This is a genomic window from Rhizobium sp. ARZ01, from assembly GCF_014851675.1.
GTDB lineage: Bacteria > Pseudomonadota > Alphaproteobacteria > Rhizobiales > Rhizobiaceae > Mycoplana.
The window spans coordinates 288103-635283 of sequence record NZ_JACVAE010000003.1 but is presented as its reverse complement, the minus strand read 5'-3'; the positions used below and the strand labels follow the sequence as shown (position 1 = coordinate 635283).

The following is a 347181-nucleotide window of genomic DNA, read 5'->3' as shown; positions in this document are numbered from 1 at the left end:
GTCAAAACCAGCTTCACTCAATCCGCATCCATTCGGAAACTTCAGAGCGAGTTCGTCAGTCGCTAGCAGCGCCGCCGCCCTCGTTGGTGAGGCGGTTTCTAGGCCCAACACCAAACCAAGTCAACAGCCAAAATGACAGTTTTTTGAAAAATCTGGTCGGCCGCCGAGCAAGCGCCGGTTTTCCAGCGCTTTCCGCGCCGCGATTTCTTTATCCACATGCATGAAGGGCATTTTCGCCGGTCCGCCCTCATATTTTCACAATGGCAACGTCATCACCGATCAACGCGCACGTTACATGCGATTCCCACGTAAACGCGACGTGGTGCTGATTTGACTTGCGCCTGTTAACATGTACATCTTCGGGCCGCTGGAACGGCGCGCAACGACACGGGACCAACGCGATCGGCATGACGACGACCGACAGGAACATGATCCGAACGCTCGGCAATGAGCCGCCAATCCTGGCGGATGGCCGACGCGCCCCGGACCGCCGCGAGATCTCGTTGCGCTGGCTTTCCGGCACGTTCCTCACCGGCATCACCTCTTCCATCCTGATGGGGGTTGCGCTTTTTGCGGCCCTCGATGGTCGCCAGCAACTGGCGATCCCGGCAGAAGCCTTTGCCGCGTTGGAGCCACATGATCATCCGCCGCAGGCGGCAAACGCCGTCAAGCGCGGCCAGCGGATTCTCGAGCCGAATATCGTTGCCAAGCCCGCCGACAAGAAGATCATGGAAGTTTCGACCATGATCCATGACGGCGAGAAGGAAGTGGTTCGCCGCAAGCCCTTCGCTCACGTCACCATGGCGCTTGCCGCCAATCACTCGACCGGCGAGGACTATCCCCGTTTCGACCCGCTGGCGATCTTCTCCGACGGCGACAAGGACGAGCAGCAGTCGGTCGCACGCACCGGAACGATCTATGGCTCCGATGTCGAATCCGAAGTGGCTCTGAAGAATGGCGACTTCCCGACTGGTGGGTCAGCGCTCGCCTATGCCGACCAGATGTCGGTGGACGAGGTCGAAGAAAACGTGCGCACCAATGGCTCTGCGCTCACCGACGGTAGCACGCAGGTTGCTTCCCTCTATTATGTCGACCCGCAGCGTTTTGCCTCCGATGCCGGTGACCTGGACATGCTGCAAGGCCTGACAGCGCGCATTGTCGAGGAGAATATGAGCGTCTCCGATTTCGACGCGCTGACGCCGGACGACCCTGAATACGCGGACGACGTCATTCCCGTGCGCCGGCGTGAAGACATCGTCGGCATCATGACCGGGGCCGGTTATACCAAGGCCCAGGCCGAGGATCTTTCCGGTTACTTGCAAGGCGTGCTTGGAAGCACAGAGCTTGCACAAGGGGACGTACTGCGCGTCTGCGTGATGCAGGAGGGCAAGCAGGCAGACATCGTCCGCGCCTCGGTCTATTCCAGTGGCCGGCACGTAACGACCGTGGCGCTCGACGATAAGGGACGCTTTGTTCCCGGCACGGAGCCGCCGCCGCTTGCCGCGGTTGCCACGGCTTTCGACGGCGACAACCGCCCGGCGATGATTTCCGGCCGCGACCTGCCGCGCGTTTATGACGGCATCTATCGCGCTGCGCTGTCCTACGGCATGGGTACGGATATGACGGCGCAATTGGTCCGCGTCCTTGCCAGCAATGTCGACTTCCAGGCGCAGCTTCGACCAAACGATACGCTTGAAGCCTTTTTCTCCGTCGCCGACGACACCGGCGTCGCTTCGGCAGACTCCGAAATCCTCTACATCAACGCTCATTTCGGCGACACGGACACACGCGTCTACCGCTTCCAGGATTCGGACGACGGCGCTGTCGACTACTACGACCAGGACGGCAAGAGCATCCGCCAGTTCCTGTTGCGCAATCCCGTGCCGAACGGCCGCTTCTCGTCCGGCTACGGCATGCGGCGCCACCCCGTTCTCGGCTTCTCGCGCATGCACACCGGGACGGACTGGTCCGCGCCGCGCGGCACGCCGATCATCGCCGCCGGCAACGGCACCGTCGAAAAGGCCGGTTGGGCATCGGGCTACGGCAACCAGACACTGATCCGGCACGCCAACGGCTATGTTTCGTCCTATAACCACCAGAGCGCCATCGCGAAGGGTGTCAAGGTCGGCGGCAAGGTCAAGCAGGGACAAGTCATCGGGTATGTCGGGTCTACTGGGCTCTCTACGGGGGCGCACCTGCATTACGAGTTGATCGTGAACGGTAGTAAGGTGGACCCGCTGAAGATCAGACTGCCCGGCGGAAAGTCGCTTGAAGGCAAGGCGCTCACGCAGTTCCAGGTCGAGCGGAAACGAATCGACGACCTTCTTGGCCGCAAGGACGGTGGCCCCGAAGTCGCCGCGAAGGAATAGCCGGCCGCAAGCGCTGCGCAGGTGCTGCAGATTCCTTTAAATCGAGATCGATTTATACAGCCGGTTCGATTTACGACAAATCTGACCGATTAGCCGTGGGCATTCCCCGGCAATGCAGTTCGCAGCCTGCTTGGGACGCTGCGTCCATACGAAAGCAGCGCGGGGACCTTACGATCCGCGCGCCGCTCGTTGTTTCCATCAAGCCTAGATTACGCCGCCTTGCTCGTACTGGCCTTGGTGTGGAACAGCAACCGATCCGAGCCGGCAGTTACTTTTACGGTCGAACCATCCGGCACCTCATCCGACAAGATCTTCTCGGCAAGCGGATCCTGAAGATATTTCTGGATCGCCCGCTTCAGCGGCCGCGCTCCATAGACCGGATCATAGCCCTTGTCGGCCAGCCAGTGAGTCGCATCCTCATCCAGTTCCAGCGTGATCTTGCGATCCGCAAGTAGATGCCGGACACGCTTGAGCTGGATTTCGACGATCGCGCCCATTTCGGTCCGCCGCAGCCGGTGGAACAGGATGATCTCGTCGACACGGTTCAGGAATTCCGGCCGAAAATGCGCCTTCACGACGTCCATCACCTCGTCGCGGACCTTCTCGCTATCATCGTTCTCGCCGAGCTGCGTCAGGTACTCCGCACCCAGGTTCGAGGTCATGATGATCAGCGTATTGCGGAAGTCGACCGTGCGGCCCTGACCGTCGGTCAGGCGTCCGTCGTCGAGCACCTGCAGGAGCACGTTGAAGACATCCGGGTGTGCCTTTTCGATCTCGTCGAACAGAACGACCTGATAGGGACGCCGGCGGACGGCCTCCGTCAGGGCACCGCCCTCCTCGTAGCCGACGTAGCCGGGAGGTGCGCCGATCAGCCGGGCAACGGAGTGCTTCTCCATGTATTCCGACATGTCCATGCGCACGATGGCCGTATCGTCGTCGAACAGGAACCGGGCCAAGGCCTTGGTCAGCTCCGTCTTGCCGACGCCGGTAGGACCGAGGAATATGAATGAGCCAATCGGCCGGTTCGGATCCTGCAGGCCGGCACGGGCGCGGCGAACCGCACGCGAAACCGCCTGGACCGCGTCACCTTGGCCGACGACCCACTTGGCAAGTTCGTCCTCCATGCGAAGCAGCTTTTCGCGCTCGCCTTCCAGCATCTTGTCGACCGGGATCCCGGTCCAGCGTGAGACGATCTGCGCGATGTTATCGGGGGTAACCACCTCCTGCACCATCGAGCTGCTGTCGCCCTTGTCCTGGCCTTCGGCTTCCTCGAGCTCTTTTTCAAGCTGCGGGATGACGCCATAGGCCAGTTCGCCGGCGCGCTGGAATTCACCCTTGCGCTGGACGATTGCCAGTTCGTTGCGTGCCTCGTCGAGTTTCTTTTTCAGGTCCGCCGCATGTCCGAGCTTGCTCTTTTCCGCCTGCCAACGGGCCGTCAATGCGGCTGCTTCTTCTTCGAGCGCGGCCATGTCGAGTTCGAGCTTCTCCAACCGGTCCTGAGAGGCGCGGTCGGTTTCCTTCTTCAGCGCCTCACGCTCGATTTTCATCTGGATGATGCGGCGGTCGAGCTCGTCCAGTTCCTCGGGCTTGGAATCCACCTGCATGCGAAGGCGCGAAGCGGCCTCGTCCATCAGGTCGATCGCCTTATCCGGCAGGAAACGGTCGGTGATGTAGCGGTTGGAGAGCGTTGCGGCCGCGACCAGCGCCGAATCGGAGATCCGAACCTTGTGGTGCTGCTCGTACTTTTCCTTCAGGCCACGCAGGATCGAGATCGTATCCTCGACCGTGGGCTCCTCGACGAAGACAGGCTGGAAGCGGCGGGCAAGTGCTGCGTCCTTCTCCACGTGCTTGCGATACTCGTCGAGCGTGGTCGCGCCGACGCAATGCAGTTCGCCACGAGCAAGCGCGGGCTTCAGCAGGTTCGAGGCGTCCATCGCGCCATCCGCCTTGCCGGCGCCGACCAGTGTGTGCATCTCGTCGATGAACAGGATGATCTCGCCGTTCTCCGCCTGCACCTCGTTGAGCACGGCCTTCAGCCGCTCCTCGAACTCGCCGCGATACTTCGCGCCGGCAATGAGCGCGCCCATGTCCAGCGCCATCAACCGCTTGTCCTTGAGGCTCTCGGGCACGTCGCCATTGACGATACGAAGCGCCAGGCCCTCGGCAATTGCAGTCTTGCCGACGCCGGGCTCGCCGATCAGAACAGGGTTGTTCTTGGTGCGGCGGGAGAGGACCTGGATCGTGCGGCGGATTTCGTCGTCGCGGCCGATCACCGGATCGAGTTTGCCCTCGCGCGCTTCGGCCGTCAGGTCGCGTGCATATTTCTTCAGCGCATCGAAGCCCTGCTCCGCATTTGCCGTATCGGCCGTACGACCCTTGCGCAGGTCATTTATGACCTGGTTCAGCTTCTGCGGGGTGACGCCAGCCTTGGCGAGAATCTCCGAAGTCGGGGATGATTTTTCGATCGCAAGCGCCAGAAGCAGGCGTTCGACAGTAACAAAGCTGTCGCCAGCCTTCTTCGCAGCTTCCTCGGCAGCAGCAAAGACGCGCGCAAGCGGCTGCGAGAGCGACAACGAACCGTTGCCACCCGACACCTTCGGCAGCTTGTCGAGGGCAGCCTCATTGGCGCGACGCGCTTCCTTGGCATTACCGCCGGCCCGCTCAATCAAGGACGACGCCATGCCCTGATCGTCGTCGAGCAGAACCTTCAGAACATGTTCGGGGGTGAACTGGGGATTGCCGTCGGCGAGCGCCTTGGTCTGCGCGGACTGCAAAAAGCCGCGGACGCGCTCGGAGTACTTCTCGATATTCATAGACTACCTCCATGACTCGACCGGCCCTTTTTGCGGCGCCGATCGGCGATTCAGGATCAGGTTCCCATCAAGGCGAACCCGTCATTACGAACTCGAATATGGGGACGCGAAGGCGGAATTAAAGGGAGGCGCAACCATTAAGTTTGTGACCGCCCCGGCGAATAAACAACCGCGTCCTCCGCCCGGCGATCAAGGTTGGATCCGGCCGGTTCGCAAATTTCCAAAACCACGGAGGGAGCTGGGCCTCAGGGTGAGAGGCAACAAAAAACCGTCCGCAACAGCATGTTGCGGACGGTCCAATGTCGTTTCGAGGCGCTCCAGTTGCTAGCAAATGCTTTCGCAACAGGCAGGCTCAACTTACTCCGAAGCTGCTGCCTCGAGTACAGGTGCGGGCGCTTCGCCGCCTTCAGCGGGAGCTGCCTGCGCATCTTCCCCACCCTGCTGGCCTTCGCCGCGGCGCGGACGGCGCTGGCGAGGTGCGTTGCGACGACGCGACGGCTGACGGGTCGCTTCTTCCTCCAGCGAAACCTCTGCCGGAGTTCCCTCGATGATCGGCTGCGGGCCGGTTCCGTCGTTGACGGGTTCCGCCACAGGCGTGGCGACCGGCGTCGGCGCGGCAACAACCGGCGCTTCGTCCGCGGCGACGAAATCACCATCGTCTTGGTCTCGGTCGAAACCGTCGCGGTCGTTGAAGTCGTTGCGATCCTCGCGCTGGTGGCGCTCCTGCATCTGCTGCTGCGCGGAAAGAATGATGCGATTGTAGTGCTCGGCGTGCTGGAGATAGTTCTCCGCCATGACACGGTCGCCGGAGCTCTGCGCGTCACGCGCAAGTGCCGCGTATTTCTCCGCAATCGTCTGCGCCGTGCCCCTGACCTTCACGTCCGGTCCGGAGCTGTCATAGGTCCGGGTCAGCGGATTGCCGCCTTTGCGGAAGTTGTTGTTGTTGTTATTGTTGTTGTTATTGTTGTTGTTACGCCCGCGGCCGCGCTTGTTTTGCTGTCCTGGCCTCATGTTCTCACTCACCTGAAGTCTCTGGTCTTGATGATCGTGTATCTGCACCACCCGGCTGCAATGGCAGCCCGGGCGAAATCTCGTCGGCGAACATACCACGCTCCCCGGTGGTCCTGTCGCCGCTAAACGTCAAATTGACAGGTACCTGCACAGAGCAGTCTTAAACCCCAGCAACTCTTCTTTGAGAGAAAGCTTCGCGTCGGTCATATCAGAGCGAATCTGTTTTTATATGACCCTTGCCCAGTGCGTAGTCGCAACCTATCTCGCTTCATCGATGATTCCAAGCCTTTTCTTTGCGACATCTTGGCACCGGAACAGGAAGTTGTGTATCTGCAACAACACCAGCACGTCAGCTATTGGCAAAAATGAGAACCCGGTCGTTCCCGCCGAGGTCCGGAGCTGCCTCAAGTAAGCGGAAACCTCTCCCGCTCATGAGCGCTGCTACCGGCTCCTTCTGGTCGTAGCCAATCTCGAGACCGACAATGCCCGCCGGTGCGAGATGGTCCGCAGCCTTGCGGGCGATTGCGCGATACGCCGTCAACCCATCGTCGCCGCCGTCGAGCGCACGCCGCGGATCGAATTGCCTCACTTCATCGGCAAGACCGTCGACCACATCCGAACGAATATAGGGTGGATTTGACACGATAATGTCGAAGGTGCCGTCCACCGCGGAAAACCAGTCGCTCTCGACAGAATCAAACCGATCCGCCAGGCCGTTCAATTGGGCATTGGCTCGCGCCGTCTCAAGAGCGCCGGGCGAGATGTCCGTGCCGGTACCGACGACGCCGGGAACCGCATCGATCAGCGCCAGGCAGATCGCACCCGTCCCCGTACCAAGGTCAAGGACCCCGCAAGTGCCCTTATCGGCCACGATAGCCCGCGCACGCGGCATCAACCGCTCGACGAGAATTTCCGTATCAGACCGCGGTTCGAGCGTATCAGGTGAAAGGGTCAGCGTAAGACCGAAGAATGGACGGCTGCCAAGGATGCGGTAAACCGGCTCCCGAGCCAACCGGCGAACCAGCGCAGTTTCAAGCAGTTCCAGCTCGGCTTGGGTCAGCACCCGTGCGCCCCCGGAAATCAGCGCGGCCGGCTCCAGCTCCAACAGACCGCCGACCAGAAGGCGCGTCTCGCGCGCCGCATCCGCGATGCCGCCCCCGACCAACCGTCGGCGCGCATCGGCGAGCGCATCGGAAACTGTGACGGCGGTCATCGATCAGCCCCGCTGCTCGGCAAGCAGGGCAAGCTGACCGGCCTGGTAATCGGCAACCAGCGCGTCCACCACCTCGTCAATCTCGCCTTCCATCATCCGGTCGAGCTTGTAGAGGGTCAGGTTGATGCGATGGTCGGTCACGCGGCCTTGCGGAAAATTGTAGGTGCGGATGCGTTCGGAACGGTCGCCGGAACCGACCTGGCTCTTGCGGTCGGCGGATCGTTCGCTCTCGGCCCGCTGGCGCTCTATGTCGTAGAGGCGTGAGCGCAACACCTGCATCGCCTTGGCGCGGTTCTGGTGCTGCGACTTTTCCGAACTCGTCACGACCAGCCCAGTCGGCAAATGCGTGATGCGCACGGCTGAGTCGGTCGTGTTGACGTGCTGTCCGCCCGCGCCCGACGAGCGCATGGTGTCGATGCGGATATCCTCCGCGCGGATCTCGATGTCGATCTCCTCGGCCTCGGGCAGCACCGCAACTGTCGCAGCCGAGGTATGGATCCGCCCGCTTGCTTCAGTCTCCGGCACGCGCTGAACGCGGTGAACTCCGGATTCGAACTTCAACTTGGCGAACACGCCGCGTCCGGAGATCGTCGCGATGATCTCCTTGTAGCCGCCAGCCTCGCCTTCGCTGGCCGATAGCACTTCCACCTTCCAGCCATTTGTAGACGCGAAGCGCTCATACATGCGAAACAGATCACCGGCGAAAAGCGCGGCTTCGGAGCCGCCTGTGCCGGCTCGAATTTCCAGGATCGCGCTCTTTTCGTCGGCGGCGTCCTTTGGCAGAAGCAGGATCTGCATTTCCTGCTCCAACGTTTCGATAGTGGCCTTCAGGTCGGGCAACTCCATCTCAGCGAGGTCGCGCATCTCGCGATCCGTCCCCCTGTCCGCAAGCATCGCCTCGAGGTCGGCAACCTCAGCCTCCGTCTTTTGATACTCGCGGATCTTCGTCACCACCGGTTGCAACTCGGAATACTCCGACGCGAGCCGCACATAGGTCTCCGAATCGGGACCGGCGGACATGCGTGCCTCGATCTCGCCGAAGCGGCGTTCCAGTTCGCGCATCTTTTCAACCGGAAGCTTCGCCACCGTAGAACTCCAGAATTTCAATCGCACACTGCTACTGCCCCTTTGGGTCGTCGAAAAGGCCGTGCACGGATGTTAATCAATGGGTCGCCCCGCATCCGCAAATCGCGGATCGCTATAGCGGTATACTGTTCTCGGCGGCGAAGTCCGTCAGGATCTGCCGCACGGTCTGCGTCGGCCGGGAGTCCTCCAGCGCCGCTTCCAACACTGCCTCGAGCTTCTCTGCGTCAAGGCTCAGAAGCATCGCCTTCACCGGTCCCAACGCAGTTGCCGACATCGACACCGAACGGAACCCCAGGCCGAGCAGCGCCATCGCCGTGATCGGTTTACCCGCCATTTCCCCGCAAAGGGTAACGGGGGTCGAATTGCGCTCCGCTGCCCGCACGATGTCGCGCAAAACCCGAAGGAACGGACGACCGAGATTATCGAACCGGTCAGAGACGCGTGCATTGCCGCGATCGACCGCCATCGTGAACTGGAACAGGTCATTCGAACCGACGGAGACGAAATCAACCTCCGCCATGAGCTCATCGAGCTGCCAGAGCAGCGCCGGCACCTCCAGCATGGCACCGAACTGCAGTTTCTTCGGCAGTTGTTCGCCGATCTTCGATTGCCGCTCGATCTCCTTCTGCAGCAGTCCGCGAACCTCTCTGAGCTCGGCCACTTCCGTCACCATTGGCAACATCAGCCGCAATTCGCTTCCGGCCGTCGCCCTCAGCATCGCGCGGAGCTGCGTGCGCAGCAGGCCGGGCCGGTCCAGCGACAGCCGGATCGCCCGCCAGCCAAGCGCAGGGTTCTCCTCGTCGGTGCTGCGGAAATAGGGCACCACCTTGTCGCCGCCGATGTCGAGCGTGCGAAACGTCACCGGCCGCCCCGCAGCCTGTTTCAGCACGTTGCGATAGAAGGCCTCCTGCTCCTCGGCCTTGGGCATGGTCGAGGCGATCATGAACTGGAGCTCGGTACGGAAGAGCCCGATGCCGAGCGCGCCCGATTCGGCCAGATGCGGCAGGTCCACCAGCAGGCCCGCATTCATCTGGAGGTTGATCTGCCTGCCGTCCTTCGTGACCGGATCGACTGCGACCAACGCGCGATACTGCGCCTGGCGGCGGGCACGAAGCCTGACCTTGTCCTCATAGGAGCGCTGCAGGTCTTGCACCGGGCGCAGATGCACCTTGGCTTCGTCGCCGTCGATGATGACCGCATCGTTGTTCTCGGCAAGCGCAACCGCGCCGGCCGCCTGGCCCACGACCGGGATCCCCATGGCGCGGGCCACGATCACCACATGGCTCGTGACGGCCCCCTCCTCCAGCACCAGCCCGCGCACATTTTCACGCGGATAGTCCAGGAGCTCCGCGGCGCCCATGGCGCGTGCGACCACGATCGCATCATTCGGGAAACTGCTGGCGGAGAGCTTCGCGCCATAGCCGGTCAACTGGCGGAGCAGTCGATTGGCAAGATCGTCGAAGTCGTGCATGCGCTCACGCAGATACGGATCCGTCAGCCGAATCATCCGCGCCTTCGTCTCGCTCTGCACCCGCTCGACCGCCGCCTCCGCCGTCAAGCCGTTGCGGATCGCTTCTTCCAGCTTGCGTACCCAGCCGCGATCATGGGCGAACATGCGGTAGGTCTCGAGCACCTCACGGTGCTCGCCCTCGACCGGCACGTCGCGGCGCGACAGCATATCGTCGATCGAGATGCGCAAGGATCCCAACGCCTCGGCAAGCCGCCCCAGTTCGTGCTCCGAATCCTCGTTCAGAAGATTGGTGACAACGATGCGCGGCTCGTGGAGAACGACATAGCCGAGCCCGATCCCCTCACCAAAACTGGCGCCGTCGATCGAGACCGGCCTTGACAGGTCGAGTTCGAGGCCGGGCTTGGTGAGCTTCTTCAGTTCGCCGGTCGCGACCATCTCTGCCAGCACCATGGCGGTCGTTTCCAACGCCTCGAGCTCGTCCTCGCGATAGGTGCGGCTCGCCTTGTTCTGCACGACGAGAACGCCGAGCGCGCGGCCTGTGCGCAAAATCGGCACGCCGAGGAACGAATGATAAATCTCCTCGCCCGTCTCCGGCAGATAGCGGAAGGCGGGATGCGATTGCGCATCCGAAAGGTTGAGCGGCTGCGCCGAAGCGGCGATCGTGCCGACGAGGCCTTGGCCCATCTTCAACTGAGCCAGGTGGACGGCGCCGGGATTGAGACCCTCGGTGGCGTAGAGTTCGAGAATGCCATCGGAACGCAGCACGTAGACGGAACACACTTCCGCGACCATGTTCTGCGCGATCTGGCGCACGATCTGGTCCAGGCGATCCTGTGGCTCGAGCGGCTCCGCCATTAGTTCGCGCAGCCGCTTGAGAAGTACGCGCGGACCCGCGGAGAGGTCTCTCATCGCGTGGCGTCTCCCGAAAATGAACCCACCCTGGATGCAGCCAGGCGGGCGCCTGGCGAATCCGCTCGATTACTTCTTATCGAGACCGTAGACGGAATGCAAAGTGCGGACTGCGAGTTCCGCGTAGGGACCGTCGATCAGGATGGAAATCTTGATTTCCGAGGTGGTAATCGCCTTGATGTTGATGCCCTTCTCGGCAAGTGCGTGGAAGGCCGACGCGGCAACGCCCGCATGGCTACGCATGCCGATACCGATGACCGAGACCTTGACCAGGCCGGTCTCGTGCTGGATCACGTCGAAGCCGATCTTGTCCCTGGCGGCGTCGAGCACTTTCAGCGACTTTTCCATGTCGCCAGAGGGCACGGTGAAAGTCATGTCGGTCTTCGAGCCGTCCTCGGAGGTGTTCTGGACGATCATGTCGACGTTGATATGGGCTTCGGCGAGCGGCCCGAAGATCGCAGCCGAGACGCCTGGCCGGTCGGCGACGCGCCGCAGCGAAATCTGCGCTTCATCCTTGGCATAGGCGATGCCGGTTACGACTTCTTGTTCCACGATCTCATCCTCATCACAAATCAGCGTACCGGGCGGGTTCAGAAGATCGCCCATGCCCGGCGCATCGGGATCCTCAAAGGACGAACGCACGAAGGTGCGTACCTTGTGCACCATGGCAAGCTCGACCGAGCGCACCTGCAGCACCTTGGCGCCCAGCGACGCCATTTCCAGCATTTCCTCGAAAGCGATCTGCTTCAGCCGCCGCGCCTTCGGCTCGATGCGCGGATCGGTCGTATAGACGCCGTCCACGTCGGTGTAGATGTCGCAGCGATCGGCCTTGACGGCAGCTGCGATCGCCACGGCCGATGTGTCAGAGCCGCCCCGACCGAGCGTGGCGACGCGGTTGTCCGGGCCGAGGCCCTGGAAGCCGGCAACGACGGCGACCTGCCCCTCGCCCATGCGGCGGATGATCTCTTCGCCGTTGATGTCGAGGATGCGCGCCGCGCCATGGGCGTTGTCGGTCTTGATCGGGATCTGCCAGCCCTGCCAGGAGCGGGCGTTGATGCCCATCGACTGCAGCGCGATCGCAAGCAGACCAGACGTCACCTGCTCGCCCGAGGCGACGATCGTGTCATACTCGCGCGCGTCGTAGAAGGGCGAGTTGGCGCCGGTTGCCTTCGGCATGCCCTGTACCCAGCCGACAAGCTCATTGGTCTTGCCCGACATCGCCGAAACCACCACAGCCACCTCATGGCCGGCATCGACCTCGCGTTTGACGTGGCGCGCAACGTTGTGAATGCGGTCCAGGTCAGCGACGGAGGTCCCGCCGAATTTCATCACGATGCGTGCCATATCTATCTACCGGTACTGATGGGTCGCGCGAACGCGCGCGGGAAGTCGCGGGGTCTATTAGCGGAAGAGGGGGCAGGGCGCAATGGCAAGGCTTGGCCCGTTGCACGCCCGCGTCACGAAAGCCAATGCGGCTGGCGCTGGTCACGTGGCCAATTGCCCACGTGTCCTGTCGCAACCCTTTGGCAGACCAGCCTGCCCCTCGGCGAATCCCGCATCGGCAAGTAGCCGCCTATCCTGCCGCGCAAAAAGTAGTGCCAGTGCCCGGCGCTCCGCCGCCTTTTGCCGATGCTTCCGCAGCCAAGCAAAAACCGTCTTCACCAGCCGCCGCCTCCCCGATTGTGTTCGTTTCACGCTCGTCACCCTCCACGCTTCCGGTGGCAGGGTTTGACGGATAGTAGACATTTGACAAACGAATAGTCATTATGGCTGCCATTCAGAAAATCGATTGCAAAGCCATGTCCCTGCCCCTGGAAAGTGCTGCGCACCTTCCTCGTCCTCGCCGAAACGGGGAACGTCACCCGCGCCGCCGAGATTGTCTCGCGCACACAATCAGCCGTCAGCATGCAATTCAAGCGGCTGGAGGAGATAGTCGGAACGCCGCTTTTCGAACGGGGGCCGCGCGGTGTCACATTGTCGATCGACGGCCAGCGCCTTGTTCCCTACGCCCACCGCATCGTCGGTCTGATCGACGAGACGACGGCGACAATGCGCTCGAAGCCGCTCGACGGGCCGGTGCGCATCGGCATCCCCGAGGAATACACCCAAACCATTCTGCCCCGGGCACTCGCCGCTTTCGCCGAGTGCAATCCCGCCACCGAGGTCACCGTGCTTTGTGCCCATTCGGCCCAACAGATCGCCGCGCTGGAAAATGACGAACTCGACCTGGCCATCGTCTTCGACTGGCGCGGGCGTCACAGTGGCGACGTGCTCTGCATCGACCCAACGGTCTGGGCGACATCGAGGGCCCACGATGTCCATGTTGCCCGTCCGGTGCCGATTGCGATCTATCAGAACTCACACTGGTATCGCGATTTTGCCCTTCGCTCGCTGGAGCAACACGCGATCCCCTACAGAGTTGCCTTCAGTTGCGACACCTCCGGGGGCCTGAAAACGGCGGTATCCGCCGGTCTCGCCATCGCTCCGCTTGCCCGCAGCAATATCCCGGCCGATTGCCGCGAATTATCTCGCGACGACGGCTTCCCCCCGGTCGACTCCTCGCGTGTCGTGCTCAAGCTCAACCCGCAGCGAACGAGTGCGGCAATCGCCGGCATGGCCGACATGGTTCGCACCGCCTTCCAGCCGGTTCCGGTTGCCTAGACCATCCGAGCAAATTGCTTGATACGCCGCTGTTGCAACCGGCTGCGGAAGGGTCGAAGATCGTCACACTGCCGCCGCCGGGGTGATCAACTCACGGCAGATGCACTTCGGCGACACCAGACTTCGCGTGAGCCGAACGGAGGCCGACACATGTCTGACGATTTCCACGCATTCATCCAGAAGCGCAAGGAAGTGGCGCTGGCCTACATCAACGGCGACACAGCCCCGCTCGAAGACATCGCCGCCACCAACTCCCCTGCCAGCTTCTTTCATCCACAGGGTCCTGTCGTCGAGGGCGCCGAACAAGTGCTTGCGCGCTATGTCGGTGACGCCAATTTTTTCGACGTGGGCGGCGAGAGCGACATGGAAATCATCCACATGGGGCACGACGGCAAGCTTGGGTACTGGGTCGGCTACCAGAACGCTAAGGCGCGCCTCAGAGGCGTCGCGGAGCCGGTTCCAATGCGCCTGCGCGTCACCGAGATCTTCCGTCGCTTGAATGGCCAATGGCAACTCGTGCACCGGCATGCGGATTTAGCTGAGAAAACTTAGAACGAGGCCTCGATGGAGAAAGACCGTGAATGCCTGGCCATGTCGCTTCGTGTCGCGACGACTCCCGACGCTGAAGTCGTCAGTGCCCTGCTTGCCGCCTCCTACACATTTCTGATGCCTGCCGCCTATGACAAAGACGTCCTTGCGCTGGCTCTGCCGCTGATGACAGTAGCCAAACCCGACCTGCTCGCCTCCGGCCGCTTCTACCTCGTGGAAGGGCCAGACCGCATGCTGTTCGGTTGCGGTGGCTGGTCACCCACCGCACCGGACGGGAGCCCGCTTGCGGCCGGGGCTGCGCATCTTCGGCATTTCGCGACCCACCCGGACCACTTAGGAGAGGGCATCGGACGTCTGATCTACGAGCATTGCGCTCGTGCCGCCGCCGCCGTCGGCATCACCACCTTCTTCGTTCATGCCAGCCTGAACGCCGAACCCTTCTACGCCAGTCTTGGGCTCGAAAGATGCGCACTCCTCCACATCCCGCTCACGCCGGGCATGTCGTTTCCGGTGGCGGAGATGGCCGGCAGGCTGCCGCCCGTCTGACAACGATCAGCGAGCGACCGACAGGCCCGATCTTCGCAGCCCATCGATGAAATGGGCATGATGATCTTTGTGTGAGTACGCCGCGAAGATCCGCCAGTAGCCCGGAAAATCGTTGGGAGCCGCGTCCTCCGCTTCGCGCACCAACTGGCGCAATCCATCGTCGCGTCCCAACTGCCCAAGGCTCGCCAGAACAACCACGAAGTTGAAGTAGGTTCTTCGCAAGGCAAGCGCCCGGAGGCGCGCAATCCGTGAACCTCTCGGGCGTATCCTGCATGTTGTGAAGCCAAGTGCCGCGCATATGGGACTCGTAGGCGTCGAGGTTCTGCGTTCCCCGCAGTGAGCCTGAGCCTCAACAGCCTAGTCCAATTCGACAGACCGGAGAAGCCAGAAACGCCCCAGCCTGACAGCTCTTGACATCCGGCCGCAACCGTCCGACTTCAGAGCGCAGAAGAACCAGGGAGACCTTCCATGAGCGAGCCAGTCCGCACGACCATCGATCAGGCCGAGGTCGATCGCTTCTCCGCCATGGCCGCGGAGTGGTGGGATCCTTCCGGCAAATTCCGCCCGCTGCACAAGTTCAACCCCGTCCGCCTCACCTATATCCGCGACCTGGCCTCGGCGCATTTCGGTCGCAACCCCAAGGCCCATCGACCGCTGGAGGGCCTGCGCATCCTCGACATCGGTTGCGGCGGCGGGCTGTTGTCCGAACCGATGGCACGCATGGGCGCAAACGTCGTCGGCGCCGATGCCTCGGAGAAGAACATCGGCATCGCCAAGGCCCACGCCGCCGGCAGCGGCGTCGATGTCGATTATCGCGCGGTGACCGCAGAAGCATTGGCGGAAGCCGGCGAAAGCTTCGATATCGTCCTGAACATGGAGGTGGTGGAACACGTCGCCGACGTGGATTTCTTCCTCACCACCTGCGCCTCGATGGTGCGCCCAGGCGGCATGATGTTCGTCGCCACCATCAACCGCACGCTGAAGGCGGCAGCACTCGCCATCTTCGCCGCCGAGAACGTCCTGCGCTGGCTACCGAAGGGCACGCACCAGTACGAGAAGCTGGTGCGCCCCGAGGAAATCGAAAAGCCGCTCACTGCCGCCGGTCTCGATATCACCGACCGCACCGGCGTTTTCTTTAACCCGCTTGCCAACCAGTGGAACCTGTCGCGGGACATGGACGTGAACTACATGCTGGTCGCGCGTCGGCCGCAGGTGTGAGCGGCTCTCACAATCGCTCATCCATCTGCCGGCACCTTCCCACCCCCTCGCCCCTTGTGCGGATAGGGCGGGCTAGAGTGCGGGGCAAACGATAACCTGCCCCAGGCAGCATAAACCTCTCGCCGCGATCGACGTCCGCTACGCCAGATGCGAACGTCGATCCATACACCGCTTTAGTCGGCGCGGCACGGGTATGCTATCCTGGTCGGGGACGATCGGATCGCGCGAAGATTTGGTGAATTGCCAAGCCCAGCGGGCCGGTCGACGTGTCCGTGGCGCTACGGTGAACATTCGCGAATTTGCCCAATGGTTTCCTGTCGCCGCACTACGCGCTGTCAGAAAACGCCGCTTTAGCATGCGGAATCAATGGTAATTTGGCCGCCGTCGATTGGGACTACTGTTTTGCAAACTTTTCCGTCGTGACCCATTTGGATTGTCTGTAGAGCTTTACCTACCGTTATCGTCGTCGTCCCAGCGCTCTTGACGATTGTAATGCCGTTCAACTGAGACGATTCCGGCAGATTTCTTTGAAAAAGATATATGGCCACGACCGCAAAGGCTGCCAGCGATGCAGCTATTGTCAGGTAGAACGCGGCCACTGACAGCAACACCGAGTGCCGTCTGGCCGAATCTATTCTCTGCCTCCCCGCGTCCAACCCCAAGCGAAACCGTTCTGCTCTTCGCGCCAGGTTGTGCGCTTTCATAATTCCAATGAGCGCGATGATGCCGGCAAAGAAGCTCAAGCCGAACACGCATACAATCGCAGCGACCAAAACGATGTTGTCGAAATTGAACCGGCTGCTTGTGACAACAGTGAATGTCCCGGCGATGAGAAGGCCACAAAAGAGCAGAATGCTATTGCAGACTCCAGAAATCAGTGTTGCCTGAGCACTCCCGTCCAGGGAATTACGCGTCTCGTCGTCAAGATTAATCGGCATCCATACAAGCCAGTATCGGAAACCGGCCTCCGAAGATCGAGCGAACTGCCGCCGGATTGTTAAGCAGCGCCTGAATCCCCGCGCCGGTAAGCTTTCCGTTGTCTGCGTATTGTCTTAGGATCGGACTTGAAGCCAGTTGGTCAATTACTGCGGCAGGCACCTCCGGTCCATTCAAGGGAACGGCAAACTGTTGTCCGCCGACAATAATTGTAGGCTCAGAAATGGTATGGGGACTGTAAAGTCGCCGATCATGCAGAACTTGGCCAAGGGCGCTGAATGCTGTCTTGGCTATAGCTTTACTTTCGTCATCCAATTCGTAGTTGGTCGCGAGTTTTGCAATGGCACGGTCTTGCCAGGAGGGCGTAGCCTCGCCACTCACCATTGCACCTGACATAAACGTCGCTCCTCGATGAGCCGAAAATGTACACACGAAGGTGACACAGACCTTTCGCGAGTCAAGGCTGCATGGAAATCTGCCACCTACTATCAGTTTTGGCGCCGGACACGGCAATGTGTGCCGTCGCCCAGGCAGTGGGGGCAAGTCGCGATTGCTCTGGAAGCAAGACTTGTTTGCAATTTCGCGCAGACGCATCATATTCATTACCTGCACAACCCTGAGCGCAGACCATGGGCAGCCCGTAATTTCAGCCGAGAGATGAGCCGACAAGCGAGGCTGCCTACGCGCATTTTCCACTCCTGCACTGTTGCGCTCAGCTCCTCACAACCAAGAGCTCTGCCATGCGTAGGTATTTGAAATACTTGGCAACGCTGATGACGGGCTTCAGTGCTTGCCTTACCAACGGCACAAGAAAGCCCCGTTACGGCAATAGACATCGCGCTGGAACCGGATCGACAATGGTCCAGCACGCGCGGAGGCTGCCAATGCCCGTCTGCGTGACGGTTTGCCCAAAAGGCGAGGACTATCTCAAGATAGATGAGATGCGTTCACCTTCTCGCCAGGTGACAATTTCGGCACGGCTCGAAAGAAGCCGGGCTGTCGTAGTCTCGACATGCAGCCCGAAATTACACATCGCGAGATAATGAGCCAGCGTCCCTCGGCTGCTTCAAATGATCAATTGTTGTCGTCTGGGAGAACGGGAAGCGGTGCGATCTCGACACCCTCCTCGATCAACTCGCGCGCCTCTTCGGCGGTTGCCTTGCCAATCAGGCCGCGTTGCTCGGCCTCGCCATAGTGGATTTTGCGCGCCTCCTCGGGAAACCGCTCCCCCACATCTTCGGCGTTGGCCTTGATGGTGGTAACGAGTTCGCGCAGCTTGTCGATCACTTCCTGATTGTGAGCGTTCATGACGGCGTGCCGCTGCTCTTCCTTCTTGCGCGCCGTTGACACGGATGGCGCCATCAGGCGTTTCGTCACGCGCGGCGAGCCGCAAGAGGGGCAACCAACGAGCGCGCGTTCCTTTTGTCGGTCGAAATCCTCCGCCGAGCCGAACCAGCCCTCGAATTCGTGGGCATTGTCACAAATGAGGTCGTAGCGGATCAAGCTGCAACGCCTCCTTTCGCCGGAAGAGAAATCTCTTCCACTGTGAACGCGCGACCGTTCTTCAGGTTCGGAATTCTGTCGTGGGCGGCCTTGACCGCGCCAACGTCGATCTCCGCGGTGATGACAGCCTCGCCAGTTCCGCCGGCAGCCGAAAGCACGCGCCCCCAGGGGTCGATGATGATCGAGTGCCCGAACGTCTCGCGCCCGTCCTGATGCACCCCAGCCTGCGCAGCGGCGATGATGAAGACACCGTTCTCGATGGCACGGGCCCGAAGGAGCGTCTCCCAGTGAGCCTCACCCGTCTGCCGCGTGAAGGCGGCCGGGACGGAAATGATCTGTGCGCCCGCCTGAGCCTCCGCCTTGAAGAGTTCAGGGAAACGCACGTCGTAGCAGATGGCAAAGCCCAGCTTGGCGAAGGGTAGGTCTGCGAGCTTCGCGACGCTGCCAGCGCTGTATACCGCGCTCTCGCGCCAGCTCTCGCCGTTGTCCAGATCGACGTCGAACATGTGGATCTTGTCATAGCTGCAGATCCGCTCGCCATTCGGGGCAAAGAGGAAGCCTCGGTTGGCAACCTTGCCATCAGCAAGCGCGATCGCCGTGGAGCCGACATGGAGGTAGATGCCGAGTTCGGCGGCAAGGTCCGATGCCGTTTTGACAATCAGATCAGCGGTCTCGTCCTTCAGCACTGCCTTCAGGCCGGCACGATCCTTTTGCACGGCGCCCGTCATTTCCGGCGTCTGCACATAGGTCGCGCCTTGCGCGGCTGCCATGCGCACCAGCCGGGCCATTGCCTCGGCGTTCGCCTTCGGATCTGTGCCAGAGCACATCTGAACGGCGGCAATCTTCACGGACATCGTCGCCTCCTTCAGGCCGCCAGCATCGGGTCGAGCTTGCCGGCACGCTCAAGCGCATGCAGGTCGTCGCAGCCGCCGACATGCTCGTCGTCGATGAATATTTGCGGAAAAGTGTTGCGGCCCGCCCGATTGATCATCTCCTGACGGACTTCCGGCGCATTGGTCGCGTCAAACTCCGTATAGGCGACGCCCTTCGTTTCGAGGAGCTTCTTGGCAGCGGCGCAGTAGCCGCAAAATTGCCGCGTGTAGATGTCGACCGATGCCATGCCTGCGATTTCTCCGTAACCGTGTTTCAGTTCTCATATATGGTCGGCGAGGGCCCTTGCAAAGGTCAAAACGCTGACCTCTGCCGCACCGCCCCCGCGCTTCAGTGCCCGCGTTGCCGCAGATACGGTCGCTCCGGTCGTGTAGACGTCATCGATCAGGAGTACGCGCTTTCCGAAAAGTGCCGTCTTGCCATTTTGACTAACCGAAAAGGCGCCTTGTACGTTTTCCTGCCGCGCCGCCGCGCTAAGGCCAATCTGCCGCTTGGTACGTCGCGTTCGCTGCAGCGCGCCGAGAACGAGCGGCTTTCCTGTTTGCCGCGCAATCGCCCGTGCAAGCTCGGCCGACTGATTGAATTTGCGCGCAAACAGCCTGTAGCGGTGCAGCGGCACCGGTACGATCACCTCGCAGGCCTCGATCTCTCCGTCGGCTGCTCTTACCATCCAGGCCGCCATCATCGGGGCCAGATCGGTGCGGTCGCGATATTTCAGGTTATGAACCAGCGTACGTGCAAGCCCGTCATGCAGCACGGCCGATCGAAGGCGGGCAAAGGGAGGCGGATCGGCGATCGCATCGGCACTCAGGATACCTGCCCCAAGATCGTGGGAGAAGGGAACGCCAAGCACTTCGCAATACGGCCGCTCGATGAAGCGGAGGTACGACCAGCAGCGCGCACAAATCCCGGCATGCCTGCCAAGCAGCACCTGGCAACCGGGGCAGGTCGGCGGATAGATGAAATCGATCGCCACAGCCGCAACACTCCGGCCACCTTGCAGGACAATTCTACGAAATTTGCCAAGTCCGGTTTGCGTCATGCGATTGACAATCCCATTTCCATGGCGCCTTTGCACAGCAAGACTTGCCGCTGCGCATCGGCCGCAGCCTGAAACACGGGAAGTGTTCATTGGAAGCGATCTTTGATCAAGCCCTGGTTGAGCAAAATCGGCTACGCACGCTTAACGCGGCAACAGCACCGGCTGATTTTCTATTGAAGCTGGCCGCCGACGAGTTGTCGGAAAGGCTCGGCGTCATCGAGCGCCGCTTTGACGAAGCCGTTGAGATCCACGGCTACACCGGCATCGTCGCAGAGGCTCTGCAACGAACCGGAAAGATCGGACACATCTCGCGGATCGAGACAGACCCGACCTTCGCAAAAGCTGGCGATACCTTCATGTCGGCCCCATTTGAGCGACTGCCGCTGGAACCGGCATCGATCAACCTCGCCGTCTCGCCACTGTCATTGCATCTCACCAATGACACACCCGGCGTCTTCGTGCAGATTCGCCGCGCCCTCAAGCCCGATGGGCTCTTTCTCGCCGCCATCCCGGGCGCCGATACGTTGCAGGAACTGCGCGAGGTGTTGTTGCAGACAGAGGCCGAGATGACCGGCGGCGCAAGCCCTCGCGTCATTCCCTTCGCTGACATTCGCGATATCGGTGCCCTTCTTCAGCGCGCCGGCTTTGCGCTTCCCGTCACAGACAAGGAGACCTACACCGTCCGGTACGACTCGATATTTCCGCTGATGCGCGACCTGCGCGCCATGGGAATGGCCAACCCGCTTGCCGCCCGCAGCCGCAAGCCTTTGTCGCGCGCCTTCTTCATGCGGGCCGCCGAACTCTACGCCGAGCGCTATTCCGATCCCGACGGACGGGTCCGCGCGACATTTTCGATTGTCTACCTGTCCGGCTGGGCTCCGCATGAGAGCCAGCAGAAACCGCTGAAGCCGGGTTCGGCAAAGGTACGGCTCGCCGACGCGCTCAAGTCAAAGGATTTCGGCTAATTGAGTTCGCTCAGCCCGCGTTTGCCACGGCATCCCGAATGGTCTCGAAGACAATCTGCAACTGTTCGCCAAAGGCGCCCAGTCCGCCGATCAGGCCGACGGAGATGAGGGCCGCGATCAGGCCGTATTCGACCGCGGTCGCACCGCTTCGGCCCAGGATCAGAGCTTTGAACTGACGCATTACGACCTCGCTTACCTGAACACCAGAGATTGCGGCGGTCGCGCGTGCTGGTTGCTCTTCAGCAGCCGCTCGAGACACCGTTTCCATCAACGATGCAGACCGCACCGGGCATTTCTTGCAGCACGCTCCTGCGGACCGTGTAACGCTTGCCTTCACCACGCTTCGGCACCGACCCGGTCGAGATCATGTCGAACTCATCCGGCGTCTGCGCCATGATGCGCGTATTCGTCTTGGACGAAAGGACCGGCGTCAGCACCAGCGCGAGTGCAATCGCCGCCGTACCGAACAAAAGCGCAAGGTTGAGAACACCAGTGCGGCCGTTGCCGGAAACCGTCGTCAGTTCCTTGTCTTGAACTGCTTGCCAGAATTCGTCGTCCCGCATTTCCGTAACTCTCTATGGACCTTTACACTGACGCACGCCCCGTTGTCGGGTACCCGGATAACGGAAAAAGCCATGCGCCGGTTCAAAAGTGCCAGGACGTTTCCGCATATGCGGTCGCGCAATAGCAGGGCTATTATTTGGACGACGGAGATAAACGATGGATTAACGAAGGGAAATAAAGATCCCGACGCGATGCAAAATCACAACAAATCCATCAGATAGGGGATCAGCGGCTCATCGGCCGGCGGCATGGGGTAGTCCCGCAGCATCTTCGGCTTGACCCATTTCAGAGCCTGCCCCTCACGGCCGTGCGCAGTGCCCTCATATCGGCGACAGACGTAGAGCGGCATCAGCAGGTGGAAGTCATCGTAGCTGTGGCTCGCAAAAGTCAGCGGCGCCAGGCATGCAACCTTGGTGGTTATGCCGAGTTCCTCGTGCAATTCTCGGATCAGTGTCTCTTCCGGCGTCTCGCCAGGTTCGACCTTGCCACCAGGGAACTCCCACAGTCCGGCGAGCGACTTTCCCTCCGGCCGTTGGGCAAGAAGAATGCGACCGTCTGCATCAATGAGGGCGCAAGCAGCGACGAGGACGATCTTGCGGGAGGTCGATTGTGTCATGGTTTGGCCGGTCCACGGTAGATATAGCGGTAGACTTCGCGGAATCCGGCGTTGCGGTAAAGTGCCAGCGCGCCTTCGTTTCCGACTTCTGCCTGCACCCAGGCCCTCTTCGCTCCGCGCAGCCGCGCCCAGCGCATCGAAGAGTGAAAAATCGTCGTCCCGATCCCGCGGCAGCGCAGTTCCGGTGCGACGGCAAGCTGCAGAACGCCGGCAAGGTCGTTGTCCTGAACCGTCAGCGATACTGCGGAGGGGCCGAAGCCCGGCTCCTCGAAAATGAACAGCCCTGTCTCCGGCTTGATGGCACTGACAATCTCGGTCAGTCCGGGCTTCAGCGCAGGATCATCGCCGGAAACCCGGATGCGCGCATCGACGAAACGCCCTACATCCCGGCTCGGCAAATGCTCCACCCCATCAGCGCTTTCCGGCAGCGCTGTATCGGACAGGTTCGCCATCATCACCGCCGTCTCGCCGACATGGCTCCATCCGGCTTCATCCATGAATGCGATCAGCGCGGGTGGGGCAAGCGGCGTCTGGCGTACGAGCAACGGCCGCCCGTAGTCGGAAAAGCGCTTGCCGGCTTTTTCCAGTCGCACGGCAATATCACGCGTGTCGGATGGATCGAGCGGATTGACGGAGTTTACGCGTTTGGAAGGGTGGCCTGCCGTCAAGCGGATCAGCCAGCTGCCATCATACTGGGTCGACACCGCCGGCCAGGCACGAAAGGCGACGGCTTCCAGCCGGCGCACGCTTGCCAGGTCAGCCATGGCGCTCTGCTCCCTGAAGCGAATGAGGTCGGGATCTGTCACTGATGCCTTCCCCGCCGCTCAACTGCGATAGTCGCCGTTGATCTCGACATATTCCTTTGTGAGATCGCAGGTCCACACGGTCGCCTTGCCGCTACCGAGGCCGATATCGACGCGCACGGCAATATCCTGTTCCTTCATGACGGCCGAAGCCGCTGCTTCCGAATAGGCCGGATCCCGCTCGCCGTCGACGGCAACCCGCACATCGCCGAACCAGATCGCGAGGCGGTCGCGGTCGGCCATTTCGCCGGACTTGCCAACGGCCATCACCACCCGTCCCCAGTTGGCGTCCTCGCCGGCGACTGCCGTCTTGACGAGCGGAGAATTGGCAATGGAAAGGGCGATGCGCTTGGCCGCAGCGTCATTCTCGGCGCCTTCGACCGTTACGGCGACCATCTTGCGCGCGCCTTCGCCGTCGCGAACCACCTGCAGGGCGAGATCCTTCAACAACTCGTTCAACGCCGATCGGAATTCGGCCAGAGCGGGATCGGAAGAACCCTTCACCGGTTGTTGGCCGTCGACTGCAGCAGCACCCGTGGCGAACAGCATCAGCGTGTCCGACGTCGACGTGTCGCTGTCGACCGTCACCGAGTTGAAGGTCGGGCCGACACCTTCGGACAGGAGCGTTTGAAGCACGGCCGCCGGAATATCGGCATCCGTGACCACGAAAGACAGCATGGTCGCCATGTCAGGCGCAATCATGCCAGCCCCCTTGGCAATGCCATTGATGCGGACGGGCACGCCGCCGATCCTGGCAGTCCGGGTGGCGACCTTCGGATAGGTATCCGTGGTCATGATCGCCTTTGCCGCCTCGAACCAGAAATCCTCCTTGCCGGACACTGTGAGGTCGTCGAGCACACCGGCAAACTTGGTGGCGTCAAGCGGTTCGCCGATCACACCGGTAGAGGCTAGGAAGACCTCGCCCTCGCCGCATCCCACGGCCTTGGCTGCAGCGGCAGCCGTCATCGCGGTCGATTCGCGACCCCTGCGCCCCGTGAACGCATTGGCATTGCCGGAATTGACGACCACGGCCCGGGCCTTACCACCCGAAAGGTTCGCCTTGCAGAAATCGACCGGAGCCGAGGGGCACTTCGACGTGGTAAAGACCCCGGCCACCGATGCCGGTGCATCGAAGACCATCATCAGCACGTCGGTACGGCCCTTGTACTTGATGCCGGCGGCGGCGGTCGCCATGCGCACGCCACGGACCGGCGGCATTTCAGCGTAGGATTTCGGGGCAAGCGGCGAGACGGTGGCGGACATGGCATTTCCCGTAAGCAGTGGAAGGCCCGCCTTTTGAGGGGCGGGCCTAATTACAATGTTAGTTGTTCTTCGGCTCGGCAGCTGGCTCGCCCTGTACGTCGGCCTGCGGCTTGCTGATCTCGTCGTAGGACTTCTTCAACGCCGGATCCTCGATCTCGACGGTTGCCGATGCCTTTGCCGCCTCGAGAAGCGCGATGTACTTGTCACGCATGACCAGTTGGCGGACCTGCGGCTCGACCTGTTCCAGCGTCGGCGGGGCCTGCGTGCGCTTGTCTTCGACTAGGATGACGTGGAAACCGAACTGTGTCTTGACGGGGGTCTTGGTGTAGGCGCCCTTTTCCAGCGCGAAGGCAGCCGTTTCGAACTCCGGCACCATGCGCCCCTTGGTGAAATAGCCAAGGTCGCCGCCTTCGGAGGCTGCATCCGTCGACTTCTCCTTGGCGAGGTCGGCAAAATTCTTGCCGCCATCGAGGGCGGTGATGATGTCCTTCGCCTCCTGCTCGGTCTTCACCAGGATGTGGCGGGCGCGCACTTCTTCCTGCGGCTGGACCGCGGAAATTTCCTTTTCGTAGCGGGCCTTCACTTCTTCCGGGGTTACCGCGTCAACGACATGCTTCTTGAAATAGGCGTTATGCAGTTCGCGCTCGGTAAGGTAGGCAACACGCTGCTTGAACGTCGTGTCGTTCTCCAGCCCCTCCTTGGAGGCGCCCGCTGCGAGCACCTTCACGTCGATGAGGGCCGACAGGGCAGCGACCTTCTTCTGTTCCGGCGGCAGATTCGCAAGCTGCGGATCGAGGCCGGCGATAGCGAGATCGATCTCGGATTGATGGATTTCCACGCCGCCGACCTTGGCGACGACCGGATCAGGCTCGTCCTCTGCGGAGGCCACACCGTGTGCAGCAGCGATCGCGATCATCGCGACGGCTGCGAGCTTGCTGTATCTGAACATTCTCATAAACCTTTCACAGAGGCCAAATTCGGGACGAAAGAGACACTCAATCGGTTGAACAGCACTGGAATGTGGCGGTTGTGTAACCGATTGCGCCGTTGACATCATTCGACCCCCCTCTTATCTGTCACGCAATCTCGCGTCCAGAACGTTTCCGGGCGTTTCACGGCTTTACGCGCATATCGCAAGCTGTTCGAAACGCCCCCGACACAAAAGAAAGGACCATCCCGATGGTCAGCCTCGGCGGCCTCGCCCGCAAACTGTTCGGCTCGTCCAACGACCGCCGCGTCCGCTCTTACAAGGGCAGGGTCGACGCGATCAACGCCCTCGAAGCTGAAATGAAGGCGCTCTCCGATGAGCAGCTCGCCGCCAAGACGGTGGAATTCCGCAAGCAGCTAAGTGAAGGTAAAACGCTCGACGACCTTCTAGTGCCCGCCTTTGCCGTGGCGCGTGAGGCTGCGGTGCGGGTGCTGGGCCTGCGCCCCTTCGACGTCCAGCTCATCGGCGGCATGATCCTGCACGAAAAATCGATCGCCGAGATGAAGACCGGCGAAGGCAAGACGCTGGTGGCCACTTTGCCGGTCTACCTGAACGCCCTTGCCGGCAAGGGCGTGCACGTCGTGACCGTCAACGACTATCTCGCCCGCCGCGACGCGGCCATGATGGGGAAGATCTACGGCTTCCTCGGCATGAAGACCGGCGTCATCGTGCACGGCCTTGACGACGACCAGCGCCGCGACGCCTACGCCTGCGACGTGACCTACGCGACCAACAACGAGCTTGGCTTCGACTATCTGCGCGACAACATGAAGTACGACCGCGCCCAGATGGTCCAGCGCGGCCACTTCTACGCGATCGTCGACGAAGTCGACTCGATCCTCGTCGACGAGGCACGCACGCCGCTGATCATCTCCGGCCCGCTCGACGATCGCTCCGATCTCTACATCACCATCGACGCCTTTATCCCGATGCTGTCGGAAGAGGACTACGAGATCGACGAAAAGCAGCGTTCGGCCAACTTCTCGGAAGTCGGCACGGAGAAGCTGGAGAATCTGCTGCGTAATGCAGGGCTTCTCAAGGGCGAGTCGCTCTACGACGTGGAGAACGTCGCAATCGTTCACCACATCAACAACGCGTTGAAAGCCCACAAGCTTTTCACCCGGGATAAGGACTACATCGTCCGTAATGACGAAATCGTCATCATTGACGAATTCACGGGCCGCATGATGCCGGGCCGCCGCTATTCCGAAGGCCAGCACCAGGCGTTGGAGGCCAAGGAAAAGGTCCAGATCCAGCCGGAAAACCAGACGCTGGCGTCCGTCACCTTCCAGAACTACTTCCGCATGTACGAGAAGCTCGGAGGCATGACGGGCACGGCTTCGACGGAAGCAGAAGAGTTCGGCAATATCTATGGCCTTGAGGTCGTTGAAGTGCCGACCAACCTGCCGATCAAGCGCCTTGACGAGGACGACGAGGTCTACCGGACAGCGGAAGAGAAGTACAAGGCGATCATCGAGGAAATCAAGGACGCGCAGAAGCGTGGCCAGCCTATCCTGGTCGGCACGACCTCGATCGAGAAATCGGAACTCCTGGCCGAACGCCTGAAGATGTCCGGCGTGAAGAACTTCCAGGTTCTCAACGCCCGCTACCATGAGCAGGAAGCCTACATCGTCAGTCAGGCTGGCGTGCCTGGCGCTGTCACGATCGCGACCAACATGGCCGGCCGCGGCACTGACATCCAGCTCGGCGGCAACCTCGACATGCGCCTCGAGCGCGACCTCGCCGAGGTCGAGCCAGGCCCGGAATACGACGCAAAGCGTGCGGCGATTGTCGAAGAAGTCAAAAAGCTGAAGGAACAGGCGCTTGCCGCCGGCGGCCTCTACGTTCTGGCAACCGAACGGCACGAAAGCCGCCGCATCGACAACCAGCTGCGCGGCCGCTCCGGTCGCCAGGGCGACCCGGGCCGCTCGAAGTTCTACCTGTCGCTGCAGGACGACCTGATGCGCATCTTCGGCTCCGACCGCATGGACGGCATGCTGCAGAAGCTGGGCCTCAAGGAAGGCGAGGCGATCGTCCATCCCTGGATCAACAAGGCGCTGGAACGCGCCCAGAAGAAGGTCGAAGCGCGAAACTTCGACATCCGCAAGAACCTGCTCAAGTATGACGACGTGCTGAATGACCAGCGCAAGGTTATCTTCGAGCAGCGGCTCGAACTGATGGATGCCGAGAGCATCACCGAGATCGTCGAGGACATGCGCCATGAGGTCATCGAGAACCTCGTCAAGCTGCACATTCCCGAACACGCCTATGCCGAGCAGTGGGACGTCGCGGGCCTGAAGGCCGCTGTCGCGCAGCATCTGAACCTCGATCTCCCGGTCGAGCAGTGGGCGGCCGAGGAAGGCATCGACGAGGCCGACATCCTGGCGCGCGTCAAGACCGCCGCCGAACAGGCAGCAGCTGACCGCGCCGAGCGCTTTGGGCCGCAAATCATGGCCTACGTCGAGAAGTCGGTGGTCTTGCAGACGATCGACCATCTCTGGCGCGAGCATATCGTCAACCTCGACCATCTGCGTTCCGTCATCGGCTTCCGCGGCTATGCCCAGCGCGATCCGCTGCAGGAGTACAAGGGCGAGGCGTTCGAGCTGTTCCAGGCGCTTCTGGCGAACCTGCGTCAGACCGTGACCGGACAATTGATGCGCGTCGAACTCGTTCGCGAAGCGGCCGAGGCCCCTGCCCCGGCGCTTCCGGAAATGGCCGGCCACCACATCGACGGGACGACCGGCGAGGACGACTTCGGCGAAGGCGGCGGCTTCATGGCCATATCCGTCAATCCCGAGGACCGCGACCCGCAGGATCCCTCGACCTGGGGCAAGGTCGCACGAAACGAGCCCTGCCCCTGCGGCTCCGGCAAGAAATACAAGCACTGCCATGGTGCGTTCGAGCAGGTCTAGGCCTAGTCGAGCCATCAACCGACGTGAGGTGATCAGATGCCGCCTTCGGGCGGCATCTTCGCTTCCCGGCTTTGCCTATGTTCCGCCTCGGCCAGCGCGATCAGGTTTGCCAGAGCCTCAATTCCGAACTTGTTGATGTGCTTGCGCCCCAGCGCAATGTCGATGCGGAACGCCAGCTCTTCGGCGCTGGCGCGGACCAGATCGGATAGGCGTTCGATCCCGATCTCCTCGAGATAGCGCACCGTCATCGGCCCGACCGAGTGCGCTTTCAGCATCCGCGCCCTTTCTTGCGGATTGATCGCCATATCTCCTGCCTCCGCTGGCCGCTGCCACCCTTTCTTAACCCTGATCTGACAAGACTGCGCACGTGTGTTTTGTATTGCGTGCGGGCCCTGTGTTCATGGCGGTTATTCAGTCGGCGGAAAAGCTGCTGCCAAATGGGCTGCGCCGCAAGGCCGCACCGCTCCTGCGCCATCTCGCAGCGATTCTCGCCGGTAACGATCCCCATTCTCGCGCGCAGCGCATGGCGTTGATCGCTTTCGTCATCCGCGTCGTCAGCGCCGCGATCGCCTTCGTCTCCCAGATCATCATGGCGCGAATGATGGGCGAATTCGAGTACGGCATCTTCGTGTTCGTCTGGGTGCTGGTCGTCATATTCGGCAATCTCTCGTGCCTCGGTTTTCACTCGACGGTTGTTCGCTTCCTGCCGCAATACAGCGAGCGCAACGCATTCGAGGAAATCCGTGGCCTGACGGCGACGGCCCGCACATTCGCCATGGCGTCCGCGAGCCTGCTTGCAGCCCTCGGCTTGCTCGGGCTTTGGCTTTTTGGGGATCGTATCGAGACTTACTACGTCGTACCGGTCTATCTGGGGATTTTCTGCCTGCCGATGATTGCGCTCGGAGACGTGCTGGAGGGGACGGCACGCGCTCACAGCTGGGCGGTGGTGGCGTTGAGCCCGACCTATATCGTGCGACCGCTGCTCATCCTGCTGTTCCTCGTAGTGGCCATCATGTCGGGTTCTCCTCACAGTGCCCAAACCGCCATGGGCGCCGCCCTCGCGGCCACCTATCTCACCTCCGTCGTGCAGTTCTTCAACGTGGCCTATCGGTTGCGGCACACCTATCAGCGCGGGGCGCATCGCATCGAGTTCGGGACCTGGATAAGGATGGCGCTGCCAATCTTCCTGATCGAAGGATTCGGCTTCCTGCTGACGAACTCGGACGTCGTGGTTGTCGGCCTGGTGCTCGATCCGGAGAGCGTCGCAATCTATTTTGCCGCGGCAAAGACGATGGCGCTCGTCCATTTCGTGCTGTTCTCAGTCAAGGCCGCCGCGGCCCCGCGCTTTTCCGCACTCTACGGCCAGGGCGACCGCCTGGGCCTCGCCGCATTCGCCGGAGAGACTGTGCGCTGGAGCTTCTGGCCGTCGCTCGCCGTCGGACTTTGCATGCTGCTTTTGGGTGATTTCCTGTTGTCGCTGTTCGGCCCCGCCTTTACCGCAGGCTATGGCGTCATGGTCATCCTGCTGCTCGGCATCCTTGCAAAAGCCGCAGTGGGGCCTGGCGAAGTGCTCCTGACGATGGCCGGCCAACAAAAGCTCTGCGTGGCGCTCTATGCCGCAGCGCTCATCGCCAACATCGGCCTCAATATCGCGCTCATTCCAGCCTTTGGCATCTCCGGCGCCGCCATTGCGACGGCCGGGGCGATGGCCATTGAGGCTCTGCTTCTGTTTGCCGCCGTGCGGCGCACACTCGACATCACTCTCTTTGCGTTCGCCGCGCCTGTAAGGCGCCGGCAGGACAGGACTGACTGACATGACCTTTATTTCGGGACCAAGCAATAATGCAGGAGGAGCGCCGTTCGGCGATCCGCCAGTTGGCGCACCGCAGGCTCCAATGGCGGAGTACCGAATTCCGGTCGGCAGACCCGGCCGCTCGCTCTCGCTCTACCCGGCGGTCGCCGGCTACGAATTGCAGCAGGAACTCGATTTCCTCGCAAACCGCGCGCTGGAACCGAATGTCTTCTTCACGGGACGCTTTCTCGCGCCCGCCATGCCGCGCCTCGAGGATCGCACGGTGCGCCTGTCGCTGATCCGCGACGAGGACGCGCGGCGCAGCCGCATCCGCCTCCTCATGCCGTTCTCCGTCGAAAAGCCGGGATTCTCCATCGGTGCAGGCATCATCCGCGCCTGGTCCAATCCTTTCGGCCCGCTTGGCACGCCGCTGGTCGATGTCGAGGAAGCGGCAGAAACGATCGACAACCTCTACGAGGCGCTGGCGGCCCCCGGAAACGGCTTGCCACCGATACTCGTGTTGCCCGACCTGCGCCTAGACGGTGCCTTCGCAGCCCTTGCCCGCGCCGTCGCAATCGGCAGAAACCTGCCGCTGACGGTGACCGGCACCTACCGCCGGCCGATGCTCGAGAGCCTCCTGGATGGCCCAGCCTACATAAAGAACGCAATTTCACCGCAACATTTCCGAGAATTGCAACGCCAGTGGCGAAAGCTCGAAGAAGTGGGAGAGGTCTCCTACAATGTCGCGCGCCAGCCGGGCGAGATCCGGATGCGCATGGAACAGTTCTTGCTGCTGGAGGCAGCCGGTTGGAAGGGTCGCGGCCGGACGGCAATGATCAACGACCGCTATCGTGCCGCCTTTGCGCGCGAGGCCATCACCAACCTTGCTGAAGCCGACAGCGTTCGCATCCACACGCTCGACCTCGACGGCAAGGCGATCGCCTCGATGATCGTGTTTCTGGCCGGCGGCGAGGCCTATACTTGGAAGACGGCCTACGACGAGGCCTTCGCGCGCTTCTCGCCGGGGAAACTACTTGTGGCGCAACTTACGGAATGGCATCTCGACGACGCAAATATCGTCCGCTCGGATTCCTGCGCCGTGCCCGACCACCCCGTGATGAGCCGCTTCTGGGAAGAGCGCGAAGGCATGGGAACGCTGGTTATCGGCCTGCAGCAGAACCGCGACCGGGACGTCCGCCAGGTCGCAGCGCAACTGCATCTCTATCGCAACACCCGCAACGTTGCCCGTCTCTTGCGGGACAAGATCCGGGCGCTGGCGAAGCGATAGCACCGGAGTTTTCGAACGCATCCGCCGGCACGGCTACCACGTGCCTTGTGATATCATCCGCCCCAGCAATGTGTCTCTGTGCCCTTCGTGGGACGAATCTAAGCGTCAAGCGACGCTGCGGATCTCGCCTCCGCTATCGCACGCTCGCGCAGAAACCGGCGGATGACCTTACCCGACGTCGTGAGCGGCAGGCTTTCGACAAACTCCACCTCGCGCGGATATTCGTGCATCGAAAGCCGCCTCTTCACCCAGTCGCGGATGTCGGCGGCGAGGCTTTCGCTGGCGGCATGCTCCGATCCCAACATGACATAAGCCTTGACGATCTCTGTGCGCACGGGATCGGGCTTGCCCACCACGGCGGCCAGTTGCACGGCGGGATGGCCAGCCAGGCAGTCCTCGATCTCGCTGGGACCGATGCGATAGCCCGATGACGTGATGACATCGTCGTCGCGGCCGATGAAGGTGATGTAGCCCTCCTCGTCCATGCGCCCCATATCCCCGGTCGTCATCCAGTCACCGACGAATTTTGCTTTCGTTGCAGGCTCGTTGTTCCAGTAGCGCAGGAACATCACCGGATCGGGCCGCCGCACGGCGATCTGGCCGGTCTCACCGGCAGGCAGTTCGCGGCCGTCCGCATCGATGACAGCCACGACGTGGCCCGGCACGGCCTTGCCGATCGGTCCCGGACGCGACACGTCCAACCTGCCGATTGAGCCGATGACGATGTTGCATTCGGTCTGGCCGTAGAACTCGTTGACGGTGATGCCGAGCGTACGACGCACCCACTCCCAAGTCTCCCGGCCGAGCGACTCCCCCGCCGTACCGATCGTGCGCAAGTTGAGACGGTAGCGTTCTCTCGGATTTTCGACACTCTTCATCAGGCGCAGTGCAGTCGGCGGAATGAAGGCGTTGCGAACGTCCATCTCCGCCATGATCCGGTATGCCATGTGCGGGTCGAATTTCTGGCCCGGCGACGAGACGACCGGGACGCCGAGCAACAGTGCCGGCAAGAGGACGTTCAGTAATCCACCGGCCCAGGCCCAGTCGGCCGGCGTCCAGATCCGATCGCCCGGCTGCGGCAGGAATTCATGGTGCATCTGGAAACCCGGAACGTGACCGAGCAACACGCGATGGCCATGTAGCGCCCCCTTCGGCGGACCCGTCGTGCCGGAGGTGTAGATCATCAGTGCCGGGTCGTCCGGACCGCTATCAAAAGCGTCGAACGGCACACCGGTGTCTTCCTCGATGGCCGCGAAGGGCACACTCCCCTGCCCCTCGCCGTCTGAAAGGACGATCAGTGACAGTTCCTCGAGCCGATCCCGTATCTCTGCCAGCCGCTCGAAGCCGAAGCCGTTGGTGACGATCGCCTTTGCCGCCGCGTCGCGCAGGCGAAACTCCAGCGCTTCAGCCCCGAAGAGCAACGCCAGCGGCAGGGCGATCGCCCCGAGCTTGTAGATCGCGAGATGGGCGATCACTGTTTCGAACCCCTGCGGCAGCAGGATCGCCACGCGGTCGCCCGCCTTGACGCCGCGCCGGGCAAGCCCCCGCGCAAATGCCGACGAACGGGCGGCCAGTTCAGCATATGTCAGGCCTTGATGGTTTCCATCGTAGCAGAAATGCTGAAGGCAGATGCGATCGGGATCCCGTATGGCCCAGGCATCCGCGACGGCGGTTCCGATATTGAACCGCTCCGGAATGGTCCAGCGGAAGTCGTCGTAGAGGTCCTCGTAGGTCGTCCGTTCGGAAAGCATTTGCAACGCAGCCCCTTTTCGCTGCACTGCACTACCATTTCCGGCGCACCTGCGGCAACGGTGCGATTGGCTCACGGCCCGGCGGAAAGCTGGGCTTCCACGCCCCTGACACCATCGACGGATCGGGCAATGGCGATTGCCCGGTCGATCTCCTCGAGCGATCCGAGGCGTCCCGTCAGGTATACCGTCCCGTTCTCGCACGTCACCGCAACATCCGAAGGATCGATCGTGCCGGCCGCCGCCAGCGCATCTGCGACTGCCGTTTCGAGCAGGGCGGGGTGCGGTCCGTCGAAGTGTTCAGGCAGTTCGCCGTGAAATGTACCTTCCTTGAAGACCATTGGAACCTCCGAGACGTTGCGCGATGTACAATTGGGATCTTTCCTGCAATCCTCCACAGTCAAGACCCAAGCGGATCATCTCATGGACCATCAGGAACTGCACGACATCGCCCTGTGGCTGTCCAGGCAGGGCTACGAGGGGATGGACGAAGCGGAATTAATTGCCGGATTCTGCGAACGTTGCAATGCGGCCGGCATGAGCATCGCGCGTGTACTCTGCCTCATCGACACGCTGCACCCCGAATTCGAGGGACGCGCCTTCCAGTGGGATAGCTTGAACACCGTCTCACCCGTGGTCGAATACGCACCGACGAAGGAGGGGCGCGCGAAGGACGTTTGGGAAGCCTCCATTTTCCATGAACTCCTACACGGCAAAGCGGACGAAATTCGCCGCCAGTTTGCAAAAGGCGCGCCGGCCGATTTCTACAGCCTGCAGGAGCTCAAGGACGACGGACACACCGATTATGTCGCAATGATCCACCGCTTCACCGACCGCGGGCGCGTTGGTGAAATGGACGCCTTCTCCTCTCACTGGACAACGCGGGACGAGAACGGCTTCGATGAGGAGAACCTCGTGGCACTTCGCGCGCTGTTGCCAATTTTGGCGCTTGCAATCAAGTGCGCCGCATCGATCCGGATTATCGGCACGCTGGCCGAGATCTACCTGGGGCGGGATGCAGGGCGGAAGGTCGTCAGCGGCCATATAAATCGCGGGGAAGTCGAGAAGATCGACGCGGTGATCTGGTTCTCCGACCTGCACGATTACACGAGGATCTCCGACAATTCCGATCCCGAGCAGATCATCCCCTTCCTCAACGACTATGCAGAGCTCGTGATCAGTGCGGTCCACGATCATGGCGGTAACGTATTAAAGCTGATCGGTGACGGCGTGCTTGCGATATTCCGCTCCAGCGACCGACAAGCCGACTGCGCTGCCGCGCTCGATGCCGAACGTTCGATGCATCGCAACCTGTCGGATCTCAATGCCAGGCGAAGGGCCGCCGGCCTGCCTGCTACGGACGTCTACCTGGGTCTCCATGTCGGAGAAGTCTTCTACGGCAACATTGGCAGCCGTGGCCGCCTGGACTTTACGGTCGTCGGCCCCGCAGTGAACAAGGTCAGCCGTATCTCTTCGCTTTGTACGTCGGTGGATCTTGATGTGCTGATGTCCCGAGACTTCGTTGACGCCTGTCCAAAGAAGCGCGCCGCCGACATGGTTTCTCTTGGCCGCTACGCGCTTCGCGGCGTCAGCCGGGCAACCGAACTCTTTACGCTCGACCCGGAAACGAACTGAAGCCCGCCGGAGACAGAGTCACCCGGCAGGCTTCAACGCATTTTCATGCCAACCAGGTGCACCCAACACGTCGATGGCGACACCAGTTGTCAGCGTAGTACGCGTTTGTTCACCCGAAGCCAAAAGCAAAAGGGGGGATCAAAAGGGGGATAAATATGGCGAGGGCGGTCGCCGGGGCAGCTTTCGGCCAGTTCGCGGGCGGCCGAAAGCTGCCCCGGTGAAACCACCACCAACCACCAGCCAGTCCGTCGTGACTTCACCAGAAAGGGCTGGAAAGCTGCGGTAGGTCCCGGCCTGGGCAATCCATCCGCTCTGAATTGTGGGAGCCATAGTCACTCCTCCTCTGCCGGATGGGACGGCGCTGCCTGCCCGGCCCCATCGAGAATTTTCACGTCACGGGGCAATGACCACATCCACCGGCGGCTCCGCCACCGACGATCACAGCATCCGTCTTCGATCGAGCACACAACTTGAGTTCCGACACGACCAATCATGAAGCGATCGCCGTCTGATGTGCCGGCTTGCGCCCGATCAGGGAGGCCGTGCGCGGATCGGAGGGATTGTCGAAGATATCCTTCGGTGTCCCCTGCTCGATGATCCTGCCGTCGGCCAAGATAACGACGCGGTCTGCCACGTCTCTTGCAAATCCCATCTCATGGGTGACAACGATCATTGTCATCCCGTCATCGGCAAGCTTTCGCATGACCGCGAGCACCTCGCCCACGAGTTCGGGATCCAGCGCCGACGTTGGCTCATCGAAGAGAATAAGCTTTGGCTTCATCGCCATCGCCCTGGCGATCGCTATCCGCTGCTGCTGCCCACCCGACAACTGTTTGGGGTAACTGCCGCCGCGACCTTGCAGTCCGACTTTCGCCAAGAGATGTTCCGCGTCCTCGATGGATTGACGCTTATCCACTCCGAGCACACGCTGCGGCCCGATGGTAACATTCTCCAGTGCCGTCAAGTGCGGAAACAGATTGAAGTTCTGGAACACCATGGCCGTCTGCTGACGGACCTTGCAGATCGCGGCCTCTTTGAGTTCGTGTAGCTTGCCGTTGCGCTCCTCGTATCCTACGAGCGTCCCGCCGACATAGATGCGACCGGCATTGATGGTTTCGAGGTGGTTTATACAACGCAGGAACGTCGATTTTCCGGACCCCAACCGACCGAGCAGGCAGACAACCTGCCCGGGCTCGACCGACAACGAGATGTCGTGGAGCACTTCCACGCTCCCGAAGGACTTGTGTACGTGTTGGGCGCTGAGAACTGTCATAACATGCTCCTCACTACAGAGCCTTGGAGCGCGCGGAGCGTTTCCACAGCACAGCATAGAGGGCTGGCTTCGGCCTAGCGCGGTCCGTGCGCGCGAGCCAGCGCTCCAGGAAACCTTGCGCAATTGTTGCGAGAGTAGTCAGTATTAAATACCAAATACTTGCGACAATCAGCAACTCTATGGTCAGAAAGTTCATCGCATAGATCTGTTGCATAGACGTCAGCAACTCTTGCGCCGCGATCACTGAAACCAGCGACGTATTCTTCAACATCGAGATCAATTCGTTGCCGGTCGGGGGGATGATGGCGCGCAGCGCCTGCGGCAGAATGATGTACCGCAGGGCTTTGGAATGCGTGAGGCCAATTGACGCTGCAGCTTCACGCTGTCCCGAATCGACGGACAGCAATCCGCCACGGACAATTTCGGCCATGTAGGCCGCCTCATTGAGGCCAAGTGCAACAACAGCCGTAACCAGCGGAGTAATGAGCGAGTTTGTCGGGTAGGAGACGCCGATACTCGTCCAAGGAACCCCGATGAAGATGTTGGGGAACACCAGCGCGATATTGAACCAGAATATGATCTGGATCAGCGCCGGAGTGCCGCGAAAGATCCAGATATAGAATGCGCTGACCGCTTTCAGAAGTCCATTTGGAGAGATCGACATCGCCGCCAGCAATATGCCCCCGGCCGTGCCTATGGCCTGGGCTGCGACCGTAAGGAACAGCGTAAGCCACAGGCCGCTCACGATCTTCTCTGCCATGAAAAACTCGCTGACAGCTGACCACTCGATGTTGTCCGAAGTCGCAAAGGCGTAGGCGATGGAAACTCCAACGTTTAGGCAGATGGCCGCGGCAGCCCAGCGGCCGGGATAGCGCGGGAACTGCTGCGATCGGGAGCGCATGCGCGTTGGGCACAGACGGAGCGAAGGTCATTGCGCTTGCTTTACGCCTGCATTGACGGTGACCTTTGTCACGGCGCTATCGCCGGCCCCGTATTTGTCCAGAATTGCCTTGTAGGAGCCGTCGGCCACCATGTCGCCGAGCGCGGCGGCCATCGCTTCTGTCAGGGCCGGGTTTTGTTTCGATACGACGAATCCGTACAGGAATTTGGTTGGCTGGAGTTCGGGCAACACGACGCGGAAGGCCGCCTTGCCTTTCGCCGTGGTCGCTTCGTATCCGGCAACCACCGAATCAAGCAGATGCGCGTCGATGCGGCCGCTACGAACGGCCACCATCCCGGAACTGTCGTACGGAAAGACGTTCTGAGCGATTTCGGGCTTGCCTTCAGCCTTACAGCGAGCGGACAACTCTTCTGCAATTTTGGCTGTGGCGCTCCCCTTCACGGCGCCAACCCGCTTTCCGCACAGGTCGGTATTCTGGGTATAATTGATGCACCAATGGAATGTTGCCGACGAGCCGTCCGGCCTAGGGGGGAAGCTTTGAAGTGTGCGCACCTAGATGCGCGGCAATACAAGCTACGCCACTGCATGCAACTTCGCGCCACATGGCGTGGCGCCCGTCTCCTATCCCGGACTGGACCTTCCTGAAATGCTGCTGGATCCCGAAAGCTCGCTTTCTATCCGCTGGCGCTATCTGTCACGTTTGCCCCCTGGCGGCATGCCTTCCTACGAGCCGGAACAAAAAGGAGTTCGATCGAACTTCCCGCGCGCTTGTGTCGCTTGTTTCGGGGACCCGCGCTGGCTGGACGCCGCTATTTGACGGCGCTGAGACGCATTCGCTCTTGGTCCACGAAGGATGCCTTCACATTTATCTATCGGAGGCGGCGCGCAGCGCGTCAAAATCAACTCGGGTGCGGCTAACGTTTCTGAGATCCACGATTGTACCTTCCGTGTACCAAGATATGCCCCAAGGGGGAGGCCTAAAGCGTTGAACTCATTGATTTTTCTGGAGGAATCCAGAACTTTATGGTGCCCCATGCCGGAATCGAACCAGCACTCCTTTCGGAACTCGATTTTGAGTCGAGCGCGTCTACCAGTTCCGCCAATGGGGCACGGGACCTGTGACAACAGTCATCGCCGTTTACACGAAGCATTTCGGGTGGGTCAACCGGCAAATGCCCTTTCGCTTCATCACGATCACAAAACCGTGCAGAGATTTACAAAGATGGGGGGGCTGGTAAAAGCGGCTGATCTTCAAACCGGGACGCATTCATGCTTCGACGCCTTTATGACTGGACCATGTCGCTTGCAGCGCGCAAGTCGGCGGAGGCCTGGCTCGCCATCATCGCCTTCGTCGAGAGCTCGGTCTTTCTCATCCCCGCCGACGTGCTGTTCCTGCCGATGGGCCTCGCCCGACCTGAGCGGCTGTGGCGCTATGCGCTCGTGGCAACCGTAGCATCCGTCCTGGGTGGTATCGCCGGCTGGTATCTTGGCCACTATGCCTTCGAGGCGGTCGCCAAGCCGGTTCTCGCCTTCTATGGAAAGCTTCACGTTTTCGAGGAGATGCGCGCCTCCGTCGGCTATGAGACGCTGCTTTTGCTGCTGGTGACGTCCGGACTGGCGCACTTGCCGCCGATCAAGGTCGTCACCATCCTCTCCGGTGCCGCCAACATCAATCTCGGTCTCTTCATCGTGTCCGCGATACTGGCACGCGGCGCGCGGTTCTTCTTCCTCGCCTGGCTGCTTCGCCGCTATGGCGAGCCGATCCGGCATTTCATCGAAAAGCAGCTCGGCCTGATTGCCGGCATCGGCGCGGCCCTTCTGATCGCAATCTATGCCGCCTACCGCTACGTCGCCTGAGAAGGAACGCACACCTATGTCAACCGCGCTGCAAAACCGCAAAGCCGCCCTGCCCCACGCCCTGCTCCTGACCCTCGGCCTCGCCGCGACGGTCGGCAGTGCGCTGGGATTCGAGCACATCGGCGGATACATCCCCTGCGCGCTCTGCCTCCTCGAGCGACTGCCCTACTACTACGCCATTCCGGTCGCGGGGCTGGCAGCCCTTTCGGCCGCGCTCAATGGACCGGCATGGCTGACGCGGGGACTGCTTGTGATCGTCGGCATCATGATGCTGGTCGGCGCCGGCATGGGCGTCTATCACGCCGGTGCTGAGTGGGGCTTCTGGGAAGGGCCTTCGACCTGCGCGACATCGGCCCAGGGCGTGACCCAGAATGCGGGTGATCTGCTGGGCGATCTCGACGGAAAAATGCCCCCGTCCTGCACGGAGGCATCGCTGCGCGTACTGGGACTGTCCTTTGCCGGCTGGAACGTTATCGCGAGCCTCTTCTTCGCGGCGATCGCATTTGCCGGCGTGCGGGCGAGAAAGGTCTGAAGCGGAAGGCAACGCGCCAGGAAGGGGCCGGCGGAGGACCGGTCAGGGCTGCAGTTCGACATCCCAGTAGAGATAGTCCATCCAGCTTTCATGCAGGTAGTTCGGCGGGAAGAGTCGGCCGTTGTTGTGTAGGTCCTGCACGGTCGGTTGATAGGGGTTCTGGCTCGGGAACATGCCGGCCTGCTTCGGCAGCTTGCTTCCCTTCCGCAAATTGCAGGGCGAGCAGGCTGCGACCACGTTGCACCAGGTCGTTTCACCGCCATGGGCGCGCGGAACAACATGATCGAAGGTGAGATCGTCCGACGTGCCGCAATACTGGCATTCGAACTTGTCGCGCAGGAACACGTTGAAGCGGGTAAAAGCTGGATAGCGCGACGGTTGGACATAGGTCTTGAGGCAGACGACGCTCGGTAGGCGCATGGTGAAGCTCGGCGAGGAAACCGAGTGCTCGTATTCTGCGATGATGTTCACGCGATCAAGAAAGACGGCCTTGATCGCGTCCTGCCAGGACCAAAGCGACAAGGGATAGTAGCTCAGCGGCCGATAGTCAGCGTTCAAGACGAGCGCCGGCAGGGCCTGTGGTGAAACTGAAATCGTCAAGTGATTCTCCTGATCGATTCGGCATCTGCCCCTTTATATTAGGACCGTTGCTACAGCATTGTGAAGCCGGAAAGGAAAAGCGGATCACGCTTTTGCACGTTTGCAACCATCCGGCGCAAGCCTCACGCAAGCGGCGCGACCTCACGGCGCATTTCGCGCGCATAGTAGGCCCAGAAGAGGCGCGCTGACACGCCCCGCCAGGGTGACCAAACCTCGGCAATCTGGTCGAGTTCCGCCTGCGAGGGACGCACCGCCAGGCCGAGCGCATGCGCCACGGCGTTCTGCAGGGCAACGTCGCCGGAGGGAAAGATATCAGGATGCCCGGCGCAGAAGAGCAGATAGACCTCGGCCGTCCAGCGCCCTATGCCCTTGATCGCAGTCAGCGACCGGATCGCATCCGCAGCATCCATGTGGCAGATCGCATCCAGATCGACAGTGCCGCGGTCGACAGCCTCGGCGACGCGACGTAGCGTCTCGGCCTTGGCTCGCGAAAGCCCGGCCGCACGGCAATCGGCATCGGTCAGGCCGAGAACGTGGTGCGGTGTGATCTCTCCGGCGACTTCCTCGAGCCGCCGCCAGATGGCGTCGGCGCTGGCCCGTGACACCATCTGCGAAACGATGATGCCGGCCATCCCGCGATAGCCGGGATCGTGAAGGCGCAGCGGCACCGAACCGGCCTTGTCGATGACGGTAAAGAGGCGGGAATCGAGCAGCGCGAGGTCAACGAGACCGGCAGCGACGTCCGCCTGAGATCGGATCATGTGCAGTTGCATGGTGTTCCCGTGGCTGGGATCGGCCTCCCCGTCGGGCAGCACCTGTGGCCCCCGCGCCGGATTCGTGCAAGAAAACCTGATGGATTCGCCTTTGTCAAAGCAAGCCGTCTTTCGTTTCGCGCCGAGCCCCAACGGGCTTCTGCATCTCGGGCATGCTTATTCGGCGATCCTCAACCACAATCTCGCCATGGCAGCCGACGGGCGCTTTTTGCTGAGGATCGAGGATATCGATACGGTGCGTTGCCGGCCGGAGTTTGAAGGGGCGATCTACCGCGATCTGCATTGGCTCGGGCTCGAATGGGAACGACCGGTGCGGCGCCAGTCGGAGCATTTTCCCTTCTATCAACGGGCGCTCGACGAACTGATAGAACGCGCTCTCGCCTATCCCACCTTTCTCAGCCGCGGCGAGGTACGCGAGCGGGTGGCGACATTCGAGGCTTCGGGCGGAATCTGGCCACGCGATCCCGACGGCGCTCCCTGCTATCCGACGGAGGAGCGCCGGCTCGACCCCGCGCTTGCGCTCAACTGGATTGCCGAAGGACGCCAACATGCCTGGCGACTGGACATGGACGCTGCAATCGAAGCGGCAAAAGTCAAACTGGACGGCCGCAGCCTCGAATGGAGTGAAGCAGGGATGGGGCCGGACGGCGAGACCGGTCTGGTGTCGGCGCAGCCGGAACGCTGGGGCGACGTCATCCTGTCGCGACCGGATTCGCCCTCGAGCTATCATCTCTCGGTGACGCTGGACGACGCGGCCCAGGCCGTGACGCACATCGTGCGCGGGCAGGATCTGTTTCACGCCACCTCGGTCCATCGCCTGCTACAGGTGCTGCTCGACCTGCCGCAGCCGCTGTACCGCCATCACGGGCTGGTGCGGGGCGCCGAGGGCAGGAAGCTTTCCAAGAGCAACATGGATACGGGGATTGCTGCTTATCGGGACAAGGGCCTGCTACCGGCGGACCTCCGCGCCCTGTTCGCGCGCGATTGCCTCGTCCTCGATTGAGGCGGGCGTTTCGGCTGGCAGCTTACGACCTCGCAGCCGGTCGAGGATCAGCCGCTTGACCCGGTATTTCATCAGTGCCGCGTTGATCTCCGCGCCGAGTATGAAGATCACGCCGATGATGTAGAGGAAAACCAGCGCGATCATGATCGAGGCCAGCCCGGCGTAGGTCTTCACATAGGTCGAAAAGGCAGCGAGGTAGGAGGCGAACAGATAGGCGCCGATACTCCACGCCACCAGCGTCAGAATGATTCCCGGAAGCACGTCGGAAATGCGCCGATGACCGGCCGGAAGCCACAGGTGCGCGATCAGCAACCCCACAAACAGCACGATCAGCGTGCCAAAGATGCCCCACTCGAGAACCAGTGAGTAGACATAGCCGAGCCATGGCATCCACTGGTCAGTCGCGCGCACGGCAAGGGGGGCCGCCACAAGCACAATACTGATGGCGGCAAGCGCGACCACGCCCAAAATGACAAAGCCGAGACTGGTAAGCCGGGTGACATACCACCAGCGCGTTTCGGCAACGCGATAGGCGCGATTGAGGGACGCCCGCAACGCCTCCACGCCGTTTGAGGCGAAATAGGCAGCGGCGAGCACCGAAATGGTCGCAAGCCCGCCGCGCGGGATCGTCAATACCGCCACCACCTCGCGCGAGATCGGGGCGGCGATCGATTCCGGCCAGGTGTCGAAGATCAGGTGGACGGCGGTATCGGCGAACTGGTCCGCGCCCAGGAAGGAGCCGAGGGCGGTACCGAAAATCAGGAAGGGAAAGACCGCAAGCAGCGTCGACAGCGCCACGTGGCTTGCCATTGCCCAGCCGTCGTCCAGGGTGAAGTGCCAGATCGCGTCGTAGACGACCTTGTAGAGGAGGCGTAGAGCGGTCGGCATTTTCCGTCCCCGTTCGTGGGCAACCTCTTCTGCGAGGCTTGTACATTCGGCGCGATTGTCAGCGCCCCGTGAATATGGGAAACGAAACTGAATTTGTACAGGAAATGCGCATGTCGGACCTCATTTCCACGACGAGAACGATCATCGTCACCGGCTGCTCCTCCGGTATCGGCGCCTATTGTGCCAGGGCCTTGAAAGTCGACGGCTGGCGGGTGTTCGCCACGGTCCGAAAAGAGACTGATCTCGCCCCGCTGGAGGCGGATGGCATCGAGGCCCTGCTGATGGACTACACCGAGCCAGGGTCCATCGCAGCACTTGCCGATACGGTCCTGGAGCGCACCGGAGGCCGGCTCGACGCGCTGTTCAACAACGGCGCCTATGGGCAGGCGGGCGCTGTCGAAGACCTGCCCGTCGAAGCGCTGCGACAGCAGTTCGAGACCAACGTCTTTGGCTGGCACGACCTGACCCGACGTGTCATTCCGGCCATGCGCCGTCAGGGCCACGGCCGGATCGTGCAATGCTCCTCCATCCTCGGCATTGTCCCCTATCGCTGGCGTGGTGCCTACAACGCCTCGAAGTTCGCTCTTGAGGGCCTGTCGCTGACGCTGCGCATGGAGCTTGCCGGTTCTGGTGTCCACGTAAGCCTGATCGAACCCGGCCCGATTGTTTCGCGTTTTATGAAAAACTCCATCCCGCACATCGAAAAGCACATCGACCTTGAGCATTCGGTGCATGCAGAAGAATATCGCCGGCAGATGCGTCGGTTGCGCGGCGAGAGCAGGCCGGCGCCCGGCAAGCTCGGACCGGATGCGGTCTATCATGTTCTCAAGCATGCGCTGAACTCCGGAGCGCCGCGGCCGCATTACATCGTGACATCGCCGGCGAAAAAGGGCGCGCTCCTCAAGAAGCTGCTACCGGCGTCCCTCTTCTATCGCATCATCGGCCGATTGGGATAACGCCGCCTTCGGCTGGATCGGCAGGCATCGCCGCTTTTCCACGCCCTCCCGGGCGCGGCCTTCTTACTAACACTTTGAATCTACGCATCATCCGTTCCGGATTTCAATTCCGCTTCGCGCGCGAATGCGTTAGTGTAGATAGACACCCTAACGGGAACAGAACGAACAACGGATTGCGAACATGTCTACCATCCTCACCTACATATCGCTTGTCGTCATGGGTCTTGTCGCAATCGTACTGATCCGCGGCCTGATCAACCTGGCCAAGGGTGGCAGCGGAAACAAGTCCAACCAGTTGATGCAAATGCGCATCGTCTTGCAGGCGGTCGCCATTGTGCTCATCATGCTGACGCTTTGGTTCGCCGGCGGCGGACGACCTGCATGAGAACGCGATAACGATGGTCAAGCTGAACAAGATCTATACTCGCACCGGCGACAACGGCACGACCGGGCTCGTCGCCGGTCCGCGCCGAAAGAAAAACGATGTGCGCGTCGCAGCCTATGGCGATATCGACGAGGTTAACTCCCTGATCGGACAGGCACGACAGCATACTTCGGTGCATCCTGACCTCGATCAGATGCTGATGCGGATTCAGAACGACCTGTTTGACCTCGGCGCCGACCTTGCAACGCCCGACACGGGGGAAAAGCCGAAATACGAGCCGCTGCGCGTCGTCCAGGCACAGGTGGACCGGCTGGAGACCGAGATCGACATGCTGAACGCCGACCTCGCACCGTTGCGATCCTTCGTGCTGCCAGGCGGGACGGCGGCAGCGGCGGCGCTCCATGTCGCCCGTGCGGCGTCACGCCGGGCTGAGCGCTGCGTGGTAGAACTCGCCGCAATCGAGGGAGAAGCGGTGTCGAAGGAGGCTGCCGCCTACATAAACCGGTTGTCGGATTTTCTCTTCGTTGCGGCCCGGTGGGCGAATGACAAGGGCGCCCTGGACGTTCTCTGGGTTCCAGGAAAGAACAGGTAGTCGCAAACGCAACCCGGACGGGCGTTCATGTTCATACCGCTGCACGATGCGAATTCTCTGAAATACATCAAGGTCCAGTACGTTACGATCGGCCTGATCATCGTCAATGTCGCCGTCTGGCTCATAACCGGGATGATAGCGAGCCAGACCTTCTCCGACGAAACCGTGGTCGGGCTCGGATACATCCCGGCCGTCGTGTTCGACTATGCCGAACTCGAGCCTGGCCTCGTGCTCGTACCGGAAAATTACACCTACATCACCTATTCGTTCATTCACACCGACTTCGTGCACCTCGCAACGAACATGCTGTTCCTCTGGGTGTTCGGCGACAATGTGGAAGACGCGCTGGGGCACCTCCGGTTTCTGATCTTCTATCTCGCCTGCGCCGCTGCCGGAGCTTTTCTTCACGGCATAGCGCAACCCGCATCCGAGGCACCCTTGATCGGCGCGTCCGGGGCAGTCTCGGGCGTGGTTGCGGCTTATCTGCTGCTGCATCCGAAGGTGCGCGTTTGGGTACTCGTGTTCTTTCGAATCCCGCTGCCGCTGCCCGCCGCCGTGCCGCTTCTCCTCTGGGTCGCTCAGCAGTTCTACATGCTGGCCGTGGAACCGGACGGCGGCGTTTCCTGGGGCGCCCATGTCGGCGGCATACTCGCTGGAGCAGTCCTCCTGCTCATCCTGCGGCGCCGTGACGTGCCACTTTTCGATCGTACTGTCGTGACACCCAAAGCAGTGCGACATAAGGAAGCAATCCCGACGGAGCAGGCCGATCGCCCGGCAGCCTCCTCTGCCCCGCCCATCCATTGGGGTCGGTGACTACCAGGCATACACAATTTTATTTACGTTTACGTTCACGTAAGCTATGTACAGATGTTTCCGCGCGGAACGCCTGTCGGAACATTGAATTTGAGGAAAAAACGCGTATCGATGTCGCCAACCGACAATCGGGAGGCGCTCGGGTGGCGCATTTTCCCATGCGGGCATTGGAAGGAGAACCTATGAAGATCTTGGTCCCCGTAAAGCGGGTCGTCGACTACAACGTGAAGATCCGGGTGAAGCCGGATGGCACGGGTGTCGAGCTCGCGAATGTGAAGATGTCGATGAACCCGTTCGACGAGATCTCCGTCGAAGAGGCGCTGCGGCTGAAGGAGGCCGGCAAGGCAGACGAAGTGGTGGTCGTGTCGATCGGCCCGGCGAAGGCCGAGGAGACGCTGCGCACCGCGCTTGCCATGGGTGCCGACCGGGCGATCCTGGTCGAGACTGACGACGCGGTCGAGCCGCTGGCGGTGGCGAAGATCCTGAAGGGCGTCGCCGAGGCCGAGCAGCCCGGCCTGATCATCGTCGGCAAGCAGGCGATCGACGACGATTCTAACCAGACCGGCCAGATGCTGTCGGCGCTGTTGGGCTGGGCCCAGGGCACCTTTGCCTCGAAGGTCGAGATCGGCGACGGCTCGGCGAAGGTCACCCGCGAGGTCGACGGCGGCCTGCAGACGATCGAGATCAAGCTGCCGGCGGTGGTCACCACCGACCTGCGCCTGAACGAGCCGCGCTATGCCTCGCTGCCGAACATCATGAAGGCGAAGAAGAAGCCGCTCGACAAGAAGAGCCCGGCCGATTTTGCCGTCTCCACCGCCGCGCGGCTGAAGGTGCTGAAGACCGAGGAGCCGGAAGGCCGCAAGGCCGGCGTCAAGGTCAAGAGCGTGGCCGAGCTGGTCGAAAAGCTGAAAACCGAAGCCGGCGTGCTTTGACACCCTCCGTCATCCCGGCCCTGAGCCGGGATCCAGCCGCGCCGCGTCGGCGGCGCGATTGACACCTTGGCGCGCAAGGACTTTCGCGCGCTGGATGCCGGATCAAGTCCGGCATGACGGGATGAACAAGATTGTCGCGCGCTGGGCCGAAGGGACCGTTGAGCGCAAATAGATAGGGAGATTTTCACCATGGCCATTCTTCTTCTGGCTGACCACGACAATGCCAACCTTTCCGATCAGACCGCCAAGGCGCTGACGGCGGCAACCAAGTTTGGCGGCGACGTGCATGTGCTCATCGCCGGTTCCGGTGCCAAGGCGGCGGCCGAGCAGGCGGCGAAGCTCTCGGGCGTTGCCAAGGTGCTGCTCGCCGACGACGCCTCGCTCGCCAACAACCTGGCCGAGCCGCTGGCCGCGACGATCGTCGCCCTCGCCGGTGCCTACGACACGATCCTTGCCGCCGCCACCTCGGTCGGCAAGAACGTCTTGCCGCGCGTCGCAGCCCTGCTCGACGTCGCCCAGGTCTCGGAGATCATCGAAGTGGTTTCCCCCGACACCTTCAAGCGGCCGATCTATGCCGGCAATGCCATCCAGACGGTGCAGACGAGCGACGCCAAGAAGGTGATCACCGTGCGCACCGCCTCGTTCGCCGCCGCGTCCGAAGGCGGCAATGCCGCCATCGAGACGGTTGCCACCGGCGCCAACCCGGGTTTGTCGAGCTTCGTCGGTGACGCGCTGTCGTCGTCGGACCGTCCCGAGCTGACCTCGGCGAAGGTCATCATCTCCGGCGGACGGGCGCTCGGCTCGGCGGAGAAGTTCAAGGAAGTGATCCTGCCGGTCGCCGACAAGCTCGGCGCCGCCGTCGGCGCCAGCCGCGCCGCCGTCGACGCCGGCTACGCGCCGAACGACTGGCAGGTCGGCCAGACCGGCAAGGTCGTCGCCCCGCAGCTCTACATCGCCTGCGGCATCTCCGGTGCCATCCAGCACCTTGCCGGCATGAAGGATAGCAAGGTCATCGTCGCCATCAACAAGGACGAGGAGGCGCCGATCTTCCAGGTCGCCGACTACGGCCTCGTCGCCGACCTCTTCGACGCCCTGCCGGAGCTCGAAAAAGCACTCTGAGCGCGATCCGGCACGCGGTACGCGACGAATAATCGCTGGAAAAATACGCCGCACCCCTTTATCACTGCACCGGGCCGACAAATTCGGCCCGGTTTTCTTTTTTTTGACCCGCGGCCACTTCGGCCGAGGGTCGGGGCCTCTTCATTCATTCGGTGAGCAGAACAATGAGCACGATCAGGAACGTCGGTATCGTCGGAGCAGGCCAGATGGGTTGCGGGATCGCCCATGTCTGCGCCATCGCCGGCTACAAGGTCCATATCTACGATCTCTCGGCCGAACGGATTGAGACCGGCCTCGCCACCATCCATGGCAATCTCGCCCGCCAAGTCGCTTCCGGCAAGATGACGGACGAGGATCGCAAGAACGCGCTGTCGCACATCAAAGGCTCGACCGACATCAACGACCTGTCCCAGGCCGACCTTGTCATCGAGGCGGCGACAGAGGACGAAACGGTCAAGCGCAAGATCTACGGACAGGTCTGTCCTGTCCTGAAGCCCGACGCAATCCTAGCGACCAACACCTCTTCGCTGTCGATCACGCGCCTGGCTTCGGCCACCGACCGCGCCGAACGCTTTATGGGTATCCACTTTATGAACCCGGTGCCGGTGATGAAGCTGGTCGAGCTCGTGCGCGGCATCGCCACCGAGGAAAAAACCTTTGCCGCCGCCAAGGAGTTTGTCGCGACTCTCGACAAAACTGTAACGGTCGCAGAAGATTTTCCCGCCTTCATCGTCAACCGCATCCTTCTGCCGATGATCAACGAGGCAATCTACACGCTCTACGAGGGCGTCGGCACTGTGGACGCGATCGATACGGCGATGAAGCTCGGCGCCAACCACCCGATGGGACCGCTGCAACTGGCCGACTTCATCGGTCTCGATACTTGCCTATCCATCATGCAGGTCCTTTATGAGGGCCTGGCGGACTCGAAATATCGCCCCTGCCCGCTGCTGGTGAAGTACGTCGAGGCCGGCTGGCTCGGCCGCAAGTCCGGACGCGGTTTCTACGACTATCGCGGCGAAGTCCCCGTCCCGACCCGCTGAGCAGCACCGCCGGTCTCTGTTAGCACGCCGCTGGCCGATCGCGGCCATACGGCCACGGCTTCACCCAAAGACGTCTTCGGGCAGCTTGTGGTACAGTTGATCGAACTGTGGGGAGACATTGTGTTTCCATCGCAGCTATCGCTGCAAATCCGCGACGGTCAGACGGCATCGCCCGATGATTACCGTCTGCAAATTTTCTGCTGAACTCCGCCGAGTAAGACTAATTTTTTCCTGAGCAGACTTTGATTGGTCCGCCGTGCCTCGGATTGCGCTCGGCCGGCCATTATTGTCCGGGCAGAAATAACAGCCTGCCTTCCGGGAGACACAAATCACATGAAGCGCCTATTCCTTATCGGTGCCGCCATCGCGGCACTGGCAGCCCCCCTTTCGGCCAATGCTGCCGACAAACTCCTGAACGCGTCCTATGACGTTGCTCGTGAGCTCTTTGCCGCTGAGAATGAAGCCTTCATCAGCCAACACCCGGGCGTTACCGTCGATCAATCGCATGGCGGCACCTCCAAGCAAGCACGTGCGATCGTAGAGGGACTGGAAGCCGACGTCGTGACGTTCAACCAGGTGACGGACATCGACTTCCTCGTGAAGAACGGCTTCGTCGCGGAGGACTGGCAGAAAAAGTTCCCGAACAATGCCTCGCCCTTCTATTCCTTCCCCTCCTTCCTTGTTCGCGCCGGCAATCCGAAGGGTATCAAGGACTGGAACGACCTTGCCCGCGACGACGTGAAGGTGATTTTCCCGAACCCGAAGACCTCCGGCAATGCGCGCTACACCTACCTAGCTGCAACCGCTTACGCGAAGGAACAGTTCGAAGGCGACGAGGCGAAGGTGAAGGAGTTTGTCACCAAGATCTTTGACAACGTCCCGGTCTTCGACACCGGGGGGCGCGCCGCCACGACCACCTTCGTCGAGCGGGAAATCGGCGACGTAATCATCACCTTCGAGGCAGAAACCAAAGCGATCGCCAAGCAATACGGCACCGACAAGTTCGAACAGGTCGTTCCCTCTGTCAGCCTGCTCGCGGAGTTCCCGGTCGCCGTCGTCGACAAGGTCGCCGAAAAGCATGGCAGCCAGGAACTGTCGAAGTCCTACCTCGACTTTCTCTACGCGCCGGAAGGCCAGAAGATCGCCGCCGAATTTGGCCATCGCGTCCATGACGAGAAGGTCGCGGCCGAATTCAAGGACCAGTTCCCGGATATTCGCCTCGTTAAGGTCGAAGACGTCTTCGGCGGCTGGGGTCAGGTTTCCAAGGAGCATTTCGCCGAAGGTGGGATCCTTGACGGTATCTATGGCAACCGCTGAAGCACACGAAGAAACAGCAATGGGCAGGCGGGCGAAAAATCCCGCCGGTCTTCTTGCTGCGAAAAAGACAAATATCGTGAAACGGCGCGTACTGCCGGGTCTCCCCCTGTCTCTCGGGATTACGCTGGTCTATGCCGCGATCATCATCGTGCTGCCGCTGGCAGCCCTGGTGTTCAAGGCGGCAAGCCTCGGCCCGGCCGACTATTGGCGCATTGTCTCCTCCGATCGTGCGGTCGCAAGCTACCTCGTGACCGTTTCCTGCGCGCTTGCGGCAACGATCTTCAATCTCTTCTTCGGGCTCGCGCTCGCCTGGACGCTGGTGCGCTACCGCTTCCCCGGCCGGCGCATTATTGATGCGCTGGTCGATCTGCCCTTTGCCTTGCCGACCGCCGTCGCCGGTATTTCCTTGACGACGCTCTTTGCCACGAATGGCTGGTTCGGTGCGCCGCTGTCGACGCTCGGCATCAAGGTGGCCTACACACCGCTCGGCATCATGATCGCCATGGCCTTCACCAGCCTGCCCTTCATCGTGCGCACCGTGCAGCCGGTGCTGGAGGAACTCGATCCGGCGCTCGAGGAGGCCGGCCAAACACTTGGCGGCAGCGACCTGTCGATTTTTATGCGCGTCGTGTTGCCGCTGCTGACGCCGGCACTGCTGGCCGGTGTATCCCTGTCCTTCGCCCGCAGCCTCGGCGAATTCGGCGCGATCATCTTCATCGCCGGCAACCAGCCTTTCTCGACGGAGATCACAGCACTCCTCGCCTTCATTCGGCTCGAGGAATACGACTATCCGGCTTCCGCCGCGATCGCCTCGGTCATGCTGATTGCCGCATTCCTGATGCTCGCCGTCACCAACCTCATGCAGGCGCGCGCCCTCCGCTACACGGTAAGAAACTGATCCGATGAGACCGCATTTTTCCGGCCGCCGTCCACCCCGCATCGGCGATGCTCCCCGCTTCCGGCGCACCCTGCTTGCGGTGGTGCTGTTCTTCGTCGCCATCATCATCGTGGCGCCGCTAATGGTGATCGGCGTGCAGGCCTTCTCCAAGGGCTTGCCCTACTTCGCCGCCGCCATCGCCGAGCCGGACACGCTGCACGCGATCATGCTGACCGTGCTGACGGCACTGATTGCGGTTCCCATCAATACCGCATTCGGCATCGCCGCTGCGTGGGCGATCACCAAGCATGATTTCATCGGCAAGCGACTTCTGACGATCGTCATCGAGATCCCGTTCTCCGTCTCGCCGATCGTCGCGGGCGTCTCCTATCTCTTCGTCTACGGCCTGCAGGGCCTGTTCGGTCCGGTATTGGAAACGGCAGAGATCAAGATCATGTTCGCCCTGCCCGGCATCGTGCTGGCCAGCATGTTCGTCACAGCCCCTTTCGTCGCGCGTGAGTTGATCCCGCTCATGCAGGCGCAGGGGCGCGATCTTGAAGAAGCAGCAACATCGCTTGGGGCAAGCGCATGGCGCACCTTCTTCTCGGTGACGTTGCCGAACATCAAATGGGCACTGCTCTATGGCGTCGTGCTCTGCAATTCGCGCGTGATGGGCGAATTCGGCGCGGTCTCGGTCGTCTCCGGCAACATTCGCGGCCAGACCAACACGCTGCCGCTGCACATCGAACTGCTCTATCACGACTACGATGCCGTCGGCGCCTTCGCTGCAGCCTCGATCCTCGCGACGCTGGCGCTCGTCACGCTGGTCGTGAAAGTGCTTCTGGAACGACAAGGTGCAGGACGCCGCTCGCGCCCGGCAACGCTTGCCGGCAATGATACAATTTCGGAGGTCAAGCCTTGAAAATCCGTCTCGACAACGTCGTCAAGACCTTCGACACCTTCCGTGCCGTCCATGGCGTGTCGCTCGATATCGGCAGTGGCGAACTGGTGGCCCTGCTCGGCCCCTCCGGCTCCGGCAAGACGACGATCCTGCGCATGGTCGCCGGCCTCGAATATGCCGATGACGGCCACATCTACTTCGGCAACGATGACGCGACAGACATTCCGGTACGCGACCGCGGCGTCGGCTTCGTCTTCCAGCATTATGCGCTGTTCCCGCACATGACCGTGGCCGAAAACATCGCCTTCGGCATGAAAGTGTCCAAGGTGAAGCGCTCGGCCGAGGCGATCCGCGAGCGGGTCGAGGAACTGCTGGCACTGGTGCAACTCTCCGGTCTCGGCGACCGCTTCCCCGGCCAGATTTCCGGCGGTCAGCGCCAGCGCGTGGCGCTCGCCCGCGCGCTTGCCGTCGATCCGCGCGTACTGCTGCTCGACGAGCCGTTCGGCGCCCTCGACGCCAATGTCCGTCGCGACCTTCGCCGCTGGCTGCGCAAGATCCACGACGAACTCGGCATCACAACGCTGTTCGTCACCCACGACCAGGAAGAGGCGCTCGATCTCGCCGATCGGGTCGTCATCCTCGATAAGGGCAATATCGTGCAGGAGGGAACGCCCGAGGCGGTCTGCCGCAGCCCGGAGAACGCTTTCGTGATGAAATTCCTCGGTGACGCCAACGCCCTGCCGGCGACCGTGCGCGACGGCAAGGCCTTTGTGCAGGACGTGCCTTTCGACGCACCGGATCTACTGGACGGTCCGGCCGACCTGCTCTTCCGCCCGGCTGATGTCGCCTGGCGCGAGGATGGACAAGGCGTGCCCGCACAAATCGTGCGCGTTCTCGACCGGCCGGATTCGCGCCGCGTCCTCGCAAAGACCACCGGCGGCCAGTCGATCGAGTTCGACACCGCACCCGAGTTTCCGCACAAGAAAGGCGAGCGGGGTTTTCTCGATATCCGCCGACCGCGCGTCTACGCGGCCGGCTGAATTGCATCCATCACGAAGCCGGCGCGACCGGGACGGCGGCCCGGATCAGCGCCTTCGCATCCTCGCTGTCCCATACGGCCGGACCATTCATGGCGCCGATCATGCAACCCTTGTCGTCCATCAGAAGCGTCACCGGCAAACCGAAGGCGAGGCCTTCCTTCTTCAGCGCATTGAAGACGCCCATGGAGCTGTCGCGGTAGTAGGCAAGAGCGTGGACCCCGGTTTCGTCGAGGAAGGTTTTCGGTTTTTCGTCCGAGCCGGTGTCGATGTTGATGGCGACGACTTCGAAGCGGTCGCTTCCGAGCTCCTTCTGCAAGGCATTCAAAGCCGGCATTTCTTCACGGCATGGCACACACCAGGTCGCCCAGAGATTGACGAGCAATGTCTTGCCGGAAAAGTCGGCGATCGTGCGTGGCTTGCCGTCCGGTCCGTTGAAGGCAAGCGCCGGTAGCGGTCGCGGCTGATCCGCAGCCATCATGGCGGCAACCTGTCCCTTCAGGAACGGCGTCAGTCCCGCCGCCTTACCCTTTGCCGCTTCGCACTGGCCGCCGGCCCCGGCCACGGCACCGCCGCCATTGCCAGACTGGCTCTCCATCACGTATACCGCTGCCGCACCGGCAAGAATGCCGGCAAGCGCGGCCACTGCGATCAGCTTGGAGGCCGGGCGGCCTGGCTTCTTCTCGACTGTCATTTCATTCTCCAGGATAGGCAATCCCATGGCTGACGCAAAATCTGAGACCCAATCTTCGAACCAGATGTGGGGCGGCCGTTTCGCATCGGGCCCGGACGCGATCATGGAGGAGATAAACGCCTCCATCGGCTTCGACAAGAAGCTCTATGCCCAAGACATCCGCGGCTCGATCGCGCACGCGACCATGCTGGCCCATCAAGGCATCATTTCTGCCGAAGACAAGGACAAGATTGTCGCAGGGCTGGAAACGGTGCTGAAGGAGATCGAAAGCGGTACCTTCGAATTCTCCCGCAAGCTCGAGGACATCCACATGAACGTGGAGGCCCGGCTTGCCACCCTGATCGGCCCGGCCGCAGGCCGCCTGCACACCGCGCGCTCGCGCAACGATCAGGTGGCGCTCGATTTCCGTCTCTGGGTGAAGGAAGAGCTGCAAAAAACAGAGAAGATGCTCAGTGCGCTGATCGCCGCCTTCCTCGATCGCGCCGAGGAGCATGCCGATACCGTCATGCCCGGCTTTACCCACCTGCAGACGGCCCAGCCGGTCACCTTCGGGCATCATTGCATGGCCTATGTCGAGATGTTCGGCCGTGACCGCCAGCGCGTTCGCCACGCGATCGAGCACATGGACGAAAGCCCGATCGGCGCCGCCGCTCTTGCCGGCACCGGCTTCCCGATCGACCGCCACATGACCGCCAAGGCACTGGGCTTCCGCGAGCCGACCCGCAATTCGATCGACACGGTTTCCGACCGCGACTTCGCGCTGGAGTTCCTGTCGATCGCAGCGATCGCCGCCACGCACCTATCGCGGCTGGCGGAAGAAATCGTCATCTGGTCGACGCCACAATTCGGCTTCATCCGGTTGTCTGATGCCTTCTCGACCGGTTCCTCGATCATGCCGCAGAAGAAGAACCCGGATGCCGCCGAGCTGGTGCGCGCCAAGACCGGTCGCATCAACGGCTCGCTTGTTGCGCTCCTCACCGTAATGAAGGGGTTGCCGCTCGCCTATTCCAAGGACATGCAGGAAGACAAGGAGCAGGTGTTCGACGCCGCCGAGAGCCTGGAGTTGGCGATTGCCGCAATGACCGGCATGGTGCGCGACATGACTGTTCGTACCGATCGAATGAAGGCAGCGGCCGGTTCCGGTTATTCAACTGCAACCGATCTTGCCGACTGGCTGGTGCGCGAAGCCGGCCTTCCCTTCCGCGACGCCCATCACGTCACCGGCCGTGCCGTTGCACTCGCCGAGCAGAAGGGCTGCGAGCTGGCCGAACTGCCGCTCGCCGACCTGCAGGCAATCAATCCTGCCATTACCGACAAGGTCTATGACGTGCTGACCGTGGAAGCATCGGTCGCAAGCCGCACTTCCTTCGGCGGCACCGCACCGTCCAACGTGCGCCAGCAGATCGTGTGGTGGCGGTCACGCAACTGACGGTCGACCGATCAATCCCCTTGCATGAATCATCAGAAGAATCGGGGTGCACAAACAGGCCCCGCTTCTGCTAAGTGTTTCACAACCATCGATCGCTTTCGGAGCCGCGAACCCGCATGACACTGAAGACCACTGCCAGGCTGGCCCTCGTCCTTGTTCTTTCGGCGACGGTGATCGCGGCCTGCGGTCGCAAGGGCGACCTTGATCCTCCGGGAGCTGCACCTGCATCGAAGGCGAGTGCGGGCAAGGATACAAAGAAACAGGTCGTCGAGGACAAGCCCTTTATTCTCGATGCCCTCCTCTGACGGATAAGACACGTGAACCACTTCGAATATCGTGACGGCGTTCTCTTCGCCGAGGATGTACCCGTTCCCGAGATCGCCAAGGCGGTCGGCACGCCCTTCTATTGCTATTCGACAGCAACGCTCGAGCGTCACTTCAAGGTCTTTTCCAAGGCGTTCGACGGCATCGATGCGCTCGTCTGCTATGCGATGAAAGCGAACTCGAACCAGGCCGTGCTGAAAACGCTCGCGCGGCTCGGTGCGGGTGTGGACGTCGTTTCCGAAGGTGAATTGCGACGCGCGCTTGCTGCCGGCATCCCGGCTTCGCGCATCATGTTCTCCGGCGTTGGCAAGACGGTCCGCGAAATGGACCTCGGCCTCGAGGCGGGGATCTATTGCTTCAACGTCGAATCCGAGCCGGAGCTCGAAGTTTTGAATACTCGCGCCGTCAAGGCAGGCAAGCAGGCGCACGTCTCGTTCCGCATCAATCCGGACGTCGACGCACGCACGCACGCCAAGATCTCGACGGGCAAGAAGGAGAACAAGTTCGGCATCTCCTGGGAGCGCGCACGCGCTGTCTATGCCCATGCGGCGAAGCTGCCGGGTATCAAGGTGACCGGCATCGATATGCACATCGGCAGCCAGATCACCGAACTGCAGCCCTTCGAGGATGCCTTTCGTCTGCTGCGCGAACTGGTGCACACGCTGCGCGCCGATGGCCACACGATCGATCACGTCGATGTCGGCGGCGGTCTTGGCATTCCGTACAAGAGCGACAACTCCCCGCCGCCGCTGCCGGACGCCTATGCGGAGATCGTCAAGAAAGAACTCAAGGGTCTCGATTGCAAGATCGTCACCGAGCCCGGTCGTCTGATCGTCGGCAATGCCGGCATCCTGGTCACTGAAGTTATCTATGTGAAGGACGGCGGAGAGAAGACCTTCGTCATCGTCGATGCGGCCATGAACGACCTGATCCGCCCGACGCTCTACGAGGCTTGGCACGAGATCAGACCCGTGGTGATTTCGGCGGCAAATGCCCCGCGCATCCGCGCCGACGTCGTGGGTCCCGTCTGCGAGACCGGCGACTATCTGGCTTTGGACCGCGAGATGGCGATGCCCAAGCCCGGCGACCTGATCGCGGTCGGATCGGCTGGCGCTTATGGGGCTGTGCAGGCCGGAACCTACAATTCCCGCCTGCTGGTGCCGGAGGTCCTGGTCAAGGGAGACCGCTTCCACGTCGTTCGCCCTCGTCTCACCTACGAAGACCTGATCGGCCTCGACTCCGTACCCGGCTGGCTGGCCTGAGCGGACCCTGAGCGGCCTTACAGACGCGACGACGGCGCGGGAAAACGATCACGTTTTCGAGCGCGCCCTCGCCTTGGCCACAAAGGATGCTATCCTCTTCGCGACGCTGGCGCCCGAACGGGCCTGCAGGCATGCGAGGACTGATGCACGAAGACGCGAATTACGCCTCCGGCAGGGAACATGGCGACAATCTCGCCGCGCGGCTGAACCGCAAGCGTGTTCTGGCGCGCGCAGTTCTCTTCACCGAAAGCATTCTCCCGAAACTACTGCCCCTAATCCTGCTCGTGGCGAGTTTGCTCGCGCTGACATGGTTTGGCTATTTCCGACATGCGCCCGCATGGCTGCACGTCGCCACCCTTGCCGCTTTCGGGATCGGGCTTGTCTTGCTCGTGGCTCGGCTCAGGCATTCCGTTTGGCCGCAGGTCGACCGGGCCGACCGTATGCTGGAAGAACGAAACGACCTCGTTCATCAAGCAATACGGGTTCAAGCCGACCGCCCGGTCCGCGGCGGGCCGGTGGCCGATGCACTCTGGCGTGAGCACCAGGCACGCATGGCCCGCATGATCGGCGCTCTTCAGACCGGCTTTCCGCGCCCCGATATCGCCCGCCACGACCGCTACGGCCTTCGCGCCATACCGATGCTTCTCCTGGCTGTCGCCTTTGCCTTTTCCTATTCCAATCGGGCCGGACTTCTGTCCGATATCGTAACGGTCAGACAGCCGTCGGCGGATAAGCCCGACATTCGCATCGATGCGTGGGTGACGCCGCCCGCCCATACCGGTCGCGCGCCGATCTTCCTGACCGGCACCACCGAGGTGAACAACGATCCGCAGCGCATTCCCCAGTTCAGCGAACTGACGGTGCGCATTACCGGCGGTAGCGGCGATGACAGCGTTTCCTACAAGCCTGAGGGCGAGGAAGCCGTGGCGATTCGGCCCAAGGAGGCCGGGCAGCCGTCGGACAAAGTAGCCACCGATGCCATTCAGGAAGCACCGCCAGAAACGAGCCTGCCCAAGACGCTGCACTTCAAGATCGTCAAGGACGGGACATTGACGCTTGACGGGCGCCAGTGGACCTTCAACATCATCCCGGATCGCGTGCCCGAGATCGCCTTCAACGGCCTGCCGCGAAAGACCGCAGCTTCCGCGCTGGAAGTCAGCTTCATCGCCAAGGACGACTACGGCATCCAGGACGCGCATGCCGAGATCATTCCGGTTGAGCCGCCCGCCAAGGACGCACGGCCGCTCTATCCGCTGCCGGACTATCGTCTTGACCTGCCGCGACGGAACGCCCGTGACGCAAAGGGCACGACAAGCCGCAATCTCACCGAGCACCCGCTGGCTGGAAAGCGGGTACGAATAACCCTGGTCGCTCGCGATGCCGCCGGGCAGGAAGGGCGCAGCCAGCCGCAGGAAATGATCCTGCCGGCGAAGGTCTTCTTTGAGCCGCTTGCCGCAGCGGTCGCCGAGCAACGGCAGACGTTTGCGCTTGATGCCAATCAGTTGCCGCGCGCAATCACGCTCAGCGAAGCGCTGATGCTGCGGCCGGAGGAGACGATCCCCAACCTCACACATTTCCTGCTGATCAAGTCGGCTCAGGAGCGCATGAAGCTCGCCCGCAACGACGATCAGTTGCGCGAGACGGCGGACTATTTGTGGGAGATCGCTCTTGGCATCGAGGACGGCAATCTCTCGCTCGCCGACCGACGCCTGCGCGAGGCACAGCAGGCCCTGTCCGACGCACTTGAGCGCAATGCACCCGACGAGGAAATCGCCAAGCTGATGCAGGAACTGCGCGAAGCCATGCAGGCCTACATGCAGGAACTGGCGCGCCAGGCCGAAAAGAACGGCCAGATGCAGCAGCATGCGCAGCAAGGCCAGATCCTGCGTCAGCAGGACCTGGAACGGATGATGGACCAGATCGAGAATCTGGCCCGCTCAGGCGCAAAGGACCAGGCCCGGCAGCTTCTTGCCGAAATGCAACGCATGCTGAACAACCTGCAGGCGGGCCGACCGCAACAGCAGCAACAGGGCCAGCAGTCAGACGCGATGCGCCAGCAGATGGACAAGCTCGGCAGGCTGATGCAGGACCAGCAGAAACTGATGGACCAGACCTTCAACTTCGATCAAGCGCTGCAGGAACGCCTGCAGCAATTCGGCGAGCCCTTGCCGGGCGAAGATGAGCTATTCGATCAACCAGGCGACCAGGGCAACGAACAACAGCCCGGCAACTCCCCGACTGACAAGATGACCGCGGAAGAACTGCGCCAGGCCCTGAAGGACCTGAAGGCCGAGCAGGATGCGCTTGGCAAACAGCTTGGCGAGTTGCAGAAAAGCCTCAAGGAAATGGGCATCGATCCCGGCAAGGGCTTTGGCGAGGCTGGTCGCGAGATGAAAGGCGCCTCCGAATCCCTTGGCAAGGGGGAAGGCGAACCTGCCGTCGGAAGCCAGGGCCGGGCGCTTGAAGCGCTGCGCCAGGGGGCGCAGGACATGATGAGCCAAATGCAGGCCATGTCGCCGGGGGGACCGGGTGAGGGTCAGCCGCAGATGAACCAGGCCGGCCGTGATCCACTTGGGCGGGAACGTCCGGACAGCGCACAAGGTCCGGACTATGACGGCCGTACCCGCGTACCCGAGGAGATCGATATCCAGCGGGCGCGCGAGATCCTGGATGAAATCCGCCGCCGCCTCGGAACCGGCAATGCGCCGGTGATGGAGCGCAATTATCTCGAGCGCCTGCTGGGCATCAATTGATGTTCAATGCGCTCGACCGGATCAAGGGCGGGGATAAGCACTACCCCGCCGCCTTTCTTCAAGCCGCCAGAGCGCGGGCGACGGCAGTGCGGATGTCCGGCAGACTGAAGGGCTTTGCGACGACGTCGATGATTTTCTCGGCGAGATCTTCCGCGCGTTCGCGCTGCTCGGCATAGCCGGTCATCAGCAGAATCTTAAGGTTCGGATGGGCGTCAGCTGCCTTGTGGGCAAGTTCGATTCCGTCCATCACCGGCATGCGGATATCCGACAAAAGCAGGTCGAATCCGCCTTCCGACAAGGTCTCGAGCCCTTGCGCACCGTCGGCGGCCTCCACCGTGTCGTGCCCATCGAGCCGCAGTGCCCGCGCAACGAAAATGCGAAGCGAATCCTCGTCTTCGGTGATTAGAATTCTCGCCATGGTGTCCTCTTCGAGCCGCCTTGCGGCTTTGTCCGTGGGGCACCGGATCGCGCCACCCGTTGCCATTGTCGAAGCTCAGACATGACCAGAGTTTCGTTTGCGATCGGTAAACGGCGAAGAGGGAAATGCGACGTGCCTACTCGGCGTCACCTGTAACGACACCGACGAAAGGCAGTTCACGGAAGGCGTAAGCCGCATCCATCCCATAGCCGACGACGAAGTGATCCGGGCACTCGAAGCCGACATAGTCGGCCTCCAGATCCATTTCACGCTTCACGCTCTTGTCGAGCAGAACAGCGATCGTGACGTGGCGCGCTCCGCGTTCAAGCAACAGTTCCTTGGCGAAGTGCAGCGTGCGGCCAGATTCGAGAATATCGTCGATCAGCAAGATGTCCCGGCCATGCACATCGCTGTCGATATCCTTGACGATCTTCACGCCCTGCGACTTTGTGCCCTTGCCATAGCTGGATAGCGTCACAAACTCGACCTCCGGTGCAAGGCCCGTGGCATGCATCGCACGAATCAGATCAGCCGCGAAGATGAAGGAACCCTTCAGGATCGAGATGACGAGAAGATCGTGGGTCGGACCGGCCTTGATTGCGGCGGCCATCTCGGCATTGCGCCTGGCAATCTGCTCAGCGCTGTAAAGTGTTTCGATCTTCTTTCCGCGCACTACCTGCATTGCGACCTGCTCCATGCCGTCTGGTTCCACTACGCCGCACATGGACCCGACATCCTTCCGGGTTTCAGGGCCATGCATGAGCGATGCTATGCCGCATCCGACTGCCGCATAGCATACTCATCGCGTAGACGCACCCGCCGGCTCCAGAGATATGGCGATTTTCGGTAGATTTGAGCCGCCGTGGGGAAGCCTCAACGAAAAGGCATCCTTCGCGCCGGGCAGGAGGCTACCCCCTTGCGGCTCGATTCGATGCCGCGCGATGGATTTGCCGCCCGCAAGGACGTCGACGACGATCGTCGGCATTTCCCGGGTATGGGTGGACCGGTTTTGTATCGTACCGTAGACCGAGAGCACCTTCATGCCATCACGATCGTCGAGAGAAGAGGTGACGCCTGCGATTTCGACCGCGCTGGTTGGCTCAGCACCTACGAGGACCGTTGCCAAGGCCGAAAGGCCGCCGGCGAAGAAGAACATGGCGACGAAGCAGCCGGCGACAACGGCCCCGAAGGCGCGTGGCGGCAGAAGCTGGAGAAGCCGTTCCGCAGAGCGCATGATCCAGATAAGGCCTCTGGCGATCAAGCGGCCGGCTTGCGAAGCGAATACAGCCTGCCGTGACCGGGTACGGCGATGGTTGTCATTGTAAGCGGTGCCATGCGCCGCTGGCCCATCGGCAAGCACAACGAAATGAGCGTCTACAATCTCATATTTCGGTCTGGCAGGGGCAAAATTGCGCTTGCGGACGCCCGGTTCCGGCGGCAGCAAGTCGATCGTGGCGCTCCTTTCGCGTCTCGCGCCGAATGCGCTCATGGCGGTTCTCCTTGTCGTTGCTTCACGCAGAGAGATTCACCCGCAAAAAGTCGGGCATTGAACCGAATCCTTACGAAACGTAAACCATACTGGTTAATGCTTCGGAAATCGGCCTTGGATGGGCCTTGATTCCGTGCGATCCGCGGGCAGCGAAACCGCGCAACGTGGCAGCCAATGACGAGAACCGGATAACCCCTTTGATACATTTCGAGAATGTCGGTCTGCGCTACGGGATGGGTCCGGAAATCCTCCGTGATCTCACCTTCGACATTCCGCGCCGATCCTTCCAGTTCCTCACCGGCCCCTCCGGCGCCGGAAAGACGACGCTGTTACGCCTTCTGTTTCTGTCGCTGCAACCTACGCGCGGGCTCGTGCGGACATTCGATCGCGACATCGCCACGATCCCGCGCGACGAATTGCCGATGCTGCGACGCCGGATCGGCATCGTCTTCCAGGATTTCCGGCTGCTCGACCATCTGACGACCTACGAGAACGTCGCCCTTCCGCTCAGGGTTCGCGGCAAGGAAGAGTCCTCCTATCGAGCCGACGTGCTGGAACTTCTGAAATGGGTGGGGCTCGGAGAACGCATTAACGTACTCCCCCCTGTCCTGTCGGGCGGGGAGAAGCAGCGCGCTGCAATCGCACGCGCGCTCATTGATCGCCCCGAGTTGCTTTTGGCGGACGAGCCGACCGGCAACGTCGATCCACCGATGGCACGACGGCTACTCAGCCTGTTCCTCGAACTGAACCGACTCGGTACGGCGGTTGTAATCGCCACCCACGACCTATCGCTAATGGATCAGGTCGAGGCGCGGCGCATGATCCTCTCGCAAGGGCGGCTCGACATCTATGAGTGAGGCTACCGGACCCAATCGGGCGCAGGAGCGCGCTCCCGAGAAACGGCCGCCGATGCGTGTGCGGCCCACCGCCCCGATCGTGCCGCCCGCAAACGTCTCCGGCAATGCGCTTATGTGCGTCATCGCCATCATGGCGTTCCTGGCCTGCCTGACCTATGGCGCCGTCAGCATGGTGCGAGCGACGGCGGCGAGCTGGCAAAGCCAGATTTCGCGCGAGATCACCATCCAGATCAAGCCGGACGACAAGTTGGACATGGAAGCGGCGTTGCGTGATGCGCGCGACCTTGCCCTGACATTCTCCGGCACGAAGGATGGACAGATCGTCGATCGCGCGGCGACAGCAAGGCTGCTCGAGCCCTGGCTCGGGGAAGGGCTGGACCTCAACGAACTGCCGGTGCCGCGTCTTGTCATCATCACGATCGACGAGCGCAATCCGCCCGATTTCACCGCCATGCGGCAAGCGCTGACAGAAACGATCCCGCAGGCCTTCCTCGACGATCACCGTACCTGGGTGAACCGCCTGGTCGCCATGGCGGAGACGACCGCCTGGATCGGCACGGGCGTCCTGATCCTCGTCTTTACGGCGATGGTGCTGACGGTCATCTTCGCGACGCGCGGCGCTCTCTCCGGCAATCGCCATATCATCGAGGTGCTGCATTTCGTCGGCGCGGAAGCGGGTTTCGTGGCGTCCGAGTTCCAGAAGCATTTTCTCAAGATAAGCCTCAAGGGCTCGTTTGCAGGAGGGGCGCTGGCAGCTCTCGTCTTCGCCATAGCCGGCTACTGGCAGAGCAATTCGCTCGCGACCCCCGAGAGCGACCAGGCAACCGCGTTGTTCGGCGCTTTTTCGGTCGGCCTCGGCGGCTATCTGGGCATCGGCGCAACGATGATCGTCATTGCCCTTCTGACGACGCTGACGGCGCGCTTTACAGTAATGCGCACGATTTTCGAGATCGACCGCATCCGTTCCGACCCCGCACGGACCGATGGTCTGCCGAACACTTGAAATAGCACGCCGTGCCAATGTGCCGCAGCGGACTCGTCCTTGCCGCAATCGCGCGCTATGAGAGAGAATCATGGTCGCAATGGACGAGTCGAGAAACGCGATGATGGAGGACCGGAAACCACCAGCGAGACGCTGGCGGATCCGCCCCATTCGTCGCTTCGTGCGCCTGTTCCTCGTTCTGTTGCTGATCTTCTGCGGCCTACTGGTCAGCGGTTTCCTCTATTTCGCCGAGACCGTCGCCTCCATGGAAACACCGCGCCGTCCGCAGGCCGATGCGATCGTCGTTCTGACGGGAGGCTTCCAGCGGATCGACCAGGCGATCGATCTTCTGAAGCAGGGTGCGGGAAGACGTCTTCTGATCTCCGGCGTCAATCCGGCAACCAGCGGCAACCAGATCCGCAGGTTCACCCAAAGTTCGTCGACGCTCTTCGAGTGCTGCGTCGACATCGGCTATGACGCGATGGACACGATTGGCAACGCCAACGAGACGGCGCAGTGGATTAGCGACCACGGGTACAGCAAGGTTCTGGTTGTCACCAACAACTACCACATGCCGCGCAGCCTGCTCGAACTGCGGCGCAGCGATAAACAAACCGAGTTCCTGTCCTACCCGGTCATCAATTCCGATCTGAAGAACGGAAACTGGCTGGGTCAACCGATGGTGATGAAGGCGATCCTGTCTGAATACTTCAAATATTCCGCCGCGGTGCTGCGGGATATCGTCGGTGCTGGGACCGCGAGCGGGCTGCGCCGCGACGAGCCGGCGCATGCCTCATTGATGTGATCAACACGCGTCGGACGCAAAGCCCAACAGAGCACAGCCCGACCGGGCAGCCATCACTCGCCGAGGAGGGTTTGAATGCGCTCATAGAGCTCGCGGGGTACCCTGACACCCTCATTCGAAGTTCGCTGTCGTGCGCGATACCGCCTTTCAGACGGAAGCCTCGCCCCTTGATCTGTAATTGCAGCAAAGAGCGCCTCTGCCGCCTGGTCGTTCTCGGTGCTCTCCCCTCCCAGCAGAACTGGATTGAACGCAATGACAAGCTCGCCGTGACATGGCGCTGCCTTCGCGTTGGCATCGAAGGACATCGACTGCATGCTTGTCATCCCTCCGATAAGCGGTCCCGCCAGCAATTCCACCATCGTGGAGAGGGCCGAGCCCTTATGCCCTCCGAATGTCAGCATCGCCCCGGACAGTACAGCCTTCGCATCGGTGGTAGGCTGGCCCTCGGAATCAACTCCCCAGCCCAAGGGGATCGGCTTGTTCTCCCTTCCATGAAGGGCGATCTCTGCACGTGCGGCGGCGCTTGTCGCGAAATCAAAGACATAAGGCCGGCGTTCCTTGCGAGGCCAACCAAACGCAATTGGGTTGGTTCCAAGGACCGGCGTGGAGCCGCCTGCGGGAGCGACCCAGCTGTGGCTCGGGTTCATGATCAGTGCCGCGAGGCCATGCGCGGTGATAGCTTCGACCTCTGGCCAGAGGGCCGTCGAATGGAAACAGTTATTGATTGCCAGAATGGATATGCCCAGGGTCCTGGCCTTGGACACCAGTGATTCCAGCCCGCGCTCGAACGCAAGCAACGAGTAGCCAAAGTCGGCATCAATCGTCGTCACCGCAGCCGAGATGTCTTGAGGCCGAGGATCCGCGTCCTTGTTGAACCTGGGGTGGCCCATCGTGTCGAGGCAGCCGGGCAGCCGCTGTAGACCGTGTGACCTGCAGTCATCTCGTTCGGCCGAGGCGATCGCGCGCGCCAGCGGTTGCGCCTGGGCATTGGACAGCCCATGCAGGGTCAACACTTTCATGGAGAGGTCGAAAACCTCGTCTACCGAGAGGACAACCTCGTCGCGCACGTCCTTCAAATTCAAGCCAAAGCCTCCTGTGACAGAGTGGGATCCATGGCAATGCGGTCAACGCATTGATTTTTCTTTGTATACTTAACGTATACATTATTGATGGAATTTTACAAACCGGTAACTGGTTGACCCAAGCATGGCAGCTACACGCAGAAACGGAGGGGACCGGCACGCCAACCACCCAGGCTGAAATGTCCAGCTAGAACGGTTTCGATCGGCAAACTTCCTGCCGATCCTGAGGCTGTTCGACCGCAAGCCGGTTTCCGACGCCGGAAATATCGTGTAGGCAGGCTCACCTTTTTACTGCGCGGCGCGCCCAGCTGGGGCGCGCGAGGAGAGCCGTCGCTTCATGATCGTCCTGCGTTCAATCCTGTTCAACCTGGCTTTCTATTTCAATCTGATCGCGCAGATGATCGTGCTGTCGCCCGCCTACTTCTTGCTGCCGCGCAAGAAAGCCATGATGGTGCCAAAGAACTGGGCCCGCAGCAATCACTGGCTGTTTGACAAGATCGTGGGAACCTCTTTCGAGATCGAGGGCCTGGAGAACATCCCCAAAGGGCAAGGCTACATCTTCGCGCCGAAACACCAGTCGCTCTGGGACACCTACGCGCTGCTTCCCTGGCAGGACGACCCCTTCTACATCCTCAAGCGCGAGCTGACCTGGATCCCGCTCTTCGGCTGGTACATCCTGAAACAGCGGATGGTGCCGGTCGACCGAGGCGCGCGTGGCAGGGTCATGGCGGCAGTGATGGAGCGTGCGAAAGCCGAGATGAAGTCTGGCCGCCAGCTGATTATCTATCCCGAGGGCACCCGTCGTCCACCGGGCGCTCCACCGGACTACAAGTACGGTATCGCCCGGCTCTACCGCGACCTGCAGGTCCCAGTCCTACCGGTCGTAATGCACCCCGGCCTGTTCTGGCCGCGCCGCAAGTTCCTTCGCTTCCCCGGTCACTTCAAAGTGCAAATCCTGCCACCGATCCCCGCGGGCATGGATCCGGATGCGTTCCTCGCCCATCTGATCGACGTGATGGAGACCGCAAGCGACAGGTTGCTTCTCGAAACGGTCGACGCCAATCCGCACGTACCGCTACCGCCGACCGCCGCCACTCGCGTCGCCGAACTGCGTGCCCGAGGCATTTGAAACGGTGTCGTCAGCCGCCGTTTGCGAGACGCTCAACCGTGCGGCCGACCTCTTCCAGCCAGTGATCGCGGATACCCATCTCCCGTAGGTGGGCAAGCGTATTGGCAACATATTCGACGTTCGGTCCGGACTTTCCCTTCGCTGTGCTGACGACGGCAGCGGCCTCCTCGACCGAAAGGGCGCCAGCGTATTGGTGATGCGCGCGGTCGATCACATAGGCAAGGGCCTCAGTACGAACCCCGCCGTCAAGGGTGACGGGCAGCGTACGTTCCTTGTAAACATGCGTGACGAGCTCGCGTTCGCGCAGATAGTCAATGACTGCATTCCGGCGCTCCGGCGCCACCCGAAACGCCCTACCCCGGCAGGATCCTCCGCGGTCGAGGCCCAGCACCAAGCCGGGGTTCTCCTGCGTACCCCGATGCACCCAGGAACGGACGCAAAGCGCGCGGCGGAAACCATGGACGTGTGCGGGCCGGCTCTCCTCGACCTCGAAGCCCGGATTCCACATAAGCGAACCATAGCCGAAGACCCAAAATTCGTTCCTGTCCACTGTACGTTTCCGTGACTACCTGAATGCCGCCGCAATTGACCGCTCATTGCCGTGCTCTGACAATCTAGGCAAATCAATTTTCTTCCGTCAAAACGGAGAACATGATGACATCGACAAACAGCGCAACGTCAAGCGGCAGCGCGCGCAAGTTCTGGCTCCTTGGCCTCGGCATCGTAGTGTTTGTGGCAGCATACACGGGAGCATGGTTCTTCGGCGCGGATCGGCTGAAGGGCCTCGTGCGCGACCGGCTTTCAAGCACTTCCACTTCGGTGTCCTGCACTGCGCTCGAGGTGAAGGGATACCCCTTCCGGATCGGCCTCTTCTGCGATGCGGTCGCAATCGACGACGAGCGCACGGGGACATCGGCAAGCTTCGGCGCGCTGCGCTCGGCAGCCCAGGTCTACAACCCCGGCCATGCCGTTGTTGAACTCGACGGCCCCGCGCTGATCCGTGTTTCGCCGGACAAAGTGCTGACAGCCGACTGGAACCTCCTGCATGCCAGCGGCGTCGCAGGCATGGGCGGCTTGGACCGCGCATCAATCGCCTACGACGCCCTGAAGGGCAGTTTCACCGCCGGCATGCGCGATGTGAACCTCGGCTTTGCAGCCAGTCATGGCGAGATCCATACCCGCACAAACGGCACCGCGCTGGATGTCGCCATGTCGATCAACGGCCTGGAACTGACCATTCCCGGCACCCAGGTTCCCGCGATCGATGTTGCACTCCACGCCGCGGTCGCCGATGGCGCGAATTGGCTGAAGGAAGGCCCCCCAAAGGACCTTCCACGCGGCACGAAGGGTGATCTGCGCAGTTTCAGCGTCAATTTCGCCGATGGCAACAGCGTCTCGCTCTCCGGCCCGTATGAGATCGACAACGAAGGCCTTCTGTCCGGCAAGTTCGAACTGGAATTTAAGGGTATAGACTCGGTTCGCGACATCGTCTCGAAGGCGTTTCCGGAGATCGCTGAGACCGCCAACAGCGTGACAGAGACGGTACGGACGCTTTCCGGCGGAGACAGCAACGCCCGCGTCAAGTTGCTTGTACAGGATGGTGTCGTTTACCTCGGTATCATTCCAATCGCCAACATCGGAGCGCTCTGACGCTTTCAGGTTGGCGCTATGGGACCGCTACTTCTCCGGCGAGGTGACCGGCCGACCGAAGTTCGCCGCCGCCGTATCCTGTCCCGCATCGATGATCGAACGGCGGATCGCGCGAGTGCGGGTGAAGAGGTCGAACAGCTTCTCGCCGTCACCCCAGCGGATCGCGCGCTGCAGATAGGCGAGATCTTCCGAAAAGCGGGCAAGCATTTCGAGGATCGCGTCCTTGTTGTGCAGGCAGACGTCGCGCCACATGGTCGGGTCGGACGCTGCAAGGCGCGTGAAGTCGCGGAAACCCGAGGCCGAATACTTGATGACTTCCGATTCCGTCACCGTCTCCAGATCGTCGGCCGTGCCGACGATATTGTAGGCGATGATGTGCGGCAGGTGCGAGACGATCGCCAGCACCTTGTCGTGGTGCTCGGTGTCCATTTCATCCACCTTGGAGCCGAGCGTCTCCCAAAAGGTCGCAAGCTTCTTCTTGGCCACCTTGTCGGTGCCGTGGACAGGCGTGAGAATGCACCAGCGCCCACGAAATAGCTCGGCGAAACCGGCATCGGGACCCGAATGTTCGGTGCCGGCGAGCGGATGGCCGGGAATGAAATGGACGCCCTTCGGGATGTGCGGCAGCATCTGCGCCACCACAGAGCCCTTGGTCGAGCCGACATCGGTGACGATCGCGCCCTGCTTCAGGTTCGGCGCAATCTCCTGGGCAACACTGCCGGAGGCGCCAACCGGCACCGATACGATGACCAGATCGGCGTTACACACGGCTTCGGCAGCATCGAGATAGTAGTCCGTGCCGAGTTCCAGTTCACGCGCCCGCTGCAGCGTCTCCGCGCTGCGGGTGGCAATGGCGACCGTACCCGCGATGTCCTTTTCCTTGACCGCGCGCGCGATCGACGAGCCGATAAGGCCGATACCGATCAGTGCGATCTTGTCAAACTGTTGCTCCGACATGCTGCCGCCTCTTTGCGCAAGGACGCCCGCGCGCCCAAAATCCCTCGGCCGTCCGGGCATATTCGGCCGGAATGGCTGCGCCAGCCATTACCGGCGCTGTGGGCGATTGTCGAGGGGGCGCTGTTTGAACGCCTCGCGCGTGGTCGGCACGCCGGAGGGTGCCAATACGGGCACAAAGACGCGGCGCGATGCGCGTACAGCCACCGGAAGCCCCTGGTAAAGACGCTTCTGCGCCTCGACGACGAGCACGCCGGAAAACATCGGCCAGAGCCAGCGGCCAAGCCGCTCGAAGGCGCTGTGAAGCTTCTGAACGGTCCTGTGCTTCGACGGCGGGAAGAACAGCGTCTCGGCGCTCGCGCCAGGCGTGAAATTGGTTTCGCGCAACAGGTGAGTGAGCTGGCCGCGCGAATAGGGTCGTCCGGAGCCGAACGGGGTGTGCTCCATGCGCGCCCAGACGCCGCGCCTGTTCGGCACGACGATGACGAGCCGTCCGCCCGGCGCAAGCACACGCCAGAGTTCCTTCATCGTCTCGCGCGGGTTTTCGGCGAACTCCAGGGAATGCACCATCAAGATCCGGTCGACGGAGGAATCGGGCAGCGGCAGTTCCTCATCGAAGACCAGAGCGGTGGCGGACGCTTCGCCGACCGGCCAGTTCACTGCCCCCTGCCCGGCCGGCATAAAGGCGAAGGTGCGTTCGGTATCCGCACGGAACCGGTCCAGATAGGGGACAGCGTACCCAAGACCTACCAGACGCTCCTCCGGCAGGCGGGCCCAGATCGAGGCGAGCGCCATCGTAATGGAATGCTCCGCGAGGTGACCCAGGGGTGAGTGGTAAAATTCGCGAAGATCGACAATATCTGCGTGCATGCGCGCGATGTTAGCGACCAGGCAGTGGACTTCAAGGCCCGGCTTCCTACATTCCTGCTTCACTCGACAATGCCGCAGGAGGGAACGCCCGATGAAATCACTCGATATCGAACTCTTTGGCTGCCGGAGTGACAATTTCGGCGTGCTCCTGCATGACCCGGCGACCGGCGCAACCGCCAGCATCGACGCGCCGGAAGAACAGTCGATTCGCGACGCGCTGGCGCGACGCGGCTGGCGGCTGACTCACATCTTCACCACTCACCATCATGCCGATCACGTCGAAGCAAACGCGGCGCTGAAGGCGCATTTCGGCGCGACGGTCATCGGCCCGACACGTGAGGCGGACCGCATTCCCGGCATAGACCAGCGCGTGGACGATGGTGACCGCTTCGACTTTGCGGGACGTCCCGTGGAGGTGATCTGGACGCCCGGCCACACCGCGGGCCACGTCTGCTACTACCTGCCCGACGACCGGCTGCTCTTTGCCGCCGATACGCTTTTTGCGCTCGGCTGCGGCCGCCTGTTCGAGGGCACAGCCGCGCAGATGTGGACATCGCTGTCAAAGCTTGCGGCACTGCCCGAAGAAACTGTCGTCTACTTCGGCCATGAGTACACACTCTCCAACGCACGCTTCGCACTTACAGTCGATCCGGCCAATGCGGCGCTGAAGGAGCGGGCAGCGGAGATCGAGCGTATGCGCTCGGCCGGTCAGTTCACCGCCCCGACCACCATTGGCGTGGAGCGGACGACCAACCCGTTCCTGCGCGCCGCAGATCCGGGGATCCGCAAGGTGCTGGGCATGCCTGATGCAACCGATGCCGAGGTGTTCGCCGAGATCCGCGCGCGCAAGGACCGCTTCTGATGACACTTCAAGAGATCGTCGCCACACTCGGATTGGAACGGCACCCCGAAGGCGGCTGGTATGTTCAGACGTTTCGCGATCCGGAAGGCGGGCCACGAGGGCACTCGACCTCCATTTACTACCTGCTCGAAAGAGGGGAGCGCTCGAACTGGCATCGAGTCAGCGACGCCGCCGAGATCTGGCACTATTACGCGGGCAGCCCCATCGCACTCTCCCTGTCGGATGACGGCAAGGTGAGCCACACCCAGATACTCGGCGTGGACCTGGCACGGGGGGAACGGCCGCAAGTGCTCATTCCGGCGGGCTGGTGGCAATCGGCAGAATCGCTCGGAGATTGGACGCTGGTTGGCTGCACGGTCGCGCCGGGCTTTTCATTCGACGTCTTCGAACTGGCGCCGCCTGGGTGGCAACCCGGGGTCTGAACCCTAATCAGGCGGCTGCCCCCTCGGTGACCGCGCGAGACTTGCGGCCGAAAATCATGTCTTTTGCTGCCAGCACCGCGCCGCCGGTCACCAGAGCGCAGGCTGCCGCAATCCGCCAGGATGGTTCGGCGAAGCCTGACAGGACCAGCACGAGCGTCGACAGCACCGGGGCGGCATAACTTGCAGCACCGAGGATCTGGATGTCTCCGTTCTTGACGCCGTAGTCCCAGGCATAGAAGGCGGCACCGACCGGCAGGAGCCCCAACCCGAGCACCGCAAACCACTCGAAGCCTGTCGCCGGCCACACAGTCGTCTCCAGGGCCAGATGGCAAATGAAGGAGAGGAACGAGGTGGCAAGGCAAAAGCCCGTCACGACGTCCGTGGAAACGGCGTCGAAGCGCCGTGTCAGCAGCGAATAGCCGGACCAGGTGAAGGCGCAGAGGAAGGCGGCCCCGTAGCCCAGCGCATAGGCACCGTCGAAGGCAACGCCGTTACGGGCGACAATCAACACGGTCCCCGCGAGGCCTGCGAACGCACCCGCGACATGGTACCAACGCAACCGCTCACCCGGCAGCATCGCCGAACCCACAACGATCAGAAGCGGCCAGAGATAGGCGATCAGCCCAGCCTCGACAGCCGGTGCATTTCGCAAGGCCGTGAAATAGAGGAAATGATAGCCAAACAGACCGGCGATGCCGACGAGCCAGACCTTTGCCGGCTGCCGCAGGAGCTTCAGACGCTCGGGCCGGGCCACAAGGACGGCAATGCCCGGTAGACTGCCGATCAGAAAACAGATCGCTGAAAGCTGGAATGGGGGCATCTGGCCGGACGCTGCCGTGAACAGCGCCAGAAGCGACCACATCATGATCGCAGAAAACCCGATGAGTGTTGCCTTCAGCTTCACAGCCATTGTCCCCGTATGACGATGTTTTGAACTCAGCCGCCGAAGCGGGTGGCCGAGACGGTGACCGGACCGAGCGCGGTCGGAATTCGGACGTATACCGGCGCATACATATCGACAGCTTCCGCTTTCGCAAACCAAATTTCCATTGACGCCAGCTTGCGAAGATATTCCACGTCCCTACGTCCCTTACGATAGCCCGCACGCGGCACGAAGCGCACGCCGCAGACCTTCACCTCGCCCTCGAAGCCCCTGGTTGAGAAGGACCGTGTGCCCTTGTCGGAGAGCTTGATGTCCATGCGCGACTCGCCATCGAAGATCGGCAATGTCTTCGAGCAGACATTCGTCGAGGCCGGCATGATCAACCCGGATATCGGGTCGAGCACCGAGCGCATGTCGCTTGCCCTCACCGGTACCCAGTTCTTCGGCGGACGCTTGCGTTCCGGACGGATCGATGCGCGGACCACGTCGCCGTTGCGAAACGCCACGTCGATCGCGCGAGCCTTCTTGCCGCTGCGATAGGACATGGAATAGCTGCTTGCTCTCAGTTTTCCGTCTGCCAGCGTTCCGGACACCGAGGTCGTGCCATGCGTGCTCGACAGGATATCAGCGAGCCCGGCGGAATCCATCCGGCCGGAAATCGTGTACCGGCGCCCGTCGAACGCCGAGCGGAAGCTCGCCGTCGCGACCGGAAAACCGGACAGGCGAATGCTGTAGTCAGTGATGTGATTGACATCAGCAGCCGGGGCGGCAGCGGGAGAGCCCGCCAACGCCACCGGAACGGTCATAACTGCAAACCAAGCCCGCCAGCTCATTTTCATGCGCTCCTTGACCCGTATCGACTATAAATTCCATTGCGGCAATTCTACGCCGCTGTTACCCCTTGAGGCGACGGAAACGAGCGGAACCGATCTCGCTATTGGCCGGAAAACGCGGCGATTTGCAACCGTTTTCCCCTAAGGCGACAAGGTTTGACTTGACGCCATCGCCGCGGGTGACTATAGAACCGCCACTTTCCAATAAGGCCAGACGGACGACGGCCGGACACGGTGCCGGAATCGTATTGTCCGAAACCAAAGAAAAATAGGTGCATTCATGTCCCGTAGTTGCGAATTGACCGGCAAGGGCGTCCAGTCGGGCCACAATGTGAGCCACGCCAACAACAAGACCAAGCGCAAGTTCCTGCCGAACCTGTGCAACGTTACGCTGATCTCCGACAGCCTCGGCCAGCGCTTCCGCCTGCGCGTTTCCGCAGCAGCGCTTCGCTCGGTCGAGCATCGTGGTGGCCTCGACGCCTTCCTGCTGAAGGCCGACGAGAACGAACTGTCGATGCGCGCACGCCTGCTGCGCCGCCAGATCGCCAAGAAGGTTGCCGCCTGATATCAGGCGCGATTTTCACTGAGCGTTTTTGAGGCTTGACCGGACAACCGGACAGGCCTCATTTCGTTGAAAACATGGTTCCTCCTCCAACTGGTGGCATCACCCAGGATAAAAAAATGCAAGCGAACCGCATTACCCTTATCTACGTTCTCCTGATGACGCTCGTCGTCGTCGCCTCCAACATCCTCGTCCAGTACCCGCTGCCGTGGACGCTCTTCGGCGTCAATCTCGGGGATATCCTCACCTTCGGCGCCTTCAGCTACCCGGTAGCCTTCCTTGTCACCGACCTGACAAACCGCCAATTCGGCCCCAGGGTTGCACGCAAGGTAGTGATCGCCGGCTTTGCCGTCGCGATCCTGTTCTCCTTCGCCGTCGCCTCCCCGCGCATTGCGATCGCCTCCGGCTCGGCGTTCCTGCTGGGCCAGTTGCTCGACATCTCGGTGTTCAACACCCTGCGCCGCCAGACCTGGTGGCGTGCGCCGCTGGTAGGCTCGCTGATCGGCTCAGCACTCGACACCCTGATCTTCTTCTCGGTTGCGTTCGCGCCGGTCTTCTCGGTCTTCGGCCCGAATGAACCCTTCGCAATCGAGAGTGCACCGATCCTGGGAATTCTTACGGCCGAGGCACAGCGCTGGATTTCCTGGGCGCTCACCGATTTCGGCGTCAAGGTGCTCATGGGCCTCGTCATGCTTCTGCCCTACGGCGCGCTGATGAGCACGCTGAAGCCTATGCCTAGCGTGGAGAAAGCGACAGCGTAAACACCGGCGGGCTCACCGCTCAAGGGCCGCTTCGGGAAACCGGAGCGGCCCTTTTTGTCAGGAATGCTCCGTTCCGCCGATCAGGCGGAACTCCAGCATGAGATTGCGCTGAAGGATCGAGTGGTTGTCGTCGGAGACGACAATGATGCGGATATCGCCGTCCGGCAGCTGGACCACATCCAAACCTTCCATGTTGTCGATCTGGTGGCTCATATCGGCATCGATCAGAACCTCCCCATCCGCAACCGCACCCGGCCGGATGTCCGCCGCCTTGATGCGGCGGATGCGCATGCCGACACCGTCCGAGAGACGGAATCGACGCTCGAGCAGGAGCAGGTCGCCATTGGGCAGGAAGGCACCATCGGTCGCATCATAGGGATCGTTGCGCACAACGGAGAACGTGCCCTTCATCGGTCCGTCAAGGACCGCCGCCAGCAGGTTGCCGTCCTTGTTCAGGCTGCGCTCTGCGACGATCACCGGCGCGCCCGCAAGCGGCCCGTCCGAAGGCGCTACCACCAGCGTCTCGAAGCCACGATTGCTTCTCAGTTCGGCACGAGGAAAGGGAATCTGGTAACTGCGCTTTGGACCTGACGTCTCGAAGCCGGGATCAGGATAGACATCCACCCTGTGGCGCTGCTCGTAGCTGACGATCGCTGCCCCTGGAGCAAGGGCAAGGCCTTCGGCATCCATCTGCACCTTCTTGCCGTTGGCCTGGCCCTCCGCGTTCAGCATTGACGTGACATGCAGTTCGGAGAGACCCGCAAGTGCCCCCTCTTCGTCGCGCTGGATGGCCCCAGTCAGCCAATGACCGGTGTCGAGCCCCGCAACGAAATGTGTGCCGTCGGGACGAAAGCGTATCGAGGAGACCGCGCCCAAAAGCGAATTCGGCGAGGAATATGTGATGCCGCCGACGAATTCGAGCTTGCCAAAAGCGCGCTCACTCGAGCCGACACCGAAGTGCGAGATGACCCGGCTCTCCACCTCCAGCGCGACGCTGGTGGCAGAGCTGGGGGCAGCAACGACTGTTGCGGCGAAGGCGATGGCAAACAGGGTGGACAATCGCTTCATTGGCTTCTCATGCCAAGCGAACGCAGCCGCCCGGGTTCTGGTTGGTGGTCAGCCGGCGCGGCGAAGCCCGCCCGGCCGTCTACGGCCTGTCGTTTCGTCGGCGAAAAGCGAGGCAAGCTGCTCCGTCATCGCACCGGCGAGTTCATCAGCATCGACGATCGTCACGGCGCGGCGATAGTATCGGGTGACATCATGGCCGATTCCGATCGCCAACAACTCGACCGGCGAGCGCGTCTCGATCTGCTCGATCACCGCGCGCAGGTGGCGTTCCAGATAGTTGCCTGGATTGACCGACAGAGTGGAATCGTCCACCGGCGCGCCATCGGAGATCATCATCAGAATGCGGCGTTGTTCGGGCCGGCCGAGAAGCCGGTTGTGCGCCCAGATCAAGGCCTCCCCGTCGATGTTCTCCTTCAAGAGCCCCTCGCGCATCATCAGGCCGAGGTTTCGCCGGGCGCGGCGCCACGGAGCATCCGCCGATTTGTAGATGATGTGGCGCAGGTCGTTGAGGCGACCGGGCGCCTGTGGCTTGCCTCCGGCCAGCCACTTCTCGCGCGACTGACCGCCCTTCCAGGCCTTGGTGGTGAAGCCGAGGATCTCGACCTTGACGCCACAGCGCTCAAGCGTCCGGGCCAGGATATCGGCGCAGGTGGCGGCGACCGTGATCGGGCGACCACGCATCGACCCGGAATTGTCGATCAGGAGCGTCACGACCGTGTCGCGGAAGTTTGTATCCTTCTCCTTCTTGAAGGAGAGCGGCTGCATCGGATCGATGATGATGCGCTGCAGGCGGGCGGAGTCAAGGTATCCCTCCTCCAGATCGAATTCCCATGAGCGGTTCTGCTGCGCCATCAGCCGGCGCTGCAGGCGGTTGGCAAGCCGGCCCACGGCGCCCTGCAGGTGCGCCAGCTGCTTGTCGAGGAACGCGCGCAGCCGGTCGAGTTCCGACTCGTCGCAAAGCTCCTCGGCAGAAATGGTCTCGTCAAACTCCTCGGTGAAGACCGAATAGTCGACCTTCTCGTTGAAGTCGCCGAAGATGCTTGGGCGGCGGACTTCGCCGGGTGTTTCGCTGTCGTCGTCTTCCTCATCGGCAAGATCGTCGTCGGAAATCTCCGCGCCGTCCATCTCGCCTTCTTCCATCTGCTCTTCCGCGGCCTGGTTCTCGTCGGCAGGTGCGGCGTCGTCGCCGGCTTCTTCCTGCGAGTCGCTATCGTCCTGCTCCTGGCTGCGCGGCTGGTCCTCTTCGGTCTCGCTGCCCTGATCGTCCGGCTCGGTGTCCTCCTCGCCGATGTCCTCGGCGACGTTCATGGAGGCCAGCATGTGGCGAACGATCTTCGCGAAAGCCTGCTGGTCGTTTATCGCCGACTGCAGGTCGGGGAAATCGGTGCCCGCCTTGTCCTCGATGAAATCGCGCCAGAGGTCGAGCACCTTGCCGGCGGATGCGGGCGGCTTCTGTCCGGTGAGCTTCTCGCGAACCAGCAGCGCCACCGCTTCTTCGAGCGGAGCATCGGCCTGGCGCGTGATCGCGCCGAAGTTGGCCCTGGCGTACTTCTCCGACAGCATGGAATTGATGTTGGCTGCCATGCCGCTCATGCGGTTCGTGCCGATCGCCTCGACACGGGCCTGCTCCACCGCGTCAAAGACGGCGCGCGCGTCCGTGCCCGGCGGCGACATCGTGGCGTGGATGCGGGCGTCGTGACAGGCCTTGCGCAGCGCCATGGAGTCGCCGAGCCCACGTGTGACGGCCAACTCCTCCAGTGTCGGGCGCTTGGAAAGCTCCGGCAGGCGAATGCGCTCGCCGGTCATGCCGGGTCGCTCGTTGGCGAACACCACCTCGACCTCGGCATCGCCGGCGACCGAGCGGACGCAGCCGGTCAGTGCCCGCCGAAACGGCTCGACATCCACCGGGGCACCCGGTCTTGGCCTGGAATTGTCACCGCGAGCAGCCATATTTCACCCGCCCGGCCCTCAGGCCGTCGCCTCCAGCACGATGTTGGCGGCGCTCTCCTTCAGCTCGACACCGAAGGCGCGCTGGTAGTGCTCGGCGACCAGTGCCCGCTCCAGTTCATCGCACTTGTTGAGGAAGGTGACGCGGAAGGCGAACGCGATATCGCCGAAGATTTCCGCATTCTCCGCCCAAGTGATGACGGTGCGCGGGCTCATGACGGTCGAAAGATCGCCGTTGATGAACGCCGCACGCGTCAGGTCGGCGACGCGGACCATGCGCGAAATGGTCTCGCGACCGTCCTTCTTGCCGGAAAGCGCTTTCACCTTGGCAGCGACAATATCGACTTCGTTGTCGTGCGGCAGGTAGTTCAGCGTGGTCACGATCGACCAGCGGTCCATCTGCGCCTGGTTGATCTGCTGGGTGCCGTGATAGAGGCCGGTCGTGTCGCCGAGGCCAACCGTGTTGGCGGTCGCGAACAGGCGGAAGGCAGGGTGCGGACGGATAACGCGGCTCTGGTCAAGCAGCGTCAGACGGCCGGAGGATTCGAGAACGCGCTGGATAACGAACATCACGTCCGGGCGGCCGGCGTCGTACTCATCGAAAACGAGCGCGACGTTGTGCTGGTAGGCCCAGGGCAGGATGCCGTCCTTGAATTCGGTGACCTGCATGCCGTCCTTGACGACGATCGCATCCTTGCCGACGAGATCGATACGGCTGACATGGCTGTCGAGGTTGACTCGGACACACGGCCAGTTGAGGCGGGCCGCCACCTGCTCGATATGGGTGGACTTGCCGGTGCCGTGATAGCCGGACACCATCACGCGACGGTTGTGGGCGAAGCCCGCAAGAATTGCGAGTGTCGTCTGGCGGTCGAACAGGTAGTCGGGATCGAGATCCGGCACGTAGGCATCCGCCTTCGAATAGGCGGGAACGCGAATATCCGTATCAATGCCGAAAACCTCCCGTACCGAAACTGTGGTATCCGGGAGGTTTGAAATGTCGAGATCCATCTTGCTCATAATGTCTCCGCAGCAGACGCCGCTTGCATCCGCCCTATGTCCTGTTGCTGCCGACCTGCTCTAGCAGAAGCCGGCCTGCTTTAACAATTGATATGCTTGAATGACCGCCCGAAAACGCTCTTCAGATCCCCTGTCTCCGCCATTTGCATCCGGATGGTGCTTTTTGACAAGGGCCTTGTAGGCAGTCTTGATGTCCTCGGCCGTGGCATTGGCATGCAAGCCCAGCGTGTCGAAAGCTTTTGCCTCAAGCGTCTTCAGCTTTCGGGCACGCGGTTCCATCCGCGGCCCACGTCCCCGCCCTTCATTGACGAACCCGAATGGATCGCGAATGCGCTGTTGTGCGCCTGCCGTGCCAGACCGAACATTTCCATGCGCCGGGCCGCCCTTTGCCGCCTTGTTGACGCCGATTGTCCAGGTTGGGCGATGACCGGTGATCGCTTCCTTCTGATAACGCGCGATCTCCGAATCGGAGAGGCCGGAGAAATAGTTGTAGCCCTTGTTGTAGTCCTTCACGTGCTCGAAGCAGAAGAGGAAGAACTGACCTTCGGCATTGCGACCGACTGGCGCACGATGGAGGCCGGGCTTGTCGCAACCGTCCCATTGGCACGTCGGCGCAATGGGTTCCGGGCGCTCCACGCGCCGGCGCGTCCGGATCCGGTCGAAGTATTTGGAATCGAGTTTCATGGGTCCAATTATGGGACTCGTGGCGAGTCACAACAAGAATTGACAAAGCGGATTGTTGCTGGCTTTTTGGGCCATTTTTTCGCGCAGAACACCATGGCTTTGCGCCAGATACAGGACAGCAGATGTCAGTGAAATCCCGGATCGAATATAAGTTGACCGAGGCGCTTTCGCCAGAGCGGCTCGAAGTGATCAACGAAAGCCACCTGCACGCCGGCCACCAGCCGGGTTTCACCGGCGCAGGCGAGACCCACATGCGCATCCGCATCGTCTCTGCACGGTTTGACGGCGTGAGCCGCGTCGCCCGGCACCGGATGGTCAACGACCTGGTAAAGGACGAGTTCGACGCGGGCCTGCATGCGCTGGCGATCGAAACGGCAGCACCTGGAGAGCCTGTGCGCTGGTAGTCAACCCCGCCCCGCGGCTCCTTCCGCCGGGCGAATGCGCAGCTTGGTGATGCGGTTTTTCACCCGCTTCATGACGAGGAAGCGCTTGCCATGAAACGTGAACGCCTGCCGCTCCTCGGGGATCGACTTCGATTCGTGAATGACGAGGCCGGCAATCGTCGTCGCCTCCTCGTCCGGCAGCGTCCAATCGAGCGCGCGGTTCAGGTCGCGTATCGCCACGCTGCCGTCCACGACGATTGAGCCGTCCGCTTCCTGCCGCACACCCTGGATGTCGATGTCGTGCTCGTCGGAAATGTCGCCGACAATTTCCTCCAGAATGTCCTCGAGCGTGACAAGCCCCTGGACCTCGCCATACTCGTCGACCACGACGGCAAAATGCAGCTTGCGCCGAAGGAACGCGTTCAACTGCTCCTTGAGGCTTGTCGTATCCGGAACGAACCAGGGCTTTTCCGCAGCCTTGACGATATCGACAGTGGTCGCATCCACGCCCGGTTCGGCAAGCGCGCGCAACAGGTCCTTGGCGTGAACAACGCCGATGATGTTGTCGGTCGCGCCGCGCCAAAGCGGCATGCGCGTGTACGGGCTTTCAAGAACCGTGCGTACGATCGTCTCCGGCGCCTCGTCGGCATTTAGACCACGCATTGCGGTCCGGTGCACCATGACGTCGGAAACTTCGAGTTCGCTGAAATCGAGCATCCCTGCGGACCGGTCCTGCTTCGCCCCGTCGCGCGCCGTCGCTTCGCTTGCTATGCGCCCGTCGCCGGACGGCGGCAGAAGCGCGGCGTTCCGCGCGGGCGACAAGCCGAAAAGCCCGCACAACCGACGCAGGATGCCGAAGTTCTGGCTCATCGCGGAAGCTTTTCCTTCAGGAAAGTGAGGACTTCGGAAGCAGGAACGTCGTCCGCTACGAAGGACTGCCCAATGCCATGCGTGAGGATGAAGGTGAGCTTGCCACCCTTGACCTTCTTGTCCTGCGCGATTGCATCCATCAGGGCCTCAGCCGGTGGCAGGCCACCGGGAATGGCATCCATCGACACCGGCAGGCCGACATCCTGCAGATGCACCTCCACACGGCGTGCATCGTCGGGGCTGGCGAGATTCATGCGCGCGGAAAACTGGTGCGCCAACACCATGCCGATGGCGACGCCTTCGCCATGCACGAGGCGGGCGCTGTCATACTCGGTCGCCGCTTCGAGCGCGTGGCCGAAGGTGTGGCCCAGGTTGAGTAGCGCACGCAGGCCGTTCTCGCGTTCGTCGGCCGCGACCACATTCGCCTTGGCCTGGCAACTCGTCGCGATCGCCTCGATCCTGGCCTCGCCGCCCGAAAAAATGTCACGCCAGTTCTTTTCGAGCCAGGCAAAGAAGTCCGGCTTGTCGATCAGGCCGTACTTGGCGACTTCGGCGTAGCCGGCACGGAATTCGCGCGGCGAAAGCGTGTCGAGCACGTCGGTATCGGCGAGCACCAGATCCGGCTGGTGGAACACGCCGAGCAGGTTCTTGCCATGGCGCGAGTTGATACCGGTCTTGCCGCCGACCGAAGAATCGACCTGCGCCAACAACGACGTCGGCACCTGGATGAAGCGCGAGCCGCGCCGAACGATCCCCGCCGCAAACCCGGTGAGATCACCGATGACGCCGCCCCCGAGCGCCACGACAGCATCGTTACGCTCGATACGCGCGCCGAGCACGCCGTCGCAAACCGTCATCAGATGCTCGAAGCTCTTCGTTTTTTCGCCTGCCGGCAGGGTCTGCGACACGGCCTCGATGCCGCTCTCTCTCAGCGAGCGCAGGAAGGGCTCGAGGTAGACCGGCGCGACGTGCTCGTCCGTCACCACGGCGATCCGGCGGCCCTTCAGCCGCGCGCCGATTTCCGCGCCGGCAGCCGAAATCAGGCCCGGCCCGATGAGGATGTCGTAGGAGCGATCGCCAAGATCGACGCGGACGGTGCGCCGGGCGGCGGTGGAAGAGCTGTTCATGCGGATCACTTCTCGATTGGGTTGGCGGCGATGGCGGCAAGCACCTCCTCGACCACCATTTCTTTCTTCACGTCGCGCGAAAGAACCGTGAGGTCCGCTTCCGCATAGATGGGATAACGCGCGCTCATCAGGTTTTCGAGCGTTTGCTTTGGATTTTCCGTCTTCAGGAGCGGGCGGGTGTCGCGCTTGTTGACCCGTTCCCACAGCACCTCGATATCGGCCTTGAGCCAGATGGTGAGGCCGCCGCGCTTGATGTGCCTGCGCGTGCGCTCGTTGATGAAGGCCCCACCGCCTGTCGAGACGACCCGCGGCCCGGTCTTGAGCAGACGCTTCATGACCCGCGCCTCCAGCGCGCGGAACTCTTCCTCGCCATAGGCTGCAAAGAGATCCGAAATCGACATGCGCGAGACACGCTCGATCTCATGGTCGGAATCAATGAATGGCACGGACAGCGCCTGGGCCACCAGGCGTCCGATCACCGACTTCCCGGCGCCCATCAACCCCACCAGAACGAGGTTGCGCTTGCCAAGCGCCATCCGCGCTTGCTTTGCGAGCTCCGGGGAGGACGTTTCCATCAGGCCGATCATCAGGGAGTTCCGGTTGTTGCTTCCTTCGGTATCTGCAAAAGCATCGGAAGCGTCAAGTGTTTGAGCGTCAATGACGTCTTGCGCTCATTCCCCCTCGGGGCGATATAGGATGGGTGTCCCACGGAGCGCGCAATGCCCACACTCTTCCGTTTCCTGTTCTTCTGTGCGGTTGTCGCCGGCTTGATTTATGGGGCGATGGTCGCACTTGTTGCTTTCGTCGAGCCGCACGAACGGGACGTGACCATTCGTATTCCCTCCGAGCGGGTGAACACGCAGCCATGACGGACCGGTCGGCAATCCAGATCGAGGCTTTCCTGGAGATGATGAGCGCAGAGCGTGGGGCGGCTGCGAACACCCTTTCATCCTACGAACGCGACCTCGATGATGCCCGGTCCTTCCTGTTGGAGCGGCAAGTGCGAATGACCGAGGCCGTACCGGACGACCTTCGGGCTTATCTCGGCCACCTGGCACGGCAGGGCTTCAAGGCTTCCTCGCAGGCAAGACGGCTTTCCGCGCTTCGCCAGTTCTACAAGTTCCTCTACGCCGAGGGCCTGCGCGGCGACGATCCGACCGGAATCCTCGATGCGCCGCGCAAGGAGCGGGCACTGCCGAAGACGCTCTCGGTAGACGACGTCACCCGTCTCATTGGCCTTGCGGAGACGGAAGCGCGGGCGGCGGGAGCAGATCGCCTCCAGCGGTTGCGGATGCATGCGCTGATCGAGCTTCTGTACGCCACCGGCATGCGCGTCAGCGAACTCGTCGCGCTACCCGCAACGGTTCTCACGCAGAACAGCAGATTCCTGGTGATCAAGGGCAAGGGCAACAAAGAGCGGCTGGTGCCGCTGTCGCGCTCGGCAATCTCGGCATTACAAACCTACGGCGCAGCCCTCGCCACCGAGCAAGCGGAGCAGGAGGACGCCAAGGAAAGTCCCTTTCTCTTTCCTTCCACCGGCAAGCAAGGCTATCTGCCCCGGCAGGTGTTCGCGCGCGAGCTGAAAGCGCTCGCGTCGCGGGCGGGGATTCGTGCTGCAACGCTTTCACCGCATGTCATGCGCCATGCCTTTGCAAGCCATCTCCTGCAGAACGGCGCCGACCTGCGTGCGGTCCAGGAACTCCTCGGCCACTCGGACATTTCGACCACGCAGATTTATACGCATGTGCTAGAAGAGCGCCTGCATCGGCTGGTGCAGGAACATCACCCCCTTGCCAAACAGGCAAAAAAACCGGATTAGAGCCGCCATTCCGCCGTCAACGCCCGATAGGTGCGCTGACGGAACAGTTGGAGCAAACGATCGGAAACGCATCTCATGCACAATTACCTCGACTTCGAAAAACCCATCTCTGACCTCGAAGGCAAGATTCATGAGCTGCGCAAGCTCGCCGAAGAGGACCAGAGCATTGACACGTCGGACGAGGTCGGACGGCTCGAGGCGCGTGCGCGCGACGCGATGGTCGATATCTACTCCAAACTGACCCCCTGGCAGAAGACGCAGGTTGCCCGGCACCCGCAGCGCCCGCACTTCCTCGACTATGCGGCAAAGCTGTTCGAAGAATTCACACCGCTTGCCGGCGACCGCAAGTTCGCCGAGGACGAGGCGATCCAGGCCGGCCTCGGCCGCTTCCGCGGCCAGTCGGTCGCCATCATCGGCCAGGAAAAGGGCAACGACACCAAGTCGCGCCTGAAGCACAATTTTGGCAGTGCCCGCCCCGAAGGCTACCGTAAGGCGATCCGGGTCATGGAGATGGCGGACCGCTTCGGCCTGCCGATCATCACACTTGTGGATACCGCAGGTGCCTATCCCGGCATCGGCGCCGAGGAACGCGGCCAGGCCGAAGCGATCGCGCGCTCCACCGAAACGTGCCTCAACGTGCGCGTTCCGATCGTTTCCGTCGTGCTCGGCGAAGGTGGCTCCGGCGGTGCGATCGCGATTGCCACCGGTGATCGCGTCTACATGCTGCAGCACGCGATCTACAGCGTGATTTCGCCGGAAGGTGCTGCTTCCATCCTGTGGCGCGATTCCACCCGCGCGAAGGAAGCTGCGAGCAACATGAAGATCACGGCCGACGACCTGAAGTCGCTCGGCATCATCGACGGCATCATCCCCGAGCCGCTCGGCGGTGCCCATCGCGATCCAGACGCTGTGATCACGGCGACCGGCAACGTCGTTTCCGATGCGTTGCGCGACCTTTCGGCAAAACCCGGCGATCAGTTGCGCCGCGACCGCCGCCAGCGCTATCTGAACATTGGCCGGCAACTCTAAGCGGAATTCCGCGCCGATACACCAGTTATGCACAGGGATGCGGGAATGTGGCCAAACCTTGGACATATTCCCGTGGTTTCAGCGTATCCACAGATCGCGAGCTTTGCGAAGGATTCCAGGTTAACGCTTGATTAAGTATAAGCGGGTATGATTCCGTGTCCGCCGCGCGGGCATAGACGACGAAGCCCGGATTTTTTTGGAACTGAGCATGCGCCTTAAGGTACTCGCCGCCGTTTCATTGCTTGCCGTAGCCGCTGCCGGCTGCACCAACGAGACGCTCGACAGCGTCGGCAGCAGCGTTGACGTCAAAAAGGTTTCCAACAAGACGCAGTACCAGCTGTCTAGCCAGGTCCTCTCCAAGATGGCTTCGCTGAACATCGACCGCAATGCGCCGGTCATGCTTCGCATTTTGAAGGAAGAGGGAACGCTGGAGGTCTGGAAGGCCGATCGCTCCAACCGCTTCCAGATGATCAAGACCTACAAGATCTGCGCCTGGTCCGGCAAGCTCGGTCCGAAGGTGAAGGAAGGCGACCGGCAGGCACCGGAGGGCTTCTACCCGCTCGGCCCGCAGCACATGAACCCGAATTCACAGTACTATTTGGCGATCAACACGGGCTTCCCGAACCGGTACGACCAGGCCAACGGCTTCTTCGGCACCAACCTGATGATCCATGGCGCCTGCTCGTCCTCCGGTTGCTATTCGATGACCGACGAGCAGATCATCGAAATCTTCGCCTTCGCCCGTGACGCCTTCAAGGGCGGCCAGAAGGCGGTCCAGCTTCAGGCCTTCCCTTTCCGCATGACCGCGGAAAACATGGTGCGGCACCGCGACAATCCGAACATCGAATTCTGGAAGATGCTGAAGGTCGGTTACGACCACTTCCAGATCACCAAGCGTCCGCCCGAAATTGCTGTTTGCGACAAGAAATACGTATTCAATCAGCAGGCTGCGGATGGCAGCGCCCTTAGCGGCGGCGCGCAGTGCCCAGCCATGTCGACGCCCGCCTCGCTTCAGGTCGCCCTCATTACCTACGACAAGGCCTACGCCGCCGAATACGCGAAGATGATGAGGAAGTACGAGGGCACCATCTGGCTCGAGCCTTCGGAAGCCCAACGCAAGGCGATCGTCGCCGACAAGCGCAAGGGCCGTGAACTCGCCTATGCTCCAACCGGCAATTCGATCGACGCCGGCAAGCTGATGAAGGTTCGCGACATCGAGGCCGAGAAAAAGAAGGCCGAGGAAGAGGCGCAGCGCAAGATCGAGATGGCCGAGAAGGCAAAGCAGGAAGAGGAAGCCCGCAAGGCAGCCGAACTGCAGAAACTTGCCGACGACGTCGCCGCGGAGAAGGCAGAGCAGAAAGCGGCCGGCGCCACCGGCGGCGTTGCCGTCCCCGTTAGCAATCCGGGGCCTGCTTCCGTTCAGGCACAGGCCGAAGCGGCAAAGAAGCCTTTCTGGAGCCTCTGGTCGAACAAGAACACAGCCGCAACCGGCGCTGCGGGGGCAGCCACGACGACGGCTACTGCCGGGCAGCAGCCGCAGCAGACCGGCGCGGAGCCCGCACAAAAAGCCGCCGCGGCGAGTACTGTTCCGAATACCGGCGAACAGAAACCGCAACAGCAGCCGCAGCACCCACGGCAAGCGGATGCAGGGACCGGCGTCACCGGCGACGGCACCTCGTTGACGGCCCCCGCGCCTCAAGCGACCGCCGATGCCGGCACGACGCAGAAAGCCCCGTTCTGGAAGTTCTGGAAGAAGCAATGAGCCTCGCCGCTACAGGTGCGACCGACGTCTATGACCTCAAAGGGTTGAAATGTCCGTTGCCGGTTCTGAAGACGAAGAAGCGACTGGAACAGCTGCCGGCGGGTGCCGAGCTCTGGATCGAAACCACCGACCCGCTCGCCGTCATCGACATCCCGCATTTCTGCAGCGAGTACGGCCACACGCTCGAGGCCAGCGATAGGACCGACGGCGGCCACCGATTTCTGATCCGGAAGAAACCCTAGACATCCACAGCTGTATATCGGCTCTTGCCTCTCTTCTTCGCTGGGCCTATAGGGCCCTGCATCGGTAGAAGGAGATTTATGCACAGAAGCCCAAGTTTAGAACCGCTTTGACGCGGTGGCGCCGAGCGCCCCTGCGGGCGCTATTCTGTGTACTCCAATCTACGGATTATCATGAAAAACGTGGACCTTTGCATCCGCGCCTATGAAGAGGCGGTGGATCTTGAGAAGCTGTCGGCCATCTGGTTCGACGCGTCTATTCGCGCGCATGCGTTTATCGGCGAGATGCGCTTACAAGAGCAGCGCGTCGTAGTTGAAACGCTCTATCTTCCCAAGGCCGAAACCTGGGTCGCATGCCACCAGGGAGAGCCGGTCGGCTTCATCAGCCTCCTGGACACCTTCATCGGCGGGCTGTTCGTCTCTCCCAAACAGCAAGGGCTCGGTGTCGGCCGGACGCTGGTGAGCCATGCCCTCAGACTGAAAGGCGAACTATGCCTGGAGGTCTATACTCGAAATGCGCAGGCATATGGTTTCTACAAGGGCCTAGGCTTTGAAGAAATCTCCCGGCGAGCGCTGGACGACGAGGGCCTGCCGTTCGAGAATGCGCGCATGCGCCTGATGGCCTGACCGTTCGGCAGGGCGGTAAAAGCCGCCCTGCCAGACATCGGATCGACTTATGAGGTTAGAGCCGCATTCCCGGCACGGCCAGTGGATTGTCCTCCAGCGCCGCGCGATCCGGGCGGTCGATGCGGGGCTTTCCGACAAAAGCGTCAAAGAGGTCGCGGACGAACTCTTCCGGCAGATCCTTTGTGATCAGCACCATACGCGTACGTCGGTCAGATGGGTCAGGCCAGGCGGCAAGCCGTTCCGGCGGGTGAAACACGGCCTGCACCCCGTGCAGCACCAGTGGACGCTCCGGATTATCGGACAGGGCCACGATCGCCTTCATCCGCAACAGCTTGTCGCCATGGGCGGAGCGCAGGAGATCGATGAACATGTCGAGCGCCATCGGATCAATCGGGCGGTCGTGCACGATCGCGTAGGAACGGATCGATGCGCTGTGACGGGTCACGTCATGGGCGTGCTGATGAAAATGCGCGTCTTTGCCGTGCGCATGATCATGGTCGTGATCGTGCGAATGATGGTGGTGCGCGTCGTCATGCGCCTCGTCGCTCAACCAGCGCCCCACGTCGGCGATCTTCGAGCCCGGGTCATAGAGGCCGCAGGCCAGCAAGGCAGGTCCGATCGCCGCCGGATCGTCTCCATCAATGATGGCCGCCCTCGGGTTGAGTTCGGCCAGTGCCCGCTTCAGCGATGTGATCGCCCCGGCATCAGCGAGCGTTGATTTGGTCAGCACGAGACGGTCAGCGACAGCGGCCTGCTTGATCGATTCCGGATGCCCGGCGAGCGTCGAAAGACCGTTCACCGCGTCGACAAGCGTGATCACGCCATCGAGCCGGAAGGAATGAGCGATGACCGGATTGCCGATGACGGCCTGAAGCACCGGCGCAGGGTCGGCCAGTCCGGTGGTCTCGATAACGACGCGTTTCAGCGCCCGAATGCGGCCGGTCTGCAGGCGGTCCATCAGGTCGGCGAGCGTATCGACCAATTCACCGCGAACCGTGCAGCACAGGCAGCCATCTGAGAGTTCGATGATGCCATCGCCCGAGCGCTCGACCAGGAGATGGTCGATCCCGATCTCGCCGAACTCGTTGATGATGACGGCGGTGTCGGTGAGGTCCGGATGCTTGAGCAGCCGGTTCAGCAAAGTCGTCTTTCCAGCCCCGAGAAAACCGGTCAGGATGGTGACCGGCACGGTGCGATCAGCGGCGGACATGGCGAATTCCTGCTTAGAAGGTTGGCCGCGGCACGGGGATCGGAACGTTGGCGGCGTCGCCAACGTCTCCCACAGCCGCCTGCTCGTTCGCGCCGGCCTTCGCCGCACCGCCGGCGATCAGGCCGGCGAAAACGAACCGCGGCGGCCGGTTCATCTCGCGAATAAAGGGAGACAACAGCTTTTGGCGGCCCGCCTCGTCACGACCTTCGCTACGCACCTTCGCCGCATGCTGGCTACAGATTTCCTTGGATATGTCAGCGACCTCACCGGTGTTGCCGTAGGGAGCAAGTCCGCCGAGCGTCGGGCCGCCACCCCGCTCCGTCAGTCCCTTCTGCAACATCCGCGCCGATTCGTCGGCGCGCGCGCCGAGGCTTTCCCCGCCGAGGACGACCGAGACGACGCTGCGGCCGTTGCGGGTGGCCGAGGAGACCTGGTTGAAGCCGGAAGCGCAGATGAAGCCTGTCTTCATGCCGTCGGCACCGTCAAACCGGCCGATCAGCATGTTGTAGTTCGGATATTGCTTTTTGCCGGTGGTGAAGCCTTCCAGCGCGAAGTACGGCGCGTATTGCGGAAACTCGCGCTTCAGCGTCACGGCGAGAACAGCGAGGTCGCGAGCCGTCGTGTATTGACCCTTGCCGGGCAGGCCGTTCGGATTGATGAAGTGCGACGAACTCATGCCGATGCGGGCCGCTTCCGCGTTCATCCGGCCGACAAAGCCCTGCTCTGAGCCGCCGACAGCTTCCGCGATCGCCACGGAAACGTCGTTCGCCGACTTGATCAGCATGATCTTGAGCGCGCTGTCGAGCGTGAGCGACTGACCGGGCTTGAAGTACATCTTGCTCGGAGGCTCCGCCGCGGCGTTCTTCGTCATCACCACGGGCGTTTCAAGCGTGATCTCGCCCGCCTTGATCGCGCGAAACACCGTATAGGCCGTCATCAGCTTGGTCAGCGAGGCAGGATACCATTTGCGGAAGGCATCGTGGTGCTCGATCACCTTCAGCGTGTTCACGTCGACGAGCAGGCGCGGTCCGGTATCCGCCAGGGCGGTGTTGGCCAGCAGGGTCGTGGCAAGTACCGTGGTTGCTCCAATGCATGCCATTGTGCGGCGCATGAACCGTTCAGCAATCTGCAAGTGCCTGTCCTCGGAAAATCGGGAGTTGTCTCGAACGCTCCGCCTATTTAGCCTATATGGCATGCTGATGGCAAAGCCCTCGATTGGAGAAAGGCCGATTTTCGGCCGCAACGGTGACAGGAAAAGCGCATGCCCATTTTGAACCGCGCCGCAGAACTGCAGGACGAGATCGCCGGCTGGCGCCGCCAGATCCACCAACATCCGGAAACGATGTTCGCGGTCGAGAAGACCGCTGCCTTCGTCGCCGACAAGCTCCAGGAATTCGGCGTGGACGAGGTGACCGGCATCGGCCGCACCGGCGTCGTCGGGCTGATCAAGGGGCGAGCCGCAGGTCGCACGATCGGCCTTCGCGCCGACATGGACGCGCTGCCGATCACCGAGACGACGGGTAAGCCCTGGGCCTCGACGGTGCCGGGCAAGATGCACGCTTGCGGCCACGACGGGCATACGGCCATGCTGCTGGGCGCCGCCAAATACCTGGCCGAGACCCGCAACTTCGACGGAAACATCGCGGTCATCTTCCAGCCGGCCGAGGAAGGCGGCGGGGGCGGCAACGAGATGGTCAAGGACGGCATGATGGAGCGCTTCCGGATCGAAGAGGTCTATGGCATGCACAACATGCCCGGCATGCCGGTCGGCCAGTTCGGCACCCGCAGCGGCCCGATCATGGCCGCCACAGACGAGTTCGACATTGTCGTAAAGGGCCGCGGCGGCCATGCCGCGCAACCGCACCGCACGATCGATCCGGTCGTCATCGGCGCGCAAGTCGTCACGACGCTGCAGACGCTCGTCTCGCGCAACACCGACCCCATCGCCTCGCTCGTCGTCTCGGTAACGAAGTTCAACGCCGGCTTTGCTCACAACGTCATCCCCGAGGAGGCGAGACTGGGCGGAACCGTGCGCACGCTCAATCCCGCCCTGCGCGAGGAGGCCGAAACCCGCATCCGCCAGGTCTGCGCCGGAATCGCCACGGCCAACGGGGCGGAGATCACTGTCTCCTACCAGCGCAACTATCCGGTCGTGGTCAATCATGAGGTCGAAACGGGACATGCCGTGGCGGTGGCAGGCGAGATCGCGGGGTCTGGCAATGTCAACGACACACTCAACCCGATGATGGGTGGCGAGGACTTCGCCTATATGTTGCTCGCCCGTCCGGGCGCCTTCATCTTCATCGGCAACGGCGACACCGCTGGCCTCCACCATCCGGCCTACGACTTCAACGACGACGCGATCCCGCATGGCGTAAGCTATTGGGTCAAGCTGGCCGAAGCACGGTTGGCGGCGTAACATCTCTGCGGCGAACTGCAGATGTTCGCCGCAGCCAGCCCACGGGCACCGAATTGCCGGCGAAAGCCGGCGAAAATCGCTTGGCTTCAAGCGCCGGCTTTGTATGGGTGCTGTCAGTGGTCCCATAGCTCAGCAGGATAGAGCGCCTTCAGGGGAAAAACTTTACCTGTTGCCGCAAATTCCCTGCGGCGCACTGGATAACCGGTAACTTTACTGGTGTCCCTCTCAGATTGGCGGTTGGGCAGATGCGTCAGCGGATCGTTTGGATGCGTCCGAAGGTATTGATCTTAGCAAAAGCATCAGGTACGAACCGGAGCGCAATGTCAGAGTTTGTCCACGTAGCTCAGCAGGATAGAGCACAGGATTCCTGAAGTAATTGGGGGTTGCGGTCGGAAACACCGCAATCGATCTGCTCAAAGTCGGGGAACGCTTCGCTGGTCTTTCAGCATGCCAATCCCGAGCCAAGCCTCGGAGAAATTCGCGGAAGGTGTAGAGACTGGATGGGCAGCACCTAAACGTCCACGGACGCACGGTGAAGGGACAGTCCAGACCACGAACGCCATGCGGCGACGAAAGTCGAAGTGGTATGAATCCTGGGGTCGGAGGTTCGAATCCTCTCGTGGACACCATCCTGCAGCGCTCTTATGACTGCGAGTTGATCGACGACGGTGGATAGTTCGAGGAGGAGCAGACAGCACTTGCGTGCCGTCTGCTAATCAAGGATCAGAGGGCGGAGCCGGCCTTACGCCCACGACGATAGTCGTCTACGAACGTGCAGAGGTCGTTGAATAGATCGGCATCCATGATGGCGCTCCCGACGGGAGTTCGACGCGAAACCTTCAAGGCGATCTCGTCAATCTCGAATCCGCGTTTGTCGACGTCCCCCAACCAATCACCAAGGGCGCCGGGTACGGCATTATACTTGGTTTTGTCCGGGCCGTTTTGCAACTTCTCCATCCGACTGCCGGCCCGCCGTCAAAGCACCGTCCTGCGTCATACGGGCATAACTCGATATCGACATTACAGAACTCCACTTTCGACGGGGAGGAAACCGCAGCCGCAATGGAGGCATCCTGAAGAGCGACCGTTCGCGATCGCGCCTGCTCGAGCTCCAAGCTTTTGAATCCGCTGTTCGGCGAGAATGGAACGAGCGGAGTTGCCCGTGCACAAGAAGAGCACATTGTAGGTTTTGTCGGTCATGGTCGTTGTCCGTGGTTAGATCGGAGGTCTGCTGAGTTTCATGATTGCGGCCGATGCCGGGCAAATGCCCGAAAGCTGGCGGGTCGCGAGAACGGCAGTCGGCACATCGCCACGCTCGACCACAACGAAGCCGAGGTTTTCGAAGAACGGAGCGGCGGTCGTCGTAGCCAGGTAGACTGCCGAGCTTTCTCTGGCGGCTTTCAGCGTTTCCTTGGTCGGCGATTTTCCAAGTCCTCTGCCCCGATGTTCGGGCAAGATGACGATTGACCTGAGGAGGACCGCGTCGCCGCACGTTTCGATGCCAGCGTAGCCATCCGTGCCGCCATCGGAGGTAACCGCCCTGAAGAACGAACGTCCCGGGTCTTCAAGGTCTTCGGTCGGAAGACCGGAAATCGACAACGCCTGCTTCAGTCCGGCATCGCATCCCGGGACCGGTTCCAGCCTGATGTCGTTCATGACGCCTTCATCTCGGGTCCGCAGCAAGGCGCAAGTTCTGCGATCAGCGGCGCACAGAGTTCGGCCGATCCGCCGCAGCAGTCTTTCAATAGCGCAGTCCATGGAGGTCGGCTCGATAGATGATCGAGCGGCTCTGCCGTTCGCTTGTCACCAGTCCCGCGCGCGACAGGGTGGCGAGGTGGGCGGACATGGTATTCTGCGGAACGTCGAGAAGGCGGGCGAGTTCGCCGGCAGGCACCCCATCGGGCTCGTGCCGGACGAGAAGCCGAAATGTCTCGAGCCTTGTAGACTGGGCAAGTGCGGCAAGCGCACCAATTGCTGCATTGTCATCCATATATCCAGCACAATGGATATCGTGACGCTGTCAATGCTCGCTCGGCGCGACGCTAGACTCTTGCTGGCTGAATGATTGCGCGACGCCACGCTGGCAGAAACGCGCAGTCATCTGCCAGCTTGCATCGGCGAAGCCTAAATCTTCACCAACATCGCGGTCGCGTACATGAAGGCGACGCCGACACCCATGCCTGCCATGACTGGTGTGGTAAGCAGCCCGGTCAAGCGTCCCTCAAGGTTTCTGGCCATTGATGCCGTCACTTCCACGATCACCTGCAGGATTGCACCGGCTCCCATCGCGAGTGCGAGCGCCGACCAATGTGGGGCGTAGGTGAGGCTACCCAGCCAGATGCCGACGACGGCTGGTCCGCCCGCCAGCAAGGCCAGCGCGCCGAACCGCCAGAGCGGCGGTTTTTCCTTCAGGATCGGTGAGGCGATGGCGATGCCTTCGGTGACGTTGTGCAGTGTGAAGCCCATAACCAGGAAGGTGCCTAGCCCGGCAGCACCCGCTGCGAAGGCTGCGCCGATGGCAAGCCCCTCCCCGAGATTGTGAAGCCCGATGCCAAGCGCGATGTAGGTGGCGAGCGCCAGGCCGCTCGGCCTGCCCTCGCGGCGCGAGATGGCCATCAGCAACAGGAACGCTGCGGCGGCAGCGAGAAACACCATTGCCGACCCCTGGAAGATCGCGGCGGATTGCGCCGCAAACTCAAGTGCCTCGTCGATCGTATCGATGAACAGAAAGCCGAGCAGACCGACCGTCATCGCCAGCAGGAAGCTCATCATCCACGGCCCGGCTCCCCGAAGAGCCGGATAAAACATCAGGCCGATCACGATCGGGACAATGCCGACAAAGGCACCGAGCAGAGCCTGCGACGTCAGGGTGCCGGACGTTGCGACCGGCGTCGGCACGGCGACGGAAATCTGGTGCTCGAACGTTGCGCCCGTGCTGGTGACCAGCGTCACCTTATGCGCCTCCCCAACCACCCAAGGGAACGGGACGGAAATCCAGGCGGTGCTGCCGCGCGCGATCGGTCCGGGCGGGGTCTGATCGAACTGCCAGTAGGCCGCATCCACCTGAACCTGAGCGATGTTCATCGCCTCCGAACCGCCTCCGCGAACGAGAAGGCGCAATCCGTTGTGGTCGAGGATCGTGCGTTCGACCGTCAGATTCTCGACCGGCGGTGCGCCGTTGTTGAAGCCGGCGAGCGGGTTGGCGGCCACAAGCCACCAGAACACCGCGATCAGAACCGCGAATGGGGCAAACAGCCACAACAGGTTCCGTCGCTTTGCTCTGATTTCAAGTGGCCGAGTGCCTTCGATAGTCACATGCTCGTTCATGACAGTGCCTCGACGACATCGAACATGCCCATCCAGCCGAGTTCGGTAAATTCCGACTGGTGTGCGTGGAACATGTAGAGACCAGGCTCATGATTCTGGTCGGCGTAGTTGAATTCGAGAATGCCTCGCTGCGCCTGGCACTGGGTGATGAGGTCGACGGTCCTCAGCGTCGGGGTCAGCGTCGTACCCGTGTCGAAATAGTTGAGGAAGTTGCCGTGGAGGTGGAAGGAGTTGATCGGGTCGAACTCGGTTACGTTCACCAGATAGATGCGGATCGGGCGGTTACGCGCCACCTTGATCGGCTGCTTGGCATAACAGTGGGCGATGGTGTTGCAGGCGTAGAACTCGTTCTCGCCATCGAAATTAGTGTCGAAGGCGTTCATCACCATCGCCAGTTCCTGCCACTCGGCATTCTCCGGCGAGCCAAGCAGACGCGAGCGGGCGACATCGGCGAACTCGGGATGCCGCGCGGGATCGGGATCGACCACGAACATGCCGTACATGCCTTTGTGCATGTGTCTGGCAAGCGGCAGCGCATGGCAGTGATAGAGGTGGCAGCCGAACGGCTTGGCGTCGAACTCGTAGACGAATTCTTCGCCGGGTTGGATGACGCCGGCACCCGGAACACCGTCCATCCGCGCTGCATGAATCCCGTGGAAGTGCATCGAGTGAGGATGCGAGCCGTTGTTCTTGAAGACGATCCGCAGCCGGTCACCTTCGGTGGCGCGAAGCGCAGGCCCGGGAACGCGGCCATTGAATGTCCAGGCGGGAAACATCACGCCGGGCGCGATCTCGATCTCCTTCTCCTCCGCTGTCACCTCGAAAGTTCGCAGACGACGGCCGTCGGGCGGCATCGACACCTCGCCCGTGTACCAGTCGGTCAGCATCGCGGTCGGATCGAAGCCGTTGCGCGCGTTGTCGACTTCGCCGACGGTGATCATCGCGCCGTGGGAGGTCGCGTGATTGGGCTTAGCATCGGTGGCGGCGGAGGCGGAGCTGCCGCCATGGCCAGCGTGGCCAGCGGGCATGGGCTGCTGGCCGAGAGTCTCACGGGCTGTCGCGGCCGCGCTAGCCGTGGCGACAAGGCCAGCGCCGAGAAATCCCCGTCGACTGAGGAGGGACGGCAACCATCGAACCATGATCGATTCCTTATATAGCACCTTCAATTAATAGAAGCACAGCGCCAAGATTATAGCAATGGCTATATTGATGTTTGTCAACTCGCTCGTTCGGATGCGTGCGGTGTAAAGAACTGTAGCCCGTTGCAATATGGTATAGCTGAGGCTAAGATTTTTCCTGTGAAGTGCATAAGGAAGCCGCATGTCCATCAAGCCGACACCAGACACCTTCCAGGGCGTCCTCATTGACGCGGATGCGCAGGTCGAAAGCTTTCGCCAGACGCGCAACAGCCGACGGACCGAACTCGTCGAAGACTATGTGGAACTGATCGCCGACCTGATCGCCGATGGTGGCGAGGCCCGCCAGGTCGACATTGCCCAGAGGCTCGGTGTCGCCCAGCCGACCGTCGCCAAGATGCTCAAGCGTCTCGCGGCAGATGGGTTCATCCAGCAGAAGCCTTATCGCGGCGTTTTTCTGACTGCCCAAGGCAGCGAACTAGCTGAGCGGAGCCGTGAGCGGCATCGCATCGTCGAGAGCTTCCTCCGAGCGCTCGGCATCAGCCCGGAGACGGCGCGCATCGATGCCGAGGGAATCGAGCATTACGTAAGCGCCGAGACACTGGATGCCTTCAGGTTGTTTTTAGCTGATCCGAAGTGATCCGACACGCGAGGTCTGTTCGAGGGCGACGGTGGGCGTCGTACTCGGCTGCGAGCTTGCCGTGGGCAGCGTGCTCAGCATGTCCTCCAGCCGGGTGACGACATTGAGATTGGCCGACTCCGGTCCCGATGATCCACTGTCGAAAGAATTGAAGACTTCGGTCTCCGCAGCAACCCTCCCAGAAACACTGCTATCTCATTCAGGTACTCCGCCCTCGTTCTTCGCATCACAGAAGGAAACTCGTAGCGCACGTATCCCGCTTTGGAAATTGCGCCCAAGACCTTGTGAGTTGAAAACGAGACCTTCGCCACGTGCCCAAAACCCGTTTCAGCGGCGACGAGCGCATGCCCTGCCTCATGCACAGCGGTGACGTAAAGATGCTCGTCCGGCAGGGCAATCACTGGGCGCAAATGGTCCATGATGTGAGTCGGAGACAGATTTGAGCCGCTTGCTGGCCATGCCTTCGTCGGCTGACGCCGATATGGATTCCGCTAAAGCGGATACTTATTCATATGCGGGCGATTGGACCGCGTCCTCTCCGGTAAATGTCAGTAAGAATAAACTCGCCCTAAAAAGAGCGCAGAATTCCTAATCCTGAGGCCGATGGTTCGAATCGATCTGGGATTACCACCCGCCGAATGCCGAACAGCCCAGTCCGGCCCGGCGCGGCGAAAGCTTCAAACCTTTTCCTCTTCCTTCTCCGGCACCGTCACGCGCGGCTTCGGCTTCACCGACGGTACGATCGAGGGGCGCGCCTCGACCTTCGGCGTCGGCGCCTTGATGCCGAGCATGCTCTTGATGCGGTCGGAAACGAGTGGACGGAAGCGGCTGGCACGGAAGGGCATGTCCACGGCACCATAGCCCTCCGGGCCGTCGTCGTTGCCGCGATAGAGTTCCATCAGCTTGATGCCATAAAAATCGCCGTCGACATAATGCCGGTAGTGACCGACCCAGCGAACCGTGTAGATCTGGCCCTTGCGGATGCCCTGGTCGATCGAAACGTTCTTGAAGGTATCGTTGATGCAGACGACCTTCTGTCCGACGCGGAAATGGGCCATGGGAGTCTCCGCTGTTAAAATAGTTCAGGGTGCCTTGCGGCAGGCGATGCCGGGTGTTTCGGCACCCTTCGTCAGATCCTTCAGCGTACCCTCGTCACCCTTCGTCCACCATTCGAACTGACCACCCGCATATCGCGCGCCGGACCCGGCAAGAACATTGCTGGCAATCACGAACTCTTCACCGAAGGTGAGGATCGCAAGCGACACGGATTCGGCATTGATGTAGTCCGCCTTCACCTTCAGGTCGCCATCGCAATCATAGGAGACTGTCTGGCGGTCGACCGTGATCGTGTTGGGCACCTGCAGGACGATGTCTGTCGTGTTCCGCAGCATGGCCAGCCGCATCGCGTGTCCCCCGTCCTTGTCGGCAAGGTGCAGCAGGCCGTTTTCGAGCTTCCACGATCTCACCGTCCCGAGCGCATCGAAGAACTTCTGCTCCTGGTCCATCACGGCCGGCGCACACATCTTGCGGGTTGCCGCGGCCGGCGCAAAGGTCACTTCACCTTCCTTGCCGAATTTCAGATTGCCGCGATAGGTGTTGCAACCGCCGTTGCCGCCATAGGAGCCGTCCGTGCGGATCTCCAGCGTCGTTTGGAGGTTGTCGATGACACCCTTGCCGTTCAGGTCTTCCACGACCCAGGTAGCGCTCAGCCCCGGCGGCAGTGTATCCGCGGCGAAAACATTCGACGCAAAGCCGAGAGACAGCAGCAAAGCCGCAAGCGCATTCACCGATAACCGCACGGGCATCCTCCAAAAATCACCTGGCGAACCATCGCTCGCCAGCGGCGACGTTATGGCTGCTCCATTGAAAACGTCAAGCCTGTGCACGCCAGCGTGTTCAGGAACGCGCGCGTCAATACCTTGTTGCGCGCCGCAATCGGCTGTAGAGCCTCATCAAGACAATAAAAAGATCACGGAAGACAATCATGGCACCCAGCGAGGCGAGAAAGCGCCGCGTCACGATCCTCGGCTCGACCGGCTCGATCGGCACCAACACTTTGGACGTGATCGAGCAGCTTGGCGGGCGAGAGGCCTTCGAGGTGGTCGCCGTCACCGGCAGCGCAAACATCGAACTGCTGGCAAGCCAGGCAAAGGCCTTCAGCGCCAGCATGGCCGTCACCGCCGATGAAGGCCGCTACGATGAACTCAAGCGTGCGCTGTCCGGCACCGGCATTGCCGTCGGCGCTGGCCACGGAGCGCTTCTCGAAGCCGCCGCCGCCCCGTCGGACTGGGTTATGGCGGCGATCGTTGGTACCGCTGGGCTCGCACCGACGCTGGCTGCCGCCGTGCGCGGTGCCGACATCGCGCTCGCCAACAAGGAATGCCTTGTGTCTGCCGGAAGCCTGTTCGTGGAGGCGGTCACAGCCGGCGGCGGTCGACTGATCCCGGTCGACAGCGAACACAGCGCCATATTCCAGGCGCTGGAGGATGACCAGCGTCACGCGGTCGAGCGCATCGTGCTGACCGCTTCCGGCGGTCCGTTCCGCACCTGGTCACGCGATCAGATGGCAGGGGTTACGGCAGCGGTCGCCCGCGCCCATCCGAACTGGTCGATGGGACTAAAGATCTCGATCGGCAGCGCCTCGATGTTCAACAAGGCGCTGGAGATGATCGAGGCGAAGCACCTGTTCGACGTCCGGCCCGATCAGATCGAGGTGGTGGTTCACCCGCAGTCGGTGATCCACTCGATGGTTGGCTACACCGACGGCTCGGTGCTGGCACAGCTCGGCTGTCCCGACATGCGCACGGCAATCGGTTATGCTCTGACATATCCGGTGCGGTCCGCCCTCAACGTCGAGCGGCTGGACTTCGCCAAGCTCTCCCGGCTCGATTTCGAGGCGCCCGACGAGGTGCGCTTCCCGGCCCTGCGGCTTGCCCGTACCGCGCTCGAGCGCGGCGGGCTTCAGGGCGCGGTGATGAATGCCGCCGAAGAAATCGCCTTCCACGCCTTCGTCGAATCCCGCATCGGCTTCCTGCAAATGGCCGATGTCGCCGAACTGGTCATGGACGCGATGACCGAGTGGAACGCCGCTTCCTCCATGGAGGACGTCTATGCTGCCGATGCAGAGGCACGCCGGCGGGCAGGCGAGATAATCGCCAAAATGGAAATGGCCGCGTAAGCGCGGCCATTTCAGTCTTTCGCTTGAGTATTTTTGTCAGGCGACGGCGCGCGCCAGCGCGCAGCGCGACCAGAGCGCATGCAACGCGCCCACCAGATGGTCGATGTCCGCATCCGAATGCAGCGGCGTCGGCGTGATGCGCAGGCGCTCGGTCTTCTTCGGCACGGTCGGATAGTTGATCGGCTGAACGTAGATGCCGTAGTTGTCGAGCAACAGGTCGGAGATCCACTTGCACTTGGCCGCGTCGCCAACCATCACCGGAACGATGTGGCTGGGGTTCGGCATGTGCGGGATGCCGTTCTTGTCCAGCAGCGAGCGCAACCGGCGCACCCGCTCCTGATGGGCAAAGCGCTCCTGCTGGCTCTCCTTTAGATGGCGAATCGAGGCGAGCGCGCCGGCGGCAAGCGTCGGCGGCAGCGCGGTCGTGAAGATGAAGCCGGAGGCAAACGAGCGGATGAAATCGCAAAGGGCAGCGGAAGCTGCAATGTAGCCGCCCATGACGCCGAACGCCTTTCCGAGCGTGGCTTCGATCACCGTCAGACGATGCATCAACCCCTCGCGCTCGGCAACGCCGCCGCCGCGCGGGCCGTACATGCCGACGGCATGGACCTCGTCAAGATAGGTCATTGCGCCGTATTTGTCGGCGAGGTCGCAGATCTCCTTGATCGGAGCGATGTCGCCATCCATCGAGTAGACAGATTCGAAGGCGATGATCTTCGGAGCCTTCGGGTCGGCCGCAGCAAGCTTCGCCTCGAGATCCCTAAGGTCGTTGTGCTTCCAGATGACCCGCTCGCATTTTGAATGGCGGATGCCCTCGATCATGGAGGCGTGGTTGCCGGCGTCGGAGAACATGATGATGCCGGGAATCTTCGAACAGAGCGTGCCCAGTGCGGCCCAGTTCGAGACGTACCCGGACGTGAAAAGCAGCGCCGCCTCCTTGCCGTGCAGATCGGCAAGTTCGCGCTCCAGAAGAACGTGATAGTGGTTGGTGCCGGAGATGTTGCGGGTGCCGCCAGCACCGGCGCCACACTGGTCGATGGCGAGCTTCATCGCCTCGGTGACCTTTTGATGCTGCCCCATGCCGAGATAGTCGTTGGAGCACCAGACCGTGACTTCCTGCACGCCGGAATCGGTATGGCGGGTCGCCTTCGGGAATCCACCCTTGTGGCGCTCCAGATCAGCGAAGACGCGATAGCGGCCTTCCTGATGCAGCCCGTCCAGTTCATTTTTGAAGAAAGCCTCAAAGTCCATCACTGTCTCCAGACCGGTATCCCGGCACATTTCGGGCGCAAACTGCCGCCCGCTTCGCCCCCTCGACCTACACCTCAGGAGGGCCACCCGCAACGAAAAGGCGCTGCGGCATATCCGCACCGACCTTTGAACCATTCCAAGCTACCTGCTCAAAAACCATCGCAACTTGATGCATGTCAAGCATGAACGCAGAAGGGCGGCTCGCGCCGCCCTTCTCAGTTTCAAAGTCTAGCAATGATCAGGCCGCGGCAACGGCACGCTTTGCCATCACATTCACGAGGTTGGCCCGGTAATCGGCGCTGCCGTGAATATCCGAGAGCAAGTCGGAGGGGTCCGTCGCAATGTTGGCAAGCGCGGCCGGCGCGAAGTTGGCAGACAGGGCCTTCTCCATTGCCGCGTGGCGAAACACCCCGTTGGAGCCCGCACCAGTCACCCCGACGCGAACTCCGCCGGTCCCCTTCGCCACAAAAACGCCGGCCATCGCATAGCGCGAAGCCGGGTTCGGAAATTTGCAATATGCGGCCTTCTCCGGCTTCTTGAAGCTGACGGCGACGACGATCTCGCTCTCTTCCAATGCGGTCTCGAACAAGCCGGTGAAAAAGTCGTCAGCTGCGATCTTGCGCTTGTCGGTTTCGATCGTCGCCCCCAGCGCCAGCATGGCAGACGGGTAATCCGCGGCCGGGTCATTGTTGGCGATCGAACCGCCGATCGTACCCATGTGACGCACGTGCGGATCCCCGATCAGGGAAGCAAGATGAGCGAGCGCCGGGCAGGTAGCCTTGAGATCGGCAGATGAGGCGACCTCGGCATGGGTCGTGCCGGCCCCGATCCTCACGGTGTCGCCGGAGACCGTGATGCCCTTCATTTCGGCGACATGCCTAAGGTCGATCAGGTCCGACGGCGCCGCCAGACGCTGCTTCATGGTCGGAATCAGCGTCATGCCGCCGGAGACATACTTGCCGTCGTCCGCAGCGCCCTTCAGGCGGACGGCGTCTGCGACCGAGGAAGCACGATGATAGTTTGTTGCATACATATCTGGTCACTCCCTCAATGGGCCGCATGGGCCGCCGCCCAGACCTTCTGGGGCGTGGCGGGCATGGTGAGTTCATTGTTGCCGATCGCGTCGGTGATCGCGTTCATCAGCGCCGGCGGCGAGCCGATCGCGCCGGCCTCGCCACAGCCCTTGATGCCGAGCGGATTGTTCGGGCAAGGGGTGTTCTGGTGCGAGACCTGGAAGGACGGCAGATCGTCGGCGCGCGGCATGGCGTAATCCATGTAGCTCGCCGTCAGCAGCTGACCGGTCTGTGGGTCGTAGTGGACGCCTTCGAGCAGTGCCTGACCGATCCCTTGCGCGATCCCGCCGTGGACCTGGCCCTCGACGATCATCGGGTTGATGATGTTGCCAAAGTCGTCGGCGGCGACGAACCGGATGATCTCGGTCTTGCCGGTGTCCGGATCGACCTCAACCTCGCAGATGTAGCAGCCGGCCGGGAAGGTGAAATTCGACGGGTCGTAGAATGCGCCTTCCTTCAGCCCCGGCTCCATGCCGGCGGGCAAGTTGTGCGCGGTATAGGCGGAAAGCGCCATCTGGAACCACGGCACCGACTTGTCCGTACCCGCCACCTTCAGCTCGCCGTTCTCGATGACGATATCGCTCTCGTCAGCCTCCATCAGGTGGGCGGCGATCTTCTTGGCCTTGGCTTCGACCTTGTCGAGCGCCTTGACGATCGCCGACATGCCGACGGCGCCGGAGCGCGAGCCGTAGGTGCCCATGCCCATCTGTACCTTGTCGGTGTCGCCGTGGACGATCGAGACATTGTCGATCGGCACGCCGAAGCGGTCGGAGACGAGCTGGGCGAAGGTGGTCTCATGGCCCTGGCCGTGGCTGTGCGAGCCGGTGAGCACCTCAATCGTGCCGACGGCGTTCACCCGCACTTCCGCCGATTCCCATAAGCCCACGCCGGCGCCAAGCGAACCGACCGCGGCGGACGGAGCGATGCCGCAGGCCTCGATGTAGCAGCTCATGCCGATGCCGCGCTTCTTGCCGCGCTTTTCAGCTTCCGCCTTGCGGTCGGCAAAGCCCGCCCAGTCGGCCTGCTTCATCGCCGCTTCGAGCGAGGCTTCGTAGTCGCCCGCGTCATAGTTCATGATAACCGGGGTCTGGTGGGGGAAGGAACGGATGAAGTTCGTCCGCCGCAGTTCCGCCGGCGAGACTCCGAGTTCGCGCGCCGCCGTCTCCATCGTCCGCTCAAGCAGATAGGTCGCCTCCGGCCGCCCTGCCCCACGATAGGCATCGACAGGCGAAGTGTTGGTGTAGACCGCCCGGACATTGGCGTGAATTGCCGGAATGTCATACTGGCCGGACAGCAGCGTCGCATAGAGATACGTCGGCACCGCCGAGGAGAAGAGCGACATGTAGGCGCCGAAATTGGCGATCGTGTCGACTTTCAGCGCCGTGATCCGGTTGTCCTTGTCGAACGCCATTTTCACGGTCGAGACGTGGTCACGACCGTTTGCGTCCGTCAGGAAGGCCTCGGTGCGATCCGAGTTCCACTTGACCGGAACACCGGTGCGCTTGGAGGCCCACAGGCAGACGATCTCCTCCGGATAGATGAAGATCTTCGAACCGAAGCCGCCACCGACGTCAGGCGCAATAACCCGCAGCTTGTTTTCCGGTGCGACGTTGTAGAACGCGCTCATCACCAGCCGCGCCACATGTGGGTTCTGGCTGGTGGTGTAGCAGGTGTAGTGGTCCTCCGCGCTGTCGTAGACGCCGAGTGCCGCGCGCGGCTCCATCGGGTTCGGTGCCAGGCGATTGTTGACGATCTTCATCTCGGTGACATGGGCCGCGGCGGCGATCGCCGCATCGGTGTCCGCCTCGCTGGTGCCGATCGCCCAGTCGTAGATGAGGTTCCCGCCCGCTTCCGGATGAAGCTGCGGCTGGCCGCTCTTGAGCGCCGTCACCGCATCGGTCACCGCAGGCAGTTCTTCATACTCGACGACGACCTGTTCGGCGGCGTCCCGCGCCTCACCGACGCTGTCGGCGACGACAACGGCGACAGCGTCACCGACATAACGCACCGTCTCATGCGCGAGCGGACGCCATGCGCCCATCTTCATCGGGCTGCCGTCCTTGGAATGGATCATCCAGCCGCAGATCAGGTTGCCGATCCCGTCAGCGAGCATCTGCTGGCCGTTGAGGATGCCGATCACGCCCGGCATGTTTTCCGCGGCCGACGTGTCGATGCTCTTGATCTTCGCATGCGCGTGCGGCGAACGCACGAACACGGCATGCTTCATGCCCGGAACGACCATGTCGTCCGTGTAGCGCCCCTTGCCCGTCAGGAACCGCTTGTCTTCCTTGCGCGCCACCCGCGCGCCGATACCATCCACACCCATCAGTCATCTCCTCCCGAGATACGTCGAGCCGACAGGAAGCAGCCTAGGATTCAGCGAATAGAGAGTCCTTTTGCGGCCGCCAACACCATCGGACTTGCCCTTCCGGCTATTGGCTATTCTCTATCCACCTATTCGGCCGCCTGGCGACCGGCGCTCATCTCTTCGGCAGCGGCGAGGATGGCCTTGACGATATTGTGGTAACCCGTGCAACGACAGATGTTGCCTTCCAGGTTCTCACGCACCGTCTTCTCGTCGAGCTTGCCGCCGTAGCGGTTGATCATGTCGACGGCAGTCATCACCATGCCGGGCGTGCAGAAGCCGCATTGCAGGCCATGATTTGCCTTGAAGGCCGCCTGCACCGGATGCAGTTCACCGCCTTGGGCGAGACCTTCGATCGTGGTGATGGAGGAGCCGGCGGCCTGGACCGCCAAGGTGGAACAGCTCTTGATCGACTTACCGTCCATGTGCACGACGCAGGCGCCGCATTGGGATGTATCGCAGCCGACATGCGTTCCGGTCAGGCCCAGCTTGTCGCGGATGAAGTGGACCAGCAGCGTGCGGTCCTCCACGTCACCGCTGACCTGCCGGCCGTTGACCGTCATCGTAACTTTCGTCATTCGTTCCTCCCTCGTGGTTCACTCGCGAGGCATTCCGGATCCGAAAGCGGCTTAAGCGGCGACTTCGAAAGACCGAAACACCTGCAAATTCCTTGCTGCAGCCGAAGGCCCCTCCCAGTCCTCCGAAGGTCCGCGACGTCCCTCGCCGTCCGGCCCTGCAGCCACCGCATCATTCGTCCTTTTCAATCTGTGATCAACCGCTCTTTGCCGGCAAGTCGATTTTTTTTCGGAAGGAACCAATAGAAACGGCGTGCGCCTTGCCTTTATTCAGGATCCAAAAAAATACTTTAAGCCCATAGACTTCCCCTTTTTCGGCCGTATTGTTCGCGTTTGTGACATTGCCAAAGATACGAATCGGCGAAAGCTGGTTTGGGGACACTTTAGAAGCTGGCGCCTTTTTACGCCGGTTCAACCTTGGAGAGATTTTGCATGAAGAAAGCCATAGCGCTCGTGCTGATCGGCCTGGCCGCCGCAAGCTGCACGAAAACGGAGAAGGGGGCCGGTATCGGCGCTGCCACCGGCGCGATCATCGGTGGCGCGATCACCGGTGACGTTCGCGGTGCAGCCGTGGGTGCCGCCATCGGCGGCGTCAGCGGCGCAGTGATCGGCCACGTCGCCGACCAGCCCGGCCAGTGCTACTACCGCGATCGCTACGGTCGTCGCTACATCGACGATTGCTGATCCAAAACGGAACACAGCTGCAAGCTTCACGAGACCCCGGCATCGCCCGGGGTCTTTTGCATCCATGCAACTGTCGCAACAGAAAACCGCGCCGCGCGTCAATTTTTCTTCCCATCCGGGTAGAACCGCCGTTAATCTTAGGGAAATGCTAACGGGCTAGGCTCAAATCGAGCCTGCGTGGCCTGCCAGACCGTTGTTCGGACTGCGAGTGCCGCACAATCTGAGGAGAGACCGGACATCAACCGGTCCATCGTCGGAACGGGAAAGGCAATAACAGCGGATGCGGGAACGTATCGACCGGCGTAGATTGAGTAGTGCGTATCTGCGGGCGGGGACCATCCTTGCAGCCGCCTGCGTGCTCGCGATTCTGCCTGCCGCCGCCACGCCCGCCTTTGCCTTCAAGATCTTCGGCATGCGCTTCTTCGAAAGCGACGAGGAAAAAACGGAGGTCATCGATCCGGTCAACTACACGCTAAGTTTCAACGCAGGAACCGACGACGACGAACTGAAGAACGCCATCGAGGCGAGCTCCCTGCTGAAGCAGGACGACGGACAACCGGTCTCCGGTGACCTCGGCCTCGTCATCAAGGCGCGCGACGATCGCGACAGGATCCTAGCAGCGCTGTACGAAAAGGCCCGCTACGGCGGGGTGGTGGATATCCGCATCAACGGAACGCCGCTCGACTCGCTGCCCCCTCTTCCCGATTTTCCTTCCGGCAACGTGCCTGTCGCGGTGACGGTGCACCCCGGCCCGGCCTTCACCTTCGATTCGATCACGCTTTCCGGCGATGCCGCAAGCCGCTCCGCCGCAGACTACGGCCTCATTCGCGGCGCGCGGGCCGATTCGACCGTCATCATCAAGGCGGGCGAACGGGTGGTCGCCGACCTGAAGGCCGAGGGCCGGCCGCTGGCCAGGCTCACCGACCGCAAGGCGATCGCCGATCACAAGACAAACACCGTCGACGTCGTGATCAGCGCCGAAGGCGGCCCGGTCGCAAATGTCGGCGACGTGACAGTGACCGGCGCAAAAGACGTCGACCCCGGTTTCGTCAAATACTATTCCATGATCAACGCCGGACAGCCCTACTCGCCGGAACGCTTGACCAAGGCGGCAGACCGATTGCGCCAGCTCGGCGTTTTCTCCAGCGTCACCATCCATGAGGCGGAGCAAGTTTCGCCCGACGGCACTTTGCCGATGACGATCGAAGTGTCGGAAGGTAAGCAGCGCTATTTCGGCGCCGGGGCACAGTTCTCGACGATCGACGGTTTCGGGGTCCAGGGTTATTGGGGCCACCGCAACCTGTTCGGCCGGGCCGAGTCGCTTCGGATCGAGGGGGCTGTCAACGGATTCGGGCAAGGCAGCGGCTTCGACGACATCGGCTATTCGGCCGGTTTCCTGTTTGCCAAGCCCGGCGCCTTCGGCCCGGCATCAACCTTCACCGCCAGCCTGAAGGCCGCGATCGCCGACACGGACGCATACTATGCGACCAGCTTCACGCTCGCAGCCGGCGCGACCTTCGAGCTCACCGACCTCGACACGCTGTCCTTCGGCGTCGAAGGCGCGTGGATGGACGTGAACGACCCGTTCGGCGACAATACCTACCTGACGGCCGCCGTTCCGATCGAATATGTGCGCGACACGCGCGACAACAAGCTCAACCCGACGACCGGCTACCGGGCGATGATCAACGCCAAGCCGACCTACGAGTTCGATCACAGCACGTTCTTCTCGAGCTTCGAAACCTCCGGATCGGTCTACCAGGCGCTCGGCGCCGAGGAACGCATAGTACTGGCGGGCCGCCTCGGCGCGGGCACGATCGTCGGCGCGCCGACACTGCCCGACATTCCCGCTCCCCGCCGCTTCTATCTCGGCGGTGGCGGCACCGTCCGCGGCTACGGCTTCCAGGATATTTCGCCGCGCAACAGCGATAATGAGCCGCTCGGCGGCCGATCCTATGTCCTCGCCTCGGCGGAGGTGCGCGTCAACATCACCGAGAAGATCGGTATTGTTCCGTTCATCGATGCTGGCACGGTCTCGCGCGACGAGATCCCCGATTTCAGCGACATCCGCGCCGGTGCCGGCATCGGTCTGCGCTACGCTACGCCATTCGGTCCGATCCGCGTCGATGTCGCCGTGCCCCTGAACCCATACGACGACGGCGATTCCTACGGAATCTATGCGGGCATCGGGCAGGCCTTCTGACAATCGTCGCCCCGGGGATTCCGATATTCCGGGATATGCGCTAGGACTTGAATCATGAGCCGGTTCTTCAAAATCCTGCAGCAGGCGCTTCGCTACCTCGGCTACGTTGCCGCCCTTCTCGTGATCGCCATCCTCGGCGTGGTCGGCTTTATCGGCTTCACCGATCCAGGCGCGCGCCTTGCCGCCTCCTTCATCGAGGATGCAACGGCCAGTTCCGACACCCGGATTGCGATTACCAAGCCGTCTGGACTGTTGACCGGCAGCCTTCGCGCCGAGACCATTACCCTGAGTGATCGGGAAGGCGCCTATGCGGAGATCCGCGACCTTGCCGTCGACTGGTCGCCTCTTGACCTGCTGTTCCTCCAGTTCAACGCCCAGCGCGTCTCCGCCGGCGAGCTCGTCGTTTCACGCCGACCGGTTCCAGGTGGCGATACCAAGACCACTTCCGACAGCAAGCCATTCTCTTTGCCAGTTACGATCCAGGTTGACAGCGTTGACATTCCGAGCATCACCCTGGCCGAAGGAGTTGCCGGCCAAGAGCAACACCTGCGCCTCTCCGGCAGCGGTGGCTTCGACCGCCAGAGCATTGCGCTGAACCTTGCGCTTGCGGCCAAGGACCAGCCTGGCATCTCCGTACTGACGGATCTGATCTTCAATCCCGGCGAGGACAAACTCCAGCTGAAGGCTGATATCACCGAGCCGCCGGGCGGTATGCTGGCCCGCGCGCTGCTCATACCAGGCGAGCCCGCGGTAGCGGTGCGCCTGACCGGCGATGGACCGCTTTCAGCATGGGCCGGGCGGCTAACAGCGGCGCTCGACGGAAGCGAGGTTCTCGCGCTCGACGCGCGCCATGACCAGTCCACCAACAACCTTCACACCGTCGCCCTCAAAGGCGGCGGCACCTTCGAGGCATTGCTGCCCCCTCACCTGCGGCCGCTCTTCGCCGGTACGACAGCGATCGACGTGGCGGCCGCTACAAACGGCAGCAATCTTCTGCGGATCGAACGCGGCCTCGTGACGACGGGCGCGCTGTCGCTGAACGCAGCCGGCACGCTGCAGACGACAGGTGAAAACAACCTCAATATTCGGCTAACAGGGGCGGACGGTTCGACGCCGATCCCGATCCGCTGGCCGCTCGCAAACGGCGAATTCGCGGCCAATCTCTACGGTCTACAGCTGGTAGCCTCGGGCCCCGCCGAAGCGACCGCCGTCAACCTCAACGTCAACCTTGCCAGCGCGACCGCGCCGCAAGGACGGCTGGAGAGCATCCTGCTGACAGCCAGCAGCGCGGACACAAATGTCTCGACGAAGACCGGCCATGCGAGCCTGTCGCTGATCGCCGAACGCTCGGCCATGTCGGATCCCAATCTCGAACGGCTCGTCGGCACGCCATTGAAGGTCAACGCCGCCCTTGCCTTCTCACCGGAGCAACTGAAGTTTGATCCCGTCACCATCGAAAGCAGCAGCATCGGCGGCCAGATCAGCGGCAGCTACCTGCTGGAACCATCAATGGGAACGGCGAGCTTCAAATTGTTCGCGCTGCCGGACGTTCTGCCCGAAGCAATGGCTTCCCGCGTGCAGGGAACCATCGCGCTCGAAGGTGAGGCAACGATCGGAGCCGGCGGCGCGATGTCGCTGTCGAACCTTCAGATCAAGTCGAGCGTGGCGGAAGCGACCGGCGAAGCGAGCCTTGCCGACGGCAGCCTGCAGGCGAAGCTCGTCGGGCGACTGATCGATGCCGGAGCCTTCATTGAAGGCGGCAGCGGCGAGATCGCCTTCGATGCAACGGCGAGCGGCCCGACGGATGGGCCGAACGTGCAGGCGAAGATTACATCGAACCAGCTTGGGCTTGCGGGCCGTACACTGGACGACATTGCGATCGATCTCAACGGCAAGGCATCCGCGACGGCGCCCGCCGGCGACTTCACCTTGACCGCCTCCATGAACGGCCAGGCGATCGACGTGCGATCCAGCGTTGTTTCCGACGCCGGCCAAATTTCGGTTCCGACGCTTGAGGCGGTTGTGGGCAACAACAAGCTGAACGGCGCGCTGACGCTCGGCGAAGGTTTTATGCCTGACGGCACGATCCGCTTCGATTTCCCCGAGCTTGCCACCATCGCAACACTCGCGGGCCAGAGTGCCACCGGCGATTTTGCCGGAACGCTTGCCTTCACCAACACGGACGGTAAGGGCTCGCTGGTCATCGCGGCGACAGGAACGGAGATTCGTCGCGACACCGCAACGATATTCAAGCCGGCTCTGGACGCAACCATCGAAGACCTCAAAGCTGGGGCCGTTTCCGGCACGTTTAGCGCCGATCTCGCCCGCGTCGGTGAGAACGATCTGGAGGCACCAGTCATCGCCTTCACGCATTCGGGAAGCATCACCGGCTTCAACATCTCCGGGCGCTACGAGAATGCGCCGCTGGCGATCGAAGGCGATGTCGCCCGGCACGATACGGCGACCGTCATTGCACTGAGGACGCTGGATGCCGCCATCGCAGGTTTGCCGTTGTCGCTGAAGGAAGCTGCCTCGATCTCCATTCTCGACGGCAACATCACCTTCGATAATCTGGCCATCAATGCCGGCGACGGCGTCATCGCCATTTCCGGTTCGGCCAATCCGGCCGGCAAGAGCAGCCTTGCCGTAAACCTCAGCGGTATCGACGGCCCTGCCGAATATCGTTTTCCCACCAAGGGTGGTGAAGCGGTCGCCCGCATCGAAGCGGCGCAGTTGACGCTTTCCGGCGAGTTGAAAGCAGCGGCGATCTCGCTCGCAGCAACCGTCGCATCGGCGCAGGTGCCGCAAGGAACGGTGTCCGGCATCGACATCGTCGCGACAAGTGATGTCTTCGACCTGATCGGCCGGCGCGGCAATCTCAAAGTCGGCATCCAGGCGGGCGTGATCGATCTGTTGAACGCCGACGCGAACCGGCTGCTGCAGGTGCCGCTAAACGCAACGGCCTCTCTTTCCATTACCCCCCAACGCATCGATTTCAGCGATGCTGCCATCCACGGTGCGGGCCTGAACGTCAAGGCCGATGGCCATTTCGTGCCTGAGGATGCGTCGGCGGCCGCAAAAGTGGATGCAAGCGTGGCGGCGACGGCGCTGCCTCCAGCGCTCTCCAGCCGTTTCGACACGCCCTTGCAAGTGACGGCAGATGTCGTCCGCGGGTCAGATGGTGTCATCAACCTCCAAGCCTTCAACTTGGCCTCCGGCACCATTGCCGCCAAGGGTACGGCAAAGCTTGCCGGAGAGAATCTCGACGTCAGCGTTTCCGGCACGCTGCCTGATCTCGGTAAGCTGCTTGCCGACGCCAAGGGCCGGGCGACGTTCGAGGCCACAGCCACAGGGCCGCTCGCAGCCCTCGGCGTCAAGGCTCGGCTGGACTCGAGCGGCGCCGAGCTTGCCGGCCGGACGCTGAGCGATCTTGTCCTAACGCTCAATGGCACTGCCGACCGGACAGCCCCCGCTGGCAACCTGACCGCAACGGGCGCAATCGGCGGACAGCCGATCAACGTCAAGTCCAGCGTCGTTTCGGAGAACGGCACTATCTCCATTCCGTCGATCGATGCGCAGATCGGCGAGAACGTGCTTTCCGGCGCGCTGAAGCTCGATGCGAATTTCCTGCCGGATGGCACGGTGAAATTCGATCTTCCCGATATCGGTCTGCTTGCGGCGATGGCAGGTCAGCAGGCCGAAGGTGATCTGGCCGGTTCGGCTTCCATCAACACTGCGGACGGAAAGACGGCCGTGTCGATCCAGGCCTCCGGTTCCGGTATTACACGTGACCAGCTCCGCATCGTCCAGCCGCAGATTGACCTGAAGACCGCAGACCTTCGCTCACTGGCGATTTCCGGCATTGTGCGGGCAGACGCCTTCACGTCCGGCACCAACCGGGTGGACGCGCTCGCTCTGAGCTTCACCCAGCAAGGCCCAAAGACGCTGTTCGATCTCGGCGCGCGCTATGATGGTGCGCCGCTCACGGTCAAGGGCTCCGTCGCGCAGCAACAGGCTGGCATGACGATCGGGCTCGATGCCTTCCAGGCCACCCCGAGAGGCATTGCCATCCGGCTCGACCGGCGGGCGGTCCTGAACGTCCGGGGCGGTGCGGTCTCCATAAACGACTTCACGATCCGCACCGGCAGCGGCAGCATCGCCGTCAGCGGCACCGCTGGCGAAAACCTTGGCCTCGCCATCAGGGTCAATGCCGTGCCGGCCAGCTTGGCCAACACTTTCTCGGCCGGGCTCGGGGCGGAAGGCACGATCGGCGGCACCGTGAACGCCAAGGGCACAGCTGCGGCACCGCAGGTGAATTACGCCCTGACATGGAACAATGCGGCGACAGCCCAGACCCGCTCTGCCGGCGTCAGTCCGCTTACAATCGGCGCAAATGGTCAGTTCGCCGATAATACGGTCCAAGTACAAACAAACCTTTCCGGGCCGAACGGTCTCGCGTTCCGCGGCGGTGGTACCGCCGGTGTCGCCGGCAACATGACACTCGACCTGACTTTCTCAGGCACGTTGCCCTTCGCCCTCCTGCAAGGACCGCTCGGTCAGCAGGGCTTCCTGCTCACCGGCAACGCCGCGGTCGAGCTCGCCGTCAGGGGGCCGGCGAAAACCCCTTCCATCACGGGCACGATTACGACCTCCGGCAGCCAGCTGGTGGATGTGCGACGCAATCTCTCCATCGAGAACCTGACGGGCCGCGTGGTGTTGGACGGCAGGCAGGCAGTCATCCAGCAATTGACCGGCCGGATCGCGACCGGCGGCCAGATCAGCGCGAGCGGTTCGGTCGGCATCCTTCCCGGATCCAACTTCCCGGCTGATCTGTCGATCAAGCTGAACGATGTTACCTATGTCGACGGCAGGCTGCTGACAGCCAACCTGACCGGCGATCTGACAATCAGGGGGCCGTTGCTGGCGGGGCCGGTCCTCGGCGGCCGGATCGAGATCCGGAAAGCCAACATCACCATCCCGCAAAGGCTGCCAGCCTCACTTTCGGAAATCGACATCAAGCATCGGAATGCACCGGCTGATGTGAAAGCCATGGCGGCAGCACTTCGTGGTGACGAGGGCGGTGGAAGCGGCGAAACCCGAGGCATCGGCCTAGACCTGCGGATCGATGCTCCTAGCCGGATCTTCGTGCGCGGCCGCGGCATCGACGCCGAACTCGGCGGCAGCCTGACGCTGCGCGGCACGTCGTCGAGCCCTGCGGTCTCCGGCGGCTTCGACCTTCGGCGTGGGCGGCTGGAAATCCTCGCCAAGCGGCTCGATTTCACCAGCGGGCATATCGGCTTCACCGGTGGGCTTGTCCCGACAATTAATTTCGTCGCGACCTCCAGCGCCAACGCGACGACGATCAACATCACCATTGCCGGACCGGCCAACAATCCCTCGGTGTCCTTCACTTCGTCCCCTGCCCTTCCGCAGGACGAGATTTTGGCACGGCTGATCTTTGGCAGGTCCATGAACAACCTCTCCGCCTTCCAGATCGCCCAGCTCGCTGCTGCCGTCGCAGACCTCGCAGGCGGCGGAAGCGGGGGCTCCCTGCTCAGCGGCCTGCGAAGCAAGCTCGGCATCGACGACCTCGATATCACGACCGACTCCCAGGGACGTGCACAGGTTTCGGCCGGCAAGTACCTGAACGAGCGGACCTATCTCGAGCTGAAGCAGGACCCGGAGACGGGCGGCGGCAAAGCAGCGATCAATCTCGATGTCGGCAGGGGTGTGAAGCTGCGCGGCGAAGCCGGCAGCAACGGCGCCGGCGCGGCCGGTATCTTCTATGAAAAAGAATATTGAGGTCGTGCCACCTGCGGGAATCGCTCGCCGGTGGTGGCTTCGGCCGGACCCCGCCGAGTCCCGGACGTCGTGACGCCGGCCCGCAGCTTGCGGGTCGGCGTACTTCCCGGTTGAACAATCCTTAACCTCGGCCCGGTTATCCTCGTCGCAAGCAGTCAGACTGCAAGTGACAGATGAGGCATAACCCCAGATGACGACCTTCAAGACGGCCGGTTTTGCCGGCGAAACCCTCGAGATCATTGCTTTCCGGCTCCATGATCAGGAATTTTGCGTAAAGACGACGACGATCCGCGAAATCCGCGGCTGGGCACCGTCGACGCCGATCCCGCATTCCCCCCCGGACGTCATTGGCGTCATGAACCTGCGCGGAACGGTGATCCCGATCATCGACCTCGCCCACAAGCTGGGCATGAAGAGCACGGAAGCCAACGAGCGCAGCGCCATCGTCGTTGCCGAGGTACACAACATGGTCGTCGGCCTCGTCGTCGACCGCGTGTCGGATATTCTCACCATTCGCGCCGACCAGATTCAGCCGGTGCCGGAAGTCACGACGTCCTTCGACAAGGTTTACGCCGAGGGTATCATCGCCCACGAAAACGGCATGATCTGCTTCCTCAACCTGGCGCGCATGTTCAAGGAGCGCGACGTCGAGGACATGGCGGCCTGACTCTTTCCTGTAGACAGTTTCGCAACATTCCGAAGCCGCCAGATCTCGCGATCGGGCGGCTTTTTTGGTTTGCCGCCGCTGCGCCACACAGAAGGACGAAATACAGCCAGGAATTGCTCGATGTACATTGATCGCGTTTGGCGCGATTAACAGTTACTTTTCAGAACGAGGTAAACACCTAATTTAGGGGAAGCTCATATTCACCACTTCTTAATCACATCGTCGCATTTGTGACCTGCAGGCTATGCACAGCCACCCGACATGACGGCGCAGTCCCCGAGTTCTCATCGCATCCAGTGAAACGCGCGGGACGGCACGCCCCGGGCCAACAACAATCACTGCGCCGATAACATCGCATATGTCCCCCGGCAGACGGCGGAGAGCATATGCGATGTCCTAAGGGCGCCTCGCGCGAACATGAGGGACATGATGCTTTCATTCGGCAAATTTACAGATTCAAGTCAAATTCTCGATGCCATCTCGAAATCACAAGCGGTCATCCAGTTCGATCTGACCGGCAACCTCCTGATGATCAGTGCCTCCAACCAGCACGTTAAGACGGTGTCGCGCTCGTCGGCCAGACCGGCAAGGCACTGGAGTGAGATCCTGGTCCAGGTTCAGGATGTCCACGTAAACGTCACCACGATCGTCGAGGCGGCCCGCGAACAGTCGACCGGACTTTGCGAGATCAACCAGTCGGTCAACTCCATGGACCATGGCGACGCAGCAGAATGCCGCGATGGTCGAGGAAAGCACCGCCGCAAGCCATTCGATGGCCCGCGAAGCGGAAGCGCTGCACATTCTGCTGCGGCAGTTCCGCCTCGACCGATCGGAGAAGACGCCGCAGCATACCACAACGCAGCTCCATGCTGTCCGAAGGACGGTGCGCGGCGGTGCCGCGGCTGCCGTGACTAACTGGGAAGAGTTCTGACACTCGAATGAGAGATTAGAATTGCAGCGGCCGCCTTTGGGCGGCCGCTCACACCTGCTGGTTTCAACGGATTTCCAATCGACTTTCGTAGGTCAGAAAGTCGCGAAGCATTAACCCCTTGCGCGTGCGGTCACGCGGCGGACGTGTGCCTGCCATGCTGAGGCTGTATCGGCAGCGACGGTATCGAGGAAACGATCGAGGATCGCATTGAAAACGTCCGCCTTCTCCCAGAAGGGCGCATGGCCGGCTCCCTGGAAGACAATTGGCTCGCTTGCGAAGTGGTCCGGAAGATTGATTCCGGCAAGATAGCCGAGACGAACGAAGGGGTCGTCGGTTCCCGCAACGATGGCGACTGGAATTGACGCCATCTCGATTGTGCGGCGCTGGTCTACCCCATCGCCGCGCGCAAGGCTCTGCGCAAAAATTGACCGAACCAGCCCGTCAGTCCGCAGGACCAGATCCTGGAACGGCGGTTCGATTGAGGTGAAACATAGAGAGGCAAAGCGGGCAGCGTCACGCTCGGTGAAGATCTGCTTCGAGGTAAGAAGGAGATCGAGCGACGCATGGAAGGCGCGGAACATACCGATCAGACCCCGCGGCATGGGCGGCGCGCCACAGAGCATCAGGCCGCGAATGCGCGTGCTCCGGCTCATCCACTCGATTGCGACATGGCCGCCAAGCGACCAGCCGAACACCGCCAGCCGCTTCAAGTCGAGGGCATCGGCAATCTCCTCGAGGCATTCCGCAAAGCCGGTCACCGTGTAGGCGGAGCGCGGGTCGGGCGCATCCTCCGATTCGCCATGTCCCGGCAGATCGACGGCGATCAGACGCCAGCGTTTCGCAAGCCCGCTGTCGAACTGCCGTTCGAAGACGCGCCGGGAAAAGCTCGAACCATGAACAAGAACGACCGGGAAGCCCGAACCGCCCGTGTCGCTGTAGCGCACGGCACCGTGACGGGTCACGATCGTCTGACTGTCGAATACCATCGCTCTTTCCCGATGAGACTGCTGCGCTCACTGCGCCGAATCGCCTCCGGGAGCGTACACCTCGTTCGTGAACGAGACGCTAAAGCCGGTGTTGCATGAGAGCGGGCTGAAACCGGCCAATCGATCACAACCACTAGACGTGGATATGCATCGACCCCGCATTGCGGCATCGCGCGGCCACGGATATGGTTCGGCGGAACCGCACAAGAGAGGGGTCGGCCTCGCGCCGGCGAAGAAATGGAAACAGCACTGGACATTGCCGTCACCTGTTTGAGCGTTATCGTCGTCGGTTTCTATACTTGGTCGCTACGCGGACATTTTTCATCTCCCCGTATGCCTGATGGCATGAAGGTCGTCTCGGCCGCAGTGACACTGACAACCCTCTATTTCCTCTATCTGGTCTGGAGCCGGCAGCAGCCGGTCGCCGCGCAGCTGGTCGGCCTAGGTCTGGAAATCGCGGCAACTGTACTCTTCTGGTGGGCGATATCGGCATCCCGCAAGGCGCGCCTGCGCTTTGCTTTCGACCCGGACAAGCCGGACAGCCTCGTCACGATCGGGCCCTACCGCCTCGTGCGGCACCCGTTCTACACGTCCTACATCATCTTCTGGACCGGCTGGGCGATTGCGACCTGGACCCTTTGGTCTGTCCTGCCTGTGCTCGCCTTCGTGATCATTTATGTCGTCGCGGCGAAAGGCGAGGAAAGCAAGTTCGCAGCTACACCGCTGGCGGCCGAGTATGAGGCCTATCGCCGCCGCACGGGTTTCCTGATTCCGAAGATTGCGGGGGCTTGAACCGACTGGAACCGAGTCATCCGCCGGACACATCCCCGCCTGCGACAGGCGGTGGCGGGCGACGGATCAGCGGCACGGCATCAAGCACCATCGGATCCAGCCCTTCTCCCCCGCGATTTTCCACGAGTTCGAAGAACTGGCGGCGCATGCGCGGCTCCCAGAACTTATTGATATGTGTCGCAACATTCTTCGACCCATCCTCTCCCGGCTGGGAATGGAAGAAGGTAGCGATCTGATTGGCCATCCGGACCAGTTTTGTATCGTTCGACATGTTTTCCTACCTGTTGATGACCCGGCGTCCGGCTTCGTCTGAAGACGGGATAACGCGCTCGGCGCCTGTAAAGATTTCGAACTCGTCGCCTCGCACCAGCGCGATCAACGTCATGCCGGCCTCTTCGGCCGTGCGGATAGCAAGGGCTGTGGGTGCCGAGATCGCAATGATGAAGGGACTGCCGACGACGGCCGTCTTCTGCACCATTTCGACGGAGACCCGGCTGGTGACGACGACGGCCCCTGCGCTGCCGCGATAACCTGCGCGGGCAGCCGCACCGGCGAGCTTGTCGAGCGCATTGTGCCGGCCTACGTCCTCGCGCACGGCAATCAGTCCCGTTCCGGGAACGAAGAACGCGGCGCCATGGACGGCGTGCGTCTCCATGTGCAGAGGCTGCTGGCCGTTCAGGAGACGCACGGCCTCTGCGACCTCGCCTTCCGTCAACGTCAGCGCCGACGTCCGGACTGACGGTGTCACCCGCACCGCCTGCTCGATCGATTCGATGCCGCAGAGCCCGCAGCCGACAGGTCCCGCCATATGGCGACGGCGCGCAGTCAGCGCGGCGCTTTGGACATCGGCGAGGCGGATCTGCAGGTCGATGCCCTTCTCCTCGGCGACGACTTCGACCAGTTCGATCTCGTCGGCATCGGATATGATGCCCTCCGTCAGACTGAAGCCGACCGCGAAGTCCTCCAGGTCCGCTGGTGTCGCCATCATCACCGCATGGGTCGAACCATGATAGGTGAAGGCGATCGGCACCTCCTCCGGAACGATGCGCTCACCCTCGCCGAGCTGCCCGGTGCGCCGGGCCAGCTCGGGAACCCTGGTGGTCGTGTTGAAATGCGTCATCGGCACATTCCGACCTACTCCGCCGCCTCCAGCTTGCCAGTAATCCGGCGCGACTGGCGAGCCTGTTCGCCATACTCGACCTGCCATTCGGACGGACCGTTGGAAGGCGAGACCTGAACCGCCGTCACCTTGTATTCCGGGCAGTTCGTCGCCCAGTCGGAGAAGTCGGTGGTGATGACGTTCGCCTGCGTGTCGGGGTGGTGGAAGGTCGTATAGACCACGCCAGCGGCCACGCGATCGGTGATCAGCGCACGCAGCGTCGTCTCGCCCGAGCGGCTGGCCAGCCGCACCCAGTCGCCATCGCGGATGCCGCGGTTCTCGGCGTCGTGCGGATGGATCTCCAGCCGGTCCTCGTCATGCCAGACGACGTTGTCGGTACGCCGCGTCTGTGCGCCGACATTGTATTGGCTGAGAATGCGGCCGGTGGTGAGCAACAGCGGGAAGCGCGGCCCGGTCTTTTCGTCCGTCGCCACATATTCGGTGCGGATGAACTTACCCTTGCCGCGCACGAAGCCATTGACGTGCATGATCGGTGACCCTTCCGGGTTTTTCTCGTTGCACGGCCACTGCACGGAGCCCATCTTTTCGAGATAGTCGTAGGAGACGAGCGCGAAGCTCGGTGTCGTCGCGGCGATCTCGTCCATGATCTCGGACGGGTGCTTGTAGTTCCAGGCAAGGCCCATCGCCTGCGCGAGCCTCTGGGTGACTTCCCAGTCGGCATAGCCGTTGCGCGGGGTCATGACCCGGCGTACCCGGTTGATGCGGCGCTCGGCATTGGTGAAGGTGCCGTCCTTCTCAAGGAAGGTCGAGCCCGGCAGGAAGACGTGCGCGTAGTTTGCCGTTTCGTTCAGGAACAGGTCCTGCACGACGACGCATTCCATCGCGGCGAGACCGGCAGAGACGTGCTTGGTGTCCGGATCGGACTGCAGGATGTCTTCGCCCTGGATGTAGATGCCCTTGAACGTCCCCTCCACGGCCGCATCCAGCATGTTGGGAATACGCAGGCCCGGTTCGTCGTTGAGCTTGACGCCCCAGAGCTTCTCGAAAATCTCGCGCGTCGCATCATCGGAGATGTGGCGATAACCCGGCAGTTCGTGGGGGAACGAGCCCATGTCGCACGAGCCCTGCACGTTATTCTGGCCGCGCAGCGGGTTCACGCCGACACCCGGCCGGCCGATATTGCCGGTCGCCATGGCAAGATTGGCAATCGCCATGACAGCGGTCGAACCCTGGCTGTGCTCGGTAACACCGAGGCCGTAGTAGATCGAACCATTGCCGCCGGTGGCAAAGAGCCGAGCAGCACGGCGGATCATATCGGCCGGAACACCGGAGAGCTTCTCGACTTCCTCCGGGCTGTGGCGCGGTTCGGACACAAACGACGCCCAGTCCTCGAACTCCGACCAGTCGCAACGCTCGCGGATGAACTGCTCGGCAAAAAGACCTTCGGTGACGATGACGTGCGCAAGGGCGGTGACGACGGCGACGTTCGTGCCGGGCTTCAGCGGCAGATGGTAGCTCGCCTCAACATGCGGGCCCTTGACGAGGTCGATGCGGCGCGGATCGATGACGATCAGCTTGGCGCCCTGGCGCAGCCGCTTCTTCAGACGAGAGGCGAAAACGGGATGGCCGTCGGTCGGATTGGCGCCGATGACGATGACGACGTCGGTCTCCTCGACGGAATCGAAGTTCTGCGTGCCGGCGGACGTGCCGAAGGTCTGGCCGAGGCCGTAGCCGGTCGGCGAGTGGCAGACGCGGGCGCAGGTGTCGACGTTGTTGTTGCCGAAGCCGGCGCGCACCAGCTTCTGCACGAGATAAGTCTCCTCGTTCGTGCAGCGCGACGAGGTGATGCCGCCGACGGAATCGCGGCCGTACTGGTACTGGATTCGCCGGAACTCGCTCGCGACGTGCGCAAAGGCCTCTTCCCAGCTCACCTCGCGCCAGGGATCTGTGATCTTCTCGCGGACCATCGGATTGAGGATGCGGTCGCGGTGGGTCGAGTAACCGTAGGCGAAGCGGCCCTTCACGCAGGAGTGGCCGCGGTTCGCCTGGCCATCCTTCCACGGCACCATGCGCACGAGCTCTTCGTCGCGCATCTCCGCCTTGAACGAACAGCCGACGCCGCAATAGGCGCAGGTGGTGACGACCGAATGCTCGGGCATGCCCGTTTCGAGCACCGACTTCTCGCGCAGCGCATCGGTCGGGCATGCCTGCACGCAGGCGCCGCAGGACACGCATTCGGAATCGATGAACGCCTCGTGCATGCCGGCCGACATGCGGCTGTCAAAGCCGCGGCCCTCGATGGTGAGGGCAAAGGTGCCCTGCACCTCCTCGCAGGCGCGCACGCAGCGCGAGCAGACGATGCATTGGGCAGGGTCATAGGTGAAGTAGGGGTTCGACTCGTCGCGGACCATGTAATCGATGGTAAGCGAGCCGCCGCCGGGCGCGACGTGGTTGCGGCCTTCGACGCCGTAGCGGTTCTCGGTGAGACCGATCGAACTGGCAACCTGGTCGAACTCGCTGGCGCCGGTGCCGGCCTTCTCGTTCCAGGCGAGCGGATGGTCGGAGACGTAGAGCTCCATCACGCCGCGACGCACCTCCTTCAGCCGTGGTGTCTGGGTCGAGACGACCAGGCCCGGCGCCACCGGCGTCGTGCACGAGGCGGGCATGCCGGCGCGCCCCTCGATCTCCACCAGACAGATCCGGCAGGAGCCGAAGGCGTCGACCATGTCGGTGGCGCAGAGTTTCGGGATCTCGATGCCCGCCTCCATCGAGGCGCGCATGATCGAGGTGCCCTCCGGCACGGTAATCTCGCGACCGTCGATCGTTAGCGTCACCATCTTTTCCGACTTGGAGGCGGGGGTGCCGTAGTCGATTTCAGGAACGAGGGGCATGGAAACCTCCGGATCAAATTCTATGCGCCGCGGGGCTCCGGGCGACTTGGGTTTGTTTCTACGACTTGGTCTCGGCCAACGTGGCCGCGACGAGCGCATTGGCATGGCCATGGCCGAGACCGTGCGTCTCCTTCAGGAACGCCACGATCTGCATGTGCGCCTTGCCTTCCTGCGCGCGGATAATTGCTTTCCAGTGCTCGATCGGCTGGCCATACTTCTTCTCGATCGAGGGGAAGTAGGACGCGGGGCCCTTCACCTTTTCCGTGTCGCTCATTCCGCAGCCTCCACTCTTGGTGCCGGCGAGAAATCATCCGGGAAATGGGTCATGGCGCTCATCACCGGATAGGGCGTGAAGCCGCCGAGCGCACAGAGCGAACCGAACTTCATGGTGTTGCAGAGATCAGCGAGCAATTCGCGGTTCTTCTCAGGCTCGATGCCGCGGCCGATCTTGTCGGCCACCTCGACGCCACGGGTCGACCCGATCCGGCAAGGCGTGCACTTGCCGCAGCTTTCGATGGCGCAGAATTCCATGGCGAAACGGGCCTGGTGCAGCATGTCGACGGTGTCGTCGAAGACGACGATGCCCGCGTGACCGATCAACCCGTCCTTGGCTGCAAACGCCTCGTAGTCGAACGGCGTATCAAACAACTCGCGCGGGAAATAGGCGCCGAGCGGGCCGCCGACCTGCACGGCCTTCACCGGCCGCCCCGATGCCGTACCGTCGGCGATGTGATCGATGATCTCGCCGAGCGACAGGCCGAAGGCCGTCTCATAGAGACCGCCGTGCCTCACGTTACCGGCAATCTGGATCGGGATCGTGCCGCGCGACCGGCCCATGCCGAAATCGCGATAGAATTCGGCACCCTGGTCGAGGATGACCGGCACGGAGGCGAGCGAAATGACGTTGTTGATGACCGTCGGACAGTCGAACAGGCCCTTGTGCGCCGGAAGCGGCGGCTTGGCGCGGACGACGCCGCGCTTACCCTCGAGACTGTTAAGAAGCGCCGTCTCCTCGCCGCAGACATAGGCACCCGCGCCAACGCGCACTTCCATATCGAAGGCGCGGCCCGAGCCTAGCACGGAGGGGCCAAGGATCCCTGCCTGCAGCGCGATCTCGATCGCCTCGCTCATGATCGCAATGGCATGTGGGTATTCGGAGCGAGTGTAGATGAAACCCTTGGTGGCGCCGGTCGCAAGGCCCGCGATCGCCATGCCCTCGATGAGCACGAAGGGATCGCCCTCCATGATCATCCGGTCGGCGAAGGTACCGCTGTCGCCCTCGTCGGCGTTGCAGACGATGTACTTACGATCACCGGCAGCCTCGAGCACGGTCTTCCACTTGATGCCGGTCGGGAACCCGGCGCCGCCGCGACCGCGCAGGCCGCTGTCCGTCACTTCCGTGACGATATCGGCCGGCACCATCGCCACGGCCTTTTCCAGCCCCGTCAGGCCGCGGAAACGGCGATAATCGTCGAGCGAAAGCGGATCGGTAATGCCGCAGCGCGAGAACGTCAGGCGCGTCTGCTGCTTGAGGAAGGGAATGTCCTTCGTTCGCCCATGACAGAGCGGATGTGCGCCGCCGGAGAGGAAATCCGCGTTGAACAGAGAGGTCACGTCGGCGGCCTTCACCGGCCCGTAAGCGATGCGCTCGCCATCGACAACGACCTCCACCAGCGGCTCAAGCCAGTGCATGCCGCGCGAACCGTTGCGCACAATCGTGATGTCGACGCCGCGCACCGCGGCTTCCTTCTCGATCGCAGCGACGACCTTGTTCGCACCCAGCGCGAGCGCCGCCGTATCCCGGGGGACGTAAATCTTGACGGTCATCGGCGCGCCTCCTCTACCAGTTCGGCCGCAGCGGTGGCATCGAGCCGGCCATAGACGTCTCCGTCCAGCATGGCAGACGGCGCGCAGGAACAGAGGCCGAGACAGTAAACGGGCTCAAGCGTCACCGCGCCATCGAGCGTCGTCTGATGGAAATCGATGCCGAGCAGCGATTTGATCCGCTCTGCCACTGCTTCGCCGCCCATCGACTGGCAGGCTTCGGCACGACAGAGCTTCAGCACGTGCCGGCCCGCGGGATGATCGCGAAAATCATGATAGAAGGTGACGACGCCATGCACCTCGGCACGCGACAGGTTCAACTCGCGAGCGATGACCGGCAGGCTTTCCTGCGGCACATAGCCGAATTCAGCCTGGATCTCATGCAGGATTGGCAAAAGCGGCCCCTCGAGCCCCTTCATCGTGTCGACGATTGCCAGTGTTCTCGTCCCGACGTCGCCGGAAACGTGCAGATTCATGCGCAGACCTCCCGAACGGCAAAGGCCTGCCGCTTGCCAACGCAGCGGATTTTCGGGCCCAATGCCTTTTCAACCGAAGGCGAAGACCGGAACCCTGTCAGTCCTCGCCCCTTTGCCTGAAAGCTTCTCAGGGAAGGTTCAGAGGGTCAATAAGGCTATCCCGTCAATTGATAGTTTTTTTCTATTGGTCTAGGCCGCCTTCAGTTAGAATCCGTGCCTCGTGCAACAGGGCCGACACGAGTGGCGTGAATGGTTCACGATGCGTCGCAACCAGGCCAACGATATGGTGGGGCGCGGGCTCGACAATCGAAACTATACTGATTTCGTCATGAAAACCGAAAGAAAGCGCGACATTTCGGGGCATTATGCTGCACCAGCGCCCTGTTCGAACATGTGAGAACAGTACGATCGTCGAATTCGATTCGAGAGTTGGCCGCACCTTCACGCCAGCTTCGGCAAAATGGCGATTGATGATGCGCCGGTTTTGCATGTCCGAAGTCAATAGACAAAGACTAACATCGGCGACCTCCCTCCAGGTCACGCTTTCGCGATCGGCAAGCGGTCCGTTCCGGGCGGTAATCAGGTGGTAGTGTTCGGCGTGCAGCGGCACGCTGGTGACGCGTCCGAGCGGCTCATTTTCCAGGTAAGTAAGGCCGGCATCGATCTCGAGGTTTTCCAAGAGGCTCAGGATCTGCAGGGATGTTGTGGAGAGCACCGAGAAAGTGACATCCGGGTGCTTTTGCTGAAATGGTGCGGTGATGCGCGGCACCATAGCGAGCGTCGTCGGAATCGCGGCCAAACGGATATGGCCGGAAAGCCCCTTTCGCGCGGCTCGCATCTCCTCGCGCATCGTGCGTGCATCGCCGACGATGCGGCGCGCCCATTCCAGCACGCGCTGCCCCTCCGGTGTCAGTCCCTGGAACCGCGAGCCGCGATTGACCAGCACGACGCCGAGCTGGTCTTCCAGCTGGCGGATTGCCGCCGACAGCGTCGGCTGCGAAATGCCGAGTTCTTCGGCAGCCCGGGCGAAATGCCGCTCGCGGGCGAGTGCTATGAAGTATTCCAGCTTGTCGATCATCGAGGCCCAGGACCCTATTCTGCCAGCCTATTCATACAAAAGAACGGTGGCGCGACAAACCGGCGAAGCTTTATAAAAAGGGCGAGGATGAAGAGGGAAGAGGATCCGGCAATGACATTCAGAGCGCTCCTGGTGGACAAGGCCGGCGACGGTACGATTTCAGCATCCGTACAGGACCTGCCCGACGATCGACTGCCGGATGGCGACATGACTGTCGCCGTCGAGTATTCGACGCTGAACTACAAGGACGGGCTCTGCATCACCGGCAAGGGCGGGCTGGTACGCACTTTCCCGCATGTGCCGGGCGTCGATTTCGCCGGCACTGTGGAGGCATCGGCCGATCCGCGCTATCGCCCCGGCGACAAGGTGGTGCTGACCGGCTGGCGCGTGGGCGAAATCTGGTGGGGCGGCTATGCGACACGCGCGAAGGTCAAGGGCGACTGGCTCGTGCCGCTTCCGGACGCGCTCACCACCCGCGAGGCCATGGCCATCGGCACTGCCGGCCTCACCTCCATGCTTGCCGTGATGGCGCTTGAGAAAGCCGGGGTTACGCCACCCAAGGGTGAGATCCTTGTGACGGGGGCTGCCGGCGGCGTCGGTTCGGTTGCTGTGGCGATCCTTGCACGTATGGGCTTTCGCGTCGCAGCCGTCACCGGCCGACCGGAAGCGGCGGATTATCTGCGCGAACTCGGCGCCGAGACCATCATCGACCGCGCCGAACTGGCGGAAGCGTCCGCAAAGCCGTTGGAATCCGAGCGCTGGGCGGGCGCTGTCGATTCCGTCGGCGGCGACATGCTGATGCGGATACTCAAGCAGGTTAAGTATGACGGCGTCGTGGCCTCGATCGGACTTGCGGCAAGCGCAACCGTACCCTCGTTCTCCGTGATCCCCTTTATTCTGCGCGGCGTCAGCCTTCTTGGCATCGATTCGGTCATGCGCCCGCGCAACGAGCGCCTCGACGCCTGGAGCCGCATCGCCGCCGATCTGCCACACGACAAGCTGGACGATATGATAGCGGAATACGGGCTGTCAGACCTGCCCGCACTCGGCCCGGCCATCCTTGAAGGCAAGGTGCGGGGACGGACGGTAATCGATGTCCGCAAGTAAGCGGATCGTTCACACACCCTGCTCGCGCGCCATCAATGGCCGGCAGAAGACGTCATAGAGCGTCCCCATGATCGCGGACACATTCTCGTCGGCGAGGCTGTAGAACACCTGCCGCCCATCGCGACGGGTGACAACGATCTGATCCTGGCGAAGGCGGGCGAGTTGCTGCGAGACAACGGCCTGCGGCAGACGAAGGATCGTCTCGATCTCGCCGACCGTCTTTTCGCCTTCCGTCAGCAGGCACAGGATCAAGAGCCGCGTTTCGTGCGAGAGCGCTTTCAGGAAGCGGCTGGCCTTCTTCGCCTGATTGAAGAACAGATCGAAGCTAGCGCCAACATCCGCCTCCGGCTTCATGAACTGCTTCATTTCCCCTCCTCGTTCAATCGAAACACGGCGCCATGCGCGATCCGCACAACGTGATCTGGTGCACACGAAAAATGGCGCAAGGGGGGAGGACAAACCGGGAAGTTGTATTTTCGCGGCAGCGTTGCCGTTTGGCATCAGCAGATCAACTGACCGCCGTTCACCTCCAGCACCTGCCCGGTAATGTACCCCGAAAGCACGGCCGAAGCGAGAAACAGATAGGCCGGCGCGCAGTCCTGAGCCGTTCCGAGGCGCTGGAGAGGTATCGACTTGCGCGTTGCTTCCAGTTTCTCCGGCGTTGAGTACCGCGCGTGAAAGTCGGTCGTGATCGTCCCGGGCGACACACAGTTGACTCGGATGCCATCGGGTGCAAGCTCGCGTGCAAGCGCCTTGGAGTAGGTGGAAACGAACGCTTTCGTGGCCGAATAGATGGCCGAGCCAGGGCTGCCGCCCGTGAGCGCCGAGATCGAGACCGTGTTGACGATCGCAGCGCTCTCCGCACGGCGAAGGGCCGGCAACATCGCCCGCGTCATATCCACTACGGATGTCTGGTTCAGCCGCACGACGGTTTCATATTGCTCGTCGGTCAAGGTGTCGGCGGGAAACCGGCCCACCATGGTACCGGCATTGTTGATCAGCACGTCCACCTGCTCGAAAAGGTTGTCGGCATAGCGGGCGACATCGGCGACGCCATGTGCCATCAGGAAATCGGCATAGACAACATGCGCCCGCGCCTCCTCCAGCGCTTCTTCAAGAAAATCTGGGACGTCAGAAAGCGGCGCGCGACCGCCGTGCAGCAACACATGCGCCCCGCAATCGAGGAACTGTCGCGCAACCTCAAGGCCGATGCCCCGCCCGGCCCCGGTGACGACGACGTTGGCACCCTTGAACAAGGCCGGATGAAACATGGCGATCCCTCCCATCGGTGTGCGGCGCCGGACGCGACCACTGCCAGTATCACAAAAATTTCCGCGCTCACCAACTGCTGTGCGCCGGGAGAATTGCGGCGCTTTCGTTTTTGCATATGATGAACCAAAACGAAAGCACAGGAGGATTCGATGTATCTGACAGGTCGCCAGGCGGAAATCCTGGACCTCGCCAAGACGGAAGGCCGGGTGTTGGTGGAGGATCTCGCCGCCCGCTTCTCCGTCACCCCCCAGACCATTCGCAAGGACCTGAACGATCTGTGCGACAACAAGGCGTTGACCCGCATCCACGGCGGTGCGCTTTTCCCCAGCGGCAACGAGAACGTCAAATATGAAGCGCGCCGCTCGATTGCGGCACCGGAAAAGCAGGCGATCGGCAGGGCGGCCGCCGCCATGATCCCGGACAACTCCTCGCTGTTCATCAACATCGGCACGACGACCGAAGCGGTGAGCGAGGCCTTGCTGGACCACAAGGAACTGATGGTCATCACCAACAACATCAACGTCGCCAACAGGTTGCGCGGCTTCCCCTCGATCGAGATGGTGATCACCGGCGGCGTGGTGCGCGGCTCCGACGGCGGCATTGTCGGCGAAGCGGCGGTCGATTTCATCCGCCAGTTCAAGGTGGACTACGCGGTCATTGGCGTATCGGCCATTGACCACGACGGCGCGCTACTCGACTTCGACTATCGCGAAGTAAAGGTCGCCCAGGCCATCATGGCCAACGCCCGCCATGTCATTCTCGTCTCCGATTCCACGAAGTTCGAGCGAACCGCGCCGGTACGGATCGGCCACCTCTCGCAGGTTCACACCTTCATCACCGACAAGTGTCCGCTCGACAACATCCGAGACATCTGCCTGGCTCAAGATGTGCGCCTGGTAGAAACTTCCACAGGCGATGCCGACGGTTGAATGGGTTTTCTTTCCGCATTCGTTTGACATTCGAAAAATTTTCGTTTTAACTTCCCTCACTTTCGCAAATGCGCTTGATTGTGCATCGCGAAACGGGAGGGAAAGCGTTTGGCGGTCGAAAAGGTCAGCGACATATTTGTCATTGGCGGAGGCATTAATGGCTGCGGCATCGCCCGCGACGCCGCTGGCCGAGGCTACTCAGTCGTGCTGGCCGAGATGCAGGATCTCGCCTCCGGCACGTCGTCGGCCTCCACCAAACTCATCCACGGCGGCCTGCGCTATCTGGAACACTACGAGTTTCGCCTGGTGCGCGAAGCGCTGATGGAGCGCGAAGTGCTCTGGGCCATGGCGCCGCACGTCATCTGGCCGATGCGCTTCGTGCTGCCCTTCCAGAAGGGCGGTATCCGACCGGCTTGGCTGATCCGGCTCGGCCTCTTCCTCTACGATCATATTGGCGGGCGCAAACTTCTTCCGCCCACGCGCACCGTGGATATGCGCCGCGACCCCTCGGGAGAGCCGCTAAAGAAGCTCTTTGGCAAGGCCTTCGAATATTCTGACGGCTGGGTCGACGACGCGCGGCTGGTGGTGCTGAACGCCCGCGATGCCGCCGACCATGGTGCTGATATTCGCATCCGCACGCGGGTCGTCTCGGCCCGACGCGAAAACGGGCACTGGGACGTGGAAACCGAAAATGTCGCCTCCGGCGAGCGGGAAACTATAAGGGCGCGCATGCTCGTCAATGCCAGCGGTCCCTGGGTCGACACGGTGCTGGTCGGCGCGCTCGGCCAGAACGACGTGCACAATGTTCGCCTCGTGCAGGGCAGCCATATCGTCGTCCGCAGGAAATTCTCCGATCCGCGCGCCTACTTCTTCCAGAACCCCGACGGCCGCATCATCTTCGCCATTCCCTACCAGGACGAGTTCACGCTGATCGGCACCACCGACCGCGACTATCATGGCGACCCGCGCAACGTCCGCATCAGCGATGAAGAGGTGGACTATCTCTGCCGTTCGGCCAGCGAGTACTTCGCCGAGCCGGTCACACGGGAGGATATTGTCTGGACCTATTCCGGCGTGCGCCCGTTGTTCGACGACGGCGCAAGCAAGGCGCAGGAAGCCACGCGCGATTATGTGCTGAAGGTCGACGGTAACGGCAAGCAGGCGCCGCTGCTCAATGTGTTCGGCGGCAAGCTCACGACCTATCGCCGGCTAGCAGAAGCCGCGCTTGACAAGATCGGCGAGGCCATCGGCCAAAGGGGCGAGAAATGGACAGCCACATCGCGGCTGCCGGGCGGAGACTTCGGTGTTGAAGACTTTGGCGCGGAGGTGGCAAAGCTCTCCAGCCGATATCCTTTTCTCACGGCACAGCATGCGCGGCGCCTTGTGCGCCTCTATGGCACGCGCGCAACTGCAATGCTCGCAGGAGCGACGTCGATCGAAGACCTCGGCCACCATTTCGGCAGCGACCTTTATGAGCTTGAGGTTCGCTGGCTGATGAAGGAAGAATGGGCGCGGCACGCCGAGGATGTCCTATGGCGCCGCACCAAGCGAGGATTGCATCTTACCGCCGATGAAGCGGAAGCGCTCGAAAGCTATATGGCAGCGGCGGCAGAGGCTCCGCACTAGCGCGCGTTCCGATGGCGGGGGGAACATTGGAGACATGAATGCTTGAACTTAGAGACATCACGAAAGTCGTAGGCGGGGAGACACATATCCACCCCACCAACCTCGTGCTCGAGCGCGGTTCGCTGAACGTGCTGCTCGGCCCGACGCTGTCGGGCAAAACCTCGCTGATGCGCCTCATGGCCGGCCTGGACAAGCCCACCTTCGGCTCGGTCTGGTTCGACGGCAAAGATGTGACCGGCATGCGCGTGCAGGACCGCAGCGTCGCCATGGTCTACCAGCAGTTCATTAATTACCCCGCCATGACGGTCTACGAGAATATCGCCTCGCCGATGCGCATCAAGGGTGCTGACAGTGCCACGATCGACCGCGAGGTGCGCAAGGCGGCGGACTTGCTGAAGCTGACGCCTTATCTCGACCGCACGCCGCTGAACCTGTCCGGCGGCCAGCAGCAGCGCACGGCACTCGCCCGCGCGATCGTCAAGAATGCCAGCCTCGTCCTGCTCGACGAGCCCTTGGCCAACCTCGACTACAAGCTTCGCGAAGAACTGCGCGAGGAACTACCGAAGATCTTCGCTGCCTCCGGCGCGATTTTCGTCTACGCCACGACCGAGCCATCCGAAGCCCTGCTGCTGGGCGGGAACACTGCGACGATGGCCGAGGGACGCATCACTCAGTTCGCTCCGACCATCGACGTTTACCGCCGCCCCGTCGACCTGATAACCGCCGAGACCTTCGCCGATCCGCCGCTCAATACCTTCGCACTGACCAAGGCGAACGGCCATTTCGTGCTCGAAGGCGAGCCCGTTCTGTCCGTACCGGCGCATCTGGCCGGCATCCCGGACGGTCCCTGCACCGTGGCCTTCCAGCCCCATCACCTTGCCCTTGCACCGCAGACGCCGATCGCCGCGCCGGTTCCGGTCCGCACCGCGATCTCAGAGATCGCAGGCTCCGAGAGTTTCGTGCACGTCGAATTCGCCGACACGCGCTGGGTCATGCTCGCGCCCGGCATCCACGACATCGAACCCGATGCCCAGATCACCGTCTATGTCGATACGCGCCACCTGATGGCGTTCGCCCCGGACGGCAGAGCCATCGCCGGCCCGGCGGCGGCCTGAGGAGGAAGCCATGGCACGCATCAATCTCGAGCACATCCGCCATGCCTACGGCGAGAAGCCCAAGTCAGAAGCCGACTACGCGCTGAAGGAAGTCCATCATGAATGGAACGACGGCGGTGCCTATGCGCTGCTCGGCCCTTCGGGCTGCGGCAAGACCACGCTCCTGAATATCATCTCGGGCCTTCTCCAGCCTTCCGAAGGCAAGATCCTGTTCGACGGCCGGGATGTGACGAACCTGTCGACCCAGCAGCGCAACATCGCCCAGGTTTTCCAGTTCCCGGTCATCTACGACACGATGACGGTCTACGACAATCTCGCCTTTCCGCTACGCAATCGGCATGTTCCGGAAGCCGAAGTCGACCGGCGCGTGCGCGAGATCATCGACATGATCGGCCTTGGTGGCTGGGCCAAGAAGAAGGCACGCGGCTTGACCGCCGACCAGAAGCAGAAGATCTCGCTTGGCCGCGGCCTCGTGCGCAACGACGTCAACGCCATCCTGTTCGACGAGCCGCTGACCGTCATCGACCCACACATGAAGTGGGTACTGCGCTCGCAGTTGAAGAAGCTGCATCGCCAGTTCGGCTTCACCATGGTCTATGTCACCCACGACCAGACCGAAGCGCTGACCTTCGCCGACAAGGTCGTCGTCATGTATGACGGACAGATCGTCCAGATCGGCACGCCGGCCGAGCTCTTCGAGCGTCCGAGTCACACCTTCGTCGGCTACTTCATCGGCTCGCCGGGCATGAACGTGCTGCCGGCGGCGATCGAGGGCAGCAGCGTGACGCTCGGCACCGACACGATCGCGCTCGACTTTCAGCCCAAGGTGGCCACTGGTGCAAAGACCGAGCTCGGAATTCGCCCGGAATTCGTCCGCCTCGGCCGCGAAGGCATGCATGTCCGCGTCAACAAGGTGGAGGATATCGGCCGGCAAAAGATCGTCCGCGCCGAATTCGCCGGCAAGCCGATCTCGATCGTCGTGCCGGAGGACAGCGAGATCCCGGCAGAGCCGCGCATCACCTTCGATCCATCCGCCATCAACATCTACGCCGATTCCTGGCGCGTCGGCAGGGAGGCCTGATCCATGGAAAAGACCTGGAACAACAAGGCCTGGTTCATGGTGCTGCCGGTGCTTTTGCTGGTCGCCTTCTCGGCCGTCATCCCGCTGATGACGGTGGTGAACTACTCGGTTCAGGACACGTTCGGCAACAACCAGTTCTTCTGGGCCGGCACCGACTGGTTCGTCGAGATCCTCCACTCCGACCGCTTCTGGCAGGCGCTCGGCCGCAACCTGCTCTTCTCCGCCATCATCCTGTCGATTGAGATCCCACTCGGCATCCTGATCGCGCTGAACATGCCGAAGAAGGGCATCGGCGTACCGGTCTGCCTCGTGCTGATGGCGCTGCCGCTGCTGGTTCCGTGGAACGTGGTCGGCACGATCTGGCAGGTGTTCGGCCGCGTCGACATCGGCCTGCTCGGCTTCACGCTCTCAGCGCTTGGCCTTGACTACAACTACGTCAATGACGTGTTCGACGCCTGGGTGACGCTGGTCGTCATGGACGTCTGGCACTGGACCAGCCTCGTCGTGCTCCTCTGCTACGCCGGCCTCGTCTCCATTCCGGATGCCTACTATCAGGCCGCCAAGATCGACGGCGCCTCGCGCTGGGCCGTCTTCCGTTACATCCAACTCCCTAAGATGAAGCGCGTTCTTCTGATCGCCTTCCTGCTGCGCTTCATGGACAGTTTCATGATCTACACCGAACCTTTCGTCGTGACCGGCGGCGGTCCGGGCAACTCGACGACCTTCCTGTCGATCGACCTCGTCAAGATGGCGATCGGCCAGTTCGACCTAGGACCCGCAGCCGCGATGTCGCTCGTCTACTTCCTGATCATCCTTCTGCTGTCATGGATCTTCTACACGGTCATGACCAGCAGCGACGAGCAGGCGTGAGGGAGGGCAAAATGACTGCACGCGTTGATACACAAACTCCCGCACAGGCATCCACGCCGTCCAAGGCTGTCGCACACGGCAATGTCACTGCGGCCGCGCAGCCATCGCGCCGCAACCTGTCCTGGATCATCCCTACCCTCTACATCGTCTTCCTGATGCTGCCGATCTACTGGCTCGTCAATATGAGCTTCAAGACGAACACGGAGATCACCGGCACCTTCTCGCTCTGGCCGCAAGACCCGACACTCAGGAACTACATCGTCATCTTCACCGATCCGGCCTGGTACTCGGGCTACATCAATTCCATCACCTATGTGGTGATGAACACGGTGATCTCTGTCTCGGTGGCGTTGCCGGCGGCCTATGCCTTCTCGCGATACCGGTTCCTCGGCGACAAACACCTGTTCTTCTGGCTCTTGACGAACCGCATGGCCCCGCCAGCCGTATTTGCGCTACCCTTCTTCCAGCTTTATTCGGCCTTTGGCTTGATCGACACGCATATCGCCGTTGCCTTGGCGCATTGCCTGTTCAACGTGCCGCTCGCCGTCTGGATCCTGGAAGGTTTCATGTCGGGCGTGCCAAAGGAGATTGACGAGACGGCCTATATCGATGGCTACTCGTTCCCGAAATTCTTCGCCAAGATCTTCGTGCCGCTGATCGCGTCCGGCATCGGTGTCGCCGCCTTCTTCTGCTTCATGTTCTCCTGGGTCGAACTGTTGATCGCCCGCACGCTGACGACGACGGCCGCCAAGCCGATCGCCGCCACGATGACGCGCACGGTCTCGGCCTCCGGCATGGACTGGGGCGTGCTCGCAGCGGCCGGCGTCCTGACCATCATTCCGGGCGCGCTCGTGATCTATTTCGTCCGCAACTACATCGCCAAGGGCTTTGCCCTGGGGAGGGTCTGATGGCTGCCAACGCCAACCGCAACAACCGCTGGCCCATGGCACTCCTGGCCGTCCTTTTGATCTACGCGCTCGCGGCGGGCATGCTGTTCATGTCGCTGCCCGTGAAAGACGGGGCGCGCGACTGGTTCGCACCGCTGATCCCCGGCGGATGGATGGCCTGGACGTTTCCGACCGCAATGTTCTTCCTCAGCATCTTTGCCCTCCTGGCGCTGATGGCGGTCTGGGAATATGCACGCCCGGGCGGCAATCCGCGCGTCGGCATCCTGCGTTTCGAAACGACCCGCGGCGACCGTTTGTTCATCTCGCTGCTCGGTTCGGCATTTATCAATCTCGCATGGGTGGGGCTTGTCGGCCCCAACCTATGGTGGGCTCTTGTCCTCTGCGTGGTCTACGCCATCGGCGTATTCCGCTACGTATAGGGCAACAAGAACGAGGGGCCGGGACGCCCGGCCTTTCAAACTGCAGTCGCACAACCCAAGGGAGGATAATGATGCGAAGGCACCTTCTGACGACTACGGCAGCCGTGCTGCTGGCTTTCACTGGCACCGCTTTTGCCGGCATGGATGAGGCGAAGAAATTCCTCGACGCCGAAATCGGCGACATGTCGACCCTCGACCGAGCCGCTCAGGAAGCGGAAATGCAATGGTTCATCGATGCCGCCAAGCCGTTCGCCGGCATGGACATCAAGGTCGTTTCCGAAACGATCACGACGCATGAATACGAATCCAAAGTACTCGCCAAGGCTTTCTCTGACATCACCGGCATCAAGATCACCCACGACCTGATCGGCGAAGGCGACGTCATCGAAAAGCTGCAGACGCAGATGCAGTCGGGCGAGAACATCTATGACGCCTATGTCAACGACTCGGACCTGATCGGCACCCACTGGCGTTACCAGCAGGCCCGTTCGCTGACCGACTTCATGGCCAATGAAGGCAAGGACGTCACCAATCCGGGCCTCGACCTGGACGACTTCATCGGCAAGTCCTTCACCACCGCGCCCGACGGCAAGCTCTACCAGCTGCCCGATCAGCAGTTCGCCAACCTCTACTGGTTCCGCTACGACTGGTTCAACGACGAGAAGAATAAGGCAGACTTCAAGGCGAAGTACGGCTACGACCTCGGCGTGCCGGTCAACTGGTCCGCTTACGAGGACATCGCCGAGTTCTTCACCGGCCGCGAGATCGACGGTAAGAAGGTCTATGGCCACATGGACTACGGTAAGAAGGACCCGTCGCTCGGCTGGCGCTTCACGGACGCCTGGCTTTCCATGGCTGGCAACGGCGACAAGGGCATTCCGAATGGCAAGCCGGTCGACGAATGGGGCATCAAGGTTGACGAAAACTCGCGTCCAGTCGGCTCGTGCGTTGCCCGCGGTGGTGACACCAACGGCCCGGCTGCCGTTTATTCGATCGAGAAGTACCTGCAGTGGCTGAAGGCCTACGCACCGGCCGCCGCCCAGGGCATGACCTTCTCCGAATCGGGTCCGGTTCCCTCGCAGGGCGAAGTCGCCCAGCAGATGTTCACCTACACGGCGTTCACTGCGGACTTCGTGAAGCCGGGCCTTCCGGTCGTGAACGAGGACGGCACGCCGAAGTGGCGTTTCGCTCCCTCGCCGCACGGCGTCTACTGGAAGGACGGCATGAAGCTCGGCTACCAGGACGTGGGTTCCTGGACGCTCCTGAAGTCCACGCCGGATGATCGCGCCAAGGCCGCCTGGCTTTATGCGCAGTTCGTCGTCTCCAAGACGGTCGACGTCAAGAAGAGCCATGTCGGTCTGACGCTCATCCGCGAATCCTCGATCGGCCACAAGTCGTTCACGGATCGCGCGCCGAAGCTTGGCGGTCTGATCGAGTTCTACCGTTCGCCGGCCCGCATTCAGTGGTCGCCTACCGGCACGAACATTCCGGATTATCCGAAGCTGGCCCAGCTATGGTGGCAGGCGATCGGCGACGCGTCCTCGGGCGCGAAGACCGCTCAAGAAGCCATGGATTCGCTTTGCGCCGAGCAGGAGCAGGTGCTGAGCCGCCTCGAGCGCGCTGGCGTCATGGGTGACATGGGGCCGAAGCTCGCCGAAGAGCACGATCTCGAGTATTGGAACAAGGATGCCGTTTCCAAGGGCAACCTCGCGCCGCAACTCAAGATCGAGAGCGAGAAGGAAAAGCCGCAGACGGTCAACTATGACGAACTCGTCAAGAGCTGGCAGCAGTAAGCTGACCGAGATCGGGCTCAAGCGGACCTGAGCCTGAAGCATGCCGCCCGGAGGACCACTCCGGGCGGTTTTTGATTCTGCGGTGCCTCATGCTCGTGAACGCACCAAGGCAGCCCTCGCCAGCTGTTTCGCTTGCCGGTAATGCGTTTGTGCCCTATCACCAACGCAACCGGCGGATCCGGCACCACCGGCCGGCCGGCTCGAACCGGACCGGTGGACTTCGCAGCGATCGGGCAGCGACAGCATCCACACGGCATGGCGGACCAGTCGAAGGGAAAATCCGGCAAGATCCTGTTTGCGCTGCTGACGCTGTGCATTCTGTCCGCCATCGCCGCGACAGTCCTGCTTGCCAATGACTACCGAAACTTGAACCGCCTGCTCGCACGCTTCGGATATGAACCTGTTCAGACGCGGCCAGCTGTTCGGGCGCCTCTCCCCCACGAGATCCGGGGCAACCGCATCCCCCGGCCCAAGGTCGAGATTCCTGAACGCCTCGTCTCCGACCTGGTCCCGATGGAGACAAAGTTCACGCGGCCGATCCGCCGCGATCCGAAGGAACTCTGCACAGCCTTGGAGCAGAGCGGTTTCGCCAATGCCGGCTGGAAGGAGGGGCTCGCGAAAGGCAGTTGGGAATGCACCTCCTATCGCGAATTCCCGGCAAAAGTGGGCGGGAGCGGGCCCGGCAGCTCCGCCTACCTTTCCATCCGTGGCAGCGAAGAAGCCCGCCTCACATCGTTTCGCATCAAGCTCAATCTGGAGAACGCAGGCGACCAGACGGAGCTGACCAGTGCCGCCATTGCCGCCCTTGAGGTCTTCCTCGACGAAGTACGCTGGAAGGACGCACCTGACATCGTGGAGAACATCCGGAACCTGAAAGAATTCGACGTGGTCTTGTTCGGCAACCGGATCCAGCTCAAGAAGGAGTTCAGCGAAACACCACGTTACAATTTCATCATCACGCCGGACCGTACACGACCGAAAAACACTTACCTGCCGGACTATTTCAACCGTGAGAAGTGGCTACCGATGCCGGAACCGCCCATGGAAACCCGTTGAGCCGAAATGCGACGCGTTTCAATGGCAAGAATAAAGGTTGGATTCTCAGTCAGGCTGTGCACAGTTTCGCAACGCTGGCTGGTCCTTTTAACGACCATTGGAAACACGGCACGCAGTTATGGAACCGCTGCTGAACAGAATTGTCGATTCAGTTACATCCGCCGGTCATCGCCGGGGCCGCAGACGATTGCGGTTGGAAGGCCCTTTGCCCACGATCTACGCGATCGGCGACGTGCATGGTTGCTTCCGCGAGATGCTCGAAGCAGAAGCCCGCATCAGGGACGACCTTGGACAAACAGCCGGCGAGGCCCTGATTGTGTATCTCGGCGACTATGTCGATCGCGGCCCGGACTCCGCCTTGGTGTTGGACCATCTGACCCGCAGCCATGACGATGGCCTGACCCGGATCACCCTTTGCGGCAACCACGACGACACGTTTCTGCAGTTTATACGAGATCCCGTCGAGCGGATTTATTGGCTTGGTTCGAATTTCGGCGGCGAGGCGACGCTCGCCTCTTACGGAATCGACCTAGGCGACATCCTATTGAGCGATTTTGAGTCAGCGAAGAGTTCAGCCAAGCTGCGGCGGTTCATACCGGCACGCCACATCATGTTTCTTGCCGGCCTGCCGATCTTCCTGGCGGCTAGGGACTATCTCTTTGTCCATGCGGGCGTGCGCCCGGGAATTCCGCTCGAAGCGCAGGATGACGAAGACCTGCTTTGGATCCGCGATCCTTTCCTCACCATCGAATCAAAGCTGCCAGTGGTCGTCGTGCACGGCCATACGCCCTGCAGCGAACCCGAATTTGCAGCCGGCCGAATTGGAATCGATACCGGCTGCTTCTTTACCGGCCGCCTGACAGTGCTGAAGGTCGACTCGGAGGGTGCGCGCTTGCTCTGATCAAAGCCGGATCCGGCGCGCTGCGTACTACTGCCGCCCGAACTCATCCTCGATGCGAATAATATCGTCCTCGCCAAGGTAGGAACCCGTCTGCACTTCGATCAGCTCGAGCAGGATTTTACCGGGGTTCGCCAGACGATGAACCTCCCCTTGAGGGATATAGACGGATTCGTTTTCGCGAAGCGGAATGGTCCGCTCACCGATCGTCACCTCGGCCGTGCCGCGCACCACGATCCAGTGCTCTGAACGATGGTGATGCTTCTGCAACGAGAGGCGCTTTCCCGGCGTCACGAACAGGCGCTTCACCTGGAATCGATCGCCATTCAGGACGGACGTGTAGCCGCCCCAGGGCCGGTATGACGTACGGTGTGATTCCGTCAGTGGCGCGGTCTTTTCCATGGAGGCGAGATACTTGACCAGCTTGCCGACGTTCTGGCTGTCCTCCATGCGCCCGACATAGATGGCATCCTCGCTCGCGATCACCGCGACATCCGAGAGGCCCTGAACGGCGACGTGGATCTCCTTCGAAAGCACGAGCGAATTGCGGGTGTCGAGCAGCGTCGTGCGCCCCTCCGACACATTGCCTTGTTCGTCGCGCGCACCAAGCTTCCACACCGAGTCCCAACTGCCGAGGTCGGACCACTCGATCGGTGAAGGCACAACGGCGGCAATCGGTGTCCTCTCGAAAATGGCATAGTCGATCGAAATATCGGGTGCCTTGGCGAAGGCCTCCGGATCCAGCCTTTCGAAATCAAGGTCATGCTTGGCCGTCTCAACCGACCGGGAAGCGGCATCGAGGACTTCCGGAGCAAGCCGGCGCAACTCCTGCAGGAACGGCCCCACCGGCAACATGAACATCCCGGAATTCCAGAGATAGCCGCCGGCCGCCAAGAGTCCTTCGGCCTTCTCCAGGTTCGGCTTTTCAATAAAGCGCTGAACCGCGAATGCCCCGCCGCCCAATGCGTCGCCAGTTTCGATGTAGCCATAGCCTGTCGCCGGTTCGGTCGGCGTTATTCCGAACGTGACAAGCCGACCCGCCTTGGCCGCCTGTTTCGCTTTGGCGACGCAATCGAAGTAGGTCTCGTTGGCGGTGATCTCATGGTCAGACGCCAGCACCTGCATGATGGCGTTTTCGCCGTGCTCCCGGGCGACGACCAAGGCTGCTACCGCCAGGGCCGGTGCGGTATTCCGCGCCACGGGCTCCAGCAGGATCTTTGCAAGCGTTCGGTCGATCAGCCGGGCCTGCTCCGCCACCAGGAACCGAAACTCGGCATTGGTCAGGATGATCGGCGCTTCGTAGAGCGTATTGTCCGAGACCCGTTCCAAGGTGCGCTGAAACAGCGTCTTCCCGCCCAAAAGTTCGAGAAACTGCTTTGGCGCGGTGGCACGCGACAATGGCCAGAGACGCGTTCCCTTGCCGCCCGCCATGATGATCGGGATAATTTTGTCGGACATCAATTTTCAGATCCAGCAAAGCAAAGTGGGGCGGGCCTGTGCCGGCCAGCATGATCGGCGCATAGAAGCAGCAAACTGCCCCGTTTCAAAGCAAATACTCCCCCCGGCACCGCCAAACTGCTGTTGTAGTTAAGCGGTTCTCAGCCATACGGCAGGCCTGGACAACAAAAAACCCCGCCATGGCGGGGTTTCGACTTCGAACTGCTATACCTTTCAGGCCGGCAGGATTGTCCCCTGTACCGTGCCCAGTTGGGCAATATAGCGCTCGATGCTCGCGCGATGTTCGTCGTTCAGCGCCGCTTCCAGTTCGGCACGAGCCACATCGACCCGCTTGATGATGTCGTCGCGGCTGATCTCATCGACGTGGACAGCGGATTCTGCCAAGAGCGTGCAGCCCGACGGCAGGATGTCGGCGAAGCCGCCAAAGACGACGTAGCGGTCGGTCTTGCCATCGGCAAACTTCACCGTGACGACGCCCGGCTGGACGGTCGTCATGGTTGGCGCATGGTTGGCCATCACGGTCATCTCACCTTCCGTCGCCGGAATGACGACAGCGGTGATGCTTTCGGAAAGCAGCAGTCGCTCGGGAGAAACGAGTTCAAACTTGAAACTGTCGGCCATGACCATTCACTTCTTCTAATTTCATCAGGTCAGGAGCAGACGCCCGCTCTGCGGGCGTCTGACGTAGGAGCTATCAAGCGGCTTCGGCAGCCAGCTTCTTCGCCTTCTCGACGGCTTCCTCGATGGAGCCGACCATGTAGAATGCCGCTTCCGGCAGGTGGTCGTACTCGCCGGCGACCAGGCCCTTGAAGCCCTTGATCGTGTCTTCGAGAGCAACCAGCTTGCCCGGCGAACCGGTGAAGACTTCAGCAACGAAGAACGGCTGCGACAGGAAGCGCTCGATCTTGCGTGCGCGGGCCACCGTCAGCTTGTCCTCTTCGGACAGTTCGTCCATGCCGAGGATGGCGATGATGTCCTGCAGCGACTTGTAGCGCTGCAGGGTCGTCTGCACCTTGCGCGACACTTCATAGTGCTCTTCGCCGACGATCATCGGGTCAAGCATACGCGAGGTGGAGTCGAGCGGGTCCACGGCCGGGTAGATACCCTTTTCGGCGATCGAGCGCGACAGAACAGTCGTTGCGTCCAAGTGGGCGAACGAGGTTGCCGGTGCCGGGTCGGTCAAGTCGTCGGCCGGAACGTAGATGGCCTGAACCGAGGTGATCGAACCCTTGGTCGTCGTGGTAATGCGCTCCTGCATCTGACCCATGTCAGTTGCAAGCGTCGGCTGGTAACCCACGGCCGAAGGAATACGGCCGAGCAGAGCGGACACTTCCGAACCTGCCTGGGTGAAGCGGAAGATGTTGTCGACGAAGAACAGAACGTCCTGGCCCTTGTCGCGGAAATCTTCAGCGATCGTCAGACCGGTGAGAGCAACGCGCGCGCGTGCGCCCGGCGGCTCGTTCATCTGGCCGTATACGAGGGCTGCCTTGGAGCCTTCGCCGCCGCCGAGCTTGTTAACGCCCGACTCGATCATTTCGTGGTAAAGGTCGTTGCCTTCGCGGGTACGCTCACCCACGCCGGCGAACACCGAGTAACCACCGTGCGCCTTCGCCACGTTGTTGATCAGTTCCATGATCAGAACCGTCTTGCCAACGCCGGCGCCGCCGAACAGGCCGATCTTCCCGCCCTTTGCGTAAGGCGCGAGAAGGTCGACGACCTTGATGCCGGTGACGAGGATCTGCGCTTCAGTCGACTGCTCGACATAAGCCGGAGCGTCCTGGTGAATGCCGCGCTTGGACTTCGTGACCAGCGGACCGGCTTCGTCAACCGGCTCGCCGATGACGTTCATGATGCGGCCGAGCGTCTCGTCGCCGACCGGAACGGAAATCGGGGCGCCCGTGTCGACAACCGGCTGGCCGCGGACGAGACCTTCGGTCGAGTCCATGGCGATCGTGCGAACGGTGTTTTCGCCGAGGTGCTGAGCGACTTCGAGAACGAGGCGGTTGCCGTTGTTGTCGGTTTCCAGCGCGTTCAGGATGAGCGGCAGGTGACCGTCGAAGGCGACGTCGACAACGGCGCCGATGACCTGGGTCACGCGACCGGATGCGCCAGCGGCGGAAACGGAGGTCGATGCGGCCTTGGCGGCTGCCGTCTTGCGCGGAGCAGCGGGCTTCTTCTCCGCTGCGGTTTCTTTCGGGGTAGCTGCCTTAGCCATGATCCTTACCCTCTTTGTCCTGGTCCTTAGAGCGCTTCAGCGCCCGAGATGATTTCGATGAGTTCCTTGGTGATCTGAGCCTGACGCTGGCGGTTGTAGCTGAGCGTCAGCTTGTTGATCATCTCACCGGCATTGCGTGTCGCGTTGTCCATGGCGCTCATCTTCGCACCCATCTCGCCGGCGACGTTCTCGAGCAAGGCTCGGAAGATCTGGACGGAGATGTTGCGCGGAATGAGATCACCGAGGATCGCGGCCGCATCGGGTTCGTAGTCATAAATCGCGTCGGACTGTTCCGTCGCCTCGCCAGCCGAAGCCGGGATGAGCTGCTGAGCGGTCGGGATCTGCGCGATGACCGACTTGAACTCCGAGTAGAACAGCGTGCAGACGTCAAACTCGCCCTTTTCGAACAGCCCGATCACCTTGCGGCCGATCTCGTCGGCATTGGCAAAGCCGATCTTCTTGACTTCACGAAGATCGACACGGTCGATGATCAGCGACGCGTACTCGCGGCGAAGGATATCGAAGCCCTTCTTGCCGACGCAGATGATCTTGACCGTCTTGCCGTTGGCCAAGAGCTTGCGCGTGTGGTCGCGAGCGAGGCGAGCGATCTGCGAGTTGAAACCGCCGCAGAGGCCACGCTCGGCGGTGCAGACGACGAGCAGGTGCACGTCGTCCTTACCGGTGCCCGTCATCAGGCGTGGTGCCGCGTCGTCCTGACCGACCGCTTGCGCGATGTTGGCCAGAACAGCACTCATGCGCTGCGAATAGGGCCGAGCGGCCTCGGCCGCCTCCTGCGCACGCCGAAGCTTCGCCGCGGCGACCATTTTCATCGCCTTGGTGATCTTCTGCGTCGCCTTGACGGAGGCGATCCGGTTTTTCAGATCCTTAAGTGAAGGCATCCGTTGTCCGTCCTAGAATAAAGCCCGATCAGGCGAAAGTCTTGGCGAAGGCGTCAAGAGCAGCCTTGAGCTTGCCCTTGGTGTCGTCGCTGATGGCCTTCTCCGTGCGGATCGTTTCGAGGACGCCCTTGCCTTCCGTACGCATGTACGAAAGCAGGCCCTGCTCAAACTTGCCAACCTGGTTGACCGGCAGCTTGTCGAGGTAGCCATTGACACCTGCGAAGATCACAGCAACCTGCTCTTCCGTCTTCAGCGGCGAGAACTGCGGCTGCTTCAGGAGCTCGGTCAGGCGTGCGCCGCGGTTCAGCAGGCGCTGCGTAGCAGCATCCAGGTCCGAACCGAACTGGGCGAAGGCCGCCATTTCGCGATACTGGGCGAGCTCACCCTTGATCGAGCCTGCAACCTGCTTCATCGCCTTGATCTGCGCGGACGAGCCCACGCGGGAAACCGACAGACCGACGTTAACGGCCGGGCGGATACCCTGGTAGAACAGGTCCGTTTCAAGGAAGATCTGGCCGTCGGTGATCGAAATCACGTTGGTCGGGATAAACGCCGAAACGTCGTTACCCTGCGTTTCGATGACCGGCAGAGCCGTCAGCGAGCCAGCGCCCATGTCGTCGTTCAGCTTTGCAGCGCGCTCGAGCAGACGGGAGTGCAGGTAGAAAACGTCGCCCGGATAGGCTTCGCGGCCCGGCGGACGACGCAGCAGCAGCGACATCTGACGGTAGGCAACAGCCTGCTTGGAAAGGTCGTCGTAGCCGATGAGGGCATGCTTGCCGTTGTCACGGAAGTATTCGCCCATGGCGCAACCGGCGAACGGTGCAAGGTACTGCATCGGAGCCGGGTCGGAGGCCGTTGCGGCAACGATAATCGAGTACTGCAGCGCGCCGCGCTCTTCGAGCACCTTGACGAACTGGGCAACGGTCGAACGCTTCTGGCCGATAGCGACATAGACGCAGTACAGCTTGTCCTGGTCAGGGCCGTTGTCGTGGATCGGCTTCTGGTTCAGGAAGGTATCCAGGATGATCGCGGTCTTGCCGGTCTGGCGGTCACCGATGACGAGCTCGCGCTGGCCACGGCCGACCGGGATGAGAGCATCGATGGCCTTCAGGCCGGTCGACATCGGCTCATGCACCGACTTGCGCGGAATGATGCCCGGAGCCTTGACGTCAACGCGGGCGCGCTTCTTGGCATTGATCGGGCCCTTGCCGTCGATCGGATTGCCGAGCGCGTCGACGACGCGGCCGAGCAGCTCCGGACCAACCGGGACGTCCACGATGGCGCCGGTCCGCTTGACGGTGTCGCCTTCCTTGATGTCACGGTCCGAACCGAAGATAACAACACCAACGTTGTCGCTTTCCAGGTTCAGCGCCATGCCGCGAATTCCGCCCGGGAATTCGACCATTTCGCCGGCCTGAACGTTGTCGAGGCCGTAGACGCGGGCAATACCGTCACCGACGGAAAGCACCTGGCCGACTTCCGAGACTTCCGCCTCTTTGCCGAAGTTTTTGATCTGATCTTTGAGAATTGCGGAGATTTCCGCGGCGCGGATATCCATCAGCCGACCTCTTTCAGTGCAAGCTTAAGGGTAGAGAGTTTGGTGCGAAGGGAAGTGTCGATCTGGCGGGACCCGACCTTGACGATCAGACCACCTAGAATAGACGGGTCGACAGTGACGGCGATCGCCACGTCTTTGCCGGTGACGCCCTTGAGCGCCGCCTTCAATTCGGTCTCCTGCGCAGCGGAAAGTGCGTGCGCGGAGGTAACTTCAGCGGTGACTTCGCCACGCTGGCGCGCAGCAATCACGTGATAGGCCCTGATCATGCCCGGCACGGCGAAGAGCCGGCGGTTCGATGCCACGACCTTGAGAAAGTTTGCGACGAGACCCTTGATGCCAGCCTTTTCGACAATAGCCGCGATGGCCTTCGTCTGATCTTCGGCGGAAAATACCGGGCTGAGAATAAGGCGCTTCAGGTCGTCGCTCGCATCGACCATCGCCTGGAAACGATTGAGGTCGGAACCGACCGCCTCCACGCTGCCGGCTTCGAGCGCAAGCTCGAAAAGCGAAGACGCGTACCTTTCTGCAACACCGGAAATAAGCTGGGATGTGTCTGCCACGGGCACAAGCTTCTCTTATTTTCATCCAGAGCGGCAGCTTGCGGACTGGCCGTAAACCCAAGACCCTGAATTCGTTGCGATTATTTTCAGTTCTCGCAAGGCTGGACGCCCGCGTTTTCTGAAATTCGCGGTTCGTCTAGCATAGGAACTTCAGACTCGCAACACGCCGAGGCACAGGAATCCGTGATAAGTCGGGAAGACTTGTCCCGAATTTTGGCAAAAATGAATCCGCCCTCGCGAATTTCCCGCTTGAGAAAGAAAATCCTACTCAAACGAAACCGAAAACATAGGCGAGCGGCAGCGCGCAGAGCAGCAGCTGCACGGCGAGCAAAGCAAGATTCTTGAGGCCGAAGGAGGCGTCCGACATCATCGAGAGGATGCGACCGAAGGCGGCCAGCGCGAAGGCTGAGCCGACCGCGAGATAGGCCCAGTCCTGCGCCACCATCAAAGCGGACAGCGCCAGCCCCGCATGGAAGCCGCCGACCGAGCGGGCGGCAGAATACCCCTCCGTGCTGCCCTCGCGCAATTGAAGGTCGCTGACCCTCAGAGACAGGCGCGGGGCAAACAGACCGACGAGACCGAGCAGCAGCGCAGCAAGCGCTCCGCAAAATGCGAGGAACTCTCCTGTCTCGGTCGGAATGTAGAATTCCATGTACGCTCTCCGGCGCTTGCCCCTAATCCGTTCCCGTTATCGCACGATCACACGCAGCAAGGGAATCCGCTCCTCTTGGTTATGCACGAAGATTGGACGCGGCGGGATAATTGACTTCTAAGACCGCGTCACCGTTCGGTTGCGGACGCCGCCTGCTGGCGCGGCAATCTGACACCGTTGCCCATTGCGATCAGAGGAAGCTCTGCGGGTCGATGTCGACCTGCACGAGGATGGAGCCGCGTTCCTTTGGTCCTTTCGCAAGCATTGACTGCAGATAGGCCTGCATGTCGCTGGAACGTTGCCCGTGCACGAGCAGTCGAAACCGGTGGCGCCCGCGGACCAGCGCCAGCGGCGCCTCGGCAGGACCGAGGATGGCAATGCCGGAAACGCCCGGCGCCGATTGCCGTAGCGCCCGGGCGTGTCCTTCTGCTTCAGCGCGGCTGTCGGCGGAGACGATCACAGAGGCCAGGCGGCCGTACGGCGGCAGCATTGCCTTCTCGCGCTCGCCGATCTCGCGCTCGTAAAAATCTCGCGCATCACCCGACACGATTGCCTGCATGACAGGATGCAGCGGCTGATAGGTCTGGATCAGGCCGTGGCTCTTCAGGCCGGTTCGGCCGGCGCGGCCCGTCACCTGCGACAGAAGCTGGAAGGTGCGCTCGGCCGCGCGCGGATCGCCGTTCGACAGGCCAAGATCCGCATCGACGATGCCGACCAGCGTCATCAGCGGGAAATTGTGGCCCTTCGCCACCAACTGGGTGCCGATGACGATGTCCGCCTCCCCCTTGGCGATCGCTTCAAGTTCGAGGCGAAGCCGCTTGACCCCCATCAGGTCGGAGGAAAGCACGATCGTGCGCGCATCGGGAAAGTGTTTCTCGACCTCCTCGGCAATACGCTCCACGCCCGGGCCGCAGGCGGCCAGATGATCGAAGGTTCCACATTCCGGGCAGGCTTCCGGGGTTCGCTCGGCATAGCCGCAATGGTGGCACTGGATCTGGCCGCGAAACCGGTGCTCGACCAGCCAGCTGGAGCATTGCGGGCACTGGAATCTATGGCCGCAGACGCGGCAGAGCGTCAGGGGCGCGTATCCGCGGCGGTTGAGGAAAAGCAGCGCCTGTTCGCCGCGTTCCACCGTCTTGCCGATCGCGCGCAGCAAGACCGGCGAGAGAAACCCGCCACGTTGCGGCGGATGGCGGCGCAGGTCGATAAGATGCAGGTCCGGCAACGCCGCCTCGCCGAAACGCGTCGGCAGGTGCAGAGCCTGGTAGCGACCGCTATCGGCGTTGACGCGACTCTCGACGGAAGGTGTCGCCGAGACAAGCACGGCTGGAAAATCGCCGATCCGCGCGCGCACCACCGCCATGTCGCGAGCATTGTAGAAGACGCGGTCCTCCTGCTTGTAGGCGGGGTCATGCTCCTCGTCGACGATGACAAGGCCAAGATCCTCGAACGGCAGAAACAGCGCCGAGCGCGCGCCTGCAACAACGCGTACCTCGCCCGTCGTCACCTGCCGCCACACCTTTTCGCGGGTCCGCGGCGCCAGGTCGGAATGCCACTCTGCCGGCTTGGAGCCGAATCGGTCCTGGAAGCGTTCGAGGAAACTGGCCGTCAGCGCAATTTCCGGCAACAGGATCAGCACCTGCCGGCCCTGGCGTAGCGTTTCGGCGATCGCCTCGAAATAGACCTCCGTCTTGCCCGAGCCGGTGATGCCGTCGATCAGCGCGACACTGAAACGGCCGGCGCGCACCTGCTCTACGAGGTCGGCCGCCGCATCTGTCTGCGGCCCTTCCAGCCGTGGCGCGACATAATCGGGATCGGGTCTGGCAACGACCGGCGGTGGCGGCAGGAAGACCGTTTCGAAACTGCCCTGCGCTGTGAGCCCGTCGATGACACTTGAGGAGGCGCCGGCTGCGTGTGCAAGGCCGGAACGGGTCCACGGAACGCCTTCTTCGGCCAGCGCCAGCACCCGTTCGCGCGCCGGCGTTAGGCGCTCCGGCCGAAGCCCGGTAAAGCGCAAGCCTTCGACCATCGGCTCGGGGTCGAAGGCGGCGGGCGCACGGAGCGCCATGCGCGCCACCAGCCCCGGCGGCGTGAGCGTATAGGCGGAAACCCAGCCGATAAATGTTCGCATTTCCTTCGTCAGCGGCGGGCAATCAAACGCCTTTTCGATCGGCCGCAGCTTCTTCGGATCGACCGTGTCATCGCTATCCCGGTCCCAGACGACACCGGAAACGAGACGCGAGCCGAGCGGAACCTGAACGATCGAGCCCGGCTCCACGGCCATGCCATCCGGCACGGCATAGGAATAGGGGCGCGGAGCCGGCATCGGCACCAGAACGGGGACGGTGCGCGGCGCGGGCGGCCCGCCGAACAGGTCGTCGGACATACGGTTCATCGCACGCTTTCCCCGTGTGATGGGAAAACCGGAGCGGCGCAGACGACGGAGCTCAAGCGTCCTCCTCGGCGATCTCGCCGGTCAGGCGCATGCCCTCAATACAGGTGGCGCCCTCATTGCGGATCACGCGCTTTGCGCGCGTCCCGCAGCGCTGCTCTACCTCGCGCGCCAAAAGCTCAGAATGCGTGACGAGCCAGACCTGGCTGGAGCGAGCGGCTTGCGCGATCATTTCTGCCAGCGCCGGAAGCATCGACGGATGCAGGCTTGCCTCCGGCTCGTTCAGCGCGACCAGCGGCGGACTGCGGTAGGACAGCAACGCCGCTGCCAACGCCAGAAAACGGATCTGGCCATCGGACAGTTCGCGCGGATGAAAAACACGCTGCGGGAACTGCGGGAAGACCAGCCCGAAGGAAGCGAACTCGCCCGGTTCGGACACCGACAGGGTGGCGCCTTCGAAAGCATCCGCAACAGCGCGGTCGAGATCGACCGTATCCTGCCGGATGTGCGTCAGGGTTGCAAACACCGCCGCCAGATTTCGGCCGTCCTCGTCCAGCATTGGCGCGGTCACCGCCAGACAGGGTTGCCGCAGCGGCGATTCTCGGTCCGTCCGAAAACCATGGAAGAAGCGCCATTGCGAAACTGCACGGCGAAAGGTTCCTATTTCCGGATAGTGCCCGGCATCGCCGAGCAGGGCCAGTGCAGTCTCGGAAGTCAACGCCTGCTCCGGATGCTCCTCCATCCGCCCCGCTTCGTTGCGCACCATGATCCCGGGTCCGGCGCGCTTCAGCATCGTCACCGGCCGGCTCCCGGTTTGGATCGCCAGTTCCTCCGTATTGATCTGCGGCTCGAAGGCGAAGCCCGCCGCCGCCGGTGGCCGCAATCCGGCCTCGATCCGGTAGCGAAAGGTGATCGCCCGTTCCTCGTCGAGCAGTTCCGCCTCAAGCCGGATGCGGATCGGTTCGTTCGGGCGCCTTCGGCCGGTCCACAGCACCGAGGCCATCCCGCCTTCGGCCGCGACCTCCTGCGCGAAGGTGCCGCGCACCGCCGCCTGAACAAGCTGCAACGAGCGATAGAGGTTCGATTTCCCGGTCCCGTTCGCACCGACGAACAGATTGACCTGGCCGAGATCCATGCGGATCGACCGGAGCGAACGATAGTTTTCAGCGAGCATGGAGCGCAGCAACATGGCCCTACCTAAGCGATTCCGCGCGCCGGAGAAAAGGAGAAATGCGTTCAACCAAGGCAGAACGGCGCGTTCGGATCGTTCGCCAGCGAGAAGACGCTATGGCGCTCCAAGGCTTTGGTGACGTCCACTGGGTCACCCGCCAGTTCGTCAGGTTGGATCACGTTGCCGATCGTGAATTCGAACCGGTTGCCCTTCTTGTTCAGAAGCTCGTGAAAGACGGTCATGTCGCGTAGTTCGGTCGACCATTTGGCCAGCCAGTAAAACAGGCCGGAATTGCGTGCCGACATATGGACCGGCAGGATCGGCAGCTCATACTTGCGCGCAAGCGACACGGCCGACAGCTTCCATGGTCGCTCGGTCAGCTGACCTTCGTTCCAATAGGCGATTCGGCCGGAAGGGAAGAGGATTGCGGCTTTTCCCTCGGCAATCGCCTGGCTCGTGATGACCAGCGTCTCGCGCGTCTTGATCTTGCTCTTGTGCTCCTCGCGCCATTCAACCGGAATGATCATCTCGGCAAAGCGCGGATTGACGCGGATGGCATCGCGGTTGGCGAAGAACATCATGTCCGGCCTGCGGTTCTTCATCAGGTCGAATATGGCAATACCGTCAGCGATCCCAGTGGGATGGTTGCTGACCAGAAGGAACCCTCCAACAGCCGGGATCCGTTCTTCGTTGCGTACGGCCACGTCCAACTTCAGTGTGTTGCTGAGGAGCTCGAAGGCCTGGTAGCCCGGCAAGTTGGCCACGGCGTCCGCGAACTCGATCGCGCGGCGATAGTTCAGGACTGAGTAGAAAAACGGCCGCAGAAGCGGCCAGAGCGGATGGCGGACGATGTGCGTGCCGCGCTCGGCAATCAGTGTATCGACGATGTGTCCGGGCTGTCCGTGCGATACGAGCGCCAGTGTCTGTGCGAACTGGGCGAAGACCGTTGCTGAATCGCGCCTTGCCATGAGGTCCCCCGTCCCAGTTCGGCCCGGTATCGCAATTCCATATGATCTAAGCGTGACAGTTGCGAAGTCAATGTTAGCAAATCCCTAACCGTGTGGCGGCAGGATGCGGCCAAGACGAACGGGATTTCGATGGATCAACTGCTCATCATCGCCGACCAGGCGCTTTTGGATGAACGCGCCGCCTGGCTTGCCGCTCTGGCGGACGAACGGCGCCTTTCGGACAATACGCTGGATGCCTACGAGCGCGACACGCGGCAGTTCCTCGCCTTCATGACCGGCCACCTCGCCGCTCCCGCGCGGCTGAAGGACATCGACAACATGCGCCCCGCCGATCTGCGCGGATTTCTGGCAGCCCGCCGGCGAGACGGCGTCGGTGCCCGAACGCTGGGGCGCGGTCTTGCCGGCCTGCGCTCCTTCCTGCGCCATCTCGAACGCAAGGGCCTCGCCAATGCCGCCGGCGCTGCCGCGATCCGTTCGCCGAAGCAGCCGAAATCCCTCCCTAAACCGCTCACCGACCAGCAGGCGCTTGCAATCGTCGAACCCGGCGCGCAACTGGCCGAAGAGCCCTGGATCAGCGTTCGCAATGCCGCGGTCCTGACGTTGCTTTACGGTTGCGGCCTGCGCATCTCCGAAGCCCTGTCGCTGACGCCAGACGATTTCGCCGGCGGCACCAGCGCGTTGCGTATCACCGGCAAGGGCGGCAAGACCCGCATCGTCCCGCTCCTCGAGATCGCCCGGCAGGGCATCGAGGACTACCTCCGTCTTTGCCCCTACCCGCTGGCAAAAGACAAGCCGCTCTTTCGCGGCGCCCGCGGCGGCCCGCTGCAGGCGGCAATCATCCAACGCGAGATGCAGAAACTGCGCGGCGCCTTCGGCCTGCCGGACAGTGCGACCCCGCATGCGTTGCGCCATTCCTTTGCCACGCATCTGCTCGCCGGCGGCGGAGACCTGCGCACGATCCAGGAGCTTCTCGGGCACGCAAGCCTTTCGACTACCCAGGTCTACACGGGGGTCGATTCCGCAAGGCTGCTGGAGATCTATGACCGGGCGCATCCACGCGCCTGAACCGCCACGCAATTGCCCGGCAGCCATGCCATGAAAACAGGCGGACGGCGCGGTGCCAATTGGGGCGTTAAGGGAATGTGAGGGCGCGGCGGGTACGGTCACGCCACCATCACAAGGAAAAGCGATCGCCATGACCAAATTCCCCTTCGAAGTCCGAAACAACGTTGCGGATCGCTTGGCGGATTCGGCCCTATGGCTGATGGCGATGCTACACGTCGTCATGGCTGCGGCGCTCCTCCTCGTATTGCTTTCGCTTTCGCCCGCGCATGCGGCCGAGGACCCCACCTGCGGCGGCGAGAACCTGCTCACGCGAATGCAGGCCAGTGACCCGGCATCCTATGCTCGGCTGGTCGAGGAAGCGAAGGCGACGCCCAACGGCGAAGGCATTTTTTGGAAGATCGAGAGAGCCGGAACGAAGCCTTCCTTCCTGCTTGGCACCATGCACGTCACCGACCCTCGCGTGCTCGCGATGCCGGAAGGCGCACGGAAGGCATATGACGAGGCCGGAACCGTTGTTGTCGAGTCCGACGAGATCGCCGATGAGAAGAGGGCGAGTGTCGCGCTTCTCGCGCGCCCGGACCTGACCATGTTCACAGACGGACGCACGATCACCGGCCTGCTTGGCGAAAAGGATTCGGCGATCCTCGCAGACGGGTTGAAGGCGCGGGGCATGTCGCTGGCCGCAGTGTCACGGATGAAGCCCTGGATGATCGCAAGTTTCGTGGCGCTGCCAGCCTGCGAAATGGCACGCAAGCAGGCCGGCGCCGCCTTTCTGGACCAGAAGCTCGCGAAGGATGCGATCCCCAACGGCAAGACACTCAAGGGACTGGAAACGCTGCTCGAGCAGATCTCCGCCCTCGACGCGCTGCCGATCGAGCCGCAGCTTGCAGGTCTCGTCCAGACGGTCCAGCTCGGCGATGGGATCGAGGACGTGATCGAGACGATGAGCCAGCTCTATCTGGCAGGCCAGACCGCCATGATCATGCCGATGATGCGCGCCGCCGTGCCGGAGGGGGAAGCGGACGCGGACGCCTATGCCGATTTCGAGCAGCGTATCATCATCGACCGCAACCACCGCATGGCCGAACGCGCAGCCCCCATCCTGGAAAACGGCAATACCTTCGTCGCCGTCGGAGCCCTTCACCTGCCGGGCAAGGAGGGGTTGATCGAACTCTTGCGGCAGCAGGGATTTACCGTGACCGCGATCGGTAGGTGACGAGCACCTGCCGGCGCACCGCACCCTCAAGAAACCCCTCAGCCCTTCGTCATGCGTTGAGCGACTGTGGTTTTCCAGCGGAACTGATGGACGAACAACGCGCCGACATGGACGGCGATCAGGACCCACATGGCCAGTTTCAGCGGCCCCCCGTGCGGCAGCGCAGCCCCGCCGATCCCCAAATAGTAGGCAGCCATCCCGCTGAGCGGCAGGGCGAAAAAGAGCAGATAGAACGCCGCATGCGCGACCTTGGCCGCCGTTCTAAAGAGCGGCGGTTCCTCCGCCGGTGCCTCAGGCGCCCCCTGCGTCAGGCGCAGCAGGATTCGGACGACGGCAAGACAGAGCACGGCGATTCCGACATAGGCATGAATGTTGGCCGCCGAGACCTGATCCGCAGACGGCGTGCCGCCGTCGCGTACCACACGCCAGAGCGTTGCCATGTCTTCGGCAAAGAGAAGATTAAACAGGATGAGAGCGGCCATCAGCCAGTGGACCAGGCGGAAGGGCACCGAATAGGACAAAACTACTGCAGAACGCATTTTATTGCCTTTTATCAAGATGTTAGCTTAATCGACATCCTGAAAATACAAACCGCGACCTGTTCGACAAGCCGCGGTTTCGAAAGTGGACAAAATTTAATGCGCCGTTTGCGTTTTCACATGTGGATCGGCTTGAAGAAGGCGGCGAGCGCCGCTTCCTTCACAGCTTCCGACATCGTCGGGTGCGCATGGCAGGTGCGGCCGAGGTCTTCGGCCGAGCCGCCGAACTCCATCAGCACGGCGATCTCGTGGATCATCTCGCCGGCGCCGAAGCCGACGATGTGACCGCCAAGCACCCGGTCGGTTTCCTTGTCCGACAGGATCTTTACGAAACCGTCGGTGACGAGCATGGCGCGGGCGCGGCCATTCGCCGTGAACGGGAACTTGCCGACCTTGTAGGCAACGCCCGCAGCCTTCAGCTCTTCCTCGGTCTTGCCGACGGAGGCGACTTCCGGCTGGGTGTAGACCACGCCCGGGATGACATCGTAGTTCACGTGGCCGGCCTGGCCGGCGAGGATCTCGGCAACCGCGACGCCTTCGTCCTCCGCCTTGTGCGCCAACATCGGGCCGCGCACCACGTCACCGATGGCATAGACGCCCGTGAGGCTGGTCTGGAAGTGACCGTCAATCTCGACGAAACCGCGCTTGTCCATGACCACACCCGCTTCGGCAAGGCCAAGGCCGTCGGTGTAGGGCTTGCGGCCGGTGGCGATCAGCACGACATCGGCCTCGATCGTGGTCGCTTCGCCACCCTTGACCGGCTCGAAGGTGACGTTTGCGCCGTTGGCGGTCTTCCCGACGCCCGTGACCTTGGCGCCGACCTTGATGTCCACGCCCTGCTTGGCGAGCATGCGCTGGAACTGCTTGGAAACTTCGCCGTCCATGCCGCCGAGGATCGTGTCGAGATACTCGACGACCGTGACCTTCGCGCCGAGGCGCTGCCAGACCGAACCGAGCTCAAGCCCGATCACGCCGCCGCCGACGACGACCAGGTTCTGCGGTACCTTGTCGAGTGCGATGGCGCCGGTGGAGGAGACGATCACCTTCTCGTCGATATCGACCGGAACGCCGGGAATACCGGCGACGTCGGAGCCGGTCGCGATGACAATCGCCTTCGTCTCAAGAACCTGCTCTTCGCCCTTTTCGTTGGCAACGGAAACCCTGCCCGCGCCCAGCACCTTGCCGGTGCCCTGGAAGGCATCGATCTTGTTCTTCTTGAACAGGAAGGCGACGCCATCGACGTTCGCCTTCACGGTCGCGTCCTTGTGACCCATCATCTTCTCGAGGTTCAGCTTCGGCGCCAGGCCCTCGATGCCAAGCGCATCCATGCCATGGGCAGCGTGGCTGTACATCTCGGAGGCATGCAGCAGAGCCTTGGACGGGATGCAGCCGACGTTGAGGCAGGTGCCGCCGTAGGTCGCGCGCTTTTCGACGACGGCAACCTTCAGGCCGAGCTGTGCCGCCTTGATGGCGCAGACATAGCCGCCGGGGCCGGAACCGATAACAACGAGATCATATGCCATGAAAAGTCCTTCCTGAGGGCGACGGCTACCGGCCGCCGCTAACGTTGAGGGCGGCACCCGTCACATAGGATGCCGCGTCGGAGAGTAGATAGAGAATGGATTGCGCAACTTCATCGGGTGAGCCCGGTCGCTGCATCGGTATGTTCGGCGCCATCTCGGCCGCTCGATCCGGCAGGCCGCCGGACGCATGGATATCAGTGTCGATGATCCCGGGACGGACGAGATTGACGCGGATGCCCTCGGCCGCAACCTCGCGCGCCAGGCCCACGGTAAAGCTCTCGATCGCCCCCTTCGTCGCGGCATAGTCGACGTATTGGCCGGCCGCGCCGATCAGGGCCGCCATGGACGAGACATTGACGATCGCCCCTCCCCTGCCGCCGTGCCGGGTCGACATGCGGCGCACCGCCTCCTGCGCGCAGCGGATCGATCCGATGACGTTGACGGCAAACATCCGGTCGAGCCGCTCGACCGAGATCTCGTCGACTCTGGCCGGGTGACCGATGATGCCGGCATTGTTCACGAGTCCGTCGAGCCGGGAAAAGGTTGCATCGACAGCCGAGAAGATCGAAGCGAGGCCGACTTCGGTGCCGACATCCCCCTCGATCGCGACCGCCGAACCACCGGCAGCGCGGATATCGGCGACGATCGCGTCCGCCGCCGCCGCATTCGACGCGTAGTTCACCGCCACCTGCCATCCGGCAGACGCGGCAAGCCGGCAGACACTCGCACCGATACCCCGGCTTCCGCCGGTCACGAGAAGGACGGGATGGTCTGTCACTGCGCGCACCCCTTGTAGGTCAATACGTCCCAGGGCGCGACGGAGAGCTTCTTTTCTTCCCAGGCATTGGAAAAGCGCAGCGCCGGACCAAAGCCGGCAAGCAGCAGCCGGTCCGCAGCGCCAGCTCCTTCGGCAGGGACAAGTTCGGACGGCGTCCCGGCCTGGTCGAGCGGATACATAACGCCCTGCCAGACGGTGCAGGCGGCAATCTCCTCACCGGTGACATCGCCTTCCGGGCAATTGTGCATGACCATGCCGATCGAGCGGACCACCTCGTCACCCATCATGATGTTTCCGTCGAGCAGGAGATCGCCCTTCAGAGCCTTCACCTTGAAACGGTGCGTCACGGCTGCAGCCGCGGAGCCGACCGGCTCGAAGGCGAGTTCGTACGCACCGTCGCGGTCCGTGTAAATCGCGCGCTCCTGCTTGCACTCCGCCGCGACGGCTGTGCTTGCGAGGAGCCCGGAAAGAACCCATGTCGCTATGTGGGTGCGAAAGACCATGGCTCAGTGCGCCCGTTCCGTTGCAAGCTTGATGCCGAGCGCGATGAAGACAACCCCGCTGGTCCGGTCGATCCACTTGCTGGCGCGCGAGAAGGCGGCGCGCATCCTCGGCGTCGTCATGAACATCGAGACGCCGACGAACCAGAGAAACAGGGAGGCCGCCATGACAAGCCCGTAGCCGAACTTCACCATCATCGGCGTGTGCGCGCTGACGACAGTCGAGAAGATCGACAGGAAGAAGAACACCGCCTTGGGATTGAGCACATTGGCCATGAAGCCGAGGCTGAACGCCTTCAGCGCCGACTGGCGCTTGGCGGGCGTAATGTCAGACCCCATCCCAGCGTCAATTTCGGTCTTGCCGGCGCGCAGGGCCTTGACGCCGATGTAGATGAGATAGGCGACGCCGCACCACTTGACGATGTTGAAGAGATAGATCGACTGGGAAATGATCAGCCCCAGCCCGAGGATCGTGTAGGTGACATGGACCATCAGCGACGTACCGATACCGAACGACGTGATGATCGCCGACCTGCGGCCGTGTACGATCGACTGGCGCATCACCATGGCGAGGTCCGCGCCTGGGGAGACGATGGCGAAGGAAAAGATCGCCATCAGCGAAGCAAGCTCGATCAGATAGGTATGCATCTCAGGTCTCCGGTTCGTGCGCGCTGCGGTCGCAACGCGTCGATCATAGAACGAGGGCAACGAACATGCAGAAGAGCCCGGCAAGAGCACCGAGCCATACCAGTGAACGGATATAGGCAATACCCGCGAGATAGAGCGGAATATAGAGGATGCGACAGGTAAACCAGGCCAGCGCGCCCCTGTAACCCCAGCCGGACGGATCACCGACCAGCGCGAGCGCCAACGCCATGCCGACGAAGGCTGGGTAGGTTTCGCGCAGGTTGGCCGAGGCCCGTTCCGCCCGTCCGGCCAGCACGCCGACCGGTTTGGGCGCGCCGTCGCGCGGTCCCGCGTTCCACTTGGACCCAAGGTCGCGCGTGGACAGAAAACCCTGCAGCGCGACCTGAAGGACGAGCAACACCGCGCTCCACGCCACAAGCGTGACGAAAGGGGAAGCGGCGAGCGCTGCTGCGTCCATGGTGGCCTGTCCTTAGAGGTCGAGAACCAGGCGCTCCGGATCTTCCAGGCTCTCCTTGACGCGCACGAGGAAGGTGACGGCTTCCTTGCCGTCGACGATGCGGTGGTCATAGGAAAGTGCGAGATACATCATCGGGCGGATGACGATCTGGCCGCCGACAACAACCGGACGCTCCTGGATCTTGTGCATGCCGAGGATGCCCGACTGCGGCGCATTCAGGATCGGCGAAGACATCAGCGAGCCATAGACGCCGCCATTCGAGATCGTGAAGGTGCCGCCCTGCATGTCGGCCATCGAGAGCTGGCCGTCACGGGCTGCCTTGCCGAGGCGGCCGATTTCCTTCTCGATCTCGGCGATCGACATCTGGTCGGCATCGCGCACGATCGGAACGACGAGGCCCTTGTCGGTACCGACGGCGACACCGATGTGGCAGAAATTCTTGTAGATGATGTCGGTGCCGTCGATCTCGGCGTTGACAGCCGGCAGTTCCTTCAGCGCGTGGGTGACGGCTTTGGTGAAGAAGCCCATGAAGCCGAGCTTCACGCCATGCTTCTTCTCGAAGATGTCCTTGTAACGGCTGCGCAGGTCCATGACCGCCTTCATGTCCACCTCGTTGTAGGTGGTCAGCATGGCGGCGGTGTTTTGCGCGTCCTTCAGGCGCTTGGCGATCGTCTGGCGCAGGCGCGTCATCTTCACGCGTTCCTCGCGCGGCGCGTCGGATTCCGACGACGGGGCGCGGGCCTGGATGCTGATCGGCTGGGCCGGGGCGGACGGCGCCGAAATGCCCTTGGCGACGGCGGCGATCACGTCACCCTTCAGCACCTGGCCGCGCTTGCCGGAGCCATCGACCTGATCGGCCGACAGATTCTTTTCAGCCAGCATCTTCGCTGCAGCCGGAGCCGGCGGCATGGAGGACACAGCCGCGGCAGATGCAGCCGGGGCGGCGGCAGCGACAGGCTCGGCCGCCTTGACAGCGGGAGCAGTTGCGGCAGCGCCGGCAGCAGCACCCTCGGCGATCTGGCCGAGCAGCGCGCCGAGGCCGACGGTCTCACCATTGGCGGCGAGGATTTCGGAAAGCACACCAGAAGCCGGTGCCGGCACTTCGACCGTTACCTTGTCGGTTTCGAGTTCGACGATCGGTTCGTCGGCCTTGACGACATCGCCGACCTTCTTGAACCAGGTGCCGACGGTGGCTTCGCTGACGGATTCACCGAGGGTCGGGACGCGGATTTCAGTAGCCATTGTTCAAGTCCTGAAATGTTGAATGGTTGAATTCTGTGACGGATCCGGCCTCACGACCGGAGGATCAGGGACGGCATGGGCGACACGCGGAAATGAAAGCCGAGATGTGCAAGGATGACCGGATCGTTGTCGGCAACAGCCCTCGCTGCCGCCTCGTTATCGACCTCGACCACCGCCATGCCCCAGGCGCCTTCGGCGTCGAAGACCGGACCGACGGCGATTGCCGTTCGCTCCGCAGCCTTCTCACGCCAGTAACTGGCGTGCCTGTCCATGGCTTCCATCTCCTTTTCGCTCCCATCGTGCGGGAATGTCGGGCGCGGCGGCACAAGTCTCAAGTGGAAATATGCCATCGCGCCACCTCCCCTTAGCCGCCGAGCGCATCCTCGAGGAATGCGGCCAGCTGTTCAAGATGCTTGGACATCAGACCCGTTGCCGGTGATGCCGAGGCCGGACGACCGGTGTAGCGGACGCGCTGGTGCTTGGCATCGATATGGGCGAGAACCCATTCCAGATACGGATCGATGAAGGACCAGGCGCCCATGTTCTTCGGCTCTTCCTGGCACCAGACCATCTCCGCATTGCGGAACCGCGACAGCTCGTTGATGAGCGCCTTGGCAGGGAACGGATAGAGCTGTTCCAGACGCAGCAGATAGACGTCGTCGATGCCGCGCTTCTCACGCTCTTCCAGAAGGTCGTAGTAGACCTTGCCGGAGCACATGACGACGCGCCGGATCTTGGCGTCCTTCTGCAGCTTGATCGGGCCGTCCTTGATCACTTCGGCATCGTCCCACAACAGACGGTGGAACGAGCTTTCGCCGGCAAGTTCCGACAGGCTGGAGACCGCCCGCTTGTGACGCAGAAGCGATTTCGGCGTCATCAGAACCAGCGGCTTGCGGAAGTCGCGCCGCATCTGCCGGCGCAGGATGTGGAAGTAGTTTGCCGGCGTCGTGCAATAGGCCACCTGCATGTTGTCTTCCGCACAAAGCTGCAGGAAGCGCTCGAGGCGGGCAGACGAGTGCTCCGGACCCTGGCCCTCATAGCCATGCGGCAGGAGGCAGACGAGACCCGACATGCGCAGCCACTTGCGTTCACCCGAAGAGATGAACTGGTCGAACACGACCTGGGCACCGTTGGCAAAGTCGCCGAACTGCGCTTCCCAGAGCGTCAGCGCGTTCGGACGCGCCAGCGAGTAGCCATACTCGAAGCCGAGCACCGCCTCTTCCGAGAGCATCGAGTTGATGACTTCGTAGCGGGCCTGGGTCGGCGAGAGATTGGCAAGCGGAATGTAGCGCTCTTCGGTCTCCTGATCGTAGAGCACCGAATGGCGCTGCGAGAAGGTGCCACGCTCGCAATCCTGACCGGAGAGGCGGATCTTGTGACCGTCGAGGCAGAGCGTACCGAAGGCAAGAGCCTCGGCCATTGCCCAATCGAGACCTTCGCCCGTCTCGACCATCTGCGCCCGGTTGTCCATGAAGCGCTGGATGGTGCGGTGCGCCTTGAAGCCTTCCGGAATGGTCGAAAGCTTGCGGCCGATTTCCTTCAGTTGCTTCATCGGCACCGACGTCTTGCCGCGGCGCTGCTCGTCGGCATTGTCAGCGGCACGCAGGCCCGACCAGACACCGTCCAGCCAGTCGGCCTTGTTCGGCTTGTAGGACTGGCCGGCCTCGAACTCCTGCTCGAGCTTGGCGCGCCAGTCCGCCCGCATCTTTTCCACTTCGCCGTCGCTGATCAAGCCCTCGGCGATCAGTCGCTCCGCGTAGAGCTGTACGACCGTCTTGTGGGCGCGGATCGCCTTGTACATCTTCGGCTGGGTGAACGCCGGCTCGTCGCCTTCGTTGTGGCCGAAGCGGCGGTAGCAGAACATGTCGACGACGACCGGCTTGTGGAACTTCATCCGGTATTCGGTCGCAACCTTGGCCGCGTAGACGACCGCTTCCGGATCGTCGCCGTTCACGTGGAAGATCGGCGCCTCGATCATCTTGGCAACGTCGGACGGATAGGGCGACGAGCGCGAGAAGGCCGGATTGGTGGTGAAGCCAATCTGGTTGTTGATGATGAAGTGGACCGTACCGGCGACGCGATAACCACGGAGGCCGGAAAGGCCAAGAATTTCCGAGATGACGCCCTGGCCGGCGAAGGCCGCATCGCCATGGATGAGCAACGGCATCACCTTGACGCGCTCGCGCAGCGGAATGATGTCGCCTTCGTAGATCGTCGCCATCTGGTCCTGCTTGGCGCGGGCCTTGCCCATAACCACAGGGTTGACGATTTCCAGGTGCGAGGGGTTCGCCGTCAGTGATAGGTGGACCTTGTTGTTGTCGAACTCGCGGTCCGACGAAGCGCCGAGGTGGTATTTAACGTCGCCCGAACCTTCCACGTCGTCGGGCGCATAGGAACCGCCCTTGAACTCGTGGAAGATCGCCCGGTGCGGCTTTGCCATCACCTGGGAAAGCACGTTCAGACGGCCGCGATGGGCCATGCCGAGCACGACTTCCTTCAGACCGAGCTGGCCGCCGCGCTTGATCAGCTGCTCCAGCGCCGGAATCAGCGATTCACCGCCGTCGAGACCGAAGCGCTTGGTGCCCTTGTACTTCACGTCGATGAACTGCTCGAAGCCTTCCGCCTCGATTAGCTTGGAGAGGATCGCCCTCTTGCCTTCCGGCGTGAAGTCGACACCCTTGTCCGGACCTTCGATGCGGGCCTGGATCCAGGCTTTGATTTCCGGATCGGAGATGTGCATGAACTCGACGCCAAGCGTCGAGCAATAGGTGCGCTTCAGGATCTCGATCATCTGCGGGATGGTCGCGTATTCGAGCCCGAGCACGTTGTCGATGAAGATCTTGCGGCCGTAGTCGGCTTCGGTGAAGCCATAGGCCGACGGGGAGAGCTCGTTATAGTCCTCGACCGGATCGGCAAGGCCGAGCGGATCGAGGTTGGCGTGCAGGTGGCCGCGCATGCGATAGGCGCGGATCATCATGATGGCGCGAACGGAATCGCGGGTCGACTGCTCCACTTCACTGGCGCTGACCGGCGCGCCGGTCTGAGCCGCGACGGCCTCGGCCTTTGCCTTGACCTTCTTTTCGATCGTCTTCTCGACCGTACCCCAGTCGCCGTCGAGTGCCGATACAAGCTCGCCATTGGCGGCGATCGGCCAGTTCGACTTCTTCCACGACGCGCCCTGCGCCGCCTTCTGGATATCGGCAGGCTGGTCGTCCAGCCCCCTGAAGAAGCCCTGCCATTCCGGCGACACCGAAGACGGGTCCTGCTCGAAACGGGCATAGAGCTGCTCGATATAATTGGCATTGGCTCCGTCGAGGAACGAAGTCACCTGAAACTGCTCGTTGGCGTCTTGTCTTGCCATGGCCACTTGCGGGCGCCGCGCCCGCCTCCTGACTAAAGAATTCGCTCCCGATCCTTAAAATCCGGGAGACACGCCCGCCCGGACCCACACCAATGGCGGGTCCGGGCGACCTTGAAGAATGACCGGCGCTTGACCGGTCGAGTTCGCCTCAGCCCTTCAGGACTTCGACGAGGGTCTTGCCGAGGCGTGCCGGAGACGGCGACACCTTGATGCCTGCCGCTTCCATCGCCGCGATCTTGGATTCCGCATCGCCCTTGCCGCCGGAAACGACAGCGCCGGCGTGGCCCATCGTGCGACCCTTCGGCGCCGTACGACCGGCGATGAAGCCGGCCATCGGCTTCTTGCGGCCCTTCTTGGCTTCGTCGATGAGGAACTGTGCCGCATCTTCTTCCGCCGAGCCCCCGATTTCGCCGATCATGATGATCGAGGTCGTGGCGTCGTCGGCAAGGAACATCTCCAGCACGTCGATGAACTCCGTGCCCTTGACCGGATCGCCGCCGATGCCGACAGCCGTCGTCTGGCCAAGACCTTCATTCGAGGTCTGGAACACGGCTTCATAGGTCAGCGTGCCCGAACGGGATACGATACCGACAGAACCCTTGCGGAAGATCGAACCGGGCATGATGCCGATCTTGCATTCTTCCGGCGTCAGGATGCCGGGGCAGTTCGGGCCGAGAAGGCGGGACTTGGAGCGGTCGAGGCGAGCCTTCACGCGCACCATGTCCATCACAGGAATGCCTTCCGTGATGCAGGTGATGAAGGGGATCTCGGCGTCGATCGCTTCGATGATCGCGTCTGCGGCGCCTGCCGGCGGGACGTAGATCACGGTCGCGTCGGCGCCGGTCTTTTCCTTGCCTTCGGCAACGGAAGCGAAGATCGGCAGGGTTTCGCCCTTGGAACCGGTCCAGGTTTCGCCGCCCTTCTTCGGGTGGATACCGCCGACCATCTGCGTGCCGTAGTAGGCCAGCGCCTGCTCGGTATGGAAGGTGCCGGTTTTGCCGGTCAGGCCCTGAACGAGGACCTTGGTGTTCTTGTTGACGAGAATCGACATAAGTACAGGTCCTTCAATTAGCCGTTGATCGCCGCGACGATCTTCTTGGCAGCATCGTCCAGATCGTCAGCTGCCGTGATGGCCAGACCCGACTCGTTCAGGATCTTCTTGCCGAGCTCGACGTTCGTGCCTTCGAGGCGCACGACGAGCGGAACCTTCAGACCGACTTCCTGCACGGCCGCAACAACGCCCTCGGCGATGACATCGCACTTCATGATGCCGCCGAAGATATTGACGAGAATGCCTTCGACCTTGGGGTCGGCAGTGATGATCTTGAAGGCCGCAGCAACCTTCTCCTTGCCGGCGCCGCCGCCGACGTCGCAGAAGTTGGCCGGCTCCTTGCCGTAAAGCTTGATGATGTCCATCGTCGCCATGGCGAGACCGGCGCCGTTGACCATGCAGCCGATGTTGCCGTCGAGCGCCACGTAGGCGAGGTCCCACTTGGAAGCTTCGATTTCCTTGGCGTCTTCCTCGGTCTCGTCGCGCAGCGACTTGACGTCGTCATGACGGAACAGCGCGTTGCCGTCGAAGGACATCTTGGCGTCGAGGACGCGCAGGTGGCCGTCCTTCATGACGATCAGCGGGTTGACCTCAAGGAGAGCCATATCCTTTTCGCCGAACGCCTTGTAGAGCGCCGGGAAGAGCGACTTGGCGTCTTCGGCAGCTGCACCCGACAGTTCAAGAGCCTTGGAGATCTTGGCGACGTCGTCAGCGGTGACGCCGGCTTCGGGATCGATGGCGATCGTGTGGATCTTCTCCGGCGTGTCGTGTGCGACCGCCTCGATGTCCATGCCGCCTTCGGTCGAGACGACGAAGGCAACGCGACCGACCGAGCGGTCGACCAGCAGCGAGCAATAGAGCTCGCGGTCGATATCGGCGCCGTCTTCGATGTAGAGGCGGTTGACCTGCTTGCCGGCCTCGCCGGTCTGCGCGGTCACCAGCGTGTTGCCGAGCATTTCCTTGGCGTGGGCGACGACTTCATCGATCGACTTCGCAAGGCGAACGCCGCCCTTGGCGTCGGGGCCGAGCTCCTTGAACTTGCCCTTGCCGCGTCCGCCGGCGTGGATCTGGCTCTTGACCACATAGAGCGGTCCGGGAAGCTTCTTTGCAGCAGCCTCGGCCTCTTCGACCTTGAGGATCGCCACGCCTTCGGCGACCGGCGCACCGTAGCCCTTCAGGAGAGCCTTCGCCTGATACTCATGAATATTCATGGAAAATGTCCTCTCTGATGACCGAAGCGATTACTTCAGCGCCGGAGCGATGTTGATGCAGGCTTCGCAGAGACCGGCGACTGCGCCGACCGACTTGTCGAAGGCTTCCTGCTCGTTCTTGTTGAGGTCGATCTCGACGATGCGCTCGACGCCGCCGGCACCGAGAACGACCGGAACGCCGACATACATGTCCTTCACGCCGTACTGGCCGGAGAGGTGAGCGGCAACCGGTAGGACGCGCTTCTTGTCCTTCAGGTAGGATTCGGCCATTTCTATCGCAGACGCGGCCGGCGCATAATAGGCCGAACCGGTCTTGAGCAGGCTGACGATCTCCGCGCCGCCGTCACGGGTGCGCTGGATGATCTGATCGAGGCGCTCCTGCGTGCACCAGCCCATCTTGACGAGGTCGGTCAGCGGAATGCCGGCAACGGTCGAATAGCGGGCGAGCGGCACCATCGTGTCGCCGTGGCCGCCGAGAACAAACGCGGTGACGTCCTGGACGGAAACATTGAATTCCTCGGAGAGGAAGAGGCGGAAGCGAGCGGAGTCGAGCACGCCGGCCATGCCGACGACCATATTCTTCGGCAGACCGGAGAACTTCTGCAGTGCCCAGACCATCGCATCGAGCGGGTTGGTGATGCAGATGACGAAGGCGTTCGGGGCGTACTTCTTGATGCCTGCGCCAACCTGCTCCATAACCTTGAGGTTGATGCCGAGAAGGTCGTCGCGGCTCATGCCTGGCTTACGGGCGACGCCGGCGGTGACGATGCAGACGTCCGCGCCCTCGATGGCAGCGTAGTCACTGGCGCCGGTGAGCGAAGCGTTGAAGCCTTCAACCGGGGACGACTGGGCGATATCGAGGCCCTTGCCCTGGGGGATGCCGTCGGCAATGTCGAACAGGACGATGTCGCCCAATTCCTTGAGGCCGGCCAGATGAGCCAGCGTGCCACCGATCATTCCAGAACCAATAAGTGCGATCTTCTTGCGCGCCATGAAAGTGCTTCCTTTGCGATCTAAGTTCGAAAGGTCGGCGCCGCAAACGCCCAACCGTCCAGCAAAACCGATTAGCGCCCAACAGTTAAAATATCAACCACTACTTTTTGGGTAAGAATTTTCAATCGGTTAGAACGTAAAATTCTTACGTAAACGTAAGAATTACGACCGCAAATACGTCACAATTCTGCCGTCCGCCGGCGATGGTTTTCAGCATATTCCACGCTGCGGATCTCGATCAACCGGGAAACCGTCCGGTCAAACTCGAACCCCTCGGTACCCTTCTTCGCGACAAGCAACCCCTCTGGCGCGGATGCCGCAGAAGCGAACAGACGCGCGCCGTGATCGTAGATCGTGTCGACCAGATTGATGAAGCGCTTCGTCTCGTTGCGCCGTTCCGGACCGAGGAGGGGTATATGGTCCAGGAATATGGTATCGTAGCGCTCGAGAATGGCGAGGTAATCCGCCGCCCCATGCGGCTTTTCACAGAGATCGGAAAAGGAAAACCGGACTACCCTCCCCGCAGCAGCGGGCACCGGGATCTTGCGCCCCCTGAAACTGATGGACGTCGGCAAAATCTCCTTACCCGCCGTCTCGCGTTGCCAGGCCTTGTCCATTGCCTTATCGGCGTCCGGACCAAGCGGATAACGGAAGACCGGCAGTCCTTCGTCCTTCTCCAGTCGGTAGTCGGTCTGTGAATCCAACGCCACGATGTCGACGTACTTCTTCAAGAGGTCGACGAACGGCAGGAACAGTCCCCGGTTCAGGCCGTCCTTGTAGAGATTGTCCGGCTCGACATTCGAAGTCGCAACGAGAATGCAGCCGCGCTGGAACAGTTCTCCGAAGAGCCGGGACAGGATCATCGCGTCGGCGATGTCCGTTACCGAGAACTCATCGAAGCAGAGCAGCCGCGCTTCCTCGATCAGGGCGTCAGCCACCGGCGGAACCGGATCGGCCTGCTTGGTTTCGCCGTTCTTCAGCTTCTGCCGATGCTGGTGAATGCGATCGTGGACATCCGCCATGAACTCGTGGAAATGCGCCCGCCGCTTGCGCTTGATCGGAACAAGTTCGAAGAACATGTCCATCAGCATCGTCTTGCCGCGCCCGACGCCGCCATAGATGTAGAGGCCGCGTGGAACGACGGACTTTTCCGGCTTGCGTGAGGCGAAGAGCCAACCGAGCGCGCTGGACTTGCGGGCCGGACGCTGCGCCTGGATTGCCTCCAGAAGCGCATCGAACCGAAGCGCCATTGCTGCCTGCAACGGGTCTGGCTGCAGGTCGCCCGCAGCCACCATCGCATTCAGCCGGTCGGAAACGCCATGCTCGGGATAAGCGGAAACACCGTCCCAATCCTGCTTCATGGGCACCGCAACAAATCTCCGTGGTGTATCGGATCAACCGTGATCAGCGCGACAGGCTGATCGGCTGGCCGCCAGTGGTCGTTCCATCGAACCGGGAATCTGCCGACTTGTAGAGACGGGCGAGCGGATTGCCGCTGCGATCCTTCAGGATCACCTGCTTACCGGCAACTTCCCAGGACCCCATTTGCGTCAGTTCACCAGCGCAGCCGCGCGTACCGCCGCGAGAACCGGAGCCGAGGTTGGTGAGCGTGAGGAACATGTCGCAGGAGGTCGGGCCGTTGGCGACCTTCCAGTTGCCCACCATCGATTCCTTCTTCACGTCCATCCCTCCGGCAGCGGCGGCATCGTCCCCGGGGGCGCCGCCGGGCGTGGTCATCGCCGTATCCGTGGTCGGTGCGGCCGGGAACTGCTGCGAGGTGCTCGTCGTCGGATCAGGCAGCTGGCCCGAGGACACAGAGCCCACCGGGGCGGCCTGCAGCGGGGTGACCGGCTGCGTGTCGACGCCGCTCATCGAGGTGCGCTGGCAGCCGGCCAACGCGAGCGCCATCATCAATCCGCCTGCCACATGGTGAATCCGCATGTCGAAACTCCTGCCCCTTCGTCGGACCAATTGATTACGCAGCAATAATGGCGGGATTAGCGTGAATCAAAGGTTTAAATCAAGTGTCGGCGATCATGTTTCGCCACCCGCTAGCGAGATCTACTGATGGACGATGTTGCTCCAGCCTCAGCGAATCCGACACGCCCACGTCGATACTGCTTCAGATATGACAATGCCGGGCCTGTGCCCGGCATTGAAATGCGGAGTCTTCCAGATCTCAGACCCGGCGCTCGACCAGCATCTTCTTGATCTCGCCGATCGCCTTTGCGGGGTTCAGCCCCTTCGGGCAGGCCTGCGCACAGTTCATGATCGTGTGGCAGCGATAGAGGCGGAAGGGATCCTCGAGATTATCGAGGCGCTCACCGGTGGCTTCGTCGCGGCTATCGATCAGCCAGCGATAGGCCTGGAGCAACACGGCCGGCCCGAGATAGCGGTCGCCGTTCCACCAGTAGCTCGGACAGGAAGTCGAGCAGCAGGCGCAGAGAATGCACTCGTAGAGGCCGTCGAGCTTCTGACGGTCTTCATGACTCTGCAGCCATTCCTTCGCAGGCGTCGGCGAGACGGTCTTCAGCCACGGCTCGATCGAGCGGTGCTGCGCGTAAAAATGCGTCAGATCGGGAACCAGATCCTTGACGACAGGCATGTGCGGCAGCGGATAGACCTTCACGGCCCCGTTCACCTCGTCCATGCCCTTCGTGCAGGCGAGCGTGTTGGTGCCGTCGATGTTCATCGCGCAGGAGCCGCAGATGCCTTCGCGGCAGGAGCGGCGCAGGGTCAGCGTCGGGTCGATCTTGTTCTTGATGTAGAGCAGCGCGTCCAGAACCATCGGACCACAATCGTCGACGTCGACATAGTAGGTGTCGATCGACGGGTTCTTGTCGTCGTCCGGGCTCCAGCGATAGATGCGGAACTCGCGCGTATTCGTGGCGCCGGCCGGCTTCGGCCAGACCTTGCCTTCGGTGACCTGCGAGTTCTTCGGGAGAGCGAGTTCAACCATGTCCAGTTTTCCTCGGGATCAGTAGACGCGGGCCTTCGGCGCGATCTTTTGCGGATCGATGCCTTCGGCGATGAGGTCGGTATGGACCGGGCGATAGTCGAGCTTCACGTCGCCGGCTTCGTTCACCCAGGCAAGGGTGTGCTTGCGCCAGTTGACGTCGTCGCGGCCGCCGAGCGGACCATCCTTGTAGTCCTCGCGGGCATGCGCGCCACGGCTTTCCTTGCGGGCTTCCGCGCCGACGACCGTGGTGATCGCGTTCGCCATCAGGTTTTCCAATTCCAGCGTCTCCACCAGATCGGAGTTCCAGATCATCGAGCGGTCGGTGACCTTGATGTCGGCCATCTCGCCCCAGATCTCTTTCATGCGGCGGCAGCCGTTTTCAAGCGATTCCTGGGTACGGAACACGGCCGCATCGTCCTGCATGGTGCGCTGCATCTTGTCGCGCAGGACCGCCGTCGGCGTGCCGCCGTTGGCGTAGCGCAGCTTGTCGAAGCGACCCATGATCTTGTCGCAGGCTGCCTTGTCGAGCGCCGGGATCGGCTCGTTGCGATCGATGACCTCGCCAGCGCGGATCGCAGCGGCGCGGCCGAAGACGACGAGGTCGATCAGCGAGTTGGAGCCGAGGCGGTTGGCACCGTGCACCGAGGCGCAGCCAGCTTCGCCGACCGCCATCAGGCCGGGCGCGATCCGCCCCGGGTTGGCGCTGTCGGCGTTGAGCACCTCGCCCCAGAAGTTCGTCGGAACGCCGCCCATGTTGTAGTGGACGGTGGGCAGGACCGGGATCGGCTCGCGCGTCACGTCGACACCGGCAAAGATTTTCGCGCTCTCGGAAATCCCAGGCAGGCGCTCGTGCAGCACGGCCGGATCAAGGTGGTCGAGATGCAGGAAGATGTGGTCCTTGTTCTTGCCAACGCCGCGGCCTTCGCGGATTTCCATCGTCATGCAGCGCGAAACCACGTCGCGCGAGGCAAGGTCCTTGGCCGATGGCGCGTAGCGTTCCATGAAGCGCTCACCTTCGGAGTTGACGAGATAGCCACCCTCGCCGCGCGCGCCTTCGGTGATCAGACAGCCGGAGCCGTAGATGCCGGTCGGGTGGAATTGAACGAATTCCATGTCTTGCAGCGGCAGGCCGGCGCGCGCAACCATACCGCCGCCGTCGCCGGTGCAGGTGTGCGCCGAGGTCGCCGAGAAGTAGGCGCGGCCGTAGCCGCCGGTCGCCAGAACCACCATCTTGGCGGAGAAGCGATGGATCGTGCCGTCATCGAGGTTCCAGGCGACGACGCCGGTGCAGCGACCGTCGGCCGACATGATCAGGTCGATCGCGAAGTATTCGATGAAGAACTCGGCATTGTGGCGCAGCGACTGGCCATAGAGCGTGTGCAGGATCGCGTGACCGGTACGGTCGGCAACCGCGCAGGTGCGTTGTACCGGCGGGCCTTCGCCGTAATTTTGCATGTGGCCGCCGAACGGGCGCTGGTAGATCTTACCTTCCTCGTTGCGCGAGAAGGGCACGCCGTAGTGCTCGAGCTCATAGACCGCCTTCGGCGCTTCCATGGCGAGATACTGCATGGCGTCGACGTCGCCGAGCCAGTCGGAGCCCTTGACGGTGTCGTAAAGGTGCCACTGCCAGCTATCCGGCGTCATGTTCTGCAGTGAGGCCGCGATGCCGCCCTGGGCTGCAACGGTATGCGAACGGGTCGGGAAGACCTTGGTGATGCAGGCCGTGCGGAAGCCTTGCTCGGCCATGCCAAGCGTGGCGCGCAGGCCGGCGCCGCCAGCGCCGACGACGATGACGTCGTAGGCATGATCGACATACTGGTAGGCTTTGCCGTTCGTCGCCGGCGAGGAGTTCGGTGCCATGATGAATTATCCTGCGAAAGCGATCTTCAGGACGGCGAAAAGACAGAGCCCGCCGACCAGAGCCGCAAAGAAGGTGTTGAGCATGAGCAAGAGGATCTTCGAGCCTTCTGCATGAACATAGTCCTCGATGATGACCTGCATGCCCAGCTTCATGTGGTAGAGGCCCGAGATAACGACGAGCCCCATCAGCACCGCGACGATCGGATGCGACAGCGCCGCGCGGACTTCCGCATAGGGCGCGCCGGCATAGCAAACAACGAAGCCGACGAAGAACAAAAGCAGCGGCACGTTGGCAACCGCGCTTACACGCTGGCGCCAGAAGTGCTCCGTGCCGTCCTTGGCCGAACCGAGTCCGCGAACGCGGCCGAGAGGTGTACGCATATCCATGTCAGTTTCCTCAGCGGACCATATAGCCGATGACCCAGGTCAGCACCGTCAGCGCGACGGACGCGACCGGCATGGCCATTGCAATCTTGGTGGAGAAGTGCTTGTCGTAGCCGTGCCCCATGTCCCAGACGAAATGACGAATGCCGCCGAGCATGTGATGGAACAGCGCCCAGGTGTAGCCGAACAGGATCAACCGGCCGATCCAGGTGCCGAAAAACCAGCTGACCCAGTTGAAATAGTCTTCGCCCATGGCCGCTGCGATCAGCCACCAGGCAACGAGGACCGTGCCGACATAAAGCGCGCCGCCTGTGATGCGGTGCATGATCGACATAACCATCGTCGGAATCGGCTTGTAGATCTGAAGATGCGGCGAGAGCGGCCGGCTTTTTGTGACATTCGTCATCAGAACCCTCACGGAACCCCGGAGAATCGCCCCGATAACTGGACATCAATACTCCGGAATAGCACTTAGTTTGTGCGCAATGCAGTGTGTGCGACGTTTAATCGCCGGAATGCGGAACCACAAGTGTCATTGCACTGCAAAATCAATTTAATCGATTAAGACAAAAGTATGACGCTGAGGGGCCTCCGCGCCCGTTAACCATCGTTAACGATTATTACCGGGACATTAACCAAACCCGTGACTTTCCAGTCAAAATGGGCAAAAGTGGCTGCAAGGATCCGTTCAGCGTAACCTGGAGGCGAAACAGAATGAGTCTGTTTTCAAGAGCCTGCATGACTGCAATCGCGCTCGCCGTCACTGTCCCGCTCATTGCATTGCCGGCCTTGGCGCGGGACCGCCATGAAGGCGGCAGCCATCGCGGCTTCTCCAATAGAGAAGTCTCCGGCGGAAACATGACCCGCAGCAACATTTGGAAGAGAAACCACCGGGCTCGGAACGACGGCGATCGCCGCAACAGGCACCGCAGTGTGATCACGGGCATCACGACCAGCAGCAGGGTTTTTCGCGATAACCACCGCTGGTGGCGCGCCCGCAACAACTGGAATTTCAATCGCACCTGGCACCGTGGCGGGAACAACTGGGATCGCAACTGGAGCGGTGTGCGCAATCGCGTGCGCCCCTACTATGCCGGACCGTATCGTCCTTATTACGCGGGACAGTATGACGACCGCGAACGCTTCAACAACAACTTCTATGGCGGCTCCATCTCCGCCTATGACGATCCCGGCAACGGCATGTACTTCTATGTCGACGGCTACGGCGACGGCATGGGCGACGGTCAGGGTGGCTATCCGCTCTCGGCCCGGCCAGCCAACAACGCCAAGGTCATTATCGTGTCGCCGGAAACGGAAGCGTCAAGCTGCAGCTTTGAAGCAGGCGTGTGCGTGATACGCCCTTGAACGGCTTGCGCGGTATCTTCCGGCTCGCGAAAAACCGCGCAATAGTCATCACGGCTAGATTTCCACGCTCTTGATTACTTGGACGTTTGGTGTGCTTTGACGAAGACACCACTTGTGTCGAAGTGGCATTCGAACGTGCCCTCCACGTCACCCTCGGCGGGCCATTGGCCGTAAACGACAGAACCGTCCGCAGACGCCTCGATCGGAAGCGGTGTCTGGAGGTCCTGAGGGCGCCGCTTCAATTTCTTTGCTGCCTCGCCGATGCAACGGGCCGACATCTGCGATTGCGGGACGGGCGTTACAGCACTGGGCGCCGCACGATCGGCAGGTTCGCCGCTTCGACAGGCCGCGAGCGACAATCCGGCAAGAATGAGAAGTGACGCTGTTGCCTTAGTTTGCGGTGTCATCGACCGTCCCTGAGTGATTCACCAGGTCAACATAGCCGTCGCGGCAACGGCTGGCGAGTAGGGACCCGCCCACGACACCACAGAGTTGCGACTACTTAACCCTCCAGCTCCTCACGCAGCATCTCCAGTTCAAGCCACTCCTCCTCCATACCGATGAGATCGGAGCGAAGCTTTTCCAGTTCGGCTGCAAGGCGGTTGAAACTAGCGGGATCCTTCGAGAAGAGCGCCGGATCGGCCATCTTCTCTTCGCGCCGGGCGATTTCGGCCGCCGCCTTCTCCATCTCCTTCGGAAGATTCTCCAGCGCAAACTTCTGCTTGTAGGAGAGCTTGCCCTTGGACTTTTCGGCCGACTTCGCGGCGGGAGCGCTATCTGCGCTCTTCGCCTTCTCCGACTTCTCCGCCTTCCGCCGTTCTTCGAGCGCCCCCCGGCGCTGCGCCATCATGTCCGAATAGCCGCCTGCATACTCGATCCAGCGGCCGTCCGGCATTTCCGGGTCCGCGGGTGCGATCGTCGACGTAACCGTCCGGTCGAGAAAATCGCGGTCGTGACTGACAAGGATGACCGTGCCGGAAAAGCCGGCGACGATCTCCTGCAACAGGTCCAGTGTTTCGATGTCGAGATCGTTGGTCGGCTCGTCGAGGATCAAAAGGTTGGTCGGCCGCGAGAGAATTCGCGCCAGCATCAGCCGGGCGCGCTCGCCGCCGGAAAGGTTGCGGATCGGCGTGCGGGCCTGTTCGGGCTGGAACAGGAATTCTTTCATATAGCCGGTGACATGGCGCTGTTCGCCGTTGACGATCAGGTTCTCGCCGCGCCCGTCGGTGAGATAGTGCGCCAACGTCTCGTCGAGGTCCAGCTCGTCGCGGCGCTGGTCGAGGGTGGCAATCTCGAGGTTGGTGCCCAGCTTGACCGTACCGCTGTCGGGCGCGAGTTGTCCGGTCAGAATTTTAAGGAGCGTCGTCTTGCCGGCACCGTTCGGACCCACGAGACCAATGCAGTCGCCGCGGTGGACGCGGATCGAGAAGGGAGCGACGATCGTGCGCTCGCCATAGGCTTTGGTCACCTTTTCGGCCTCGATCACCAGCTTGCCGGACTCCTGTGCGTCCGAAGCGGTTGCCTGGACTGTGCCCAGCGCACCCTTGTGGCCGCGGTAGCGGCTACGCATGTCATGGAGTTCTCCAAGGCGGCGCATGTTGCGTTTGCGGCGTGCCGTCACGCCGTAGCGCAGCCAGTGTTCTTCACGCTCAATCGCCTTGCCGAGCTTGTGCTGCTCCAGTTCTTCGGCTTCGAGAACCTGGTCACGCCACGCCTCGAAATGGCCAAAGCCGCGGTCTAGCCGGCGCGACGTACCGCGATCGAGCCAGACGGTCGCGTTGGAGACCTTCTCGAGGAACCGACGGTCGTGGGAGATGACGACCAACGCCGAGCGGCTCCTTGTCAGTTCGTCTTCCAGCCATTCAATCGTCGGCAGGTCGAGATGGTTGGTCGGCTCATCAAGGAGCATGATGTCCGGCTCCGGCGCCAGTACGCGGGCGAGCGCCGCCCGACGCGCCTCACCACCCGAGAGCGTCTTCGGATCCTCCTCGCCGGTCAGCCCAAGATGGGAGAGCAGATAGGTGACCCGATAATGATCGTCGCCTGGACCGAGTCCAGCTTCCGCATAGGCCGCAACCGTCGCAAATCCTTCGAAATCTGGAGCCTGTTCGAGATAGCGGATGGTTGCCGAAGGATGGCGGAAGATCTCGCCTGACTGCGGCTCGACGATGCCGGCGGCGATCTTCAGAAGGGTCGACTTGCCCGAACCGTTGCGTCCGACAAGGCAAATGCGGTCGCCAGGCTCGACCTGCAGGTTTGCGCCGGCGAGCAATGGCGTTCCGCCGAAGCTCAGGAACGTATCGTCCAGTTTCAGAATGGGCGGTGCCAAGTGTCAGGCTCCTGAAAAATCGTAGGGTCGGGCGAGCAACACGGCCAGCCCGGCATCAAGGGTGAAGGTGACGGGGCCGAGCGCCACGTTGGAAACTGTGCGCGAGGAACCGAACGGAAGGTCGAACGTGTTCAGCGGGTAACGCACGTTTTGGATTGAAAGACCCGCCAGCGCGGTCAGGCCGAGAATGGAGAACAGACTCTTCTCCGGCAGGTCGATCACAGTCCGGCCAAGCGGCAGCGGCCAGGCCTCCTCCAGCCCGGAGGTCAACATGATGTCCAAGCCATCTTTCTTGAGCGCCGCGGCGTGAAGCAGATGCATCAGCGCGTGATCGCTGCGTTCGCCGCCGAGGGCGCCGGCGAGGATCAGCCTTCGCGCCCCGCGTTCGAGCGCCGCTGACACGGCGATCTCGCCATCGGTGGCGTTCTTGGCGACAGGATAGGACTCACGTGGAACGTGGCTCCAGGCTTCGAGCTCTTCAGGAGAGGTGGAATCGAAATCACCGACCCAGGCTTCGGGCGTGATACCGAGCATTGCGGCATGACGCATGCCTCCGTCGGCAGCGATGAAGCGGGCACCGGCCGTCGCCATCCGGAACCGGAGCGTCGGCTCAAGATCTCCTCCAAGAAGGACGACAAAAAATTGGTCGGCAGCGTTCGTCATGCGCACACCGTCTAGCGCATGTTCCGCGGGAATGGAAACGCCTTTGCAGATGATGGACCGGCAGCAAGCCGCTTGCATACGGGGCTGTGCCGGACTAATGCTCTTCATGCTCTAACGGGGTGCCTGTGGCTCGTAAGAACCAAAGGCTGAGAGGCATACGCCAACCCGCGGAACCTGATCCGGTTTGTACCGGCGGAGGGATTAGACGGCACATCCAGCGCCCTATTCCCGTTCATTGGATCGAAGAGGAGGCGCTGATGCGCATGAGACTACTCTCCACGCTTACGCTGCTCGCCGCAGCATCGTTCGTCTCGCCGGCGGTTTCGGCCGACAAAACGCTCACCATTTACACCTACGAGAGCTTTGTCACCGAATGGGGGCCGGGAGCCAAAATTGCCGCTGCATTCGAGAAGACCTGCGATTGCAAGGTCGAATGGGTCGGCGTCGCTGACGGCGTGGAACTGCTGACGCGGCTTAAGCTGGAAGGCGCAGGCACGAAGGCAGATGTTGTCCTCGGTCTCGACACGAACCTGATCTCTGAAGCCAAGGCAACCGGGCTCTTTGTCCCCCACCAGCTTTCTCCTGAAGTCCTGACCGTGCCTGGTGGTTTCGCAGACGACACCTTCCTCCCCTATGACTATGGCCACTTCGCAGTCGTCTATGACACGGAGGCACTGAAAAACCCGCCAAAGAGGCTGAAGGAACTGGTCGAGGGCGATCCGAACGAAAAGATCGTCATCGAGGACCCCCGCACTTCGACACCGGGTCTCGGCCTGCTGCTCTGGGTCAAGTCCGTCTACGGCGACAAGGCGGGCGAGGCTTGGACGAAGCTGAAGGACCGGGTTCTGACCGTCACCCCCGGCTGGTCCGAGGCCTATGGCCTCTTCACCAAGGGCGAAGCGCCGATGGTGCTCTCTTACACGACCTCCCCGGCCTATCACATGGTGGCGGAGAACAGCGAACGCTATCAGGCAGCCGCGTTTTCCGAGGGCCATTACGTACAGATCGAAGTCGCCGGCATGACCAAGGCAGCCGACGATCCGGAGTTGGCCAGGAATTTCCTCAGCTTCATGACCGGCCCCGATTTCCAGTCGATTATTCCCGAGACGAACTGGATGATGCCGGTTGCCGCAACCCACGCTCCCCTCCCTGACGCTTTCGGCAAGCTGGTAAAGCCCGAGCACACCTTCCTTTTTTCCGCCGACGAGGTTGCAGCAAACCGCAAGGCCTGGATTGACGAATGGTTGGCAGCAATGAGCGCCAAATAAAGGCCAGATTACCTGCGGAGGTGCGGGACGGCTCCTCCGGGCTGATGTGGCAAGGCACCCGCGTCAGCCGCATGAACCGCGAACGTGATGCCTTGAGCACTGCATGTACACGACGAGCGAAAGAACTGCGATCATAGGAGCCGGGGGCATAGCCCTCGGCTTCATCCTGCTGTTCGCCGGCCTTTCAACTGCAATGCTGCTCTTGAACGCCGAAGGTGGCACCGGCGGTGCACTGTTCGATGCCTACCTTATCCGCGTCGCGCGGTTCACGCTCGTCCAGGCCAGCCTGTCGACCCTGCTCTCGGTCGTCATCGCCATCCCGGTTGCCTGCGCTTTGGCGCGCCAGCGGGGTTTTCCGGGTCGCACATGGATTGTTCGGCTTTCCGCCCTCCCCCTCGGTCTCCCGGCACTGGTGGCGGCACTCGCCATCGTCGAGGTATGGGGCCGTCGCGGCGTCGTCAACGAGGTGCTTGTGCTACTCGGGCTCGACAATCCCATCAGCGTCTACGGCCTGGCAGGCATCCTCATCGCCCATGTCTTTTTCAACCTCCCGCTCGCCGCGCGCCTGATGCTGGCCGGATTGGAGCGCATTCCAGCAGAATATTGGCTGACCTCGGCCAATCTCGGCATGCGGCCGGCTGCCGTCTTCCGCCTGATCGAATGGCCGGTCATCCGTGGGCTCCTGCCCGGAATTGCCGGCCTCATCTTCATGCTTTGCGCAACGAGCTTCACGATCGTGCTTACGCTCGGTGGAGGTCCGGCCGCGACGACGATCGAAGTCGCGATCTATCAGGCACTGCGGTTCGACTTTGATCCGCAGCGCGCAGTGATCCTGTCGGCGATGCAGATCGTGGTCACCGGAACGCTGCTGGCATTGATGCGGATGCTTGGAACGCCGGCGGAAGAGGCGCCGACGAGCGGCCGCATCGTGCGACGCTTCGACGGGAAACGAAGGAGGATCACCGACAGCCTCGCAATCTCGGCTTTCGTGCTCTTTACCGCCACGCCGTTTGTCGCCATCGTCACGTCAGGACTTTCCGCCGACCTGACCCGCCTTGCGGCAGATCCGTTGCTGCATCAGGCCTTTTTGACCAGCCTTGCAATTTCAGCTACTTCGGCCGCACTCTGCCTCGCCATCGCACTTCCCGTCGTTGCCGTTCCGCAGCTTACGGCGTCCGGGGGTAAGCCCGCACGATATCTGGCGGGCGGGCTTCAGGCCACAAGCTCGCTCATCCTGCTCGTGCCGCCCGTCGTCGTGGCGACCGGCTGGTTTCTGATGCTGCGCCAGTTTGGCGCGACGGGACCCTTCGCACCTTACGTCGTGGTTGTCGTCAATGCCCTTATGGCCCTGCCATTTGTGGTACGTGTGCTAGGCCCGGCCTACCGAACGCATCTTGCCCGCACGGGCCGGCTCTCTGTCAGCCTCGGTGTCACCGGGTGGCATCGAGTGAGGTGGATTGATCTGCCGGCATTGAAGCGGCCGCTGATGACAGCCTTCGCCTTTGCCATGGCCTTGTCGCTTGGCGATCTCAGCGCAATCGCCATCTTCGGTGCGGATGGGTTTGTTACCTTACCCTGGCTGCTGTTCAGCCGGATGGGAAGCTATCGCACGGCGGATGCGGCAGGAATCGCACTACTGCTGGGTGCTATCTGCCTGCTGCTGACGCTGCCGTCCACCGCAGGGGAAAAAAACACAGGGCAAGAGAATGGTTGATCCCGCCCGCCCAAACCCGGATGTCCCTGCGATCGATCTTGTGGCCGCCACCGTTCAGTTCGAGCAAAAGCGTCTCGTCTTCAATTGCGCCATTACCAAAGGTGCAAGCGTTGCCGTCACCGGTCCGTCCGGAGCCGGCAAGTCGACGTTGTTCAACGTCATTGCCGGGTTCCAGCCTGTTCGCTCAGGCAGCGTGGCGATATTCGGCAAGGACATGAATGGGCGTGAACCGGCAGCACGCCCGGTGTCCATCGTGTTCCAGGAGAACAACCTTTTCGCGCACCTCACCGTCAGCCAGAACGTTGGCCTCGGCGTCGATCCGTCGCTTCGCCTCGATGCGGCCGGGCGCGAGCAGGTCGAATTGGCCCTCGCCCGCGTCGGTCTCGCCGGCTATGGACATCGCATGCCAGCCCTGCTTTCGGGCGGAGAGCGGCAGCGGGTGGCACTTGCCCGTGCGCTCGTGCGCCGCCGCCCCATCCTGCTCCTCGACGAGCCCTTCGCTGCACTCGATCCGGCCATGCGCGCCGACATGGCAGCACTTCTGTCTGAGCTTCGCACTGAAACGGGGAGTACGCTGCTGTTCATCACGCATCAGGTCGAAGACCTGCGGCGTCTCGCCGATGAGGCAATGTTCATCGACAACGGAGCGATCGCCCTAATGGCACCGATCGAGGCTTTTCTTGCGCACCGGGAGCTGCCCGCACTGGCCGACTTCCTTGGCATTGATGAATAACGCTTTTCCGACGAGGGATTGCCATACTTTGGACGCTACGCTGTGTCACCGGAGCCACATTGAAAACCGATTCTGGAATCGGGAGTTGTCGGCAAGGGGCAGTGCGTCTATCTCTCGGCGAAAGGTCCTTTCAGGACCAGCGGGTATCGGCACGATACATCGGAAAGCCGTGACAACAATCCGAACACGCGAGGGTACTTCGTCTTCGAATCGGATACGGTCCGAACGTCGACAGGTCTGAGTGTTCTCCGGATCGGGAAGCGGGTTGCGAAGGGGCATGGAACGAATGCTGGGCGTGGGTCGGCATCAGGGTTTTGGCAGAGGACGCGGGGCGGCAGTTGCGCGCGCGATGCTTGCCCTTGCGCTGGCCGGTGCCGTTGCGTCATGCCAGGCTTTCGATCAGACCTACGAGCCGACCGTCGCACCGTCGTCCAGTCCACAGATCGTCGACGAGGTTCAGAAGAACGACCCCCGCGCTGCAATGGGCGCGCGTGAGCATCCGCGCATCGTTGCAAGCTACGGCGGTGAATACAAGGACGCCAAGACAGAGCGTCTGGTTGCCCGCATTGCCGGAGCGCTGACTGCGGTCTCGGAGAACCCGACCCAATCCTATCGGATTACCATCCTCAACTCGCCAGCAATTAATGCTTTCGCATTGCCGGGCGGCTATCTTTATGTGACGCGCGGCCTTCTGGCGCTTGCCAACGACGCCTCGGAAGTCGCAGCCGTTCTTTCGCATGAAATGGCGCATGTGACGGCAAACCACGGCATCGAGCGACAGAAGAAAGAAGAGGCGGAGGTTATCGCCAGCCGCGTCGTCGCCGAAGTGCTGTCGAGCAATCTCGCGGGCAAACAGGCGCTCGCCCGCGGCAAGCTGCGGCTTGCGGCTTTCTCACGCAACCAGGAGCTACAGGCGGACGTGATCGGCGTGCGGATGCTCGGAGAGGCGGGTTATGACCCCAACGCCGCCGCGCGCTTCCTCGATTCGATGGCTGTATACGGCCAGTTCACCGCGGTCGACCCGGAGGCAGATCAGAGCCTGGACTTCCTTTCCAGCCACCCGAATGCGCCGCAGCGCGTCGAGCTTGCCCGCCGTCACGCACGTGCCTTCGGGGCGCCGGGAACGGTCGGCGATCGCGGGCGTGACTATTACCTCGCCGGCATTGACGGCCTGCTCTACGGCGACAGCCCTCAGGAGGGCTATGTCCGCGGGCAGACCTTCCTGCACGGTACCCTCGGCATCCGTTTCGACGTGCCTGCGGGTTTCCAGATCGACAACAAGGCCGATGCCGTTCTGGCAACGGGATCGGGTGACATCGCAATCCGCTTCGACGGCGTCGCCGACAGCCAGCGCCAAAGCCTCGTAAACTACATTTCCAGCGGTTGGGTGACTGGGTTGAAGCCTGAAACGATCCGCCCGACGACAATCAACGGACTGGAGGCCGCGACGGCACGGGCAGCGGCAGACCGCTGGGAATTCGACGTCACCGTCGTGCGCATCGGCAATCAGATCTACCGCTTCCTGACGGCCGCGCCACAAGGCTCGCCCGCCCTCGAGCCGACTGCCAATGTTCTGAAGACTTCGTTCCGGCGCTTGACCCCGCTGGAAATCAGTTCCTTGAAGCCACTCCGGGTCCGCGTCGTCACCGCCCGCCCCGGCGACACGGTCGCCTCGCTTGCCGGCCGGATGATGGGAACGGACCGAAAGCTCGACCTCTTCCGCCTGATCAACGCACTATCATCGACAAGCACGATCAAGCCGGGCGATAAGTTGAAGATCATCGCCGAGTAGCAGCTGTCCGATTTTGTGCCGCTTTGCGTTCGCGGCAAGCCACCTTTCGGCCCACGCGCGAAAATGCTAGGTAAATCCTACCGTTGCATTTGTTGGTGCGCGGAATAATACTTTTGTAGTTTCGCAAACGCGTGGGGTACGATGTCCAAGTTTCCCGCATTTCTGTTGTGCAGCTTGTTCTCTCTCCTGCTGGTCCTAAGCACTCCGCACGCCATTGCGCAGACTGCACCAGCGAGTAACACGCCCACGCAAGCGGCGCCGGCGGCGCCCCCCACGGAAAAGCTCGCCGAGCTCCTGAAGTTGCTGGATGATCCGGATATCAGAAACTGGATCCAGAACCGCCCTCCCGCAAGCGCGACAAGCGAAGTCGCCTCAGAAGCGACGCTGGAGGTCGAGGATATCGAGGCCCAGGCGCGCAGCCGATTTCGGGCGCTGCGCGCAGCAATTCCGAACGTTCCCTCCGAAATCGCCGCGACCGCCGCCAAGGTACGGCAGCAGGCAGGTGAAGACGGCTTTGCCCCGGGAATCGTGCTCCTGCTCGGCATCATCGCTGCTGGCGCTGTCGTCGAGTGGCTCTTCCGCACGCGGGTACGCAAGGCGCAGTTCGAAAGCGCCATATTGACGCGCGCCTACGCCGAGTTTGGCCCCCTACTGGTGTTTGCCTTTGTTGCCGCGCTGATCTTCCTCGTGGTGGAATGGCCGCCGCATCTTCGCGTCGTGATCTTGTATGCCTTGCTCGCCATGATCGGCTATCGCTTTGCACTTGGATTGTGCAGGCTGTCTCTGGACGTCGGCGGAACTTCACACTTTTACTACACCCGTCTTCGGATCTTCGGCGCGGTGCTGGCCTTTGGAATCGCCTTCTGGGCGATTTGCCGCCCCCTCGGCGTCAACCCCGATGTGCGCGCCGTCATCACCTATGCATTCTCCATTGTCCTTTTGCTGTTGAGCATGGAAACAGTCTGGCGCCGGCCACTCGACCGCCAAGGCAACCCGCCCACCCGCGCAGGAAATGTCCTTTCTACGCTTTATCTGGTTGGCCTCTGGCTGCTTTGGTGCGTAAATCTCCCTGGCCTGTTCTGGCTCGGCATCTACGCGATCGCCCTTCCGAAGATACTTGCAGCAACCGATCGGTTGACGAGAGCCTTCGCGCTGACGCGCTGGAACGAAGAAAAGGCCAGCACGCTACGCACCGTCCTGCTCGTCAGGGGTGTTCGCGCCGTCGTGATCCTCATCGCCGTTGGATGGCTAGCCCTTGTCTGGCGTTACAATCCGAACGAGATCGCAAAAGAAAGCCCGCTGCTGCAATCGATCGTCTCCGGCCTGTTCAAAAGCGTCATCATACTTCTGCTTGCGGACCTCGCCTGGCAAATCGCCAAGACCACCATCGACCGCAAGCTGACACCCGACGAAGGCGAGGCAACCATGACGCCGGACGAGCAGGCGCGGCGTGCACGCATGCGGACGCTTCTGCCGATCTTCCGCAATGGCCTTGCCGTTGTCGTCCTCTGCGTCGCTGTCATGACGATCCTTGCCGAAATGGGCGTGCAGATCGGCCCGTTGATCGCCGGCGCCGGTATCTTCGGTGTTGCGATCGGCTTCGGTTCCCAGACGCTGGTGAAGGATATCGTCAGCGGCATCTTCTACCTGATGGACGATGCGTTCCGGGTCGGCGAGTGGATCGAAAGCGGCAGCTACAATGGGGTCGTCGAATCCTTCAGCCTGCGCTCGATCCGTCTACGGCATCATCGCGGCGCAGTGTTTACCGTCCCCTTCGGCTCGCTGGGTGCGATCCGCAACGGCAGCAGGGACTGGACAGTCGACAAATTCCGCATCCGGGTGCCTTTCAAGACGGATATCAACAAAGTCGGCAAGATCGCCAAGGATATCGGCAAACAACTGCTGGAGGATCCAGAACTCGGGCCGCACTTCATCAAGCCGCTGAAGATGAAGGGCGTGGAGCAGATCGGCGAGTTCGGCATCGAAATCAGCTTCGGCTTCACGGCGCGCCCGACCGGCGAGCAGACTGCGATCAGGCGCCGCGCCTATACGATGATCACCCAGGCTTTCGCCGAAAATGACATCTCCTTCGCCCAGCCGACGTTCCAGGTGGGCGGTGACGAGAAGGAGGCGGCGGCCGCAGCGGCGATGCACAAGCATCAGGCCGACTTGGCCGCGCAACAGGCAGCAGCCGAAGACGGGGCGAAAACCTGAACCGTGTATGCCGCCCCTCAAAATGCGGGGCAGTCTGGAAGCAACTCCATAAGAACACATTCTTAAAGCATGTCGCATGGTTTCGGATCAAGGCGACATGCCTCCTGCTGTCGCCGAAAGGAGCAGCGTGCATCAGTTCCAGGTCTCTGACGCAGCCGTCATCATTCAAACGGCACTCACGCCCGTCTTCCTGCTGACGGCCACCGCAGCCTGTTTGAACGTTTTCTCCACCCGGCTGGCACGGGTGTCCGACCGCGTCAATTCGTTCTTCGAATCCGCAATCTCAGACGAAGACCCCGACGAGGAGCACCTCCTGCATCTGCTGTTCCTGCGCAAGCGAACACTCGCGCTCGAAGCCGCGGTCCTGTTGGGAACAGCCTCAGGTGTAAGCACCTGCCTGGCCACCCTCGGCTTCATGGTCGGCGCGATGCGGCAGGTCTATCGCGAGCAGATACTGCTCTGGTTCTTCGGCCTTGCGGTCGCAACGCTGGTCGGCGCCCTACTCGCCTTCCTCTACGAGATGTCGCTGGCCGGCCGCAGCATGTTGCAGCAGATCGCGTCGGACAGTCACGCACTTGAACGGCGACGTGCGTCGAAGGACAGGCAGTAGCCCAATCAGCATCAACTGTCAGGCTGCTGCAACTGCCGTCACTGCTGGTGATTCCATATGGCGGCCCCGTCAGGCATAGCTTTCTGAAAATGCAGGTGTTGCCTCGCAAAGTGCGGCCCGGAGCTTTTCCATGGCCCGGTTCTCAAGCTGGCGTACCCGCTCCTTCGATATCCCGAGGTCCGCACCAAGTTCTTCCAGTGTGGAACTACTGTCGGTCAGGCGTCTTGCGCGAATGATCTTCATTTCCCGCTCGTTGAGCCGCATCATTGCGCGATGCAGCCATTCACGCCGTCGCTCACCGTCAATCAATTCCGTGACCTGCTCATCCGGCAGCGGCGCTTCGCTTGCGAGAAGGTCCATATGGCTCGCCCCTGTCTCGTCCCCGCTGGCGACAGGCGCCTGCAGGGACACGTCTGAAGCAGCGAGCCGCGCATCCATGTTGCGCACATCGGCGGTGCTGACCTTCAGTGCGGTCGCGATCTCGCGATAAACCGTTTCGGAAGTGAGGTGTGTATCGCCGCGCGCGATCCGCGCGCGAAGGCGACGCAGATTGAAGAACAGAGCTTTTTGCGCGGAACTGGTCCCGCCGCGAACGATCGACCAGTTGCGCAACACGTAGTCCTGGATCGACGCGCGGATCCACCAGGTGGCATAGGTCGAGAAACGAACCTCGCGTTCCGGCTCGAAGCGGGCAGCTGCTTCCAGCAGACCGATGTAGCCTTCCTGCAGCAGGTCGTTGAATGGCAAACCGAAATTACGGAACCGCGAGGCGAGCGCGATCACCAGCCGCATATGGGCCAATGCTATTCTATTACGAGCCTCCTGGTCGTGATGATTGCGCCAAGCGAGTGCAAGCGCCTGCTCTTCATCCCGCTCGAGATAGGGAGCGGACATGGCAATTTTGATCATGCGACGGTCTGCTGCTGCGCTGGTAGCCATTGGCAACTCCCTGAGCCGGGATTGAAAGGATCCATGACCTACTTCGCCATGGTATTCACCTTGCAATGCATGCGTCTGCGAGACCTTCGCGTCAGCCAGCAATGGTGCGGCTGCGAAGACCGGGGCCTTTGGGTTGGACATCCGCCTAGTCGGTCGCCAACGCGGTCATGCTATACTGCTCATCCCCCTTGGGCGAGTGGCTAATTCTTGTAATTCTTCACGGCAGCCGAATCGGCCGGAAGACGTTGTTTTCGCTGCTATTTTTCAGGGAAGACGACGGCCTATTCAATCGGGACCCCGTCTCACGTTTCCAGCGATCTTCTCGATTCATGGATTCGAGCATGGCGCCAGAGGGCAAATTCCTGACATCAACTCCCGGTGCCATGGACATGTTCAAAAGAAAAGCCCGGCTGGGAACCAGCCGGGCTGAAAACAGTCGAAGAGCGAGATGTCTCAGGCAGCTTCGTCCTGAGCGTCGTCTTCCTCGATGACCTTGCCGCGCTTCGGGCCCTTGTTGAGATTGGTCTCAACGAGGCGAACGGCTTCGGTCTCCGACATCTTGTTGACGGCGGCAATTTCACGCGCCATCCGGTCGAGAGCGGCTTCATAGAGCTGGCGCTCGGAATAGGACTGTTCCGGCTGGTTCTCGGCGCGATAGAGGTCACGAACCACCTCTGCAATCGAGATCAGATCACCGGAGTTGATCTTCGCATCATATTCCTGCGCCCGACGCGACCACATGGTGCGCTTGACGCGAGCCTTGCCCTGGACAACCTTCAGCGCGCGCTCGACGAAATCCGTCTCGGACAGCTTGCGCATGCCGATGGATACGGCCTTGGCGACCGGAACCTTGAGACGCATTTTGTCCTTTTCGAAGTCGATGACAAAAAGCTCAAGCTTCATGCCGGCGACTTCCTGCTCTTCGATCGCGACGATCTGACCAACGCCGTGCGCCGGATAAACGATCGATTCACCGGTCTTGAAGCCTTGGCGCGTGGAAGATTTCTTCTGCTGGGTCGTCATTCTGTTCAAATACTCCCTGTAACGCTCCCGGCGCGAGCCGGGGCCGGGTCAAGATGGCCCGGGAAAGACGGAGACACCGTCGGTGACACCATTCCTGGTCCAGTCCAACAAGGCACAAACGGATGCGGCAGCGCGTTCACAAGACAGCAACGCTGACGTTGCTTATGGGAGATGAGCGGCGCCGTGGGGATCGTTTGCTTTCGTGGTGGTGCTTGGGCACACCAAGTGCCTCGCTTGGATCAGTATTCTGACCCTATCACAAAAAAGTGCCGAAATCAATAATTTGCTTCGCATGGGTCATCAAGCCTGCCCTATCCGCTTGCGGACGAGCATGCTTGGTTTTCCCCAGTTCCGGACAGCGCCCGCCATACGGCGTCGGCAGGTTCAGTCGCCTTGTCCTGGCTCGGTGGAAAAGTACTTGTCGTACTTTCCTTCCTCGCCGTCATAGGCCTTCGCATCCGGCATCGGATCCTTCTTGACCGTGATATTCGGCCAAACTTGTGCAAATTCGGCGTTGATCTTCAGCCACTTGTCGAGACCCGGCTCGGTGTCGGGCTTGATCGCCTCTGCTGGGCATTCTGGCTCGCAGACACCGCAGTCGATGCATTCGTCCGGATGGATAACCAGAAAGTTCTCACCCTCATAGAAACAGTCAACGGGGCAGACTTCCACGCAGTCCGTATATTTGCAGCGAATGCAATTGTCGGTCACGACATACGTCATGATGAACTCCAGCGAATTTCCTTAGTCCGGAGCCGGGTGTCCGACCCCCGCCGGATCGACCGGCGTCGCGGAAGATAGGGACACGTCACGATGCCCGAAGCACCTCCGCTTACGGTTCGGAGGTAAAGGCTTTGATCCCGGTTTGCAAGGACAAACCATACGCAAAATCAGTCGCAACCGGGACAGATTTTCTAAGCTCAACGGTGAAATAGGCGGGTTCCGGGACTAATCTTCTGATCGGTCGTGATGGCCGTGCAACGCATCCGTTTCCCGACGCTCGCGCTTAGTGGGACGGCCCGCGCCGCGTTCGCGCGTCGCCTGCTCAAACAGGTTGCGTTCTTCCTTAGGGGGTGGCGGCGGCGTCAGGTCCTCGTAAAGCATACGCGCCTCCTCGAAGGGGCCGCGGCGCGTGCCCGGCAGGAGCACCTTCACCACCAGATTGTGGCGATCCAGCGAAAGAACGACCGTGTCTCCCGGCTTCAAACCGAAAGACGGCTGGCGTACAGGCTGGCCGTTCACCGAAACGTCGCCTTGTTCGACCGATTTCGCCGCAAGGGAGCGGGACTTGCGAAGACGGGCGAAGAACAGCCATTTATCGATGCGCTGTCGCGCCTGAGCCGATGGCTGTTCCCGCTTGTCCGTCATGTCCCTACTTCTTCATCTGCTCCTTGAGCGCAGCGAGTTTGGCGAAGGGTGAATCCGGATCGATCGGCTTCTCCTTGCGCGGCGGACGCGCCTCGAACTTGGCCTGCTTGCCGGAGCGATCGTCACGCTGCGGACGATCGTTGCGGTCTCCGCGCTCTGGACGACCACCCTGCGGCTTTCCGTCGCGGCCCTTGGCAAATTCGGGACGACCGCCCTGCGGCCGGCCTTCACGCCGATCGCCATCACGCCGTCCGCCCGCCTTCGGGCCGCGATCGCCGCGGCGATCTCCTTGCCGTTCGCCATTCCCCCGCTGGCCTTGGCGCTGGTTGTCATTGCGACCACCCGGCCGCCAAAGCAGCACCGGTCGCGCCTCCATCTGAGCTGCGTCTTCTGCAGCCGTGGCAGCAACATCCTCCCTCACGACTTCTGTGGCCTGCTCGACTTCAGCCGCCTCGGGAGCCTGTGCTTCGCCCTCTTGCGCAGCCGCAGGCTCGGCATCCGCTTCAACATCGGCGTCATCCTGTACAGTCACCTGTACGTCGTCTGCTGCAACGGCAGTGGCTTCCACCCCGCCGGCAACAGCGGTCTTCGCATCCTCGGCTGCGAGGAACGCTGCAGCCTCTTCTGCCTTCACGCTGTCGGCGCGATAGCCGAGACCTTTCAGGATCTCTTCCATATCGTCGGGCGTCGCGCCGAGGATCGAGAGCATGGAGGTCGTCGCGGTGAAGCGGCGGCCGTCATAGGCGCCCTCCGGGCGCGGCGTGGTGCCCGGCTTCCACTGCAGGAGCGGGCGGATGAGATCGGCCAGGCGTTCAAGGATATCGATGCGCACGGCGCGCTTGCCGAGGAAGCGGAAGCCGGCAAGCTTGTAGAACGTGCGCTCGAAGCTCGGATCGGTGACGACCGAGGTGCGGCCGGCGGCGAGCGCCGGGATGAGTTCGCCATAGCCCGGCTTGTCGAGGCCGTCATTCTTCAACGCCCACAGCAGGGTGATGAGTTCGGCCGGTGCCGGCTTCAGGAGGGCCGGCATGAAGATATGGTAGGCGCCAAAGCGGATGCCGTGCTTGCGGATCGACGCGCGGGCCTCCTGATCGAGCGACTTCACGTCGTCGGCAACGTCTCGACGGAAGAGCACGCCGAGGTTTTCGACGAGCTGGAAGGCGAGGCCCTTGGCCAACCCCTGCAGGTCTTCCGCGCGCGACAGGTCGTCGAGCGGCTTCAGCACGGTGGCAATATGGTGATTGACGAAGCGTTCGATGCGGGCCGCAACATGGTCGCGTGCATTGCCCGTCAATTGCTCGTCGGCAAGCAGGATGACACGCGGACGCATGACGTGATCGCTCGCGGCAAGGCGGGCAACCGGTTCGCCGAGCCAGCGCACGGTACCGTCGGACCCGACGGCAAGGTCACCATTGCCGGCAGCATGGAGCCGGGCGGCGCGCGCCTCGAACTCAAGCGCAAGCGCCTTCTGGGCGGCACCCTGCACGGCCTTCGCATCCGGACCCTCCGCGCCCGAAGCGAGCGTGAACCGGAATCCGGCCAACTGCCCCACATGATGTCCCTCGACGAAGACATCGCCATTTACACTGATTTCGGCTTCCAGCATCGCATTCTCTCTCAGGCGCTTCATGAGCACAGATGTCCTGCGATCAACAAAGCGTTTCGTCAACCTTTCATGTAACGCGTCGGACAGTCGGTCCTCAATTTCCCGCGTCTTTTCCTGCCAGTGTGTCGGATCGGCCAGCCAGTTCGGCCGATTCGACACATAGGTCCACGTCCTTATCTGCGCGATTCGTGCCGAAAGCGTGTCGATCTCACCATCGGTTCGATCGGCGCGGCGCACCTGTTCGGCCAGAAAGTCCTCATTCACCGTACCGCGCCTGATCAGATCGGCATAGAGGGTAGAGATAAGATCGGCGTGTTGCGCCGGCGTTATGCGCCGATAATCCGGCAACGCGCAGGCTTCCCAGAGCGTTTCTACCCGCTCCGGCGTGGTCGCCATGTCCTTGATCTCGGGATAGCGCGACAGATGTTCCAGCGCCTGCTGGTCGACGGCCGGAAGGGCACGGGCCAGGCCGGAGATTGCAGGTGGCGCTTCGAGACTTGCCTTCAGGCTCGCAAGCGAGGAAAAATCCTGCCTCTTCGAGCGCCATTGCAGGACCTTTACCGGCTCGAACGCATGCGCTTCGATCCGCTCGGCCAGTTCCGGATCGAAGGGATCGACCCGCCCGGTCACACCGAAAGTTCCGTCCCGGACATGGCGACCCGCTCGTCCCGCGACTTGACCGATCTCGCCCGGATTGAGATTGCGATACTGATAGCCGTCGAATTTCCGATCCTGCGCGAACGCGACGTGATCGACATCGAGGTTGAGACCCATGCCGATTGCGTCGGTGGCGACGAGATATTCGACATCCCCTTCCTGGTAGAGGCCCACCTGGGCGTTGCGCGTCCGCGGCGACAGCGCTCCCAGCACGACCGCTGCTCCACCGCGCTGGCGTCGGATCAACTCGGCGATCGCATAGACCTCATCGGCAGAGAACGCCACGATCGCCGTGCGCTGCGGCAGGCGCGTGATCTTCTTGGAGCCGGCATAGAAGAGCTGCGACAAGCGCGGACGCTCGACCACGGTGATGCCCGGCAGCAGATGCTCGAGGATGGGCTTCATGGTGGCCGCGCCCAGCAGCAGCGTCTCGTGGCGGCCGCGCAGGTGCAGGATGCGGTCGGTGAAAATATGCCCGCGCTCCAGGTCACCGGCAAGCTGGACCTCATCGATCGCCACGAAGGAGGCCCGTGTCTCGCGCGGCATCGCCTCCACGGTGCAGACGGAATAGCGCGCCATGTGCGGGGTGATTTTTTCCTCGCCAGTGACGAGGGCCACGTTGTGTGGACCGACCTTCTCGACAAGGCGTGTATAGACCTCGCGTGCCAGCAGCCTGAGCGGCAAACCGATCACGCCCGTTTCGTGCGCCACCATGCGTTCGATTGCGTAATGGGTCTTGCCGGTATTGGTCGGCCCGAGCACCGCGGTGACACCGCGGCCGCTCAATATCATCGCTGCAGCAGACAAGGCATGCCTCGGAAAGTATCAATCGTCTGGCGACGGTTGTGCCCCGCGCGCCGGCAACACAAATGCCCATCACGATGCGCAATAGCAAGAGCACCGGGCAATCTGCCGGCATTTCTCCTGAAATTTCAGTCTTCGCAGGCGTAAAAAGCCCGTCGGCCAACACTTTCCGGATCGAATCGGAACACGGTGAGAACGAATCGGAGACGAAACGAAGACTCTCCTCGATTCAGGTTTTGTTCTCCACAAGATATTGACCTTCATGCAAGATTGCACACCAGATGCTGAATCTACCTCGCTACCACGCCGAGTCTTGGCGCGGATGCGCAACTCAGCTCAAAAAGGCTGTAAAGCCCTTTCTTGGAAGAGCATCTAAATTCTTTCGACAGTGCCAGTTCACACACAGGCTCACTTGCCTGTCGCACCGCGGCGCTAAGGCAGGAAACGCCAAACCGTCGTCCGCTTGACTTCACTGTCCTCCAGCGCACGGGTGACGGGGACCTCATAGGTCGCAAGCGGCTCCATTCGCGCGCGGGGGCAATAGGACCGCCCCGGGTCACCGACAAGGACCGTCGCACCTCGCGCCGAAAGACTGGAAAACCAGGGAATCAATGCCTCGGCAAACGTTTTGTCGTAGAAAACGTCCCCCGCTAGGATCACATCCCAGCCCTCGTCCTTGCCGACGACATTATCGCTGCAATGAATGACATCCACCTCATTGAGCGCCGCATTCAGCCGGATTGCCGTTTCTGTCCAGGGATCGATATCGACGGCCAGCACTTGCGCCGCACCTCCGAGCATTGCCGCGATCGCAACCAGGCCGGAGCCACTTGCAAAATCGAGAACGCTTCGGCCGCGAACGGCTTCGGAATGGTCGAGAACGTAGCGGGCAAGCCCCTGCCCACCCGCCCACGCAAACGCCCAGAACGGCGGCGGCAGGCCGATCTCCTCCAGCTCTTCCTCCGTCTTCAGCCACAAATCGTGCGCTTCCGACGCCAGCCGAAGCCGGATCTCCGGCACGTGCGGCGGCGAAAGGATCGACGTATTGTCGAGGATGAAGCGTTCGGGATCGGTCTTCACGGACAGGCTATCGCGGCGGATTGTCGAGCCCGCCCATGCGGCAGACTTCGATCCATTCGTCTTCCGTCACGGGCTGCACCGAAAGGCGCATCGAGGTAACCAGCGACATGTTCTCCAGCCGCGGGTTCGCCTTGATCTCTTTCAGCGACACGGGGCGCGGCATATCGCAGACGGCGCGGATGTCGACGCAGTCCCAGCGCGGATCGTCACCTGCGGTCGAGTCCGGATGGGAAAGTGCGCAGACTTCGGTGATGCCGACGATGTCCAGCCCCTCATTGGAATGGTAGAAGAAGCCCTTGTCGCCGATCTTCATCGCCCGCATGTTGTTGCGGGCCAGATAGTTGCGCACGCCGTTCCACTCGGTGCCCTGCTCGCCCGCCTCCTTCTGCATGGCCCAGGACCATTTGAAGGGCTCGGACTTGTAAAGCCAGAATGCCATCAGTCTTAAGCCTCCGGATTGTTGAAGACCCAATTCCAGACCTTCACCTCGACATCGGCGAAGAGACCGGCCTTCGCGTAGGGATCGGCTTCAGCAAGTGTGCGGGCCGCTTCGATCGTTTCAGCCTTGACGACAACGAGGCTTCCCGTCGGCTTGCCATCATCGCCGAGGAAAGGACCGGCAAAGGCAAGCTTGCCCTCGTCGTTGAGCTTGTTGAGATAGGCCAGGTGTTCGGGCCGCGTATCCAGTCGCACCTGCAGGGCGCCGGGCTTGTCCGTGCACAAAAAGGCAAAATGCATATCGTCTCCTTCCTCTCAAAATTCCCGGGTGATCGGGCGGGTCATCAAGGCATTGATGGCGGTCGCAAGGTCAAGCTTGCCATCGACGATCGCCGCAACCGCGTCAGTGATCGGCATGACGACACCTCGCTCGCCCGCAACCCTCGAGGCGACACCCGCAGCAAAAGCGCCCTCGACAAGCTCCCCCGGCCAGCCATCTGCATTGCCATGCTTTCCGAGCGCAATGCCGAAACGCAGGTTACGCGACTGGTGGCTGGTACCCGTCAGCACAAGATCGCCGAGTCCTGAAAGGCCGGTTACCGTCGACGCATCGCCACCATGCGCCGCGACAAAGCGTGACATCTCCGCAAGGCCGCGCGAAATCAGCGCCGCCCGGGCCGAATCTCCGAGCCCTGCTCCTTCGACCACCCCGCAAGCAATCGCCAGCACATTCTTCAGTGCTCCGCCGAGTTGTACGCCGATACGGTCAGTGGACGGATAGAGGCGAAATGTCGGACCAGAAAGGGCACGCGCCAAGTCTGCTGCCCGCTCCAGCATTGCCGCTGCGATGACCATCGCCGTCGGCAGGCCGCGGGCAATGTCGGCCGCAAAACCCGGACCGGAGAGTACTGCGATGTGCTGGCGCGGCAATTCCTCCTCCAGCACGTCCGTCAGCAGGTGGCCGCTCGCCTTTTCCATACCCTTGGCGCAGACGATGACCGACGCCCCCTCCATCAGATACGGCCCAAGTTCGCGTGCGGCCTCACGCTGCGCCTGTGAGGGCATGGCGAAAAGCACGACTGGCGCATCCCGGAGCACTCCGCGATCCGCGCTCGCCTCCAGGGCCGCAGAAAGCGTGATGCCCGGGAGAACCGCTTCGTTGCGACCGGCCGTAGTGATCTCGTCCACGGTCTCAGCCCGACGGGCAAGCAACGTGACACGACTTTCTCCGGTTTCGGCGATGACTGTGGCGAGTGCGGTGCCGAACGCTCCCGCGCCGACGACGACGACATGCGGGCGTGGATTCATGCCTTCGCTCCCCGCTTGCCAGATCCGAGCATCGCGGCCGCGGCCGCATCCAACGGCCAGCGTGAACGCGGCGCCACCGACAGCTCATCCGCCGAAAGGCCGGCCGCCATGCGCTCCAGTCCGGCCCAGGCGATCATCGCGGCATTGTCGGTGCAGAGCGCCATCGGCGGGGCGACGAAACGGAATTGGTTGCGATCGCAGAGCTCCTGAAGGGTCGTCCGCAGGATCTTGTTCGCAGCCACCCCACCTGCGACGACAAGCGCAGGTTCTACGATGCCCGGAAAATCCTGCCGGAAGCGCTCCAGTCCGCGACCGATCCGATCTTTCAATGTACGCGCCACCGCCTTCTGGAAGGAGGCGCAGATGTCGGCGATATCCTGCTCGGTGACTGGCTCGATCGACTGGGCCGCCTGGCGCACAGCCGTCTTCAGCCCGGAGAAGGAGAAATCCAGCCGCTTTTCGCCGACGAGCGGGCGCGGGAAGGAGAAGCGATCGGGATTACCCGCTTCGGCCGCTTTTTCCACCGCTGGACCGCCCGGATAGGGAAGGCCAAGCAGCTTGGCCGTCTTGTCGAAGGCCTCACCCAAGGCATCGTCGATCGTCGTACCCCAGCGCTCGTATTCTCCGACACCGCGCACCAGCACGAGTTGGGTGTGACCGCCGGAAACGAGCAGCATCAGGTAGGGGAACGAAAGCCCGTCGGTCAGCCGCGCCGTCAGGGCGTGCCCCTCCAGGTGATTGACCGCATAGAGCGGCTTGCCCTTGGCGCGGGCAATCGCCTTTCCGGTCATTAGCCCGACGATCAGGCCACCAATCAGCCCCGGACCGCTGGTTGCGGCGATCGCATCGACTTCGTCCAAAGTTTTTCCGGCCCGCGCGAGCGCTTGCGCGATCAGCGCATCAAGTGCCTCGACGTGGGCGCGCGCAGCTATTTCCGGCACGACCCCGCCATATGCGCTATGTTCGTCGAGTTGGCTCAGCACGACGTCGCCGAGAATCGCGCCGTGCCCCTCTGAATCCCGCAAAACGACTGCCGCGGCGGTCTCGTCGCAGCTCGTTTCGATGCCAAGGACGGTCAAGTGGGACGACATGAAGCACGCTGTTTGATTGCGATGGCGGCAAAAGCCGGGTACGAGGTCCTCCGGTAACAACGGATCAAGGCGGATGCAAACAAAACCTTTCAGGATCGGGACGCGCGGCAGTCCGCTGGCGCTGGCGCAGGCACACGAAACCCGGGCGCGCCTGATGGCAGCCCATGGGCTGTCCGAAGAAATGTTCGAGATCGTTATCCTCTCGACGCAAGGCGACCGCATCACCGATCGCCCCCTCTCCGATATTGGCGGCAAGGGCCTGTTCACGGAAGAGATCGAGGCGCAACTCTATTCAGGCGATCTGGATTTCGCCGTGCACTCGTCCAAGGACATGCCGACACGCTTGCCGGAAGGACTTGCCCTCGTCGCGTTTCTGCCCCGCGAGGACCCGCGCGACGCGGTTGTCGGACGGACAGCGCCGTCGCTGATGGAGCTGCCGCACGGCGCAACCGTCGGCTCAGCCTCGCTGCGCCGCCAGGCGCAGATCCGCAAGTTGCGCCCGGACATCAACGTGGTCACGTTCCGCGGTCAGGTCGATACAAGGTTGCGCAAGCTCGCCGAGGGGCAGGCGGACGCGACGATGCTTGCCTATGCCGGCCTGAAACGCATAGCCAAGGAGCATGTGGCGACGCAGGTGCTCGATACCGAGATATTCATGCCGGCACCCGCGCAAGGCGCGATCTGCGTCGAGGCACGCATCAGCGACAAGCGCATCGGCGATTTTCTCGCAGCCATCGACGATCGGACGACGCACGAGGCGGTTACCTGCGAACGCGCCTTCCTCGCCGTTCTCGACGGCTCCTGTCGCACCCCGATCGCCGGCTATGCGGTGTCGGACGCCGGGCACATCCGCTTCCGCGGCATGATTCTCACGCCCGATGGTTCCCGGTTCCACGAAACCACGATCGAAGGTCCGGCCGCGGGCGCTGCAGAACTCGGAGCAAAAGCCGGGCACACTGTTCGCGAAGCCGCCGGCACCAGCTTCTTTGACGGATGGGGCTGATGCGCATCCTCGTCGTCCGCCCGCATGCCTCGGCAAAAGGAACGGCGGCGAGGCTCACAGCGCTTGGCCATACACCCATCGTCGTCCCGCTGGCTGAACCGGTCCATGACAAAGAGGCAGCACTTGCGGCCCTCTCGACGCACCATTCGGCAATCGCAATCACCAGCAGCGAGGCAGCAAGGGTGCTGCTGTCGATTGGCGACGCGCTCGATCGTCATCTACTAACGACTGTTTTCGCGGTCGGCCGAACCACGGCCCGCTCGGCGACGGCGGCCGGATTCCGCACGGTGCTTTCGCCCGGTGCCGGCGACGGCAACAGCCTTGCCGACCTGATCATTGCGCATAGGCGCGACTACGGAGTTCCACCCGACCCTCTCCTCTATCTGGCCGGCATGCCACGATCGAAACACTTCGAGGCGCGGCTTGATGCCGCCGGCGTCGCCTATGAGACAACCGTGTGTTATCGGATGGAGCCGATCCGCCCAAAAAGCACCGAAATGCAGCCGATCCTCGTTGACCAAAAGCCGGATGCCATCCTGTTTTATTCACGCGAGTCGGCGCGCCATTTTTTCGAGTTGCCACTAGTAATCGAGCACATGAATAATCTTGAGCGCACCCTCTTTCTTTGCATCAGCGGCAGCGTCGCGACCGCCGTACCGCAACGTTTCGCGAAGTCGGTTGTTGTCGCAGCAGCGCCGACAGAAGAGAATTTGCTCGACCTTCTGTAGTTCGTCGCCACGCCCGGCTTGCGAAGGTCGCGCGCCCTAAATCGAAGGAGGGGCTTTCCCTGCCCGGGTTCCCTGACTAGGTTTATTGCATCGCAATGGAGAACGAGGAGACCGTCATGGACCCGGAAAAACCGCCCCGCCGCAAGAAATCCGGTGAGACGCCCGTGACGATCGATCTAGAAGCCAAGCCGGCTTCCGAAGCTCGTGACACGCCCGAAACGACGTTGCCGACGGAAGCCGTTTCTGCCGAGCCGGCTGCAGACACCAAGCCTGAAGCATATGTGCCGCCTCCGGCAGACGATACATCGGCGACCGCAGCTTCTGGGGAAACCGACAATACCTATGTTCCGCCATATGAAACGGCTTCATCGCCGGCACAGCCGAGCCCCAGCAAGTCTGGCGCGTTCGCCGCCGCCATCCTCGGCGGCCTCGTCGCGCTTGCCGGCGCCGGTGCCCTGCAATACGGCGGCTATCTGCCCGCGCTCGGGCCGGAACGCGACAGCAGCGTTGACCTCGCTCCGCTAAACGCAGAGATCGATGCGCTTAAGTCGCAGGTGGCCAGCATCAATACGACAGCGCCCGCGCCCACCGTGGACCTGCAGCCGATTGAAGCCCGACTTGCAGCGCTCGAGACGGCCGCAACGGGAAGCCCTGCAGCCACCGCGCGCTCTGGAGAAGAGGAACAATCCATCGCCTCGCTGGAAGCGAGTGTCGCCAAGCTGACCGCCGATATCACCGCCTTGCGCGACGAAACAGTGGCAGCTGACCGCACCGCCGCCGATCAGACCGCGGCATTGACCCAGCGGATTGACGCTGCCGAACGCAAACTGGACGAGCCGCGAACCGACGTGGCGATGGCACGCGCGGTCGCCGCGACGGCGCTGAAGACCGCGATCGATCGTGGCGGTCCCTACCTCGCCGAACTTGATGCGTTCGCCAGCATCTCCCCCGACGATCCGGCAGTCGCGACCCTGCGGCCTCGCGCCGCGACAGGCGTGCCGTCCCGGGCCGATCTCGTGCGCGATTTCGGGCCTGTCGCCGACCAGATGATCGAGGCCGTTCACCAGCCCACCGGCGACCAGGGCATCGTCGATCGGCTGCTCTCCAGCGCATCGTCAGCCATCAAGATCCGCCCGGTCGGAAACGTCGAGGGCGATGCGCCGGAGGCGATCATCGCGCGCATCGAGAACAAGCTGCAGAATGGCGACCTGAGGGGCGCACAGATCGAGTGGCAGACGCTGCCCGAAGTGGCCCGCAATGCGGGTGCCGCCTTCAAGACGACCCTTGACGAGCGAATTGCCGTCGAAGATGGCGTGAACGCGATCGTCTCCGGCGCAATGTCATCCAATGGCAACCAGGGTTGAAGGGGAGCGACACCATGACAAGGCTGATCAGTTTCGTCCTCCTCGTCCTTGCGCTCGGCGCCGGCTTTGCCTGGCTCGCCGACCGACCCGGTGAGTTGTCCATCATCTGGCAAGGCCAGCAAATCGGCATGAGCCTGATGGTCGCCGCGACGATCTCAGTCTCGCTGATGGCCGCGGTCATGTTTCTGTGGTGGCTTGCACGCACCATCTGGACCTCGCCCCACGCGATCCGGCGCCATTTCCGTGCCCGCAAGCGCGACCGCGGCTACCAGGCACTTTCCACCGGCCTGATTGCCGCCGGCGCCGGCGATGCAGCGAGCGCCCGCAAGATGCTGGCGCGAACCAAGGGACTGATCAGTTCCGACCAGGAGCCGCTCGTTCATCTGCTTGAGGCTCAGGCTGCCCTGATCGAGGGTCGCCACGATGATGCCCGCCGGAAGTTCGAACTGATGGCAGACGATCCGGAAACCCGCGAACTGGGCCTGCGCGGGCTTTATCTCGAAGCAAGGCGCCTCGGCGCCACCGAAGCCGCCCGGCAATATGCGGAACGCGCCGCCGAGAAGGCACCGCAGCTTCCATGGGCCGCCGATGCGGTCCTGGAAGAACGCGCCCAGACCGGTGAATGGGACCAGGCGCTCCGCCTGCTTGAACAGCACAAGCCGTCATCGGCGGAGGAGAAAAAGCAATCGGATCGCCGAAAAGTTGTCCTGATGACGGCGCGCGCCCGAGCGAGATTGGACAGCGAGACGGATCCGAAAGGCGCCCGCGACGACGCGCTCGCCGCCCTGAAGATCGACGAGAATTTCATCCCCGCGGGGCTGATCGCGGCGAAGGGCTATCTTCGCGAGGGCAACCTGCGCAAGGCGGCGCACGTCCTCGAGCGCCTGTGGAAAGCGGATCCGCACCCGGATGTGGCGCGGCTCTTCATCCACGCCCGCATCGGCGACTCCCCGATCGATCGTCTGAAGCGTGCCGAAAAGCTGGAGGCGCTCCGTCCCAACAACGCCGAAACGCTCTTCGCCGTCGGCCAGGCGGCACTCGATGCGCGCAAATTCTCCCTCGCCCGAACCAAGGCCGAAGCTGCAGCCAGGCTCGCCCCCAGCGAACGCGCCTTCCTGCTGCTGGCCGACATCGAGGATGCGGAGACCGGGGACCAGGGCCGTATTCGTCACTGGATGAACCAGGCGCTGAAGGCACCGCGCGATCCGGCCTGGACGGCGGATGGCGTCACCTCGCCCGAGTGGCTGCCGGTCTCGCCGGTGACTGGCAAACTGGACGCCTTTCAATGGAAGACTCCGGTAAGCGAATGGCAGGGACCAATCGAAGAAGGTGCCGTCAATAGTGCAGAGGAGGCGATTCGTACGCTGCCTCCCGTTGCGATCACCGACAGCCGCGGCCCGACACCTTCAGATGGCAGTTCCCAAATGGCCGCCGGTTCATCCGCGATCGATCTCAAATCTGCAGAGAAGAAAGAAACGGTAGCGACGACTTCTGCGTCGTCAGACAGCACCACATCCGTGTCGCCGGAAAAGGAGGAAAGGCCGTTCTTCGGCGGGCTTCCGGACGATCCCGGCGTGAAGAATGAGACGAGCAGAGACGGCAGCAGCAGCAATGGCGGCCTTCGCCTGTTCTAAGTAGACCTGAACGTAAGGAACAACATGTTCGACCGGCTGCAGCGTTTCCTTTCGAACCTTTCACGCGGCGACAAGCGCAGCTTCGACGCAGGCGATCCGCGCCTTGCCGTCATGGCGCTGTGCATTCAGGTCATGGAGTCGGACGGCAAGGTGCTGGACGCAGAGCGCTCGACGCTGCGGGAACGCTTTCGCGTACTCTACGGCCTGGATGACGCCGACCTCGATGCTCTGGTGGAGGCGGGCACGGCGGCCGCCAGCGAGGCCATCGATTTCTTCCAGTTCACCTCGGAACTCAAGCGCCAGCTTTCCGATGAACAGAAGGTCGACCTCGTGGGCCTGCTATGGGAAATCGTCTATGCAGACGGCGAACGCAGCGAACTTGAGGATCACGCGATCTGGCGCATTGCCGATCTGCTCGGCGTTTCCGGGCGCGAGCGGATCATGAAGCGCCAGGAGGTCGCCGGCCGGCAAGGCGGCGAGCGCACCGACGACGACGGTTAAACCGCCGGCATCCGCCAACGTGCAATCGGATGGACAGGAAAGAACGGCTCTGACATCTTGGATTGCACAACGCACGATGCGGGACCGTCCCGCAAAGCCGGAGGGCCGTGCGTCAGGATAGCCGACACGATGCTTCAGACCCCACGAAAGCCTGGACCGAAACGCCCGATCCTCATCGTCTTGCACCAGGAATCGTCGAGCCCCGGCCGCGTCGGCCAGATCCTGCAACAAATGGGCTACGGCCTCGACATTCGTCGTCCGGTGTTGGACGAACCGCTCCCGAAATCGCTGGTTGGCCATGCCGGTGCCGTCGTCTTCGGCGGGCCGATGAGCGCAAACGACGAGCACGACTACATCAAGCGGGAGATCGACTGGCTCTCCGTTCCGCTCCAGGAAAACCGCCCGTTTCTTGGCATCTGCCTAGGCGCGCAGATGCTCGTGCGCCATCTTGGCGGCGAGGTCGGGCCGCACGTCGACGGGCTCACCGAAATCGGCTGGTACGGTCTGCGACCGACGGAGGAAGGACGCGAACTGATGGCCTGGCCGTCGATGGTCTACCAGTTCCACCGCGAAGGCTTTGCGATTCCGGCCGGTGCAACGCTGCTAGCGACGGGCGAGCACTATGAAAACCAGGCCTTTCGCTACGGCGACAACGCCTGGGGAATTCAGTTCCACGGCGAACTGACACTGGCGATGATGCACCGCTGGGTCGTACGCGGCGCGCATCGCTTCGAACTGCCGGGCGCACAAATCGGCCGCGCCCATCTCGATGGTCGCCTGCTGCACGACGCCGCCCTGCGCCAGTGGATGATGGGTTTCCTGGACCGGGTCTTCCACGAAAACTGAGCGCGCCAAGCAGGGCCTAGGCAGGCAGGTTCTCGCGCTTCGGCGCATCGAGCGAGTCGATCCGGCGCAGCTTTGGAAACCAGAGGGCCCAAAGTATGGAAACGGCAAGCGTACCGATGCCGCCGAAGACGACTGCGGGCACCGCACCTATCACGGCAGCCATCGTGCCGGCTCGAAATTCGCCGAGTTCGTTCGACGCACCAATGAAGACCATGTTGACCGCATTCACCCGGCCGCGCAGTTCGTCCGGCGTCCACAGCGTGATCAGCGTCTCTCGAACGTAGACAGAGATCATGTCGGCCGCCCCCATCACGACGAGTGCAAGGACGGACAGCCATGCCGTTTGCGACAGACCGAAGACAATAGTGCCAAGCCCGAACAAGGCGACCCCGACAAACATCAGAACGCCGGCGCGATGTCGGATCGGATTCGCCGCCAGCCACATGGCCATCGCGACCGCCCCGAACCCCGGTGCCGAGCGGAGCAGACCGAGCCCCCACGGGCCGAGCGTGAGGATATCGCGGGCGAATACCGGCATCAGAGCGACCGCGCCGCCCAGCAGTACGGCGAACAGATCGAGCGAGATGGCACCGAGCACCACCTTTTCGGCCCTGATGTAGCCGAAGCCGGCGACGATGCTCGCCCAACTCTTCGCGGCGCCGGTCGAGTGCTGCGGCGGCTTGGGGATCGAAAAGACAACCAACGCCGCAATCAGGAAGAACAGCACGCTCACAGCATAGGGTACGATCGGTCCGAAGCCGTATAGCAGGCCGCCCGCAACGGGACCGACGATCATTGCCGTCTGCCACGACGTCGAGTTCCAGGCGATCGCGTTCGACAGATCTTTCACCGGCACCAGATTGGGCGCCAGCGACTGCGAGGCCGGTGAAAAAAAGGCGCGCTCGATACCAAAGACGATAAGGACGGCAAAGACTGGAATGGGCGAAAACTGCCCTGTCATGGTCAGGACAAGGAGCGCCGCGGCGCAGAGCGTGCCAATGACCAAGCAGACCGCCATGATTATCCGGCGATTGTAGCGGTCGGCCACCGATCCCGTGACGAGGATCAACAGCAGCGACGGCAGGAATTGCACGAGACCAATCAGGCCGAGCGAAAATGGATCGCGCGTGATGTCATAGATTTGCCAGCCGACAGCGACGCTGACGATCTGCGTGGCAAACGAGGCCAGGAAGCGGGACAGGAAGAACCGGGCGTAGGAAGAATGCCGGAAGGCGGCGAACCGATGACCCTCGGTGGGTGCGGACATGCGCTTGGAGCTTTCGATCGAGCGGGAGGCGGGCGCCGCGCATTAAACATGTTTCTGGTTGCAGCGATAGAGCGCACTTGCTGGCAGGCCGGGCAATGGCTACATGTGGGCGCAAGCAACCGGAGACAACGAGAAAATCATGATCGCGATCATCAACACCCTGCTGTTCATCATCAGCATCGCGTGGTTCATCATCATCGCATCGGCCATCTTTTCCTGGCTCTATGCGTTCAACGTGATCAACACCAATAACCAGGTGATCGCCTCGATCGGCCGCGCGCTCTACAATCTGACGGAACCTCTCTACCGCCCGATCCGCCGTTTTCTTCCGGACTTCGGCGGGGTCGATCTGTCGCCGATCGTCGTTCTGGTCATCCTTTTCTTCCTTGAGCAGATTATCCGGAGCGTTCTCGCCCCTGCCCTCCTCGGTCTCTGACGCTGCGTGCCCTATCGTCGGCATGAGGATCATGTGCGCTTGACGGTGCGACTGACACCGAGTGGCGGGCGCGACGCGATCGACGGCATAGAGGCAGATGCGAACGGCGAGCGCCACCTGAAAGTGCGCATTCGCGCCGTGCCCGAGAAGGGCCAGGCGAACAAGGCATTGACTGCGCTCATCGCCAAGGCGGCAGGCGTGCCGAAATCCGCCGTATCGCTTCTGAGCGGCGACACCCAGAGAAAGAAAATCCTCCGGATCGAGGGCGACCCGGAGGAGATTGTGAGAAAGCTCGGACTCTGAGCGGGCAGCAAGCTGCGGAATGCTCCGCGAGACGGCCTACTTCTCTGCCTTGTACCGCTCGATCGCCTCTACGATCAGCTTCTTGGCGACGTTTACGTCCTGCCAACCGGCGATCTTCACCCACTTGCCGGGCTCAAGATCCTTGTAGTGCTCGAAGAAGTGCTCGATCTGCTTCAGCGTGATTTCCGGCAGGTCCGTGTAGTTCTCGACCTTATCATAGCGACGCGTCAGCTTCGGCACCGGCACGGCGAGGATCTTCTCGTCCTTGCCGCCGTCGTCTTCCATGACCATGACGCCGATCGGGCGAACATTGATGACGCAGCCCGGAACGAGGGGACGGGTGTTGGCGATCAGCACGTCGATCGGGTCGCCGTCTTCGGACAGCGTATGCGGCACGAAGCCGTAATTGCCCGGATAGGTCATCGGCGTATAGAGGAAGCGGTCGACGATCAGCGCACCGGCTTCCTTGTCCATCTCGTACTTGATCGGGTGACCGCCGACGGGAACCTCGACGATGACGTTCACGTCTTCCGGCGGGTTCTTGCCAATGGAGATAGCATCAATGCGCATGGGGGCTCCGTGTATGCAGTGGATTTCGCGGGCTTCGTAAAACGAAAGCCGCTGCAACGCAACATGCCATTGGTAGGGGCATGCGTTGCCCGGGTTGCAGGCTTAGCCCCTGATGGCCGTCCTTCAGTTGCCGGGCGCCGTCCCGAAGAAGGTTATGCGGGTCAATAGCGTATGGTCCGCTTCGGACACCATCAGCCCGACGAACACCAGCACCAGCAGCGGCGGCAGAAGAATAGCGTAGATCAGCGCAAGGCGCTCCCACGCCATATGCATGAAGACGGCGACGATCAGGCCGGCTTTCAGCATCATGAAGATGAGGATCAGCGACCAGCGCAGGTAACCCTGCAGGCCGAAGTAGTCGACCATGTAGGAGCAGAGGCTCAAAACAAACAGCAGCCCCCACACGAGCAGGTAAAGCTTGATCGGGTGTTGCTGGTGCTCGGCATGCACGGCTGCCGGGATTGCGGCATGTGTTGAAGTGTCGGCGGTTGCCTGTGCCATGACGCTGCCTCACCACAAATAGAAGAATGCGAAGATGAACACCCAGACCAGATCAACAAAGTGCCAGTAGAGGCCCGTGATCTCGACAATCTCGTAGCGGCCCTTGCGGCTCGTGAAGAAGCCGCGCCTTTCCGTGTCAAAATCGCCGCGCCAGACCTTTCGCGCGATGATCAGGAGGAAGATCACGCCGATCGTGACGTGGGTTCCGTGGAAGCCGGTGATCATGAAGAAGGAGGAGCCGAATTGCGCAGCACCCCATGGATTTCCCCACGGCCGCACGCCTTCGTGGATCAGCTTGGTCCACTCGAAGGCCTGCATGCCGACGAAAGTGGCGCCGAGAATGGCCGTCAAGACCATCAAAAGAGCCGTCATGCGGCGATTGCGCCGGTAGCCGAAATTGACAGCCATGGCCATGGTGCCACTGCTCGTGATCAGAACGAAGGTCATGATGGCAATCAGGATCAGCGGAATCTCGTGTCCGCCGATCGTCAGCGCGAAAACCTCGCTGGGATTGGGCCAGGGCACGACCGTCGACATGCGCGCGGTCATGTAGGCGAGCAGGAAGCAGCCGAAGATGAAGGTGTCGCTGAGCAGGAAGATCCACATCATGGCCTTGCCCCAGGAGACGTTCTTGAACGTCTGCTGGTCGGAGGCCCAGTCGGACACGAAACCGCGCATGCCGCCGAGGGACGGGGGCGAGTGTGACGAATGTGGCTGCACGGTCTGCGCCATGGCGCTCTCCCTATGTAAGCAATTGCCGGCAAAGATCGACGAAATTGCTGGCCCAACCGGCGAAGAGGGCAAGCAGAACAAGCCAGACGGCCAGCATAAAATGCCAGTAGATGGCACAGAGTTCCACGTCGAGACGCAGGCGCCCCGACATCGGACCTTCGCTCCAGGCCAGGCGCGCGGTGCGAACAAGGGCTACCATTCCGCCAAGAATATGCAGGCCGTGCAGTCCGGTAATGACATAGAAGAAGCTGGCGGCCGCGTCGTCGGTGAGTGTGTATCCGGCTACCACCAATTGCCGCCAGGCGAGGACTTGTCCGGCAACGAAGGCAAGCGCGGTCGCAAAGGCCGCAAGCAACGCCGTCTTCAGCCCCTCTCGCCGCACGCGGACCGCCTCGAGCTTCGCCCAATGCAGACAAAGACTGCTGACAAAGAGGATGGCGGTGTTGACATACAGCAGCCGGGGAAGCGCGAGCCCCCACCAGTCAGGTGTGTCCACGCGCATCAGATAGGCACTGATGAAGAGCGTGAAGAGCGAGCCAACCACCACAAGAAAGACGCCGAGACCGACTTTCTCAGCTGGCGTCTTCGGCTCCTCCCGCTGGGACCCGCCGGGCACGCCGGTGGCATGCCCCACCTCCAGCCAAGGCTTCGACATAATACCATGGCGGGCCAGCCACCACATGGCAATCGCTGCGATGCCGGCGAGGAAGAGGAGCATGGCGTTCATACGGCGCCCTCCCGCGTGACGCCGAAGGTTCCCGGCTGGTTCTGCGGGATGAAGTCTTCCGGCGCGCCGGGGACGCTATAGTCATAGGCCCAGCGATAGACGATCGGCAGTTCCTTGCCCCAGTTGCCGTGTGGTGGCGGCGTCTGCGGCGTCTGCCATTCGAGCGTCGTCGCCCGCCATGGATTTCCGCCTGCGTCCCGCCCGTGGCGAAGGCTCCAGACGAGGTTGAACAGGAACACCATCTGCGCTGCGCCGACGACCAACGCCACGATCGTGATGAAAACGTTCAGGTCGTGCACGGAGGGGGGTACAAAGCTCGTCTCGCCGATTTCGTAGTAGCGGCGCGGAACGCCGACGAGGCCAACATAGTGCATGGGAAAGAAGATCAGATATGCGCCGACGAAGGTGATCCAGAAATGGAGCTGCCCCATTCCCTCGTTGAGCATGCGCCCTGTTATTTTCGGATACCAGTGGTAGATCGCACCGAAGATCACGAGGATCGGCGCGACCCCCATGACCATATGGAAGTGCGCGACAACAAACATCGTATCCGAAAGCGGCACGTCGACAACGACATTGCCAAGGAAGAGACCGGTGAGGCCCCCGTTGACGAAGGTGACGATGAAGGCGAGCGCAAAGAGCATAGGCAGGGTCAGATGGATATTGCCGCGCCAGAGCGTCAGTACCCAGTTGTAGACCTTGATGGCCGTCGGCACGGCGATGATCAGCGTCGTGGTGGCGAAGAAGAAGCCGAAATAGGGGTTCATGCCGCTGACATACATATGATGCGCCCAGACGACGAAAGAGAGCGCACCGATGATCACAATCGCCCAGACCATCATCCGGTAGCCGAAGATGTTCTTGCGGGCATGCGTGCTGATCAAGTCGGAGACAATACCGAAGGCGGGAAGCGCCACGATGTAAACCTCCGGATGGCCGAAGAACCAGAAGAGATGCTGGAACAGAATGGGGCTGCCGCCGCCGTGCTTCAGTTGTTCGCCCATCTCGACGATTGCCGGCATGAAGAAGCTCGTGCCGAGCAGTCGGTCAAACAGCATCATCACGCAGGCGACGAACAACGCGGGGAAGGCGAGCAGCGCCATGACGGTGGCGGTGAAGATGCCCCAGACCGTGAGCGGCAGGCGCATCAGCGTCATGCCCCGCGTGCGCCCCTGCAGCACGGTAACGACGTAGTTCAACCCGCCCATGGTGAAGCCGATAATGAAGATGATCAGCGAGACCAGCATCAGGATGATGCCCCAGTCCTGTCCGCCCGGTGTATTGGAGAGGATCGCCTGCGGCGGATAGAGCGTCCATCCCGCCCCCGTCGGTCCGCCCGGTGCAAAGAAGCTCGCGACCAGCACCAGTACCGCCACCAGATAGATCCAGTAGCTCAGCATGTTGGCGTAAGGAAACACCATATCCCGTGCGCCGACCATCAGCGGGATCAGATAGTTGCCGAAGCCTCCGAGAAACAGCGCCGTGAGCAGGTAGATCACCATGATCATCCCGTGCATGGTGATGAACTGGTAGTAACGCTCGGCGTCAATGAACGGCAGTGCGCCGGGAAAGGCGAGCTGGATGCGCATCAGCCAGGAGAGCACGAGCGCGACCAGACCGATCGCAAGCGCCGTCGACGCGTACTGGATGGCGATGACTTTCGCATCCTGGCTGAAGACGTAGCGCGTCCACCAGCTGTGGGGATGGTACAGTTCCACGTCCTCCACCACGGCCGGCGGGACAACGTCGCCTGCGCCCGGGCTGACTTCAACCATCGTCGCTCCTCCCGTCGGATCCCTCTCGGATCCTGTCTGCTATTTTGCGGCGGGCACCTCCGCCATCACCGCGCCCGCGGGCTGCACGGACGCTTGCAACTGTGAGAATGTAGGCTGCTCGGCGAGCCACGCCTGGTAGTCAGCTTCGCTGTCGACGACGACGGTGCCGCGCATCTGCGGATGTCCGACACCGCAAAGCTCGGCACAGAGAATATCGAACGTGCCCGTTCTGGTCGGTGTCAGCCAGAAATAGGTCACCGTGCCGGGTATCATGTCCATTTTCGCGCGGAATTCGGGCACGTAGAAATCGTGCAATACGTCGATCGAGCGCAGCAGCACCTTCACCGGCTTGCCCTCCAGCAGGTGTAACTCTCCACCTTCGATGACGACGTCGTCCAGCGCGCTCGCATCGGCCTTGTCGATGCCGAGCGAATTGTCCGACGCGACATCCCGCGTGTCGGCCCGTCCGAGCTTACCGTCCGCGCCGGGCAACCGGAAGCTCCAGAGCCACTGTTGGCCCACGACCTCGATCTCTGACGCACCCTGGGGCACGGTGACGAACTGGTGCCAGACAAACAGGCCCGGTGCCAGCATGGCGAAAACCCCAAGCCCGGTGCCGATCGCAAGGCCGCTTTCCAGCCGGCGGTTCTCCGGTTCGTAGGCCGCGCGCCTGCCCGGCTGATACCGGAAGCGCCAGACACAGTAGGCGATGAACAGGACGACGGCGACGAATACGACGCCGGTGATCCAGAAGGTGATGATGAGGGTGCTGTCGATATAGCCCCAGTTCGAGGCGATCGGCGTCCACCACCATGGACTGAACAGGTGGAACAGGACCGATCCCACCGCAATAGCAACCAGCACCAGCACGACTGCCATTTCCCGTCCCTCCCGCCGTGATCGGCCGTGGGCATGAACCTGCAATCCGCAATTCTAATTCATAATTATCTCATGAACGAAAAAGACAAGCAAATACAGTACGACATTGTCCGCGATTCCTCCGCGCTTCTGTTGGCGGGCGCGGGATCCGGTCACCCGAAGACGCATCATTACGGTGAATATTGCTTGAGGTACGCCAGCAGATTGGAGATGTCGGCGTCATCCTTCAGCCCGGGGAACACCATCTTGGTGCCCTTCACCTTGGCTTTCGGATTGTGCAGATAGTCGCGCAACGTCGTGGCGTCCCAGACCAGACCGCCCTTGCCGGCATCCACCATCGCGGTCGAATACTTGAAGTCCGGGTGCGTTCCCGCCGTTCGGCCGAATACGCCATGCAGCGAGGGCCCGACCTTGTTTGTATCCGTGTCTGCCACGTGGCAGATCGCGCATTTCTTGAAAACGGTCCCCCCGGCCGAGGCATCGCCTTCCTGAGCGACGGCGACACCTGCTAAGAGGCAAGCAAAGGAAACCGCGACGAGGCAACGATAGAATCGCATGGCAATCCTCACCTCCACAAGGTTTCCAAGTCGATGTGAACGTCCAGAATACGGTCGGCCGTTCCGGATCACGCTTCCCGCTGTCGTTGAACACGCACAGCTTGCGCGATCAGAAAATGGTATGCCTACATTGCAAGAAGTCAATCTACGCCGGAAGGATAGGGCAGGCGGTGGTTAGGGTTAGCGGAAGATGAAGCCGATCTTCTTAAGCTCCTTGCCGCCGAAGTCTTCCAGGCCCTCGGCGATGTCGAGGCCACCGGCTGAACGGAAGAACCGTTCCGCCAGTTCGCTGTCCTCGAGACACCAGACCACGACGCCGTTGCAGCCGAGCGACTTCAGCAAGCGCCGGCTCTCGCCGAACAGCATGCGCCCAAGCCCAATCCCCTGATACTCCGGGCGCAAATAGATCTCGTAGATCTCACCGTCCTGGGGCAGCGCCCGGGCCCTGTTCAGACCCAATGTGGCGTAGCCGGCAATGACGCCTGCCACGTCGAGAACGAGCAAGGTCGCCGGACCGCGCGTGGCCTTGCGCCACCAGCTCTCGTCGCGGCGTTGCACCATCTGCATCAATGGCTTGTGTGGGATGAGCCCGCCATAGGTCTGCAGCCAGGCGGCCCGGTGGGTTTCGGAGATCGCCCGCGCATCCTGCGGCTCCGCACGCCGCACATCGATTGATAGTGTTTTCATCGAAATGACTCTAAGCCTGTACCGACTCCGCCGGAATCCCGGCACCTCACCGGTTTCCCCTTGCCCACAGACAAGTTTCATCTGCGGCTTCCCGCAAAGTTAACGCTTTTTTAAGATTGGTCACAAGGCGTATCGCATCGGCACACACATGAAAAAACCCCGGCATTTCTGCCGGGGTCCTTAGACGATTTGGGGATGCCTGCCCGTACTTTGGGCGCGAATCAGGCCGCACCCGCCGAGCGCTGCTTTTCGAAGCGCTTGCGGTCGTTGGAGTCGAGATAGAGCTTGCGAAGGCGGATCGACTTCGGCGTCACCTCGACCAATTCGTCATCCTGGATCCAGGACAGCGCGCGCTCCAGCGTCATCTTGATTGGCGGCGTCAGACGAACGGCTTCATCCTTGCCGGCGGCGCGGATGTTGGTGAGCTTCTTGCCCTTCAGAACATTCACTTCGAGGTCGTTGTCGCGCGTGTGAATGCCGACGATCATACCGGCATAGACCTTTTCACCCGCATCGATGACCATCGGGCCACGGTCTTCGAGGTTGAAGAGTGCATAGGCCACGGCCTCGCCCGATTCGTTTGACAGCAGGACGCCGTTGACGCGGCCGCCGATCTCGCCCTTGAACGGCTGGTAGTCGTGGAACAGGCGGTTCATGATCGCCGTGCCGCGCGTATCCGTCAGAAGCTCCGACTGATAGCCGATCAGGCCGCGCGTGGGCGCGAAGAAGACGAGGCGAACGCGATTGCCGCCCGACGGGCGCAGTTCGACCATCTCACCCTTGCGCTCGGACATCTTCTGGACGACGACGCCGGAATGCTCCTCGTCGACGTCGATGACGACTTCTTCGATCGGCTCAAGCGGCTGGCCATTCTCATCCTTGTGCATCACGACGCGCGGACGCGAGACGGCAAGCTCGAAGCCTTCGCGGCGCATGGTTTCAATCAGCACGGCAAGCTGCAACTCGCCGCGACCGGAGACGAAGAAGGAATCCTTGTCGCCGGATTCCTCGATCTTCAGCGCCACGTTGCCTTCGGCTTCTTTGAAGAGGCGGTCGCGGATGACGCGGCTCGTGACCTTGTCGCCCTCGGTGCCGGCAAGCGGGCTGTCGTTGACGATGAAGGACATGGTGACGGTCGGCGGGTCGATCGGCTGGGCCGTCAGCGCCTCGGTGACGGACGGGTCGCAGAAGGTATCGGCAACCGTGCCCTTCGTCAGGCCGGCAATCGCGACGATGTCACCGGCTTGCGCTTCCTCGATCGGCTGGCGCTCAATGCCGCGGAAGGCGAGGATCTTGGATACGCGGCCGGTCTCAATCAGCCGGCCGTCCTGGCCGAGCACTTTGACCGCCTGGTTCGGCTTGACCGAGCCGGAATGGACGCGGCCGGTGATGATGCGGCCAAGGAAGGGGTTGGCTTCGAGGATCGTGCCGATCATGCGGAACGGACCTTCTGCGACCTTCGGTTCCGGTACGTGCTTGAGCACGAGGTCGAGCAGCGGCGCCATGCCCTGGTCCTGCGGGCCTTCCGGGTTGAGGTTCATCCAGCCGTTGCGGCCCGAGCCGTAGAGGATCGGGAAGTCGAGCTGCTCGTCGGTGGCGTCGAGGTTGGCGAAGAGGTCAAACACCTCATTCAGCACTTCTTCGTGGCGGCCGTCCGGACGGTCGATCTTGTTGATGGCGACGATCGGCTTCAGACCGACCTTGAGAGCCTTGCCGACGACGAACTTGGTCTGCGGCATCGGACCTTCGGAGGAATCGACGAGAACGATCGCGCCGTCCACCATCGACAGGATGCGCTCCACTTCGCCACCGAAATCGGCGTGGCCGGGCGTGTCGACGATGTTGATGCGGTGACCCTTCCACTCGACCGAGGTGGCCTTGGCCAGAATGGTGATGCCGCGTTCCTTTTCGATGTCGCCCGAGTCCATGACGCGTTCGGCGACACGCTGGTTTTCGCGAAAAGCACCGGACTGTTTCAGGAGTTCGTCGACAAGCGTGGTTTTGCCATGGTCGACGTGCGCGATGATCGCGATATTACGAATAGACATGTTTGATCTCTGGGTTTTGGGCGCGCACGGCATAGGCGGCGCCATCTTCAATGGCGCGCTCTTACATGGTTTTCCGCAAATGCGAAAGGGGCAGGCGGAAACTCGACTTTATCAATAGCACGATATTACGAGATATACTGCCAGTCGCTTCCCTCACGATGTCACCACGGGATCAAGCGTGACGCTCCAGAGCTCCCGATCCTCGCGGTCCATGAGACGCACGGTCATCTGCTCGCTCGCCCCATGGATATCAACCAGTCCGAAGAACTGCAGGCCAGCAGACGGCGGCAGATTGCTGTCGGCGCCACCACCCGATGCCTTCATGAACCGGACTTCCGGACCGAATGTCATGTCCAGCGGGTGCGGCCCGTAGGTCCCTGAATGGAGCGGACCCGAAACGAACTCCCAGAATGGCTCGAATTCCTTGAACTTGGCCCGCGCCGGATCATAGTGGTGAGCGGCTGTATAGTGCACGTCGGCCGTCAGCCAGACGACGTTGCGGATGGCATTGTCACGCAGGAAGGTGAGCAGGTCGGCGATCTCGCGTTCCCTCGCCGCGGGCGGTCCATTCAGCCCGTCCGCCACGCCTTCATAGCCGAGCTTCTTGCCATAGTCGTCCCAGATGACCACACCGAGCGGCATGTCGCAGGCGATCACCTTCCAGGTGGCCTTCGAGGCGAGCAGTTCCCGGCGCAGCCAGTCCGCCTGGCGCCAGCCGAACATGCCGTTGTCTGTACCCCGGTTCGGAGAGCGATAGGAGCGCAGGTCGACGAAAAAGGTATCGAGTAGCGGCCCGTAGGCGATCTTGCGGAAGATACGGCCGGGCTCGGTCGCAACATAGCGGATCGGCGTCATCTGCTGGAATGCGCGCATGGCGCGCTCGGCATAGACGGCGACGTCTTTCTCTGGATAGCGCGGGTCATCGCGCAAGTCGGTCGACGGCGACCAATTGTTCAATACCTCGTGGTCATCCCACTGGAAGAACGTCGGCACCTGCGCATTGAAGTTCAACACATGCCGGTCGAGCATGTTGTACTTCCACTGGCCACGGTACTCGTCGAGCGTCCGCGCGACCTGACGTTTCTCGTCCGTGACAACTCTGTTCTTCCAGACCGTCCCGTCCCGCAGCGGGATCTCATCTGGTATCGGCCCGTCCGCGTAGATCGTGTCACCGGAGTGGATGAGAAAGTCCGGCTCGTGTCGCAGCATGGTCGAGTAGGTCTTCATGCCGATTTCATCGATGCCCCAACCCTGCCCGGCCGTATCGCCGGACCAGGCGAAGCGGACGGAGCGCCGGCGCAACGGCGCCGTTCGGAACCGACCGACGATCGGGGCGGAAACGAGATGCGAGGAATAGGGATCCGACGCAGTCAGTCGATAAAAGATGTCCTGATCGGGCAGCAGGTCATTGACCAGGTGCTTGACGGCGAAATCCGTCTCCCGGCCCGCCTTCAAACGTGGGCCGCGCAACGGGTTGGTGAAGCTCTCCGTCGTGGAATACTCGACCATGACTTCCGCCGGACGGTCGACCCGCGCCCAGATCATTCCCGAAGACGTATCGACGTCGCCGGATTGCACCCCGTGGGTGAAAACCGGTCGCCCATGACGGCGGGCATAGTGGGGAACCGCGAGCGCAGAAGACGCCGCAAGGCCCGCGGCGCCCGCCGTCACGAGAAAGGAGCGTCTTGTCAGGACATCCGCAATGTTCGCCATGCACTCCCCGTCGAGCCGCGCGAATCGGTGATCAATTCGCTTGGCCGACCATCGGAACGTCTGGTGTCAGCGGCATTACGGAACGGTGACGCCACAGCAACAGTTCAATGAACGGCTGATGACAAGTGGCCAGCGCCTAGGCCAGACCTTTCTTCTCCAGCATGGCGTCGATGCTCGGAAGCTTGCCCCGGAACGCCTTGTAGGCGTCCTCCGGGTCGATCGCGCCGCCGACGGAATAGATGTTCGCCTTCAGCTGCGAAGCCATGCCGGGATCGAAGGCATTGCCAGTCTCGGTAAAAGCGGCAAACGCATCGGCATCAAGCACTTCCGACCACATGTAGGAATAGTAACCGGCCGAGTAACCGTCGCCCGAAAAGACGTGCTGGAAATGCGGGGTGGCGTGTCGCATCACGATCGAGGCCGGCATACCGATTTTCTCCAGTACCTCGGCCTGGAGCGCGATCGGGTCCTCGAGTGCGCCTTGCGTATGGTACGCCATGTCCACCAGTGCCGAGGAGGTGAACTCGACGGTGTTGAAACCAGCATTGAAGGTCCGCGCCGCCAGGACCTTGTCGAGCAGCGCCTGCGGCATCGGCTCACCGGTCTCGTAGTGCACAGCGTACGCCTTGAGAATTTCCGGTACCGTCAGCCAATGTTCGTAGAGCTGCGAGGGCAGTTCGACGAAATCGCGGGAAACGCTCGTGCCCGATACGGACGGATAGGTCACATCCGACAGCATGCCGTGCAGCGCATGACCGAACTCGTGGAAAAGCGTACGGGCATCGTCGAGCGACAGCAGCGCCGGCTTGCCCTCCGCCGGCTTGGCGAAGTTGCAGACATTGTAGATGATCGGGATCTCGCCGGTCGAGCCATCCTTGAGAGGCAACTTGTGCTGGCTCTGATAGGCGCTCATCCAGGCGCCGGAGCGCTTCGAGGAGCGGGCGAAGTAGTCGCCGAGGAACATGGCGACGAGCTTGTTGTCGCGGTCGCGGATCTCGAAGACGCGCACGTCGGGGTGATAGACCGGCACGCCTTCCATCGGCACGGCACGGATGCCGAATAGTCGGCCGGCGACGTCGAAGCAGGCGTCGATGATCTTTTCCAGCTGCAGATATGGCTTCAGCTCGGCTTCGGAAAAGTCGAACTTCTCCGCACGCAGCTTTTCGGCATAGTAGCGCCAGTCCCAGGGCAGGACCGGATGGTTGCCGCCCTCCGCGGCGATCAGACGGGCAAGATCCGCCTCTTCCTCGCCCGCGCGCGCCACCGCCTTCTCCCAGACCTGCTCCAGGAGCCCGTTAACGGCCGCAGGCGTCTTGGCCATCGTGTTGTCGAGCTTCAGCGCCGCGTAGTTCGCATAGCCGAGCAGTCCCGCTTTCTCGGCACGCAACGCAAGTGTCTCGCGCACAATTTCGCGGTTGTCGGTCGCGCCGCCATTGATGCCGCGCGCCGCCCAGGCATGAAACGCCTGCTCGCGCAGGGCACGCCGGCTGGAAAAGGTCAGGAACGGCTCGATGATCGAGCGCGAGAGCGTGACGGCGAACTTGCCCTCCTTGCCCCGTTCGCGGGCCGCGGCCGCCATCGAATCCTTGACGAAATCCGGAAGCCCGGCGAGATCCGCCGCATCGGACAACATCAGCGCCCAGTCCTTTTCGTCCGCCAGCACGTTCTGGCCGAAATTGGCGCCGAGCGCCGCCAGACGCTCGTTGATCGCCGACAGGCGCTCCTGCTCCGGTTTCGCCAGCTTCGCGCCGGATTTGACGAACCCCTTCCAGTGGCGTTCCAGCACCCGGGTCTGCTCGACCGTTAGCCCCAGCATCTCGCGCCCGTCCCACAGTGTGTCGATGCGGCCAAAGAGTTCGGCATTGTTGCCGATCTTCGAATAGTGCCGCGACATCTTCGGGGCGATCTCGCGCTCCAGCGCCTGAATGGTCTCATTGGTATTGGCGCCCGCACGGCTCCAGAACAGTGCCGAAATGCGCGACAACTCATCACCGGCAAGCTCCAGGGCAACAACGGTGTTGTCGAATGTCGGCTTGTCGGGATGGGCCGCAATGGCGTCGATTTCCGCCTCATGCAGGACGATCGCAGCATCAAAGGCTTCGGCAAAGGCATCGTCGGAGACGAGATCGAAGCGCGGCAGGCCGTTGATCCCGCTCCATTCGATCAGAGCAGGGCGGATTGTCTTAAGTTCGCTCATGAAAAATCCTCGTGGCGGCAAATCATCGTTGCTCGAATATAGGAAGGGACAGACGGCTTGTGTACACCGCATTGCACTTCTTCCCCCTTGTGGCCAATCGTCTCGTGTGCGCGCCCAAGCGGTGAAATTTCTTGACGAACAGGACAACTTCAGGGAAAACGACAGCTGTTGCGGCCCCGGACATCCCGCCGCAACAAGAACTATGGTGCCGGGCCCCTCTGGCGAGAGTTTTACGGCGCTCTCGTGATGTCGGTACCGCCAGCAATTGAGCCGGCGGATCAGAGAAAAATGAAAATCCTGACCATGCCTGACGCGCATGCCATTTTCGGCACGCGCAATTCGTTTCCCTTTGCCCTGGACAATTCGATCACGTGCGAAAGAGAGGTGCTGGCATGACCCCCTCTCAGCCGCAAACCGCGATCGGTTATTTCAAATGGGCCTTTATCGTCACCGCCCTCGGCCTGCTGTTGGGTGCGTGGCTTGGTTGGCAGTCCACCGGCACGATCGGTGGAATGGCAACCGTCTTCTTCATCTGTACCGTGCTTGCGGTGCTCGAAATTTCGCTGTCGTTCGACAACGCCATCGTCAATGCGAACAAGCTGAAGGACATGACGCCGGTCTGGCAGCACCGGTTCCTCACCTGGGGCATCGTGATCGCCGTCTTCGGCATGCGTATCGTCTTTCCGCTCATGATCGTGGTCATTGCCGCCAAGATCGGACCGATCGAGGCTATCGTTCTCGCTGCGAAGCAGCCGGGCGAATATGCGCGCATCATGAACGAGGCGCACCTGCCGATCGCAGCCTTCGGCGGCACCTTCCTGATGATGGTCGGCTTGACCTACTTCTTCGACCAGGAGAAGGACGTGCACTGGATCGCCTTCATCGAGAAGCACATGGCGCGGTATGCGACGATCAAGGGCATCGAGATTGCCTTCGTGCTGATCCTGATCCTGCTGTTCTCGACTCTTCTCGAAGGTGAGGAAGCCGATACCTTCGTCTATTCGGCGATCTATGGCCTCTTGACCTTCCTTGCGGTCGAAGTCGTCGGCGGGTTGCTCGACGCCTCGCAACAGACGATGAGCGCTGCCGCCAAGGGTGGTCTCGGCGCCTTCATCTACCTTGAAGTGCTCGACGCCAGCTTCTCGTTCGACGGCGTGATCGGTGCCTTCGCACTGACGCAGAACCTCTTCGTCATCGCCATCGGCCTCGGCATCGGCGCCATGTATGTCCGCTCGATGACGATCATGCTGGTCGACAAGGGCACCCTCGCCGAATACCGCTACCTGGAGCACGGCGCCTTCTACGCCATCCTGATCCTGTCGGTGATTATGTACTGCCAGACGCTCGTACATATCCCAGAGGTCATTACCGGCCTTGGCGGTGCGGGCCTGATCGGCATCTCGCTCTGGTCCTCGATCCGCTACAATCGCCGGGAACAGGCGGAAGCGCACGGCCAGACCGTCGAGAACGTCTGACCGATCCGGCGGCGCTCCGGCGCCGCCGTTTTCTTTCCAATACGAAAAGGGCCCGACGATCCAAGATCGTCGGGCCCTTCTTGCTGAATTCTGCTGTCACCGCACTGCGCATCCCGCGGGATGCAGGCCGCTTCTCTTGAAGTCAGCCTGGGTTTCTTACCGCGTTCTTACTTGGGGAAAGACATCGGATCGATGCCAAGGGTCCTCAGGTCACGGTCTCTCGGACGGCGGTTGCCTTCGACAGCGGCGGCGGCTGCACCTGCAGCGCCAAGCACCGCAAAGGCGCGCCCCAGGAAACCCTGGCGGATGGCGTCACGAAACTGGCTCATCGTCTTGCTCTCTTTTCTCTCTTCTACGAGAACAAAGATGTAACCGATGAGCGCTTGGGACAAGAAACGGAATCACAGGGCAGCCATGCAAGGGAAGCACGCCGCGATTTTCACCGCAGCGTGCTACACTTAACAGACATGCTTGAGCCTTCGCTCAGTCCTCGCTTGCCGCCAACTGCGACAGGACCTCGCCGCGCCCGCGAGCCCGCAGGACCAGCGGTATGATCAAGGCTGCCGCCGCGATCAAAAGCAGCACGACCGCCACCGGAGAGGCGACGAGCGTCGTGAGGTCGCCCTGACTGATGGACAGCGCCCGGCGCAGCTGCTGCTCCGCAAGCGGCCCGAGGATCAGGCCGACGACCACTGGTGCGATCGGATAGCCGAACATCCGCATGACGTAGCCGAGCAGGCCGAAGGCGAGCAGCATGCCGAGTTCGAACACCGAAGGATTGGCGCCGATGGTGCCGAGCGTGGCAAACAAGAGGATGCCCGCATAAAGCCATGGCTTCGGGATCGTCAGCAGCTTCACCCACAGCCCGATCAGCGGCAGGTTCAGCACCAACAGCATCAGGTTGGCGATCAAAAGGCTGGCGATCAGGCCCCAGACGAGCTGCGGGTTGGTGGCAAACAGCAGCGGGCCCGGCTGCAGGCCATACTGCTGGAACCCTGCAAGCATGATCGCCGCCGTCGCTGTCGTCGGCAGGCCGAGCGTGAGGAGCGGCACCAGCGTTCCGGCAGCGGATGCGTTGTTGGCCGCTTCCGGTCCGGCGACGCCCTCGATGGCACCGTTGCCGAACTCTTCCGGATGCTTCGTCAGGCGCTTTTCCGCAGCATAGGAGAGGAACGTGCCGATCTCCGCGCCTCCGGCCGGCATGGCGCCGATCGGAAAGCCGATCGCGGTTCCGCGCAGCCACGGCTTCCAGGAGCGTGCCCAGTCGGCAGCGCTCATCCAGACCGAACCCTTCACGGCCTCGACCTTGTCCGGCCCCTTCTCGCCCTGTGCGGCGATATAGAGCGACTCGCCGATGGCAAACATCGCCACTGCAAGCGTCGTCACTTCAATCCCGTCGAGAAGATCCGGAATGCCGAAGGAAAGGCGTGCCTGCCCGCTCAGCTGATCAATACCGACGATGGCCAGCGTCAAGCCGACAAAGAGCGAGGTCAGCCCGCGCAGCGTCGAGTCGCCGAAGGCAGAGGATACGGTCACAAAGGCGAGTACCATCAGCGCAAAATATTCACGCGGGCCGAAGACGAGCGCGATCTTGACGATGAACGGCGCAACGAAGGCCAGCGCCAGCGTGGCGATGAGGCCGGCAACGAAGGAACCGATTGCTGCCGTCGCAAGCGCTGGTCCTCCGCGTCCCGCCCGGGCCATCTTGTTGCCCTCGAGCGCAGTCACGATCGAGGAGCTTTCTCCCGGCGTATTGAGCAGGATCGACGTGGTCGAGCCGCCATACATGCCGCCGTAGTAGATGCCGGCGAACATGATCAGCGAGCCGGCCGGATCAAGCTTGTAGGTAACGGGCAGAAGCAGCGCGACGGTCAAAGCCGGGCCAATGCCCGGCAGAACGCCGACGGCCGTCCCGAGCGTCACGCCGATCAGCGCATAAAGCAGGTTCATCGGTTGGGCGGCAACCAACAGGCCCTGCATGAGAAATTCGAACGTGTTCATGGTCTACCAGTTCCCTCAGAAGAACAGGTGCTCAAGCGGCCCGGTGGGCAGCGAGAGCTGCAGCAGCTTGGCGAAGATCACCCAGACGACGAAGGCGAACACAATGCCGATTGGGATCGTCAGCCAGAGCTTGCGCTTGCCGAATCCGGCTGCGGTCATGGCGAAGAGCAGTCCGGTGGCGACCGAGAAACCGGCGACCTTGAGAAGCAGCATCTGTGCCACCAGTCCGCCAACGATCCAGACGACCGGCCCGAACTGCTGCCGCTCACGCGCCGGAAATTCGTTGCGAAAGGCTTCGATGGCCGTCCAGATTGCGAGGCCGATCAGACAGTAGGCGATGGCATAGGGCACCGTCGTCGGCCCGACCTGCGAGTAGCCGGCGGCACCGGAAAGCCGTGACACATCCCAGAAGATCACACCGGCGATGGCGGCCAGTACGATGGCGATGACGAGCGCCGCCCCATCGGGGCGACGCGTTGCCTTTGCGGGTTTGGTCCCGTTGGTCATTCGACCAGTCCGATTTCCTTGAGGATGCCCTCGGTGGCCGAGACGTCCTTACCGAGCTGTTCATCGAAGGCCGCGCCGGAAAGATAGGTATCCTGCCAGCCCTTGGTCTTCAGCTGCTCCTGCCAGCTGGCCGACTTGACGAGCTTTTCAATGTCGGCAGAGACGGCAGCCTTCTGCTCGTCCGTCAGGCCCGGCGCTGCGGCGATCATGCGCCAGTTCTGCACGACGACGTCGAGGCCGCTTTCCTTGATCGTCGGGGCATCGATGCCTTCGATGCGCGCGTCGCTCGAGACCGCCAGCAGGCGCAGGGTACCGGCCTTCACCTGCGATTCGAACTCGCCATAGCCGGAAATGCCAGCGCTGACCTGGGCGCCGAGGATTGCGGCAAGCGCCTCGCCACCGCCGGAATAGGCGATGTAGTTGATCTTCTTCGGGTCGACGCCGGCTGCCTTGGCGACCAGGCCGACGGCGATGTGGTCCGTGCCGCCAGCCGAACCGCCGGCCCACGAGACCGCACCCGGATCCTTCTTGAGAGCTTCGACGAGATCGCCGAAGGTCTGGAACGGCGAGGACGCCGGAACGACGATCGCCTCATACTCGCCGGTCAGGCGCGCGATCGGCGTGACGTCCTTGAGCGTAACCGGCGACTTGTTGGTGAGGATCGCCCCGACCATGACGTAGCCGCCGACGATCAGCGAATTTGCATTGCCCTTGTCCTGGCTGGCGAACTGGGCAAGGCCGATGGTGCCGCCGGCGCCGGGAACGTTGACGACCTGGACATTGCCGGAAATGCCTTCCGTCTGCATGACCGTCTGTATCGTGCGGGCGGTCTGGTCCCAGCCGCCGCCGGGATTGGCCGGGGCAATGATCTTGTAGTCGGCCGCAAAAGCGGGCAGCGCCATGGCGCCTGCGAGAATGGAAGCAAGGAAAAACTGTTTCAAGGCGGATCCTCCGTCTGGCGCGCCTTCTTCGGCCGCGCATCGTTTCGCATCGGTAAGGAGAGGATAGCCTTTTGCCCGCGGACGATGTGTCGGCGCGCATTCTGTGCGGGTCTCCTCCCCGAGTCTCGCTCGTCCGCCTCCACGGACGATTAAGAACCACAAGCGATCACAGAAACCTGTCATCCAGCTGACATCGTAGCACAGTTTTGCCACAATGCGCCCGCGACCCGCCCTACTGCGCCCTGAGCACCTCGTTCCAGCGCGCGATGAGCCGCGCCCGTTTGACCTGATCGAGATAGACCATGAGCCCGGGGCTGACCGGCACCGGCTTCAACTGAGCGCCCAGCATCTCGCGCATGGTGGTCGCCGTGTTCTCGCCTGCGACGTCGGGCGAGACGGCGGCGATCTGCAGTTCGCGCGCCATGATCGTCTGGCCCTCCTTCGACATGAAGAACGAAAGATAGCGCCGGCCGAGATCCGGCGATGCCGCAGCCTGCGGTACGAGCCCGATGCGCGACATCACCACGGTATAGTCCTTCGGCAGGACGATGCCGACATCCGGGTGCTTTGCCGCCCAGTCCGCCGCATAGGAGCCAAGAATGTTGTATCCGATGACAAAACGACCGTCCGCGATCCGTTCCAGGATTGCCGAGCTGGTGGAGTAGAGCTTGACGCCGGCCGCTCCCATCGCCCGGATGACGGTCCAGATATCGCCGAACTGTTCCTGGTCGCGCGCCATGAACAGGAAGCCGACACCCGAACGCTCGATATCGTAAGTGCCGATGCGCCCGTAGATATCGTTGCCGTGTCGGGTCAGGTAGTCTACGAACTCGGCGCGCGAGGCCGGCGGCTTCTCATCCTTGAAGCTGGGCTTGTGATAGACGAAGACCGCCGGCTCGAAGGTCAGCGCATAAGCGGTGTTGCGCCAGTTGGCCCATTGCGGCCAGCGCTCGCTCATCGGCAGATCGCTGCGCTGGGCATATCCATCGTTTGAGAGCTTGACCTGCAGGTCCATGGCCGACGAGAAGGCAAAGTCGGTCGTCTTCTGGCCCGAATCCGTCTCCTTGACGACACGGTCATAGACCTCGCCGGTCAGCATTTCATCATAGCGTACGGCGACATCGCGATTGGCCTGCTGGAATCCCTTGATCATCGGCCTTGCAAGCGGCTCGTCCAATGACGAATAGACGACCAGAACCGGGCCATCCGCATGGCCGTCGAGGGCTGGATAGAAGGTTTCCCCCGCGATTGCAGGCAGTCGAAGACAAATCAGAAGCAGAACGCTGAGAAGAATGCGCATGCGCGCGAGATTGCATCACCGCGAGACCGTTCACAAGCCGACAGTCGGCCGCTAAGGTGAACCCGGAGGAAGACTTTCAGTGCGAATACTTCTCGTTGAAGACAACCAGGCACTTGCGGACGGTCTTTCGACCATTTTGCGCGGCACCGGTCATGCCGTCGACGTGGTGAACGATGGCGCGTCTGCGGATGCGGCGATCTCCGCCGAGACCTTTGATCTGGTGATCCTCGACCTGACGCTGCCCGAAATGGACGGTCTCGAAGTGCTGCGCGCGATGCGTTCGAGGCAAAACCGGGCGGCAGTCCTGATCCTGACGGCGCGCGGCGCGGCAGAGGACAAGGTCAAGGGCCTCGATCTCGGCGCCGACGACTATATGAGCAAGCCATTCGACATCTCGGAATTCGAAGCGCGTGTGCGCATGCTGCTGCGCCGGCAGGCGGGTCTTCGCTCCTCGGCGCTAAGTTTCGGCGGAATCGACCTCGATCTGAATTCCCGGACGTTTTCGGCGGGTGGCGCACCGCTCGACATCCCCGCTCGCGAGCTCGGTCTCCTCGAAATACTGTTCCTCCGCGCAGGCAAGGTGGTGTCGAAGGAGGCGATTACGCAATCGCTCGCAGCCTTTGACGACGATCTCAGTGCCAACGCGATCGAGCAATACGTCAGCCGGCTCCGCAAACGCATCGCCCCGCATGGGGTGACCGTGCGTACCGCGCGCGGCATCGGCTACTATCTCGACAAGGCGGCACCCGCTTGACCCACAGCCCGGCCTCCTCGCTTCGCAGCCAACTGCTGGGCTGGCTCTTCGTTGCGACCGCCGTTTTCGGCATTCTCGCCCTGATCGACACCTACCACGAGGCGATAAAGACGGCGGATACCGTTTCCGATCGCGTGCTCGCCGGATCGGCGCTCGCCATTGCCGAACGGGTGGTTGTGAATGAAAACGGCGCACTCGAGGTCGATATTCCCTATGTGGCGCTGGAGATGCTGACGTCGGCCGCACAGGACCGCGTGTTCTACCGGGTTGAGGGACCGCCGGGCCATTTCATCACCGGTTACCAGGCCCTTCCGACCATTACCGACACCAAGGGGCAGTCGACAGCCTATGCGGATGCAACCTTTCGCGGCGAGCCAATTCGCGTCGCGGTGCTACAGCGCTCAGCATCGACCGGCGTCAATTCCGTTCCCTTCGCGGTGACGGTTGCCGAAACCACCATTGCAAGGCGGCAGCTGACACAGGCGATCCTGTTGCGCTCGGCCCTGCGCCTTGGGCTGATGATGGCCGGTGCCGCCGCTATTGTCTGGATCGCCGTGACGCTGGCTCTGCGGCCGCTTTATCGCCTGAGCGACGCGATCGCCGAGCGCAATCCAAGCGACCTGCACCCGATCGACCAGGCAGTTCCAAGCGAGGTGCAGGGCCTTGTCGATACGGTGAACTCCTTCATGGTGCGGCTACAATCCGCGCTGAACTCCCTGCGCCATTTTTCAGGCAACGCGAGCCACCAGCTGCGTACACCACTCGCCATCATCCGCACCCAGCTTGTTCTTGCCAGCCGCGCACCCTCACTCGGTGCGGCGCAGGAGGCCGCCCGGAAGGGCGATGATGCGGTGGCCCACGCCGAGCGCATCCTGGCGCAGCTGCTGTTGATGGCAAAGATCGACGCTGCCGGCTCGGCAGAGCCGCATCCGGTGGCGGCAATCGACATCGCCACGCTTGCCCAGACGATGACCGCCGAATACGTGCCGGTAGCTGCCCAGGCCGGCATAGACCTCGGCTTCGACGGCAACGGTCCCGCAATCGTGCGGGCAGAACCGCTCCTGTTCGGCGAAATGCTGCGCAACCTGATCGAGAATGCCATTGCCTATGCCGGCTCAGGCGCGGAAGTCACCGTCATGGTCTTTTCCGAAAAGCACGTGGTCCGGCTGCGGGTGGAGGACAATGGCCCCGGGATCCAGGCGGAGCGGCGTGCAGAGGTGCTGCAACGCTTCGCCCGCGGCGGACATGGCAACGCACCAGGCATGGGTCTTGGTCTCTCCATCGTCGAGGATATCGCAGCACTGTTCGGCGCTACGCTGACACTGGAGGAGGGCACCGGCGGCAAGGGACTGTGTGCTGTCGTTACCTTTCCCGCTGCCGCTGCTGATGCCGGATCCGGCTGACGGGCACGGGCTCCTCGGGCGACCTTACGTCCGCCGCCAGCTGACAAGCCCGGGCGCCGCGTGCCAGACCGCCTGCACCGCAAAACCCATGAACAGCAGCCCCGACATGCGCACGATCGCAAGCTCATGCCGGCGGTAAAACCGGCGTACGATCGAAGCGCCGATGATCGAAACCAGGATGATGTCGGCAATCAGGAAGCCGAAGAACGAGACGGCAAGCAGCTGGGGCAGCGCGGAAAAATCGAGTGCGTTCGAAGAACTCGCGAGAAGTGCCGTGAAGGTGGCGAGCGCCACCGGATAGCCCTTGGGATTGGTCAGCCCGAAGATCAGTCCACGCCGCAACGGACGCTCGACCACAAGAAGCGGCTTGTCCGACCCCCGTGGCTTGGCGCGAAGGGCCGTCCAGCCGATCCACGCCAGATAGAAGCCACACATGAATCCCAGCACGTCGAAGACGAACGTGCCCACCGTCTTGGCCCCGACGATGGCAACAAGCGCCAACGTCGACCAGACAAGGTCACCGGCCAGATGCCCGCCCAGGAACAAGGCACCGGCCTTCCGGCCCTGCCCCGCTCCGATGCCGAGCAATGCCAGGAAAGCCGGGCCGGGAATGAGCACATAGAAAAGGGCGGCGAGAAAGGCGCCGAGAAGCAAGGAACCGGTCATGGAGAACTCCGCAGGATCGAAACGTCATTCGATCTTGCACACACGTTTTCGTCAAGCCATCTGGGCGTGATCTGGCGGGGCCGGCAAAACTTCGCGGATTGCATCCCTCCGCCCGGAAGCGATAAGCAGAGCTGAAACGCATGAAACTGGACCACCATCACGCATGGCGGGGCAGAAGGAATACACGAATGCCGCCGCAACGGATGACCGAGCGCCGAACAACCCTTATCGGCGCGCTCCTGACGTCGCTCGGTCCGATCTCGATGTCGCTCTATACGCCCGCGATGCCGACCCTTGTGCATGCGTTCGGGACAACCGAGTCGACGATCAAACTGACCTTGTCGTTCTACTTCGGCGGCTTTGCCCTCGCCCAACTCCTGGCGGGGCCGCTGGCGGATGCCTTCGGTCGACGCGTCGCTACATTGCTGTTCCTCTCGATCTATCTCGCAGGAAGCCTTGCTGCGGCATTCGCTCCGAGCGTCGAATGGCTGCTTGCCGGCCGTCTGATCCAGGGTGTCGGCGCCTCGGTCGGTGTCACGGTTTCGCGCGCCATCGTCCGCGACCAGTTCATCGGAGGCGAGGCGGCGCGGATCATGAACCTGATCGGCATCATGCTGGCGATAGGTCCGGCGATGGCTCCCACTATTGGGGGATTCGCCCTGGCAGCCTTCGGATGGACCTCGATCTTTTTCCTGATGGTTGGCTTCGGCCTCGCCTCGTGCCTGCTGGTATACTTCTGCCTGTGCGAAACGATCGTCCCAGATCCGCGCCGAGCCTTGCCTCGTCCGTTGGTGTCGGCCTATTTTGAACTCGCCCGCGACGCCCGTTTTGTCGCCGCCGCATTCGTCATGGCCGGTGCTGTCGGTGCGCTCTATGCGCAGGCAACCATGCTGCCGTTCATCATGATCGAGAAGATCGGCCTGACCCCGACCCAGTTCGGTCTGAGCATGATCATGCAGTCCGGTTCCTACTTCTTCGGCTCGATTGCGCTGCGCTACTTTTCCCGCCGTTTCGGCGGATCGTATTCGGTGTGGAGCGGACTTGTGCTGATCGGGACCGGCAGCCTGATGATGGCCGCATCGGTCCACGTCCTGCCGCCAAGCTTCTGGTCAATCATGCTGCCCGTCGCGATTTACACATTCGGCATCGCCTTCGTCTCGCCGCAGATGACGACGGCCGGCATGTATCCCTTTCCGCACATCGCCGGTTCTGCCTCCGCGCTCATCGGCTTCATTCAGATGGGATCCGGTTTCCTGGGCGGTCTGGTCGCCGCGATGATCGGCATTCCGCTTCTGTCTTTCGGCACGGTGATACCGACAATGGGCCTGATCTCCGTCCTTTCCTACCTCTGGTTCCTGTTCGCTTCGCGACGTGCCGATTGGAAGGCCGCCAAGGACGAATAGAAAACCCGCCGAGCGGGTGCCCGGCGGGTCCGTAATATCTGCCCGAAGTGCTGGCTGTCAGCCGCGACGGTCGCGGGCAGCGAGAGTCCGCAGGCGTAGCGCGTTCAGCTTGATGAAACCGGCGGCGTCCTTCTGGTCGTAGGCGCCCTGGTCGTCCTCGAAGGTGACGAGCTTGTCGGAGTAAAGCGACTTCGGCGATTCACGACCGATGACCATGACGTTGCCCTTGTAGAGCTTCAGCGTCACTTCACCCTCGACATGTTCCTGGCTCTTGTCGATCAGCGCCTGCAGCATCTCGCGCTCGGGCGAGAACCAGAAGCCGTAGTAGATCAGCTCCGCATAGCGCGGCATCAGCTCGTCCTTGAGGTGTGCGGCGCCCCGGTCGAGCGTGATCGATTCGATGGCGCGGTGCGCGGCAAGCAGGATCGTGCCGCCGGGGGTCTCGTAGACGCCGCGCGATTTCATGCCGACGAAGCGGTTTTCCACGAGATCGAGACGACCGATGCCATTGTCGCGGCCATAATTGTTGAGCGTCGCAAGCAGCGTTGCCGGCGACATGCGCACGCCGTTGATCGAGACCGCATCGCCACGCTCGAAGCCGACCTTGATGGTGGTCGCCTTGTCAGGCGCGTTTTCCGGCGAAATGGTCCGCATGTGCACGTATTCCGGTGCCTCGACCGCCGGGTCTTCCAGCACCTTGCCCTCGGAGGACGAGTGCAGAAGGTTGGCGTCGACCGAGAACGGCGCCTCGCCCTTCTTGTCCTTGGCAACCGGGATCTGGTGCTGCTCGGCGAATTCGAGCAGATGCGTGCGGCTCTTGAACGACCAGTCGCGCCAAGGAGCGATGATCTTGATATCCGGGTTCAGCGCATAGGCAGACAGCTCGAAGCGGACCTGGTCGTTACCCTTGCCGGTGGCCCCATGCGCGATCGCGTCCGCACCGGTCTTCTTCGCAATCTCGATCAGATGCTTGGAGATCAGCGGACGGGCAATCGAAGTGCCGAGCAGATAGACGCCTTCATAGACGGCATTGGCGCGGAACATCGGGAAGACGAAGTCGCGGACGAACTCCTCGCGCACATCCTCGATGAAGATCTCCTTGATGCCGAGCATCTCGGCCTTCTTGCGCGCCGGCTCGAGCTCCTCACCCTGGCCGAGGTCGGCGGTGAAGGTGACGACTTCAGCGCCGAGCTCGGTCTGCAGCCATTTCAGGATGATCGACGTGTCGAGACCGCCCGAATAGGCGAGAACGACCTTCTTGACTTGCTTGGGAGATGCCATGGTTGTCTGTCCGTGTGGTGTCAGGGAATGCGGCCATGCCGCGCAAAGATTTCGGCGGCACTTTTAGTCAGAAACAGCGAGGATACAAGCGCCACGGCACGGAGGCATGACAATTAGGCTTCCCAAGCGCGGAGCGCCGGAGTATCGAACGACTAGCACCTGAAAAAGCGGATCCGACACCATGGAATACCTGCCTTCGCTCGCAACACTGGCCGCCTTCACCGCAGCAAGCCTTCTGCTCGCCGCCACGCCGGGCCCGGACATGACGCTCTCGATCAGCCGTGCGCTGTCGCAAGGTCGTGGACCGGCGCTTTTCGTGGTGCTCGGCACCAGCATGGGCATCGTCGTGCACACGATGCTGGTCGCCTTCGGCATATCGGCGCTGATCACCGCCTCGCCCACGGCTTTCACGATCCTCAAGACCGGTGGCGCCGGTTATCTCTTGTGGCTGGCCATCCAGGCGATCCGCGTAGGCTCGAGCTTTTCGGACAAGACAGGCGAGGCAGTCGCGATGCCGAAGGCGTCGGCGCTTGCAAACATCTCGACCGGCTTCTGGGTCAACCTTCTGAACCCGAAGGTCATCATCTTCTTCATGACCTTCCTGCCGCAGTTCGTCTCGGCCGGCGACCCGAACGTGACGGGCAAGCTGATGGTGTTCGGCCTGCTATTCATCATGATCGGCATGCCGGTCAACACGATCGTCGTACTGGCCGCCGACAAGCTTTCCACCTGGCTGAGGAACAACAAGAAGGTCCTCCGCGGCCTCGACTACACCTTCGCCGGCGTCTTCTCGATCTTTGCCATGAAAATCTTCATGACGCAGGCGCGCTGAAGCTCCTGCGCGCAGCACTCCGCTAACTCGCAAAGAGTGCCCGTTAGAGAAGCGTGTCAGTCGTCCTCGCCGTGACCGGCGATCATCATCGCCTCATAGGCCATGCGGTCGACCTTGCGCATACGCTCCGATTCCGACTTCAATTGTCCGCAGGCGGCGAGGATGTCCCGGCCGCGCGGGGTGCGGATCGGCGAGGCATAGCCGGCCTGGTTGATGAAGTCGGCAAACTTTTCGATCTGCTCCCAGTCAGAACACTGGTAGTTCGTGCCTGGCCAGGGATTGAACGGGATCAGGTTGATCTTCGCCGGAATGCCCTTCAAGAGTTGCGTAAGCAGCTTGGCATCCTCGAGGCTGTCGTTGACGTCCTTGAGCATCACGTATTCGAAGGTGATGCGGCGGGCGTTCGACAGGCTCGGGTAGGCGCGGCAGGCCTCGAGCAGTTCCTTCAGCGGATACTTCTTGTTGATCGGCACGAGCATGTCGCGCAGTTCGTCGCGCACCGCATGCAACGAGATGGCCAGCATCACGCCGATCTCCTCACCGGTGCGGTAGATCTCCGGCACGACACCCGATGTCGAAAGCGTGACGCGGCGCTTTGACAGCGATAGCCCGTCGCCGTCGGTGGCAATCAACAACGCCTGCTTGACGTTCTCGAAGTTGTACAGCGGCTCGCCCATACCCATCATGACGATGTTGGAGACCTTGCGGCCATCGTTCGGCACAATGGCGCCCGCAGGGGTCTCGCGGTCGGGGAAGTCACCCAGCCGGTCGCGGGCCAGTAGAAGCTGCGCGAGAACTTCCTCCGCAGTCAGGTTGCGCACCAACTTCTGCGTACCCGTGTGACAGAACGAGCAGGTCAGCGTGCAGCCGACCTGGCTGGAAATGCAGAGTGTGCCGCGACCCTCCTCGGGGATGTAGACGGTCTCGACCTCGACCGGCCGGCCGGCACCGCGCGGCGGAAAGCGCAGCAGCCATTTGCGCGTGCCGTCGTTCGACACCTGCTCCTCGACAATCTCGGGACGGGCGATGGTGAAATGCTCCTTCAGCATCTCACGCATGTCCTTCGATACATTCAGCATGTGATCGAAATCGGAGACGCCACGCACGTAGAGCCAGTGCCAGAGCTGGCTGACGCGCATCTTTACCTGCCGCTCGGAGACGCCCTTCTCGACAAGCGCCTTGCCCATATCCTCGCGCGAAAGGCCGATCAATGACGGCTTTTCGGCAAGTCCCGCCTTGGGTGCCGGTTTTGCCGTCGCGGTCTCCGCCCCGTTGAGAAAATCCAAGGTCGCCATCAGTGCAATCCCGTTACGGCATGATGCCCGCGCGCCCCAGGCTCGCAGATTTGCCACGTTTTCGATTTGAAGTCTTCGGAGCCCGACGGCGCCTGCGCGCGGCTCCTCGCATTTGCGGCGCCTTTAGCATTCTTCGGCCGCGGAGTCACGTGCGGCAAAGATGGCGCGTCGCGCACATGCTGCAAATCCCGCAAATGCAAAAAGGCCGATCATGAGATCGGCCTTCGATATTGGTACGCTCGATAGGCTTACTTGCAGCCTTCAATCTGCTTCAGCGCCGCAGAAATGCCCGAAAGCGAATACGAATAGCTCGTACCTGTGCCGCGGCGCGACTTCGCCTCGACCTTCATGTCCTTGCCGGTCTTCATCGCGGCAACCAGGGCCGGTTCCTCAGCGGCATTCTCGACCCATGCCGAATTGCCTTTGGTGAACATGACGAAGGTGCGCCCGTCGATGACGACATTGACCTTCGAGTTCTCCTGCAGCGGATAACCCATCATCGCCTGCGGCTCATAGGAAATGTTCTGCCCCGGGCGCTGCGATACGAGGAAGAAGATGTCGCCATGGTCAACGCCGGCCGGCGCCTTATCCTTCGGCACGGACAGGACATAGCAGACCTTGCCGCCGCTCGACTGATAGGAGTAGGCCCCCCACGCGTTGAACTGCTGGATCCGGGTCGGAGATTGCGCTGATGCAACGCCGGCCGCTGCCAGAACGAGGGTAAGTGCGGTTGCGATTTTCCTTACGAACATGATTCCCTGCCGGTTGTCTTGCTGTCTTCGTCCAGAAACGGACGTGACGGCTCGCATGATCACGATTTGATTTAATTTGACTTAATTCTGGTTACCAAATCGTCAACAGACGCTCATTTCATCGAACCGGCGGTTACTATGAAACATGCTGCAATGCAAACCGCCTGCAGGTTTTCATGGCGCAACTGCCAGGATGCCGATGAAGAAGCCCATCCCATCAAAGTGAGTTAGTCGACAAAGATTCGGGCAAGAGTTTGACGCGCGTCGAGAACGCGCAGCCTCTACCACACAACGGTTCTCAAGGAATCCGCAAATTCGTCAGCCGTTCTCCGGCAAGCCTTCCGCCAGAGCGCGATCAGCTGACACGTAGTGGTCCTCGCGAACATGGCCGCGGATCGCAGCAAAGGCGGCCGTCAAAACGGCGACGTCGTCGGAGAACCCGATGCCTGCGAGAATGTCGGGAATGCCATCGAGCGGCAGAACGAAATAGGCAAGGGCTGCAAGCAGAATGCCGCGGACACGTGTCGGTGTCCTTGGATCGAGCGCACAGAAATAGGCGGCAACGAGATCGCGGCTGAACGGAATCTGGCGAAAGGCGCGCTTCAGCACCGGCCAGAAACGATTGCGGACCCGCTGCCGCTGGCTCTGCTGCTCATCGTCATCGCCCGGCAAAAGGATTTCGCCAATCTTCACATCATCCATTTCGCACACACTCCCTGCGCGACGGTCAATTTCGGCGCGCCGACAAATATGGGAACCCGCAACCTCGACCGCAAGGCGCCTCAAAGCGCGCGCGCCGCCTTCTCCATCGCCTCGGCCAGCCGCAGATCGAGTGCCGTCACGCCGCCTGCGGAATGCGTCGTCAGGCGCACATCCACCCGGTTATAGACGTTGAACCACTCCGGATGATGATTGAGCCGCTCCGCCGCCTGGGCCGCTTCCGACATGAAGGCGAAAGCATCGTTGAACCCTTTGAACCTGAACGATTTGGTGATTGCCGCTCCGTCTTCCTCAAGCTTCCAGCCGTCGAGCATGGCGAGACTGGAAGTGATCGCTTCCTTGCCGATCTTCTCCTGCTTCATCGACAGTGTCCTCCGTTGCAGGTCATCCTCTTAGCAGATATTTTGCCGCCCGACATCTTCAAGGAAACCTGCGTGACCTCGCTTTCGATCCTGTTCGTCTGCCTCGGCAACATCTGCCGTTCACCGCTTGCGGAAGGAATCCTGCGCCACCTGACATCCGAGGAGGGGCGCGACCAGGAGTTCGTGATCGACTCCGCCGGCACGGGCGGCTGGCACATCGGCAGTCCCCCGGACAGCCGCGCCATTGCGACCGCAGCCGGACATGGAATCGATATTTCGCAACAGAAGGCACGCAAGGTATCGACTGCGGATTTCGATCGCTTCGACCTCATCCTTGCGCTCGATCGCAACAATCTGCGCGCGCTAAAGGAGATTGCGCCACCGGCCTGCCGCGCACGGACTGCGCTATTTTCAACGCAGGCTTTCGGCACCGTGGAGGACGTACCTGATCCGTATTATGGCGGCGCCGCCGATTTCGAAGCCGTCTATCGCTTGCTTTATCGCGGATGCGCGCTCATTGCCGCGGTGCCGAACGACGGTCCGGTCTCGTAGAGAGGGAACACCTCCTCCGTCACGTAAGGTCCGCCGCCGACCGATTCTTTCGAAGACATCAGCACGAAGCGATTGACGGTAAAGGGGGAGGAGGCGAAATTCCCCCTGCCCGACAGGTAGTAAACCACGTCCTCCAGCCGGGCATTGCGCAGCCGCGCTAGCGTTACGTGCGGCGTGAACTTGCGCGGATCCGCTGGAAGGCCGAGGCGCTGGCAGATGCGCTCGATCTCACCCTGCAACTCGTACATTTCCGGCGTGGGCGATACCCCTGCGTAGATGGAATGCGGCTTCCTCGAGCCGAAGGACCCGACACCGGCAAGCGACAGCTGAAATTCAGGCCGTTCGATACGGTCCAGCTTGTCGACGACTTCATCGGCCGTCCGCCCATCGACGTCGCCGATGAACCGGAGCGTAATGTGGAAGTTTTCGACATCGATCCAGCGCGCTCCCTGGAGACCGCCGCGGAGCAGAGACAGGCTCATTGCGGCATTGCGCGGCACTTCGAGGGCAACAAATAGTCTCGGCATGGCGAGCTCCCCGAATCTGTGGTCGTATGCTCAGCGAATCACGCATCGCCTCCCGGCGCAACCTTAATTTCGCACCCGCAAAAAGGTTCAATCGGTTACCCCCAGGCTTTTGACGAATGCCTCCACCGTCGGCAGCATTTTCTCGACCATGACCGCGATGCCCTTGCCGTTCGGATGCATGCCGTCGTCGAGCTGGAGGTCGGCATGCGTGACGACGCCCTCCAGGAAGAACGGATACAGGGGCACTCCATGCTTCTTCGCGATGCGCTCAAAGATGCCGTTGAAGCTCTTGGCGTAGTCCTCGCCCATGTTCGGCGGGGCGAGCATGCCGACCAGCAGCACGGCAATGCCGCGGCTTCTTAGACCGGAAACCAACTTGTCCAGGTTCTGTTCCGTCTGTTTTGGCGGAATGCCGCGAAGCGCGTCGTTGGCGCCGAGTTCGAGGATCACGCCCTTCGTTCCGTCTGGTACCGACCAGTCAATCCGCGCCACGCCGCCAGAGGTCGTGTCGCCCGACACCCCGGCATTGGCGATCGCGACATTCAAACCCTTGGCCTGCAGCGCCTTTTCCAGCTGTACCAGAAAAGCCTCCTCGGCCGGTAGCTGATATCCTGCCATCAGGCTGTCGCCGAAGCCGACGAGCGCGATCGGATCTGCCATGGCCGTTCGCGCAAGTGTCAATGCCGCGAGCATCGTGGCGATGAAAATTCCGTGAGTGGCTTTAAACAACATATCTGCGGTCCTAAGTTGCTGACGCAGCCTCTCAAAAAGGAACACGGGCGAGGCACGTGCGAATTCCAGACGCAATGATCGGTGGCCGGCTCGCTATACCGATCCTGCGATGCTTCAAGATATAGGATAGATTTCCGTGGGCGAAACCATCATCGATCTCAAAAAGGCGGACCTCACCCTGGGAAAGGAGGCGGCTTCCGTCCATGTCCTGAAGCAGATCGATCTGTCGATCCGTGGCGGTGAATCGGTCGGCATCGTCGGCCCTTCCGGGTCCGGCAAGTCGACGCTTCTGATGGTTATGGCCGGTCTTGAGCGATTGGATCGAGGCGAAATCCATATCAATGGCGCAGCGCTCCACAGAATGAGCGAGGATCAGGTGGCCGATTTCCGCGGCCGCAACATCGGCATCGTCTTCCAGTCCTTTCATCTCATTCCCAACATGACGGCGCTCGAAAACGTCGCCGTCCCGCTGGAGCTTGCGAATGTCCGCGACGCATTCGCCATTGCCCGGCGTGAACTGGAGGCGGTCGGGCTTGGCGAACGCCTGTCGCACTATCCAGGCCAGCTCTCCGGCGGCGAGCAGCAGCGCGTGGCTATCGCCCGAGCGCTTGCGCCACAACCGCGCCTGCTGATCGCCGACGAGCCGACCGGTAACCTCGATGCCGACACCGGCAGGCAGGTTTCCGATCTTCTCTTTGCAGAGCAGGCCCGACGCGGCATGACGCTCGTGCTCGTGACCCATGATCCTGCGCTTGCGGCGCGCTGTCAGCGGCAAGTGCGGATGCGCTCCGGCGAGATCGTCACCGATGCGGTCGTCTCCCAGCCGACCAAGCGGGTGACCGCATGAACGGCGCAACGAGCCCGACCGCCCGGCTTTCGCTTGCCGTCCGGTTTGCCTTGCGCGAGATGCGCGGCGGATTGCGCGGCTTCTATATCTTCCTCGCATGCATCGCGCTTGGAACCGCGGCAATCGCCGGCGTCAATTCGGTCTCCAGCTCCATCAGTTCCTCGATCGACGCGCAGGGGCAGTCCCTGCTTGCCGCCGACGTGCGTTTCCAGTTGAGGAACCGGCTCGCGACCGCCGAGGAGAGCGCCTATTTCGACAAACTCGGCAAGGTTTCCCACTCATCGAGCTTGCGCTCGATGGCGCGCCTGCCCGACGGATCCGATCAGGCGCTCGTGGAACTCAAGGCCGTGGACGATGCCTACCCCCTCTACGGCGTGGTCGAGACGACGCCACAGCAACCGCTTGTTAAACTCTTTGCCAAGGAGAGCGATGCATTTGGTGCGGTGGCAGCACCCCTCCTCCTGGAGCGGCTCAGTATTGGCGTCGGCGACGAGCTCCTGCTTGGAACCGCTCGGGTCCGGATTACGGGGACACTGGACCGCGAGCCCGATGCCCTTTCTGACGGCTTCGGGCTGGCACCGAGGTTGATGGTGTCCGATGAGGGGCTGGCGGCCACCGGATTGGTCCAGACCGGCAGCCTTGTCGAGCACGACTACAAGATCCGCCTCGAAGACCCCGCCGCAGTCAAGCTGTCGAGCATCCGCAAGCAGTCGGAAAAGGAGTTCCCGTCTGCGGGTTGGTCCGTCCGCACAAGCAATAACGCCACGCCGGCGCTGTCCAACAACATCACCCGCTTCTCGCAATTCCTGACACTGGTCGGCCTCACGGCGCTGATCGTTGGCGGCGTCGGCGTTGCCAATGCCGTGCGCGCCCATCTCGATTCCAAGCGCGGCGTGATCGCAACCTTCAAGTGCCTCGGCGCTCCGGCCAGTCTGATTTCGGCCATCTACCTGATCCAGATTGCCCTCATCGCTGCCATCGGAATTGCGATCGGCCTCGTGCTCGGCATGCTCATACCGTTCGTCGCAATGCGCTTTCTCGAAGGCGTCCTGCCCATTCCGTCCGAAATCGCGCTCTATCCAGCAGCACTCGCGCTGGCGGCCGCCTTCGGGCTCGTCACGGCCCTTGCCTTCGCGATCGTTCCCCTCGGTCACGCCCGGGAGGTTCCGGCCACCGCACTCTTCCGCGAACAAGGCTTCGAGCGCAGACGGCTCCCTGCCTGGCCCTACATCCTCGGCGCCGGCCTATTCCTTGCGGCGCTTGCAGGACTGGCCGTCGTGACGGCCTACGACCGCTATATCGCGCTCGTCTTCCTCGGCTCGATCGCCTTCGCCTTCGTCGTATTGCGGGCCGTTGCCTACCTCGTGACTGCGCTCGCCCGCCGCGCGCCACGCGTCAATTCACCGGCACTGAGGCTTGCAATCGGCAACATCCATCGTCCGGGCGCACTGACACCTTCGGTCGTGCTGTCACTGGGGCTCGGACTGGCGCTGCTCGTGACGCTGATGCTGATCGACGGCAATCTTCGCCGCGAACTAACAGGCAGCCTGCCGGGACGGGCGCCGAACTTCTTCTTCATCGACATCCAGCGCGCCGATCTCGACGGCTTCCGGTCCGTATTGAAGGAGAACATGCCGGACGGCAAAATCGTCGAGGTGCCGATGCTGCGCGGCCGCATCCTTGACTTCAACGGCGAGGACGTCTCGCGCCGCAACGTGCCGCCGGCAGGCCGCTGGGTGCTGCAGGGCGATCGTGGTATCACCTACGCAAAGAACGTGCCGGAGAATTCGGCGCTGGCCGAGGGCGAGTGGTGGCCGGCCGACTATTCCGGCGAGCCGCTCGTGTCGTTTTCCGCGGAGGAGGCCGGCGAACTCGGCCTGAAGATCGGCGACACCGTCACCGTCAACGTGCTTGGCCGCAACATCACAGCCCGCATCGCCAACTTCCGCAACGTCGAGTGGGAATCGCTGTCGATCAACTTCGTCATGGTGTTTTCACCCAATACATTCGCCGGCGCCCCGCACGCCTGGCTCGCGACCATGATCGACCCCAAGGCGACGGCGGAACAGGAAGCAACGACGCTGCGCGCCGTCACCAATGCCTTTCCGACGATCACCAGCGTTCGGGTGAAGGACGCGCTCGAAATCGTCAATGAACTGATGGGCCAGCTTGCAGCCGCCGTGCGCGCAGCAGCCGCTGTCGCATTGATCGCCTCCGTACTCGTGCTCGCTGGTGCGCTGGCCGCCGGAAACCGCGCACGGACGCACGATGCGGTTGTGCTCAAGACGCTCGGCGCGACGCGCAGCACGCTCATTCGCGCCTTCAGTTACGAGTACATGATACTTGGCGTGGCAACAGCCATCTTCGCACTTCTCTCCGGTGGGGTCGCCGCCTGGTTCGTCGTCAGCCGGATCATGACGCTTCCATCGATCTTCCTTCCGGATGTGGCAATCATGACCGTCGTCATAGCACTCCTCATGACCGTCGGCATCGGACTGGCTGGTACCTGGCGGGTGCTGGGACAGAAGGCAGCACCGGTTTTGCGGGAGCTTTGAGCGGCAAATGCGCTCATCTTCCGACACCTTGGTGGACCTATCCTCGCGCGAAATTGATCGCCGATTCAGTCTTGGTACTTGTACCCGGACCGCTTCGTGCTCATATTTGCCGTTAGGCATGCTGAAGCCCCGCAGCGGCGCCTGGGTTGTTGGGCCAGAACCGGCTACAAAAGCCGGGAGGGTCCGAAAGACACCTCGGTCCTTGTTGGACTGGATGCGATACCCGACACCGTAGAAACATACGGGGCTTGTGAGAGGAAAAAATGGCTGATTTCCGCAACTATCAGACCCGAGTGACGACCGGCGCGCAGGCCGGCGCCGTCATCGACGAAGGTCTTCGCGCCTATATGCTGAAGGTGTACAACCTCATGGCGCTCGGGCTTGCGATCACCGGCGTCGTGGCGTTCTTCGCCTCGCAGGCTGCATTCTCGGGTGGTCAACTGACCGCTTTCGGTCAGGCAATCTATGTGAGCCCGCTGAAGTGGGTCGTGATGCTAGCGCCGCTGGGGCTGGTGTTCTTCCTGAGCTTCCGCATTCACACGATGAGCGTTTCCGCCGCGCAAATGACCTTCTGGGTCTATGCCGCGCTGATGGGCCTGTCGCTGTCTTCGATCTTCCTGATCTATACCGGCGCCAGCATCGCGCAGACGTTCTTCGTTTCGGCCGCAGCCTTCGGTGCGCTGTCGCTTTACGGCTACACCACGAAGCGGGATCTCTCTGCCATGGGCTCGTTCATGGTGATGGGTCTGTTCGGCCTGATCATCGCCTCGCTGGTCAACCTCTTCCTGCAGTCCTCCGCGCTCGATTTCGCGATCTCCGCGATCGGCGTACTGGTGTTCGCCGGCCTGACCGCCTGGGACACCCAGAAGATCAAGGAAATGTACTTTGAAGCCGACGAAGTAGGCGTTGCCGGTCGCAAGGCGATCATGGGCGCGCTGACCCTGTACCTCGACTTCATCAACCTGTTCCTGTTCCTGCTGCGCTTCCTCGGAAACCGCAACGAGTAAGGACGGAAGGCTGAAATCATCAGCCGGAGAAGAGACAAGACCCCGCCAGTTTCGGCGGGGTTTTTGTTTGTCGGAACGCCCGACTTGATTGGTATGCCGATTTATGCATATTTATACGCATTCATGCACGTTTAGGAAAATCGATGTCGCTCAGTGACCTGCTGCTCGGTGAAAGGCAAACACTCATCCAAGAGCGGCTCGCCCGCCATGGACGCGTCATCGCGGCTGAACTTGCCGATGAACTGGGCGTGTCCGAGGACACCATCCGCCGCGACCTGCGCGAGATGGCTGCCGCCGGGCTGTGCCGGCGTGTTTATGGCGGAGCGCTTCAACTGGGTCCGTCAACGTCCTTCAGCGAACGCATCGGCATCGATGTCGATCGCAAGGAAGCGCTCGCCCGCGCCGCGGCGCTGCTGGTCGATCCCGGCTCCACCCTCTTCCTTGATGCCGGCAGCACCAACCTGGCGATCGCCCGCGTGCTGCCCATCGACAAGAACCTGACCGTCGCCACGAACGCCCCGGCCATCGCCGCTGCGCTGCTGGAGCGACCCGGCATAGATATCATCCAGATCGGTGGCCCGATCGACAGGAAGACCGGCGCTGCCACCGGGGCGAAGTCGCTGCGCGACGCCGAGGTCCTGCGCCCGGACCTTTACATACTTGGCATCTGCGGACTTCATCCGGATGCCGGCGTCACCGCCTTCAGCTTCGAGGAGGCCGAGTTCAAGCGCTGCGTGGCGATACAAAGCCGCGCAGTGCTGGCCGCCGTCACCAACGACAAACTCTCGATGGCGGCGCCATATAGTGTGATGCCACTTTCCCGCCTGAGCCGGGCCGTGCTGGAAGCGGATGCCGACGAACAGGAGATTGCGGACTACGCCGCCGCCGGCGTCCGCATTACCCACGCCGAAAGCCCAGTACCAAGCTCGATCGGCAGACCAAAAGCCGCCACCGCTCCCTGACCGACAGTGCATACGAATCCGCGCTACCGAGGCGCAGCGGAAACTGACAGGAACTGAAAATGAGCACCCAAGAAACTGCGGCCAACGCCGCCGGAACAAGAACACCCTATTTCCCGGCGTCGCGGACAGCTGTATCGGGCCTGTTTTTGTTGAACGGAATCTTCATGGGTGCCTGGGCTCCGAAGATCCCGGAATTTGCTAGCCGCCTATCCCTAAGCGAATCCCAGCTCGGTCTGATGATTGTCTGCTTCGGCATCGGTTCGCTTGTGCTCATGCCTATCGCCGGCGTTCTCATTGCCCACTTCGGCACTTCGCGGGCGCTCAAGGCGTCGACGCTCATCTTCCTGCCGACAATGTTGTTGCTATCGCTTGCGCCGAACATCTGGTCCGGTGCGACCGCAATCTTCCTCTTCGGCGGCCTGACCGGCGCCATGGACATCTCCATGAACGCCAATGCTGTCGAGGTGGAGAAATCCATGCGGCGTGCGATCATGTCGTCCTGCCACGCCTTCTGGAGTCTCGGCGCTTTTTTGGGCGCAACGACCGGCGGCTTCCTGATCGAAACGATCGGCGTAATCGGGCACGCCGCATTGCTGACCGTGCTCGCCCTGATCGGCCTTGCCGCACTTTGGAGTTCGGTTCTGCCCGACAAATCGCATCCGGCCGAAACGCGCCAAAAAGTCCGCCTGCCGCTTTCACCGTTGCCCTGGCTGATCGGCATCATGGCGCTCTTCAGCATGATCCCGGAAGGATCCATCCTTGACTGGGGCGCGCTCTACATGCGCGACGAACTCGGCGCCACGCTGGCACTCTCCGGCTTCGCCTTCGGCGCCTTCTCGGCGACGATGGCCGTCATGCGATTTGCCGGCGATCATGTGCGCGACCGTTTCGGCGCCGTGAAGACTCTGCGCGTCTCCACCGTCCTCGCCATCATCGGCATGGTGCTCGCCGGCTTTGCGCCCAACGCCTATGTGGCGATGGTGGGCTTCGCCATCTGCGGGATCGGCATCTCCAATATGGTGCCGATCGCTTTTTCGGCCGCCGGAAACCTCCCCGGCTTCGCGCAGGGCGTTGCACTTTCCGTCACGACCGTCATGGGCTACTCCGGCGCCCTCTTCGCCCCCTCGTCGATCGGGTTCATCGCCGAGCACACGAGCTTTGCCTGGGTCTTCTCCGTGCTGCCGCTGCTGCTGCTCGTCGTGCTGCTGCTCTCTAAGCATGCAGTGCATGCGGACGTGCGACAGAAGCACTGAGAGCGGCGACAGATCAGACGAACTCCGCCTCCTTCGATAGCGGCATCGATCGGATGCGCTTTCCAGTCAGCGCGTAGACGGCATTGGCAAGCGCCGGAATCGACGGCGGCGTGCCGGGTTCGCCGGCACCGCCCATCCGGTGCGCGGTTTCCAGCAGCCCCACCTCGATCTCTGGGCACTGGTCCATGCGCATCGGGCCATAGTCGTGAAAATTCGATTGCTGCGCGGCGCCGTCGGCAAAGGTGATCTCCTCGCCGACTGCCGAGGACAGTCCATAGACGATACCCGACATCATCTGTGCCTTGAAGATCGACGGATCGATCACCTGCCCGGGATCGGCCGCGCACCAGACCTTCTCGATGCGGATCTTGCCGCCGACATCGGCGACCTGCACCACCTCCGCCACCCAGGTGCCGAAGGAAAGCGTGAAGGCAAAACCCTTGGCCTTGCCCGCCGGCAGCGTCTCGCCCCAGCGCGACATGGTGCCGACCTTGTCGATGACGTTCACGGCCGTCGGGTAGTCGGCCATCAGCCTGCGACGCAACTCGAGTGGATCAAGCTTTCCGGCCACTGCGATCTCGTCCATGAAGCCCTCGTGGAAAAAACCGTTGAACGAGTTGCCGACCGAGCGCCAGAAGCCGACCGGTATGGAAACCGGTGCCTTGATCCCGCCCACCCGATAGTTCGCGAGCGAGTAGGGCTGGTTCGCCGAACCGTCGGTGATGGTCTTGTCCGGACCGATCGGCGAGAGGCGTGGAAAGTAACGCGGGAGGATGCTGCCCATGATCGAAGGAGCCGCGATGCGCATGTCGACGGCGACCGGCAGGCCGTCCTCGCCAATCCGGGCGCGGAACCGGCCGAGGGCCGCGGGACGATACATATCCTGCCCGATATCCTCCTCGCGTGTCCAGGTGACCTGCACCGGTCGTCCGTCCGCCTCCTTGGCGACGATCGCGGCATAGATCGCATAGTCCACGTCGACGCGCCGCCCGAAGCCGCCGCCAAGATAGGTGGTGTGGACGAAGCAGTTCTCCGTCTCGATGCCGACGACTGCGGCAGCCAGCTGGCGCGCCAGCGTCGGCGTCTGGTTCGGCGCCCAGATGTCGAGCCGGCCGCCCATCAACTGCGCGGTGGCGTTCATCGGCTCCATCGTCACATGCGCCAGATAGGGAACGCTGTAGTCGGCCTCGATGAGCCGCTCGCGCGGCGCGTCCGCAAAGGCCGTTTCGACGTCGCCGTCGTTGCGTCCGTAGCTGATGTCGCCGCCGTCAAGCGCTTCCTCCAGCACTTTTCGGATGCCGTCACTGTCCGGCGGATAGCTGCCCTTGCCCCACTCCACCTTGACCACGGCCGCGGCCTGGAACGCCCGCCAGGTGTTGTCGGCGATCACCGCGAAGCCGTTGGCGATACCCGTCTCGACTTTCAGGACCTTAACGACACCCGGCATCTTCTCGGCTTCCGCAGCGTCGAATCCGACGATCGCACCGCCGCGATAGGGGTTCATCCGCAGCGTCGCAAAGAGCATGTCGGGCAGGCGCACGTCGATGCCGTAGATCGGTGCGCCCGTCACCTTGACGTGCATATCGATGCGCTTCTGCGGCTTGCCGAGGATCTTCCACTCTGATTTCTCGCGCAGGCGGATCTCGGCCGGAGGCGCAAACGCGGCCGCCTCCTGCGCCAGTTCGCCATAGGTGAAGACCTTGCCGGAGGCCGGATCGGTCACTACGCCGCCCTCCGTCCAGAGCGAACCGGGCTCGACGTCGAGCCGCTTTGCGGCAGCAAGCTTCAGCACCTCGCGGGCCGCGGCCCCCGCCTGACGCATCTTGTAGTATCCGTCGATGACGGAAGTCGATCCACCGGTCCCCTGGACACCTAGGAATTTTCCGAGCACGCCCATGCCGGCGCGCATCAACTCGGCCACGGTCGATTCGTCGAAACTCGGGAATGGGACGCCCTCTTCCAGCATCGCCGTGTTGGCGTAGGCATGGCCGGCCGGCCCGTGCTCGACGAGCACCTGGTCGAGGCGGACGTCGAGTTCCTCGGCGACGAGGGCAGCCAGCGTCGTCGCAACCCCCTGCCCCATCTCGGCGCGCGGCGCGATCAGCGTGATCGTGTTGTCGAGCGCGATCTTCACATAGGGGTTGAAGGTTGCCTCCCCCTCGACCAGTTCACCATCGAGCGGATTGGGATAGGGCCTCCAGTAATAGCCAACGGCAAGGCCGCCGGCGACGAGGCCGGTGCCGATCAGAAAGGTGCGGCGTGCGATCTTTCCAATGGTGCCCATCCTCATGCTCCCGCCGTGGCACTGGCAGCACGCTTGATCGCTGCACGGATGCGCGGATAGGTGCCGCAGCGACAGAGATTGCCCGACATGGCATTGTCGATGTCTTCGTCGGTCGGATGGGGGATGGCCTCAAGCAGGGCAACCGCGCTCATGATCTGGCCTGCCTGGCAATAGCCGCACTGGGCGACCTGCTCGTCGATCCAGGCCTGCTGCACTGCATGCAGCCGGCCATCCGGCGTCAGCCCCTCGATCGTCGTGACGGCCCCCGTAACCTCGCTGGCCGGTATCGAGCAGGAACGCACCGGCTCGCCGTCGATGAACACCGTGCAGGCGCCGCACTCGGCGATGCCGCAGCCGAATTTTGGTCCGCAGACGCTGAGTTCGTCGCGCAGCACCCAGAGGAGCGGCATGTCCGGCTCCACATCCACCTCGTGTTCCGTGCCGTTCACGATCAGCTTCATCGCCGTCTCCTCAAGGATTATTTGCCGCTCTTTCGCTGCGAAAAGGGCTGCCCGCTTCCGGCTGCTTCGGCCGCACGATACATCGCTGCACCCATCAACTCCACGTCAATAGGGCTGCGACAGTTGACAAGCCACATTTCCTGTTCCACCTGAGAAGCGAAAAGTCCCGGCAGGAATGTCACAAATTGCCGGTAAGACAGCGCGCGAGAGCGGGCCAGCACGAGGCTATCCATGTCCTTCTCCTTCGATTTCGATCCCAAGCCGCGCCGCCATTCCGTCGGCGTCGATGTCGGTGGTGTCACGGTCGGCGGCGGGGCGCCCGTGGTCGTTCAATCGATGACCAACACGGATACCGCCGATATCGATGCGACGGTCGCGCAGGTCGCAGCCCTCTATCAGGCCGGCTCCGAGATCGTACGCATCACCGTCGACCGCGACGAGAGTGCCGCCGCCGTACCGAAAATCCGCGAGCGCCTGCTACGGCTCGGCCTGGACGTGCCGCTCGTCGGGGACTTCCATTACATTGGCCACAAACTGCTCGCCGACCACCCCGCCTGCGCCGAGGCTTTGGCCAAGTACCGCATCAACCCGGGCAATGTCGGCTTCAAGGACAAGAAGGACCGCCAGTTCGGCGCGATCGTCGAAACGGCGATCCGCCACGACAAACCGGTTCGTATCGGCGTGAACTGGGGTTCGCTCGACCAGGAGCTTTTGACCCGGCTGATGGACGCGAACCAGGAGAAGGGTTTTCCGCTCACCGCCCAAGAGGTGATGCGCGAGGCGATCTGCGCCTCGGCGCTGCTCTCGGCAGAGCTCGCCGAGGAGATCGGGCTGCCACGCGACAAGATCATTCTGTCGGCCAAGGTCAGCAACGTACAGGACCTGATCGCCGTCTACGCCATGCTGTCGGCCCGCTCCGACCACGCCCTGCATCTCGGCCTCACCGAAGCCGGCATGGGCACCAAGGGCATCGTCGCCTCCTCCGCCTCGCTCGGCATCCTGCTGCAGCAGGGGATCGGCGACACGATCCGCATCTCGCTGACGCCCGAGCCCGGCGGCGACCGCACCCGCGAGGTGCAGGTGGCGCAGGAACTGCTGCAGGTCATGGGCTTCCGCCAGTTCCTGCCTGTCGTTGCCGCCTGTCCCGGCTGCGGCCGCACCACCTCGACGGTGTTCCAAGAGCTCGCCCAGAAGATCCAGGACGATATCAGAAAGAACATGCCGGTCTGGCGCGAAAAATATCCGGGCGTCGAGGCGTTGAAGGTCGCCGTCATGGGCTGCATCGTCAACGGTCCGGGGGAGAGCAAGCATGCCGATGTCGGCATTTCGCTTCCCGGCACGGGCGAGCTACCGATCGCCCCCGTCTATATCGACGGCAAGAAGGCGATGACGCTGCGCGGCACCAACATTGCCGGCGAATTCGAGGCGCTGGTCACCGACTACATCGAGAAACGCTTCGGCCAAGGCCAGGCGGCGGCGGAATAGTCAGATCCGCGCCGTCAGCAGCTTCAGGCCGGCAAAGGCGAAGAAGCAGGCCATCAGCGTTTCGATCAGCCGGCGCGATTTCAGGTAGCCGCGGTGCACGGGCGGAAGCGAAAAAATCAACGCAAAGCCGAGAAAGGTGATGAGGCCGATCGCCATGCAGCCGCCGATGAAGACGGCCATCGTGCCGGTCGGCGCGCCCGGCGGCATACCGAGCGAGGTCAGCATGATCCAGGAGAAAATCGCCTTCGGGTTGGTCAGGTGGATGCCTAGCCCCTTGAGATACTGCCGCCGGAGCGACAATCGTGGCAGGGACTGTTGACTGGATTCATAGGCCGCACCGTTGCGCATCGCTGAGCGGAAGGCATTCCAGGCAAGCCACAACAGATATAGGCCGCCTGCGATCTTGAGCACGATGATTGCTTGTCCATAGGTACGGATAAGCGCTGACAGGCCGGAAGACGTCAGCATTGCCCAGATATAAGACCCGGTCAGCACACCGAAGGCCAGCGATAAGCCGGCCCTGCGCCCCTGACTGATCGAAGTGCCGATGATGGCGAGAATGGCCGGCCCTGGTGAGGCGGTTGCAATCAGGCAGGCCGTCCAACCAACAGTCAACTGCGGCAGATAGGGAAGAATGTCGTGCAAGAGATTGCCTCGGCTAAGACAGGCGCGTTCTGCGGTCGCGCAGACCATAAACCATTAAACCTCGCGATGTGAAGCGCCGGACAGTGGCAAGCCGACACCACTGGCGCATCATTCCCGTCGCGAACACACTGTAGCTCGCCTCAGACCATTTCTTCCAGCGCGGCGATCAACCGGTCGCATTCCTCCGGCGTGCCGATGGAGATGCGCAGGAAATCCGATATGCGCGGCTTGGCGAAATGGCGCACCAAAACGGCGCGTTCGCGAAGGCCCTTCGCGATGTCCGCGCCGCTATGTCCGGGATGGCGGGCGAAGACGAAGTTTGCCTGCGACGGCAGCACTTCGAAACCGCGCTGACGCAGAGCGCCCGTGACGCGCTCGCGCGATTCCATCACCTTTTTCCGCGTCTCGTCGAACCAGGCGACATCCTCGATCGCAGCGGTCGCGCCGGCCTGCGCCACGCGGTCGAGCGGGTAGGAATTGAAACTGTCCTTGACCCGCTCCAGCGCGTCGATCAGCGGCCGCTGGCCGATGGCATAGCCGACCCGCAGGCCAGCAAGCGAACGCGACTTCGACAGGGTATGGATGACGAGCAGGTTCTCGTACTTGCGCGTCAGCGGGATCGCGCTCTCGCCGCCGAAATCGATATAGGCCTCGTCGACCACGACAGGCTGATCCGGATGCTCGGCGACGATCGTCTCGATCGCTGAAAGCGGCAGTCCGATCCCGGTCGGAGCGTTCGGGTTGGGTAGGATGATTGCGCCGCAATCGCGCCGGTAGTCGGCGATATCGATTGTGAAGTCGTCCTTCAGCGGCACCTCAACGGCCTCGATGCCGAACAGGCCGCAATAGGTCGGGTAGAAGCTGTAGGTGATGTCAGGATAGAGCAGCGGCTTGTCGTGCTTCAGCAGCGCCGCGAAGGCGTGTGCAAGCACCTCGTCGGAACCGTTGCCGACGAAAACCTCGTCCGGCGCCACGTCATAGGTCTTCGCGATCGTTTCCCGTAAAGTCAGCGCCGACGGATCGGGATAAAGCCGCAGGGTGTCCGCGACCGCCGCCTGCATCGCCGTGATCGCCTTGGGCGAAGGGCCGTAGGGGTTCTCGTTCGTATTCAGTTTGATGAGATTGGCGATGCGCGGCTGCTCGCCGGCGACATAGGGCTTCAGCGTCGAGACGACGGGCGACCAGTACTTGCTCATCAATCAGCTCCTGCGATTGGCGATGAAACGGGCGGTTTCGACCAGAACGCCGGCCCGCTCGCCGAACGGCGAAAGCAGTGCTTCTGCCTCGCCGACCAGTTCGTTGAGCCGGTTCTCGGCCCATTCCTGCCCCTTGAGCGCGACCAACGTACCCTTGCCGCGCGCGGCGTCCTTGCCGGTCGCCTTGCCCATGGTCGCCGAATCCGCCGTCAGGTCGAGCAGGTCGTCGGCAAGTTGGAACGCAAGCCCGATCGTCTCGCCGTAGCGTTTGAGCCGGGCGCGTGTGGCGCCATCGGCATCAGCGATGATCGCGCCCGCCTCGCAGGCGAAGCGGATCAGAGCGCCGGTCTTCATCGCCTGCAGCGTTACGATTCCCGCCTCGTCGGGTGCCGTCTTCTCCGCCGCGAGATCCAGCGCCTGCCCGCCCGCCATGCCGCCGATGCCAGCAGCGCGCGCGAGCGAAAGCACGAGCTCGATCTTGAGCCTGTCCGCCAATGCGGTTTCCGGCGCAGCGAGGATGTCGAATGCGAGCGTCAGCAGGCTGTCGCCGGCGAGGATTGCCGATGCCTCGTCATAGGCGACATGCACGGTCGGCTGGCCGCGGCGCAGGTCGTCATCGTCCATCGCCGGCAAATCGTCATGCACGAGCGAGTAGCAATGCACGCACTCGAGCGCCGCCCCGACCCGCAGAGCTGCGGGGGCAATTCTGTCACCGAGCAGTGCCGCGGACTCGATCACGAGGAAAGGGCGCAGCCGCTTGCCGCCGTTGAGCACACCATGCCGTATGGCCGCCATCAGCCGTTCCGGGCGGGCGGATTCACCAGCCCGCAGGTTCGGCGAAAGCAGGCCCGCGAGTGCGGCTTCGACGTCCTCGGCATGCGATTTCAAGCGTTGCTGAAAAAGGGCGGAATGGCTGGTCATGGCCGCTCTTTGGCATGGGGCGCGACGATAGGCAACGGCGAAGGTTGGGATAGCGGCGCCAAACGCCGGCAAAGTTCTCTGCAACCACTGGCAAACCGGGCGCCGCGACGGTATGAAAGCCCGGAACGGCAAGAGGGACGACACTGGCCTTTGGAGATTGCACCGGAAACACGCGTCGAGGCGCAACTGGATGCCAGACAGCTGGATGCCACAGAACCCGGCCCTGGCGAGGACAGAGGCGTGATCCGGCGGCTTAAACATGGCTGGCGGAAGGCGGTGCTCGCGGTAATCTCGCTGCTGGCTCTGCCCTACCTCCTGATTCCTGTCTATGCTTTCGGCTTCATCCATCCCGTTTCGACGCTGATGCTGCGCGACCTCGCTACGCTGAACGGCTATGACCGCCAGTGGGTGGATTTCGACGACATCGCCCCGGTTCTCGTGCAATCGGTGATGATGTCGGAGGACGGCCAGTTCTGCGCCCATGGCGGCGTCGATTGGAAGCAGATGCGCGGCGTCGTCAATGACGCCCTCGACGGCGCAGCGACGCGCGGCGCCAGCACGATCCCGATGCAGACGGTCAAGAACCTCTTTCTCTGGAATGGGCGCTCCTTTGTACGCAAGGGGCTGGAGCTGCCGCTTGCTGTTGCCGCTGATCTCGTCTGGAGCAAGCGCCGGCTGATGGAGATTTACCTCAACATCGCCGAATGGGGCCCGGGCATTTACGGGATCGAGGCGGCCGCCCAGCACCAATTCAACGTGTCCGCCAAAAAGCTGTCACGGCGGCAGGCGGCGCTGCTTGCGGTTTCGCTCCCCAACCCGATCGATCGCAACGCCGGCAAGCCCGGGCGCGGCCTGAAGCGGCTCGCCACCGTGATCGAGCGCCGCGCCAGCCGCTCCGGCGAATACATCAGATGCCTTTATGATTGAGTTCATACCTTTTCATTGGCGCTGAACGGCAGGCGGTTCTAGGTTCGGAGCAACGAACCTGCAGGGAGCCCCTATGTCCGACCTCGTTCTCTATATTGGCAACAAGAACTACTCTTCCTGGTCCTTCCGCCCCTGGATTGCGATGGAGGCGGCCGGCATCCCCTTCTCCGATCGTGTGATCCCCTTCGACTTCGCCGCCGGCAATCCTGCCTTCAAGGAGCTCTCGCCCACCGGCCGGGTGCCTGTGCTGCACCACGGCAAGGTGCGGGTCTGGGAGTCGCTGGCGATCATCGAGTATATCGCCGAGCTCTACCCCGATGCCGGCATCTGGCCGACAGATCGCGAAGCCCGCGCCCAGGCCCGCTCCGTCTCGATGGAAATGCTCGCCGGCTTCCGCGCGCTTCGCAACGCCTGCCCGATGAACATTCGCCGGCCGCAGCGCGCAATCGATCTGCCGGAAGGCGTTGCGGATGACGTCGCGCGGATCGAGGCGATCTGGCGCGATGCGCTACAGCGCTGGGAAGGCCCCTTTCTGTGCGGCGCCTTTTCGGCGGCGGATGCGATGTATGCCCCAGTCGTCAATCGCTTCCATGCCTACAAGTTGACCACCGACCACGGTTCGCTTGCCTACATGGACCGCGTTATGGCTCACCCTGCCTGGAAGAAGTGGGAAGCGGCCGCATTGGCCGAGACATGGATCGTGCCGGAAGACGAAGCCTGACAGATCACCTGGGAGCGAGCGCCCTTGTTTGTCGCGAGGCGGCGCCGGCGCAGCCGGCAAGATCCGGTGACGGCTTTCGGCACAAAGCGAAAAAATCCTTGCGGGGACTGGTCAAGCGGGTTTTTGCCATGTATAAGCCCGCCAAATTTCCGAGATAGATGCATGTCTTTTTCGGCCATTTTGGGTGGCCTGGGACGTGTTTGCCCGTTCAGTGGAGTAGTGAAATGGCTGTACCGAAAAGAAAAACGAGCCCGTCCAAGCGCGGCATGCGCCGCTCCGCCGACGCCCTGAAGGCTCCGAGCTACATCGAAGACAAGAACTCCGGCGAACTGCGCCGTCCGCACCACATCGACCTGAAGACCGGCATGTACCGCGGTCGCCAGGTTCTGACGCCGAAGGAAAGCGCATAAGCGCTTCCGGATAGCGAGAAATGTGGGCCGGCATTGTCCGGCCCTTTTCTTTTGCCGCTGGGCCCTCAATGCGGGCACCCAGGCGAATTCGGGAACAGCCAGTTTCCTCCGGCCACAGTCCAGTTTCCGCTCGTCAGCCTAGCTCAGATTGTCCAGCTTCGACTGTAGCGCGCGAAGCTGCTCCTTCAGTTCGTCGATGTCCTTGGCTTCGGCCTTCTTCGTTTCCTTCGGTGGCGGCGCGCTTACGAAGGGCGAAAACATCTGCATCGCCTTTTGGAACATCTCGGTGTTGCGGCGGACCTGCTCTTCCACCAGCTGCATCGGCATCTGCAGGTTCTTGCCGATCGGCGTGTCGCCGAAAGCCTTGTTGATCTGCTCGCGCATCTGCACTTGCTGCTCGGTAAAGGCCTGCATCGAGTGCTCGAGGTAGCTCGGCACCACCATCTGCATCTGGTCGCCGTAGAAACCTATGAGCTGGCGCAGGAAGGAGATCGGCAGAAGCGTATTGCCGGTCTTGGATTCCTGTTCGAAGATGATCTGTGTCAGCACCGTGTGGGTGATGTCCTCTCCGGATTTCGCGTCCTGGACGATGAAGTTCTCCCCCTTCTTCACCATCACCGCGAGATCGTCGAGCGTCACATAGGTGCTCGTTCCCGTATTGTAGAGCCGCCTGTTTGCATATTTCTTGATCGTGATCTGACCGTCATTCTTGGCCATCTGGGTCTCCTCATCCCCGCATTCCAACCGCTCTCCGGTCGACTGCGAGTATCCGCAAAAATAATGGTATGACAATCTAATTGTGCGTTGCAGTGAGAAAATGCTGCGCAACATAACTTTTATCCGCCCCGCTTGGGACTGCAGCATACGCGGGAGCGGCGATAAGGCGTTTGACTCTCCATCGAAGCTTTGCCAGTTTTGCCGTGAGGCGGTTGCCGGGCGAGGTCAGTTGACCGGCGCGGCAACCGAAAGGGATTTCCCGGGACGGGACCGCCGCAAGCTGCGGTGGACCTTCGGTCGCGGGTCCAAAACAGTGAGGAAGTAGCCCCATGAGCACACCGTCCATCGTCATCGCAAGCGCGGCCCGGACCGCCGTCGGCTCCTTCAATGGCGCCTTCGCCAACACGCCCGCCCATGAACTTGGCGCAGCAGCGATTTCCGCCGTCCTCGAGCGCGCCGGCGTATCGGCCAGCGACGTGGACGAAGTCATCCTGGGCCAGGTTCTGCCCGCAGGCGAAGGCCAGAACCCTGCCCGGCAGGCGGCCATGAAGGCCGGCATACCGCAAGAGAAGACCGCCTGGGGCATGAACCAGCTCTGCGGTTCCGGCCTTCGTGCCGTCGCACTCGGTATGCAGCAGATCGCAACCGGCGATGCGAACATCATCGTCGCCGGCGGCATGGAGTCCATGTCCATGGCGCCGCACTGCGCGCACCTGCGCGGCGGCGTGAAGATGGGCGACTTCAAGATGATCGACACGATGATCAAGGACGGCCTGATGGACGCCTTCTACGGCTACCATATGGGAATCACGGCGGAGAACGTCGCCCGCCAGTGGCAGCTTTCCCGCGAGGAGCAGGATGCCTTCGCCGTCGCCTCCCAGAACAAAGCCGAGGCCGCGCAGAAGGCAGGCCGCTTCAAGGACGAGATCGTTCCCTTCACCATCAAGACCCGCAAGGGCGACATCGTCGTCGATAGCGACGAATACATCCGCCACGGTGCAACGCTGGATGCGATGACCAAGCTGAAGCCGGCCTTCGACAAGGACGGTACGGTGACCGCCGCCAACGCATCGGGGATCAACGATGGCGCCGCCGCGGCGTTGCTCATGAGCGAAGCCGAAGCCGCCCGCCGCGGCATCCAGCCGCTCGCCCGGATCGTTTCCTGGGCGACCGCCGGTGTCGATCCGAAGATCATGGGCACCGGCCCGATCCCTGCCTCGCGCAAGGCGCTGGAAAAGGCTGGCTGGAAGGTTGGCGATCTCGGCCTCGTTGAGGCAAACGAGGCATTCGCCGCCCAGGCTTGCGCAGTCAACAAGGATCTCGGCTGGGATCCGTCGATCGTCAACGTCAACGGCGGCGCGATCGCCATCGGCCATCCGATCGGCGCCTCCGGTGCTCGCGTCCTCAACACGCTTTTGTTCGAAATGAAGCGCCGTGGCGTCTCCAAGGGTCTGGCGACGCTTTGCATCGGCGGCGGCATGGGCGTGGCCATGTGCATCGAGCGTATGTAAGGCTCGACTTACACTAGCGCCGGCATCCGTCGCGCACGCATTCAAGGGGTGGCGTTTACCAGCGGCACCCCTGGCCCAACGAAAAAACATCAGAGGGGAGTGCACACATGAGCAGGGTAGCATTGGTCACAGGTGGTACGCGCGGCATCGGCGCGGCCATTTCAACGGCCCTCAAGAAGGCTGGCTATAGGGTTGCCGCCACCTACGCCGGCAACGATGAGGCCGCGAACGCCTTCAAGGCCGAAACCGGGATTTCCGTCTACAAGTGGGACGTCTCGAGCTACGAGGCTTGCGCAGACGGCATTGCCAAGGTTGAGGCAGATCTCGGCCCCATCGAGGTGCTCGTCAACAATGCCGGCATCACCCGCGACGCGATGTTCCACAAGATGACGCCTCAGCAATGGGGCGAGGTCGTCAACACCAACCTGACCGGCCTGTTCAACATGACCCATCCGGTCTGGACGGGCATGCGCGACCGCAGTTTCGGCCGGGTGATCAACATTTCCTCCATCAACGGTCAGAAAGGCCAGATGGGGCAGGTGAACTACTCCGCCGCCAAAGCCGGCGATCTCGGCTTCACCAAGGCCTTAGCGCAGGAGGGTGCGGCCAAGGGGATCACCGTCAATGCCATCTGCCCGGGCTATATCGGCACGGAAATGGTTCGCGCCGTGCCTGAAAAGGTGTTGAACGAACGCATCATCCCGCAGATCCCCGTAGGCCGGTTGGGCGAGCCCGAAGAGATCGCCCGCTGCGTCCTCTTCCTTGCATCCGACGATGCCGGTTTCATCACCGGCTCGACGATCACGGCCAATGGTGGGCAGTTCGTGGTCTGAGCCACGGAATTCGACCGGAATTTCGGGCACGAAATCTGCTCGTCGCGCGAAGGCGGCGAGCAGGGCGTTTGGCTTATCCCCTTTACGGACCATGCCGCCATCCCTTAGATGGCCCCTGCGAAAATTCAGCAGGGCAGAAGCATGCAGTTTACCGGAACAGCCGATTACGTTGCCGACAAGGATCTGATGGTTGCCGTCAACGCGGCGATCCGGCTTGAGCGTCCGCTGCTCGTCAAGGGTGAACCCGGAACTGGCAAGACGGAACTCGCCCGCCAGGTGGCGACCGCCCTCGGCCTCGACCTGATCGAGTGGAGCGTGAAGTCGACGACCAAGGCCCAGCAGGGCCTCTACGAGTATGACGTCGTCTCCCGCCTGCGTGACAGCCAGCTCGGCGACGAGCGCATCAACGACGTGCGCAACTATATCCGCAAGGGCAAGCTCTGGCAGGCCTTCGAGGCGCCAATAAAAACCGTTCTGTTGATCGACGAGATCGACAAGGCCGATATCGAGTTTCCGAATGACCTGCTGCAGGAACTCGACCGCATGGAGTTCCACGTCTACGAGACGAGCGAGACCGTTGCCGCAGCAAACCGCCCGATCGTTATCATAACCTCCAACAACGAGAAGGAGCTGCCGGACGCCTTCCTGCGCCGCTGCTTCTTCCACTACATCCGCTTTCCCGACGCCGAGACGCTGGCACGCATCATCGAAGTGCACTATCCCGGCATCCGCAAGTCGTTGCTTTCGGCCGCACTTTCCACCTTCTTTGAAATCCGGGAAACGCCCGGCCTGAAGAAAAGACCGTCCACCTCCGAAGCGCTCGACTGGATTCGGCTGCTCGTCGCCGACGAGGTGGAGCCTGGCGATCTGCGCACCGATCCAAAAACTATGCTGCCGAAACTCTATGGCGCCCTGCTCAAGAATGAGCAGGACGTGCACCTGTTCGAGCGGCTGGCCTTCATGGCACGGCGCGACGGCTAACCGTTCCGGGACGGGCGATTGATTCCGGCGCCGTCTGGCGCTATTGAAGACATGTCCCGTGGTGATTTGGCCGGCCGGCTTGCAGCCACGTAAAACAAGTCGCTAAAGGGCCGCGAGAAGAGATCTTCCCGGACCGGTCGCGATTTTGTCGCCGCCGGTTTTTTTGTTTGATCGAGTGAACCATGCCCATCAAGATTCCCGATACCCTGCCTGCTTTCGAAACCCTCGTTCATGAGGGCGTGCGGGTGATGTCCGAGACGGTGGCTGTCCGCCAGGATATCCGCCCGTTGCAGATCGGGCTCCTGAATCTCATGCCGAACAAGATCAAGACCGAGATCCAGATGGCACGCCTCGTCGGCGCAAGCCCGCTGCAGGTGGAACTGTCACTGGTGCGCATCGGCGGTCACAAGGCGAAAAACACCTCGGAAGAGCACCTCCTCGCCTTCTACGACACGTGGGAGGACATCAAGCATCGCAAGTTCGACGGGTTCATCATCACCGGCGCTCCGATCGAGACGCTGGACTACGAGGACGTGACCTATTGGGACGAGATGAAGCAGATCTTCGACTGGACCGAGACAAATGTCCACTCGACGCTGAACGTCTGCTGGGGCGCGATGGCGGCGATCTACCACTTCCACGGCGTGCCGAAGTACACGCTTAACGAAAAGGCCTTCGGCGTCTTCCGCCACCACAACCGCAATCCCTCGTCCGTCTTCCTCAATGGGTTTTCCGACGATTTCCAGATCCCGGTCTCCCGCTGGACGGAGGTGCGCGCCGAGGACATCCGCAAACGCCCGGATCTGGAGATCCTGATGGAATCCGACGAGACGGGCGTGTGTTTCGTGCAGGAGAAGGCGGGCAAGCGGCTCTACGTCTTCAACCACGTGGAATACGACTCGACTTCGCTGGCCGACGAGTATTTCCGCGACGTGAACGCCGGCGTTCCGATCAAGATGCCGAGGAACTATTTCCCCCACAACGATCCGGCCATCGCCCCCTTGAACCGCTGGCGAAGCCATGCGCATCTGCTGTTCGGCAACTGGATCAACGAGATGTACCAGTCGACGCCGTATGACCTGGAGAAAATCGGTTCGGAGGGATAGCGCATGGAAGGACTCGTAATCAGGCCCGTCACGCAGGCGGACGAGCCCGATTGGCGCCGCCTCTGGACAGACTATCTCACCTTCTACGAGACCACGCTGCCCGAGGAGATCTATCGTTCGACTTTCGCGCGCCTGACGGAGGGCGGCGCCAATGAATTCGCTGGCCTGCTTGCCTTCCATGACGGCAAGCCTGTCGGCCTTGCCCACTATCTCTTCCATCGCTCCTGCTGGACCATCAACAATGTCTGCTACCTGCAGGATCTCTATACCGATCCTGAAGTGCGCGGCATCGGCGTCGGCAGGGCGCTGATCGAGGCGGTCTATGCCAAGGCTGCCGAAGCGGGCACGCCTGAGGTTCACTGGATGACGCAGGAGTTCAACGCGACCGCGCGCCGCCTCTATGACCGCATCGCCGAGAAGACGCCGTTCATCATCTACCAGAAGAACCTCTGACGGCCATGTTCATTCCGTTTTTTCTTGCGCTCAAGGCTGCGAAGATTCCGGTCACGCTCCGGGAATTCCTGGCGCTGCTGGAAGGCATGGAAGCAGGTATTGCGGACTTCGACGTGGAGGCCTTCTACTATCTCGCCCGCAGCGCACTGGTGAAGGACGAACGCTTCATCGATCGCTTCGACCGCGTCTTTGCCGAGACCTTCAAGGGGCTTGAGCCAGTATCAGGTGCCGAGTCGGAAGGTGTCGACATCAAGGTTCCCACTGAATGGCTGCAGAAACTGGCAGAGAAATTCCTTTCCGCTGAGGAGAAACGTCTTGTCGAGAGTCTTGGCGGCTTCGACAAGCTCATGGAGACCTTGCGCCAGCGCCTTGCCGAACAGAAGGGACGCCACCAGGGTGGCTCGAAGTGGATCGGCACGGCCGGCACATCCCCCTTCGGCGCCTTCGGCTATAATCCCGAAGGCGTGCGCATCGGCCAGGACAAATCCCGGCATCGCCGCGCCGTCAAGGTCTGGGACCGGCGCGAATTCAAGGAGTACGACGACAGCGTCGAACTCGGCACCCGCAACATCAAGGTCGCGCTGAAGCGGCTGCGACGCTGGGTGCGCGAGGGCGCGGCGGACGAGCTGGATCTGCCCGGCACGATCCGCTCCACCGCCCAGCACGGCTATATCGATGTCGTCACGCGGCCCGAGCGGCGCAATGCGGTAAAGCTCCTGATGTTCTTCGACGTCGGCGGGTCGATGGACTCGCATATCCGCGATGTCGAGGAACTCTTTTCGGCCGCGCGCGCCGAATTCCGGCATCTGGAGCATTTCTATTTCCACAACTGCATCTACGAGGGCGTCTGGAAGGATAACCGACGCCGGCGCGTCGACGTCACGTCCACACTCGACGTGATCCGCACCTACGGCAGCGACTATCGCGTGATCTTCGTGGGCGACGCATCGATGAGCCCCTACGAGGTCACCCATCCGGGTGGCTCCGTCGAGCACTGGAACAAGGAAGCCGGCGCGGTCTGGATGTCCAGAATCACCGAGCACTTTCACCGGTCGATCTGGCTCAACCCCGTGAAGCAGGAGTATTGGTCCTATACGCAGTCGATCGGACTGATCGACCGCCTCATGCAGGGTCGCATGTTTCCGCTGACGCTTGCCGGGCTGCAGTCGGCGACGAAGGAACTGTCGCGCTAATCTCCCGCAAAAGTATGATTTTATAATTGCCCCGGCTCGGGTTTTGCCTCAATTTGCCGATGTTGGTTCGGCTAAACCGATCATGTGAGTAGCAGACCGGGGAGGACATGCGGTGAATGCGGAGAATGAACTGTTCGGCAGGATGCCGACGGGCGAGCCGGTCTATCGGATCACGATCTCGGGCGGCGGACTGACGGCGCAGGTCATCACCTGGGGTGCCGTCATTCAGGATCTGCGTCTCGCAGGTCACCCACCGCCGCTGGTGCTCGGTTTCGAGAAACTGTCGGACTACCTCGCCCATTCCCCCTATTTCGGCGCGACGCCCGGCCGCAATTCGAACCGCATCGGCAACGGCCGATTTGAAATCGACGGAACCGCCTACCAGCTCGAATTGAACGAGAATGGCGTCACTCACCTTCATGGCGGCAGCGACTGCATCGCAAAGTGCAATTGGCAGATCGTCGAACAATCGGAAAGCCATGTCGTGCTGCGCATTGTCGATCCTGACGGTCGCGCCGGTTACCCCGGCAATTGCACCATCACCTGCACCTATCGGCTGGGCGGCGAAGGCACTCTGTCTGTGCTCTACGAAACGACGAGCGACGCGGCGACAATCGCCAACGTCTGTCAGCATAGCTATTTCAATCTCGACGGCGGTGAGGACGCACTTGGGCACGACCTCATGATCGCTGCAGATCACTACCTGCCCGTCGACAGCCGTCTCATCCCGACCGGTGAAATCCGCCCTGTTGACGGAACGCCGTTCGATTTGCGCGAAATGACGCCGTTGCGTCGACAGACCGATGCGGGCGGCGGCGCCTTCGATCACAACTTCTGTCTGGCTGCGGAACGTCGCGCCAAGAGCTCGGTCGCTCGCGCGCGCAGCCTCAACTCCGGTGTGTCGATGGAGGTGCGGACCACCGAGCCGGGCGTGCAGTTCTACACGGGCGCAAAGCTCGACGTGCCGGTACCTGGCCACGAGGGGCGGCGCTACGGCCCCTTTGCCGGCTTTTGCCTGGAAACGCAGATCTGGCCTGATGCGGTCAACCACGCAGCTTTTCCGAAAGCTGTACTACGCCCCGGCGAAACGCTGAGGCAGGAGACGGACTACGTCTTCATGAACAACTGACAGAACGACCATCAACTCTACGCGTCGGCAATGCCGGCTGCTATTCTGGCGACAGGCGCGCACGCGGACGACGAAAGGAAGACGACCATGACCAAGCAGGCAGTGGGCTTCATCGGACTCGGGTTCATGGGCCAGGGCATGGCGGCAAACATCCTGGCAAAGGGACATCCGCTGGTCGGCATGGCGCACCGCAACCGCGCACCACTCGAGACATTGCTCGCCAAGGGCGCGACCGAAGCGAAGTCGCCGCGCGAGATGGCGGAGCGCTGCGACGTGATCGTCCTTTGCGTCACTGGCTCGCCGGAAGTTCTTGATGTCGTCGAGGGAACGGATGGCATCGCGGCTTCGGGCCGGGTACTCACCATCATCGACTGCTCCACCTCCGACCCGTCCGTCACCACGACGCTTGCAGCAAAGCTCGCGGCGAAGGGGATCACGCTGATCGACGCGCCGCTCGGCCGCACGCCGGCCGATGCCGCCGCCGGCACGCTTGACGTGATGGTCGGCGGTGCCGATGCGGACATCGCCCGGATCCGGCCCATCCTCGACTGCTTCGCCGGCCGCGTCATCCACACCGGGCCGACGGGAACGGGGCACACCATGAAGCTTCTGAACAATTTCCTGTCGATGGGCTATGCCGCGCTCTATTCGGAGGCCCTCATGCTGGGCCGCAAGGCAGGGCTGATGCCGGAAACCTTCGACAGCGTCATCCGCGGCGGACGGATGGATTGCGGCTTCTACCAGACCTTCTTTCGCTGGGTTCTGGAGCGCGACCCGAATGCCCACAAGTTTGCCATCCGTAACGGCTTCAAGGACATGAGCTACCTCGCCGCCTTCGCCAACGCCGAAGGCGTTGCCAACCCTGTTGGGGCGGCCGTGCGCAATTCATTCGCCCTGGCCGTCAACGCCGGTCGCGGCGAGGACTATGTGCCCATGCTGTCCGACTTCGTCGCGGAGGCGAACAGGCTCAAATAGCCAATTCGGTGCCCACGGAAGGTCGATGTCCGCTGATCAGGCCCTCTCTTCGCGCAGGAAGGCGACGAGCGAGCGACCAGCATCCAGAACGTGGTTTCGCGTCAACTGCGAGGCGAGTTCCGCATCTTTCGCCATGCACGCCTCCAGGATCGCCTGATGCTCGCGCTTGGCTCGCATGACGCCGTCGGTCAGGGTGAGTTGAGCTCGCAGATATCGATCGATGCGATCAAGTGAACCACGAACGATCTGCAGATAATACGGCCGGCGGGCGGCTTCGTAGAGACTGTAGTGAAAGCTGCGGTTGGTCTCGCCCCATTTGGCCGGATCGGGCTCTCGGCCGAACTCCTCGCAGTACCCCCGAGCAATGTCGAGCGTCCGGCGATCCATGTTGGGTACTGCCAGGCGGATGACCTCGGCTTCCAGCATTGCCCGGAATTCGAAGATTTCCTCGATCTCTTCGATCGAAAGGCCAGCGACGACAGCGCCCTTGTAGCGTTGTGTCGTGATCAAGCCTTGTTGCTCCAGCCGCGACAGCGCTTCGCGCACGGGGATGCGGCTGGTGTTGAACATCTGCGCGATCTGGTCCTGCCTGAGGTTTTCGCCTTCGCCAAGATCGCCCTCGATGATGGCCTTGCGCAGCGCCTCATAGACGATATCGGCCGCGGACGCGGCTTGCCTGACATCGACGGCATCGAGCTTCATATGTCCAAACCCCAGTTTGCGAAGGGCAACGTTCGCCGCTGCCATTTTTCGGTCATAGGTCCAATCCGTCACGCGGGCAACAGAGCGTGCGCGGCTGAAGGTTTCAATCATATTTCATATTGTATATTGGATCCAATATTTCTATGAGTGATTTCCGCCGACCCGGAGGCATCAAACGTCCGAGCCGGCACGGATCTCAAAAGCGTCACCGATCTCGTGAAACATGCGTAGCACGGTCGGAGCGTGTCGATATGAGGGAGTAAGAGGTATGCGCAGCAGCAAGGTAATCCACATCGTTTCCTGTCACGCCGAGGGCGAGGTTGGCGACGTCATCGTCGGCGGCGTCGCACCGCCACCCGGCAAGACCGTTTGGGAGCAGCGCCGCTTCATCGCGGAGGACCAGGGCCTGCGCAACTTCGTGCTGAACGAGCCGCGCGGCGGCGTCTTCCGCCACATCAATCTCCTGGTGCCGCCGAAGGACCCGCGGGCGACGATGGGCTTCATCATCATGGAGCCGGAGGACACGCCGCCAATGTCCGGCTCGAACTCGATCTGTGTTTCCACGGTACTGCTCGACAGCGGCATCGTGCCGATGGTCGAGCCGGAAACGCGGATGGTTCTGGAGGCCCCCGGCGGGCTGGTCGACGTGGTTGCCACCTGCCGCAACGGCAAGGCTGAACGCATCACCGTCACCAACGTTCCCTCCTTCGCCGACAAGCTCGATGCAAAGCTCGAAGTGGAAGGCCTCGGAACGCTCACGGTCGACACGGCCTATGGCGGCGACAGCTTTGTCATCGCCGATGCCCGCGCGCTCGGATTCTCCGTAACGCCAGATGAGGCGCGCGAGCTTGCCGAGACCGGTATCCGCATCACCAATGCGGCCAACGAACAGCTTGGCTTCACCCATCCGGAAAACCCGGAGTGGAACCACATCTCGTTCTGCCAGCTGGCGCTGCCGGTCGAAGAGAAGGACGGCGTCCTTCATGGCCGCAACACGGTCGTCATCCAGCCGGCAAAGCTCGACAGGTCGCCGACCGGCACGGGATGTTCGGCACGCATGGCGGTGCTGCATGCCCGCGGCCTGATGAAGGTCGGACAGCGCTTCAGCGGCCATTCGATCATCGATTCGCGTTTCGATTGCCGGATCGTCGGCGAAACTACAGTCGGCGGTCGCCCGGCGATCGTTCCGGAAATCTCCGGGCGGGCCTGGGTCACCGGCACGCACCAGGTGATGCTCGATCCGGACGATCCGTGGCCGGCCGGCTACCGCCTCGCCGACACCTGGCCGCGCAAGCAATAGTACGCTCTACGGCACCGCGCGAGCCTCGCGCGGTGCCGGAAGCTCAGTCCTCCGTAATGATACGGGTGGTGCCCACCCAGAGTTCCCTTGCAGGCCCCGGGCCGACATTGCGGGCCCGATGCGGCAGGGAGGACGGAAAATGCAGCGTGTCCCCGGCACGCAGCCGGTATTCCTTGCCGTCGACCTCGTAGAGCATCTCGCCCTCGATCAGGTAGAGGAAGTCCTCACCCTCGTGGCTCGTCAGTTCGGAGACATAGCCCGGCGGCATGTGGGTGATGCAGCCGTTGAGCTTGGCACCCGGGAAGCCACGTTCAAGCAGCTCGTAAACCCGTTCCTTCGTCTCTACATTGTAACCAGGCCGCTCTCCTGCATGGGATACCATCGAATGTGAATGTCGTGGCGGTTGCGACAGGAAGGCATCGACAGTGGTGCCGAGCGCGTTGACGACGTTGTAGAGCGAAATCAGCGATGGCGTCGAGAGTCCCCGTTCGATCTGACTGATGAAGCCCTCTGTCAGACCAGCTTCGGCAGCAACTTGTTTCATGGTCTTGCCGATTTCCTTGCGGCGCGCTCGCAGCATGGGGCCGAGCTTGGCAGCTGCCGGAAATTCGGAAGGAGGGGTGCCGGCATCTGCCGCGACCGCCTCGTCAGTGTCGAGGGTCATATCTTCTTTCCGCTTGACTTGCGTCTATCCATGAACTTTAGTTCAGCTAAAGTCGGATGCGCAAGCCGGTAACACCGGCGCGCACCGCCTTGATGGGGAGACAACAACAATGCTCTCGCGACGGTCCGGACGCAAAGGAAAATGTCCGGATAGTTTGGATCCAATATCCGATCGTCGCGTGCCATTGAACGGAGGAGTGATAATGAAACGTTTATTGCCGATTCTTCTCGGTGCGGCACTCGGATTGGCGTCCGCCACGTCCGCATTCGCAATCGAACGCGGTGGCGTCATGACCTTTGCCCGGTATGACGATTCCACCGTCATCGACCCCGTTTATGCCGACCGCAATCCGGATCTGTGGATGGTGACCGGCCTTTATGAGACCCTTCTGCGCAATGGCCCGGATGGCATGATCGAGCCCGGCCTCGCCGAGGGATACGAGGTATCGGCGGACGGCCGGACAGTTACGCTGACGCTCAAGGACGGCCTCAAATTTTCCGATGGTTCGCCACTGACCGGCGCCGACGTCGTCTTCTCGCTCGATCGTGCGCGCGATCCGGAGCTCGGCCCCTGGGCGGGCCTGCTGGGCGCCGTCGAAAAGATCAGCGCCGAGGATCGCAAGATCACGCTGTCGCTGAAAAATCCGGATCCGACGATCATCTCCATCCTCGCCACCTTCAACACCGGCATCATGCCGAAGGCTGCGTTCGAGAAGGCTGCCGGCGCCAACGATCAGGAGAAGGCGCGTGCCTTTTTCGCCGCCGGCCCCGTCACCTCCGGCCCGTTCACGCTGAAAAGCCGTGTTCAGGGATCGAGCATGAGCTTTGCGCGGAACCCGAACTACTGGCGTCCGGGCGAAGACGGCAAGCCGCTCCCCTATCTCGACCAGGTCGATTTTATCGTCATCCCGGATGACGCTACCCGTATCCTGAAGCTGCAGGCCGGCGAGGTCGATGCGGCTGAATTCATTCCCTTCGCCCGCGTCGGCGAACTCGGCGCCGATCCGAACCTGACGATGGAACTCTTCCCGTCGACGCGTATCGTCTATGCGCCGATCAATACGCGCGACACCCGCAAGGATGGATCGAAGAACCCGCTCGCCGACGTCAAGGTGCGCCAGGCGCTGAACTATGCGACCGACAAGAACGTGCTGATCAAGCTCGTCACCTTCGATACCGGCAAGCCCATGACATCGCTCATGTCGGCGGCAACGCAGTTGCACTACGGCCCCGAGCCCCTCTACCCCTACAATCCGGAGAAGGCCAAGCAACTGCTTGATGAGGCGGGTTTGAGCGGCGGGTTCGAGGTGAAGCTCACGACACTTGCCGGCAGCGCCGACGACGCGACGCTGTTCACCGCGCTCCAGCAGATGTGGGCGCCGCTGGGCGTCAATCTGCAGGTCGAGCAGGTCGACAACCCGACCCGCGGCGAAAAGAACCGGTCCGGCGACTTCGACATCCATACCTATGGCTGGGCGAACGACGTGAACGACCCGGCGCAGGTGACCGGCTGGCTCGGCTACTACAAGCAGCGCCAGGCCGTCGGCACGGGCTGGAACAATGCCGAGTTCAACGCGCTCTTCGAAGCCTCCAACGTCGAAGTCGATCCGGCGAAACGCAAGGACGAATACAAGAAGATGCAGGAGATCTATGCGGCGGAAGCCCCCCTGCTCTTCCTCTTCGAGACGCCTTTTGCCGTTGCCGTCTCCAAGTCGATCGAAGGCTACGTCCAGACCCCGCTCGGAGCGAATGACTTCTCCGAAGCCTGGCGCGCCAAGTGACAACAGCATGATAACCCGGATGCCGGGCGCATATTGCGTGCGGCATCCGGCTTGAGGCTCATCCCATGCCCTCGCTTTCCTATCTTCTCACACGACTTCTGCAGATCATCCCGACATTCCTGCTGGTGATGGTCTTCATCTTCCTGCTCGTGCGCCTGTTGCCGGGCGACCCGGCGATTGCCATGGCCGAGGCCAAGGCGACCGACGCCCAGCTCGAGCAGATCCGCCACAATCTCGGCCTCGACCAGCCGCTGCCGATCCAGTTTCTCGTCTTCGTCAAGAACACGCTGACGGGCGATCTCGGCCGCTCGATCATGCTCAAGGCGCCGGTCATGGAGATCATCCTGGACCGCCTGCCGACGACGATCTTCCTGGCGCTCTATTCCGTGATTCTGGCCGTTTGCCTCGCCGGGCCGCTCGCCTTCCTCGCCGCATCCCGGGCCAACAGCACCGTCGACATCGCAATCCGCGGCGTCTTCCAGGTCGGCCTGTCCATGCCGGTCTTCTATATCGGCCTGGTGCTGCTGACGGTGCTGGCGGCGCAGCTGCGCCTGTTCCCGGTCGGCGGCTACGGCACTGGGTTTGTAGACAATCTCTATCACCTCATACTGCCGGCGCTTAGCGTTGCGCTCTATACCTCCGCAATCATCCTGCGCAATCTGCGCGCCTCGCTCATCGAAGTGCTCGACGCCGACTACGTGCAGTTCGCCCGCGCGAAGGGCCTGGCGCCCCGCATCATCATGACGCGTCACGTGCTGCGCAATGCGCTAGTCTCGACCGTCACGCTGCTCGGCCTTTCGATCGGCAACCTGATGAGCGGCACCCTGGTGACGGAGACCGTCTTTGCCGTGCCCGGCGTCGGGCGGCTGATGCTGGAAGCGATCTTCGCGCGCGACTATCCGCTGATCCAGGGGCTTACGCTGACCTTCGCCGTTCTCGTTTCCGTCGTCTTCCTGCTGACGGATGTCGTGCAGTCCTGGCTCGATCCGAGGCTTCGCCAATCATGAGCGCCCTAACCCAATCCCGTCCCCACGCGCCCGGCCGTCTGCGAAGCTTTCTCACCAGGGCCTTCGCCCGGCCGTCCTTCGTCGTCGGCGTCGCCATCCTTGCCCTGTCACTGGCGCTTGCGCTGTTCCCCGGGTTCTTTGCTCCCTACGACCCGCTCGCCTTCGATCTGCAGGCGATTCAGCAGGGGCCGAGCCTGGCGCACCCCTTCGGCACCGACAATTTCGGCCGCGATGTGCTGTCCCGGGTGATCTGGGCCTATCGCGTCGACATGCAGATCGCGTTTTTCGCGACATTTTTTGCGCTCCTGGTGGGCCTGATGGTCGGTGCGTTCGTCGGTTACTACGGCGGCATTGCCGATACGATTTTCGGGCGCTGCGTCGACGCAATCATCACCTTCCCGTTCCTGGTCCTGGTGATCGCCATCGTGGCGGTCCTCGGGCCTGGCCTCGTCAACATGTACGTGGCGATCACCGCGGTAAACTGGGTCTACTACGCCCGGCTGACCCGCGCCGAAATCATGGCGCAGAAGGCGAACGACTATGCCGCTGCCGGCCGGGTGCTCGGCTATTCCGATCGCCGCATCATCTTCCGCCACCTGCTGCCGAACGCCATCTCCCCGATCATCGTCTATTGGATGACCGACATGGCGCTCGCGATCCTGCTCGGCTCCTCGCTCGGTTATCTCGGTCTCGGCGCCCAGCCGCCGGCAGCCGAATGGGGCGTCCTGATCGCCGAGGGGCGCAATTTCCTCCTGACTGCCTGGTGGATGAGCCTGATGCCCGGCATTGCGATCGTCCTGACCGGCCTCGGCTTCAGCCTTGTCGGTGATGCGCTGGCGGACCTGCTACGCCCGAAGGGACGCTGACATGACCGCACAGAAGAACATCGTCCTTGATGTACGACACCTGCGCACCGAGTTTGGGCCGATCGAAAGGCCGCTCGTCGCCGTCGATGACGTTTCCTTTCAGGTGAGAGAGGGCGAGATCCTCGGCCTGGTTGGTGAGTCCGGCTCGGGCAAGAGCATCACGCTACGCTCGATCCTCGGCATCGTGCGCCCGCGCGGCCGGGTCAGTGGCGAGATCTTCTGGAGGGGGCGAGACCTCGCCACGCTCGACGAAGCCCAACTGCGGCGGGTGCGCGGAAAGGAAATCGCGATGATCTTCCAGGAGCCGATGTCCTCGCTCAATCCGCTCCTGACCGTCGGCCTGCAGATCCAGGAAAATCTCGTGGCCCACACGGATCTCGATGCGAGGGCGAGGAAGACACGGGCGATTGAACTGCTCGACATGGTCGGCATCCCCGCAGCCCGCAACCGCCTCGATGACTACCCGCACGAGTTTTCCGGCGGCATGCGGCAACGGGTGATGATCGCCATTGCGCTCGCCTCGAACCCGCAATTGCTGCTCGCCGATGAGCCGACGACGGCGCTCGACGTCACGATCCAGGATCAGATCCTGCGACTGATCCAGTCGCTCAGCCGGGACCTCGGCATGGCGGTGATCCTCGTCACCCATGACATGGGGGTCGTTGCCGAGACCTGCGATCGTGTCGCGGTGATGTATGGCGGCAGGCTGTGCGAGACCGGATCGACGGTGGATGTGATCGGCAGCGCGCGTCACCCCTATACGCTGGGGCTGCTGCGCTCGATTCCGAGAGACGTGCCGCCGCGCACGCCGCTCTATTCCATTCCCGGCGCGCCGCCGGCGCTGAACGCCCTGCCACCCGGCTGCGCCTTCACAGCGCGCTGCCCGGTTGCCGCCCCCTCGTGCCGGGACGTTCGACCGCCGCTCGCGGCGGTCGGCGATCGGCGTCACGTCGCCTGTCATCAACTTGAAGAGGCGTCTGTGTTTTTCGCCCAGCGGGAGGCGGCACAATGAGCATTGCCACGTCAACGGCGGAAAAGCCGCTTCTTTCCATTCGCGACCTCGCGATACAGTTCAAGAAGCGGCGCTCGCTCGGGGATGCGCTCGCAGGCCGGCCGCACCAGGTCGTCTCGGCGCTGAACGGCATCGACCTCGATGTCATGGCGGGTGAGACGCTCGGGATCGTCGGCGAATCCGGTTGCGGCAAGTCCACGCTGGCACGTTGCATCGCCGGGCTGCACCGCCCATCGGCCGGCGACATCCTGTTCGAAGGCGAAAGCGTCGTCGACCTCAAGGGAGCGCGGCGCCGATCATACAATCGGCGGGTCCAGATGATGTTCCAGGATCCTTATACGTCGCTCAACCCGCGCATGACGGTGCGCGATACCCTGCGCGAGGCGATCAGCGTCCATCGCATGCGTCAAGGCGCGGGCATAGACCGGCGCGTGGATGAGCTTCTGGAGCTCGTCCGGCTGCCGGATGGCGCGGCCGACAAGTATCCGCACGAGTTTTCCGGCGGCCAACGCCAACGGATCGGCATTGCCCGGGCGCTTGCGCTCGAACCGACCTGCCTGGTGGCGGACGAGCTTGTGTCCGCACTCGACGTCTCGGTGCAGGCGCAAGTCGTCAACCTTCTCCTCGAGCTTCAGGACAAGCTCGGCCTGACGGTGCTTTTCGTCGCCCATGACCTGAGGCTCGTCCGTCACGTCTCCCATCGCGTCGCCGTGATCTATCTCGGCGCGATCGTCGAGATCGGCCCGTCGGAGGCGCTGTTCAAGAGCCCGATGCATCCCTATTCGAAAGCGCTGCTCGCCGCGGCACCCTCGCTCGATCCGGGTACGCGCCGCCAGGGGCCGGCGCTTGCCGGCGAACTGCCCTCACCGCTCAATATCCCTTCAGGCTGCCCGTTTCATGTGCGCTGCCCGCATGCGGCCGAGCTTTGCCGGCGCGAAAGGCCGGCACTGAGATCGGTCGGCGCGGGCATGGTCGCCTGCCACTTCGCCGAAACAATCGCGGACACCTAAGACCATCATTTTCAAGGAAAAGACGACATGACATCGACAGCAAGACCGGACACATCCGGTCGCATCGCAGCCCTGCGCCGCAAGCTCCTCGAAGAAGGTCTCGACGGCTATGTGGTGCCCCGCTTCGATGAGCATCAAGGCGAATATTGCGCGCCGCACGACTGCCGGCTCGCCTATGTCACCGGTTTCACGGGATCGGCCGGGGTTGCGATCATCATGCGCGACCGTGCCGCGATCTTCGTCGACGGGCGATATCAGGTCCAGGTGCGCGACGAGATCGACCTGGATCAGTTCCAGGTCGAGCATCTCCATAATGCGCCCCTGAAAGACTGGCTGGCGAAACATCTGCGGCGCGGAGAGAAGGTCGGCTTCAACCCGATGCTGCTGCCTTCGACCTGGGATGAGGATTGCGGGCGCTCGGTGAGTGCAGCCGGCGGGTCCTGGGTTCCCGTCACGCAGGATCTCGTCGATGCGATCTGGACCGCCCAGCCGGAAAAACCGCTCGGCAAGATCATGGCCTTTCCGCTCGCCAATTCCGGCGAAAGCGTCGCCAGCAAGAGGCGCCGGATCGCGGCGATGCTCGCAGAACACGGCGCTGACTTCCTGGTCGAGACCCAGCCGGACAACATCGCCTGGTTTCTTAACGTGCGCGGCGGCGATGTCGCCTGCAATCCGATGCCGCAGTCCTTCATGATCGTCGACCGCGAAGGCAAGGCAGAATGGCTGGTCGATCATCGCAAGCTGCCCAATGACCTCTCCGGCTTCGAACTCGACGGTGTCGCCATCGCAGAGCCGCAACGGCTTCTCGAGCGTGTGCGGGCGGCGGCGCCTGGCCGTACGGCCATGTTCGATCCGGCTGTTACCTCATCGGCCGTGGCGCACGCCACGCGTGACGCGGGCGGAAGCGTTCGGCTGGCCAGAAGCCCGATTACGCTCGCAAAAATGCACAAGAACCCGATCGAACTCGCCGGCTTTCGGGATTGCCATCAGCTCGACGGCGCCGCCTGGATCCGCTTCTTCGACTGGCTCGAACGGCACGCCGGTGAACGCGAGGCAAACGGAGAACCGGTAACCGAGCTGGAGGCAGAGGAGCGTATCCTCGCGTTCCGCGGCATGGCCGAAAGCTTCGTCGAGTCGAGCTTCCGCACGATCTCGGCCGCAGGCGCCAATGCCGCCATGTGCCACTACGCGGCAACGGACAAGAGCAATGCGCCGATTACGTCACGGGGCGTCTTTCTGCTCGATTCCGGCGGACAGTACCTGACAGGGACCACCGATGCGACGCGAACGACGGCAATCGGTCCGGTGAACACTGAGATGTGCCGGGCCTATACCGCCGTTCTCAAGGGCTTCATTTCCATGATGTCGCTGAAGTTTCCGACGGGAGCCTGCGGGCATCATCTCGATGCCTTCGCCCGTCGGCCGCTATGGGACCTCGGCCTCGACTACGACCACGGCACCGGCCACGGGGTCGGTCATATGCTGTCGGTGCATGAGCAGCCGCAGCGCTTCGATCGCCGCATCAACGAGATAGAGCTGACGCCCGGCATGGTCACCACCATCGAGCCCGGATACTACAAGGCCGGCGAATACGGCATCCGCATCGAAAACCAGGTGGAGGTAATCGACGACGGCGACGGCTTCATGAGCTTCCGCAGCCTGACGCTCGTGCCCATCGATCTCAGACTGGCGGAGATTGCGCTGCTTACCGAAGCGGAACGCCATTGGATCGACACCTACCACGAACGTGTCGCCACTTCGATGGCTGGCCTGCTCGATGCCGGCCCGGCAAGCTGGCTTGCCGCGCGCACCGCGCCGATCAGCTTCCCTGACCAAAAGCGGGTCAGCGAACAGGCCAGCCTGTAGACGAGCCAGTGGCCCGGTTGGCGTCAAGCCAGCCAGCCGGGCAGCTTGACGGGGACTTTGCCTGACTGGGCGGCAAGCGCGCAGTCGGCAAGACTGCCGAAGCGGACGGCGCGGCCGGAAAGGCCGGGACCGTAATGCGCGTACTTGCCGGAATTCGTCATTACCGCTCGCGTGCGTGTCGGAAAGACCGGCTCGGAAATCGAGCACCAGCAGAGATCGGGCAACACCTGCACGCCGCTCTCTTGTAGTCGGACGAACGTGCCGTCGCGCTTGGCATCAGCGATCACCTGGCTGCCCGCTGTGACGATCACCGTGACCTCCGGATGGCGTGTGCGTCCGGCGAGTGCGTCGGCCAGTGCGCGGCATTCGTCGAGTGACGCGTGCGGGCTGCCGATGGCGACAAGCTCCACCTCTTCCGGCCCCTCGTTCAAGAGCGCCCAGGCGGCGGCCATGTCGGCGCGGCTGATGGTGACCCGGTCGGCATTGTCGGCTGCCGCGCCGTTGGCCTCGGGCGTCACGCCCTCGATATGCAGCATGGGGCTAGCGGAAGTCGTGCCGAAGGCCGCGCAGAGCGCCTTGAGGTCGTCGCGCGACGGCTGCGCCGAGGCGAGCCCATGCAGCAGCGGGATGCGATCGGGAGCCGCGCGACCGGCGAGATAACCGATCAGCGGCCAAAACGCATCGTCTACGCCCTCCGGCAATTCCACGTCGATGACGCGGCGCGCCTTGCGATGCTCGTCGAGATAGACGCCGGATAGCGGCGCGCGTCCGGTCAGCGCGATGCAAAGATCGAGGAAATCGGGATGTTTCGCCGTGCGTGCGCCAAGCACGGTATTGGCGAAGATCACCGCGTTGGATTCGGCCCAGGCAATCGATTCACCGGCGTTCGGTGCGCTGTCGAGCAGATAGGGCGAACAGGTAAAGGTCGGCCGGCAGCCCATGCGGACATAGGCATCGGCGAGACGCGCCGCCGGATTGCCGAACGCATACGGCACCCCTTGCGCCTGCCAGTTCGCACGGTCGACGGAGATAGCGTTCATCGTCGTCGGCACACAGACCTGCGCGCCCATATCAGCCATCTTTTCGGCAAAGGTCAGGTTCGCCGGGCTGGCATAGATACAGCCGTCAATATGTCCCTGAGTTACGTCCACGAGACTGCGCGCGCCCTGCTGCGCCGCCATGGCGCAGATGATGCGCATCGCCTGCTGGACGGCCACGCCCTGCTTTCCCTCGAGCATGGCCCGATCCGCCTCGGTCAGCTCCAGCGCGGCGGTGGCCGGTGCGCTTACGGGGATCGTGAGGCCGTCGGCTTCGATCGCGGTATCGCCGATCCTTGCCGTCTTCGCCCGTGACAGTGCCGCAAACGCTTCCGGTGCGAGGCGCAGCACCGGGAGCGGCTTGCCGAACATTTCCGTTGCAATCAGCGCGCCGAGGGTCAGCACGTCCTCGGCTTCCGAAAATACCAGCGCCGCCGGCGCCCGTCCGCTGAGCACGAGATCGAGAAGTACGCCCGATCCGGTACAGGAGCCACGGCTCGACGGCAGCATCAGGATGCCACCGGTCAGACACTTGCCGTGAAGCGGATGGTGCACGTCGATGACCGAACCCGTCGCGGGATCAACACCACCCCAGAAGCTCAAGGCCTCCGGCGAAGCCACGACGGGGCCTTCGGCCACGCCACCAAGGATACTTTGGGCGGGCGTCTGTGCTTTCATGCGGCGATACCTCTCTCAGAAGCGTTGAGGCGAGAAGGACGCGATGTCGATGGCAGGCGTCTGGCCGGTCAGCAGATCGGCAACGATCCGTGCTGTGCCCGCCGACTGGGTCAAGCCGAGGTGGCCGTGCCCGAAGGCGTAGATCACGCGTGGCGTGGCTCGGGCGCGGCCGATCGCCGGCAGGCTGTCGGGCAGCGAGGGACGGAAGCCCATCCACTGCACGCCGCCCTGCGGCTTCAGCCCGGGCAGGAAGGTTTGCGCCTTCTTGAGCATCGCCTCAGACCGGCGATAGTTCGGCGGCAGCTTGAGCCCGCCGAGTTCCACCGCACCGCCGACGCGGATGCCGGTCGACAGGCGCGTGACGACGAAGCCGTGACCGCCAAAGGTAACCTGCGTGCGCAGGTCGAAGGCATCGCCGGGAAGCGTCGTGTTGTAACCACGTTCGGTTTCCAGCGGGATGCTCTCGCCGAGGGTCTTGGCGATCTTGTGCGAAAACGCGCCCGCCGAAAGCACGACTTTCGCCGCACGGCGCGTGCTGCCGTCCGCCGTCAGTATCTCGACCCCATCCCCGGCCGGGCGCACGGCCGTAACGTCTGCCCGCTCGATCGTACCGCCCATGGCGCGGAAATAATCCGCCAGGGCGATCGTGTAGAGCTTCGGATCGGTGATCGAGTACCAGCCCGGCGTAAAGGTGCCATGGGTGAAACGCGGCGCGAGGCCAGGCTGGATCGCAGCCAATTCCTCTGCGGTCATGTGACGGAATTCGATTCCGTGCTCCGCCCGCGCCTTCCAGCCGGGGAGCGAGGCCTTCAGTTCGGCTTCGCTCTCGTAGACCTGGAGGTTACCCTCCTTGCGCAGCATCGGCATGGTGCCGGTCTGCTGCAGGAACGGCTCCAGTTCCGCCTTCGACAGATCCATCAGCGCCGTCTGCGCCGTAGTCGAATGCGCCACGCGCGAGGGCTGGCAAGCGCGCCAGAAGCGAAACATCCATGGTGCGATCTGCAGCGCATAGGAGGGCGGAACCGAAAGCGGCCCGAGCGGGTCGAGCAGCCATTTCGGCGCCTTCTTCAGGATGCCCGGCGAGGCCAGCGGAAGGATATCGGTAAAGGCGAAAGCCCCGGCATTGCCAGCCGAGGCCCCAGCCGCGGGACCTTCGCGGTCAAGCACGACAACCGAAAGCCCCCGTGCCTGGGCGGCGATCGCCGCGGAGAGCCCCACGACGCCGGCGCCGACTACGACGACGTCGGGTTGAGTCTGACCGTTCATCATGCCCTCAATGCGTTGCAGCTAGGAATTTCTTGGTCTCTGGGTGCTGCGGCGCATCGAACAGCTGTTCCGGCGACGCGATCTCGGCCATGATGCCCTGATGGAAGAAGGCGACGCGGTCGGAGACCTCGCGAGCGAACTTCATCTCGTGCGTCACGCAGATCATCGTCATGCCTTCGGATGCAAGCATCCGCAGCGTATCAAGCACTTCGCCGACCAGCATCGGGTCGAGAGCGGAAGTCACCTCGTCGAACAGCATGTATTCCGGCGACATGGCAAGAGCGCGGGCGATCGCCATACGCTGCTGCTGGCCGCCCGACATGCGGTTCGGATAGACCGCGAGCTTTTCGGCGAGACCCACGTGGGTCAGCTGCTTAACCGCGATTTCCTCGGCCTCGGCCTTCGACAGGCCAAGAACCTTGCGGGGTGCAAGCATCACGTTTTCCAGAACCGTCAGGTGCGGGAAGGCATTCCACTGCTGGAACACGATGCCCACCTTCTGGCGCAGCTTGTTCAGGTCGGTTGTCTTGGCGTGGACATCGGTTCCGTCGATGACGATCCGGCCGGCATCGATGGGCTCCAGCCCGTTGATGCAGGTGAGCAGCGTCGACTTTCCCGAGCCGGAGCCGCCGATGACGGTCACAACCTCGCCCTTGCTGACGGTGAGGTCGATTCCCTTGAGAACCTCCAGCTGGCCGAAGGATTTGCGGACGTTTTCAATCTCAATCATTGGGGGACCACCGTTTTTCGAGATACCCGCCAAGCCGGGCGATGGGGAAGCTGATGATGAAGTAGATGGCGCCGCAGATCAGAAGGATGAACAACGGCTCCTGCAGGCGCGTCACGAGGATCTGCGAGGCGCGCAGAAGCTCGATCAGGCCAAGCCAAAGCACGAGTGCGGAGTCCTTCATGACGCCGAGCGTCAGGCCGATCCAGGACGGCAGCGAAACGCGCGTTGCCAGCGGCGCCACGATGTAGCGCATGTCCTGCCACCAGGTCATGCCGAGCGAGCGGGCCGCACGGCGGGTGGTCGGCGGTACGGCGGCGATCCCGCCGCGCACGATCTCCGTACAATAGGCTGCCGTGTAAAGCGACAGCACCACGCAGGAGGTAGTGAAGGGAGGCCAACCCAGTTTCATGATCGACTGAAGGGCATTGCCGAGCACCAGTTGGATCAGCAGCGGCACCGAACGAAACACGTCGAGCACGAAGGTCAGCGGAGCGGACCAGTAGGGTCCGAGTTCGACACGGATCATCCCGAAGAGAACTCCGAGCACCGTGCCGGCGGCAACGGAGACGGCCGTGACCGCAAGGGTCATCCCGGCTCCCTGCGCAAGGAAGAGCATATCATTCCAGGTGAGGGCAGTACTAAACATCTCTCACCTCTCAGTAGCGAAACATGCGCGAGGCGAAGGCACGGGCACCAAGGGTGACCGCCTTGGCGATGACATAGTATATCACTGCCGCCAGCGCGAAGAATTCAAAGGTGCGGAAGGAGCGGGCATTCAGCTCCTGTGTGATGCCGGCGAGGTCGGTGTTCATGCCGACTGTGACACCCAGCGACGTCATCAGGATCGCCCAGACCATCTGGTTGGTGACCGGCAGGAAGGCGATACGCAGCATCTGCGGCATCACGATCAGCCGGAAGGCCTGCAGCGAGGTCATGCCAAGCGAACGACCCGCACGCGTCTGCGTGTCCGGGATGGCCTTGAGCGCACCGCGGAAGTTCTCAGCCAGGTAACCGGCATTGTTGAACGCGATACCGACCAGAAGCGAGGTAAAGGGACTCAGATGGATCCCGAAATTGCCAAGCCCGAAATGGGCCATGTAAATCTGGAACAGGGCAGGCGTGTTGCGCGCGATCTCGACCCAGGCAGTGGCAAACCCGCTGAGGATACGGTTGCCGGACAGGCGGAACAGGGTCAGGGCGATAGCGATGGCCAGGCCGATGGCCATGGACAGGAGCGCGATCTGCAGCGTCACCAGCGCGCCGTCCAACATCTGCGGCAGCGCTCTCAGCGCCTGGTTCCAGTGGAAGGTGTAGCTGAACATTACCGTCTCACCTTTCTGAAAGGAGCAACGGCGCGAGATAACCCCGCGCCGCCAACGAAACGGTCAGATTAGCGATAAACGCCGTTTACCGACAGATCGGGGAGCTCGCCGCCGACCCACTTCTCATAGAGCTCAGCATAACGGCCGGTGCGAACCTGCTGATTGATGAACAGGTTGAGGAAGTTGATGAGGCCGTATTCTTCGCGATTGGTGAAGAGGGCTACATAGTCAACGTCGAACGGAGCCTTGCCGACAACAGCAATTCCGGGGAACTTGCCGGTCTTTACGTTGGCCTGGGCTACGGTCGAGGTCGAGACGGTGGCGTCGATCTGACCTTGGCTCAACGCGAGGAAGACGTCTGCCTGCGTCTGGTAAGGACGAAACTCGCCCGCGCCCCATTCCTTGACCTGCTTTTCAAGCGCGATGGCCTCGAAGGTGCCGGCGGTGGCGCCGACGACCTTGCCCTTCATGTCTTCGAAGGTCTTGACGCCGGACTTCTCATTGGCGGTGACGGCCATTTCGAAGGCGAAGTAGGGGATGGTCATGCCGACCGTCTTGGCGCGCTCCAGCGTGTCGGAGGTGGAGGCAACACCGACGTCGACGCGGCCGGACATCAGTGCCGGAATACGCTCGGGGAACGGGGTCTCGACGATCTCGGCCGTTACGCCGAGCGCCTTGGCCAGATCATTGCAGTAGTCGACGTCGAAGCCAATCGGGTTGTTGGCATCGTCGCGCGCACCCATCGGCGGGAAGTCCAGCACGACAGCGCAACGCAGCGTACCGGATGCAATAATGTCGTCCAGCTTGTCAGCCTTGGCAGTGGAAACCATGCAGGTTGCGGCCAGAAGGCCAGCCATAACGGTTGAAAGTTTCATATGTCTCTCCCTTCGCTGGCGATCCAGCCCGCCAGAATGGCGTCATAATCATGACGACACCTCAAAAATCAACACAAAAATACTTTTTGTATACATTTTGAATTCAGGTGATTGAAATTCCAACCACTTTCCGGAAGCGAAAAGCGCCAAGGAAAGCCTTATACATTCCATGGCGCCGCTCTTAATTGCCACTCGGCAGGGGCCGAGTGGTTACTAACCCCTGGCGCTTACCAGGCCAAGAGGTCCTCGGGCAGAATTTCGGCAGGCATGTTCTGGTAAGAAACCGGACGAAGGAAACGACGGATCGACAGCGTTCCTACGCTTGTGGCCCCGAAGTTGGTGCTGGCCGGATACGGCCCGCCATGAACCATCGAGTCGACCACCTCGACCCCCGTCGGAAAACCGTTGACCAGCACGCGACCAGCCTTGTGCTCAAGTACCGGGCGCAGGCGGCGGGCGGCGTCCACATCCGCATCATCCATGTGCAACGTGGCGGTCAACTGCCCTTCGAAAGAACTGGCAAGCTCCAACATCTCATCCAGCGAACTGACGCGGACGACGAGCCCGAGCGGGCCGAACACTTCCTCCTTCAGACCGTGGTCACGCAGGAATTCCGAACCCTTCGTTTCAAACAGGTTTGGCGAAGCCTGCCGCCCCTCGGACTCAGTCACGTGCGTCGCCTGGACCTTGCTCGCAAGAAAGCGTGCCCGCCCCTCGTGATAGGCCGATGCGATGCCATCGGTCAGCATGGTCTGGGGACCAACCTGCTCCAGGCCGGCTTTGGTCGCGGCGACGAAGCGGTCGGCATCGGGGCCGTCGATGACGATGGCAATGCCGGGGTTGGTGCAGAACTGGCCTGCGCCCATGGTCAGCGAACCCGCCCAGCCCTGACCCAGCGCTTCCGCGCGGTTTGCAACCGCGTTTGGCAGGACGAACATGGGGTTCACGCTGCCAAGCTCGCCGAAGAAGGGGATGGGCTCGGGGCGTGCGGCGCAAAGATCGAACAACGCACGTCCGCCGGCGAGGCTGCCGGTAAAGCCCACGGCCTTGATCTTCGGATGCTGGACCAGTGCATGGCCGACGTCGCGCTTGCCGCCTTGGATCAGCGAGAAGACGCCCTTTGGCATGCCGGTTTTTTCGATGGCTGCAAGGATGGCTTCGGCGACGATCTCGCCGGTACCGGGATGCGCCGAATGCCCCTTGACCACAACGGGGCAACCCGCTGCCAAGGCTGCCGCGGTATCGCCGCCGGCCGTCGAAAAGGCGAGCGGAAAGTTCGAGGCGCCAAACACGGCGACCGGCCCGATCGGACGCTGTACCATGAGGATCTCGGGTCGCGGCGCGGGCTGGCGATCAGGCATGGCCGGCGCACGACGGCGATCCAGATAGTCGCCTTTGCGAATGTGCTCGGCAAAGAGCCGCAACTGGCCGACCGTGCGTCCCCGCTCGCCCTGGAGGCGGGCCTCGGGCAAGCCGCTCTCCTGGCTACCGATTTCGGTGATCGCCTCGGCGCGAGCCTCGATCTCTTCGGCGATGGCATCGAGGAACGCGGCACGCTGTTCGCGCGTGGTGGCCGCGTAGCTCCAGAATGCCTGCTCGGCAGCCTGGCAGGCGCGGTCGACCAGTTCAACGGTGCCAGCAGAGAATTGATGTGCTGGACCATGCGCCGGCGCCGACGTAAAGGTTTGCTCACCGGCGACCCATTCGCCAGCGATCAGGTGTTTGCCGTTGGGGGTGTAAGGCATGTCTAGGGATCCTTCGTGTCTTGCAGCTCGAGCCCACCGAATAGGGGAAGAACCCGCGGGGTGGGCCGGCACTTGCATCTTTCGCCCCACCATGCATACAACATGTCCACATGAATGCAACGCTTGTCTTGGCAGTGCCGCGCACCTCCGATCAGGCGACAACCACACCGCATGACGCACGAAAGGAAGCTGCGATGAGCCAAGATACCATCCTCACAATCGAGGCCCTGACTGGGCTCGTCGAAGAAATCTTCCGCAAGGCCGGGCTCAACGAGGTTCAGGCCGGCGCGCTCGCGCGGGTGATCGTCGCCGGCGAGCGCGACGCCTGCAAATCGCACGGCATCTACCGGATCGAGGGCGCCCTGCGCACGGTCAAGGCAGGCAAGGTCAAGCCGGATGCCGTGCCTGAGTTGACGCTGACGGAAGGCTCGGCCATCGTCAAGGTGAACGCGAATGGCGGCTTTACCAATCCAGCAGTCGAACTCGGCGTGCCGGCCCTGGCCGAGCGCGCCCGCGCCTGCGGCCTTGCGGCCCTCGTCATCAACGACTGCTCGCATTTCTCGGCACTTTGGCCGGAAGTGGAAGCCATCACGGAGCAGGGCCTTGCCGGGCTCGTAATGTGTCCGAGCTATGCGACCGTGGCGCCGACCGGCGGCAACAAGCCGCTGCTTGGCACAAATCCCTTCGCCTTCGGCTGGCCGCGTCCCGGCAAATCCCCCTACGTCTTCGACTTTGCGACTTCGGTTGCCGCCCGCGGTGAGATCGAGTTGCATCGGCGGGCGGGCAAGCAGCTGCCCGAAGGCTGGGCTATCGATGCGGAAGGCAATCCGACGACCGATCCGGAAGCAGCACTTGCCGGCGCCATGCTGCCGTTCGGCGGACACAAGGGCTCGGCCATCGGCACGATGATCGAACTGCTTGCCGGCATTATGATCGGCGACCTGACCAGCCCGGAAGTACTCGACTACCTCGGCACGACGACGCTGGCGCCCTTCCACGGCGAACTCATCCTCGCCTTCTCGCCGGAGGCTTTTGCTGCCGGCCGTTCCGGCGCCCCCTTCGCCCGGGCAGAGGTTCTGTTCGAAGCAATCGCCGGCCAGGGCGCCCGCCTGCCCTCGCAGCGCCGTTACGTCGCGCGGGCGAAATCGGAGACCCACGGCATTGCCTTGACCGCTGCCGAGATGGAGCAGCTGGACCGCTTGCTCGCCCTGGGACTTGACGCAGTGGCGTAACCGATTGATTCCGGGTAGCGCCGTGGCGACGGGTTCGCCGCGGCGTTCAACCCTTTTGTAGAGCGAGATGGGCGCCGAGGCCGATTAGGATCGTTCCGCCCGCATTGCGCACCAGCGATTGCACGCCACTTGACTGCTTCATTCGCGCGAGGATTACATCCGCGAGCATGACGGTGACGACATCGGCAAAGGTGAACATCAAGTTCACCAGAATTCCCAAAATCGCGAGTTGCACCCAGATCGGCAGGCCGGCGCTGCTGTCCACAAACTGCGGCAGGAAAGCCAGGAAGAAGATCGCTGTTTTGGGATTGAGCACTTCCACAGCGACGCTTTGGAAGAATGCCCCCCGCCCGCCCTTCGGCGCGCCTCCCGCCACGCACTCTTCGCGTCCCTCGAACGGAAAAGCGAAATGCCGAGCCAGACGAGATAGGCGGCACCGGCAAACTTCACGCCGGCATAGGCGATCGGCACGGCATGGAACAGGGCGGAAAGCCCTGCTGCGGCCGCGATGATATGCGCGTAGGCGCCGAGATGGGTGCCGAGGACCGCCATCAGGCCTGCCGCGCGGCCACCAGCCATCGTCCGGGCGGCGGCGTAGAGCATGGCGGGGCCTGGAATGAAGGCGAAGACCGCCGTGGTGACAGCGAAGGCAAGCAGCACGTCAAGGGAGGGCATTTTCGACTTCTCTCGCTCCGGTTGCCAAAGACAATCGCAAAATCGGATCGCTGCGACAATCGCAAAAACGCCGCCGGCAGCGTTGGCTACAGGCGGCGTAAAGAATCGAAAGGGAAGTCGGAAGCTAGGCGATTAAGCCTTGTACTTCTGGACGGCGCCCGGGAGCTTGCTCCATTCGGCATACCAGGTGTCGAACAGCTTGAGCTGGGCCTCGACATAGCCACGCTGGCTGTCGGAGAGGGCATCGGTCTCGTTGAAGTGCAGCGTGTATTCCTTGTCGCCCTTCAGCACCATCATGTGCTTGAAGTAGAGAACGAGGTCCGGGCCTTCGTCGAAGGAGGAGAGTACGGCGAGCGCCTGCTCCAGTTCGAGCGCGCGCTGGCGGGCGTCCGCGTCGCCGGCGGCAGCGGCGCGTGCCAGGTTGCACATGTGCAGGACTTCCTTCGGCAACACCACGCCGATGCCGGTGATCGCGCCGGTCGCGCCGCAGTTCACGAAGCCCTGGAACACGCAGGTGTCGACGCCGATCATCAGGGTGACGTCGTCTTCACGGCTGGTGATGTGCTCGGCCGCATAGCGCATGTCGGCTGCACCGCCGAATTCCTTGAAGCCGATCAGGTTCGGGTGCTCGGCGCGTAGCGCGAAGAACAGGTCAGCGCGGGTGGCGAAGCCGTAATAGGGGCTGTTGTAGATGACGGCCGGCAGGTCCGGGGCGGCAGCGAGAATGGCCTTGAAATGGTTCTTCTGAGCTGCGACGACCGTGGCGCGCGACAGGACGCGCGGAATGACCATCAGGCCCTGTGCACCGACCTTCTGGGCGTGTGCGGCATGAGCAACAGCCGAGGCGGTGTTCACGGCGCCGGTACCGACGATGACCGGGACGCCAGCCTTGACGAGGCGCTCGACGCCTTCCATGCGCTGCTCGTCGGTCAGAAGCGGCCAGTCACCCATCGAGCCGCAGTACACGACCCCCGACATGCCCTTTTCGATCAGTTCCTTGCCCTTGCGCACCAGCGCGTCGAAGTCCGGGCTGCGGTCTTCCTTGCAGGGGGTCATCAGGGCCGGAATAACGCCGGAGAAAATCTTGGCCTTCATCGTAAACTCCTCTTTAGGCTGTCGGGCGAGCAGGGATGGTCACGCCAACGGCGAGATCGCACCCGTGCCTTCAACGCGATAATAGCATTTGTATTTTATTTGTCGACAAGAAATCGACAAGGCATCACAGCGCAATGTCCAGTCGCTCGTCACGCGTGAAAAGCTTTTGAATCTGGTGGACGATTTGTTCGGCGTGGGCCCTTGCGACCCGGTCGGCACCATCGACGTCACGCGCGGCAATGACTGCGATCATGTCCGCATGCTCGTCGACGAAACGCTGTGGAAATTGTTCTTCGTAGGACTGGTAGTAGAGGCGCAGAATTCGCCGCCCCTCATCCAGCAACCGACGGAACAGGCTCGTGAAATAGGGATTGCGGCCTGCGTCTGCGATCGCCGCATGGAAGGCGGCATTGGTGGCGATCATGGCGAGTGCGTCCCGTGCCTCGACGGCTGCCGCATAGTCCTCGTGGAAGCCACGGATCACCGCCAGATCCTCTGGGCGGTGATATTGCGCTGCCAACCGCGTCGTGACCCGGTACATCAGCACCAGCGCGTCGAAGAAGGTGTGCATGTTGAGGAAATCGATGTTCGACACCATGGTCGAGCGATTGGGCAGCGTATCAATCAGCCCCTCACCCGCCAAACGCACCAGCGCCTCGCGTATCGGAGTCCGTGACATCTCGAAGCGTTCAGCCAGCTGAACTTCATCGATCGGGCTGCCCGGCGGGAGGACCAGGTCCAGGATCTCGTCGCGCAAGATATCGTAGACGAATTTTACGCCAGAGCCGCGCTTTCGTTCCGAGGATGGTGTCGACAGTTTTTCATTCATAGCCAAATAACCTGTGTCGACAAAAGAAATACACACGTTAGCAATGATGTTCAACGCCTGTTGACGGAAAACAAATTTCGTCGGTCCAACCGGCTTGAATGCAGGCAGGGTTGAGCCTTGCCGGAATCTGCGGCACGCAACCGTACAGGTCCGACACTACTGGATCTTTGATTTCCAGGACGCCGGTCGCTTTTCAAAGAACGCTGCGATCCCCTCCGCCGCCTCCGCCGTTTCCCAGGTGTCCGCAAGCCGGGTCAGGGTCATCTCGATCAGACTTTCATCGATCGGGGCAGCAACCGAATGCACCAAAGCTTTCGCCGCGGCGACGGCTCCCGGCGCGGTCGCAAAATACTGGGCGACCTCCCGTTCGACCGCCGCATCCAGCCCCTCCGCCTCGACCTCCGCGTTCAAGAGGCCGACGGTCAACGCCTCGTCGGCCCCGAAAAGGCGCGCCGAGGTGAAATACCGTAACGCATTGGCCGAACCGATGCGGGCGATGACATACGGGCTTATCGTCGCCGGGATCAGCCCGAGCCGCGTTTCCGTCAAGCCGAAACGGGCGTCGGAGGCGGCAATCGCCGTGTCGCAGACACTGATCAGGCCGACGCCGCCGCCATAGGCCTGACCGTTGACGCGGGCAATCAGCGGCTTTGGCAGCTCGCGCAACGCCTTCAGCATCACGGCGAGCTTGCGAGCCTCGGCGATCCGTTGCTCCCGGGTCGCCGAGGCCTGCTCTTTCATCCACTTGAGATCGCCCCCCGCGCAGAAACTTGCACCTTCGCCGGTCAGAACCACGACACGCACTGCAGGATCGTCGCCGAGTTGCGAAGCTGCCTGCGTCAATTCGGCGATCATCCGCGCGGATAGCGCATTGTGCTGTTCGGGCCGGGCCAGCATCAGCGTCGCCACGCCGCGGCTGTCCGCCGCAATGGAAATTGTCTCGAACTTCATGGCTTGGTCTCCGCTTCCGGCCTCAGGACAAGTTCACGGGCAAATGCTGCCGCATCCGCCAGACGCGTCATGTCCAGGCCGGTGCTGTAATCCATTGCCTCCAGCATCCCGGCGACCGCAAGCGTATCGACGTTGCCTTTCGCGCCCGGAGCGAACGGGCAGCCGCCGAGGCCACCCACCGAGGCATCGAACACCCTCAGCCCGAGATCGAGACTGACGCGGATGTTGTCGAGCGCCCGCCCGCCGGTATCGTGATAGTGGCCAGCAAGCTGTTCGGGCGGTGCGACGCCGAGAACGGCGCTCAGCATGGCGGCGACTTCATCTGGCGTCCCCCGGCCGGTCGTATCGCCGAGGCTCACTTCGTGGCAGCCGAGCGCCAGCAGCTTCTCCGTAACGCCGGCAACGGCGCCGGGCGGTGTCGGCCCGTCATAAGGGCACACCACGACGCAACTGACATAGCCGCGCAACGGCAGACCATCGGTGCGGGCCCGATCGGCTACGGGCTTCAGCCGGTCGAGGCTCTCGGCAATCGAGCAATTGATGTTGGCGCGGGAGAAGCCCTCGGATGCCGAGACGAAAATTGCCACCTCGTCGGCGCCGGCCGCCCTCGCCGCTTCGTAGCCGATCATGTTCGGCACCAATGCGGCGTATCGTGCGCCAGGACGCCTTGCGATACCCGCCATGACCTGCGCACCATCGGCCAGTTGCGGCACCCATTTCGGGCTGACGAAGCTGGTCGCCTCGATACGGCCAAAGCCGCAGGCGGACAGCCTGTCGATCAGCGCGATTTTTTCCGCCGCCGGAATGATGCGCTTCTCGTTCTGCAGGCCGTCGCGTGCCGCCATTTCGACGATTTCGACATACGCGCCCATGAGCCTCCCTTTCGCCCGCCGGAACGTGCCCGCACGCCGGCGCGGCCGACAAACGCTCCACCACTATGGCCTCCATGGTAACGAGCCCGTCGCCCTTGGCAACTCCTTGCAGCGACCAAGAGGGAGCTGCGGCGCCGACAATGAAGGGCGATCGACATCAAGACGGCAGAGCGTCAACGTTCCTGGGCAAGCAGTGCCTGAACCAGTTCGAACTCGTTCTTACCCGATCGTTCCGCAATCTCGGACAATGGCACGTCCGCGGCCACGGCAAAGCCTCGCTGGTTGAGCCTTGCGAGGAGGCCATCGGTCGTATCACCCAACAGGGGTGCCAGCTTCTCTGGCGAGTTCTGCAGAACCACCCGGGCGAGGGCAAACTGCGGCGGGCCGCCCGAACGCCCCTCTCCACCTGGCCATGCGAATGGAACCGCCGCCGCCAACGATATCAGAAGCGCGACCGTCATGGGTCGCCGTCCGAAATAACCCGTCATCGGGCGCCAGTTCTTCCACACATGCAAAACGAACGGCGCGATCAGCACCATGCTCAGCCATTCATGCATCGCGTGGAAGGTGGCGTTGCCGATATGAAAAAAGATCGCAACGCCCGAAACGAGCGAGACGAGAAACAAACCTGTGATCAATGGCGTCGCATAGCGCTTGAGAACCGCAATCATGTCTTTGTCTTGATGTTGTTGATCCGGTCGGCAGGCTAACCGCGCAAAAGTCACAATGAATAGTTAAATCACTGTAATATTTGACAAACTCAAATTTCACACAGGAGATTTTTGCGGGCGCGGGGAAGAGCCTGACGAATCCACGTTGCTCGTACAGGACAGCGGGGACGACGCTCACGAGGCGTCGCCCGGAGTGGCGCGCGCGCCTTCGCCACCGTGGAAAACACAAAAGCCCCGGCGAACCGAGGCTTCGAAGGACTTGGAAGAATGGAGCGGGTGAAGCGATTCGAACGCTCGACCCCAACCTTGGCAAGGTTGTGCTCTACCCCTGAGCTACACCCGCTCATCGTCGACGGCCTGGGGTAGTCGGTGGCCGAAGGTCGCTGCGTTGCGGCGACGGGCGGTATATGGCCTAAGCGTTTTTCAAATGCAACAGGGAAATCGCAGGATTTTCCAGAAATTTTCGATTGAGCCGTGGAAAGCCTGAAAAGCCGCGCACTGGCGCGGCCCGGCTACGCGACGACGCCCGTTGCCTCGCCCCGCAATACATCTTAAGCAACGCTACAAGCCAACCGGTCCTGCGAAAGGCTGCGGGGCCGGGCAACATGACAACGGCGGACACCAGCGGGATCAAACATGGATATGCAGCGGGACGTACAGAGGCCAAAGACCGAAGAAGAGCTTTTCGCCTTCCTCGACAGCCTGGGCATCAAGCATACGACGAAGAACCATGAGCCGGTTTTCACCGTTGCCGAATCGGTGGCGCTGCGTGACGAAATTCCCGGTGGCCACACGAAGAACCTCTTTCTCAAGGACAAGAAGGACAACTATTTCCTCCTGACGGTCGAGGAGAACGCCGCCGTCGATCTGAAGACGATCCATGGCGTCATAGGTGCGGCGAGCCGCGTTTCCTTCGGCAAACCCGAGAAACTGATGGAATATCTTGGCGTCATTCCGGGCTCTGTCACTGCCTTTGGCGCCATCAACGACACGGGCGCGAACGTGAAGGTGATCATCGACGAAGATCTGATGGCCTACGACATCATCAACGCACACCCCTTGAGGAACGATGCGACCACGTCGATCGGGTCGAAGGACCTACTTCGTTTCATCGAGGCGACCGGCCACGAGCCGCTTGTCTTGAAAATGACTGCCTGACATACGATCTTCTGACGAAATTCGATTGAAACCGGGCGACGGTCCGCGAGGAGACAATGATGAGCGACAATCCCTATGCGACATCGTTTGGCGGACAGATGAACGCCGCGGTCAACTATGGCGGCGCAACCGAGGCGGACCTGATCAAGGACACGACGACGGCGAACTTCGCCAAGGACGTCATCGAGGCATCGCGGCAGCAACCGGTACTCGTCGATTTCTGGGCGCCCTGGTGCGGTCCCTGCAAGCAGTTGACGCCAATCATCGAGAAGGTGGTGAAGGAAGCCGCCGGTCGCGTGAAACTCGTCAAGATGAACATCGATGATCATCCTTCGATCGCGGGCCAGCTCGGCATTCAGTCGATCCCCGCCGTGATCGCCTTTGTCGACGGCCGTCCGGCCGACGGCTTCATGGGCGCATTGCCGGAGAGCCAGGTGCACGCCTTCATCGACAAGATCGCCGGCCCCGCGGGAGCCGATCAGAAGGCGGAGATCGAGGCGGTTCTGATCGAGGCAAAGACGCTTCTCGACCAGAACGATGTCGCCGGTGCAGCCGACCTCTTCGGCGCGATCCTGCAGGCAGACCCCGACAACGCCGCAGCCCTCGCCGGGATGGCCCAGTGCATGATTGCCGCCGGCCAGCACGACAACGCCCGTCAGACGCTTGCCTCTGCTACCGAGGAAATGGCGAAGGACCCGACCATCACAGCCGTGCTCAAGCAACTCGACCAGATCGAGGAGGCGCGCAAGCTCGGCGATCCGCAGGCGCTGGAGCACGCGCTCGCCGCCGACCCGGATGACCACGCCGCCCGTCTGAAACTCGCCAAGATCCGTAACGTCGAAGGCGATCGTCAGGCGGCCGCAGATCACCTGCTCATGATTTTGAAGCGCGACCGGTCGTTCGAGGACGATGCGGCCCGACGCGAGCTTCTCCAGTTCTTCGAGGTGTGGGGACCCAAGGACCCGGCCACGATCGCGGCCCGACGCAAGCTTTCGTCGATCCTGTTTTCCTGATCGTTCGGCCCCGGCACATCTTGAGAAATTCGCCACGAACCCCATTTCATGAGCATCGCGGCGTCTGAAACTTCCAGTTCGGACGCCACCGAATGCAACGGGAAGGCGATGAAATGCACGTCGGAAATGCACGTTATCTGAAGCCGGACGACTTGCCGGGGACGATTCCGGTGTTTCCGCTCACGGGCGCCCTGCTTTTGCCGGGCGGACAGCTACCACTCAACATCTTCGAACCACGCTATCTTTCCATGTTTGACGATGCACTGGCGGGCAGCCGCCTGATTGGCATGGTGCAACCGGTCTTCGGCGATCACGTGGAATCGGATCCGTCGTCCGAGACACCGGCGCTCTGCCGGGTCGGCTGCATAGGGCGGATCACCTCCTTCGCCGAAACCGGCGACGGGCGCTACATTGCCTCACTGACCGGAGTGTGTCGCTATCGGTTGATCAGCGAGGCGCGCACGGCCAAGGCCTACCGCTGCTTCAAGATCGCCCCTTTTATCAGCGACCTTTCCGGCGCCGATGACGAACGCGGCGTCGACCGCGAGGCGTTGCTCTCCGCCTTCCGCGCCTATCTCGACGCCAACAAGCTGGAGGCGGACTGGGAGAGCGTCGAACGCGCCAGCAACACGACGCTCGTCAACTCCATGTCGATGATGTCGCCCTATGGCCCTGCCGAAAAGCAGGCATTGCTCGAGGCGCCCGATCTGAAGACCCGCGCCGAGACGCTGATCGCGATTACCGAGATCGTGCTGGCGCGCAATTTCGGCGACGTCGACACACGGCTCCAATAGGTCATCTGATGGACAACAAGACCCACCACGTCGACCCAAAACTTCTGGAACTGCTCGTCTGCCCGCTGACGAAAGGCAGGTTGACGTGGAATGCGGAGGCTGGCGAACTGGTATCGGAACGGGCCAAGCTCGCCTATCCGGTGCGCGACGGCATCCCGATCATGCTCGTCTCGGAGGCGCGCGAACTGAAGGACTGAGCATTCGCTACGCGGCGGAGCACAGCCTCAGATCGGCTCGCCGACCAGCATGCGCGGCTGGTTGGCGCCCGAAAGTCCCTCGGCCTGGCGGATGAAGTACGACTTCAGGCCCGGAAGGCGATCGACGATCCCAAGCCCGAGATCGCGCGCCACGCGCACCGGTGTGATGTCATTGGAGAACAACCGGGTCAGCACATCCGTGGTCACGCCCATGCGGAACGTGTCGAAGCGTCGCCACGTCTCGTAGCGCTCCAGTACCGCGAGCGAGCCGATATCGAGCCCCAGGCGATCGGCCTCCACGATCGTCTCAGCCAGCGCCGCAACGTCCTTGAAGCCGAGGTTCAAGCCCTGCCCCGAGATTGGATGGATCCCGTGCGCGGCATCGCCGGCGAGCGCAAAGCGCGGCGCAACAAACGAGCGGGCCAGGGTCAGGCCGAGCGGGAAGGCCCTGCGGCCCCCGACGACCTTGAGCGCTCCAAGCTTGTGCCCGAACCGGCGCTCCAGTTCCTCCTCGAAGACTAGGTCGTCGCTGGCGATGAGGCGCTCGGCATCCTCCGTCCGCTCGGTCCAGACGAGCGAGGAACGGTTGCCGGTCATTGGCAGCGTTGCAAACGGGCCGGAGGGGAGGAAATGCTCCTCAGCGGTTCCCTCGTGCGGCCGCTCGTGCTCCACCATCGTCACGATGCCAGACTGGCCATAATCGAAGCGCACGGTCTTTATGCCGGCGATGTCACGCAGCTTCGAGCGCACGCCATCGCAGGCGACCAGAAGACGCGTCTGTCGCGTCTCGCCGTTGGAGAGGCGAACCTCCGTCGCATGCGCATCGGTAGAGAAGTCGACCGCCGACGTCGCCCAGTGGATCGGCAGGCCGATCCGCTCGGCTGCGGCGAGCAGGCTGCCGGTCACGGCACGGTTCGGGACCATATGGGCAAACGGTGAGCTGTCGTCTGCGGAGCCGGTTCCTTCGAAGGTGAGAAACACCGGACGGACGGGGTCGGCTATGCGCGAATCGGTGATCACCATCCGCCGGATCGGTTCTGCTTCCGGCGCGATCTGGTCCCAGACGCCGAGCACGCTGAGCAGATTGCGTGCGGCGGCAACGAGTGCGGATGCCCGCTCGTCGCGCTCCCAGGCTTCAGCCGGCGCGCCGTCGACAAGTTCCACCTTGAGATGCGGCGCTGCCGTCTTCAGCGCCACGGCCAGTGACAGCCCGACATATCCGCCACCGGCCACTAGAACGTCGATCATGCGTTTCTCCCTGCCCCCTTGAGCAACCCGAGCAGTCTATATAGAGGACGAAGCCATCGTTTCCTACCGTGGGAGAATGCCCAAATGTCGCGTCTGGTCGAAACCCGTTCGCCGATGGAGGAGTTGCTTTCGACCCTGGACCTCGAACCGCTCGAGGTGAACCTCTTCAGGGGGCGAAGCCCGCAGGTGGGCTGGCAGCGTGTATTTGGCGGACAGGTTATCGCGCAGGCGCTGGTGGCGGCTTGCCGCACCGTCGACAACGACCGGTTCATCCATTCGCTTCACGCTTACTTCGTCCGTCCCGGCGATCCGGCGATACCGATCCTCTACGACGTCGACCGCGTTCGCGACGGCGCGACGTTCACGACGCGCCGGGTCATCGCCATCCAGCACGGCAAGCCGATCTTCTTCATGACCGCCTCCTTCCACATCGATGAGGCCGGCTTCGACCACCAGTGCCCGATGCCGGACGTGCCCCCGCCGGAGGAACTGCTTGTCGAGGAGCAGATCCGCGAACGCTTCCTCGCCCAGGCGCCGAAGAACATCCGCGAATATTGGGAACGGCCACGACCGATCGAGCTGAGGCCGGTCGAGCTGACGCACTACCTCTCTCCCGAGAAGCTGCTCCCGACCCAAAACGTCTGGGTGCGCGCCACCGGACCAGTTCCGGATGCCCGCGACCTTCAGGCGGCCGTCCTCGGCTACCTCTCCGACATGACGCTGCTCGACACCGCACTTTTTGCGCATGGGACCTCCGTGTTCGACCGAACGCTGCAGGTTGCGAGCCTCGATCATGCCATGTGGTTCCATCGCCCCTGCACGCTTGACGACTGGCTGCTCTATGCCCAGGACAGCCCTTCGGCGTCCGGGGCGCGCGGCCTCACCCGTGGTAGCCTTTTCAACCGATCCGGTGAACTCATCGCCTCGGTGGCGCAGGAGGGACTGATCCGGAAAAAGGCGGCTGATTAATTCAGGTGCAATATATTTGCACCGCCTAATTTTTAGGCTGAATCGGTGACGCTTCGCCGACAGCCCCTGTTTCCTGTGCGAAAAATAATTACTTCACAATAGGTTAGCATAGCCACTCGAATCTGGCACGCTCCTTGAATGTGTATCGCCCAGCGGCCGAAGCAACACGCTTGCGGCAGCTTTGAACGGCCTCGGCCGTGGGCGAACACGAAGAATGGGAACCAGATGAAAATTGTGATGGCCATTATCAAGCCGTTCAAGCTCGATGAGGTGCGCGAAGCCCTCACCGCCGTCGGCATCCAGGGCCTGACCGTGACCGAAGTGAAGGGTTACGGCCGCCAGAAGGGACACACGGAAATCTATCGCGGCACCGAATATGCCGTGAGCTTTCTCCCCAAGCTGAAGATCGAGATCGCCGTTTCGACCGAAACGGTCGACAAGGCCGTCGAAGCAATCGCATCAGCCGCAAAGACCGGCCAGATCGGCGACGGAAAGATCTTCGTCTACTCGATCGACCATGCCGTGCGCATCCGCACGGGCGAAACCGATTCCGAAGCGCTGTAAGAACCGCAGATCAGGGAGCTCCCTTATGTCATCGCATACTTTTTCCAGCATCGCTGCCCGCCTGGGCATTGCATCTGCGGCACTTTTCGCCCCTGTCGTGGCCCTTGCGCAGGAAGCGGCACCCGCAGCCACCGAAGCTGCCGCGGCCGCACCGGTTCCGGACAAGGCCGATACCGCGTTCATGTTCCTGTCCACCCTGCTCGTCTTCTTCATGCTGATCCCGGGCCTGGCCCTGTTTTACGGTGGCCTGGTGCGTGCCAAGAACATGCTGTCGGTCCTGATGCAGTGCACGGTCATCGGCGCCATGATGATGATCGTCTGGGTCACTTACGGCTACTCGTTCGCCTTCGGCGGCTCGACCAGCCCCTATTTCGGCGGTTTCGCCAAGATCTTCCTGTCGGGCGTTTCGGTCGACAGCACGGCTGCAACCTTCTCCGAGGGCGTCGTCATTCCGGAATACATCTTCATGCTGTTCCAGATGACGTTTGCGGCGCTGACCCCGGCCCTGATCATCGGCGCCTTTGCCGAGCGCATCAAGTTCTCGGCCGTCCTCCTTTTCACCCTGCTCTGGGCCACCTTCGTCTACTTCCCGATCGCCCACATGGTCTGGGACGGCAACGGCCTGATCTTCAACATGGGCGCGCTTGACTTTGCCGGCGGCACCGTCGTTCACATCAACGCTGGCGTGGCAGGCCTCATCGGCGCGATCATGGTCGGCAAGCGCACGGGCTTCGGCAAGGACATGATGGCGCCGCACTCCATGACGCTGACGCTTGTCGGCGCTGCGATGCTGTGGTTCGGCTGGTTCGGCTTCAACGCCGGCTCCAACCTTGAGGCCTCGGGCGGCGCAGTGCTCGCAACCGTCAACACCTTCGTCGCAACGGCAGCCGCGATCCTCGCCTGGTCGCTGGTGGAAAGCTTCACCCGCGGCAAGGCATCGCTGCTCGGCAGTGCTTCCGGCATGATCGCCGGCCTCGTGGTCATCACCCCAGCCGCAGGCTCGGTCGGCCCGATGGGCGCGATCGTGCTCGGTCTTCTCGTCTCGCCGATCTGCTATTTCTTCGTCGCCGTGGTGAAGAACAAGTTCGGCTATGACGATACCGCAGATGTCTTCGGCATCCACGGCGTCGGTGGCTTCATCGGCGCGCTCGGAACCGGCATCTTCACAGCACCGTGGCTCGGCGGTACCGGCGGGGAGGATTTCTCGATCGCCTCGCAGTTCATGACCCAGCTGACGGCCGTCGTGATCACCATCGTCTGGTGTGGTGTCGTATCGGCGATCCTCTACAAGGTGGTGGATGTGATCGTCGGCCTGCGCGTGTCGGTCGAAGCCGAGCGCGAAGGTCTCGACCTGTCCTCTCATGGGGAAGCCGCCTACCACGCCTAAGACAGAACATGCGACGGCACGAGGTTCCGTCGCCGAACTTCCCGTCGCGGCCATATATGAATATGCCGCGCCTCGCCCGGGCCTCTGGTCCGGGCTTTTTTGCGTAACCATGCCGCAAATTACCCGCGAAAAAACTGCACTTCGAGCCATGGTTAACATGCCATTAACGCTTGACCCATTAGGGTCGCACATCGTCCACACTCCCGAGCACGGCGGGAAGACCACATCCGGAATGATCGCGCGACAGGCTGAAACACATGGCGAGAAGCACATCGGCAATGCTGGACAACCGACCTGAGCGGTTCGTCCTATCCGCCTTTCTCTGGCGGCAGGTACGGGCCTTGCTGGGTTTCGGCCTGTTCATGGCACTCGCGCTCGCCATCGCGGCACTCTCCACCTGGAACGTCTCCGATCCGAGCTTCTCCTACGCTTCCGGCGGCGAACCGACGAACGCGCTCGGCTATGGCGGCGCGGCATTCGCCGATATCTTCATGCAGTTCTTCGGGCTCGCCAGCGTCGTTGCCCTGCTTCCCGTCGTCGCCTGGGCCTTGGCCCTCATCAAGAACAGGCGGCTCTCGCGCATCGTGAAACGGTTCGGTTCGTGGTTCCTGGGCGCCGTCCTCGCCTCTGCGGCCCTCAGCTGCATTCCGGCACCGATCACCTGGCCGCTGCCAAACGGTCTGGGCGGCGTTTTCGGCGACATGATCCTACGTTTTCCGGCGCTGTTCACCGGCGCCTATCCGACAGGCACCCTGGCGAGCGTTTTGGGCGCTTTTCTGGCGATTCCCGCTAGCTGGCTGCTCATCTTCAGCGCCGGACTCATTGGCAACGACCCCTTGGACGAGGACGAGGTTCCCGCACCGGCACCGGTGGAGCGGACCCGAACGGTCAGCGATGCCGAGGAAGAGGATGAGGCAGAAGGGCCGCTGATGGTCGTGGCCGGCGCGCTGACCCATGCCTGGTACACCAGCCAGGCCCGCGCACGCCGACTGTTCGGCTTGCCCGGCCGCAGCAAGACCCACTCCCGCGCTGTCGAACAGCCTTACGACTTCAACGACGATGAGTTCGGCACCCTCAACGAGCCCTCGCGCGCCAAGGTCGCGCCACGCCTGTCAGACCGGGTCGAGCCGCCCTTGGAAGGGAGCGCCCGACGTGCCGTTTCACCGCCGCCGATCTCGGACTTCGATGACGAGGGAATGCTGGACGACGACGGCGACGACCTCCCCCGCCCCGCCGGCATCCTGCCGGATGACGACGACTGGGCGCCGCGCGCGGCACCGGCCGCACCTGCCGGCCTGCGTTCGCGTATTGCCGCCGCCGCACCGAAGCCCAAAGCCGGCCAGCGGGTCGAGCGGGAGGCGCAATCTTCGTTCGCTGGCCCCGGCGGCTTCCAGCTTCCGTCGCTGCACCTGCTTGCCGAACCGAGGAACGTTGCCCGTGACGCCTCGCTCTCGGCCGATGTACTGGAGCAGAACGCCCGTATGCTTGAGGGCGTGCTTGAAGACTTCGGCGTCAAGGGCGAGATCATCCATGTGCGCCCCGGCCCGGTTGTTACCCTCTACGAACTGGAACCCGCGCCCGGCATCAAATCGTCGCGCGTCATTGGCCTTGCCGACGACATCGCCCGCTCGATGAGTGCGATTGCCGCCCGCGTCGCCGTGGTGCCCGGCCGCAACGCGATCGGCATCGAGCTGCCGAACCAGAGCCGTGAGACGGTGTACCTGCGTGAACTCTTGGCAAGCCGCGACTTCGAGACCAGCAAGGCCAAGCTCGCCATGGCGCTCGGCAAGACCATCGGCGGTGAACCTGTTATCTCCGACATCGCCAAGATGCCCCACCTGCTCGTCGCCGGCACGACCGGCTCGGGCAAGTCGGTGGCGATCAACACGATGATCCTGTCGATTCTGTATCGCCTGAAGCCGGAACAGTGTCGCCTGATCATGATCGATCCAAAGATGCTGGAACTCTCCGTCTACGACGGCATTCCGCACCTGCTCTCCCCAGTCGTCACCGATCCGAAGAAGGCGGTCGTGGCGCTGAAGTGGACCGTCCGCGAGATGGAGGAGCGCTACAAGAAGATGTCGAAGATCGGCGTGCGCAACATCGACGGCTTCAACAGCCGCGTCGAGCAGGCGCTTGCCAAGGGCGAGGCGATCACCCGCACCGTCCAGACCGGCTTCGACCGCCAGACCGGCGAGGCGATGTACGAAACGGAAGAATTCGACCTGCAGCCGATGCCCTACATCGTCGTCATCATCGACGAAATGGCCGACCTGATGATGGTCGCTGGCAAGGACATCGAAGGCGCCGTGCAGCGTCTGGCGCAGATGGCCCGCGCCGCCGGCATCCACGTCATCATGGCCACCCAGCGCCCTTCAGTCGACGTGATCACCGGCACGATCAAGGCCAACTTCCCGACCCGTATCTCCTTCCAGGTCACCTCCAAGATCGACAGCCGCACGATCCTCGGCGAACAGGGCGCCGAGCAGCTGCTCGGTATGGGCGACATGCTCTACATGGCCGGCGGCGGCCGCATCCAGCGCGTCCATGGCCCCTTCGTCTCCGACAACGAGGTCGAGGCCGTCGTCGCGCATCTGAAGACGCAGGGCGCACCGCAGTATCTCGACGCCATCACCGAGGACGACGACGAGGACATGGAAGGCGGCGGCCCGGCCGGTACGTCCAACCTGGAAGATTCGGACGATCCCTACGACCAGGCCGTGGCCGTGGTCTTGCGTGATGGCAAGGCCTCGACATCCTATATCCAACGCAGGCTCGGTATCGGCTATAATCGTGCGGCCTCGCTCATCGAGCGGATGGAGCAGGAGGGCCTCATCGGACCGGCAAACCACGCGGGCAAGCGCGAGATCCTGGTTCCGATGGAAGACGAAATCACGAGCCGGTAGCGCAAGCGCGCTTTCTCGCCCTGAACGCGAACCGGCGCCAGCGATCGCGCCTTGATGGCGCCGTACTTGGCGTACATGAGAGCGACATGAAGGAGATCACGATGAGCAACGACCACAAAGCCTCGGCTGGCACCGACATCACACGACGCGGCTTCGTCGGTCTGACGGCGCTGTTGCTCGCCACCGGCCCGTCTGTCCTGGCGCCGAGCCCGGCTGCTGCCCAGGCTTCCGGTACGGCTCAACGCATCGCCGATCATTTCTCCTCTGTGAAGACGATGATGGGCGAGTTCGTGCAGTTCGGCCCCCGCGGCGAGCAGACCGGCGGCAAGTTCTATATCAGCCGCCCGGGCAAGATCCGCTTCAACTACGAGGATCCTTCGCCGATGCGCGTCATTTCCGATGGCCGCACGGTGGTGATCGGGAACCGTAAGCTCAAGACCTGGGACGTCTACCCGCTCTCCAAGACACCGCTGAAGCTGCTGCTGGGCAACAGGATCGATCTGTCGGCACGGATGGTGCGCGGCGTGAGGGAGGAATCCGACCTCACCACGATCGTGCTCGGCGACCGGAACATGTTTGGCACTTCCACCATCACCATGATGTTCGACCCAAAGACCTACGACCTGCGCCAGTGGACGATCCGGGATGCGCAGGGCAAGGACACCTCCGTCATGATCTTCAACGTCAAGACAGGTGTGCAGCTCGATGCGAAGATCTTCAAGATCCCCTTTGACGAGATCCACGGGCGGTAACGCCTCCATCCACCAAGGTATGAAAAGCCGCAGAGGTTTCGCCGCTGCGGCTGTTTTCTTCTGCGCAAGACCCGTCTAAGTACCTGGCAAACCTTAAGCCGGGAATACGAGGACACGCGCATGCCCCTTTCGATCGCAACCTGGAATATCAACTCCGTTCGGCTGCGGATCGGCCTCGTCGAGCATTTCCTCAAGACCCATGCGCCGGATATCCTGTGCCTCCAGGAAACCAAGTGCCCGAACGACCAGTTTCCGTCAAAGCCGCTGAAGGCGCTGGGCTACGAGCACATCGTCATGCACGGCCAGAAAGGCTACCACGGGGTCGCGACGATCTCCCGGCTTCCCCTGACCGAACTCGTCGAGCGGCGCGACTATTGCGGCGTCGGCGATGCCCGGCATGTATCGGTCGTCTTCCGGCATGGCGAAAAATCGATCCGCCTGCACAATTTTTATGTGCCGGCGGGCGGCGACGAACCGGATCGCACCATCAACCCGAAGTTCGGCCACAAGCTCGATTTCATCGAGGAAATGAAGCTGCTGCACGCGGAAGCGGAAGCCGGCATTTCCTCCATCCTGGTCGGCGACCTCAACATCGCTCCGCTGGAGCACGACGTCTGGTCGCACAAGCAACTGCTGAAGATCGTCAGCCACACGCCGGTCGAGGTCGAAGGCCTCACGGAAGTGATGACGAACGGGGCCTGGGTCGACCTCATGCGCCGCAAGATCCCTGCTGACCAGAAGCTCTACACCTGGTGGAGCTATCGTGCCCAGGATTGGAATGCGGCAGACCGCGGCCGGCGCCTCGATCATATCTGGTCATCGGCCGATCTGGATTCACACTTATCCGAAATTGCGGTATTGCGCGAAGCGCGCGGGTGGGAACGCCCCTCCGACCATGTGCCGGTCATCGCGACGTTCGATCTCTAGGCGAGAGGGATTCAGGCGAAGCGGCCGGCCATGCCCTTCGCACCTCTGATCATCGCTTCGAGATTGGCGCGGATCCGTTCCTGCACCAGCATCGCCACGTCGGGATATTCCTCCAGCATCCGCCGAAACAGCGGACGGTTGATGCGAATGACCTCGCTGTCTTCCGTCGCCGTTGCGGTGAACTTCCGCTCGACGACGGAGATCATCGCGAGTTCCGACAGAAGCGATCCGCGGCCGGCGGTCCCCTCTTCCTGCACCGAACCATCGCGGGCCGTGGAAAACAGACGGAAGGTGCCCGAAGCGACCACGAAGCCGCAATCGGCGGATGTCCCTTCGCGAAACAGCGTCTGCCCCTCGACGATGCGCCTGCGCTCGGCGCCAAACGCCATCAGCCGCAGCTTGTCTTCCGAAAGACCGGCAAACAGCGGAACCTGCGCGAAAAGCCTGATATCGTCACTGAGAGCCAAACGGGGCCTCCGGCATGCTGTCGAGGCTCCACGAGACGCAAAGCCTGCATCGAACTATTGACCAGTCCAATAGCCGACAACCCCCTCCCCCGTCCAGCGGTGCGCGGAAGGATCAGGGAACGATCTTGTAGCCGCCGTTTTCGGTCACCAGGATCTCGGCATTGGACGGATCGCGTTCGATCTTCTGGCGCAGCCGATAGACATGGGTTTCGAGCGTATGGGTCGTCACACCGGAGTTGTAACCCCACACCTCTTCCAGCAAGACATCGCGCGTCACCACCTTCTGGTCAGCCCGATAGAGATAGCGGATGATCGCTGCCTCCTTTTCGGTCAGACGGATCTTCTGTCCGTTGTCCATCGTCAGGAGCTTCTGGCCGGGCTTGAATGTATACGGCCCCACCGTGAAGGTAGCGTCCTCGCTGCTTTCATGTTGGCGCAGTTGCGCGCGAATGCGCGCGAGAAGAACGGCGAAGCGGAAAGGCTTGGTCACATAGTCGTTCGCGCCCGCCTCGAGTCCAAGAATGGTATCGGAATCGGTGTCATGCCCCGTCAGCATGATGATCGGTGCCTTGAAGCCGCCCTTGCGCAGCAGCTTGACGGCCTCACGGCCATCCATATCGGGCAAGCCGACATCCATGATCAGGAGATCGACCTGACCGGAGCGCGCGGCCTGGATACCCTTTGCGGCTGTGATCTCCTCAAGGATCGTGAACTCCTCATAGAGCGCAAGCTGCTCGACCAGCGTCTCGCGCAAGTCTTTGTCGTCATCGACAATGAGGATCGTTCGCGATGTCATTTCTTTCCTTCCGGTATTCGAATTGAGCCTAAGCAAAATTGTCCTTTTGACAACCCCGCCGCGACTGTAAGTAAGTCCGAGGTCCGCGGTCGAGCTTGTGCTTATGCTGGAATTGGCGGACCTGACAAAACAGCATGAGCACCTACGGGCCGCGTTATGAGACGGATAGCAAAGACAGCATCAGAAAAACACGGCACAATCGTGGTTCGGCGTGCACCTGCGAAAAAGAGCCGCGCCATCTTGCAATTCGGAACGCTGCGCATTCCGGCTGCAATCGGCCGCAGCGGCACCACTGCCCTGAAGCGCGAAGGCGACGGCGCCACCCCGATTGCGTCGATGCGGGTGTTGCACGGCTTCTGGCGCGGCGACCGAATGCTGGGACTGACAACCGCCCTGCCGATGCAGCGGATCCGCTCTGGCATGCTCTGGTGCGATGCGCCGGAAAGCCCGTCCTATAACCAGCTGGTTCGCACGCCTTTCAAGGCCAGTCACGAGGAGATGCGCCGTAGCGACGGCCTCTACGACGTTTGCCTCGTCCTCGATTGGAACATCACCTCCCGGCGCAGAAACCGCGGATCGGCCATCTTCTTTCACCTGATCAGGCCAGGCTACGAACCGACGGCAGGCTGCGTCGCGGTAAAGGCACGCGACATGATGCGACTTCTGCCGCTGTTACGGCGGGGTAGCAGACTGCGCGTCGCTTGAGACGGGCGACAAGGCGCTTGCAAAGCGGCGTCCCTCGAGGTGGAAACCACGCACTCACGGCCTATATCTGCTGGGTCGCGCCACGCCAGGTGGCGACCTTCAAACCTGGCAGCCACCCTTTCATCACGCATTCCTTCATGGAGACCTTTCGTGAGCAACACTCCGACAATCACACTCAGTGACGGCAACAGCATCCCCCAGGTGGGCCTTGGCGTCTGGCGCACGCCCGACAACATCGCCGCACCAACGGTGCGCACCGCGCTAGCCGCCGGCTATCGACATATCGACACCGCAGCGATCTACGAGAACGAGGAGGGCGTTGGCGAGGGCATCCGTACCTCTGGCGTCGACCGCAAGGACATCTACCTGACCACCAAGCTCTGGAATGACAATCAGGGTTTCGATTCGACCCTGAAGGCCTTTGACGAGAGCCTGAAGCGGCTCGGCACCGACTATGTCGATCTCTATCTGATCCATTGGCCGGCACCCAAGCGCCACCTCTACGTCGACACCTGGAAAGCCTTCGTCCGTCTGAAGACGGAAGGCCGGGCGCGCTCGATCGGCGTTTCCAACTTCTATCCGGAGCATATCGAGATGATCGTTGCCGAGACCGGCGAGGCGCCCGTGATCAATCAGATCGAGCTTCATCCCGATTTCCAGCAGAAGGCGGCACGCGCCTTTCAGGAGAAGCAGCGCATCGTCACCGAATCCTGGAGCCCGCTCGGCCAAGGCATGCTGCTCGACAATCCGGTGATTGGCCGGATCGCCCGCAAGCACGGCCGTACTCCGGCGCAGACGATCATCCGCTGGCATATCGACAATGGCCTGGTGGTGATCCCGAAATCGGTGACGCCGTCGCGGATCGCGGAGAACTTCAAGGTGTTCGATTTCAAGCTGGACGCCGAGGATCTTGCCGCCATCGATACCCTCGACAGTCAGGACCACCGGATCGGTCCCGACCCGATGACGGCTGACTTCTGATCGCTCGATCTCGACATCGAAAGGCCGGAAGGAGTGCATGCCCTTCCGGCCATCTGAACCTTCAGACGAGCCGTTTCGGCGTCACAAAGCGCTCGAGCGTGCCGGTTCCGGCATGCAGATCGGACCACAGTTCAAGCGAGAAATCGAAAACGACCAGCCCCGCCGTCGGATATTTCTCGCCCAGCCGGTGGATCGCATCCGCTTCGCCAGCACCGACGAGCGCGAGTGCCAGTTGCTGCAGTCCGGGATTATGACCGACCAGCATGAGACAACGCACGTCCGCATCCGTGTCTCGAACCACGTCCAGCAGCCGGTTCGGGGGTGCCTCGTAGATTGCCGCGATATCACGTCGCTCAATTCCCTTTGGTAGATCGGGCGCCATCAAGTTCCAGGTGTCCTGCGTGCGGCGGGCCGTTGAGACCAGAACGAGGTCGGGCACGAGGCGCTCCCTTGCCAGGTAAGCCCCCATGACAGGCGCCGCCTTCTGCCCGCGCGGGGCCAGCGGCCGTTTCTGATCGGCGACGCCGTCCGGCCAGGCGGATTTCGCATGACGGAGCAGGATAAGGCGGCGGCTGGTCATGTTACGCTTCTCCGAACCTTTCGGATTCGACAATCAACCCGACCGGAATGCAAGAGGGCCATCCTCGCCGGACGGCCCTCAGTCAGTCTTCGATGGTCGGCGGACCTAAAGTCTCGCCGCAGCCAACTCAGTTGAATTCGCGAATATCAACAAAATGGCCCGACACGGCCGCAGCCGCCGCCATCGCCGGCGAAACGAGGTGCGTGCGGCCCTTGAAGCCCTGGCGACCCTCGAAGTTGCGGTTCGAGGTCGAAGCGCAGCGCTCGCCTGGCTTCAGCCGGTCGTCGTTCATGGCAAGGCACATGGAACAGCCCGGCTCGCGCCAGTCGAAACCGGCAGCCTTGAAGATCCTGTCGAGGCCTTCGGCCTCCGCCTGCTCCTTCACCAGGCCGGAGCCCGGGACGATCATGGCGGAAACGGTGGAGGCCACCTTTTTGCCCTCGACCACCTTGGCAACTTCGCGCAGGTCTTCGATTCGGCCGTTGGTGCAGGAGCCGATGAAGACGCGGTCGATCGCGATGTCGGTGATCTTGGTGCCCGGCTTCAGGCCCATATAGTCGAGCGCGCGCCACTTCGACGCCCGCTTCGTCTCGTCGGCAATCTCGTCCGGGTTCGGCACGGTGCCCTGCACCGAGACAACGTCTTCCGGCGAAGAGCCCCAGGAGACGATCGGCGGCAGGTTGGCGGCGTCGAGCACGACGACGCGGTCATAGTGCGCGCCTTCATCGGTGTGCAGCGTCTTCCAGTAGTCGAGCGCCATGTCCCAGGCCTTGCCCTTCGGCGCGCGCGGCTTGTCCTTCACATAGGCGAAGGTTGTCTCATCCGGCGCGATCAGGCCGGCGCGGGCGCCGCCTTCGATCGTCATGTTGCAGATCGTCATGCGGCCTTCCATCGACAGCGAGCGGATCGCTTCGCCGGCGAACTCGATGACGTAGCCGGTACCACCGGCCGTGCCGATCTCACCGATGATGGCAAGGATGATGTCCTTGGAGGTGACATGCGGCGGCAGCTGGCCGTCGACGCGCACCAGCATGTTCTTCGCCTTCTTCTGGATCAGCGTCTGGGTGGCGAGCACGTGCTCGACCTCTGACGTGCCGATGCCGTGCGCCAAGGCGCCGAAAGCGCCGTGCGTCGAGGTGTGACTGTCGCCGCAGACGATCGTCATGCCCGGCAGCGTAAAGCCCTGCTCGGGGCCGACGATGTGCACGATACCCTGGCGGATGTCGTTCTCGGAGTAGTACTCGACGCCGAAATCGGCCGCGTTCTTGGCGAGCGCCTCGACCTGGATGCGGCTTTCCTCGTTCTTGATACCGTGCTTGCGATCCGGCGAGGTCGGCACGTTGTGGTCGACGACGGCAAGCGTCTTCTCGGGGTGACGGACCTTGCGGCCGGCCATCCGCAGACCTTCGAAGGCCTGCGGGCTCGTCACCTCATGAACCAGGTGACGGTCGATGTAGAGAAGACAGGTGCCGTCTTCCTGCGTGTTGACGACGTGGTCGTCCCAGATCTTGTCGTAGAGGGTACGCGGTGCGCTCATGGCTCTTCATCCGGTTGATGCGATGGAAATGGAAAGCGATTTGCGGCAGGAGCCGCTAGGATCCGTTACGGATCAGGCTAGGCGGCTCGTGAGCGCCCCGCACACACGCGCGAAGAAACGTACCGGCAGGCGCTTGTGGTCCTGCAGTACGACGATATGCGCACCAATGCATGCGAACTTGGATTCCATGCGCCGCACATAGCAATTTTTCGATCGCCCGGCAATCGGTGAGATTCGCCGGTGTTAGCGCTCGACGCCCCGGCGCAGCCGCCTCTCCAGTCCGCGCAGTGCCAGCGAGAGCCCGATCGTCAGGATCAAATAGACATAGGCGACGATCGAATAGGTCTCGAAGAAGCGGAACGAACCGGAAGCGTAAACCTTCGCCATCTGCGTGATATCGGAGACGCCGAGAACGGAGACGAGCGAGGAATCCTTGACCATGGCGACGAAATCGTTGCCGAGCGGCGGCAGGATCACCCGGATCGCCTGCGGAAAGACCACGAGACGGAAGCGCTGATAGCGCGACAGGCCCAGCGCCTTGGCCGCCTCGATCTGTCCCTTGTCCACCGACTGGATGCCAGCGCGAAAGACCTCGCCAATGAAGGCGGAATAGCCGATCATCAGCGCGATGATCGCCCGCCACATCAGCGACACGTCGCGCACGAGAAGCGGCTCCATGTAACCGGCAGCGACGAGCGGCGCGATGATGAAATTCGCCAGTGCGACGAAGGCCGGCGCGCCGACAAAGGCGATGTAGAAGAGCAGCACCAGGATCGGCACACCACGGATCACCTCGGTGTAGAAGCGGGCGATCTGGCGCAGCAATTTACTATCGGAGAGGCCGAGCAACGCCACGCCGAGCCCCAAAAGCGTGGCGAGCGTAAAGCCGACGATGGTGACAAAGATCGTGACCCACAGGCCTTTCAGGATGACGCCGAAGACCTGGGCGTAGATATCGTTGGCCGCGATGACGACGGCGATGGCAAGGCCGATCGCGACAAGGGCGACCAACCACCAAGGATAGTCGCCCTGCGTTGTTCCCGGACGGGGAGATGCGGATGGCATCGGTAGCGCTTACTGCCCCATCTTGTAGTCGAGGAACCACTTCTTGTTCAGCGCGTCCAGCGTACCATCCGCCTTCAGCGCGGCGATCGCGGCGTTGATCGGTGCAACAAGGTCGGAGCCCTTCGGATAGATGAAGCCGAAATCCTCGGTGCCGAGCGGCTCGCCGATGACCTTCAGCTTGCCTTCGGAGGCATCGACATAGCCCTTGGCTGCGACGCTGTCGGTGAGAACCAGATCGACATCACCAGCCTTGAGCGCCTGCACCGTTGCCCCGAAGGTCTCGAACAGCTTGATGCGCGGGTTCTGCTCGTTCCCATCAAGAATTTCGTAGACGGCCGTGTAGAAGGGCGAGGTGCCGGGCTGCGCAGCGATCAGACCGTCAGCAAAGGCACCGAAGGTCTTGGCGTCGGTGAAGCGGTTCTCGTCGGCGCGCACCAGCATGAACTGCTGTGAACGCATATAGGGATCGGAGAAATCGACCTTTTCCTTGCGATCGTCCTTGATGGTGATGCCCGTCATGCCGATCTGGTACTGACCGTCATGAACCGCCTGGATCATCGCGTCCCAGCTGGTGTTCTGGTACTCGACCTTGAAGTTCAAGCGCTTGGCGATCTCGTTCATCGCATCGTATTCCCAGCCGATCTGCTCACCAGTCTTCGGGTCAACGAACTGCAGCGGCGGATAGGCGTTCTCGGTGACGACAACGACCGTCTTTCCTCCGAGATCGGGCAGGTCGGCTGCGGCAGCAGTCAGCGGCATCAGAGCAAGGGCGGAGAGCCCGGCGAGAACGGTGCGGCGGAACAGCATAGGAATTCTCCTGAATTGTGGCGAGCGAAACCTGTCATAGATCGATCGGCGCTGGCAAGCGAGATCATGCCAGATTTCGGGTGCATCAGATAATTCCTGTCCGCAACGGTTGCCGTTCGACCATGGGTGATTGCTAGACACAGCGACCAAAAATTCGACCCTTTAAGGACAATTGTCCCGGCAACACGAAAAAGCCGCCGGGATCGCTCCCGACGGCTTTTTCAAATATCTGTTCGCAACCCTTATTCGGCTGCGGTTTCCGCTGCCTTTGCAGCTTCGGCGGCTTCTGCTGCTGCCTTTTCAGCGGCGAGCGCCTGAGCGGCTGCTACCTTCTCGGCTTCCAGACGTGCCTTTTCCTCGGCAATCGCCGCGCGCTCGGCGTCGTTCAGCTTGCGGGCGCGGGTACCGGTGTTCTCGACGATACGAGCCGACTTGCCGCGACGATCACGCAGATAGTAGAGCTTCGCGCGGCGAACCTTACCGCGGCGAACGACTTCCACGCTCTCGACGATCGGGGAATAAATGGGGAATACGCGCTCGACGCCTTCGCCGTAGGAAATCTTGCGGACGGTGAAGCTCTCGTTGATGCCGCCGCCGGAACGGGCGATGCAAACGCCTTCGTAGGCCTGAACGCGGGTACGGCTGCCTTCCGTCACGCGGACATTGACGCGCAGGGTGTCGCCCGGGGAGAATTCCGGAAGCTTGCGCTTGGCTTCGATCTTGGCGGCCTGTTCGGCCTCGAGCTGCTGGATGATGTTCATCGGTCTAACCTTTACGTTCTTCTGAAACAGCCAGAGCGCTCGACCTTCTCCCCTTCGATTAAGATCTCGGAGATTTGTCCGTTGCCGGACAGGAGCGGATTCGCCATTCTTTGCTTTGCGGCTTTCCGGGATTATCCCAAAACCGTGCCGGCCAATACACCAATCGACAGCGCTTGTCATCCCCGCCAAAGCGAGAAAGCGCCTTTTCCGATAGCAGGGATTGCCGAGCGCCTTTACCAACGATATCAGCCGATCCGTCAGCTGGCGGCCGGGGGAGGTCGCCCGAGGGGGTAGTATGTCGTTTGTCGATGCCGCGTTCCTGTTCGTTGCCGGATTTCTGTCTGGTGTCGTCAATGCGATTGCAGGCGGCGGCACCTTTCTCACTTTCGGCGCCATGACGTTGATCGGCCTGCCGCCGATCGTCGCCAACGCCACCTCCTCGATCACGCAGTTCCCCGGCTACGTCACGTCGGCCATGGCCTACTGGCGCGAAATCCGTTCCGATTGGAAGGAAGCACTCAAGGTCGGCGTTCTCTCGCTGATCGGCGGCGTCGGGGGCTCGCTGCTGTTGATCTCCATGTCGAACCCCGGTTTTCGCGCGCTGGTGCCCTGGCTGCTGCTTGTCGCGACCGCGATCTTCGCAGCCGGTCCGCTGCTGCGGCCGAAGCACTTGCATGCCGAGCAGCCGCTCGGACCGCTCGGCCTCTTCGGCCAGTTCGCCACCTCGATCTATGGAGGCTTTTTCGGTGCGGGCCAGGGGATCATGACGCTTGCCGTCCTCGGCCTTTCCAAGGGCGGCGACTATCACAAGCTCAATGCTCTGAAGAATTTTCTCGCCATGCTGATCGCCGCCGTTGCGATCATCGTCTTTACCAGTGGCGACGTGGTCGCTTGGCCACAGGCTGCGGTAATGATCCCGGCCGGTGCGATCGGTGGCTATTCCGGCGTCTGGGTAGCCCGCCGCGTGCCACAGAACGTGATCCGGGCGTTGGTCGTGGCTGTCGGGGGAATGCTGACGATCTACTACTTCGCCACGGGCTGAGTGGCCAAAAGGTCCGGACGACGTTCCTCAGTCAGCCTGCGCGCCTCCGCCATGCGCCATTTCTCGATCTCGCCGTGATGGCCGGAAGCGAGCACGGCAGGGACCTCCCGTCCTTCCCAGACTTGCGGGCGGGTATAGTGCGGATGTTCCAGAAGGCCGCCCTCGAAGCTCTCGTGCACGCCGGAAAGCGCATTGCCCATCACGCCGGGCCGAATTCGCACAATCGCATCGAGCAGGATCATCGCCGCCGGCTCGCCACCCGAAAGGATATAGTCGCCGATCGAGACCTCCTCGAGGCCGCGCCCATCGATCACGCGCTGGTCAACACCCTCGAAGCGGCCGCAGACAATGACCACACCCTCGCCGGCAGCCAGCTCGCGAACGCGCTCCTGCGTCAGCGGTCGCCCCCGCGGGCTCATCAGCAGACGGGGGCGTGTGTCGCTCTCCGGCGCGGCATGATCGATGGCACGCGCCAACACATCGGGCTTTAGCACCATACCCGCGCCACCACCGGCTGGGGTGTCGTCGACCGTGCGGTGGCGATCGGTGGCGAAATCGCGGATCTGCACGGTTTCCAATGACCAGTCATCGCGTGAAAGCGCCTTGCCCGACAGCGACTGGCCGAGAAAGCCCGGGAACATTTCCGGGTAGAGCGTCAGGATGGTGGCGCGGAATGCCACGTCATTCCCCTTCCTGCGGCGGGCGGCGGCGCCGGCTGCCCGGACCGTCCTCGTCGCCACCCTCGATGCCGGCAGCGACCGGATCGATCAGCAGGCGACCATTTTCGAAGTCGATCTCCACGACGGCAGCCTCGGAAAAGGGAATTAGCACCGGCCGCTTTCCCGGCCCCTTCAGTTCTAGAAGGTCGCCAGCGCCGAAATCGAAGATACCGGTGACCGTGCCATGACTGCGACCTGTCGCATCGACTGCCTCGAGGCCTTCGAGATCGGCGTAGAAGAACTCGTCGTCATCAAGCTCCTCATCCGGCAGCTTGTCGCGCTCGATGAAGAGGTCCAGCCCCTTCAGGGCCTCGGCGGCGTTGCGGTCGTTGATGCCGCGGAACCGGACCACGGCCATGTTCTTCGCCTCGCGGATCTCCAGCACCTCGAACACCCGGCCATCCTCACTGTGGAGGTTTCCGTAGTCGCCGAGCGAGGCCGGATCGTGCGTGTACGCCTTGACGCGGACCTCGCCGCGCAAGCCCTGCGCAGCGCCGACCGTGCCCACCAATACGGGGTTTTCCAATTTACTCATGAATCCGGTCCAGTTGCGTCGATTCATCTTCAGAGGAAGGACCGTACGCAGATGAAGGATGTTTCCGTAGTGATGCGAAGGTACGCGCCACGGAGCGAGGCTTCAAACGAAAACGGGCGGCATGAGACACGCCGCCCGCCAGAAACCAAACTGCCCGAAATTTACTCGGCGGCAGCGGCAGCAGCGGCGTCTTCAGCCTTCTGCTTCTTCTCGGCAACGCGCTCCAGCGCCTTCTTGCCCGGCTTTGCCTTTTCCGGGTTGTTGCGGGCGTCACGCTTGGCAAGGCCGGCTTCGTTCAGGAAGCGCAGGACGCGGTCGGTCGGCTGGGCGCCCTTGGCGAGCCATTCCTTGATGCGCTCTTCATTGAGCTCAACGCGCTTGGCGTCGTCCTTGGCAAGCATCGGATTCCAGGCACCAACGCGGTCGAGGAAGCGGCCGTCGCGCGGGCTACGCGCATCAGCAACGACGATCTGGTAGTACGGGCGCTTCTTGGAACCACCACGGGCGAGACGGATCTTCAGGGACATTTCATTTCTCCTTCGGGATATGACTGGCCGCTTCTTTCAAGCGGTATGCTGATTGTTCGAGCCGCTGTAATCGGCGGCGATGGCTTCATGATGCCGGATCACCTCGCGGATGATGAAGTTCAGGAACTTCTCCGCGAAATCCGGATCCAGATTGGCGTCCTTCGCCAGGCGGCGGAGGCGTTCGATCTGGTATTCCTCGCGCGCCGGATCGGCCGGCGGCAAATCGTGGGTGGCCTTGAGAACGCCGACCGCCTTGGTGCAGCGAAAGCGCTCGGCCAGGATGTGGACCAGGGCAGCATCGATGTTGTCGATCGACTGGCGGTATTCGGCCAACTGCTTCTTGATTTCCGGATCGATCATCGCCGCTACCTCACTTCTTCTTCGGCAGGCCGGGAAGGCCCGGGAACCCGCCAAGGCCGGGCAGCTTCGCCCCGCCAAGACCCGGAAGACCGCCGCCGCCAAGGCCCGGCATTCCGCCGCCCGGCTTCAGGCCGGCGGCTTCCGCCTGCTTGGCTAACGCTTCAAGTTGCTTGGGATCCATGCTCGACAGATCGGGCATGCCGCCGCCGAGGCCGCCCAGACCCATCTTATTGGCCAGGCCGCCCATCATCTGCTTCATCATGCCACCGCCCTTCTTGCCGCCCATCATCTTCATCATGTCCGCCATCTGGCGGTGCATCTTCAGAAGCTTGTTGATGTCGGCGGCATCGGTGCCGGAGCCGGCGGCGATGCGCTTCTTGCGCGAATGCTTGAGCAGGTCCGGATTGGCGCGTTCGGCCTTGGTCATCGAGTTGATGATGGCGATCTGGCGACCGAAGAGCTTGTCGTCGAGGCCGGCCGCAGACATCTTGTCCTTCATGCCGGCCATGCCGGGCATCAGCCCCATGATGCCGCCCATGCCGCCCATCTTCTGCATCTGGCGCAACTGGTCGGCGAGGTCGTTCAGGTCGAATTTGCCCTTGGCCATCTTGGCGGCCATCGCGGCCGCCTTCTCGGCATCGATATTCTCCGCCGCCTTTTCGACGAGCGAGACGATGTCGCCCATGCCGAGGATGCGGTCGGCGACGCGGCGGGGATGAAATTCCTCCAGCTCGCCCATCTTCTCGCCGACACCGATCAGCTTGATCGGCTTGCCGGTGACGGCGCGCATCGAAAGGGCCGCACCGCCGCGGCCGTCGCCGTCCATACGGGTGAGCACGAGGCCGGTGATGCCGACGCGATCGTCAAAATTGCGGGCGAGGTTGACGGCGTCCTGACCGGTCAGCGCGTCGGCGACGAGCAGGATCTCGTGCGGATTGGATTTCCGCTTGATCTCCGCCATTTCGATCATCAGCGGCTCGTCGATATGGGTACGGCCGGCGGTGTCGAGGATGACGACGTCATGACCACCAAGCTTGGCAGCCTGTACGGCGCGCGCCGCAATATCGGTGGGTGACTGGCCGGCGATAACAGGCAGCGTGTCGATGCCGGTCTGGACGCCCAACTGGCGAAGCTGCTCTTGCGCGGCCGGACGGCGCGTGTCGAGCGAGGCCATCAGAACCTTTTTCTTGTCGCGCGTCTTCAGCCGGTTGGCGATCTTGCCCGATGTGGTCGTCTTACCGGAGCCCTGCAGACCGACCATCATGATGACGACGGGAGCCGCCGCATTGAGATCGATCGATACGCCCTCGGCGCCGAGCATGTTGACCAGTTCGTCATGCACGAGCTTGACGACCATCTGGCCGGGCTTGATGCTTTTGAGGATTTCTGCGCCGACGGCCTTTTCCCGCACCGCATCAGTGAAGGAGCGCACCACTTCCAACGCCACGTCCGCTTCGAGCAGCGCACGACGGACCTCGCGCAGCGCCGCCGAGACATCCGCCTCGGAAAGCGCGCCACGGCCCGTCAATCCATTTAGAATGGAGCCAAGGCGGTCCTGGAGTGTTTCAAACATTGCTTCGTCCTTCTGGTTTCCGTCCGAGACGGAAACGTCGGTGCTATCCGCGCCAAAAACAAGACGCAAAGCCAAAAACCACCCGAGGGCGCATCGCGCTGTCGGGTGTTGACCTCCGGGATCTCTTTATACCTTCTCGGGTCCCGGTCGGCGGCTTCAAGTGTCTTTACTTGTCGCAGATGGTGGGGCTTAAACAGGAAATGGGCCGACGAGTCAAGTCAACCCGCCCCCGCGCGAGCGTCAGGCCGCCCTGGAAGGACGCGAATCTACAGCAGTTTCCGACGCGACTGTGCGGAAGCGACCGATCGCCTCGCGAAGCTCGCCTGCCTCTTCGACAAGTCGCGCACTGTCGGCATTGCCTTCGGCAGCCATGGCCGCGTTGCGTTGCGTGACTTCATCAAGCTGGGCGATGGCCGTGTTGATTTCCGAAAGCCCGCTCGACTGTTCACGCGACGAGGTTGCGATTGCCTCCATGTGGGCATTGATGGTCACGATGTGCTCTTCGATCGTCTGCAGCGCCTCGCCGGTCTTGCTGACGAGCCCGACCCCATTGTCGACCTCGGCACTGGCATTGCGGATGAGATCCTTGATTTCTCTTGCCGCGGTCGCCGAACGCTGCGCCAGCTCACGCACCTCCTGGGCGACGACGGCAAAACCACGACCGGCCTCCCCGGCGCGAGCGGCCTCGACGCCCGCATTGAGCGCCAAAAGATTGGTCTGGAAGGCGATCTCGTCGATGACGCCGATGATGTTGGAGATTCGGTTTGAGGATTCCTCGATGCGGCCCATCGCCTGCACGGCATCAGCCACGACCGCGCCGGAGCTCTTGGCGCTTTCATTGGCCGCAATCGCAACCGTCCGCGCTTCGGCTGCTCGGTTCGCAGACGTAGACACGTTGACCGTCAACTGCTCAAGGGCCGCGGCCGTCTCTTCCAGCGTGGACGCCTGGCGCTCGGTGCGCTGCGACAACTCCTGCATGTTGTCGAAGATGGCCGATGCCCCCTTGTCGACGCGCCCAATTGTGTGAGTTACCGTCGTCAGTGCCGTGCCAAGCTTGTCGACCGCGCTATTGAGGTCGTGGCGCAAGGGTTCGAAATCCGCACCGAGCCGGGTCTGAAGATCGAAGGCGAGATCGCCTTCCGCCAATCGGCGCAGCCCGACAGCAAGTTCGGCCGTGGCCTCGCGCAGGCGGGCCTGCGCGGCTGCCTCGGCCTCATCAGCCAAACGCGAGCGTTCGCTTTCCGCCTGCTGACGCGCCGCTTCCGCTTCCTTTTCCAGACGCCGGTTCTCGATTGCCGCATTGCGGAACACCGCAACGGCAGCCGCCATCTGTCCGATCTCGTCACGGCGCCCGACGCCAGCCACTTCGATCGTCGTATCCCCATCTGCCAGACGCTGCATATCGGCCGACATACGGCGGATCGGCAGCGTCACGAGCCGGCTCATCGCAACGATCAAGCCGAGCGCAAAAACGATGGAGAGGACAAATACCGCCTTCAAAGCCGGTTGAGTGATGGCAGAAATCGCCTCGCTATCGGCCTGCGTGCGCGTCGACACCGCCTGGATGGCATCGCCTGCCTTTTCCATCGCCTCCTCGAGCACGGAAAACTGCTCCATGAAGTCGGGAAGTGCGGCAAGCGCCGCTGCGCGGTCTGACGCCGCGGCCCCCACAAGCGCCTCAGCGCCATTGATGTAGCGCGCCAATGGCTCATCGAGGTCCTTGAGGACTGCAGCGGCTTGCGGATCGACGACCAGCGCTTCGTTCGCTGCAATCATTTCCCGGAAGACAGCCGCGTGTTCTGCGAGATCCGCAGCGACGGCCTGTGCATCGAGGCCGCTCGACGGATCCTGCGCAAGAAGGGCGGCAAGCGCATCGGCCCGGAGCGCGTCATGCATCATGTCGGCCTGCATCTGATTGCGCAGCGCCTGCGCATCGTGCAGCACATCCTCGATGTTGCGAGACAGCCGCCCCGATTCCCAAAGGCCGGCGCCGGAAGCGCCTCCAGCCAGTGCAAGAACCACAACACCGACGGCGATCATCTTCTGGCGTATCGTTTTCATAGAGTCCCCGATCCTCAAAATCGAAAAGACGATATCGATAAAAATTTAATGATATACTTAGTAAATATTGCTATACTTCATAATAGTTCCGGGGCGCTGGAAAATGCCGCTCCATGACAGTCCTCATCCCAGCGCATTTTGAGGCACGGCCGCCACCTTCGACGTCACTTCAAGTGAGTGGCCGCATGAAGTCTTCCGAAGTAAAGGGTGGCTGACTGTACGTTCGCAACCGGAGCTCATGCGCTACCCGCGGGACCACTGGTAATCTCCGCGCTTTTCCGCCATATACGGGCCGAAACGGAGTAGGCACGCCATGATACATGCGACGGACAGCAAGGTCGCATTCGCCAAGATGAACGGACTGGGCAACAAGATCCTGGTCGTGGACATGCGTGGCCGTGCGGATTGCGTGACGCCGGAGGCCGCGATCGTGCTGGCCGCCGATTCCGCCACCGCCTTCGACCAGATCATGGCGGTCCACGATCCGAAGATCGACGGCACCGATGCCTTCATCGACATCCTCAACTGCGACGGCACCAAGGCACAGGCCTGCGGCAACGGCACGCGCTGCGTCGTGCAGGCGCTCGCCGCCGAGACCGGCAAGAAGGTCTTCACCTTCCAGACCGTGGCCGGCATCCTGAACGCGCTCGAGCATGAGGACGGCACGATCTCGGTCGACATGGGCAAGCCCGTCTTCGACTGGGACAGGATTCCGCTTGCCGAAGAATTCCACGACACACGTCGCATTGAGCTGCAAATCGGGCCGATCGACGATCCGGTGCTGCACTCCCCATCCGCCATGTCGATGGGCAATCCGCACGCTGTCTTCTGGGTCGATCGCGACGTGATGTCCTACGACCTCGCGCGGTTCGGGCCGCTTCTGGAAAACCATCCGATCTTCCCCGAGCGCGCCAACATCACACTGGCGCAGGTGACCTCGCGTTCCGCGATGACGACGCGCACCTGGGAGCGCGGTGCGGGTCTGACGCTCGCCTGCGGCTCGGCTGCCTGCGCCGCCGCCGTCAGCGCTGCCCGCACGGGGCGCACCGGGCGCAAGGTCGACGTCCATGTTGCTTCAGCCAATCCTCCAGGCATACTCACCATCGAATGGCGCGAGAGCGACGATCACGTCGTCATGACCGGCCCGGCCGAATGGGAATGGTCCGGCACACTCGATCCCTCGACGGGAAGCTGGCAGCGTGATGCGAAAACGGCCGACGATGGGGCGGCCGCGCTTTGAGCGGCGTCGAGGTCATAACCTTCGGCTGCCGCCTCAATACTTATGAATCCGAAGTAATGCGAGGCGAAGCCGAGAAGGCGGGGCTGAACAACGCCATTCTCGTCAACACCTGTGCCGTGACCGGCGAGGCGGTACGCCAGGCGCGGCAGGCGATCCGCCGTGCCCGCCGCGACAATCCTTACGCCCGCATCATCGTCACCGGTTGCGCTGCGCAAACCGAAACGGAAACCTTTGCCGAAATGCCCGAGGTGGATGCGGTGCTGGGCAACGAGGAGAAGCTGAAAAGCGCCTCCTACCGATCTCTGCCGGATTTCGGCGTTTCGGCGGAAGAGAAGGTGCGCGTCAACGACATCATGAGCGTGCGGGCGACCGCACCGCAGATGGTCAAATCCATAGATGGGCACGTGCGCGCTTTCATCCAGGTGCAGAACGGCTGCGACCATCGCTGCACCTTCTGCGTCATTCCCTTTGGCCGCGGCAACTCCCGCTCCGTGCCGATGGGCGCGATCGTCGACCAGGCGCGCAGGCTCGTTGAAGGCGGCTACAGCGAGATCGTGCTGACCGGCGTCGACGCGACGAGCTATGGAGCAGATCTTCCCGGCCATCCCTCCCTTGGAATTCTGGCCAAGACCCTGTTGAAGCAGGTGCCGGAGATCTTGCGGTTGCGCCTCTCCTCGATCGACGGCATCGAGGCTGACCAGCACCTGTGGGACCTGATTGCCGACGAGCCGCGGTTCATGCCGCACTTGCACCTGTCGCTGCAGCATGGCGACGACCTGATCCTGAAGCGCATGAAGCGCCGCCATTCGCGCGATGACGCCATCTCCTTCTGCCGCGAGGCGCGACGGTTGCGACCGGAAATCAGCTTCGGCGCGGACATGATCGCCGGCTTCCCGACGGAAACCGAGGACATGGCCGCGCAAAGCGCCAACCTCGCCGAAGAATGCGGCATCGCCCATCTGCACGTCTTTCCCTATAGCCCGCGCCCCGGCACGCCGGCGGCCCGCATGCCACAGGTTGATCGCGCGATCGTCAAGGAACGAGCGGCTCGCCTTCGAGAGACAGGCAATCGCCTCCAGCTGTCGCATCTCGCCTCGATGGTCGGAACCCGGCAAATGATCCTTGTCGAAAACAACGGACTGGCGCATACGGAAAACTTCACGCTGGTCGACGCAGCCGGCCTTGCGCCGCGCGACCTTGTGCCGGTGACAGTCACCGGCCACAATGGCAGGCATCTGACCGCGCAGTTAGACCCCGTATCATTTCGCAACTAGCGGATTTCATTCATGGCCCTCGGCTTCATCAAGAAGATCTTCTCCTTCGGCAAGGACACCGTTCCCACGGCGCAAACGCCAGAGGAGACTGTGAGCGAGGAACAGGCGGCTCCTATCGCAGAGGAGTTGGTCGACGCGCCGCATTCAGTGGGAGAAACCGCAAGCGAGGAGCGTGACCTGCTCCTGGAGGAAGCGGAAGCCGCCAATCCGGAGGCGGACCACCATCGCGTCGAGCCGCCTTCCGATATCTATCCCCTGCCACCGATCGACCATCCGTTGTCGTTCGGAAGAGAGGAAGGCGGGACAGCGCCTGGCAAGGCCACCGAGACTCCTGGTGCGGATGCAGAGGAAACGATCGATACTGCGCCCGTCATCGACAACCTCGCCCACCTGTCGCCCGAGACAGAGACCACGCGGACCGCCGAGCTCATCAACATCGGGATGGGCGGGGTGGAACATGCCCATGAGGAGCTTGCGGCCAGCGAAGCTGCTCTCGGCGGCCTCCCGGTCGAAGAGGTTTCCGACGAAGCGCTCGCCGAAGAGACCGTGACAATCGCGGAAGTCACCTCGCTCGACAGCCCCGAAGTCATCACTCCGCCCCTGCCCGCACCGAAGAAGAAACCGGCCAAGGTGAAAAAGGAAGCAGTTGAGACCGACGAGGAAGCCAGACCGGCGCCGGTCCTTCCCAAGGGCTTTTCCACCGCCGATCAGCAACCGAAGGCAGAAAAGGTGCCCCAGCCCGCACCGAAGCGGAGCTGGTTCCAGCGCTTGCGGGCGGGTCTCGCACGTACCTCGGCGCATCTTACTGGCCAGATCACCAGCCTCTTCACCAAGCGCAAGCTCGATGACGCGACCCTGCAAGACCTCGAAGATCTGTTGATCCAGGCCGATCTCGGCGTCGAGACCGCGCTTCGCATCACCGACACGCTCGCCTCCGAGCGCTACGGCAAGGAGGTCACCGGCGAGGACGTGGGGCGCATCATGGCCGGCGAGATCACCAAGGTTCTGGAGCCGGTGGCCAAGCCGCTGGAGCTCGACCTGACGCACAAGCCGCACGTGATCCTCGTCGTCGGCGTCAATGGCACCGGCAAGACTACGACGATCGGCAAGCTCGCGGCAAAACTTTCCGGCGCCGGTCTGAAGGTGATGATGGCTGCCGGTGATACCTTCCGGGCCGCTGCCATCGAGCAGCTCCACATCTGGGCCGAACGCACCGGCTCCGACATCGTCTCTTCCAAGCTCGGGGCGGATGCCGCCGGCCTTGCCTACGAGGCCTACGAGCAGGCGAAAGAGAAGAAGAGCGACGTCCTAATCATCGACACCGCCGGCCGGCTGCAGAACAAGACGGAACTGATGGCGGAGCTGGAGAAGATCGTCCGCGTGCTCGGCAAGCTCGATCCGGATGCGCCGCACACCGTTTTGCAGACGCTCGACGCCACGACCGGACAGAACGCGATGAACCAGGTGGAAATTTTCCGCAACGTCGCCGGCGTCAGCGGCCTGATCATGACAAAATTGGACGGTACGGCTCGCGGCGGCATTCTTGTGGCGATCGCCGCCAAGCACAAGCTGCCGGTCTATTTCATCGGCGTCGGCGAAGGCATCGACGACCTCGAGCCCTTCGAGGCCAAGGATTTCGCGCAGGCGATTGCAGGGGTTGAGGCATGAACGACAGGATCATCGAAACGCTGGACGATGCCGGCAAGCCCAAGGTGAGCCCGCTTCTCAAGCTGGTCCTCGAACTCGGCCCGCTCGTCGTCTTCTTCTTCGCCAATTCGCGCGGCGCGTGGCTTGCTGGGCACTTCCCCGCGCTTGCTGAACTTGGCGGGCCGATCTTTATCGCCACCGGCCTGTTCATGGCGGCGACCGCCGCCGCGCTGATCGTGTCCTGGGTCCTGACGCACACCCTGCCGATGATGCCGCTCGTCTCCGGCATCGTCGTCTTCGTCTTCGGTGCGCTGACGCTCTATCTGCAGAACGACACCTTCATCAAGATGAAGCCGACGATCGTCAACACGCTGTTCGGCGCCATCCTGCTCAGCGGACTCGCCTTCGGTAAGCCGCTGCTCGGCTACGTCTTCAACGCGGCCTTCAGGCTGACGGAGGAAGGCTGGCGCAAGCTGACGCTGCGCTGGGGCCTGTTCTTTTTCGTCCTCGCCGTCCTGAACGAAGTCGTCTGGCGCAGCTTCTCCACCGACTTCTGGGTGGCCTTCAAGGTCTGGGGCACGATGCCGATCACCATCCTCTTCACGCTCTCCCAGATGCCGCTGATCATGAAGTACTCGGTCGAGCAGCCGGAAGAGAGCAAGGCGCCTTAAGGGGGACTGTCTCTCTTTCGTCATCCCGGCATTGAGCCGCGATCCAGAGGCCGCGCGCCCGCGCGGCGAAGGAAGGCTCTCTTCCTCACAGAGTGGCTCAGTTAGTCTTCTCGTGCCGCAGACGCGACGCCGCTGGATGCCGGGTCAAGCCCGGCATGACGGTGTGTGAGGCGTGGAGGAAAAAGTATCACCCAGCCGGCGCCGGCGCACCAAGCGCCTTCTCGATTGCTGGATAGAGCCCCTCCTTGAGGCTCTTTTCATCAAAGGGGCCGACCTTCTTGTAGAGGATCGTGCCATCAGGCCCGACGAGGTAGGACTCCGGAATGCCGTAGACGCCCCAGTCGATCGCCATCTTGCCGTTCGGATCGATGCCGATCGCCGCATAGGGATTGCCGAGTTCGCCAAGGAAGCGCAACGCGTTCTCGGTTCCATCCTTGTAATTGACGCCGAGCACCGTCAACCGCGGATCTTGCGACAAGGCCAGGATGATCGGATGTTCCTGCCGGCACGGCACACACCAGGATGCCCAGAAATTGACGAGCGTGAGCTTGCCCTTGGCCGCCTCGGCGGTCAGCGCCGGTATCGGCGCCCCGTTGCGGGTCGCGCCCTCCAGGGGCGCAAGGTCGTGGAACGGGGCCTTGGTGCCGATCAGCGCGGAAGGGATTTCGGAGATGTCGCGTCCCGAACTCAACTGCAGGAAGAAGATCGCGGCGAGCGTTGCAAAAATAACCAGTGGTGTCAGCGCAAGCAGGATGCGCGTGCGCGACCCGGCGGGTCTTTCATCGGTGGGTTGGTTCATTTCGTCTCCACTGCGGAGCGGCGGCGAATGCCAGCCGCCTCAAGGACAGCGAGTTCCTTTCGGCGCGCGCGTCCATCGAGCCAGACCCAGAGGACAAGCCCGGCAACGGTCGCGGCCGTGGCAAGATAGGCCGACAGGACGTAAGCGGAATGTGTCATCGGCGAGCCTCCTGGCGTTCGGTGCCGGCGCTGCGCGCCGCCAGCCTGCGCAATGTCGACACGCGGCGACGCAGGATTTCGTTGCGCATCGCCAAAATGTGCAGCGTAAAAAACAGAAGCGTGAACGCAAACGCCATGACGAGTAGCGGGCGCAGGAATTCCGAGTCGATCGTCGGACCATCGAGCCGGATGACGCTTGCCGGCTGATGCAGTGTGTTCCACCACTCGACCGAGAATTTTATGATCGGAATGTTGACGAAGCCGACCAGGATCAGGATAGCGCCGACCCGGGCGGCACGCGCCGGATCGTCCATGGAACGGTTCAACGCGATGAGCCCCAGATACATCAGGAACAGCACAAAGACCGACGTCAGCCGCGCGTCCCATACCCACCAGGTGCCCCACATCGGCTTGCCCCAGAGCGAACCGGTAAGGAGTGCGATGAAGGTGAAACAGGCGCCGATCGGCGCTGCCGTCTTGGCCGAAACGTCGGCAAGCGGGTGGCGCCAGACGAGCGTGCCGAGCGCCGACATCGCCATCACCGAGTAGCACATCATCGAAAGCCAGGCGGCAGGCACGTGGATATACATGATCCGCACCGTGTCGCCCTGCTGGTAGTCGCCTACCGTGGTGAAGGAGAGATACAGGCCGGCAGCGAAGAGCGCAGCGGTCGCAGCCGCCATCCACGGCCACAAAGTGCTGCTCAACGCGAGAAACCGCGTCGGGTTGGCTAGATCGGAAAATTTGCGGATGGCCAGGCTCTGTTCGCTCATATGCGCCTTTTAACGCTTTCACCCCTCGGCTTCAATTGACAGGCATCAATCACATTTGCGTCAATCCGTCGATGCGCGAAGTGCCGCGGCCGCGGCGACCGGGCCGATGACGGCAAAGACGAGCGTCAAGGCCGTCAGGATCAGGAAGGGCGGCAGGAATGGTGCTGGATCCTGCACCGCCGCATAGACGGCACTGACACCGAAGATCAGGACCGGAATTGCAAGCGGCAAAACAAGGATCGACACCAGCAGCCCACCCCGCGGCAGGGCGACGGCAATCGCAGCGCCGGCAGCCCCGATGAAGGTGAGCGCCGGCGTGCCGACGAGCAGCGTCAGCATCGTGGCGCCGATGGCGGGAACGTCCATGTTCATGAAGAGCGACAGCAGCGGCGAGGCGATGACAAGCGGCAAGCCGGTGGCAAGCCAGTGCGCCATGCACTTCATCATGACCGTCAGCACGAGTGGCGTATCCTGCATCAGGAGGAGGTCGAGCGAGCCATCCTCGCGTTCGGCCTGGAACAGCCTGTCGAGCCCGAGCAGGGAGGCGAGCAGCGCGCCGATCCAAAGGATCGCCGGACCGATGCGAGCCAGAAGATTCAGGTCCGGCCCGACTCCAAAAGGGATGACGGCGACGACGGTCATGAAGAACAGCACCCCGATCATCGCGCCGCCCCCGGCACGCACGGACAGCTTCAGGTCGCGAAGAAGAAGCGCACTCATGCCCACGCCTCCGCGGATACACCAGCAAAGCCCTTCATGTGCAGTTCCGTCATTTCACCAAGCCCGAGCGGCTGGTGCGTTGCTGCAAGCGCCAGTCCGCCGCGCTTGAGGTGCTCCTTGACCAGGCCTGCGAACATCATCTCCGCTGCGGTATCGAGTGCTGCCGTCGGCTCGTCGAGGATCCACACCGGCCGCCAGGCAACAAGGAGCTTGGCCATCGCCATTCGGCGCTGCTGGCCGGCGGAGAGATAGCCGAAAGGCAGATGCACGATGCCACCAAGTCCGACTGCGTCTGCCGCTTGCTCTATACCCATCCCGTTGCCGCCAGCCGAATCACCCAAAAAAGCCCTCCAGAAGCGCAGGTTCTCCTCGACGGTCAGTTCACGCTTCATCGCATTGCGATGGCCAAGATAGTGGCAGGCGGCAGCGACGGCCTCGGGGCTCTGCGTCCCTTGATCGCTCAACCGGACTTTGCCTGATTCGTGCGGCAGGAGTCCGGCGACAACGCGCAGGAGCGTCGATTTGCCGGAGCCGTTCGGCCCCTTCACGACAAGGGCTTTTCCGGCCTCGACTTCGAAGGAAATATCCTGAAATATCAGGTCTTCGCCTCGCTTCGCACTCAGGCCCTCGGCAACGAGGCGCATCGTTTTTCACTTTCCCTTTACGACCTTGGTCGCAATGCAAAAAAATTATCCCGATCCGCGGACGGGTACTCTGGATCGTTCCTTAGAAATTATCTATAAGGCCCGCAACACGCCAGCGGTCGGCGTGATTTTCATCCTAGCGCCGAACACGGAATGATTTCCGCGTACGGACTGCGGAAATGGCCGCACCCGCATCCCAATTCGCGCTTCTCAAGCGCGAGGGCGTTCGTACGTCAACATTTGGCGATCAGACGGAACGGGGTATCCAGTGTCCAAGTCCCTTGACAGCTTCAACTGTCGTTCGACCCTCACTGTCGACGGCGTCGACTATGTTTATTACAGCCTTCCCAAGGCGGAAGCGAACGGCCTTCCGGGCGTCTCCAAGCTCCCCTATTCGATGAAGGTGCTGCTTGAGAACCTGCTGCGCAACGAGGACGGCCGCTCGGTCACGAAGAAGGACATTGAAAGCGTCGCCGCCTGGCTTTCCAACAAGGGCCTCGTCGAAAGCGAAATCGCTTACCGCCCCGCACGCGTGCTGATGCAGGACTTCACCGGCGTTCCGGCCGTCGTCGACCTCGCGGCCATGCGCGACGGCATCAAGGCGCTCGGCGGCGATCCGGAGAAGATCAATCCGCTCGTGCCCGTCGACCTCGTTATCGACCACTCTGTCATCGTCGACGAATTCGGCACGGCGACCGCTTTCGCCCGCAACGTCGAGCTCGAATACGAGCGCAACGGCGAGCGCTACCGCTTCCTCAAGTGGGGCCAGCAGGCGTTCAAGAACTTCCGCGTCGTTCCGCCCGGCACCGGCATCTGTCACCAGGTCAACCTCGAATACCTCGGCCAGACCGTCTGGACCAAGGAAGAGGACGGCGAGACCATCGCCTATCCGGATACCTGCGTCGGCACCGACAGCCACACCACCATGATCAACGGCCTTGGCGTTCTCGGCTGGGGTGTGGGCGGTATCGAAGCCGAAGCCGCAATGCTCGGCCAGCCGGTCTCCATGCTGCTGCCTGAGGTCATCGGCTTCAAGCTGACCGGCAAGCTGAAGGAAGGCGTCACCGCCACCGACCTCGTGCTCACCGTCGTGCAGATGCTGCGCAAGAAGGGCGTCGTTTCCAAGTTCGTCGAATTCTTCGGCCCCGGCCTCGACAACATGACGCTCGCCGACCGCGCCACCATCGGCAACATGGGCCCGGAATATGGCGCAACCTGCGGCTTCTTCCCGGTCGACGGCGAAACCGTCAACTACCTCACCATGTCGGGCCGCGAAGAGAGCCGTATCGCTCTCGTCGAAGCCTATTCGAAGGCCCAGGGCATGTGGCGCGAAGGTGACGGCTCCGACCTCGTCTTCACCGACACGCTCGAGCTCGATCTCGGCGACGTTGTTCCCTCGATGGCCGGCCCGAAGCGTCCCGAAGGCCGCCTGCCGCTCGAAACGATCGCACCAAACTTCGCGACCGCCCTCGAGAACGACTACAAGAAGCCGGGCCAGCTTTCCAACCGCTACGCCGTCGAAGGCACCGACTTCGATCTCGGCCACGGTGATGTCGCCATCGCCGCAATCACGTCGTGCACCAACACGTCCAACCCTTCGGTGCTGATCGCAGCCGGCCTGCTCGCCCGCAACGCCGTCGCCAAGGGCCTGAAGACCAAGCCGTGGGTGAAGACCTCGCTCGCACCTGGATCGCAGGTCGTCGGCGAGTATCTGGCGAAGTCCGGCCTGCAGGCCGATCTCGACAAGCTTGGCTTCAACCTGGTCGGCTTCGGCTGCACGACCTGCATCGGCAACTCCGGCCCGCTGCCGGGACCGATCTCCAAGACGATCAACGACAAGGGGCTGATCACGGCCGGCGTTCTGTCGGGCAACCGCAACTTCGAAGGCCGTATCTCGCCGGACGTCCAGGCCAACTACCTGGCCTCCCCGCCGCTGGTCGTTGCCTACGCGCTCGCCGGCACGGTGCAGAAGGACCTGACCAAGGAGCCGATCGGCGAGGACAAGGACGGCAAGCCAGTCTACCTGAAGGACATCTGGCCGACCTCGCAGGAGATCCAGGACTTCATCATGAAGTACGTCACCCGCGAGCTCTACGCGTCCAAGTACGCCGACGTGTTCAAGGGCGACGCCAACTGGCAGGCGGTGCAGGTTCCGGCCGGCCAGACCTATGCCTGGGACGACAAGTCGACCTATGTGCAGAACCCGCCCTACTTCGTCGGCATGGGCAAGAAGGGCTCGGGCCTGAAGAACATCAAGGGCGCGCGCGTCCTCGGCCTCTTCGGCGACAAGATCACCACCGACCACATCTCGCCGGCCGGTTCGATCAAGGCCGCCTCGCCGGCCGGTGCCTACCTTCTGGACAATGGCGTCGGCGTTGCCGACTTCAACCAGTACGGCACGCGTCGCGGCAACCATGAGGTGATGATGCGCGGCACGTTCGCCAACATCCGTATCCGCAACCACATGCTCGGCCCGAACGGCAAGGAGGGTGGCTACACCATCCACTATCCGTCGAAGGAAGAGATGTCGATCTACGATGCCGCGATGAAGTACAAGGAAGAAGGCGTTCCGCTCGTCATCTTCGCCGGCGTCGAATACGGAAACGGCTCGTCGCGCGACTGGGCGGCCAAGGGCACCAACCTTCTCGGCGTCAAGGCCGTGATCGCCCAGTCCTTCGAGCGCATCCACCGCTCGAACCTGGTCGGCATGGGCGTCGTGCCCTTCGTCTTCGAGGAAGGCACGACCTGGGCGAGCCTCAACCTCAAGGGTGACGAGCTCGTCGAGATCGACGGTCTCGAAGGTGAGATCAAGCCGCGCGAGAAGAAGATCGCAAAGATCACCTACTCCGACGGCTCGGTGAAGGAGGTTCCCCTCCTTTGCCGCATCGATACGCTGGATGAAGTGACCTACATGAACAACGGCGGCATCCTGCAGACGGTTCTGCGCGATCTCGCTGCCTGATTTCGACTGAATCTTCAGCCAATATGATGCCGGGGCGATGCCCCGGCATTTTTATTTCATGTGATAATATCCAATCGTATGACTTTCACTCCATCGTGACTTCCTGTTGACCGGGCAAGCAGGTATGACGGTGCCCGACAAGTGGCGGTTCGCCCGCATTCCCCGGAATTGCTCATGCCCAGACTGGTCATCCTTGGTTGTCTTTCGAGCCTGCTTGCGACTTTCGCTGCAGGCGTCAGCGCCTTCGCCGGCGACATCGAGACCCCCAAGGGCGTGGTCGAGCTCTTCACCAGTCAGGGTTGCTCGTCCTGCCCGAAGGCCGACAAGGCGCTGGAGACCCTGATCCGCGAGGGCAATGTCGTGGCGCTGGCCTACCATGTCGATTATTGGAACTACCTCGGCTGGACAGACACGATGTCATCCAAGGAGAATACCGATCGTCAGTATGCCTATGCACGCATGTTCGGCCGCGGCAGCGTCTACACGCCGCAAGCGGTCATCAACGGACGTGAACATGTCAACGGCGGCAACATCGCCCAGATCCGCAATCAGCTCGAAGAATTGAGTGCAGAGGGACGCGGGCTCTCGGTCAAGGTATCTGCCGACATCGTCCAGGACGAACTTCGAATCAATATCGGCAACGGCCAGGGCAAGGCGAATGTCATCGTGGCCTATTTCGATGGCGAGCAATCCGTCGACATCGAGGAAGGCGACAACCGTGGCAGGCGGGTCGACTACTGGCACGCAGTCACGAACATGGAAACCATCGGCATGTGGGAAGGCAAGGAAACCAGCCTGGTACTGCCGGCCGATATGCTGAAACGGAAAAGCAACGGCGGTTGCGCCATTTTGCTTCAACGAATGAAGACCGCCGACACGCCCGGCGCAATACTCGGGGCGGCCGTCATAACCACTGGCGCAATGCCATCGGAAACCGCAAATCGCCGTTGATCTTGCCGAAACTACTGATCTTGCTTGAGAGCAGGAGTGGTCCGGACCGGGTTCTTCGAGGGGCTGGGGCTTGAGGGTTCGAAGACACGCCGGACCGGACCTTGACGAAGCTTCCGGCAACGGAATACAGGAACAGCTTCGACGCACGCCCCCAGTGGCCGACCGATTTCCCGCACATGCAAAGCGGTCCGGCTGCGGGGCAGCGTCGTGACTTTCCTCGAAAATTTAGGCGCGGTTTTGTCTGAAATGGGGCAACCTTGATTTTTGCTTTGCCGTACTGGTTAACGCCGGGGCCTGAGCGCGCGGCCTGATTGAAACCAATTGCCAGCCATCGCGCATGGGGCGCAAGACAGCTTCATACTGGAGATCGATGCGCCTTAGGACCTAAGTCGCCAGTGTTAGGCAGGTGATTCGTACGATGTCGCGGAGGCAAGACTGCCTCTTGTTGCCCGACGCAGGTTGCGCGCTGCCGCATCCCCTCGGCACCGCTTCTATGCTTGATTTTCTGTTCAGGTAGGGCACACTGTCATCGACTTGTCGCAGTCGAAGCGGAGACTCGATGACTGATCAACCGGATTTGTCGCCGGGAGAGAGCGGAGCCCAGGGGTCGAACGTGATCGTCGACCTCCGGGAGTACCGCAATGGCAAAGACCCCATCCCGGTCACCTTTCATCGCAGGGAACTAGACGCGATCCTCAGAATCTACGGCCGTATGGTCGGAGAAGGCGAGTGGCGCGACTATGCGATCGACCACACCCTGGAGAAGGCGGTCTTTTCGATCTTCAAGCGCTCCGGCGAGATGGCACTCTACCGGGTCGAGAAGAACCCCAAGCTCGCCGCCAAGCAGGGCGCCTACAGCGTGCTCAACGCCCACGGGATGATCCTGAAGCGCGGACATGACCTGGCACAGGTTCTGAGGGTCTTCGACAAGGCATTGAAGCTCATAAAGAGCTAGCGCTTCTCATTGCCGCATGGTGGCCGGATAGGCGTCGGGCGCGGGAGCGCTCGACGCACCCTCGCCAAGCGCAAGCTGCATGATCACCGTATCGAGCCAGTGACCGTGCTTGAAACCGGTCGCCTTCATCAGACCGCCATGCTCGAACCCGGCTGAGCGGTGCACGGCGACCGAGGCCGGATGCGCGCCGCCGATCACGGCGACCATCTGGCGGAAACCGAGCGCCGTGCAGCGCTTGATCAGTTCGGCAAGCAACGCCTTACCGACGCCTTGCGCCCTCGCCTCCGGCGCCAGATAGATCGAATCCTCGACCAGCCAGCGATAGGCTGGCCGCGTGCGGAACGCCGACGCGTAGGCATAGCCCACAATCCGGTCCGACGAATCGGTGGCAACGATATAGGGATAGCCGTCTGCTGTGATCGCTGAGAAGCGCGTGCGCATCTCTTCAAGCGGAGGCGGCTCGATCTCATAGCTGGCGACGCCGTGCAGCACGGATTCGCGATAGATCTCGGTGATGGCGGGAAGATCGTCGAAGTCAGCGTCGCGAAGGGTGCAGTTCATTTGCGCGGGACCATTGGCTTGCGAGACGACGCGACCATCAGATCAACGTCTTCTCGCATGTTTCATAGGGCAGTTCGGGACAACCGCATGGCTGTCCCGAGGGTCAAATCATCCGAACACGACCAGAAGATCCTTGGCGTCGATCTGGTCACCAGCACGCACGAGGACTTCGGCGACCACACCGTCCTTTTCGGCATGCAGCGCGGTTTCCATCTTCATCGCCTCGATCGACAGGAGGACATCGCCGGCCTTGACCGGTTGGCCCGCGGAGACGGCTACCGTCGAGACGACGCCCGGCATCGGCGCACCGAGCTGCAGCAGATTGCCCGTATCCGCCTTGCGGCGCACAGCAGCGGAAGCACCCCGGTTGCGGTCGGGCACCTTGATCGGCCGCGGCTGGCCATTCAATTCGAAGAACACCTTGACCATGCCCTTCTCGTCGACGTCGCCCTGCGTCTGGTTGAGGATGACGAGCGTCTTGCCCTTCTCGATGTCAGCGAACAGCTCCTCGCCCGGAGCCATGCCGTAGAAATAGGAATGGGTCGGCAAGACGCTGACGGGGCCATAGGTGTCGGCGGCCAGCGCATAGTCGGTGAACACCTTGGGATACATCAGGTAGGAGGCGAACTCGAAGTCGTTGACCTTGCGTTCAAGCTTGGTCTCGATCGCCTTACGCTCGACGTCGAGATCGGCATCTGCAAGCAGCGAGCCGGGGCGCACCGTGTAGGCGGCTTCGCCCTTCAGCACCTTCTTCTGCAGCGCCTGTGGCCAGCCGCCCGGGGGCTGGCCGAGATCGCCCCGCAGCATCGAAATGACCGAATCGGGGAACGAGACGTCCTTGGCCGGGTTCTCGACATCGGCGACCGTCAGGTCCTGGCTGACCATCATCAACGCCATGTCGCCCACCACCTTCGATGACGGCGTCACCTTGACGATGTCACCGAACATGCGGTTGGCATCGGCATAGGCCTGGGCCACCTCGTGCCAGCGGGTCTCAAGCCCCAGCGAGCGGGCCTGCTCCTTGAGGTTGGTGAACTGGCCGCCGGGCATCTCGTGCAGGTAGACTTCCGAGGCCGGCCCCTTCAGGTCGCTCTCGAAGGCCGCATACTGATGACGCACCGCCTCCCAGTAGAAGGAGATGCGGCGGATCCATTCCGGATCCAGGCCCGAATCGCGCTCCGAACCGGAAAGCGCCTCGACGATCGAGCCGAGGCAGGGCTGCGAGGTGTTGCCGGACAGTGCGTCCATCGCCGCGTCGACGACGTCGACGCCGGATTCGACGGCTGCCAGCACAGTCGCCGCGGCAATGCCCGAGGTGTCGTGGGTATGGAAATGGATCGGCAGATCCGTGGCCTCCCGCAGCGCCTTGAATACAATGCGGGCCGCGGCGGGCTTCAAAAGCCCCGCCATGTCCTTCACTGCGATCATGTGCGCACCGGCCTTCTCCAGTTCGGCGGCAAGGGCGGTGTAGTACTTCAGGTCGTATTTCGGCCGGGCGGCGTTGAGAATGTCGCCGGTATAGCAGATCGCCGCTTCGCAGATCTTGTTTTCCTCGGCGACCGCATCCATCGAGACGCGCATGTTCTCCACCCAGTTCAGGCAGTCGAATACACGAAACACATCGATGCCGCCCTTCGCCGCCTGGCGTACGAAGTACTTCACCACATTGTCTGGGTAGTTCTTGTAGCCGACGCCGTTGGCACCGCGCAAAAGCATCTGCAGGAGCAGGTTCGGCGCGCCCTCGCGCACCATCGCCAGGCGCTCCCAGGGATCTTCGGTGAGGAAGCGCATCGCAACATCGAAAGTCGCCCCGCCCCAGCACTCCAGTGAGAAGAGCTGCGGCAACGTGCGCGCATAGGTCTCGGCGATGCGGGCGATGTCGTAGGTGCGCATGCGGGTCGCCAGCAGCGACTGGTGCCCGTCACGCATCGTCGTGTCGGTCAAGAGCACCTGGGGCTGCGCACGCACCCATTCGGCAAGTCGCCGCGGGCCGAGTTCTTCCAGCTTCTGCTTGGTACCGGAGGCGATCGACCCCTCGGAATAGGGCACGACGGGACGTGCGATCTCCTCCGACGGCTTCGGCCGCCCCTTGGCTTCCGGATGACCGTTGACGGTGACGTCGGCGAGATAGGTCAGAAGCTTCGTCGCGCGATCCTGCCGGCGAACCTGATAGAACAATTCCGGCGTCGTATCGATGAAGCGGGTGGTGTAGCTATTGTCGTGGAATTTCGGGTGGCCGATGATGGCCTCAAGGAACGTCAGGTTGGTGGCCACGCCGCGGATGCGGAACTCGCGCAGGGCCCGGTTCATGCGCCGGATCGCCTCTTCCGCCGTCGGCGCCCAGGCCGTGACCTTCTCCAGCAGCGGGTCGTAGTAGCGGGTGATCACCGCCCCCGAATAGGCCGTGCCGCCATCAAGGCGGATGCCGAAGCCGGTGGCGCCGCGATAGGCGGTGATGCGGCCATAGTCGGGAATGAAGTTCTGCTCGGGGTCCTCGGTGGTGATGCGGCATTGCAGGGCGTGGCCGTTGAGACGGATGTCCTTCTGCGCCGGCACGCCGGATTCAGGGGTGCCGATGGCAAAGCCGTCGAGAATGTGGATCTGCGCCTTGACGATGTCGATGCCGGTCACTTCCTCGGTGACGGTGTGCTCGACCTGGATGCGCGGGTTGACCTCGATGAAGTAGAACTTGCCGGTGTCGGCGTCCATCAGATACTCGACCGTGCCGGCGCCGACATAGTTGGTCGCCTTGGCGATCTTGAGCGAGTAGGCGGCCAGTTCCTGCCGCTGTGCCTCGGCAAGATAGGGCGCCGGCGCGCGCTCGACCACCTTTTGATTGCGTCGCTGGATCGAGCAGTCGCGCTCGAACAGGTGCACGACATTTCCATGTGTATCGCCGAGGACTTGGCTTTCGACATGCCTTGCCCGTTCGACCAGCTTTTCCAGGTAGACCTCATCCTTGCCGAATGCCGCCTTCGCCTCGCGCTTGGCCTCGGTCACCTCGCGGATCAAATCCTTCGGATCGCGGATCGCACGCATGCCGCGCCCGCCGCCGCCCCAGGAGGCCTTGAGCATGACCGGGTAACCGATTTCATCGGCGAGCCGTGCAATCTCCGCCGGATCATCCGGTAACGGGTCGGTCGCCGGCACGACCGGCACGCCGATCGAGATCGCGAGGTTGCGCGCAGCCACCTTGTTGCCGAGCTGGCGCATCGTCTCCGGCTTAGGCCCGATGAAGGTAATGCCGGCTGTAGCGCACGCCTCGGCGAATTCCGGGCTTTCCGACAAAAGCCCGTATCCCGGATGGATGGCGTCCGCCCCGGAGAGCTTTGCCACCCGGATGACCTCGTCGATCGACAGATAGCTCTCGATCGGGCCGAGATCACGGGCAAGATGCGGCCCGCGGCCGACCTGGTAGCTTTCATCCGCCTTGAAGCGGTGCAGTGCCAACTTGTCCTCCTCGGCCCATATCGCTACCGTTTTAAGCCCAAGTTCATTGGCCGCGCGGAACACGCGGATGGCAATTTCGGAACGGTTGGCGACAAGAATCTTCGAGATGGGCAAGTCGATACTCCTCATAGACTTGAAACGCAGAATTGCTGCGGTTGCGAAGAGAAATATCAGCGCGTCGAAAATGCAAGCCGAAATTGGAGGCAGCGCTCCAAAAATGAGCAACGGTCAAGAAATCAGACCAAGCCGGAAGGATAGCGCGACCGCATGATGGCGGTTCTTCGCGTTCAGTTTCGCCTGGATTCCGTTCATGTACCAGTCAACCGTATGGTTCGAGATCGAGAGCACGCGGGCAATCTCGTGCGAGGTCATGCCGTCGGCGAGATAACGGAGCGCCTCCATCTCGCGCCGCGTAAGGTGAACCTGCGCATCGGCCTTCTCCTTCCCGCCGGCATTTTCCAGCTTCCAGAACAGGGTCTTCGCCACACTGTCGAAAAGGCCCAACTCGGCGGGGTGGAGATCCACTGCCTTGCCGCCAACCGTGATATTGCCGACCAAACCGCGCCGGGCATGAACCGGAAAGATGTATCCGTCTTCCAAGCCATTGTTGCGGGCATCAACCATCATACGCTCCATGCGGGTTCGATGCGGGGCGGATCGAAAGGCTGCGATAGTATCGCGCCACCGAAAGGCGGCCCGGGCATGGTTGAGATAGAGGATCGTTGGATCGACGATGATGTATTTCTTGCGAATATAGATCTCTGGCCAACGCTCCGGCCAGCGCCCGGACAAAACAAGGCTCATCGGATCGTCGTGCGGTCCGGGTTGCCGGATCACGCCATAATAATCGAAGCCGTAGTGATCTATCAGCCTTTCAAACTCCGCAATGATTTCTTCACGGCAAGAAAGTTCATCGAGCAATCCGATGAACTGAACAAGCAGGTTTATGTTCATTCTCAAATCGACCGACCACGCGGCCCCTCCAATACAATTTTCTTCATAATAGTTTGCTCGCCGTGCGAGCTACGCCAGACAAAACGTCCGCTGCACCCGGTTTAGCAAGTTAAACCGATTTGGCAACGGACCGTTCAGCGTCCATTCATCGACAAACAAATAGCATCGCGAAATCGCTGGAAATGTCCCCGGCGTAACTGCCGATCGAGGGACTGGGGCCATACCGCGTCGCGCGCGTCCGAAGTAAGGGTGTCGTTGCGCACAATGCAGGACCGCGAAAGGGTTTCGAAGTGTCGTTGTTTCAGGTTTACACGCGGGCGCTCAGCTATCTGTCCGTCTATAAACTTCGCGTGTCCTCTATCGTCGTTGCCAACGTCGTTCTGGCCGTAATCGCGATCGCCGAGCCGATCCTGTTCGGCAAGATCATCGACGCCATATCGAACAAGGGCGCCGTGACGCCGATGCTTCTGATGTGGGCCGGCTTCGGTGTATTCAACACGATCGCCTTCGTCCTGGTGGCACGCGAGGCCGACCGCTTGGCGCATGGCCGCAGGGCGAGCCTTTTGACCGAAGCCTTCGGCCGCATCATTTCCATGCCGCTTTCCTGGCACAGCCAGCGCGGCACCTCCAACGCACTGCATACGCTTCTGCGCGCCTGCGAAACGCTGTTCGGGCTATGGCTGGAGTTCATGCGCACGCATCTGGCAACGGCGGTGGCGCTCGTGCTGCTGGTGCCGACCGCATTTGCCATGGACTATCGCCTGTCGCTGGTTCTGGTCGTGCTGGGTGCAGCCTATGTCTTCATCGGCAAGGTGGTGATGAGCCGGACGCGCGATGGCCAGGCTTCCGTCGAGGGGCACTATCACACCGTGTTTTCCCACGTCTCCGATGCGATCGGCAACGTCTCTGTCGTGCACAGCTACAACCGCATCGAGGCCGAAACCAAGCAGTTGAAGCAGTTCGCACAACAACTGATCAATGCCCAGTTTCCCGTGCTCGACTGGTGGGCGCTGGCAAGCGCGCTGAACCGCATCGCGTCGACCATCTCCATGATGACGATCCTCGTCATCGGCACGATTCTCGTTCAGCGCGGCGAACTGCGCGTCGGTGATGTCATCGCCTTCATTGGCTTCGCCGGCCTCTTGATCGGTCGTCTGGACCAGATGAAGCAGTTTGCCACGCAAATCTTCGAGGCCCGCGCCAAGCTGGTAGACTTCTTCTCGCTCGAGGACGCCGTGAAGGACCGCGAAGAGTCCTCCGACGCCGGTGAACTCACCGATGTGCGCGGCAAGGTCGAATTCCGCAATATCAGCTTTGACTTCGCCAATGCGACCCAGGGCGTGCGCGACATCTCGTTCACGGCCGAAGCCGGCCAGACGGTTGCGATCGTCGGCCCGACCGGTGCTGGCAAGACCACGCTCGTCAACCTGCTCCAGCGCGTTTATGACCCGCAGCAGGGGCAGATCCTGATTGACGGTGTCGATATCTCGACTGTCACGCGCAAGTCGCTGCGCCGCTCGATCGCAACGGTCTTCCAGGATGCCGGACTTCTGAACCGCTCGATCTCGGACAATATCCGGCTCGGCCGCGACGGCGCGACGCTGGAGGAGGTGATGGAGGCCGCGGAAGCGGCGGCGGCCGACGATTTCATCCGGTCGCGCCAAAACGGCTACGACACGCACGTCGGCGAGCGCGGCAACCGTCTTTCGGGCGGCGAGCGCCAGCGCATCGCCATTGCCCGCGCCATCCTCAAGGACGCGCCGATCCTGGTGCTGGACGAAGCGACCAGCGCGCTCGACGTCGAGACCGAGGCACGCGTCAAGGCGGCGATCGACAATCTCCGCAAGAACCGCACGACCTTCATCATCGCCCACCGCCTATCCACGGTTCGCGAAGCCGACATGGTGCTCTTCCTCGACCATGGCCGCATCGCCGAGATGGGCACCTTCCATGATCTCAGCCAGAGCAACGGCAGGTTTGCCGCGCTGCTGCGGGCCAGCGGCATCCTCACCGACGAGGACGTCCGCAAGAGCCACACCGCCGCCTGATCGCAGTCCCGATCGATCCCTTTTGCCGCCGCGCTTCAACTGCAAGCGCGGCGGTTTGCGTTTGCGGCTGGCCGGGCCGAGGGGCGACACGCCTCGATGCTTACAGGAAGAAGCAACCCGACTTCACCGTTATCGCGTCAGCGAGGTGAATCGCAAAATCGGCCGACTTGTCGCCATCGATGTCGCCATAAACATAGGTGTCGGAAGACGTCTTCTTGTAGCGCAACTCGCCGGCCTTGCCTGGAAAGCCCTTAGTCGCGATGAAGCTGAAGGCGTCGTTTCCCGAAGCGTTCGACTTGGCGTCGATGACCGACAGGTCGATCTTGTCAGCCGACGTAAAGTCGAAAATGGTGTCGCGGCCGCTTGCGGATACCGTGCTGTGCGCCTTGTGCGTGAATGCAAAAACATCGGCGCCGCGGCCGCCATACATATCGTCGGCGCCGGGGCCGGAATGGAGCCAGTCTCGGCCGCCGTTTCCCTTGATGAGATCGTTGCCGCCGGCGCCGAAAAGGAAATCATCCTAATTGCTGCCGAGAATCGTATCGTTGCCCTTCATGGCGGTGATGAGGATGTCGGCGTCGTCCGAGCGCGATGAAGTGGATGCTGCTTTCAAGATGCTCTTGGCCGTGATACTCGCACCTTCGATTGCGAAATACCGCGAGGATCCAACGTACTCGGTCAGCTGTTTACCGTTCCCGCGATCGGGACATGGTCGGCGTTGTACCTGAAACCCGTGCCCTTGAAGACATCGCGTACGCCGCCCGAATACGACAGTTGATAGGTTGTGCCGGTGAAACTAGCCGGTGTGGCGTACGCCAGGCTGCTGAAATCGAACGCAGTCATGTCAAGGGAACGCGTTGCGGTAACTTTGACGCCCATGGTTACCTCTCCCGCTGCGGCGGGAGATTGTATCAATTCAGACGCGAGTCGATAGCAAAATGTGGGACGTCCGCTGGCGCAGCATAGCCGCCGCACGCGCCCCTCCGGATTACATGGCATCCAAAGGGGCATTGCGCGGGGTCACGCCGTGACCTCGACCTCTTGTGCCGGAACGGGCGCCTCGTCTATCCGCGCGATAACCTTGCCATCTGCCGTTCTCTCGACTTGAACGTGGTGATCGGCCCCATCGAGCCTGACCACGGCGGAAAAGCCCGGCCAGTCGGACGGCAGGTTCGGCGTGACGACAAGGCTGCCGTCCTCCTTCCGGATACCGAGAATACCTTCGACGGCCGCACGATAGAGCCAGCCTGCAGAACCGGTGTACCAGGTCCAGCCGCCTCTGCCCTTGCGGTTGTCTTCGCCGTAGACGTCGGCCGCGACGACATAGGGTTCGACCCGATAGGTATCGATCGCCTCGCGCGTCGAGGAGTGGTTGACGGGATTGAGCATCCTCAGGCAGGTCCAGGCGTCATCCGCCCGGCCCTGCATCGCCAGCGCCATCACGACCCAGGTCGAGGCATGGGTGTATTGTCCGCCATTCTCGCGAACACCCGGCGGATAGGCCTTGATGTAACCGGGATCGTGCGCGCCGTTCTCGAAGGGCGGCGTGAACAGCTTGATGATGCCCGCCTCCTCGTCCACCAACTCCGCCAGGACGGCGTCCATGGCAAGCCGTGCCCGCTCCTTGTCGCCCTCGCCGGACATTGTGCTCCAGGACTGGGCAATCGAATCGATCCGGCACTCGCTATTGCCTTCGGCACCAAGCGGGCTTCCGTCGTCGAAGTATCCGCGGCGATAGTATGCGCCGTCCCATCCGGCCGATTCCAGCGCCACCTTGAGCGTTTCGAGATGCGCAAGCCACTTGCGGGCGCGGGTAGCGTCGCCGCGTTCGCGCGCAATCGCGGCAAACGCCCGCAGCGTGCCGGCGAGGAGCCAGCCGAGCCAGACGCTCGTGCCTCTTCCCGCTTCACCAACCCGGTTCATCCCGTCGTTCCAGTCGCCGCCAAGGATCAGCGGAAGGCCGTTGTCGCCGGTCCGCTGGATCGCAAGATCGAGCGCGAGCGCGCAGTGCTCGTAGAGATCGACGGCTTCGACGGAGCGGCCGGGCTTGAAGAACGCATCGTGTTGGCCCTCCGCCAGCGGCGGTCCCTCGATGAAAGTGAGCTTTTCATCCAGGATGTCGTGGCTCCCGGTCGATCGGCAATACTGCAGAACCGCATAGGCAAGCCAGACGACGTCGTCCGAGATCGCCGTTCGCACGCCGGCGCCGGTTTCCGGCAGCCACCAGTGCTGGACGTCGCCTTCGTTGAACTGGCGGGAGGCCGCATTCAGGATTTGCTTGCGAGCAAGTTCCGGACGATGCGTCAGGAAGGCCAGAGTATCCTGCAACTGGTCGCGGAATCCGAAGGCTCCGCTTGCCTGGTAGAAGGCGGCACGGGCAATCAGGCGGCATCCGAGGCTCTGATAGGGCAGCCAGGTATTGACCATCACATTCAGGGCCTGATCCGGGGTATCGACCTGCAGAATTCCGGTGAAGTCGCTCCAGAAGGTGCGAACCTTCTCCAGCGCAGTGTCGAACGTCGCCGCGGAAGCCTCCCTGGCGAGAGCGCCGGCAGTCTCCGCGTCGTCGCAATCACCGAGCACGAACAAGATCTCGTGCTCTTCACCCGACGCAAGCTCGAGGTCGCTCATCAGAGCCGCGCAGGGCGCCCCGAGGCTTTCCATCGTGCCGGAAAGTGCGACACCGCTGGCGAGCGCGCCGGGAAGGACGATGTCCCCCTCCTGGCCGATGAATTCGCGCCGGCTCGCGGTCGCGCCTGCAGGCTTCGCATTCATGGCAAAGAACGAAACGCGGCCGGAATAGTCCAGGCTGTAAGGGTTGGTGGCGAAGATGGCGCCCGTCTCCTCGTCCTGACTGCAGAGCACGAACGGGGCAGTCTTGACCGGGTTGTTGCCGAGAACCCACTCCACATAACCGTAGACGGACAGGTTGCGCGTGGCCGTGCCCCTGTTGCGGATGATCAGGCGCGAGTACTTGACAGGGCGTTCCGCATCCACTGTCTGCACCAGATCGAGCTCAAGGCCGTCGGAGGCGCTGCGGAAGGCCGAATAGCCGAGCCCGTGCCAGGTCTCGAACAGCACCGAGGGATCGCGTGAAAGACCGGCGAAAGGCACGACGACAGTACCGCTATCACGATCCTTCACATAGAAGGCCTCGCTCGGACGGTTGATCACCGGATCGTTTGTCCAATGCGTCAGCTGATAGTCGCGCGAGTTACGGCTCCAAGTGTACGCGCCGCCCTCGGCAGCCACATGGAAGCCGAAGCGCTCATTGGCAATCACGTTGATCCACGGCTGCGGCGTTCCTTCGCCGCCCCTGAGCTTCACCGCATACTCGCGGCGTTCGACGTTGAACCCGCCATAACCGTTCCAGAAGGCCAGATCGCCGGCCTCGATCTGAACCGGCTCCGGCGTCCGCAAGACCTTTGGCGCCGGGGAGGAATGCCGGACCTCGGTCGGCTCGGACGGAGCAGGCGTCGCAAACAGTGACACCGCCCGCTCGATCTGGTCGGAAAGCGTACCGTTGCGGGCGTGGAAGACGGCGCGCGCTGTCGCCAGCAGCGCCTGCCAGGTCGAGACCTCCATCAGGTCGCGACGAACGGCGAAGATGTGCTGGCGCATGCCATCGGACTGGCCCCGCATCCGCAGGTTCTCGCACATCTGGTCGATCGTGTGCTGCATGTCCTGCGCGTAGGACGAGGCCTTCTCATTGAGGATGACGAGGTCCGCCAGCACGCCCCGATGCCGCAGGTATTCCTGCGCGCGCAGGGCTTCGCGGGCGATTTCGAGATCGGCGTCGTCATTGATGCGCAAAACGTAGATCGGGAAGTCGCCGGAAATGGCAAGCGGCCACAGCGCCGATTGCGGAGCCAGCCCGGCCTGCACGGTTGCGGCGTCCGCCCGCAGGTGCATGTCGGGATAGACGAGATAGCGGCCCAGCGCCTGGAAGCTTGCAGCTTCCTGCGAGGTCACGCCGATATGCCGCAGATGTACCTGCGAGCGCGTCCATGCGTGGATGAGTTCGTGGTTGAATGCATCCGGGTGCCGGTAGCGGTCGATGGCCCGGTCCAGTTCCTCGCGGCTCGGTGCTGCGACCGTCCAGAAGATCACCTTGACCTTCTTGCCCGCCGGCACGCGCACGACACGACGCAATGCCATGACCGGATCAAGCGTGAAACCGTCGGCACCGGACAGCTGTGCGCCGGCGTCGAAGGCGGCCGCCGTGGCAAGGCTTCGGCTTCTGCCGATGAAATTGCGCCGATCCGTCTCGACCTCGGTCCGTCGCGAGCCGGCGTTGTCGACGATCAGGTGCGCCACGCACATGTCCGGCTCATGCGGACCACGCTTGTTTCGCAGGACACGGATGACGTCGCCGCGGCGGCCGATCTCGGTCTTGAGGAACATTCGCGCAAACAGCGGGTGAGCGCTGTCGACATCGTCCGTCGTGACCACTGGCTCGGCATAGGACGTCACTTCGATGAAGCGGTCCTCAAAACCGGTGTTCAGCAGCGTCAGACGACGCCCCTCCGCGTCATGCTCAGTGGCGACGATGCACTCGACTTCACTGGAAAGCGTGCCGACAGTCTTGAAGAACTCCGCCTTGTCGTCGCTGAACTGCGCCTTGACTTCCTCGCCGTCGGCCCGCTTGGGCTCGACCGTCGCCGACCACCATTCGTTGGTGGCGGTGTCGCGCAGGAAGATGAAGGTGCCCCAGCGGTCCTCCGCCGGGTTGGGCTTGAAGCGGGTCACCGACTGGCCGTTCCAGTGCGAATAGCCCGAACCGGTCGCCGTCAGCATCACCGAGTAGTGCCCGTTGGAAAGGAACGCGACCTCGCGATCCTCGTTCATCGGGTCCTCGATCACGCGCACTTCCGGACGAAGCAGATCAGCCTGTGTGCTGCCGACCGTCTCCGGCTCCCGCTTGGTGTTGATGATCGGGATGTCGCGCGGCGCCTTCTCCTGCAACAACAGCTCGGCCGCCTCGATCACTGGATCGGAATGGAACCGTGCCCGCAGCGCGCCGTTGAAGACGACGTTGGCGACAGCCGCAATCGACATGCCGTGATGGTGCGCCATGTAGTTGCGCACGACCGCGCAGCGCTTGCCTTCCGGCACGCGCGTCGGGGTGAAGTCCACCGCGTCGTGGAAGCCGTAGACGCCGAGTGCACCGAGCTTGCGCAGTTCTTCCAGGTTTTCCAGTGCCGCCTTCGGCGCATACTGTGCAGCAAGCAGCGACGCGTAGGGGGCAATCACCGCGTTCTGGCCAAGGCCACGCTTCAGCCCGAGCGTAGGCACGCCGAAGTTGGTATACTGGTAGTTCATATCGTGGTCGCGGGCGTTGAAGGCCGCTTCCGAGATGCCCCAGGGCGTACCAAGCCGCTTGCCGTGATTCTGCTGTTCCTTGACGATCAGGTTGTTCGTCTGATTGAGGATGCCGCCCTGCGGCTCCTGCATGACGAGCGGCGGCATCAGGTACTCGAACATCGATCCGGACCACGAGACCAGCGCGCCGCGCGAGCCGATCGGCACGATCGGACGGCCGAGCTTGTACCAATGCTCGGTCGCAAGATCGCCCTTGGCAATCGCAAACAGGCTGGTGAGGCGGGCCTCAGACGCCAGAAGGTCGTAGCAGGCCTCGTCGAGCTCGTTCGTCTCGACGCGGTAGCCGATCGAAAGCAGGCGGCGCTCGGGACGGAAGAGGAAGCCGAAATCCATCGAGAACGCGATGTCGCGCGTGCGATCACGCAGCACGATGAGACGCTGGCGCAACGCCTCGATGCTGCCGAGGTCGAACACGCTGTCGGCAATGTGCGCCTCGCAGGTGGCAACCAGCGCATTCGCCCACTTGATCACTTCGCCGCTCTGGGCGCTCTTGATCTCGTGGTCGAGGTTGGCGATCAGCTTGTTGACGTCGCGCGCCAGCACCGCGAGGTTGATGACGCGGATCGAGGCGAATTCGTGCTCGCGCTTGACGGCGGCGAGCGCGTTGTGGAAGCCGGAGATGCGCTCCTCGATCAGTCGGCGCAGCGGCCGGACCGTCTTGCGATCGTCCGGCAGGTCGGCAAGCGTCTCCGACAGGATCGAGGCGACATCGCCGATACCGTCGAGGCTGCCGTGCAGGTGCGCAGACGGCGCCTCTGCCCATTCCCGGCAAAGCGATGACACCGCGATCAGGTGGCCGGCGAGGTTGCCGCTGTCGACGGCAGAGACATAGCGTGGCCCGAGCGTCTCCAGCGTGTTGGTGCGGTACCAGTTATAGAGATGGCCGCGGAACTTCGGCATGCCGTCGATGGTGGAGACGGTTTCCTCCAGGCGCCGCACGGTTTCCTCGAAGCCGATCCACCCGAAGTCGCGAGCAGAAATCACCGAGAGCAGATAGACGCCGATGTTGGTCGGCGAGGTGCGCTCGGCCAGAACCGGATGCGGCGTCTCCTGGAAGTTGTCCGGCGGCAGAAAGTGCTGCTCGGCGGTGACAAATTCTTCGAAATAACGCCAGGTGCGGCGGGCGATCTTGCGCAGTTCGGCCACCACGTCGTCCGGAGCGACCAGAAGGTCTTCGGCTTCCGCCGTCTGGCTGACATACCACGCAACCGCCGGCGAAAGCGCCCAGATGAGCGCAAACGGGATCGCGATGAACGGCAGCCCGGTGTCGGAAAACAGGGCAAGCGCGACGGAGATCGCAGCCAGCACCGGGGCCTGCCACATGTCGATGTAGTAGGACAGGATGCCGCCGCCACCCGAGCTGTGAACCTGCGCCGCCGTCCGCCACTCAAGCATGTGCTTGCGGCTGAAGAGCAGGCGAAACAGCGATCGAACCGTGGCGTCGGCCATGAGGGCGGCCTGATCGGCGATGAAGACGATGCGAAGCGCCACCTGGGCATTCGCCGCGCGAATGTCCGAAAGTATGGTCTGCAGATGGGCCCGGGCAACGATGTCACTGCGGCGCGGGACTGCACCTGTGAACAGCGAGAGCGTCGGCGCGACGAACAGCAGGAAGATCAAGACGAGCTGCCAGATCAGGGCCTGGCGCGGCTCCATGTAGTACCAGCCCATGACCGAGGCCACGAGCCAGCCAACCGGAATAAGGCAACGGCGCAGGTTGTCGTACATCTTCCAGCGTCCAAGCATGGAGACGTCGCTCGACGGTTTGAAGATGTAAGGCAGAAGCTGCCAGTCGCCGCGCGCCCAACGGTGTTGCCGCGAGGTCTCGACTTCGTAGCGGATCGGAAAGTCTTCGACGAACTCAACATCGGTCACCAGTGCGCATCGTGCGTAGGATCCCTCGAGAAGATCATGCGAGAGGATGGTGTTTTCTTCAATGCGCCCTTTCAGCGCCGCCTCGAAAGCATCGACATGATACAGGCCCTTGCCGGTGAAGGTGCCCTCGCCAGTGAGGTCCTGATAGACGTCGGACACGGTGAAGACATACGGATCGACGCCGCGATTGGCCGAGAAGATGCGCTGGAAGGTCGAGGCTTCGTCCCCGGTCGTCAAGGACGGCGAGACGCGCGGCTGCAGGATGCCGTAGCCAGCGACGACCTTTTGGGTTTGCGGATCGATCAGCGGGCGGTTGATCGGATGGAAAAGCTTGCCGACGAGCTTGGTCGCCGCATCGCGCATCAGGCGCGTGTCGGAATCAAGCGTCAGCACGTACTGCACGTTTGCTGGCACTACGTTGGCGCCGGGCAGGAAGCTCGTGTCGCCGTCGCCGCGCAAAAGCAAGTTCAGCTCATGCAGCTTGCCGCGCTTGCGCTCCCAGCCCATCCAGACACCCTCTTGCGGGTTGAACAGCCGGCGGCGATGCAGGAGATAGAAACGCGTGCGGCCATCATAGGCGTAGCGTGCCGAGAGCTGCGCGATTTCGCGCTTGGCATATTCGAGGACTTCCAGGTCCTCCGGTGTCTCCTCCACCTTGCTGTCGACCCAGTCGCTGACCAGCGCGAAGTAGATCTCGCCGCGCGGGTTGGCGAGGTAGTGGACCTCGAGGTTGCGGACCAGTTCATCGACGTGGTCGCGCTTGGAGATGAGGCAGGGGACCGCCACGAGCGTGCGCGCCTCTTCCGGAATACCTTCGCGGAACTCGTAACCGACCAGGCGTGACGGCTTCACCACGAGGGTGACCAGCGTATTGAAGAGGCCAACGGCCCCTTCCGATGCCGGCAGCGCGAAAAGGATCAGCATGATCAGCCAGGCGCCGTCGGGAATGTCCATCTGGCCGAGGAAATAGTAGACCCCGATCATCGCCAGGAGCGTCAGGATCGTCACCGGTCCCGCGATCGAGAACCAGCCGAGTGCCCGCGTGAAGCGGACCAGGTATTGCACGATCGACGGGCGATAGCCGATGCGCTCTTCCAGCAGCTTGCGCTTTGCGCCGACCAGGTAGGAGCCGACATTGGCCTCATGGGCACCGGCGATATTGCCGGCGGCCATGTCCTCGGCGGTCATCGCGAGCGCGGTCTGCGTCACCTCCAGTTCCGTCCTGCCGGAGCGCCGGGCAAGTTTTTCGATGGTGTCGCGATAGGCATTGCGCGAACCGAAATCGAGATCGGTGTAGTCCGACCCTTCGCGAAGGGCCGCGTCCAGCCGGCTGACGCTCTCGACCCAGACCGGCCATTCCGTGTCGTCGATCGCCCGCAGGCTCTTGATGAGGTTGCTCATCGTGGCGTTGCCCGACGACAGGCGGTTCTGCTCGGCGACGAGCACTTCCTCCAGATCGCTGCCGCGCGCCTCGATCTGTCTTTCCAGCCACTGGATCGCAGCGCCGGACGCCTGAAGGCCGTCACGCAGGCGGTACAGGAGTTGCGCGACAAAGGTGTTGTCGGCGACGAGGTCTTCGATCCCGCGCAGTATGATGACGCTCTTCTCCGGATCGTTCTGCCGGATCAGCTCATCGGCAACCTCGTTCGCCTTGCGGCGCATGCCGCGCGACCGCTCGACGCGGCTCGAAATGCGGCGCAGGTTTTCGACGAGGATGAACCGGACGATGGATGGCAGAGCCCAAAGCTCGCCGATCTTGAGGGCTTCGACCTTCTGGAAGCCCTCGACGATCGCCGTCAGGCTTTCGCGCGAGACGCTGCTGTGGGTGTGGGCGACATAGAGCCAGCCCAGCGCCATGGTGCGGGGGATCTCGACGTCGCCGACTTTCATCGTCGGCAGCTGGCGGTAGAAGCGGCGCGGAAAATCGCGGCGCACTTCCTGGATTGCTTCCTCGACAACATAATAGTTGTCGAGCAGCCACTCGGCCGCCGGCGTAATGGTGGCGCCGGCTTCGACGTCGCGGGCGATCGTCTGATAGACCCGGAAGATCTCCCGCTCGTTTTCCTTTTGTCGGGCGCGAAACTCGAACGGCTTGAAGCCCGGCAGGGCGCTTGCCCCATCACGTGCCAGGTCTTCTCCGCAGGCACTCAGCTCTTCGAGGGTGAAATAGGTATCCCGGATCGAATCGTTGTAGTCGATCTGCTTGGATTCCGTCTCGCGCGACGAAGACTGAGGTCTATTGTGCAGGGGCATTTGCTTGTTTCTAGGTTCGAGCAACGTTGATGTATCCGGCAATCATCGGACCGCGGATCGACTTCGGCGAACGGATTTCATTTGCGTTCCGCCGTGAACCATGACGCCATCATGCGTCTACTCCGCATCGCCAATCCCGAGGGGCCGACAAACGTAAGGCCGCACGCCTCAAGGGTGCGAGATGGATCAAGCGACACGCAAACGTGCATCGCGGCCGCGCTGTGCATGAAAACAGCATTTTCTAGCCGCAAAGACAGGTTGTTGCAACAAGACTGGAACGCAAGGGCAACACCCTCCGAGAATTGATGGCCGTGGATATCCAGCCTACCGCCTAATCGATCGGCGCTGAACGGGACCTGAACGCAACCAGTGAATGTCGGTTTCACGGCGCTTCGTTTTTCCTGTCGAGACTGAAATCGATGCGTTGACACAATCGCCCGGAACTGGCCATTTGCCCCCATCAGGGTTCTTTCGAATCGTCTTCGATCCGGAAGCTAAGAGGGAAGCCGGTGCGAATGTCCCGCAAGGACGTCAAGACCGGCGCTGCCCCCGCAACTGTAAGCGGCGAGCTGCTGTCGCCCACGCCACTGGCACAAAATCGTGCCGGGAAGGCAAGACAGCCGCACCGACCCGCAAGCCAGGAGACCTGCCCTGATGAACTTGTAACGTCCATGGGCGGGGTGTCCCACGGGTGCGCTTGCTCCGCAAAAGGCGGAACTCCAGCTTGCGTGCGTCCGGTCATCCCCCAATTGCATTGGGGAAGTCATGCTAGCCACCATCGAATCCAACCCTTCCGAATCCGGGCGACCGGAATCGGTGTTCGTCTCCTGGCTGCTTTGGCAGCCACGCGAGGCTGACCTTCCGATCGAAGCCTTGAAAGAGCTCAGCAAGCTCGCACGCTACGCGGATCGCGATCCCGATATCGTGCGCCTGCGTTCCCTCTTCGCCACGCTGGCGGGGCAGACCGGGAGGCCACACTAGAATTACTACATAAAGACATATTGACATAAAGATATCCTTATGTGATCTCCGATGCAGACATTCTGCATCGGAGGGCTTTGCCATGGCATCGGCCAACCTCGACGACCTCTTTGGTCCCGAACTTCAACCCCGCACTGGCAAAGACATAGCCGAGGCGCTTCATGCTGCAGCGAGGGAACGCATTCTCGTTCTCGACGGCGCCATGGGCACGGAAATCCAGACGCTCGGCCTGGTCGAGACGGATTTCCGCGGCAGCCGATTCGGCGATTGTGCCTGCCACCAGCAGGGCAACAACGACCTTCTGACGCTTACGCAGCCGGCCGCGATCGAGGACATTCATTATCGTTATGCGATGGCGGGCGCCGACATCCTCGAGACCAACACGTTTTCTTCCACCACGATCGCCCAGGCCGATTACGGCATGGAGGACATGGTTTATGAGCTGAATCGCGACGGCGCCCGGCTGGCGCGCCGCGCCGGCTTGCGGGCACAGGAGAAGGATGGCAGGCGCCGCTTCGTCGCCGGCGCGCTCGGTCCGACAAACCGCACCGCCTCGATCTCGCCGGATGTCAACAATCCGGGCTATCGCGCCGTCACCTTCGACGATCTTCGCATCGCCTATGCCGAGCAGCTGCGCGGCCTCATCGACGGCGGCGCCGACATCATCCTGATCGAGACGATCTTCGACACGCTGAACGCCAAGGCCGCGATCTTCGCTACCAAGGAGATATTCGCCGAGAAAGGCATCGTGCTGCCGATCATGATCTCCGGCACGATCACCGACCTGTCCGGCCGCACCCTCTCCGGTCAGACCCCGGAAGCCTTTTGGAACTCGGTGCGCCATGCCGAGCCCTTCTCCATCGGCCTCAACTGTGCACTCGGCGCCAATGCGATGCGCGCCCACCTCGACGAAATTTCTTCCGTCGCCGGCACCTTTGTCTGCGCCTATCCAAACGCCGGCCTGCCGAACGCGTTTGGCAAGTATGACGAGACGCCGGAGCAGATGGCCGAGCAGATCGAAGGCTTCATGCGCGACGGCCTCGTCAACATCGTCGGCGGCTGCTGCGGCTCAACGCCGGCCCACATCAAGGCGATAGCCGGCGCGGCCGCCCGCCACAAACCGCGGGCGATCCCGGACATTCCCCGCCACATGCGGCTTTCCGGGCTCGAACCTTTCACGCTGACGAAGGACATCCCCTTCGTCAACGTCGGCGAGCGCACCAACGTCACCGGCTCGGCCAAGTTCCGCAAGCTGATCACATCAGGCGACTATGCAGCGGCGCTCGACATCGCCCGTGATCAGGTGGCGAATGGCGCCCAGGTCATCGACATCAACATGGACGAGGGCCTGATCGATTCCGCCAAGGCGATGACGGAGTACCTGAACCTCATTGCCGCCGAGCCGGACATCGCCCGCGTGCCGATCATGATCGACTCATCCAAATGGGAAGTGATCGAGGCCGGCCTGAAATGCGTCCAGGGCAAGCCTCTGGTCAATTCGATCTCGCTGAAGGAAGGCGAGGAAGCCTTCCTGCATCACGCCCGCCTCGTGCGCGGCTATGGCGCCGCCGTCGTCGTGATGGCCTTCGACGAGAAGGGCCAGGCCGATACGAAGCAGCGCAAGGTCGAAATCTGCGCCCGCGCCTACAAGATCCTGACGGAACAGGCCGGCTTCCCGCCCGAGGACATCATCTTCGACCCGAACATCTTCGCGGTCGCGACCGGCATCGAGGAACACGACAACTACGGCGTAGACTTCATCGAGGCGACGCGCCAGATCGTGACGACCCTGCCGCATGTGCATGTCTCCGGCGGCGTCTCCAATCTCTCTTTCTCCTTCCGCGGCAACGAACCTGTCCGCGAGGCGATGCACGCCGTGTTCCTCTACCACGCGATCCACGCGGGCATGGACATGGGCATCGTCAATGCCGGCCAGCTCGCCGTCTACGACACGATCGAACCGGACCTGCGCGAAGCCTGCGAGGACGTGGTGCTGAACCGCGTTCCGAAGGCCGGCGGGACGGCGACGGAACAGCTTCTGGAGATCGCCGAGCGCTTCAAGGGCGCGGCTGGCAAGGAAGCGAAGGAGAAGGACCTCGCCTGGCGCGAATGGCCTGTCGAAAAGCGGATGGAGCATGCGCTCGTCAACGGCATCACCGAGTTCATCGAAGCCGACACGGAAGAGGCGCGCCTTTCCGCCGAGCGGCCGCTGCACGTGATCGAGGGCCCGCTGATGGCCGGCATGAACGTCGTCGGCGATCTCTTCGGCGCGGGAAAAATGTTCCTACCGCAGGTGGTCAAGTCGGCGCGCGTGATGAAGCAGGCGGTCGCCGTTCTGCTCCCCTACATGGAAGCGGAGAAGCTCGCAAATGGCGGCGCGAGCCGCGAAAGCGCCGGCAAGATCCTGATGGCGACGGTGAAGGGCGACGTGCACGACATCGGCAAGAACATCGTCGGCGTCGTGCTCGCCTGCAACAACTACGAGATCATCGACCTCGGCGTCATGGTGCCATCTGCGAAGATCCTCGAAACCGCACGCGCCGAAAACGTCGACATCATCGGCCTGTCCGGCCTGATCACGCCCTCGCTGGACGAAATGGCGCATGTGGCAAGCGAAATGGAGCGCGAGGGCTTCGACATTCCGCTCCTGATCGGTGGCGCCACCACAAGCCGCGTGCACACGGCAGTCAAGATCGATCCTCGCTACGACCGCGGCCAGACCGTCTACGTCACCGACGCCAGCCGCGCAGTCGGGGTCGTCTCCAGCCTTCTTTCACCCGAGCACAAGGCTGGATACGTAGAGACACTTCAGGCTGAATACCGCAAGGTCGCCGACGCCCACATGCGGGCCGAAGCCGAAAAGCAGCGCCTGCCGCTGGCACGGGCCCGCGACAACGCCTTCAAGCCCGACTGGCCCGCCTACCGGCCGAAGACGCCGTCCTTCCTTGGTACCCGCGTGTGGCAGGACTGGGATCTGGCCGAACTCGCCCGCTACATCGACTGGACGCCGTTCTTCCAGACCTGGGAACTGAAGGGTGTCTATCCGAGGATCCTCGAAGACGAGAAGCAGGGCGAGGCCGCCCGCCAGCTGTTTGCAGATGCGCAGGCGATGCTGGAAAAGATCATCACTGAGAAATGGTTCACGCCGAAGGCCGTCGTCGGCTTCTGGCCGGCCAATGCGGTCGGCGACGACATCCGCCTGTTCACCGATGAAACGAGATCTGCGGAACTTGCGACCTTCTTCACCCTGCGCCAGCAGCTATCCAAGCGCGACGGGCGCCCGAACCTGGCGCTGTCCGATTTCGTCTCGCCGGTGGATAGCGGCAAACAGGACTATCTCGGCGGCTTCGTGGTTACGGCCGGCATCGGCGAAATCGCCATCGCCGAACGCTTCGAACGCGCCAACGACGATTACTCTTCGATCCTGGTGAAGGCGCTGGCCGACCGCTTCGCCGAGGCTTTTGCCGAGCGGATGCATGAATATATCCGCAAGGAACTCTGGGCCTATGCGCCGGAGGAAACTTTCACGCCGCAGGACCTGATCGGCGAACCCTATGCCGGCATCCGTCCTGCTCCGGGCTACCCCGCCCAGCCGGACCATACGGAGAAGGTGACGCTGTTCCGGCTGCTCGATGCGGAAAACGAGATCGGTGTCAGTCTGACCGAGAGCATGGCGATGTGGCCGGGCTCCTCCGTCTCCGGCCTCTACATCGCCTCGCCCGAGAGCTACTACTTCGGCGTCGCCAAGGTCGAGCGCGACCAGGTGCAGGACTATGCCGCCCGCAAGGGCATGGCCGTATCCGATGTCGAACGTTGGCTGGGACCGGTGTTGAACTATGTGCCAGGACCGGTCGCCGAAGCCGCCGAGTAGGTTCCGTCATGTACTTCCCGTCAAGGCGCGGTGACCTGCAGCAGCAGGATCATCGCGTAGCTTGCGGCAAGCAGCACTATTAGCGACAGGATGACGGTGGCGCTGACCCGCATGCCCGCCTGCATGACCTTGCGGATATCCACACCAAGCCCAAGGGCAGCCATGGCGACCACCGTCAGCCCGCCCGACGCCACATTCATGGCCATCGCCACCGGTTCGCCGATCAGGCCCGCAGACCGTGCGGCAAGCATCAGCAAGAAGCCGACGATGAACCACGGCACGAGCCTGTAAAGCGGCGGGCGGCAACCGGCCGCTCCTGCTCGGCTGGCAGCGATCAGCGAAAGCGTCACTACGACGGGGCCAAGCATCAACACCCGCACAAGCTTGACCAGCATGCCCACCTGCGCGCTTACGGCCGACACCGGCACCGTGGCGGCAAAGACCTGCGGCACGGCATAGACAGTCATGCCTGCCAGAATGCCGTAGTTGGTGCTCGAAAGGTCGAGGACCGGCACGAGCAGCGGCAGGAGCAGAACCGTAAGCACGCCGAGAACCGCCGTGAACGCGACCGACGACGCCACATCGTCGGACTGGGCATGGATGACCGGCGCAGCCGCGGCGATCGCCGAATTGCCGCAGATCGAGTTGCCGCAGGCGACCAGCACGGCCATCCGCTTCGGCAGACCGAGCAGGCGCCCGATGCCGTAGCTTGCAGCAAGGACGCAGAAGACGACGAACGCGATTGCGCCGAGCATGGCCGGTCCGATTGATGCCAGCGCGGCCGCACTGACACCTGCACCAAGCAGGACGATGGCGATCTCAAGGAAATATTTGGCGCTGAATTCGATACCGGGGTCGAAGGAAGCAGGGCGCGGAAGAAGCAGTCGGATAGCCGCGCCGAGAAGAATCGCCAGCACCAGCGCCTCGAGCCAGGCTTCACCGACGAGGAACCGCTCGGCGAAGTCGCCAAGGAGCGCGAGGCCGGCAACGGCCAGCGATAAAAGGATACCGGGGGCATGGGTGCGGAATGGAATGACTTTGCTCATGCACCTTTAATGATAGAAATTTATTGTGCAATCCATCGACAAATAAGGTACGTTTCATTCGATTTCATTGAATGATCGCCATGACCCTGGAACAGCTTCGAATCTTCATCGCCGTCGCCGAACGCGAGCATCTCACCCAGGCGGCGCTCGCTCTGCACCTCACCCCTTCCGCCGTCAGCTCCGCCGTCCGAACGCTCGAGGACCGGTACTCGGTGGCCCTGTTCCATCGAACCGGGCGTCGGATCGAGCTGACGGAAACGGGCCGGGCTTTCCTGACCGAAGCAAAGGCAACCGTGACGCGGGCGAAGGAGGCGGAACTGTTCCTTGCCGAGGTCGGTGATCTCAGGCGAGGCTCACTGAGCCTGCATGCCAGCCAGACCATCGCCAGCTACTGGCTGCCGCCGGTGCTGATGCAGTTGCATTCGAAGCACCCGGGCCTGGAACTGCGCGTGACGGCCGCCAACACCGAGCTCGTCGCCGCGGCCGTAATCGATGGAGCGGCGGAAATCGGCCTCGTGGAAGGTGCGATTGATAGCGTCCTGCTGTCCCAACAGGTGGTTGCCCGCGATCGCCTCGTCATCGTTGCACGGCCCGACCATCCGCTGGCACAGCGGCACGACATCGAACGGGATGATCTGCTGGCGGCGCGATGGGTCCTGCGTGAGGCGGGATCAGGCACCCGCTCCGTCCTCACCTCCGCGCTCGACGCCAAACCGGGCGAGCTCACGGTGGAACTGGCGCTACCGTCTAATGAGGCGGTGCGCGCCGCGGTGCGAACCGGGCCGTTTCTCGGCGCATTGTCCGAATTGATCGTGCAGCCGGACATCGACGCCGGCCGGCTGGTGAAGCTCGATTTCACCCTGCCGGAGCGCGAATTCCTGCTGCTGCGCCATCGCGAGCGCCATCGTTCCAAGGCGTCTCTCGCCTTCGAGGAAATGGCGAAGGTGCAGGCGCGCTGAGCTGCGTCAGCGTCTCATTCGCCCCGTCCGCGAAAACGCCGCTGGTAGGCGGGATCGTAGAGCGAGCTTTCGCGAAAATCCTCCGCCGCAAGCGTCTGTCCGACGAAGATCAGCGCCGTGCGCTCGATCGGCTCCTCGGCGATCTTGGCAGCAATGTCCGAGAGGGTACCGCGCACGACCCGCTCGTCCGGCCAGGACGCCTTGACGACGATCGCCACGGGGCAGTCGGCGCCATAGAGCGGCGTCAGTTCGGCCACCACTTGATCCAGTGCGTGGATCGCCAGATGGATCGCAAGCGTCGCGCCCGTGGCTCCGAAGCCCTGCAGCGTTTCCCGATTCGGCATCGGCGAGGCACGGCCAGAAACCCGGGTCAGCACGAGGCTCTGCGCCACGGCCGGGATCGTCAGCTCACGCTTGAGGGCTGCGGCAGCCGCGGCAAAAGACGGAACGCCGGGCGTCAGCGTATACGCAATGTCGTGCTTCTCCAGCCGGCGGATCTGCTCGGCGACCGCGCTCCACACCGACAGGTCACCGGAATGCAGCCGCGCCACGTCCTCGCCCGCCTCCGCCGCCCGCACATATTCCGCCTCGATCTCGTCGAGCGACATCGGCGCGGTATCGATGATGCGTGCACCAGGCGGGCAGTATTGCAGCAGCTCCGGCGAGACGATCGAGCCGGCATAGAGGCAGACGGGGCAGCGGCCGATCAGGTCGCGCCCGCGTACGGTGATCAGGTCGGCCGCACCAGGCCCGGCGCCGATAAAATGGACGGTCATGCTAGTTCCTCTAGTTCCTTAGCCGGCTTTATCCAGCTCCATTGGGTCACCGGCATGGCCGGACGCCAGCCCGTCATCCGGCCGACCGGTGCAGCACGGGCGATGTCTATTCTGATCAGCGAGCCGCCGAGACCCGCATGCGCCGCAATCAGCACCGCCTCCATCTCTGTCGTCACCGCATTGGCAACGAGGCGGCCACCGGGCTTCAGAGCGGCGATTGCAGCGTCGAACACGCCATCCTCGCTGCCGCCGCCGCCGATGAAGATGGCATCGGGCGCAGCGAGTCCCGCCAGCGCGCCCGGCGCATTGCCCCCGACCACCGCCAAAGTCGGCACGCCGAAGAGGGCCGTGTTGCGACGGATGCGCGCGGCCCGCTCCGGCACTGCCTCGATCGCGATCGCCCGCAGCGACGGATCGGCCAGCATCCATTCGATGCCGATCGAGCCGGAGCCAGCGCCGATATCCCAGAGCAGTTCGCCACGCCGTGGCGCGAGCGCGGAAAGCGTCAGCGCCCGCACCTCGCGCTTGGTGATCTGGCCGTCGTGCTCGAACAACGCGTCATCCAGCCCCGAGGCAAACGGCAAGACCCGCGTCGAATCGCCGGCGACGACCTCGACCGCACAGACATTGAGCATGTCGACACTTTCGAGCGCGAATCGATCCGCCCGGTGCGTGCTCACTCTTTCGCGGGCCCCGCCGAGCGCTTCCAGAACCGTCAGGGTCGACGCACCGAATCCGGCTTGTGCCAGCAATGCCGCAAGCGCGCCCGGACCGTCGCTGTCGGAGGTCAAGGCGAGGATGCGACTGCCGGGATGCAGATGCGGCCGGATCAGGTCGATCGGGCGGCCGTGCAGCGAGACGCAGGCCGTCTCCTGCAGCGCCCATCCCATCCTCGAGGCGGCAAGGCTGAAGGAGGAGGGCGCGGGGAACACCGTCATTTCCGTTCGCTGAATTTTCCGCGAGAGCGCCACGCCAACGCCGTAGAAAAAAGGATCGCCCGAGGCGAGCACCACCACCGGCTGGCCCCGCGCCGCAAGGACGGCTTCCACCGATCGTTCGAAGGGGCTGAGCCAGGCATGTCTTTCGCCGCGGATGGCTGGAGCGGCGAGTTCCAGATGCCGCAGGCCGCCGAAGACGATCTCTGCCTTGGCGATTGCCGCCTTGGCCGCCTCGCCGAGACCGGCTAAACCATCCTCGCCGATCCCGACGATAGTAAGCCAGGGCGGAGATGCAGTGGAATCAAGGGACGAATCAGGCGTGGACAAGAGACGCATCCTCATTCTGGGCGGCACGACGGAAGCGCGCGAACTGGCGCACCGGCTTGGCGCGCGTGACGATCTCGACGTGACCCTGTCGCTCGCCGGCCGGACGATCGATCCCGCACCCCAGCCGGTCCCAATCCGTACCGGCGGCTTCGGCGGCGCGGAAGGGCTGGCCGACTATCTTGCAACCAATCGAGTAGACCTGCTGATCGATGCGACGCATCCGTTCGCCCGGCAGATTTCCGCCAATGCCGAACGCGCGGCGGAGCATTCCGCAACACCGCTGATCCGGCTCGAACGGACCGGATGGCAACCCGTCGAAGGCGACCGCTGGACGCCCGTCGCCACAGTCAACGACGCCGTCGCAGCGCTTGGCGCGGAGCCACGTCGCGTCTTTCTCGCCATCGGCCGGCAGGAGGCCCATCACTTCAACGCCGCTCCGCAGCACCACTACCTCGTCCGCAGCGTCGACCCGGTCGACCCGCCCCTGACCGCGCCCTCGGTCGAGTATCTCCTCGCCCGCGGTCCCTTTTCCGTCGAAGGCGAAATCGCGGTGCTGCGCGGACACCAAATCGATGTGGTTGTTTCCAAGAACAGCGGCGGCGAAGCCACCTACGCCAAGATCGCCGCGGCCCGCGCCCTCGGCCTCCCCGTGCTCATGGTCGATCGCGCGCGAAATGGCCGCGTCAGCACGGCAGAGACGGTCGAGGAGGCGCTGCGGCTGATCGATCATGTCGCCTCCGGCGGCAGGAAGCGTGGCGTATAGACGAGATCAGCCTTGCCCTCGCGCGCAATGACGCGCGTCTGCGGCGAACCGATGATGACGCAGGTCGCCATGTCGGCGCGTTCCGCGTCTGCCCCGCCGAGCGGCATGACCAGCATGCGCTCGTCCGGCCTTCCGGCGGCCCGGCCGAAGATGACAGGCGTTTCCGCCGGCAGCACGTCGCGCAGGATCTCGAACGCCTTGCCGAGCTGCCACGGCCGCGCCTTGCTGATCGGATTGTAGAGAGCGATCACCAGCCCCGCCTCGGCCACCAGCCGCAGCCGCCTCTCGATCACCGCCCAGGGTTTTAGATTGTCGGACAGCGAAATCGCGCAGAAATCATGACCGAGCGGCGCACCAATGCGGGCTGCGACCGCAAGCATGGCTGTGACACCTGGGACGACCACAAGATCGATGTTTCGCCATTCCGCCGGCCCCGCATCGATCGCCTCGCAGACCGCCGCGGCCATGGCGAAGACACCCGGATCACCACCAGAGACGACGCAGACGTTGATGCCTGCTGCGGCGCGCGAAAGCGCTGCCTGCGCCCGGTTCAGCTCTTCGCGATTGTCGGAGGCGACCTTGATCTGGTCCGGCCTCAGCGACAGGCGGTCGATGTAAGGAAAATAGCCGAAGAACTCGGTCGAGGCTTCCACGGCCTTCAGCGCTTCCGGCGTCATCTGGTCCGGATTGCCCGGCCCTGTCCCGATTACGTAAAGCGTACCGCTCATGGCCTGCCGCTCCAGCCGGGAACGAGCACGAGCGAGAAATAGGGTGCCGTATCATCGAGCTTTTCGGAGAGACGGATCGATTTGCTTTCGGCCATCGTGCCGCGCTCGACATAGATCGCCTCGGCAAGCCGCCCGGCGGACGACAGGGCCCGGCGGATCTTCGGCAGGTTGCGACCGACCTTCATGATGACCGCCGCCTGGGTGTCCCCCAGCCGGCGCGACAGTTCCTCTTCTACCATCGTGCCCGGCAGCACGGAAAGCACGTCGTCGCCCTGCACGATCGGCAGGCCGGAAAGCGACCAGCAGCCGGACATGGCGGTGATGCCGGGGATCACTTCGGTCGGGAACCGGTCCGCAAGCCGTACATGCAGGTGCATGTAGGAGCCGTAGAACATCGGATCGCCTTCGGAGAGGATAGCAACCGTGCGACCGGCGGCCAGATGCGCCGCAACCGCAGCGGCCGAGGCGTCGTAGAAGGCGGTGATCTGGCGCTTGTAGTCGTCGTGTTCCTTGTCGATCTCCGTCGTCACCGGATAGTAGAGCGGCAATTCAACCATGTCCGGCTTCAAAAGCCCCTCGACGATCTTCCGACCGTTGCCGGAGCGGCCGGCCTTGGCGAAGAAGGCGAGCACATCAGCTTCACCAAGCGCGCGCACCGCTTTGAGCGTCAGCAGTTCCGGATCGCCCGGGCCGGTTCCCACGCCGTAAAGACGTCCCATCTGCGCCGCGCTCACAGGCCCGCCCTCGCCAGCGAATTCAGGGCCGCAGCCGTCATGGCGCTGCCGCCCAGGCGGCCGCGAACGATGGCGAAGGGCACGCTATAGGAATTTTCCGCCAGCGCCTCCTTCGATTCCGCCGCCCCGACAAAACCAACCGGCATGCCGAGGATCGCCGCCGGCTTCGGCGCGCCGTCGCGCAGAAGTTCGAGCAGATAGAACAGCGCCGTCGGGGCGTTGCCGATCGCGACGATCGAACCGGCCATCCGCTCGAGCCAGAGCCGGATCGCCGCCGCCGAGCGCGAATTGCCGATCTCGGTCGCAAGTTCAGGCGTACGCGGATCGCGCAGCGTGCAAATCACCTCGTTGGAAGCGGGCAGCCGGGCCGCCGTCACCCCGCGCGCCACCATCTCGGCGTCGCAGAAGATCGGCGCACCGGCCCTAAGCGCCACACGGCCAGCGGCGACGAAATCGGGCGAAAAGACGATCTTGTCCGCCGCCTCCACCAGACCGCAGGCGTGGATCATCCGCACGGCAACATCCGCCTCGTCCTCGGAAAACTGGCTCAGATCGGCCTCCGCGCGGATGATGGCAAAGGATTTTTCGTAGATGGCATTGCCATCCTTTATGTAGTCGTAGTCTGTCATTGCGATCCCTGCTGGTATGCCTTGGCGACCGCGGATGCACCGATCCGCTCGAACGTTTGCCGCGCCGCCTCTCCGTGTTGTCTTTCCTGTTGAATAATTGCGGCGACACGCGAAAAGGCCGCGCCGAGAGCATTGTCCGTCACCGTTGCCACCGTTTCATCGCCGGCCCGGGCATCGATCGTCAGCGCGACGCCGCCCGCCTGGCCAACCAGCGTCAATGCGGCGGCTTGCGGATGCGCACATCCCTTGGCGCAGCCGGAAATGTGGACCGTCAGCGATCCGTCCAGCAGATCGGGCGCTTGCGCCACCAGCAGGTCGGCCGCTGCCTTGGTATCGAAATGTCCCGCTGCGCAGCCGCTCGCACCCGCACAGACGGCAATCGCGTTTCCGGGCTCGTCGGCACGCGTCCAGAAACCCTCGCGCCCGGCGAGCGCCACAGCCGGCTCCATCATCCCCACCGCAAGTCCGAGCACGAGCAGCGACCTATGTGGTGAGAGCCGCACTTCCCTAGCACCCAGTGCTTCCAGGCCCTGCATCAGAGTTCCGAGATGCACCGCACTCGTCTGACCGTAGGCAAGACCGATACCGAGGGCGACGCCCTCACCGAGCGCGTGGCGCCCGATGGGCGACAATGGAGGGGGCGGGGTCGATATGTCCAAGATCGTGCCTGAACATGTCGGCAACCGGAGTTGCTGCCGCAGAATGTTCGCATCGAGATCGCGACCACGGGCACTGGAACCAAGGTCATGCAGGGCTTCTATCACGGTCAAGACGGCGCCAATGGCATCGCCATTCGCGAGGACCGCCACTTCGCGCGCCGAGCGTGCGTCGCCGCCAACCGAGACACGCCAGAACAATCCATCCGTTGCGCGGCCCGCATCGAGGCGGATATCGGCGACTATGTCCGAAAGGTCGAGCCTTCCACCACCATTTACGACGATCGATAGTTTTGGGGCGAGAAGAAGCGGCGGCAGGTGCCCGGCGATGGCCGCACGAATGGCAGCAGCGAACGGCTCGGCGTCTACGATCTCATTCGGATCGATACCGGACAACGGCGGCGTCTCCACCGCGACGCCCCGCAGCAAATCGATCCCTGCCTCGGCAAGTCCTGCAGCGAGCTTCGACACCGTCTCCTCGCGCAGGCCACGGATCTGCAGGTTTCCCCGCGCCGTCACTTCGATCAGGCCGTTTCCGTGCTCTGCTGCCAGCCGGGCGATAGCCATATAGTCCGAAGGAGACAGGCCTATGCGCGTCGGGCGCAGGCGTACCAGCAATCCGTCGCCGGTGCGCATGGGGGCGGCGATCGAGGGGCAGGCCCCACGCCGGAGGGAGGCAGCCGCCGGGGTGGGAGCTCCGCGGCCGATACCGGACGCAGCATAAACGGTCGCCATTAGGTCTCGCCCTCCGTCTCCGGCCCGCGTGAGCGGCGAATCAGGTAGGTATCCATGATCCAGCCATTTGCTTCCCGCGCGCGGCTTCGTGTTTCGGCGATCGTTTCCGAAATATCCCCGAGGCGACCGGAAAGCGTGATTTCCAGCTCCGTGCCGAGATAGGCGCCCCAATAGATCTGGGCGTCACGATCGGTTACCGACCGAAAGGCCTCGACGCCGTCGAGCATGACGACCACGTCGTCCGTTCCCTCCGGCCAGCCTTGCGAGAGACGCCGGCCGGTGGTGATTTCCACCGGCAAGCCTATCCTGTTCAAGGTGATTTTCTGGCTGGCGCAGAGCGCCTGGATGCTGGTGATACCGGGAATGACCTCAAGCTCGAAGGCGATGCGGCCGTTGGCGCGCACATGCTCGACGATGCGCAGCGTGCTGTCGTAGAGCATCGGATCGCCCCAGACGAGCAGGCCGATCGTATCCCTTTCAGCGGAGACTTCGAGGATCAGGTCTTCATAGATTTTTGCGATGGCATGGTGCCAGTCGTGTACGCCGTCGTCATAGCTGCCGTCGGCGCGGCGCGTCGGCACGGCATAGTCATGGATCCGCGTGTCCGGATTGGTGAGGTAGCGCTCGCAGATGTCGCGGCGCATGTCGGCGAGAAAGGATTTCTCCTCGCCCTTGATCGGAATGAGCAGCACGTCGGCCCGGTTCAGGGCGTTGATCGCCTGAACTGTCATGTGCTCGGGATTGCCTGCGCCGATCCCGATGATCAAAATGGTTCTCGACACGTCCACTCCCCCGTGCGGCCAGCGCTCCCGGTTGCGTCCCGATAGGGGTCCCGCCCGTCCTTCCTATTCCCAAAGTGCGCCCAAGAACAGTGCCTGATTAGCGGCGTCGGCATGTCTTTTTGAGACGTGGCCTCAGGCGGCCGCCTCAGGTGGCTGTCTGGCGCGCCTTGAAATAGTGCCGCGGCGAGGAGCCGAGCATGCGCTTGAACATGGTGGTGAAGGCCGGAAC

At 62.3% G+C, this 347181-nt stretch carries 323 protein-coding genes, 2 tRNA genes, 6 pseudogenes and 3 riboswitches (1 of these 334 only partly in view); of the genes and pseudogenes, 139 read left to right on the top strand and 192 right to left on the bottom strand.

Annotated elements, in window-relative coordinates; all coding sequences use genetic code 11:
* Together IB238_RS24365 and IB238_RS20320 are read left to right on the top strand one after the other, a co-directional pair.
* Positions 1 to 224, top strand: a 224-nt coding sequence (locus IB238_RS24365; protein WP_210333638.1) for a hypothetical protein, incomplete at its 5' end; no start/stop codon positions are given.
* A gap of 204 nt (positions 225 to 428) precedes the next feature.
* Positions 429 to 2369 carry a M23 family metallopeptidase gene (locus tag IB238_RS20320; RefSeq protein WP_192251370.1) on the top strand — a complete coding sequence of 647 codons (1941 nt, stop codon included), beginning with the start codon at positions 429 to 431 and terminating at the stop codon, positions 2367 to 2369.
* A 209-nt stretch (positions 2370 to 2578) separates the two neighbouring features.
* On the opposite strand, the gene clpB is transcribed toward IB238_RS20320, so the two are convergent.
* From clpB to IB238_RS20290, 6 genes are all read right to left on the bottom strand, one after another.
* Positions 2579 to 5182 carry an ATP-dependent chaperone ClpB gene (gene clpB / locus IB238_RS20315; protein ID WP_192251247.1) on the bottom strand — a complete coding sequence of 868 codons (2604 nt, stop codon included), beginning with the start codon at positions 5180 to 5182 and terminating at the stop codon, positions 2579 to 2581.
* A 357-nt stretch (positions 5183 to 5539) separates the two neighbouring features.
* The gene (locus IB238_RS20310) at positions 5540 to 6193 is read right to left on the bottom strand and encodes a DUF4167 domain-containing protein (protein WP_192251367.1); all 654 of its coding nucleotides are present in this window, start codon (positions 6191 to 6193) and stop codon (positions 5540 to 5542) included.
* 349 nt (positions 6194 to 6542) lie between these two features.
* Positions 6543 to 7406 carry a peptide chain release factor N(5)-glutamine methyltransferase gene (prmC, locus tag IB238_RS20305; RefSeq protein WP_192251244.1) on the bottom strand — a complete coding sequence of 288 codons (864 nt, stop codon included), beginning with the start codon at positions 7404 to 7406 and terminating at the stop codon, positions 6543 to 6545.
* A 3-nt stretch (positions 7407 to 7409) separates the two neighbouring features.
* Entirely contained in the window at positions 7410 to 8492 is a 1083-nt protein-coding gene (gene prfA, locus IB238_RS20300; RefSeq protein ID WP_192251241.1) for a peptide chain release factor 1, read from the bottom strand.
* A 112-nt stretch (positions 8493 to 8604) separates the two neighbouring features.
* Positions 8605 to 10872 carry a phosphoenolpyruvate--protein phosphotransferase gene (gene ptsP / locus IB238_RS20295; RefSeq protein WP_192251238.1) on the bottom strand — a complete coding sequence of 756 codons (2268 nt, stop codon included), beginning with the start codon at positions 10870 to 10872 and terminating at the stop codon, positions 8605 to 8607.
* 69 nt (positions 10873 to 10941) lie between these two features.
* Positions 10942 to 12216: an aspartate kinase gene (locus IB238_RS20290; protein ID WP_192251235.1), complete on the bottom strand. Its 1275-nt coding sequence runs from the start codon at positions 12214 to 12216 to the stop codon at positions 10942 to 10944.
* A gap of 474 nt (positions 12217 to 12690) precedes the next feature.
* On the opposite strand from IB238_RS20290, the gene IB238_RS20285 reads away from it, so the two are divergent.
* The 3 genes from IB238_RS20285 to IB238_RS20275 all read left to right on the top strand — a co-directional run bounded on the left by IB238_RS20285 (position 12691) and on the right by IB238_RS20275 (position 14628).
* Positions 12691 to 13533 carry a LysR substrate-binding domain-containing protein gene (locus tag IB238_RS20285; protein ID WP_348648274.1) on the top strand — a complete coding sequence of 281 codons (843 nt, stop codon included), beginning with the start codon at positions 12691 to 12693 and terminating at the stop codon, positions 13531 to 13533.
* Positions 13534 to 13683: 150 nt separating this feature from the next.
* Positions 13684 to 14085, top strand: coding sequence for a nuclear transport factor 2 family protein (locus IB238_RS20280; RefSeq protein WP_192251232.1), 402 nt, complete (start codon positions 13684 to 13686; stop codon positions 14083 to 14085).
* Positions 14086 to 14097: 12 nt separating this feature from the next.
* Entirely contained in the window at positions 14098 to 14628 is a 531-nt protein-coding gene (locus IB238_RS20275) for a GNAT family N-acetyltransferase (protein ID WP_192251230.1), read from the top strand.
* A gap of 6 nt (positions 14629 to 14634) precedes the next feature.
* Here IB238_RS20275 and IB238_RS20270 read toward each other — a convergent pair whose 3' ends face one another.
* Positions 14635 to 14850: a hypothetical protein gene (locus tag IB238_RS20270; RefSeq protein WP_192251227.1), complete on the bottom strand. Its 216-nt coding sequence runs from the start codon at positions 14848 to 14850 to the stop codon at positions 14635 to 14637.
* A gap of 246 nt (positions 14851 to 15096) precedes the next feature.
* Here IB238_RS20270 and ubiG point away from each other — a divergent pair, with 246 nt between their 5' ends.
* Complete coding sequence (gene ubiG / locus IB238_RS20265; RefSeq protein ID WP_192251224.1) at positions 15097 to 15846, top strand: bifunctional 2-polyprenyl-6-hydroxyphenol methylase/3-demethylubiquinol 3-O-methyltransferase UbiG; 750 nt, start codon at positions 15097 to 15099, stop codon at positions 15844 to 15846.
* A gap of 350 nt (positions 15847 to 16196) precedes the next feature.
* On the opposite strand, the gene IB238_RS20260 is transcribed toward ubiG, so the two are convergent.
* The 6 genes from IB238_RS20260 to IB238_RS20235 form a co-directional block, all read right to left on the bottom strand.
* Positions 16197 to 16784 (bottom strand): hypothetical protein, encoded by a 588-nt coding sequence (locus IB238_RS20260; protein ID WP_192251221.1) that lies wholly within the window; start codon positions 16782 to 16784, stop codon positions 16197 to 16199.
* Positions 16774 to 17178: a hypothetical protein gene (locus IB238_RS20255; protein ID WP_192251218.1), complete on the bottom strand. Its 405-nt coding sequence runs from the start codon at positions 17176 to 17178 to the stop codon at positions 16774 to 16776. Before IB238_RS20255 ends, IB238_RS20260 begins: the two co-directional genes overlap by 11 nt.
* Before the next feature lie 678 nt (positions 17179 to 17856).
* Complete coding sequence (locus IB238_RS20250; RefSeq protein ID WP_192251215.1) at positions 17857 to 18285, bottom strand: DUF1178 family protein; 429 nt, start codon at positions 18283 to 18285, stop codon at positions 17857 to 17859.
* The gene (locus IB238_RS20245; RefSeq protein ID WP_192251212.1) at positions 18282 to 19139 is read right to left on the bottom strand and encodes a carbon-nitrogen hydrolase family protein; all 858 of its coding nucleotides are present in this window, start codon (positions 19137 to 19139) and stop codon (positions 18282 to 18284) included. Before IB238_RS20245 ends, IB238_RS20250 begins: the two co-directional genes overlap by 4 nt.
* Positions 19140 to 19150: 11 nt before the next feature.
* Positions 19151 to 19405, bottom strand: coding sequence for a glutaredoxin 3 (gene grxC / locus IB238_RS20240; RefSeq protein WP_192251209.1), 255 nt, complete (start codon positions 19403 to 19405; stop codon positions 19151 to 19153).
* Between the two features lie 33 nt (positions 19406 to 19438).
* The gene (locus IB238_RS20235) at positions 19439 to 20218 is read right to left on the bottom strand and encodes a ComF family protein (protein ID WP_192251206.1); all 780 of its coding nucleotides are present in this window, start codon (positions 20216 to 20218) and stop codon (positions 19439 to 19441) included.
* Between the two features lie 89 nt (positions 20219 to 20307).
* Between IB238_RS20235 and IB238_RS20230 the strand changes: the two genes are divergently transcribed.
* Positions 20308 to 21183, top strand: coding sequence for a methyltransferase domain-containing protein (locus tag IB238_RS20230; protein ID WP_192251204.1), 876 nt, complete (start codon positions 20308 to 20310; stop codon positions 21181 to 21183).
* A gap of 10 nt (positions 21184 to 21193) precedes the next feature.
* Here IB238_RS20230 and IB238_RS20225 read toward each other — a convergent pair whose 3' ends face one another.
* The 6 genes from IB238_RS20225 to IB238_RS20200 form a co-directional block, all read right to left on the bottom strand.
* Entirely contained in the window at positions 21194 to 21364 is a 171-nt protein-coding gene (locus IB238_RS20225) for a Flp family type IVb pilin (protein WP_192251201.1), read from the bottom strand.
* A gap of 58 nt (positions 21365 to 21422) precedes the next feature.
* On the bottom strand, positions 21423 to 21746 hold the full coding sequence (locus tag IB238_RS20220; RefSeq protein ID WP_192251198.1) for a hypothetical protein: 324 nt from the start codon (positions 21744 to 21746) through the stop codon (positions 21423 to 21425).
* Between the two features lie 200 nt (positions 21747 to 21946).
* Positions 21947 to 22363 carry an 8-oxo-dGTP diphosphatase MutT gene (gene mutT / locus IB238_RS20215; RefSeq protein WP_192251195.1) on the bottom strand — a complete coding sequence of 139 codons (417 nt, stop codon included), beginning with the start codon at positions 22361 to 22363 and terminating at the stop codon, positions 21947 to 21949.
* The gene (locus tag IB238_RS20210; RefSeq protein WP_192251192.1) at positions 22360 to 23127 is read right to left on the bottom strand and encodes a GNAT family N-acetyltransferase; all 768 of its coding nucleotides are present in this window, start codon (positions 23125 to 23127) and stop codon (positions 22360 to 22362) included. The genes mutT and IB238_RS20210 overlap by 4 nt, the downstream gene beginning before the upstream one ends.
* A gap of 60 nt (positions 23128 to 23187) precedes the next feature.
* Positions 23188 to 24429 carry a bifunctional glutamate N-acetyltransferase/amino-acid acetyltransferase ArgJ gene (gene argJ / locus IB238_RS20205; protein ID WP_192251189.1) on the bottom strand — a complete coding sequence of 414 codons (1242 nt, stop codon included), beginning with the start codon at positions 24427 to 24429 and terminating at the stop codon, positions 23188 to 23190.
* Between the two features lie 58 nt (positions 24430 to 24487).
* A complete protein-coding gene (locus tag IB238_RS20200) occupies positions 24488 to 25378 on the bottom strand; it encodes a peptidylprolyl isomerase (protein ID WP_192251186.1) in 891 nt (296 codons plus the stop codon).
* A gap of 230 nt (positions 25379 to 25608) precedes the next feature.
* Here IB238_RS20200 and secA point away from each other — a divergent pair, with 230 nt between their 5' ends.
* Positions 25609 to 28329, top strand: a complete 2721-nt coding sequence (gene secA / locus IB238_RS20195; protein WP_192251183.1) for a preprotein translocase subunit SecA — start codon at positions 25609 to 25611, stop codon at positions 28327 to 28329.
* Between the two features lie 32 nt (positions 28330 to 28361).
* On the opposite strand, the gene IB238_RS20190 is transcribed toward secA, so the two are convergent.
* Positions 28362 to 28634: a hypothetical protein gene (locus tag IB238_RS20190; RefSeq protein WP_192251168.1), complete on the bottom strand. Its 273-nt coding sequence runs from the start codon at positions 28632 to 28634 to the stop codon at positions 28362 to 28364.
* Positions 28635 to 28729: 95 nt separating this feature from the next.
* Between IB238_RS20190 and IB238_RS20185 the strand changes: the two genes are divergently transcribed.
* Entirely contained in the window at positions 28730 to 30142 is a 1413-nt protein-coding gene (locus IB238_RS20185; RefSeq protein WP_192251165.1) for a lipopolysaccharide biosynthesis protein, read from the top strand.
* A 103-nt stretch (positions 30143 to 30245) separates the two neighbouring features.
* A pseudogene (locus IB238_RS20180) lies at positions 30246 to 31409 on the top strand (GNAT family N-acetyltransferase); the annotation flags it as partial.
* 98 nt (positions 31410 to 31507) lie between these two features.
* Here the strand turns inward: IB238_RS20180 and IB238_RS20175 are convergent.
* Positions 31508 to 33160 carry an AMP-binding protein gene (locus IB238_RS20175; protein WP_192251159.1) on the bottom strand — a complete coding sequence of 551 codons (1653 nt, stop codon included), beginning with the start codon at positions 33158 to 33160 and terminating at the stop codon, positions 31508 to 31510.
* Positions 33161 to 33231: 71 nt separating this feature from the next.
* Complete coding sequence (locus IB238_RS20170) at positions 33232 to 33498, bottom strand: BON domain-containing protein (protein WP_192251156.1); 267 nt, start codon at positions 33496 to 33498, stop codon at positions 33232 to 33234.
* Between the two features lie 82 nt (positions 33499 to 33580).
* On the opposite strand from IB238_RS20170, the gene IB238_RS20165 reads away from it, so the two are divergent.
* A complete protein-coding gene (locus tag IB238_RS20165) occupies positions 33581 to 34792 on the top strand; it encodes an adenylate/guanylate cyclase domain-containing protein (RefSeq protein WP_192251153.1) in 1212 nt (403 codons plus the stop codon).
* Between the two features lie 490 nt (positions 34793 to 35282).
* Here the strand turns inward: IB238_RS20165 and IB238_RS20160 are convergent, their stop codons facing one another.
* The 4 genes from IB238_RS20160 to IB238_RS20145 form a co-directional block, all read right to left on the bottom strand.
* Entirely contained in the window at positions 35283 to 36065 is a 783-nt protein-coding gene (locus IB238_RS20160; protein WP_192251149.1) for an amino acid ABC transporter ATP-binding protein, read from the bottom strand.
* Between the two features lie 13 nt (positions 36066 to 36078).
* Positions 36079 to 36825, bottom strand: a complete 747-nt coding sequence (locus IB238_RS20155) for an amino acid ABC transporter permease (protein ID WP_192251146.1) — start codon at positions 36823 to 36825, stop codon at positions 36079 to 36081.
* A gap of 168 nt (positions 36826 to 36993) precedes the next feature.
* Positions 36994 to 37518: a transporter substrate-binding domain-containing protein gene (locus IB238_RS20150; protein ID WP_348648273.1), complete on the bottom strand. Its 525-nt coding sequence runs from the start codon at positions 37516 to 37518 to the stop codon at positions 36994 to 36996.
* Positions 37519 to 37990: 472 nt separating this feature from the next.
* Positions 37991 to 38075: transfer RNA gene (locus IB238_RS20145), tRNA-Leu, on the bottom strand.
* Positions 38076 to 38235: 160 nt separating this feature from the next.
* Here IB238_RS20145 and IB238_RS20140 point away from each other — a divergent pair.
* Positions 38236 to 38823, top strand: coding sequence for a YqaA family protein (locus IB238_RS20140; protein WP_192251140.1), 588 nt, complete (start codon positions 38236 to 38238; stop codon positions 38821 to 38823).
* A 16-nt stretch (positions 38824 to 38839) separates the two neighbouring features.
* Positions 38840 to 39355 (top strand): disulfide bond formation protein B, encoded by a 516-nt coding sequence (locus tag IB238_RS20135; protein ID WP_192251137.1) that lies wholly within the window; start codon positions 38840 to 38842, stop codon positions 39353 to 39355.
* 42 nt (positions 39356 to 39397) lie between these two features.
* Here the strand turns inward: IB238_RS20135 and IB238_RS20130 are convergent, their stop codons facing one another.
* On the bottom strand, positions 39398 to 39955 hold the full coding sequence (locus IB238_RS20130) for an HNH endonuclease (RefSeq protein ID WP_192251134.1): 558 nt from the start codon (positions 39953 to 39955) through the stop codon (positions 39398 to 39400).
* A gap of 122 nt (positions 39956 to 40077) precedes the next feature.
* Positions 40078 to 40722: a DNA-3-methyladenine glycosylase gene (locus IB238_RS20125; RefSeq protein WP_192251364.1), complete on the bottom strand. Its 645-nt coding sequence runs from the start codon at positions 40720 to 40722 to the stop codon at positions 40078 to 40080.
* Between the two features lie 85 nt (positions 40723 to 40807).
* Between IB238_RS20125 and gluQRS the strand changes: the two genes are divergently transcribed.
* Entirely contained in the window at positions 40808 to 41731 is a 924-nt protein-coding gene (gene gluQRS / locus IB238_RS20120; protein WP_192251131.1) for a tRNA glutamyl-Q(34) synthetase GluQRS, read from the top strand.
* On the opposite strand, the gene IB238_RS20115 is transcribed toward gluQRS, so the two are convergent.
* Complete coding sequence (locus tag IB238_RS20115) at positions 41678 to 42619, bottom strand: YihY/virulence factor BrkB family protein (RefSeq protein WP_192251129.1); 942 nt, start codon at positions 42617 to 42619, stop codon at positions 41678 to 41680. The genes gluQRS and IB238_RS20115 overlap by 54 nt on opposite strands.
* Before the next feature lie 122 nt (positions 42620 to 42741).
* Here IB238_RS20115 and IB238_RS20110 point away from each other — a divergent pair, with 122 nt between their 5' ends.
* The 11 genes from IB238_RS20110 to IB238_RS20060 all read left to right on the top strand — a co-directional run bounded on the left by IB238_RS20110 (position 42742) and on the right by IB238_RS20060 (position 52594).
* Positions 42742 to 43575: an SDR family oxidoreductase gene (locus IB238_RS20110; RefSeq protein WP_192251361.1), complete on the top strand. Its 834-nt coding sequence runs from the start codon at positions 42742 to 42744 to the stop codon at positions 43573 to 43575.
* 181 nt (positions 43576 to 43756) lie between these two features.
* Positions 43757 to 43960 (top strand): twin transmembrane helix small protein, encoded by a 204-nt coding sequence (locus IB238_RS20105; protein ID WP_192251127.1) that lies wholly within the window; start codon positions 43757 to 43759, stop codon positions 43958 to 43960.
* 13 nt (positions 43961 to 43973) lie between these two features.
* The gene (locus tag IB238_RS20100; protein ID WP_192251125.1) at positions 43974 to 44552 is read left to right on the top strand and encodes a cob(I)yrinic acid a,c-diamide adenosyltransferase; all 579 of its coding nucleotides are present in this window, start codon (positions 43974 to 43976) and stop codon (positions 44550 to 44552) included.
* 27 nt (positions 44553 to 44579) lie between these two features.
* Positions 44580 to 45365: a rhomboid family intramembrane serine protease gene (locus tag IB238_RS20095; protein ID WP_192251123.1), complete on the top strand. Its 786-nt coding sequence runs from the start codon at positions 44580 to 44582 to the stop codon at positions 45363 to 45365.
* Between the two features lie 182 nt (positions 45366 to 45547).
* Positions 45548 to 46297 carry an electron transfer flavoprotein subunit beta/FixA family protein gene (locus IB238_RS20090; RefSeq protein WP_192251121.1) on the top strand — a complete coding sequence of 250 codons (750 nt, stop codon included), beginning with the start codon at positions 45548 to 45550 and terminating at the stop codon, positions 46295 to 46297.
* 189 nt (positions 46298 to 46486) lie between these two features.
* Entirely contained in the window at positions 46487 to 47416 is a 930-nt protein-coding gene (locus IB238_RS20085; RefSeq protein WP_192251119.1) for an electron transfer flavoprotein subunit alpha/FixB family protein, read from the top strand.
* A gap of 164 nt (positions 47417 to 47580) precedes the next feature.
* Positions 47581 to 48459, top strand: coding sequence for a 3-hydroxybutyryl-CoA dehydrogenase (locus IB238_RS20080; protein ID WP_192251117.1), 879 nt, complete (start codon positions 47581 to 47583; stop codon positions 48457 to 48459).
* A 333-nt stretch (positions 48460 to 48792) separates the two neighbouring features.
* A complete protein-coding gene (gene cysP / locus IB238_RS20075; RefSeq protein ID WP_192251115.1) occupies positions 48793 to 49776 on the top strand; it encodes a thiosulfate ABC transporter substrate-binding protein CysP in 984 nt (327 codons plus the stop codon).
* A gap of 76 nt (positions 49777 to 49852) precedes the next feature.
* The gene (gene cysT / locus IB238_RS20070) at positions 49853 to 50674 is read left to right on the top strand and encodes a sulfate ABC transporter permease subunit CysT (protein WP_348648272.1); all 822 of its coding nucleotides are present in this window, start codon (positions 49853 to 49855) and stop codon (positions 50672 to 50674) included.
* A 4-nt stretch (positions 50675 to 50678) separates the two neighbouring features.
* Positions 50679 to 51575 carry a sulfate ABC transporter permease subunit CysW gene (gene cysW, locus IB238_RS20065; protein WP_192251113.1) on the top strand — a complete coding sequence of 299 codons (897 nt, stop codon included), beginning with the start codon at positions 50679 to 50681 and terminating at the stop codon, positions 51573 to 51575.
* A complete protein-coding gene (locus IB238_RS20060) occupies positions 51572 to 52594 on the top strand; it encodes a sulfate/molybdate ABC transporter ATP-binding protein (protein WP_192251110.1) in 1023 nt (340 codons plus the stop codon). The genes cysW and IB238_RS20060 overlap by 4 nt, the downstream gene beginning before the upstream one ends.
* Before the next feature lie 10 nt (positions 52595 to 52604).
* On the opposite strand, the gene IB238_RS20055 is transcribed toward IB238_RS20060, so the two are convergent.
* Positions 52605 to 53285, bottom strand: a complete 681-nt coding sequence (locus IB238_RS20055; RefSeq protein WP_192251107.1) for a TlpA disulfide reductase family protein — start codon at positions 53283 to 53285, stop codon at positions 52605 to 52607.
* A gap of 25 nt (positions 53286 to 53310) precedes the next feature.
* Here IB238_RS20055 and argH point away from each other — a divergent pair, with 25 nt between their 5' ends.
* From argH to IB238_RS20035, 4 genes are all read left to right on the top strand, one after another.
* Entirely contained in the window at positions 53311 to 54714 is a 1404-nt protein-coding gene (gene argH, locus IB238_RS20050; protein ID WP_192251104.1) for an argininosuccinate lyase, read from the top strand.
* Between the two features lie 116 nt (positions 54715 to 54830).
* Entirely contained in the window at positions 54831 to 55019 is a 189-nt protein-coding gene (locus IB238_RS20045; RefSeq protein ID WP_192251101.1) for a lipoprotein, read from the top strand.
* A 12-nt stretch (positions 55020 to 55031) separates the two neighbouring features.
* Positions 55032 to 56300, top strand: coding sequence for a diaminopimelate decarboxylase (gene lysA, locus IB238_RS20040; RefSeq protein ID WP_192251098.1), 1269 nt, complete (start codon positions 55032 to 55034; stop codon positions 56298 to 56300).
* 143 nt (positions 56301 to 56443) lie between these two features.
* Positions 56444 to 59053, top strand: coding sequence for a TIGR02302 family protein (locus IB238_RS20035; RefSeq protein WP_192251094.1), 2610 nt, complete (start codon positions 56444 to 56446; stop codon positions 59051 to 59053).
* A 58-nt stretch (positions 59054 to 59111) separates the two neighbouring features.
* Here IB238_RS20035 and IB238_RS20030 read toward each other — a convergent pair whose 3' ends face one another.
* From IB238_RS20030 to IB238_RS20020, 3 genes are all read right to left on the bottom strand, one after another.
* Complete coding sequence (locus IB238_RS20030; RefSeq protein ID WP_192251091.1) at positions 59112 to 59471, bottom strand: response regulator; 360 nt, start codon at positions 59469 to 59471, stop codon at positions 59112 to 59114.
* Between the two features lie 136 nt (positions 59472 to 59607).
* Positions 59608 to 60153 carry a hypoxanthine phosphoribosyltransferase gene (gene hpt, locus IB238_RS20025; RefSeq protein ID WP_192251355.1) on the bottom strand — a complete coding sequence of 182 codons (546 nt, stop codon included), beginning with the start codon at positions 60151 to 60153 and terminating at the stop codon, positions 59608 to 59610.
* Positions 60154 to 60270: 117 nt separating this feature from the next.
* Entirely contained in the window at positions 60271 to 60960 is a 690-nt protein-coding gene (locus tag IB238_RS20020) for a hypothetical protein (protein WP_192251088.1), read from the bottom strand.
* A gap of 197 nt (positions 60961 to 61157) precedes the next feature.
* On the opposite strand from IB238_RS20020, the gene ftsE reads away from it, so the two are divergent.
* From ftsE to IB238_RS20005, 3 genes are all read left to right on the top strand, one after another.
* Positions 61158 to 61817: a cell division ATP-binding protein FtsE gene (ftsE, locus tag IB238_RS20015; RefSeq protein WP_192251085.1), complete on the top strand. Its 660-nt coding sequence runs from the start codon at positions 61158 to 61160 to the stop codon at positions 61815 to 61817.
* Complete coding sequence (locus tag IB238_RS20010) at positions 61810 to 62820, top strand: ABC transporter permease (protein ID WP_192251082.1); 1011 nt, start codon at positions 61810 to 61812, stop codon at positions 62818 to 62820. The genes ftsE and IB238_RS20010 overlap by 8 nt, the downstream gene beginning before the upstream one ends.
* Before the next feature lie 70 nt (positions 62821 to 62890).
* Positions 62891 to 63604, top strand: coding sequence for a YdcF family protein (locus IB238_RS20005; protein ID WP_246723731.1), 714 nt, complete (start codon positions 62891 to 62893; stop codon positions 63602 to 63604).
* A 53-nt stretch (positions 63605 to 63657) separates the two neighbouring features.
* Here IB238_RS20005 and IB238_RS20000 read toward each other — a convergent pair whose 3' ends face one another.
* Positions 63658 to 64671, bottom strand: coding sequence for an Ldh family oxidoreductase (locus tag IB238_RS20000; protein ID WP_192251349.1), 1014 nt, complete (start codon positions 64669 to 64671; stop codon positions 63658 to 63660).
* Between the two features lie 352 nt (positions 64672 to 65023).
* Here IB238_RS20000 and IB238_RS19995 point away from each other — a divergent pair, with 352 nt between their 5' ends.
* Complete coding sequence (locus tag IB238_RS19995; protein WP_192251079.1) at positions 65024 to 65815, top strand: lysophospholipid acyltransferase family protein; 792 nt, start codon at positions 65024 to 65026, stop codon at positions 65813 to 65815.
* Positions 65816 to 65825: 10 nt separating this feature from the next.
* On the opposite strand, the gene IB238_RS19990 is transcribed toward IB238_RS19995, so the two are convergent.
* The gene (locus IB238_RS19990) at positions 65826 to 66323 is read right to left on the bottom strand and encodes a gamma-glutamylcyclotransferase (RefSeq protein WP_192251346.1); all 498 of its coding nucleotides are present in this window, start codon (positions 66321 to 66323) and stop codon (positions 65826 to 65828) included.
* Positions 66324 to 66469: 146 nt separating this feature from the next.
* On the opposite strand from IB238_RS19990, the gene IB238_RS19985 reads away from it, so the two are divergent.
* Positions 66470 to 67465, top strand: coding sequence for a DUF2125 domain-containing protein (locus IB238_RS19985; protein WP_192251076.1), 996 nt, complete (start codon positions 66470 to 66472; stop codon positions 67463 to 67465).
* Between the two features lie 27 nt (positions 67466 to 67492).
* Here the strand turns inward: IB238_RS19985 and IB238_RS19980 are convergent, their stop codons facing one another.
* Positions 67493 to 68422 carry a prephenate/arogenate dehydrogenase family protein gene (locus IB238_RS19980; protein WP_192251073.1) on the bottom strand — a complete coding sequence of 310 codons (930 nt, stop codon included), beginning with the start codon at positions 68420 to 68422 and terminating at the stop codon, positions 67493 to 67495.
* 87 nt (positions 68423 to 68509) lie between these two features.
* Positions 68510 to 69289 carry a class I SAM-dependent methyltransferase gene (locus IB238_RS19975; protein ID WP_192251070.1) on the bottom strand — a complete coding sequence of 260 codons (780 nt, stop codon included), beginning with the start codon at positions 69287 to 69289 and terminating at the stop codon, positions 68510 to 68512.
* A 91-nt stretch (positions 69290 to 69380) separates the two neighbouring features.
* On the opposite strand from IB238_RS19975, the gene gloB reads away from it, so the two are divergent.
* Together gloB and IB238_RS19965 are read left to right on the top strand one after the other, a co-directional pair.
* Positions 69381 to 70151 (top strand): hydroxyacylglutathione hydrolase, encoded by a 771-nt coding sequence (gene gloB, locus IB238_RS19970; protein WP_192251067.1) that lies wholly within the window; start codon positions 69381 to 69383, stop codon positions 70149 to 70151.
* A complete protein-coding gene (locus IB238_RS19965; RefSeq protein ID WP_192251064.1) occupies positions 70151 to 70573 on the top strand; it encodes a cupin domain-containing protein in 423 nt (140 codons plus the stop codon). The genes gloB and IB238_RS19965 overlap by 1 nt, the downstream gene beginning before the upstream one ends.
* A gap of 7 nt (positions 70574 to 70580) precedes the next feature.
* Here the strand turns inward: IB238_RS19965 and IB238_RS19960 are convergent, their stop codons facing one another.
* Positions 70581 to 71477 carry an EamA family transporter gene (locus IB238_RS19960; RefSeq protein WP_192251061.1) on the bottom strand — a complete coding sequence of 299 codons (897 nt, stop codon included), beginning with the start codon at positions 71475 to 71477 and terminating at the stop codon, positions 70581 to 70583.
* 32 nt (positions 71478 to 71509) lie between these two features.
* Positions 71510 to 72262, bottom strand: a complete 753-nt coding sequence (locus IB238_RS19955; protein ID WP_246723748.1) for a DUF3108 domain-containing protein — start codon at positions 72260 to 72262, stop codon at positions 71510 to 71512.
* A 307-nt stretch (positions 72263 to 72569) separates the two neighbouring features.
* On the opposite strand from IB238_RS19955, the gene rpmB reads away from it, so the two are divergent.
* On the top strand, positions 72570 to 72854 hold the full coding sequence (rpmB, locus tag IB238_RS19950; protein WP_192251054.1) for a 50S ribosomal protein L28: 285 nt from the start codon (positions 72570 to 72572) through the stop codon (positions 72852 to 72854).
* A gap of 116 nt (positions 72855 to 72970) precedes the next feature.
* Positions 72971 to 73612 carry a VUT family protein gene (locus IB238_RS19945; RefSeq protein WP_192251051.1) on the top strand — a complete coding sequence of 214 codons (642 nt, stop codon included), beginning with the start codon at positions 72971 to 72973 and terminating at the stop codon, positions 73610 to 73612.
* A gap of 57 nt (positions 73613 to 73669) precedes the next feature.
* Here IB238_RS19945 and IB238_RS19940 read toward each other — a convergent pair whose 3' ends face one another.
* The 4 genes from IB238_RS19940 to IB238_RS19925 are packed head-to-tail and all read right to left on the bottom strand — an operon-like array spanning position 73670 to position 78340.
* Positions 73670 to 74680, bottom strand: a complete 1011-nt coding sequence (locus IB238_RS19940; protein WP_192251048.1) for an esterase-like activity of phytase family protein — start codon at positions 74678 to 74680, stop codon at positions 73670 to 73672.
* Positions 74681 to 74728: 48 nt separating this feature from the next.
* Positions 74729 to 76630, bottom strand: a complete 1902-nt coding sequence (cobT, locus tag IB238_RS19935; RefSeq protein ID WP_192251045.1) for a cobaltochelatase subunit CobT — start codon at positions 76628 to 76630, stop codon at positions 74729 to 74731.
* Between the two features lie 18 nt (positions 76631 to 76648).
* The gene (gene cobS, locus IB238_RS19930) at positions 76649 to 77647 is read right to left on the bottom strand and encodes a cobaltochelatase subunit CobS (protein WP_192251042.1); all 999 of its coding nucleotides are present in this window, start codon (positions 77645 to 77647) and stop codon (positions 76649 to 76651) included.
* 60 nt (positions 77648 to 77707) lie between these two features.
* Positions 77708 to 78340: a J domain-containing protein gene (locus IB238_RS19925; protein WP_192251343.1), complete on the bottom strand. Its 633-nt coding sequence runs from the start codon at positions 78338 to 78340 to the stop codon at positions 77708 to 77710.
* 113 nt (positions 78341 to 78453) lie between these two features.
* Between IB238_RS19925 and IB238_RS19920 the strand changes: the two genes are divergently transcribed.
* The gene (locus IB238_RS19920; RefSeq protein WP_192251039.1) at positions 78454 to 78735 is read left to right on the top strand and encodes a BolA family protein; all 282 of its coding nucleotides are present in this window, start codon (positions 78454 to 78456) and stop codon (positions 78733 to 78735) included.
* Here the strand turns inward: IB238_RS19920 and IB238_RS19915 are convergent.
* The 3 genes and pseudogenes from IB238_RS19915 to IB238_RS19905 form a co-directional block, all read right to left on the bottom strand.
* A pseudogene (locus tag IB238_RS19915) lies at positions 78736 to 79566 on the bottom strand (transporter associated domain-containing protein); the annotation flags it as partial.
* Between the two features lie 14 nt (positions 79567 to 79580).
* Positions 79581 to 80711: a 3-dehydroquinate synthase gene (gene aroB / locus IB238_RS19910; RefSeq protein WP_192251033.1), complete on the bottom strand. Its 1131-nt coding sequence runs from the start codon at positions 80709 to 80711 to the stop codon at positions 79581 to 79583.
* A gap of 5 nt (positions 80712 to 80716) precedes the next feature.
* A complete protein-coding gene (locus IB238_RS19905; protein ID WP_192251030.1) occupies positions 80717 to 81298 on the bottom strand; it encodes a shikimate kinase in 582 nt (193 codons plus the stop codon).
* Positions 81299 to 81430: 132 nt separating this feature from the next.
* On the opposite strand from IB238_RS19905, the gene IB238_RS19900 reads away from it, so the two are divergent.
* The 6 genes from IB238_RS19900 to IB238_RS19875 all read left to right on the top strand — a co-directional run bounded on the left by IB238_RS19900 (position 81431) and on the right by IB238_RS19875 (position 86187).
* The gene (locus tag IB238_RS19900; RefSeq protein WP_192251027.1) at positions 81431 to 81580 is read left to right on the top strand and encodes a hypothetical protein; all 150 of its coding nucleotides are present in this window, start codon (positions 81431 to 81433) and stop codon (positions 81578 to 81580) included.
* Positions 81577 to 82530 carry a site-specific tyrosine recombinase XerD gene (gene xerD, locus IB238_RS19895; protein WP_192251024.1) on the top strand — a complete coding sequence of 318 codons (954 nt, stop codon included), beginning with the start codon at positions 81577 to 81579 and terminating at the stop codon, positions 82528 to 82530. The genes IB238_RS19900 and xerD overlap by 4 nt, the downstream gene beginning before the upstream one ends.
* Positions 82531 to 82605: 75 nt before the next feature.
* On the top strand, positions 82606 to 83559 hold the full coding sequence (locus IB238_RS19890; protein ID WP_192251021.1) for an acetyl-CoA carboxylase carboxyltransferase subunit alpha: 954 nt from the start codon (positions 82606 to 82608) through the stop codon (positions 83557 to 83559).
* A 208-nt stretch (positions 83560 to 83767) separates the two neighbouring features.
* The gene (locus IB238_RS19885) at positions 83768 to 85321 is read left to right on the top strand and encodes a murein L,D-transpeptidase family protein (protein WP_246723729.1); all 1554 of its coding nucleotides are present in this window, start codon (positions 83768 to 83770) and stop codon (positions 85319 to 85321) included.
* Positions 85318 to 85563 (top strand): sulfurtransferase TusA family protein, encoded by a 246-nt coding sequence (locus IB238_RS19880; RefSeq protein WP_192251018.1) that lies wholly within the window; start codon positions 85318 to 85320, stop codon positions 85561 to 85563. The genes IB238_RS19885 and IB238_RS19880 overlap by 4 nt, the downstream gene beginning before the upstream one ends.
* A 171-nt stretch (positions 85564 to 85734) precedes the next feature.
* Positions 85735 to 86187: a GNAT family N-acetyltransferase gene (locus IB238_RS19875; protein WP_192251015.1), complete on the top strand. Its 453-nt coding sequence runs from the start codon at positions 85735 to 85737 to the stop codon at positions 86185 to 86187.
* Between the two features lie 55 nt (positions 86188 to 86242).
* Here the strand turns inward: IB238_RS19875 and IB238_RS19870 are convergent, their stop codons facing one another.
* Together IB238_RS19870 and IB238_RS19865 are read right to left on the bottom strand one after the other, a co-directional pair.
* Entirely contained in the window at positions 86243 to 87397 is a 1155-nt protein-coding gene (locus tag IB238_RS19870) for a GTP-binding protein (protein WP_192251012.1), read from the bottom strand.
* A 13-nt stretch (positions 87398 to 87410) separates the two neighbouring features.
* Positions 87411 to 88529 carry a D-alanyl-D-alanine carboxypeptidase family protein gene (locus IB238_RS19865; protein ID WP_246723728.1) on the bottom strand — a complete coding sequence of 373 codons (1119 nt, stop codon included), beginning with the start codon at positions 88527 to 88529 and terminating at the stop codon, positions 87411 to 87413.
* A 129-nt stretch (positions 88530 to 88658) separates the two neighbouring features.
* Here IB238_RS19865 and IB238_RS19860 point away from each other — a divergent pair, with 129 nt between their 5' ends.
* Positions 88659 to 89816: a M20 aminoacylase family protein gene (locus tag IB238_RS19860; protein ID WP_192251009.1), complete on the top strand. Its 1158-nt coding sequence runs from the start codon at positions 88659 to 88661 to the stop codon at positions 89814 to 89816.
* Between the two features lie 723 nt (positions 89817 to 90539).
* Here IB238_RS19860 and IB238_RS19855 read toward each other — a convergent pair.
* From IB238_RS19855 to IB238_RS19835, 6 genes and pseudogenes are all read right to left on the bottom strand, one after another.
* Positions 90540 to 90773, bottom strand: coding sequence for a hypothetical protein (locus IB238_RS19855; protein ID WP_192251006.1), 234 nt, complete (start codon positions 90771 to 90773; stop codon positions 90540 to 90542).
* Between the two features lie 153 nt (positions 90774 to 90926).
* Positions 90927 to 91016: pseudogene (locus tag IB238_RS24640) on the bottom strand (arsenate reductase ArsC); the annotation flags it as partial.
* Positions 91017 to 91031: 15 nt separating this feature from the next.
* Positions 91032 to 91472 (bottom strand): arsenic resistance N-acetyltransferase ArsN2, encoded by a 441-nt coding sequence (arsN2, locus tag IB238_RS19850; protein ID WP_192251003.1) that lies wholly within the window; start codon positions 91470 to 91472, stop codon positions 91032 to 91034.
* Positions 91469 to 91806: pseudogene (locus IB238_RS19845) on the bottom strand (metalloregulator ArsR/SmtB family transcription factor). The gene arsN2 and the pseudogene IB238_RS19845 overlap by 4 nt, the downstream one beginning before the upstream one ends.
* A gap of 134 nt (positions 91807 to 91940) precedes the next feature.
* The gene (locus IB238_RS19840; protein ID WP_192251000.1) at positions 91941 to 93143 is read right to left on the bottom strand and encodes a metal transporter; all 1203 of its coding nucleotides are present in this window, start codon (positions 93141 to 93143) and stop codon (positions 91941 to 91943) included.
* On the bottom strand, positions 93140 to 94282 hold the full coding sequence (locus IB238_RS19835) for a multicopper oxidase domain-containing protein (RefSeq protein ID WP_192250997.1): 1143 nt from the start codon (positions 94280 to 94282) through the stop codon (positions 93140 to 93142). The genes IB238_RS19840 and IB238_RS19835 overlap by 4 nt, the downstream gene beginning before the upstream one ends.
* A gap of 181 nt (positions 94283 to 94463) precedes the next feature.
* On the opposite strand from IB238_RS19835, the gene mntR reads away from it, so the two are divergent.
* Positions 94464 to 94919, top strand: coding sequence for a manganese-binding transcriptional regulator MntR (gene mntR, locus IB238_RS19830; RefSeq protein ID WP_192250994.1), 456 nt, complete (start codon positions 94464 to 94466; stop codon positions 94917 to 94919).
* A 677-nt stretch (positions 94920 to 95596) separates the two neighbouring features.
* Here mntR and IB238_RS19825 read toward each other — a convergent pair.
* Both IB238_RS19825 and IB238_RS19820 read right to left on the bottom strand, forming a co-directional pair.
* Positions 95597 to 95977: a CAP-Gly domain protein gene (locus IB238_RS19825; protein WP_192250991.1), complete on the bottom strand. Its 381-nt coding sequence runs from the start codon at positions 95975 to 95977 to the stop codon at positions 95597 to 95599.
* A gap of 24 nt (positions 95978 to 96001) precedes the next feature.
* Positions 96002 to 96718, bottom strand: coding sequence for an META domain-containing protein (locus IB238_RS19820; protein ID WP_192250988.1), 717 nt, complete (start codon positions 96716 to 96718; stop codon positions 96002 to 96004).
* Positions 96719 to 96903: 185 nt separating this feature from the next.
* Between IB238_RS19820 and dxr the strand changes: the two genes are divergently transcribed.
* The gene (dxr, locus tag IB238_RS19815; RefSeq protein WP_192250985.1) at positions 96904 to 98097 is read left to right on the top strand and encodes a 1-deoxy-D-xylulose-5-phosphate reductoisomerase; all 1194 of its coding nucleotides are present in this window, start codon (positions 96904 to 96906) and stop codon (positions 98095 to 98097) included.
* Positions 98098 to 98133: 36 nt separating this feature from the next.
* On the opposite strand, the gene hemA is transcribed toward dxr, so the two are convergent.
* From hemA to IB238_RS19795, 4 genes are all read right to left on the bottom strand, one after another.
* Positions 98134 to 99348 (bottom strand): 5-aminolevulinate synthase, encoded by a 1215-nt coding sequence (gene hemA, locus IB238_RS19810; RefSeq protein WP_192250982.1) that lies wholly within the window; start codon positions 99346 to 99348, stop codon positions 98134 to 98136.
* Positions 99349 to 99586: 238 nt separating this feature from the next.
* Positions 99587 to 100381, bottom strand: a complete 795-nt coding sequence (locus IB238_RS19805; RefSeq protein ID WP_192250979.1) for a xanthine dehydrogenase family protein subunit M — start codon at positions 100379 to 100381, stop codon at positions 99587 to 99589.
* A 14-nt stretch (positions 100382 to 100395) separates the two neighbouring features.
* Entirely contained in the window at positions 100396 to 102747 is a 2352-nt protein-coding gene (locus IB238_RS19800; RefSeq protein WP_192250976.1) for a xanthine dehydrogenase family protein molybdopterin-binding subunit, read from the bottom strand.
* Between the two features lie 128 nt (positions 102748 to 102875).
* Positions 102876 to 103364 carry a (2Fe-2S)-binding protein gene (locus IB238_RS19795; protein WP_192250973.1) on the bottom strand — a complete coding sequence of 163 codons (489 nt, stop codon included), beginning with the start codon at positions 103362 to 103364 and terminating at the stop codon, positions 102876 to 102878.
* A gap of 429 nt (positions 103365 to 103793) precedes the next feature.
* Here IB238_RS19795 and IB238_RS19790 point away from each other — a divergent pair, with 429 nt between their 5' ends.
* The 5 genes and pseudogenes from IB238_RS19790 to IB238_RS19770 all read left to right on the top strand — a co-directional run.
* On the top strand, positions 103794 to 104045 hold the full coding sequence (locus tag IB238_RS19790) for a glycine zipper domain-containing protein (protein ID WP_192250970.1): 252 nt from the start codon (positions 103794 to 103796) through the stop codon (positions 104043 to 104045).
* Between the two features lie 280 nt (positions 104046 to 104325).
* Positions 104326 to 106248, top strand: a complete 1923-nt coding sequence (locus IB238_RS19785; protein ID WP_192250967.1) for an autotransporter assembly complex family protein — start codon at positions 104326 to 104328, stop codon at positions 106246 to 106248.
* 54 nt (positions 106249 to 106302) lie between these two features.
* Positions 106303 to 112050, top strand: a complete 5748-nt coding sequence (locus tag IB238_RS19780) for a translocation/assembly module TamB domain-containing protein (protein ID WP_192250964.1) — start codon at positions 106303 to 106305, stop codon at positions 112048 to 112050.
* 190 nt (positions 112051 to 112240) lie between these two features.
* Positions 112241 to 112717, top strand: a complete 477-nt coding sequence (locus tag IB238_RS19775; protein WP_192250961.1) for a chemotaxis protein CheW — start codon at positions 112241 to 112243, stop codon at positions 112715 to 112717.
* A 528-nt stretch (positions 112718 to 113245) separates the two neighbouring features.
* Positions 113246 to 113648 (top strand): annotated as a pseudogene (locus IB238_RS19770) (methyl-accepting chemotaxis protein); the annotation flags it as partial.
* A gap of 110 nt (positions 113649 to 113758) precedes the next feature.
* Here the strand turns inward: IB238_RS19770 and IB238_RS19765 are convergent.
* Positions 113759 to 114634 (bottom strand): alpha/beta hydrolase, encoded by an 876-nt coding sequence (locus tag IB238_RS19765; RefSeq protein ID WP_192250958.1) that lies wholly within the window; start codon positions 114632 to 114634, stop codon positions 113759 to 113761.
* A 237-nt stretch (positions 114635 to 114871) separates the two neighbouring features.
* Between IB238_RS19765 and IB238_RS19760 the strand changes: the two genes are divergently transcribed.
* Positions 114872 to 115426 (top strand): isoprenylcysteine carboxylmethyltransferase family protein, encoded by a 555-nt coding sequence (locus IB238_RS19760; protein ID WP_192250955.1) that lies wholly within the window; start codon positions 114872 to 114874, stop codon positions 115424 to 115426.
* A gap of 16 nt (positions 115427 to 115442) precedes the next feature.
* Here IB238_RS19760 and IB238_RS19755 read toward each other — a convergent pair whose 3' ends face one another.
* The 7 genes from IB238_RS19755 to IB238_RS19725 all read right to left on the bottom strand — a co-directional run bounded on the left by IB238_RS19755 (position 115443) and on the right by IB238_RS19725 (position 122815).
* Positions 115443 to 115697: a formate dehydrogenase subunit delta gene (locus tag IB238_RS19755; protein ID WP_192250950.1), complete on the bottom strand. Its 255-nt coding sequence runs from the start codon at positions 115695 to 115697 to the stop codon at positions 115443 to 115445.
* 6 nt (positions 115698 to 115703) lie between these two features.
* The gene (gene fdhD, locus IB238_RS19750; RefSeq protein WP_192250948.1) at positions 115704 to 116546 is read right to left on the bottom strand and encodes a formate dehydrogenase accessory sulfurtransferase FdhD; all 843 of its coding nucleotides are present in this window, start codon (positions 116544 to 116546) and stop codon (positions 115704 to 115706) included.
* Positions 116547 to 116560: 14 nt separating this feature from the next.
* Positions 116561 to 119437, bottom strand: a complete 2877-nt coding sequence (fdhF, locus tag IB238_RS19745; protein WP_192250944.1) for a formate dehydrogenase subunit alpha — start codon at positions 119435 to 119437, stop codon at positions 116561 to 116563.
* 58 nt (positions 119438 to 119495) lie between these two features.
* Positions 119496 to 119711, bottom strand: a complete 216-nt coding sequence (locus IB238_RS19740) for a DUF4287 domain-containing protein (RefSeq protein WP_192250941.1) — start codon at positions 119709 to 119711, stop codon at positions 119496 to 119498.
* Entirely contained in the window at positions 119708 to 121264 is a 1557-nt protein-coding gene (locus IB238_RS19735) for an NADH-quinone oxidoreductase subunit NuoF (RefSeq protein ID WP_192250938.1), read from the bottom strand. Before IB238_RS19735 ends, IB238_RS19740 begins: the two co-directional genes overlap by 4 nt.
* Positions 121261 to 121737, bottom strand: coding sequence for a formate dehydrogenase subunit gamma (locus IB238_RS19730; RefSeq protein WP_192250935.1), 477 nt, complete (start codon positions 121735 to 121737; stop codon positions 121261 to 121263). Before IB238_RS19730 ends, IB238_RS19735 begins: the two co-directional genes overlap by 4 nt.
* Positions 121738 to 121918: 181 nt before the next feature.
* A complete protein-coding gene (locus tag IB238_RS19725; protein ID WP_192250932.1) occupies positions 121919 to 122815 on the bottom strand; it encodes a LysR family transcriptional regulator in 897 nt (298 codons plus the stop codon).
* A gap of 111 nt (positions 122816 to 122926) precedes the next feature.
* On the opposite strand from IB238_RS19725, the gene IB238_RS19720 reads away from it, so the two are divergent.
* Positions 122927 to 123922 carry an MDR family oxidoreductase gene (locus tag IB238_RS19720; protein ID WP_192250929.1) on the top strand — a complete coding sequence of 332 codons (996 nt, stop codon included), beginning with the start codon at positions 122927 to 122929 and terminating at the stop codon, positions 123920 to 123922.
* Between the two features lie 9 nt (positions 123923 to 123931).
* Here the strand turns inward: IB238_RS19720 and IB238_RS19715 are convergent, their stop codons facing one another.
* Positions 123932 to 124288, bottom strand: coding sequence for a metalloregulator ArsR/SmtB family transcription factor (locus IB238_RS19715; RefSeq protein ID WP_192250926.1), 357 nt, complete (start codon positions 124286 to 124288; stop codon positions 123932 to 123934).
* Between the two features lie 134 nt (positions 124289 to 124422).
* Complete coding sequence (locus IB238_RS19710; RefSeq protein WP_192250923.1) at positions 124423 to 125193, bottom strand: SDR family oxidoreductase; 771 nt, start codon at positions 125191 to 125193, stop codon at positions 124423 to 124425.
* Positions 125194 to 125343: 150 nt separating this feature from the next.
* On the opposite strand from IB238_RS19710, the gene IB238_RS19705 reads away from it, so the two are divergent.
* The 10 genes from IB238_RS19705 to IB238_RS19660 all read left to right on the top strand — a co-directional run bounded on the left by IB238_RS19705 (position 125344) and on the right by IB238_RS19660 (position 135892).
* Positions 125344 to 126123 carry a DeoR/GlpR family DNA-binding transcription regulator gene (locus tag IB238_RS19705; protein ID WP_192250920.1) on the top strand — a complete coding sequence of 260 codons (780 nt, stop codon included), beginning with the start codon at positions 125344 to 125346 and terminating at the stop codon, positions 126121 to 126123.
* A 108-nt stretch (positions 126124 to 126231) separates the two neighbouring features.
* On the top strand, positions 126232 to 127749 hold the full coding sequence (gene glpD / locus IB238_RS19700) for a glycerol-3-phosphate dehydrogenase (RefSeq protein WP_192250918.1): 1518 nt from the start codon (positions 126232 to 126234) through the stop codon (positions 127747 to 127749).
* A gap of 38 nt (positions 127750 to 127787) precedes the next feature.
* Positions 127788 to 128864: an ABC transporter ATP-binding protein gene (locus IB238_RS19695; protein ID WP_192250915.1), complete on the top strand. Its 1077-nt coding sequence runs from the start codon at positions 127788 to 127790 to the stop codon at positions 128862 to 128864.
* A gap of 10 nt (positions 128865 to 128874) precedes the next feature.
* The gene (locus IB238_RS19690; RefSeq protein ID WP_192250912.1) at positions 128875 to 129945 is read left to right on the top strand and encodes an ABC transporter ATP-binding protein; all 1071 of its coding nucleotides are present in this window, start codon (positions 128875 to 128877) and stop codon (positions 129943 to 129945) included.
* 3 nt (positions 129946 to 129948) lie between these two features.
* The gene (locus tag IB238_RS19685; RefSeq protein ID WP_192250910.1) at positions 129949 to 130815 is read left to right on the top strand and encodes a sugar ABC transporter permease; all 867 of its coding nucleotides are present in this window, start codon (positions 129949 to 129951) and stop codon (positions 130813 to 130815) included.
* 11 nt (positions 130816 to 130826) lie between these two features.
* Positions 130827 to 131723, top strand: coding sequence for a carbohydrate ABC transporter permease (locus IB238_RS19680; RefSeq protein ID WP_246723726.1), 897 nt, complete (start codon positions 130827 to 130829; stop codon positions 131721 to 131723).
* Positions 131723 to 132142 (top strand): DUF2160 domain-containing protein, encoded by a 420-nt coding sequence (locus tag IB238_RS19675; protein WP_192250907.1) that lies wholly within the window; start codon positions 131723 to 131725, stop codon positions 132140 to 132142. Before IB238_RS19680 ends, IB238_RS19675 begins: the two co-directional genes overlap by 1 nt.
* Before the next feature lie 71 nt (positions 132143 to 132213).
* Complete coding sequence (locus tag IB238_RS19670) at positions 132214 to 133935, top strand: ABC transporter substrate-binding protein (RefSeq protein WP_192250904.1); 1722 nt, start codon at positions 132214 to 132216, stop codon at positions 133933 to 133935.
* 147 nt (positions 133936 to 134082) lie between these two features.
* A complete protein-coding gene (locus IB238_RS19665; protein ID WP_192250901.1) occupies positions 134083 to 134991 on the top strand; it encodes a DUF6030 family protein in 909 nt (302 codons plus the stop codon).
* A 205-nt stretch (positions 134992 to 135196) separates the two neighbouring features.
* The gene (locus tag IB238_RS19660) at positions 135197 to 135892 is read left to right on the top strand and encodes a metallophosphoesterase family protein (RefSeq protein WP_246723725.1); all 696 of its coding nucleotides are present in this window, start codon (positions 135197 to 135199) and stop codon (positions 135890 to 135892) included.
* Positions 135893 to 135919: 27 nt separating this feature from the next.
* Here IB238_RS19660 and IB238_RS19655 read toward each other — a convergent pair whose 3' ends face one another.
* The 10 genes from IB238_RS19655 to IB238_RS19610 form a co-directional block, all read right to left on the bottom strand.
* Positions 135920 to 137347 (bottom strand): mannose-1-phosphate guanylyltransferase/mannose-6-phosphate isomerase, encoded by a 1428-nt coding sequence (locus IB238_RS19655; protein ID WP_192250895.1) that lies wholly within the window; start codon positions 137345 to 137347, stop codon positions 135920 to 135922.
* A gap of 213 nt (positions 137348 to 137560) precedes the next feature.
* Positions 137561 to 137968 (bottom strand): F0F1 ATP synthase subunit epsilon, encoded by a 408-nt coding sequence (locus tag IB238_RS19650; RefSeq protein WP_192250892.1) that lies wholly within the window; start codon positions 137966 to 137968, stop codon positions 137561 to 137563.
* A 73-nt stretch (positions 137969 to 138041) separates the two neighbouring features.
* Positions 138042 to 139562 (bottom strand): F0F1 ATP synthase subunit beta, encoded by a 1521-nt coding sequence (gene atpD / locus IB238_RS19645; RefSeq protein ID WP_192250889.1) that lies wholly within the window; start codon positions 139560 to 139562, stop codon positions 138042 to 138044.
* 26 nt (positions 139563 to 139588) lie between these two features.
* Positions 139589 to 140461 carry a F0F1 ATP synthase subunit gamma gene (locus tag IB238_RS19640; protein WP_192250886.1) on the bottom strand — a complete coding sequence of 291 codons (873 nt, stop codon included), beginning with the start codon at positions 140459 to 140461 and terminating at the stop codon, positions 139589 to 139591.
* Between the two features lie 28 nt (positions 140462 to 140489).
* Positions 140490 to 142019: a F0F1 ATP synthase subunit alpha gene (gene atpA / locus IB238_RS19635; RefSeq protein ID WP_192250883.1), complete on the bottom strand. Its 1530-nt coding sequence runs from the start codon at positions 142017 to 142019 to the stop codon at positions 140490 to 140492.
* Complete coding sequence (locus tag IB238_RS19630; RefSeq protein WP_192250880.1) at positions 142019 to 142585, bottom strand: F0F1 ATP synthase subunit delta; 567 nt, start codon at positions 142583 to 142585, stop codon at positions 142019 to 142021. The genes atpA and IB238_RS19630 overlap by 1 nt, the downstream gene beginning before the upstream one ends.
* 262 nt (positions 142586 to 142847) lie before the next feature.
* The gene (locus IB238_RS19625; protein ID WP_192250877.1) at positions 142848 to 143231 is read right to left on the bottom strand and encodes a DUF4345 domain-containing protein; all 384 of its coding nucleotides are present in this window, start codon (positions 143229 to 143231) and stop codon (positions 142848 to 142850) included.
* A gap of 190 nt (positions 143232 to 143421) precedes the next feature.
* Positions 143422 to 145626 carry a primosomal protein N' gene (locus IB238_RS19620; protein ID WP_192250874.1) on the bottom strand — a complete coding sequence of 735 codons (2205 nt, stop codon included), beginning with the start codon at positions 145624 to 145626 and terminating at the stop codon, positions 143422 to 143424.
* Positions 145627 to 145678: 52 nt separating this feature from the next.
* Positions 145679 to 146812, bottom strand: coding sequence for an AAA family ATPase (locus tag IB238_RS19615; protein ID WP_192250871.1), 1134 nt, complete (start codon positions 146810 to 146812; stop codon positions 145679 to 145681).
* Between the two features lie 47 nt (positions 146813 to 146859).
* Entirely contained in the window at positions 146860 to 147762 is a 903-nt protein-coding gene (locus tag IB238_RS19610; protein WP_192250868.1) for a 1-acyl-sn-glycerol-3-phosphate acyltransferase, read from the bottom strand.
* A gap of 129 nt (positions 147763 to 147891) precedes the next feature.
* Between IB238_RS19610 and IB238_RS19605 the strand changes: the two genes are divergently transcribed.
* Positions 147892 to 148827 (top strand): tyrosine recombinase XerC, encoded by a 936-nt coding sequence (locus IB238_RS19605; protein WP_192250867.1) that lies wholly within the window; start codon positions 147892 to 147894, stop codon positions 148825 to 148827.
* A 130-nt stretch (positions 148828 to 148957) separates the two neighbouring features.
* Positions 148958 to 150043, top strand: a complete 1086-nt coding sequence (locus IB238_RS19600; RefSeq protein ID WP_192250864.1) for a TraB/GumN family protein — start codon at positions 148958 to 148960, stop codon at positions 150041 to 150043.
* Positions 150044 to 150081: 38 nt separating this feature from the next.
* On the opposite strand, the gene IB238_RS19595 is transcribed toward IB238_RS19600, so the two are convergent.
* The 18 genes from IB238_RS19595 to sdhC all read right to left on the bottom strand — a co-directional run bounded on the left by IB238_RS19595 (position 150082) and on the right by sdhC (position 167955).
* Positions 150082 to 150582 carry a cytochrome b/b6 domain-containing protein gene (locus IB238_RS19595; protein WP_192250861.1) on the bottom strand — a complete coding sequence of 167 codons (501 nt, stop codon included), beginning with the start codon at positions 150580 to 150582 and terminating at the stop codon, positions 150082 to 150084.
* A 116-nt stretch (positions 150583 to 150698) separates the two neighbouring features.
* On the bottom strand, positions 150699 to 152105 hold the full coding sequence (gene lpdA / locus IB238_RS19590; protein WP_192250858.1) for a dihydrolipoyl dehydrogenase: 1407 nt from the start codon (positions 152103 to 152105) through the stop codon (positions 150699 to 150701).
* Positions 152106 to 152130: 25 nt separating this feature from the next.
* Positions 152131 to 152883 carry an SDR family oxidoreductase gene (locus IB238_RS19585; RefSeq protein WP_192250855.1) on the bottom strand — a complete coding sequence of 251 codons (753 nt, stop codon included), beginning with the start codon at positions 152881 to 152883 and terminating at the stop codon, positions 152131 to 152133.
* Positions 152880 to 153386 carry a hypothetical protein gene (locus IB238_RS19580; RefSeq protein WP_192250852.1) on the bottom strand — a complete coding sequence of 169 codons (507 nt, stop codon included), beginning with the start codon at positions 153384 to 153386 and terminating at the stop codon, positions 152880 to 152882. Before IB238_RS19580 ends, IB238_RS19585 begins: the two co-directional genes overlap by 4 nt.
* A gap of 3 nt (positions 153387 to 153389) precedes the next feature.
* A complete protein-coding gene (locus IB238_RS19575; protein ID WP_192250849.1) occupies positions 153390 to 154031 on the bottom strand; it encodes a LysE family translocator in 642 nt (213 codons plus the stop codon).
* Between the two features lie 43 nt (positions 154032 to 154074).
* Complete coding sequence (locus IB238_RS19570) at positions 154075 to 154488, bottom strand: MAPEG family protein (protein WP_192250846.1); 414 nt, start codon at positions 154486 to 154488, stop codon at positions 154075 to 154077.
* 12 nt (positions 154489 to 154500) lie between these two features.
* Complete coding sequence (gene odhB, locus IB238_RS19565) at positions 154501 to 155730, bottom strand: 2-oxoglutarate dehydrogenase complex dihydrolipoyllysine-residue succinyltransferase (RefSeq protein WP_192250844.1); 1230 nt, start codon at positions 155728 to 155730, stop codon at positions 154501 to 154503.
* 50 nt (positions 155731 to 155780) lie between these two features.
* Positions 155781 to 156080, bottom strand: coding sequence for a YciI family protein (locus IB238_RS19560; protein ID WP_192250842.1), 300 nt, complete (start codon positions 156078 to 156080; stop codon positions 155781 to 155783).
* 14 nt (positions 156081 to 156094) lie between these two features.
* Positions 156095 to 159091: a 2-oxoglutarate dehydrogenase E1 component gene (locus tag IB238_RS19555; protein WP_192250840.1), complete on the bottom strand. Its 2997-nt coding sequence runs from the start codon at positions 159089 to 159091 to the stop codon at positions 156095 to 156097.
* 148 nt (positions 159092 to 159239) lie between these two features.
* Positions 159240 to 160142: a succinate--CoA ligase subunit alpha gene (sucD, locus tag IB238_RS19550; protein WP_192250838.1), complete on the bottom strand. Its 903-nt coding sequence runs from the start codon at positions 160140 to 160142 to the stop codon at positions 159240 to 159242.
* Between the two features lie 17 nt (positions 160143 to 160159).
* Positions 160160 to 161353, bottom strand: coding sequence for an ADP-forming succinate--CoA ligase subunit beta (sucC, locus tag IB238_RS19545; RefSeq protein WP_192250836.1), 1194 nt, complete (start codon positions 161351 to 161353; stop codon positions 160160 to 160162).
* Between the two features lie 30 nt (positions 161354 to 161383).
* The gene (gene mdh, locus IB238_RS19540) at positions 161384 to 162346 is read right to left on the bottom strand and encodes a malate dehydrogenase (RefSeq protein ID WP_192250834.1); all 963 of its coding nucleotides are present in this window, start codon (positions 162344 to 162346) and stop codon (positions 161384 to 161386) included.
* Positions 162347 to 162525: 179 nt separating this feature from the next.
* Positions 162526 to 163707: a cell division protein ZapE gene (gene zapE / locus IB238_RS19535; RefSeq protein ID WP_192251336.1), complete on the bottom strand. Its 1182-nt coding sequence runs from the start codon at positions 163705 to 163707 to the stop codon at positions 162526 to 162528.
* 43 nt (positions 163708 to 163750) lie between these two features.
* Complete coding sequence (locus tag IB238_RS19530; protein ID WP_192250832.1) at positions 163751 to 164287, bottom strand: protease inhibitor Inh/omp19 family protein; 537 nt, start codon at positions 164285 to 164287, stop codon at positions 163751 to 163753.
* 238 nt (positions 164288 to 164525) lie between these two features.
* Positions 164526 to 165305: a succinate dehydrogenase iron-sulfur subunit gene (locus IB238_RS19525; RefSeq protein WP_192250831.1), complete on the bottom strand. Its 780-nt coding sequence runs from the start codon at positions 165303 to 165305 to the stop codon at positions 164526 to 164528.
* An 18-nt stretch (positions 165306 to 165323) separates the two neighbouring features.
* Positions 165324 to 167165 (bottom strand): succinate dehydrogenase flavoprotein subunit, encoded by a 1842-nt coding sequence (sdhA, locus tag IB238_RS19520; RefSeq protein WP_192250829.1) that lies wholly within the window; start codon positions 167163 to 167165, stop codon positions 165324 to 165326.
* 6 nt (positions 167166 to 167171) lie between these two features.
* Positions 167172 to 167552 carry a succinate dehydrogenase, hydrophobic membrane anchor protein gene (sdhD, locus tag IB238_RS19515; RefSeq protein ID WP_192250826.1) on the bottom strand — a complete coding sequence of 127 codons (381 nt, stop codon included), beginning with the start codon at positions 167550 to 167552 and terminating at the stop codon, positions 167172 to 167174.
* Positions 167553 to 167562: 10 nt separating this feature from the next.
* Entirely contained in the window at positions 167563 to 167955 is a 393-nt protein-coding gene (gene sdhC / locus IB238_RS19510; RefSeq protein ID WP_192250824.1) for a succinate dehydrogenase, cytochrome b556 subunit, read from the bottom strand.
* Positions 167956 to 168287: 332 nt separating this feature from the next.
* Between sdhC and IB238_RS19505 the strand changes: the two genes are divergently transcribed.
* On the top strand, positions 168288 to 168914 hold the full coding sequence (locus tag IB238_RS19505; protein WP_192250821.1) for a hypothetical protein: 627 nt from the start codon (positions 168288 to 168290) through the stop codon (positions 168912 to 168914).
* A 502-nt stretch (positions 168915 to 169416) separates the two neighbouring features.
* Here IB238_RS19505 and IB238_RS19500 read toward each other — a convergent pair.
* Both IB238_RS19500 and IB238_RS19495 read right to left on the bottom strand, forming a co-directional pair.
* A complete protein-coding gene (locus tag IB238_RS19500; RefSeq protein ID WP_192250818.1) occupies positions 169417 to 171243 on the bottom strand; it encodes an ABC-F family ATP-binding cassette domain-containing protein in 1827 nt (608 codons plus the stop codon).
* A gap of 3 nt (positions 171244 to 171246) precedes the next feature.
* A complete protein-coding gene (locus IB238_RS19495; protein WP_192250815.1) occupies positions 171247 to 171906 on the bottom strand; it encodes a thiamine diphosphokinase in 660 nt (219 codons plus the stop codon).
* 105 nt (positions 171907 to 172011) lie between these two features.
* Positions 172012 to 172124, top strand: a riboswitch (TPP riboswitch).
* 45 nt (positions 172125 to 172169) lie between these two features.
* On the opposite strand from IB238_RS19495, the gene thiB reads away from it, so the two are divergent.
* The 6 genes from thiB to IB238_RS19465 all read left to right on the top strand — a co-directional run bounded on the left by thiB (position 172170) and on the right by IB238_RS19465 (position 180237).
* Positions 172170 to 173174, top strand: coding sequence for a thiamine ABC transporter substrate binding subunit (gene thiB / locus IB238_RS19490; RefSeq protein ID WP_246723747.1), 1005 nt, complete (start codon positions 172170 to 172172; stop codon positions 173172 to 173174).
* Positions 173175 to 173277: 103 nt separating this feature from the next.
* The gene (gene thiP, locus IB238_RS19485) at positions 173278 to 174888 is read left to right on the top strand and encodes a thiamine/thiamine pyrophosphate ABC transporter permease (protein ID WP_192250809.1); all 1611 of its coding nucleotides are present in this window, start codon (positions 173278 to 173280) and stop codon (positions 174886 to 174888) included.
* Positions 174881 to 175621 carry a thiamine ABC transporter ATP-binding protein gene (gene thiQ / locus IB238_RS19480; protein ID WP_192250806.1) on the top strand — a complete coding sequence of 247 codons (741 nt, stop codon included), beginning with the start codon at positions 174881 to 174883 and terminating at the stop codon, positions 175619 to 175621. Before thiP ends, thiQ begins: the two co-directional genes overlap by 8 nt.
* 349 nt (positions 175622 to 175970) lie before the next feature.
* The gene (locus tag IB238_RS19475) at positions 175971 to 177413 is read left to right on the top strand and encodes a M48 family metalloprotease (protein ID WP_246723746.1); all 1443 of its coding nucleotides are present in this window, start codon (positions 175971 to 175973) and stop codon (positions 177411 to 177413) included.
* A 141-nt stretch (positions 177414 to 177554) separates the two neighbouring features.
* Positions 177555 to 179627 (top strand): mechanosensitive ion channel family protein, encoded by a 2073-nt coding sequence (locus IB238_RS19470; protein ID WP_192250801.1) that lies wholly within the window; start codon positions 177555 to 177557, stop codon positions 179625 to 179627.
* A 97-nt stretch (positions 179628 to 179724) separates the two neighbouring features.
* On the top strand, positions 179725 to 180237 hold the full coding sequence (locus IB238_RS19465; protein WP_192250798.1) for a DUF2721 domain-containing protein: 513 nt from the start codon (positions 179725 to 179727) through the stop codon (positions 180235 to 180237).
* 69 nt (positions 180238 to 180306) lie between these two features.
* Here IB238_RS19465 and IB238_RS19460 read toward each other — a convergent pair whose 3' ends face one another.
* The 10 genes from IB238_RS19460 to tsaD all read right to left on the bottom strand — a co-directional run bounded on the left by IB238_RS19460 (position 180307) and on the right by tsaD (position 190551).
* Entirely contained in the window at positions 180307 to 181176 is an 870-nt protein-coding gene (locus tag IB238_RS19460) for an RNA polymerase factor sigma-32 (protein WP_192250795.1), read from the bottom strand.
* A gap of 453 nt (positions 181177 to 181629) precedes the next feature.
* Positions 181630 to 182199, bottom strand: a complete 570-nt coding sequence (locus tag IB238_RS19455; RefSeq protein WP_192250792.1) for a CarD family transcriptional regulator — start codon at positions 182197 to 182199, stop codon at positions 181630 to 181632.
* Positions 182200 to 182583: 384 nt separating this feature from the next.
* Entirely contained in the window at positions 182584 to 182922 is a 339-nt protein-coding gene (gene fdxA / locus IB238_RS19450) for a ferredoxin FdxA (RefSeq protein WP_192250789.1), read from the bottom strand.
* A gap of 225 nt (positions 182923 to 183147) precedes the next feature.
* The gene (locus tag IB238_RS19445; protein ID WP_192250786.1) at positions 183148 to 183567 is read right to left on the bottom strand and encodes an RNA-binding S4 domain-containing protein; all 420 of its coding nucleotides are present in this window, start codon (positions 183565 to 183567) and stop codon (positions 183148 to 183150) included.
* Positions 183568 to 183571: 4 nt separating this feature from the next.
* The gene (locus IB238_RS19440; protein WP_192251335.1) at positions 183572 to 186622 is read right to left on the bottom strand and encodes a helicase-related protein; all 3051 of its coding nucleotides are present in this window, start codon (positions 186620 to 186622) and stop codon (positions 183572 to 183574) included.
* Between the two features lie 444 nt (positions 186623 to 187066).
* The gene (locus tag IB238_RS19435) at positions 187067 to 187714 is read right to left on the bottom strand and encodes a methyltransferase (protein ID WP_192250783.1); all 648 of its coding nucleotides are present in this window, start codon (positions 187712 to 187714) and stop codon (positions 187067 to 187069) included.
* Positions 187715 to 187721: 7 nt separating this feature from the next.
* Positions 187722 to 188153, bottom strand: a complete 432-nt coding sequence (locus IB238_RS19430; protein WP_192250780.1) for an EVE domain-containing protein — start codon at positions 188151 to 188153, stop codon at positions 187722 to 187724.
* 5 nt (positions 188154 to 188158) lie between these two features.
* A complete protein-coding gene (locus IB238_RS19425) occupies positions 188159 to 188452 on the bottom strand; it encodes a YciI-like protein (RefSeq protein WP_192250778.1) in 294 nt (97 codons plus the stop codon).
* 15 nt (positions 188453 to 188467) lie between these two features.
* The gene (locus IB238_RS19420) at positions 188468 to 189460 is read right to left on the bottom strand and encodes an NAD(P)H-dependent glycerol-3-phosphate dehydrogenase (protein ID WP_192250776.1); all 993 of its coding nucleotides are present in this window, start codon (positions 189458 to 189460) and stop codon (positions 188468 to 188470) included.
* Positions 189457 to 190551, bottom strand: a complete 1095-nt coding sequence (tsaD, locus tag IB238_RS19415) for a tRNA (adenosine(37)-N6)-threonylcarbamoyltransferase complex transferase subunit TsaD (RefSeq protein WP_192250774.1) — start codon at positions 190549 to 190551, stop codon at positions 189457 to 189459. The genes IB238_RS19420 and tsaD overlap by 4 nt, the downstream gene beginning before the upstream one ends.
* Before the next feature lie 73 nt (positions 190552 to 190624).
* On the opposite strand from tsaD, the gene hemC reads away from it, so the two are divergent.
* The 6 genes from hemC to IB238_RS19385 all read left to right on the top strand — a co-directional run bounded on the left by hemC (position 190625) and on the right by IB238_RS19385 (position 196627).
* Entirely contained in the window at positions 190625 to 191554 is a 930-nt protein-coding gene (gene hemC / locus IB238_RS19410; RefSeq protein WP_192250773.1) for a hydroxymethylbilane synthase, read from the top strand.
* Positions 191554 to 192282, top strand: coding sequence for a uroporphyrinogen-III synthase (locus tag IB238_RS19405; protein ID WP_192250771.1), 729 nt, complete (start codon positions 191554 to 191556; stop codon positions 192280 to 192282). The genes hemC and IB238_RS19405 overlap by 1 nt, the downstream gene beginning before the upstream one ends.
* A gap of 116 nt (positions 192283 to 192398) precedes the next feature.
* On the top strand, positions 192399 to 193646 hold the full coding sequence (locus IB238_RS19400; RefSeq protein ID WP_192250769.1) for a COG4223 family protein: 1248 nt from the start codon (positions 192399 to 192401) through the stop codon (positions 193644 to 193646).
* Positions 193647 to 193660: 14 nt separating this feature from the next.
* Complete coding sequence (locus IB238_RS19395) at positions 193661 to 195280, top strand: heme biosynthesis protein HemY (RefSeq protein WP_192250767.1); 1620 nt, start codon at positions 193661 to 193663, stop codon at positions 195278 to 195280.
* Positions 195281 to 195304: 24 nt separating this feature from the next.
* Entirely contained in the window at positions 195305 to 195781 is a 477-nt protein-coding gene (locus IB238_RS19390) for a TerB family tellurite resistance protein (RefSeq protein WP_192250764.1), read from the top strand.
* Between the two features lie 129 nt (positions 195782 to 195910).
* Positions 195911 to 196627: a glutamine amidotransferase gene (locus tag IB238_RS19385; RefSeq protein WP_192250760.1), complete on the top strand. Its 717-nt coding sequence runs from the start codon at positions 195911 to 195913 to the stop codon at positions 196625 to 196627.
* Positions 196628 to 196643: 16 nt separating this feature from the next.
* Here IB238_RS19385 and IB238_RS19380 read toward each other — a convergent pair whose 3' ends face one another.
* On the bottom strand, positions 196644 to 197894 hold the full coding sequence (locus IB238_RS19380; RefSeq protein ID WP_192250757.1) for an MFS transporter: 1251 nt from the start codon (positions 197892 to 197894) through the stop codon (positions 196644 to 196646).
* 139 nt (positions 197895 to 198033) lie between these two features.
* Between IB238_RS19380 and IB238_RS19375 the strand changes: the two genes are divergently transcribed.
* Together IB238_RS19375 and IB238_RS19370 are read left to right on the top strand one after the other, a co-directional pair.
* Entirely contained in the window at positions 198034 to 198330 is a 297-nt protein-coding gene (locus IB238_RS19375; RefSeq protein ID WP_192250754.1) for a YggT family protein, read from the top strand.
* Positions 198331 to 198336: 6 nt separating this feature from the next.
* A complete protein-coding gene (locus IB238_RS19370) occupies positions 198337 to 198633 on the top strand; it encodes a DUF167 domain-containing protein (protein ID WP_192250752.1) in 297 nt (98 codons plus the stop codon).
* Between the two features lie 36 nt (positions 198634 to 198669).
* Here the strand turns inward: IB238_RS19370 and ppa are convergent, their stop codons facing one another.
* The 11 genes from ppa to IB238_RS19315 form a co-directional block, all read right to left on the bottom strand.
* Entirely contained in the window at positions 198670 to 199203 is a 534-nt protein-coding gene (gene ppa / locus IB238_RS19365) for an inorganic diphosphatase (RefSeq protein WP_192250749.1), read from the bottom strand.
* Between the two features lie 123 nt (positions 199204 to 199326).
* A complete protein-coding gene (locus IB238_RS19360; protein ID WP_192250746.1) occupies positions 199327 to 199704 on the bottom strand; it encodes a cytochrome C oxidase subunit IV family protein in 378 nt (125 codons plus the stop codon).
* A 9-nt stretch (positions 199705 to 199713) separates the two neighbouring features.
* Complete coding sequence (locus IB238_RS19355) at positions 199714 to 200382, bottom strand: heme-copper oxidase subunit III family protein (protein WP_246723745.1); 669 nt, start codon at positions 200380 to 200382, stop codon at positions 199714 to 199716.
* A 64-nt stretch (positions 200383 to 200446) separates the two neighbouring features.
* Positions 200447 to 201163 carry a cytochrome c oxidase subunit 3 gene (locus IB238_RS19350; protein ID WP_192250740.1) on the bottom strand — a complete coding sequence of 239 codons (717 nt, stop codon included), beginning with the start codon at positions 201161 to 201163 and terminating at the stop codon, positions 200447 to 200449.
* Entirely contained in the window at positions 201160 to 202938 is a 1779-nt protein-coding gene (gene ctaD, locus IB238_RS19345) for a cytochrome c oxidase subunit I (RefSeq protein ID WP_192250737.1), read from the bottom strand. The genes IB238_RS19350 and ctaD overlap by 4 nt, the downstream gene beginning before the upstream one ends.
* Before the next feature lie 39 nt (positions 202939 to 202977).
* The gene (locus tag IB238_RS19340) at positions 202978 to 203817 is read right to left on the bottom strand and encodes a cytochrome c oxidase subunit II (RefSeq protein ID WP_192250734.1); all 840 of its coding nucleotides are present in this window, start codon (positions 203815 to 203817) and stop codon (positions 202978 to 202980) included.
* 170 nt (positions 203818 to 203987) lie between these two features.
* On the bottom strand, positions 203988 to 204374 hold the full coding sequence (locus IB238_RS19335) for a cytochrome c family protein (protein ID WP_192250732.1): 387 nt from the start codon (positions 204372 to 204374) through the stop codon (positions 203988 to 203990).
* A gap of 180 nt (positions 204375 to 204554) precedes the next feature.
* Positions 204555 to 205061 (bottom strand): GNAT family N-acetyltransferase, encoded by a 507-nt coding sequence (locus IB238_RS19330; RefSeq protein WP_192250729.1) that lies wholly within the window; start codon positions 205059 to 205061, stop codon positions 204555 to 204557.
* A 221-nt stretch (positions 205062 to 205282) separates the two neighbouring features.
* Positions 205283 to 207109 (bottom strand): translational GTPase TypA, encoded by a 1827-nt coding sequence (gene typA / locus IB238_RS19325; protein WP_192250726.1) that lies wholly within the window; start codon positions 207107 to 207109, stop codon positions 205283 to 205285.
* 153 nt (positions 207110 to 207262) lie between these two features.
* Positions 207263 to 208822 carry an alkaline phosphatase D family protein gene (locus tag IB238_RS19320; RefSeq protein ID WP_192250723.1) on the bottom strand — a complete coding sequence of 520 codons (1560 nt, stop codon included), beginning with the start codon at positions 208820 to 208822 and terminating at the stop codon, positions 207263 to 207265.
* Between the two features lie 136 nt (positions 208823 to 208958).
* Positions 208959 to 211019, bottom strand: a complete 2061-nt coding sequence (locus IB238_RS19315; protein WP_192250720.1) for a M3 family metallopeptidase — start codon at positions 211017 to 211019, stop codon at positions 208959 to 208961.
* A 392-nt stretch (positions 211020 to 211411) separates the two neighbouring features.
* Between IB238_RS19315 and IB238_RS19310 the strand changes: the two genes are divergently transcribed.
* Positions 211412 to 212494: a DUF475 domain-containing protein gene (locus IB238_RS19310; RefSeq protein ID WP_192250717.1), complete on the top strand. Its 1083-nt coding sequence runs from the start codon at positions 211412 to 211414 to the stop codon at positions 212492 to 212494.
* A 167-nt stretch (positions 212495 to 212661) separates the two neighbouring features.
* Here IB238_RS19310 and IB238_RS19305 read toward each other — a convergent pair whose 3' ends face one another.
* The 5 genes from IB238_RS19305 to IB238_RS19285 form a co-directional block, all read right to left on the bottom strand.
* A complete protein-coding gene (locus IB238_RS19305) occupies positions 212662 to 212823 on the bottom strand; it encodes a hypothetical protein (protein ID WP_192250715.1) in 162 nt (53 codons plus the stop codon).
* A 154-nt stretch (positions 212824 to 212977) separates the two neighbouring features.
* Positions 212978 to 214495: a tripartite tricarboxylate transporter permease gene (locus IB238_RS19300; RefSeq protein ID WP_192250712.1), complete on the bottom strand. Its 1518-nt coding sequence runs from the start codon at positions 214493 to 214495 to the stop codon at positions 212978 to 212980.
* Positions 214496 to 214510: 15 nt separating this feature from the next.
* Positions 214511 to 215002 (bottom strand): tripartite tricarboxylate transporter TctB family protein, encoded by a 492-nt coding sequence (locus IB238_RS19295; RefSeq protein WP_192250709.1) that lies wholly within the window; start codon positions 215000 to 215002, stop codon positions 214511 to 214513.
* The gene (locus IB238_RS19290) at positions 214999 to 215943 is read right to left on the bottom strand and encodes a tripartite tricarboxylate transporter substrate binding protein (RefSeq protein WP_192250706.1); all 945 of its coding nucleotides are present in this window, start codon (positions 215941 to 215943) and stop codon (positions 214999 to 215001) included. The genes IB238_RS19295 and IB238_RS19290 overlap by 4 nt, the downstream gene beginning before the upstream one ends.
* A gap of 232 nt (positions 215944 to 216175) precedes the next feature.
* Entirely contained in the window at positions 216176 to 217243 is a 1068-nt protein-coding gene (locus tag IB238_RS19285; protein ID WP_192250703.1) for an ABC transporter substrate-binding protein, read from the bottom strand.
* 79 nt (positions 217244 to 217322) lie between these two features.
* On the opposite strand from IB238_RS19285, the gene IB238_RS19280 reads away from it, so the two are divergent.
* The gene (locus tag IB238_RS19280; RefSeq protein WP_192250700.1) at positions 217323 to 217997 is read left to right on the top strand and encodes a response regulator transcription factor; all 675 of its coding nucleotides are present in this window, start codon (positions 217323 to 217325) and stop codon (positions 217995 to 217997) included.
* Complete coding sequence (locus IB238_RS19275; RefSeq protein WP_192250697.1) at positions 217994 to 219400, top strand: sensor histidine kinase; 1407 nt, start codon at positions 217994 to 217996, stop codon at positions 219398 to 219400. Before IB238_RS19280 ends, IB238_RS19275 begins: the two co-directional genes overlap by 4 nt.
* Before the next feature lie 24 nt (positions 219401 to 219424).
* On the opposite strand, the gene IB238_RS19270 is transcribed toward IB238_RS19275, so the two are convergent.
* The gene (locus IB238_RS19270) at positions 219425 to 220066 is read right to left on the bottom strand and encodes a LysE family translocator (RefSeq protein WP_192250694.1); all 642 of its coding nucleotides are present in this window, start codon (positions 220064 to 220066) and stop codon (positions 219425 to 219427) included.
* Between the two features lie 188 nt (positions 220067 to 220254).
* On the opposite strand from IB238_RS19270, the gene IB238_RS19265 reads away from it, so the two are divergent.
* Positions 220255 to 221469, top strand: coding sequence for a multidrug effflux MFS transporter (locus tag IB238_RS19265; protein ID WP_192250691.1), 1215 nt, complete (start codon positions 220255 to 220257; stop codon positions 221467 to 221469).
* 57 nt (positions 221470 to 221526) lie between these two features.
* Here IB238_RS19265 and IB238_RS19260 read toward each other — a convergent pair whose 3' ends face one another.
* On the bottom strand, positions 221527 to 222750 hold the full coding sequence (locus IB238_RS19260) for an argininosuccinate synthase (protein WP_192250688.1): 1224 nt from the start codon (positions 222748 to 222750) through the stop codon (positions 221527 to 221529).
* 181 nt (positions 222751 to 222931) lie between these two features.
* Between IB238_RS19260 and IB238_RS19255 the strand changes: the two genes are divergently transcribed.
* Complete coding sequence (locus tag IB238_RS19255; protein WP_192250685.1) at positions 222932 to 223582, top strand: LysE family translocator; 651 nt, start codon at positions 222932 to 222934, stop codon at positions 223580 to 223582.
* A gap of 56 nt (positions 223583 to 223638) precedes the next feature.
* On the opposite strand, the gene rlmN is transcribed toward IB238_RS19255, so the two are convergent.
* From rlmN to IB238_RS19235, 4 genes are all read right to left on the bottom strand, one after another.
* Positions 223639 to 224877, bottom strand: a complete 1239-nt coding sequence (rlmN, locus tag IB238_RS19250) for a 23S rRNA (adenine(2503)-C(2))-methyltransferase RlmN (protein ID WP_192250682.1) — start codon at positions 224875 to 224877, stop codon at positions 223639 to 223641.
* A 248-nt stretch (positions 224878 to 225125) separates the two neighbouring features.
* Positions 225126 to 225629, bottom strand: a complete 504-nt coding sequence (locus tag IB238_RS19245; protein ID WP_192250680.1) for an invasion associated locus B family protein — start codon at positions 225627 to 225629, stop codon at positions 225126 to 225128.
* Between the two features lie 318 nt (positions 225630 to 225947).
* Entirely contained in the window at positions 225948 to 226331 is a 384-nt protein-coding gene (locus IB238_RS19240) for a YkvA family protein (RefSeq protein WP_192250677.1), read from the bottom strand.
* Positions 226332 to 226411: 80 nt separating this feature from the next.
* Positions 226412 to 226711 carry a 4a-hydroxytetrahydrobiopterin dehydratase gene (locus IB238_RS19235; protein WP_192250674.1) on the bottom strand — a complete coding sequence of 100 codons (300 nt, stop codon included), beginning with the start codon at positions 226709 to 226711 and terminating at the stop codon, positions 226412 to 226414.
* A 72-nt stretch (positions 226712 to 226783) separates the two neighbouring features.
* On the opposite strand from IB238_RS19235, the gene IB238_RS19230 reads away from it, so the two are divergent.
* The gene (locus IB238_RS19230; RefSeq protein ID WP_192250671.1) at positions 226784 to 227263 is read left to right on the top strand and encodes a low molecular weight protein-tyrosine-phosphatase; all 480 of its coding nucleotides are present in this window, start codon (positions 226784 to 226786) and stop codon (positions 227261 to 227263) included.
* Here the strand turns inward: IB238_RS19230 and thpR are convergent.
* Together thpR and IB238_RS19220 are read right to left on the bottom strand one after the other, a co-directional pair.
* Entirely contained in the window at positions 227209 to 227790 is a 582-nt protein-coding gene (gene thpR, locus IB238_RS19225) for an RNA 2',3'-cyclic phosphodiesterase (RefSeq protein WP_192250668.1), read from the bottom strand. The genes IB238_RS19230 and thpR overlap by 55 nt on opposite strands.
* Before the next feature lie 87 nt (positions 227791 to 227877).
* The gene (locus IB238_RS19220; RefSeq protein ID WP_246723742.1) at positions 227878 to 228483 is read right to left on the bottom strand and encodes an arylesterase; all 606 of its coding nucleotides are present in this window, start codon (positions 228481 to 228483) and stop codon (positions 227878 to 227880) included.
* A gap of 175 nt (positions 228484 to 228658) precedes the next feature.
* On the opposite strand from IB238_RS19220, the gene IB238_RS19215 reads away from it, so the two are divergent.
* From IB238_RS19215 to IB238_RS19195, 5 genes are all read left to right on the top strand, one after another.
* The gene (locus IB238_RS19215; RefSeq protein WP_192250665.1) at positions 228659 to 229369 is read left to right on the top strand and encodes an ABC transporter ATP-binding protein; all 711 of its coding nucleotides are present in this window, start codon (positions 228659 to 228661) and stop codon (positions 229367 to 229369) included.
* Positions 229366 to 231924, top strand: coding sequence for an ABC transporter permease (locus IB238_RS19210; protein ID WP_192250662.1), 2559 nt, complete (start codon positions 229366 to 229368; stop codon positions 231922 to 231924). The genes IB238_RS19215 and IB238_RS19210 overlap by 4 nt, the downstream gene beginning before the upstream one ends.
* Positions 231925 to 232187: 263 nt before the next feature.
* A complete protein-coding gene (locus IB238_RS19205) occupies positions 232188 to 232931 on the top strand; it encodes a Bax inhibitor-1/YccA family protein (protein ID WP_192250660.1) in 744 nt (247 codons plus the stop codon).
* A 143-nt stretch (positions 232932 to 233074) separates the two neighbouring features.
* Complete coding sequence (locus IB238_RS19200; RefSeq protein ID WP_192250657.1) at positions 233075 to 233893, top strand: DeoR/GlpR family DNA-binding transcription regulator; 819 nt, start codon at positions 233075 to 233077, stop codon at positions 233891 to 233893.
* 59 nt (positions 233894 to 233952) lie between these two features.
* The gene (locus IB238_RS19195) at positions 233953 to 235146 is read left to right on the top strand and encodes an MFS transporter (protein ID WP_192250654.1); all 1194 of its coding nucleotides are present in this window, start codon (positions 233953 to 233955) and stop codon (positions 235144 to 235146) included.
* Between the two features lie 13 nt (positions 235147 to 235159).
* On the opposite strand, the gene IB238_RS19190 is transcribed toward IB238_RS19195, so the two are convergent.
* From IB238_RS19190 to IB238_RS19180, 3 genes are read right to left on the bottom strand one after another with little or no spacing between them, the layout of a single operon-like run.
* The gene (locus IB238_RS19190; RefSeq protein WP_192250651.1) at positions 235160 to 237430 is read right to left on the bottom strand and encodes a molybdopterin cofactor-binding domain-containing protein; all 2271 of its coding nucleotides are present in this window, start codon (positions 237428 to 237430) and stop codon (positions 235160 to 235162) included.
* A 2-nt stretch (positions 237431 to 237432) separates the two neighbouring features.
* Positions 237433 to 237891 (bottom strand): (2Fe-2S)-binding protein, encoded by a 459-nt coding sequence (locus tag IB238_RS19185; RefSeq protein WP_192250648.1) that lies wholly within the window; start codon positions 237889 to 237891, stop codon positions 237433 to 237435.
* Positions 237892 to 237908: 17 nt separating this feature from the next.
* A complete protein-coding gene (locus IB238_RS19180) occupies positions 237909 to 238124 on the bottom strand; it encodes a hypothetical protein (protein WP_192250646.1) in 216 nt (71 codons plus the stop codon).
* Here IB238_RS19180 and ispG point away from each other — a divergent pair.
* The gene (ispG, locus tag IB238_RS19175) at positions 238123 to 239376 is read left to right on the top strand and encodes a flavodoxin-dependent (E)-4-hydroxy-3-methylbut-2-enyl-diphosphate synthase (protein WP_192250643.1); all 1254 of its coding nucleotides are present in this window, start codon (positions 238123 to 238125) and stop codon (positions 239374 to 239376) included. The genes IB238_RS19180 and ispG overlap by 2 nt on opposite strands.
* Here ispG and IB238_RS19170 read toward each other — a convergent pair whose 3' ends face one another.
* The 3 genes from IB238_RS19170 to IB238_RS19160 form a co-directional block, all read right to left on the bottom strand.
* Positions 239377 to 240021, bottom strand: coding sequence for a LysE family translocator (locus IB238_RS19170; RefSeq protein ID WP_192250640.1), 645 nt, complete (start codon positions 240019 to 240021; stop codon positions 239377 to 239379).
* A 140-nt stretch (positions 240022 to 240161) separates the two neighbouring features.
* A complete protein-coding gene (gene hisC, locus IB238_RS19165; protein WP_192250637.1) occupies positions 240162 to 241217 on the bottom strand; it encodes a histidinol-phosphate transaminase in 1056 nt (351 codons plus the stop codon).
* 3 nt (positions 241218 to 241220) lie between these two features.
* Positions 241221 to 242138, bottom strand: a complete 918-nt coding sequence (locus IB238_RS19160) for a polyprenyl synthetase family protein (RefSeq protein ID WP_192250634.1) — start codon at positions 242136 to 242138, stop codon at positions 241221 to 241223.
* Between the two features lie 186 nt (positions 242139 to 242324).
* Between IB238_RS19160 and mtgA the strand changes: the two genes are divergently transcribed.
* The 3 genes from mtgA to rpmF all read left to right on the top strand — a co-directional run bounded on the left by mtgA (position 242325) and on the right by rpmF (position 244196).
* A complete protein-coding gene (gene mtgA, locus IB238_RS19155; protein ID WP_192251333.1) occupies positions 242325 to 243065 on the top strand; it encodes a monofunctional biosynthetic peptidoglycan transglycosylase in 741 nt (246 codons plus the stop codon).
* A 73-nt stretch (positions 243066 to 243138) separates the two neighbouring features.
* A complete protein-coding gene (locus tag IB238_RS19150; protein ID WP_192250631.1) occupies positions 243139 to 243786 on the top strand; it encodes a glutathione S-transferase family protein in 648 nt (215 codons plus the stop codon).
* 224 nt (positions 243787 to 244010) lie between these two features.
* Entirely contained in the window at positions 244011 to 244196 is a 186-nt protein-coding gene (gene rpmF, locus IB238_RS19145; RefSeq protein WP_097137963.1) for a 50S ribosomal protein L32, read from the top strand.
* A gap of 138 nt (positions 244197 to 244334) precedes the next feature.
* Here rpmF and phaR read toward each other — a convergent pair whose 3' ends face one another.
* The gene (phaR, locus tag IB238_RS19140; protein ID WP_192250628.1) at positions 244335 to 244913 is read right to left on the bottom strand and encodes a polyhydroxyalkanoate synthesis repressor PhaR; all 579 of its coding nucleotides are present in this window, start codon (positions 244911 to 244913) and stop codon (positions 244335 to 244337) included.
* A gap of 329 nt (positions 244914 to 245242) precedes the next feature.
* Here phaR and IB238_RS19135 point away from each other — a divergent pair, with 329 nt between their 5' ends.
* From IB238_RS19135 to IB238_RS19100, 8 genes are all read left to right on the top strand, one after another.
* Positions 245243 to 246424: an acetyl-CoA C-acetyltransferase gene (locus tag IB238_RS19135; protein WP_192250625.1), complete on the top strand. Its 1182-nt coding sequence runs from the start codon at positions 245243 to 245245 to the stop codon at positions 246422 to 246424.
* 107 nt (positions 246425 to 246531) lie between these two features.
* Positions 246532 to 247257, top strand: a complete 726-nt coding sequence (locus tag IB238_RS19130; RefSeq protein WP_192250623.1) for a beta-ketoacyl-ACP reductase — start codon at positions 246532 to 246534, stop codon at positions 247255 to 247257.
* Positions 247258 to 247398: 141 nt separating this feature from the next.
* Positions 247399 to 248238, top strand: coding sequence for a MoxR family ATPase (locus IB238_RS19125; RefSeq protein ID WP_192250620.1), 840 nt, complete (start codon positions 247399 to 247401; stop codon positions 248236 to 248238).
* 48 nt (positions 248239 to 248286) lie between these two features.
* Positions 248287 to 248364: riboswitch (SAM riboswitch) on the top strand.
* A gap of 56 nt (positions 248365 to 248420) precedes the next feature.
* Positions 248421 to 249344 (top strand): homoserine O-succinyltransferase, encoded by a 924-nt coding sequence (gene metA / locus IB238_RS19120; protein WP_192250617.1) that lies wholly within the window; start codon positions 248421 to 248423, stop codon positions 249342 to 249344.
* Positions 249345 to 249347: 3 nt separating this feature from the next.
* A complete protein-coding gene (locus tag IB238_RS19115) occupies positions 249348 to 249797 on the top strand; it encodes a GNAT family N-acetyltransferase (RefSeq protein WP_192250614.1) in 450 nt (149 codons plus the stop codon).
* A 5-nt stretch (positions 249798 to 249802) separates the two neighbouring features.
* Complete coding sequence (locus IB238_RS19110; protein WP_192250611.1) at positions 249803 to 250990, top strand: VWA domain-containing protein; 1188 nt, start codon at positions 249803 to 249805, stop codon at positions 250988 to 250990.
* A 112-nt stretch (positions 250991 to 251102) separates the two neighbouring features.
* Positions 251103 to 252119: an aldose epimerase family protein gene (locus IB238_RS19105; RefSeq protein ID WP_192250609.1), complete on the top strand. Its 1017-nt coding sequence runs from the start codon at positions 251103 to 251105 to the stop codon at positions 252117 to 252119.
* Positions 252120 to 252149: 30 nt separating this feature from the next.
* Entirely contained in the window at positions 252150 to 253094 is a 945-nt protein-coding gene (locus IB238_RS19100) for an NAD(P)-dependent oxidoreductase (protein WP_348648271.1), read from the top strand.
* Between the two features lie 36 nt (positions 253095 to 253130).
* On the opposite strand, the gene IB238_RS19095 is transcribed toward IB238_RS19100, so the two are convergent.
* Entirely contained in the window at positions 253131 to 253841 is a 711-nt protein-coding gene (locus IB238_RS19095) for a GntR family transcriptional regulator (protein ID WP_246723724.1), read from the bottom strand.
* Between the two features lie 223 nt (positions 253842 to 254064).
* Here IB238_RS19095 and IB238_RS19090 point away from each other — a divergent pair, with 223 nt between their 5' ends.
* Positions 254065 to 255096, top strand: a complete 1032-nt coding sequence (locus IB238_RS19090; RefSeq protein WP_192250603.1) for a proline racemase family protein — start codon at positions 254065 to 254067, stop codon at positions 255094 to 255096.
* Positions 255097 to 255139: 43 nt separating this feature from the next.
* Here the strand turns inward: IB238_RS19090 and IB238_RS19085 are convergent, their stop codons facing one another.
* The gene (locus tag IB238_RS19085) at positions 255140 to 255760 is read right to left on the bottom strand and encodes a cupin domain-containing protein (protein WP_192250601.1); all 621 of its coding nucleotides are present in this window, start codon (positions 255758 to 255760) and stop codon (positions 255140 to 255142) included.
* 202 nt (positions 255761 to 255962) lie between these two features.
* Here IB238_RS19085 and IB238_RS19080 point away from each other — a divergent pair, with 202 nt between their 5' ends.
* From IB238_RS19080 to IB238_RS19055, 6 genes are all read left to right on the top strand, one after another.
* On the top strand, positions 255963 to 257540 hold the full coding sequence (locus IB238_RS19080; RefSeq protein WP_192250599.1) for an ABC transporter substrate-binding protein: 1578 nt from the start codon (positions 255963 to 255965) through the stop codon (positions 257538 to 257540).
* Between the two features lie 65 nt (positions 257541 to 257605).
* On the top strand, positions 257606 to 258547 hold the full coding sequence (locus IB238_RS19075; protein WP_192250597.1) for an ABC transporter permease: 942 nt from the start codon (positions 257606 to 257608) through the stop codon (positions 258545 to 258547).
* Positions 258544 to 259413 (top strand): ABC transporter permease, encoded by an 870-nt coding sequence (locus IB238_RS19070; RefSeq protein WP_192250595.1) that lies wholly within the window; start codon positions 258544 to 258546, stop codon positions 259411 to 259413. The genes IB238_RS19075 and IB238_RS19070 overlap by 4 nt, the downstream gene beginning before the upstream one ends.
* 1 nt (position 259414) lies before the next feature.
* Entirely contained in the window at positions 259415 to 260425 is a 1011-nt protein-coding gene (locus tag IB238_RS19065; protein ID WP_192250593.1) for an ABC transporter ATP-binding protein, read from the top strand.
* Entirely contained in the window at positions 260422 to 261435 is a 1014-nt protein-coding gene (locus tag IB238_RS19060; protein ID WP_192250591.1) for an oligopeptide/dipeptide ABC transporter ATP-binding protein, read from the top strand. Before IB238_RS19065 ends, IB238_RS19060 begins: the two co-directional genes overlap by 4 nt.
* 27 nt (positions 261436 to 261462) lie before the next feature.
* Entirely contained in the window at positions 261463 to 263301 is a 1839-nt protein-coding gene (locus IB238_RS19055; protein ID WP_192250588.1) for an aminopeptidase P family protein, read from the top strand.
* A gap of 23 nt (positions 263302 to 263324) precedes the next feature.
* Here IB238_RS19055 and IB238_RS19050 read toward each other — a convergent pair whose 3' ends face one another.
* The 7 genes from IB238_RS19050 to IB238_RS19020 all read right to left on the bottom strand — a co-directional run bounded on the left by IB238_RS19050 (position 263325) and on the right by IB238_RS19020 (position 270954).
* Positions 263325 to 265016, bottom strand: coding sequence for an aconitase X (locus IB238_RS19050; RefSeq protein ID WP_192250585.1), 1692 nt, complete (start codon positions 265014 to 265016; stop codon positions 263325 to 263327).
* A 15-nt stretch (positions 265017 to 265031) separates the two neighbouring features.
* Positions 265032 to 266282 carry an FAD-dependent oxidoreductase gene (locus tag IB238_RS19045; protein ID WP_192250582.1) on the bottom strand — a complete coding sequence of 417 codons (1251 nt, stop codon included), beginning with the start codon at positions 266280 to 266282 and terminating at the stop codon, positions 265032 to 265034.
* 7 nt (positions 266283 to 266289) lie between these two features.
* Complete coding sequence (locus tag IB238_RS19040) at positions 266290 to 267012, bottom strand: amino acid ABC transporter ATP-binding protein (RefSeq protein WP_192250579.1); 723 nt, start codon at positions 267010 to 267012, stop codon at positions 266290 to 266292.
* On the bottom strand, positions 267005 to 267658 hold the full coding sequence (locus tag IB238_RS19035; RefSeq protein WP_192250576.1) for an amino acid ABC transporter permease: 654 nt from the start codon (positions 267656 to 267658) through the stop codon (positions 267005 to 267007). The genes IB238_RS19040 and IB238_RS19035 overlap by 8 nt, the downstream gene beginning before the upstream one ends.
* Before the next feature lie 10 nt (positions 267659 to 267668).
* On the bottom strand, positions 267669 to 268334 hold the full coding sequence (locus tag IB238_RS19030; protein WP_192250572.1) for an amino acid ABC transporter permease: 666 nt from the start codon (positions 268332 to 268334) through the stop codon (positions 267669 to 267671).
* A 68-nt stretch (positions 268335 to 268402) separates the two neighbouring features.
* On the bottom strand, positions 268403 to 269209 hold the full coding sequence (locus tag IB238_RS19025; protein ID WP_192250569.1) for a transporter substrate-binding domain-containing protein: 807 nt from the start codon (positions 269207 to 269209) through the stop codon (positions 268403 to 268405).
* Between the two features lie 227 nt (positions 269210 to 269436).
* Positions 269437 to 270954 (bottom strand): aldehyde dehydrogenase (NADP(+)), encoded by a 1518-nt coding sequence (locus tag IB238_RS19020; RefSeq protein WP_192250566.1) that lies wholly within the window; start codon positions 270952 to 270954, stop codon positions 269437 to 269439.
* A gap of 194 nt (positions 270955 to 271148) precedes the next feature.
* Between IB238_RS19020 and IB238_RS19015 the strand changes: the two genes are divergently transcribed.
* A complete protein-coding gene (locus tag IB238_RS19015) occupies positions 271149 to 272186 on the top strand; it encodes an Ldh family oxidoreductase (RefSeq protein ID WP_192250563.1) in 1038 nt (345 codons plus the stop codon).
* A gap of 46 nt (positions 272187 to 272232) precedes the next feature.
* Here the strand turns inward: IB238_RS19015 and IB238_RS19010 are convergent.
* The 7 genes and pseudogenes from IB238_RS19010 to IB238_RS18980 form a co-directional block, all read right to left on the bottom strand.
* Positions 272233 to 272861: pseudogene (locus tag IB238_RS19010) on the bottom strand (LysE family translocator).
* 132 nt (positions 272862 to 272993) lie between these two features.
* Positions 272994 to 273956, bottom strand: coding sequence for a dihydrodipicolinate synthase family protein (locus IB238_RS19005; protein ID WP_192250560.1), 963 nt, complete (start codon positions 273954 to 273956; stop codon positions 272994 to 272996).
* A 124-nt stretch (positions 273957 to 274080) separates the two neighbouring features.
* The gene (locus IB238_RS19000) at positions 274081 to 274785 is read right to left on the bottom strand and encodes a GntR family transcriptional regulator (RefSeq protein WP_192250557.1); all 705 of its coding nucleotides are present in this window, start codon (positions 274783 to 274785) and stop codon (positions 274081 to 274083) included.
* A 156-nt stretch (positions 274786 to 274941) separates the two neighbouring features.
* Positions 274942 to 275736, bottom strand: coding sequence for a crotonase/enoyl-CoA hydratase family protein (locus IB238_RS18995; protein WP_192250554.1), 795 nt, complete (start codon positions 275734 to 275736; stop codon positions 274942 to 274944).
* On the bottom strand, positions 275733 to 276608 hold the full coding sequence (locus IB238_RS18990; RefSeq protein ID WP_192250551.1) for a hydroxymethylglutaryl-CoA lyase: 876 nt from the start codon (positions 276606 to 276608) through the stop codon (positions 275733 to 275735). The genes IB238_RS18995 and IB238_RS18990 overlap by 4 nt, the downstream gene beginning before the upstream one ends.
* Before the next feature lie 173 nt (positions 276609 to 276781).
* Positions 276782 to 277279: a DUF4405 domain-containing protein gene (locus IB238_RS18985; protein ID WP_192250548.1), complete on the bottom strand. Its 498-nt coding sequence runs from the start codon at positions 277277 to 277279 to the stop codon at positions 276782 to 276784.
* Positions 277280 to 277547: 268 nt separating this feature from the next.
* Positions 277548 to 277622 (bottom strand) — tRNA-Gly (locus IB238_RS18980).
* A gap of 293 nt (positions 277623 to 277915) precedes the next feature.
* On the opposite strand from IB238_RS18980, the gene IB238_RS18975 reads away from it, so the two are divergent.
* The 4 genes from IB238_RS18975 (at position 277916) to IB238_RS18960 (ending at position 280441) form a co-directional block, all read left to right on the top strand.
* Complete coding sequence (locus IB238_RS18975; protein WP_246723723.1) at positions 277916 to 278437, top strand: prolyl-tRNA synthetase associated domain-containing protein; 522 nt, start codon at positions 277916 to 277918, stop codon at positions 278435 to 278437.
* A 59-nt stretch (positions 278438 to 278496) separates the two neighbouring features.
* A complete protein-coding gene (gene trxA, locus IB238_RS18970; RefSeq protein ID WP_192250545.1) occupies positions 278497 to 279450 on the top strand; it encodes a thioredoxin in 954 nt (317 codons plus the stop codon).
* Between the two features lie 113 nt (positions 279451 to 279563).
* A complete protein-coding gene (locus IB238_RS18965) occupies positions 279564 to 280244 on the top strand; it encodes an LON peptidase substrate-binding domain-containing protein (RefSeq protein ID WP_192250542.1) in 681 nt (226 codons plus the stop codon).
* 8 nt (positions 280245 to 280252) lie between these two features.
* Positions 280253 to 280441, top strand: coding sequence for a Trm112 family protein (locus tag IB238_RS18960; RefSeq protein ID WP_192250539.1), 189 nt, complete (start codon positions 280253 to 280255; stop codon positions 280439 to 280441).
* A gap of 27 nt (positions 280442 to 280468) precedes the next feature.
* Here the strand turns inward: IB238_RS18960 and IB238_RS18955 are convergent, their stop codons facing one another.
* The gene (locus tag IB238_RS18955) at positions 280469 to 281689 is read right to left on the bottom strand and encodes a ubiquinone biosynthesis hydroxylase (protein ID WP_192250536.1); all 1221 of its coding nucleotides are present in this window, start codon (positions 281687 to 281689) and stop codon (positions 280469 to 280471) included.
* 84 nt (positions 281690 to 281773) lie between these two features.
* Between IB238_RS18955 and tesB the strand changes: the two genes are divergently transcribed.
* From tesB to IB238_RS18925, 6 genes are all read left to right on the top strand, one after another.
* Positions 281774 to 282658: an acyl-CoA thioesterase II gene (gene tesB, locus IB238_RS18950; protein WP_192250533.1), complete on the top strand. Its 885-nt coding sequence runs from the start codon at positions 281774 to 281776 to the stop codon at positions 282656 to 282658.
* Between the two features lie 225 nt (positions 282659 to 282883).
* On the top strand, positions 282884 to 283222 hold the full coding sequence (locus IB238_RS18945; protein ID WP_192250530.1) for a P-II family nitrogen regulator: 339 nt from the start codon (positions 282884 to 282886) through the stop codon (positions 283220 to 283222).
* 25 nt (positions 283223 to 283247) lie between these two features.
* Positions 283248 to 284609, top strand: a complete 1362-nt coding sequence (locus tag IB238_RS18940) for an ammonium transporter (RefSeq protein WP_192250527.1) — start codon at positions 283248 to 283250, stop codon at positions 284607 to 284609.
* A gap of 257 nt (positions 284610 to 284866) precedes the next feature.
* Entirely contained in the window at positions 284867 to 287515 is a 2649-nt protein-coding gene (locus tag IB238_RS18935; RefSeq protein WP_192250524.1) for a DNA translocase FtsK, read from the top strand.
* 101 nt (positions 287516 to 287616) lie between these two features.
* Entirely contained in the window at positions 287617 to 288267 is a 651-nt protein-coding gene (locus tag IB238_RS18930) for an outer membrane lipoprotein carrier protein LolA (protein ID WP_192250521.1), read from the top strand.
* A 120-nt stretch (positions 288268 to 288387) separates the two neighbouring features.
* A complete protein-coding gene (locus IB238_RS18925) occupies positions 288388 to 289194 on the top strand; it encodes an exodeoxyribonuclease III (protein WP_192250518.1) in 807 nt (268 codons plus the stop codon).
* 11 nt (positions 289195 to 289205) lie between these two features.
* Here IB238_RS18925 and IB238_RS18920 read toward each other — a convergent pair whose 3' ends face one another.
* Positions 289206 to 289661 (bottom strand): cyclic nucleotide-binding domain-containing protein, encoded by a 456-nt coding sequence (locus tag IB238_RS18920; protein WP_192250515.1) that lies wholly within the window; start codon positions 289659 to 289661, stop codon positions 289206 to 289208.
* Between the two features lie 112 nt (positions 289662 to 289773).
* Complete coding sequence (locus IB238_RS18915; protein ID WP_192250512.1) at positions 289774 to 290457, bottom strand: response regulator transcription factor; 684 nt, start codon at positions 290455 to 290457, stop codon at positions 289774 to 289776.
* 156 nt (positions 290458 to 290613) lie between these two features.
* Between IB238_RS18915 and IB238_RS18910 the strand changes: the two genes are divergently transcribed.
* Positions 290614 to 291162, top strand: coding sequence for a L,D-transpeptidase family protein (locus IB238_RS18910; RefSeq protein ID WP_192250509.1), 549 nt, complete (start codon positions 290614 to 290616; stop codon positions 291160 to 291162).
* 150 nt (positions 291163 to 291312) lie between these two features.
* Positions 291313 to 292143, top strand: coding sequence for an aldo/keto reductase (locus IB238_RS18905; RefSeq protein WP_192250506.1), 831 nt, complete (start codon positions 291313 to 291315; stop codon positions 292141 to 292143).
* 61 nt (positions 292144 to 292204) lie between these two features.
* Here IB238_RS18905 and IB238_RS18900 read toward each other — a convergent pair whose 3' ends face one another.
* From IB238_RS18900 to rplS, 5 genes are all read right to left on the bottom strand, one after another.
* Positions 292205 to 292723: a histidine phosphatase family protein gene (locus tag IB238_RS18900; RefSeq protein WP_192250503.1), complete on the bottom strand. Its 519-nt coding sequence runs from the start codon at positions 292721 to 292723 to the stop codon at positions 292205 to 292207.
* Between the two features lie 127 nt (positions 292724 to 292850).
* Positions 292851 to 294260 carry a 3-isopropylmalate dehydratase large subunit gene (gene leuC / locus IB238_RS18895; protein ID WP_192250499.1) on the bottom strand — a complete coding sequence of 470 codons (1410 nt, stop codon included), beginning with the start codon at positions 294258 to 294260 and terminating at the stop codon, positions 292851 to 292853.
* A 243-nt stretch (positions 294261 to 294503) separates the two neighbouring features.
* Entirely contained in the window at positions 294504 to 295325 is an 822-nt protein-coding gene (locus IB238_RS18890) for an amino acid ABC transporter permease (protein ID WP_192250497.1), read from the bottom strand.
* 9 nt (positions 295326 to 295334) lie between these two features.
* Positions 295335 to 296132: a transporter substrate-binding domain-containing protein gene (locus IB238_RS18885; RefSeq protein WP_192250494.1), complete on the bottom strand. Its 798-nt coding sequence runs from the start codon at positions 296130 to 296132 to the stop codon at positions 295335 to 295337.
* 242 nt (positions 296133 to 296374) lie between these two features.
* Positions 296375 to 296893, bottom strand: coding sequence for a 50S ribosomal protein L19 (gene rplS, locus IB238_RS18880; RefSeq protein ID WP_192250491.1), 519 nt, complete (start codon positions 296891 to 296893; stop codon positions 296375 to 296377).
* Between the two features lie 295 nt (positions 296894 to 297188).
* On the opposite strand from rplS, the gene IB238_RS18875 reads away from it, so the two are divergent.
* Entirely contained in the window at positions 297189 to 297935 is a 747-nt protein-coding gene (locus IB238_RS18875) for a sulfite exporter TauE/SafE family protein (protein ID WP_192250488.1), read from the top strand.
* Here the strand turns inward: IB238_RS18875 and trmD are convergent.
* The 6 genes from trmD to IB238_RS18845 form a co-directional block, all read right to left on the bottom strand.
* Positions 297917 to 298615: a tRNA (guanosine(37)-N1)-methyltransferase TrmD gene (trmD, locus tag IB238_RS18870; RefSeq protein ID WP_192250485.1), complete on the bottom strand. Its 699-nt coding sequence runs from the start codon at positions 298613 to 298615 to the stop codon at positions 297917 to 297919. The two genes, IB238_RS18875 and trmD, sit on opposite strands and share 19 nt — an antisense overlap.
* 1 nt (position 298616) lies before the next feature.
* Positions 298617 to 299189: a ribosome maturation factor RimM gene (gene rimM, locus IB238_RS18865; protein WP_192250483.1), complete on the bottom strand. Its 573-nt coding sequence runs from the start codon at positions 299187 to 299189 to the stop codon at positions 298617 to 298619.
* A 161-nt stretch (positions 299190 to 299350) separates the two neighbouring features.
* The gene (gene rpsP / locus IB238_RS18860; protein ID WP_192250479.1) at positions 299351 to 299716 is read right to left on the bottom strand and encodes a 30S ribosomal protein S16; all 366 of its coding nucleotides are present in this window, start codon (positions 299714 to 299716) and stop codon (positions 299351 to 299353) included.
* A 36-nt stretch (positions 299717 to 299752) separates the two neighbouring features.
* Complete coding sequence (locus IB238_RS18855; RefSeq protein WP_192250477.1) at positions 299753 to 300076, bottom strand: chorismate mutase; 324 nt, start codon at positions 300074 to 300076, stop codon at positions 299753 to 299755.
* 10 nt (positions 300077 to 300086) lie between these two features.
* On the bottom strand, positions 300087 to 301649 hold the full coding sequence (gene ffh / locus IB238_RS18850) for a signal recognition particle protein (protein ID WP_192250474.1): 1563 nt from the start codon (positions 301647 to 301649) through the stop codon (positions 300087 to 300089).
* 240 nt (positions 301650 to 301889) lie between these two features.
* Positions 301890 to 303710: a methyl-accepting chemotaxis protein gene (locus IB238_RS18845; RefSeq protein ID WP_192250471.1), complete on the bottom strand. Its 1821-nt coding sequence runs from the start codon at positions 303708 to 303710 to the stop codon at positions 301890 to 301892.
* Between the two features lie 313 nt (positions 303711 to 304023).
* Here IB238_RS18845 and dapF point away from each other — a divergent pair, with 313 nt between their 5' ends.
* From dapF to IB238_RS18825, 4 genes are read left to right on the top strand one after another with little or no spacing between them, the layout of a single operon-like run.
* Positions 304024 to 304950, top strand: a complete 927-nt coding sequence (dapF, locus tag IB238_RS18840) for a diaminopimelate epimerase (protein WP_192250468.1) — start codon at positions 304024 to 304026, stop codon at positions 304948 to 304950.
* On the top strand, positions 304947 to 306224 hold the full coding sequence (mtaB, locus tag IB238_RS18835; protein ID WP_192250465.1) for a tRNA (N(6)-L-threonylcarbamoyladenosine(37)-C(2))-methylthiotransferase MtaB: 1278 nt from the start codon (positions 304947 to 304949) through the stop codon (positions 306222 to 306224). Before dapF ends, mtaB begins: the two co-directional genes overlap by 4 nt.
* A gap of 12 nt (positions 306225 to 306236) precedes the next feature.
* Positions 306237 to 307892 carry a signal recognition particle-docking protein FtsY gene (gene ftsY / locus IB238_RS18830; RefSeq protein ID WP_192250462.1) on the top strand — a complete coding sequence of 552 codons (1656 nt, stop codon included), beginning with the start codon at positions 306237 to 306239 and terminating at the stop codon, positions 307890 to 307892.
* Between the two features lie 11 nt (positions 307893 to 307903).
* The gene (locus IB238_RS18825; protein ID WP_192251328.1) at positions 307904 to 308542 is read left to right on the top strand and encodes a septation protein A; all 639 of its coding nucleotides are present in this window, start codon (positions 307904 to 307906) and stop codon (positions 308540 to 308542) included.
* 187 nt (positions 308543 to 308729) lie between these two features.
* Here IB238_RS18825 and IB238_RS18820 read toward each other — a convergent pair whose 3' ends face one another.
* Genes IB238_RS18820 through ccmA form a run of 5 tightly spaced genes read right to left on the bottom strand, consistent with a single transcriptional unit; the run spans position 308730 to position 311636 of the window.
* The gene (locus IB238_RS18820) at positions 308730 to 309341 is read right to left on the bottom strand and encodes a DsbE family thiol:disulfide interchange protein (RefSeq protein ID WP_192250460.1); all 612 of its coding nucleotides are present in this window, start codon (positions 309339 to 309341) and stop codon (positions 308730 to 308732) included.
* Entirely contained in the window at positions 309338 to 309499 is a 162-nt protein-coding gene (gene ccmD, locus IB238_RS18815) for a heme exporter protein CcmD (protein ID WP_192250457.1), read from the bottom strand. The genes IB238_RS18820 and ccmD overlap by 4 nt, the downstream gene beginning before the upstream one ends.
* On the bottom strand, positions 309496 to 310272 hold the full coding sequence (locus IB238_RS18810) for a heme ABC transporter permease (RefSeq protein ID WP_192250455.1): 777 nt from the start codon (positions 310270 to 310272) through the stop codon (positions 309496 to 309498). Before IB238_RS18810 ends, ccmD begins: the two co-directional genes overlap by 4 nt.
* A 60-nt stretch (positions 310273 to 310332) precedes the next feature.
* The gene (ccmB, locus tag IB238_RS18805) at positions 310333 to 310992 is read right to left on the bottom strand and encodes a heme exporter protein CcmB (RefSeq protein ID WP_192250453.1); all 660 of its coding nucleotides are present in this window, start codon (positions 310990 to 310992) and stop codon (positions 310333 to 310335) included.
* The gene (gene ccmA / locus IB238_RS18800) at positions 310989 to 311636 is read right to left on the bottom strand and encodes a heme ABC exporter ATP-binding protein CcmA (RefSeq protein ID WP_192250451.1); all 648 of its coding nucleotides are present in this window, start codon (positions 311634 to 311636) and stop codon (positions 310989 to 310991) included. The genes ccmB and ccmA overlap by 4 nt, the downstream gene beginning before the upstream one ends.
* 268 nt (positions 311637 to 311904) lie before the next feature.
* Between ccmA and acnA the strand changes: the two genes are divergently transcribed.
* The 3 genes from acnA (at position 311905) to IB238_RS18785 (ending at position 316504) form a co-directional block, all read left to right on the top strand.
* Positions 311905 to 314598 (top strand): aconitate hydratase AcnA, encoded by a 2694-nt coding sequence (gene acnA / locus IB238_RS18795; protein WP_192250449.1) that lies wholly within the window; start codon positions 311905 to 311907, stop codon positions 314596 to 314598.
* Positions 314599 to 314772: 174 nt separating this feature from the next.
* Entirely contained in the window at positions 314773 to 315549 is a 777-nt protein-coding gene (locus IB238_RS18790) for a DUF1223 domain-containing protein (RefSeq protein WP_192250448.1), read from the top strand.
* Positions 315550 to 316108: 559 nt separating this feature from the next.
* Entirely contained in the window at positions 316109 to 316504 is a 396-nt protein-coding gene (locus IB238_RS18785; protein ID WP_192250447.1) for a DUF2794 domain-containing protein, read from the top strand.
* 6 nt (positions 316505 to 316510) lie between these two features.
* Here IB238_RS18785 and IB238_RS18780 read toward each other — a convergent pair whose 3' ends face one another.
* From IB238_RS18780 to IB238_RS18770, 3 genes are all read right to left on the bottom strand, one after another.
* Complete coding sequence (locus IB238_RS18780) at positions 316511 to 317065, bottom strand: GNAT family N-acetyltransferase (RefSeq protein ID WP_192250445.1); 555 nt, start codon at positions 317063 to 317065, stop codon at positions 316511 to 316513.
* A 108-nt stretch (positions 317066 to 317173) separates the two neighbouring features.
* Positions 317174 to 320629 carry a pyruvate carboxylase gene (gene pyc, locus IB238_RS18775; protein ID WP_192250443.1) on the bottom strand — a complete coding sequence of 1152 codons (3456 nt, stop codon included), beginning with the start codon at positions 320627 to 320629 and terminating at the stop codon, positions 317174 to 317176.
* Between the two features lie 114 nt (positions 320630 to 320743).
* Complete coding sequence (locus IB238_RS18770) at positions 320744 to 321469, bottom strand: LuxR family transcriptional regulator (protein ID WP_192250442.1); 726 nt, start codon at positions 321467 to 321469, stop codon at positions 320744 to 320746.
* A gap of 290 nt (positions 321470 to 321759) precedes the next feature.
* Between IB238_RS18770 and IB238_RS18765 the strand changes: the two genes are divergently transcribed.
* Entirely contained in the window at positions 321760 to 323517 is a 1758-nt protein-coding gene (locus IB238_RS18765; RefSeq protein ID WP_192250440.1) for a glucan ABC transporter ATP-binding protein/ permease, read from the top strand.
* 100 nt (positions 323518 to 323617) lie between these two features.
* On the opposite strand, the gene IB238_RS18760 is transcribed toward IB238_RS18765, so the two are convergent.
* Positions 323618 to 324001, bottom strand: a complete 384-nt coding sequence (locus IB238_RS18760) for a M10 family metallopeptidase C-terminal domain-containing protein (protein ID WP_192251326.1) — start codon at positions 323999 to 324001, stop codon at positions 323618 to 323620.
* On the opposite strand from IB238_RS18760, the gene IB238_RS18755 reads away from it, so the two are divergent.
* The gene (locus IB238_RS18755; RefSeq protein ID WP_192250438.1) at positions 323969 to 324112 is read left to right on the top strand and encodes a hypothetical protein; all 144 of its coding nucleotides are present in this window, start codon (positions 323969 to 323971) and stop codon (positions 324110 to 324112) included. The two genes, IB238_RS18760 and IB238_RS18755, sit on opposite strands and share 33 nt — an antisense overlap.
* A gap of 83 nt (positions 324113 to 324195) precedes the next feature.
* Here the strand turns inward: IB238_RS18755 and IB238_RS18750 are convergent, their stop codons facing one another.
* Both IB238_RS18750 and IB238_RS18745 read right to left on the bottom strand, forming a co-directional pair.
* Positions 324196 to 324396: a hypothetical protein gene (locus IB238_RS18750; RefSeq protein WP_192250435.1), complete on the bottom strand. Its 201-nt coding sequence runs from the start codon at positions 324394 to 324396 to the stop codon at positions 324196 to 324198.
* A 141-nt stretch (positions 324397 to 324537) separates the two neighbouring features.
* Positions 324538 to 333027: a glucoamylase family protein gene (locus tag IB238_RS18745; protein WP_192250431.1), complete on the bottom strand. Its 8490-nt coding sequence runs from the start codon at positions 333025 to 333027 to the stop codon at positions 324538 to 324540.
* A 446-nt stretch (positions 333028 to 333473) separates the two neighbouring features.
* A riboswitch (cobalamin riboswitch) is annotated at positions 333474 to 333696 on the top strand.
* Between the two features lie 96 nt (positions 333697 to 333792).
* Here IB238_RS18745 and IB238_RS18740 point away from each other — a divergent pair.
* Both IB238_RS18740 and metH read left to right on the top strand, forming a co-directional pair.
* A complete protein-coding gene (locus IB238_RS18740) occupies positions 333793 to 334008 on the top strand; it encodes a hypothetical protein (RefSeq protein ID WP_192250428.1) in 216 nt (71 codons plus the stop codon).
* An 82-nt stretch (positions 334009 to 334090) separates the two neighbouring features.
* Positions 334091 to 337879, top strand: a complete 3789-nt coding sequence (metH, locus tag IB238_RS18735; protein ID WP_192250424.1) for a methionine synthase — start codon at positions 334091 to 334093, stop codon at positions 337877 to 337879.
* A 20-nt stretch (positions 337880 to 337899) separates the two neighbouring features.
* On the opposite strand, the gene IB238_RS18730 is transcribed toward metH, so the two are convergent.
* Positions 337900 to 338925 carry a putative sulfate exporter family transporter gene (locus tag IB238_RS18730; RefSeq protein ID WP_192250421.1) on the bottom strand — a complete coding sequence of 342 codons (1026 nt, stop codon included), beginning with the start codon at positions 338923 to 338925 and terminating at the stop codon, positions 337900 to 337902.
* A 71-nt stretch (positions 338926 to 338996) separates the two neighbouring features.
* Between IB238_RS18730 and IB238_RS18725 the strand changes: the two genes are divergently transcribed.
* A complete protein-coding gene (locus IB238_RS18725; protein WP_348648270.1) occupies positions 338997 to 339884 on the top strand; it encodes a LysR substrate-binding domain-containing protein in 888 nt (295 codons plus the stop codon).
* A 14-nt stretch (positions 339885 to 339898) separates the two neighbouring features.
* On the opposite strand, the gene cobM is transcribed toward IB238_RS18725, so the two are convergent.
* Both cobM and cbiE read right to left on the bottom strand, forming a co-directional pair.
* A complete protein-coding gene (cobM, locus tag IB238_RS18720) occupies positions 339899 to 340660 on the bottom strand; it encodes a precorrin-4 C(11)-methyltransferase (RefSeq protein ID WP_192250418.1) in 762 nt (253 codons plus the stop codon).
* Entirely contained in the window at positions 340657 to 341934 is a 1278-nt protein-coding gene (gene cbiE, locus IB238_RS18715; protein WP_192250415.1) for a precorrin-6y C5,15-methyltransferase (decarboxylating) subunit CbiE, read from the bottom strand. The genes cobM and cbiE overlap by 4 nt, the downstream gene beginning before the upstream one ends.
* Here cbiE and IB238_RS18710 point away from each other — a divergent pair.
* Positions 341918 to 342688: a cobalt-precorrin-6A reductase gene (locus tag IB238_RS18710; protein ID WP_192250412.1), complete on the top strand. Its 771-nt coding sequence runs from the start codon at positions 341918 to 341920 to the stop codon at positions 342686 to 342688. The genes cbiE and IB238_RS18710 overlap by 17 nt on opposite strands.
* Here the strand turns inward: IB238_RS18710 and IB238_RS18705 are convergent.
* The 6 genes from IB238_RS18705 to IB238_RS18680 form a co-directional block, all read right to left on the bottom strand.
* The gene (locus tag IB238_RS18705) at positions 342652 to 343416 is read right to left on the bottom strand and encodes a precorrin-3B C(17)-methyltransferase (RefSeq protein WP_192250406.1); all 765 of its coding nucleotides are present in this window, start codon (positions 343414 to 343416) and stop codon (positions 342652 to 342654) included. The two genes, IB238_RS18710 and IB238_RS18705, sit on opposite strands and share 37 nt — an antisense overlap.
* The gene (locus IB238_RS18700; RefSeq protein ID WP_192250403.1) at positions 343413 to 344150 is read right to left on the bottom strand and encodes a precorrin-2 C(20)-methyltransferase; all 738 of its coding nucleotides are present in this window, start codon (positions 344148 to 344150) and stop codon (positions 343413 to 343415) included. The genes IB238_RS18705 and IB238_RS18700 overlap by 4 nt, the downstream gene beginning before the upstream one ends.
* A complete protein-coding gene (locus IB238_RS18695; RefSeq protein ID WP_192250400.1) occupies positions 344147 to 344779 on the bottom strand; it encodes a precorrin-8X methylmutase in 633 nt (210 codons plus the stop codon). Before IB238_RS18695 ends, IB238_RS18700 begins: the two co-directional genes overlap by 4 nt.
* Positions 344776 to 346170: a precorrin-3B synthase gene (gene cobG, locus IB238_RS18690; RefSeq protein WP_192250396.1), complete on the bottom strand. Its 1395-nt coding sequence runs from the start codon at positions 346168 to 346170 to the stop codon at positions 344776 to 344778. The genes IB238_RS18695 and cobG overlap by 4 nt, the downstream gene beginning before the upstream one ends.
* Positions 346170 to 346952: a precorrin-6A synthase (deacetylating) gene (gene cobF, locus IB238_RS18685; protein WP_348648269.1), complete on the bottom strand. Its 783-nt coding sequence runs from the start codon at positions 346950 to 346952 to the stop codon at positions 346170 to 346172. The genes cobG and cobF overlap by 1 nt, the downstream gene beginning before the upstream one ends.
* Before the next feature lie 145 nt (positions 346953 to 347097).
* Positions 347098 to 347181, bottom strand: partial view of a helix-turn-helix transcriptional regulator gene (locus IB238_RS18680; RefSeq protein ID WP_192250393.1) — the end only. 741 nt of this gene lie beyond the right edge of the window; only the last 84 of its 825 coding nucleotides appear in the window; its start codon lies beyond the right edge, outside the window; it ends in the stop codon at positions 347098 to 347100.

Bases quoted from the DNA above. Each gene is read 5' to 3' on its own strand.
- IB238_RS20320 (WP_192251370.1), top strand. From the start codon at position 429: ATGATCCGAACGCTCGGCAATGAGCCGCCAATCCTGGCGGATGGCCGA.
- clpB (WP_192251247.1), bottom strand. From the start codon at position 5,182: ATGAATATCGAGAAGTACTCCGAGCGCGTCCGCGGCTTTTTGCAGTCC.
- IB238_RS20310 (WP_192251367.1), bottom strand. From the start codon at position 6,193: ATGAGGCCAGGACAGCAAAACAAGCGCGGCCGCGGGCGTAACAACAAC.
- prmC (WP_192251244.1), bottom strand. From the start codon at position 7,406: ATGACCGCCGTCACAGTTTCCGATGCGCTCGCCGATGCGCGCCGACGG.
- ptsP (WP_192251238.1), bottom strand. From the start codon at position 10,872: ATGAGAGACCTCTCCGCGGGTCCGCGCGTACTTCTCAAGCGGCTGCGC.
- IB238_RS20290 (WP_192251235.1), bottom strand. From the start codon at position 12,216: ATGGCACGCATCGTGATGAAATTCGGCGGGACCTCCGTCGCTGACCTG.
- IB238_RS20280 (WP_192251232.1), top strand. From the start codon at position 13,684: ATGTCTGACGATTTCCACGCATTCATCCAGAAGCGCAAGGAAGTGGCG.
- IB238_RS20275 (WP_192251230.1), top strand. From the start codon at position 14,098: ATGGAGAAAGACCGTGAATGCCTGGCCATGTCGCTTCGTGTCGCGACG.
- ubiG (WP_192251224.1), top strand. From the start codon at position 15,097: ATGAGCGAGCCAGTCCGCACGACCATCGATCAGGCCGAGGTCGATCGC.
- IB238_RS20260 (WP_192251221.1), bottom strand. From the start codon at position 16,784: ATGCCGATTAATCTTGACGACGAGACGCGTAATTCCCTGGACGGGAGT.
- IB238_RS20255 (WP_192251218.1), bottom strand. From the start codon at position 17,178: ATGTCAGGTGCAATGGTGAGTGGCGAGGCTACGCCCTCCTGGCAAGAC.
- IB238_RS20245 (WP_192251212.1), bottom strand. From the start codon at position 19,139: ATGTCCGTGAAGATTGCCGCCGTTCAGATGTGCTCTGGCACAGATCCG.
- grxC (WP_192251209.1), bottom strand. From the start codon at position 19,405: ATGGCATCGGTCGACATCTACACGCGGCAATTTTGCGGCTACTGCGCC.
- IB238_RS20235 (WP_192251206.1), bottom strand. From the start codon at position 20,218: ATGACGCAAACCGGACTTGGCAAATTTCGTAGAATTGTCCTGCAAGGT.
- IB238_RS20225 (WP_192251201.1), bottom strand. From the start codon at position 21,364: ATGCGTCAGTTCAAAGCTCTGATCCTGGGCCGAAGCGGTGCGACCGCG.
- IB238_RS20220 (WP_192251198.1), bottom strand. From the start codon at position 21,746: ATGCGGGACGACGAATTCTGGCAAGCAGTTCAAGACAAGGAACTGACG.
- mutT (WP_192251195.1), bottom strand. From the start codon at position 22,363: ATGACACAATCGACCTCCCGCAAGATCGTCCTCGTCGCTGCTTGCGCC.
- IB238_RS20210 (WP_192251192.1), bottom strand. From the start codon at position 23,127: ATGGCTGACCTGGCAAGCGTGCGCCGGCTGGAAGCCGTCGCCTTTCGT.
- argJ (WP_192251189.1), bottom strand. From the start codon at position 24,429: ATGTCCGCCACCGTCTCGCCGCTTGCCCCGAAATCCTACGCTGAAATG.
- IB238_RS20200 (WP_192251186.1), bottom strand. From the start codon at position 25,378: ATGTTCAGATACAGCAAGCTCGCAGCCGTCGCGATGATCGCGATCGCT.
- secA (WP_192251183.1), top strand. From the start codon at position 25,609: ATGGTCAGCCTCGGCGGCCTCGCCCGCAAACTGTTCGGCTCGTCCAAC.
- IB238_RS20190 (WP_192251168.1), bottom strand. From the start codon at position 28,634: ATGGCGATCAATCCGCAAGAAAGGGCGCGGATGCTGAAAGCGCACTCG.
- IB238_RS20185 (WP_192251165.1), top strand. From the start codon at position 28,730: ATGGCGGTTATTCAGTCGGCGGAAAAGCTGCTGCCAAATGGGCTGCGC.
- IB238_RS20175 (WP_192251159.1), bottom strand. From the start codon at position 33,160: ATGCTTTCCGAACGGACGACCTACGAGGACCTCTACGACGACTTCCGC.
- IB238_RS20170 (WP_192251156.1), bottom strand. From the start codon at position 33,498: ATGGTCTTCAAGGAAGGTACATTTCACGGCGAACTGCCTGAACACTTC.
- IB238_RS20165 (WP_192251153.1), top strand. From the start codon at position 33,581: ATGGACCATCAGGAACTGCACGACATCGCCCTGTGGCTGTCCAGGCAG.
- IB238_RS20160 (WP_192251149.1), bottom strand. From the start codon at position 36,065: ATGACAGTTCTCAGCGCCCAACACGTACACAAGTCCTTCGGGAGCGTG.
- IB238_RS20155 (WP_192251146.1), bottom strand. From the start codon at position 36,825: ATGGCAGAGAAGATCGTGAGCGGCCTGTGGCTTACGCTGTTCCTTACG.
- IB238_RS20140 (WP_192251140.1), top strand. From the start codon at position 38,236: ATGCTTCGACGCCTTTATGACTGGACCATGTCGCTTGCAGCGCGCAAG.
- IB238_RS20135 (WP_192251137.1), top strand. From the start codon at position 38,840: ATGTCAACCGCGCTGCAAAACCGCAAAGCCGCCCTGCCCCACGCCCTG.
- gluQRS (WP_192251131.1), top strand. From the start codon at position 40,808: ATGGATTCGCCTTTGTCAAAGCAAGCCGTCTTTCGTTTCGCGCCGAGC.
- IB238_RS20115 (WP_192251129.1), bottom strand. From the start codon at position 42,619: ATGCCGACCGCTCTACGCCTCCTCTACAAGGTCGTCTACGACGCGATC.
- IB238_RS20105 (WP_192251127.1), top strand. From the start codon at position 43,757: ATGTCTACCATCCTCACCTACATATCGCTTGTCGTCATGGGTCTTGTC.
- IB238_RS20100 (WP_192251125.1), top strand. From the start codon at position 43,974: ATGGTCAAGCTGAACAAGATCTATACTCGCACCGGCGACAACGGCACG.
- IB238_RS20095 (WP_192251123.1), top strand. From the start codon at position 44,580: ATGTTCATACCGCTGCACGATGCGAATTCTCTGAAATACATCAAGGTC.
- IB238_RS20090 (WP_192251121.1), top strand. From the start codon at position 45,548: ATGAAGATCTTGGTCCCCGTAAAGCGGGTCGTCGACTACAACGTGAAG.
- IB238_RS20085 (WP_192251119.1), top strand. From the start codon at position 46,487: ATGGCCATTCTTCTTCTGGCTGACCACGACAATGCCAACCTTTCCGAT.
- IB238_RS20080 (WP_192251117.1), top strand. From the start codon at position 47,581: ATGAGCACGATCAGGAACGTCGGTATCGTCGGAGCAGGCCAGATGGGT.
- cysP (WP_192251115.1), top strand. From the start codon at position 48,793: ATGAAGCGCCTATTCCTTATCGGTGCCGCCATCGCGGCACTGGCAGCC.
- cysW (WP_192251113.1), top strand. From the start codon at position 50,679: ATGAGACCGCATTTTTCCGGCCGCCGTCCACCCCGCATCGGCGATGCT.
- IB238_RS20055 (WP_192251107.1), bottom strand. From the start codon at position 53,285: ATGACAGTCGAGAAGAAGCCAGGCCGCCCGGCCTCCAAGCTGATCGCA.
- argH (WP_192251104.1), top strand. From the start codon at position 53,311: ATGGCTGACGCAAAATCTGAGACCCAATCTTCGAACCAGATGTGGGGC.
- IB238_RS20045 (WP_192251101.1), top strand. From the start codon at position 54,831: ATGACACTGAAGACCACTGCCAGGCTGGCCCTCGTCCTTGTTCTTTCG.
- IB238_RS20035 (WP_192251094.1), top strand. From the start codon at position 56,444: ATGCACGAAGACGCGAATTACGCCTCCGGCAGGGAACATGGCGACAAT.
- IB238_RS20030 (WP_192251091.1), bottom strand. From the start codon at position 59,471: ATGGCGAGAATTCTAATCACCGAAGACGAGGATTCGCTTCGCATTTTC.
- hpt (WP_192251355.1), bottom strand. From the start codon at position 60,153: ATGCAGGTAGTGCGCGGAAAGAAGATCGAAACACTTTACAGCGCTGAG.
- IB238_RS20020 (WP_192251088.1), bottom strand. From the start codon at position 60,960: ATGAGCGCATTCGGCGCGAGACGCGAAAGGAGCGCCACGATCGACTTG.
- IB238_RS20010 (WP_192251082.1), top strand. From the start codon at position 61,810: ATGAGTGAGGCTACCGGACCCAATCGGGCGCAGGAGCGCGCTCCCGAG.
- IB238_RS20005 (WP_246723731.1), top strand. From the start codon at position 62,891: ATGGTCGCAATGGACGAGTCGAGAAACGCGATGATGGAGGACCGGAAA.
- IB238_RS19995 (WP_192251079.1), top strand. From the start codon at position 65,024: ATGATCGTCCTGCGTTCAATCCTGTTCAACCTGGCTTTCTATTTCAAT.
- IB238_RS19990 (WP_192251346.1), bottom strand. From the start codon at position 66,323: ATGTGGAATCCGGGCTTCGAGGTCGAGGAGAGCCGGCCCGCACACGTC.
- IB238_RS19985 (WP_192251076.1), top strand. From the start codon at position 66,470: ATGACATCGACAAACAGCGCAACGTCAAGCGGCAGCGCGCGCAAGTTC.
- IB238_RS19980 (WP_192251073.1), bottom strand. From the start codon at position 68,422: ATGTCGGAGCAACAGTTTGACAAGATCGCACTGATCGGTATCGGCCTT.
- IB238_RS19975 (WP_192251070.1), bottom strand. From the start codon at position 69,289: ATGCACGCAGATATTGTCGATCTTCGCGAATTTTACCACTCACCCCTG.
- gloB (WP_192251067.1), top strand. From the start codon at position 69,381: ATGAAATCACTCGATATCGAACTCTTTGGCTGCCGGAGTGACAATTTC.
- IB238_RS19965 (WP_192251064.1), top strand. From the start codon at position 70,151: ATGACACTTCAAGAGATCGTCGCCACACTCGGATTGGAACGGCACCCC.
- IB238_RS19955 (WP_246723748.1), bottom strand. From the start codon at position 72,262: ATGACCGTTCCGGTGGCGTTGGCGGGCTCTCCCGCTGCCGCCCCGGCT.
- rpmB (WP_192251054.1), top strand. From the start codon at position 72,570: ATGTCCCGTAGTTGCGAATTGACCGGCAAGGGCGTCCAGTCGGGCCAC.
- IB238_RS19945 (WP_192251051.1), top strand. From the start codon at position 72,971: ATGCAAGCGAACCGCATTACCCTTATCTACGTTCTCCTGATGACGCTC.
- IB238_RS19940 (WP_192251048.1), bottom strand. From the start codon at position 74,680: ATGAAGCGATTGTCCACCCTGTTTGCCATCGCCTTCGCCGCAACAGTC.
- cobT (WP_192251045.1), bottom strand. From the start codon at position 76,630: ATGGCTGCTCGCGGTGACAATTCCAGGCCAAGACCGGGTGCCCCGGTG.
- cobS (WP_192251042.1), bottom strand. From the start codon at position 77,647: ATGAGCAAGATGGATCTCGACATTTCAAACCTCCCGGATACCACAGTT.
- IB238_RS19920 (WP_192251039.1), top strand. From the start codon at position 78,454: ATGTCAGTGAAATCCCGGATCGAATATAAGTTGACCGAGGCGCTTTCG.
- aroB (WP_192251033.1), bottom strand. From the start codon at position 80,711: ATGAACAGCTCTTCCACCGCCGCCCGGCGCACCGTCCGCGTCGATCTT.
- IB238_RS19905 (WP_192251030.1), bottom strand. From the start codon at position 81,298: ATGATCGGCCTGATGGAAACGTCCTCCCCGGAGCTCGCAAAGCAAGCG.
- IB238_RS19900 (WP_192251027.1), top strand. From the start codon at position 81,431: ATGCCCACACTCTTCCGTTTCCTGTTCTTCTGTGCGGTTGTCGCCGGC.
- xerD (WP_192251024.1), top strand. From the start codon at position 81,577: ATGACGGACCGGTCGGCAATCCAGATCGAGGCTTTCCTGGAGATGATG.
- IB238_RS19890 (WP_192251021.1), top strand. From the start codon at position 82,606: ATGCACAATTACCTCGACTTCGAAAAACCCATCTCTGACCTCGAAGGC.
- IB238_RS19885 (WP_246723729.1), top strand. From the start codon at position 83,768: ATGCGCCTTAAGGTACTCGCCGCCGTTTCATTGCTTGCCGTAGCCGCT.
- IB238_RS19880 (WP_192251018.1), top strand. From the start codon at position 85,318: ATGAGCCTCGCCGCTACAGGTGCGACCGACGTCTATGACCTCAAAGGG.
- IB238_RS19875 (WP_192251015.1), top strand. From the start codon at position 85,735: ATGAAAAACGTGGACCTTTGCATCCGCGCCTATGAAGAGGCGGTGGAT.
- IB238_RS19870 (WP_192251012.1), bottom strand. From the start codon at position 87,397: ATGTCCGCCGCTGATCGCACCGTGCCGGTCACCATCCTGACCGGTTTT.
- IB238_RS19860 (WP_192251009.1), top strand. From the start codon at position 88,659: ATGCCCATTTTGAACCGCGCCGCAGAACTGCAGGACGAGATCGCCGGC.
- IB238_RS19855 (WP_192251006.1), bottom strand. From the start codon at position 90,773: ATGGAGAAGTTGCAAAACGGCCCGGACAAAACCAAGTATAATGCCGTA.
- arsN2 (WP_192251003.1), bottom strand. From the start codon at position 91,472: ATGAACGACATCAGGCTGGAACCGGTCCCGGGATGCGATGCCGGACTG.
- IB238_RS19840 (WP_192251000.1), bottom strand. From the start codon at position 93,143: ATGAACGAGCATGTGACTATCGAAGGCACTCGGCCACTTGAAATCAGA.
- IB238_RS19835 (WP_192250997.1), bottom strand. From the start codon at position 94,282: ATGGTTCGATGGTTGCCGTCCCTCCTCAGTCGACGGGGATTTCTCGGC.
- mntR (WP_192250994.1), top strand. From the start codon at position 94,464: ATGTCCATCAAGCCGACACCAGACACCTTCCAGGGCGTCCTCATTGAC.
- IB238_RS19825 (WP_192250991.1), bottom strand. From the start codon at position 95,977: ATGGCCCATTTCCGCGTCGGACAGAAGGTCGTCTGCATCAACGATACC.
- dxr (WP_192250985.1), top strand. From the start codon at position 96,904: ATGGCACCCAGCGAGGCGAGAAAGCGCCGCGTCACGATCCTCGGCTCG.
- hemA (WP_192250982.1), bottom strand. From the start codon at position 99,348: ATGGACTTTGAGGCTTTCTTCAAAAATGAACTGGACGGGCTGCATCAG.
- IB238_RS19805 (WP_192250979.1), bottom strand. From the start codon at position 100,381: ATGTATGCAACAAACTATCATCGTGCTTCCTCGGTCGCAGACGCCGTC.
- IB238_RS19800 (WP_192250976.1), bottom strand. From the start codon at position 102,747: ATGGGTGTGGATGGTATCGGCGCGCGGGTGGCGCGCAAGGAAGACAAG.
- IB238_RS19795 (WP_192250973.1), bottom strand. From the start codon at position 103,364: ATGACGAAAGTTACGATGACGGTCAACGGCCGGCAGGTCAGCGGTGAC.
- IB238_RS19790 (WP_192250970.1), top strand. From the start codon at position 103,794: ATGAAGAAAGCCATAGCGCTCGTGCTGATCGGCCTGGCCGCCGCAAGC.
- IB238_RS19785 (WP_192250967.1), top strand. From the start codon at position 104,326: ATGCGGGAACGTATCGACCGGCGTAGATTGAGTAGTGCGTATCTGCGG.
- IB238_RS19780 (WP_192250964.1), top strand. From the start codon at position 106,303: ATGAGCCGGTTCTTCAAAATCCTGCAGCAGGCGCTTCGCTACCTCGGC.
- IB238_RS19775 (WP_192250961.1), top strand. From the start codon at position 112,241: ATGACGACCTTCAAGACGGCCGGTTTTGCCGGCGAAACCCTCGAGATC.
- IB238_RS19765 (WP_192250958.1), bottom strand. From the start codon at position 114,634: ATGGTATTCGACAGTCAGACGATCGTGACCCGTCACGGTGCCGTGCGC.
- IB238_RS19760 (WP_192250955.1), top strand. From the start codon at position 114,872: ATGGAAACAGCACTGGACATTGCCGTCACCTGTTTGAGCGTTATCGTC.
- IB238_RS19755 (WP_192250950.1), bottom strand. From the start codon at position 115,697: ATGTCGAACGATACAAAACTGGTCCGGATGGCCAATCAGATCGCTACC.
- fdhD (WP_192250948.1), bottom strand. From the start codon at position 116,546: ATGACGCATTTCAACACGACCACCAGGGTTCCCGAGCTGGCCCGGCGC.
- fdhF (WP_192250944.1), bottom strand. From the start codon at position 119,437: ATGCCCCTCGTTCCTGAAATCGACTACGGCACCCCCGCCTCCAAGTCG.
- IB238_RS19740 (WP_192250941.1), bottom strand. From the start codon at position 119,711: ATGAGCGACACGGAAAAGGTGAAGGGCCCCGCGTCCTACTTCCCCTCG.
- IB238_RS19735 (WP_192250938.1), bottom strand. From the start codon at position 121,264: ATGACCGTCAAGATTTACGTCCCCCGGGATACGGCGGCGCTCGCGCTG.
- IB238_RS19730 (WP_192250935.1), bottom strand. From the start codon at position 121,737: ATGAATCTGCACGTTTCCGGCGACGTCGGGACGAGAACACTGGCAATC.
- IB238_RS19725 (WP_192250932.1), bottom strand. From the start codon at position 122,815: ATGATCGACAAGCTGGAATACTTCATAGCACTCGCCCGCGAGCGGCAT.
- IB238_RS19720 (WP_192250929.1), top strand. From the start codon at position 122,927: ATGACATTCAGAGCGCTCCTGGTGGACAAGGCCGGCGACGGTACGATT.
- IB238_RS19715 (WP_192250926.1), bottom strand. From the start codon at position 124,288: ATGAAGCAGTTCATGAAGCCGGAGGCGGATGTTGGCGCTAGCTTCGAT.
- IB238_RS19710 (WP_192250923.1), bottom strand. From the start codon at position 125,193: ATGTTTCATCCGGCCTTGTTCAAGGGTGCCAACGTCGTCGTCACCGGG.
- IB238_RS19705 (WP_192250920.1), top strand. From the start codon at position 125,344: ATGTATCTGACAGGTCGCCAGGCGGAAATCCTGGACCTCGCCAAGACG.
- IB238_RS19695 (WP_192250915.1), top strand. From the start codon at position 127,788: ATGCTTGAACTTAGAGACATCACGAAAGTCGTAGGCGGGGAGACACAT.
- IB238_RS19690 (WP_192250912.1), top strand. From the start codon at position 128,875: ATGGCACGCATCAATCTCGAGCACATCCGCCATGCCTACGGCGAGAAG.
- IB238_RS19685 (WP_192250910.1), top strand. From the start codon at position 129,949: ATGGAAAAGACCTGGAACAACAAGGCCTGGTTCATGGTGCTGCCGGTG.
- IB238_RS19680 (WP_246723726.1), top strand. From the start codon at position 130,827: ATGACTGCACGCGTTGATACACAAACTCCCGCACAGGCATCCACGCCG.
- IB238_RS19675 (WP_192250907.1), top strand. From the start codon at position 131,723: ATGGCTGCCAACGCCAACCGCAACAACCGCTGGCCCATGGCACTCCTG.
- IB238_RS19670 (WP_192250904.1), top strand. From the start codon at position 132,214: ATGCGAAGGCACCTTCTGACGACTACGGCAGCCGTGCTGCTGGCTTTC.
- IB238_RS19655 (WP_192250895.1), bottom strand. From the start codon at position 137,347: ATGTCCGACAAAATTATCCCGATCATCATGGCGGGCGGCAAGGGAACG.
- IB238_RS19650 (WP_192250892.1), bottom strand. From the start codon at position 137,968: ATGGCCGACAGTTTCAAGTTTGAACTCGTTTCTCCCGAGCGACTGCTG.
- atpD (WP_192250889.1), bottom strand. From the start codon at position 139,562: ATGGCTAAGGCAGCTACCCCGAAAGAAACCGCAGCGGAGAAGAAGCCC.
- IB238_RS19640 (WP_192250886.1), bottom strand. From the start codon at position 140,461: ATGCCTTCACTTAAGGATCTGAAAAACCGGATCGCCTCCGTCAAGGCG.
- atpA (WP_192250883.1), bottom strand. From the start codon at position 142,019: ATGGATATCCGCGCCGCGGAAATCTCCGCAATTCTCAAAGATCAGATC.
- IB238_RS19625 (WP_192250877.1), bottom strand. From the start codon at position 143,231: ATGGAATTCTACATTCCGACCGAGACAGGAGAGTTCCTCGCATTTTGC.
- IB238_RS19620 (WP_192250874.1), bottom strand. From the start codon at position 145,626: ATGAACCGTATGTCCGACGACCTGTTCGGCGGGCCGCCCGCGCCGCGC.
- IB238_RS19615 (WP_192250871.1), bottom strand. From the start codon at position 146,812: ATGTTGCTGCGCTCCATGCTCGCTGAAAACTATCGTTCGCTCCGGTCG.
- IB238_RS19610 (WP_192250868.1), bottom strand. From the start codon at position 147,762: ATGGCAAGGCGCGATTCAGCAACGGTCTTCGCCCAGTTCGCACAGACA.
- IB238_RS19605 (WP_192250867.1), top strand. From the start codon at position 147,892: ATGGATCAACTGCTCATCATCGCCGACCAGGCGCTTTTGGATGAACGC.
- IB238_RS19600 (WP_192250864.1), top strand. From the start codon at position 148,958: ATGACCAAATTCCCCTTCGAAGTCCGAAACAACGTTGCGGATCGCTTG.
- IB238_RS19595 (WP_192250861.1), bottom strand. From the start codon at position 150,582: ATGCGTTCTGCAGTAGTTTTGTCCTATTCGGTGCCCTTCCGCCTGGTC.
- lpdA (WP_192250858.1), bottom strand. From the start codon at position 152,105: ATGGCATATGATCTCGTTGTTATCGGTTCCGGCCCCGGCGGCTATGTC.
- IB238_RS19580 (WP_192250852.1), bottom strand. From the start codon at position 153,386: ATGGTCTTTCGCACCCACATAGCGACATGGGTTCTTTCCGGGCTCCTC.
- IB238_RS19575 (WP_192250849.1), bottom strand. From the start codon at position 154,031: ATGCATACCTATCTGATCGAGCTTGCTTCGCTGATGGCGATCTTTTCC.
- IB238_RS19570 (WP_192250846.1), bottom strand. From the start codon at position 154,488: ATGGACGCAGCAGCGCTCGCCGCTTCCCCTTTCGTCACGCTTGTGGCG.
- odhB (WP_192250844.1), bottom strand. From the start codon at position 155,730: ATGGCTACTGAAATCCGCGTCCCGACCCTCGGTGAATCCGTCAGCGAA.
- IB238_RS19560 (WP_192250842.1), bottom strand. From the start codon at position 156,080: ATGGCATATTTCCACTTGAGACTTGTGCCGCCGCGCCCGACATTCCCG.
- IB238_RS19555 (WP_192250840.1), bottom strand. From the start codon at position 159,091: ATGGCAAGACAAGACGCCAACGAGCAGTTTCAGGTGACTTCGTTCCTC.
- sucD (WP_192250838.1), bottom strand. From the start codon at position 160,142: ATGTCGATTCTCGTCAACAAGAACACCAAGGTCCTCGTTCAGGGCCTG.
- sucC (WP_192250836.1), bottom strand. From the start codon at position 161,353: ATGAATATTCATGAGTATCAGGCGAAGGCTCTCCTGAAGGGCTACGGT.
- mdh (WP_192250834.1), bottom strand. From the start codon at position 162,346: ATGGCGCGCAAGAAGATCGCACTTATTGGTTCTGGAATGATCGGTGGC.
- zapE (WP_192251336.1), bottom strand. From the start codon at position 163,707: ATGAAGCAGGATTGGGACGGTGTTTCCGCTTATCCCGAGCATGGCGTT.
- IB238_RS19530 (WP_192250832.1), bottom strand. From the start codon at position 164,287: ATGCGGATTCACCATGTGGCAGGCGGATTGATGATGGCGCTCGCGTTG.
- IB238_RS19525 (WP_192250831.1), bottom strand. From the start codon at position 165,305: ATGGTTGAACTCGCTCTCCCGAAGAACTCGCAGGTCACCGAAGGCAAG.
- sdhA (WP_192250829.1), bottom strand. From the start codon at position 167,165: ATGGCACCGAACTCCTCGCCGGCGACGAACGGCAAAGCCTACCAGTAT.
- sdhD (WP_192250826.1), bottom strand. From the start codon at position 167,552: ATGGATATGCGTACACCTCTCGGCCGCGTTCGCGGACTCGGTTCGGCC.
- sdhC (WP_192250824.1), bottom strand. From the start codon at position 167,955: ATGACGAATGTCACAAAAAGCCGGCCGCTCTCGCCGCATCTTCAGATC.
- IB238_RS19505 (WP_192250821.1), top strand. From the start codon at position 168,288: ATGACTGCAATCGCGCTCGCCGTCACTGTCCCGCTCATTGCATTGCCG.
- IB238_RS19495 (WP_192250815.1), bottom strand. From the start codon at position 171,906: ATGACGAACGCTGCCGACCAATTTTTTGTCGTCCTTCTTGGAGGAGAT.
- thiB (WP_246723747.1), top strand. From the start codon at position 172,170: ATGAGACTACTCTCCACGCTTACGCTGCTCGCCGCAGCATCGTTCGTC.
- thiP (WP_192250809.1), top strand. From the start codon at position 173,278: ATGTACACGACGAGCGAAAGAACTGCGATCATAGGAGCCGGGGGCATA.
- thiQ (WP_192250806.1), top strand. From the start codon at position 174,881: ATGGTTGATCCCGCCCGCCCAAACCCGGATGTCCCTGCGATCGATCTT.
- IB238_RS19475 (WP_246723746.1), top strand. From the start codon at position 175,971: ATGCTTGCCCTTGCGCTGGCCGGTGCCGTTGCGTCATGCCAGGCTTTC.
- IB238_RS19470 (WP_192250801.1), top strand. From the start codon at position 177,555: ATGTCCAAGTTTCCCGCATTTCTGTTGTGCAGCTTGTTCTCTCTCCTG.
- IB238_RS19465 (WP_192250798.1), top strand. From the start codon at position 179,725: ATGCCTCCTGCTGTCGCCGAAAGGAGCAGCGTGCATCAGTTCCAGGTC.
- IB238_RS19460 (WP_192250795.1), bottom strand. From the start codon at position 181,176: ATGGCTACCAGCGCAGCAGCAGACCGTCGCATGATCAAAATTGCCATG.
- IB238_RS19455 (WP_192250792.1), bottom strand. From the start codon at position 182,199: ATGACGACCCAGCAGAAGAAATCTTCCACGCGCCAAGGCTTCAAGACC.
- fdxA (WP_192250789.1), bottom strand. From the start codon at position 182,922: ATGACGTATGTCGTGACCGACAATTGCATTCGCTGCAAATATACGGAC.
- IB238_RS19445 (WP_192250786.1), bottom strand. From the start codon at position 183,567: ATGACGGACAAGCGGGAACAGCCATCGGCTCAGGCGCGACAGCGCATC.
- IB238_RS19440 (WP_192251335.1), bottom strand. From the start codon at position 186,622: ATGATATTGAGCGGCCGCGGTGTCACCGCGGTGCTCGGGCCGACCAAT.
- IB238_RS19430 (WP_192250780.1), bottom strand. From the start codon at position 188,153: ATGGCATTCTGGCTTTACAAGTCCGAGCCCTTCAAATGGTCCTGGGCC.
- IB238_RS19425 (WP_192250778.1), bottom strand. From the start codon at position 188,452: ATGCATTTTGCCTTTTTGTGCACGGACAAGCCCGGCGCCCTGCAGGTG.
- IB238_RS19420 (WP_192250776.1), bottom strand. From the start codon at position 189,460: ATGAATCCACGCCCGCATGTCGTCGTCGTCGGCGCGGGAGCGTTCGGC.
- tsaD (WP_192250774.1), bottom strand. From the start codon at position 190,551: ATGTCGTCCCACTTGACCGTCCTTGGCATCGAAACGAGCTGCGACGAG.
- hemC (WP_192250773.1), top strand. From the start codon at position 190,625: ATGCAAACAAAACCTTTCAGGATCGGGACGCGCGGCAGTCCGCTGGCG.
- IB238_RS19405 (WP_192250771.1), top strand. From the start codon at position 191,554: ATGCGCATCCTCGTCGTCCGCCCGCATGCCTCGGCAAAAGGAACGGCG.
- IB238_RS19400 (WP_192250769.1), top strand. From the start codon at position 192,399: ATGGACCCGGAAAAACCGCCCCGCCGCAAGAAATCCGGTGAGACGCCC.
- IB238_RS19395 (WP_192250767.1), top strand. From the start codon at position 193,661: ATGACAAGGCTGATCAGTTTCGTCCTCCTCGTCCTTGCGCTCGGCGCC.
- IB238_RS19390 (WP_192250764.1), top strand. From the start codon at position 195,305: ATGTTCGACCGGCTGCAGCGTTTCCTTTCGAACCTTTCACGCGGCGAC.
- IB238_RS19385 (WP_192250760.1), top strand. From the start codon at position 195,911: ATGCTTCAGACCCCACGAAAGCCTGGACCGAAACGCCCGATCCTCATC.
- IB238_RS19380 (WP_192250757.1), bottom strand. From the start codon at position 197,894: ATGTCCGCACCCACCGAGGGTCATCGGTTCGCCGCCTTCCGGCATTCT.
- IB238_RS19375 (WP_192250754.1), top strand. From the start codon at position 198,034: ATGATCGCGATCATCAACACCCTGCTGTTCATCATCAGCATCGCGTGG.
- ppa (WP_192250749.1), bottom strand. From the start codon at position 199,203: ATGCGCATTGATGCTATCTCCATTGGCAAGAACCCGCCGGAAGACGTG.
- IB238_RS19360 (WP_192250746.1), bottom strand. From the start codon at position 199,704: ATGGCACAGGCAACCGCCGACACTTCAACACATGCCGCAATCCCGGCA.
- IB238_RS19355 (WP_246723745.1), bottom strand. From the start codon at position 200,382: ATGCGCGGTTTCGTGTCCGACTGGGCCTCCGACCAGCAGACGTTCAAG.
- IB238_RS19350 (WP_192250740.1), bottom strand. From the start codon at position 201,163: ATGAACGCCATGCTCCTCTTCCTCGCCGGCATCGCAGCGATTGCCATG.
- ctaD (WP_192250737.1), bottom strand. From the start codon at position 202,938: ATGGTTGAAGTCAGCCCGGGCGCAGGCGACGTTGTCCCGCCGGCCGTG.
- IB238_RS19340 (WP_192250734.1), bottom strand. From the start codon at position 203,817: ATGGCAGTCGTGCTGGTGCTGGTTGCTATTGCGGTGGGATCGGTCCTG.
- IB238_RS19335 (WP_192250732.1), bottom strand. From the start codon at position 204,374: ATGCGATTCTATCGTTGCCTCGTCGCGGTTTCCTTTGCTTGCCTCTTA.
- IB238_RS19330 (WP_192250729.1), bottom strand. From the start codon at position 205,061: ATGAAAACACTATCAATCGATGTGCGGCGTGCGGAGCCGCAGGATGCG.
- typA (WP_192250726.1), bottom strand. From the start codon at position 207,109: ATGTCTATTCGTAATATCGCGATCATCGCGCACGTCGACCATGGCAAA.
- IB238_RS19320 (WP_192250723.1), bottom strand. From the start codon at position 208,822: ATGGCGAACATTGCGGATGTCCTGACAAGACGCTCCTTTCTCGTGACG.
- IB238_RS19315 (WP_192250720.1), bottom strand. From the start codon at position 211,019: ATGAGCGAACTTAAGACAATCCGCCCTGCTCTGATCGAATGGAGCGGG.
- IB238_RS19310 (WP_192250717.1), top strand. From the start codon at position 211,412: ATGACCCCCTCTCAGCCGCAAACCGCGATCGGTTATTTCAAATGGGCC.
- IB238_RS19305 (WP_192250715.1), bottom strand. From the start codon at position 212,823: ATGAGCCAGTTTCGTGACGCCATCCGCCAGGGTTTCCTGGGGCGCGCC.
- IB238_RS19300 (WP_192250712.1), bottom strand. From the start codon at position 214,495: ATGAACACGTTCGAATTTCTCATGCAGGGCCTGTTGGTTGCCGCCCAA.
- IB238_RS19295 (WP_192250709.1), bottom strand. From the start codon at position 215,002: ATGACCAACGGGACCAAACCCGCAAAGGCAACGCGTCGCCCCGATGGG.
- IB238_RS19285 (WP_192250703.1), bottom strand. From the start codon at position 217,243: ATGCGCATTCTTCTCAGCGTTCTGCTTCTGATTTGTCTTCGACTGCCT.
- IB238_RS19270 (WP_192250694.1), bottom strand. From the start codon at position 220,066: ATGACCGGTTCCTTGCTTCTCGGCGCCTTTCTCGCCGCCCTTTTCTAT.
- IB238_RS19265 (WP_192250691.1), top strand. From the start codon at position 220,255: ATGCCGCCGCAACGGATGACCGAGCGCCGAACAACCCTTATCGGCGCG.
- IB238_RS19260 (WP_192250688.1), bottom strand. From the start codon at position 222,750: ATGGCATCTCCCAAGCAAGTCAAGAAGGTCGTTCTCGCCTATTCGGGC.
- IB238_RS19255 (WP_192250685.1), top strand. From the start codon at position 222,932: ATGGAATACCTGCCTTCGCTCGCAACACTGGCCGCCTTCACCGCAGCA.
- rlmN (WP_192250682.1), bottom strand. From the start codon at position 224,877: ATGGCGACCTTGGATTTTCTCAACGGGGCGGAGACCGCGACGGCAAAA.
- IB238_RS19245 (WP_192250680.1), bottom strand. From the start codon at position 225,629: ATGTTCGTAAGGAAAATCGCAACCGCACTTACCCTCGTTCTGGCAGCG.
- IB238_RS19240 (WP_192250677.1), bottom strand. From the start codon at position 226,331: ATGGATGATGTGAAGATTGGCGAAATCCTTTTGCCGGGCGATGACGAT.
- IB238_RS19235 (WP_192250674.1), bottom strand. From the start codon at position 226,711: ATGAAGCAGGAGAAGATCGGCAAGGAAGCGATCACTTCCAGTCTCGCC.
- thpR (WP_192250668.1), bottom strand. From the start codon at position 227,790: ATGCCGAGACTATTTGTTGCCCTCGAAGTGCCGCGCAATGCCGCAATG.
- IB238_RS19220 (WP_246723742.1), bottom strand. From the start codon at position 228,483: ATGCTCGCGGCATTGACACTTGCGCGAACGGCCATGGCAGATCCGATC.
- IB238_RS19210 (WP_192250662.1), top strand. From the start codon at position 229,366: ATGAACGGCGCAACGAGCCCGACCGCCCGGCTTTCGCTTGCCGTCCGG.
- IB238_RS19205 (WP_192250660.1), top strand. From the start codon at position 232,188: ATGGCTGATTTCCGCAACTATCAGACCCGAGTGACGACCGGCGCGCAG.
- IB238_RS19200 (WP_192250657.1), top strand. From the start codon at position 233,075: ATGTCGCTCAGTGACCTGCTGCTCGGTGAAAGGCAAACACTCATCCAA.
- IB238_RS19195 (WP_192250654.1), top strand. From the start codon at position 233,953: ATGAGCACCCAAGAAACTGCGGCCAACGCCGCCGGAACAAGAACACCC.
- IB238_RS19190 (WP_192250651.1), bottom strand. From the start codon at position 237,430: ATGGGCACCATTGGAAAGATCGCACGCCGCACCTTTCTGATCGGCACC.
- IB238_RS19185 (WP_192250648.1), bottom strand. From the start codon at position 237,891: ATGAAGCTGATCGTGAACGGCACGGAACACGAGGTGGATGTGGAGCCG.
- ispG (WP_192250643.1), top strand. From the start codon at position 238,123: ATGTCCTTCTCCTTCGATTTCGATCCCAAGCCGCGCCGCCATTCCGTC.
- IB238_RS19180 (WP_192250646.1), bottom strand. From the start codon at position 238,124: ATGGATAGCCTCGTGCTGGCCCGCTCTCGCGCGCTGTCTTACCGGCAA.
- hisC (WP_192250637.1), bottom strand. From the start codon at position 241,217: ATGAGCAAGTACTGGTCGCCCGTCGTCTCGACGCTGAAGCCCTATGTC.
- IB238_RS19160 (WP_192250634.1), bottom strand. From the start codon at position 242,138: ATGACCAGCCATTCCGCCCTTTTTCAGCAACGCTTGAAATCGCATGCC.
- IB238_RS19150 (WP_192250631.1), top strand. From the start codon at position 243,139: ATGTCCGACCTCGTTCTCTATATTGGCAACAAGAACTACTCTTCCTGG.
- rpmF (WP_097137963.1), top strand. From the start codon at position 244,011: ATGGCTGTACCGAAAAGAAAAACGAGCCCGTCCAAGCGCGGCATGCGC.
- phaR (WP_192250628.1), bottom strand. From the start codon at position 244,913: ATGGCCAAGAATGACGGTCAGATCACGATCAAGAAATATGCAAACAGG.
- IB238_RS19135 (WP_192250625.1), top strand. From the start codon at position 245,243: ATGAGCACACCGTCCATCGTCATCGCAAGCGCGGCCCGGACCGCCGTC.
- IB238_RS19130 (WP_192250623.1), top strand. From the start codon at position 246,532: ATGAGCAGGGTAGCATTGGTCACAGGTGGTACGCGCGGCATCGGCGCG.
- IB238_RS19125 (WP_192250620.1), top strand. From the start codon at position 247,399: ATGCAGTTTACCGGAACAGCCGATTACGTTGCCGACAAGGATCTGATG.
- metA (WP_192250617.1), top strand. From the start codon at position 248,421: ATGCCCATCAAGATTCCCGATACCCTGCCTGCTTTCGAAACCCTCGTT.
- IB238_RS19115 (WP_192250614.1), top strand. From the start codon at position 249,348: ATGGAAGGACTCGTAATCAGGCCCGTCACGCAGGCGGACGAGCCCGAT.
- IB238_RS19110 (WP_192250611.1), top strand. From the start codon at position 249,803: ATGTTCATTCCGTTTTTTCTTGCGCTCAAGGCTGCGAAGATTCCGGTC.
- IB238_RS19100 (WP_348648271.1), top strand. From the start codon at position 252,150: ATGCCGGCTGCTATTCTGGCGACAGGCGCGCACGCGGACGACGAAAGG.
- IB238_RS19095 (WP_246723724.1), bottom strand. From the start codon at position 253,841: ATGGCAGCGGCGAACGTTGCCCTTCGCAAACTGGGGTTTGGACATATG.
- IB238_RS19090 (WP_192250603.1), top strand. From the start codon at position 254,065: ATGCGCAGCAGCAAGGTAATCCACATCGTTTCCTGTCACGCCGAGGGC.
- IB238_RS19085 (WP_192250601.1), bottom strand. From the start codon at position 255,760: ATGACCCTCGACACTGACGAGGCGGTCGCGGCAGATGCCGGCACCCCT.
- IB238_RS19080 (WP_192250599.1), top strand. From the start codon at position 255,963: ATGAAACGTTTATTGCCGATTCTTCTCGGTGCGGCACTCGGATTGGCG.
- IB238_RS19075 (WP_192250597.1), top strand. From the start codon at position 257,606: ATGCCCTCGCTTTCCTATCTTCTCACACGACTTCTGCAGATCATCCCG.
- IB238_RS19070 (WP_192250595.1), top strand. From the start codon at position 258,544: ATGAGCGCCCTAACCCAATCCCGTCCCCACGCGCCCGGCCGTCTGCGA.
- IB238_RS19065 (WP_192250593.1), top strand. From the start codon at position 259,415: ATGACCGCACAGAAGAACATCGTCCTTGATGTACGACACCTGCGCACC.
- IB238_RS19060 (WP_192250591.1), top strand. From the start codon at position 260,422: ATGAGCATTGCCACGTCAACGGCGGAAAAGCCGCTTCTTTCCATTCGC.
- IB238_RS19055 (WP_192250588.1), top strand. From the start codon at position 261,463: ATGACATCGACAGCAAGACCGGACACATCCGGTCGCATCGCAGCCCTG.
- IB238_RS19050 (WP_192250585.1), bottom strand. From the start codon at position 265,016: ATGAAAGCACAGACGCCCGCCCAAAGTATCCTTGGTGGCGTGGCCGAA.
- IB238_RS19045 (WP_192250582.1), bottom strand. From the start codon at position 266,282: ATGAACGGTCAGACTCAACCCGACGTCGTCGTAGTCGGCGCCGGCGTC.
- IB238_RS19040 (WP_192250579.1), bottom strand. From the start codon at position 267,012: ATGATTGAGATTGAAAACGTCCGCAAATCCTTCGGCCAGCTGGAGGTT.
- IB238_RS19035 (WP_192250576.1), bottom strand. From the start codon at position 267,658: ATGTTTAGTACTGCCCTCACCTGGAATGATATGCTCTTCCTTGCGCAG.
- IB238_RS19030 (WP_192250572.1), bottom strand. From the start codon at position 268,334: ATGTTCAGCTACACCTTCCACTGGAACCAGGCGCTGAGAGCGCTGCCG.
- IB238_RS19025 (WP_192250569.1), bottom strand. From the start codon at position 269,209: ATGAAACTTTCAACCGTTATGGCTGGCCTTCTGGCCGCAACCTGCATG.
- IB238_RS19020 (WP_192250566.1), bottom strand. From the start codon at position 270,954: ATGCCTTACACCCCCAACGGCAAACACCTGATCGCTGGCGAATGGGTC.
- IB238_RS19015 (WP_192250563.1), top strand. From the start codon at position 271,149: ATGAGCCAAGATACCATCCTCACAATCGAGGCCCTGACTGGGCTCGTC.
- IB238_RS19005 (WP_192250560.1), bottom strand. From the start codon at position 273,956: ATGAAGGCCAAGATTTTCTCCGGCGTTATTCCGGCCCTGATGACCCCC.
- IB238_RS19000 (WP_192250557.1), bottom strand. From the start codon at position 274,785: ATGAATGAAAAACTGTCGACACCATCCTCGGAACGAAAGCGCGGCTCT.
- IB238_RS18995 (WP_192250554.1), bottom strand. From the start codon at position 275,736: ATGAAGTTCGAGACAATTTCCATTGCGGCGGACAGCCGCGGCGTGGCG.
- IB238_RS18990 (WP_192250551.1), bottom strand. From the start codon at position 276,608: ATGGGCGCGTATGTCGAAATCGTCGAAATGGCGGCACGCGACGGCCTG.
- IB238_RS18985 (WP_192250548.1), bottom strand. From the start codon at position 277,279: ATGATTGCGGTTCTCAAGCGCTATGCGACGCCATTGATCACAGGTTTG.
- IB238_RS18975 (WP_246723723.1), top strand. From the start codon at position 277,916: ATGGATATGCAGCGGGACGTACAGAGGCCAAAGACCGAAGAAGAGCTT.
- trxA (WP_192250545.1), top strand. From the start codon at position 278,497: ATGAGCGACAATCCCTATGCGACATCGTTTGGCGGACAGATGAACGCC.
- IB238_RS18965 (WP_192250542.1), top strand. From the start codon at position 279,564: ATGCACGTCGGAAATGCACGTTATCTGAAGCCGGACGACTTGCCGGGG.
- IB238_RS18960 (WP_192250539.1), top strand. From the start codon at position 280,253: ATGGACAACAAGACCCACCACGTCGACCCAAAACTTCTGGAACTGCTC.
- IB238_RS18955 (WP_192250536.1), bottom strand. From the start codon at position 281,689: ATGATCGACGTTCTAGTGGCCGGTGGCGGATATGTCGGGCTGTCACTG.
- tesB (WP_192250533.1), top strand. From the start codon at position 281,774: ATGTCGCGTCTGGTCGAAACCCGTTCGCCGATGGAGGAGTTGCTTTCG.
- IB238_RS18945 (WP_192250530.1), top strand. From the start codon at position 282,884: ATGAAAATTGTGATGGCCATTATCAAGCCGTTCAAGCTCGATGAGGTG.
- IB238_RS18940 (WP_192250527.1), top strand. From the start codon at position 283,248: ATGTCATCGCATACTTTTTCCAGCATCGCTGCCCGCCTGGGCATTGCA.
- IB238_RS18935 (WP_192250524.1), top strand. From the start codon at position 284,867: ATGGCGAGAAGCACATCGGCAATGCTGGACAACCGACCTGAGCGGTTC.
- IB238_RS18930 (WP_192250521.1), top strand. From the start codon at position 287,617: ATGAGCAACGACCACAAAGCCTCGGCTGGCACCGACATCACACGACGC.
- IB238_RS18925 (WP_192250518.1), top strand. From the start codon at position 288,388: ATGCCCCTTTCGATCGCAACCTGGAATATCAACTCCGTTCGGCTGCGG.
- IB238_RS18915 (WP_192250512.1), bottom strand. From the start codon at position 290,457: ATGACATCGCGAACGATCCTCATTGTCGATGACGACAAAGACTTGCGC.
- IB238_RS18910 (WP_192250509.1), top strand. From the start codon at position 290,614: ATGAGACGGATAGCAAAGACAGCATCAGAAAAACACGGCACAATCGTG.
- IB238_RS18900 (WP_192250503.1), bottom strand. From the start codon at position 292,723: ATGACCAGCCGCCGCCTTATCCTGCTCCGTCATGCGAAATCCGCCTGG.
- leuC (WP_192250499.1), bottom strand. From the start codon at position 294,260: ATGAGCGCACCGCGTACCCTCTACGACAAGATCTGGGACGACCACGTC.
- IB238_RS18890 (WP_192250497.1), bottom strand. From the start codon at position 295,325: ATGCCATCCGCATCTCCCCGTCCGGGAACAACGCAGGGCGACTATCCT.
- IB238_RS18885 (WP_192250494.1), bottom strand. From the start codon at position 296,132: ATGCTGTTCCGCCGCACCGTTCTCGCCGGGCTCTCCGCCCTTGCTCTG.
- rplS (WP_192250491.1), bottom strand. From the start codon at position 296,893: ATGAACATCATCCAGCAGCTCGAGGCCGAACAGGCCGCCAAGATCGAA.
- IB238_RS18875 (WP_192250488.1), top strand. From the start codon at position 297,189: ATGTCGTTTGTCGATGCCGCGTTCCTGTTCGTTGCCGGATTTCTGTCT.
- rimM (WP_192250483.1), bottom strand. From the start codon at position 299,189: ATGAGTAAATTGGAAAACCCCGTATTGGTGGGCACGGTCGGCGCTGCG.
- rpsP (WP_192250479.1), bottom strand. From the start codon at position 299,716: ATGTCCCTGAAGATCCGTCTCGCCCGTGGTGGTTCCAAGAAGCGCCCG.
- IB238_RS18855 (WP_192250477.1), bottom strand. From the start codon at position 300,076: ATGATCGATCCGGAAATCAAGAAGCAGTTGGCCGAATACCGCCAGTCG.
- ffh (WP_192250474.1), bottom strand. From the start codon at position 301,649: ATGTTTGAAACACTCCAGGACCGCCTTGGCTCCATTCTAAATGGATTG.
- IB238_RS18845 (WP_192250471.1), bottom strand. From the start codon at position 303,710: ATGAAAACGATACGCCAGAAGATGATCGCCGTCGGTGTTGTGGTTCTT.
- dapF (WP_192250468.1), top strand. From the start codon at position 304,024: ATGATACATGCGACGGACAGCAAGGTCGCATTCGCCAAGATGAACGGA.
- ftsY (WP_192250462.1), top strand. From the start codon at position 306,237: ATGGCCCTCGGCTTCATCAAGAAGATCTTCTCCTTCGGCAAGGACACC.
- IB238_RS18820 (WP_192250460.1), bottom strand. From the start codon at position 309,341: ATGAACCAACCCACCGATGAAAGACCCGCCGGGTCGCGCACGCGCATC.
- ccmD (WP_192250457.1), bottom strand. From the start codon at position 309,499: ATGACACATTCCGCTTACGTCCTGTCGGCCTATCTTGCCACGGCCGCG.
- IB238_RS18810 (WP_192250455.1), bottom strand. From the start codon at position 310,272: ATGAGCGAACAGAGCCTGGCCATCCGCAAATTTTCCGATCTAGCCAAC.
- ccmB (WP_192250453.1), bottom strand. From the start codon at position 310,992: ATGAGTGCGCTTCTTCTTCGCGACCTGAAGCTGTCCGTGCGTGCCGGG.
- ccmA (WP_192250451.1), bottom strand. From the start codon at position 311,636: ATGCGCCTCGTTGCCGAGGGCCTGAGTGCGAAGCGAGGCGAAGACCTG.
- IB238_RS18790 (WP_192250448.1), top strand. From the start codon at position 314,773: ATGCCCAGACTGGTCATCCTTGGTTGTCTTTCGAGCCTGCTTGCGACT.
- IB238_RS18785 (WP_192250447.1), top strand. From the start codon at position 316,109: ATGACTGATCAACCGGATTTGTCGCCGGGAGAGAGCGGAGCCCAGGGG.
- IB238_RS18780 (WP_192250445.1), bottom strand. From the start codon at position 317,065: ATGAACTGCACCCTTCGCGACGCTGACTTCGACGATCTTCCCGCCATC.
- IB238_RS18770 (WP_192250442.1), bottom strand. From the start codon at position 321,469: ATGAACATAAACCTGCTTGTTCAGTTCATCGGATTGCTCGATGAACTT.
- IB238_RS18755 (WP_192250438.1), top strand. From the start codon at position 323,969: ATGGAGCCAGTCTCGGCCGCCGTTTCCCTTGATGAGATCGTTGCCGCC.
- IB238_RS18750 (WP_192250435.1), bottom strand. From the start codon at position 324,396: ATGGGCGTCAAAGTTACCGCAACGCGTTCCCTTGACATGACTGCGTTC.
- IB238_RS18745 (WP_192250431.1), bottom strand. From the start codon at position 333,027: ATGCCCCTGCACAATAGACCTCAGTCTTCGTCGCGCGAGACGGAATCC.
- IB238_RS18740 (WP_192250428.1), top strand. From the start codon at position 333,793: ATGCTAGCCACCATCGAATCCAACCCTTCCGAATCCGGGCGACCGGAA.
- metH (WP_192250424.1), top strand. From the start codon at position 334,091: ATGGCATCGGCCAACCTCGACGACCTCTTTGGTCCCGAACTTCAACCC.
- IB238_RS18730 (WP_192250421.1), bottom strand. From the start codon at position 338,925: ATGAGCAAAGTCATTCCATTCCGCACCCATGCCCCCGGTATCCTTTTA.
- IB238_RS18725 (WP_348648270.1), top strand. From the start codon at position 338,997: ATGATCGCCATGACCCTGGAACAGCTTCGAATCTTCATCGCCGTCGCC.
- cobM (WP_192250418.1), bottom strand. From the start codon at position 340,660: ATGACCGTCCATTTTATCGGCGCCGGGCCTGGTGCGGCCGACCTGATC.
- cbiE (WP_192250415.1), bottom strand. From the start codon at position 341,934: ATGCGTCTCTTGTCCACGCCTGATTCGTCCCTTGATTCCACTGCATCT.
- IB238_RS18705 (WP_192250406.1), bottom strand. From the start codon at position 343,416: ATGAGCGGTACGCTTTACGTAATCGGGACAGGGCCGGGCAATCCGGAC.
- IB238_RS18695 (WP_192250400.1), bottom strand. From the start codon at position 344,779: ATGACAGACTACGACTACATAAAGGATGGCAATGCCATCTACGAAAAA.
- cobG (WP_192250396.1), bottom strand. From the start codon at position 346,170: ATGGCGACCGTTTATGCTGCGTCCGGTATCGGCCGCGGAGCTCCCACC.